Annotated in this window: 444 protein-coding genes, 1 tRNA gene, 3 rRNA genes and 27 pseudogenes (1 of these 475 running past the window's edge); 195 read left to right on the top strand and 280 right to left on the bottom strand. The window is 43.7% G+C overall.

Annotated elements, in window-relative coordinates; genetic code table 11:
• Positions 1–124 precede the first annotated feature (124 nt).
• Complete coding sequence (locus AC0L6V_RS22510) at positions 125–463, top strand: P-II family nitrogen regulator (RefSeq protein ID WP_111607907.1); 339 nt, start codon at positions 125–127, stop codon at positions 461–463.
• Positions 464–554: 91 nt separating this feature from the next.
• Here AC0L6V_RS22510 and AC0L6V_RS22505 read toward each other — a convergent pair whose 3' ends face one another.
• From AC0L6V_RS22505 to AC0L6V_RS22485, 5 genes are all read right to left on the bottom strand, one after another.
• On the bottom strand, positions 555–1,265 hold the full coding sequence (locus AC0L6V_RS22505) for an ABC transporter permease (protein WP_265220574.1): 711 nt from the start codon (positions 1,263–1,265) through the stop codon (positions 555–557).
• Between the two features lie 3 nt (positions 1,266–1,268).
• Positions 1,269–1,958: an ABC transporter permease gene (locus AC0L6V_RS22500; RefSeq protein ID WP_265220573.1), complete on the bottom strand. Its 690-nt coding sequence runs from the start codon at positions 1,956–1,958 to the stop codon at positions 1,269–1,271.
• Between the two features lie 148 nt (positions 1,959–2,106).
• Positions 2,107–2,865 (bottom strand): transporter substrate-binding domain-containing protein, encoded by a 759-nt coding sequence (locus AC0L6V_RS22495; RefSeq protein ID WP_418138628.1) that lies wholly within the window; start codon positions 2,863–2,865, stop codon positions 2,107–2,109.
• Positions 2,866–2,942: 77 nt separating this feature from the next.
• On the bottom strand, positions 2,943–3,650 hold the full coding sequence (locus AC0L6V_RS22490) for an ABC transporter ATP-binding protein (RefSeq protein ID WP_473482386.1): 708 nt from the start codon (positions 3,648–3,650) through the stop codon (positions 2,943–2,945).
• Positions 3,651–3,850: 200 nt separating this feature from the next.
• A complete protein-coding gene (locus AC0L6V_RS22485) occupies positions 3,851–4,882 on the bottom strand; it encodes a GlxA family transcriptional regulator (RefSeq protein ID WP_265220744.1) in 1,032 nt (343 codons plus the stop codon).
• Positions 4,883–5,176: 294 nt separating this feature from the next.
• Between AC0L6V_RS22485 and AC0L6V_RS22480 the strand changes: the two genes are divergently transcribed.
• Positions 5,177–9,994, top strand: a complete 4,818-nt coding sequence (locus AC0L6V_RS22480) for an NAD-glutamate dehydrogenase (protein ID WP_265220568.1) — start codon at positions 5,177–5,179, stop codon at positions 9,992–9,994.
• A 55-nt stretch (positions 9,995–10,049) separates the two neighbouring features.
• Positions 10,050–11,286, top strand: a pseudogene (locus tag AC0L6V_RS22475) (aspartate aminotransferase family protein).
• A 55-nt stretch (positions 11,287–11,341) separates the two neighbouring features.
• On the opposite strand, the gene AC0L6V_RS22470 reads toward AC0L6V_RS22475, so the two are convergent.
• The gene (locus AC0L6V_RS22470; protein ID WP_418138627.1) at positions 11,342–12,136 is read right to left on the bottom strand and encodes a PhzF family phenazine biosynthesis protein; all 795 of its coding nucleotides are present in this window, start codon (positions 12,134–12,136) and stop codon (positions 11,342–11,344) included.
• A 283-nt stretch (positions 12,137–12,419) separates the two neighbouring features.
• Here AC0L6V_RS22470 and sbmA point away from each other — a divergent pair, with 283 nt between their 5' ends.
• Positions 12,420–13,700: a peptide antibiotic transporter SbmA gene (gene sbmA / locus AC0L6V_RS22465; RefSeq protein WP_265220565.1), complete on the top strand. Its 1,281-nt coding sequence runs from the start codon at positions 12,420–12,422 to the stop codon at positions 13,698–13,700.
• 103 nt (positions 13,701–13,803) lie between these two features.
• Here the strand turns inward: sbmA and AC0L6V_RS22460 are convergent, their stop codons facing one another.
• The 4 genes from AC0L6V_RS22460 to AC0L6V_RS22445 all read right to left on the bottom strand — a co-directional run bounded on the left by AC0L6V_RS22460 (position 13,804) and on the right by AC0L6V_RS22445 (position 18,039).
• The gene (locus AC0L6V_RS22460) at positions 13,804–14,013 is read right to left on the bottom strand and encodes a hypothetical protein (RefSeq protein ID WP_265220564.1); all 210 of its coding nucleotides are present in this window, start codon (positions 14,011–14,013) and stop codon (positions 13,804–13,806) included.
• Between the two features lie 95 nt (positions 14,014–14,108).
• Positions 14,109–14,552, bottom strand: coding sequence for a [protein-PII] uridylyltransferase family protein (locus AC0L6V_RS22455; RefSeq protein ID WP_418138626.1), 444 nt, complete (start codon positions 14,550–14,552; stop codon positions 14,109–14,111).
• Positions 14,549–17,041 (bottom strand): bifunctional [glutamate--ammonia ligase]-adenylyl-L-tyrosine phosphorylase/[glutamate--ammonia-ligase] adenylyltransferase, encoded by a 2,493-nt coding sequence (glnE, locus tag AC0L6V_RS22450; RefSeq protein ID WP_418138625.1) that lies wholly within the window; start codon positions 17,039–17,041, stop codon positions 14,549–14,551. Before glnE ends, AC0L6V_RS22455 begins: the two co-directional genes overlap by 4 nt.
• Before the next feature lie 50 nt (positions 17,042–17,091).
• Entirely contained in the window at positions 17,092–18,039 is a 948-nt protein-coding gene (locus AC0L6V_RS22445) for a CYTH domain-containing protein (protein WP_265220561.1), read from the bottom strand.
• Between the two features lie 130 nt (positions 18,040–18,169).
• On the opposite strand from AC0L6V_RS22445, the gene argE reads away from it, so the two are divergent.
• Together argE and argA are read left to right on the top strand one after the other, a co-directional pair.
• On the top strand, positions 18,170–19,354 hold the full coding sequence (gene argE / locus AC0L6V_RS22440) for an acetylornithine deacetylase (protein WP_265220560.1): 1,185 nt from the start codon (positions 18,170–18,172) through the stop codon (positions 19,352–19,354).
• Positions 19,335–20,658, top strand: a pseudogene (argA, locus tag AC0L6V_RS22435) (amino-acid N-acetyltransferase). Before argE ends, argA begins: the two are co-directional and overlap by 20 nt.
• 60 nt (positions 20,659–20,718) lie before the next feature.
• Here argA and AC0L6V_RS22430 read toward each other — a convergent pair.
• From AC0L6V_RS22430 to rpoE, 6 genes are all read right to left on the bottom strand, one after another.
• Positions 20,719–21,144, bottom strand: coding sequence for a chemotaxis protein CheW (locus tag AC0L6V_RS22430; RefSeq protein WP_265220559.1), 426 nt, complete (start codon positions 21,142–21,144; stop codon positions 20,719–20,721).
• Between the two features lie 153 nt (positions 21,145–21,297).
• Positions 21,298–22,707, bottom strand: coding sequence for a DegQ family serine endoprotease (locus AC0L6V_RS22425; protein ID WP_265220558.1), 1,410 nt, complete (start codon positions 22,705–22,707; stop codon positions 21,298–21,300).
• A gap of 61 nt (positions 22,708–22,768) precedes the next feature.
• On the bottom strand, positions 22,769–23,236 hold the full coding sequence (locus AC0L6V_RS22420; RefSeq protein WP_265220557.1) for a SoxR reducing system RseC family protein: 468 nt from the start codon (positions 23,234–23,236) through the stop codon (positions 22,769–22,771).
• Positions 23,233–24,201, bottom strand: a complete 969-nt coding sequence (locus AC0L6V_RS22415) for a MucB/RseB C-terminal domain-containing protein (RefSeq protein WP_265220556.1) — start codon at positions 24,199–24,201, stop codon at positions 23,233–23,235. The genes AC0L6V_RS22420 and AC0L6V_RS22415 overlap by 4 nt, the downstream gene beginning before the upstream one ends.
• 3 nt (positions 24,202–24,204) lie before the next feature.
• The gene (locus AC0L6V_RS22410) at positions 24,205–24,825 is read right to left on the bottom strand and encodes a sigma-E factor negative regulatory protein (protein ID WP_265220555.1); all 621 of its coding nucleotides are present in this window, start codon (positions 24,823–24,825) and stop codon (positions 24,205–24,207) included.
• Positions 24,826–24,827: 2 nt separating this feature from the next.
• Entirely contained in the window at positions 24,828–25,442 is a 615-nt protein-coding gene (gene rpoE, locus AC0L6V_RS22405; RefSeq protein WP_428981194.1) for an RNA polymerase sigma factor RpoE, read from the bottom strand.
• 205 nt (positions 25,443–25,647) lie between these two features.
• Here rpoE and nadB point away from each other — a divergent pair.
• Positions 25,648–27,241, top strand: a pseudogene (gene nadB / locus AC0L6V_RS22400) (L-aspartate oxidase).
• Here the strand turns inward: nadB and AC0L6V_RS22395 are convergent.
• Together AC0L6V_RS22395 and AC0L6V_RS22390 are read right to left on the bottom strand one after the other, a co-directional pair.
• Positions 27,238–27,645 carry a hypothetical protein gene (locus AC0L6V_RS22395; RefSeq protein ID WP_265220553.1) on the bottom strand — a complete coding sequence of 136 codons (408 nt, stop codon included), beginning with the start codon at positions 27,643–27,645 and terminating at the stop codon, positions 27,238–27,240. The pseudogene nadB and the gene AC0L6V_RS22395 overlap by 4 nt on opposite strands.
• A gap of 22 nt (positions 27,646–27,667) precedes the next feature.
• Positions 27,668–27,943, bottom strand: coding sequence for an FAD assembly factor SdhE (locus tag AC0L6V_RS22390; RefSeq protein ID WP_265220552.1), 276 nt, complete (start codon positions 27,941–27,943; stop codon positions 27,668–27,670).
• A 322-nt stretch (positions 27,944–28,265) separates the two neighbouring features.
• Here AC0L6V_RS22390 and AC0L6V_RS22385 point away from each other — a divergent pair, with 322 nt between their 5' ends.
• From AC0L6V_RS22385 to AC0L6V_RS22360, 6 genes are all read left to right on the top strand, one after another.
• Positions 28,266–29,585, top strand: a complete 1,320-nt coding sequence (locus AC0L6V_RS22385) for an ABC transporter substrate-binding protein (RefSeq protein WP_265220551.1) — start codon at positions 28,266–28,268, stop codon at positions 29,583–29,585.
• A gap of 103 nt (positions 29,586–29,688) precedes the next feature.
• Entirely contained in the window at positions 29,689–30,549 is an 861-nt protein-coding gene (locus AC0L6V_RS22380) for a carbohydrate ABC transporter permease (RefSeq protein WP_111607882.1), read from the top strand.
• A gap of 10 nt (positions 30,550–30,559) precedes the next feature.
• Entirely contained in the window at positions 30,560–31,390 is an 831-nt protein-coding gene (locus AC0L6V_RS22375; protein ID WP_409419110.1) for a carbohydrate ABC transporter permease, read from the top strand.
• Positions 31,391–31,409: 19 nt separating this feature from the next.
• Positions 31,410–32,504: an ABC transporter ATP-binding protein gene (locus AC0L6V_RS22370; protein WP_418138624.1), complete on the top strand. Its 1,095-nt coding sequence runs from the start codon at positions 31,410–31,412 to the stop codon at positions 32,502–32,504.
• Position 32,505: 1 nt separating this feature from the next.
• On the top strand, positions 32,506–33,936 hold the full coding sequence (locus tag AC0L6V_RS22365; protein ID WP_265220549.1) for a mannitol dehydrogenase family protein: 1,431 nt from the start codon (positions 32,506–32,508) through the stop codon (positions 33,934–33,936).
• 158 nt (positions 33,937–34,094) lie between these two features.
• Positions 34,095–34,991 carry a helix-turn-helix domain-containing protein gene (locus AC0L6V_RS22360; RefSeq protein ID WP_265220548.1) on the top strand — a complete coding sequence of 299 codons (897 nt, stop codon included), beginning with the start codon at positions 34,095–34,097 and terminating at the stop codon, positions 34,989–34,991.
• 59 nt (positions 34,992–35,050) lie between these two features.
• On the opposite strand, the gene AC0L6V_RS22355 is transcribed toward AC0L6V_RS22360, so the two are convergent.
• Entirely contained in the window at positions 35,051–36,097 is a 1,047-nt protein-coding gene (locus AC0L6V_RS22355; RefSeq protein ID WP_265220547.1) for an FGGY-family carbohydrate kinase, read from the bottom strand.
• Between the two features lie 10 nt (positions 36,098–36,107).
• Positions 36,108–36,542: an FGGY family carbohydrate kinase gene (locus AC0L6V_RS22350; protein ID WP_418138623.1), complete on the bottom strand. Its 435-nt coding sequence runs from the start codon at positions 36,540–36,542 to the stop codon at positions 36,108–36,110.
• A 264-nt stretch (positions 36,543–36,806) separates the two neighbouring features.
• On the opposite strand from AC0L6V_RS22350, the gene AC0L6V_RS22345 reads away from it, so the two are divergent.
• The 3 genes from AC0L6V_RS22345 to ygfZ all read left to right on the top strand — a co-directional run bounded on the left by AC0L6V_RS22345 (position 36,807) and on the right by ygfZ (position 42,183).
• On the top strand, positions 36,807–40,178 hold the full coding sequence (locus tag AC0L6V_RS22345) for an MHYT domain-containing protein (RefSeq protein ID WP_409419108.1): 3,372 nt from the start codon (positions 36,807–36,809) through the stop codon (positions 40,176–40,178).
• A 42-nt stretch (positions 40,179–40,220) separates the two neighbouring features.
• Complete coding sequence (locus AC0L6V_RS22340; protein WP_418138622.1) at positions 40,221–41,174, top strand: HD domain-containing phosphohydrolase; 954 nt, start codon at positions 40,221–40,223, stop codon at positions 41,172–41,174.
• A gap of 106 nt (positions 41,175–41,280) precedes the next feature.
• Positions 41,281–42,183, top strand: a complete 903-nt coding sequence (gene ygfZ, locus AC0L6V_RS22335; RefSeq protein WP_418138621.1) for a CAF17-like 4Fe-4S cluster assembly/insertion protein YgfZ — start codon at positions 41,281–41,283, stop codon at positions 42,181–42,183.
• 64 nt (positions 42,184–42,247) lie between these two features.
• On the opposite strand, the gene ung is transcribed toward ygfZ, so the two are convergent.
• Both ung and AC0L6V_RS22325 read right to left on the bottom strand, forming a co-directional pair.
• Positions 42,248–42,970, bottom strand: a complete 723-nt coding sequence (gene ung / locus AC0L6V_RS22330; protein WP_265220540.1) for a uracil-DNA glycosylase — start codon at positions 42,968–42,970, stop codon at positions 42,248–42,250.
• A gap of 25 nt (positions 42,971–42,995) precedes the next feature.
• Positions 42,996–43,889: a choline/ethanolamine kinase family protein gene (locus AC0L6V_RS22325; protein ID WP_265220539.1), complete on the bottom strand. Its 894-nt coding sequence runs from the start codon at positions 43,887–43,889 to the stop codon at positions 42,996–42,998.
• A gap of 89 nt (positions 43,890–43,978) precedes the next feature.
• Between AC0L6V_RS22325 and hexR the strand changes: the two genes are divergently transcribed.
• Together hexR and putP are read left to right on the top strand one after the other, a co-directional pair.
• Entirely contained in the window at positions 43,979–44,845 is an 867-nt protein-coding gene (hexR, locus tag AC0L6V_RS22320; RefSeq protein ID WP_111607872.1) for a transcriptional regulator HexR, read from the top strand.
• Positions 44,846–45,289: 444 nt separating this feature from the next.
• Positions 45,290–46,786, top strand: coding sequence for a sodium/proline symporter PutP (gene putP, locus AC0L6V_RS22315; protein WP_265220537.1), 1,497 nt, complete (start codon positions 45,290–45,292; stop codon positions 46,784–46,786).
• 245 nt (positions 46,787–47,031) lie between these two features.
• Here the strand turns inward: putP and edd are convergent, their stop codons facing one another.
• Positions 47,032–48,846 carry a phosphogluconate dehydratase gene (edd, locus tag AC0L6V_RS22310; RefSeq protein WP_265220536.1) on the bottom strand — a complete coding sequence of 605 codons (1,815 nt, stop codon included), beginning with the start codon at positions 48,844–48,846 and terminating at the stop codon, positions 47,032–47,034.
• A gap of 382 nt (positions 48,847–49,228) precedes the next feature.
• Here edd and gap point away from each other — a divergent pair, with 382 nt between their 5' ends.
• The 6 genes from gap (at position 49,229) to AC0L6V_RS22280 (ending at position 54,702) form a co-directional block, all read left to right on the top strand.
• Positions 49,229–50,242 carry a type I glyceraldehyde-3-phosphate dehydrogenase gene (gene gap, locus AC0L6V_RS22305; RefSeq protein ID WP_265220535.1) on the top strand — a complete coding sequence of 338 codons (1,014 nt, stop codon included), beginning with the start codon at positions 49,229–49,231 and terminating at the stop codon, positions 50,240–50,242.
• Between the two features lie 81 nt (positions 50,243–50,323).
• Entirely contained in the window at positions 50,324–51,772 is a 1,449-nt protein-coding gene (gene pyk / locus AC0L6V_RS22300; RefSeq protein ID WP_265220534.1) for a pyruvate kinase, read from the top strand.
• 6 nt (positions 51,773–51,778) lie between these two features.
• On the top strand, positions 51,779–52,249 hold the full coding sequence (locus tag AC0L6V_RS22295) for a methylglyoxal synthase (protein ID WP_265220533.1): 471 nt from the start codon (positions 51,779–51,781) through the stop codon (positions 52,247–52,249).
• Positions 52,250–52,423: 174 nt separating this feature from the next.
• A complete protein-coding gene (purE, locus tag AC0L6V_RS22290; RefSeq protein ID WP_265220532.1) occupies positions 52,424–52,915 on the top strand; it encodes a 5-(carboxyamino)imidazole ribonucleotide mutase in 492 nt (163 codons plus the stop codon).
• A 3-nt stretch (positions 52,916–52,918) separates the two neighbouring features.
• Entirely contained in the window at positions 52,919–53,983 is a 1,065-nt protein-coding gene (purK, locus tag AC0L6V_RS22285; RefSeq protein WP_265220531.1) for a 5-(carboxyamino)imidazole ribonucleotide synthase, read from the top strand.
• A gap of 245 nt (positions 53,984–54,228) precedes the next feature.
• A complete protein-coding gene (locus tag AC0L6V_RS22280) occupies positions 54,229–54,702 on the top strand; it encodes an Lrp/AsnC family transcriptional regulator (RefSeq protein ID WP_265220530.1) in 474 nt (157 codons plus the stop codon).
• A gap of 57 nt (positions 54,703–54,759) precedes the next feature.
• Here AC0L6V_RS22280 and AC0L6V_RS22275 read toward each other — a convergent pair whose 3' ends face one another.
• Genes AC0L6V_RS22275 through AC0L6V_RS22265 form a run of 3 tightly spaced genes read right to left on the bottom strand, consistent with a single transcriptional unit; the run spans position 54,760 to position 56,001 of the window.
• Entirely contained in the window at positions 54,760–55,113 is a 354-nt protein-coding gene (locus AC0L6V_RS22275) for a hypothetical protein (protein ID WP_265220529.1), read from the bottom strand.
• Positions 55,107–55,835, bottom strand: coding sequence for an MFS transporter (locus AC0L6V_RS22270; protein WP_418138620.1), 729 nt, complete (start codon positions 55,833–55,835; stop codon positions 55,107–55,109). Before AC0L6V_RS22270 ends, AC0L6V_RS22275 begins: the two co-directional genes overlap by 7 nt.
• On the bottom strand, positions 55,822–56,001 hold the full coding sequence (locus AC0L6V_RS22265) for a hypothetical protein (RefSeq protein WP_418138619.1): 180 nt from the start codon (positions 55,999–56,001) through the stop codon (positions 55,822–55,824). The genes AC0L6V_RS22270 and AC0L6V_RS22265 overlap by 14 nt, the downstream gene beginning before the upstream one ends.
• A 225-nt stretch (positions 56,002–56,226) precedes the next feature.
• Here AC0L6V_RS22265 and AC0L6V_RS22260 point away from each other — a divergent pair, with 225 nt between their 5' ends.
• The gene (locus AC0L6V_RS22260) at positions 56,227–56,385 is read left to right on the top strand and encodes a YqaE/Pmp3 family membrane protein (protein ID WP_072839487.1); all 159 of its coding nucleotides are present in this window, start codon (positions 56,227–56,229) and stop codon (positions 56,383–56,385) included.
• Between the two features lie 824 nt (positions 56,386–57,209).
• Here AC0L6V_RS22260 and rrf read toward each other — a convergent pair.
• The 4 genes from rrf to tyrS all read right to left on the bottom strand — a co-directional run bounded on the left by rrf (position 57,210) and on the right by tyrS (position 64,022).
• A 5S ribosomal RNA gene (gene rrf, locus AC0L6V_RS22255) occupies positions 57,210–57,324 on the bottom strand.
• A gap of 195 nt (positions 57,325–57,519) precedes the next feature.
• Positions 57,520–60,408: ribosomal RNA gene (locus AC0L6V_RS22250) — 23S ribosomal RNA — on the bottom strand.
• Positions 60,409–60,740: 332 nt separating this feature from the next.
• Positions 60,741–62,284 (bottom strand): 16S ribosomal RNA (locus AC0L6V_RS22245).
• Together the 16S, 23S and 5S rRNA genes form the textbook arrangement of a ribosomal RNA operon.
• A 433-nt stretch (positions 62,285–62,717) precedes the next feature.
• Positions 62,718–64,022, bottom strand: coding sequence for a tyrosine--tRNA ligase (tyrS, locus tag AC0L6V_RS22240; RefSeq protein WP_265220525.1), 1,305 nt, complete (start codon positions 64,020–64,022; stop codon positions 62,718–62,720).
• 107 nt (positions 64,023–64,129) lie between these two features.
• Here tyrS and AC0L6V_RS22235 point away from each other — a divergent pair, with 107 nt between their 5' ends.
• Positions 64,130–64,600, top strand: a complete 471-nt coding sequence (locus tag AC0L6V_RS22235; RefSeq protein WP_265220524.1) for a hypothetical protein — start codon at positions 64,130–64,132, stop codon at positions 64,598–64,600.
• Positions 64,507–65,586, top strand: coding sequence for a peptidoglycan DD-metalloendopeptidase family protein (locus AC0L6V_RS22230; RefSeq protein ID WP_321160395.1), 1,080 nt, complete (start codon positions 64,507–64,509; stop codon positions 65,584–65,586). The genes AC0L6V_RS22235 and AC0L6V_RS22230 overlap by 94 nt, the downstream gene beginning before the upstream one ends.
• A 69-nt stretch (positions 65,587–65,655) precedes the next feature.
• Here the strand turns inward: AC0L6V_RS22230 and trxA are convergent, their stop codons facing one another.
• The 6 genes from trxA to lptM all read right to left on the bottom strand — a co-directional run bounded on the left by trxA (position 65,656) and on the right by lptM (position 69,692).
• Positions 65,656–65,982, bottom strand: a complete 327-nt coding sequence (gene trxA / locus AC0L6V_RS22225) for a thioredoxin TrxA (RefSeq protein WP_418138618.1) — start codon at positions 65,980–65,982, stop codon at positions 65,656–65,658.
• Between the two features lie 103 nt (positions 65,983–66,085).
• Positions 66,086–66,796: an HAD family hydrolase gene (locus AC0L6V_RS22220; protein WP_265220523.1), complete on the bottom strand. Its 711-nt coding sequence runs from the start codon at positions 66,794–66,796 to the stop codon at positions 66,086–66,088.
• Complete coding sequence (locus AC0L6V_RS22215) at positions 66,793–67,458, bottom strand: DUF484 family protein (RefSeq protein ID WP_265220522.1); 666 nt, start codon at positions 67,456–67,458, stop codon at positions 66,793–66,795. The genes AC0L6V_RS22220 and AC0L6V_RS22215 overlap by 4 nt, the downstream gene beginning before the upstream one ends.
• Positions 67,459–67,466: 8 nt before the next feature.
• A complete protein-coding gene (gene dapF, locus AC0L6V_RS22210) occupies positions 67,467–68,297 on the bottom strand; it encodes a diaminopimelate epimerase (RefSeq protein WP_409419102.1) in 831 nt (276 codons plus the stop codon).
• Positions 68,298–68,307: 10 nt separating this feature from the next.
• The gene (gene lysA / locus AC0L6V_RS22205) at positions 68,308–69,561 is read right to left on the bottom strand and encodes a diaminopimelate decarboxylase (RefSeq protein ID WP_265220520.1); all 1,254 of its coding nucleotides are present in this window, start codon (positions 69,559–69,561) and stop codon (positions 68,308–68,310) included.
• Between the two features lie 14 nt (positions 69,562–69,575).
• The gene (gene lptM, locus AC0L6V_RS22200) at positions 69,576–69,692 is read right to left on the bottom strand and encodes an LPS translocon maturation chaperone LptM (RefSeq protein ID WP_265220519.1); all 117 of its coding nucleotides are present in this window, start codon (positions 69,690–69,692) and stop codon (positions 69,576–69,578) included.
• Positions 69,693–69,917: 225 nt separating this feature from the next.
• Between lptM and AC0L6V_RS22195 the strand changes: the two genes are divergently transcribed.
• Positions 69,918–70,544, top strand: a complete 627-nt coding sequence (locus AC0L6V_RS22195) for a hypothetical protein (RefSeq protein WP_265220518.1) — start codon at positions 69,918–69,920, stop codon at positions 70,542–70,544.
• Positions 70,545–70,917: 373 nt separating this feature from the next.
• On the opposite strand, the gene fghA is transcribed toward AC0L6V_RS22195, so the two are convergent.
• Both fghA and AC0L6V_RS22185 read right to left on the bottom strand, forming a co-directional pair.
• On the bottom strand, positions 70,918–71,748 hold the full coding sequence (fghA, locus tag AC0L6V_RS22190; protein WP_265220517.1) for an S-formylglutathione hydrolase: 831 nt from the start codon (positions 71,746–71,748) through the stop codon (positions 70,918–70,920).
• A gap of 80 nt (positions 71,749–71,828) precedes the next feature.
• Complete coding sequence (locus AC0L6V_RS22185; RefSeq protein WP_409419100.1) at positions 71,829–72,944, bottom strand: S-(hydroxymethyl)glutathione dehydrogenase/class III alcohol dehydrogenase; 1,116 nt, start codon at positions 72,942–72,944, stop codon at positions 71,829–71,831.
• 184 nt (positions 72,945–73,128) lie between these two features.
• Between AC0L6V_RS22185 and AC0L6V_RS22180 the strand changes: the two genes are divergently transcribed.
• Both AC0L6V_RS22180 and AC0L6V_RS22175 read left to right on the top strand, forming a co-directional pair.
• Positions 73,129–74,019, top strand: a complete 891-nt coding sequence (locus tag AC0L6V_RS22180) for a LysR family transcriptional regulator (RefSeq protein ID WP_265220515.1) — start codon at positions 73,129–73,131, stop codon at positions 74,017–74,019.
• Between the two features lie 47 nt (positions 74,020–74,066).
• Positions 74,067–74,330 carry a DUF3820 family protein gene (locus tag AC0L6V_RS22175; protein WP_265220514.1) on the top strand — a complete coding sequence of 88 codons (264 nt, stop codon included), beginning with the start codon at positions 74,067–74,069 and terminating at the stop codon, positions 74,328–74,330.
• Here AC0L6V_RS22175 and AC0L6V_RS22170 read toward each other — a convergent pair.
• Positions 74,327–74,788, bottom strand: a complete 462-nt coding sequence (locus AC0L6V_RS22170; protein ID WP_265220513.1) for a GNAT family N-acetyltransferase — start codon at positions 74,786–74,788, stop codon at positions 74,327–74,329. The genes AC0L6V_RS22175 and AC0L6V_RS22170 overlap by 4 nt on opposite strands.
• A gap of 130 nt (positions 74,789–74,918) precedes the next feature.
• Between AC0L6V_RS22170 and AC0L6V_RS22165 the strand changes: the two genes are divergently transcribed.
• A complete protein-coding gene (locus AC0L6V_RS22165) occupies positions 74,919–75,374 on the top strand; it encodes a GNAT family N-acetyltransferase (protein ID WP_265220512.1) in 456 nt (151 codons plus the stop codon).
• A 114-nt stretch (positions 75,375–75,488) separates the two neighbouring features.
• Positions 75,489–76,190, top strand: coding sequence for an aspartate/glutamate racemase family protein (locus AC0L6V_RS22160; protein ID WP_265220511.1), 702 nt, complete (start codon positions 75,489–75,491; stop codon positions 76,188–76,190).
• Between the two features lie 83 nt (positions 76,191–76,273).
• Here the strand turns inward: AC0L6V_RS22160 and AC0L6V_RS22155 are convergent, their stop codons facing one another.
• From AC0L6V_RS22155 to AC0L6V_RS22130, 6 genes are all read right to left on the bottom strand, one after another.
• Complete coding sequence (locus AC0L6V_RS22155) at positions 76,274–77,650, bottom strand: class II fumarate hydratase (RefSeq protein ID WP_409419099.1); 1,377 nt, start codon at positions 77,648–77,650, stop codon at positions 76,274–76,276.
• 3 nt (positions 77,651–77,653) lie between these two features.
• A complete protein-coding gene (locus AC0L6V_RS22150) occupies positions 77,654–78,022 on the bottom strand; it encodes a hypothetical protein (RefSeq protein WP_265220510.1) in 369 nt (122 codons plus the stop codon).
• Positions 78,023–78,278: 256 nt separating this feature from the next.
• The gene (locus AC0L6V_RS22145; RefSeq protein ID WP_111608392.1) at positions 78,279–78,758 is read right to left on the bottom strand and encodes an FKBP-type peptidyl-prolyl cis-trans isomerase; all 480 of its coding nucleotides are present in this window, start codon (positions 78,756–78,758) and stop codon (positions 78,279–78,281) included.
• A gap of 95 nt (positions 78,759–78,853) precedes the next feature.
• Positions 78,854–79,441, bottom strand: a complete 588-nt coding sequence (locus tag AC0L6V_RS22140; protein WP_409419098.1) for a DUF1439 domain-containing protein — start codon at positions 79,439–79,441, stop codon at positions 78,854–78,856.
• Positions 79,438–79,842: a hypothetical protein gene (locus tag AC0L6V_RS22135; protein ID WP_265220507.1), complete on the bottom strand. Its 405-nt coding sequence runs from the start codon at positions 79,840–79,842 to the stop codon at positions 79,438–79,440. Before AC0L6V_RS22135 ends, AC0L6V_RS22140 begins: the two co-directional genes overlap by 4 nt.
• Positions 79,815–80,312 carry a mechanosensitive ion channel domain-containing protein gene (locus AC0L6V_RS22130; protein ID WP_418138617.1) on the bottom strand — a complete coding sequence of 166 codons (498 nt, stop codon included), beginning with the start codon at positions 80,310–80,312 and terminating at the stop codon, positions 79,815–79,817. Before AC0L6V_RS22130 ends, AC0L6V_RS22135 begins: the two co-directional genes overlap by 28 nt.
• 126 nt (positions 80,313–80,438) lie before the next feature.
• Here AC0L6V_RS22130 and AC0L6V_RS22125 point away from each other — a divergent pair, with 126 nt between their 5' ends.
• The gene (locus tag AC0L6V_RS22125; RefSeq protein WP_265220505.1) at positions 80,439–80,864 is read left to right on the top strand and encodes a YebG family protein; all 426 of its coding nucleotides are present in this window, start codon (positions 80,439–80,441) and stop codon (positions 80,862–80,864) included.
• A gap of 23 nt (positions 80,865–80,887) precedes the next feature.
• Here AC0L6V_RS22125 and AC0L6V_RS22120 read toward each other — a convergent pair whose 3' ends face one another.
• The 5 genes from AC0L6V_RS22120 to AC0L6V_RS22100 all read right to left on the bottom strand — a co-directional run bounded on the left by AC0L6V_RS22120 (position 80,888) and on the right by AC0L6V_RS22100 (position 85,863).
• Positions 80,888–81,775, bottom strand: coding sequence for a LysR substrate-binding domain-containing protein (locus AC0L6V_RS22120; protein WP_409419096.1), 888 nt, complete (start codon positions 81,773–81,775; stop codon positions 80,888–80,890).
• A gap of 63 nt (positions 81,776–81,838) precedes the next feature.
• Positions 81,839–82,576: an amino acid ABC transporter ATP-binding protein gene (locus AC0L6V_RS22115; protein WP_265220741.1), complete on the bottom strand. Its 738-nt coding sequence runs from the start codon at positions 82,574–82,576 to the stop codon at positions 81,839–81,841.
• Between the two features lies 1 nt (position 82,577).
• Complete coding sequence (locus AC0L6V_RS22110; RefSeq protein WP_265220503.1) at positions 82,578–83,522, bottom strand: amino acid ABC transporter permease; 945 nt, start codon at positions 83,520–83,522, stop codon at positions 82,578–82,580.
• Positions 83,523–83,666: 144 nt separating this feature from the next.
• Complete coding sequence (locus AC0L6V_RS22105) at positions 83,667–84,473, bottom strand: transporter substrate-binding domain-containing protein (protein ID WP_265220502.1); 807 nt, start codon at positions 84,471–84,473, stop codon at positions 83,667–83,669.
• 139 nt (positions 84,474–84,612) lie between these two features.
• Complete coding sequence (locus AC0L6V_RS22100; protein WP_265220501.1) at positions 84,613–85,863, bottom strand: cystathionine gamma-synthase family protein; 1,251 nt, start codon at positions 85,861–85,863, stop codon at positions 84,613–84,615.
• 193 nt (positions 85,864–86,056) lie between these two features.
• Between AC0L6V_RS22100 and AC0L6V_RS22095 the strand changes: the two genes are divergently transcribed.
• Complete coding sequence (locus tag AC0L6V_RS22095; protein ID WP_265220500.1) at positions 86,057–87,892, top strand: ABC transporter ATP-binding protein; 1,836 nt, start codon at positions 86,057–86,059, stop codon at positions 87,890–87,892.
• Between the two features lie 3 nt (positions 87,893–87,895).
• Here the strand turns inward: AC0L6V_RS22095 and AC0L6V_RS22090 are convergent, their stop codons facing one another.
• Both AC0L6V_RS22090 and AC0L6V_RS22085 read right to left on the bottom strand, forming a co-directional pair.
• Positions 87,896–88,285: an EamA family transporter gene (locus AC0L6V_RS22090; RefSeq protein ID WP_473482356.1), complete on the bottom strand. Its 390-nt coding sequence runs from the start codon at positions 88,283–88,285 to the stop codon at positions 87,896–87,898.
• Between the two features lie 71 nt (positions 88,286–88,356).
• Positions 88,357–88,725, bottom strand: a pseudogene (locus AC0L6V_RS22085) (DMT family transporter); the annotation flags it as partial.
• 147 nt (positions 88,726–88,872) lie between these two features.
• Here AC0L6V_RS22085 and AC0L6V_RS22080 point away from each other — a divergent pair.
• Both AC0L6V_RS22080 and AC0L6V_RS22075 read left to right on the top strand, forming a co-directional pair.
• Positions 88,873–89,742, top strand: coding sequence for a LysR family transcriptional regulator (locus AC0L6V_RS22080; RefSeq protein ID WP_409419094.1), 870 nt, complete (start codon positions 88,873–88,875; stop codon positions 89,740–89,742).
• A gap of 27 nt (positions 89,743–89,769) precedes the next feature.
• Complete coding sequence (locus tag AC0L6V_RS22075; protein ID WP_409419093.1) at positions 89,770–91,125, top strand: multicopper oxidase family protein; 1,356 nt, start codon at positions 89,770–89,772, stop codon at positions 91,123–91,125.
• 99 nt (positions 91,126–91,224) lie between these two features.
• Here the strand turns inward: AC0L6V_RS22075 and AC0L6V_RS22070 are convergent, their stop codons facing one another.
• From AC0L6V_RS22070 to AC0L6V_RS22060, 3 genes are all read right to left on the bottom strand, one after another.
• On the bottom strand, positions 91,225–91,956 hold the full coding sequence (locus AC0L6V_RS22070; protein WP_265220494.1) for a DUF2076 domain-containing protein: 732 nt from the start codon (positions 91,954–91,956) through the stop codon (positions 91,225–91,227).
• Between the two features lie 243 nt (positions 91,957–92,199).
• Entirely contained in the window at positions 92,200–92,544 is a 345-nt protein-coding gene (locus tag AC0L6V_RS22065) for a DUF6172 family protein (protein ID WP_265220493.1), read from the bottom strand.
• Between the two features lie 119 nt (positions 92,545–92,663).
• Entirely contained in the window at positions 92,664–93,737 is a 1,074-nt protein-coding gene (locus AC0L6V_RS22060; protein ID WP_265220492.1) for a zinc-binding metallopeptidase family protein, read from the bottom strand.
• A gap of 134 nt (positions 93,738–93,871) precedes the next feature.
• Between AC0L6V_RS22060 and AC0L6V_RS22055 the strand changes: the two genes are divergently transcribed.
• From AC0L6V_RS22055 to AC0L6V_RS22045, 3 genes are all read left to right on the top strand, one after another.
• A complete protein-coding gene (locus tag AC0L6V_RS22055) occupies positions 93,872–94,888 on the top strand; it encodes a LacI family DNA-binding transcriptional regulator (protein WP_265220491.1) in 1,017 nt (338 codons plus the stop codon).
• Between the two features lie 164 nt (positions 94,889–95,052).
• On the top strand, positions 95,053–96,012 hold the full coding sequence (locus AC0L6V_RS22050; protein WP_265220490.1) for a sugar kinase: 960 nt from the start codon (positions 95,053–95,055) through the stop codon (positions 96,010–96,012).
• 1 nt (position 96,013) lies between these two features.
• Positions 96,014–96,991 carry a 2-hydroxyacid dehydrogenase gene (locus AC0L6V_RS22045; protein WP_265220489.1) on the top strand — a complete coding sequence of 326 codons (978 nt, stop codon included), beginning with the start codon at positions 96,014–96,016 and terminating at the stop codon, positions 96,989–96,991.
• A gap of 8 nt (positions 96,992–96,999) precedes the next feature.
• Here AC0L6V_RS22045 and AC0L6V_RS22040 read toward each other — a convergent pair whose 3' ends face one another.
• On the bottom strand, positions 97,000–97,425 hold the full coding sequence (locus tag AC0L6V_RS22040; RefSeq protein ID WP_265220488.1) for a GNAT family acetyltransferase: 426 nt from the start codon (positions 97,423–97,425) through the stop codon (positions 97,000–97,002).
• A gap of 227 nt (positions 97,426–97,652) precedes the next feature.
• Between AC0L6V_RS22040 and AC0L6V_RS22035 the strand changes: the two genes are divergently transcribed.
• Positions 97,653–98,228 carry a DoxX family protein gene (locus tag AC0L6V_RS22035; protein ID WP_409419092.1) on the top strand — a complete coding sequence of 192 codons (576 nt, stop codon included), beginning with the start codon at positions 97,653–97,655 and terminating at the stop codon, positions 98,226–98,228.
• A gap of 87 nt (positions 98,229–98,315) precedes the next feature.
• Here AC0L6V_RS22035 and AC0L6V_RS22030 read toward each other — a convergent pair whose 3' ends face one another.
• Positions 98,316–98,558, bottom strand: a complete 243-nt coding sequence (locus AC0L6V_RS22030; protein WP_265220486.1) for a hypothetical protein — start codon at positions 98,556–98,558, stop codon at positions 98,316–98,318.
• A gap of 92 nt (positions 98,559–98,650) precedes the next feature.
• Complete coding sequence (locus AC0L6V_RS22025; protein WP_265220485.1) at positions 98,651–99,550, bottom strand: LysR family transcriptional regulator; 900 nt, start codon at positions 99,548–99,550, stop codon at positions 98,651–98,653.
• A 118-nt stretch (positions 99,551–99,668) separates the two neighbouring features.
• Between AC0L6V_RS22025 and AC0L6V_RS22020 the strand changes: the two genes are divergently transcribed.
• On the top strand, positions 99,669–100,817 hold the full coding sequence (locus AC0L6V_RS22020; RefSeq protein WP_409419091.1) for an alpha-hydroxy acid oxidase: 1,149 nt from the start codon (positions 99,669–99,671) through the stop codon (positions 100,815–100,817).
• 75 nt (positions 100,818–100,892) lie between these two features.
• Here the strand turns inward: AC0L6V_RS22020 and AC0L6V_RS22015 are convergent, their stop codons facing one another.
• From AC0L6V_RS22015 to AC0L6V_RS21995, 5 genes are all read right to left on the bottom strand, one after another.
• Positions 100,893–101,870: an ABC transporter ATP-binding protein gene (locus tag AC0L6V_RS22015; RefSeq protein WP_265220482.1), complete on the bottom strand. Its 978-nt coding sequence runs from the start codon at positions 101,868–101,870 to the stop codon at positions 100,893–100,895.
• 4 nt (positions 101,871–101,874) lie between these two features.
• Entirely contained in the window at positions 101,875–102,699 is an 825-nt protein-coding gene (locus AC0L6V_RS22010; protein WP_265220481.1) for a carbohydrate ABC transporter permease, read from the bottom strand.
• On the bottom strand, positions 102,696–103,556 hold the full coding sequence (locus AC0L6V_RS22005; protein ID WP_111608417.1) for a carbohydrate ABC transporter permease: 861 nt from the start codon (positions 103,554–103,556) through the stop codon (positions 102,696–102,698). The genes AC0L6V_RS22010 and AC0L6V_RS22005 overlap by 4 nt, the downstream gene beginning before the upstream one ends.
• A 62-nt stretch (positions 103,557–103,618) precedes the next feature.
• A complete protein-coding gene (locus AC0L6V_RS22000; RefSeq protein ID WP_265220480.1) occupies positions 103,619–104,896 on the bottom strand; it encodes an ABC transporter substrate-binding protein in 1,278 nt (425 codons plus the stop codon).
• Between the two features lie 57 nt (positions 104,897–104,953).
• On the bottom strand, positions 104,954–107,266 hold the full coding sequence (locus AC0L6V_RS21995; protein WP_265220479.1) for an alpha-L-rhamnosidase: 2,313 nt from the start codon (positions 107,264–107,266) through the stop codon (positions 104,954–104,956).
• 145 nt (positions 107,267–107,411) lie between these two features.
• On the opposite strand from AC0L6V_RS21995, the gene AC0L6V_RS21990 reads away from it, so the two are divergent.
• A complete protein-coding gene (locus tag AC0L6V_RS21990; protein ID WP_409419090.1) occupies positions 107,412–108,434 on the top strand; it encodes a LacI family DNA-binding transcriptional regulator in 1,023 nt (340 codons plus the stop codon).
• Between the two features lie 134 nt (positions 108,435–108,568).
• Here AC0L6V_RS21990 and AC0L6V_RS21985 read toward each other — a convergent pair whose 3' ends face one another.
• From AC0L6V_RS21985 to AC0L6V_RS21945, 9 genes are all read right to left on the bottom strand, one after another.
• A complete protein-coding gene (locus AC0L6V_RS21985) occupies positions 108,569–109,030 on the bottom strand; it encodes an RES family NAD+ phosphorylase (protein WP_265220476.1) in 462 nt (153 codons plus the stop codon).
• Positions 109,030–109,476, bottom strand: coding sequence for an antitoxin Xre/MbcA/ParS toxin-binding domain-containing protein (locus AC0L6V_RS21980; RefSeq protein ID WP_111608421.1), 447 nt, complete (start codon positions 109,474–109,476; stop codon positions 109,030–109,032). The genes AC0L6V_RS21985 and AC0L6V_RS21980 overlap by 1 nt, the downstream gene beginning before the upstream one ends.
• Before the next feature lie 252 nt (positions 109,477–109,728).
• Positions 109,729–111,423, bottom strand: a complete 1,695-nt coding sequence (locus AC0L6V_RS21975; RefSeq protein ID WP_265220474.1) for an L-rhamnose mutarotase — start codon at positions 111,421–111,423, stop codon at positions 109,729–109,731.
• Positions 111,420–112,433 (bottom strand): ABC transporter permease, encoded by a 1,014-nt coding sequence (locus tag AC0L6V_RS21970; protein WP_265220473.1) that lies wholly within the window; start codon positions 112,431–112,433, stop codon positions 111,420–111,422. The genes AC0L6V_RS21975 and AC0L6V_RS21970 overlap by 4 nt, the downstream gene beginning before the upstream one ends.
• Positions 112,434–112,449: 16 nt before the next feature.
• Positions 112,450–113,457 (bottom strand): ABC transporter permease, encoded by a 1,008-nt coding sequence (locus AC0L6V_RS21965; RefSeq protein WP_265220472.1) that lies wholly within the window; start codon positions 113,455–113,457, stop codon positions 112,450–112,452.
• Entirely contained in the window at positions 113,451–114,965 is a 1,515-nt protein-coding gene (locus AC0L6V_RS21960; RefSeq protein WP_265220471.1) for a sugar ABC transporter ATP-binding protein, read from the bottom strand. Before AC0L6V_RS21960 ends, AC0L6V_RS21965 begins: the two co-directional genes overlap by 7 nt.
• 154 nt (positions 114,966–115,119) lie before the next feature.
• Positions 115,120–115,977 carry a rhamnose ABC transporter substrate-binding protein gene (gene rhaS, locus AC0L6V_RS21955; RefSeq protein WP_265220470.1) on the bottom strand — a complete coding sequence of 286 codons (858 nt, stop codon included), beginning with the start codon at positions 115,975–115,977 and terminating at the stop codon, positions 115,120–115,122.
• Complete coding sequence (locus tag AC0L6V_RS21950; protein ID WP_265220469.1) at positions 115,946–116,116, bottom strand: hypothetical protein; 171 nt, start codon at positions 116,114–116,116, stop codon at positions 115,946–115,948. The genes rhaS and AC0L6V_RS21950 overlap by 32 nt, the downstream gene beginning before the upstream one ends.
• 62 nt (positions 116,117–116,178) lie before the next feature.
• Positions 116,179–116,961, bottom strand: a complete 783-nt coding sequence (locus AC0L6V_RS21945; protein WP_111638730.1) for a DeoR/GlpR family DNA-binding transcription regulator — start codon at positions 116,959–116,961, stop codon at positions 116,179–116,181.
• A gap of 234 nt (positions 116,962–117,195) precedes the next feature.
• Between AC0L6V_RS21945 and AC0L6V_RS21940 the strand changes: the two genes are divergently transcribed.
• From AC0L6V_RS21940 to AC0L6V_RS21910, 7 genes are all read left to right on the top strand, one after another.
• A complete protein-coding gene (locus AC0L6V_RS21940; RefSeq protein ID WP_265220468.1) occupies positions 117,196–119,286 on the top strand; it encodes a bifunctional rhamnulose-1-phosphate aldolase/short-chain dehydrogenase in 2,091 nt (696 codons plus the stop codon).
• Between the two features lie 89 nt (positions 119,287–119,375).
• The gene (locus AC0L6V_RS21935) at positions 119,376–120,599 is read left to right on the top strand and encodes a sugar isomerase (RefSeq protein WP_418138616.1); all 1,224 of its coding nucleotides are present in this window, start codon (positions 119,376–119,378) and stop codon (positions 120,597–120,599) included.
• 272 nt (positions 120,600–120,871) lie between these two features.
• On the top strand, positions 120,872–121,546 hold the full coding sequence (locus AC0L6V_RS21930) for a glycoside hydrolase family 88 protein (RefSeq protein ID WP_418138615.1): 675 nt from the start codon (positions 120,872–120,874) through the stop codon (positions 121,544–121,546).
• Positions 121,518–121,991, top strand: coding sequence for a glycoside hydrolase family 88 protein (locus AC0L6V_RS21925; RefSeq protein ID WP_418138614.1), 474 nt, complete (start codon positions 121,518–121,520; stop codon positions 121,989–121,991). The genes AC0L6V_RS21930 and AC0L6V_RS21925 overlap by 29 nt, the downstream gene beginning before the upstream one ends.
• Positions 121,992–122,059: 68 nt before the next feature.
• Positions 122,060–122,992 (top strand): TRAP transporter substrate-binding protein, encoded by a 933-nt coding sequence (locus tag AC0L6V_RS21920; RefSeq protein ID WP_418138613.1) that lies wholly within the window; start codon positions 122,060–122,062, stop codon positions 122,990–122,992.
• Positions 122,993–123,046: 54 nt separating this feature from the next.
• Positions 123,047–123,565, top strand: a complete 519-nt coding sequence (locus AC0L6V_RS21915) for a TRAP transporter small permease (RefSeq protein ID WP_265220463.1) — start codon at positions 123,047–123,049, stop codon at positions 123,563–123,565.
• A 2-nt stretch (positions 123,566–123,567) separates the two neighbouring features.
• On the top strand, positions 123,568–124,866 hold the full coding sequence (locus tag AC0L6V_RS21910) for a TRAP transporter large permease (RefSeq protein ID WP_265220462.1): 1,299 nt from the start codon (positions 123,568–123,570) through the stop codon (positions 124,864–124,866).
• A gap of 104 nt (positions 124,867–124,970) precedes the next feature.
• Here the strand turns inward: AC0L6V_RS21910 and AC0L6V_RS21905 are convergent, their stop codons facing one another.
• Entirely contained in the window at positions 124,971–125,630 is a 660-nt protein-coding gene (locus AC0L6V_RS21905; RefSeq protein ID WP_265220461.1) for an FMN-dependent NADH-azoreductase, read from the bottom strand.
• A gap of 115 nt (positions 125,631–125,745) precedes the next feature.
• Here AC0L6V_RS21905 and AC0L6V_RS21900 point away from each other — a divergent pair, with 115 nt between their 5' ends.
• Entirely contained in the window at positions 125,746–126,657 is a 912-nt protein-coding gene (locus AC0L6V_RS21900) for a LysR substrate-binding domain-containing protein (RefSeq protein ID WP_265220460.1), read from the top strand.
• A gap of 3 nt (positions 126,658–126,660) precedes the next feature.
• On the opposite strand, the gene AC0L6V_RS21895 is transcribed toward AC0L6V_RS21900, so the two are convergent.
• On the bottom strand, positions 126,661–127,638 hold the full coding sequence (locus AC0L6V_RS21895; protein ID WP_409419086.1) for a hypothetical protein: 978 nt from the start codon (positions 127,636–127,638) through the stop codon (positions 126,661–126,663).
• Between the two features lie 147 nt (positions 127,639–127,785).
• Here AC0L6V_RS21895 and AC0L6V_RS21890 point away from each other — a divergent pair, with 147 nt between their 5' ends.
• The gene (locus AC0L6V_RS21890) at positions 127,786–128,250 is read left to right on the top strand and encodes an Lrp/AsnC family transcriptional regulator (protein WP_265220457.1); all 465 of its coding nucleotides are present in this window, start codon (positions 127,786–127,788) and stop codon (positions 128,248–128,250) included.
• A gap of 8 nt (positions 128,251–128,258) precedes the next feature.
• On the opposite strand, the gene AC0L6V_RS21885 is transcribed toward AC0L6V_RS21890, so the two are convergent.
• The 10 genes and pseudogenes from AC0L6V_RS21885 to cynS form a co-directional block, all read right to left on the bottom strand.
• On the bottom strand, positions 128,259–128,486 hold the full coding sequence (locus tag AC0L6V_RS21885) for a hypothetical protein (RefSeq protein ID WP_265220456.1): 228 nt from the start codon (positions 128,484–128,486) through the stop codon (positions 128,259–128,261).
• A 13-nt stretch (positions 128,487–128,499) separates the two neighbouring features.
• Positions 128,500–129,483 carry a winged helix-turn-helix domain-containing protein gene (locus AC0L6V_RS21880; RefSeq protein ID WP_265220455.1) on the bottom strand — a complete coding sequence of 328 codons (984 nt, stop codon included), beginning with the start codon at positions 129,481–129,483 and terminating at the stop codon, positions 128,500–128,502.
• 29 nt (positions 129,484–129,512) lie between these two features.
• Entirely contained in the window at positions 129,513–130,511 is a 999-nt protein-coding gene (locus AC0L6V_RS21875) for an asparaginase (RefSeq protein WP_265220454.1), read from the bottom strand.
• A 62-nt stretch (positions 130,512–130,573) separates the two neighbouring features.
• On the bottom strand, positions 130,574–131,971 hold the full coding sequence (locus AC0L6V_RS21870) for a putative bifunctional diguanylate cyclase/phosphodiesterase (protein ID WP_265220453.1): 1,398 nt from the start codon (positions 131,969–131,971) through the stop codon (positions 130,574–130,576).
• Between the two features lie 60 nt (positions 131,972–132,031).
• Positions 132,032–132,352, bottom strand: coding sequence for a putative quinol monooxygenase (locus AC0L6V_RS21865; protein WP_265220451.1), 321 nt, complete (start codon positions 132,350–132,352; stop codon positions 132,032–132,034).
• 190 nt (positions 132,353–132,542) lie between these two features.
• Complete coding sequence (locus tag AC0L6V_RS21860; protein ID WP_418138612.1) at positions 132,543–132,644, bottom strand: glycogen/starch/alpha-glucan phosphorylase; 102 nt, start codon at positions 132,642–132,644, stop codon at positions 132,543–132,545.
• A 7-nt stretch (positions 132,645–132,651) separates the two neighbouring features.
• On the bottom strand, positions 132,652–135,024 hold the full coding sequence (locus tag AC0L6V_RS21855) for a glycogen/starch/alpha-glucan phosphorylase (RefSeq protein WP_418138611.1): 2,373 nt from the start codon (positions 135,022–135,024) through the stop codon (positions 132,652–132,654).
• 93 nt (positions 135,025–135,117) lie between these two features.
• Entirely contained in the window at positions 135,118–136,758 is a 1,641-nt protein-coding gene (locus AC0L6V_RS21850; RefSeq protein ID WP_418138610.1) for a bifunctional protein-serine/threonine kinase/phosphatase, read from the bottom strand.
• A 139-nt stretch (positions 136,759–136,897) separates the two neighbouring features.
• Positions 136,898–137,709, bottom strand: a pseudogene (locus tag AC0L6V_RS21845) (formate/nitrite transporter family protein).
• Positions 137,710–137,785: 76 nt separating this feature from the next.
• Positions 137,786–138,226, bottom strand: a complete 441-nt coding sequence (gene cynS, locus AC0L6V_RS21840; protein ID WP_265220448.1) for a cyanase — start codon at positions 138,224–138,226, stop codon at positions 137,786–137,788.
• Positions 138,227–138,942: 716 nt separating this feature from the next.
• Here cynS and AC0L6V_RS21835 point away from each other — a divergent pair.
• Together AC0L6V_RS21835 and AC0L6V_RS21830 are read left to right on the top strand one after the other, a co-directional pair.
• Complete coding sequence (locus AC0L6V_RS21835; RefSeq protein ID WP_265220447.1) at positions 138,943–139,395, top strand: Lrp/AsnC family transcriptional regulator; 453 nt, start codon at positions 138,943–138,945, stop codon at positions 139,393–139,395.
• Positions 139,396–139,560: 165 nt separating this feature from the next.
• Positions 139,561–141,150, top strand: a complete 1,590-nt coding sequence (locus tag AC0L6V_RS21830) for a methyl-accepting chemotaxis protein (protein ID WP_265220446.1) — start codon at positions 139,561–139,563, stop codon at positions 141,148–141,150.
• Positions 141,151–141,274: 124 nt separating this feature from the next.
• Here AC0L6V_RS21830 and AC0L6V_RS21825 read toward each other — a convergent pair whose 3' ends face one another.
• The 11 genes from AC0L6V_RS21825 to AC0L6V_RS21775 form a co-directional block, all read right to left on the bottom strand.
• Positions 141,275–142,288, bottom strand: a complete 1,014-nt coding sequence (locus AC0L6V_RS21825; protein WP_265220445.1) for a 1-aminocyclopropane-1-carboxylate deaminase — start codon at positions 142,286–142,288, stop codon at positions 141,275–141,277.
• 385 nt (positions 142,289–142,673) lie between these two features.
• Positions 142,674–143,081, bottom strand: coding sequence for a Rid family detoxifying hydrolase (locus tag AC0L6V_RS21820; RefSeq protein WP_265220444.1), 408 nt, complete (start codon positions 143,079–143,081; stop codon positions 142,674–142,676).
• Positions 143,082–143,109: 28 nt separating this feature from the next.
• Positions 143,110–144,327 carry a M20 family metallopeptidase gene (locus AC0L6V_RS21815; RefSeq protein ID WP_418138609.1) on the bottom strand — a complete coding sequence of 406 codons (1,218 nt, stop codon included), beginning with the start codon at positions 144,325–144,327 and terminating at the stop codon, positions 143,110–143,112.
• 10 nt (positions 144,328–144,337) lie between these two features.
• Entirely contained in the window at positions 144,338–144,691 is a 354-nt protein-coding gene (locus tag AC0L6V_RS21810) for a hypothetical protein (RefSeq protein ID WP_418138608.1), read from the bottom strand.
• Positions 144,672–145,754, bottom strand: coding sequence for a M20/M25/M40 family metallo-hydrolase (locus AC0L6V_RS21805; protein ID WP_418138607.1), 1,083 nt, complete (start codon positions 145,752–145,754; stop codon positions 144,672–144,674). Before AC0L6V_RS21805 ends, AC0L6V_RS21810 begins: the two co-directional genes overlap by 20 nt.
• Before the next feature lie 50 nt (positions 145,755–145,804).
• Complete coding sequence (locus tag AC0L6V_RS21800; RefSeq protein WP_418138606.1) at positions 145,805–146,638, bottom strand: ATP-binding cassette domain-containing protein; 834 nt, start codon at positions 146,636–146,638, stop codon at positions 145,805–145,807.
• The gene (locus AC0L6V_RS21795) at positions 146,638–147,633 is read right to left on the bottom strand and encodes an ABC transporter ATP-binding protein (protein WP_321160387.1); all 996 of its coding nucleotides are present in this window, start codon (positions 147,631–147,633) and stop codon (positions 146,638–146,640) included. Before AC0L6V_RS21795 ends, AC0L6V_RS21800 begins: the two co-directional genes overlap by 1 nt.
• A gap of 16 nt (positions 147,634–147,649) precedes the next feature.
• On the bottom strand, positions 147,650–148,426 hold the full coding sequence (locus AC0L6V_RS21790) for an ABC transporter permease (RefSeq protein WP_265220439.1): 777 nt from the start codon (positions 148,424–148,426) through the stop codon (positions 147,650–147,652).
• Positions 148,386–148,568: a hypothetical protein gene (locus AC0L6V_RS21785; RefSeq protein WP_418138605.1), complete on the bottom strand. Its 183-nt coding sequence runs from the start codon at positions 148,566–148,568 to the stop codon at positions 148,386–148,388. The genes AC0L6V_RS21790 and AC0L6V_RS21785 overlap by 41 nt, the downstream gene beginning before the upstream one ends.
• Positions 148,569–148,578: 10 nt before the next feature.
• The gene (locus tag AC0L6V_RS21780; protein ID WP_265220437.1) at positions 148,579–149,496 is read right to left on the bottom strand and encodes an ABC transporter permease; all 918 of its coding nucleotides are present in this window, start codon (positions 149,494–149,496) and stop codon (positions 148,579–148,581) included.
• Between the two features lie 85 nt (positions 149,497–149,581).
• Positions 149,582–151,132, bottom strand: coding sequence for an ABC transporter substrate-binding protein (locus AC0L6V_RS21775; RefSeq protein WP_418138604.1), 1,551 nt, complete (start codon positions 151,130–151,132; stop codon positions 149,582–149,584).
• 197 nt (positions 151,133–151,329) lie between these two features.
• On the opposite strand from AC0L6V_RS21775, the gene AC0L6V_RS21770 reads away from it, so the two are divergent.
• Entirely contained in the window at positions 151,330–152,274 is a 945-nt protein-coding gene (locus AC0L6V_RS21770) for a LysR family transcriptional regulator (protein WP_265220434.1), read from the top strand.
• A gap of 98 nt (positions 152,275–152,372) precedes the next feature.
• Here the strand turns inward: AC0L6V_RS21770 and AC0L6V_RS21765 are convergent, their stop codons facing one another.
• Together AC0L6V_RS21765 and AC0L6V_RS21760 are read right to left on the bottom strand one after the other, a co-directional pair.
• Positions 152,373–153,695: a D-serine ammonia-lyase gene (locus AC0L6V_RS21765; protein WP_409419075.1), complete on the bottom strand. Its 1,323-nt coding sequence runs from the start codon at positions 153,693–153,695 to the stop codon at positions 152,373–152,375.
• Positions 153,696–153,724: 29 nt separating this feature from the next.
• Positions 153,725–155,212 (bottom strand): amidase, encoded by a 1,488-nt coding sequence (locus AC0L6V_RS21760; protein ID WP_265220433.1) that lies wholly within the window; start codon positions 155,210–155,212, stop codon positions 153,725–153,727.
• Between the two features lie 434 nt (positions 155,213–155,646).
• Here AC0L6V_RS21760 and AC0L6V_RS21755 point away from each other — a divergent pair, with 434 nt between their 5' ends.
• Genes AC0L6V_RS21755 through AC0L6V_RS21735 form a run of 5 tightly spaced genes read left to right on the top strand, consistent with a single transcriptional unit; the run spans position 155,647 to position 159,955 of the window.
• Entirely contained in the window at positions 155,647–156,330 is a 684-nt protein-coding gene (locus tag AC0L6V_RS21755) for a thermostable hemolysin (protein ID WP_265220432.1), read from the top strand.
• A complete protein-coding gene (locus tag AC0L6V_RS21750) occupies positions 156,330–157,805 on the top strand; it encodes an AMP-binding protein (protein ID WP_265220431.1) in 1,476 nt (491 codons plus the stop codon). Before AC0L6V_RS21755 ends, AC0L6V_RS21750 begins: the two co-directional genes overlap by 1 nt.
• The gene (locus tag AC0L6V_RS21745; RefSeq protein WP_265220430.1) at positions 157,802–158,473 is read left to right on the top strand and encodes a TenA family transcriptional regulator; all 672 of its coding nucleotides are present in this window, start codon (positions 157,802–157,804) and stop codon (positions 158,471–158,473) included. Before AC0L6V_RS21750 ends, AC0L6V_RS21745 begins: the two co-directional genes overlap by 4 nt.
• 10 nt (positions 158,474–158,483) lie before the next feature.
• Positions 158,484–159,320: an SDR family oxidoreductase gene (locus AC0L6V_RS21740; protein ID WP_265220428.1), complete on the top strand. Its 837-nt coding sequence runs from the start codon at positions 158,484–158,486 to the stop codon at positions 159,318–159,320.
• Positions 159,317–159,955 carry a tetratricopeptide repeat protein gene (locus AC0L6V_RS21735; RefSeq protein WP_265220427.1) on the top strand — a complete coding sequence of 213 codons (639 nt, stop codon included), beginning with the start codon at positions 159,317–159,319 and terminating at the stop codon, positions 159,953–159,955. The genes AC0L6V_RS21740 and AC0L6V_RS21735 overlap by 4 nt, the downstream gene beginning before the upstream one ends.
• A 91-nt stretch (positions 159,956–160,046) precedes the next feature.
• On the opposite strand, the gene AC0L6V_RS21730 is transcribed toward AC0L6V_RS21735, so the two are convergent.
• The gene (locus AC0L6V_RS21730) at positions 160,047–161,195 is read right to left on the bottom strand and encodes a N(5)-(carboxyethyl)ornithine synthase (RefSeq protein WP_265220426.1); all 1,149 of its coding nucleotides are present in this window, start codon (positions 161,193–161,195) and stop codon (positions 160,047–160,049) included.
• Between the two features lie 296 nt (positions 161,196–161,491).
• Between AC0L6V_RS21730 and AC0L6V_RS21725 the strand changes: the two genes are divergently transcribed.
• Positions 161,492–162,613 (top strand): DNA alkylation repair protein, encoded by a 1,122-nt coding sequence (locus tag AC0L6V_RS21725; protein ID WP_265220425.1) that lies wholly within the window; start codon positions 161,492–161,494, stop codon positions 162,611–162,613.
• Here AC0L6V_RS21725 and AC0L6V_RS21720 read toward each other — a convergent pair.
• The 4 genes from AC0L6V_RS21720 to AC0L6V_RS21705 form a co-directional block, all read right to left on the bottom strand.
• Complete coding sequence (locus AC0L6V_RS21720; protein ID WP_265220424.1) at positions 162,610–163,944, bottom strand: GGDEF domain-containing protein; 1,335 nt, start codon at positions 163,942–163,944, stop codon at positions 162,610–162,612. The genes AC0L6V_RS21725 and AC0L6V_RS21720 overlap by 4 nt on opposite strands.
• A gap of 65 nt (positions 163,945–164,009) precedes the next feature.
• Entirely contained in the window at positions 164,010–165,113 is a 1,104-nt protein-coding gene (locus AC0L6V_RS21715) for a GGDEF domain-containing protein (protein WP_418138603.1), read from the bottom strand.
• Between the two features lies 1 nt (position 165,114).
• Positions 165,115–165,366, bottom strand: coding sequence for a hypothetical protein (locus AC0L6V_RS21710; RefSeq protein WP_418138602.1), 252 nt, complete (start codon positions 165,364–165,366; stop codon positions 165,115–165,117).
• A 130-nt stretch (positions 165,367–165,496) separates the two neighbouring features.
• Positions 165,497–166,702: a sugar transporter gene (locus AC0L6V_RS21705; RefSeq protein ID WP_265220422.1), complete on the bottom strand. Its 1,206-nt coding sequence runs from the start codon at positions 166,700–166,702 to the stop codon at positions 165,497–165,499.
• A gap of 277 nt (positions 166,703–166,979) precedes the next feature.
• Between AC0L6V_RS21705 and AC0L6V_RS21700 the strand changes: the two genes are divergently transcribed.
• The 3 genes from AC0L6V_RS21700 to AC0L6V_RS21690 all read left to right on the top strand — a co-directional run bounded on the left by AC0L6V_RS21700 (position 166,980) and on the right by AC0L6V_RS21690 (position 169,885).
• On the top strand, positions 166,980–168,593 hold the full coding sequence (locus tag AC0L6V_RS21700; protein WP_409419073.1) for a methyl-accepting chemotaxis protein: 1,614 nt from the start codon (positions 166,980–166,982) through the stop codon (positions 168,591–168,593).
• Between the two features lie 220 nt (positions 168,594–168,813).
• Positions 168,814–169,086: a hypothetical protein gene (locus AC0L6V_RS21695; RefSeq protein ID WP_418138601.1), complete on the top strand. Its 273-nt coding sequence runs from the start codon at positions 168,814–168,816 to the stop codon at positions 169,084–169,086.
• 28 nt (positions 169,087–169,114) lie between these two features.
• A complete protein-coding gene (locus AC0L6V_RS21690) occupies positions 169,115–169,885 on the top strand; it encodes an extracellular solute-binding protein (protein ID WP_418138600.1) in 771 nt (256 codons plus the stop codon).
• A gap of 41 nt (positions 169,886–169,926) precedes the next feature.
• Here the strand turns inward: AC0L6V_RS21690 and ilvY are convergent.
• Positions 169,927–170,816 (bottom strand): annotated as a pseudogene (gene ilvY, locus AC0L6V_RS21685) (HTH-type transcriptional activator IlvY).
• 224 nt (positions 170,817–171,040) lie between these two features.
• On the opposite strand from ilvY, the gene ilvC reads away from it, so the two are divergent.
• Positions 171,041–172,513 carry a ketol-acid reductoisomerase gene (ilvC, locus tag AC0L6V_RS21680; protein ID WP_265220420.1) on the top strand — a complete coding sequence of 491 codons (1,473 nt, stop codon included), beginning with the start codon at positions 171,041–171,043 and terminating at the stop codon, positions 172,511–172,513.
• Between the two features lie 269 nt (positions 172,514–172,782).
• Positions 172,783–174,219 (top strand): molybdate ABC transporter ATP-binding protein ModF, encoded by a 1,437-nt coding sequence (gene modF, locus AC0L6V_RS21675; protein WP_265220419.1) that lies wholly within the window; start codon positions 172,783–172,785, stop codon positions 174,217–174,219.
• Between the two features lie 74 nt (positions 174,220–174,293).
• On the opposite strand, the gene AC0L6V_RS21670 is transcribed toward modF, so the two are convergent.
• From AC0L6V_RS21670 to AC0L6V_RS21660, 3 genes are all read right to left on the bottom strand, one after another.
• Positions 174,294–174,839, bottom strand: coding sequence for a DUF4276 family protein (locus tag AC0L6V_RS21670; RefSeq protein WP_265220418.1), 546 nt, complete (start codon positions 174,837–174,839; stop codon positions 174,294–174,296).
• A 1-nt stretch (position 174,840) separates the two neighbouring features.
• The gene (locus AC0L6V_RS21665; protein ID WP_418138599.1) at positions 174,841–176,010 is read right to left on the bottom strand and encodes an AAA family ATPase; all 1,170 of its coding nucleotides are present in this window, start codon (positions 176,008–176,010) and stop codon (positions 174,841–174,843) included.
• A gap of 85 nt (positions 176,011–176,095) precedes the next feature.
• Positions 176,096–176,344, bottom strand: coding sequence for a type II toxin-antitoxin system Phd/YefM family antitoxin (locus AC0L6V_RS21660; RefSeq protein ID WP_265220415.1), 249 nt, complete (start codon positions 176,342–176,344; stop codon positions 176,096–176,098).
• A gap of 198 nt (positions 176,345–176,542) precedes the next feature.
• On the opposite strand from AC0L6V_RS21660, the gene aphA reads away from it, so the two are divergent.
• Positions 176,543–177,253, top strand: a complete 711-nt coding sequence (aphA, locus tag AC0L6V_RS21655) for an acid phosphatase AphA (RefSeq protein WP_265220414.1) — start codon at positions 176,543–176,545, stop codon at positions 177,251–177,253.
• A 91-nt stretch (positions 177,254–177,344) separates the two neighbouring features.
• Here the strand turns inward: aphA and AC0L6V_RS21650 are convergent, their stop codons facing one another.
• Both AC0L6V_RS21650 and AC0L6V_RS21645 read right to left on the bottom strand, forming a co-directional pair.
• Positions 177,345–177,935: an HD domain-containing protein gene (locus AC0L6V_RS21650; protein ID WP_265220413.1), complete on the bottom strand. Its 591-nt coding sequence runs from the start codon at positions 177,933–177,935 to the stop codon at positions 177,345–177,347.
• A gap of 102 nt (positions 177,936–178,037) precedes the next feature.
• On the bottom strand, positions 178,038–179,084 hold the full coding sequence (locus AC0L6V_RS21645) for a Stealth CR1 domain-containing protein (protein ID WP_265220412.1): 1,047 nt from the start codon (positions 179,082–179,084) through the stop codon (positions 178,038–178,040).
• 365 nt (positions 179,085–179,449) lie between these two features.
• On the opposite strand from AC0L6V_RS21645, the gene AC0L6V_RS21640 reads away from it, so the two are divergent.
• From AC0L6V_RS21640 to AC0L6V_RS21625, 4 genes are all read left to right on the top strand, one after another.
• Positions 179,450–179,851: a hypothetical protein gene (locus AC0L6V_RS21640; protein ID WP_409419068.1), complete on the top strand. Its 402-nt coding sequence runs from the start codon at positions 179,450–179,452 to the stop codon at positions 179,849–179,851.
• Between the two features lie 489 nt (positions 179,852–180,340).
• Positions 180,341–183,514, top strand: coding sequence for an isoleucine--tRNA ligase (ileS, locus tag AC0L6V_RS21635; RefSeq protein ID WP_265220411.1), 3,174 nt, complete (start codon positions 180,341–180,343; stop codon positions 183,512–183,514).
• A 437-nt stretch (positions 183,515–183,951) separates the two neighbouring features.
• A complete protein-coding gene (locus AC0L6V_RS21630; RefSeq protein WP_265220410.1) occupies positions 183,952–184,167 on the top strand; it encodes a YgaP family membrane protein in 216 nt (71 codons plus the stop codon).
• Between the two features lie 25 nt (positions 184,168–184,192).
• Positions 184,193–186,154, top strand: coding sequence for a putative bifunctional diguanylate cyclase/phosphodiesterase (locus tag AC0L6V_RS21625; protein WP_265220409.1), 1,962 nt, complete (start codon positions 184,193–184,195; stop codon positions 186,152–186,154).
• Positions 186,155–186,193: 39 nt separating this feature from the next.
• Here AC0L6V_RS21625 and AC0L6V_RS21620 read toward each other — a convergent pair whose 3' ends face one another.
• Together AC0L6V_RS21620 and AC0L6V_RS21615 are read right to left on the bottom strand one after the other, a co-directional pair.
• Positions 186,194–186,970, bottom strand: a complete 777-nt coding sequence (locus AC0L6V_RS21620; protein WP_265220408.1) for an SHOCT domain-containing protein — start codon at positions 186,968–186,970, stop codon at positions 186,194–186,196.
• Between the two features lie 291 nt (positions 186,971–187,261).
• Positions 187,262–187,400: pseudogene (locus AC0L6V_RS21615) on the bottom strand (glutathione-dependent disulfide-bond oxidoreductase); the annotation flags it as partial.
• A gap of 111 nt (positions 187,401–187,511) precedes the next feature.
• On the opposite strand from AC0L6V_RS21615, the gene AC0L6V_RS21610 reads away from it, so the two are divergent.
• Positions 187,512–188,024 (top strand): hypothetical protein, encoded by a 513-nt coding sequence (locus AC0L6V_RS21610; RefSeq protein WP_265220407.1) that lies wholly within the window; start codon positions 187,512–187,514, stop codon positions 188,022–188,024.
• Positions 188,025–188,158: 134 nt separating this feature from the next.
• On the opposite strand, the gene yghU is transcribed toward AC0L6V_RS21610, so the two are convergent.
• Together yghU and AC0L6V_RS21600 are read right to left on the bottom strand one after the other, a co-directional pair.
• Complete coding sequence (gene yghU / locus AC0L6V_RS21605; protein WP_265220406.1) at positions 188,159–189,007, bottom strand: glutathione-dependent disulfide-bond oxidoreductase; 849 nt, start codon at positions 189,005–189,007, stop codon at positions 188,159–188,161.
• A 45-nt stretch (positions 189,008–189,052) separates the two neighbouring features.
• Positions 189,053–189,829, bottom strand: a complete 777-nt coding sequence (locus tag AC0L6V_RS21600) for a ferredoxin--NADP reductase (RefSeq protein WP_265220405.1) — start codon at positions 189,827–189,829, stop codon at positions 189,053–189,055.
• 336 nt (positions 189,830–190,165) lie between these two features.
• Between AC0L6V_RS21600 and msrA the strand changes: the two genes are divergently transcribed.
• The 3 genes from msrA (at position 190,166) to nfsA (ending at position 192,518) form a co-directional block, all read left to right on the top strand.
• The gene (msrA, locus tag AC0L6V_RS21595) at positions 190,166–190,792 is read left to right on the top strand and encodes a peptide-methionine (S)-S-oxide reductase MsrA (protein ID WP_265220404.1); all 627 of its coding nucleotides are present in this window, start codon (positions 190,166–190,168) and stop codon (positions 190,790–190,792) included.
• A 274-nt stretch (positions 190,793–191,066) separates the two neighbouring features.
• Positions 191,067–191,636 (top strand): porin family protein, encoded by a 570-nt coding sequence (locus AC0L6V_RS21590; RefSeq protein WP_265220403.1) that lies wholly within the window; start codon positions 191,067–191,069, stop codon positions 191,634–191,636.
• A gap of 144 nt (positions 191,637–191,780) precedes the next feature.
• Positions 191,781–192,518: an oxygen-insensitive NADPH nitroreductase gene (gene nfsA, locus AC0L6V_RS21585; protein WP_265220402.1), complete on the top strand. Its 738-nt coding sequence runs from the start codon at positions 191,781–191,783 to the stop codon at positions 192,516–192,518.
• Positions 192,519–192,523: 5 nt separating this feature from the next.
• Here the strand turns inward: nfsA and AC0L6V_RS21580 are convergent, their stop codons facing one another.
• The 3 genes from AC0L6V_RS21580 to AC0L6V_RS21570 form a co-directional block, all read right to left on the bottom strand.
• Complete coding sequence (locus AC0L6V_RS21580) at positions 192,524–193,762, bottom strand: NAD(P)/FAD-dependent oxidoreductase (protein WP_409419067.1); 1,239 nt, start codon at positions 193,760–193,762, stop codon at positions 192,524–192,526.
• 167 nt (positions 193,763–193,929) lie between these two features.
• A complete protein-coding gene (locus AC0L6V_RS21575; protein WP_409419066.1) occupies positions 193,930–194,412 on the bottom strand; it encodes an Hsp20 family protein in 483 nt (160 codons plus the stop codon).
• A 184-nt stretch (positions 194,413–194,596) separates the two neighbouring features.
• Positions 194,597–195,547 carry a LysR family transcriptional regulator gene (locus tag AC0L6V_RS21570; RefSeq protein WP_265220400.1) on the bottom strand — a complete coding sequence of 317 codons (951 nt, stop codon included), beginning with the start codon at positions 195,545–195,547 and terminating at the stop codon, positions 194,597–194,599.
• Between the two features lie 157 nt (positions 195,548–195,704).
• Here AC0L6V_RS21570 and AC0L6V_RS21565 point away from each other — a divergent pair, with 157 nt between their 5' ends.
• Positions 195,705–196,262 (top strand): NAD(P)H-dependent oxidoreductase, encoded by a 558-nt coding sequence (locus AC0L6V_RS21565; RefSeq protein ID WP_418138598.1) that lies wholly within the window; start codon positions 195,705–195,707, stop codon positions 196,260–196,262.
• A gap of 303 nt (positions 196,263–196,565) precedes the next feature.
• Here the strand turns inward: AC0L6V_RS21565 and AC0L6V_RS21560 are convergent, their stop codons facing one another.
• Together AC0L6V_RS21560 and AC0L6V_RS21555 are read right to left on the bottom strand one after the other, a co-directional pair.
• On the bottom strand, positions 196,566–197,378 hold the full coding sequence (locus AC0L6V_RS21560) for an RpnC/YadD family protein (protein WP_418138597.1): 813 nt from the start codon (positions 197,376–197,378) through the stop codon (positions 196,566–196,568).
• A 40-nt stretch (positions 197,379–197,418) separates the two neighbouring features.
• Entirely contained in the window at positions 197,419–197,613 is a 195-nt protein-coding gene (locus AC0L6V_RS21555; RefSeq protein WP_418138596.1) for a hypothetical protein, read from the bottom strand.
• A gap of 210 nt (positions 197,614–197,823) precedes the next feature.
• Here AC0L6V_RS21555 and AC0L6V_RS21550 point away from each other — a divergent pair.
• The 6 genes and pseudogenes from AC0L6V_RS21550 to AC0L6V_RS21525 all read left to right on the top strand — a co-directional run bounded on the left by AC0L6V_RS21550 (position 197,824) and on the right by AC0L6V_RS21525 (position 203,776).
• A pseudogene (locus tag AC0L6V_RS21550) lies at positions 197,824–199,981 on the top strand (TonB-dependent hemoglobin/transferrin/lactoferrin family receptor).
• A gap of 82 nt (positions 199,982–200,063) precedes the next feature.
• Positions 200,064–201,176 carry a hemin-degrading factor gene (locus AC0L6V_RS21545; RefSeq protein WP_418138595.1) on the top strand — a complete coding sequence of 371 codons (1,113 nt, stop codon included), beginning with the start codon at positions 200,064–200,066 and terminating at the stop codon, positions 201,174–201,176.
• Positions 201,134–201,979: a heme/hemin ABC transporter substrate-binding protein gene (locus tag AC0L6V_RS21540; protein ID WP_409419063.1), complete on the top strand. Its 846-nt coding sequence runs from the start codon at positions 201,134–201,136 to the stop codon at positions 201,977–201,979. Before AC0L6V_RS21545 ends, AC0L6V_RS21540 begins: the two co-directional genes overlap by 43 nt.
• Positions 201,976–202,989 (top strand): FecCD family ABC transporter permease, encoded by a 1,014-nt coding sequence (locus AC0L6V_RS21535; RefSeq protein WP_265220394.1) that lies wholly within the window; start codon positions 201,976–201,978, stop codon positions 202,987–202,989. The genes AC0L6V_RS21540 and AC0L6V_RS21535 overlap by 4 nt, the downstream gene beginning before the upstream one ends.
• The gene (locus AC0L6V_RS21530) at positions 202,989–203,336 is read left to right on the top strand and encodes an ATP-binding cassette domain-containing protein (protein ID WP_418138594.1); all 348 of its coding nucleotides are present in this window, start codon (positions 202,989–202,991) and stop codon (positions 203,334–203,336) included. The genes AC0L6V_RS21535 and AC0L6V_RS21530 overlap by 1 nt, the downstream gene beginning before the upstream one ends.
• 200 nt (positions 203,337–203,536) lie before the next feature.
• Positions 203,537–203,776, top strand: a complete 240-nt coding sequence (locus AC0L6V_RS21525) for an ATP-binding cassette domain-containing protein (RefSeq protein ID WP_418139109.1) — start codon at positions 203,537–203,539, stop codon at positions 203,774–203,776.
• 199 nt (positions 203,777–203,975) lie between these two features.
• Here the strand turns inward: AC0L6V_RS21525 and AC0L6V_RS21520 are convergent, their stop codons facing one another.
• On the bottom strand, positions 203,976–204,980 hold the full coding sequence (locus AC0L6V_RS21520; protein WP_265220392.1) for a glycosyltransferase family 32 protein: 1,005 nt from the start codon (positions 204,978–204,980) through the stop codon (positions 203,976–203,978).
• A gap of 58 nt (positions 204,981–205,038) precedes the next feature.
• A complete protein-coding gene (locus tag AC0L6V_RS21515; protein WP_265220391.1) occupies positions 205,039–206,409 on the bottom strand; it encodes an MATE family efflux transporter in 1,371 nt (456 codons plus the stop codon).
• Between the two features lie 212 nt (positions 206,410–206,621).
• Here AC0L6V_RS21515 and AC0L6V_RS21510 point away from each other — a divergent pair, with 212 nt between their 5' ends.
• From AC0L6V_RS21510 to AC0L6V_RS21480, 7 genes and pseudogenes are all read left to right on the top strand, one after another.
• Positions 206,622–206,945: a hypothetical protein gene (locus AC0L6V_RS21510; RefSeq protein WP_418138593.1), complete on the top strand. Its 324-nt coding sequence runs from the start codon at positions 206,622–206,624 to the stop codon at positions 206,943–206,945.
• On the top strand, positions 206,912–207,535 hold the full coding sequence (locus AC0L6V_RS21505) for a LysO family transporter (RefSeq protein ID WP_418139103.1): 624 nt from the start codon (positions 206,912–206,914) through the stop codon (positions 207,533–207,535). The genes AC0L6V_RS21510 and AC0L6V_RS21505 overlap by 34 nt, the downstream gene beginning before the upstream one ends.
• Before the next feature lie 391 nt (positions 207,536–207,926).
• The gene (locus tag AC0L6V_RS21500) at positions 207,927–208,859 is read left to right on the top strand and encodes a glycosyltransferase (protein WP_265220389.1); all 933 of its coding nucleotides are present in this window, start codon (positions 207,927–207,929) and stop codon (positions 208,857–208,859) included.
• 449 nt (positions 208,860–209,308) lie between these two features.
• Positions 209,309–210,040, top strand: coding sequence for an FKBP-type peptidyl-prolyl cis-trans isomerase (locus tag AC0L6V_RS21495; protein WP_265220388.1), 732 nt, complete (start codon positions 209,309–209,311; stop codon positions 210,038–210,040).
• Positions 210,041–210,280: 240 nt separating this feature from the next.
• The gene (locus AC0L6V_RS21490; protein WP_265220387.1) at positions 210,281–211,603 is read left to right on the top strand and encodes an O-antigen ligase family protein; all 1,323 of its coding nucleotides are present in this window, start codon (positions 210,281–210,283) and stop codon (positions 211,601–211,603) included.
• A gap of 298 nt (positions 211,604–211,901) precedes the next feature.
• Positions 211,902–212,846: pseudogene (locus tag AC0L6V_RS21485) on the top strand (exopolysaccharide biosynthesis polyprenyl glycosylphosphotransferase); the annotation flags it as partial.
• 28 nt (positions 212,847–212,874) lie between these two features.
• A complete protein-coding gene (locus AC0L6V_RS21480; protein WP_418138592.1) occupies positions 212,875–213,075 on the top strand; it encodes a sugar transferase in 201 nt (66 codons plus the stop codon).
• Between the two features lie 3 nt (positions 213,076–213,078).
• Here the strand turns inward: AC0L6V_RS21480 and AC0L6V_RS21475 are convergent, their stop codons facing one another.
• The 33 genes from AC0L6V_RS21475 to AC0L6V_RS21315 all read right to left on the bottom strand — a co-directional run bounded on the left by AC0L6V_RS21475 (position 213,079) and on the right by AC0L6V_RS21315 (position 241,240).
• Entirely contained in the window at positions 213,079–214,218 is a 1,140-nt protein-coding gene (locus AC0L6V_RS21475; RefSeq protein WP_409419058.1) for a glycosyltransferase family 4 protein, read from the bottom strand.
• A 10-nt stretch (positions 214,219–214,228) separates the two neighbouring features.
• Entirely contained in the window at positions 214,229–214,828 is a 600-nt protein-coding gene (locus AC0L6V_RS21470; protein WP_265220384.1) for a glycosyltransferase family 4 protein, read from the bottom strand.
• 11 nt (positions 214,829–214,839) lie between these two features.
• A complete protein-coding gene (locus tag AC0L6V_RS21465) occupies positions 214,840–215,217 on the bottom strand; it encodes a glycosyltransferase family protein (protein ID WP_418138591.1) in 378 nt (125 codons plus the stop codon).
• Positions 215,210–215,938: a GDP-mannose 4,6-dehydratase gene (locus tag AC0L6V_RS21460; RefSeq protein WP_265220737.1), complete on the bottom strand. Its 729-nt coding sequence runs from the start codon at positions 215,936–215,938 to the stop codon at positions 215,210–215,212. Before AC0L6V_RS21460 ends, AC0L6V_RS21465 begins: the two co-directional genes overlap by 8 nt.
• Positions 215,935–216,087, bottom strand: a complete 153-nt coding sequence (locus AC0L6V_RS21455; RefSeq protein WP_265220383.1) for an NAD-dependent epimerase/dehydratase family protein — start codon at positions 216,085–216,087, stop codon at positions 215,935–215,937. Before AC0L6V_RS21455 ends, AC0L6V_RS21460 begins: the two co-directional genes overlap by 4 nt.
• 69 nt (positions 216,088–216,156) lie before the next feature.
• A complete protein-coding gene (gene gmd, locus AC0L6V_RS21450; RefSeq protein WP_265220382.1) occupies positions 216,157–217,191 on the bottom strand; it encodes a GDP-mannose 4,6-dehydratase in 1,035 nt (344 codons plus the stop codon).
• 15 nt (positions 217,192–217,206) lie between these two features.
• Positions 217,207–217,959 carry a glycosyltransferase family 2 protein gene (locus tag AC0L6V_RS21445; RefSeq protein ID WP_265220381.1) on the bottom strand — a complete coding sequence of 251 codons (753 nt, stop codon included), beginning with the start codon at positions 217,957–217,959 and terminating at the stop codon, positions 217,207–217,209.
• A 5-nt stretch (positions 217,960–217,964) separates the two neighbouring features.
• Complete coding sequence (locus tag AC0L6V_RS21440; RefSeq protein ID WP_265220380.1) at positions 217,965–218,297, bottom strand: hypothetical protein; 333 nt, start codon at positions 218,295–218,297, stop codon at positions 217,965–217,967.
• Positions 218,275–219,369: a nuclear transport factor 2 family protein gene (locus AC0L6V_RS21435; protein WP_265220379.1), complete on the bottom strand. Its 1,095-nt coding sequence runs from the start codon at positions 219,367–219,369 to the stop codon at positions 218,275–218,277. The genes AC0L6V_RS21440 and AC0L6V_RS21435 overlap by 23 nt, the downstream gene beginning before the upstream one ends.
• The gene (locus AC0L6V_RS21430) at positions 219,366–219,998 is read right to left on the bottom strand and encodes an HAD family hydrolase (RefSeq protein ID WP_265220378.1); all 633 of its coding nucleotides are present in this window, start codon (positions 219,996–219,998) and stop codon (positions 219,366–219,368) included. Before AC0L6V_RS21430 ends, AC0L6V_RS21435 begins: the two co-directional genes overlap by 4 nt.
• Positions 219,991–220,626 carry a PI-PLC domain-containing protein gene (locus AC0L6V_RS21425; RefSeq protein WP_265220377.1) on the bottom strand — a complete coding sequence of 212 codons (636 nt, stop codon included), beginning with the start codon at positions 220,624–220,626 and terminating at the stop codon, positions 219,991–219,993. The genes AC0L6V_RS21430 and AC0L6V_RS21425 overlap by 8 nt, the downstream gene beginning before the upstream one ends.
• A gap of 2 nt (positions 220,627–220,628) precedes the next feature.
• Positions 220,629–221,216 (bottom strand): DegT/DnrJ/EryC1/StrS family aminotransferase, encoded by a 588-nt coding sequence (locus AC0L6V_RS21420; protein ID WP_418138590.1) that lies wholly within the window; start codon positions 221,214–221,216, stop codon positions 220,629–220,631.
• The gene (locus tag AC0L6V_RS21415) at positions 221,194–221,787 is read right to left on the bottom strand and encodes an aminotransferase class I/II-fold pyridoxal phosphate-dependent enzyme (protein WP_418138589.1); all 594 of its coding nucleotides are present in this window, start codon (positions 221,785–221,787) and stop codon (positions 221,194–221,196) included. Before AC0L6V_RS21415 ends, AC0L6V_RS21420 begins: the two co-directional genes overlap by 23 nt.
• 109 nt (positions 221,788–221,896) lie before the next feature.
• Positions 221,897–222,676, bottom strand: a complete 780-nt coding sequence (locus AC0L6V_RS21410; RefSeq protein ID WP_265220374.1) for a GNAT family N-acetyltransferase — start codon at positions 222,674–222,676, stop codon at positions 221,897–221,899.
• Between the two features lie 41 nt (positions 222,677–222,717).
• Positions 222,718–223,962 (bottom strand): MATE family efflux transporter, encoded by a 1,245-nt coding sequence (locus AC0L6V_RS21405; RefSeq protein WP_409419054.1) that lies wholly within the window; start codon positions 223,960–223,962, stop codon positions 222,718–222,720.
• 181 nt (positions 223,963–224,143) lie between these two features.
• Positions 224,144–224,914 (bottom strand): hypothetical protein, encoded by a 771-nt coding sequence (locus AC0L6V_RS21400; RefSeq protein WP_265220372.1) that lies wholly within the window; start codon positions 224,912–224,914, stop codon positions 224,144–224,146.
• The gene (locus tag AC0L6V_RS21395; RefSeq protein WP_409419053.1) at positions 224,907–225,989 is read right to left on the bottom strand and encodes a glycosyltransferase family 2 protein; all 1,083 of its coding nucleotides are present in this window, start codon (positions 225,987–225,989) and stop codon (positions 224,907–224,909) included. Before AC0L6V_RS21395 ends, AC0L6V_RS21400 begins: the two co-directional genes overlap by 8 nt.
• Before the next feature lie 4 nt (positions 225,990–225,993).
• On the bottom strand, positions 225,994–227,082 hold the full coding sequence (locus AC0L6V_RS21390) for a UDP-N-acetyl glucosamine 2-epimerase (RefSeq protein ID WP_265220370.1): 1,089 nt from the start codon (positions 227,080–227,082) through the stop codon (positions 225,994–225,996).
• Positions 227,079–228,017: a glycosyltransferase family 2 protein gene (locus tag AC0L6V_RS21385; RefSeq protein WP_265220369.1), complete on the bottom strand. Its 939-nt coding sequence runs from the start codon at positions 228,015–228,017 to the stop codon at positions 227,079–227,081. The genes AC0L6V_RS21390 and AC0L6V_RS21385 overlap by 4 nt, the downstream gene beginning before the upstream one ends.
• A gap of 8 nt (positions 228,018–228,025) precedes the next feature.
• Positions 228,026–229,729, bottom strand: coding sequence for a glycosyltransferase family protein (locus AC0L6V_RS21380; RefSeq protein WP_265220368.1), 1,704 nt, complete (start codon positions 229,727–229,729; stop codon positions 228,026–228,028).
• Positions 229,730–229,853: 124 nt separating this feature from the next.
• Positions 229,854–230,588 carry a glycosyltransferase family 4 protein gene (locus AC0L6V_RS21375; RefSeq protein WP_418138588.1) on the bottom strand — a complete coding sequence of 245 codons (735 nt, stop codon included), beginning with the start codon at positions 230,586–230,588 and terminating at the stop codon, positions 229,854–229,856.
• Between the two features lie 40 nt (positions 230,589–230,628).
• Entirely contained in the window at positions 230,629–231,501 is an 873-nt protein-coding gene (locus tag AC0L6V_RS21370) for a hypothetical protein (RefSeq protein WP_418138587.1), read from the bottom strand.
• Positions 231,502–231,626: 125 nt separating this feature from the next.
• Entirely contained in the window at positions 231,627–232,253 is a 627-nt protein-coding gene (locus AC0L6V_RS21365; protein WP_265220365.1) for a hypothetical protein, read from the bottom strand.
• Entirely contained in the window at positions 232,253–232,456 is a 204-nt protein-coding gene (locus AC0L6V_RS21360; RefSeq protein WP_265220363.1) for a hypothetical protein, read from the bottom strand. Before AC0L6V_RS21360 ends, AC0L6V_RS21365 begins: the two co-directional genes overlap by 1 nt.
• A 42-nt stretch (positions 232,457–232,498) precedes the next feature.
• Entirely contained in the window at positions 232,499–233,848 is a 1,350-nt protein-coding gene (locus tag AC0L6V_RS21355; RefSeq protein ID WP_265220362.1) for a glycosyltransferase family 4 protein, read from the bottom strand.
• Positions 233,845–234,084: a hypothetical protein gene (locus AC0L6V_RS21350; RefSeq protein WP_265220361.1), complete on the bottom strand. Its 240-nt coding sequence runs from the start codon at positions 234,082–234,084 to the stop codon at positions 233,845–233,847. The genes AC0L6V_RS21355 and AC0L6V_RS21350 overlap by 4 nt, the downstream gene beginning before the upstream one ends.
• A 14-nt stretch (positions 234,085–234,098) precedes the next feature.
• Positions 234,099–235,322 carry an ABC transporter ATP-binding protein gene (locus AC0L6V_RS21345; protein ID WP_265220360.1) on the bottom strand — a complete coding sequence of 408 codons (1,224 nt, stop codon included), beginning with the start codon at positions 235,320–235,322 and terminating at the stop codon, positions 234,099–234,101.
• A complete protein-coding gene (locus tag AC0L6V_RS21340; RefSeq protein ID WP_265220359.1) occupies positions 235,322–236,116 on the bottom strand; it encodes an ABC transporter permease in 795 nt (264 codons plus the stop codon). The genes AC0L6V_RS21345 and AC0L6V_RS21340 overlap by 1 nt, the downstream gene beginning before the upstream one ends.
• Positions 236,117–236,145: 29 nt before the next feature.
• Positions 236,146–237,633 (bottom strand): phosphomannomutase, encoded by a 1,488-nt coding sequence (locus tag AC0L6V_RS21335; protein WP_265220358.1) that lies wholly within the window; start codon positions 237,631–237,633, stop codon positions 236,146–236,148.
• Positions 237,634–237,648: 15 nt separating this feature from the next.
• Positions 237,649–239,046, bottom strand: a complete 1,398-nt coding sequence (locus AC0L6V_RS21330; protein ID WP_265220357.1) for a mannose-1-phosphate guanylyltransferase/mannose-6-phosphate isomerase — start codon at positions 239,044–239,046, stop codon at positions 237,649–237,651.
• A gap of 183 nt (positions 239,047–239,229) precedes the next feature.
• On the bottom strand, positions 239,230–240,249 hold the full coding sequence (gene galE, locus AC0L6V_RS21325; protein ID WP_265220356.1) for a UDP-glucose 4-epimerase GalE: 1,020 nt from the start codon (positions 240,247–240,249) through the stop codon (positions 239,230–239,232).
• A 230-nt stretch (positions 240,250–240,479) separates the two neighbouring features.
• On the bottom strand, positions 240,480–240,941 hold the full coding sequence (locus AC0L6V_RS21320; RefSeq protein ID WP_409419048.1) for a hypothetical protein: 462 nt from the start codon (positions 240,939–240,941) through the stop codon (positions 240,480–240,482).
• Entirely contained in the window at positions 240,938–241,240 is a 303-nt protein-coding gene (locus AC0L6V_RS21315; RefSeq protein ID WP_265220353.1) for a nucleotidyltransferase domain-containing protein, read from the bottom strand. The genes AC0L6V_RS21320 and AC0L6V_RS21315 overlap by 4 nt, the downstream gene beginning before the upstream one ends.
• A gap of 182 nt (positions 241,241–241,422) precedes the next feature.
• On the opposite strand from AC0L6V_RS21315, the gene AC0L6V_RS21310 reads away from it, so the two are divergent.
• Entirely contained in the window at positions 241,423–242,457 is a 1,035-nt protein-coding gene (locus AC0L6V_RS21310; RefSeq protein ID WP_265220352.1) for a T6SS phospholipase effector Tle1-like catalytic domain-containing protein, read from the top strand.
• 1,100 nt (positions 242,458–243,557) lie between these two features.
• Here the strand turns inward: AC0L6V_RS21310 and AC0L6V_RS21305 are convergent.
• The 21 genes and pseudogenes from AC0L6V_RS21305 to AC0L6V_RS21205 all read right to left on the bottom strand — a co-directional run bounded on the left by AC0L6V_RS21305 (position 243,558) and on the right by AC0L6V_RS21205 (position 262,458).
• Positions 243,558–245,534, bottom strand: coding sequence for a polysaccharide biosynthesis protein (locus AC0L6V_RS21305; RefSeq protein ID WP_265220351.1), 1,977 nt, complete (start codon positions 245,532–245,534; stop codon positions 243,558–243,560).
• A 312-nt stretch (positions 245,535–245,846) separates the two neighbouring features.
• Positions 245,847–246,311, bottom strand: coding sequence for a sugar transferase (locus AC0L6V_RS21300; RefSeq protein ID WP_418138586.1), 465 nt, complete (start codon positions 246,309–246,311; stop codon positions 245,847–245,849).
• Positions 246,296–247,267, bottom strand: coding sequence for a UDP-glucose 4-epimerase family protein (locus AC0L6V_RS21295; protein WP_418138585.1), 972 nt, complete (start codon positions 247,265–247,267; stop codon positions 246,296–246,298). Before AC0L6V_RS21295 ends, AC0L6V_RS21300 begins: the two co-directional genes overlap by 16 nt.
• Positions 247,257–248,432, bottom strand: a complete 1,176-nt coding sequence (locus AC0L6V_RS21290) for a glycosyltransferase family 4 protein (RefSeq protein ID WP_265220349.1) — start codon at positions 248,430–248,432, stop codon at positions 247,257–247,259. The genes AC0L6V_RS21295 and AC0L6V_RS21290 overlap by 11 nt, the downstream gene beginning before the upstream one ends.
• Positions 248,429–250,021, bottom strand: a complete 1,593-nt coding sequence (locus AC0L6V_RS21285) for a heparinase II/III family protein (RefSeq protein ID WP_265220348.1) — start codon at positions 250,019–250,021, stop codon at positions 248,429–248,431. Before AC0L6V_RS21285 ends, AC0L6V_RS21290 begins: the two co-directional genes overlap by 4 nt.
• Before the next feature lie 53 nt (positions 250,022–250,074).
• Positions 250,075–251,400: a hypothetical protein gene (locus tag AC0L6V_RS21280; protein ID WP_265220347.1), complete on the bottom strand. Its 1,326-nt coding sequence runs from the start codon at positions 251,398–251,400 to the stop codon at positions 250,075–250,077.
• A gap of 33 nt (positions 251,401–251,433) precedes the next feature.
• Positions 251,434–251,739, bottom strand: coding sequence for a glycosyltransferase (locus tag AC0L6V_RS21275; RefSeq protein WP_418138584.1), 306 nt, complete (start codon positions 251,737–251,739; stop codon positions 251,434–251,436).
• Positions 251,658–252,518: a hypothetical protein gene (locus AC0L6V_RS21270; protein ID WP_418138583.1), complete on the bottom strand. Its 861-nt coding sequence runs from the start codon at positions 252,516–252,518 to the stop codon at positions 251,658–251,660. The genes AC0L6V_RS21275 and AC0L6V_RS21270 overlap by 82 nt, the downstream gene beginning before the upstream one ends.
• On the bottom strand, positions 252,490–253,500 hold the full coding sequence (locus AC0L6V_RS21265) for an O-antigen ligase family protein (protein WP_265220345.1): 1,011 nt from the start codon (positions 253,498–253,500) through the stop codon (positions 252,490–252,492). The genes AC0L6V_RS21270 and AC0L6V_RS21265 overlap by 29 nt, the downstream gene beginning before the upstream one ends.
• A gap of 525 nt (positions 253,501–254,025) precedes the next feature.
• On the bottom strand, positions 254,026–254,919 hold the full coding sequence (locus tag AC0L6V_RS21260) for a hypothetical protein (RefSeq protein ID WP_265220344.1): 894 nt from the start codon (positions 254,917–254,919) through the stop codon (positions 254,026–254,028).
• 5 nt (positions 254,920–254,924) lie between these two features.
• A complete protein-coding gene (wecC, locus tag AC0L6V_RS21255) occupies positions 254,925–256,193 on the bottom strand; it encodes a UDP-N-acetyl-D-mannosamine dehydrogenase (RefSeq protein ID WP_265220343.1) in 1,269 nt (422 codons plus the stop codon).
• Between the two features lie 171 nt (positions 256,194–256,364).
• A complete protein-coding gene (gene wecB, locus AC0L6V_RS21250; protein WP_265220342.1) occupies positions 256,365–257,480 on the bottom strand; it encodes a non-hydrolyzing UDP-N-acetylglucosamine 2-epimerase in 1,116 nt (371 codons plus the stop codon).
• Between the two features lie 231 nt (positions 257,481–257,711).
• Positions 257,712–257,942, bottom strand: coding sequence for a WxcM-like domain-containing protein (locus AC0L6V_RS21245; protein ID WP_265220341.1), 231 nt, complete (start codon positions 257,940–257,942; stop codon positions 257,712–257,714).
• Positions 257,939–258,820 (bottom strand): glucose-1-phosphate thymidylyltransferase RfbA, encoded by an 882-nt coding sequence (gene rfbA / locus AC0L6V_RS21240; protein WP_265220340.1) that lies wholly within the window; start codon positions 258,818–258,820, stop codon positions 257,939–257,941. The genes AC0L6V_RS21245 and rfbA overlap by 4 nt, the downstream gene beginning before the upstream one ends.
• The gene (gene rfbB / locus AC0L6V_RS21235) at positions 258,817–259,902 is read right to left on the bottom strand and encodes a dTDP-glucose 4,6-dehydratase (protein WP_265220339.1); all 1,086 of its coding nucleotides are present in this window, start codon (positions 259,900–259,902) and stop codon (positions 258,817–258,819) included. The genes rfbA and rfbB overlap by 4 nt, the downstream gene beginning before the upstream one ends.
• A 248-nt stretch (positions 259,903–260,150) precedes the next feature.
• Positions 260,151–260,405, bottom strand: a complete 255-nt coding sequence (locus tag AC0L6V_RS21230; protein ID WP_418138582.1) for a MarR family EPS-associated transcriptional regulator — start codon at positions 260,403–260,405, stop codon at positions 260,151–260,153.
• Positions 260,406–260,427: 22 nt separating this feature from the next.
• Positions 260,428–260,472, bottom strand: a pseudogene (locus AC0L6V_RS21225) (MarR family EPS-associated transcriptional regulator); the annotation flags it as partial.
• A gap of 340 nt (positions 260,473–260,812) precedes the next feature.
• The gene (locus AC0L6V_RS21220; protein WP_409419874.1) at positions 260,813–260,947 is read right to left on the bottom strand and encodes a HepT-like ribonuclease domain-containing protein; all 135 of its coding nucleotides are present in this window, start codon (positions 260,945–260,947) and stop codon (positions 260,813–260,815) included.
• Between the two features lie 197 nt (positions 260,948–261,144).
• A complete protein-coding gene (locus AC0L6V_RS21215) occupies positions 261,145–261,435 on the bottom strand; it encodes a nucleotidyltransferase family protein (RefSeq protein WP_265220337.1) in 291 nt (96 codons plus the stop codon).
• 304 nt (positions 261,436–261,739) lie between these two features.
• On the bottom strand, positions 261,740–262,057 hold the full coding sequence (locus tag AC0L6V_RS21210; protein ID WP_111609205.1) for a nucleotidyltransferase family protein: 318 nt from the start codon (positions 262,055–262,057) through the stop codon (positions 261,740–261,742).
• Positions 262,054–262,458: an HI0074 family nucleotidyltransferase substrate-binding subunit gene (locus tag AC0L6V_RS21205; RefSeq protein ID WP_111640231.1), complete on the bottom strand. Its 405-nt coding sequence runs from the start codon at positions 262,456–262,458 to the stop codon at positions 262,054–262,056. Before AC0L6V_RS21205 ends, AC0L6V_RS21210 begins: the two co-directional genes overlap by 4 nt.
• Positions 262,459–262,812: 354 nt before the next feature.
• Here AC0L6V_RS21205 and AC0L6V_RS21200 point away from each other — a divergent pair, with 354 nt between their 5' ends.
• Both AC0L6V_RS21200 and AC0L6V_RS21195 read left to right on the top strand, forming a co-directional pair.
• Positions 262,813–264,261, top strand: coding sequence for an MBL fold metallo-hydrolase RNA specificity domain-containing protein (locus AC0L6V_RS21200; protein ID WP_409419040.1), 1,449 nt, complete (start codon positions 262,813–262,815; stop codon positions 264,259–264,261).
• A gap of 127 nt (positions 264,262–264,388) precedes the next feature.
• On the top strand, positions 264,389–264,838 hold the full coding sequence (locus tag AC0L6V_RS21195; RefSeq protein WP_265220335.1) for a type II toxin-antitoxin system HicB family antitoxin: 450 nt from the start codon (positions 264,389–264,391) through the stop codon (positions 264,836–264,838).
• Between the two features lie 160 nt (positions 264,839–264,998).
• Here AC0L6V_RS21195 and AC0L6V_RS21190 read toward each other — a convergent pair whose 3' ends face one another.
• The 3 genes from AC0L6V_RS21190 to AC0L6V_RS21180 all read right to left on the bottom strand — a co-directional run bounded on the left by AC0L6V_RS21190 (position 264,999) and on the right by AC0L6V_RS21180 (position 270,162).
• Positions 264,999–265,946, bottom strand: coding sequence for a Wzz/FepE/Etk N-terminal domain-containing protein (locus AC0L6V_RS21190; RefSeq protein ID WP_409419038.1), 948 nt, complete (start codon positions 265,944–265,946; stop codon positions 264,999–265,001).
• A 137-nt stretch (positions 265,947–266,083) separates the two neighbouring features.
• Positions 266,084–268,690 (bottom strand): SLBB domain-containing protein, encoded by a 2,607-nt coding sequence (locus AC0L6V_RS21185; protein WP_409419037.1) that lies wholly within the window; start codon positions 268,688–268,690, stop codon positions 266,084–266,086.
• Positions 268,691–268,794: 104 nt separating this feature from the next.
• A complete protein-coding gene (locus AC0L6V_RS21180) occupies positions 268,795–270,162 on the bottom strand; it encodes a capsule assembly Wzi family protein (RefSeq protein WP_265220296.1) in 1,368 nt (455 codons plus the stop codon).
• 376 nt (positions 270,163–270,538) lie between these two features.
• On the opposite strand from AC0L6V_RS21180, the gene AC0L6V_RS21175 reads away from it, so the two are divergent.
• The 5 genes from AC0L6V_RS21175 (at position 270,539) to AC0L6V_RS21155 (ending at position 275,316) form a co-directional block, all read left to right on the top strand.
• Positions 270,539–270,931 carry a hypothetical protein gene (locus AC0L6V_RS21175; protein ID WP_265220282.1) on the top strand — a complete coding sequence of 131 codons (393 nt, stop codon included), beginning with the start codon at positions 270,539–270,541 and terminating at the stop codon, positions 270,929–270,931.
• 115 nt (positions 270,932–271,046) lie between these two features.
• Positions 271,047–271,808: a YjbF family lipoprotein gene (locus AC0L6V_RS21170; protein ID WP_418138581.1), complete on the top strand. Its 762-nt coding sequence runs from the start codon at positions 271,047–271,049 to the stop codon at positions 271,806–271,808.
• Positions 271,805–272,560 (top strand): capsule biosynthesis GfcC D2 domain-containing protein, encoded by a 756-nt coding sequence (locus tag AC0L6V_RS21165; protein ID WP_265220280.1) that lies wholly within the window; start codon positions 271,805–271,807, stop codon positions 272,558–272,560. Before AC0L6V_RS21170 ends, AC0L6V_RS21165 begins: the two co-directional genes overlap by 4 nt.
• Positions 272,560–274,782: a YjbH domain-containing protein gene (locus AC0L6V_RS21160; protein WP_409419035.1), complete on the top strand. Its 2,223-nt coding sequence runs from the start codon at positions 272,560–272,562 to the stop codon at positions 274,780–274,782. The genes AC0L6V_RS21165 and AC0L6V_RS21160 overlap by 1 nt, the downstream gene beginning before the upstream one ends.
• 81 nt (positions 274,783–274,863) lie before the next feature.
• Positions 274,864–275,316: an REP-associated tyrosine transposase gene (locus tag AC0L6V_RS21155; protein WP_265220277.1), complete on the top strand. Its 453-nt coding sequence runs from the start codon at positions 274,864–274,866 to the stop codon at positions 275,314–275,316.
• A 107-nt stretch (positions 275,317–275,423) separates the two neighbouring features.
• Here the strand turns inward: AC0L6V_RS21155 and AC0L6V_RS21150 are convergent, their stop codons facing one another.
• The 12 genes from AC0L6V_RS21150 to AC0L6V_RS21095 all read right to left on the bottom strand — a co-directional run bounded on the left by AC0L6V_RS21150 (position 275,424) and on the right by AC0L6V_RS21095 (position 285,410).
• The gene (locus AC0L6V_RS21150) at positions 275,424–276,410 is read right to left on the bottom strand and encodes an IS110 family RNA-guided transposase (protein WP_100188761.1); all 987 of its coding nucleotides are present in this window, start codon (positions 276,408–276,410) and stop codon (positions 275,424–275,426) included.
• A gap of 277 nt (positions 276,411–276,687) precedes the next feature.
• Positions 276,688–277,062: a transposase gene (locus tag AC0L6V_RS21145; protein WP_188322931.1), complete on the bottom strand. Its 375-nt coding sequence runs from the start codon at positions 277,060–277,062 to the stop codon at positions 276,688–276,690.
• A gap of 8 nt (positions 277,063–277,070) precedes the next feature.
• Positions 277,071–277,856, bottom strand: a complete 786-nt coding sequence (locus AC0L6V_RS21140) for an IS4 family transposase (protein ID WP_409419169.1) — start codon at positions 277,854–277,856, stop codon at positions 277,071–277,073.
• Between the two features lie 147 nt (positions 277,857–278,003).
• Positions 278,004–278,639, bottom strand: a complete 636-nt coding sequence (locus AC0L6V_RS21135) for an RpiB/LacA/LacB family sugar-phosphate isomerase (RefSeq protein WP_265220276.1) — start codon at positions 278,637–278,639, stop codon at positions 278,004–278,006.
• Positions 278,640–278,686: 47 nt separating this feature from the next.
• Positions 278,687–279,007, bottom strand: coding sequence for a cupin domain-containing protein (locus AC0L6V_RS21130; protein WP_265220275.1), 321 nt, complete (start codon positions 279,005–279,007; stop codon positions 278,687–278,689).
• Between the two features lie 207 nt (positions 279,008–279,214).
• On the bottom strand, positions 279,215–279,997 hold the full coding sequence (gene kdgR, locus AC0L6V_RS21125) for a DNA-binding transcriptional regulator KdgR (RefSeq protein WP_265220274.1): 783 nt from the start codon (positions 279,995–279,997) through the stop codon (positions 279,215–279,217).
• A 197-nt stretch (positions 279,998–280,194) separates the two neighbouring features.
• Positions 280,195–280,944 carry a 2-dehydro-3-deoxy-D-gluconate 5-dehydrogenase KduD gene (kduD, locus tag AC0L6V_RS21120; RefSeq protein WP_418138580.1) on the bottom strand — a complete coding sequence of 250 codons (750 nt, stop codon included), beginning with the start codon at positions 280,942–280,944 and terminating at the stop codon, positions 280,195–280,197.
• A 159-nt stretch (positions 280,945–281,103) separates the two neighbouring features.
• On the bottom strand, positions 281,104–281,817 hold the full coding sequence (locus tag AC0L6V_RS21115) for a type 2 periplasmic-binding domain-containing protein (protein ID WP_265220272.1): 714 nt from the start codon (positions 281,815–281,817) through the stop codon (positions 281,104–281,106).
• A 26-nt stretch (positions 281,818–281,843) separates the two neighbouring features.
• Entirely contained in the window at positions 281,844–282,389 is a 546-nt protein-coding gene (locus tag AC0L6V_RS21110; protein ID WP_265220271.1) for an ABC transporter substrate-binding protein, read from the bottom strand.
• A gap of 82 nt (positions 282,390–282,471) precedes the next feature.
• Positions 282,472–283,605, bottom strand: coding sequence for an ABC transporter ATP-binding protein (locus AC0L6V_RS21105; RefSeq protein WP_265220270.1), 1,134 nt, complete (start codon positions 283,603–283,605; stop codon positions 282,472–282,474).
• Positions 283,606–283,614: 9 nt separating this feature from the next.
• Positions 283,615–284,526: a carbohydrate ABC transporter permease gene (locus tag AC0L6V_RS21100; RefSeq protein ID WP_265220269.1), complete on the bottom strand. Its 912-nt coding sequence runs from the start codon at positions 284,524–284,526 to the stop codon at positions 283,615–283,617.
• A gap of 2 nt (positions 284,527–284,528) precedes the next feature.
• Positions 284,529–285,410: a carbohydrate ABC transporter permease gene (locus tag AC0L6V_RS21095; RefSeq protein WP_409419033.1), complete on the bottom strand. Its 882-nt coding sequence runs from the start codon at positions 285,408–285,410 to the stop codon at positions 284,529–284,531.
• 246 nt (positions 285,411–285,656) lie between these two features.
• Between AC0L6V_RS21095 and AC0L6V_RS21090 the strand changes: the two genes are divergently transcribed.
• Complete coding sequence (locus tag AC0L6V_RS21090) at positions 285,657–286,805, top strand: oligogalacturonate lyase family protein (protein ID WP_265220267.1); 1,149 nt, start codon at positions 285,657–285,659, stop codon at positions 286,803–286,805.
• Positions 286,806–287,167: 362 nt separating this feature from the next.
• Complete coding sequence (locus AC0L6V_RS21085; RefSeq protein WP_265220266.1) at positions 287,168–289,033, top strand: putative bifunctional diguanylate cyclase/phosphodiesterase; 1,866 nt, start codon at positions 287,168–287,170, stop codon at positions 289,031–289,033.
• Positions 289,034–289,130: 97 nt separating this feature from the next.
• On the opposite strand, the gene AC0L6V_RS21080 is transcribed toward AC0L6V_RS21085, so the two are convergent.
• The 4 genes from AC0L6V_RS21080 to glmU form a co-directional block, all read right to left on the bottom strand.
• Positions 289,131–290,753 carry a methyl-accepting chemotaxis protein gene (locus AC0L6V_RS21080; RefSeq protein ID WP_265220265.1) on the bottom strand — a complete coding sequence of 541 codons (1,623 nt, stop codon included), beginning with the start codon at positions 290,751–290,753 and terminating at the stop codon, positions 289,131–289,133.
• Between the two features lie 341 nt (positions 290,754–291,094).
• The gene (locus AC0L6V_RS21075; protein WP_265220264.1) at positions 291,095–292,480 is read right to left on the bottom strand and encodes a diguanylate cyclase domain-containing protein; all 1,386 of its coding nucleotides are present in this window, start codon (positions 292,478–292,480) and stop codon (positions 291,095–291,097) included.
• A 291-nt stretch (positions 292,481–292,771) separates the two neighbouring features.
• Entirely contained in the window at positions 292,772–294,598 is a 1,827-nt protein-coding gene (glmS, locus tag AC0L6V_RS21070) for a glutamine--fructose-6-phosphate transaminase (isomerizing) (RefSeq protein WP_265220263.1), read from the bottom strand.
• Positions 294,599–294,712: 114 nt separating this feature from the next.
• Entirely contained in the window at positions 294,713–296,074 is a 1,362-nt protein-coding gene (gene glmU, locus AC0L6V_RS21065; protein WP_265220262.1) for a bifunctional UDP-N-acetylglucosamine diphosphorylase/glucosamine-1-phosphate N-acetyltransferase GlmU, read from the bottom strand.
• A 549-nt stretch (positions 296,075–296,623) separates the two neighbouring features.
• On the opposite strand from glmU, the gene AC0L6V_RS21060 reads away from it, so the two are divergent.
• Both AC0L6V_RS21060 and AC0L6V_RS21055 read left to right on the top strand, forming a co-directional pair.
• Positions 296,624–296,971 (top strand): IS110 family transposase, encoded by a 348-nt coding sequence (locus AC0L6V_RS21060; RefSeq protein WP_265220261.1) that lies wholly within the window; start codon positions 296,624–296,626, stop codon positions 296,969–296,971.
• 99 nt (positions 296,972–297,070) lie between these two features.
• On the top strand, positions 297,071–297,622 hold the full coding sequence (locus AC0L6V_RS21055) for a transposase (protein WP_409419032.1): 552 nt from the start codon (positions 297,071–297,073) through the stop codon (positions 297,620–297,622).
• A gap of 158 nt (positions 297,623–297,780) precedes the next feature.
• On the opposite strand, the gene AC0L6V_RS21050 is transcribed toward AC0L6V_RS21055, so the two are convergent.
• Positions 297,781–298,077 carry a hypothetical protein gene (locus AC0L6V_RS21050; protein ID WP_265220259.1) on the bottom strand — a complete coding sequence of 99 codons (297 nt, stop codon included), beginning with the start codon at positions 298,075–298,077 and terminating at the stop codon, positions 297,781–297,783.
• Positions 298,078–298,280: 203 nt separating this feature from the next.
• Between AC0L6V_RS21050 and AC0L6V_RS21045 the strand changes: the two genes are divergently transcribed.
• The 11 genes and pseudogenes from AC0L6V_RS21045 (at position 298,281) to AC0L6V_RS20995 (ending at position 308,069) form a co-directional block, all read left to right on the top strand.
• Positions 298,281–298,628, top strand: a complete 348-nt coding sequence (locus AC0L6V_RS21045) for a metalloregulator ArsR/SmtB family transcription factor (RefSeq protein WP_265220258.1) — start codon at positions 298,281–298,283, stop codon at positions 298,626–298,628.
• 107 nt (positions 298,629–298,735) lie between these two features.
• Positions 298,736–299,747 (top strand): annotated as a pseudogene (locus tag AC0L6V_RS21040) (ArsJ-associated glyceraldehyde-3-phosphate dehydrogenase).
• Between the two features lie 6 nt (positions 299,748–299,753).
• On the top strand, positions 299,754–300,989 hold the full coding sequence (gene arsJ / locus AC0L6V_RS21035) for an organoarsenical effux MFS transporter ArsJ (RefSeq protein ID WP_265220257.1): 1,236 nt from the start codon (positions 299,754–299,756) through the stop codon (positions 300,987–300,989).
• A 180-nt stretch (positions 300,990–301,169) separates the two neighbouring features.
• A complete protein-coding gene (locus AC0L6V_RS21030; RefSeq protein WP_265220256.1) occupies positions 301,170–302,273 on the top strand; it encodes an ABC transporter ATP-binding protein in 1,104 nt (367 codons plus the stop codon).
• A gap of 309 nt (positions 302,274–302,582) precedes the next feature.
• Positions 302,583–303,287, top strand: a complete 705-nt coding sequence (locus AC0L6V_RS21025; protein ID WP_418138579.1) for a carbohydrate ABC transporter permease — start codon at positions 302,583–302,585, stop codon at positions 303,285–303,287.
• Positions 303,274–303,939: a carbohydrate ABC transporter permease gene (locus AC0L6V_RS21020; RefSeq protein ID WP_265220254.1), complete on the top strand. Its 666-nt coding sequence runs from the start codon at positions 303,274–303,276 to the stop codon at positions 303,937–303,939. Before AC0L6V_RS21025 ends, AC0L6V_RS21020 begins: the two co-directional genes overlap by 14 nt.
• Positions 303,911–304,162, top strand: a complete 252-nt coding sequence (locus tag AC0L6V_RS21015) for an ABC transporter permease family protein (RefSeq protein ID WP_265220253.1) — start codon at positions 303,911–303,913, stop codon at positions 304,160–304,162. Before AC0L6V_RS21020 ends, AC0L6V_RS21015 begins: the two co-directional genes overlap by 29 nt.
• A 21-nt stretch (positions 304,163–304,183) precedes the next feature.
• Entirely contained in the window at positions 304,184–305,488 is a 1,305-nt protein-coding gene (locus AC0L6V_RS21010; protein ID WP_265220252.1) for an ABC transporter substrate-binding protein, read from the top strand.
• A gap of 61 nt (positions 305,489–305,549) precedes the next feature.
• Positions 305,550–306,959, top strand: a complete 1,410-nt coding sequence (gene melA, locus AC0L6V_RS21005) for an alpha-glucosidase/alpha-galactosidase (protein ID WP_265220251.1) — start codon at positions 305,550–305,552, stop codon at positions 306,957–306,959.
• Positions 306,960–307,033: 74 nt separating this feature from the next.
• Positions 307,034–307,450, top strand: coding sequence for a LacI family DNA-binding transcriptional regulator (locus AC0L6V_RS21000; protein WP_418138578.1), 417 nt, complete (start codon positions 307,034–307,036; stop codon positions 307,448–307,450).
• Positions 307,451–307,466: 16 nt separating this feature from the next.
• Positions 307,467–308,069, top strand: coding sequence for a substrate-binding domain-containing protein (locus AC0L6V_RS20995; protein ID WP_418138577.1), 603 nt, complete (start codon positions 307,467–307,469; stop codon positions 308,067–308,069).
• 144 nt (positions 308,070–308,213) lie between these two features.
• Here AC0L6V_RS20995 and AC0L6V_RS20990 read toward each other — a convergent pair whose 3' ends face one another.
• From AC0L6V_RS20990 to AC0L6V_RS20980, 3 genes are all read right to left on the bottom strand, one after another.
• Positions 308,214–308,396 carry a helix-turn-helix domain-containing protein gene (locus AC0L6V_RS20990; RefSeq protein ID WP_409419028.1) on the bottom strand — a complete coding sequence of 61 codons (183 nt, stop codon included), beginning with the start codon at positions 308,394–308,396 and terminating at the stop codon, positions 308,214–308,216.
• A 36-nt stretch (positions 308,397–308,432) separates the two neighbouring features.
• Entirely contained in the window at positions 308,433–309,371 is a 939-nt protein-coding gene (locus tag AC0L6V_RS20985) for a DUF6933 domain-containing protein (RefSeq protein WP_409419027.1), read from the bottom strand.
• A 244-nt stretch (positions 309,372–309,615) separates the two neighbouring features.
• Positions 309,616–310,029, bottom strand: coding sequence for an HPF/RaiA family ribosome-associated protein (locus AC0L6V_RS20980; protein ID WP_111607117.1), 414 nt, complete (start codon positions 310,027–310,029; stop codon positions 309,616–309,618).
• A 125-nt stretch (positions 310,030–310,154) separates the two neighbouring features.
• Between AC0L6V_RS20980 and nhaR the strand changes: the two genes are divergently transcribed.
• Positions 310,155–311,051 (top strand): transcriptional activator NhaR, encoded by an 897-nt coding sequence (gene nhaR / locus AC0L6V_RS20975; RefSeq protein ID WP_409419026.1) that lies wholly within the window; start codon positions 310,155–310,157, stop codon positions 311,049–311,051.
• Positions 311,052–311,072: 21 nt separating this feature from the next.
• Here nhaR and AC0L6V_RS20970 read toward each other — a convergent pair whose 3' ends face one another.
• From AC0L6V_RS20970 to AC0L6V_RS20960, 3 genes are all read right to left on the bottom strand, one after another.
• Positions 311,073–312,245, bottom strand: a complete 1,173-nt coding sequence (locus AC0L6V_RS20970) for a hypothetical protein (RefSeq protein WP_409419025.1) — start codon at positions 312,243–312,245, stop codon at positions 311,073–311,075.
• A 96-nt stretch (positions 312,246–312,341) separates the two neighbouring features.
• A tRNA-Arg gene (locus tag AC0L6V_RS20965) sits at positions 312,342–312,418 on the bottom strand.
• Positions 312,419–312,621: 203 nt separating this feature from the next.
• A complete protein-coding gene (locus AC0L6V_RS20960) occupies positions 312,622–312,915 on the bottom strand; it encodes a putative quinol monooxygenase (protein WP_409419024.1) in 294 nt (97 codons plus the stop codon).
• 142 nt (positions 312,916–313,057) lie between these two features.
• Here AC0L6V_RS20960 and AC0L6V_RS20955 point away from each other — a divergent pair, with 142 nt between their 5' ends.
• Positions 313,058–313,435: a c-type cytochrome gene (locus tag AC0L6V_RS20955; RefSeq protein ID WP_265220242.1), complete on the top strand. Its 378-nt coding sequence runs from the start codon at positions 313,058–313,060 to the stop codon at positions 313,433–313,435.
• On the opposite strand, the gene rep is transcribed toward AC0L6V_RS20955, so the two are convergent.
• The 3 genes from rep to AC0L6V_RS20940 form a co-directional block, all read right to left on the bottom strand.
• Positions 313,432–315,483, bottom strand: coding sequence for a DNA helicase Rep (gene rep / locus AC0L6V_RS20950; protein ID WP_265220241.1), 2,052 nt, complete (start codon positions 315,481–315,483; stop codon positions 313,432–313,434). The genes AC0L6V_RS20955 and rep overlap by 4 nt on opposite strands.
• Positions 315,484–315,622: 139 nt before the next feature.
• Positions 315,623–316,552: a bile acid:sodium symporter family protein gene (locus AC0L6V_RS20945; RefSeq protein WP_265220240.1), complete on the bottom strand. Its 930-nt coding sequence runs from the start codon at positions 316,550–316,552 to the stop codon at positions 315,623–315,625.
• A 228-nt stretch (positions 316,553–316,780) separates the two neighbouring features.
• Positions 316,781–318,292 carry a YifB family Mg chelatase-like AAA ATPase gene (locus tag AC0L6V_RS20940; RefSeq protein ID WP_418138576.1) on the bottom strand — a complete coding sequence of 504 codons (1,512 nt, stop codon included), beginning with the start codon at positions 318,290–318,292 and terminating at the stop codon, positions 316,781–316,783.
• Positions 318,293–318,386: 94 nt separating this feature from the next.
• Between AC0L6V_RS20940 and AC0L6V_RS20935 the strand changes: the two genes are divergently transcribed.
• The gene (locus AC0L6V_RS20935) at positions 318,387–318,608 is read left to right on the top strand and encodes a TIGR02450 family Trp-rich protein (protein WP_265220239.1); all 222 of its coding nucleotides are present in this window, start codon (positions 318,387–318,389) and stop codon (positions 318,606–318,608) included.
• A gap of 55 nt (positions 318,609–318,663) precedes the next feature.
• Here AC0L6V_RS20935 and AC0L6V_RS20930 read toward each other — a convergent pair whose 3' ends face one another.
• The gene (locus AC0L6V_RS20930) at positions 318,664–318,909 is read right to left on the bottom strand and encodes an accessory factor UbiK family protein (RefSeq protein WP_265220238.1); all 246 of its coding nucleotides are present in this window, start codon (positions 318,907–318,909) and stop codon (positions 318,664–318,666) included.
• Positions 318,910–319,399: 490 nt separating this feature from the next.
• Here AC0L6V_RS20930 and glnK point away from each other — a divergent pair, with 490 nt between their 5' ends.
• The 4 genes from glnK to radA all read left to right on the top strand — a co-directional run bounded on the left by glnK (position 319,400) and on the right by radA (position 324,203).
• Complete coding sequence (glnK, locus tag AC0L6V_RS20925) at positions 319,400–319,738, top strand: P-II family nitrogen regulator (RefSeq protein WP_012071322.1); 339 nt, start codon at positions 319,400–319,402, stop codon at positions 319,736–319,738.
• A 38-nt stretch (positions 319,739–319,776) separates the two neighbouring features.
• Complete coding sequence (locus AC0L6V_RS20920; protein ID WP_111606765.1) at positions 319,777–321,042, top strand: ammonium transporter; 1,266 nt, start codon at positions 319,777–319,779, stop codon at positions 321,040–321,042.
• 176 nt (positions 321,043–321,218) lie between these two features.
• Positions 321,219–322,751 carry a carbon-nitrogen hydrolase family protein gene (locus AC0L6V_RS20915; RefSeq protein WP_265220237.1) on the top strand — a complete coding sequence of 511 codons (1,533 nt, stop codon included), beginning with the start codon at positions 321,219–321,221 and terminating at the stop codon, positions 322,749–322,751.
• Between the two features lie 63 nt (positions 322,752–322,814).
• Positions 322,815–324,203: a DNA repair protein RadA gene (radA, locus tag AC0L6V_RS20910; protein WP_265220236.1), complete on the top strand. Its 1,389-nt coding sequence runs from the start codon at positions 322,815–322,817 to the stop codon at positions 324,201–324,203.
• A 17-nt stretch (positions 324,204–324,220) separates the two neighbouring features.
• On the opposite strand, the gene AC0L6V_RS20905 is transcribed toward radA, so the two are convergent.
• From AC0L6V_RS20905 to AC0L6V_RS20895, 3 genes are all read right to left on the bottom strand, one after another.
• Positions 324,221–324,496, bottom strand: a complete 276-nt coding sequence (locus tag AC0L6V_RS20905; RefSeq protein ID WP_265220235.1) for a DUF1289 domain-containing protein — start codon at positions 324,494–324,496, stop codon at positions 324,221–324,223.
• A gap of 19 nt (positions 324,497–324,515) precedes the next feature.
• Positions 324,516–325,130 (bottom strand): COG3904 family protein, encoded by a 615-nt coding sequence (locus AC0L6V_RS20900; RefSeq protein ID WP_265220234.1) that lies wholly within the window; start codon positions 325,128–325,130, stop codon positions 324,516–324,518.
• A gap of 183 nt (positions 325,131–325,313) precedes the next feature.
• Positions 325,314–326,804 (bottom strand): CoA-acylating methylmalonate-semialdehyde dehydrogenase, encoded by a 1,491-nt coding sequence (locus tag AC0L6V_RS20895; protein ID WP_265220233.1) that lies wholly within the window; start codon positions 326,802–326,804, stop codon positions 325,314–325,316.
• Between the two features lie 186 nt (positions 326,805–326,990).
• On the opposite strand from AC0L6V_RS20895, the pseudogene AC0L6V_RS20890 reads away from it, so the two are divergent.
• From AC0L6V_RS20890 to AC0L6V_RS20870, 5 genes and pseudogenes are all read left to right on the top strand, one after another.
• Positions 326,991–327,909: pseudogene (locus AC0L6V_RS20890) on the top strand (LysR family transcriptional regulator).
• 116 nt (positions 327,910–328,025) lie between these two features.
• Positions 328,026–329,141, top strand: a complete 1,116-nt coding sequence (locus tag AC0L6V_RS20885; protein ID WP_265220232.1) for an efflux RND transporter periplasmic adaptor subunit — start codon at positions 328,026–328,028, stop codon at positions 329,139–329,141.
• Positions 329,141–332,229 (top strand): annotated as a pseudogene (locus AC0L6V_RS20880) (efflux RND transporter permease subunit). Before AC0L6V_RS20885 ends, AC0L6V_RS20880 begins: the two are co-directional and overlap by 1 nt.
• Before the next feature lie 26 nt (positions 332,230–332,255).
• Positions 332,256–332,468, top strand: coding sequence for a LysR family transcriptional regulator (locus tag AC0L6V_RS20875; RefSeq protein WP_418138575.1), 213 nt, complete (start codon positions 332,256–332,258; stop codon positions 332,466–332,468).
• Positions 332,455–333,294: a LysR substrate-binding domain-containing protein gene (locus AC0L6V_RS20870; RefSeq protein WP_418138574.1), complete on the top strand. Its 840-nt coding sequence runs from the start codon at positions 332,455–332,457 to the stop codon at positions 333,292–333,294. The genes AC0L6V_RS20875 and AC0L6V_RS20870 overlap by 14 nt, the downstream gene beginning before the upstream one ends.
• 26 nt (positions 333,295–333,320) lie before the next feature.
• On the opposite strand, the gene AC0L6V_RS20865 is transcribed toward AC0L6V_RS20870, so the two are convergent.
• The gene (locus AC0L6V_RS20865; RefSeq protein ID WP_265220227.1) at positions 333,321–333,542 is read right to left on the bottom strand and encodes a DUF1653 domain-containing protein; all 222 of its coding nucleotides are present in this window, start codon (positions 333,540–333,542) and stop codon (positions 333,321–333,323) included.
• A 182-nt stretch (positions 333,543–333,724) separates the two neighbouring features.
• On the opposite strand from AC0L6V_RS20865, the gene AC0L6V_RS20860 reads away from it, so the two are divergent.
• The 6 genes and pseudogenes from AC0L6V_RS20860 to gshA all read left to right on the top strand — a co-directional run bounded on the left by AC0L6V_RS20860 (position 333,725) and on the right by gshA (position 340,502).
• Entirely contained in the window at positions 333,725–334,648 is a 924-nt protein-coding gene (locus tag AC0L6V_RS20860; RefSeq protein ID WP_418138573.1) for an arginine N-succinyltransferase, read from the top strand.
• Between the two features lie 160 nt (positions 334,649–334,808).
• Positions 334,809–334,910: pseudogene (locus AC0L6V_RS20855) on the top strand (arginine N-succinyltransferase); the annotation flags it as partial.
• A 14-nt stretch (positions 334,911–334,924) separates the two neighbouring features.
• Entirely contained in the window at positions 334,925–335,860 is a 936-nt protein-coding gene (gene astA, locus AC0L6V_RS20850; RefSeq protein WP_321160379.1) for an arginine N-succinyltransferase, read from the top strand.
• A 26-nt stretch (positions 335,861–335,886) separates the two neighbouring features.
• A pseudogene (astD, locus tag AC0L6V_RS20845) lies at positions 335,887–337,357 on the top strand (succinylglutamate-semialdehyde dehydrogenase).
• A 43-nt stretch (positions 337,358–337,400) separates the two neighbouring features.
• Positions 337,401–338,747 (top strand): N-succinylarginine dihydrolase, encoded by a 1,347-nt coding sequence (astB, locus tag AC0L6V_RS20840; protein ID WP_409419017.1) that lies wholly within the window; start codon positions 337,401–337,403, stop codon positions 338,745–338,747.
• 162 nt (positions 338,748–338,909) lie between these two features.
• Positions 338,910–340,502, top strand: a complete 1,593-nt coding sequence (gene gshA / locus AC0L6V_RS20835) for a glutamate--cysteine ligase (protein WP_265220225.1) — start codon at positions 338,910–338,912, stop codon at positions 340,500–340,502.
• A gap of 80 nt (positions 340,503–340,582) precedes the next feature.
• On the opposite strand, the pseudogene yihA reads toward gshA, so the two are convergent.
• Positions 340,583–341,228: pseudogene (gene yihA, locus AC0L6V_RS20830) on the bottom strand (ribosome biogenesis GTP-binding protein YihA/YsxC).
• A gap of 236 nt (positions 341,229–341,464) precedes the next feature.
• On the opposite strand from yihA, the gene AC0L6V_RS20825 reads away from it, so the two are divergent.
• From AC0L6V_RS20825 to lhpI, 9 genes and pseudogenes are all read left to right on the top strand, one after another.
• Complete coding sequence (locus tag AC0L6V_RS20825) at positions 341,465–342,085, top strand: thiol:disulfide interchange protein DsbA/DsbL (RefSeq protein ID WP_409419016.1); 621 nt, start codon at positions 341,465–341,467, stop codon at positions 342,083–342,085.
• Between the two features lie 16 nt (positions 342,086–342,101).
• Positions 342,102–343,631, top strand: coding sequence for a GGDEF domain-containing protein (locus tag AC0L6V_RS20820; protein WP_265220222.1), 1,530 nt, complete (start codon positions 342,102–342,104; stop codon positions 343,629–343,631).
• Positions 343,632–343,729: 98 nt separating this feature from the next.
• A complete protein-coding gene (gene ubiE / locus AC0L6V_RS20815; protein WP_111606747.1) occupies positions 343,730–344,485 on the top strand; it encodes a bifunctional demethylmenaquinone methyltransferase/2-methoxy-6-polyprenyl-1,4-benzoquinol methylase UbiE in 756 nt (251 codons plus the stop codon).
• 2 nt (positions 344,486–344,487) lie between these two features.
• Positions 344,488–346,133: pseudogene (gene ubiB / locus AC0L6V_RS20810) on the top strand (ubiquinone biosynthesis regulatory protein kinase UbiB).
• A gap of 16 nt (positions 346,134–346,149) precedes the next feature.
• A complete protein-coding gene (locus AC0L6V_RS20805; RefSeq protein WP_111606745.1) occupies positions 346,150–346,482 on the top strand; it encodes a phosphoribosyl-ATP diphosphatase in 333 nt (110 codons plus the stop codon).
• Positions 346,483–346,497: 15 nt separating this feature from the next.
• Positions 346,498–346,716 (top strand): Sec-independent protein translocase subunit TatA, encoded by a 219-nt coding sequence (tatA, locus tag AC0L6V_RS20800; RefSeq protein ID WP_111606744.1) that lies wholly within the window; start codon positions 346,498–346,500, stop codon positions 346,714–346,716.
• A 3-nt stretch (positions 346,717–346,719) separates the two neighbouring features.
• Positions 346,720–347,130 (top strand): Sec-independent protein translocase protein TatB, encoded by a 411-nt coding sequence (gene tatB, locus AC0L6V_RS20795; RefSeq protein WP_265220221.1) that lies wholly within the window; start codon positions 346,720–346,722, stop codon positions 347,128–347,130.
• 43 nt (positions 347,131–347,173) lie between these two features.
• Positions 347,174–347,944 carry a twin-arginine translocase subunit TatC gene (gene tatC, locus AC0L6V_RS20790; protein WP_265220220.1) on the top strand — a complete coding sequence of 257 codons (771 nt, stop codon included), beginning with the start codon at positions 347,174–347,176 and terminating at the stop codon, positions 347,942–347,944.
• 159 nt (positions 347,945–348,103) lie between these two features.
• Positions 348,104–349,054, top strand: coding sequence for a bifunctional Delta(1)-pyrroline-2-carboxylate/Delta(1)-piperideine-2-carboxylate reductase (gene lhpI, locus AC0L6V_RS20785; protein ID WP_265220219.1), 951 nt, complete (start codon positions 348,104–348,106; stop codon positions 349,052–349,054).
• An 18-nt stretch (positions 349,055–349,072) separates the two neighbouring features.
• Here the strand turns inward: lhpI and dtd are convergent, their stop codons facing one another.
• The 4 genes from dtd to thiI all read right to left on the bottom strand — a co-directional run bounded on the left by dtd (position 349,073) and on the right by thiI (position 354,957).
• A complete protein-coding gene (gene dtd, locus AC0L6V_RS20780) occupies positions 349,073–349,507 on the bottom strand; it encodes a D-aminoacyl-tRNA deacylase (RefSeq protein ID WP_265220218.1) in 435 nt (144 codons plus the stop codon).
• A gap of 178 nt (positions 349,508–349,685) precedes the next feature.
• Positions 349,686–351,506 (bottom strand): translational GTPase TypA, encoded by a 1,821-nt coding sequence (gene typA, locus AC0L6V_RS20775; protein WP_265220217.1) that lies wholly within the window; start codon positions 351,504–351,506, stop codon positions 349,686–349,688.
• Positions 351,507–351,680: 174 nt separating this feature from the next.
• Positions 351,681–353,288: a methyl-accepting chemotaxis protein gene (locus AC0L6V_RS20770; RefSeq protein WP_265220216.1), complete on the bottom strand. Its 1,608-nt coding sequence runs from the start codon at positions 353,286–353,288 to the stop codon at positions 351,681–351,683.
• Between the two features lie 217 nt (positions 353,289–353,505).
• Entirely contained in the window at positions 353,506–354,957 is a 1,452-nt protein-coding gene (gene thiI, locus AC0L6V_RS20765; RefSeq protein ID WP_409419014.1) for a tRNA uracil 4-sulfurtransferase ThiI, read from the bottom strand.
• A 332-nt stretch (positions 354,958–355,289) separates the two neighbouring features.
• Here thiI and glnA point away from each other — a divergent pair, with 332 nt between their 5' ends.
• The 5 genes from glnA to tsaC all read left to right on the top strand — a co-directional run bounded on the left by glnA (position 355,290) and on the right by tsaC (position 360,772).
• Positions 355,290–356,696, top strand: coding sequence for a glutamate--ammonia ligase (glnA, locus tag AC0L6V_RS20760; protein ID WP_265220215.1), 1,407 nt, complete (start codon positions 355,290–355,292; stop codon positions 356,694–356,696).
• Between the two features lie 271 nt (positions 356,697–356,967).
• Positions 356,968–358,053, top strand: a complete 1,086-nt coding sequence (gene glnL, locus AC0L6V_RS20755; RefSeq protein ID WP_409419871.1) for a nitrogen regulation protein NR(II) — start codon at positions 356,968–356,970, stop codon at positions 358,051–358,053.
• Complete coding sequence (ntrC, locus tag AC0L6V_RS20750) at positions 358,050–359,483, top strand: nitrogen regulation protein NR(I) (RefSeq protein WP_111606736.1); 1,434 nt, start codon at positions 358,050–358,052, stop codon at positions 359,481–359,483. The genes glnL and ntrC overlap by 4 nt, the downstream gene beginning before the upstream one ends.
• Positions 359,484–359,634: 151 nt before the next feature.
• The gene (locus AC0L6V_RS20745) at positions 359,635–360,015 is read left to right on the top strand and encodes a DUF3461 family protein (protein WP_111606735.1); all 381 of its coding nucleotides are present in this window, start codon (positions 359,635–359,637) and stop codon (positions 360,013–360,015) included.
• A gap of 199 nt (positions 360,016–360,214) precedes the next feature.
• Positions 360,215–360,772, top strand: coding sequence for an L-threonylcarbamoyladenylate synthase type 1 TsaC (tsaC, locus tag AC0L6V_RS20740; RefSeq protein WP_265220214.1), 558 nt, complete (start codon positions 360,215–360,217; stop codon positions 360,770–360,772).
• Positions 360,773–360,940: 168 nt separating this feature from the next.
• On the opposite strand, the gene AC0L6V_RS20735 is transcribed toward tsaC, so the two are convergent.
• The 14 genes and pseudogenes from AC0L6V_RS20735 to amaB form a co-directional block, all read right to left on the bottom strand.
• Positions 360,941–361,654, bottom strand: a complete 714-nt coding sequence (locus AC0L6V_RS20735; protein WP_111637561.1) for an ABC transporter ATP-binding protein — start codon at positions 361,652–361,654, stop codon at positions 360,941–360,943.
• Positions 361,651–362,214 carry an ATP-binding cassette domain-containing protein gene (locus AC0L6V_RS20730; protein WP_418138572.1) on the bottom strand — a complete coding sequence of 188 codons (564 nt, stop codon included), beginning with the start codon at positions 362,212–362,214 and terminating at the stop codon, positions 361,651–361,653. The genes AC0L6V_RS20735 and AC0L6V_RS20730 overlap by 4 nt, the downstream gene beginning before the upstream one ends.
• Positions 362,208–362,531 (bottom strand): ATP-binding cassette domain-containing protein, encoded by a 324-nt coding sequence (locus tag AC0L6V_RS20725; RefSeq protein WP_418138571.1) that lies wholly within the window; start codon positions 362,529–362,531, stop codon positions 362,208–362,210. The genes AC0L6V_RS20730 and AC0L6V_RS20725 overlap by 7 nt, the downstream gene beginning before the upstream one ends.
• Positions 362,528–363,802 (bottom strand): annotated as a pseudogene (gene livM, locus AC0L6V_RS20720) (high-affinity branched-chain amino acid ABC transporter permease LivM). The gene AC0L6V_RS20725 and the pseudogene livM overlap by 4 nt, the downstream one beginning before the upstream one ends.
• A pseudogene (locus tag AC0L6V_RS20715) lies at positions 363,803–364,727 on the bottom strand (ABC transporter permease subunit).
• Positions 364,728–364,837: 110 nt separating this feature from the next.
• On the bottom strand, positions 364,838–365,950 hold the full coding sequence (locus AC0L6V_RS20710; protein ID WP_265220211.1) for a branched-chain amino acid ABC transporter substrate-binding protein: 1,113 nt from the start codon (positions 365,948–365,950) through the stop codon (positions 364,838–364,840).
• Between the two features lie 476 nt (positions 365,951–366,426).
• On the bottom strand, positions 366,427–367,602 hold the full coding sequence (locus AC0L6V_RS20705; protein WP_265220210.1) for a divergent polysaccharide deacetylase family protein: 1,176 nt from the start codon (positions 367,600–367,602) through the stop codon (positions 366,427–366,429).
• Positions 367,603–367,668: 66 nt separating this feature from the next.
• A complete protein-coding gene (locus AC0L6V_RS20700; protein ID WP_111606728.1) occupies positions 367,669–368,943 on the bottom strand; it encodes a S41 family peptidase in 1,275 nt (424 codons plus the stop codon).
• A 52-nt stretch (positions 368,944–368,995) separates the two neighbouring features.
• Positions 368,996–369,625: a murein hydrolase activator EnvC family protein gene (locus tag AC0L6V_RS20695; protein ID WP_418138570.1), complete on the bottom strand. Its 630-nt coding sequence runs from the start codon at positions 369,623–369,625 to the stop codon at positions 368,996–368,998.
• A complete protein-coding gene (locus AC0L6V_RS20690) occupies positions 369,567–370,136 on the bottom strand; it encodes a murein hydrolase activator EnvC family protein (RefSeq protein ID WP_418138569.1) in 570 nt (189 codons plus the stop codon). The genes AC0L6V_RS20695 and AC0L6V_RS20690 overlap by 59 nt, the downstream gene beginning before the upstream one ends.
• 7 nt (positions 370,137–370,143) lie before the next feature.
• Complete coding sequence (gpmI, locus tag AC0L6V_RS20685) at positions 370,144–371,673, bottom strand: 2,3-bisphosphoglycerate-independent phosphoglycerate mutase (protein ID WP_265220207.1); 1,530 nt, start codon at positions 371,671–371,673, stop codon at positions 370,144–370,146.
• A 111-nt stretch (positions 371,674–371,784) separates the two neighbouring features.
• Complete coding sequence (locus tag AC0L6V_RS20680) at positions 371,785–372,687, bottom strand: LysR substrate-binding domain-containing protein (protein ID WP_265220206.1); 903 nt, start codon at positions 372,685–372,687, stop codon at positions 371,785–371,787.
• Between the two features lie 269 nt (positions 372,688–372,956).
• The gene (locus tag AC0L6V_RS20675; RefSeq protein ID WP_265220205.1) at positions 372,957–374,228 is read right to left on the bottom strand and encodes an NAD(P)/FAD-dependent oxidoreductase; all 1,272 of its coding nucleotides are present in this window, start codon (positions 374,226–374,228) and stop codon (positions 372,957–372,959) included.
• Between the two features lie 80 nt (positions 374,229–374,308).
• Entirely contained in the window at positions 374,309–375,853 is a 1,545-nt protein-coding gene (gene amaB / locus AC0L6V_RS20670; RefSeq protein ID WP_265220204.1) for an L-piperidine-6-carboxylate dehydrogenase, read from the bottom strand.
• Positions 375,854–376,045: 192 nt separating this feature from the next.
• On the opposite strand from amaB, the gene AC0L6V_RS20665 reads away from it, so the two are divergent.
• The 11 genes from AC0L6V_RS20665 (at position 376,046) to AC0L6V_RS20615 (ending at position 383,410) form a co-directional block, all read left to right on the top strand.
• Positions 376,046–376,915 (top strand): LysR family transcriptional regulator, encoded by an 870-nt coding sequence (locus AC0L6V_RS20665; RefSeq protein ID WP_265220203.1) that lies wholly within the window; start codon positions 376,046–376,048, stop codon positions 376,913–376,915.
• Between the two features lie 98 nt (positions 376,916–377,013).
• Complete coding sequence (locus AC0L6V_RS20660) at positions 377,014–377,412, top strand: VOC family protein (RefSeq protein WP_418138568.1); 399 nt, start codon at positions 377,014–377,016, stop codon at positions 377,410–377,412.
• A 1-nt stretch (position 377,413) separates the two neighbouring features.
• Positions 377,414–377,818: a 2-oxoadipate dioxygenase/decarboxylase family protein gene (locus AC0L6V_RS20655; protein WP_265220201.1), complete on the top strand. Its 405-nt coding sequence runs from the start codon at positions 377,414–377,416 to the stop codon at positions 377,816–377,818.
• A gap of 196 nt (positions 377,819–378,014) precedes the next feature.
• The gene (locus AC0L6V_RS20650) at positions 378,015–378,434 is read left to right on the top strand and encodes a rhodanese-like domain-containing protein (protein ID WP_265220200.1); all 420 of its coding nucleotides are present in this window, start codon (positions 378,015–378,017) and stop codon (positions 378,432–378,434) included.
• A gap of 11 nt (positions 378,435–378,445) precedes the next feature.
• A complete protein-coding gene (grxC, locus tag AC0L6V_RS20645; RefSeq protein ID WP_111606720.1) occupies positions 378,446–378,700 on the top strand; it encodes a glutaredoxin 3 in 255 nt (84 codons plus the stop codon).
• Between the two features lie 64 nt (positions 378,701–378,764).
• Positions 378,765–379,238 carry a protein-export chaperone SecB gene (gene secB / locus AC0L6V_RS20640; RefSeq protein ID WP_111606719.1) on the top strand — a complete coding sequence of 158 codons (474 nt, stop codon included), beginning with the start codon at positions 378,765–378,767 and terminating at the stop codon, positions 379,236–379,238.
• Between the two features lie 228 nt (positions 379,239–379,466).
• A complete protein-coding gene (locus tag AC0L6V_RS20635) occupies positions 379,467–379,775 on the top strand; it encodes a hypothetical protein (protein WP_265220199.1) in 309 nt (102 codons plus the stop codon).
• Positions 379,714–381,135: a COG3014 family protein gene (locus AC0L6V_RS20630; RefSeq protein WP_418138567.1), complete on the top strand. Its 1,422-nt coding sequence runs from the start codon at positions 379,714–379,716 to the stop codon at positions 381,133–381,135. The genes AC0L6V_RS20635 and AC0L6V_RS20630 overlap by 62 nt, the downstream gene beginning before the upstream one ends.
• Positions 381,136–381,205: 70 nt before the next feature.
• Positions 381,206–381,832, top strand: coding sequence for a penicillin-binding protein activator LpoB (locus AC0L6V_RS20625; protein WP_265220197.1), 627 nt, complete (start codon positions 381,206–381,208; stop codon positions 381,830–381,832).
• A gap of 2 nt (positions 381,833–381,834) precedes the next feature.
• Positions 381,835–382,863, top strand: a complete 1,029-nt coding sequence (locus AC0L6V_RS20620) for an LPP20 family lipoprotein (RefSeq protein WP_265220196.1) — start codon at positions 381,835–381,837, stop codon at positions 382,861–382,863.
• Positions 382,864–383,077: 214 nt separating this feature from the next.
• On the top strand, positions 383,078–383,410 hold the full coding sequence (locus tag AC0L6V_RS20615; RefSeq protein ID WP_265220195.1) for a PBPRA1643 family SWIM/SEC-C metal-binding motif protein: 333 nt from the start codon (positions 383,078–383,080) through the stop codon (positions 383,408–383,410).
• Between the two features lie 88 nt (positions 383,411–383,498).
• Here AC0L6V_RS20615 and pobA read toward each other — a convergent pair whose 3' ends face one another.
• A complete protein-coding gene (pobA, locus tag AC0L6V_RS20610; RefSeq protein ID WP_409419007.1) occupies positions 383,499–384,701 on the bottom strand; it encodes a 4-hydroxybenzoate 3-monooxygenase in 1,203 nt (400 codons plus the stop codon).
• Between the two features lie 255 nt (positions 384,702–384,956).
• Here pobA and AC0L6V_RS20605 point away from each other — a divergent pair, with 255 nt between their 5' ends.
• The 4 genes from AC0L6V_RS20605 to AC0L6V_RS20590 all read left to right on the top strand — a co-directional run bounded on the left by AC0L6V_RS20605 (position 384,957) and on the right by AC0L6V_RS20590 (position 389,083).
• The gene (locus tag AC0L6V_RS20605; protein ID WP_265220194.1) at positions 384,957–385,850 is read left to right on the top strand and encodes a helix-turn-helix domain-containing protein; all 894 of its coding nucleotides are present in this window, start codon (positions 384,957–384,959) and stop codon (positions 385,848–385,850) included.
• Between the two features lie 107 nt (positions 385,851–385,957).
• Positions 385,958–386,146 carry an RSP_7527 family protein gene (locus AC0L6V_RS20600; protein ID WP_265220193.1) on the top strand — a complete coding sequence of 63 codons (189 nt, stop codon included), beginning with the start codon at positions 385,958–385,960 and terminating at the stop codon, positions 386,144–386,146.
• Positions 386,147–386,431: 285 nt separating this feature from the next.
• Entirely contained in the window at positions 386,432–388,198 is a 1,767-nt protein-coding gene (locus tag AC0L6V_RS20595; RefSeq protein WP_265220192.1) for a GGDEF domain-containing protein, read from the top strand.
• An 81-nt stretch (positions 388,199–388,279) separates the two neighbouring features.
• Entirely contained in the window at positions 388,280–389,083 is an 804-nt protein-coding gene (locus tag AC0L6V_RS20590; RefSeq protein ID WP_265220190.1) for a UDP-2,3-diacylglucosamine diphosphatase, read from the top strand.
• Positions 389,084–389,129: 46 nt separating this feature from the next.
• Here AC0L6V_RS20590 and AC0L6V_RS20585 read toward each other — a convergent pair whose 3' ends face one another.
• The 8 genes from AC0L6V_RS20585 to siaA form a co-directional block, all read right to left on the bottom strand.
• Complete coding sequence (locus AC0L6V_RS20585) at positions 389,130–389,792, bottom strand: 3'-5' exonuclease (RefSeq protein WP_265220189.1); 663 nt, start codon at positions 389,790–389,792, stop codon at positions 389,130–389,132.
• Positions 389,793–390,824 carry a DUF294 nucleotidyltransferase-like domain-containing protein gene (locus AC0L6V_RS20580; protein WP_418138566.1) on the bottom strand — a complete coding sequence of 344 codons (1,032 nt, stop codon included), beginning with the start codon at positions 390,822–390,824 and terminating at the stop codon, positions 389,793–389,795.
• Positions 390,811–391,182: a CBS domain-containing protein gene (locus AC0L6V_RS20575; protein WP_418138565.1), complete on the bottom strand. Its 372-nt coding sequence runs from the start codon at positions 391,180–391,182 to the stop codon at positions 390,811–390,813. Before AC0L6V_RS20575 ends, AC0L6V_RS20580 begins: the two co-directional genes overlap by 14 nt.
• The gene (locus AC0L6V_RS20570; protein WP_265220187.1) at positions 391,179–391,658 is read right to left on the bottom strand and encodes a cyclic nucleotide-binding domain-containing protein; all 480 of its coding nucleotides are present in this window, start codon (positions 391,656–391,658) and stop codon (positions 391,179–391,181) included. The genes AC0L6V_RS20575 and AC0L6V_RS20570 overlap by 4 nt, the downstream gene beginning before the upstream one ends.
• Before the next feature lie 140 nt (positions 391,659–391,798).
• Positions 391,799–392,605, bottom strand: a complete 807-nt coding sequence (locus AC0L6V_RS20565) for a GGDEF domain-containing protein (protein WP_265220186.1) — start codon at positions 392,603–392,605, stop codon at positions 391,799–391,801.
• Positions 392,606–392,980, bottom strand: a complete 375-nt coding sequence (gene siaC, locus AC0L6V_RS20560) for a biofilm regulation phosphoprotein SiaC (protein WP_265220185.1) — start codon at positions 392,978–392,980, stop codon at positions 392,606–392,608.
• A 10-nt stretch (positions 392,981–392,990) separates the two neighbouring features.
• The gene (gene siaB / locus AC0L6V_RS20555) at positions 392,991–393,527 is read right to left on the bottom strand and encodes a biofilm regulation protein kinase SiaB (protein WP_265220184.1); all 537 of its coding nucleotides are present in this window, start codon (positions 393,525–393,527) and stop codon (positions 392,991–392,993) included.
• 11 nt (positions 393,528–393,538) lie between these two features.
• A complete protein-coding gene (gene siaA, locus AC0L6V_RS20550) occupies positions 393,539–395,539 on the bottom strand; it encodes a biofilm regulation protein phosphatase SiaA (RefSeq protein WP_265220183.1) in 2,001 nt (666 codons plus the stop codon).
• Between the two features lie 322 nt (positions 395,540–395,861).
• Between siaA and AC0L6V_RS20545 the strand changes: the two genes are divergently transcribed.
• From AC0L6V_RS20545 to AC0L6V_RS20495, 11 genes are all read left to right on the top strand, one after another.
• Positions 395,862–396,878 carry a TRAP transporter substrate-binding protein gene (locus AC0L6V_RS20545; protein WP_265220182.1) on the top strand — a complete coding sequence of 339 codons (1,017 nt, stop codon included), beginning with the start codon at positions 395,862–395,864 and terminating at the stop codon, positions 396,876–396,878.
• A gap of 84 nt (positions 396,879–396,962) precedes the next feature.
• Positions 396,963–397,520, top strand: a complete 558-nt coding sequence (locus tag AC0L6V_RS20540) for a TRAP transporter small permease subunit (protein WP_265220181.1) — start codon at positions 396,963–396,965, stop codon at positions 397,518–397,520.
• On the top strand, positions 397,513–398,829 hold the full coding sequence (locus AC0L6V_RS20535; protein WP_265220180.1) for a TRAP transporter large permease: 1,317 nt from the start codon (positions 397,513–397,515) through the stop codon (positions 398,827–398,829). Before AC0L6V_RS20540 ends, AC0L6V_RS20535 begins: the two co-directional genes overlap by 8 nt.
• Positions 398,830–398,912: 83 nt before the next feature.
• Positions 398,913–399,404: a gluconokinase gene (locus AC0L6V_RS20530; protein ID WP_265220179.1), complete on the top strand. Its 492-nt coding sequence runs from the start codon at positions 398,913–398,915 to the stop codon at positions 399,402–399,404.
• A 186-nt stretch (positions 399,405–399,590) separates the two neighbouring features.
• Entirely contained in the window at positions 399,591–399,773 is a 183-nt protein-coding gene (locus AC0L6V_RS20525; protein ID WP_418138564.1) for a LacI family DNA-binding transcriptional regulator, read from the top strand.
• Between the two features lie 49 nt (positions 399,774–399,822).
• Positions 399,823–400,602, top strand: a complete 780-nt coding sequence (locus AC0L6V_RS20520) for a substrate-binding domain-containing protein (RefSeq protein WP_346433248.1) — start codon at positions 399,823–399,825, stop codon at positions 400,600–400,602.
• Between the two features lie 149 nt (positions 400,603–400,751).
• The gene (locus tag AC0L6V_RS20515; RefSeq protein ID WP_265220178.1) at positions 400,752–401,672 is read left to right on the top strand and encodes a Fe(3+) dicitrate ABC transporter substrate-binding protein; all 921 of its coding nucleotides are present in this window, start codon (positions 400,752–400,754) and stop codon (positions 401,670–401,672) included.
• Positions 401,669–402,670: an iron chelate uptake ABC transporter family permease subunit gene (locus AC0L6V_RS20510; protein WP_409419004.1), complete on the top strand. Its 1,002-nt coding sequence runs from the start codon at positions 401,669–401,671 to the stop codon at positions 402,668–402,670. The genes AC0L6V_RS20515 and AC0L6V_RS20510 overlap by 4 nt, the downstream gene beginning before the upstream one ends.
• On the top strand, positions 402,667–403,626 hold the full coding sequence (fecD, locus tag AC0L6V_RS20505) for a Fe(3+) dicitrate ABC transporter permease subunit FecD (protein ID WP_265220175.1): 960 nt from the start codon (positions 402,667–402,669) through the stop codon (positions 403,624–403,626). The genes AC0L6V_RS20510 and fecD overlap by 4 nt, the downstream gene beginning before the upstream one ends.
• Before the next feature lie 3 nt (positions 403,627–403,629).
• Complete coding sequence (locus tag AC0L6V_RS20500; RefSeq protein ID WP_418138563.1) at positions 403,630–404,145, top strand: ATP-binding cassette domain-containing protein; 516 nt, start codon at positions 403,630–403,632, stop codon at positions 404,143–404,145.
• Complete coding sequence (locus AC0L6V_RS20495; RefSeq protein WP_418138562.1) at positions 404,136–404,399, top strand: ATP-binding cassette domain-containing protein; 264 nt, start codon at positions 404,136–404,138, stop codon at positions 404,397–404,399. The genes AC0L6V_RS20500 and AC0L6V_RS20495 overlap by 10 nt, the downstream gene beginning before the upstream one ends.
• A gap of 46 nt (positions 404,400–404,445) precedes the next feature.
• Here AC0L6V_RS20495 and AC0L6V_RS20490 read toward each other — a convergent pair whose 3' ends face one another.
• Together AC0L6V_RS20490 and AC0L6V_RS20485 are read right to left on the bottom strand one after the other, a co-directional pair.
• Positions 404,446–405,000 carry a cysteine hydrolase family protein gene (locus AC0L6V_RS20490; protein WP_265220173.1) on the bottom strand — a complete coding sequence of 185 codons (555 nt, stop codon included), beginning with the start codon at positions 404,998–405,000 and terminating at the stop codon, positions 404,446–404,448.
• 24 nt (positions 405,001–405,024) lie between these two features.
• The gene (locus AC0L6V_RS20485; protein WP_265220172.1) at positions 405,025–405,387 is read right to left on the bottom strand and encodes a hypothetical protein; all 363 of its coding nucleotides are present in this window, start codon (positions 405,385–405,387) and stop codon (positions 405,025–405,027) included.
• Between the two features lie 214 nt (positions 405,388–405,601).
• On the opposite strand from AC0L6V_RS20485, the gene AC0L6V_RS20480 reads away from it, so the two are divergent.
• Entirely contained in the window at positions 405,602–407,257 is a 1,656-nt protein-coding gene (locus AC0L6V_RS20480) for a methyl-accepting chemotaxis protein (RefSeq protein ID WP_265220171.1), read from the top strand.
• 106 nt (positions 407,258–407,363) lie between these two features.
• On the opposite strand, the gene AC0L6V_RS20475 is transcribed toward AC0L6V_RS20480, so the two are convergent.
• The 3 genes from AC0L6V_RS20475 to AC0L6V_RS20465 all read right to left on the bottom strand — a co-directional run bounded on the left by AC0L6V_RS20475 (position 407,364) and on the right by AC0L6V_RS20465 (position 410,291).
• Complete coding sequence (locus tag AC0L6V_RS20475; RefSeq protein WP_321160378.1) at positions 407,364–407,879, bottom strand: methyl-accepting chemotaxis protein; 516 nt, start codon at positions 407,877–407,879, stop codon at positions 407,364–407,366.
• Between the two features lie 34 nt (positions 407,880–407,913).
• The gene (locus AC0L6V_RS20470; RefSeq protein WP_418138561.1) at positions 407,914–409,227 is read right to left on the bottom strand and encodes a HAMP domain-containing protein; all 1,314 of its coding nucleotides are present in this window, start codon (positions 409,225–409,227) and stop codon (positions 407,914–407,916) included.
• A gap of 170 nt (positions 409,228–409,397) precedes the next feature.
• Positions 409,398–410,291, bottom strand: coding sequence for a LysR family transcriptional regulator (locus AC0L6V_RS20465; protein WP_409419002.1), 894 nt, complete (start codon positions 410,289–410,291; stop codon positions 409,398–409,400).
• A 154-nt stretch (positions 410,292–410,445) separates the two neighbouring features.
• Between AC0L6V_RS20465 and AC0L6V_RS20460 the strand changes: the two genes are divergently transcribed.
• Positions 410,446–411,135: a type 1 glutamine amidotransferase domain-containing protein gene (locus AC0L6V_RS20460; RefSeq protein WP_265220167.1), complete on the top strand. Its 690-nt coding sequence runs from the start codon at positions 410,446–410,448 to the stop codon at positions 411,133–411,135.
• Positions 411,136–411,203: 68 nt separating this feature from the next.
• Here AC0L6V_RS20460 and AC0L6V_RS20455 read toward each other — a convergent pair whose 3' ends face one another.
• Complete coding sequence (locus tag AC0L6V_RS20455) at positions 411,204–411,500, bottom strand: Dabb family protein (protein ID WP_265220166.1); 297 nt, start codon at positions 411,498–411,500, stop codon at positions 411,204–411,206.
• Positions 411,501–411,667: 167 nt separating this feature from the next.
• Here AC0L6V_RS20455 and AC0L6V_RS20450 point away from each other — a divergent pair, with 167 nt between their 5' ends.
• A complete protein-coding gene (locus tag AC0L6V_RS20450) occupies positions 411,668–412,258 on the top strand; it encodes a LysE family translocator (RefSeq protein ID WP_265220165.1) in 591 nt (196 codons plus the stop codon).
• A gap of 12 nt (positions 412,259–412,270) precedes the next feature.
• Here the strand turns inward: AC0L6V_RS20450 and AC0L6V_RS20445 are convergent, their stop codons facing one another.
• The 9 genes from AC0L6V_RS20445 to AC0L6V_RS20405 form a co-directional block, all read right to left on the bottom strand.
• Positions 412,271–413,104, bottom strand: a complete 834-nt coding sequence (locus AC0L6V_RS20445) for an AraC family transcriptional regulator (RefSeq protein ID WP_265220164.1) — start codon at positions 413,102–413,104, stop codon at positions 412,271–412,273.
• 23 nt (positions 413,105–413,127) lie between these two features.
• On the bottom strand, positions 413,128–413,934 hold the full coding sequence (locus tag AC0L6V_RS20440; protein WP_418138560.1) for an endo alpha-1,4 polygalactosaminidase: 807 nt from the start codon (positions 413,932–413,934) through the stop codon (positions 413,128–413,130).
• Positions 413,935–414,074: 140 nt separating this feature from the next.
• A complete protein-coding gene (locus AC0L6V_RS20435; protein WP_265220162.1) occupies positions 414,075–414,707 on the bottom strand; it encodes a response regulator transcription factor in 633 nt (210 codons plus the stop codon).
• Positions 414,708–414,730: 23 nt separating this feature from the next.
• Positions 414,731–416,086 carry a cache domain-containing protein gene (locus AC0L6V_RS20430; RefSeq protein ID WP_409419000.1) on the bottom strand — a complete coding sequence of 452 codons (1,356 nt, stop codon included), beginning with the start codon at positions 416,084–416,086 and terminating at the stop codon, positions 414,731–414,733.
• 103 nt (positions 416,087–416,189) lie between these two features.
• Positions 416,190–417,479 (bottom strand): TRAP transporter large permease, encoded by a 1,290-nt coding sequence (locus AC0L6V_RS20425; RefSeq protein WP_265220159.1) that lies wholly within the window; start codon positions 417,477–417,479, stop codon positions 416,190–416,192.
• A 33-nt stretch (positions 417,480–417,512) separates the two neighbouring features.
• Entirely contained in the window at positions 417,513–418,052 is a 540-nt protein-coding gene (locus AC0L6V_RS20420; protein WP_409418999.1) for a TRAP transporter small permease subunit, read from the bottom strand.
• 109 nt (positions 418,053–418,161) lie between these two features.
• A complete protein-coding gene (locus AC0L6V_RS20415; protein WP_265220158.1) occupies positions 418,162–419,247 on the bottom strand; it encodes a TRAP transporter substrate-binding protein in 1,086 nt (361 codons plus the stop codon).
• A 112-nt stretch (positions 419,248–419,359) separates the two neighbouring features.
• On the bottom strand, positions 419,360–420,088 hold the full coding sequence (locus tag AC0L6V_RS20410; RefSeq protein ID WP_265220325.1) for a GDSL-type esterase/lipase family protein: 729 nt from the start codon (positions 420,086–420,088) through the stop codon (positions 419,360–419,362).
• The gene (locus AC0L6V_RS20405; protein ID WP_265220157.1) at positions 420,088–420,552 is read right to left on the bottom strand and encodes a GNAT family N-acetyltransferase; all 465 of its coding nucleotides are present in this window, start codon (positions 420,550–420,552) and stop codon (positions 420,088–420,090) included. The genes AC0L6V_RS20410 and AC0L6V_RS20405 overlap by 1 nt, the downstream gene beginning before the upstream one ends.
• A 154-nt stretch (positions 420,553–420,706) precedes the next feature.
• Between AC0L6V_RS20405 and AC0L6V_RS20400 the strand changes: the two genes are divergently transcribed.
• Both AC0L6V_RS20400 and AC0L6V_RS20395 read left to right on the top strand, forming a co-directional pair.
• Entirely contained in the window at positions 420,707–421,441 is a 735-nt protein-coding gene (locus tag AC0L6V_RS20400) for an ElyC/SanA/YdcF family protein (protein ID WP_418138559.1), read from the top strand.
• Between the two features lie 3 nt (positions 421,442–421,444).
• Positions 421,445–421,639, top strand: coding sequence for a hypothetical protein (locus AC0L6V_RS20395; protein ID WP_265220155.1), 195 nt, complete (start codon positions 421,445–421,447; stop codon positions 421,637–421,639).
• A gap of 10 nt (positions 421,640–421,649) precedes the next feature.
• Here AC0L6V_RS20395 and AC0L6V_RS20390 read toward each other — a convergent pair whose 3' ends face one another.
• From AC0L6V_RS20390 to AC0L6V_RS20370, 5 genes and pseudogenes are all read right to left on the bottom strand, one after another.
• Complete coding sequence (locus AC0L6V_RS20390; protein WP_265220154.1) at positions 421,650–421,952, bottom strand: helix-turn-helix domain-containing protein; 303 nt, start codon at positions 421,950–421,952, stop codon at positions 421,650–421,652.
• Positions 421,952–422,308 carry a type II toxin-antitoxin system RelE/ParE family toxin gene (locus tag AC0L6V_RS20385; protein ID WP_265220153.1) on the bottom strand — a complete coding sequence of 119 codons (357 nt, stop codon included), beginning with the start codon at positions 422,306–422,308 and terminating at the stop codon, positions 421,952–421,954. Before AC0L6V_RS20385 ends, AC0L6V_RS20390 begins: the two co-directional genes overlap by 1 nt.
• A gap of 133 nt (positions 422,309–422,441) precedes the next feature.
• Complete coding sequence (locus AC0L6V_RS20380) at positions 422,442–423,104, bottom strand: anthranilate synthase component II (protein ID WP_111608549.1); 663 nt, start codon at positions 423,102–423,104, stop codon at positions 422,442–422,444.
• 11 nt (positions 423,105–423,115) lie between these two features.
• A pseudogene (locus AC0L6V_RS20375) lies at positions 423,116–424,526 on the bottom strand (anthranilate synthase component I family protein).
• Positions 424,523–424,753: a Trp family transcriptional regulator gene (locus AC0L6V_RS20370; RefSeq protein WP_111637504.1), complete on the bottom strand. Its 231-nt coding sequence runs from the start codon at positions 424,751–424,753 to the stop codon at positions 424,523–424,525. The pseudogene AC0L6V_RS20375 and the gene AC0L6V_RS20370 overlap by 4 nt, the downstream one beginning before the upstream one ends.
• 352 nt (positions 424,754–425,105) lie before the next feature.
• Between AC0L6V_RS20370 and AC0L6V_RS20365 the strand changes: the two genes are divergently transcribed.
• The 9 genes from AC0L6V_RS20365 to hxpB all read left to right on the top strand — a co-directional run bounded on the left by AC0L6V_RS20365 (position 425,106) and on the right by hxpB (position 431,807).
• A complete protein-coding gene (locus AC0L6V_RS20365) occupies positions 425,106–425,591 on the top strand; it encodes a hypothetical protein (RefSeq protein ID WP_265220152.1) in 486 nt (161 codons plus the stop codon).
• A gap of 22 nt (positions 425,592–425,613) precedes the next feature.
• On the top strand, positions 425,614–425,898 hold the full coding sequence (gene nadS / locus AC0L6V_RS20360) for a NadS family protein (protein ID WP_265220151.1): 285 nt from the start codon (positions 425,614–425,616) through the stop codon (positions 425,896–425,898).
• Between the two features lies 1 nt (position 425,899).
• Complete coding sequence (locus AC0L6V_RS20355) at positions 425,900–426,187, top strand: antibiotic biosynthesis monooxygenase (RefSeq protein WP_409418996.1); 288 nt, start codon at positions 425,900–425,902, stop codon at positions 426,185–426,187.
• Between the two features lie 510 nt (positions 426,188–426,697).
• Positions 426,698–427,009: a cupin domain-containing protein gene (locus AC0L6V_RS20350; protein WP_265220147.1), complete on the top strand. Its 312-nt coding sequence runs from the start codon at positions 426,698–426,700 to the stop codon at positions 427,007–427,009.
• A gap of 114 nt (positions 427,010–427,123) precedes the next feature.
• Positions 427,124–428,137 (top strand): thiosulfate ABC transporter substrate-binding protein CysP, encoded by a 1,014-nt coding sequence (gene cysP, locus AC0L6V_RS20345; RefSeq protein WP_265220146.1) that lies wholly within the window; start codon positions 427,124–427,126, stop codon positions 428,135–428,137.
• A gap of 106 nt (positions 428,138–428,243) precedes the next feature.
• Positions 428,244–429,104 (top strand): sulfate/thiosulfate ABC transporter permease CysT, encoded by an 861-nt coding sequence (cysT, locus tag AC0L6V_RS20340; RefSeq protein WP_265220145.1) that lies wholly within the window; start codon positions 428,244–428,246, stop codon positions 429,102–429,104.
• A gap of 9 nt (positions 429,105–429,113) precedes the next feature.
• The gene (gene cysW / locus AC0L6V_RS20335) at positions 429,114–429,995 is read left to right on the top strand and encodes a sulfate ABC transporter permease subunit CysW (protein WP_111608541.1); all 882 of its coding nucleotides are present in this window, start codon (positions 429,114–429,116) and stop codon (positions 429,993–429,995) included.
• The gene (locus tag AC0L6V_RS20330) at positions 429,992–431,113 is read left to right on the top strand and encodes a sulfate/molybdate ABC transporter ATP-binding protein (protein WP_265220144.1); all 1,122 of its coding nucleotides are present in this window, start codon (positions 429,992–429,994) and stop codon (positions 431,111–431,113) included. Before cysW ends, AC0L6V_RS20330 begins: the two co-directional genes overlap by 4 nt.
• A 28-nt stretch (positions 431,114–431,141) precedes the next feature.
• Entirely contained in the window at positions 431,142–431,807 is a 666-nt protein-coding gene (gene hxpB / locus AC0L6V_RS20325; RefSeq protein ID WP_265220143.1) for a hexitol phosphatase HxpB, read from the top strand.
• Here the strand turns inward: hxpB and AC0L6V_RS20320 are convergent.
• On the bottom strand, positions 431,804–432,727 hold the full coding sequence (locus AC0L6V_RS20320; RefSeq protein ID WP_265220142.1) for a histone deacetylase family protein: 924 nt from the start codon (positions 432,725–432,727) through the stop codon (positions 431,804–431,806). The two genes, hxpB and AC0L6V_RS20320, sit on opposite strands and share 4 nt — an antisense overlap.
• Before the next feature lie 165 nt (positions 432,728–432,892).
• On the opposite strand from AC0L6V_RS20320, the gene AC0L6V_RS20315 reads away from it, so the two are divergent.
• Complete coding sequence (locus AC0L6V_RS20315) at positions 432,893–434,668, top strand: acetate--CoA ligase family protein (protein WP_418138558.1); 1,776 nt, start codon at positions 432,893–432,895, stop codon at positions 434,666–434,668.
• Positions 434,634–435,287, top strand: a complete 654-nt coding sequence (locus AC0L6V_RS20310; protein WP_265220139.1) for a GNAT family N-acetyltransferase — start codon at positions 434,634–434,636, stop codon at positions 435,285–435,287. Before AC0L6V_RS20315 ends, AC0L6V_RS20310 begins: the two co-directional genes overlap by 35 nt.
• On the opposite strand, the gene AC0L6V_RS20305 is transcribed toward AC0L6V_RS20310, so the two are convergent.
• Positions 435,284–435,667 (bottom strand): septal ring lytic transglycosylase RlpA family protein, encoded by a 384-nt coding sequence (locus AC0L6V_RS20305; protein ID WP_265220138.1) that lies wholly within the window; start codon positions 435,665–435,667, stop codon positions 435,284–435,286. The genes AC0L6V_RS20310 and AC0L6V_RS20305 overlap by 4 nt on opposite strands.
• 253 nt (positions 435,668–435,920) lie before the next feature.
• On the opposite strand from AC0L6V_RS20305, the gene AC0L6V_RS20300 reads away from it, so the two are divergent.
• Positions 435,921–436,460 carry an AbrB family transcriptional regulator gene (locus AC0L6V_RS20300; RefSeq protein WP_418138557.1) on the top strand — a complete coding sequence of 180 codons (540 nt, stop codon included), beginning with the start codon at positions 435,921–435,923 and terminating at the stop codon, positions 436,458–436,460.
• A complete protein-coding gene (locus AC0L6V_RS20295; protein ID WP_418138556.1) occupies positions 436,372–437,001 on the top strand; it encodes an AbrB family transcriptional regulator in 630 nt (209 codons plus the stop codon). Before AC0L6V_RS20300 ends, AC0L6V_RS20295 begins: the two co-directional genes overlap by 89 nt.
• Before the next feature lie 46 nt (positions 437,002–437,047).
• Here AC0L6V_RS20295 and cdd read toward each other — a convergent pair whose 3' ends face one another.
• The 10 genes and pseudogenes from cdd to radC form a co-directional block, all read right to left on the bottom strand.
• Positions 437,048–437,464: a cytidine deaminase gene (cdd, locus tag AC0L6V_RS20290; RefSeq protein WP_265220135.1), complete on the bottom strand. Its 417-nt coding sequence runs from the start codon at positions 437,462–437,464 to the stop codon at positions 437,048–437,050.
• A 1-nt stretch (position 437,465) separates the two neighbouring features.
• Positions 437,466–438,434, bottom strand: a pseudogene (locus AC0L6V_RS20285) (ABC transporter permease).
• 9 nt (positions 438,435–438,443) lie between these two features.
• Positions 438,444–439,541 (bottom strand): ABC transporter permease, encoded by a 1,098-nt coding sequence (locus AC0L6V_RS20280; RefSeq protein ID WP_265220134.1) that lies wholly within the window; start codon positions 439,539–439,541, stop codon positions 438,444–438,446.
• Positions 439,538–441,108, bottom strand: a pseudogene (locus AC0L6V_RS20275) (ABC transporter ATP-binding protein). Before AC0L6V_RS20275 ends, AC0L6V_RS20280 begins: the two are co-directional and overlap by 4 nt.
• A gap of 213 nt (positions 441,109–441,321) precedes the next feature.
• Entirely contained in the window at positions 441,322–442,194 is an 873-nt protein-coding gene (locus AC0L6V_RS20270; protein WP_418138555.1) for a BMP family lipoprotein, read from the bottom strand.
• A gap of 243 nt (positions 442,195–442,437) precedes the next feature.
• A pseudogene (gene mutM, locus AC0L6V_RS20265) lies at positions 442,438–443,257 on the bottom strand (bifunctional DNA-formamidopyrimidine glycosylase/DNA-(apurinic or apyrimidinic site) lyase).
• A 175-nt stretch (positions 443,258–443,432) separates the two neighbouring features.
• Positions 443,433–443,603 (bottom strand): 50S ribosomal protein L33, encoded by a 171-nt coding sequence (rpmG, locus tag AC0L6V_RS20260; protein ID WP_011978459.1) that lies wholly within the window; start codon positions 443,601–443,603, stop codon positions 443,433–443,435.
• Positions 443,604–443,614: 11 nt separating this feature from the next.
• The gene (gene rpmB, locus AC0L6V_RS20255; RefSeq protein WP_063332439.1) at positions 443,615–443,851 is read right to left on the bottom strand and encodes a 50S ribosomal protein L28; all 237 of its coding nucleotides are present in this window, start codon (positions 443,849–443,851) and stop codon (positions 443,615–443,617) included.
• 228 nt (positions 443,852–444,079) lie between these two features.
• Positions 444,080–445,234: an AAA family ATPase gene (locus AC0L6V_RS20250; protein WP_137169062.1), complete on the bottom strand. Its 1,155-nt coding sequence runs from the start codon at positions 445,232–445,234 to the stop codon at positions 444,080–444,082.
• Positions 445,235–445,258: 24 nt separating this feature from the next.
• Positions 445,259–445,934 (bottom strand): annotated as a pseudogene (gene radC, locus AC0L6V_RS20245) (RadC family protein).
• Between the two features lie 104 nt (positions 445,935–446,038).
• Between radC and coaBC the strand changes: the two are divergent.
• Positions 446,039–447,268, top strand: a complete 1,230-nt coding sequence (gene coaBC, locus AC0L6V_RS20240; RefSeq protein ID WP_409418988.1) for a bifunctional phosphopantothenoylcysteine decarboxylase/phosphopantothenate--cysteine ligase CoaBC — start codon at positions 446,039–446,041, stop codon at positions 447,266–447,268.
• On the opposite strand, the gene AC0L6V_RS20235 is transcribed toward coaBC, so the two are convergent.
• From AC0L6V_RS20235 to AC0L6V_RS20225, 3 genes are read right to left on the bottom strand one after another with little or no spacing between them, the layout of a single operon-like run.
• Positions 447,258–447,518, bottom strand: a complete 261-nt coding sequence (locus tag AC0L6V_RS20235) for a dCTP deaminase (RefSeq protein WP_418138554.1) — start codon at positions 447,516–447,518, stop codon at positions 447,258–447,260. The two genes, coaBC and AC0L6V_RS20235, sit on opposite strands and share 11 nt — an antisense overlap.
• Before the next feature lie 2 nt (positions 447,519–447,520).
• Positions 447,521–447,775: a hypothetical protein gene (locus tag AC0L6V_RS20230; protein ID WP_265220130.1), complete on the bottom strand. Its 255-nt coding sequence runs from the start codon at positions 447,773–447,775 to the stop codon at positions 447,521–447,523.
• A complete protein-coding gene (locus AC0L6V_RS20225; RefSeq protein ID WP_265220129.1) occupies positions 447,775–448,335 on the bottom strand; it encodes a dCTP deaminase in 561 nt (186 codons plus the stop codon). Before AC0L6V_RS20225 ends, AC0L6V_RS20230 begins: the two co-directional genes overlap by 1 nt.
• Positions 448,336–448,488: 153 nt before the next feature.
• Between AC0L6V_RS20225 and dut the strand changes: the two genes are divergently transcribed.
• The 3 genes from dut to slmA all read left to right on the top strand — a co-directional run bounded on the left by dut (position 448,489) and on the right by slmA (position 450,843).
• Positions 448,489–448,944 carry a dUTP diphosphatase gene (dut, locus tag AC0L6V_RS20220; protein WP_265220128.1) on the top strand — a complete coding sequence of 152 codons (456 nt, stop codon included), beginning with the start codon at positions 448,489–448,491 and terminating at the stop codon, positions 448,942–448,944.
• Between the two features lie 320 nt (positions 448,945–449,264).
• Positions 449,265–450,173: an acetylglutamate kinase gene (gene argB / locus AC0L6V_RS20215; RefSeq protein ID WP_265220127.1), complete on the top strand. Its 909-nt coding sequence runs from the start codon at positions 449,265–449,267 to the stop codon at positions 450,171–450,173.
• A gap of 76 nt (positions 450,174–450,249) precedes the next feature.
• On the top strand, positions 450,250–450,843 hold the full coding sequence (gene slmA / locus AC0L6V_RS20210) for a nucleoid occlusion factor SlmA (protein WP_265220126.1): 594 nt from the start codon (positions 450,250–450,252) through the stop codon (positions 450,841–450,843).
• A gap of 43 nt (positions 450,844–450,886) precedes the next feature.
• On the opposite strand, the pseudogene pyrE reads toward slmA, so the two are convergent.
• Positions 450,887–451,535, bottom strand: a pseudogene (gene pyrE / locus AC0L6V_RS20205) (orotate phosphoribosyltransferase).
• A 117-nt stretch (positions 451,536–451,652) separates the two neighbouring features.
• Here pyrE and AC0L6V_RS20200 point away from each other — a divergent pair.
• Positions 451,653–452,428 (top strand): annotated as a pseudogene (locus AC0L6V_RS20200) (exodeoxyribonuclease III).
• A 101-nt stretch (positions 452,429–452,529) separates the two neighbouring features.
• On the opposite strand, the gene AC0L6V_RS20195 reads toward AC0L6V_RS20200, so the two are convergent.
• Entirely contained in the window at positions 452,530–453,339 is an 810-nt protein-coding gene (locus AC0L6V_RS20195; RefSeq protein WP_418139102.1) for a D-hexose-6-phosphate mutarotase, read from the bottom strand.
• A 316-nt stretch (positions 453,340–453,655) separates the two neighbouring features.
• On the opposite strand from AC0L6V_RS20195, the gene AC0L6V_RS20190 reads away from it, so the two are divergent.
• Positions 453,656–454,144, top strand: coding sequence for an ATP-dependent zinc protease family protein (locus tag AC0L6V_RS20190; RefSeq protein WP_265220123.1), 489 nt, complete (start codon positions 453,656–453,658; stop codon positions 454,142–454,144).
• 91 nt (positions 454,145–454,235) lie between these two features.
• Here the strand turns inward: AC0L6V_RS20190 and AC0L6V_RS20185 are convergent, their stop codons facing one another.
• The 7 genes and pseudogenes from AC0L6V_RS20185 to AC0L6V_RS20155 form a co-directional block, all read right to left on the bottom strand.
• Positions 454,236–454,565, bottom strand: coding sequence for a cupredoxin domain-containing protein (locus AC0L6V_RS20185; RefSeq protein ID WP_418138553.1), 330 nt, complete (start codon positions 454,563–454,565; stop codon positions 454,236–454,238).
• Positions 454,543–454,899: a hypothetical protein gene (locus tag AC0L6V_RS20180; RefSeq protein WP_418138552.1), complete on the bottom strand. Its 357-nt coding sequence runs from the start codon at positions 454,897–454,899 to the stop codon at positions 454,543–454,545. Before AC0L6V_RS20180 ends, AC0L6V_RS20185 begins: the two co-directional genes overlap by 23 nt.
• On the bottom strand, positions 454,889–455,779 hold the full coding sequence (locus AC0L6V_RS20175; RefSeq protein WP_265220120.1) for a DUF4394 domain-containing protein: 891 nt from the start codon (positions 455,777–455,779) through the stop codon (positions 454,889–454,891). The genes AC0L6V_RS20180 and AC0L6V_RS20175 overlap by 11 nt, the downstream gene beginning before the upstream one ends.
• Positions 455,780–455,809: 30 nt before the next feature.
• Positions 455,810–456,384, bottom strand: a pseudogene (locus AC0L6V_RS20170) (GGDEF domain-containing protein).
• A 391-nt stretch (positions 456,385–456,775) separates the two neighbouring features.
• Positions 456,776–457,795, bottom strand: a complete 1,020-nt coding sequence (locus AC0L6V_RS20165) for a response regulator (protein WP_265220117.1) — start codon at positions 457,793–457,795, stop codon at positions 456,776–456,778.
• Between the two features lie 163 nt (positions 457,796–457,958).
• Positions 457,959–458,297, bottom strand: coding sequence for a CofD/YvcK family protein (locus AC0L6V_RS20160; protein WP_265220116.1), 339 nt, complete (start codon positions 458,295–458,297; stop codon positions 457,959–457,961).
• Positions 458,248–459,141, bottom strand: coding sequence for a GAK system CofD-like protein (locus AC0L6V_RS20155; RefSeq protein WP_265220115.1), 894 nt, complete (start codon positions 459,139–459,141; stop codon positions 458,248–458,250). The genes AC0L6V_RS20160 and AC0L6V_RS20155 overlap by 50 nt, the downstream gene beginning before the upstream one ends.
• 153 nt (positions 459,142–459,294) lie before the next feature.
• Here AC0L6V_RS20155 and AC0L6V_RS20150 point away from each other — a divergent pair, with 153 nt between their 5' ends.
• A complete protein-coding gene (locus AC0L6V_RS20150) occupies positions 459,295–460,062 on the top strand; it encodes an IclR family transcriptional regulator (RefSeq protein WP_265220114.1) in 768 nt (255 codons plus the stop codon).
• A 24-nt stretch (positions 460,063–460,086) separates the two neighbouring features.
• The gene (locus tag AC0L6V_RS20145; protein WP_265220113.1) at positions 460,087–460,992 is read left to right on the top strand and encodes a DUF808 domain-containing protein; all 906 of its coding nucleotides are present in this window, start codon (positions 460,087–460,089) and stop codon (positions 460,990–460,992) included.
• Between the two features lie 6 nt (positions 460,993–460,998).
• Here AC0L6V_RS20145 and AC0L6V_RS20140 read toward each other — a convergent pair whose 3' ends face one another.
• Positions 460,999–461,373, bottom strand: the final stretch of a protein-coding gene (locus AC0L6V_RS20140) for an HAD family hydrolase (protein ID WP_265220112.1). The gene runs 444 nt beyond the window's last position; only the last 375 of its 819 coding nucleotides appear in the window; the start codon falls outside the window, past its right edge; it ends in the stop codon at positions 460,999–461,001.

Genomic DNA, 461,373 nt, shown 5'->3' with positions numbered 1-461,373 from the left:
ACTCCGATAAAATCACACACAGACCACTATTAAATGTAGATCATAACCCTCTAGCCTGTGGCGACTTTTACAATAGAGTGGTATTTTTAGGTTAAATAATGCTTTATTCGTATGGAGAAGAAACATGAAATTGATTACGGCGATTGTTAAGCCTTTTAAACTGGATGAAGTGCGTGAAGCACTGTCTGAAATTGGGATTAACGGCATAACCGTCACGGAAGTGAAGGGATTTGGGCGCCAACGAGGTCACACTGAATTATATCGTGGTGCAGAATATGTGGTCGATTTTTTGCCGAAAGTAAAACTTGAGCTCGCGGTTGAAACAGACCAAGTAGAACGCGCTATTGAAGCGATTCAACACAGTGCTAATACTGGTAAAATTGGCGATGGTAAAATTTTCGTTACCGCCCTTGAACAAATCATTCGTATTCGTACTGGCGAAACAGGCGCGGATGCAATCTAGATCCATTGGTGCGTCTTGCAGCGCACACTTAAAGCACTAAACATAAAAAAGAGGCCTTGGCCTCTTTTTTATGTTTGCAACCTCGTTGACGCTAGCCTTTATCAGGAACTTTAATAGATAAAGTCCCTAAATAACGATTCTGACGTTGCTCTATTTGACGAAAAATGGCAATGATGACAATACTAATGACCAAATAAATGGCACCTGCCGCCAAGAATATTTCCATTGGCGTATAGGTTCTAGCAATAATAGTTCTCGCCATTCCCGTTAGATCCAAAATGGTAATAGTACTCGCCAATGCACTGCCCTTGAGCATCAGAATGATTTCATTACCATAAGCTGGTAATACGATACCAAATGCACGCGGCAATAGAACACGACGATACATTTGCGTTTTTGTCATACCGATCACCTTGCAAGCTTCCACTTCTCCTGGAGGGATGGCCTGAATCGCCCCACGAAAGATCTCCGCTGTATAAGCTGACGTATTCAGAGTAAAAGCGATGATTGCACACCAAAATGGCTCTTTCAGTATCGGCCAGAACACACTTTCTCGAACAACATCAAATTGTGAGGCACCGTAGTAGACCAAAAAGATCTGCACCAATAACGGCGTACCACGAAAGAAAAAAATGTAAGCAAAAGGGATTGCTCTTATCCAAGCCACAGGAGAGATCCGCGCTAAAGCGATAGGCAAAGCAAAAACACCACCAAGCACAATGGATATCATCACTAATTGAATACTGACCCAAGCCCCCTCAAGCAAACGAGGGAAGTATTCAACAACTACCGAAAAGTCCATACACTATCCTCTCGTTAAACCACGGCTTGCGCGTTTTTCCAAATAAGAAACGAATACCATAGAAATAATGGTCAACGCCAAGTACATAAAAGCGGCCACCAAATAAAACAAAAACGCTTCTTTGGTGCTACTCACAGCAATATTTGCCTTACGCATAATATCGTCTAGACCTACAACCGACACTAACGCCGTATCTTTTAACAGAACAAGAAACAAATTCCCAAGCCCAGGTAACGCAATTCGCCATACCTGCGGCAAAATAATTCGATAAAATTTTCGAATCGGCCCCATCCCTAAAGCAGTTGCCGCTTCATGCTGGCCTTTTGGTATAGATTGTAACGCGCCGCGAAACACTTCAGTTGCATAGGCACCAAAAGTCAAACCAAGCGCCGTGACACCCGCCGCGAATGCCCCTACCTCGATGTATTCGTCGTAGCCAAAAAGCCCAGCAACTGCCATCAAAACACTGGTTGCACCAAAGTAAATGATAAGTACGGTAAGGAGTTCGGGAATGCCACGAATAATGGTGGTATAGCCATGAGCAATCCACCTAAGAACTTTGAAAGAGGATAATTTAGCAGAAGCGCCTAATAATCCTAAAACTAAGCCAACAAACAGCGAACACATTGCCAGCTCCAAGGTCACAACAGCACCCTGTAGTAGCTGATCACCGAAGCCATGAAGATCAATCATAGTTTTTTCTCAGACTAAGCTTAACATCAGCCTATCGACATAAAATATCGATAGGCTGCAAGAAATATCAACTCTATAACTAGACCGAAAAATCCACACATGACTTAACGGGTAAATCATGCGCTAGACTATTCGAGCTCCAGTCAACTTAGTAGATAGAGAACGGGAAGTACTTAGCGTTAATCTTCTGATAAGTGCCATCCGCTAAGATCTGATCCAACGCTTTGTTCAGTTTTTCTTTTAACTTGTCATCCCCTTTACGAACCGCGATACCAATGTTATCCGTCTTCATGAAGGCATCACCTTTAAATTCAAACTTAGCACCACTCTCGGATGTTTTTAACCAGTTATATGTCGGTAGCTCATCAGATAAAACGATGTCTAAACGACCCGCCACTAAATCCAAATAGACGTTATCTTGGTTATCGTAAAATTTAAGATCCGCTTTACCTGTGAAATTGTCTTCTAGGTATTGTGCACCAAGGGTTGCGCGCTGCGCACCAATAGTCTTACCAGAAAGATTATTCAAATCAAAATTGTCTCCTACACGCCCCATGAAACGCAGACCGCCAGAATAGTATTTATTTGTAAAATCAACGACTTTTAGACGATCTTCGGTAATTGACATAGACGCAATAATGGCGTCGAATTTGCGTACTTTCAGGCCAGGGATCAAACCATCCCAATCTTGGGTAAGAATCTCACAATCTGCTGCCATTTTTGCGCACAATGCACGGGCAATATCAACGTCAAAACCCTGTGGTTTTCCCGCTTCATCAATAAAGTTAAATGGATCCCAAGCACCTTCTGTTACAAAACGCACTTTGTCAGCCGCCTGTACAGACACCGTTGACAACGCCGCTGTTAGCAACAACGCTGAGCCTAACACTACTTTTTTCAATTTCATTATAATCCCCTTGGAATATTTGTTTATTTGATCATTTTTGCTTTTTATAATGTCTTACTTAAGTAATTAAGCATGGCCTAAAACACACTAGATAAAAACGCCTTACAACGCTCCGATTTTGGTGCACTAAAAACCTGACTTGGTGTACCTTTTTCCTCTACGACGCCTTGATGAAGGAATACGACATCACTGGATACTTCACGAGCAAAATTCATTTCGTGAGTCACAATCAGCATAGTACGCCCTTCTTCCGCTAAATTGCGCATAACGCCCAATACTTCACCCACTAGCTCAGGATCCAAAGCAGAAGTAGGTTCATCAAACAGAATAACTTGAGGGTCCATGGCCAATGTTCTAGCGATAGCAACACGTTGCTGCTGGCCACCAGATAGCTGATTGGGATACATGTTCTTTTTCTCAGCAATGCCGACTTTTCGCAATAAATGCTCAGCGTACTCAGCCACTTCGTGTTTCGGACGCTTTAGAACATGCAATGGCCCTTCCATGACATTTTGTAAAATCGTCATATGAGGCCACAAATTAAAACTTTGAAACACAAATCCTATCTGCTGACGCATCTGAGTGAGTTGTTTCATGTTATTTGCGACCAAATCGGATTCGCCTTGAACCAGATCGAGCTTATTGCCATTGAAGACAATCTCACCCCGTGTTGGATTTTCAAGCATGTTAATGCAACGCAAGAAGGTACTTTTACCTGAACCACTGGATCCAAGAATGGAAATGACATCACCGTCATAGGCTTTTAGGGAAATGCCCTTTAACACCTCAATATCGCCAAACGTTTTGTGAATATCAATGAGGCTCTAACGCCGGGACTTTCGACATGTTTTCTACCTTTTTCATTTTATAAATTTATTATTTTTGACGTAAAATAGCACAACACTGGACTAATAAAAGCAAACAGCTTGCGCAATTAAGTAGAATACAAGAATCACGCCAAAAACAATTTACCCCATATTTTAAGTTACTTTTTCCATAACTGCCTCTTTTTCTTGTCCATTTGGACAGGCGCTGGGCTTTTATTGTGCATTGTTTTATAAATTGTATTGCGTTCTTCCCTAGGTGTAATGCCAAAAAAACCCTTATAGGTGGTACTAAAATGGGGCGCAGAACCAAACCCACACGCTACTCCCACCTCAGTGATACTCTTGTCCGTCTGAGTAATCAGCTGTTTGGCATGCTGTAAACGTAATTCTAAATAATAACGCGAAGGCACTATGTCTAAATTACTTTTAAAAAGGCGCTCTAAGTGTCGTCTAGATACACCAACATGATAGGCAATATCATCCGAAGACAAAGGCTCTTGAATGTTGGCTTCCATTAGCTGCACAGCCTCAACCAATTTTGGCTGTCCAGTACCAATTCTAGCCTGCAATGGAATTCTTTGAGGATCTTCATGAGTGCGAATACGCTCACAAACAAACTGTTCAGAAATACTACTCGCTAAGGACATACCATGCTGCTTACCAATCAAAAACAGCATCATATCCATAGCCGCTGTGCCACCACTGCAAGTATAACGATCTCTATCAACTTCAAACAGGTGGTTGGACACAATCGTTTGTAGAAATTCGTCACGCAGATTCGCCAAACTTCGCCAATGAATCGTTGCGCGGTAACCATCTAGCAGGCCGGCTTTTGCTAATAAGTAACTTCCCGTGCATACTCCGCCCAGAGAAATCTTTCTTTTAGCTTGTTTTTTTATCCAATTTTCTAAAGTCTCACTTTCGTTTTTTATCACTGGCGACGCACCACACACAAAAATCGCATCCAAATCACTCGGCGCGTCACTTGTCAGGTAGTCAGATACGGTTGTAACCCCCGTATTTGAAGGGATTTGTTTTTCTTCATGACTGATCGTGCAAAAAGAATATAGCTCTTTTCCTGTCACCCAGTTCGCCATATGCAGTGTTTCAATGGCGGAAGAAAAACCCAGCATAGAATAATGCGGTAAGAGCAAAAAACCGTATTTTAATGGCTTCTTGCTCGCCTGCATGATTTCTCTTGATGCGAATTCGGTCTTGTACAAAATATTATCCTGCGAACTATAGACAAAAAAGGAGTTTATTTCGTTTAAAATGGATAACAAAGGTTTTTTTCGTCTTGAGCAAGACTTTTTTAGCCCAATTAACCAGACATCACAACAATATGTCGCAATTAGATAAGTTACTAACTATCAAAGGAGTGAATTTTTCATAATAATCTTATCAAGAGTCCAAACCTTGTACTTTCATAACATTGCACTACCTACTAGTTTTATTAAGAACACCACAACGAGGGATGAGTTCTAATGACTGATCATAAAAAAAGCGAATTAATCGAACGCGTCGAAGTAGAAATAAACGAACACTTCAATGCGACCGAAGCCAATAACCTGATTCAACTTGCCCACCTCTACTTTCAGGACTCTTTAACGGAAGATTTGGTCAATGAATCCATTGAGAACCTGTACGGCACCATCGTCTGCTTATGGGATTTCTTACAACAACGTCCAGTTAATCAACCAAAAGTTCGTGTTTACAATCCAAACTACGAAGAACACAGCTGGCAATCTACACACACGGTTATCGAAATTCTAACCGATGACATGCCTTTCCTTGTGTCATCTTTCAATATGGCACTCGTTCGTCTTGGCCACACCATTCATATGACATCTCATCCTGTGGTGCCAGTTGAACGTAATAAGAAAGGCGAATTGCAAGGTATTAACCTTGAATCTAAAACACATGAAGCCCTAATGCGATTTGAGATCGACCGTTTGTCTGATATCAACTTGCTGGATAAGATTAAAGAAGAACTGCTTAGCAGTTTAGTCGATGTGAAAAAAACCGTAGCTGATTGGCCTACGATGAAAGCGCGATTAAACGAAATCATCAAAGAATCTGAACAATTAGCCCATTTAAAAGGCAATGAAGAACACCAAGAAATCCTTGATTTCTTACGTTGGGTAGAAAACGACCACTTCACCTTTATTGGCTTTCGCGCTTATGACCTCGCCGTTGAAGACAATGAAACCCATCTAAAATTGGTTGAAGGTTCTGGCTTAGGCACGTTCCGCGACATCAACGATAAAAAAGTGAAACGCGACATTGTATTAGAAAATAACTTGGCCAAACTCGCTGTTGACAGTAACAACATCCTAATTTTGACCAAGTCGACAGCGGTATCAACGGTTCATCGTCCTGTTCACCTTGATTACCTTGGCATCAAACGCTTCGATAAGAAAGGCAACGTGATTGGAGAATGGCGCTTCTTTGGCTTATATTCTTCTGCGGCTTACATTGCTCGCTTACAAGACATTCCATTACTGCGCAAAAAACTCAACGTCATTGTTGAAAAGGCCAATGTGGATCCAAACAGCCACAAGGGCAAAAATCTAAAACACATTCTAAATAGCTACCCTCGTGATGAGATGCTGCAAGCGCCAGTGGATGAACTTTTCGTCACGATTGAAAGCATTCTTGCGATTCAAGAGCGTCGCCAATTGCGTGTATTCCTGCGCAAAGACATTTATGGCCGCTTCTTGAATGCACTCGTCTATGTGCCAAGAGATCGTTACAACACAGAATTGCGCATAAAAATGCAAGACATTCTGATGAATGCGTGCAACGGTACCAGCTCAGAATTTAACGTGCAGTTTTCTCAGCTAGTCTTGGCGCGAGTCAACTTTACGATTCAGATTGCCGATCCTAGTCAAAGCCCAACCATCGACGTAGAAGACATTCAACGTAAGATGCAAGATGCGATGAGTTCATGGGAAGACAAATTACTCAATGCCTTACATAAGAGCCATGGCGAAGAAAACGGCAACCGCCTTTTCAACAATTATGTCGCCTACTTACCTGCAGCCTACCGTGAAGACTTTTCTCCAAATGCCGCGGTACTAGACATTGAGCGTTTAAGCCAATTAGCGGGCGAAGGAGATACATCGACACACATTTATCGTCAAGTTGGTCAAGCAAAAAACAATTACTTCTTTAAAGTATATGGCGCTGGCACCACGCTGGTCTTGTCAGACGTATTACCGATATTGGAATACATGGGACTACGAGTTCTAGAAGCTCGCCCATATGAACTGGACCAAAATGGTGATGGCACAACTAATACATGGGTAGTTGAATTTGCCATCAGTGTTGACGCTGATGTGAATTTAGAGAAAAACACTCAACGCGAAGCCTTCCAAGACGCCTTCAATCAAATCTTCCGTCGTCGTGTTGAAAACGACCGCTTTAACGCCCTCGTTCTAAGCGCGTCATTAACATGGCGCCAAGTGACTATGCTGCGCGCGTTGACGAAATACTTGATGCAGTTACAAGTACCTTTCTCGTTGCAGTACATGCAACAAACCTTAGAGAAAAATGCCAGTATTGCTCGTCTGTTGGTACAATTGTTTGAACAACGCTTTGATCCAAGCCAAGAAGCCAAACGTGACGAAAAAGTACAAAAGCTACTGGAAAAAATCGATCTAGAGTTGGATCAAGTGGCCAACTTGGATGAAGACCGCATTCTGAAGCACTACCTTTCTGTGATTCAAGCCATGTTGCGTACTAACTTCTATCAAGCTGGTGCGGAAGGTGAAATCAAAGACTATGTGTCTTTCAAATTGGACCCTTCATTAATTCCAGCGGTTCCTTTACCGCGTCCGAAATTCGAAATTTTCGTGTATGCGCCTTGGGTCGAAGGTATCCACATGCGCGGTGGTAAAGTGGCCCGTGGTGGTCTGCGCTGGTCTGATCGTATGGAAGACTTCCGTACCGAGGTACTTGGCCTCGTCAAGGCGCAAATGGTGAAAAACGCGGTTATCGTACCTTCTGGTGCCAAAGGTGGCTTCGTTGCCAAGCAATTGAAAAAGAACGCGTCTCGTGAAGAAGTTCAGGCAGAAGTTATCCACTGCTACACTACGTTCATTAGCGGCTTATTAGACATTACCGATAACCTAATCAAAAACGAAGTGGTGCCACCATTGTCTGTGCTTCGTTACGACGAAGACGACCCATATTTGGTGGTTGCAGCCGATAAAGGTACAGCCACTTTCTCTGACTTAGCGAACAGTATTTCGGCGAAATATAACTTCTGGCTAGGTGACGCCTTTGCTTCTGGCGGTTCAAATGGGTATGACCATAAGAAAATGGGCATTACAGCACGTGGTGCTTGGGAATCCGTTAAACGCCAGTTCAAAGAAATTGGCGTCAATTGCCAAACCACAGACTTCACGGCGGTTGGTATTGGTGACATGGCGGGCGACGTATTTGGCAACGGCATGTTGTTGTCGAAACATATTCAGTTGGTTGCGGCGTTTAACCACATGCATATTTTCATCGACCCAACGCCTGATGCCGCCTCTTCTTTTGTGGAACGTGAACGCATGTTCAAGTTGCCTCGTTCTTCTTGGGAAGACTACAACAAGGAACTTATTTCAAAAGGTGGCGGTGTCTTCAACCGTTCCGCCAAATCCATTCCTATTAATGCCGATATTCGCAAGGCGTTAGGTATTGAAGGCAATGTCAAATCCATGGCACCAACGGAGCTGATCAACGCTATCCTAAAAGCCCCTGTAGACCTGCTTTGGAATGGCGGTATCGGCACGTATGTAAAATCCGAAACAGAGTCCCATGCGGATGCGGGAGACAGTGCAAATAATAGTCTACGTGTTAATGGTAAAGAGTTGCGCTGCAAAATCGTTGGTGAAGGCGGTAACCTAGGGTTAACACAACTTGGCCGTATTGAGTTTGCTCAGAAAGGCGGCTTAATCAGTACCGATGCCATTGATAACTCGGCGGGTGTGGACAGCTCGGATCATGAAGTCAACATCAAGATCCTACTTAACCGCGTGGTGGAAAACGGCGACTTAACCGAGAAGCAACGCAACAGCTTGTTAGCAGAAATGACCGATGAAGTCGGTAACTTAGTGCTACGCCATAACCGTGGTCAAAGTCATCTATTGTCTTTAGCCAATGCGCAGGCGCCAGAACGCTTGGCCGATCACTGGCGTTTGATTCAATCCTTGGTACGTGAAGGTCGCTTAAACCGCGAGATTGAATATTTACCGAGTGATGCACAGATCAAAAAACGCCTAAATAAAGGACAAGGTTTAACGCGTCCGGAAATTTCAGTGTTATTGGCCTATTCGAAAATCAAACTGTCTGAACAGTTGGTAGAAGATGGCATTGGCGAAGATGTCGATTTGACAACACAAATCAACGAATACTTCCCAACCCAATTGACCAAGCATTTTGGCGGTCAAATGGCGTCACACCCATTGATTCAAGAAATCATTGCTGGACATGTAACCAACAATCTTGGCAATCGTATGGGACCCACCTTTAGCACTTATATGCAAGAGGAAACCAGTGCCTCGTCTTTAAATGTTGTTCGAGCTTATATGGCCGCAGAAGACATTTTTGGCATTCCAGCACTTTGGGACGCTGTCAACAGTTTGGACTTCACCGTTGAAAACACCGTTTTAAACGGCTTACTGATTCGGATTCAAGGACTATTAGAACGGGCGACACTTTGGCTATTACGCAATACGCGTGAAAGCCTATCTATTCAGCGCCTAAAAGACGCTTACAAGCCTGGCGTTGAAGTCATTAGAGCCAATATGCAGGCAATTTTGACAGAATCCAGTCAAGCTCACTTGGCTGATATTACGACTCGTCTCGTCGAGCACAATATCCCAGTTGAAATAGCCGAGAGATTATCGTCTCTTCACTATCTCTTCTACGGATTAGACATTATTCGTGTCGCCGCCAATACAGAAACCGAAGTGTTGGATGTTGCTCAAACTTACTTTGCCCTTGAAATGGACCTAGAGCTGCATTGGTTGCGTCATAAGGTCAGCGAACTATCCGCTGACGATGTATGGCAACGACGTGCAAAAGGTGGGCTTGGCGACGAAATCGATAACAGCCTACGCACTCTCACCCAAGAGGTCATACAATCCAGCGCCGATATCAAGAAGCTGGAACAACGTCTGACTCATTGGCGCGAATCAAACAGTGATAGTATCAAGCATTACCGTGCTACTTTCAGTGAAATTAAAACTGAAAGTGAATTCACGCTTGCAATGATAACTGTCGCTATTCGTGAGTTGAGAAATCTGATATAAACCAAAAGGTGGCCGTCATTGCGGCCACCTATTTTTTAAGAGGCCTTTTTGTAAGATGGATAAAAAAGTGACACAACAAGTAACGAGAGCAACTTTTGACGAAGTAATGGTTCCCAACTATGCACCTTCTGCGATTATTCCAGTGCGTGGTGAGGGCTTCTCGCGTATGGGACAAAGAAGGCAAAGAATACGTCGATTTTGCAGGCGGCATTGCCGTGACTGCATTGGGTCACTCCCATCCAACGCTGGTCAACGTCATGCGTGAGCAAGCTGGGCAAATTTGGCATTTATCCAATGTCATGACCAATGAGCCAGCACTGCGACTAGCGAAAAAATTGACTGAAAAAACCTTTGCTGACCGAGTTTTCTTTGCGAACAGTGGCGCTGAAGCCAACGAAGCTGCGTTTAAATTGGCTCGACGTTATGCGTTTGATCATTTTGGTCCAGAAAAACATGAAATTATTGCTTTTTATAAATCCTTCCATGGCCGTACCTTGTTTACCGTTTCTGTCGGTGGTCAAGCCAAGTACAAAGAAGGGTTTGAGCCAACACCTGGTGGTATTAAGCACTGCGATTACAACAATATCGAGCAACTGAAAGCCATTATTAGCGACAAAACCTGTGCGGTTGTAATGGAGCCAATTCAAGGCGAAGGCGGCATTATTCCTGCTGATATTGAATTTGCGAAACAAGTTCGCGAGTTGTGTGATCAGTACAATGCACTGTTGGTCTACGATGAAGTGCAATCCGGTGTGGGTCGTACAGGTACTCTGTATGCCTACGAGCAACTCGGTGTAACACCTGACGTGCTGACCACAGCGAAAGCACTTGGCAACGGTTTCCCTGTTGGCGCCATGCTAGCCACTGAAAAAGCCGCCAAGAGCCTAGCATTTGGCACACACGGCAGTACTTATGGTGGCAACCCAATGGCTTGCGCCATTGCTGAAGCCGTCATTGATATTATTGATACACCAGAAGTTTTAGGTGGTGTAGCAAAACGCCATGACCAATTTTTTGACGGTCTAAAAGCCATCAACGAAAAGTATCACGTTTTTAAAGACATTCGTGGTATGGGTCTTTTAATGGGGGCAGAAGTCATTGACAGCCTTGCTGGAAAAGCCGGTGAGATTGTGAAAGCGGCTGCTGAAGAAGGCTTGTTTGTGCTTGTTGCTGGTCCTAACGTATTACGTTTAGCTCCGTCTTTAATCATTACTGAACAAGACATTGCCGATGGCCTTGCTCGTCTTGATAAAGCCATTGCCACTGTTATTGCGAATAATCAAACGGCATAACGCGACTTGCACTAGATGAAAACCTTAAAAATCGGACTTCGGTCCGATTTTTTATTTAATCTACATTGATAGAAATCTGCTTATTAAATACCCCTTCCCCGCCAACTTTCACCTGCTTTAATACGCCATCCTCTAAGCTGAGCTGCGTCAATAAACAGGATGGCATGCTCATCGCTCGCCCTTGCTCAAACACGGCTTGCTGATAACCAAAGTGTCGGTTCAAATAACAAGCTAATGCGCCACTTGAGCTGCCTGTGGCCGATTCCTCAGGAATCCCCACCGCGGGGGCAAAATTGCGACAACTGGCGGTATAGAATGATTCTGGCGAGTTCAATTCAAAGACATGAAATCCGACACAATGCTGTTGCTGACAAAAGTGCGACATCGACTCCATATCCACAACAAGAGAATCCAAAAAACCAAACGGTATAGGAACGATGATATCCACTAATCCCGTTGAAACCGCCTGAATAGGCAAACCAGCTTGAGCAATCAACGCGGGCTGAACTCCTAGCATAGGGGCTATTTCTTCTGCGCTAAATTCAGCCAACCACATGGGCAAACTCTGATTCATCAAAACATCACCATTTGGGGTGATCTCGACGGCTAATATACCGGCTTTGGTTTCCTGCTTATAATGCCCAGCAGGAATGTGCTGTAAATGACGCAATAACCAAAAGGCACTTAGGGTCGCGTGACCACAAAAATCCACTTCCACTGTTGGCGTAAAAAATGACAACTGAAAATCTGCACTATCGCTTTGACTCACAAAAGCGGTTTCTGATACACCCACTTGCTTCGCGATAGATTGCTTCTGAACATCCGTTAGCATATCGGCCTGCAAGACCACACCCGCTAAATTCCCCCCTGCCCTGATATCGAAAATGCTTGAATCAGATACACATCAACTCGCGTCATAAAACCTTCCTATTGCCATGATTCGATAGCGTAACAAACTATTTCGCAAAAAATGCCTTCACCATGGCCGATTATCGTCTTTTTTACTGATTCCTGATGAGCCGCTTGATTGTGATTATCACTTGACTGGTTTAAGCTCCGGTAGGGAGTCATTAAACAACTTTGCGTAAATCAATGGCTTATGAACTATTCAACTGATATAGAGAAACGACAACGTGTTTCATTCTTTCTTTCCTAAACCCAAACTCTTCTTTCTTAGCTTTGCTCTGTGGGCACTTGTCTGTGTCATTGGCTGGTATGCTATTGTGCAGGACTTAGGACACATTTTAAGTCTAGGTTCTCTGTTTGGTGTCCACTTTCCTGATGCTTTAGCGGAAGGCGCTGACGCCGCTGCCCAAAGCGCTTTTCAGAGTGCACAAAGTACCGCATTAGATGCTTGGCTATACCAATACATGGTCGTATGTTATGGACTATTTATTGGTGGATGGATGCTCTATGGCGGTCAAAAATGGGGAAAATGGTCTGTCATTGGTTCGGGGGTAATCGTTTTTATTACTTGGTTCCAAGTCCAAGTAAGCGTAATGTTAAATGAGTGGTATGGCAGTTTTTATGATCTTATTCAAAAAGCATTAGCCGAACCAAATAGCATTCTACTATCTGATTACTATGCGGAACTTTCCACTGTTGCGGTAATCATCATGGTCGCTATTACAGTATCCGTATTGAGTAATTTTTTTGTTAGTCATTATGTGTTTCGCTGGCGCACGGCAATGACCAGCTACTACACTTCAAAATGGGATAAAGTACGTCATATAGAGGGTGCTTCACAGCGTATTCAAGAAGACACCATGCGTTTCGCCTCGATTGTAGAAGGACTGGGAGTCAGCCTATTACGCTCAGTTATGACACTCATCGCATTTTTGCCAATTTTATGGGGACTTTCCGGATACGTTAAAACATTACCTCTGATTGGCGAAGTTCCTCAAGCTCTAGTATTTACCGCGATCGTATGGTCCATTTTCGGCACCTTACTGTTGGCTTTAGCGGGGATAAAACTTCCAGGATTGGAATTTAAAAATCAGCGAGTTGAAGCCGCCTATCGAAAAGAATTGGTATATGGTGAAGATTACCATGACCGAGCAACCCCAATGAGCCTCAATGAGTTATTTGAAAATGTGCGTAAGAATTACTTCCGCCTTTATGCAAACTACTTATATTTCAACGTTGTACGTTATGGCTATTTAAACGTAGGTCAATTTGTACCATTGATTGTTCTAGCGCCATCTATTATTGCTGGTGCTTTTACGCTAGGTATCATGCAGAGAGTATTAAACGCTTTTAACCAAGTTGAGAACTCTTTTCAATACTTAATTAATTCATGGACAACCATCGTTGAACTGCTGTCAATTTACAAACGCCTTAAAGCGTTTGAGGCCGCTATCGATAACCAACCGTTACCAGCCGAAGACCAGAATTTTATCGAAACACAACCGTAATTTAATGGCCTGAGTCCGTTTAAACAAAAAGCCCGCTAGATGCACTAGCGGGCTTTTTGTTATTTCGTACAATGCTTTTCAAATAAACGCTTTTTACATCGCATCAAACGTTCACGTTAATATTCTGGCCTAAGTTGTCTGTTGTAGTGTGCGAACCACTACTGGCGGCAGGGGTGACGTTTTTTGTCGCTTCCGCCAATAGCGCCAAATCCTGTTCCGCTTTTTGCTGTTGAGCCGCTTTGGCTAGGTTTGCGCTATAGACTTCGCTGGCATAATCCATCGCAGGACTACTCACACCATTAATACTTGGCATTTTTCCTCCTATCAATTTTTAAACTAATCAATGAATTGTAGCGGTAAACTGGTTAATTTACGAACATCTTTTTGTAAAAAAGGTCAAAGCAATAATTAGATGGCGTCATCATGGATAAAGTTTTCCCAGTACTGACTCACTAGGTTTTGGTTATCCACTAGGGTATCTTTTTGCACGACTCGACCTTGTTGCTGCAGGCTTAGCCGATGCGTTAGAGATCGATAAAGTGTATAGGTATCGGTCATTTTTTCAGCCTGTTCGGCCCCAATCAAACCAACCAAAGCAGCGGCTTCTAATTGACGCACATTATCAGAGAAGCGCATCAACTCTGGGTATTTACACGACCAAGCCAACACCAAATACTGCACCATAAACTCAATGTCTATAATGCCGCCCGCGCCTTGCTTGAGGTCAAAACCTTTTTCTTTGCCGCCTGTATCAAGATGCGCACGCATTTTTTCACGCATTTTAATCACTTCCGCTTTGAGCCTCACTACGCTCTCGAATCGATGCGATAATGTCTTTACGGCAATCTTCAAATTTCGCCAATAAATTGGGCTTCTCCCGCTAATCCACGAGAGCGGGTCAGCGCTTGGTGCTCCCACACCCAAGCTTCTTTTTGCTGATAATCTTTGAAGGCTTCTAAACTCGAAACCAATAGACCAGAATTACCAGAAGGACGCAAACGCATGTCTACTTCATACAGGCGCCCAGCCGCGGTAAAGCTGGTTATCATGTGAATAAGACGCTGACCAAGCCGAGTATAAAAAGTCAGATTATCAATACTCCGCTCACCGTTTGTCTGCCCCGTTGCTTGCGCATCATGAATAAACACCAGATCAAGATCGGAATCGTAGCCAAGCTCCCAGCCCCCTGATTTACCATAACCAATAATCGCCAATTGCGGTGTGAAAGCGACTTCGCCTTGGCTGACGGGGAAACCATGCTTCTTAGTCAAATATTGCCAAGACTGTTGCAATACTTGATCTAAAAGCACTTCTGCCAACCAAGTTAAGTGATCACTCACTTTCATCACAGGCAATATTTCTGTGATATCGCAAGCCGCAATACGCAGAATAATAGAACGCCTAAAGCGTCGCATAGCGTCCATTTGAGCTTCTTCATCCTCTTCAGGCAAACGTAATAATATTTGCTGAAGTTCTTCCGCCAGCATGGCTTTATCAGGCGGTGAAAATAATGTGTTGGCGTCCAGAAGTTCGTCCAACAATGCGGGGGTTGTCGAGATGGCATCGGTAAACCACACACTTTCTCGACACAAACGAATAAGGTGTGTCAGTGCGGTTTGGTTTTCACACAATAACACCAAATACGCCGTACGGCGTAGTACGGCTTCTAAGATAGGAAAAACCCGCTCTAGAACCAGATCAGGATTCACTTCGTCTGTTAATTTAGACATCAAGGCGGCTAAAAATACCGCAAGGCGTTCTTGCCCAATTGGTTGCATAAACACGACTGTACGTGAGCTAAGCAATTGAGAAATTCGTGTGATACTGGCTTCTTGATCTTGCCAAGCGATCAACCCAATTGCATCTTCTATGGCTTCTCTATCCTCTGGGTGTTTAATGAGTAAGCGCCACGTTTCCTGATGCTTTACCTCCTCACTCGTTTCATGACCATCGTCGATTAACGCTACAAAAGAGCGATGCACATTTTTGCGCACTTCCCACAAGCGCTTATCCAACGCGTCCCACGATGAGAACCCCACCATTAAGGCAATGCGTGTACGCGCACTATCCTCTTCTGGCAACAGTTGCGTTTGCTCATCGTTGACCGCTTGCAATGCATGTTCTGTTCGACGAAGAAGCAAATAAGCTTCACGTAATTGGTCCATTTCCTCGACGGGCAGATAATCATGCTTAGCAAGATAGGGCAAGACTTTCAATAAGGCTGGCGTTTGCAAACCTTGGTCTCGTCCACCGTGCAATATTTGTAAAGCTTGAGCGATAAACTCAACCTCCCGAATACCACCCTCCCCCAGTTTGATGTTGTGCTCAATACCTTTACGGCGCACTTCTTTAGCGATCATTTGCTTAAGATCACGCAACGCACCAATTGCACCAAAATCTAAATATTTACGATAGACAAAGGGCCGACGTAACGCTTCAAATTCACGTATATCTAAGGCGTTTCCAGACATGACACGAGCTTTAATCATCGCGTAACGTTCCCAATCTCGCCCTTGATCTTGGTAATAGTTTTCCAGTGAGTCCATGTTTAACACCAAAGCACCAGATTGACCAAAGGGGCGCAAACGCATATCCACCCGAAAAACAAAACCATCTGCGGTCACTTGATCCAAATGCTGAATCAGTTTTTGTCCCAACTTAGTAAAATATTCTTGGTGAGACAGACTTTTTTTACCACCTTGGGTGTCACCATGCTCACGAAAGGCAAAAATCAAATCAATGTCGGAAGATAGGTTTAACTCGTTTCCCCCCAATTTCCCCATACCAATAACAATCATCGACTGAGGCTGGCTGTTGCTGTCCAACGCCTTACCGTACAAGGCTAGATAATGCTGCTCAGTCCATTGTAAGCTGGCGTTCACGCAGGCATCGGCCAATCCACTCAAACGCGCCGTAAGCTCGGTTAAGGAGAGACGTTGCTGAATGTCTAAGGCAATCAGCCGCACCATCCACCACTGACGGTACAGACGCAAACGCTTAATAAAGCTAGCCTCATCTAACGGGTCTTGAGGAACGTGAAGACAAGCATTGGCCTCATGAGCGAAATAGGCCTCACCCGCCATTAGAGCCTCTTTAGAAGGTCGCTCTGGTAATGTCTCTAGCACCAACAAATCATCTAACCACCGAGGAAACCGCGTGCATTGCTTGTGTAAGTAATCACTTAACACCCACAATGGCTCTAACATCGTAATTTGTTCAGAACTCAACAGATCAAGACCATGCCGTTGTCTTGACTCTTGGACCTGTTCCAATAACAAGAAACGAGAAGCAGATTGTTCGCAAAAAAGCGTATAATTGGGATTCAAATTTGGAGGGGTCAAAAGGGTTTCCTTACTTTTTTATTTTTTACGTCATCACGACAAACGTTAGGTTAAGCGGTTTGTTGATTTAGCCATTGGCCAATCTTAAGCATCGCTATACCAATTTGCTTTATACTGGCCAATTTTGTCAACATCATCGTCTCTTCAACCATAAGACATGACTCTAATTGACGATCAAGATCGTTTACTACCTCGACCAAGTCATTAGGTAAATACGTCTTTAATTGCGATATGGAATGACGAAAAGGTTGCATCAGCGCCTCGTCCTCCATGAAGTGCATCGCTTCCCAATAAACTAACCACACTTCATACCAATACGCTGCTAAAACAATTGTATTGGCGGTCTGCAGAGGTTTATCAGGAAACTCTATTTGCCCATATTTTAAACGCACCCCTCGCTGGGCCTTCGAGACAATACTCACCTGCACAGGGACACGTTCTGCCAATTGCAAAGCAAACTGATACAAACCCGCTTCATTGCCTTCTTTAAGCTCCAACTCCAACTCACAGATCGCATCTTTACCGTAAGGCGAGATGACCAGGCCATGATCACACACGACTTCCATTGTGGTTGCTTGAAATCTAACGTTCCAAACTTGTCTCTCAAAATCGGTACGATAAACTTCTATCAGCTCCCTACTCCAAGACATATCTTGCAATACATCAGGTAATGGAACCTCTGCTAAAAGGGATAAATCCAAATTATCATTCGGTATAAACCATTCCCATTCGCCACGCGCATGCATACCAATACGATCACTGCCACGGGTTTTGACTGTTTGAATAAACGTATTGTTCACCGCTCGAATGCGCAAAGCCATACCACCTTGCATTAAATCAGCATTTTCTGTATCAAAATAGGCGTTCATCAAAGCCAAAGTAGGCTGACGAGATTGATCATCCGTGTCTGACAATGCGCAAATTTCATCAAGAAAATCACTGGCGGACTTGAGATAGTCAGAGTGAAGCATTAACTTTAGCTCTAGCTCGGTAGCCATAATATACAAACCTCTAAAACCTTTGCTGTTGAACAAACGACAAAGAAAAATAATGTGCGAGCAAGTGTACCAGATGCCTAGCTTACAGTAGTAATATTCGACAATAACTTGGATTCAAGGAATACCCTTTATGCCCGCACTTCCATCGCTCATTAGTATGATGTCACAACTTGTTGCATCACCTTCTATCAGTTGTAGTCAAGCTCACTGGGATCAGTCAAATAAAGGTGTTATTCAATTACTCGAAAGCTGGCTAAGCTCTCAAGGCTTTCAATGTGAGGTGATGCCACTACCAGATCAACCGAACAAGTTCAACCTCATAGCCACGTTAGGCACTGGCGATGGCGGTTTGGTTCTGGCTGGGCATACTGATACTGTCCCTTACGATAAGGGTCGTTGGAAATCCGATCCTTTCAAGCTCGAAGAAAGAGACCAAAAACTCTACGGTCTTGGGAGCTGTGATATGAAAGGTTTTTTCGCCATCGTGCTTGACACCGTTCGTCAAATGCAGCTCTCTGATGTAAAACAGCCACTTATCATTTTGGCGACTGCTGACGAAGAAAGCTCTATGTCTGGCGCTCGAGCGTTGGTTGATCAGAATAAAATTAAAGCCAGATACGCTTTGATTGGTGAGCCGACGTCATTAACCCCCATTTATGCCCATAAAGGCATCATGATGGAGCGTATTCAAGTCACTGGCCAAGCAGGACATTCCTCTAACCCATCTTTAGGAAATAATGCTCTAGATGCCATGCATGCCGTGATGTCCGAGTTGATGATATTTCGCCAGAAACTGAAAGCTAACTATCGTGATGCGAGTTTTGTCATCGACTATCCAACCATGAACTTTGGCTGTATCCACGGCGGTGATAACCCCAATCGAATATGTGGTCGCTGTGAGCTTGAGTTTGATTTACGAGCACTGCCAGGCATGAGCAACCAAGCATTAATGGCGGAAATTGCTCAAATATTGCCACGTATAGAAGAAAAAACTGGCACAATAATACAGTTGAGTAGTTTATTTGCTGATGTGCCGTCTTTTTATACGCCTATTGAATCGGATATCATAAAAGCCTGTGAGGCTTTAACGAATCGTCAAGCAAGTACAGTCGCTTTCGCGACGGAAGGCTCTTTCCTGAACCAGCTTGGAATGGAAACCTTGATACTCGGCCCAGGCTCTATTGATCAGGCGCATCAACCAAACGAATTCATGGCCCTAGATCAGATACAACCTATGCAAGAGGTAATTCGCGGTCTAATTGAGCGATTTTGCCTTCAAACAAACGAGCAGAAAAATGAGGAACAGCGTGCCTGAAGATCTCAAATATGTGGACTGGTTCCGCCATTCATCCCCTTATATCAATGCACACAGAGGGAAAACCTTTGTCATCCTAATTCCTGGGGAAGCCGTCGAATGTACACATTTCTCAAGTATTATTCACGACCTTGCGTTGTTAGACTCTCTAGGCATTCGCTTAGTCTTGGTGCAAGGTGCACGTCCACAAATCAGCAGAACGCTAGAAAATAAGCGTATTATTAGCCGAGTTGAAGACAACTATCGCATTACACCACAAGACCAATTGCTGGATGTCATCCAAGCATCGGCGGCGGTACGAGTACAACTTGAGGCGCAACTTTCTATGGGCCTTTCCAATACCCCAATGGATGGTGCACGCTTAAAAGTGTGTAGCGGCAACTACGTTATTGCCCGTCCTTTAGGCGTGGTTGATGGCATAGACTATGGACATTCTGGTGAAGTTCGTCGAATCGATACAGAGGCGATCTTTCGTCTGCTTGAAGACGATAACATGGTGCTTTTACCACATCTCGGTTTTTCGCCCACTGGCGAAGTTTTTAATTTAAAAAGCGAAGATGTTGCCATTCAGGCCGCCGTTCAACTTAAAGCCGATAAACTGGTTATCTTTTCGGAAGAAGAAGGGATTTTTAAAGAAGATGGCGAACTTTATTCAGAACTATTGACCAAGGATGCTGAAGCCATTCTTAAAGCTCAATCACTGTCCAACATGACACATGCCGCATTAGATGCTTGCGTACAAGCGGTTCGTCAAGGCGTCCCTAGAGCACATTTAATATCTTACAACGAAAATGGCGGCCTGCTAAGAGAGCCTCTTCACTCGTGAGGGCTCTGGCACCATGATAGACGAAGACAGCTATGAGCAATTACGCCCAGCTAACATTGATGATGTGGGCGGCATGATGGCCCTTCTATCGCCGTTAGAAGAAAAAGGCATCTTAGTGAGACGTTCAAGAGAATTATTAGAGAACGAAATAGATAGGTTTATTGTTATCGAACGCGATGGTGCAATCGTCGCCTGCGCAGCACTCTATCCGTTTGAACAAGAATATGCTGGAGAATTAGCCTGCCTTGCTGTATCACCGGACTATCGTGGTTCAAACCGCGGTGAGCGGCTACTAAAAGGTATAGAACAAGCAGCCAAGCAACAAAATCTTTCGACACTTTTTTTGCTAACCACTCGAACCGCTCACTGGTTTATTGAACGTGGCTTTAGTGAAACAACATTGGCCAGCCTGCCCACGCAAAAGCAGGCACTTTATAACTACCAAAGAAACTCTAAAATATTTTCTAAACCACTTTAAGACATTAGGTAAACAAGAACGGGCTAATGGTAAAAATTGCCATGGCCCGTGAGCAAACATCTAATCTAATGTAGAACAATACAGATCGAACTCGACTAAAATATACAATTCATTCGCATGCTGAAGTGTACCTTTTATGCAGCTATGCTCTCTGTATTCAAGCCCTTGGATATCATTTTTTTCTGGTAAATCCATGACCCGCTCAACACTTTCAACTCGGATGCCAAAGTAACCCGAAGGCAAATCCAGTACAATAATATGCCCTTCTTTTTCACATTCCGCAGGGTCTATGTTCAGTAAATACGTGCCGTATAATACAGTCACCATATGACCACGAACATCTATCATGCCTTCAACTCCTTCACTAGCACCAGGCACTGGAGCTGGAGATTGATAGCTAAGTACTTCTTTCACACTCGACAAAGGATGAACGTAACGCTCCGCCCCTAGTCGAAAGCAGATACCTTTTTCTGTGGTTTGCTCCACGAATGAACCTCCAACGTTATGCATTACCCGATAAAAATTTTCTAAGAAGCCTTTAATGAGCAAAAATACTTACATGTCTAATCTTTTTATTCAAGTTTTAGGTAAAAAAAAGCGACTAAAGAGTCGCTTTTTAAAGATGAGTGCTTTCACATATCAGTCCGTTATTTTAAACGGAATAAACATTGGATAGCCTTGTCGGATAACACGCATTGGCACAGAACGACCACTTGGAATATCCTTGGCAATCTCACCAAACTCTGCGACGTTACCAATACGCTTACCATTCAACATGGTAATTACGTCACCAGGTTGCAGACCATTACGAGCGGCTGTACCACCGAGCACTTGCTCAATCACAACGCCACCATCGATATCAAAGTTTTTGGCCATATCTGCAGGGACTTCCCCTACAATCATACCAAGACGATTCTGGTCTTGTTGAGACTGGGCCACCGTTTTTGGATCATTTGGACGAGCCTCTAACATGACAGAAATAGTCTGTTCTTTACCATCACGATAGACTTTCGCATTCACCTTCTCGCCCGCTTTCATCTGTCCAACAATGTAGGGTAGTTCTCCTGAATGGGCGATGCTTTTACCATTAAACTCAAGAATAATATCCCCAGACTTTAAGCCAGCTTTTTCCGCAGGTGAGTCAGGTAAAACGCGACTAATAAGAGCACCATTTGACCGGTCCAAACCAAATGATTCTGCCAACTCATTGTTCACATCCTGAATCAGCACACCTAGCCAAGCGCGTGATACCTTGCCATCACTCTTCAATTGATCTACAACCGACATGGCTACTTTAGACGGTATCGCAAAGGATACGCCCATAAAACCACCAGAACGGGTATAGATTTGTGAGTTGATACCAACTACTTCACCATCCAAGTTAAACAGAGGACCACCCGAGTTACCTGGGTTAATCGCCACATCCGTTTGAATAAATGGGACATAATTATCAGAAGGCAAATTGCGCCCTGTTGCACTCACAATACCGGCAGTCACTGTGTAATCAAAGCCAAACGGTGAGCCTATCGCCAATACCCACTGCCCAGGTTTTAGCTTGTCTGAATCGCCCATTTTAACAATGGGCAGATCATCCGCTTCTATTTTGAGCAGTGCTAAATCGGTTCTCGGATCAGTACCCACTAATTTGGCCACGTATTCACGTCTGTCGTTAAGGCGCACATGAATTACATCCGCACCATCAATAACGTGATTATTGGTCAAGACATAACCATCATGGGACACAATAAAACCAGATCCCAATGAACTACGCTGTCCCTGCTGTGGTGGTGCTTGTTGACCAAAAGGCTGCTGCCCAAAAAAGTGTTTGAAGAACTCATTAAGTTCTTCACTGTTAGGTCCTAATTGCTGACCTCCTTCATTGGCCGTTCGCGTGGTAACAGTTTGTTCCGTACTGATATTCACTACAGCGGGTGAGGCTTCTTCCACTAACTCGGTAAAGTCAGGCAAAGAAGCCGCATGAGAAAGCATTGAAGCCATCATAAAACTACTAACGACAATCATGCTAACGTGTTTAAGCAATCTGTTCATTGATTGGTCTCCTTAAGACGTACCAAATTCATTACAGTGCCAGGTGAAGACTTTTAGACGCTTACGATGTCACGACCAAAGGGATATGACCATCGTGTAACGACTCAATTCTCAAAATTTTGGGATAATAATCAAGGTTGTTCACTTCTTGTTTTGACTTATTCCTTGCCAAGAGCAAACCACCAGCAAAACCAACAATTGCAAACACCACGGCTATCTCTGACTGCCCACCCCACAAAGAGGGAATAACAGCACCACAGACCAACCCCAACAGTGGTATTAAATACATCCAAACAGAGGCTTGCAATAATGTATCTTCTGGAATGCCGACGACCACACTTTGACCAACCTTGACGGTTAAAGGATCAATCGCCTTCATACGCATACGGTTTGACGAAGATACTTGGGCAATGGCATGATGACCGCAGCCATGACGAGCACGACAAGAAGTACAGCTACTGGTGCGAACTGTTTCCACCTCTGCGAAACCTTCTTCTATCGATAGTACTCTTCCCGTTTCTTCAATCATTGCTCTTGCCTTGGCATAAACACAGTCATCAACTTCTCAATGGTAAGTTCTGGTACCTCTCCTACCATGGTTAACAAATACAACTGATCTTTTACCTTAATACTACGTTCGCCCGCGATTGTCGCCCCCATACTTAAAATGGACATATCTTTGACTTTCATCGTCGGCTCAACAAAAATCGAAATCGTTGCCATTCCATCAGATAGAAGCAACATACTTGTGCCATGATTTAACGATCTAGCTTCCGGCCAAACGAGAGAGAATCCATCAGGCAACCAATCAAATTGCCATAGATTTTTTACTCGTCTTGGTTGACTTTCAACAAGCGGTTCAGCGTAACTTCCTTCTTTTGGGGCAAAGTCTTTATCTTTCAAGTCTGGCGCAAAATTAACAGAAGTGAATTGAATTCTTTCCAAAAGCTCACCGTCTGTTTTCATCATGTCATGCTTTAAAAGAAAATGATTTTCTTCGTCTAGCCAAAATTGATGTCCATAACGATATGGATCTTTTGGTACCAACTTAATCGTCACCACTTTACGGCCTGCAATACGACTTGTGTGATCACCCACTATCATGTCATAGCCCTTAATAAGCCGATCACTTTCAACGTCTTTAAAGCGCTTAAAAGGCGGTATCATCGGGGCACGCATGTTCGCAACCAGAGCATTGGGATAAACGGAAATGATTTTGTCATCAATACGCAAAACTTCAATCTTATCGCCGTCTAAATCCACCAAACTTTCATATTCTACGCCCCCCATTAAATCATGACGAACACGCATACTATTCATATTGTTGGCTTCAGAATGCACAAATACCCCGTCGTAACTCAGCGCTGAAAAGGATTGCGACATACTTCTCAGCAAATGCAACGCATCTGGCGTTGTGCTGCTCGCCATACTCACACTGGAAATAGTAAGGCACATCAGTGTGAAAAAAATATGTAAGAACGAAAATAATCTCATAAATTACTCTTTTACGGGATAACTGACGACTCTAGCCATTGGTATCATTCCTTGACCGACTGTCATTGCGGCTTGCTCTGCATGCTGTCGAAGATAATGCTGCAACCTGATATTGTCTGCCTGCAAGGTATCTTTATCTAACTGTGCTAGCGGCGTCACTATCATGTTCGGGGACGGCGTTCGAACCTCTGCAACAACATTAGTGTGTGCCGTATCTGATGTTAATAATCCATTCCCGCCTAAAACCACCACAAAACTCACACTGGCCGCAACGGCAACCCCAGACAACATAACGCGCCAGTTAAATCGAGATGAACTCACCTTTTCAGGTAACACAAAAGGCAGCACCTTTTTCTCTAAAGAAATATTGGGCTGTTTAGCTTGTAAATCGTCTTTATCAATCTCTTCTCGAACTCGCAATAACAGATTGTCTGCCAGTCCCAGTGTTACGGCCGACTCGTTATGAAGTGTTTGCTGTATCAAATGGAAGCTTTCTAACTGACGACTTAATTCCGCGCTGTCCGCTTGCAATAAACGCTCAATATCATGTTCTGATGCTTCACCATCAAACATAGCGGACAAACTGGTAAGCATTTCCGAGGCGTTTTCATTTAATGCTGCCATGTCTATTCTCCTGTATCCATTAACGGATGTATGTGTTTTTCTACCGCCTCTCGAGCACGAAAAATACGTGACCGAACGGTCCCAACAGGGCACTCCATTATCAACGAAATATCTTCATAGCTCAGACCATCAAATTCGCGCAATGTTAGCGCACTACGTAGCTCTTCCGGCAACTGCTGAATGGCATAATGAATCTCCTTTTCAAGGCGGTCTCTGTTCAATTTTGCTTCTGGTGTATCAATATCCGCTAAGGATTCATACACACTAAATACTTCCTCATTATCCAGTTCAACATCAGATTCTGGAGGGCGACGAGAGCGACTCACCAAATAATTTTTTGCAGTATTCACAGCAATACGATATAGCCAAGTGTAAAAAGCACTCTCGCCTCGAAAACTATCTATTGCACGATAGGCTTTAATAAAACTCTCTTGAGCAACATCAAGCGCTTCGCTTCTATCTTGTACATAACGCCCAATCAAACCAATGACTTTATATTGATATTTGATAACGAGCAGATCAAAGGCCCGCTTGTCACCCTGTTGTACTTTTTCAACTAACGCCTGATCAGAAGACGTTTCGTGCGGCATAGGCACCTCATATAAAACCTTATTCATCTGCGCCCTTGCATATTACAAGAGAAGACAACAACCCACTGAGCGAGTTCCCATGTGATATTATCAAATTGCTTATTTAAATAGATAACAATACACCTTAAGTGACAAAGCATGGTGAATATTCAAAATGTGACCTTAGAAAGTATTCACTATTTACTGACAACAATAGTAACATTAATTTTTCAGTCATAATTAGATCAATAACATGAGCCGACACTATAAACACGACATAGTCATCATTGGTGCAGGAGCTGCAGGACTGACTCTTGCGCTTGAGCTTGCAGACCAACATCGCGTGGCCGTTTTAACCAAAGCAGATATACGCGAAGGATCTACTTTATATGCTCAAGGCGGTGTCGCTGCAGTATTGTCAGATAAAGACACAATTGACTCTCACATCAACGATACCATTGACGCTGGCGTGGATCTTGGTGATCTTGATGCAATACGCTTTACCGTCGAACACTCTAAAGAAAGTATCGACTGGCTCATCGCACAAGGTGTGCCGTTCACTCGTTATGGTGAAAGTGAAGAGTATCACTTAACGCAAGAAGGCGGTCACAGCCATAGACGCATTATTCATAGCGCCGATGCAACGGGATTAGCCATCTCTAAGACCTTGATAAAAAACGCCACGAATCATCCAAACATTGATTTTTTCCCTGACCGTGTTGCCATTGATATCGTTACCACAAAAAAATTGGGGCTTTCAGGGCCAAATCGCGCGGTTGGCGTTTATGCTCTTAACCTAGACGATGACGTTGTGGAAGTATTTCATGGGCGCTTTATTTCGCTCGCTTGTGGTGGCAGTAGTAAAGTGTATCTGTACACAAGTAACCCTGATACAGCTTCTGGAGATGGTATCGCTATGGCTTGGCGAGCGGGTTGTCGAGTCGCCAATATGGAATTCAATCAATTTCATCCTACCTGCCTTTACGATGCCAAAGCCAAAACCTTTTTGATCTCTGAGGCCGTTCGCGGTGAAGGCGGCAAGCTCTTATTACCTGATGGCACTCGCTTCATGCCTAAATTTGATAAACGCGAAGAGTTAGCGCCCCGCGATATAGTGGCCAGAGCCATTGATCATGAAATGAAACGGCTTGGTATTCATCATGTTTTGCTGGATATATCCCACAAAGACCCTGACTTTATTAAAGAACACTTTCCGACCATTTATAAACGCTGCCTAGAGTTCGGTCATGATATGACAACAGGGCCTATCCCCGTTGTTCCCGCTGCACACTACACCTGTGGTGGTGTGGTGGTAAACAAGCACAGTGCAACCGACATAGATAATTTGTATGCGATTGGAGAAACCGCTTACACAGGCTTACATGGTGCCAATCGTCTGGCGAGCAACTCATTATTAGAATGTATTGTTTTTGCCCGCTCGGCAGCCAACCATATATCCTCACAGATTGCTTTAACGGTCGAAATAACCATCCCAGATTGGGATGAAAGCAAAGTAACAAACTCAGATGAAGATGTGGTCATTACCCACAACTGGCAAGAGTTAAGACGTTTTATGTGGGATTATGTTGGCATAGTGCGCACGGACAAACGCTTGTTAAGGGCTAAACATCGTGTCGACTTATTGCTGTCAGAGATACAAGAGTTTTATGCGAACTATAAGGTCTCGAACGATCTATTAGAGTTGCGAAATTTAGCCGTAGTCGCTGATTTAATTATACGTTCAGCTATGTCTCGAAAAGAAAGCCGAGGTTTACACTTCACGCTAGATTACCCAAATAAATTAGCGACGAGCCTCACCCACGATCCTTACGCCTCATAAAAATTAACCCTTTGGTTGAAAACCATTTTTATACATTTCACTGCGGTGCAACAAAATCTGTTGTGCCGCATATGAACGCAATAGGCGATACACCTCCTCCGTCACACTATCACGATATATCACTCGGTATTTGGGCCAAACCCGCCTCAAAAAGGCCTGCCCTTGGTCCACTTTCGCGATCAATTGAACGCTATTTGCACGGATAAAGAGCAACCTTTCATAGCGCTCTTGATTCAATAGAAATGCCCCCTGTTCATCGATGCCTATCTGCGGCGAAGATTGACAAAATCTGCGAACGAGTAACACCACTCCACCCAAGCCAATTCCCAGATAAAGCAATGCCCGCCAGAAGGCAGGCATCCAATAAGTCTGCAACAAAGCAGCATACGCTACGGCTATAAACAGCCACAACCCTATGCTGATCAAGGAGCATTTAAGCTCGGTAGTTTTCAGGCTGAACACGAGACAAAATAATATTAACAATACGAGCATGATCCGGATCTTCCGCCACGGAACTCTGCATAAACCATGGGAAAAGATCTTGATCTTCACAGGCAAGAAGATTAACAAAGCGCTGTTTATCCTCCTCTTCTAACGTCAAATATACATCCGCTAAAAAAGGCTCAAGCAGAACATCCAGCTCCAGCATGCCACGACGACACTGCATTTTAAGGCGTTTAAAACTAATAGAATCTGTGGTTTCACTCATGATATTACCCTTGAAATAGAATGCCGCCATTATAGCCATTTATACAAAAAAACGGAAACGACTAACGATCATAACATGACATTTGTCATACAAAACCTTATTAGACAAAGGCATAGCCACGATCTGACAATCCAAAAAGAATATTATATTGACTTAATTTTTTTCAATAAGTGAAAAATGAAACAAAATAGTACATTTATTGGCGATTTATGTATTAACAGGTCAATTCTTACATAGCCTATATTATTGATCACTTGATAAACGATTATCAAGAATTAGGTACGACTATAAAAACAAAGACACTCCAAACTGGGGGAAACCTATGAAACACCTGACCAAGAATACCCTAACCTATGCGGTATCTATCGCAGCGGCTATGACAGCAGCTAGCGCCTTCTCAGCAACTCAGATCACTGTCGCCACAGTTAACAACGGTCACATGATCGAAATGCAAAAACTCACTCCTGAATTCGAAAAAGCAAACCCTGATATCAAAGTAAAATGGGTAACACTAGAAGAAGGTGTATTACGTCAAAACGTCACTCAAGACATTGCTAACAAGAGCGGTCTCTATGACGTGATGACAATCGGCATGTACGAGGCTCCTATCTGGGGCGAGCGCGGCTGGTTACAAGCTGTTGATACGAGTGGAAGTTATGATGAAAAAGACATTCTTCCGTCTATCCGTGATGGCCTATCCTATAAAGGCACCATGTATGCAGCCCCTTTCTATGGCGAAAGCTCTATGGTTATGTACCGCAAAGACCTAGTAAAAGCCGCAGGGATGGAAATCAATGACAGAGACAGTTGGGAACACATTCGTGATGTTGCTGCTGCCGTCAATAATCCAGAAAAAGGCATCTACGGGATTTGCTTACGTGGTAAAGCTGGCTGGGGTGATAACATGGCGTTCATGACAGCCATGGCAAACTCTTTTGGTGCTCGCTGGTTTGATGAAAGCTGGAAGCCTCAACTGGAAACAGCCGAATGGAAAAATGCGGTTAACTTCTATGTCGATCTTTTGACCAAGTATGGTCCTCCAGGCGCCAGCAGCAATAGCTTCAACGAGAACCTCGCCTTATTTAACGAAGGCAAGTGCGGCATGTGGATTGACGCCACTATCGCAGCATCTTTTGTTACTGATCCTAAGCAAAGTAAAGTGGCTGACCAAGTAGGCTTTGCTCAATCCCCTTACTCGGTAACAGAGAAGGGCGCAAACTGGCTTTGGGCATGGGCACTTGGCATACCAGTAGCAACGAAAAACGCAGAAGCAGCGCAAAAATTCGTTCGTTGGGCTACCTCTAAGGAATACATCCAATTGGTTGGTAAAAATAATGGCTGGGCAGCGGTACCAACAGGAACGCGAAACAGTACTTATGCCAATCCTAAATTCCAAGAAGCAGCTGTCTTTGCTGATGCGGAGTTAAAAGCGATCAATTCTGCAAATCCAAACGACAGCACATTGAAACCATCTCCTTATGTTGGTGTTCAATTCGCTGCTATTCCTGAGTTCCAAGCGATTGGTACGACAACGGGACAAATGATCTCAGGTGCTTTATCTGGTTCTATGACCGTCGATCAAGCATTGAAATCCGCAAATATCTCAGCGGATCGTCAAATGCGTCAAGCCGGTTATTACTAACCATTCAGCTTGATAAAGAAATAGGGCTTAAAAGCCCTATTTCTTACTGTTGATTCGCTCTAAAAAGAGCAAACACCCTGCTTATAATAAGAGAAACACAATCATGAAGCGCTCAATCACTCGCTTATTAATGGCGCCATCCGTCATCATGCTATTGGTTTGGATGATTATCCCCTTATCCATGACCATTTATTTTTCCACCATACGGTACAATTTATTGTACCCTGGCCAAAATAACTTTGTCGGTTGGATGAATTTTGAGTTTTTCATCACCGATCCTGGCTTTATTCCTGCCGTTTCAAATACGTTGATACTGCTACTGTCCGTGTTGATCATCACGGTTGTATTGGGCGTGATGCTATCTGCCTTGATTGACAAACCTTTTTTTGGTCAAGGTATTGTCCGTGTATTGCTCATTTCACCTTTTTTTATCATGCCAACGGTCAATGCCCTTATTTGGAAAAACATGATGATGAATCCTGTGTATGGCATTTTTGCATGGATTTCTGAATCACTGGGTTTTGAACCTATCGATTGGCTCTCTAGCTATCCTTTGGCGTCCATTATCATGATGGTCAGTTGGCAATGGCTGCCTTTTGCCATACTGGTGTTTGTTACCGCCCTACAGTCGCAAGATACTGAACAAAAAGAAGCCGCTCAAATGGATGGAGCAACAGGTTGGCATATCTTCCGCTACCTCACCATTCCTCATCTTGCACGCCCTATTGCCGTGGTCGTGATGATAGAAACCATTTTCTTATTGGCCGTTTTTGCTGAAATCTTCGTTTCTACTGGTGGTGGCCCTGGTTATGACAGTACCAACTTAGCCTATCTGATTTATAACCAAGCGCTTCTTCAATATGACGTTGGCGTCGCCTCAGCGGGTGGTTTGTTTGCCGTAATACTTGCCAATATCGTGGCCTTTTTCCTAATTCGTGCCGTCGGCAAAAACCTAACGGTGTGAGGTAAAAACAATGACTCTTAATCAACAACGCAAACTCAAAACCATTCTGACTGGCTTATTCGCATGGACGGTCGCTTTGGTTCTATTTTTCCCGATTTTTTGGATGTTTATCACGTCATTTAAAACGGAATTACAGGCTATTTCAGTACCGCCCTCACTATTTTTTGAACCCACGCTGGAAAACTTCAGAATCGTTCAAGAGCGCAGTGACTACATTCACCACGCTTGGAACTCGGTCGTTACTTCCTTTGGTTCCACTATTATTGCGCTGATCATTGCCATTCCTGCGGCCTACTCAATGGCGTTTTTTCCAGGAAAACGTACGAAAGACATTCTGCTTTGGATGCTCTCTACAAAAATGCTACCAGCGGTTGGCGTACTCGTTCCGATTTATATCCTGTGCAGAGACTATGGATTATTGGATTCTAAAACGGCTCTAGTGGTCATTTTCACTCTGATGAATTTGCCTATTATCGTGTGGATGTTGTTTTCCTACTTCAAAGATTTACCAAAAGAAATCCTCGAAGCCGCGCGAATGGACGGTGCCACGCCTTGGGATGAAGTGGTCAAAGTGGTACTGCCGCTTTCTGTTGGTGCCATTTCGTCGACTGCTCTTTTATCTATCGTACTGTGTTGGAACGAGGCTTTTTGGTCTCTCAACTTGACTGCATCTGATGCCGCACCATTGACCGCGATGATCGCCTCTTACTCAAGCCCTGAAGGTCTGTTTTGGGCGAAGTTATCAGCCGCATCCACTCTAGCTTGCGCGCCAATCGTTATATTCGGTTGGTTCTGTCAAAAACAATTGGTCCAAGGCTTAACGTTCGGCGCCGTAAAATAATTATTAGGAAGTCTTTTTTATGTCTTACTTAACCATCACTGATCTGCAAAAACACTATGACAGCTACCACGCATTGCGTGGCATCAACCTCACTATTACGGAGGGGGAATTCGTCGTCTTCGTTGGCCCATCAGGCTGCGGCAAGTCAACCTTGCTACGAACCATTGCCGGTCTTGAATCCAGCACGGGCGGCAACATTGAACTAGACGGCAGAGACATTACCGAGGTGGCATCATCTAAACGTGACCTTGCTATGGTGTTTCAATCCTACGCGCTTTATCCACACATGACGGTGGCAGACAACCTTTCCTTTGCGCTTCGACTCGCCAAAGTATCTGACGCTGAAATCAAAGAAAAAGTACGTTCAGTGTCGGCTTCATTGCAACTTGATGCCTTATTAGAACGCAAGCCAAAAGAACTATCCGGTGGACAGCGTCAACGGGTAGCGATTGGTCGCGCTATTGTGCGCCAACCAAAAGTCTTCTTATTTGATGAGCCGCTGTCCAACCTCGACGCTGCTCTTCGCGTACAAATGCGCTTGGAGTTAGCTCGTCTGCATAAGAAGCTTGGCACCACCATGATTTATGTCACCCACGACCAGGTTGAAGCCATGACATTGGCAGATCGAGTGGTTATTTTGAATGCAGGCCAAATAGAGCAAGTCGGTACGCCGCTTGAACTTTACCGCCAGCCAAACAGCCGCTTTGTGGCTGAGTTTATTGGCACGCCTAAAATGAACCTGATCCCAGCAAATAAAATAGTCCGTCACGAAGACAACCTAGCGATTGACTTGCTTGGCCAGCAGATTATTTTCCCAGTGAATCGTCTAAAGGTACCGCTGCCTAAAAGTGCCATCGTCGGCATTCGCCCTGAACATATGACACTGGTCCAAGAAGGTGGTGACTTATCCGGTCGCATTGAATTGGTTGAACATCTCGGTTCTGAAGCTTACGCACACCTACAGTTGTCTAGTGATCAAACCATTATCATCAAAGCACCCGCTCGTACTGCGCTGAAGGATGGCCAAGTCGTCAACATCAAAATTGATATGTCAGAAGTCATTTTGTTTAACGAAAACGATCGTGTGATTTCTGTCATTCCGGAGGAAGTATAATATGAGTAATTTCTTGCAGGCTTCATCCAACATGGAGCAGCTTTCTGTTCAGAATTATGCGAAAGACGCTATTCAAGCAGGTATCGTACATTTAGGTGTAGGCGCGTTCCATCGTGCTCACCAAGCCGTCTACATTGATCGATTATTGGCGCATGACGCACAGCAAAAATGGGGCATAATTGGGGTTAATATTCGCCCACAAGACAGCCAAGCCTTTGCTCGTTTTATTGAGCAAAAAGGGGAATATGTTTTAAAAACCATGGCCGCCGATGGCGAAACAAATTACGAGCATATTCGCTCAATTGTCGAGCAGATTGATGGCGCAAGTGCGCCTGAAAAAGTCGATGCAGCAATTGCCGATGCGAACATCCAGCTCGTCACGTCAACAGTGACAGAAGGTGGCTATTACCTTGATGAAAAACGTCGCTTGATGCTTGAACATCCAGCGATTAAGGCCGACGTTGAGGGTGCTCGCAATACGCTTTATGCTTTTTTGTATGCGGGACTAAAACGGCGTAGCGAAACATCCAACGCCAAAATCACTTTATTGTGCTGCGACAACCTTCGCCATAATGGTGAATTGCTAAAAACGGGTCTCATGCAATTTTTGGCAGCCAAAGAAGACACTAAACTCGCTCATTGGGTTGAGGAAAACGTATCTTTCCCATGTTCTATGGTGGATCGAATCACGCCAAAGCCAAGTCAACAACATGTCGATGATGTTCGTGCCCGCTTTGGTGTCGATGACCAGATGACGGTGATGGGTGAAGATTTTATTCAATGGGTGGTAGAAGATAATTTTGCTGGTACAAAACCGGCCCTTGATCTGGTTGGCGTACAATTTGTAAAAGACGTTGTGCCCTTTGAAGAAGCGAAGATTCGCATTCTGAACGCTGGCCATACTTGTGTGACTTATCAAGCGGCGTTAAAAGGTCTCACCTATTTTGATGAGGCCATGCGTGATCCTGAGTTAAATCAGTATTTTAGCGACTTCATTTTGCAGGATTCCATTCCGGCGATTGGGGATTCTGTGGTGAATCTAGAAGCTTACTTTGACATTATTGCCAGACGTTTTAGCAATGCCAATATTGGTGATACTGTTGAACGTATCTGCACGGATGGCTATGCTAAATTCCCGATTTTTGTCTTTCCAACATTAGAAGGAATCTATCGCAAAGGCGGTACACCCAACAAAACACTTGAAGGCATTGCCAGCTGGTTCACCTTCATACACCTTTCCAATCAAGGTAAAGTCAGTACGCCTTACCATGAACCAAACAAAGCCTCTCTTGCGGCTTTTAGCCATGATGCTGCGGGTATACACGCTTTTACAACGGACCGTTATTTATGGGGCAATCTGCCAACAGAATTCCCTGATTTTGTTGCACAGCTCGCCAACGCCATTCAAACAAGTATGGCAAAGTATGTCTAAATCGTTGTAATCTCATTCAGGCACATAAGGGGCGACATTTTGTTCTATCCCTTGTTTGCCTGAACCATTGTTGTGAAAAATAAGAATATAGAGCATAGCGTAGACAAGAGAAAGATCGTCCTATATCTGTCCCATAGCGCTGCTCAAGCGAGAAGATTATGCCGAACACCGCCAAACGCATTACCCCTGAATACGAGATTGTCGAAGACAACGAAACGATTCGATATTTGGAACATGGTTACCCAAGTGACCTTATTCGCTGGCACGCCCATGACGACTACGAATTACATTTTATTGTCGCCACCTCGGGCAAAGTATTTGTGGGAGACTACATTGGCAATTACTCTCCGGGCCAACTCATCTTAACTGGCCCTCGACTTCCCCATAATTGGCTTTGTCAAAATGATCAAGAAGCCATTCAATTAAGAGATATGGTGATTCGTTTTGATCATGAATCTTTTTCTAATGGCATGAAAATCATACCAGAACTTGCTGAAATTCTGCCGATGCTAGCAAGAGCCAAATCGGGTATCGAATTTTTTGATTTAGACCCTGAATATCTCAAAGATGTTTTCCAAAAAGTTCGCGACTCCAGTGGGTTATCACGACTTATTCTTTCGCTTCCTCTACTGCAAAAGCTAGCCCAAAGCCGAAATTATCGCTTACTATCAACGGTACAAATTGATTTAAAATCGAGCGAATTGCTACAACGAAAAATCAATACCGTGGTGGATTATGTATCACAAAATTACAGTCAAGATATCACACTGTCCAGTGTCGCGAGTTTAATTGGTATGTCTGATAGCCATTTTTCACGTTTTTTCAAAAAGGCCACTGGCAATCGTTTTATTGAATTTGTCAATCGTGTGCGAGTCAGTCGTGCGTGCAGCTTGCTTACCGAAACGGATCAGCAAATTGCGACAATTTGCTTCCAAGTGGGCTTTAACAATGTCGCCAACTTTAATCGCCGGTTTCATGAGTTAAAAGGCGTCACCCCCCGAGATTTCCGTACCCAAAGCAACATTCATATTGACGGTATCTTGCCGTTATCCTAATGACCTCAATGAATCAATGTGCCGCTAAAAACCATAATGGTAGCGGCACATTCTTTTGACTAAATAGACAAGGTTGCCAGCCTCTCGTTTAAGCCCTTAGTTGCATGATAGAGAGATTGGTACAAGGCGTATTTATCACCATAATACGACCTCAAACTTGCGTCGGGTTCGTGTACTTCTAATACCTCTGGCATTGTGCAATATTGCGAGATCAAAGACTCTATATTCAGCCCTAGGCTTTGCTGCTCTCCTAAAAGAGCCAAGCGCGCCGCCCCCAAACCGGGTCCAACATCACCACCGTCCCGATAAATAAGACGTTTATTTAATACACTGGCAATAATTTGGCGCCACATGGCAGAGCGCGCACCGCCACCGATTAATGAAAGTTCATCAACCATACTTCCTGCGCTGCTCAAGGCATTTTGACAATCTAAAAGAGAAAACGCGACGCCTTCCAATATGGCTAACGTCATGTCTTCCACACGAGTCGTATTGCTCAAACCAATAAACTGACCATTCGCCTGTGGGTCATTGTGAGGGGTACGCTCACCACTAAGGTAAGGTAAAAACAACACCTTGGTACGTTGCATATCACTGTCTTCAAGCGCATCTAGTAATTCGACTACCGTTTTATCCACCAGCTTCGCAAACCAAGCTAGAGAATTGGCTGCGCTCAACGTAACGCCCATTTGATGCCAGCGATCTGGCAAGGCGTGACAAAAAGCATGCACAGTATTTTGTGGATTGGCTTTATGTGACTCACTGACAGTGAAATACACACCAGAGGTACCAAGAGAAATAAAACCTTGACCGGAATCGGTGACTCCCATTCCGACCGCCCCTGCCGCGTTATCACCAGCACCGGCCACAACAGGTAATCGTGGAAGTCCTAACTCTTGAGCAATCGTGTCAGACAAAGCACCTATAACATCACAGCCTTCGTACACTTTTGGCATATTGTCCTGACTCAAGCCTGTCGCGCCCAATAGAACATCATCCCATTGACGCGTTTGCGGATTTAACCAAAGTGTTCCAGCGGCATCGGAACAATCCGACGACATGACCCCAGTCAATCGATACGCTAAATAATCTTTGGGGAGTAGCACATACGCCAACTTAGCAAATATATCGGGCTTCGTTTTCTTGCACCCAGCGTATTTTAGGTGCAGTAAAGCCCGGCATATAAAGGTTGCCAGAACGTTCAATCAAATCTGGAAATTCCGCCATCAAGGCTTCGCACTGCGCTTGACTCCGGCCATCGTTCCACAAAATACAAGGTCGTAATACATCACCGTCTGCATCAAGCAGCGTAGCACCATGCATTTGCCCAGATAGCCCTATGGCTTTTAATTTGCTTACATCCAAACGCTGTTGCAATCGCTGAATGACATCAATGCAAGCTTGCCACCATGATTCAGGGTCTTGCTCAGACCAGGTTGCATGGGGAGAACTTACGGTGAGCGATACGGACTCCTGCACCAACACATTACCCTTGTCGTCGATAACGACACCCTTTAACCCAGAGGTTCCAAGATCAAGACCTAAATACATTTTGTTACTCTTCTTCATCGAAAGTGGTGTTTTGTTTTTATTCTTGTATGGCATGCTACGCCATTCAATACATACATTTGATACTCGAAAGAATAGGGAAAAGAGTCAATAAAATTATGAAAATTGGCACTTTTAGTACATATAGAGCATAAAAATCGTTAGTTTTTCTTGTACTAAATCTCATCGACATGCAGACATTTACTATAAATAATAGTCCGTTCGTTCGAAACGCCCTAACCATATAAAGCTCATAAAGTGGATGCAATGCCGTTGTTAAATGATTTTTTCATCACTCATACAGATAACACTTACCTAGTGGTAGGCGAATATAATTATCTGCTAGTCATACTTTCTATTTTTCTCGCAACGGTAGCGTCCTTTTTCGCTCTGCATTTTGCGTCCATTGCGCAACATATTGTTATAGAAAAATACAAAAATATCGCGCTTGTCTCTGGTTCTTTCATCATGGCAGGCGGTATTTGGAGTATGCATTTTGTCGGCATGCTGGCATTTAATATGGGACATGGAATCTCTTATGATCCATTGTTAACAGCCTTCTCTCTGTTACCCGCTATTTTAGCGTCTTACTTCACTCTGAAACGGTTAATTAAAAGTGACCTAAGTACTTGGCAACTGCTCGTTAATGGTCTGCTTGTCGGTGGTGGGATTGGCGCAATGCATTATATTGGCATGGCAGCGATGAAAATGGATGTTGAACTAAAATATGATCCAGCGTGGTTCTTAATATCGCTAGTCATTGCTGTTGCTCTCGCTTTTATTGCCTTATCGACTCACTACTATATCAGAAAAGTTTGGGCTAATTTGAGTACTAAATGGGTCAGCTGTATCAGCGCGCTCATTATGGGAGCCGCTATTTCTGGTATGCATTATGCGAGTATGGCAGGAGCGAGGTTCATTTCCCTCGGTGAAACCGGAATGCATCACATACAAGACGATTCTAATGATGAACTTTCGTTCGTTGTGGCAATCATCACTTTATTACTATCAATTCTAGCGGCTAACATCGCTTCGCAATTACGTTATCGCCAACTGTTATTGGAAAAGACAGCAAGTGAAGTTAGATTAAAAACAACCTTAGATACAGCCGTTGACGGCATTATTACTATAGACTGTCACGGCATAATTCGCGAATTCAACAAAGCTGCCTCTGTCATTTTTGGCTGGCAAGAAGAAGAAATTATTAATCAGCATTTTGGCTCTTTATTTCCTCAAAAATACGCTGACGAATTCGATCACTTTCTAGCCACATTTCGCAATACTGGAGAAGTGGCAATAGCGGGAACGGATAGAGAAATTCATGCAGTAAATAGAAATGGACATATTTTCCCTATTAGATTGGGAGTTGGAAGAGTTGATATTCCTAGCGGTGACACATTGTTTGTTGGTTTTATTACTGATATTTCTGCTCGAAAATCACTTGAAGAGTCCATCAAAAAAAGTGAAAAACAATACAGCTCTTTAATCAGGAACATCCCTGGTGCTTCTTTTCGCTGTTTAATGGACGAACACTGGACAACTCTTTTTGTGAGTGAGGCTATTTACGATGTGACTGGATGGGGAACAAGTGAGTTTTATAACAAAGCAGTCTCATTTGCAAAGCTCGTTCATCCTGATGATGTAAAATACGTTTCTTTCACCATAAATGAAGCAACTAAAACGCGTAAAAGTTATAAATTAGAATATCGTTTAAGACACAAAGAGGGCCATTATGTTTGGGTTTTAGAAAACGGTTCAGTCATTCTAGACCAACACGGTAATCCAGAATGGATTGATGGCGTTATTTTGGATATTTCACAACGTGTTAAAATGGAAAATGAGTTGCGTTATGCAAAGGCAAAAGCAGAGGCATCCGCTGAGAGTAAAGCATCATTCTTAGCCAATATGAGTCATGAAATCCGCACCCCAATGAACGCTATTATTGGTTTTTCAGATATTTTATTAGAGGCCGACGTCTCCAATGAAAACAAAAAACATTTGGCAACGATTAACAAATCTGCCCGCTCTTTATTACACCTGTTAAACGACATACTAGACAGTGCAAAGCTTGACAAAAATAAACTCGAGCTGGACATGCAGGTGTTTGTACTTGAAAACATGGTAGATACGGTTATCTCAACCCTATGGTTACAAGCCAAAAGCAAAGGTCTTGAACTCAGTTTTACCGTAGAGCCGCGTGCTGCTTGTGCTTACCTAGGCGCAGAAGATCGCATACGCCAAGTGTTAATGAATATTTTAGGAAACGCCATAAAATTCACCGAAAAAGGCAGTGTGACCTTAACAGTATCTAAACGAGATGAAGAAAACCAAGTACGCTTTTTGGTGAAAGACACAGGCATAGGCATTCCCAAAGAAAGATTAGAAACTATTTTTGAGCCCTTCACACAAGCCGACGCCTCCATGAGCAGGCGCTTTGGTGGAACAGGGCTAGGCACCAGCATTTCCAAACAGCTAGTAACCTTGATGGGTGGTGACATTCATGTCGATAGCGAAGTGGGTGTTGGTAGCTGTTTCTATTTTGATCTACCTCTCACTGAGTCAGAAATTCCTTCTTCGAGAGATGACACAAGCATATTCCCCACCCTTGCTCCTAGAAAAGTACTTCTCGCCGATGATATAGAGCAAAACCTTACGTTGCTTTCCTTACTATTAAAGCGACAAGGCCATACCATTTTTTTAGCAAAAGACGGCATAGAAGCCATTGAGCAATTCAAAAAAATACAACCTGACATTATTTTGATGGACATTCAAATGCCAAATATGGATGGGTTGACTGCTACCGAAGAAATTCGACGCTACGAAGCGGAAAAGCAGCTCAGTCGTACCCCTATTATTGCACTAACTGCCAGTGTACTGGTTGAAGATAGGCTAGAAGCTCGACAAGTCGGAATGGATGGGTTCGCTAACAAACCTATCGACATTAAAGCCCTGATAATTGAAATGGCACACGCACTCGAACCCAGTTTGAAAATAGCTAAACAAGCCAACCTTAACCACCAACAAACTCGCGATGAAAACAAACAAATCCACCTTTATAAAGGTCTCTCACTGTGGGGAGACTTAACAACGTATGCCTCTGAATTATCAACATTTGCCACTCAACATGCGCACTTAACCGATCGATTATCAGCACTTTTGGAAGAGCAAAAGTATAAAGAAATCAATGAATTGGCTCATGCTATAAAAGGCACATCAGGCAACCTTGCGCTCTTGGATATCTCTAACTGGATGATGACAATAGAACGGGCAGCACAAATAGAAAGTCATGACCAGTGCTTGAAAAGCGTGCAGGTATTGGCCTCATTATTGACTCGTTTTTTTGACGAACTCAAACAGTTAACACAAAAGGTCCATGCTAATATTGATAGCCAACACATAGAAATACATTCAGACCTCCCCAACATGCCTCTAAAACCTTTGCTTGATACTTTAATGCTTTCTTCAAATTCAGGAGAAGTAGACGACGAAAACATAGATCTACTCATTCGACATGCGCCACATCACATGAAAAGACAAGCAATTGAAGTTAGCGAGGCAATCGCTAACTTTGATTTTAACTACGCCACGCAGCTTTTAACTGATATAAAAAACTCTCTACCACAAGAGGCTGATCTATGAGAATTGGTCGCAAGCAATCTCCTCGGATACTATTGGTTGACGATGAGCTCCACAAACTTAAGAGTATTACGCCAAGTGCTGCAAGCAGAGGACTATCGTTTATCTTTTGCTCGATCAGGCACTGACGCCTTAACATTGATTGCCAAGGAATCCGTTGATCTCATCTTGCTTGATGTCATGATGCCAGATATGACAGGCTTAGAGGTTTGCGAACGCCTAAAACAAAATTCAGCCACGGCACATATTCCTGTCATTTTTGTAACTGCATTAAAAGACAGCACTGATGAAGCAAAAGGCTTCGAAATTGGCGCGGTTGATTACATTATTAAACCTATCGTACCCGCGATTGTTTTGGCCCGAGTAAAAACACACTTATCCCTAATCAAAGCTGACGAACTACGTGCGACTCACGTAGATTTAATACAAAGATTAGGAAGAGCCGCCGAATACAAAGACAATGAAACAGGCATGCATGTACAGCGCATGAGCCGCTATGCCAAAATAATTGCGCTCGCGTACGGATTTTGTGAAGAATCCGCAGACGATTTAATGATGGCCGCCCCAATGCACGATATTGGCAAAATAGGCATTCCAGACAATATATTGCTAAAGCCAGGCAAGCTCACTACTGAGGAATACGAAGTAATGAAAGGCCATGCTCAAATAGGTGGTGAGATTCTTTCTAACCCTAGCTCATATCTGATTGAGCTAGCACATTCTGTGGCCATGACACACCATGAGAAATGGGATGGAACAGGTTACCCAAATGGCTTATCTGGCGAAGAAATCCCTATAGAAGGCCGTATCATTGCTTTAGTTGATGTATTTGATGCATTGACCAGCGCACGGCCTTATAAAAAAGCTTGGCCTACTGAAGAGGCCATTAATTACATCACGGAGCAAAGTGGAAAACACTTTGATCCAGACCTAGTACCACTGCTCCAACAAGAGCTACCAAAGTTGCTCGAAATACGAGACCTATTTGCAGAGCGTTAGCGAATGATAAAATCATTATCATTTAGCATTGAAAAGAAAAAAACAATCACTACTCATAGGGTATTCATGCAGAGTAACTGCAACCTATTTGTTATGGAAAAATGTTATGGACTCGCTTTACGAGATAATAGATTCAACACTACAGACTAAAAATATCGTCGCAAAACAACACGACATCGGTGTGTTGCGCGTGAGTGGCATGGACGCCAAAAAACTTCTACAAGGACAAACTACCTGCGATATAACAAAGCTGTCTGCAGAAAATGGATTATACGGTGCGATATGCAGCATCAAAGGACGCATTATCAGCAACTTTTATATCGTTCAGAACAACGACGATGTGCTGATGATAATGGCAAAAGATCTGGTCGAAAAAACCTTGCTACATTTAAAGAAATACGCAGTGTTTTTCAAAACTGAGCTGGTCGATGAGCAGGATAACGTTAAAGTTTACAAAAAGTTAGCTGCAAAAAACTGCGAAGCAGACTCGAATGTGGCATCCAATATTTTCGCAACCACTCATGACAATGAAACGATCACATTGACGATTGGCCATGAGCCATTAGAAGTTCAACTTCTGATCACCTCAGCCAAAACAGACATCGAAGAAAAGCACCAAGACTTATCCGCCTTGGCGATACTTACTGCCCGCCCACTGATTAGCCTTGAGCAGAGCGAAACGATTTTACCTCAGTGGCTTAACATGCAAAGTACAGGAGGCATCAGCTTCACAAAAGGCTGCTACACAGGGCAAGAAATCGTTGCTCGTATGCAATATAAGGGCAAATCGAAGAAGCAGCTCGCATTAGTGACGTGGCACGGAAATCTAGACCAAACACAAGCTATTGTCGATGAGCAAGCCAAGAACATAGGTCAGCTATTCTTTGTCACTCAGATTAAAGACACATATTATGCGCAAATTATTTTGAACATCGATCCAAGCGAAGTAGAGCCTCCTTCTTTTGGATGGCAAAGAATTAACACTATTGCCACTTCCCTACTCACTTGATATCAAAAAATAATCAGGATTGTTGAGCGGTGTTATAGCACGAAACAGGCGTTATAACACGAGCTTAAAAAGGCAAACCAATCTGTATGCTTTCATCAGAACCGAGAGCACTCACTATCGGCTTTAATTCCCAATTGACAGGCTTTTTCCCCAAAGAGGCTAGGTAGTTGTTGGCCTTGGAAAAGTGCTGACAACCTAGAAAACCTCGATAAGCCGACAACGGTGATGGGTGCACACTTTCCAACACGCAATGTATATCACGGTCAATGTGACGACCTTTTTTCTGCGCATAAGCCCCCCACAACATAAAAACGACGCCTTGATGCTCACTGTTGATCAGCTCGATGATTTTATCGGTAAATATTTCCCAACCTTTATTTTGATGAGAACCCGCTTTACTTGCCTCGACGGTCAATACACTATTGAGCAATAAGACACCTTGCTCCGCCCATTGCTGCAAAAAGCCATGTTGCGCGGGTGGAATTCTCAAATCCATCTCAAGCTCTTTATAAATATTGACTAACGAAGGTGGCACTTTAACATTGGGCTTTACTGAAAAAGACAAACCATGAGCTTGACCTTCTCCGTGATAGGGATCTTGGCCAAGAATCACCACGCGAACTTGTTCAAATGGGGTTTTGTTTAATGCTGTAAAACGCTCTATTTCAGCAGGATAGACCACTTTGCCATGCTCTTGCTCGGAAGCAAGAAACTGCTGTAAAGCAAGCATGTAGTCTTTATTAAATTCGTCAGCTAATCGTGCTTGCCAACTTGGAATTAACATCATTTTTTTACTCTTACCCTATAAAAGGTTATTCACTTGCTACGGTTTCCAAAAAAGGATTTAGCGACGGCATGGCTTTGAAATCCACGTAAAACGACCAAGCTTCAGGGTCATCAGGTGTGGTTAAATGCTTTAATAATAACCAGGTCATTTCTCGTAATGAATACGCTAAACTGTACCGAGTGATTTTCTCTAGAGTGGCTTCTTTATCAAGCGAACCATTGTAGCTTTCTATCAAATACACCTGTTGCTCAAAAGTTAAGTTATGGGAACGTGCCACCACAGCCAAATCAAATAAGGGGTCACCCATGCCAGTGTATTCCCAATCTATTAGCCATATAGTATCCTCATCTATTAAAACATTCTTCGGATTAAGGTCATTATGACAAACCACCGGAGTATAACTTGACTCCACGCGAGGTAAGTTCGCAAACACCCCTCGTAAATACAACAGCTCCCCTTGAATGTCAGGACGAATAGGCAAGAAAGATTCGATCGACTGCAGATAATGCGCTATCAGCTCATAAATACAAAAAGGATGATTCACTCTAGGCAGCGCATGCGCTTGCACTAAAGCATTAGCAATTCTCTTGATACTACTATTGGAATGTATAACATCCCAACTTAAGGAAGGTTGAACAACAAACTGGCAAGCAAATGCACCTTGCTCGTCATGCCAAAGAACAGGTGGAGAAATGCCTGCCTGCACTGCGCTCTGCAAAACAATCATTTCATTTTGTCTATTAATATTGAAAGCAAATTCATCTAGTCCTGGAATACGAAGAACCAAACGAGGTATCTGATGCCAATAAATCAAATACACCTTGTTTGAAAAGCCTTCCTCCAATAAAGTGACTTCAACCTCAGTGATGGCAGGTAATATGCCCGCCATTTTTACGAAATACTCAGATAGTACAGTCATTTTTCATCATTTTATTGCCAGAATTGTAAGTGGCTGTCAGAATGAACAACTGAACAATCCGAGTCAATAGACAACTTTGAAGCAGATCAATGAATAAACACGAAGACATTATTCGTAAAATACAAGAAAGACTAAGCACATTAAGCAAATCCGAGCGAAAAGTTGCGGAAGCCATTCTTGCCGACCCCAAAACGACCATCCACTCTAGTATTGCGAAACTTGCCGCCAGAGCCGAAGTCAGTGAACCAACCGTAAACCGTTTTTGTCGTAGCTTAATCGGCAGCGGTTTTCCTGATTTTAAAGTATCACTGGCTCAAAGCCTCGCTACTGGAACGCCCTATGTCAATTTAAACGTAGAGCCTGATGATGCACCCGGTGCCGTCACCGCTAAAATTTTTGAAGCCGCGAAAAACAATCTCACTCGCGCCCAAGAAATTTTACCTGAATCACTGATCAGCCGAGCTGTCGATGTATTGGCTCAAGCTCGGCGTATCGAGTTTTATGGTTTAGGCGCATCAGGGCCGGTTGCGAAAGATGCTCATCATAAATTCTTTCGTTTAAATATGCCTGTTGTCGCGTACACAGACATACTTGTACAGCGGATGGCTGCAGCAGGAGCCCATGCTGGCGATGCGATTGTCATCATTTCTTACACGGGGCGCACTTTGCCATTAATCGAGACCGCACGCGTTGCCAGAGCAACAGGAGCTTCTGTTATTGGCATTACCAATCCAGATTCGCCATTGACTGAGCATTGCTCTATTGTGCTGCCAATTGAAGAAACGGAAGATACGGATATTTATACGCCAATGAGTTCACGTATTGTCTATCTGACCCTAATTGACGCTCTGGCGACAGGTGTTCTATTAAAACGTGGACCAGAATTCAATGCGCACCTTAAAAAACTCAAACAAAGTGTGCAAGACACTCGCCTACCAAAAGTAGAAAAGAAGTAATGCCATAAAAACAGGTGTAAATTGCTCACCTGTTTTTTCTTTGCCTTCCGAATACTCAGCCCTTAAATAAATAAATATTTGAACTAATTGCCCATTTTGGCAGGAGCATCAGATTTTTTTGTAACTTTGTCCGAGAAATTTGAAAGATTATCCTGACACAGCCACTTAGAATCGCTCAAGGTCTTTGAATATGTCATAATGCGATCCATTCTCTTTACGAGAATCTGATTATTCTTACATATTAAATCAATGGCTATCACAGTAACGATTTAACAATTATAACTCTTTCGGGTGTGATCTAGACGACGCTTATTTTAAGCACCATCTTTCAATCAGTCATATTGCTGGCCATCGCAATAGTTGGATAAGATTTATTCATGCTGATTAAATAGCCTTATCTATCCAAGGTTATTTCACCCGTAATAATTTCATTAGGGGACAATAATGATAGAAAGCAGCTATGCTATCAGCTTTACATTCCTAGCCTATCTAGTAGTTATGCTAGGAATTGGGCTGTACGCCTACAAACGCACTTCCAGCTCTGAGGATTACTTTCTTGGCGGACGCTCCTTAGGCCCTTGGCCTACTGCGCTATCAGCGGGTGCATCGGATATGAGTGGTTGGTTACTACTTGGCTTGCCAGGTTACGCCTTTGCCGCCGGTATGGAAGCCGTCTGGATTGCCGGCGGTCTTCTTGCCGGAACATGGTTAAACTGGCTAATCTGTGCAAAACGTCTTCGTACTTACAGTATTCAAACCAGTAATGCGTTAACACTTCCGGATTTCCTCTCAAAACGTTTTAATGATAGATCCAAGCTCATTCAAACCATCTCTGCACTGTTCATCTTGCTATTTTTCTTGTTCTACACAAGTTCTGGCTTGGTAGCTGGCGGAAAACTGTTTGAAACCGTGTTTGGTCTAGATTATACGTACGCAGTGATCATAGGTACGGTTTGCGTCGTCTCTTACACTCTCTTTGGCGGCTTCCTCGCCGTTGCTTGGACGGATTTAGTACAAGGCTTGATGATGAGTGCAGCCTTGGTCATCGTACCTCTTGTCGCACTAGATGGCGGCTGGTCAGATCTTTCTAATACGCTCACGGCAAAAAATCCAGATTTATTAAACATCTGGACGAGTGTAAGCGGTGAACCTTTGAGTGCGATCGCCATTATTTCTCTAGTGGCTTGGGGATTAGGTTACTTCGGTCAACCTCACATCCTAGCTCGCTTTAAAGCGTCTCGCTCTAATAAAGACATTAAAACCGCTCGTCGTATTGCCGTCATTTGGACCTTCCTTTCTATGGTTGGTGCTCTTTTGATTGGTTTAGTCGGCATCACGTTTGTGGATAGCAATTTAGCGGGTAATTTGGCTGACCCTGAGAAAATCTTCATGATTCTCGTCAATGCGGTCTTCCATCCAATCGTTGCAGGTATTCTTCTCGCTGCCATCTTAGCGGCTATCATGAGTACTGCAGACTCACAATTGCTTGTATCCTCTTCTGCTTTAGCAGAGGATTTCTACAAACAACTATTCAATAAAGAAGCGACACAAAAACAAATCGTTAGCGTTGGACGTTTTGCGGTAGTGGCCATTTCTCTTATTGCACTCGTGCTTGCTTTAAACCCAGAAAGCTCCGTACTTAGCCTTGTGTCTTATGCATGGGCTGGATTTGGTGCCGCATTTGGCCCTGCCATTCTGCTAAGCCTTTTCTGGCGTAACATGAACCGCAATGGCGCTCTCGCGGGCATCATTGTAGGTGGCGTGACGGTTGTAATTTGGAAACAGCTAACTGGTGGCATTTTCGATCTGTATGAGATTCTTCCAGGCTTCTTGCTATCCACAATTGCTATTGTTGTTGTGAGCTTAGCAACTGGGGCACCAGAAGAGTCTGTGACAGAGTCTTTTGACGAATATGAGAAAGCACTAGATACGATGAACTAAACAAATAGTCTTCTGAAATAGTGATTAAAAAGGCCCGGATTCGACACACAGAATTCGGGCACTTTTTATTTAAGCAAAAGAGATGTGACTGAGTTTGCGTTAACAAAAGCCAATTTAGGAAGGCTAACTACAGACAATAAAAAGCAAGATAAAAGGGAAAGGACAAATAATAGGCAAAAAAATGGGGCTTGAAACAAGCCCCTAAACACCATTTACTAACAAATGTTAGTAGTCAGAGGAAAGGTTTAATCATTAAACAAGCTGCAAGCACCTTGTTCTGCACCACTTACTAAAATACGTTGCGCGCTAAATAATTCACGTCCCATACCTTGATGAGAGTCGGTTAGGTCTTGTTGAGCCGCTTCGCGTTTGCTTAGCTCTTCTTCTGAGATAAGCACAGATAAAGTCCCTTCGACGGCATCTAAGCGAATCATGTCGCCGTCATGAATCTTGGCAATCAAACCACCGGCAAGCGCTTCTGGCGTTAAATGAATCGCAGCAGGCACTTTACCCGATGCCCCAGACATACGGCCATCCGTTACTAACGCCACTCGATAGCCTTGATCCTGTAAATTACCAAGGTATGGCGTCAACTTGTGCAATTCAGGCATACCCAAGGCTTTAGGGCCTTGGAAACGCACTACAGCCACACAGTCACGCTTCAATTCACCACTCGCAATGGCATCCGCCAAAGCATTTTGACTATGAAACACCGCAGCGGGCGCTTCGATAATTCGATTTTCATCTTTAACAGCCGATACTTTTATCACAGAGCGACCTAGGTTGCCTTTCAACAATGCCAGGCCACCTTCTTTACTAAACGGATTCTCGATAGGTCGCACGACATTCATATCCAAACTTTCATCTGTACCGTCGCGCCACACAAGCTTGTCACCTTCAAGGAAAGGCTCTTTGGTGTAATGTGTTAGTCCCTTACCTACGATGGTATTAACATCTTCATGCAATAGACCACCTTTCAGCAATTGCTTAACGAGAAACGCCATACCGCCAGCGGCATGAAAATGGTTAATATCGGCCTGGCCATTCGGATAAATTTTAGTCAAGGATGGCACAACTTTAGAAAGCGCAGAAAAGTCATCCCACGTAATAATAATGCCAGCAGCGCGAGCATAAGCAACAATATGCATGGTGTGATTAGTTGAACCGCCCGTTGCCAATAAACCAACAATCGAGTTAACAATGCTGCGCTCATCAACGATGTCATATAAAGGACGATAATCTCGACCTAACGCAGTGATTTTTGTAGACAGCTGAGACGCGTATTTCGTTAAAGCACCTCGTAACGGATCATCTGGATTCACAAAGGAAGAACCTGGAAGTTGAAGCCCCATGATTTCGACTAATAGCTGATTCGAGTTAGCCGTACCATAAAAGGTACAAGTACCAGCGCTGTGGTAGGAAGCCGCTTCTGCTTCAAGCAATTCTTCACGAGACGCTTGGCCCTGTGCATAACGCTGACGAACCGCCGCTTTAGCCGCGTTGGTAATACCAGAACGCATTGGACCCGCAGGAATAAATAAGGCAGGCAGATGACCAAAACGTAATGCAGCTATTAAGAGACCAGGTACGATTTTGTCACAAATCCCTAAATAAATAGCAGCATCAAACATATTGTGAGACAGAGCAATCGCCGCACCTTGTGCAATATTGTCACGACTAAAAAGACTCAACTCCATGCCATCTTGGCCTTGAGTGACCCCATCACACATAGCAGGCACGCCGCCAGCGAACTGGGCAACAGAGCCCATCTCCTGAACCGCCGCACGAATTTGGTCAGGGTAGCTTTCATAAGGCTGATGAGCTGATAGCATATCGTTGTAAGAAGAGACAATGCCGATATTCGCCTCTTCCATTAAGGTTAACTTTTGTTTGTCTTGAGGCTGGCATGCAGCGAAGCCATGAGCCAAGTTACCACAAGACAGCTTCCCCCTGTGCGGCCCTTGTTCTTGCGCCTTCTTCATATCTTTAAGGTATTGCTTACGTAGCGTTTTGCTTCGCTCAATAATGTCGTTCGTTACCTTAGCAACAATCGGATTCATGCTTCTCTCCATTTTCATTCTGTTATCCTAGCATCCCGCCCGATGCAAAGATTTTATGTAATATTACTACATTTTAAATTAATTTCACGCTCAAAACCCACTAAAATCAAAAAATAAATGTTTATTTTGTAATTTTTTTACATAACTATTCAACTAGTGACATATTTTCAGCTAAAATACGCTTACGTTTGTAACATAAATCTGTACAATATTTGTCTCCGATCATTATTTGATTAAAAAACAGCCAAAATGAAAGGATTTTGTTACTAATCCTTGATTAAAAAATTACTTATGTAGTATTTTTACGTCAAAGAACAATATTGAACGTGATGTGTTCGAATTCGAAAGCATCACAAATTCCGCACTATTTTTAGAGGTGAGTATGACGATTAAGGTAGCTATTAACGGTTATGGACGCATTGGACGCAACACTCTAAGAGCGCTATACGAATCAGGTAAACGAGATCAAATCCAAATAGTAGCCATTAACGATCTTGGTGATTCAAAAACCAACGCTCATTTGACAAAATACGATACAGTTCATGGCCGCTTTAATGCTGAAGTCACCTTTGATAATGAAGCACTGTACGTTAATAACGACAAAATCCGCACTTTCTCTGAACGCGACCCAGCGAATCTACCATGGGCTGAACTAGATATTGATGTAGTGTTCGAATGCACAGGCTTCTTTACTACAAAAGATAAAGCAAATGCTCACATCAAAGCGGGTGCCAAAAAAGTCATTATCTCTGCTCCAGGCAAAGATGTTGATGCTACTGTTGTTTATGGTGTAAATCAGCATGTCCTTACCTCTGACATGACGGTGATTTCTAACGCGTCTTGTACTACTAACTGCCTAGCGCCAGTTGCTAAGCCTTTAAGCGACAAACTAGGAATCGAAAGTGGCCTAATGACAACCATTCATGCTTACACAAACGATCAGCGTCTTTCTGATGTATACCATGAAGACCTATACCGTGCTCGTGCTGCAGCTCAAAACATGATTCCAAGCAAAACAGGCGCTGCAGCAGCTGTTGGTTTAGTGGTTCCTGAACTTGCTGGTAAGTTTGATGGTATGGCAGTTCGTGTGCCTACTATTAACGTATCCTTGGTTGACTTAACTTTCCTTGCGCCACGCGAAACGACCGTAGACGAAGTAAATAAAATCATTGAAGATGCTGTAAAAGCAGACCCAATTCTTGCACAAGTATTGCATGTCAATTATGAGCCATTGGTTTCTTCAGACTTTAACCACAATGCCTACACATCTAACTTTGATGCGACACAAACGCGAGTACAAGGTAAATTAGTAAAAGTTATGGCTTGGTACGATAACGAATGGGGCTTCTCAAACCGAATGCTCGATAATACTATCGCATTAATGGCTGCAAAATAGTCAAAATACACGAAGGCTGCTGACGCAGCCTTCGTCGTCTCTTATACTTCACTTCACGCTTTCTAATCTTTGGTAAATAAAATGACTCGTAGAACTAAAATTGTTGCCACATTAGGCCCTGCTTCCAGCTCTCCAGAAATGATTGAGAAACTGATTTTGGCTGGTGCCAACGTGTTTCGTTTAAACTTCTCTCATGGTCAGCCTGAAGACCATATCAATCGTGCTGAAGTTGTTCGTGAGATGGCAAGAAAGAATGGTCGTCATGTGGCTATTCTTGGTGACTTACAAGGCCCAAAAATTCGTATCGCTCGCTTTAAGAACACAAAAGTGGAATTGAAAGACGGCGCTACTTTTATCCTAGATGTAGGTTTTGACAAAAATAGCGGCGACGAAACGCGTGTTGGTATTGACTATCCGCAACTGGCAAAAGACTCTCAGCCAGGCAACGTTTTATTACTCGATGACGGACGAGTTGTTCTTGAAGTATTAGACGTAAAGGGACAAGAAGTTATCACTAAAGTCATCGTTGGTGGCGCCTTATCCAATAATAAAGGGATAAACCGCCAAGGTGGTGGACTGTCTGCCGCCGCATTGACCGACAAAGATAAAGAAGACATCAAAACAGCAGCAGCCCTTAAGGCTGATTATCTAGCCGTTTCTTTTCCTCGTTGCGCCGACGATCTGCATGAAGCACGTGCATTAGCAGAAGCAGCAGGTTTAAAAGCTGGCATTGTTTCCAAGGTTGAACGTGCAGAAGCGGTTGCTGATAACGAAACATTAGATGCTATTATTCTCGCATCTGATGCTGTCATGGTTGCTCGTGGCGACTTAGGCGTTGAAATTGGCGATGCTGAATTGATTGGCGTACAAAAACACATGATCAAACGCTGCCGTCAGTTGAACCGCCCTGTTATTACGGCAACACAAATGATGGAAACCATGATCACCAGCGCTATGCCAACCCGAGCGGAAGTATTTGACGTTGCTAACGCTGTGCTTGATGGCACAGATGCCGTTATGCTTTCTGCCGAAACAGCAGCAGGTGCGTACCCAGAAGAAGTCATTAAAACCATGAACCGCGTTTGCTTGGGCGCTGAAAAGCAACCAGCAATCAACCGTTCTAAGCACCGCATTGATGTTACTTTTACAAGTATCGATGAAACCATCGCAATGTCCGCTATGTATGCGGCCAACCATTTGGAAGGCGTTAAAGCCATCATTAGCTTGACGGATTCAGGGACAACACCATTGTTAATGTCACGCATTAGCTCTGGTTTACCAATCTATGCCTTGTCGCCAAACCAAGCAACCCTTAATAAAGTAAACCTTTATCGCGGCGTTACACCTGTAGCCTTCTCTTCACAAGAATTTAATGTAGATACCATTGTGGCTGGCTTGGTTGACCATGTTAAGTCACTTGGTCTAATTAAAGACGGTGATCTTGTGATAGTTACAAAAGGCGATCACTTGGTAAGTTATGGCACTACAAACATGATGAAAGTCGTAAAAGTTGGTGCTGGTGAGGAATAATTCGCAGTGAAAAGCAAAACCTTACAGCAAAAAACCATCACGACACCAGAGCGCAAAAATGTCGCTCTGGTTGCTCATGATAATATGAAGCCAGCACTGATCAAATGGGCTGAAATACACAAAGAAAAGCTGATTAAGCATAATCTCATGGCAACAGGCACGACAGGCAACTTAATGCAAAAGCAATTAAATGTTCCTGTACAGTCTCTAATTAGCGGTCCACTTGGTGGCGACCAACAACTTGGTGGCCTAATTGCGGAAGGCAAAATAGATGTGTTGATCTTTTTCTGGGACCCTTTTGAACCAATGCCTCATGACCCTGATATTAAGGCTCTGCTTCGAGTTGCGGCTGTATGGAATATCCCGATTGCTTGTAGTGTTTCTTCCGCCAATTTTTTGGTAACGTCGCCTTTATTCGAAAACGAATTTGAACGACAAGTTCCGGATTATGAAAAATACCTCCAAGAGCGACTCTAGTCGCTCTTTTTTCTCCTACTGATACTGCTCCCCCAAAGCTCGCGGTTTCCTTCAAAATCGGCTAAAATCCTGTCGTTCATAAATGTGTTAGGCCACATATATACACCACTAATTCATTGCTAAATTCGACGTATCCCCCAGCACCACGTTGAACACACCAGTAGGAGAATAATTTTGCAAGCAGATGTAGCCCTAATAATGGGATCAAAAAGCGATTGGGAAACAATGGCAAATGCCGCAGAAATCATGGACATCCTTGGCGTAAGCTACCATGTAGAAGTTGTTTCCGCTCACCGAACACCAGTCAAACTTGCAGAATTTTCAGAAAGTGCTGCAGAAAAAGGGTTTAAAGTCATTATTGGTGGTGCCGGTGGTGCTGCGCACCTGCCAGGTATGGTTGCTGCACACACTCACTTACCAGTGCTTGGCGTACCGGTACAAAGCAAAGCGTTAAATGGCATGGATAGCCTGCTATCTATTGCACAAATGCCAAAAGGCGTTGCTGTTGGTACCCTAGCCATCGGTAATGCGGGTGCTTTTAACGCCGGTTTACTAGCCTGTCAGATTCTTGCTATTTCTAATCCCGAACTTGCCAAGAAAATAGATGCTTTTAGAAAACACCAGACTGAAAGTGTTTTAGCAAACCCAGACCCAAGAGAGGCTTAAATTATGTCCGTTCTATGGGTATTAGGTGCTGGCCAGTTAGGCGCCATGCTAAAACAAGCCGGAACTCCACTCGGTATTGATGTGCGTCCAGTTGATATAGAGTCAACCGAGACTTTAGCACTAGGTCCAACTGATATTGTGACAGCTGAAAGAGAAGAATGGCCAGAAACCGTAGCCACCAAACAACTTGCGACACATAGCAATTTTGTCAACCTAGCCACCTTTCCACAACTGGCCGATCGTCTAACCCAGAAACAATGGCTAGATCGTCTTGAGCTAGCAACAGCACCATGGTTTTCTGTTGAAGCAGACTCCACAGCCGCAAAAGCCCACGAGACATTAGGTGAACGGGTTCTGATGAAACGTCGCCGAGGTGGTTATGATGGCAGAGGTCAGTATTGGTTAAAACAATCTGAAGGCATTGAGATACCTGAAGATTGGAAAGGCCACGCTATTGCGGAACAAGCCATTAATTTTGATGAAGAAGTATCATTAGTTGGTGTTCGAGGCAAAAATGGTGAAATGCACTTTTACCCTCTAACACTTAATCTTCATATTAACGGCATCCTATACGCGTCTATTTCCCCCTTAGAGCGCTTGAAGCCTTTGCAAAGTAAAGCAGAAGCCATGCTTAGCAAGCTTATGGAGGCTTTAAACTACGTCGGCGTAATGGCGATGGAGTGTTTCCGTGTAGATGATGAACTGCTTATTAACGAGCTTGCCCCAAGGGTCCACAACAGCGGGCATTGGACACAAGCTGGCGCAAGCATATGTCAGTTTGAAAATCATGTGAGAGCTGTCACAGGTCTTCCATTAGCGCCTGCTGAGGTGAAAAATCAAAGCATGATGGTCAACTTAATTGGCGTTGATTTAAACTATGACTGGCTAAATCTTCAAGGTTTAGAGCTTTACTGGTATAAAAAAGAAGTGCGTCCAGGAAGAAAAGTAGGACATCTCAATTTTTGTTCCGGCAATTACTCGGTATTACAAACGGCGTTAACAGGATTAGAACTACCATCACCTTACCCTGATGCACTGACATGGTTAGCCAAAAACCTGCCAAAATAATCACCTCTTTATCCATTTAGATAAAAATATAGAAATGCCGCACATCAACAACGATGTGCGGCATTTTTTATGACGCCACTTCAATTAAGAACGCTAGAAAAGTGCAAGAAAATGTTTAAAATACAGCAAATAAAACGTTTTTTTACTTGTTTACTTTATAAAACCCCTTATTCTAAGCACTAAGGCTTAAACCATTGAGCCTATATAAAAATAACAGTGCATAAGATACTGATAAGGAATCTTGAATGAATCACATTGAATTAGACAGCTATGATTGGCGTTTGCTTAAAGCACTCCAAACAAACGCAAGGCTGACTAACGTCGCATTATCAGAGCAAATCAATCTATCACCCTCTCAATGCTCAAGACGCTTACAGAGACTAGAACAAAGCAATCTTATTGAAGCTTATTTTACTCAACTTAATGCAAGCGAGTTAGGTTATCAAGTGACGGCATTTGTCAGTGTGACGCTTGATAAGGGCAGCAAAAACTCAGATATACAATTCCAGCAGGCGATTATTGATATTCCTAAAATACTTGAATGCTATTCTGTCAGTGGAGAAGCGGACTATTGGTTAAGAGTGATCAGTGAAAACTTACCCTCTCTTTCAACATTTTTAAGTGAATCTCTTGCTAAACTTCCCTGTGTAAGAGACTTAACCTCTACCGTTGTCTTAAACAGAATTAAACATGCTCCATCCATTCCATTACCTAACTAATCGCCTGGTACACTTAAAAAGCGACGGCTATCCAACAGCACGACAGTCGCTTTTTAGTTAAATTTCAGGCAAACGAATCACTATAAAACAGCCAATCAAAGCAATCATCGAAAAGATTAAAATCAGCCCTTCCAACGAAATCATATAAGTCAGTAAACTGATACCACTCATGACTAATAAAACAATGCCAATGATGGTATTGCTTACAGATACATAACTGGTTCGCTTATTCCCCTCACCTAGATTAACTAAATATGTCTTACGCCCAATTCTCACGCCTTGATGCGCCACACTTAAAATAAAATATAGAACAGCAACAGGCCAGACCACAGAAAATGTTTCTGGTAATAACTTGATGCTTAAAAATAAAGCAATACCTGATAATGATCCTAATAGAGAAGATATCAACATAACTTTTCGACTGGAGTTATCCGAAAAAAACCCCAAAAAGGAGATGAAAATAGAGAAGCTAAGCCACTCACCAGTATAAATATACCCAACACAAACACAGCACTATCGGATTTCTGTTGGGCAATCAACACATAATAAGGAGCACTCAAAGCTGCACATAAAAATAACGAACGAGCAATAACGAATTCGCGAAACACCGAATCAGTTCTTAATAGCCTAAACTCTTTAAATACATCAATAAGATTTGCCCTCTTGTCGCTAACTTCACTTAAAGGCTCTTGAACCAAAGAATAAATCAAAGCGGCAAATAACCAAATCATTGTAGCAGCCACAATCCCCCAAACATAAAAGCTCACATCACCTTGAAGACTATCGAAGAAAAATAACGTACAAACAGCTATGCCTATTGTTATGAGTCCTGAAGCGCTAGAAGACCATCCAGTCACCCTTCCACGCTTATTTTTCACCACAGTCTTACCAAGCACATCTTTCGACGCTACAGAATTAAGCCCTCTTGCTACACTAAATACCATCAATGCAACAATAATTATCCAGCCTGCGCTTGCTCCTTCAAGTAACAAAGCAGCACACCCTATCATCATGACACATAGAGATTGAATAAGACTGCCCAACACCCAAACCCACTTTCGTATTTTCACTTTGTAAATGAAATGCGCAATAATTAACTGCGGCAACAAAGAGCCAGATTCACGTATTGGCACCAACCAGCCTAACAGGTACAAAGGAGGCTCCCAAGCTTTGTAACAACCATGGCAAGGTAACTTTTGGATTGATCAAGACATCTCCTAGATTGATTAAAAACTGAGAGACAACTAACTTAAAAATATTCTGTCTATCTACCTTCTTTTGTTCTTCTTTATCTATCATAAAAGTGTTCTATTTATAATTTCACTCACAGCATGTTTGCAAAAACAGCTGAATACTGGATAACAAAAATATCTGACTCTAAACTTTATAAAATCTTTAACAAGGTAAGGCTTACTCATATTCCTGTAAATAACGTAAAGGGTTCGTCACTTAATTAGCTAATGACATAACGGTCAGATAAACTAATCGTGAAATCAAAAAACATTATTCATAAGGTTAGATGACATGGATTTAATTAGAATTTTATTTGCCATTCTTCTGCCACCACTTGGTGTCTTCCTACAAGTGGGTATTGGTGGTGCCTTCTGGTTAAACATATTACTAACCATACTGGGCTATATCCCAGGCATAGTACATGCTGTTTGGATTATAGCGAGACGTTAAGTAGGTATCCATAACAAGAACTTTCTTATAGTAGCAATTACTCTAACTAATTGGAGTTTATAGCTTTAAACCGCGAGTAATCATGGCCTTCTTAATATAAAAACTCTCACATGCTTGTCACGTAGTGTCGGGCTAAGGCCACGACCTACAAAAATCGAATAACCTGTCGGCCTTTAGGTCGTCAAAAGCGAAGCGAATACCAAGGTGATGGTGATGCACCTCGGCCCCTTTCCTTGAGACGAAAAAAAGCCCTGACAGCGTTAGCTATCAGGGCCTTCTTAATATAAAGCTTGACGACGCTTATCCCTCACATGCGTGTCTTTGATAAAGAGCCCCACACGCACGTGGGAAGGGTCATGCTACGTCCCTGAAACGAAAAAACCCCACCCTACTGAGTAGGATGGGGTTTCTCTTAATATAAAGCTTGACGACGACCTACTCTCACATGCGTGTCTTTGATAAAGAGCCCCACACGCACGTGGGAAGGGTCATGCTACGTCCCTGAAACGAAAAAACCCCACCCTACTGAGTAGGATGGGGTTTCTCTTAATATAAAGCTTGACGACGACCTACTCTCACATGCGTGTCTTTGATAAAGAGCCCCACACGCACGTGGCAAGGATCATGCTACGTCCCTGAAACGAAAAAACCCCACCCTACTGAGTAGGATGGGGTTTCTCTTAATATAAAGCTTGACGACGACCTACTCTCACATGCGTGTCTTTGATAAAGAGCCCCACACGCACGTGGGAAGGATCATGCTACGTCCCTGAAACGAAAAAGCCCCACCCTACTGAGTAGGATGGGGTTTCTCTTAATATAAAGCTTGACGACGACCTACTCTCACATGGGATCTCCCACACTACCATCGGCGATGGCGCTTTTCACTTCTGAGTTCGGGATGGGATCAGGTGGTTCAACGCCTCTATGATCGTCAAGCAATTCTGTTGCGTTTTGTTCTGGCTGGGGTTTTGTGGCCTCACCAAAACACGCGAATACGTGCTTGGATCTTTAACAATTCATTTTGAAATAGCGATAACCAAGGTCAAACCAGTTTCTATCGTACTATGTGTCTTTGTCATTTTGATGATCTTGAGCCTTCACTCTTCTCATCCAAAACCACTTTGGTGTTATATGGTCAAGCCTCACGAGCAATTAGTATTGGTTAGCTCAATGCCTCACAGCACTTACACACCCAACCTATCAACGTCCTAGTCTCGAACGGCTCTTTAGGGAACTTATGTTCCAGTGAGATCTTATCTTAAGGGAGGCTTCCCGCTTAGATGCTTTCAGCGGTTATCCCGTCCGAACATAGCTACCCGGCAATGCCACTGGCGTGACAACCGGAACACCAGAGGTTCGTCCACTCCGGTCCTCTCGTACTAGGAGCAGCTCCTCTCAAATCTCAAACGTCCACGGCAGATAGGGACCGAACTGTCTCACGACGTTCTAAACCCAGCTCGCGTACCACTTTAAATGGCGAACAGCCATACCCTTGGGACCGGCTTCAGCCCCAGGATGTGATGAGCCGACATCGAGGTGCCAAACACCGCCGTCGATGTGAACTCTTGGGCGGTATCAGCCTGTTATCCCCGGAGTACCTTTTATCCGTTGAGCGATGGCCCTTCCATACAGAACCACCGGATCACTAAGACCTACTTTCGTACCTGCTCGACGTGTCTGTCTCGCAGTTAAGCGTGCTTTTGCCTTTACACTCTATGCATGATTTCCGACCATGCTGAGCACACCTTCGTGCTCCTCCGTTACTCTTTGGGAGGAGACCGCCCCAGTCAAACTACCCACCACACAGTGTCCTCGATCCGGATTACGGACCTGAGTTAGAACCTCAAACATACCAGGGTGGTATTTCAAGAGTGGCTCCACGGTAACTGGCGTCACCGCTTCAAAGCCTCCCACCTATCCTACACAAGTAGGTTCAAAGTTCACTGTGAAGCTATAGTAAAGGTTCACGGGGTCTTTCCGTCTAGCCGCGGATACACAGCATCTTCACTGCGATTTCAATTTCACTGAGTCTCGGGTGGAGACAGTGTGGCCATCGTTACGCCATTCGTGCAGGTCGGAACTTACCCGACAAGGAATTTCGCTACCTTAGGACCGTTATAGTTACGGCCGCCGTTTACTTGGGCTTCGATCAAGAGCTTCGCTTGCGCTAACCCCATCAATTAACCTTCAAGCACCGGGCAGGCGTCACACCCTATACGTCCACTTTCGTGTTTGCAGAGTGCTGTGTTTTTAATAAACAGTCGCAGCCACCTGGTATCTTCGACCGACTAGTGCTTACGGAGCAAGTCCTTCACACCGGCCGGCGTACCTTCTCCCGAAGTTACGGTACCATTTTGCCTAGTTCCTTCACCCGAGTTCTCTCAAGCGCCTTGGTATTCTCTACCTGACCACCTGTGTCGGTTTGGGGTACGGTTCCTGCATATCTGAAGCTTAGAAGTTTTTCCTGGAAGCATGGCATCAACCACTTCGCCCAAAAGAGGCTTCGTCATCAGTTCTCGGTCTTAAAAGGGCCGGATTTGCCTAAGCCCTAAACCTACCGCCTTAAACACAGACAACCATCGCTGTGCTGGCCTAGCCTTCTCCGTCTCTCCATCGCAATATGCACGAGTACAGGAATATTAACCTGTTTCCCATCGACTACGCATTTCTGCCTCGCCTTAGGGGCCGACTCACCCTGCCCTGATTAACATGGGACAGGAAACCTTGGTCTTCCGGCGGGGGAGTTTTTCACTCCCCTTATCGTTACTCATGTCAACATTCGCACTTCTGATACCTCCAGCCTGCCTTACAGCTTGACCTTCAACGGCTTACAGAACGCTCCTCTACCATGCCTAGTAAACTAAGCATCCGTAGCTTCGGTGTACAGTTTTAGCCCCGTTATATCTTCCGCGCAGGCCGACTCGACTAGTGAGCTATTACGCTTTCTTTAAAGGATGGCTGCTTCTAAGCCAACCTCCTAGCTGTCTAAGCCTTCCCACATCGTTTCCCACTTAACTGTAACTTTGGGACCTTAGCTGACGGTCTGGGTTGTTTCCCTTTCCACGACGGACGTTAGCACCCGCCGTGTGTCTCCCGTAATTGCACTCATTGGTATTCGGAGTTTGCATGGGGTTGGTAAGTCGGGATGACCCCCTAGCCCAAACAGTGCTCTACCCCCAATGGTGAGATACGAGGCGCTACCTAAATAGCTTTCGAGGAGAACCAGCTATCTCCGAGCTTGATTAGCCTTTCACTCCTATCCACAAGTCATCCCCAGCCTTTTCAACGGATGTGGGTTCGGTCCTCCAGTTGATGTTACTCAACCTTCAACCTGCTCATGGATAGATCGCCCGGTTTCGGGTCTATTCCCAGCAACTAAACGCCCTATTAAGACTCGGTTTCCCTACGGCTCCACTACATGTTTAACCTTGCTACTGAAAATAAGTCGTTGACCCATTATACAAAAGGTACGCAGTCACGGAACAAGTCCGCTCCCACTGCTTGTACGTACACGGTTTCAGGATCTATTTCACTCCCCTCACAGGGGTTCTTTTCGCCTTTCCCTCACGGTACTGGTTCACTATCGGTCAGTCAGGAGTATTTAGCCTTGGAGGATGGTCCCCCCATATTCAGACAGGATAACACGTGTCCCGTCCTACTCGTTTTCATGATTAAGGTGTTTTCGTATACGGGGCTATCACCCTCTATCGCGGCACTTTCCAGAGCCTTCTACTAACACCAAAACCACTTAAGGGCTAATCCCCTTTCGCTCGCCGCTACTTAGGGAATCTCGGTTGATTTCTTTTCCTAAGGGTACTTAGATGTTTCAGTTCCCCTCGTTCGCCTCCTCACAGCTATGTATTCACTGTGGGATACTCTACAAGTAGAGTGGGTTCCCCCATTCGGACATGTTCGGATCAAAGCCTGTTTATCGACTCCCCGAACCTTTTCGCAGATTACCACGTCCTTCATCGCCTCTGACTGCCAAGGCATCCACCGTGCACGCTTGGTCACTTGACCATATAACCCAAAATAGTTTCGGATCACATACCAAAGGGCTTTTGTACCCCTCTGGATTTACGATTTAGAAAGTCATCTAGGTTAAAGATGCTTTCCACCGGTTTGACGCTTGATTATCGTCTATTTCAAAATTCGAATTGTTAAAGAGCAAGTTTAGTGCAAAGCACTAAGTCAGAGACTAAACCATCACTTGCGTGACGCTTTGTTTAGTGTCTTGCTTAAAGCTTTGTCGCTAAGCTTTCTAAACTAGATACTGTATCTCGCCAATGAATAATCATTAACTCATACCATCAGATAATTTGTGTGAACGCTCACCAGAGGTTTCTATCGTTTAAGGAGGTGATCCAGCCCCAGGTTCCCCTAGGGCTACCTTGTTACGACTTCACCCCAGTCATTGACCACTCCGTGGTAAGCGTCCTCCTTACGGTTAGACTACCTACTTCTGGAGCAATCAACTCCCATGGTGTGACGGGCGGTGTGTACAAGGCCCGGGAACGTATTCACCGTGACATTCTGATTCACGATTACTAGCGATTCCGACTTCATGGAGTCGAGTTGCAGACTCCAATCCGGACTACGACGTACTTTCTGGGATTCGCTTACTCTCGCAAGTTCGCAGCCCTCTGTATACGCCATTGTAGCACGTGTGTAGCCCTACTCGTAAGGGCCATGATGACTTGACGTCGTCCCCACCTTCCTCCGGTTTGTCACCGGCAGTCTCCTTAAAGTTCTCGGCATTACCCGCTAGCAAGTAAGGATAAGGGTTGCGCTCGTTACGGGACTTAACCCAACATTTCACAACACGAGCTGACGACAGCCATGCAGCACCTGTCTCAGAGTTCCCGAAGGCACAAACACATCTCTGCGTTCTTCTCTGGATGTCAAGAGTAGGTAAGGTTCTTCGCGTTGCGTCGAATTAAACCACATGCTCCACCGCTTGTGCGGCCCCCCGTCAATTCATTTGAGTTTTAACCTTGCGGCCGTACTCCCCAGGCGGTCTACTTATTGCGTTAGCTGCGCCACTAAGTCATTACAACCCAACGGCTAGTAGACATCGTTTACGGCGTGGACTACCAGGGTATCTAATCCTGTTTGCTCCCCACGCTTTCGCACCTCAGTGTCAGTATTAGTCCAGGGTGTCGCCTTCGCCACTGATGTTCCTTCCTATATCTACGCATTTCACCGCTACACAGGAAATTCCACACCCCTCTACCATACTCTAGCCTGCCAGTATCGGGTGCCATTCCAAGGTTGAGTACCTGGGATTTCACATCCGACTTAACAAACCACCTACGCGCGCTTTACGCCCAGTAATTCCGATTAACGCTTGCACCCTCTGTATTACCGCGGCTGCTGGCACAGAGTTAGCCGGTGCTTCTTCTGGGGCTAACGTCAAGATAATTGGGTATTAACCAATCACCCTTCCTCACCCCTGAAAGTGCTTTACAACCCTAAGGCCTTCTTCACACACGCGGCATGGCTGGATCAGGCTTGCGCCCATTGTCCAATATTCCCCACTGCTGCCTCCCGTAGGAGTCTGGGCCGTGTCTCAGTCCCAGTGTGACTGGTCATCCTCTCAGACCAGTTAGAGATCGTCGCCTTGGTAGGCCTTTACCCTACCAACTAGCTAATCTCACGCAGGCTCATCTAATAGCGGAAGGCTCCGAAAAGTCCCCTCCTTTCCCCCTCAGGGCGTATGCGGTATTAGCATGCGTTTCCACATGTTGTCCCCCTCTACTAGGTAGATTCCTACGCGTTACTCACCCGTCCGCCGCTCGTCACCCAAGAAACAAGTTTCTCCGTGCTACCGCTCGACTTGCATGTGTTAAGCCTGCCGCCAGCGTTCAATCTGAGCCATGATCAAACTCTTCAGTTAAAAAGTTTGCTTACTCAAAATCTATTACACTAACAATAACTTAATCATTTCATCATCCCGAAGAACAACGAAACAACATAAAGCGAATTGACGTGTTAGACGTTTCGCAAGACTTCAATTTTTTTGACCATCTCGAATCAGTTAAAAACCAATCCAGACAATCTTCTGAAGCCTCCAGCGAGCGCCCACACAAATTATCTGATTATCTATTTTAAAGAGCTGGCTGACTTTAATCTCTTACTAGGTTTTCTAGGAAGTTGAACTTGATCTTCGTTGCTCTGAAGCCTTGTCCGTGTCAGCGAGGGCGTATATTAAGGATCTACAGATTTTGTGCAACCTTTTTTTAAGATATTTTGAAAATTTTTAATTAATACTTGATAAAGATGAAGGCGCCTGAGCACTTTCATCTTTATCAGCGGCTAACATACCATCGTTATAGTACGAACAAGTGGTGTTTTTTCTTGCCCAGCTTCACTAGGAAGTATTTTCCAAAGTAACCATTTGCGGCTGTAAAAATATCTGCTGCAGCCATGTTATCGCTTAATCCTTTTGCAACACCATTAACAAAAATAGAGTCACGCTGAAGTGCATCCTTCACTTGCTTCCCATTCGCAGCTAACCCAGCATCCGCCATCAAACTAGTAAGTGGCGTTTCAGACAGATTAATTCCAGCTAACGAGCTACTTGGTAAACCATCAAGCTGAATTTGCTCTAGATCTTTTTCACTTAACTGATCCGCCTCACCACTAAATAAAGCATTAGTAATACGCTCTGCAGCTTGCAATCCGTCTTCACCGTGTACCAGGCGAGTTGCTTCACGAGCTAAAATCAATTGACCTTGTGGTTTCCCTGCACTCTCTTGATCAGATTTTTCGATTGCAGCAATTTCTTCAAGGCTTAAAAATGTGAAAAACTTTAAAAATTTATACACATCAGCATCGGCTGTGTTTAGCCAAAACTGATAAAAAGCATACTGACTGGTTTTGGAGGCATCCAACCAAACCGCTCCAGATTCTGTTTTACCAAACTTTGTTCCGTCAGCTTTTGTTACCAAAGGAACCGTCAAACCAAAAGTTTGTGATTGATTTTGGCGACGAGACAAATCAATACCACCAACAATATTTCCCCACTGATCACTACCGCCAATCTGAAGGGTACAGCCATAAACTCGATTTAGCTCCGCAAAATCCATTCCTTGCAATAAAGCATAGGAAAACTCTGTAAAAGAAATTCCTGCGCCTTCTCTATTTAAACGTTGCTGTACAGACTCTTTATTGATCATGGCATTAACAGAAAAATGTTTTCCTATGTCACGCAAAAAATCCAACACACTCATCTTGCCAGCCCAGTCAAGATTATTCACAACGCGCGCGGGATTTGACACACTGTCAAATTTTATAAACTGGCTAACTTGACCTCGAATTTTTTCGGCCCAGCCAGCTACAACATCAGCCGTATTTAGTTGACGTTCAGCGGCTTTAAAACTGGGATCACCAATGAGACCTGTGGCACCACCAACTAATGCTATAGGGTTATGACCAGCGTCTTGAAAGCGTTTTAATACCAATAAAGGCACAAGATGCCCTAGATGCAGACTGTCTGCCGTTGGATCAAAACCACAATAAAGAGTACGACTTTCACCATCAAGATGTTTTTTTAATTCATCTTCTGCCGTCATTTGGGCAATAAGCCCACGAGCTTGCAAGTCATTTAAGAGGTCTTTACTGCTTACAGTCATTATTTTGATCCATATCCTAGTGAGTTTATCTTAATTTAAGCATTCAATTATAAAAGTAATATTGGTAGGATTATAAGGGCTTATTGAAGATTTTTTGGGTGCACATTTTGACAAAATTATTACCAGCAAAACATTTACTCTCAATCGCTATGGTAAGTGCCTTTCTAGCCGTGGTGTTAGTCGCACTCCCTGATGATGACATTGAAGATAAAAACACCATATCACTTGAAGCAAACTTTGAGGTGATAGATCAGTCACAGCTTATGCTGCAGGATCTACGACAGCTTGCGCCCACATCAAATACTGCGGTGCCAAACACCTTCATCTCTACCAATAATATAAAAACAGATACAACCAATACAAATACGACAACAACGACAACAACGACAACCATACACGACATACCTGCACCAGAAGCATTAGTTCAAAAAAGCGCCCCCCTGTATTTAAAGAACAAACTGTTGAAGTTAAATCCGGCGACTCGCTGTCTAAGCTATTATCAGCTGAAGGTATCTCAGCACAAGATATCCACAAAGTCTCCATGGCTGATACAAAACAAAAAACATTGCTTCAAATGAGACCTGGCCAAACCCTCCAATTTAAAACCAATAACACGTCTGGCGAGCTGTCAAGCTTAACACTCATACTCAACCGCCTAGATAGTGTTACGTTTGACCGAGTCGGCGATGAATTCACCAGGAAGGAAACATCACGCACACCAGAAGTGACCCAAGCATATAAGGAAGCTGAAATAAACGACTCTTTATTTGTTGATGGACTGAAGTCAGGAATCGACCAATCACTCCTTATAGAGCTAGCCAACATATTTGGTTGGGATATCGATTTTGCCTTAGATATACGCAAAGGCGACAGCCTCAGTGTTTTATACGAAGAACAGTTATTAGATGGTGAAAAAATCGGAAATGGCAACATCATTGCCGCTCAATTCATCAATAATGGCCGCACTTATCAAGCTATCCGATACTCAACAGAAAAAGGATCAAGCTATTACTCTCCTGATGGGCTTGCAATGCGAAAAGCTTTCATCCGAACGCCTGTTGACTTTACGAGGATCTCTTCGAAATTTAACCCCAACAGATTACACCCAGTATTCAAAACAACAATGCCTCATAGAGGTGTAGACTATGCTGCAGCCAGTGGCACCCCAGTAAAAGCGGCCGGAGATGGAAAAATATCTTTCGCAGGCAAGCAAAATGGTTATGGTAACGTTGTAATTATTGATCATGGTAGAGGGTACCAAACTCTGTACGCACACTTAAGAGGCTTCGCCAAAGGCACCAAGCGCGGCGCTAGAGTACAGCAAGGAAAAGTTATTGCCTATGTCGGACAAACAGGCTGGGCAACAGGCCCCCATTTGCATTATGAATTTAGAATTAACGGCACTCACAAAAATCCGATCACGGTTAAACTGCCCAATGATGAGCCAATGCCAAAGAACGACCTGAAAAACTATTTGCCTTATGCAAAGAAAGTAGTTGCAACACTCGCAAATTCCCACTCCCCTGAATTCGCACAAAAACTTGCATCACTCAATAAAAATTAAGCAACCGGAATAGTAAAACAAAAAAGCAGCCAAACGGCTGCTTTTTTGTGTTCTTACAAAACAGTACTATTAGATAGCGCCATTAACAAATTCAATCAATTGAGATTTAGAAACAGCACCCACTTTAGTTGCAACCACTTCACCACCTTTAACAACAAGCAACGTAGGGATACCACGTACATTGTATTTAGGTGCAGTTTCTTGGTTTTCATCAACGTTTAGTTTAACCACTTTAACTTTACCAGCATATTCTGCAGCAACATCTTCTAAAACAGGCGCGATCATTTTACAAGGTCCACACCATGGAGCCCCAAAATCGACAATAACAGGGATATCAGAATTTAGCACTTCTTCTGCAAACTGAGCATCAGTAATTTGGATTGTATTTTCACTCATAATAATTCCTTAAAATTCTATTTTAACCATTGAATACAACTAGTGTATCACTAAATGATAGGGGTAAAAACGAGTTCTCATCAATTATAGCAATAGAAAAATACTATAATAGTGACCGAATAACGGTTGGCAACTCAAGCAGCGAATGTATTTCCGCGTGCGAACGCGCTCCCCACTCATCAGACCAACGCTGCGCACCATGCCGATTGAACCAAACACTTTTCGCACCAGCATTTGATGCCCCAAAAACATCATCTGTTGGATGATCTCCAACATGAATAATCTCAGACAAATCAACCCCAGCTTTCTTAGCCGCAATCTGAAAAACACTGGCGTCAGGCTTTGCAACGCCGACTTCATCAGCCCTCACAGCAAAACTAAAATATTGCCCCAAACCAACGTAAGGATGGAACACATCTGCATTACCATTGGTAATAACAGCCAAATCATAATCTTGCTTCAATGCTTCCAAAACATCGACAACATAGGGATAGAGGTCCACTTTTTGACGCCACTCACAAAAATGCGCCAGCGCTGCACCAGCAACCGACTCAGCTTCCTCTGATGGTAGTCCAAATTGTTTTAACGCAAGCTTATAGACTGCCAATCTTACAGCAGTCAAATTAAAGGCCATCTCAGGTTTTAGAGATAAGACGTTAGTTTTTAACGCTTCTCGCGCAACAACAGAATATTGCTGAGAAAACCCCGGAAAACGCTCTTCAAACCAAGATTCCATGGCATATTCCGCTCGCATTATTACGGGCGAGACGTCCCAAAGAGTATTGTCGAGATCAAAAGTAATCAACACACTCACGGCAACAGCCTTAACAAAATAGCACTCAATAAGTCGGCAACATATTGAAGAAACAAAGCCCCCTTATCTTTATCAAAAGCAGATTTACTTTCTGCTCCCAACACAAGGACACCACATTTTTTTATCGTGCCACTTTCTCGTGATAGCAGAGGCAAGACGGCTACTGAGCGAATTGATGAAGCGCTATCAGAAAAAAGAAAGTTCATCTCGTTATCTGGCAAGGCACCACAGAAACACTCAGTAAAACCGGAAGTGTGAGGCAAAGATGCCTCATTTTCTTCCAATTTATGAGACCGAACCGCATTATCAGGAAATTCACCATACAAAATTAAGGTATGGTGAGACACATCAAAATCTTCTCTCACCATATCATCAATAATGACAACAAGATCATCCAAAGAACTGCATGTCAGTCCAGCTAATACTAAGCGACGACTTTTTTGCATAGTTGACTCGTTTTCACGAGCCACTTCGACTAAACGCTCAAATTGAGCGCGATAATCAGCCGTTGACTTGCGCAGTAAATTGACCTGATATTCTAGTAAAGAAACCACCTTGCCATTAACTGGATGAGGAAGCGTTAGGCTCTCCAACAAATCAGCATTCCGGATAAAGAACTCCGGTGTGTTTGACAGATATTGAATAACCTCTTCTTCGCTCATAACCCCTCTTATAGGTATATTTGACCTTCAAATACTTTTTCAGCAGGACCTGTCATCAGAATAGGTGAACCTTCACCTTGCCATTCAATATGCAAATCCCCACCTCGCAAATGCGCAGTGACTTTAGGTGACAGCCATCCTTGCTTAATACCCGCAACAACCGCTGCACAAGCTCCTGTCCCACAAGCTTGGGTCTCACCGACACCACGCTCATAAACTCGTAACTTGATTTCGTCAGGACTAATAACCTGCATAAAACCCACGTTCACCTTTCTAGGAAAACGCTCATGACACTCAATCAGAGCCCCAACAGTCGCCACTTCATCATCAGTCAACTGGTCGACCTTGATGACAGCATGGGGGTTACCAACAGACACTGGCGTCATAAAATACTCAACGTCTCCAGCCATAATGCTATAAAGCGCATCTGAAGGCTCGGCAGTAAACGGCAAGTCGTTTGGATCAAAACTTGGCTCCCCCATATCGACTGTGACCAAGCCTCCGTCCAAAACACGCAATTGAATCGCGCCACGTTTTGTTTCGACGTTGATAATGCGTTTATTCGTTAGCTCTCTATCCAAAACAAATTTAGCAAAACAGCGAGCACCGTTGCCACAATGCTCAACTTCACTGCCATCCGAATTATAAATGCGGTAACGAAAATCCATATCAGGATTGGTTGGCGGCTCGACGACCAAAAGCTGATCAAAACCAATCCCCCAGTTACGATCACTCAATTTCTCGATTTGCTGTTTATTAAAAAACACCTTACGAGACACTGCATCAACGACCACAAAATCGTTCCCTAGTCCGTGCATTTTAGTAAATTTTAACAACATAACGGACTCCTTAGTCTGGCAAAATTTGCTCACCAGCTAACTGATGTTCAATCGTTTCACGAGCACGAATCAAATAGGTCTTATCACCATCTACCATCACTTCCGCAGCACGATTACGGCTATTGTAGTTTGATGCCATGGTAAAGCCATAAGCCCCAGCTGAACGAACCGCCAAAAGATCACCAGCTTGAATATCAAGTTCACGATCCTTACCCAAAAAATCGCCTGTCTCACAAATAGGGCCAACAAGATCATAATTGCGTTTACCTTCAGGCGTTGGCAACAAAGAAACGGGAACGATATTCATCCAAGCACCGTATAAAGAGGGACGAATCAAATCGTTCATTGCACCATCAATAATGGCAAAGTTCTTGTGCGGCGTGCATTTTAAAAACTCAACTTGCGTTAATAAAACACCCGCATTGGCGGCAATAGAACGGCCAGGTTCAAACGCCAATTCAAAATCTTTACCTTTTACTTTTTCAAGTAGCAGCTTCGCATAATCAGCAGGCTCTGGCGGCACTTCATCACGATAACGAACCCCCAATCCCCCGCCTAGATCGAGATGCTTAATAGTAATACCAGCATCAGCCAATTCATCCACTAAACCAATTAAACGATCAAATGTATCTAGAAAAGGTTTTAACTCTGTCAATTGTGATCCGATATGGCAATCAACACCCATCACATTTAAATTGGGTAATTGATGAGCTATTTTATAGATACGCACCGCGTCTTTAATATCGATACCAAACTTATTTTCTTTCAACCCCGTCGAAATGTAAGGGTGTGTTTTCGCATCCACGTCTGGATTAACGCGTAAAGAGACAGGCGCCACTTTCCCCATTTCACCAGCGACTTGATCCAAACGGTACAGTTCCGCTTCAGACTCGACATTGAAACAATGAATACCGACTTCTAATGCTCGACGCATTTCTACTGCTTGTTTGCCCAAGCCAGAAAACATAATTTTCGAAGGCTCACCGCCCGCTTTTAACACACGCTCAAGTTCACCGATAGAAACAATATCAAAACCAGAGCCTAAACGGGCCAGCACATTTAAAATTGCAATATTTGAGCAGGCTTTTACGGCATAACAAATTAAAGTCGGATGCGATGCAAATGCATCAGCATACGCTTTATAGTGGCGTTCAAAAGTGGCACGAGAATACACATAACAAGGTGTGCCATACTGACTAGCAATATCTGACAACGCAACATTCTCTGCATGCAGAGTCTGATTTGAATAATTAAAAAAATCCAATGGGGAATCCTCAGTTACAAAGACGACTCTTGTTTTGCATCAGTCATGTCGTTCGGCAAATAGAGCGCACCCTTATTTCCACAAGCTGTAAGAAAAACAGCCAAAACACATACTAAAAGCAACTTAAACATCGTCTTATCTCTTCTATTTTCGATTATCACAGTATACCTTGCAGCCAGTTCGTTTCCCAACCCCAGTAAGCCAATTACATGGATATTCTTTTCTCAATATTTTTACAAATGGTAATGACCTTGCGGTTGAATTTGCTATATTTTTAGCACAAGCTACATAGATGTAGACATTCCATGGACTCAATTATCGTCAATCATAGTAAGAAGCACCTTTTAAGAAGTCTAATGAAACAAAAATTTGCGCCATGGGCGGCGGCACTAGTTAGTGCTATCGCAATACATGTACTAGTCATTGAACTATCAGATAGCCAAGATTGGTTCAAAACAACCGCCCAACCATTAACACTAGAGTTACAACTACTACCAACACAAGCGCCTGTCCTTGAGACGCCTTCCGTCACAACACCATCCGACGCAATACGTTCAAACGAACAAGATTTACCTGTGACTGTTGAGCCAAAACCATCAGAAAAAGTATTACAACCAGAAACTACAGCACGGACGGAACCAACAGAAAAAACATCTTCTCCTGCAACCATTGCAACAGAAAAAATAAGCGGAAAAGAGCTAAGCGAAAAGAATCACTCATTTGATCCTAAAGAGATAGACAGCGACATTGATCAAACACAACCTCTTTCAGAAAATACACAACGCAGCAATGATCTAAGTTCTACGCCTCTTGATGCCTCCTCATTAGGAACTGATAGACCAGTGCTTCTTGACTTATCAAATGTGTCTTTACCTTCCAATGTAAAGGACGAAACCTTAACAAAAATCTTTTCTGAAGAGCCTCAGAGACAAAATAGCAGAATCGAAAAAAGCACAGAAAGAGTATCTAAAAGGCCTGACTAAAGAAGTTAACTACCCAATCACAGAGGATGCAGATGGTACGCGTTATGCCAATATAAAAGGCGTATGCTGGCGATTACCAAAAGAAGGTAGCACAGAAGGATGGGCCATTGTTTTTGATGGTTGCGGCATAGATTCAAAATTGTTTCATTTTGAACTTAACATTTCCCCCAAAATACTCACCAACGAATTGCTTGGTCCTGACTCACCCTTCAATATAGATCAACCCATAAAATAAACATGAGCAACCATTTGAAGTTACCCTTACAGGCAAACAAGCCTCTTTTGATAACAAGGTTCTCATCCTAGAAAACAAATCAAAAAAACCTTGGCCTGCTAAACAGTCAATAGCAACCAAGGCTTTTTGATTAAACAACTAACTCAACGCGTTGAAATGATGCTCTAGATGATCATCAATGAAGCTGGCGATAAAAAAGTAGCTATGGTCGTAGCCTGGTTGACGACGTAGCGTGATCGGGTGTCCGGCTTTTTCACAGGCTGTTTCTAGAGCTTCTGGCTTAAGTTGTTCTACCAAGAAGTTATCTGCTTCGCCTTGATCAATAAACAATGGTAATCGTTCACTTGCGTTTTCCACCAGCAAAGTCGCATCCCATTCACTCCAAGTGCTCTTATCCTCGCCCAAGTATCCTGTGAAGGCTTTTTCGCCCCAAGGACATTTGGTTGGGTTGACAATGGGCGCAAAGGCAGAGACAGATTGATACTTACCTGGGTTCTTCAACGCGCAAATCAAGGCGCCATGCCCTCCCATTGAGTGACCAGAGATCGAACGCTTGTCTGTCACAGGGAAGTTGGTTTCTACCAAATGCGGCAGCTCTTGCACCACGTAATCATACATGTGGTAAGTGTTCGAATAAGGTTCCACCGTGGCGTTGATATAAAAGCCCGCACCAGAACCGAAGTCGTAGCTTTCATGTTCATTCGGATAGTCTGTGCCGCGCGGACTGGTGTCTGGACAAACAATCGCTAAACCTAACTCAGCGGCTTTACGAAAAGCCCCCGCTTTTTGGGTAAAGTTTTCGTCGGTACACGTCAGGCCGGATAACCAATACAAAACCGGGACGTTTTGCGTTTCAGCTTGTGGTGGCAGGTAAATAGCAAACGTCATGTCGCCTTTTACAGATAAGCTTTCATGTTTATAGCGCTTTAGCCAACCACCAAAGCTTTTGGTACTGGATAACAATTCCATCGCTGTCTCCTTTGTTATGTTAAAAAAGCCCGCTTAGCGGGCTTATCAAAACGATGTGATCACGGTTATTTATCAAGGGCTTACTTGTCGAAAAGAATGACAGTACGAATACTTTCGCCTTTATGCATCAAATCAAACGCCTCGTTGATACGCTCAAGCGGCATGGTGTGCGTCACGAATGGATCAATTTCGATCTTGCCATTCATGTAGTCTTCTACGTAACCTGGCAATTGACTGCGGCCTTTTACGCCACCAAAAGCAGAACCCTTCCAGACTCGACCGGTAACCAATTGGAATGGACGAGTGGAGATTTCTTGGCCAGCACCGGCCACACCGATGATGATGGATTCGCCCCAACCTTTATGACAGCACTCAAGCGCTTGACGCATCACTTGTACGTTACCAATACATTCGAATGAGTAATCTACGCCGCCGTCGGTCATATCAACGATAACTTGCTGAATGGGCGCATCGAATTTCTTTGGATTGATGCAATCAGTCGCGCCGAACTGTTTCGCCATTTCGAATTTAGATTCATTGATATCAATCGCGATAATGCGAGACGCGCCTGCCATGCGAGCACCTTGGATAACCGACAGACCAATGCCCCCCAAACCAAAGACGGCAACCGTCGCGCCCTCTTCCACTTTCGCCGTATTGAGTACGGCGCCGATACCAGTCGTGATACCACAACCTAGCAAGCAGACTTTTTCTAGTGGCGCGTCAACGTGGATTTTCGCCAAAGAAATTTCAGGAACCACACTGTACTCAGAGAAAGTAGAGGTACCCATATAGTGATAAATTGGCTCACCATTGATGCTGAAACGGCTCGTGCCATCTGGCATTAGGCCTTTCCCTTGAGTCACACGAACAGCTTGGCAAAGGTTAGTCTTACCAGACTTACAGAATTTACACTCGCCACATTCTGCTGTGTAAAGTGGAATAACGTGATCGCCCACTTTAAGCGTGGTAACACCTTCGCCTACGACTTCAACAACACCAGCACCTTCATGACCAAGAATCGCAGGGAAAATGCCTTCTGGATCTTCACCAGACAAGGTGAACGCATCTGTATGACAAACGCCTGTTGCCACCATGCGCACAAGCACTTCACCTTTTTGCGGATCTTGAACGTCCACTTCTTCAATTTTCAGTGGTTGGCCTGGACCCCAAGCAACAGCAGCTTTACATTTCATAGCGCACTCCAAAGTGTGTTTAGATTCATTTTCGATACCACCAGTGTAGACGCAAATGATTACAAGGATAATGCTCGATTTGGAAAATGATTCTTGCCATACAGCAACAATCATTTCAAAACAGCCTTTTTGAGTTATAATATAACAAAATAAACAGTTTTTTTTCCATCTCAAGGGGCAAATTATGAAAAATTGGGAAGCCATGGAGGCTTTTATTGAAGTGGTTCGGCAAGGCAGCTTTTCCGCCGCGGCGACGAAACTGAGTGTATCGGCGTCACACATCAGTCGCTTGATCACGCAACTTGAAGCGGAGCTAGGCACGACATTACTATTTCGTACCACAAGACGCATCCGTTTAAGCGACGCGGGTGAACTGTATTATCAACACTGTCGAGGTTTACCCGAAGCATTAAGCAGTGCCGAAGAAATGATTTCGACCTTAAATCAAGCCCCCATTGGTGCCTTCAAAATGACCTGCGCCACCACCTTTGGTGAACGCTACATTGCACCTTTGATGAATGATTTTTTATTGCATCACCCAAAGATTGAATTGGACTTTCATCTTACCAATCGCCCGGTGGACTTGATCGAAGAAGGTTATGATCTGGCGATTCGTATGGGCGCCATGAAGGATTCCAGCCATTTATCACGGCGATTATGTGACAGAGAAGAATACCTTTGCGCATCAAGAGAATACATCGATCAACACGGTATGCCACATACATTAGCGGAATTAAACAAACACAGCTGCTTAATTGGCTCCAAAAGTCATTGGCTATTTCAACAAGATGGGCAACGTAAAGAAATGAAGGTCGCCAGCCAATGGCGCAGTAACTCTGGCCCCGCCTTATTAGATGCCGTACGTAAAGGCTTGGGCATTGCGCAACTGCCTGACTATTATGTAGTCGATGATCTTGCCAGCGGCAAGCTCATTCCGCTGCTAACGCAATATCAGTATCCGTACAGTGGTGTTTGGCTTGTTTACCCAAAAGTTCGCCAACCCTCACCGAAATTACAAAGTATTTGTGATTATTTAATTCAACGGTTTAGAGACGATCCGCCATTTGCCAAATAAATACTCTATGGTTAAATACTCCCCACATTCACGAATAAGTAAGCCGCATGTTTTCTCAAGAAGATTTGATACAAGTAGCCCGTCAAACCATGCCCTTTGGCAAATATCAAGGTCGAGTTTTAATCGATCTACCAGAAGCCTATTTACTTTGGTTCGCCCATGAAGGCTGGCCCAATGGCAACCTAGGCCAATGGCTGCAACTGGCATTAGAAATCAAAATCAATGGATTGGAAAAACTAGTCGATCCACTGCGTAAACCAACCGTGAAAAAGCCAAACGAACCGAAAATTCGTATTCGCTTTGACGACTAGTCTGCCCTAAAAGAGGCATTAGGATAAACATAGAACAGCACTCCCTGTTCTTGTTTATCTAAGACAAATCCAGCGCGTTCAGCGACTTTTATCGATGCCATATTACCAACTTTCACTTGCGCCACCAGCGGTTCCTTAAAGTACAGCACCAATTTGGACAGCATGCGGTGAGCAACGCCTTTTCCGCGCGCTTCTGGTGCAACCGTCCAAGACAACTCCCAAACACCAGCCATTCGATCTGCTCGACAAGTGCCCACCGCGACACCATCGACTTCGGCTATCCACAAACGCCTTTTTGACAGGTCACTTAACGAAGACTCAAGCCAAACAAGATGCGACGCAAGCGTCACTTCATCGCTATTATGAGAGGCTTGGCGGGTGTCTGGATCATTACGCCACAGCAACAAAAGATCGGCATCGGCCATCTCAACAGGTCGTAAACTTAATGAATCTGTCATTTCAAACCTTTCGCTCATCTAGTGCCTATTTAAATAAGCAGTATACACTTTTGTTTAACGACTAAAAAAAGCTAATTAAGGTACAAAAATTGCTTTATTTTTGAACTCAAAAACAAAGGATATACACCCAATGGACATCAGAATCGATGACTTATCCGGCCCAGAAGTCAAACAAATACTCACCGAACACCTTAAAGACATGTTCGCCGCATCACCGCCTGAATGCGTTTTTGCATTAGATTTAGACGGATTAAAAAAACCAAACATTACCTTTTGGACGGTTTGGGAAGGTAGCCAATTACTCGGCTGTGGCGCGCTCAAGGTACTGGATGAAACACATGGCGAAATTAAGTCTATGCGCACTACCAGCGCAGCCCGCAACAAAGGCATTGCTTCTAACTTACTACGCCATATTCTCGATGCAGCCAAGCAAAAAGGACTCAATAGAATCAGCCTAGAAACAGGATCACAAAACTTCTTCGCGCCAGCTAGAAAACTTTACGCCAAGCATGACTTTACTGAATGTGGCCCTTTCTCCGATTACAAACTTGATCCTTACAGTGTATTTATGACCAGAAGCCTTTAACGGCGTCATTGCGCCATTACAGTCTGCTTCATTAATTTTCCCATCTGTGCATTACGACTGCTGAATAACAGCGTTAGACTTTATGGATTCAAGATAAAAACTAAAGGACGCAGAATGAAAACCATCGGCATTATTGGGGGAATGAGTTGGGAGTCGTCGGCTCTGTATTACAAAAACATCAACGAGCTGACAAAACAGAAACTTGGTGGCTTGCATTCCGCTAAAATACTGTTATCCAGTGTCGATTTTGCTGAAATTGAACGCTTGCAACATCAAGGTGACTGGTCACAGTTAGGAGCAATTCTCGCCGCTGAGGCCAAACGTTTAGAACAAGCTAAGGCTGATTTCATTCTTATTGCGACTAACACCATGCACAAGGTCGCTGATGTTGTTCAAAGTGCCGTAAAAATTCCTTTGCTGCACATTGCCGATGCAACAGCCAAAGAACTCGTTAGACAAAAGCATCAAAAAGTTGGCTTTATCGGCACCCGCTATTCAATGGAAGAAGCCTTTTATATTAAACGATTAGAAGAACAATTTGGTTTAGAGGTCATCACGCCATCAAAGCAAGACAGAGACGAGATACATAGAATTATTTACGAAGAATTATGCTTGGGGAAAATTCTTCCTGAATCGAGAGAGATCTATATCGACATCGTTAATCGACTCCAAGACGCCGGTGCCGATGCCGTCATCGAAGGCTGTACGGAAATCACCCTATTATTAAAACAAGAACACGTCACCGTGCCTTTATTTGATACTACTTACATTCACGCTAAAACCGCTGTGGATGAAGCGTTAAAGACTCTATTTTGAATAAAATCAGCCAGCGCGGACGCTGGCTGATTTTCCTTATTTGGAAAGGGAAAAACCAAATAAGGAAACCTTTTCATTCAGCCCTAGACTCCTCCATGAGTTAACTTAGCTGGATCAAGTAGAGCCAACAATTCACCTCGATTTAAATCCGTTTCCTCTTCGGCGACATCCACCACTGGGCGACCTTCTTTATAAGCTTTTTTGGCGATTTCAGCGGCTTTGGCATAACCAATGATGGGATTAAGAGCCGTGACTAAAATGGGGTTACGATGCAGCGCTTGATTCAATTTATCTTCATTCACACTGAGCGTAGCAATAGCGTTGTCGGCTAAAAGCTGTCCGCTGTTTGCCAGTAGTTTGATGCTGTTTAGCAGGTTCTTAGCAATCATGGGCAACATGACGTTTAATTCAAAATTCCCCGATTGCCCGCCGATAGTAATCGCCGCGTCGTTACCAATCACTTGTGCGGCTACCATAGCCGTGGCTTCTGGTATCACCGGATTCACCTTGCCCGGCATAATTGACGAACCTGGCTGCAAGGCTTGTAATGTAATTTCACCTAACCCTGCCAATGGCCCAGAGTTCATCCAACGTAGATCATTGGCAATTTTCATATAAGTGACTGCCACAGCCTTTAATTGACCAGACAAAGCCACTGCCGTGTCCTGAGAGCCTATCAGGGCAAAAAAGTTTTTTCCTGGTACAAACGTCACCTTGGTTAGATCAGACAGCTCTTTAGCAAAAGTAATGGCAAACTCTGGATGAGCATTTATACCAGTACCAACGGCGGTTCCGCCCTGAGCAAGTTGGGTGGTTTTGTTTTCTAAGTAGGTTAAGTTGTCGATGTTGTCTTGCAACTGCGCCGCCCACGCGTGGAAAGTTTGATCCAATCGCACTGGCATCGCATCCATCAAATGAGTGCGTCCCGTTTTTGTGTAGCCAGCAAGCGAATCGCCTTTTTCAAGAATGGCAGTTTTTAAATGTTCCAACGCGGGCAACAAATGCCCCGTCAATTCCAACGTAGCACTCACATGAATCGCACTAGGGATAACGTCGTTGCTACTCTGACCATAGTTCACATGATCATTAGGATTAACAACCGAACCATGGTATGCACTCGCTAATGTAGCAATCACTTCGTTGGCATTCATGTTCGAGCTGGTACCAGATCCCGTTTGAAAAACGTCAACCGGAAAATGCCGCATTAAATTATCGGCATTTAACAACTCATCGCAGGCCTGTTGAATCGCTTTAGACATCTCAGGCGTCAGACATTCAAGAGATTCATTTGCCCTTGCCGCAGCCGCCTTAATTAAGATAAGAGAACGAATAAACGCCTCAGGTAATGGCTCACCGCTGATAGGAAAGTTATTAATCGCTCGCTGTGTTTGAGCGCCATAGAGAGCCTTCTCTGGGACCTCTAATTCCCCCATGCTGTCTTTTTCAATACGCATACTCATTCTTTAATATTGTCCTTGTTGTTCAAAAGAAGAAAGAAAGTAATGGCTCAAAATTCGTAAATTATGTTCCATCTTGAAGTAATTCTTGGCATCTTGATAGGTGACAATTAAATGCTTGAGATGTGATAAGGGCAAATACACCTTATCTAAACAGGTCTGACGCCAATGAGGAGCAAGGCTGGTATCACAAACCGTGTCTAGCAACACATTGAACACTCTTTGATGTAACAAGGTTGCATCGGTAATGTTCAATCGTTCAGCATACTCTTCTGTTAGGTTTAAATAATGATAAAGCACTTCTGGGGAATCTGCACACTGGCCACCCTGAATGGTTTGCTCGAGTACTGAAAATGGCACTAAATAATGACTCATCACTTCGCCCTCTGAAAATGACACAACAAACAATATAAATGATAACTATTATCAATAATGTGCATGAAGACAAGATCTGTCAAGCTGTTGATAACGATTCTTATTAAATTTTACTATTTGTTGCGATTACTTGATTAAAATCAATCATTCTCAGGCCCACCCAAAAAATACAAAAGCGTAAAAAAACAAAAGCCCCTGCTACGTAATGCGTAACAGAGGCTATTCAGCATCATTCAATACTTAGAGTGCGTCACTCTTAGTGGTGATGACCGCCTACACCGTGGGCATGACCATGAGCAATTTCATCATTGGTCGCTTCACGAGAAGCTACGATTTGAATATTAAAAGTCAGGTCTTTGCCAGACAATGGGTGATTCAAATCAACTGTAGCGTGTTTCAATCCAACTTTCACAACCGTCACTTGACGCATGCCTTTATCCGTTTGAACCATAGCAACCATTCCCGCTTTCCAGCGTTTCGCGCCTTGTAAATGTTTGACTGGCACTTGTTGCTGACGATCTTCATGGCGCTCACCATAAGCATCGGCACAAGCAACCGTTACTTCAAATTCATCACCGACCTCTTTGCCTTCCATCGCTTTTTCAAGTCCTGGAATAACATTACCGTGGCCATGTAAATACGCCGCTGGCTCTTTACCCGCAGAGGTTTCGAGCAACTCTTCGCCATGACGCAAAGTATAGTGAAATTGAACGACTTGATTGTCTGCAATTGACATGCTGTTTCCTCATTCTAAAATTCGAGCATTAATTATTGCGGCATTATAAGGGCAACAAGGCAACTTACCTAGACCCTTCACCAGATGGTTATTGACTAAAAGATAGAAAGCTCTAATGAATCCTCTGTAATAATGATATTTTTAACTAAGGCCGCTGCGGTTTTTTCAGAGGGTGAATGATTTAGCACATACACGGGATGCTGATCGAAATACTCTACAAGGGACTTTTCAAAGTCTGCATGCAAAGACCCCAATGTAGAACGCAACATTTTTTCATTAAAGCTAGATCCCTCAACGTCAATTTGGGTGATTTTTGGTGCCACCAAATACAAACGATCTTCCTCGATACGCACTCCAGATTCAAACGACGGGTTCACTTTTGTGGTAACGGAAAATGTCTGACCAAACGCTTTTAATGTGCCAGTCATGTTACTGGTCATATCCACCAAAACTAAACCACCATCGCGCTCGGTGAAATCAATGTCTGCCCCTGTCACCAGTAAATCTAAATTCAATGTATTGCCATTCAAAAAAAGCGTAATGTGGTTTTCTTGCTGTTCCGCTAACTGTTTTTCCACTTCTTTGTTCATATCGACTTCGCTAATACTAAAACTGTTACAGCCGACTAAAAACAAAGACGTGGAGCACAAAGCAACAATCGCCAATCTACGAATTACTTTCATTCTTCTTTCTCCATGGTCGTCGCATTAACGTGGCGCCTTTCATACCAAAAACTCATAAAATCCTCTGTTACTTTTTGCTCAATCTCCACCGCTTCATCGGTTGGACAAAATAATGAAATGGTAAAAACATTGTAACCTTCTGTGGTTGTCGTGATGCGAACTCTTGGCTCAGGGCCAGATATTTTAATGTCTAAACGTTTCTCAATAAGGCTGTTATAACGAATCGCAACCTCATGAAAATGCTCACTATACTGACGAATTTTATCCAAAATTTGCTCTTTAATCGTAAACAGGTTGACGTCGTCTGAGTGGCGAGAAATGGAAAAGGTATGTGTCACATAACGTCGCATATAGTTCAAATTCTGAACCGTATTCAATAATAAAACGCTATTAGGAACCACGGTCGTACGCCCTGTGTAAGTGTAACTCCCCCCTTCAAGTCAACTTCAAACAATGTGGTCGACAACCAGTCACTGTCCGTCACTTCGCCCTCATAGTTTGCAATACGTATCCAGTCTCCAACTTGATACGGTCGAGTACTCGCTCGATAAAACGCGCCTACAATACAGGCAATAAACTCTTTCGTGGCTATCACCAACGCCACCATGAAGGCAGCAATGGAAATGGCAATATTTTGTAACTCAGATGACCAGATAAGCACCAAACCAACCACTAACAGCAGGTTGAATATGTTATCGACCGTATTAATCCGTTGACGTTTCTTATCATGTTCAAGTTTTTGGTGGAGGCGAATTGCACGTTTCGTATAACGTCGAACGATGTAGGACAATAAAATCCAAGTAAACGTCAAAACAAACTCAACGTGATCCATTAAAATGGAGAAGTCTATCTGAGAAAAATCAACGGCCATAAAAGTGTTTCCTTTAGCAAGAACGCAACTTTATCAATCATTGCCTAAATCAACAAACAAAAGCACTAGACAGAGAAACAAATAATACTGTACATTTATACAGTATTATTTTTCATGAGGTGGATCATGCCTGTCATTATCAAATATGTTGTAGAACGCGATGGAATAGAAAAAATGACTTTTACTTCAAGAGCCGAAGCCGATGCCTATGACAAACTGTTGGATACCGCAGAAGCACTGTATGAGGTTTTAGATCAAAGCCAACTAGCCGGAGATCATGATAAGAAAGAAGCCTTATCCATGTATTTAGCCGAGCAAAAAGACCTGCTATTGGATATTTTAGGTAACAAAAAGAAAAGCACAGCGAAACCGAAAAAAACCAACCGCAAAGAAGCTAGCGCTCAACTTGATCTGAAAGAATCGGCACCTAAAAAAACGCTGGAAGATCTGGTCATCGAACCTGACGAAGACGCGCTGTACGAGGAAGAGGACAGTAACGTTGTGTTTGATCACGATGACATCGTCGATTTTACGGAAAGTGATGCCGCGTAATGCGGCATCTTAATGTTTTTTAACTAAGGCCTATGGGCCTGTTTCACCAGCCAATCAAAAAAAACATTCGCAGCATGATGCAATTGCGCGCCAGACCGTCGTACTAAGTAAAAGGATTCGCTAGCTTCGACCGTTTGTCCAAATGGTGCGACCAATTTACCTTCGCTCAGCATCTCTTGCACCATAGAAGAACGGCCTAAAGCCACACCTTGACCAAGTTCCGCCATGCGCAATGTCGACACTAACGTATCGAACTGCATCCCCATTGACGAGTCAACGTTATCCACGCCCATAATGTTCAGCCAGTAACCCCAACCTTCTTCGTAACCAATCACATGCAGTAGTGAATGATTCACCAAATCCGCGGGTTCTCGCAAAGGTAATCGTGCCATCAGTTCAGGGGAACACACCGGTACAAGATTGTCCCAAGTAAGCCGTTGTGAGATCAACCCAGGCCATTCACCATGCCCCCAGCGAATTTCCATATCCTCTTCATCGTCTAAGGCTTGCACCCAAATATTGCTCACATAACGAATGCCATAGTGGGGATAAGCGACACTAAAACTGGCAAGTTTAGGCGCCAACCAGTGAGAGAAGAACGACAAACTGCCACAGACTTTGATGAGCTGCTTATCCTGTTGGGAAAATATTTCGTTCGTGCCAACCGCCAAACGAGAAATCGCGTCTTTTACTACCGGAAAGTAAGAGCGCCCTTCTTCCGTTAAACTCAAGCCACGCGGTAAACGCTTAAATAACGACACCCCCAAATGACTTTCCAGCAAACGAATTTGCTGACTCACTGCACCTTGGGTTAAGCATAGCTCTTCCGCTGCATGAGTGAAATTAAGACATCGCGCCGATACTTCAAAGGTATGTAGCCAATTTAATGGCGGAAGGGATTTCTTATTCATGATGAATACCCAATAAAGGAGAGAATCTTGGCCAATGATGGCGGCCAAGATGTGTCATCAAAACTAAAGAACCTGACCAAGGAAGCGCTGTAAACGCGGATTGTCAGAACTAAAGAAGCGCTCAGGGCTTTCTTCAAACACTAACTCACCTTCTTCCATGAACACTACGCGATCCGCTACTTCACGGGCAAAGCCCATTTCATGAGTGACCACCACCATGGTCATACCATCACGAGCGAGGCTTTTCATCACGTCCAGCACTTCCCCAACCATTTCAGGATCAAGCGCGCTGGTCGGTTCATCAAACAACATAATCTTCGGATGCATAGCCAAGGCTCTCGCTATGGCCACACGCTGTTGCTGACCACCAGACAAATGTGATGGGTAGTTATTCATGCGCTCCGCTAGGCCTACTTTTTTGAGTAGCTCACGGCCTTCTTGCTCCGCGACTGCGCGAGGCTTTTTCTTCACCTTGATGGGCGACAATGCCACGTTACCCAACGCTGTTTTATGTGGAAAAAGATTAAAGGACTGGAACACCATGCCCACTTCTTCGCGCACCTTATTAATGTTGGTTTTTCTGTCTGTCAGGCTCACTTCATCAATATGAATCGTGCCATCAGAAATGGTTTCCAACTGATTCAAAGTACGTAAAAACGTCGACTTACCTGAGCCACTAGGCCCAATAATCACGACCACTTCACCACGATTAATATCGAGAGAAACATTTTTTAAAGCATGACAGCCATTCGGGTAAATCTTTTCAATATTACGAGCTTGAATGATGCTCTTATCGGTCATATTAGTCACTGGCAGATAACCTCTTTTCAAGACGCTGAATGGCCCAAGACAAGGCACCGGTTAGCACTAAATACATCAGCGCCACGGCAAACCACACTTCAAATGGCGCAAACGTGGAACTCACCACTTCGCGACCAGCCTTGGTTAAATCAGTAATAGAAATAACCGATACCAGAGACGAGTCTTTGATCAGGTTAATAAATTGTCCAGCCATCGGCGGTAAAGTTCGTTTGAACGCCTGCGGTAATATCACATTGACCATAGCTTGAACGTAATTCATCCCTAGACTACGCGCCGCTTCCATTTGACCTGGGCTAATAGATTGAATACCAGAACGCACGATTTCGGCAATATAGGCGCCAGTAAATACAGATAAAGCCGCCACACCAGCGGTAAAACGGTCTAAATCCAATACCGTGCCGATAAAAAAATAGAAGATAAAAATCTGCACTAATAATGGCGTACCACGAATCAGTTCAATGTAAGTCACTGCCAAATAACGCAACGCGGGGTTGGACGAAATTCGAGCCAGTCCTGCAAATAGGCCAATCACCACGGCAAACACTAAAGAGACCACAGACAACTGTAATGTCATCACCAGCCCCCACGTGAGCGGGCCAATATTCCAGTTTTCTACTTCGGCAACTGGATCACCTTCAAACACCAAATCGCCATTACTAACCAGTAAGTTATCAAACTTTTTGATCACTAATGGATCATCACCATAATCAGAAGTAACAATCAACTTTCCCTTTTCAATCGTTGCAGAACCATCAAAAGGCGATCGAACCGTTGTCGCTTCGGTATTAATGATGTACTGTGGAATACGCTCCCAGCGCCAAGTGTAATCAATACTTTTGCTGCCAGCATAAATGCCAAAGCCTAATCCTATGATGATTAGAACAAAGACCGCTTTCCACAAAAGCAAATGAGATTGTTTTTCCATCAATGAGAAGTTCCCCGTCGTATTTTTTTAACTCAAAAAAACCTTTTCACAATGTCATGAGTGCAGTAGTGATGAAAGATTGTCTCAAGCAAGAATGCATAAAAAGTGGCGCAATATTGCGCCACTTTTTGTGTGTTTCTCATATTACTGAATAGTGCTCAACCAAGAATCACCTTCAAACCACTTCTGATAAATCTTGTCGTAAGTGCCATCGCCTTTGATCTGAGCAAGGTAATTATTCAAGAAATTCATAAAGTCTGGATCGCCCTTACGAATCGCAAAACCCAACGGTTCAAAAGTAAAGGATTCATCTAAATGCAATACCTTACCTTTACTTTGCGCCGCATAAATTGCGTTGTATGGCAAGTCATACACAAACGCATCGGCATTACCATTCACCACTTCTAAAGCGGCTTCAGATTCCGTTTCAAACAGATTCAACTTAGCTTTGCTCATGTATCTTTTTACGGCATAGTCCGAAGTAGCACCTAATTTTGTGGCAATAGTATATTTTGCGTCGTTAAGATCTCTGTAGCTGTTAACTTTTCCTTGCAACTTAGGACTCAACAAAATCGTTTGACCGACCACTATGTAAGGATCGGTAAAGTTCACTTTCAAGTTACGCTCTGGCGTAATCGTCATACCTGAAATAATGATATCGCACTTTGCCGTTAATAAAGCTGGAATAATGCCATCCCAAGCCGTGTTACGAATGTCAATTTTGACGCCCATAGCCTTTGCCATAGACTTAGCAATGTCCACATCAAAGCCAACAATATTGCCACTTTTATCTCGCATATCAAACGGCATGTAACCCGCTTCAGCACAAACTTGAAGCTCGCCACGGTTTAAAATTTCATTCAGGGTGGATTTTTCCCACAACGCATTATCCGACGCTGATGCCAATGTTGCGCTGCACAAAGCCATGGCAGCGATCACTAATTTTTTCATATTTTATGTCCCCAGTTTATGTAAAAACGAACCCTAAGTTATTTACGTATCTGATCTTAATGCCATTTCATAGCGGCGCATAATACAGGAGTTGCCACTAACAGTCCCTAGTGAAACACTAATGTACTCCCGTGTTTTTTCATTTTGTACAGCATGAAAGCGAGTCAGAGTTTTCAAGAGAAAGCCCCCTAACTCGTTTAAACGCTTGTTGTAGATCCGCGATCAAATCGTCAGTGTCTTCAATCCCCACAGATATCCGCACTAAACCTTCAGAAATGCCCAGCGCCAAACGCTCTTCTAAGGTATTTTCCACATGGCTGGTGGTTCTAGCAGGTCCATAAATGGTTTCGACCGCACCCAAGTTACCAGCGCAATGGGCATACTGTAATTGCGGCAATAAGATTTTCACCGTATCCATACCACCCACTAAAACAAAACTCACCATCGCACCAAAACCTCGCATCTGTTCGCAGGCAATAGCATGATTCACATGGTTTGGTAGTCCCGGGTAATTCACCGCTTCCACCAAGGGTTCCGTCAATAAATATTCCGCAATCGCTTGTGCGCTGTTTTGTTGCTGACGAATCCGCAACGCCAAGGTTTTCATGCCACGAATAATCAAATACGCCGAAAACGGATCGAGTGATGCGCCATTGATTTCTCGATAATGACGAACCTTTGCCATCAAATCCTCAGAGCCACACACCAAACCACCCATGGCATCGGCGTGCCCGCTCAAAAACTTGGTCGCACTGTGAATAACAATATCCACACCCAATGCCAAAGGACTTTGATTCAAGGGCGTCGCAAAAGTGTTATCCGCAATAACCAAGGCACCGACCTTTTTAGCCGCTACCACAAGGCGTTTTACATCGACAATTTTCAAGGTAGGATTGGTTGGGGTTTCTAAATATAAAACATCACAGCCTTTAGCAATTTCATCTTCGATTTGCTCATGACTGTGCGTTTCGCAAAGCGTCACGCTCACCCCCATACGTGGTAAAAACTCTTCAAAGACTTTATTGGTACCGCCATAACTGTCTTTCGTCGACACTACACGGCAGCCATTTGATAAAAAGGTATACAGTACACTGCTGATTGCCGCCATGCCCGTGCTGAATGCAACAGCGGAATCAGCGTTTTCTAAGCCACAAATTTTCGCTTCTAAGATTTCTACGGTAGGATTGCTCATACGGCTATAAATAAAACCAGGGGCCGCACCCAACGCAACATCGTACCATTCATCGATATCTTGGTAGCCATATGCTGCACTGGCGACAATCGGCGTTTGCGTGGCACGGTAAGGATGCTTTACCTGCTCGCCGCTCCATACAGACCGTGTGCCACTTCCCGCTTGATCAAGGGCAGACTTCGCCAATTTATTACTCATTATACATTTCTCACATTCAACGACTGAACAGCCAATAAAAATTCCATTGGCTTCCACTATAGCCAAACGAGATAAACGCGAGAAATCATCTTATCCAGCACTAAGGGTCGATTTTTTTAATGGATAAAACCATTGCATAATGACTTATACTATCTTTTCTTTCGTATCTATTTCCTGACGCCTAGGATCTTTAATGAAACCCGCTGATTCCCCTCAAAATACCGTCGATAAAAACATGCTCGGCGTCTTTCGTTATAGTCGTCGCGCCATCGATTTGGTGTGGAAAACCTCGCCTGCATTAACGATAGGCTTGGCATTGGCGACTCTGATTGCCGGTGTCACTCCGGCGGCCATGGCGTATGTTGGGCAATTGATCGTAGATGCCGTCGTGGCGGCTATGGAAAGCTACAAACAAGATCAAATACTGCATTATCAAACCGCGCTTAACTATGTGTTATTGGAAGGCATGTTGGTATTAGTCATTGCCGCCGCGCAACGCGCTTTAACCGCCCAACAAGCTATTTTGCAAGGTTTATTGGGACAAAAAGTAAACTTACTGATCTTAGAAAAAGCCCAAAGCTTAACCCTGTCCCATTTTGAAGATTCTGAATTTTACGACAAGCTGGTTCGCGCCCGTCGCGAGGCCTCCAGCCGCCCGCTTGCTCTGGTTAATAAAACGTTTGCCCTACTACAAAATGCCATCTCGTTATCCAGCTTTGCCGTCTTGCTATGGCACTTTTCACCGTGGGCATTGGCACTATTGGTCTGTGGCGCCTTGCCTTCTTTTATCGCTGAAGCCAAATTTTCTGGCGATGCCTTTTTGATGTTTCGTTGGCGCTCACCAGAGGTTCGCCAGCAAAACTATTTAGAAACGCTACTGGCGCGAGAAGACAACATTAAAGAAGTTCGTCTGTATCAATTGGGTGACCGCTTTTTACAGCGCTATACAGAAATATTCATCAAGCTATTCAAAGAAAGTAAGCGCCTCATTTTACGCCGTGAAAGTTGGGGCTTCGCCCTTGGCGTGATTAGCACCCTGGTGTTTTATGGGGCTTACGGTTGGATCGTCAGCGATACTATTATCGGTGCGATCACCTTGGGTCAAATGACCATGTATTTGCTGTTATTTAAGCAAGGACAAAGCTCGGTTTCCGCCTCACTTACCGCCATCAGCGGCATGTACGAAGATAACTTATATTTATCCAACCTCTACGAATACCTAGAGCAAGAAACACCACTTGCAACAACAGGGCAAGTAGTTGGACCCATACCAAACGATGGCATTCGTTTTGAAAACGTCTCTTTCCAATACCCAGGTAACGATAAACCGGCCCTTGCCAACATCAACCTCCACATTCGTCCTGGCCATAGCCTCGCGATTGTCGGTGAAAATGGCTCAGGTAAAACCACGCTCATCAAACTGCTGACTCGTCTTTATAACCCAACCCAAGGGCGAATCTTGCTAGACGGCTTGGACTTGCTGGAATGGGAAGAAAGCGCGCTGCTAAAACGTGTTGGCGTGATATTTCAAGACTTTGTGCGTTATCAATTTATTGTGGGTGAAAATATCGGCGCGGGCGATAACGACCGATTTAACGATCAAACCGGTTGGAAAAAGGCCGCTGAGCTTGGCAAGGCCACTGACTTTATTGATGAGCTAGAACAAGGCTACCAAACCCAACTGGGGCGCTGGTTCCGCGGCGGACAAGAATTGTCTGGAGGACAATGGCAAAAAATCGCCTTGGCGCGTGCTTTCATGCGTGAGGACGCCGATATACTAGTATTAGACGAGCCGACGGCGGCCATGGATGCCCAGGCCGAAGCCAATATATTCCAGCACTTTCAAGAACACACCAAGGACAAAATGGCGATTCTGATTTCTCACCGCTTTTCCACGGTACGTCTGGCTCACGAGATCATTGTCATGGAACATGGACAAATCAAAGAGCGCGGCACCCACGAATCACTGCTCGAACAACAAGGCCAATACGCGCATTTATTTACCTTACAAGCGCAAGGTTATAAATAACGCTTAACGCTTTTCTAAACTCATTGTCAGCACACTCAAAATAACAATGGCGCCACCTAGCAGTACCAAAGCAGAAGGCAACTCACCCAACATAAACGCCGCCATCAGCATGGCGGTCGGCGGAATCAAATACAGGACAATAGATACTTTACTGACTTCTGAGTGCGACAACACATAAGCCCAAGCCACATACGCTAAGGCGCTCGGAAAGACACCCAACATCAACACAGCAAAATTCACTTGAATACTCGAAGCCTGCATCGAGGTCAATAACCAGGAGAAAATACCAGCAAAACCGCCGTACCAGTCCACACTGTATAACACACCAAAGTTAAAGTACTGTAACGCTGCGAATGACGTTTTTGCAGAATAAAATACACACTCCAAGAACACGCTGCCACCAGAATCAACAAACCATTAAGACTGATATTACCAATGCCTTTGTCGCCAATCACTACCATCAGCGCGCCTGTCATGCCGCCGAATACACAGCACCAACGCCATGCATTAATCCGTTCCTTTAAAACACAACGCGAAATAATCACGGTAAAAATCGGCGTCGATTGCGCTAACACACTCGCCGCCCCCGCACTCACGCCTCGTTGTCCAAAATTTAACGCAATGTGATGCAAGGCCACGGCAAAAAAACCAAGCACAAAAAGCAAGGGAATATCCTTCACTTTCGGCACTTGCACACCCTGATACATCGCCACTATTCCCATAAAAATCGAGGCGATGATAAAGCGTAATAGCGCCAACTGACCGGGTGAATATGACGCTAGACCGAGATGAATACCAATCGGTGAATACGCCCAACACAGCACCACAAACATCGCCGCAATGGCCACCTTTCCTTTCACTTTTTTCATACATCACCCTATTTTGCGTTCACTCGCCATCAAAGAAGGGGTTAGTATTAAGAGAAAGGCTCGATACAACAATTAACGAATACTGAGATCAGTATTCACTTGGAATGAATGATGGAACTCGCTCAAATCCGAATGTTTAAAACCGTCGCCAATCTTGGCAGCGTGGCACAAGCGTCTGTAGCATTGCACTGTGTTCCCTCTAATGTGACCGCAAGAATTAAAGCACTCGAAACAGAGCTAAAGGTATCGCTGTTTTACCGACAAGGGCGCGGCCTACGCATTACGCCAGCAGGTGAAGTGTTTCTGTCTTATGCGGAAAAGATTTTGGCGCTAACAGAAGAAGCTAAACGAGCCGTTGATCCAACGTCTGAACCCTCTGGCCCACTGCGCATTGGTGCCATTGAGTCCTCGGCAACCAGTCGTTTACCACCGACGCTGACAAAGTTTCACGCGCAATACCCAAACGTTGAGCTGCAATTTAAAACAGGGACTTGGTCACAACTTGTAGACGACATACAGCATCACAGACTAGATGGTGCCATTGTCGCTGTTGATATTGATCGCCCCTTTTTAGACAGCACCACTTTCTTCAATGAAGCGCTAGTGCTCATTTCCTCCGCCTCTGCCGATTCAATCAAGTCCGCGAAGGATATAGAAGGAAAAACCATCTTCATGTGGCCAGAACCTTGTCCATATCGAGCTGCATTGGTAGCGTGGCTAAGCCAAAACAAGGTAAAAGCGCCCATCACCAGTATCGCCAGCTACGGCACCATTATTGGCTGTGTTAGCGCTGGAAGCGGCATATCACTGGTTCCAAAAGGCATCTACGAGCAATATCAATCGGGCATGGGATTAGTCGGATATGAGTTTGCAGAATTAGAAGCTATTGAAAATCGCTTTATTTGGCGCAATGATGGTGGCCATTTTCCCGCTTTAGACGCTTTCACCCAGATGATTAAACAAAACAATCATTGCGAATAATCATCAAAAACCATAGGAAAGACCGTTTTGAACAGACGTAATTTTATAAAATCCAGCCTTTTAGTCGCTATGACAAGTACACTACCTAGAGTCCTTCTTGCTGCTACACCGTCTGCGGGTTTCGACTATGAATTAATCGTTGCGCCAGCCGATGTGGACATTGTATCTGGCGGCAGCACGCCTGCACTTTGCTTTAATGGCGGTTATCCTGCGCCAGTGATTCGCGCTAAGCAACATCAGCCCGTTCGTATTCGGGTGATCAACAAGTTAAACGAACCCACCACGATTCATTGGCATGGTATGAGAATCCCGATTGCCATGGATGGTGTGCCGTTTTTAAGCCAACCACCAATTATGCCCGGCGAAACCTTCGACTATGAGTTCACACCGCCCGACGCGGGTTCTTTCTGGTATCACCCGCACATGAACAGTGTCGAACAGCTTGGTAAAGGCTTGGTTGGCGCACTAATTGTTGATGAAGCGGAGAAGCCAGACTTTGATGAAGATCTGGTGCTTTGCATGAAAAACTGGCACATCAAAGACGATGGTTCATTTACCGCATTAACGACGCCACAAAATGCCTTTCGTATGGGCACACCTGGTCGAGTGATGACGATCAACGGTGAGATACACCCAACCTATAACGTGCCTGCTGGCGGAGCGATTCGAGTACGTTTCTTAAACGTCGATAACACCGTAATGTATCAAATAAACTCAACCGATCCTGCAGCACAAATCATTGCCATTGACGGTAATCCAATTGCTCAGCCAATTGCCTTAACTGAGCACTCAATAGGGCCAGGAATGCGCCTTGATCTTGGTGTAATCGCGCCTAACAAGGTCGGAGAAATGGTCACCTTTAAGCACAAGGGTAAACCCATGGTAACCATCAAAACCGTGGCGAGCCAGCTTAAAGACCGTAGCTTACCTAAGCTGCCACTCAACCCCATTCCTGCTCCAGATTTAGATAACGCGGAAACCATTAAATTTGCTTTCGAATGGAACGCAAACATAACGCCGATTGAGAAAGATGGCGAAGTCAGCTACAACTTTTGGACAATGAATCGTCGTTCGTGGGAAGGCATGTCAAAAGGCCACATTCCTGACCCTCTTGCCACACTAGAACGCGGGAAAACATATATTTTTGAGCTGTCTAATTTAACCCAGTATCATCATCCGATTCACATACATGGCCATACTTTCACAGTTTTAAAATCGAATAAAAAAGACATCACGCCGTTCCATACAGATACGGTTTTACTGGATCAAAACGAAACAGTGCTTGCTGCATTAGTGGCCGATAACCCAGGACGCTGGATGTATCACTGCCACATCATCGAGCACCTAAAAACAGGCTTTATGAGCTTTGTTGAAGTGACTTAAAGCGACAACATCTTCCTAAAACGCCAAAAAAAGACAATAAAAAACCTGATCAATTATAAACAAAAGTTAATCAGGTTTTTTGTTAGCTAGCACTCATGACTAAATAAAGTCATCACTACCAAAATCATCAAAACCACCCATGTCGTCAAATCCGCCTTGATCAAAAACACCAGAGTCAATGTCACTCTGATCCATATTAGCTTGATCAAAACCCGCCTGACCAAAACCACCTTGATCTGACTCTGTCGCTGCCCCAAGGTCAGGGCTAGCTGACGTTTCATTAATAACATTGGCCATGTCTGCTTCAGAATGATGGCTAAACATATTCATCAACATATTCCCCACCACCATGCCACCAGCCACACCAGCGGCGGTTTGCAACGCGCCACCTAAAAAGCGACTGCCACGACCACTACTTTGTGGCTGGTTATACGCTTGATTATTAGGCTGCTGGTTAGTCGTTCGCTGAAAGCCGTTACCGCTTCCCCAACCAGAACGAGATTGCGATTGCACCGAGCTTTGATAAGCCGATTGTTGAGTATTGCTTTGTGATGTTTTTTGATCTCCACCAAACAACCCGGATAAAAAGCCGCCAGAACTCGGCTTGGCAGAAGCATTGCGTTCTAACTCTTCTACCCGAGCATTTAGCTGCTTTAACGCGGCTTCTTGCATAATGATGGTTTGCGCCATGTAATACGGTGCGGCAGGATTTGCCACTAGGTGTTTATTAATCTGTGCTTCTGCTTCTTTGTCTCGCTCTCCGGTGTTTTTTTCTGCCGTCTCAATACGCTCAAACAAACTATCAATTAAACCACTTGCATCGTTATTCATGCCCTTGCCTCCACTACACAATAGTCAGCAGACATCTTAAAAAGTCAGCCTGCGATCCTCCAATAATAAGGTCACACAGTACGCGAACAAGTGATTAAAGAGTCAGGAAAAAGGAAACAAGATCTTGAAATGAGTTAAGATTTTTACTTAGTTGCGTTCAATAAACAATGCACTAGGCTGAAAACAAAAACGCCAGATCAAGATATGATCTGGCGTTTAATGTTTATGATCTAGTCGCAATGCTTATCGATCTTCGTCATGCTCTTTGTTTTCTAGGTCTTCATCTTCTTGCTCATTAGCATGATCACGTTTTGTACGTTGTGCTGGTACCGCTAGAATTTCAAGGTAAAACTCAGTCCACTCTTGGCTTTCAGCCAAGCTGATTTTTTCATTGATTTGCGCGACATGAATCTCTTCAGCCAAGGCTTCGGTTTGACCAAAGCGACAATCAAATCCCCAAAAGTCAGCGTATTCTGGCAATGTTTTATTGCGCTCTCTTTTTAGATATTTTTTGACTTCGTTTTTCGTTGCTTCAACTAAACGTGGGTACTTGATGGTGGGATGAGATAACTTAAAGGTCTTTTTCATTAGGATCCTAAAGGATTAAAGGTCAGGAGATGAGGCCATCATGCTCCCATTGCCGAGCATGATAGCGGATCCCGCACTTTGCAGCCATTAATAAGTCGTTAAAATGTCCAGACAACCATTTACTCCGCTACATAAGATCTCAACAAACGATGAATAAATGCCAACTTCTCACGCACCGCGGGCACCAACACAAAAGGATACAAATCCGGTTGCCCCATGCCACGATTAAGATTATTCACCGCAAAGGTTAACGGCACATATTGCGCTAAAATATCATCGAAGTTGTCATGTCGAAAAGGATCAATATTGACCATCACGGCAAGCGTTTGTCGATTCGAAGCAACGGGTTGCAGACTCAAACCAAGATCACTGGCCATTTCTAGGGTATCAACAATATGCAGGTAATGCGCCCAAGTTTCGGCCCAATCTTCCCAAGCATGTGAAGACGCATACACACTCACAAAAGATTGCTGCCAATCTGGATTTGGCGCATTGTAATGCGCCTCTAATGCATCGGCGTAACTTTCTCGATCATCACCAAAAAGCACCCTAAAATCGGCCAAACACTGTTCATCTTCTGCAATTAGCTGATCCCAATAATAATGCCCAATTTCATGACGAAAATGGCCAATAACGGTTCGATAGGATTCATTCATGTCTTCGCGCATTTGTTCACGATCAACTGAATTTCCCTCGGCCGCATTAATCGTGACTTGTCCAGAAGCATGCCCTGTCATCGCACTGGCATCTTCTGGGACTTGATTATTTTCGGAAATAAAATCAAATGACAGACCGTCTTCCGGCTCTGCTTTCTTGCTGATTAATGGCAAACCAAGACGCAATATAGAATACACCAACCGGTGCTTAGCAAATTCTAACTGCTGCCACGCCTGACGCTCTTCTATTTTACTTAAATTGGGAATATGGCGATTCAATTCACACGCAACACAAAACGTACTGCCGCCTTCTTCCACCATCCAATTACACACTTGATGTTGATGGTTTTCACAGTAGTACCAACGCTTTGCAGGAATGGATTTATCCGCCATCGCATACCAAGCATTATCAACTGTCTTTAACGCGCTAATCACCAATTGATCTGGCAAAAAACCTAATGATGACGAACATTGCTCGCAATGAGTGTTCTCAAATAACACCGTCTGTCCACATTGCTGGCAGCTGAAAATTTTCATAGTGCTCCTGCTATTAAAAGACTGTCTATAATTGCGCCCCGCTAGGATCATAGTTTACAGTACGGAAAAACGCCTACCTCTTTATTTGCGCGTATGGATGTTCTTTCCGTTAATCTAGCCATTGAGACAACACATTGCTGAAGAAAAATAACAAAAGCTTCACCACCATTTCAGATGTGGCAAAATACGCCAAAGTGGGTAAGACCAGTGTTTCACGTTACCTTAACGGGGAACAAGACAAATTATCAGAAGAGTTGCGAGAAAAAATCGCGCAAGCCATTGCTCATCTTGATTTTCGTCCTAACCATTCGGCTCGCATGCTCAGAGCTGGACACTCAAAACTCATCGGATTATTACTGGCGGATGTGACCAACCCTTATTCTATCGATGTGTTACAAGGAATAGAGCACGTTTGTCGCCGTGAAGGCTACATGCTGATGGTCTGCAATACAGATAACAAAAAAGACTTACAAGACAGTTATTTATCCTTGCTCGAAGCACACAGAGTCGATGGCATCATCGTCAACACGGCTGGCATGGCACAAAAACAAGTCAGCAACTTAAAGCGCATCTCTTGCCCTTTGGTGTTAGTCGATAGAATCAATACTTCTCTCGGCTTCGATACGGTCGGACTCGACAACGAAGCCGCCGCAAAAGAGGCTTGCGAGCACCTACAAGCCCAAGCTTATGACTCTATTTTAGTGGTTACCGAATCCATCGCCATTGATCCTCGCCAAGCAAGGGTCGACGCCATTCAAGCTTTCACCAAAGAAAACGACAACATAACCTGCGATGTCATTGAAATCGAAAAGATGAGCGTCAGCTTATTAGTCAAGGTCATTACAAACTTTATCGCCGCTCATCCAAATCGCAAAAAAGCCATCTTCACCACCAACGGTGTTGCCATGATGAGCACAGCGAAAGCCTTGAAACAGCTAGACATTCGCATCGGCACGCAAATTGGTTTAATCAGCATAGACGACCCAGAATGGGCACAACTATTCGAAGGCGGCATCACCGTCATGCGTCAACCCACACAACTCATAGGCCAAACCGCTTGCGAGCGATTGCTTGCTAGAGTTCAAGGCAACAACGAAGCCCCGCAGCACATAAAGCTCAAAGCCGAACTCGTTATTCGTCATTCCACCTAGTGCCTTTACAAAAAAACATTTAAATAAAAATTATATGATTAAAAAACAACCATATAATTTTTTAAAAGCGATTCACAAACTCTATTCATGGAATCGATTCCATGATATTTTCATCGAAGACTTATTTGACCTCCATAAACACAAACTCTTCAGGGGCAATCTAAATGCAACTCAATCAAACACCCTCTTTTGTCACGCTTGGCGAAGCCATGGCCATGTTTGTGGCGAAAACACCGGGACAACTTGCCGACATCGAAGAGTTTCATCGCTCTTTAGCTGGGGCGGAAGTCAATGTCGCTATTGGTATGGCACGTTTAGGTTTTGAAGCCAGCTACATTAGCAAGGTAGGCAAAGACAGTTTTGGTCAATTTATTCGCCAAGCGATCAGCAAAGAAAACATTCGTACGGATTGGATTTCTGAAAGTACCAGTCACCCTACTGGTTTTATGCTGAAATCCAATGTCACCGATGGCAGCGATCCTAAGGTCGAGTACTTCCGCAAAAATTCGGCTGCTTCCACGTTAAGCACGACAGACATTGACGAAAATTTATTCAAAACGGATACCCATTTGCATCTAACGGGCATCTCGATAGCAGTATCTAGCACAATGCGTGAAGCAACAAAGCACGCCTTAAACCTAGCCAAAGAACAAGGTTGTAGCGTGTCTTTTGATACCAATTTGCGCCCTACTTTGTGGCCAGATCAAGCGACCATGGTGGCAACCATTAATGAGTTTGCCTTTGCCAGTGACATCGTTCTACCAGGTATAGAAGAAGGCAAAATCCTCGCGGGTAGTGACCAACCTGAAGTGATTGCAGACTTTTATCTCCAGCATGGCGTCAAAACCGTTATCGTCAAGCTTGGTAGCAAAGGCGCATACTTTAAAACCAGTAAGGGAGAATCTGGCACCGTCGCTGGCTTTCCTGTAACAAAAGTGGTCGATACGGTGGGGGCTGGTGATAGCTTTGCCGTTGGCGTGATATCGGCGTTGCTTGAAGGGAAAACAATGGAGCAATCTGCTCGTCGCGGCAATCTGCTAGGCTCTTTAACGGTGCAAGTGCGTGGCGACAGCGAAGGCTTGCCAACTAGAGCCATACTTAACCAGTTAGAAAAGGAGTCATAAAATGAAGAAAAAAGTCATTTTATACCGAGACATTCCAGTAGAAGAGCGCCATCGACTCGAGGAACAATTTGATGTCACCTTCTTCAATGGCATCAATGAAGACAACAAAGAGGCCTTTAAAGCGGCCCTTGCCGACGCAGAAGGCTTAATAGGCACAAGCACGAAGATGAGTGCAGAACTATTGAACCTTGCTCCTAAGCTTAAAGCCGCATCAACGATTTCCGTTGGTACAGATCTATACGACTTGAATTACCTCACCGAGCGTGGCATTCCATTAATGCACACACCAGGGGTATTAGATGAAACCACAGCCGACACCATGTTCACACTTATCATGTGTGCAGCTCGCCGTGCTGTTGAGCTATCTAACATGGTACGTGAAGGTCGCTGGACCAGCAACATAGGTGAAGCCTTGTATGGCACAGACGTACACGGTAAAACCCTTGGCATTATTGGTATGGGTCGTATTGGATATGCCATCGCCAAACGAGGGTATTTTGGTTTTGATATGAAGATTCAATACAGCAACCGGAGTCGCAAACTGGACGCCGAACAAGACTTAAATGCTGCCTATATGGAGATGGAAGAACTGCTGAAAACATCCGACTTCGTCTGTGTGATGACGCCATTAACCGCCGAAACGGAACGATTAATCGGCGCAAAAGAATTTGCTATGATGAAGCCAAATTCCATTTTTATTAATGGCTCTCGCGGAAAAGTGATCGACGAAGCGGCTCTTATCAACGCCTTAAGCAATGGCACTATTCGCGCGGCGGGTTTAGACGTCTTTGAAGTCGAACCTTTATCTGGCGATTCACCGCTTTGTAAACTCGACAACGCAGTCTTATTCCCACATATCGGCTCAGCAACGGCAGAAACCCGTCTTGCTATGATTACTTGCGCGGTGAACAACCTGATCAATGCGCTTAATGGCGATATCTCGCAGAACTGCGCCAATCAGCATTTGTTGAACAGATAGCCTATTGGCTATCTGTCTAAATCTATTTCTAGGCGCTTACCCATGCCAATCACAGGCTCTACGCCATAACCTAAAGATTGATAAAACCGAATCACCGCTTCGTTAGAAGAACGAACTTGTAAATTGATTTTTGGGCAGCCCTTGGCTTTTATCAGAGCCTCCACAGCCTGCATTATCGCTTGACCAAAGTCCTTTCTTTGGTGCGACGGTTTTACCGCTAAATAATTAATCCAACCACGATGGCCTTCATAACCGCCCATCACAGTAGCAATGATTTCATCTCCTACATGACCCACCAAAAATAAATCAGGATCGACGTTAAGCTTCCTGTCGATGTCTTTGATCGGATCATTTTGCGGAACCACAAGGCCACAAGCATGCCACAAAGCAACCACTTGCTCCCTGTCATTATTATCGAACATTCGAATCTTCACGCTACATCTCGCCTACTTTGTAATGGGACTACGCCAATGTACTTCTAAATTTCACCATAAAAACGTTTTTTAGACTAAAAGGACGATTTCGCCTAAAAATTAAGTTTCCATTTCATCTCATTTGAACAGCAATAGTTTGATCCAAATCAGCACTATAAAAATACCTAATGCTATTCTCTTGCTTATCAAAACCACCTATGGAAACGACCAACGTCGAGAGGGAAAACATGTCCAATCTACCTGTCTTTAAGAACGAAAAAAACCACCTATACCTACCATTTATGAGCAATTTCTACAATGTGTTTGCTCAACCATTTGGCTGGGCATTGTTCCGTATTATTATTGGCGGCATGCTTGTTATTGAAGGCTGGCCAAAAATAGTCGCTCCCTTTGCTCAAGTCGGTTTTGTAGAAAACCTAGGCTTTTATCCTGGCTGGCTTTGGTCTCCCATGCTAGCTGGCATGCAGTTTTTTGGTGGTATGTTTATTGCGGCAGGTTTGCTAACGCGCCCCATCGCACTAGCCAATGCCGTCATGTTAGCCATCACCTTATGGTTCCATTTCGCTCATCCTTATGGTGATGCATTATTAACTCAAGCAGGCATAGAGGCACTGAACGCTGGCAGTGAATTTTTTACTGCTAATGGCGTCAAACGTTTAGCTGATGGCGGCGGTGCTTTTCTGACTTCGGTACAATTAAAAGCCGAACTGGCGTCTATTTTTTGGTCTGCTGGCGCGTTATTAATCGCCGCATTTGGTGGCGGTTATTTCTCGCTAGATCGCCTACTTAAAAAGCAATTCTAAAGCGGTACGAAAAAGTATAAAAAAGGAGCCTATTTCAACTTGGCTCCTTTTATGCTCAAACGATTTTTTCCCGCCACGAAATCAACATCATAAAACCGAACGAATTCGAGAAAAACGCGCAGCGTCAATGATAGACCACAGATGAAAAACCGCTCCGACCAGCCACATGAAAAACAGGATAACGGTCGCGCCCAAGGCATAATTCGCAGCGGTTGTTACAAAAAAGAACAACGCCATAAAGATTCGTCCTTGGACTAATTGACCTAATCCAGGAATAAAAACGCTACATAACGCAGCCAGTACATTGCCACCAGAACCTTGACCAGACATAAATGTTCCCATCGAAATGAAATAAAAGGGTTAAAAAGTTAAGAATAAGGACAAAACAGCGAAATGGAAAGCCTCTTCACTTAGGTGATTGGCTAAAAGTATTCTTTCTTATCCTGATACGCCTGTTTGATATGCTCAATCAATAAGCGAAGCTTTTCCGGCAGGTATTTGGTAAAGGGGTAAATGGCATAAACACCCAGTCGGCGTGGTTGATAATCCGTCAAGATAGCAACCAGCTTACCTTGCTGCAAATCTTCATACACACTGCAGCGCGGCACATACACAATTCCAAAACCTGCCAAGGCGGCCTTGCGTAATGCTTGGGCATTATTCGTGGCAAAGCTACCGCTAATTCGCACACTCTCTTCGATACCGTTTCGAGTAAAGCGCCAATCGAACGAGCCTTGGGCTTGGTAGGTATAAGCTAGACAGTTATGGTCTTTCAAAGCCTCTAAATCTCTGACTTCGCCATGACGCTCCACGTAACTGGGCGAGCAACAGACAATCCAGTTGGATTGGATTAACGGCTTGGCGATCAAACTAGAGTCTTCCAACTTGCCTGTACGAATCGCCAGATCCAATCCTTCGCCTACCAAATCCACAAAGTCATTTTCTAGGCGCATATCCACGCTGATATTGGGATATTTCTGACAAAACTCGGCAATGGCTTCGGCCAGTAATAACTCCCCCGAAATCGTCGGTACAGACATCTTTATGGTGCCTGTTAAACCTTGGCTAAACGCCGACACAGAGGCAATCGCATCGTTTACTTGGCCTTCTATATTCTTGGCGTGAACGTATAAACTCTCACCCGCTTCGGTCAGACTGAGTCGTCTTGTGGTGCGATGAATCAACTGCGCACCGAGATCTTGTTCCAGCTTACTAATGCGTTTGCTCAGCGCTGGCGTTGACAAGCCTGCTTGCTCTGCAGCTTTATTAAACGAACCCGCATCGGCGACATTCACAAAAAGCGTTAAGTCTGCAGCGTTCACAATCGTTTATCCCTTTTTCATTAAGATGTTTTAAGAAACAGTTTATTAGTTTATGTCGTATTTATCACAAATAAAACTAGGACTATAGTTAAGGAATAAAAGAAAAGGAGCAAAATCCATGCGTCTCAAAGATTGCCACAATTTCCAAGACTTTCGCACCCTAGCCAAAAAACGCCTACCAAGCCCCATTTTTAATTACATTGATGGCGGCGCAGACGATGAAACCACCTACCGCCGCAACACCGCCGCCTTTGAAAGCTGTGACCTAGTGCCAAGCGTACTCACTGGCGTAAAAGACGTGGATCTGTCCGTCACCGTCATGGGGCAAAAACTCGCACTGCCCATCTATTGTTCGCCCACCGCCTTACAACGCTTATTCCATCATGATGGTGAAAGAGCCGTCGCCAATGCCGCCGAAAAATACGGCACCATGTTTGGCGTATCGTCCCTTGGCACAGTGAGCATGGAAGAAATCGCCAAGCAAACCACCACCCCTCAGGTCTACCAGTTTTACTTTCATAAAGACCGCGAACTGAACCGTGCCATGATGCAACGCGCCAAAGATTCAGGCATACAAGTAATGATGCTCACCGTTGACTCCATTACTGGCGGCAACCGCGAACGCGACCTTCGCACAGGCTTCGCCATTCCTTTTAAATTAAATCTAAAAGGCATGCTGCAATTTATTCTGAAACCTATGTGGGGCATTAACTACGTGACTCACGAGAAATTTCGCTTACCGCAACTGGAAGAACACGTCGACATGGGCTCTGGTGCCACCTCAATTGGCGACTACTTTACCAACATGCTCGATCCATCAATGAACTGGGACGACGTGGCAGAGATGGTGAAATTCTGGGACGGACAGTTCTGCTTGAAAGGCATTATGAGTCGAGAAGACGCTCGTAAAGCAGTGGAAATTGGCTGCACGGGTATCATCATTTCCAACCACGGCGGTCGTCAGCTTGATGGTTCCCGCAGCTCCTTCGATCAGCTCGCAGAAATCGTCGATGAAGTGGGCGATGAAATCGACGTCATCTTCGACAGTGGCATACAGCGCGGCACCCACGTACTCAAAGCCCTATCCCTCGGCGCCAAAGCCGTCGGCATTGGCCGCATGTACTTATACCCACTTGCCGCCGCAGGACAACCCGGCGTCGAACGCGCCCTAGGCTTAATGAAAGCCGAACTCGAACGCGACATGAAACTCATGGGCAAAACCTCGATTGATCAACTAACGAGAGATAACTTACGGTTTCGGTCTTAGTCTTCGACTGTATTAGACTGCTAAATAAAAAGAGGGAAGAAATAGAGTCCCTCTTTTTACTGATTGTGTCGCCCCCTAGAAAAGATGTTCTTTTCCCTCTTGTGGTGTGGCGTATATAGTACTTCCAGCCGTAATAGAGAACTCCCCATCCGCACGGGCCACCAGCATTCCCAATGACTCAACGTGAATATGGACAATAGCATCAGCCCCTAGCTGCTCAATGTGTTTAACAACGCCTTTCCATTTCCCTTCTTTCGGCGATAGGGTCAAATGCTCAGGACGTATTCCGTAAAGATCAGCGTTATGTTCCTTGGCAATAGCCCCTTCAAACAAGTTCATTTTTGGACTACCAATGAAACCGGCTACAAAAGGCGTCTGGGGATGATGATATAGCTCCATAGGCGTGCCAACCTGCTCAATATGACCTGCATTGAGTACCACAATCTTGTCAGCCATTGTCATGGCTTCAATTTGATCGTGGGTAACATAGATCATGGTGGCATTCAAAGTGGCATGCAGCTCCGTCAATTCGATGCGCATTTTAGAACGTAACGCCGCATCCAGATTAGAAAGCGGTTCATCAAACAAAAACACTTCTGGCTCTCGTACGATGGCCCGACCAATCGCCACACGCTGACGCTGTCCACCAGACAGATCTTTGGGTTTGCGATCCAGAAGAGATTCAAGCTGCAACATTTTCGCAGCAGCATCCACTCTTTCTCTAATCTCGTTTTTAGGACGCTTAGCTAAACTCAGACCAAAGCCAATATTGTCTCTGACAGTCAAGTGCGGATACAGAGCATAACTTTGAAATACCATAGCAATGCCACGATCAATTGGATCGGACTTAGTAACATCTTTTCCCCCGATCTCAATTGTACCGCTGGTTGCGTCTTCCAAACCTGAGATAATACGTAACAAGGTGGATTTTCCGCAGCCGGAAGGTCCGACAAACACACAAAACTCGCCATCATTCACGTCTAAATCAATGCCTTTCAGAATTTTAACGCCATTAAATTCTTTGTGTATATTTTTTAATCTTACGGTAGCCATCGTTTTATCCTTTTACTGCGCCTGCGGTCATACCTTTTACAATTTGCTTATTAAAGAAAATAAACATAATAAGAGGCGGTATGGTGACGAGAAGAATGTTCATAAAAAGCAAATTCATCTGGGAAGAAAACTGACTTTGAAAGTTATACAGAGTCAATTGTACGGTCACGTTATCTTTGCCCGGCAAGTAATACAGTGGGTTGGTAAAGTCATTAAATATGGTCACAGATTGAACCAAGATAACCGTTACCGTTACTGGCTTTAACAGGGGCAATATAACTTTAAAAAACACCTGCCAAGGTTTAGCACCGTCAATGATGGCGGCTTCATCAAGATCTCTTGGAATACTGGCAATAAAAGAGCGAAACAGCAGTACCGAGAAAGAAAGACCGTAGGCCACCTGTATCAAAATCATACCGTGTAAGGTTTTAAATAAATGCAGTTCTTTAATCAGCCAAATCGTTGGTACAACGGCAGGCGGAATCATCAATCCGGCCAGTATCAAAGCGTAAATAAAACCATTCCATTTAGATGGTCTTCTTTGTATAACATAACCAATCATAGCCGCAGAAATAACTAACAATGAAATAGCACCAACGGTAATCACGGTTGAATTAAAATAGGCAAGCAGCAACATATAGTTTCTGGCTTGAATTACTGCCACTAAGTTATCCCAAAATAACCATTCAGAAGGCCATGATAGCCCTAGTTGAGAAGCCTCTGCCGCCGATTTTACCGCCGTGAGGCCAATAAAAATAAAAGGCGTAACAAAGATTAAAACGCCAATAACCAGAGCTATAACACCATTGATAATTTGCTGACGTTTCATAAGTCCACCTCTCTACGGTTGAACCAATACGTTAGAGGAATCACAATAAAAGCCACCAGCGCAAACAAAATAATGTTACCCGCTGTCGAAAGCCCATAGAAACCAGCCTGATACTGTTTATAGATAACCGATGCTAATACATCAGAAGAAAATCCAGGGCCGCCTTTTGTCATCGCCCAAATGATATCGAATGAACGTAAGCCACCAATCAAAGAAAGCGTTACCACTGTCACTGTAGCCGGACGAACCAGGGGAACCGTTATGCGGAAAAACATTTGCAACTTAGTAGCACCGTCAATGCGTGCAGCTTCATAATAATCAGAACTTATGGTCGCAAGACCTGCAATATAAATCAGTGTGGCCAGCCCAACCCCTTTCCAAATATCCACTAAGGCAACAGAGAAAAGCGCCAAATTAGGATCAATCAGCCAAGCAGGACCTTGAATACCAAAATAACTTAGCCCTATGTTTAACATCCCTCTTGCTGGGTGCATGATTTCCGCGAAGGCAATGCCGACACCTATGGTAGAGACCAAAACAGGGAAGAAAATCAAGGTTCTTAGAAAGCTTTGTCCCAGTAAGCCTGATGTCAATAAAACAGCCAGTAACAATCCCAAAACAGACTTGGCTATAGATGTAAGCACACCAAAAATCACCGTATTCACAACCCCAGTGATTAGAAAAGGCTCCCTCAAAAACTGATAATAATTTTCCAAACCAATAAAACGGGTTTCAAATAAATCCCAATGGGTCAAACTAAACCAAAAAGCGGCAACCGTTGGCACTAGAAATAGCACCAGATACACCAGCCCTCCCGGTAAAATAAACCAATATGGGTAAGATCGACTACTTTTCATAAATCCTCCAATCACCTCCTTATTAGTCGCCTTTTTACAGCGCTAACAAGGAGATAAAGCCCTTACCAATTTGGTAGATTCAGCTGTCTGGCCTGCTTCGCAACATCTTGGTCATAAAGCTCAGCCGCTGATTGTGCATTTCTAATACCCGATCCCACCTCAACGGTAAGTTGTTCAAGCATTGGACCTTTTATTGGCGAAAGGAACTCTAAAGCGGGAGCTGTGCGGCCTTCTTCTTGAAAATAAGGCAACATGTCTTTCACCGCAGGGTAAACATTATCCGGTAGAGTACAGCCTTTTATTAGATAAGGGCCATTGGCACCAATGGCTTTAGTAATGGCATCACAAGCGTCGACTGTTGCGATGTAGTTTAGGAAAGCTTTAGCCTCTTCTTTTTGATCACTTTCTTTTGGAATGTAATAACCGGCCGGCATCCAAACCGTTAAGCCATTTTTATCCGCGTCATCTCCAGGTTGAGCGAAGAACCCAACATCCTCAATATAATCTGGCGTATTCAGCTTAATAGAGGGAATAGCAAACGTCAGCATAGGGTAGTGAGCCGCTTTACCAGTGGCAACCATGTTTAAGCCATCGTTATAAGTCGCTGCCCCATAATAATCATTAAAATAGCCAGCCTCAGACACCTGCTGAAGCTTTTCAAAGCCTCTCAATGCCGCAGGCGTAGTAGCAAAATTAGCCTTGTTATTCGTATAGTCTGTCGCAAAATTTGGTTTTTCTGCTTGCACATTAAAAAAATCAGAAAGGACAAGTAATTGTGAGGTCCATGTATCTCTATAGGTTTGCGCAATGGGCGCAGATTTTGATTTTTCGGCGATAATCGCGCAGTTTTCCATAAACTCTTGCCACGTTTTTGGCACCTTAAGTCCTAACTCTTCATAAACACGCTTGTTATAAAATATACCTCCTCCCATCGCAGTTTGTATCGGCACAGCATAAACATTTCCCTTGTCGTCACTCACCGTACTGGTGAAACTCGACAAAATATTGGAGAAATTAGCCAGATCATTAATAGGCTCAAGTGTTCTTGAGGGCCGCAAAGCTTGCAATAACGACCCTGAGTTATAGAGAAAAACATCCGCCATTTCACCTGTTGCAAGGCGCGTTTTGACAATATTATCCCCTTCACCTCCTCCAGGTCTTAACTCGATCTCAAACGTTATATCAGGGTTAAGTTTGCTGTAAGCAGATGTCAGGGCTTGCGTTAAAGCCACAGTATCTGGGCTGTTATCGACAAGTATGCTTAACTCAGTCGCATTTGATACGGACGCACCCAATACAACGAAAGTTGAGATAATCAGTTTGTTCGCTCTGTTTTTCATATTACACCCCTTTTTTAAATTTATTGTTGGGTAAAAAATACTATTATGGACCAAAGGTTAAAGACTAAAGACAAGCTCATTCTTCCCAGTCAAACGCATTCTGTTACTGGATAAATTACCGACCGATTGACCATTTACTTGCGCCACTTTTTTATGTTCATCAAGAAGCAAAATCCCCGTGCAGCCATCCGGTAAAGACAGTGCATAACTGGCTTTATTTCCCTCCAATTTCCACCTAACCTCTATCCGACCTAAACGGCAATCATGCCACATAGACACCTGGCCTAAGGCGGGTAAAAAAGTGGGATCGATCGATACTTCTTGATAACCTGGCGCATGTGCAACAGGACTTACGCCTGCAACGGACTCGAACAACCACTGACAAACCGCACCATATGCATAATGGTTATAGCTGTTCATATCTGGATCATAAATAGTGCCGTCTTCGCCAATCGCATCCCAGCGCTCCCAAATGGTCGTTGCGCCACGCTCAACTTGATATAACCATCCAGGCACCTTGTTGTTTAAAAACACCTTTTCAGCCAAATCCGTCATACCAAGCTTGCTTAACGCTGGTAACAAGGCAGGCGTACCAATGAAGCCTGTACCTATAAGATAATCAGCGTCTACGATCACATCGTGAAAATATTGTTTGGCTGACCGGTAATATTGTTCTGGTACCAGATCGTACAAAAATGCCAGTGCGTAGGAAGTTTGATCATTGTGTGCAAGACGACCTGTGTTGCTAAAATATTCCTCAACGAAAGCTGTTTTTATTTGTGCAGCACGTTGTTCTAGTGCAGTAGAAGCATCCGTCTGAGCAAGAAGGTTCGCCACTTTTGCCGCTATATCTGTGGAGATATAGTGATAAAGAGTCGCCGCACAATCATCCGCAATAGTGGGTCGAGGTTTACGATTATCGCCAACAGGCTGTAACCAATCACCAAAGGTAAAGCCATGAGCGCCCCATTTTAAGTTCGGCTTTATGATCGGGCCGTCAGAAATAGACCAAAGGTAATCCACCCAACGTTGCATGGCAGGAAAACATTCTTTAAGCACATCCACGTTGCCATAATGCAAATACATCTGCCAAGGCATGACCGTAATCACATCCCCCCAGCCTGTAGACCCCGCCCAATCACCGAAAAACTTATCAGGATAGAGTCGAGTCGGATCGGGAGAGAAATGCGAGATGGCACCATTAGGACGTTGGTCGTGTATCACATCACGTAAATACTTAATAAAAAAGGACTCACAGTCGGCCAACCAACAAGCAGTCCCTGCGAACACTTGCGCATCCCCCGTCCAACCTAAACGCTCATCGCGTTGCGGACAATCGGTTGGTATTTCAATAAAGTTGGAACGTTGTGACCACAGTGTGTTTTGCACAAGTCGATTAACAGCGGGGACATCACACTCAAATCCAGCCATGACTTGCGGAACCGAGGTTAAAGGAATCTGTTGAATGGCATGCAATTTAGCATCGCCTGTTATTTTCACTCTTGCATAGCGAAATCCCATAAATGTAAAACGAGGTTCATACGATTCAATGCCATTTCCACTTAATGTATATTGATTTGCCACACGCGCTGCACGGTAATTTCGACGATCAAAACGTCCCTCAGCGTCTAATACTTCCGCAAAATCAATATACAGATTTGCTCCCTTTTCCCCTTCTACCTTCAAGCGGATAACCCCACTACAATTCTGCCCAAAATCTACAATCAGATTATCGTTTTCTTGCCAGGTTTTCAGGGGGTTTACCGCAGATAATGCTTTCACCCCATTGGTTTCATGCTTAACCAACAAAGCTTTATCAAACTCGATTTCTTTCACGCCATGAGACGCTACAAGCGTATCTTCACGAGCATCATAGTCTTCGCCAAAGTAGATACCAGATTGCAAAACTGGGGTAACACCGGAACGCCAACTTTTATCGGTCTTACACACTATGTCATCGTCTGCTTCAAGCTGTGTAATTACGCCAAGCGTGTCACCCCAGCAATTTAAGATTTTGCAGTCTTCCCACATTATCTGTGATCGATACCAGCCATCCGCGAGCCAGATTTCGATTTTATTAATACCAGGTTGTAGGTATTCCTTTACTTCATAGGTTTGAAAAGAAAGACGGTCGTCATAACACGTCAGGCCTGGCGTGAGATAATCATCTCCCACTTTACGACCATTCAAGAATACTTGGTACAGCCCTAGCGCTGAGATACTTAACTGCACAGCGCTTTTGATTGTAGGCAATACAAACTCGGAACAAACAAAACTCGAACGAGAACCAACACCGCCATCACACAATGGCGAAATCATATCGGCTTCCCAAGTGACCGCTAAACTATGGGATAAAACTTTATTACGCATATTAAGTAGTCCTTTCTGCTTATTTTTATAATGACTTGTAAAAGTGTAGAACGTTATACAAATAATAAGTAGAAACAAAACTTCATTTCAAGTACTTTCTATAAAATTTTAAAAAAATAGTATTTCCCTAAGTAAATGGCCTTACATGCAAATTGAAAAAACAATGAAAAAAGTCACCATTAAGGATGTAGCTAAAGACGCTGAGGTATCTGTAGCTGCCGTCTCAAAGGTAATCCGAAGTGCCTATGGCGTTAGCCCATCACTAAAAGAAAAAGTAGAACAATCAATTAAAAAGCTAGGTTATAGACCAAACACCTCAGCAAGGGGGATGCGAGGCAGAACCTTTACGGTAGGCGTGCTGATTGTCAATTTGGGCAATGCTTATTTGCCAAAGCTACTAGAAAAAATAAACGCAACCCTTTCAATATCAGGTTATAAAATGCTGATTGGCTTAGGGCAAAGCGAGCTGTCTATTGAGTCTTCACTCATAGAATCCATGATGGACAGCAATGTAGACGGCTTGATTTTAATTGCCCCTCGTCTTTCAGATTCCGCATTAGAAAAATACGCAAAACAAATACCTATGGCAGTGGTTGGCCATATTGAAAACACAGCAACAAGCTTTGACACCATCAATGGCGATGATTTCTTAGGAGCAGAATTAGCCACTCAAGCCCTCGTCGAGACGGGCATAAAAAACATAAAAATGATCAGTCAACCGCTAAGAGAGTTTAATAAAGTCGATTTGAACCAAGAACGTGAGCGTGGTTTTTTACATACCCTGACGAAAGCAAACCATAACGATGTAGCCGAAGACCGTATTTTCCGAGTCTCCAACAACGAAGACGAGCTGAAAAAAGAACTCGCTCTTTTTTTAGATGAGCAAACACTGCCATGTGCTATTTTTTGCTGGAGTGACATTCATGCCATTCCGCTACTAGATGAATGTATAAAACGTCAACTCACACCGCAAAAAGACGTGTTTATTATTGGTTACGATAATACGCCATTAGCATCCTATGCCATGGTCAACCTTTCCAGTATCGATCAACAAGCAGAACAACAAGGCGAACTGGCCGCTAATGCACTATTAGAACGCATAAAAGGCCGAAATACGGCCAAGCACCTTCTGGTTGAACCATCATTAATATCCCGAAAATCGCATTAGGACTCATGAAAGCCGAACTCGAATGGGATAAGAAACTCATTAGAAAAATATCAATACACCAACAGACAAGAGATAGCTTTCGATTTCGGTCTTAGTCTTCGAATATATTGATTAATAGATTTGCTCTGCGACTACTACCGTGGAGCTAATCTTGGATCGATAGAGAACGCGACTCGTTGAGCAATGGCTACAAATTCTCGGCATCGAGGGTGTTTAGGATTTAGTAACGCACAAAAGTCACCTGATATAACGCTGGGCACTAATAAAACAAGACTTTCAGTATTCTCAAGCCATTCCGCCCCCATGTCAGCTAACTCTTGCGGTGCGGGATAATCTCTCCAATTTTCAGGGAGATCACGCTCTTGAACCACCATAATCAGCTCTTCTGGAATATCGATGGATAACATCGCGTACTGATCTAAGGCTTTTGCATCAGTCAAATGTGCAATCGTTTCAAGTAGACAAACAGACTTTGATTCACCTAAATAAACACAATCCACACCTTTTGGATTCCAGCGACCACCATACGTTCTTGCACCATAACCATCAAACGCAGTATCAGCAAACTCCATTTTGCACAAACGATAGAGCATCATTAGATGACAACCCCATACTTAATTCGACCTATAAGATCTATCACTGCTTCTTGTCCTAGAGGATATTTGGCGTAATCAGCGGGGCTTATGCCACCGAGGGCAATTGCTGGCGTATTTAACCAGTTTTCAGCCTTTTGTTTATCTTGATCAAACAAATTTAGTGCGGCATCAATGATTCGAGCGGCGTTATACACTTTTATCGCCGAAGCACCCGTCCATTTTGTACGTGCTCTTGTGTGACGGCTTAACGTCCCTCTGTCAATTCCTGCCATTTTAATCACTGTGGCTTGCTTAATCTGAGCTTGTTTAACAATGCGTCCAATAACAGCAAAGTCAAACCCTTCTGCTAATTGACTTGACGCACTCACCGGATCATTAGATAACGCCAATGCAGATAAAAGCCCTACTTTTTCTTTCTTGCTGGGTTTAAAAGCTCGAATTACCATACCTCCTCCAAATTCTGATGCGACTGCAACATTTATTGTAGCACTCGCCTCAAAATGCGCAAAACTATACTTTCCTCTGATTATCCAATCTGATCAAATTACCATTTTCCGCTCTGGGTAAAAAACTCAAAATTTGTTTGGTGTAACCATTTCATCTAAAAAGCAATAGAAAACCATGAACAACGCCTCATGAAGTGTTCGCGCCAATGTCGAAATAAGGCATTGTTCGTGGTTTTTGTCACACAGCTAAAGCTACAATTCCCCCACCAAGTCACGCCATTGCTGACGATAAAGATTCAGCAGTGGTTTTATCTGTGCGTCGCACATGGCGAGGCTGAGACGGCCTTTTAGCTTTAAGCTTTTGTTAGACAGCAAGGCCGCGCCGCCGGAGGTACCGGTGACATCGCGAGAAGCGTAGATTTCGTTTTGGCTGCGCATACAAGCCAATAAGGTGAGGAAGTTAATATTATTGCTGAATGCGCCTTCGACGATTACGGTGTCGCTGGTGTCCATCAGATCCAAACAATAATCTGTCATCAAGGCCACATACACATCCGCCAAAGCTGACTGCTGAGCGGGCGTTAATTCCAAACCACGGTTAATAATACGCCCTTCGCAATGGGCAAATGGCCCGCCGCCTTTGGCAAAGGCAGGCATCGCTAAAATGCCGTGTTCGAGGATGAAGCTCACGTCACTCAAGCTGGCTTTGCTGTCGCTGCGCAGTTGCTCCCATTCACGTCCGCCCATAAAGCGAATTGTCGGTGTGGCACGGCCAAGGGCGTCCACATTGGCGAGCATGTCTTTGTCTTCTTGCAATGAGTCCAGTTTACCATTGATGGTAGCAATGACAGTCCAAGTGCCGCTAGACACCACAGTGAGTTTTTCCATCGGCTGCCCGATATAAGGTACCAGCGAAGCGTTGGAATCGTGTATGCCATTGAAAATAACGCAACTTGCTGGCAAACCAAGTTCATTCGCTAATTCGGGCAAGATGGTACCCAGCTTCGCGCCAGTTTCCATCACCTCAGGAAATAATTCCGACCATTTTTGCTGTTCACACAAAGACGAAAATTGGCAGTTAGTCGGGTTCCAAAGATCGGTATGGCAACCTAACGAGGTCACTTCGGTGGCTTTGTTACCACTCAGTTTATAGCCCCAATATTGCGGATACAAAAGTAACGAGTCGACTCCTGAAAACTCACCTGAAAAGTATTTTTGCTGCCAGAACAATTGCGCACCCAAGTTCAAGCCTTGCGGCAATCGTGGACTAAAAGACTCACTAAAATCTGGTCGTACTGCATCGTATTCGTCTTTAAACTCAGACACACCATCGTATTCGTAATCCAAAATAGGCAAGGCAAGTTGACCGCCCTTCATGCAGGCAATGGTTGCACCATGAGTGGTAATCGCAATGCTGGAAATAAAATAGCGCTGGGCTAAATCGGCCAGAGTGTCTTTAATCCAGTGCCAAATAGAGTCCACATCCACATGAGGATATGGCGGCGCATCGATCACACCATTAACACGTTTGGCGATATGCAATAAGGCGCCTGTTTGCCCGTCCATCAGGCAAATTTTAATGTTGGTTTTACCAATGTCTAACACCGCCACAACGCGTGTTTTATCAGGTTGCAACACATTAAAGCGAAACACCTCTTCCAAAGCATCGGCGACAGGTTCAAACGATGGCGTTTTGGTTGCCATGATGTCCGCCATGTATTCCCACCAACGCTGCATGACAGGATGATCCGCTAAGGCTTTCGCATCCAGATCGTCTGCATCAAAGGTGGCGTAAAGTCGGCTCTCGTTTCGATCAAGATGAATATAATAGTTACGAATACCATGCTGCTTTAAATGTTCGGCAAGCTCTGGCCAGAGTTCATCATGACGCTTTTTGTATTCGTCTTCACGACCTTTATATAGGTACATGACTGAGGCGTATCTCATAGCGTTTTTGCCTTTTTGCTTTTATTTTTATAGAAAGTGATCAGCACTGGTACACTCACGACCGTGATTAACATCACACCAACGATAATCGTCATAACGATGCCAGGAATATTCAGTAAGCCCATACCAAAGGTCACCAAGCCCATTAGAATCACCGCCAACACCACACCACCAATGGTGCCGCTGCCACCAAGAATACTCACGCCACCTAACACCACCATGGTGATGATGCTTAGCTCCCAACCCGTAGCAATACTTGGACGAGTGCTGCCCAAACGTGACGTAAGCAACACTGAGGCAATACCAGACATCACGCCAACTAGGGTAAACAAAATCAAACGATGTTTGTTAACTTTAATACCTGAATAATAAGACGCTGTGGGGTTATTGCCTATCGCGTAGGTATAACGACCAAATTTAGTGCGATGCAATAGCCAATAAAACACCAAGGCAAAAAAGACAAACAACACCAACTCAAACGAAAACACCCAATAAACGTAGCCCTGACCGAAAAACTCAAAACCAGCGGGATAGTCACGCACCACCTGATCGCCCAATAAGACATAGCTGATACCGCGAAATAAACTCATGGTACCGATTGTCACCACAATAGAGGGAATTTTAAACCCTGTTACCAAAGCACCATTAAACAAACCACAGCCTGCACCAACCAAAACACCAACGCACGCCACCACATACACGGGTGCGCCCATTTGCGCCACTAGTCCCATTAGCGTACTGGAAAGCGAAATGATCGCCGCCACAGAAATATCAATTTCTTTGGCGATAATCAGCATCGCCATCGGCAAAGCAATAAGAGCCTTTTCGGTAAAGTTAAAAGTCGCATCCGATAAATTCCAAGGGTCTAAAAAATAAGGTGATAAATAGGAATTCATTACACACACTAAAACAATGATCAATATTAGTAAGCTTTCCCACCGGAAAAACACTTGTAGTTTACTGGTTGACAACGCATCTGGTGTGGCTGATTTTTTTATTATTGTGTCCATAAAAAGCCTCTTTCTCTTAATGTGATTGCGACGGAGCGGAGCCAACAGACGCCTCTGGCTTGCGAAGAATAATGCGTGCTTTGTCTTTGTCAGACGAGGCGTTCGCCACCACAGCGATAATAATCACCAGTCCAGAAATAGCCATCTGCCAAAAAGGCGATACACCTATAATGGGCAAAGCGTTATTCACCACGCCAATAAACAAGGCGCCAATCACACAACCCACCACGGTTCCCAAACCACCAACGATACTAACACCGCCAATCACACACGCCGCGATCACTTGCAGCTCAAAGCCATTGGCGACATCCACGTAAGCCACAGCAAAACGCGACACCCACAAATAACCGCACAACCCTGCCAATGTGCCTGATACCAAAAAAGCATAAAACTGTACCTTGCCAACATTCACACCAGAATAAAAAGCCGCCATCGGATTGCCGCCTGCGGAATAAAAATTGCGCCCCCATACACTGAATTTCATCGTCCAAAAGGCCAAAAGAATGGTGATAATCGCCATCCAAGCTAATACCGGAATAGACAGAATTTCATATCGCGGCAAGCCAATGAAGGCCTCACTCATTTGGTGAGAATTCACCCATGCGCCGTCTGACAATAAAAAGGTCGCACCGCGATAAATACTCATAGTGCCTAGGGTAATCACAATAGAAGGCACTTTTAATAACCAAACAAACAAGCCATTAATCGCCCCTAAAAACGCCCCCACCCCCAACGCAAGTAACATCAAAACAAACATATTCAAGGTCGGAAAATATTGATTCACCATGGCAACGACCATGCCGGTAAAAGCCACATTGGCCGCCACAGACAAATCAATACAACGGGTTAAAATCACCAGCATTTGGCCTAACGCCAACATGATCAAAATCGACGTATCATTAAAAATACTGATGCTGTTAGACACACTAATGAAGTCCGGACTGATCGTGCCCACTGCCAAAAACATCGCCAGCACAATCATGCTCAAAATGCCTTCGCGAGAATAAATAAAGCGTCTCAACATGTCACATGTCCTCCGGTCGCCAGAGAAACCACTTTTTCAGGTGTCGCATCAGCCCGTGACAACTCACTGACAATCAAGCCTTCGTTCATCACTAAAATCCGATCTGACATACCCATAATTTCCGGCAATTCCGATGACACCATGATGACCGCCAAACCAGAATCCACCAATTCAGACATAAACTCATGTACTGCGGCTTTTGATCCAATATCAATCCCCTTTGTTGGCTCGTCCAAGATAATGACTTTGGGATTAGTCGCGAGCCATTTAGCAATCACCACTTTTTGCTGGTTACCACCGGATAGATTCATTACTTTCTCTTCCCAGCAAGAGGCTTTCACCTGCAAGCGCTCACAATACTGGCGCGCTAGGGACATCTCACTTTTTTGATCCAAATTACCGTGTTTCGCTAAACGGTCCATTTGCGGCAAACTGATGTTTTGATAAATGGGCAACTCCAACACAATCCCTTGCTTCTGACGTTCCTCTGGTACATAGACAATGCCGTTCTCTATCGCGTCTTTTGGTGAGTGAATGATCACCTCTTTGCCATTCATTTTTACCGTGCCAGTCACATGGTCCGTGGTGCCAAACAAAGCCTGCATCACCTCCGTTCTGCCTGAACCCACCAGCCCATAAACACCAAGGATCTCGCCTTTTTTCAAACTAAAACTGATATTAGCGAACTCCGTTGTGTGACATAGGTTACAGACTTCTAATAATGTCTCACCAATTTCTACGTCTTTTTTGGGATACGTGGCGGCTATGCTTCGCGCCACCATCATTTCCACCAGCTGACCTTCATTGGTGTCTTTGATAAAGCCTTCCCCCACATAACAACCATCACGAAACACGGTGTAACGATCTGCCAAGGCAAAAATTTCATCGAACTTATGGGTAATAAAGAGAATCGCTTTGCCTTGTTGCTTGAGTGTATTAACGAGTTCGTAGAGTTCATGAATTTCATGGTGAGACAGAGCGGCTGTAGGCTCGTCTAAAATCACCACCTTGGCGTCAACAGACAAGGCACGCGCAATGCCAACCATATGTTTTTGACCGATACTTAATTCACGTAAAATTTGATTAGGGTCCATGTGGGCATTAATGGACGACAAAATGTCTTGTGAGCGCGACACCATAGCCGACCAATCAATAGAAAAATGCTTGGTCATCAGGCCCTTTTTCATCGGGTAATTGCCCAAAAAGATATTTTCCGCCACCGTCAGATCATCAAATAACACGGTTTCCTGATGAATCGCAGTGATACCTAAGGCATGGGAATCATGAGGCGAATGAAACTGCACAGGTTTGCCGTTAAAAATAATGTCTCCACCATCCGGTTGATAAATGCCAGTCATGGTTTTAACTAGAGTAGATTTGCCTGCGCCATTTTCACCAATTAACGCCGTCACTTGGCCCGGATATAGATGCAAATCGACACCGTCCAGCGCTTTGACACCGGGAAATACCTTGCTTACCTTTTTTAAACTGAAAATTGCCTTGTTCATAACGGCTGCTCTTATTGTTATTGATTCATTATGAAATTATTGAACGAGCAAAACCCCACCCTAGCCCTCCCCTTCAAAAGACACAAGGGGAGGGAACATAAGCTCTTAACTCCTCCCCCAGCGAAGGGGGAGGTTGGGAGAGGGTTAATAGCAACTAAAAAATGGAAGAGAATTCGTCGACGTTGGACTCATCATAAACAAACGGCTTCGCCATGGCGCCGTCACCATTTTCATCCAATGTCAGTGTCCCCATGCGGCCCATTGGGACTTCAGTTTTTGTACCTTTGCCTTTAACAAGGTTGTAAGCCAACATAGTTGCTGAGTAACCAAGGTCTATTGGGTTCCAGATAGCAAAACTATGAATCGCACCGCTATGCACATGTCCTGCTAATTCAGAAGGAAGACCCAAACCGGTCACATAAACTTTGCCCGTTAAGCCCAAATCACTTACGGCTTGTGCAGCCGCCAAAATACCAACCGTGGTAGGTGCCACGATGACATCTAGATCGGGATGATTTTTGATCAAAGCGGTCGCTTCGCGGAAGCTCTTATCCGCAAGGTCATCACCATAGACAGTATCGACAAGTGTTAGATTAGGGAATTGGCTAAGGGAGTTTTTCATCTCACCAATCCAAATATTTTGGTTGGTTGAGGTTGGTGTTGCGCTCAGGATGGCAAACGTACCGGAGGTTTTGCCTTTGGCTTTAATCGCATCCGCAGCAAGCTGGACGTTCATTTCGCCAATCAGGCTGTTACTAGAAGGGTTTAAGTGGATTTGGCGGCCTTCTTTGCCAACACCAGAGTCCCAAGAAATCACTTTAATGCCACGCTGTTGTGCTTTTTTCAAAGCAGGGACCAAGGCATCCGCATCATTGGCAGACACAGCGATGGCATCAACACGCTGTGCGATCAGTGAATTGATGATCTCAATCTGGCCTTCTGCTGTGGTTGATGTAGGGCCTGTGTAAATAATCTCTACGTCACCGAGGCTCTTTTTTGGCTTCTTCTGCACCACGATACGCCGCTTCAAAAAAACCAATGCCCAAAGCCTTCACCAACAACGCGACGCGAACCTGCTCCGCGGCATAGGCACCAGAAGCAAACAAAGTGGCAGACGCCAACACACAAGCTGTGATGAGTTTATTTTTCATAATTATCTCCAAGAGCGCGCTCATCATCACACAACGAGATGTTGTCTTATCCGAGACGCGGTTTATTGTTTTTGTTTTTCCACTATGATCAAACGACACCCTGCCGACTTAATCACTTCTTTACTCTTGTTATCTATTCCATCGTCCGTAATGACGATGTCTATCTGCGACAAAGGACAAATGATCATACTTGATCGGTTTTGAAACTTTGTACTATCAACCAAAAGCACCCGCTGATCGGCTCGATTTATCAGTTTCATTACCGCTTGTACGATCTGAGGATCTGTCTCCATCACACCGTGAGAATTTACCCCGTATGCACCAATAAAAAGAATGTCAGCGTAAGTGTGATTAGCAATATCATTCGGGAACGGACTCAATATAATGTTCTGCTCCCGATGAATTTTGCCGCTCGGCACGGTCACACTGCACTTGCTCTTTTTGATCAGTTGATCAGCAATAGAGAAGGAATTAGTCAGCACCTGCAGCTTTAAGCCACGCATGTACTCAGACATAGCCGATGTGGTTGTGCCACCGCTGATCATGATAGACATATTGTCTGACAATAAATCCACTGCGGCTTTGGCTATACCCCGCTTTACATCCGTATTAATCGTCTGATTGACGGAGTAAGGTCGCCCCAACAAACTGGCATCAGACGGTGGATTGATGGCTTCCGCCCCACCCCGTACACGACGCAGTTTTCCCTCTTTATCCAAAAAGCCGATGTCTCTTCGTATTGTGGCTTCAGACGCCCCTAGTACATCCACTAGATGCGCCACCGTCACAATAGGTCGAGTCTCGACTTCTGATAGGATCACTCTGTGCCTTTCAATTTCGTGCATCGATCATCCTCGATAGTTAATATAATTAATTTTCAATCATTATCAAGCACTATTGATCAAAATTTATCAAATAAGATAAAAAATGCTTGAAAATGATTATTTTTGTTTTAGTATGAAAGTTATCGATCATTCTAACCCGCTGGTTGTGCATAACAAAAATAAATTTAAGCCTTTATTAAATAGTCATAAAACAAAGTTTTACGCTATTAAATAGGCAATACTTGAGGTTAAACGATGTCTACTAACTTACTCCCTAATCTTTGGAACGATGCAGAAGCATCCCTTCTAAGCGACCCAGAATTATTGCAATATCGATCAAACCTGCTTGGTTCTGACATGCGCGTAACCAATTACGGTGGCGGCAATACCTCAGCAAAACTGCAAATGAAGGATCCTCTCACGGGTGAAAAAACCACTGTGCTATGGGTAAAAGGTTCTGGTGGTGATATTGGCTCGATGGGACTGGATGGCTTTTCCACTCTTTATATGGATAAATTGAATCAACTTTTATCACTGTATCGCGGACTTGAGTTTGAAGATGAGATGGTCGCTTACCTTCCGCATTGTACTTACAACCTAAACGCCCGCGCCGCCAGCATTGATACGCCACTTCATGCTTATTTACCTTATCTTCACGTCGATCATCTTCACCCTGACGCCGTGATTGCGATCGCAGCAAGCAAAAACAGCAAGCAACTTACAGAAGACATTTTTAACGGTGACATTGGCTGGCTTCCATGGCGTCGACCAGGTTTTCAGTTAGGCATGGATTTGCATAAAATCGCCACCGAAAATCCGCATTTAAAAGGCGTCGTACTGGAAAGCCATGGTCTTTTTACCTGGGCTAATGACAACAAAGACTGCTACCTCAACTCACTGAATATTATTAACAAAGCACAAACTTGGCTAGAAGAACAAAGTGCTGGCAAAGCCGCCTTTGGTGGTGAGCGATTTAACACATTACCAGACGACAAACGCCAACAAGTGGTTTCAAGCTTAATGCCACTGATTCGTGGTAAAACCAGCGAGAAACAACGTCAAATTGGTCACTTCAATGCGTCCGACGAAGTATTGCAGTTCGTTAACTCTAAAGATCTAGATCGTCTTGCAAAGCTGGGGACCTCCTGCCCTGACCATTTCTTGCGCACTAAGATTCGTCCTTTTGTGGTCAATTACAATCCAGAAACTGACAACCTTGATGAAGTAATCGAATCATTGGACCAAAGCCTTGCAGAATACCGTGAAGATTACGCCGGTTACTACAACCGCTGCAAACGCGATAACAGCCCAGCCATGCGCGATCCAAATCCCGTCATTTACTTGATCCCAGGGGTGGGTATGCTGTCTTTTGCCAAAGACAAAGCCACCGCTCGTATTGCAGGGGAATTCTACGTAAACGCCATCAATGTCATGCGCGGTGCAGACAGCGTCAGCGAATACGTCGGCCTACCAGAACAAGAAGCCTTCGACATTGAATATTGGCTATTAGAAGAAGCCAAGCTGCAACGTATGCCAAAACCCAAATCCTTAGCGGGTCATATCGCCTTGGTAACAGGCGCGGCTGGCGGCATCGGTCTTGCTACCGCCAAACGTCTCGCTAAAGAAGGCGCCAACATCGTATTGATGGACATAGACGAAGACGCTCTGCAAACCGCCCAGGCGAATATGAACAGCGAGTTTGGCAAAGATTGCGCCTCTAGCATCAAGATGGATGTGACCAATGAAGACGATGTCATCCGAGCGGTGAAGCATTGCGCAGTAGCCTTTGGCGGTTTGGATATTGTTGTTTCCAACGCTGGCATAGCCTCTTCCGCGCCATTAGAAGAAACCTCTCTTGCTCTATGGAATAAAAACCAAAGTATCTTATCGACAGGTTATTTCCTGGTTGCTCGTGAAGCCTTTAGTCTGCTAAAACAACAGAACATGGGTGGCAACATGGTGTTTATCGCTAGTAAAAACGGTTTGGTTGCCAGTGCCAACGCCAGCGCCTATTGCGTCGCAAAAGCCGCTGAAATCCAGCTTGCTCGCTGCGTTGCTCTCGAAGGCGCACCGCTGGGCATTCGCGCCAATGTGGTTAACCCAGATGCGGTTTTGCGTGGTTCAAAAATCTGGACTGGAAAATGGAAAGAAGAAAGAGCCAGTGCTTACAAACTCTCAACCGATGATTTGGAAGAACATTATCGCCAACGCAGTATGCTTAAGCTGAATGTATTCCCTGAGGACATTGCCGAAGCCATTTACTTCTTTGCGTCGGAGGCGTCCTCTAAATCGACAGGGAATATTCTGAATGTCGATGCCGGTCACGCACCGTCGTTCACTCGTTAACGACGGTAAATATGTATTCAAAGACCTTTGCACGATCTATCGGCGTCGCGCAAAGGTCTCGATTAAAAGAACAATAAAAAGGAATCACCATGAAACAATTAATTGATCAAAACTGGCTGCAAGAACACAACGCAAAGCAAAAAGCCGCGGTTATCAGCGATTACAATGCGCTAGCAGAGAAACTGGATCGTTCAGGTATTAAAATCGATACTATTTTGCAACAAGCTAAGCAGTTTACCGTCGCCGTTCCCTCTTGGGGTGTTGGCACAGGTGGCACCCGTTTCGCCCGTTTTCCAGGCAAAGGCGAACCTCGCAATATTTTTGAAAAGCTGGATGACTGTTCAGTTATTCAATTGTTATCACAAGCTACACCGGCGGTGTCTCTACATATCCCTTGGGATCGTCCAAAAGATCCAAATGAACTTCGCCAGTACGCTGAGCAATATGGTTTGCATTTTGACGCGATGAACTCCAACACCTTTCAAGATCAAATTGGTCAGGAAGAGTCGTACAAATTCGGTAGTTTAACGCACACGAATAAAGCCGTGCGCGAGCAAGCTATTGCTCACAACATCGACGTAGTAGAATTAGGTCAAAAGCTCGGATCAAAAGCCCTCACTGTTTGGGTAGGCGATGGCTCTAACTTCCCCGGCCAACAACACTTTAAAAACAGCTTCAGCAATTATTTAGACAGCATCAAAGCCGTTTACAACAGCCTGCCAGACGATTGGAACATGCTGCTGGAACACAAAATCTTTGAGCCTGCTTTCTACTCAACTGTGATTCAAGACTGGGGTAGCAGCTACCTTGCCGCAAAAGAAACCGGCGAGCGCTGTTTGTCTCTAGTGGATTTGGGCCATCACGCGCCCAACGTCAACATCGAAATGATCGTCAGCCGTCTTGCGCAATTCGGCAAGCTGGGTGGCTTCCATTTCAACGACAGTAAATACGGCGACGATGATTTGGACAGCGGCTCTATCAACCCTTACCAACTGTTTTTGATCTTCAACGAATTGACCGACATTCGTGCGCAGGATCCGTCTTACCGCCCATTCTACATGTTGGATCAATCACACAACGTCACCGACCCAGTGGAAAGCTTGATGTACAGCGCTGCGGAAGTGCAACGTGCCTTCGTAAAAAGCTTACTAGTCGATCGCAACGCCTTAACACAATACCAAGAAGCAAACGACGCCATGATGGCACAGGCCAGCTTAAAACAAGCTTATAACCTAGATGTTGAAGCCCATATTGCAAATGGCACGCCTCCAGGCCGGAGGCGCCATCGACCCAGTAAGCTGTTACCGTGCTAGCGGCTATCGCGCTGCCGTCGCCAAGGCTCGTCCTGCAGATCCGAATAAAACTGGCTCAGGGATTGTGTAAAAACAATAAACAAGACTCTGATCGCCCCCAAAATATAGCGCTCAAATGAGGCTATATTTTTTTGGCAAAATTAATTTTAGAAACAATGTTTTAATAAAAATATAATTTTATAAATAAAAAATAAAATCATAGTTTTAAACGAAATTATTATGACCTATATTTAACCAAGACAAGAAAATCCAGAATAATAAAAGGATTGAAAATGCATACATTATTAAGTCAACCAACCTATGTCATGCCAAAGGCACGTACCATAGAACTGATCGAGCGACTCACCGACAATCTTATCAACATTGAAGATACTACTGGCGATTTTTTGCTGCGCCTTGAAGATGGTCGTGTCATCGATACCAAAGGCTGGGCTGGCTGGGAGTGGACTCATGGAATAGGTTTATATGGCTTGTTCAAATACTGGCAAACCACCAATGATCCCAAAACATTAAACATCATTCACGACTGGTTCGAACAACGTCTTAACGAAGGCACACCAACCAAAAACATCAATACTGTCGCCCCCTTTTTAACGTTAGCGTGTTTGCATGAACGGACACCAAAAGAATCTTGGATTCCGTATCTAGAGGAATGGGCTGAATGGGTATTGTACGACATGCCACGCGTACAAGAAGGCGGTTTGCAGCACATCGTTTACAACAGCGTGAACCACAATCAAATGTGGGATGACACCTTAATGATGAGTGTTTTACCTCTCGCTAAAATCGGTACATTGCTTAATAAGCCCGAGTATGTCGAAGAAGCGAAATACCAGTTTTTAACCCATATTCAATACCTAATGGACACGAAAAGCGGCCTTTGGTTTCACGGCTGGACGTTTGAAGGCAACCACAACTTTGCCAAGGCCCTATGGGGCTCGTGGTAATAGCTGGATCACCATCGTCATTCCAGAATTCATCGAATTATTAAATTTGGCCGAAAGTGACCCAATTCGTCGCTTCTTGCTATCGACGCTGGAACGACAAGTGAAAGCCCTGAGCGAGCTGCAACACAGCGACGGTCTTTGGCACACCTTGTTAGACGATAACAGCACTTACCTAGAAGCTTCCGCATCGGCTGGATTTGCGTATGGCATCTTAAAAGCGATACGTAAACGCTACCTATCTAAGGATTATTTGCCTATGGCTGAAAAAGCCATCAAAGCCGTTTGTAGCAACATAAACGAGCAAGGCGAACTGCAAAATACCTCGTTTGGTACCGCCATGGGGAACGATCTAGAGTATTACAAAAACATCAAAATCACCGCCATGCCTTATGGGCAAGCCATGGCGATTTTGTGTCTTAGCGAATATTTACGTCGCTATATCTAGCAATCCGCTAGGGAAAAAACGAACCCTCTATTTCTTAAAACGACAATAAAGATAAAAAGGATAAGAAAATGAAACTTAAACGACTTAGTACCGCATTAACCCTTATTGGCTTGGGAATAACGTCTGCATCAGCCTACGCGGAAAATTTGCGCTTCGGTTATGCCAGCAACGCCACTCCAACCGTTGAAGCAATGAAAAAATTTGCTGAATTGGTCGATCAAAAAACCCAAGGCGATGTCACCGTCACCTTTTTCCCTGACAGCCAACTGGGTGGCGAGCGGGAAATGGTCGAACTACTACAAGCAGGCTTATTGGATATGACCAAAGTCAGTGGTGGCCTCATGGAAAGTTTTGCCCCAGTTTATGGCGTTTTCTCTATGCCTTATCTGTTTGACAGCCAAGCGCATTTTTACAAAGTCATGGACAATCCAGACATCACTACACCAATTTATGAGTCTTCAAAAGACCAAGGCATTTTAGGGCTAACCTACTACGACAGCGGCGCACGCAGCTTTTATACGTCCGAAAAAATCATCCGCAGCGTGGACGACCTTAAGGGTCTAAAAATACGCGTCATGCAAAGTCCAACCTCTATTAAAATGGTCAAAATGCTCGGCGGATCGCCTATCGCTATGGGGCAAGCTGACGTCTATTCGTCTATTCAACAGGGCGTATTAGATGGCGCAGAAAACAACGAGTTTGCCTTGACCATTGCTCGCCACGCCGAGGTCGCTAAACATTTTTCCTATGACCTGCACTCAAGGGTACCAGATGTACTATTGATATCTAACGCGACCATGCAGCGTTTGAATCCAGACCAACAAACGGCGGTGAGAGAAGCCGCAAAAGAATCCACAGAATTCCATAAGCAAGTATGGGCGCAAGCGGTCAATGACGCCAAAGAGACCAGTGAAAAGCAATTTGGTGTGACCTTTTATTACCCAGATATCAGCGAATTCCAAGCCGCCGTACAGCCTATGTACGACGAGACTCAAATCTGAGCCTGAAAAATATAAGGTCTACGAAGCAATTCGCCAGCAAGCGGAGCCAAAGTAATGCCAACCATAAGACGTTTCCTAGATATATTTTTGGGGACAAGTTGCTCACTCTTACTGCTCAGCATGGTCGGTGTACTATGCTGGCAAGTGATCAGTCGCTACGTATTTAACGATCCTTCAACCTATACCGAAGAATTGTTGCGACTGGGATTGGTCTGGTTGTCTCTGTTAGGAGCCGCTTATTCTGCTGGCCGTGGTTCCCACATGGCCATTGACCTACTGCGCGATATTGCGCGTGGTAGGTTTCGCAAATTTCTTAAGCTGTTGGCTCCAATCAGTTTTATTATTTTCAGCGTCTATGTGCTGATCATGGGTGGCTTACATAGTATGCAGATCTCGTCCAAACAGCTCACAGCGGTATTACAACTGCCAATGTCGAGTTTTTATGCCGCGCTGCCCGTGTGCGGTGTGTTGTTGATTTTGTACGCCATTTTAAATTTGATTGATGTCATCAAAACACCTGCCGATGAAGCACCTGTAGACGACATCAAAAAATCACTCAGTATGGGAGAATAGACATGGCAGGTGAAGCAAGCTTAGTGCTGATTATTACCTTTTCGATCCTGTCTCTTTTAGGATTGCCTTTAGCGATTGCACTGGTGGCATCGTCTTTAGCCGCTGTTACCATGATGGTACCCGTCGATATGGCGCTCTTCACATCAGCGCAAAAAATGGTCGCCAGCTTGGACAGTTTTTCATTATTAGCCGTACCATTTTTTATTCTCTCTGGAGTGATTATGAACTCCGGTGGTATCGCTATTCGTTTGGTGAATTTCGCTAAGCTACTGGCAGGACGCATTCCTGGTTCCTTAGCGCAAACCAACATCGCCGGTAATGTATTGTTTGGTTGTATTTCGGGTTCTGCGATTGCCGCATCGACTTCCATTGGTAGTGTGATGGTGCCGATTCAAGCCAAAGAAGGTTACGACCGAGCTTTTGCTGCAGCGGTTAATATTGCCTCTGCACCAACGGGCATGTTGGTGCCACCGACGACGGCCTTTATCATTTACTCCTTGGTGTCTGGTGGTACATCAGTAGCGGCTTTGTTTTTAGGGGGTGCCGTCGCAGGTATTATTTGGGCATTAGGCTTGGTACTGGTCACCGTTATTATTGCCAAAAAACGCAAATATCCTTTGTCTGATCGAGTACCTTTTAAAGAAGCGGTTAAAATCACGCTGGATGCTATTCCTAGCTTGTTCTTAATTGTCTTTATTATTGGTGGGATTGTTATGGGCGTGGTAACACCGGTGGAAGCCTCTGGCATTGCGGTCATTTATACCATGATTTTGGCATTTTTCATCCACAAGACCACACCACTTAAAGCACTTCCTAAGTTTCTAATCGAGACGTCTCACATTACTGGCACCATCATGTTGCTGTTGGCAGCGTCAGCTACCTTGTCTTTCGCCATGGCGTTTACTGGCATTCCAACCGCGATATCCGCTTTGATTCTAGGAATTTCTAACGACCCCATCATGGTTATGCTGATCATCAATATTTTATTGTTGGTTGTTGGCTGCTTTATGGACATTGGGCCGGCGATTCTAATTTTCACGCCGATCTTGCTACCGATTGCCATGAAAGTTGGCTACGACCCTGTGCACTTTGGCGTCGTTATGATCTTCAACCTCGCCATCGGCACTATTACACCACCTGTCGGGACCGGCTTATTCGTCGGGGCTACCGTTGCCAAGGTGAAAGTGGAAAAAGTCATCGTCGCCCTCGCACCCTTTTACTTAGTGCTTTTCAGCTTGCTTGCTGTTATCTCCTACGTACCGATCATCACCTTGTACTTGCCATCATTATTTGGGCTTTGAATGGATAGTTTTGAATGAATAACTTTGGGGTTTAAAACAATTCATTGATTTAAAATCCGTATGAGAGCTGAATGGCTCCCATGCGGTTTTTTAATCATAGCAAATCAGCTCAACCGGTTTACTAAAGCAGCAATGTCTTGCTTTGCTTTTTTGACCGACGAAGCATGACGGTCATCTGCAAACTCTTGGTATTCCGAACCAATTTCGTAAAATGTATCAACGCCCAAGTACTTGGCCAATTCTTTGATGTGCGGACCAAGATGATTCATCTGTTCGCGTACACCACCAACACCAAATCCAAACTCACCGGATGACGTCAGTAATACTAAGGTCTTTCCGGACAAGATAGGTTCAATCGGAAAATCCCCTCGAGCCAAATCAAAGGTAAAGGTTTTATTTACCCTCAACATTTGATCAAACCATGCTTTCAATACCGCTGGCATTCCGTAGTTATACATGGGGGCGGTAATCACAATGACATCGGCCTTAGCCATTTCATCAAAATAAGTATCTGATTCAACCAAGGCGAATTGCTGTGATTCACTTCTTTTCTGCTCTGGGGTAAATGCTGCGGCAATCCAATCTTGACTGATAAAAGTTGGAGGATTAAGACCAAGATCGCGATAAACCACCTTGTCCTGATGATTTTTACTCAGCCATGCATCTATAAAACAACGCCCAAATGACTTCGAGATCGAATTATAGCTTGCCGTCGAATTATCAGTACGACGCACACTGGAATCGATATGTAAGATGTTTTTCATGTTTAATGCCTCTCTCATTGATAGTTAGTAGGCATAGTGTGTTCGGCAATCGTTTTAGTGACAAATGGTCTTATTTTTCCTATAAAGTAGTTATTCTCACCCATAGAGTGCCTTTATGTTTCAGCAACTCCCCTCGTTAAATGCTATTAAAGCCTTTGAATCCGCTGCTCGATTAAACAGCTTTAAAGACGCCGCCAATGAACTAAATGTGACACCTACGGCGATTTCTCATCAAATAAGAGCACTTGAAGACAGCTTAACAGTAAGGCTGTTTGAACGAAAAACACGAGCGGTGACGTTAACAATAGAAGGCGAATTATTGGCTGAATCAGCCAATCAATCCCTGCAAAATTTACTATCAACAGTAAATCAATTAAAAGGCTCTCCTCGCACATTAACCATCAGCACAACCAGCTCGTTTGCAGCTATGTGGTTAGTCCCCAATCTTGCCGACTTTCAGCAGCAACACCCAGACATAGATATTCAAATAAGAGCAGAAGAAGCGCTCATAGATATAGAACATGATAGACGTGTAGACATGGCAATTCGCTACGGAGAACCGCCTAAACAACCTGAAACTAAGACACTTATTTATCAACCTTTAATTCAAGAATCAATTGGCTTCTTTGCGACACCAGACTATTGGAAAAAATACAGTGAAAATCCGTCTGAAGTTGTACTCTTCTGCACTCAATGGAAGAATCCAAACCTACCTAATTTAGGCATAGAGGAAGCGATAAAAAGTATCGTCGTCGGCTCTCAAACAAATATTCGCTATTTCAACGACGAAAATCTAACCGCTCAGGCGGCACTTTCTGGACAAGGCATTGCCCTCATTAGCCAACTCGCTGCCGCAAACTCAGTGAAAAACACTTGGCTAATCCAAGGGACGGAGGAAATGGCAATCCCCCTCTCAGGATTACATTACTACTTGGTTATACCCAAGCGATTGCAAACTAACCAAGCTGCCATTCGTTTTAAAAAATGGTTGCAATCGAGGTTAGCCAAAAACCAGCCCATGGTTTAGATTCTAATCACTTATCTTTTTATAAAAATATTTACGACAGGTACTTTCATCCATTCGCTTGAGGACAAAGACTAGAATCCCAATCACGGTCACAGCAAAGGCGATCCGTCCCCAGAAAATAGTCATAAAGTCCGCGCCAATTAACAGAATCAGCAGGGTGTCTTCAATCAAGCTATGAAGTAGATTGAGTAGCATCATGGCGACGAAAATATCCCGTGGGGAAATGTGTCCTCGTTTTGCCTCATTAATAAGCAAACCGCCACCAAAAGAAACACCTAGTGTGATGCCAACAATCGTCAAGTTGGTGGCTTCTCGGCTGATACCAAGCACAGACAAAACTGGCCTAAGCAATATTGCCATCAGCTTTTCGATGCCAAGTAATTTCAGCAAACGTAACAGAGTCATTAACGCAGCGATCACCACAAAAATCATCGCAAGACTTTGAAGTTGGTCAAGCGCCCACGCTATATAGCTAGGATCACTGGTTGGTATATGTTTCCAAACAGTCTGCGCAGTTGTGTTTAATAGATCTCCGCTTTGATAAATGTGGTGAAGTATCCACCCCATTAATAATCCACCACCAAGACGAATCACCAGTGTCGCAACAATCCCAACGCCAGCTTTTTTTGCCACCGCCACTTCTACTGGCAATGAGTGTGCGAGCAGTAATAACGTTCCTAAAATAGAGACTTGAGCGACGGTTAAGTCAGCATCTAAACTCATAAATACCACAAGCCCAGCGTACATATTGGTAACGAGCGTTGTTGCCCAAACCAAGCCCATCTCACTGGGCAAACCAACTAAAGACATAACAGGACTCAACCAGTTACTTAGCAGCTCTATCCCACCAAACTCTTCAATAACCTTGATCACGATAATAATCGGGATCATGATCTTATAAAGCGTCCAGGTGACATCAATAATCTCTTTCCAGAGACCATTCCACAAAAGTCCAACCCAACGGGATATGCGTTTATTCACTTATCTTGCTCCAAACAATTTATAAATGAAGTCTATTGAGATAAGAAGAAATATGTCGATCAATTTAATAATTGATAACGCTAAATATTTCTAATATAAAAGCTATTAAGAAATTTACTTTCGTATAATTATTATTTTGAGAAATTTATGGAGTTAGACAAAATAGACCGAAAGATCCTAGCCATCTTGCAACGAAATAATCGTATCGCAAACGTGGAACTGGCCGAAGAAGTAGGCTTATCACCACCAGCTTGCCATAAAAGAGTAAAACGACTGAGAGATGACAACATCATTGTGGGTGATGTCTCTATTGTAAATCCAGAATTGAGCGGGAATAAGCTGACTTTGCTGGTGTCAGTAGAAATGGAGCGAGACCGAAAAGAGGTGTATGACGCTTTTAAGCGCGTCGTGAGTAAAGCCCCAGAAGTTAGACATTGCTACCAAATAACTGGCAGCTACGATTTTATGATGGTTGTCACTGTGCCGGATATCCAAGCTTATGAAAGCTTTGTCGACCGAGTACTTCACACCGAAGCCAACATCCGAAAATTCCAAACTTCTGTGTCACTTCGAACCGTGAAATCCTCAACTGAAATTCCTTTAAACGGATAATGACAACTTCACTCTATTAGGTTTAATGCTTTATTAAGCGCTTGAGCAAGATACTTCGGTTCAACTGATGTGAGCGTGACAAAATCACATTGTTGAAATTCGCTGAATATTTTGATGGCTTCGACGAAAGCGTTAATGACTTGCTCATCATCAAATGCTTTTTCGCCCAGCTGCGACTCTAAATGCAGAGATTTGATTTCTAAGCGGCGCTCTTTTCGGTGGGCTTTGCAATCCATGCGCCCAATGAATTCACCACGAAACAATAACGGCAGGGAAAAATAGCCATACTGGCGTTTGAGACTCTGGCACATAACATTCAATCTGATAGTCATACTGAAACAGGCTTTTAAGTCGGTCTCTCTGAATGACGCTGTTATCAAAGGGCGAAAGAATCAATAAACGTTTGTTGATACTCGGCAAGCGAGCTTCTAACACACCGGTTTCAATAAAGTATGTCTCGCCATTGTTTAGCATGACTTGCTCTAACAAACCTTGTACCAAGCGCTCATTGACCAAGGCTTTCATAGCATTGCGCAGCTCTGTATTACGCCTTAGATACGTCAGACCTTTCAGAGACACTAAACCATGACAACGCAGCTGTTGGTCAAGCATGTGTGTCACAAACTCGTCCAGACTGGGCATAAGGGTATTCACCTGATTCGGCAAAACCCGCTCGGTTAGATCATAATTTTTCTGAAAGCCGACGCGATCTTTCACCATCAAATCACCTTCCATAAACAACTGTTCGAGTGCTTTTTTCGCAGGTTTCCAATCCCACCAACCAGCACGATTACTGGTTTTGGTTTCGACATCACGTGAGCGCAACGGCCCTTCTGCACGAATACGCGCTAATAATTCAGCCATGAGCTTTCGATCAGGGTGTTTATTCCAATGAGTTTGACCGCTTTTAATCGCATGCTTGTAAGGCAAAGAAAAACGAAAATCATCAATCGGTAGAAACGCCGCCGCGTGGGACCAATATTCAAAAATATCCCCATCCAGCAACATTTGATTGGTCATCGAAGGTTCGAACTTAGGTACTCTAGAATGCAGCACATGATGATGCGCCCGCTCCACGACCGAAATGGTATCGATCTGCACGTAACCTAAATGACTCACGGCTTTCCGTGCACCAGCCAAGCCACTACCAAACAGATTCGTTTGTAACAAGCCTTGGGAAGCCAAAGCCAAACGACGCAAGCGAGAGAGGTCTTTATTAGATTTGAGGCTCAATCATACTGATGTAAAACCTTATTCAATTATTAAATTCGGCAAACGATCTGGCCTGTTATACGCTTTTCCCAATTTTTCAAAGTGACGGAACGATATTTCTGCATGATGTCATCCGCAACGAAGGACGTAATGCCAACATGGTCCAATAAGGCCGTCATGACAGACTCGGCCGCTCGAACCGCACCATCTTCGCACTTTAACGCAATGGCGAGTTTTAGCTCAGGAATCGCAGCAATATAAACACCTTCGGCACCCACTTTAAGGAACACACGTTTTTGCAATATCGTCATCATATCGGTGCAATAACGATCGGTTCCCGCCACCATAAAAGGATGTTTCACCACTGCGTCATATAAGGTTTTACAGGCTTTTTGGCGCGCTTCCGATAAGTTTTCAAGGCAGGCAAACTTGGCAAAAGACAATGCAAGATTAGTCAGCGGCATCGCCCATGTTGGCGCGGAACACCCATCTGGAGACCAAGGCGCTGTGCTGTAATCATACTCACACATCTCAGCCATGGTATCAGCAATCTTCTGTTGTACGGGGTGATCGATGCCTATGTAACCCTGCGATGGCGCGCCGAGCAATTTGGCTAGTCCCAGCATACCTGCATGTTTACCAGAGCAATTATTATGCAATTGATTCGGCTTTTTTCCTTCGCTTGCTAGCGCATAACTTGCCTCAGCGCGGGATGGCCAATGACAGCCACATTCAAAGTCGGCTTCAGACAATGCAAGCTTATCTAACATGCTTTGTACTGTTGCCACATGCTCTGGCTCGCCACTATGAGACGCACAGCAGATAGCAATTTCTTCCCCACTAAAAGCAAAGCGTTCAGCTCCTCCCATCTCAATAAAGGCCAAAACTTGCATGGCTTTTATCGCGCTGCGAGGATAAACCAACGCATCTACATCACCCCAAGATTCAACCACTTCGCCAGTACTTGAAACAATAACCGCCTTAATACTGTGTTCGCTTTCAACAATACCGCCGCGTGTCACTTGCACGGAAAGAGGAGCATGCTGCATCTGATTATTCCTTTATCTAAAAATGGAAGTGACTATCTAAATAGTGACTATTAAATGAATACTCACACCGACTCGGGGTGGCGACGAATGTAGCCTGTCGCCACTCGGCCTTCAATTAGGTCATTAAGCTCAGAGATCGGCAATGGATGACTGAATAAAAACCCCTGATAAAACTGACAACCGATCAACTGCAGCGCCGCTAGCTGCTTTTCGTTTTCAACACCTTCTGCAATCACCATCAAGTTTAAATTTTGGCTAAGATGAAGGATAGTATTAACGATGGACAAACTACGCTTATCAGACAGCAAATCGCTGACAAAGGATTTATCAATTTTGAGTTGATCTAAAGGTAAACGTTTGAGTAAATTTAGCGAAGAAAAACCCGTTCCAAAGTCGTCTAATGACCATGTCACGCCAATGTCTTTCAAGGCATTCATTTTTTTAATCACAACATCCATATCATCAGCCAATGCCGTTTCAGTCAGTTCCAGCTTGAGTTTAGATGGCGTAGCGCCGCTTAATAATAGAATCGTCTTAACCTCTTGAACAAAGTCTGGCTGGCGGAATTGTGTGGCACTAACATTGACCGAGACAGTCAAATGACTTGTTAACTCAGATTGTTCCCATTCCGCTAACTGTGCACAAGCCGTGCGTAAGCCCCATGCTCCCATGGGAATGATAAGTCCTGTTTCTTCGGCAAGCGGAATAAATTCCAACGGAGGAATATTGCCTCGAGTAGGATGATTCCAACGCAGAAGAGCTTCTACACCCAAAATGCGTCCAGCAATGTCAACTTGAGGTTGATAGTGAAAATGGTATTCCCCACGCGCAATAGCCAAACGCATATCACTTTCCAAGGTGCTACGTGCTTTCATATCCGACTGCATCATTACGATAACAATACTAATACCCACTACACCGGTAATATTGTTCATCCAAACGCCAACAGAACGCCCATCAACAGGAGCAACTAGATAGGACCAAGAAAGCGGAACTATATTAAGCTCTAGAGCTAGAAAAAGCAGTAAACCCATGACCGGTAATAGTAAGCGTAGATAGATCCCCTCACGATGAAAAATAAGAAAAGTCGCCGCGCAGACAGGCAATAAATTCATATGAATAGACGGCGGAATATTATCGATAGGCACATCACTGAGGCTTGATAATACAATGGTCAACAAAAGCACATGACTCATAATAATGGCAGCACTGCGCAGATGATTCGCAACGCCGAGCACAACAATCACTATTCCTGTTGTCGCTGAAAGTAGACTAATCAGAGCAAGTAAAAAAGTACCTTCGCTCAAATAATATGCGCCCCAACCTGCACTCAAAAAAACAGTGATAAAACCACCAAACAGGATGAGATTCTTCACTCGCTTATTATGACGGCCGGTAGGTGTCCATTTAGAAGTATCATCCTTCGTAAGACGACAGAATTGACGGCACAGGCTTTTCAACTGAAGATCCTTCTAAATTAAATAAAAATTGAAAACTAACCATTTATAAAACCTCGGATATCAATCCAATGCAACAGAGGTTTGCAGATAATCATCACAGACTTCCAGTTCGTAAACCGTTTTTGATTCAACTAGGCAGTTACGCATTTCATTACGTGCACGCTGGTAGGATTCATCGTTAAGATCGCTAATTTTTTCCCATTGCTCTCGACTTGGCCATTGGGCATAACCTACCAAAATATTGGGCTTATCTGACGTGTGCAGCCTTGAACCAAAACTACCGCAGTGTTTATAAATCGCTTTTGTAACGTCAAGCCATGCGTTACGAAAAGACGCTTCCGTACCTTCTTTGATTTCAAATTCATAAACGGCAATAAACATCCTTTTCTCCTTAGGTTCCTAACATGTCATAGTTTTTATTTAGCCAAGTACAGGTCTAAAAAGACGTGTCTAGCGGTGTAGATACTTTAAACTAGTCTTCGCTTGTAGTAATGGCAGATTACGGTCGTTCCTCCCTCATACTGCCCTACAAGGGATGAAGACCGTCGCAGAAAGCACAACTTATTTCTGTTTACACTGGATGCGCGGGCAGTGTCCAAATCTCGTCGGCGTATTCTTGTATGGTGCGATCCGATGAGAATTTCCCCATGCGAGCAGTGTTTAATACGGCCATGCGAGCCTCAACGAGGTTTATCTTGGTAAGCGTCTGACACCCGTTGTTGACAATCCATGTAGGCGCGATAATCGGCCATAACTTTATAAGGGTCTCCACCTTGAAGTAGGCTGTTTCGAATACTGTCAAAAGCATGAGGGTCGTTTGGCGAAAAATGACCCGAGCAGAGCCAGTCTAATGCCCCTTTTAGTTCTTCATCTTGCTGATAATACTGGTAAGGGTTATAGCCTTTATGATCCAACGCCCGCACTTGGTCGACGTTTAAACCAAATATAAAAATATTGTCGGGGCCGACTTCTTCGAGTATCTCCACATTTGCGCCATCCATGGTCCCTATGGTAATCGCACCATTTAATGCCAACTTCATGTTGCCAGTACCAGATGCTTCTTTACCTGCGGTGGATATTTGCTCAGACAAATCCGCCGCCGGAATAATGTGTGACGCCAACGAAACACGGTAATTAGGCAAAAAGGCGACTTTCAATTTCCCCTTAATACGAGGGTCATTATTAATCACTTTTGCCACACTATTAATGGCGTAAATAATATCTTTTGCCAACGCATAACCCGGTGCTGCTTTTGCGCCAAAAATAAACACTCTTGGCACCGTGTTACTTTCTGGATGATTCAATAAACGATGGTATAAGGTCAAAATATTTAATAGGGTTAGATGCTGGCGCTTGTATTCATGCAAGCGTTTGATCTGCACATCAAACAAGGCAAATGGGTCCACATCGATGTCGCATTCTTTTTTAATGATCTTAGCAAGATGCACTTTATTTTGGTGTTTTACCGCCATGAAATCGTCTAAAAAAGCGTTATCATCCAAGAAGCTTTCTAATGTACGCAAGCGTTCTAAATTCTTCGGCCAATCTCTATCAATCCCATATCGTTCGAAAAGTTGTACCAATCCGGGATTACAACCTAACAACCAACGACGAGGGGTGATGCCATTGGTTTTGTTGGTAAATTTTCCCGGATAAAGCTGATCAAAATGCGGGAAAAGTTCACTCTTCAGCAGTTGAGAATGCAGCGCCGCCACACCATTGACTTTATGACTGGCGATCACCGCCAAATGCGCCATACGGATCATTTTATGCTCGCCTTCTTCAATGATAGACAAGGCACGGCATATATCGTCACGACCCGGCCAGTGCTGAGCCACTTCCCCCATAAAGCGGTGGTTAATTTCATAAATAAGCTGCAAATGTCGCGGTAGCACTTTTTCAAATAGCCCAACGCTCCATTTTTCGAGCGCTTCTGGTAATAAGGTGTGGTTGGTATACGCAAAAGTACGAGTGACAATATCCCACGTGGTGTCCCAACTAAGGTGTTTGTCATCCAACAGTACTCGAGTCAATTCCACTATGGCGATGGCGGGATGCGTATCGTTCAATTGAATCACCGCTTTGTCAGGCAACTTAGTCCAATCCGAGTTCATTTTTTCAAAGCGGCGTAAAATATCGGCCAAAGAACACGCCACAAAAAAGTACTGTTGCACCAAACGCAGCTCTTTACCGTTAGCATTTTGATCGTTGGGATACAAAACCTTAGAAATCGTCTCGCCCATGGCTTTAGAACGAACCGCTTCGACATAATCGCCTTTGTTAAATTCTTCTAAATCAAAATCTTCCGTAGAATGAGAAGACCATAAACGTAAGAAGTTCACGGTTCTTGTATCATAACCGGCGACGGGGATATCAAATGGCACGCCCATCACGCTACGGGTGTCTACCCATACAGGACGACTGTTACCCGCGCTGTCATACACTGTTTCTACACGGCCATAATATTGAATCGTCTGGGAATATTCAGGGCGAATAATGTCCCATGGCGTCCCGTATTTAATCCAAGTATCTGGGTGTTCTACTTGCTTGCCCTGTAAAAATTCTTGTTTGAATAAACCAAATTCGTAATAAATCCCATAACCAATTGCGGGTAAATCGAGGGTCGCTAACGAGTCTAAAAAGCAAGCGGCCAATCGGCCAAGTCCGCCGTTGCCCAAGCCCATGTCCATTTCTTCGTCACAGATCTGTTCCCAGTCTAAACCCAGCTCTTCAATGGCTTGTTTCGCGGCGTCATATACACCGATATTATGGGCGTTATTGATCAACATACGCCCCATCAGATATTCCATCGATAGGTAATAAACACGGCGTACATTATTGCGATTATGAGCGATTTGAGTCGCTGACATGTCATCGGTGATACGATCACGAATCGCTAAGGATAAAGCTAACCACCAATCCCTAGGAGTAGCCTGCTGAGGTAAATGCACCAAGGTATAGCGTAAATGGTGCAAAATACTTTCTTTCATACTTTGACGCGAAGCAACACCATGAAAAGCACCATCGGGGATTAAATCCGTCGTTAAAGACATAGTCTGTCACCTCATATTTACGTTAGACCATCAGTGTAACGCCTGAATTGAGACAATAAATGTTTTCTTTTAAAAAAGCGTCATACGGAAAAGCTAAAATATTTTCATTAATAAAAAAACAATCACCAAAAATAAAAAGAAAGACACGCCTTGCCAGAACATGACTGGGTTACGCTGTATTAAGGGTGGTCGAGTGCGGTCGAGGAAAGTTTGATTTGGATGATGCAAGTCGTAAACAAATTCGGCCACTTCTTCATAGCGTTTTAGCGGGTTGATATGAAGGGCTTTATGCAATGCATCATCAATCCATACAGGCAATTCAGAGTCTTCCGTCATTACACTGCGATAGCGAAGGCGTTGTTGAGCAGCGATGCTTTTTGCTTGAGCTATTTTGGGATGATAAGGAAACTGATTGCCAGATAACATTTGATAAGCAATAACGCCGAGAGCGTAAATATCAGAGCGTTCAGTGCCCCCGTAACCAAGAAAATATTCTGGTGCCGAATAGCGCATGGTGCCTCGTAAGGCGTCTTCATCTTTGGTGTTGCTGACACCAGCAATATGAGTGGAACCAAAATCAATGATTTTCACGGTACCATGTTTGTCGATCATGATGTTGGCAGGACGAATGTCTTGATGAATCATACTCTTACGATGAAACGCCTGCAGTCCATTAGCGATTTGTGAAATGATGTCTCGGGTTTGTTCCAGCGATGGTTTGGGATGATCTCTCATCCATTGAGCCAAAGATTGACCGTCAATGTATTCCATTAGCAAATAGAGAAATTTTCGTTGTCGCGACGATTCTATGGCTTTAACCACATGAGGGTTCTGAACCCGCTTAGCAATCCAGTCTTCTAACATGAAGTTTTCCAAATACGCCGTATCATCACTCAATTCTACCGACGGTGTTTTAATCACCACAAACTCACTACTCTCTATATCGCGGGCTAAAAACACATGACTGCGGCTGCTCACATAAATAGAGCGCACTATTTCGTAGCCATCAAACAACATTCTTTCTCTTAATGGCGGCGGCACAGGTAATTGACTAACGCGCTGTTGCATATCTTCCTGCTGATAACTTGGTACGTCATCCACTCGAACGATCTGAATGCTCAAGTTGTCGTCACTGCCATTTTCCAATGCCTGTGAAATAATTTGCTCTGCAGCTTGATCCAAACTTTCTGTTGCAACAATACAAGTAATGATTTGCTCTGCATCAATAAATTCATACACGCCATCGGTTGCCATCACAAACTTATCACCTTTGTTCACAGGCAAAATTTGATAATCCAAGACAAGAATTGGTTCTATGCCTAAGGCACGTGTCAAATAGCTCTCATTGACGGATACAGTGCGACAATGATCTTGAGTCAGTTGCTCGAGTTTTCCATCGAGTAGGCGATAAACACGACTGTCACCTAAATGAAAAATATGCGCGGCATTGGCACACACCACAATCGCGGCAAACGTACAAACATAACCTTTGTCTTTATCGAATCGGCTTGGACCATTTTGGGTTTGAGAATAGAGAGCGGCATTGATGGATTTGATCACTTTTTCGCCAGACACCTTCACCGACCACGCGTCCGGGGTATGGTAAAAATCCTCTAGAAATCGCGTAATGGCGAACTCACTAGCGGCTTGGCTAACAGGGCTTGAACTGATGCCATCAGCGATGGCAAGCGCCACCCCCTGCTCGTTAACAGTGGTTCTGTTGGTATTCGACACCCCAGAAAATCTTGATTGATGTCTTTTTTACCCTTATTCGTGGCACGGCCAATACTGATACTCAGTGTTTTCATTAAAATCCCTAAATACAAAAAACTCTGCAAGCATAAATACTTACAGAGTTTTTAAAAAAGCCGTCTTATGCCAATTTACGCGACGCAGACGTTCTCACATGCGTCAGGTAAAGAGGTAACCCCACCAGTAAAAGACCTCCGGCTAAGTTGCCCAACACCGTTGGAATCTCGTTCCAAATCAAATAATCCATAAAAGTAAAATCCCCCCCATGATCATAGAAAATGGGAACAAAAACATATTAACGATGGAGTGTTCAAAGCCCATGTAAAAGAACAACATCACCGGCATCCACATGGCCGCCATTTTGGCACCAGCAGAGGTCGAGATCATGGCACCTACCACACCCATAGACACCATCCAGTTGCACAACATGCCCCTAATAAAAATGGTAAACCAACCGCCCGCACCATGAGACTGATAACCCAAGGTACGCGACTCACCAATGGAGCTTACTTTCGCAGCCAACGCGCCGCCATCCGTGGCATAACCGTAAGTCAAAATAAATGACATAAAAAACGCCGTGGTTAATGCCCCAGCAAAGTTACCAATAAATACTAAGCCCCAATTACGCAGTACTTGTGCGGGTGTCACGCCTGGGCGTTTATCAAACAACGCCAAAGGGACAAGCGTAAACACGCCAGTGAGCAGATCAAACTTCATCAAATACAGCATGATAAAGCCCACAGGAAACAGCACAGCGCCCAACAATGGACTACCCGTTTGTGTGGCTACGGTAATAGCAAACACAGCCGCTAGGCCAAGAATCGCCCCCGCCATAAACGCACGAATGATGGTATCCTTCGTCGACATGTAGACCTTTTGCTCACCTGCGTCGACCATTTTGGTGACAAATTCACTTGGTTCTATGTACGCCATTTTTACGCCCTCTTGTCTTTAGATTGCCGAAAACCAGCAATTCGTCATTCAAAACTCGTTCATTAAAATGTCTTCATTACCATGATTTATAAGGTAAAAATTTCCCATTTAACGTCAAAATAACCCGATCACCCTTGGGGTTTTCTTCTTTGTCGACGGTCATAGAAAAATCAATCGCGCTCATGATGCCGTCACCAAATTTTTCTTGAATCACCTCTTTAAGCGTGGGTCCATAAACGCCCACCACTTCATACAAGCGGTAAATTAAGGGATCTTGCGGAATCACGTGATCCCAAGTTTTGGTTGGGTATTCCATCAGGGCGGATTTAGCTTCTGCTGATAAACCTAAAAAAGCCACCAGCTTATCCGCCACGTCTTCTGAGCAACTGTTCATGCCTAAACAGGCTGAGGTGATCCAAACATCGGTCATGCCAGTGGCTTTCGCGATAGATTCCCAACTCAGATTTTTCTCTTTTTTAATGGCGAAAATGGCTTCTGTGACATCAATTTTTTTCATCTCTTATCCTCAAATAAAGCCCCTAAAAATAGAGGCTCTTCACAACAGAATCATTCAAAATACAGGTCACTTGATGCACCTAAACTCAACAGAGTAAGTAAGACACGCCAATATTGTTCGAATGTTATTTTGCTTACGACAAGGCCTGTCTCGGATAACCGAATGGCTTTTTTAGAAAGAAAAAGAAAAGAGAGAAGAAAGGCACGCACGCCACCCTCATCAGCTATCTCCTTTCTAAAGGAGCCTGACCGAGTGCTACTGAAACAACAGCAGCTGGCGACGATGCCATTAAGCAAACTGATCGACGTTGACCAACTTGTTTACTACATCAACAAAATCGACATAGATACGAATAGAATTTAGCAAGTACAGTGCCAAATAAAAAAAGAGGCCACAAGCACTTGCTTAAAAACGTATAAAACCATTGATTTACTTATCAAAAATATTTTTTATCGATAACGTAAAAAAAACAAACCGCTCTGATTGATACAAAAAAGCACTGCTTAATCAATCAAACTGCACCAAAAAAAGCGCCTTTGTTAAGCAGGGAACAGAATTTGAGCACTTGGTTAAACACGGTATAAATAGCAAACAGAATAAGAGAAATAAAATCAGTCAAAAAAACAATTATCCATTTCATCTATTGCAGTATTTTGATAGTTTTAGAAAGAATCTTTCGCATATTCATTTACTTTAAAAACATTAAGGCAATCTTGATGGATAAAATTGATAAAAAAATTCTACGTTTATTACAACAAGATGGCCGTCTAACCAATGCCGATTTAGCTGAGCAGGTCAACGTCAGTCCGGCAACCTGTCACCGCCGCACCCACCAGTTATTTAAGGACGGTTATATCAACGAAGTACGTGCGATTATTGCTCCAAACAAGGTAGAACGTAGTGCATTAGTTCTGGTCGGTGTGGTATTAGATAGATCAACACAAGAAAGCTTTGCAACTTTCGAGAGCGCCATCGCTAAGCTACCTTTCATTTTGGATTGTCATTTGGTCGCAGGGGATTTTGATTACTTTCTTAAAGTGCGTGTTAAAGACATGGCCGATTTTAATAAACTCCACAGCGATCAATTACTGGCCTTACCCAGTGTGCGTCAGCTACGTACCTTTTTTGTGATGAAAGAAGTCAAAGATAACGCTCCATTGGATTTTTAGATCTCTACGACAAAATGAAAATTAATATAAAAAACGGCCTAAATCTTTTCAATTCGCAGTATTAAATAAAATCGTAAGCTCACATTTAACCCTCATATAAAAATGAATAATTAGTTATTTTCTACTAATATAAAAATCATCATATTTGTATTTTGGAGCAAGGTAATGACGATAAAGACTAAAATTTATCTTGGTATATGCCTATTCATGGCATTAGTTCTAAGCAACGCTACTCTAAGCATATTATCGATCAATAAACTCAATTCCGAAATTAGCTACATTACTGGCAATGCTTGGGATGCCGCCGATGGTGCAATGGAGGGAACGATTGGTATACAAGCCCAAATCATTACTCTTGATGCCTACATCGGCAATGAAATATCACTCGAGGACGCAAAAAAGAAAATTACAGAAGAAAATGCCTTCACTGTAGAAGCGCTGGACAGAATGAAAAACTCTGGACTCATGAGCACAGGCGCCCTCACAACCTTAAATAATTATTTAGCGACACTCGATACATTAAAGGGAAGAATACTCTCTGATAACCAAGCAACCTCTCTGAGCGCAGTGGATGAATTCGACCAGCACGTTGTGAAATTGTTAGACTTTATTGAAATATTAGAAGAGGAAGGCGACAGTCAGGTAGAAAAAAGAGCTGCCAATTTAGACAATGTTATTCATAGCGTAAAACTGAATAACTACATCATTTTAGTCATTGTACTCGTCGTCTCAGCCTTTATCGCCTTCGCTGCGAACCGACTGATTATTCGTCCTCTTCGTCAAATGATTACCTTACTAGAAGGCCTAAACCGTGCAGATGGTGATTTAACCACTCGACTTGATGGTTCCGGCAAAGATGAAATGTCGGAAGTTGCACGAAACCTCAATGGATTTATCGAACTGGTACACTCGGTCATCAAGCAAGTCGCTAAAACCGTCTCATCAACCCAAGGTTTTGCCACGCAAATAGACAATGCTTTACAACAAGTGGATAACATGTCCAAACACCAACAACAAGGCACAAAAGGCATAGCCCACGCTGTTAACGTTATGACCCATTCTTTAAGCGAAGTATCAGCCGATGCGAGTAAATGTGGCGAAATGGCAATAGAAGCTAACACCAACTCCACAAGAGGCCAAAACAACCTATCGCAAACACTCAAATCCTTGCATAACGTGGTCGACGAAATGGACAAAGCGTCCTCAGTGGTTTCCACTCTAGAAACAGATGGTCAAAACATCGGTAATATACTGGATGTGATACGTGGTATAGCGGAACAAACCAACTTATTAGCACTTAACGCAGCCATTGAAGCCGCTCGTGCAGGAGAAACGGGGAGAGGCTTTGCTGTCGTTGCTGATGAAGTACGTAACCTAGCCAATAGAACGCATGAATCCACACTCGAAATAGAAACCGCTGTAGAGCGTATCCAAAAAGGCTCAGCCGATGCGGCACAAGTCATGCGAACGTCACAGACACTTACAGGGAGCGTCGCAACACAAGCACAAGAAACCATTGAAATGTTTACCACCATTATAGAATCTATCAGCACCTTGAGTCATACCAACCAGCAAATATCGACGTCCATTCAAGAACAAAACCAACAGGCAAACGAGATAGCAAAGCAAGTAAATGATGTGACTAATACGGCTTCATCAAACGTAGAATACACACAAAAAGCCATCGATATTAAAAATCGCCTAAGCAACGACGTTCAGCAGTTAAGCAAATTAGTCGATCGCTTCCAAATCTAAATTTGTATTTGTGTTAAGCAGGTGTTAGTTGCGGTACAAAAAGACTCATGGCGATAAACCAAAAGGCTTCCCAATGGAAGCCTTTTTACCGATAGAGCAGATTATTTCCAATCTTTGTTAATGGTTAACCATTGCGATAAATATAACTATAGCCATTAATGGCAGGCACTCCACCAAGATGCGCATAAAGTACTTTGGAACCTTGTGGGAAGAAGCCTTTTTTCGCTAAATCAATCAAACCCTGCATGGATTTTCCTTCATAAACTGGGTCTGTCATCATGCCTTCTAAACGCGCCACCAATCGAATCGCATCATTGGTTTCATTCGATGGCACGCCATAAGCTGGGTAGGCGTAATCTTCATTAATGACAATGTCGTCTGCGGTCATTTCTCGACCAAGCTCAACCAACTCAGCGGTGTTTTGCGCAATAGAAAGCACTTGTGCGCGGGTTTTCTCTGGTGTACCAGAAGCATCAATACCAATCACATTTTTTGAACGACCATCTGCTGCGAAACCCACTGCCATACCTGCATGAGTCGAACCTGTTACCGTACAAACTACAATGTAATCAAATTTAAAACCTAGCTCTTTTTCCTGTTCACGTACTTCTTCAGCAAAGCCTACATAACCTAAGCCACCAAATTTATGCACAGACGCACCAGCTGGAATAGGATAAGGAATGCCGCCTTTAGCCTTTACGTCTTCGATAGCGTTTTTCCAACTTTCACGGATACCAATGTCAAAACCATCGTTTACAAGATCAATTTCTGCCCCCATCACGCGACTCATTAAGATATTACCAACGCGGTCATAAACGGCATCTTCAAACGGCACCCAGCTTTCTTGTACCAAACGACATTTCATGCCGATTTTAGCCGCTGTCGCAGTAACCAAACGAGTATGATTAGATTGCACACCGCCGATACTCACCAAGGTATCCGCACCGGATGCAATTGCATCTGGCACTATGTATTCCAGTTTACGAAGTTTATTTCCACCTAAAGCCAAACCTGAGTTGCAGTCTTCACGTTTCGCGTAAACTTCAATATTGCCTAAGTGATCAGACAAACGTTGTAACTTTTCAATTGGTGTTGGTCCAAAGGTAAGTGGGTAACGTTCAAATTTTTTTAGGTTCATAGCGGTCGTTCCTTATCAATGTAGGTTTGTCGATTTAAATTCTTTGCTTTAAGGTTTTTGTTTTAAGTTACAACCAGACTACCGAATAAACCGTGAAATGTGCTTTCTAATTTTCATCATTTTAAGAAAACAAAAACAATAAAAACCAACAAATTGATAAATAAGCATCCATAAATATCATTAATATGAAATATAATTTCATCCATTAAACTAGATTTATTTACCTCGATAAATGAGATTTCTAGCGAAACAATATGACGAGAAAACAGAGGAATTTAGGGCAAAAAAATACCACTGTTTTAGTCTATTAATAGAATAAAAAAGCGGTCTAAGGGAGGTATAAAACCATTATTAAGAATTAGAAGTATGGAGAACTAAAAATTGATCAAGTAACAGCAAGCGACCAAACAGGATCTGGAATCATCATAATGGCTTCCACTTGCATCTCGGCATCCATTGGCAAGGCACTTACCGATACAACGGCTCTGGCAGGAAGTGGCAAGCTAAAGTGCTTAAGCATTTCTTCATTGAATTCCACTAGGTTCGCCATGTCTTTAAGGTAAATCGTCAGCTTCACCACATGTTCAAGTGAGCCGCCAGATGCCATTGCCACCGCGCTCAAGTTATGAAAAACCTGAGCGGTTTGTTCAGTAATCGAACCTTGAAGCAAGGTATTAGACTCGACAACTAGAGGAATTTGCCCTGATAAAAACGCCCAGTTGCCAGTCTTTATCGCTTGTGAACAAACCTCAGATTCGGATGGTGCTAGCTCTGTTTCAATTGAGTGAAGCATGATTTATCTCCTTTAAAAGGTTCGACCCTTACGGCAAAAGCAACACACTTTTGGCGACGGCTTGCGTGCGAGGTACAAAGGTATCTAACAAACAAAGCTCGCCTTCAGTATGCATTTTTGCGCCCACTGGGCTCGTTCCACATAAGGTCGGAACACCCATCGACGACGTGAAACCAGCATCCGAGCAGCCACCTGTAAATTCCCCTTCAACGGAAAAGCCTAATGACTCAGCTTGTGTTTGATAATGGGCTAATAGCCCATCGCTCATGCTGGATTCAAACGGATGAAACGCCGATATTAAGCGTACCGAAGCGGTTACACCTTGCAGCCTAGGCATATCAACAATGGCCTGAATCGCGTCCATCGCATCGACCATTTGCTCTTTCGTGATGTAGCGTAAATCCAATTTAGCTTTGGCCTCTGCGGCAACCGTATTAGAAGACATACCACCATTGATTAAACCGACATTGGTTGTCACTCCCGTTTCATAATCGGTCAGTGCATGCAGCTCAGTAATGATTAAAGCCAAGCCGCCAATAGCACTGACACCATCGGCATGATTGACACCAGAGTGAGCGGCTTTGCCTTTGACGATAATTTCAAAGCTCGCACCGCCTTTTCGAGCCGATACCACATTGCCACTGATGCGACCGGGTTCGGCATTGAAAACCGCTTTTGCCCCCTTCACCATGTGTTGAATAACATGACGACCTTCTGGCGAGCCTATTTCTTCATCACCAGTGAACAAGCCAACAACCGGATGAGGTAATTCATCGATATCAGAGTTATTCAATAAATACTGCAAACCTCTTAACACAAAACAATTCAATACTAAACCGGATTTCATATCTGCTACGCCTGGCCCAAACGCCGTCATACCATCACGAGTAAAGCCACGTGTTGCAACGGTGCCTTTTGGGAAAACCGTATCCCTGTGTCCCATCAGAAAGATGGCTGGCTGAGAATCTTTTTTATCAAATCCAGAACCAATACGTGCTTCCAACACATCGCCAGAGCTTGCCGATTTATGCCAGCGACATTCGATACCATCGGCTTCTAACCAAGACGCCATTAGCCGTCCTGCCGCATCGACCCCCTCTTTGTCATAGCTGTTCGAGTCGGTATCGACTAATTCCTGTAGACACTGAATCATCTCGTCTTCTTGAGTGGCGAGCCAGTCACAGAGTAAATCCGCATAAGGTGCGAGTGCGCTGTTGCTTAGCTTTTTTGCTGTCGTGATTGTCATTTCGTTCTCCTTAACGTTTTGCCTGGATCGAGGCACCTTGTTCAGATAAATCCCAAAAAAGCCCCGTCATAATCTGTAAAGCTTCACGACACACTGGCGCTAATACGTGTTCATTTGGCGCATGTTGACTGCACGCAGGGTAAGAATGTGGCACCCAAACGGTGGGCAAATTGAGAATATTGGCAAACACATCGTTGGGCAGCGAGCCCCCCAAGTTAGGCAGTAGCACAGTTTTTTTACCGGTTGTCTGCGCGAGTGAAGCCAAGGCCCAATCCACCCAAGGGTCTTCAGGATCAAGGCGTGTCGCCTCCATAGTATGGCCGCTATCAGTGACTTCAACATCACTAAAGCCATGTAGATCCAAATGATCTCGGATATGTTTTAAAAAATTTTGACTGTCGCTTTCGACCACAAAACGCAGCTGACAATGGGCGCTGGCGTAGCCGGGAATTGCATTCACAGGCATATCCGGATTGCCCGTTTTGCAGGCCAGCATCTCTAAAGTGTTCCACGCAAAAACTCGCTCGGCTGGGGTTAAATCGGGCTTCACCCCAATTAGGATCAATGGCTGGACTGTTTGCTCCTTCTCCCACAGGAATGTCTTTAAGTGCTTGGCGAACCGATTCTGGCAAGCGCGCAGGCAACAAACCTTTGACAAGAATCTTACCTTTAGCATCCACCATAGACGCCCAAGCATGGGCCAAGCGCGTGCCGGCGTTGCTCAATAAACCACCCCAATTACCAGAATGATGGGCGCCATCGCGCAACAACACTTTCATATCGAAATTAAAACCACCGCGTGATCCAAGAAAAATGGTTGGATGCTCAGCACTTAGTCTTGGGCCATCGGAGGCAATAAACAAATCCGCTGCCAGTTCCTCTTTATACAGCTCACAAAGCTCTGCTAACCCTGGGGAACCGGCTTCTTCGCCCATTTCTAAAATCACTTTAACGTTAAAGCCTAGCTTGCCATCTTTCGCCTCAATCACCTGCTTTAATGCAGCAAAGTTGATGGTGTGCTGGCCTTTGTTATCCGCCGTTCCACGGCCATACCAACGGTCGCCATCCACCACCACTTTCCAAGGTGACAATCCTGCTTTCCATTGATCGTCATAACCGCGCACCACGTCTCCGTGACCATAGGTCAGCAACGTCAGCTGAGTTGGATCTTCGATTCGTTCGGCAATCAAAAAGGGCCAAGAACCCGGTTGATTTACTTCCGTCACAGGATTAGCAACAAGGCGTGATTGAAAGCCCAAAGAAGCAAGCTCGGGCATAATAATGTCTTGCAAATAAGCATGTAACTGGTCAAAAGCGTGGTGATTTTGGCTTTCACTGTGAACGCTAACGCGCTGCTCTAATGCCGTAAAAAAAGCGCCAGAATCAAAATAAAACTCCGCACCTTGAATGGTCGATTGACGACTCATGTTCTCTCCTTAAAAATAAAAGCTAGGCTAAAAGGCAAAATCAAAGGTATTTAAGATGCTTTATCCCACGCACTTGAATCCAACACTTCAGGCAACCCCAATGCCGGTTCCGGCGTTAAAACAGAAGATAACAAGGCTTGGGTATAAGGATGTTGCGCATTTTGAAAGATCTCTTCCCGTGTACCCTGCTCGACAATTTTGCCGCGATACATAACAGCAACTCGATCCACCAAGTGCTCCACCACGCCAAGGTTATGACTGATAAATAAATACGTCAGTCCTAGCTCTTTTTTCAAATCCATCAATAGGTTAAGAATCTGCGCTTGAACGGACACATCCAGCGCCGACGTTGGCTCATCACACACCAGAATGTTGGGTTTAAGAATCAAAGCACGCGCAATAGCAACCCGCTGACGCTGACCACCAGACAATTGTCCCGGATAATTTTTTAATAACCGCTCAGGCAAGCCGACTAAGTCACTGATGTCTTTCACGGCTTTTTGCTGACTGTTAACGTCCCCCATTTTGTGTAGTTGCAGTGGCAAGCGGATAATTTGCTCGATGGTTTTACGTGGATTCAAAGACGAATAAGGGTCTTGAAAAATCGGCTGCAGCTGACGAGACATATCAAGACGTGAACTTAATCCTCTGACCTTATCATTAATCAAAATATCCCCATCGGTGGCCTCCAGTAAGCCTAGAATCATTTTCGCCAAGGTGCTTTTGCCACAACCAGATTCGCCAACCAAACCCAAGGTTTCACCAGGACGAATGCGCAACGAAATACCGTCTACGGCTTTTAGCAATGTAGGTTCTTTAAATGCGCCATTTTTAAGATAAAAGTGACGCGACAGATTCGTTAGTTCCAAAGCGTATTCCGCCATTATACCGCCTCCTGAAATGATGCCGTCGCAATAGGACAACGTACTTGATGAGCCTCTGAGACTAGATGGTTCTCTAAACGAGGCGAACGGTAACAACATTCGCCAATCGAGACGCTGCAACGGTTTTCAAACGCACAGCCTTTTAGCTCGCCAATCAAACTCGGTACCACGCCCGGAATTGATTCCAAATGACTACCAGGTAAGGTCTTACCCGGAATCGGAATGCAGTTGAGTAGACCTTTGGTATAAGGGTGTTGAGGATCAGAAAACAGATCTTGCGCAGACGCCGTTTCCACCACTTGTCCGGCATACATCACAGCCACACGATCGGCGATACGCGCCACCACACCAAGGTCATGGGTGATAAAAATAACGGCGGTGCCAAACTCTTGTTGAAGCTCTCGAATCAAACGTAATATTTGTGCTTGAATCGTCACATCTAGTGCCGTGGTTGGTTCATCGGCGATGATCAAATCAGGCTCACACATCAGCGCCATGGCGATCATCACCCGCTGGCGTAAACCGCCCGATAATTGATGTGGATACTGGTCTAAACGCTTTTCGGGGTACGGTACACCAGCACGCTCCAATAAATACACTGCGCGTTTTTTAGCTTCATCTTTGCTCACTTTTTTATGCTTAATAATGCCCTCGCACAACTGATTGCCCAAGGTATAAGAAGGATTCAGCGAGGTCATCGGCTCTTGAAAAATCATCGACATGCGCATACCGCGCACTTGATTGCGTTCTTTTTTCGATAAGGACAATAAATCCATGCCGTCGAACTGCATTGTCTCGGCGGTCACTTCTGCACGCTTCGGCAACAACCCCATCAACGCCATGGAGGTCATGGATTTACCGCACCCAGATTCCCCTACGATGCAGAGCATTTCACCTTTGTTTACGTGCAAATCAATGCCACGTACCGCTCGCAAATCGCCATTTGGCGTTGGCAGACTGACTTGTAAATTTTTTACCTCGAGTATTCGTTTCATGATGTCTCCTTTGGCCTCAATTCCGGCCTTCTGGTGCGTTCATATCACGCAAACCGTCGCCTACTAAGTTAATCGCCAATACCAACACCATCAGCGCAATGCCGGGAATCGCAATGACCCAAGGTTTAAAAAACATATACCCCTTCCCTTCCGAAATCATTAATCCCCAAGACGGCATGGGCGGCTGAACGCCCAAGCCAAGAAAAGACAAGGTTGCTTCCAACAAAATGGCATGAGCCATTTCCAAGGTCATCACGACAATTAATGCACTTAAGATATTAGGCAATAATTCCCGCACTAGAATGTAAGTGGTTGACGCACCTAGCACTTTGGCCGAAGCAATGAACTCAGCATCGCGTAATTGCTGAGTCGTGGAGCGCGCCACCACCGCGAATCGATCCCATAACAGCAAGCCCAATAAGATGATCACCATTTGTAAGGAACCGCCAACTAAAGCTGACATAGCCAACGCCACAAGAACAACCGGCATGGCCAAACGCGTCGTAATGATGTAACTAATCACCGCATCGACTCGGCCACCGAAATAGCCAGCCAAAACACCCAATGTGGTGCCAATCAGCCCAGAAATAAGCGCAGCGGACAAACCAATCGTCAAGGAAATTCGCGCCCCGTAAAGCAAACGACTTAGATAGTCTCGGCCTAATTTGTCGGTGCCAAAAATATGTTCCCAAGAACCTTTTTCGTGCCAAACGGGCGGAATCATACGCTGAGAAATATTTTGTAAATACGGATCATGTGGTGCCAACCAAGGCGCTAATATTGCCAGTACCACAATCAAACCAAGAATAATTGAGCCCCATTAACAAACCACGATGCCCCATAAAACGATTCATCGTGCGCCTCCATTCAGGCACCACTGGCAAAAACGTATTGGCATTAGAAACCGTTGAAACAGTAGAAGTCGCATCAGACATAGTAGGCACCTCAGCGGACACGCAAACGTGGATCAAGCATGGCGTTGATCACATCCGCTAGAAAAGTTAACAGGATATAAAACACCGCAATAATCAACACCACGGCTTGCACCACTGGATAGTCATTACGGGTAATCGCATCCCACGCGAGTTGACCTAAGCCTTTTAACGAAAACACTGATTCAATTACTACCGAACCACCGAGCATAAAACCTAGCTCGACCGCCGCTAAGGCAACAACAGGGATAACCGCATTGCGCAGTGCATGTTTGAAAATCACCGAAGACTCATTTAAGCCTTTAGAGCGAGCCGTGCGAATGTAATCAGAATTCAACACTTCCAGCATGCCTGTGCGTGTTAAACGCATCATGGCAGGCATGGCATAGTATCCCAGTGCAATCGCAGGCAATACAAAATGCTGCCAAGACTCATTGCCCCCAGCAGGCAACCATTGCAAGGTCACCGCAAAGACCACAATAAGAGTAAGACCAAACCAAAAACTCGGCATGGCTTGACCAATAACCGCGATGGTTAACGCCAAACGATCAATCCAAGTATCTTGTTTAATCGCGGCAATAACCCCCAAAGGAATCGCCACAACAGTCGCCAATCCTAATGCCAGAGCACCTAAAGTGAGCGTCACAGGTAAACGTTCACTAATCAGTGACATCACGGTATCTTGAAAATAATAAGAGCGTCCAAAATCCAATTGCACCGCTGACCATAGCCAATCAAAGTATTGATACACCATAGGTTTATCCAAACCAAAATCGATTCTGATTTGCTCCACCTGCTCAGCAGTAGACTCAGGACCCGCTATTGAAATAGCCAAATCGCCTGATAAATGCAGCAACATAAAGCTCACAACCGAAACGGTGATCGCCACACTGAATGCCACCAGCAACCGACGAAATATAAATACCAGCATAAAAAACTCCACAACCGTCTTTGAATCTTTGTTGCTAAAGAAGCCAGCGACGCTTACCGCACTTGTGCAATAAGCGTCTTACGCATTACTTCCAGCTTGACTCTACAAAGCGCGGTAATTCATCAGGATAAGGGGTGAAGTTCAGTTCTTTACTGAAGGCATAATTACTAGAATAAGAAAACATGAAATTCCAATAAGCGGCTTCAGTGATTTTCTTAATCGCTTCACTGTAATTTTTCTTACGAATTTCTGGGTCCACATTGGTGTCCGCTGCATCGACTAAAGCCATTACCTCTGTGTCACGATTCATATCATCTGCGCCACCATTAAAGTACACACTGGTCATAGCAGACGCATCATTTACCGAATAAGAACCCCATGTTTGAAATGCTAAAGGCACATTCCCTGAACGCTGCTCTTTACGCAAAGCTGCGTAGGTCAACATGTGCATCTTAGACGTAATACCGACAGCGCGAAGATTACCTAACACCGCTTCGGCCAAATCCATATCTCGATAGGCATAAAAATCGGTTTCAAAACCATTTGGATAACCCGCTTCGGCAAGCAAAGCTTTAGCTTTAGCAGGGTCATAATTGTATTTTTTAGCGGCAGATACATCGCAACCAAACTGGGAAGGGAAGCACGGAGTGTAAATAGCACGGCTTCCACCACGCACCAGCTCATTCGCAAGAGCATCACGATTAATCGCATAGTTCACAGCTTCTCGAACCAATTTATTCCTAAAGGGTGAATCCTTCTGGGCTTCACTACTGGTGTCCATTGCCAAATAACCCACTCGCATAGTTTCAGAACTCACCACTTGCAAATTAGGCATCATCTTCATTTCATCGGCTTGATCAGACGGCACTCGCCACGTCCAATCCACTGCACCTGTCATCAACTGGGCAAGACGCGCATCTGGATCGGGAATCACTCTAAATTGAATTTTACTGATGGCTGGTTTGCTAATTGGACCGCCTTCAAAATAGCCTTCATAACGCTCTAAATTCGCACCCTCACCACTCAGAACCTCGGTGATTTTATAAGGACCGGTTCCTATTGGTGCTTTGGCATAACCCTCAATACCAACGGATTTAAAATATTTTTCAGGGTAAATCGGCGTCGGGCCAGACAAGTATTCTAATGCCGCAGGGAAAGGTTGTTTCAACACTAAACGCACGGTGTAATCATCGACTTTTTCTGCACGCTCAATCCAGTCGACATTTTGGCGTGTGACAATTTTTGACTCAGGCGATGTCACATAATTAAATGTAAAAGCCACATCATCGGCGCTAAATGCATCACCATTTTGGAAGGTCACACCTTCGCGTAACGTGAACAACAAATGTGTGGCATCTTCCCATTTCCAACTGGTCGCTAATAAAGGTTTGTATTCACCAGTCTTGGTATCACGATAAATTAACGTATCCCAAGCCAAATGAGACAAAATAATCCCTTCCCGCACATTGTTGTGATAAGGACTGACGTTTTCTGGCTCAAGTCCCACGGCATATACCAAAGTATCATTCGCTTTATTGGCTAATACGGGAGCTGAGATACCAACTAAAGAACCAGCAACAAGAGTAGCGACCAACGTTCTACGTAGAGCAAAGTGGTTAAAACTGAATTTTTTCATCGTTTCGTTCCTTTTGACCTTTTTAATTTGATATTCACGCAATGCAACTTTCATTCACACTATGCAAAAACAACCATTGCCACAATTAAAAAAAATGCAAAGAAACGTTGCCAAAAAAGCATGCCTATGGCGAAATGACAGACATCATAAAATCTGATAAAAACCATTAATAGTTGATAAAATTCAGGAAAAATGCCATGAAAGCCGCATTACGCTTACAAGACACTGCGCTACGTTATTTTTTAGAGGTTGCAAGGTATGGCTCTATTAGTGAAGCATCTTTGCACCTAAATGTGGCAGCCAGCGCGATAAGTAGGCAGATAAATAGCCTAGAGGATATTCTCGGTACAACACTCTTCGAACGCCGCCCTCGCGGGATGGAATTGAGTGCAGCAGGGGAAATGTTAGCCGTGTATGCACGTAAGAACGCACTAGAATCGGACAGAGTTGTGTCAGAAATTGCCGCTTTAGAGGGCCTAAACCGAGGTCATGTAAACATCTCTTGCTCGGAAGGTTTTGCGATGGAATTCTTACCACGCAACATCGCAAATTTTCGCAAACAACACGAAGGCATTCATTTTCATATTTATGTCAGTTCACCTGCAGAGGTATCACGACGCGTCAGCCACGGTGATGCAGACATAGGCATAACATTAAATTTATCTCCCGCCAAAGACATTCAAGTTGCATATCGACAACCCTCCCCCGTCGTTGCGGTAGTGCATCCCAACCATCCATTGGCAAACAAAAAAACCGTTACTTTAGCGCAACTACAGCCCTATCCGATTGCCCTACCAGAAGAAAACACTACCGTAAGACAGCTGTTCGATATCTGTTGCAGTCGCTTAAACCTGTTATTCGATCCGGTTCTGGTCTCTAACAACATGGCGACCTTGAATCGCTTTACGACTTATGAAGGCGGCGTGCATCTTGCGGGAGAAATCTCTATGCGCCATCAACTCGCGTCTAACGAACTGGTTGCTATCCCCATTCGGGATCGAGGCATGGACATCCGCAATATTGAGGTGCAAACCCTCTCTGGCCGCACCTTACCTGCTGCCGTAAGAGTATTTCTAAATTACATGATTGAAAAAATGCAGCATGAAGAGAACATTGAAGATATAAACTTGGCTCTTTCATAAAAGCGCCGCAGCAGCCATTAAAAAAATAGGGTAAAAAGAGCCAAAGCATTACTTTTGGCTCTTTCAGCAAGACAAATGTGCTTTAAGACAATAAGACTTTAAGACAGCAAGGCTTGGCCTTTTTGATAGTAGGCTTTTCTTTCTTCTTCCGGCACCATGTCACCGCCCGTCGCCCAGATGATATGCGTCGCTTGCGACATTTTATCTTCAATTTGATGTGCGGTTAGGTAATCGCCACTCTCAGCTAACACTCGCAGTACGCCACTTACGCCAGCTGCGCCAGACGGCTCCACAGGAATGCCTTCTGCATCCACCAGCATGGCCAAATGGCGAGACATATTATCGTCAGAAACCGTATAAACACCACTGAGCAGCGAATCCATCATAGGACCAACAAAGGCTGAAGGTCGGCCAACCGCTAAGCCATCGGCACAGGTTTGATTATCAATACCTAACTCTTGGACTGAGATACCATTATGCAAGCCTGTTTCCATACCTAACACCATGCAAGGCGAATGGGTTGGCTCAGCAAAGAAACAATGCACATGATCACCAAATACTTGTTTTAAGCCAAAAGTAATACCGCCAGGTGCGCCACCAACACCGCAAGGCAAGTAGACAAACAAGGGATGATCTTTATCGACAACAATGCCCTGCTCGACTAGCTGTTTTTGTAGACGTAACGCCGCTACGCTGTAGCCTAAAAACAGCGAAGTGGAATCTTCGTCATCGATAAAATACGCCGTGTCTTTTTGCATGGCTTCCTGTCGCCCTTGCTCTACAGCAACGCCATAATCAGCTGTATGTTCAACGACATTAACGCCCTTACTTCTCAGCAAGGCTTTTTTCCATTCACGAGCATCCGACGACATATGAACCGTGACATCAAAGCCCAGTTTGGCGCTCATAATGCCGATACTCAGGCCTAGATTTCCAGTTGAGCCAACGACGATCTGATGCTTGGAAAACAGCGCTCGAAAAGGCTCAGAATCAAATATTCGATAGTCGTCACTGTTTTTCAATAAGCCATTACCTAACGCCAAACGCTCGGCATGCAACAAGACTTCATAAATACCACCGCGCGCTTTAATGGAACCCGCAATCGGCAATTGATTATCACACTTCATCAACAAGCGACCAGAAATGTCGAGATTCACCGAGTCTGATAAGGCATGCTGCATAGCAGGAATGGCTTTCAATTCAGATTCAATGATTCCATTAGTAGCTGACGTTTCGGGAAACACTTGAGCAAGGTAAGGCGCAAAACGCGTGAGTCGATCCGAGGCATCGAGCATATCTGACATTTGTAGGGACAGATCAGATTGCACCTGATCAAAGCGCACTTTTCTCGGATTGAACCAAGTGATTTCCTGCAACGCAATAAGCGACTGCACAACGGAATTAGAAATATAATCAGTCACTCAAATACTCCATAAAAGACCTCGATAGATTAGAAGCCCATAAAACCTTCGGCATGTTTCAACGCGGGTAAACGAGACAACAAAGCAATATCGACTCTTGGGCGTGCTAAATCTGGCGTTTTATCTAATAAGGCTTCTAACGCTTTGGCAAACGCCAAGGTAGATAAATCATCACCGCGTCGGCCAATAATTTGCAAGCCAAACGGCATGTTGTTTTTGTCTCGTCCCACTGGCAAGGTTACAGACGGGTGACCTGTTAAAGTCGATGCATACGCCATAGAAAGCCAGTGATAATAACTTTGTGTCGGCTTACCATCAATCTGCTCTGGGTAAAGTTCATGCCAATCTCGCGGACTAATGGTAGTGGTGGGCGCTAGAATAAAATCATACTCGTCAAAAAATACCTGCCAGGCACGATACATCACCGTTTGTTTGTTTAGCGCACTTACCACGTCTAATGCGCTGTATGACTCGCCCTCTTTAATATTCATCAGAATATTTGGCCCCATTTGCTCTGGGTATTGGTGGGACAAATCGCGATGATGACCGGAAAAATTAAGCGCTCTTAATACCGCAAAAATATGATCGGCGTTGTCGCAATTAGGATGGGCGTTGTCACATTGGGCGAATACAGAACCAAATTTGTCGATTTTTTCTTGGAAGGATTCTTTGATCAAATTTTCCGTCATGGCAAAACCAAAGTCGTTGGTAAACGCCACTTTCGCACTACTCAAATCAAAGTCTGGCAAATGACGATAAGCATCGGCGTTGTGTTGCCCAACGCCTTCCACCACAGACACCCAAGGATCTCGGCGATCTGGACGAATCATCTGCGATAACATCAAACCAACGTCTTCGACAGAACGCGCCATCGGACCATTGGTTGAAATAGGAATTAAACCAATTGGCCGACTGTGTCCAGGCACCACACCTGGAGAAGGACGAAAGCCCACCACGCCACAAAAAGCCGCTGGATTTCGCAAACTTCCACCCGTATCTGATCCCGTTGCTAATGGTGTCATACCACAAGCCAACGCCACCGCCGAGCCACCAGACGATCCGGCCGCTGAACGCGTCACATCAAACGGATTCGCCGTTGCGCCATACACCGCATTGCGTGTATTGCCGCCTGCACTCCATTCCGGATTATTGGCTTTCCCCAGCGGCAAAGCGCCTGCTTGACGTAGCTGCGCGACCATTGGGTCATCGGATGTGGCCATATTGTCTTTGTAAATAGTACTGCCAAACGTCGTCGGGAATCCCTTCAGGTCGACCATGTCTTTCACGCTCAATGGCAAACCATGCAATACGCCCAACGGTTCCCCCTTATCAATAGCTTGTTGAGCCAGCTTTGCTTGGGCCATAAGATCGTCTGGATCACAGGCAACGATCGCGTTGACAGCATGATTCACGGCATTCATTCGTGTAATACAGCTTTGTGCTAACTCCATAACAGACAACGACTTTTGCGCCATCAAGCGGCGCGCTTCAGCGGCATTTAGATCACAGGCTTCCATCCATACCTTCTTAGTGAGTTCTTCACATCTTCATTAAAATAAAAAGATGTTAAGCCGCAAAAAAGCATCGAAAAAGCGGAATAATTCGAAAGACGCCATGCATTTTAAGCAAGGCAAAATCAAGAGCGAACCTTAGGATCAAAAAAGCAGCCTATCTTGTCAAAAAATATAGCGATATTTTTATAGTGAATAGCCATCCATTGCTTAATTTCAAGCGCTTTCTTAAGAATCCTTAAGAAAACTTTTTTCTGAAGAAATCAACACTTCTTTAAAAAATCAAAAAACGACCATAACCCAATGAAAATAAAAGCTTTTCCTTAATAAAGGATTGGCGAAATTAATTTATTAATATTAATAAATTAATGATTAGACATAAGGTTTCCTTAATTCTATGTCTCTAATCTGAAGCTATATAAATTAAGGGGTATCCCATTATGCAGCCTTCAGATTCAGTACATACCAACATCCAGCGGAACAAAGTCGCAACACCGACCATGCCCTATGAATTTGTTGCCGCGAGCGTTGATGGTGGTGCTCGACGAGATTTAGAAAACTTCGTAAAAGACGGTTTTGCGAAAAAGTATCAAGCCGATATCAATACGTTTATGCCGATTCTACTTGGCATAAAGGCACAAGGGTTAAGAGCAGTAATGGGCGTTCGTCGCGGCACTCAACCATTGTTTGTCGAACAGTATCTGCCTATGTCGATCACCGATAGCCTGCAAAAACACGGCGTTTGGACAGAACGTTCGAATGTGGCGGAGCTGGGGAATCTGTATAGCCAAAACCAACGTTTTACCTTGCCATTGTTAATGACGGTGGTCATGGGATTGTATCTTTCTGAGGTGAACTATTTGGTCTTTGCTGGCACAGATAAGGTACGTCAGCTACTTAATAAGCTGAAATTACCACTGACTTTTTTAGCCGATGCAAACCCTAACTTGCTAAAAAGTGACGGCACTCAATGGGGCAGCTATTACGACAATCACCCTAAGGTCATGTTTCTGGATGTAAAAAAAGCCGTCGCACTAGCGCTGCAACAACCTGAACTTGAAGCCTTAATGGATCTTGTACAAGCCAACTTTCAACATTTATTGCTACAGCTAAGGAACGCATAATGTGGTATTTCTCTTCTCCAGAATGGGCCAATAATGTCGCCCTAATACAACAAGATAAAAAGCTCACTTATCAAGCATTAGCCAATGCCGTAACTGCTCGTAAAAACTGGCTGATAGAGCAACAAGTGTCTCGGGTTGCCATCGCCATGGACAACACCATTGAGTGGGTTTTATTTGATCTGGCTTGCCAAGACGCAGAGCTTTGCTGCGTGCCAGTGCCGAGCTTTTTTAGCCCTCAACAAACGGCTCACTTGCTAAATGAAAGCGGCATCGAATTGATGCTGACACAAGACAACAACAGCCCAGCTAACCATGACGCAACAGACAGCCCGTTTGAAGGGGTTTATGTCTCTCGTTTAACCGTACAAAACAAGCCACAAATTCCAACTGGCACTCATAAAATCACCTTTACATCGGGCACCACAGGCAATCCGAAAGGCGTCTGTTTGAGCAATGAATCGCAGCTCAATGTCGCCCATTCCCTTGCCAAGGCGGTCGCCCTGCAAGACGTTCGTCATTTGTGTCTATTGCCTTTGGCGACCTTGTTAGAAAACATCGCGGGGATTTATTCGCCTCTTTTGGTTGGCGGCACCATTATTTTGGCAAACCAAGAAGAACGCGGCTTTAGCGGCAGCCGTTTGACTCAGCCACAACAATTACTAGCATTGATCAGCCAACAACAGCCTACCAGTTTAATTTTGGTACCAGAGTTACTGTCACTGTTTCTTGGTGCCTGCCTGCAGGGATGGAAGCCGCCGACCTCGTTACAATTTATCGCGGTTGGTGGTGGTAAAGTCGCGGCGGGGTTGGTGCAAAAAGCGCACGCCCTTGGTTTGCCAGTTTATCAAGGTTACGGTTTGTCTGAATGCGCCTCTGTGGTGTCATTAAATACGCCAGCACAACAAGATCAAGCCTCCGCAGGTGCCGTGTTGCCTCACAATCAACTACACATTGAGCAAGGCGAATTGGTGATCACTGGCAACCTATTCCTTGGTTACCTCAATCAACCAGAAAGCTTCTACCCAAAAGAAGTCCGCACTGGTGATTTGGTCAGCCTAACCAATGGCTTTTTGAACATTGATGGGCGCCAAAAGAACATCATCATTAACTCGTTTGGTCGCAACGTGTCACCAGAATGGGTAGAAGCCGAACTTATGGCGACAGGGTATTTCCGCGAAGTATTAGTGTTTGGTGAAGCAAGGCCTTATTGCGGCGCCTTACTCAGCCCTGCAGCAAACATCACCGAAGAACAAATTCAACACGTGATTTCCATGGTGAATCAACACTTGCCAGACTACGCCCGGATTGGCACTTGGCTTCCACTCGAGCAGCCATTAATGACGATTCCTGGCATGGTCACCGCGACAGGAAAACCAATTCGTCACAAAATTTTGGTGCATTTTGCCGACCAGATTGAACCTTTATACCAAAACACTTTTTCACAATTGAACACCGCACTTGGAGAATCCCTATGACACTTTACCAACGCCTACAACAGGAAACCCTAGCCGAAAGACAATACTTGGTGACCTCACCGATTATTCAGCGCTGTTTCCATGGCCAAATCACTTTAGAAAACTACGTCGACTTTTTGACTCAAGCCTATCATCACGTCAAACACACCGTGCCATTATTGATGGCAGTGGGCAGTCGTTTACCCGAAGAAAAAGAATGGCTACGGGAAGCCGTTGGCGAATACATAGAAGAAGAAATGGGCCATCAAGAATGGATCCTAAACGACATCGCAGCCTGCGGCGCCGATAAAGAAGCCGTCCGTAAAAGCCAACCCGCATCTGCAACAGAATTGATGGTGGCGTATGCTTACGACACGATCAATCGTATCAATCCATTGCGTTTTTTCGGCATGGTTTTTGTACTTGAGGGCACCAGCATTGCCTTAGCGGATAACGCCGCAGAGCAAATTAAAAACAAACTCGATTTACCTGCGAATGCCTTTAGCTATTTGCGTTCACATGGCTCATTGGATCAAGAACACATTGTCTTCTTTGAAAATCTGATGAATAAAATCACTGATAAAAACGAGCAAGATCAGATCATTCACAGCGCAAAAATGTTTTTCAAACTGTACGCCAATATTTTCCGTGAGCTAGACAATGCGGCGGCTCAAGCCGACGCGGCATAGGAGAAACATCATGCAATGGCAACAACAAACCTGTTTATTAACTGGCGCGACGGGGGGCATAGGTCAAGCCATCGCGAAAGCCTTAGCCAACAAAGGGGTAAGTTTGATTCTGCAAGGTCGAAGTGAATCGCGCTTACAACAACTTAGCAACTCCTTGACTGGCGAACATCAGATACTCGTGGCGGACATCACCACAACCCAAGGCCGTGAAAAGATCTGCAGTATGGCTGAATTGAACACCATCAGCATGCTGATTAATAACGCAGGTGTTGGGCAATTTTCCTTGTTAGAAGACACTGAAGAAGCCGTCATTGTAGACACCTTAGAAGCCAACTTATTGGCACCGATATTACTCAGCAAGGCATTGCTGCCTGTGTTGCAAAAAACCAATCAGCGACAAGCTACACCATCGTACTTGGTCAACATTGGCTCAGCATTTGGCAGCATTGGTTTCGCCGGACAATCTATCTACTGCGCCAGCAAATTTGGTCTACGCGGTTTTACTGAAGCCTTGCACCGTGAATTAGCAGATACCAATGTTCATGTTCATTACTTTGCGCCACGGGCCACGGCCACCAGCATTAATAGCGATCAGGCCATGGCGATGAACCAAGCCTTGGGCAATAGCATCGATTCACCAGAAAGCGTTGCTAATTCACTCATTCAGCAACTTGAAACAGGTCACGCCAGACAATTTGTCGGTTTTCCTGAAAAACTCTTTGTCAAAATCAACGGTGCTTTCCCACACATTGTGGACAAGGCGCTGTTCAAAAAACTTCCCATTATTAAACGCTTTCTACGTCGTGAAAAAGACGTCGAGCAAACCGCACAAGAGGTATTATCATGAAATCATTTATCACAGCTAGCCTACTCACCCTCGGCTTAGTTTCCTCTACTTGGGCCGCTGGCACCTCTAGTTTGTTAGAGATTCAACAGCGTTGGGCACAAATCAATTACCAAATAGAAGGCGACGACGCCAAAGAAGCGGCCTTTAACGACCTTGCGCTCAAGGCGCAAGAATTAGTTAATGCAGAACCTAACAATCCAGACGATCTGATTTGGCTTGGTATTATTCAATCCAGCACCGCAGGCGCAAAAGGCGGATTAGGGGCGTTATCATTAGCAGAAGCGGCAAAACAATCATTCGAAGCTGCCATAACCATGAATCCCAAGGCATTATCGGGTTCTGCCATGACCAGCTTAGGCGTGCTGTACCATAAAGTACCCGGTTGGCCGATTGGGTTTGGTGATGACAAAAAAGCCAAAGAACTCTTAGTGCAATCCTATAAACTGAACCCAACAGGCATCGACAGCAACTATTTTCTTGCGGAATTTTTATACGACGATGGTGATTATCAGGGCGCCAAACAGCATCTCGACATCGCCAAAAAAGCCGCCCCAAGACCAGACCGCCCAATTGCCGATATGGGCCGCCACAAAGAAATAGAGGCTTTAATGGTAAAAGTAAATAAAGAGCTGTAATACACATATTCCCCCTACAATAAAGCGCAGCATAAGACCACAGCCAATGCGACCTATCTGACTGGAACATTGGCTGTTTTCTTTGGCTGATTTATATCGTTAAAGCAGCATAAGGCGGTGTCATTTCCCGATGTTGGAACGACAAGATCAGCGGATTCTTAATCACACCTTCGTCGATGTTTATCGCGCGGCGAATGGTTTCATTGTGCTGCCAATGTTCGCGGCCTTCTAAAACATTTTCGAGATAAACAATCAAGGCAGCAGAAATAGAACGTGTAGCGCTTTCCCACAAGTAACTTGGGGTATGATCAACCGCGTAATAATCGATCGTGTTGTACTGAAACATTGGTGCTTGGAAGCTAGTTGGCTTGGCAAAGAAAAAGCCCATGCCTTCGTCACAGCTGACATCGATAATCAAGCAATTTGACTTCAATGACGCCGCTTCGGATTCAATAACAAAGTTAGTTGGATGATCGGTTTCTTGGAAAGTCCCGTTGACGATAATGTCTGTTTCACGGATTAACTCCGTTAAAGGACGAATCGTGCCATCGTGTTCAACCACCACCATGCGGGCTTCGCCTTTTTGACCTTCGCGTACTTTTACATAATGACAGTCGAGCACTTCTTCCCGCACTTCATGATCTGGCCGCTGAATACAAATCGTTATATCCCGAAATCCATGGGCTTTAAGCGCATAAATAGCCCCACGACTGACGGCCCCAAAACTAAAGATAATCACCTTGCGTTGATTACCATAATGCCCATCGATGCCTTTTAATTGCAAAGCATGAATGACCGCACAGTAACCCGCCATTTCGTTATTTTTGTAAAAGGTATGGCGACCGACTTGCCCCTTTGGAGACCAAACAAACATATCCTCAAAAGCAATCAAGGTAAGCTTGCGATCCAGCGCAGCTTGAGTAATCTCACGTTGTTGAACACAGTGAACGTATCCCCATAAAATCCCGCCTTCACGCAATTCTTCTAAATCGGCCAAGACAGGTTTAGCAATAATTACCGCACCAATATCAGCTAATATCTCGTGCCGGGTGGCAATACCGCCTGTTTGTGCAGCGATCTCGTCGTCAGAAATATTAAACGCAGCGCCATAACCTTCTTCAAAAATTAAGCGATGACGAAGGTATTCAGGGATGCGCACTAAGTGTTCTGGATGAATGGGATAACGACGCTCATCTGTTTTTCTAGAGGTACCGATCACACCGAAAGTTAATTGACTCATACTGTTTCCTTAAAAAATAAAACCTGTGCGAGTTCATAAACGTACGATCAAAACGCTGACAAACTGATGTTAAACAAGATTGCTATGGTGATATTGTCTGTTGATGGATAAAAGATATGAAGTGAGCTGAAACACGGCTTAGCGGTGAACGCTAGTCGATCATGACGGGCATGAATCGTTGCAAAGACAAACCACTATAGCACTAAAATCGAAGGAAAACGGTTTTATCCTGACAAGAACTGACAAGCGGCACAGATAGCGTTATTCTACGATCCATCATCTAGGAAACTCAGCTCATGTCAGAACCCTTTAAGAACCTCTTCAATAGCAAAGTGATCCACAACATGGCAGACCACTTTTGGCGCCATTGGAAAGACTTTAACAAACAAGGTTTTATTGATGCCGCATCGCATCAGCTTGACGAACTAGAACTGAAAGCCCGCTCACAGCAAATCACCAGCGCCATGGAAGCGTATCTGCCTAAGGATTTTGACCACGCTGGACAAATATTACTCGCTAGCCTCGCGCCAGAGTCACCGCATGAAGGAGAAAATGAGCAAGACGGCATTTCGGGATGGGCCGTCATGCCAATGGGCGATTATGTGGGCATCCATGGCCTAGCACATCATGACCTTTCGATGACCCTACTCAATGCCATGACACGTCGCTTTACCTCTGAATTTAGCATTCGGTTTTTCTTACTGGCCTCCCAAGACAAAACCCTCGATACCCTCAAAAGCTGGCTCAAAGACGACAACAAACATGTGCGTCGTTTGATCTCTGAAGGCACTCGACCACGCTTGCCTTGGGCCATGCAATTGCCGCAATTTATACAAAATCCGGCGCCTGTTATTGCGTTACTTGAAGCCCTCAAGGACGACCCAGAAGACTACGTGCGTCGCTCGGTGGCCAACAATCTTAATGACATTGCCAAAGACCATCCTGACCTTGTGGCAGACATCGCCAAAACATGGATGCAAGGCGCTAACACAAATCGGCAAAAATTAATTCGTCATGCTTGTCGCACCTTATTAAAACAAGGTCACCCTAAGGTGCTCGAAGTGTTTGGTTATGAAAAACCAGAGCTAGGCAAGATTGAATTGGAAATACAACAAGAACACATTGCGCTAAACGAGAATCTTGAGTTTTCACTCAAAATACAATCCGTCAGCGACCAAGATCAAACCTTGATGATCGACTACATGATTCATCACCAAAAGAAAAATGGCACCACATCACCCAAGGTATTTAAATGGAAAAAAATCACGTTACCCGCAAGAAAAACGCTTTCGATGAGCAAAAAGCATCCCTTTAAAATCATCACCACGCGAGTCTATTATAAAGGAGAGCACGCAATAGACGTGCTTGTTAATGGCCAACCGATGGCCAGAAAGCACTTCTTTTTATCGACGGATTAACCCACCATCACACAATTACGTCCCGCACCCTTGGCTTCGTAGAGCAACACATCAGCACGCTTTACTATTTTTTGTTGATCGTCGCAATCTTGGTAATCGGTCACACCAACACTAATGGTAAAATGCGGAATGTGGTCTATTTTCAAAGTGGCGACGCTCTTGCGCAATTGTTCCGCCAGCGTCGCCGCATCGGCCAAACGAGTGTCTTTTAACAAGATAGCAAACTCTTCGCCCCCCACGCGGCACAATACATCGGTTTCTCTAAGCCGTTTTCGTAAGGTAGTCACCAGCAACTTAAGCACGCGATCTCCGACATCATGACCATGGTTGTCGTTGATTTTCTTAAAGTGATCAACATCCAGTAAAATCAAACTAAAATGATGACCTCGGTTCGCCAGTGCCAATTCGACTTTAATCTGCTCATCCCATTTGTGGCGATTAAAAGCACCGGTCAGTTTGTCTCGTGTCGCCAGCTCAATAAGTTGTGTTTCTACTTCATCACGATTATGCATTTCTTTCGAAAACTGTTTAACAAGCGCTTTTAAGTCCGTTTCTAGCTCATCCAGCTCATCTAACCCTGCCTGTCTAGTCGGGAGATGACTGCGATCCACAACAATGGAACGATGCAGAGACTCAATCTGTCCACGTAATGACCAGATACGCTTACGAAAAGTGATAATGATGTAAAAGGTTAAATAAGTACCAATGGCAAACGCGGACAAACCTAAAATGGCATTCATAGTCACAAAATGCCGTTCTTGATTTTCAACCGTTGCTGAGACGCTTATGGTTAACTGGTCTATTTTTTTAAGCAACTCATCGGCTTGTGCATCCAATTCCGCATCTTGTTTTTCTAACTCAGTCCAAACACTCGAAAGGGATGGTTTCTCCTGCGCAAAAAAGATGTCAACAAGGCGGTCAAAGTTCATTCGATGCTCATGTAACACGCTAATTTGCTGCATGAGCGCCTGATGATCCATTAATTTAATTCTGACACTACCAAAGCCAAGCCCTGTGCGAAGTATCTCCGTCGCCTTATCCAATTGTGTGGCTAACTGGGCACTAAATTCATCAAATCCTCTTATGCTATTGGCGTGTATAGAGGCATCGGCAAAAAACGCATCGCCTTGCTGGCGAATACTTTCCATTAATAAATGCTGTTTAAGTTGCAACATTTCAATGTCAGAAATCACTTCAGACAAGGGCACATCAATTTCAGCGACTTCGTGCATTTCTTGATAGATGCGCTGGGATTGATAAGCAGAGTAAACAATCACCACAAATAAAAAGGACAAGAGTACAAATGACAAACCGCTAATTTTTCGTGTCATAGAAACGTTTAACCAATGAAACATATAAAACTGAATACCTATCGTTAAACTAAGAATGCGAAAAGTTAACCAGCCACCACTCGATTACGTCCGGCCCCTTTGGCTTGATAAAGCAGGGTATCCGCGCGTTTTACGATATCGCTCTGGTCATCAAAATCCTGATACTCAGTAACGCCAAGACTAATGGTAAAAATAGGGATATTCTTTTCATCCAGTATCGAAATTTTTTTTCGCAGCTGCTCGGCCAAAAAGTGGGCATCATCAAGATGAGTGTCTCTCAATAATACCGCAAACTCCTCACCGCCAATTCTGAACAACATATCCGTTTCACGCAGACGCTTTCGCAAAATTTTGACCAATAATTTCAGTACATTATCACCGACATCATGCCCATGGCTGTCGTTGATTGTCTTAAAATGATCAACATCTAACAAAATCAAACTGAAATGATGGCCTCGATTAGCCAGTGCCAATTCGGCCTTAATCTGTTCATCCCATTTATGACGATTAAACGCACCAGTCAGCTTATCTCGTGTTGCCAGCTCAATAAGCTGTGTTTCTACTTCATCACGGTTGTTTTTTTCCAAAGAAAAGCGCGCCATAAGTATCTTCAGATCTTTTTCAAGTTCGTCTAATTCATCCGTGCCATGATAACGAAATGATTGGTCGAGAGTGTCGGGAGACATAGAACGATGCAATGATTCAATTTGACCACGCAATGACCCCACTTTACGACGAAAAGACAAAATTGTGTACAGCGTCAAATAACCACCAATGGCGAAGGCAGACATCCCCAGCATAGCATTCACAATCATAAAATCGCGCTCTTGCTTTTCTACCGTCGCGGCAACCTTCATGGTGAGCTGCTCAATATTCACAAGCAGCTTCTCAGCCTCTGCATCCAATAAATCATCCTGCTTTTCCAGTTCATTCCAAGACACAGCATAATGTGCTTCTCCTATGCCTACAAAATCAGCAAACAAAGCTTCAAAGCCTATTCTATGACTATGCAGCGCCTTTATTTGCTGGATTAAGGCTTGATGATCGGCCACATTGATGCGAATGCTACCCAATGTCATACCGGAATGAAGAATACCAATGCTCTTCTCAAGCAAAGAAGACAGGCTTTGGCTAAAGGTATCAACCCCTTTGATACCTTCTTGCCGCAACCTATCGTTCGAAAAAAGCCTCGCCCTGTAAGCGAATCTTCTCCATTAATAAATGCTGCTTCAATTGTAGTATTTCAATATCTGCAATCACCTCAGACAATGGAATATCTATTTCTGCAACTTCTTGCATTTCTCCGTAGATTTTTTGCGTCTGATAGTTTGAATAGATAATAACCACAAATAAAAATGACAGAAGAACGAAAGAAAGACTGCTGATTTTTCGTGTCGTAGAAACCGTTAACCAATGAAACATAAAAAATTCTTATTCGCTAAGATCAAAATAAAACGTCTCTGCGCCACCTTTACTCAAGGTTACCCCTGTTGAACACACAAACACTTGATGCGTTTAACACCAGCACCCTAATCAGGGTACTGGCTATACTTTATTCAACAACAGGAGCGCTCGGTTTTGCTGTACGTTTTAACAGCATGATAAGCACCACAAGAGCACCGACACCTAAAAGTGCCCCAGTAAAACCAACACTTTCTAAGCCAATATAATGAATAGCTTGACCACCAACCAAGGCCCCTGCACCGATGCCCAAATTAATGATACCGGAATACAAAGACATAATAATATCGGCGGCGCTGTTATCGACTTTTAACACTCGTATTTGCATACTTAAGCCAATAATCATGATAGAAGCGCCCCACAACAGGATACAACCAATCAGCAAAGAGTCGCTTGGCGCAACGAAATACAAAACACTCATGCACATAGAGGCCAGCGTCACACTCGTCAACAACATCAAGGTATTCGATTTATCACCAAAATAACTGAACAATACACTGCCCACAATGCCTGCCGTACCGAACAAGAGTAGAACTAAGGTAGTGAAACTGCCACTGACAGCACCGATATCTTTTAAAAAAGGCTCAATGTAACTGTAAGCGGTATAATGAGCGGAAAAAATCATAAAGGTAAAAAAGTACATCGCCAGCAAAATACGATTACTCAATACCTCAGGCACCTTACTAAGAGACCCAGAGAACAAACTTGGCAAACTCGGCAGCAATCGGTACATCGCTAACATGATAAATAGAGCAATCACGGCAATCACCGCAAAGGTAGTGCGCCAATCTAAAAGCTGACCGATAATCCGTCCCGCAGGCACCCCCAACACCATAGCAAGCCCCGTTCCCGTCGCCAAGACACTCAAAGCAAACGTGTGCTTGCCTTGAGGTGCCACTCGAATAGCAATGGACGCGGTAATCGACCAAAACACCGCATGAGCAAACGCAATACCAATGCGGCTGACCAAGAGAACAGTGAAATTCCACGCCACAACAGACAAGATATGGCTAACCACGAACAAGCCAAACAGCCACATTAGCAAAACTTTGCGCTCAACTTTGCGCGTCAGCAGCATCATGGGCAAAGACATTAGTGCCACAATCCAAGCATAAATCGTCAGCATCCAGCCCACCTGAGCCGGCGCAATCAAAAAGCTTTGTGCAATGTCAGACAATAATCCAACGGGCACAAACTCAGTGGTGTTAAAAATAAACGCACTGAAGCCTAGCACAAAAACGCGCAAGTACTGGACACGGCGAGAAACCGTTTCCTCAGAAAGTGGGATAGAAGTCATGATAACCTGCAGGAAGATGAGCGAGAAGTAATCGTATTATTGTCCACTTTTTTGCCCATAACGGAATAGTGAAATATGAATGTTTATTGACAGTTACAATAATTCTTATCCTGCTCAATCTAAAAAAACCAAACAGGCCTTTACACCTTACGAAATAATCGTTCACAAATAAGAATTACTTTGATTTTTCATAAGAAATGCCATACAAAATACGCACTAAAATGACGCACCAAGCCGCTCCAAAAAAAGCACAAAAATCAACGTTGAAGGAACCAGCATGAACAATTTATCTGTTAAGGCAAAATTCATTACGCTTATTTTATCTATCATCATTATATTTTTAGTCGCACTCAGTTTAATAAAAGCAAAAAGTACAGAATTAGCAAACCGCTTTGACCGATTCTATGAAGAAAACCACAATGTCTCACTCAACCTAGAACGAGTTAAAGAAGCACAGATTAATATCATTCTTAATGTACGAGGCCTACAGATTGCTTATCTATTATCACTTGATCAGCAAATTCCTGGTTACCTAGAAGCTATATCAAAGAGCTACAACACAACACCATCCTTGATAAATGAACTTAATAAGGGCTTTTCTGAGCAGTCTGACGAGTCCACTAAACTGCTAACTCTCGTCAATGATTTTCAAAGCAAGACAAAAACCTTTGTCAGCGCTATGGAAAACTCAGCGGATAACAAAGCGCCTTTCCCCGTATTTTCTGCTTTCATCGCCTCATATAATGACTTGATGGCATACTTCACAGCACTCACAGACAAAACAAACACGGACGTCATACAGGCCAAACAACAAACAGAACGCCTGATTACAGAAATCGAAATCAACTTCTGGGCCTCCATCCTAGTGGCACTCATTATTTCTATTGTCCTTAGTTACTTGATATCAAACAACATAGTTCGAGGCATTTTAACGGTTCGTAATGCAGCCCAAGATATGGCAGAAGGCTACCTAAATAAGCCCGTCCACTTATCAGGAAAAGACGAAATCGCCGAACTTGGACACGCCATTAATACTTCTGCGAAGAATTTACGCTCTGTTCTATCGGGCGTTTTAAAGTCTGTTGATACAGTAAATAAAAATAGCCAAGACGTGCTAGACGCAAATCGAGAAGTGGGCGAATACTCCATTAGAATTATGGAAAATACGGCGCAAGTCGCCGTTGCCCTAGACCAGATGTCAGCCAATAACCGCACAATATCTCACAATACCCAACACTCTGCGCAAGCGACCGATGAAATACGCACAGTGGCACAAAACAGCTTATCCACTGCCAATAGCACATTAGAGGCCATCAACCAGCTCGTAACTTCGCTAAAAGACACAGGCACCATGGTCACGGCACTGCGAAGTGAAACGAGCAATATTGAAACCATACTTGACGTTATTCACGCCATTGCAGAACAAACCAATTTACTTGCTCTTAACGCAGCCATTGAAGCTGCGAGAGCGGGTGAACAGGGACGAGGGTTTGCCGTGGTGGCTGATGAAGTCAGAAACTTAGCTCAGCGTTCACAAGAAAGTGTAGGGGAAATAGAAAAACTGCTGACGCAACTCAATGCTGCCAGTACAAAAGCAGTCAGTAGCATGGAAACCTCAATGACCTTAGCGGAATCTTCGCGCAGCCAAGTAGAGCAAACCAATGCCCTCACAGGCAATATTCTCCATAGTATAAAAAACGTCTCCGAACAGACAAGGCTTATTGCCTCCTCTGCGGAAGAGCAAACTCTAGTCTGTGAAGATATCAGCAAAAAGATGCACGCCGTGAAAGACTTAACCCAACACAACGCGGACATAGCACAGAATTCTGGACGAGAAATGGCAGCCAGTAGCGTAGATGTCCAACAACAGCTTAGCTTCTTTAAACTCTAACACCACAATAACAAGGTCTCTAGCCTAAAAGATGAGAGTATAAAATCATAGCAGTGAGAGGCCTTCTCCTATTTCCAGCGACATTCGCTACTACTTGAACAAAAAAATCATGCAAAATTGACAAAAAATAACAAGAACAGGAACTATTCCCATTATTGTTTGTCGACTTGTATGTAGAATAGCTTCCAATGCACACTGTTTACATAAAAAGGAAATAATAATGACCCTGTTAGTAAAAACGACCATAGCGTCCTCAATCCGCAAAGCCTCTACATTGCTTGCCGTTGTAGGCACATCTGCACTGTCTTTTAGCAGCCTATCAGCGCATGCTGCTGGCGAAGTGAACGTTTACTCAGCACGTGCCGAAGCTCTAATCGCACCGCTTTTAGACAATTTTTCTAAGGAAAATGACGTCAAAGTCAACCTGATCACAGGTGATGCCGATGCCCTATTGAGCCGCTTACAATCCGAAGGCAGCGCGAGCCTCAGCTGACGTATTTATTACCGTTGACGCAGGTCGTTTGTACCGTGCAAAAGACGCTGGCGTATTACAAGCATTTGAAACAGATAAGCTTAAAGAGGTTGTGCCAAGTCACCTTCAAGACCGTGATGGCTACTGGTATGGCTTATCGCAGCGCGCCCGCGTATTTTTATACAATCCAGAAACCGTTAATCCAGCCGAGCTTTCTACCTATGAAGATCTAGCCGATCCGAAGTGGAAAGGCAAAATTTGCATCCGCTCTTCAGGCAATATTTACAACCAATCTTTGGTTGCCTCAATGATCGACGCGCATGGCGAAGCCAAAACTCTAGAATGGATCAAAGGCTTAGTCGCGAACTTTGCTCGTCCACCAGCAGGCGGTGACACAGACCAGATTAAAGCCGCGGCAGCTGGCGTGTGTGACATTGCCATTGCCAATACTTACTACTTCGGTCGCCTAGGCCAAAGCGAAAAGCAAGAAGAACGTGATGTCTACAACAAACTGGTTATGTTCTGGCCAAACCAAGGCGCTAATGAGCGTGGTGTTCACGTTAACGTCAGTGGTATTGGCATGACAGCGTCAGCGAAAAACAAAGAAAATGCCACCAAACTGGTGGAGTTTTTAACCAACCAACAAAGCCAAGCATGGTACGCCGAAGTCAACAACGAATACCCTGTTGTTGAAGGCATTGCGCCACCGAAAAACCTCACCGTCTTTGGTGATTTCAAAGCCGATCAAGTGTCTTTGAGCGTATTGGGTGAAAATAATCGTCAGGCCGTCAAATTGATGGACCAAGGCGGCTGGAAATAAGCGAAACCTTCACCTGATATAGCAATCAAGAAGAGGCGTAATCACGCCTCTTCTTTCATCAAATTCCAAAACGCGTCGACCAGTGGATTCTTTAGGCTTTTCTTCAGTGTAAACAAGCCAATATCATAAGGCTCCAACTCAGGCTTCACATCCAGTACTTTAATCCGGTCCACCAACGGGCTGTTATCCAACACAATCTTTGGCACCACGCCAATACCAAAACCCAAACTCACCATGCTCACGATGGCTTCGTTACCGGTGACTTGTGCGTAGATACGTGGCGCAATGTCATGTTGGCGAAACCATTCATCGACACGGGTTCGAGACACACCACTTTCCGAGAGGATCATTGGAATATTCGCCCACTCTTGCTCTGTAATGGGTGTGTGAGTCGGCACATTTGGCACTTGCTGTTCAAGTGGCGCAATAAACAGCAAAGGCGAAATAGCGATCGGTTTGAACGCCAAACCACGGGGCAAATTCGCTGGCCTCGCGGCAATAGTAATGTCTTCTTTGCCATCTAAAATATGCGCAATAGCGTGTTCTGGATCACCGGTACGCAGTTTAATTTCAATCGCCGGATAAGCAATACGAAAGCGACGCAATAACTCGTACAAAAAACTGTAACTGGCTGTGACCGAGCCATAAAGGCTAATTTCGCCACTAAGTTGATCGGAATTATCCGTCAGTTCGTGGCGAATCAAGTTCCATTGCCGACTGGTATCCGGGCGTATTTAAGGAAGGTCTGCCCTTCTTTGGTCAAGACCACCGTCCGATTATCGCGATTAAACAGCGCGACGCCTAACTCGTCTTCTAAATGTCGAATGTTACGCGACAGGGCAGAAATACTAATATGGCATTCGTCGCTGGCACGGCCAAAATTCAACGTTTCCGCCAAAGCAAGAAATTGTTTAAGTGTCTTAATATTCATCCTGAAACCTTCATACAATGACTGTGCAATCATCATAAAACATGTTTGCAAAAAATGGGACACTGTATTGCAAATATATCAATTTACGAAAAGATTGCGCTAGGATACATTAACCCTACTCGCAGGACGTCATGAAAAGCATGGCTTGGCGACTGTGTAATCCATTTTTAATATCGGCGTGTTTTTATCGCAGATACCGTAATTTATCTTATAGGATGTGTAACATGGCTAACTACTTCAATACTTTGCCGCTACGTGAACAACTAGCAGAACTAGCAAAATGTCGCTTCATGAACAGCTCTGAATTTGCAGACGGCGTAGAAGCGTTGAAAGGCAAAAAAATGGTGGTTATCGGTTGTGGTGCACAAGGTCTTAACCAAGGCTTGAACCTACGCGACTCAGGTCTAGATGTGTCTTACGCATTGCGCCCAGAAGCCATTGCTCAAAAACGCCAATCTTGGAAAAACGCCACTGAAAACGGCTTCACTGTTGGCACATACGAAGAATTGATTCCAACCGCTGACGTGGTACTTAACCTAACACCAGATAAGCAACACACTGCGGTTGTAAACGCTGTTATGCCACTAATGAAAGAAGGCGCTTGCCTATCTTACTCTCACGGCTTCAACATCGTTGAAGAAGGCATGAAAATCCGTAAAGACTTGACCGTTATCATGGTGGCGCCTAAGTGCCCTGGCTCTGAAGTACGTGCAGAATACGTTCGTGGCTTCGGTGTTCCTACATTGATCGCGGTTCACGAAGACAACGATCCTAAAGGCGAAGGTCTTGCGCTAGCAAAAGCGTACGCTGTGGGTACGGGCGGTCACAAAGCAGGCGTTCTAATGTCTTCTTTCATCGCTGAAGTAAAATCTGACCTTATGGGCGAGCAAACCATCCTTTGTGGTATGTTGCAAACAGGTTCTATCCTTTGCTTCGACAAAATGGTTGAAGAAGGCATCGACCCAGGTTATGCGTCTCGCTTGATCCAATACGGTTGGGAAACCATCACCGAAGCCTTGAAATACGGCGGCGTAACCAACATGCTAGATCGTCTTTCTAACCCAGCTAAGATCAAAGCGTTCGATCTTTCTGAAGAGCTAAAAGTGATCATGCGTCCTTTGTACAACAAGCATCAAGACGACATCATCAGTGGCCACTTCTCTCAAACTATGATGGAAGACTGGGCCAACGACGACGTTAACTTGCTGAAGTGGCGTGCAGAAACCGCTGAAACTAACTTCGAGAAAACACCAGCTGGCGATGTGAAAATTTCTGAACAAGAATTCTTTGACAACGGTATATTGATGGTGGCTATGGTTAAAGCCGGCGTAGAGCTTGCTTTCGAAACTATGACTGCAGCGGGCATCGTTGCAGAATCGGCTTACTACGAGTCTCTACACGAAACACCATTGATCGCAAACACCATCGCTCGTAAGAAATTGTACGAAATGAACGCGACCATCTCTGATACTGCGGAATACGGTTGCTACCTATACAACCACGCGTGTGTACCACTGTTGGCAGACTTCATGAAAGGCATCAAAACTGACGTGATCGGTAAAGGTCTTTCTGTAGAAGACAATGGCGTAGACAACAAACGCTTGATCGAAGTAAACACAGCGCTACGCTCTCACCCAGTTGAGGCTGTAGGTGCGGTGTTACGCGGTCATATGGCGGACATGAAAAAGATCGTTTAATACGATTATTACGCTCGCCAATACTTTGTTAAAAATAGACTCGAAATGCTCAAAAATCTGTAGGAACAGATTTAAACAGCTTTAGCTGGCCCGAAGGGTGGAGCGCAGGATGCGCGGAGTATTTATACTTATAAACTCTGCTTTCTCGTCTATTTTTGCCTCGTCTTGGCTTCGCTCATGACATCGTAATGTTTATATAAAAAGCCGAGTTATCGTAAGAAACTCGGCTTTTTTGTCTCTTTTTTCTCATTACCACATTAGGAAATACCATGGACAGCCTCCGCTTAGACAGTATTCTCTTCAAACAAGTAACAGTGAACTTTGATGATCGCTTTACCCTAAGCGAGATTGACTGGACCATTGAACCCAACCAACATTGGGTGATTACTGGCACCAATGGTGCTGGAAAATCGGCTTTAGCCGCTGTATTAGCGGGAGTTGGCGACATTGAACGCGGCACCGTCACTGGCCTTCCGAAAAACGTGGGATTGGTCTCTTTTGAAGCCCAAGCGGAGCTGATTGCTAAAGAGTTGAAAAAAGACGACGCCGACATCATGGATGTAATTTCCCTTGGCACGCCAGTACGGGAAATGATTTTCGATCACTGCCAGGATCCAGAACTTGCACAGGAACTAGTGGAAAAGTTTGGTATTTATCCACTGTTGGATCGCGCCTTTCGCAAACTCTCTACCGGCGAAACCCGCAAAGTCATGTTAATTCGCGCGTTGGCGAACAAGCCTGACTTGCTGATATTAGACGAACCCTTTGATGGTTTAGACGTCGACACCCTTGCCATGCTGCAAGCTCACCTTGCTTCCATCATAGACACCACACCCATGGTCATGGTGCTCAATCGCTTCGATGAAATGCCTGACTTTATTACTCATATTGCGTATGTTGATAATGGACGTTTGGCACTGACGGTAGATAAAAGCGACGACAACGCCTTCAACGAGCTGTACCAATTACTGCATTTGAAAACCACGAATCTAGACATCCCAGAGGCAGATCCAGTCAATAAACTGCCCGTACTAGACCCATGCCAGCCTCTGGTGAAACTCAACCAAGCCACCATTAAATACGGCGATACCATCATTGTTGATAAACTGGATTGGACCATTGAACGCGGCCAGCACTGGCAACTCAGTGGCCCCAACGGCAGCGGCAAAACCGGCGTATTGTCATTGATCACCGGCGATCATCCCCAGTGTTACGTAAACGATATTTTCGTCTTCGGCTTCCAACGTGGTAAGGGCGAAAGCATCTGGCAAATCAAACAATTTATCGGCTATGTTTCCACATCCTTGCAATGGGAATACCGCGTCAGCACCAGTTGCAAAAACGTCATAATTTCTGGCTTCTACGACAGCATCGGCATGTACACCAAATCCTCCGATAACCAGAAGAAAATCGCCGACCAATGGCTTGCGCTGCTTGGCATGACAGACCGCGCCGACCAACCCTTTAACAAACTATCTTATGGCGACCAGCGCCTACTGCTAATCGCCCGCGCCATGGTGAAACACCCGCCACTCTTGATCCTAGACGAACCCTGCCTCGGCCTCGACGACATGAACCGACAGCTCGTCCTCGCCCTCATAGAGAAAATTTGCCAAGGCTCCGAGACCACTGTTTTGTATGTTAACCATCACGCAGAAGATAAGATCAAAGGGATAGAGAACTACTTGGAGTTGAAGAAGAGCTGATAGGATTTACTCCGCTCAGAAACGACAAAAGCCAACTCAATGAGTTGGCTTTTGTGTTTTTAATTTCTCAGAATCTATTTAGCAAGACTCTCTATCTTACATAGCCATTCGTGGAAACCAAGACACATTTCTCGTATTTTAGGGATACCCATTTCTTCTGCTATATTTGGCCCATGTGTCGTTTTTCTATATTTCGTATGCTTTAACAAACGCTTAGAAGGGGCGGTTTCTACAGAGTTATTAATAGCTTCAGGATTGCCATTAAATTCGCTCAAGACATCCTGACACCATTGCAGAACATCACTATCATTTAATCCTCTCGCCATAGATTCAGGGCAAGAAAATAAAAGACCTTCGAACTCATACATTTGAACATATGGAATAAGTCTTGGCTTCACACCTGCATGAACAGAATCTATCAACCTTTGTTCTAATTCTTCTTTAGTTTCGTTACCTAATCTTTTTTTGAACCCATAAAAATCATACAGAGTTGTAACAAAGTCAAAATTATTAGCAATCTTTTTCAACTCATTTTTAGCACGCTCAACATTCACATCACCACCCATTGAGATAGGCGTCATATAAATTCCTTTCGCAGCTAAATACGGTTCTAAAACCATTTTAACAAACCGTTCTTCCGTGGGGCCTTCGACTGATATCCCTATTCTTACCATTCAGGGCGCCCCCTATAATATTTTTAGACCAAATGTCTCCCATGGCGTAATCTTCTAACCAATCTTTTAGATCAACCTCATCAACCCGTTTAAACGTTGATGCGCCTTTTTCCTGATCAACAACAATGAAGTCTTCTGGATTAAACTGATTGGCAAAAGTAACAGACTGAGTAGAACAGATAACTTGATTTTCTTTCGCCGTCGCTTTCACAATATCAGCTAGTACCTCTAAAGCTGCTGGGTGCAAACCAAGCTCAGGTTCATCAAGAATAATCGTTTTTGGCCTCAATGACTTAGGCTGTAAGAACAAGGTTGCCATGCAAATAAAACGTGCCGTACCATCCGACAGTTGATTTGCAGAAAAAGGCTCATCATGATCTCGATGAATCCATTTAAGTAACACCTTCTGATCACCATCATTACCGCGAGGTTCAAGATAAAAATCGTGGAAATAAGGCGCTACCGTTTTTATCGCATCCACTATATCTCGATAACTCTTAAAGAACTCATTAGTTTCTTCACTGTCTTTCAAAAAGTATAAAAAAGCAGCCAAATTGCCTGCGTCATGCTGTAGATAGTCAACAGATTCTAGTGAGGATGCTTTTTTAAAAGATGCGGTTGGGCCTGTGTCATGAAAATGATAAACACGACAATCTTCAAGATACTTTCTAGTATAGTTACGAACTGCTGGGCTTTGTGCCTCAGTTCCGGGAAGTAAACCACTTTCGCCTTTAGAACCTACAATCTCAAAGTTCTTTCCTGAGGTCACTATCGTACAAAACTCTTCTTTGAAAACTAAATTGTCATCATTGCTACCATGAACAAATTTCACATGGTATCCATTGAAACCAACTTCAATATCAATTTCTATTTGATTTGTTACTTTAGAGCCAAAATAAAAGAACGTATTTGCGAAACCATTTTGTTCAATATAAGTCCGTAGTTTTCCTTCTGACAAATTTCGCAGAAAAGTAAATAAGGAAATAAAATTAGACTTGCCCGAGCCATTAGCTCCAATGACAATATTGATAGGCTTCATTTTCAAATCCATCTCTTTGATAGACTTAAAGCCTTTGATAGCGACACGCTCTAAGTGTGTGCTCTGATTATCAGTCATTTTACACCTACAAACTACATTAATTATGAGTCACAGTATACCAATAGATCATGTCTAAACACGATCCAATTGGGCTTAGCTAAAATTATAAGTCTGCGATGCTGACTGAGATACTTTCTTCATTGGCGCGTTCCTTCGCGAGAGCTAACAATTCCATATCTTCCAATTTATCCATTAAGGCTTCATAGGCTTCAGCTGGAACACAGTAAAACGCAGGTTCATTGCGGTTTAATACCGCAACCGCTTTACCATGTGCGCTTGCAGCAACTTTCATCGGGTTAGCTTTAAATTCCGTAATGCTTGCAGCCACATCGGAAAGGATTCTAGAAGTCATTTAAAAGCACCTTTAATCGACCTATTAAAAGATCATTTCAATTTCCATTTGATCACTTATCAAGCAGAGGTTTATTAACTAGCTCTAGATAAAGTATTTGCTCTGCCCTTCACTCAAACCAAAACAAGTTGATAGAAAGTCGTATTTTTTAGAGATAAGATAAACAAACCATCAATAATGAAACCTATAGGAAACACTGTGAATCATACTCTACGCTCGATAACGCTTGTACTGGCTTGTGTCGCCAGTCTCTCTGCTCACGCAGATCCAAAAACACCAGGCACTCATAAAGGCTATTCCACCATTGATATGACGACGGCGGGTATGCCGTCGGATGTCACTATGATCTCTGTTGCGGACATTAAGCAAGAGCTTCAAGGCAAAGCGCCGTTTGCGGTGGGCTTTGATATCGATGATACGACCCTGTTTAGCACACCCGTTTTTTATCGTGGTCAGCAAGAGTTTTCGCCAAATGGTTACTCTTACCTAACGAATCAAGACTTTTGGGATAAAGCAAACTGTGGCTGGGACGCATTCAGCATGCCTAAGAACATTGCTAAAGAGTTAATTGCCATGCACCAAGAACGCGGCGATAGCATTTACTTTATTACAGGCCGTACTGGTTCCGATTGTAACTTTACTACGGAGTACTTGAAAAAAGCATTTGATATCAAAGAGATGCACGATGTCATTTTTGCGGGATCAAGCCGTACCGAATACACCAAGACCAAATACATAAAACAGCATGACATCAAAATTTATTACGGTGATGCAGATGGCGACATTATTTCTGCCCGTGACGCAGGCGCCGAGGGTATTCGTGTCATGCGCGCAGCGAACTCTAGCTACACACCGATTCCTAAAAATGGCATCTATGGCGAACGAGTGTTGAAAGACTCCCAGTACTAATCTCACTTTCGATTAGTATCAGATAACAAAAACCAACAATCATGGGATTGTTGGCTTTTTCTAGTATTTCGCTAATTCAAGACAGCGAACTCTATCTATGAAAATACTGGCTAACCAATTTTTGCACTAGATTCCAGATGCTTTTTGAACCTGCGCTAATCACTGAACCATAACGCTGTTTAACTTGTTCATGACTGACATTACCTTCAATCCATGTACCGCCATTGGTTGCTACGTTGTGAATCAATGGTTGTAGTCGGTCTAGAGATTTCGCAAATATGGCGTCATTTGTTTCAGCGGCTTCAAATTCGTACCAAAGGGCTTTGAGTTCTTCACCTTGCGATGTTGGTAATAAACCAAAGAGACGATCCGCAGCTTTTTGCTCTGCCTCATCTTGAGCTGTGTTATCCACCGTTTCATGTATCGGGTGATCACCCGCGTCGATTTCAACAATGTCATGGATCAAGAGCATTTTGATCACGCGCTCAATATTAATCTCTTTGTCAGAACTGTCTTTTAGGATTAAGGCATACATTGCCAAATGCCACGAATGTTCGGCAGAGTTCTCTCTTCGTGATTGATCAATCAATGGCGATTTACGGATAACAGATTTTAGCTGGTCTATCTCACGTAAAAAGGCAAATTGTTTATCGAGAGTTTGGTCGTTTAGCTGCTTTGGCATGAAATACCTTAATCTGTCTTAACTGAAAATTTGATCAAGAGTAACCAAGAATCCATGAGAATTCGACCCTAAGCTTTCAAAACTACTCTTCAGATAGAAGCATTATGCTTCTGCCAAATTTGTCATCGCTTCCTCTGATTGCAGGCGCAATTCTTCAATCACTGTATTTAGCCCCGGAAAGCCGCCAATGGCTTGAGCAATCCAATCCGCTGCGTTTGGAATGATTTCTACTAATTGAGGAAGATCATTGACGCATAAAAACTTGATGCCAGGATCGGTCGCTTTGCTAAGCAACGCTAGCGTGTCGCTGGCTGGTTGTCCTTTCCCCTGCCCGCTTGAAATATGAAGATGATCATCTACCAGGCTGATTTTGGCTTCTTGGTCATGGATACAAGCGTGGTTGTGCAACCCCTGCGGGAGAAATTGCGCCAAGTTGCGAAATCGATACGTTATGTTAATGAAAAAGTCATCAGGATAACGGGCAAACAATTCGGCCATCTTTGAACGTCGAAAGGGATGAACAACATGCGCCGCAGAAAACAGTTTTGTGGCGGGATATCCTGTGATTTGCGCCGCATTGATCTGCATAAAACAATGAAATTTCGCTGGGTCTTCTCGCATTTCGTCACAGCTAAGCACCTGACTGTAATCAACCCATTTGCCTCGCAGAATAGGAGTAAGACCGTCAAAAACATCAACAGGACTGAGCGGTGCCGTTAAAAACACATCGTCATTGAAGTACATAAATCGCTCACTCAGCCCTTCTATCCGCCAGAGCATGCTCTCAATCGCCAAGGAGTTGAAAGTCGGCAAAAATTGTGTGAAGCCATCAAAGATTTCCGCATGATAAACAAGATGTACTTTGGCTTTAATGCTTTCTGAGAGGCTTGATAAATCAGGACCTTCCTCATCCACAACCACCCAAATTTTGTTTATCCATGGCGCGTGGTTTTCAATGGATTGAATACAGAACAAAATTTCATCGCTGCATACCCAGCGATGTGGATTGGCGGCATTTTCGTGTAGCGGTAATGGCTCCATTGCCATATAGGTTTGCCGCTTCTGGCGGTGTTTCGTAGCATTCCCATTAACCCAAGTGATAACCGCATCAATTGGATCAAGCTCGTGCTCGGTTGCATTACTTAGCATATCAGTATCCGTATACATTGATGATATTTTAGCTGATGCCACAACGGGTTCAGACTGATCATCGAGCGAGTCAATTCTAGGTAGGTCAACTCTTCACTGAGTTGATTTGATAGTGAGTCTATCGATTACTTTTAGCCATTAAGAGGAGATAAAGAGCGATATATGGCTAGTTTTCTAATGATACCACACATCAAGAACTGCCTGATCTTATTCGTCTTTCATCAACTAACGAGCAGATTTCATTGCTAATATTGATATCCATTACCTCAAAAATACCACTGTTCGCGAAAGAAAATAGTGTTCTAATTTAATGAAACAATAGAAAATGAGATTTATTATTTTTCAGGACTTGAGGGAATCAATCAATGGAATGGCGTGATGTTTTGACAGCGTTAAAAAACAAAGGCTACAACGCTAAATTCAATGACGCTCGTAATCAAATAATAATCGGATCATGGAGAAATAATTACCGTTTTAACATATGTCGCAATGTAGTCACCAAACGCCTCTGCCTGGAATATACTCCTAGCTCACAATTTTTATTTGGCTTTTGGGTAAGTAGCTTCATCATAATATTTAACTCTTCATCATTCCGAGGCCTATCTGATACGTTAAGCCTAAGCTTTTATGCCTTTATGTTTTTGAGCATTCTTTATATTCGTTATCTTGGTAAAAAAGAACGTAGTACCAAACAGGACTTAGATGCTCTACTTTTTGAACTAAACCTAGACGAGTACAAGGCGAATCAAACACTTACTGACGCATAATGACACAATAAAACGAGATAAAAGCATAATGAAGTAAACAAAACGAATTTCGAGTTTACTGCCTAAGGCGCTAACAAACTCTTTTCAGGCGTTGATAGTTTGACGTCTGCAGAATGATTTTCGATACGAGAAATAGCATTTTTTGTGTATGCAACCGATCAGCAAGATCCATTTGCGTTAGACCAGCACTGATGAGAGCCCTTTTAGGAGAACACAAAACTTAAGAACCTGAAAACCGTCATCGTAATTCTCAAAAAACTCACATCATTAGCCTTGCACATTTGCAATGTATTATTTTTTAGATCTCTCTTGACGCTTCCCCTTTGCAAGCGTAAAAATAAGCCCTATGACTAACCTATCTCTTACTCAACAACGAATTATTATCATCATTCCTAGGAGTGGTGGGTTCGTTGTTGAGTAAAATAAAGCAAACCCGCCCAAGAGGCGGGTTTCTTTTTTCTGCTTCTTGGGTCTTAACAGGAAGCCAATATGAATACACACGATTCCCCTACCCATGTAGCCGATGAGGCTGACAATACAGCTTCGTCCGCACGCTTTTCGTTCGTTGAGGCCGAGCACGCTGTACTCAAGTTTTGGCAGGACAAGCAGATTTTCAAGCGCTCTCTTGAAGCGTCTAAGCCCAAACCAGACTACGTATTTTATGACGGCCCACCCTTTGCAACTGGCTTGCCCCATCACGGACATTTGGTTGCCTCGACGATCAAAGACATCATTCCACGTTACTTCACCATGAAGGGTTTCCATGTAGAGCGTCGTTTTGGTTGGGATTGTCATGGTTTGCCTATCGAACACGAAATCGATAAATCCCTCGGCATGTCAGCCAAAGAAGCGGTAGAAAGCTTGGGCATTGCCCGCTACAACGCGGAATGCCGTGGCATCGTGCAGCGCTATGCCAGTGAATGGGAGAAAACCATCACTCGCCTTGGCCGTTGGGTGGACTTTGAAAACGACTACCGCACCATGGAGCCTTGGTATATGGAATCCGTCTGGTGGGTGTTCAAACAGTTATGGGACAAAGGGCTGGTCTATCAAGGCGACAAGGTAATCGCCTATTCCACTGAGCTGGAAACCGTACTGTCTAACTTTGAAGCCAGCTCTAACTACAAGGAGGTGCAAGACCCTGCCATCACGGTATTGTTCAAATTAACCGACGAAGACGCCTATTTTGCCGCTTGGACCACCACGCCTTGGACCCTGCCGTCCAACCTTGCCCTGTGTGTTGGCCCCAATATCCCCTACGTCAAAGTACACGACGCAACCATGGGCAAAACGCTTTGGCTTGCTCAGGCTCAGCTCGACACTGTCTGCAAAGGTCGAGAGGTGGAGATTCTGGATCGTGCGTTAGGTGCTGAGCTGAGTGGCAAACACTACGAGCCGCTTTTTCCCTATTTCAGCCACTTGAATGAAGCTGGCGCTTTTCACGTATTCGCGGACGATTTTGTCTCCACTGGAAGCGGCACTGGCATCGTCCACATCGCCCCCGCATTCGGAGAAGACGATAACCGCGTCTGCAAAGCCAATGGTTTGCAAGCCACCGTTTGTCCACTGGACAGCCGCGGACGCTTTACCCATGACGTAGCCGATTACCAAGGCCAATATGTAAAAGATGCCGACAAAGCCATCATGCAAGCCCTAAAAGCCCGTGATGTGCTTTATCGTCAAGAAACCATCGTACACAGCTATCCATTCTGTCCGCGCTCCGACACACCGATCATCTACCGTTCTGTGCCATCTTGGTACATTAAAGTAGAACAAATGCGTGGTGAACTGTTGGCAAACAACGAACAAATCAACTGGGTGCCAGATCACATCCAGCAAGGCCGCATGGGCAAATGGTTAGAAGGCGCGATCGACTGGTCTGTGTCACGCAACCGTTACTGGGGGACACCTCTTCCCATCTGGGTCAACGATGTCACAGGCAATCACCTTTGTCTTGGCTCTCGGCAAGAGCTGAAAGCCTACACAGGCGCGGACGTGGACGACTTACACCGCGACCACGTGGACGAACTTAGCTTCTCCCTTACAGGAGAAGCAGGCACCTATCGACGTATTGCCGAAGTATTCGACTGCTGGTTTGAATCCGGTGCCATGCCTTACGCCCAAGTGCATTATCCCTTTGAAAATAAAGAACAATTTGAGCATAACTTTCCTGCGGCCTTTATCGCAGAAGGCGTCGATCAAACACGCGGTTGGTTTTATACCTTACAAGTACTTAGCCAGTGCTTGTTCGGACAACCTGCGTTTAAAAACGTCATCGTCAATGGCATTGTCATGGCGGAAGACGGCAAAAAGATGTCCAAACGCCTAAAAAACTATACACCACCCGATACGCTGATGGAAAACTATGGTGCCGATGCTCTACGGCTTTACCTCATCAACTCAGGATTGGTGAAGGCTGAAGAGCAACGCTTTGCCGACACAGGTGTGCAAGACATGGTGCGGCAAGTCTTATTGCCTTGGCTAAATGGCTTTCGCTTTTTTGCCACCTACGCCGAAATCGACCAGTGGCAAGACAAAGGCAGCAATGAGGCACCCAACAACATCTTGGATCAGTGGATCTTGTCCCGTCTACAAACGCTCACCGCCAAGGTCAATCAGGAGATGCAAGCCTACCACTTGTATAACGTGGTGCCTGCGTTATTCGAGTTTATAGAAGACCTCACCAACGGCTACATCCGTTTGAATCGCGCTCGCTTTTGGCAAAAAGAATTAAACGCCGATAAGCAGCAAGCCTTTCAAACCTTGTATCGCTGCTTAGATACGTTCAACCGATTGATGGCACCTTTCACGCCATTTATGGCAGAACACTTATATCAAGCACTTTTGCCTTTCTCGGCAAGCAGCCAAGCAGAGTCTGTGCATTTGTGTGATTATCCAAGTACCGATGGCAACCTGAAACAAGAGGATTTAGAAGCCAGTGTCGCGCGCGTTCAACACATCTTGGTGATGGGGCGACAACTGCGCAACGACCTTAGAATCAAATTAAAAACGCCACTTAAAACACTCACCGTGTTGCATAAAGACGCCTACGTGCTGGAAGACATCACCCGTCTTAAAGATTACATCCAAACGGAACTGAATATAAAAAACGTGCTGTTTAGCCGCCAAGAAAGTGACTATATCGACTTTTATGCCAAAGCGAACTTTCCCGTCTTAGGTAAACGTCTAGGGAAGCAAATGAAGCACTACGCTGCCCTCATCGCCAAACTGGATGAAACAACCTTAGATCACTTGGAGAAGCAAGGTGAAATAGAACTGGATGGATTGACCTTCAATCAAGAAGAAATCCAACTCTTTAGACAGGCCAAAGCCAGCACAGTGACGGCTTCCAATCGCTTTATTTCGATCAACATTGATCCAGAGCTAACCGAGGAATTAATCGCCGAAGGCGCTATGCGCGAGATAGTGAGCCACATCCAAAAACTTCGTAAGCAGCAAGATTATAAAGTACTGGATCGAATCCATGTGTCTATCGACGCCAGCGATACTGTGAAGCATTGGTGTCAGCAACACCTTAGTTATATCCAATCAGAAACGTTAGCTGACGAGGTGCACTTTACGCCTTTGCCTGACAGGGTTGTGTCTATAACGACCGACCTTGGCGAAGTGAAAGTTGCAGTTGAAAAAGCAACAAATCACTAAGCTTATCCAGCGCGCCATAGTGTTTGTTTATGGCGCGCTGGATCTTTCTTTTTTAGCTTATGTCATCGCTATTATTGCGCGCCTCTGGCATATCAGAAAAATACTCCACTGCCTCTAGGTTATTTGCCACATAAGCAAACTGCGCAACTCACTCACCAGCTGCATTGGCTGTGGTTGTTTGTCCTTAACCCAGTGCCCGCTCTATAACGAAGAAGACAAACTGGCAAGCGAAGGGACAGGGCCGATTCTGTTAGATCGCAAGGTATCCCTTAGTTAACGTCGCTGCTGACCCACTTTGTAACATGGGGTTTCAGCACTTCGTCATTCGGTCGCTTACATTGCGATGCAATTACTTACAGTCTCCCTATTGTCAATTTTTCGGCTAAAGCGGACTATTTATAAACGATCGAACTGTTGATTAGTGAGGACACAATACAGTGAAAAAGAACCTACATCCTCTAGATAGAAGTATCCGCGGTGTTATCGGCATATTGTTTACTGGCATCGCTCTGTTTAATGGTGATCTATTAAACGACCCATTGCTAGAGACACTGATCGGTATATTTGGCTCGCTGAACTTGATTTCTTTAGCATTTGGATGGTGCCCAGTCTACCATCTTGCCAACATCAGTACCTGTAAAGAAAAAGAATAAGTAAGGCGAGTTATCTGGGGTCTTTATGCCACCACTACAGGAACTACAAAGAGACAAATCCTTCCGCATCAAACTCATCTTGGTTTGTCTTGTGGTTGCCTTATCCGTCTCGGCCATTTATGTGACCGTGTCCTATCGCTTGGCCAATGATATTGGCGCTCAAGCAGATCTCGAATCCCTTCATCGTCAAGCTCTATTGATTCATGGACAATTAGCACTTAAAGGCCAAACAGACTCATCCGATTTCGTCGCAAAACTGATTCATCAAGTCTACTTTACAGACGAAAACCCCGAATTGTATATCGAGATTCATGGCCCAGATTTAAACTGGTCGATTAATAACAATATTAACTCCGATGTCATTGATCATTTGCTGTACACAATTAATCAAGCAGACAGCGATACCATTGGCGACTTAAGCTTATCAAATGGACATATTGACATAGACGAACATCATTTCCTTTGGCAAAAAGTGGTCGACAATACATACCAAGTTCTGGTTCTGAAAAATTCAAATTATATTCAACAAACCCTTTCCTTTGTTACCAAGCGCCTTGGCATCACATCACTGATTGTCTTCTGGCTTGCAACCTGGTTTGCCCTCACTTTATCCTCTTGGATGAATAAACGCGTTCAGGACAAAAACGATTCATTAGCACATCTTGCGACTCATGACACTTTAACAGGATTACCCAATCGTCTTTATTTAAGAAACCTACTGCAAGACATCATGCCTGAAGCGATGTCCCCCTCTTTACCAAACGCTACTAAAACGCATACATCTGATGTTACTCAAGCTTGTCTTTTCGTCATTGACCTCGATAAATTCAAAGAAGTGAACGATGCTTTTGGCCATACAACCGGAGACAGTTTACTGGCTAAAATAGCTCAAAAGCTTAAGGATACGTTAGACCGTACTCAGACACTAATTCGTTTTTCTGGCGACAAATTCATTATTTGGGCACCAGAAATAGATATTGAGCACGCCGAACTCTTAGTAAAAAAGCTTATTGATAGATCAAATGAGCCAGTATTGATCAATAAACTGGCCATCAGCACCGGTGCAAGTATCGGTATTGCCCATTACCCAAGCCAAGCAACCGACAGTGAAACTCTCATCATGTACGCCGATGCGGCCATGAGTGAAGCCAAACAAAATCGTTCTGGTTGGGCGACTTTTAGTGAGAAAAATATCGAATGTGGCAAGCAACACCTAAAGCGCCGCGCAGAATTAGAAGTTGCCCTGTCCGAAGCTCAAATCAAACTACATTATCAACCCAAAGTATCAGTGGCCGATGGTCAGATTATCGGTGTTGAAGGACTTGCTCGTTGGTATCACCCTACCGATGGCATTTTATCTCCGATAAACTTTATTGACCTCATTGAGCATAGTGGTCGGGTGCAAGAATTTGGTCGTTATATTATTACTCAAGCCATTTCGCAACTCGGCCAGTGGCATCAACAAGGATGGTTCACGCCAATCGCTATCAATTTGTCGCCCTATAATTTGCTCGATCCAACCTTACTGGAATTCACGCTGAGCTTACTTAAGCAGCATGATATTCCGCCAAATAAGCTAGAAATAGAACTGATTGAATCTGAAACCACTCTTAGCATTGACCTTATTTCAAAGCAACTCAATGCCTTCAAAGAGGCTGGAGTACAAGTTGCCATTGACGACTTTGGTACAGGTATGAGTTCGCTATCTTATATCAGTACACTTAATGTCAATCACATAAAAATTGACCGCTCTTTTATTGATGGCATAGAGCAAGATACTAGAAAACAAGCCATAGTATCTTCTGTCATTATGCTGGCTCATTCTTTCGAATGTGAAGTGATAGCAGAGGGAATAGAAAATAAATTACAAGCCGACATGTTAATCAAAATGGGTTGTCTTTATGGACAAGGCTATTATTACGCTAAACCAATGACGGCAGAAAACATACAAGCTATCTTAAAAACTAATACCATTCTGCCGCTCTAATTTTTACAAACTACCTCACAATACACGCAATTGACTCAATCAAATACGATTCAATAAATCGGTCTTCTTCGAATTGTATTCGTTTTCTGAAATAGCTCCCATGTCACGCAACTTTGCCAACTTCTCGATCAATTGGATTACGTCATCAATAGACGATACATTCGTCAAATTCTGAGGGACTTGCACTGCAGGAGCGGGTGAACATGCCATGGCAGCAGACGGCTCAATAAAGTTATTGTGTGGTGCAGGCATTGGAGCAGAAGAAGCAGAACTCCCGCCGGACACGACAGGTAAGGAGCTGACGAGAATGGTGCCGTATTGGCTGGAAAATGTCAGTGACGAATTTCCGCCCTGCTGCTGGCTTATACCACCAATGTTATTGTCTAACGTATCGTAAACCGTGACTTGACCATTTACTTCCACTGCCAGACGATTGGGGAAAATCGCGTAACGCGTGCTATTTTGCGCACCACTACTAAACGGCTGACCCAAATCACCTGGCCACCACTGATTGCCGGATCTTGAACCTTTTGGCAACGGCATAAATACCTGCATGTTTGCTAAGCCATTGGCCAGCTCGTTACACAAGTTGTCCACAGTCGATTTCAAACCATAATTAAACATGTCGCCGACCATGGTCATACCACCACGCATCCACTGGCCACCACCACCCAATTCTGGGCAATTGAACTGTGCCATCGACCCATTACCATTATTCACAGCGATTAGCATATGCATGACGGCATCAAAGCTTAGGTTGTAACGACGGGAAAGGGAATGAACGAGGTTTTGTCCATCTTGCGTTAAATTTTGCATTATAAAGCTCTCTAAAAGGGACGTAGAGCTGTTCTCTTTTATCTCGCCGCTGCAAAAAAAGAAGGCAAACATCGCCTCGTACATGGACACAAACAAAGAGTAGGTTGCAGCATCATGCTGGCCAACAGATTTCGTAGGCCTTCACTCTAACACATATCAGTCTGACAAAATGGTGACAAGCCACAGAATAAACACAAATAACTGTTTATTTTTTAAACTCTTCTTATTTATTACCAACAATAAAGAGACAAGCCATTTTATGCCTTGTCTCTTTATAAAAATAACCAATGCCAACAACTCTTTCAGCACAATGGTCACTTTTGGACTATTAAAGGGAATAAAGCTGCAGTGAATGCTTACCAACAGGCAATACTTTTTCATGTGTGGCACCCGAAACAGGACGGTTGGTACTGGCAAACTTACCAACGTTTTCTGTATTTCATGTCTACACTTCAGGAGGAACATACAATATTGATTTAATTTAAGAAACATATTATTAATATTTGCACTGAACATTAAATAAAGGAAGGATAATTAAACCATGGTTAATTTAAACATTTTATTATTAATATTTTTTATATTGACATCTATCTCTTTCAATGTTCAAGCAAATGAAAGAGCCATTAATGGAGGAATTTATGCAGGGATATTAGTCGGGGAGTCTGATGAAGATGGTTTAATTGACTCAGGAGCAGCTGAAATAGGCCTAAAAATAAATGAAAGGGGGAGTTATAGAGGTGGAAGCGCCTCATTTATTACAATGGAACTGCAAGATACTCAATATAATGGCTTCCAAATTTCAACAAACCTTAATACCAACTCAACTCCAGTGCTAGCGTCTTTAGGAGTCGGATTGATATTAGCCTCTGTTACTGATAATAATGAGTGTGAAGATAATTGTGATAGTGATGATTTAGCACTTGGTATTTATCCAGAGCTGAGCATTCAATTTAATTTATTCCCTCAAATAATGTTTGGCTTTTATGCTCGTAAATACTTTATTGAATCGTTATCGGAAGAGGTAAAAGGTATTTATATCGGTGTGAATTTTTAATGTAAGCCTTACTCGGTAAGCGTATGATAAACCACACATAAGTATCATTAATTTATCTTAGTAAAGCTTGTACGCAAGACCAAGACAAAAAACAAGCTATTCCGTAGCTTGCCTTTTGCCCTCACTGGTGAAGATCAAATAAGACCATCAAAATCCGACGCATCATGACGCTCTTGAAGCTTTGCTCCATCACCAAAAGCTTTATTAACAATACGGCCTCGTTGCACAGCAGGACGCTGCTCAATCGCTTTTGCCCAACGCAGTACATTGGTATAATTGGCTACATCAAGAAATTCAGCCGCACTGTATAAATTACCTAGCACCAAATTGCCATACCAAGGCCAGATAGCAATATCCGCAATAGAATACTCGTCACCCGCCATGTAAGTGTGATCCGCCAAATGCTTATCCAGTACATCCAACTGACGCTTGGTTTCCATGGTAAAACGGTCAATCGGATACTGCATTTTCGTTGGCGCATAGGCGTAAAAATGGCCAAAACCACCGCCTACATAAGGCGCCGATCCCATTTGCCAAAATAACCAGTTACGGCATTCCGTTTTGGAGGCTAAGTCTTTTGGCACCAAGGCATCGAACTTTTCGGCCAAATATTGCAAAATAGAACCAGACTCAAATACACGAGTCGGTGGCGTCGTACTGTGATCCATCAAAGCAGGTATTTTTGAGTTCGGATTGATCTCAACAAAACCAGAACCAAACTGGTCGCCTTCACCAATATTAATCAAATACGCATCGTATTCAGCAGCGGAAATGCCCAATGCCAACAACTCTTCCAGCATAATGGTCACTTTTTGACCATTGGGCGTAGCAAGGGAATGAAGCTGCAGTGAATGCTTACCAACAGGCAATACTTTTTCATGTGTGGCACCCGAAACAGGACGGTTGGTACTGGCAAACTTACCGCCGTTTTCTGTATTCCATGTCCACACCTTGGGAGGAAGGTAATCTTGGCTAGAACTCATAACATCTCCTAAATATATTCATCAACGAAAGCGTAACCCTCGCGACTAATGCTCGACAAACGCTCGCTCGATAACATAATCCCCAGGCACACCGATTTTGGGTGACTCATTAAAACCTAGCTCATCAAGCAAAGCCGACGTATCTTTTAACATACTTGGACTACCACAAATCATCACTCTGTCATTCATGGGGCTAAGTTGCGGTAATCCAATGTCTTCGGCCAATTTACCACTGCGAATCAAATCGGTCAGACGACCTTGATTACGGAACGCTTCACGAGTCACTGTTGGATAATAAATTAATTTATCTCTTACCTGTTCGCCAAAAAATTCATTCTCAGGCAATACTTTTTCAATAAAATCCGCATACGCCAACTCATTAATGTGACGAACACCATGGACCAAAACAATTTTTTCGTATTGCTCATAGGCGTCAAAATCTTGAATCACACTTAAAAACGGCGCCAAACCGGTTCCCGTGGATAACAAATAAAGATGTTTTCCTGGCAGCAAATCCCGCGTCACAAGGGTGCCAGTCGGTTTACGGCTAACCAAGATATCATCACCGACTTGCAAGTGCTGTAAACGCGACGTTAACGGGCCATTAGGCACCTTAATACTAAAAAATTCCAAATGTTCTTCGTAATTTGGACTGGCAATACTGTAAGCACGCATCAAAGGCCGAGTTTCTGTTTCCAAACCGATCATCACAAACTGACCATTCTCAAAGCGCAAACTTGGATTGCGAGTCGTTTTAAAACTGAATAAATTGTCATTCCAGTGATGAACACTCAAAACACGTTCCGTAACAAATGCGCTCATAGCAACCCCATTAAAAATTAAACAAACACTCTAAACTGGTACTCATACTATAAGACAAATCTATATTTGTTTAATTGATTATCTAGATGTCTTTAATATGCTCAGCATATATAAAAATCGATGGTAAACCATCAATACACATGCATCAGTGTGCCATTAAAATGTACAAAAAATGAGCGACGATGTAGGAATAATCAAGCATGCTGCCAAAATACCGCCGTCCTATACACAGCATACTACGATGATCTGTAAGAAAAAGCCTTGTGAGTACGTCAAAGCAATGAACAATGTAAAGCGTCACCATGACATCATGCCAGCAATCAGAGGACTCTCTCAATGACAATCAACAATACCTTCAACCGTGCCTTAGGCTTAGTGATTCTCGGTGGCACCGCCGCCTTTAGTGGCACGCTACAAGCGGCCCCACAAACCATGATGGTCGCCGGTGGCTGCTTTTGGTGTGTGGAATCCGATTTTGAATTGGTACAAGGTGTCAGTGATGTGGTTTCAGGATATACCGGAGGTCACACTGAAAACCCAACCTACAAACAAGTATCCGCAGGAAACACCGGACACTTTGAAGCCGTGGTGATTCATTTTGACGATGACATAGTGTCATTAAAGTCATTGGCGGACTATTACTGGAAAACCATCGACCCAACCGACGCAGAAGGTCAGTTCTGCGACAAAGGAGCCCCTTACAAAACCGCCATGTTTTATCAGAACGACCAACAAAAAGCGGTTTTTGAAGCCTCTCTCGCCAATGTCAAAAAAACCAAACCATTTAAAGACGAGGTAGTGACACAGATTCTTCCGGCAAAAACCTTTTACCCTGCTGAGGAGTATCATCAAAGCTACTACACCAAAAACCCAATTCGTTATGCCTATTATCGCGCCAGCTGCGGACGAGACAATCGTATTGAACGTTTATGGGGAGAAGTGGCCAGTCATCAGTACCATTAATACGACACACTCGTGTCCTTTTAATGCGTTGTATTCCACTAAAAAGATGCCAAACAACGGGCATCTTTTTCTTATTTAAAACCACTTCCCCTCTTTTATAAAACGAAAAAACGATCTCGCAAGTATCAGTAAAGTGTTTCTTACCTAGGTTTAACGCATAGAAAATGAAGCAAATAGGTAACTGATCGCGAAAGCCTAGCCTTCAGCCCAGTCATACGCCACATTAATAGCGCAACTCACGAAGTTCCAAAAAGTAACTAAAAGGAGTTATAAAATGAAAAAATTCATTCCCGTCATAGCAGGTAGCATCGCTTTAGCTTCTCTCAGTGGCGTAGCAAAAGCTGAAAACATGGCTGACAACAACAGCGGTCTTTATGTTGGTGGTAACTACGGCTACCTCAAAGTGGAAAGCGACGACGACTTTGACGATAACAACGATGTAGTACAGGGCATCGTCGGCTATCGTTTTAATTCTTTCCTTGCTTTAGAAGGCAGCTATATTGACTTTGGTAAATACGGTGGCAGCGCGGCTAACGCGGAAACGACGGGTTACACTGCGGCTTTAAAAGGCACCATTCCGATCACTCAGACAGTTGAACTCTTTGCTAAAGCCGGTCAGCTATGGCACGAAACCGATTACAATATTGCCTCAATCAAAGGCAGTTCAGACGATCGAAGCTTATTCGCAGGTGCCGGTGTTAACTTCAAAGTAACAGAAAATCTACTGGTGAACGCTCAATACACCTGGTACGACGTTGACTTGAATGCAGATAATGTCAACTCTGACTCAGAATTTGACACCGACTTCAAACAAGCCAGTGTAGGTGCTGAATACCGTTTCTAAAACTGACATTTCCCTTGAACGAAAGACTTAACCTAGCGGTTAGGTCTTTCCTTTGTTTATGCTTATTTCTTAACCTGAAGCTCTTTGACCCATCCATACTAAGGCTCTAGTATTTATGCATCTCATTAATAAAAGATGTTAACGATGAATCCAATCCTACAAGCTCAGTCCAACCATAAGTCCATTCGTCAATACACAAACAAAACGATTGATGAATCCCTCATAACACAACTGATCCAAAGTGCCCAAGGCGCCGCGTCTTCAAGCTTTATTCAAGCTTACTCCATTGTCCAAGTGAGCAACCCAGAAAATCGTCAAAAAATTGCCACCTTAGCGGGTGGACAAAAATGGGTCGAATCGGCAGCGGAATTTTTCGTTATTTGCGCGGACCTGACTCGCGTTGAATATTGCAGTCTTAAACAAGGCTTAGGGGCATTAGAAGGCAACACAGAACACTTTATTGCGGCCACAACAGACGCCACTTTTTTTGCGCAAAACCTAATGCTAGGCGCGGAGTCGGTCGGTCTTGGTGCCGTCTTTATTGGTGGCATTCGCAACGATCCTGAGCAAGTCGCCGAGCTGTTAAACCTACCCAATCAAGTGTATCCCATCTTTGGCCTTTGCTTGGGTTATCCTGACGCTCAGCCCGACTTAAAACCTCGTCTGCCCGTCGATGTTATATTGCACAAAGACAGCTACGATAGCCGGCGCTGCGCTGACGATGTCAACGCCTACGACGCACAAATGCAAGCCTACTACCAAAGTCGTGGCGACAATCAGAAAAACAGCAACTGGTCTGAGCAAACCGCCGCCGCGGTGCAAAAGAAAAAGCGTGAACACATGCTTCCCTTCCTGCAATCACGCGGTTTCTTAAAGCGCTAAACATTTTATCGAGCTAACCGTTTTACAGGTGAAAGTGCCTCTAACAAGGGGCTACTTTCCCCTTCTACAGCCTTAATCAATAAATCTGACGTGGTCGGGCCAAGCGTAAAGCCCTGATGCCCATGACCAAAATGAAACCACAAACCTTTATGATTGGGTGCAGCCCCTACTAAAGGCAACATATCTGGCATGCAAGGACGCGTACCCGACCATTGTGGTTCGTCTACTTTTTGCCCTAAATCGATCATCTCATTTAATGCAGCGGCTCCACGCTCAAGCTGCTTAATGTTTTTCGCGGCCTTCATAGGCACCAACGCAGCCCCCGTTGTGACTCTGAGCCCTTGTCGCATTGGCGCGGCTAAAACCCCATTTGCCACATCTAAAAATGGACGTTGGAGCGTATTAGGGGCATTAAAATGCCCATGATAACCTCGCTTGTAAACCATAGGAATGCGATAACCGAAGCGTTTTAATAGCTCTGGAGACCAAGGCCCAAGCGCCACCACCACTTGCCCAGCGGTTAACTCGCCATCACGAGTTAGAATTTTCCAACCCGACACACCATGCTGCAAGGTACTGGCATCGCCTGTCACAAATCGTCCACCACGTTTAACAAACAAATCACAATACGCCTTGGTCAAACCTCCCGGCGAAGCACAGCTCCAACTTTGCGTATAATGCACGGCTCCAGCTGGCGCTTTCTTCAGTGCTGGTTCTTTTTGCTGATAACTCTTACCATCAAAAATATCGGCAGTAACACCATATTCTCGTAACAGAAATTCGGCTTTCTTCGCCGCTTTTTCAAATTCATTTTCATCACGATGCAGCATCACAAGACCACAATGACTGATCAAGTGCTCAGATTCCGAGTCGCGAATTAAAGGCTCATGGTCCGCCGTAGAGCGAAAGGTTAATTGCGCATGAATGTGAGAAATCTTAGCGTGCTTTTCTAACGATGAATGACGAAAATACGACCACAAGGCAGGCGCCATTTGTAAGGCACCAGACAATGTCCAAGTCACATCATTACTGATCTCGAAGGCGTATTTAAACAGCGTCACCATGTCCCTTGGTAAGGCATAAGGCTCCGCCGCCTCGACCTGAATCATACCTGCATTGCCATAACTGGTTTCCAGACCCGCACCAGTGCGATCCACAATGGTAACCTGATGACCACGAGCCTGTAGCGCCAAAGCACTGCTCACACCCACCATTCCAGCACCCAACACAAGAAACTCCGCCATATCCCTACCTCGACAGCATTGCAAAAAAAATGATTTACGCTCTGGACTATAACAATATCCAGTATAGATGAGCCAACCGTCAATAGAAGGAACTACGCGGATAAAAACAAAAAAGGGCCGTGACTAATCACCGCCCTTTACGATCATCATGTATAAACAAGTTTTACTCAGGCTACCTTAGCATCCTGTTGTGCTGAGCTTTCTTTTTGATGCTCAAGAACACTGCGAGAAGCCTTGTTGATGGCAATACTTCTGGGTTTCATTGCCTCAGGAATCTCTTTCACCAAACTGATGGTAAGGAGCCCATTTTTTAACTCAGCATCGGTTACCTCAACATAATCGGCAAGATTGAACTTGCGTTCAAATGAACGGTTTGCAATGCCTTGATGGAGATACCTATGTTCACCAGAGTCCGCTTTATCACCGCGAATGGTCAACACATTCTTTTCCACTTTAATATCCAAATCGCTTTCATCAAAGCCTGCTAAAGCAAGCGAAATGGCATAACGGTTATCATCAACCACCTCGATGTTGTAAGGCGGATAACCAGCAGACACATTGTCTGTTGTTAGCGCGCTATCGAGCAAAGAGGCCAAGCGGTCGAAACCAATACTGCTACGATAAAGTGGGCTAAGATCAATTGAGTTCATAATAAATCCTCCTAATTGAAGCAAAATACTAATCGTCAAAAGTAGTAACAGGCACTCTATTCATAACCAGACGAACCTGCTACATCCCTCAAAATAGGATCTCAGCTACCATTTTCAAGTGTTTTTTATAGAAAATTTCTGTCTATGAAAATACACATTTTTTATAAAACAACACGTAATCAGCTTATTCTTCCAATACACTCTTTGCTATAAAACCTCGCTCGACCAATTGTCCCAAAAGCGCCGTCGTACGTTCGCGAAACATATCACGCAATAGCCTTACGGTTGGGGTAATCGATTGACGACTAGGGCAAACCAACCACAATTCACCGGAGGGAATGGTATAATTCGGCAGAAGTGGTACTAGACGTTCGGCCAGCAGATCGTTAGCAATATCCAGCGACGACTTTATCGCCACCCCTTTTCCAGCCACGCACCAACGCCGTACCAGATCCCCATCATTAGCCGCACAATAGGCTTTGGGCTTAATTTTGTAAGATCGTTCCGTCCCTGACGCTTTACACGAGAAGTGCCAAGTATCATTGAGTATATTCTGCAACTGATAAAACAACCCCTGATGATGCAGCAACTCTTTAGGGTGTTCAGGTAAGCCTTGAGCCTCAAGATAACTGGGACTGGCCACCAGCAAACGTGGCACATTGCAGATTTTAAAACCGTATAAATTAGAATCGGCTGGCGGGCCGTAACGCAATGCGATATCCAGCGCATCACGATAAAAGTCAATGTTGCTGTCACTAACATGCACCCGCAAAGTCACTTTAGGGTGCTGTGTCATGAACGCATCAACCCAAGGGATCGCCACATTTCGACCTAAATCAGACGACACCGCCAAACGGATTTCCCCACTAATAATGTCCAAATCATTGTGTATCGTTTGCTTGGCTTGCTCTAATAAAGCCAGCGCCGCCGTACACTGTGGCAAATAACGCTCGCCCGCACTAGAAAGACGCAAATGACGCGTCGTACGCACGAATAGCTCGACACCAAGTGACGCTTCAACCCGCTTAACCGCCGCACTGGCCGTAGCTATCTGCATATCTAGATGAGTCGCTGCTGCCGTGATATTGCGAAACTCCGCTACTTTTAGCACAACACGAAGATCTTCCAGCTGCATAGCCTAACCCTTAAAGAAAAAATGATGGGCTTATTATCAAATATATTTTGATAATAACTCAATAAAAACCCTATTTTTCATTTAATAAAGTCTCGTTACCATAGCGCCATCAAGACTCACCACGCGTGAGTCATCACCCTAATGATGGAAACAAAAAATGGCACACCCAATTATTACCGACCTAGAAAAACGCTACACAGCAAAACACTACGATGCCGCAAAACGCATTCCCCAAGCAGATCTAGAAGTCATCTACGAAGCACTGCGCTTATCCCCTTCTTCCATTAACTCACAACCATGGAAGTTCATCGTGATTGAGAGCGATACCGCCAAACAACGCTTCCACGATACTTTTGCGAACAAATTCCAGTTCAACCAAAAACACGCAAAAAGCGCGTCACACATCGTACTGTTTGCACACAAAACCCACTACAAGCGCGAGGACTACGCAAAAGTCGTCGACAAAGGCATTATGGATGGCCGTACAAAACCAGAAAACAGAGAACAGGCATTTGGTAGCTTCGCCTTTGCCGAACTAAACACAGATGAAAACGGCAGCACAGCACAATGGACCAAAGCACAAGCTTACATCGCTCTAGGTAACCTAATGCACACATTGGCACGTCTCAACATCGACTCGACCCCAATGGAAGGTGTGGATGCCGAATTAATTGGCGAGCTATTTCACAACGAGCCTCGTGGGTTACCAATGTGACGTAGCACTCGCGATCGGTTATCACCACAAAGACGAAGACTACAACGCGACATTACCAAAATCTCGCCTCGCCTTAGAAGACGTCGTCACCGTATTGTAAAATCCACCTCAAATTAGACACAGAAGACAGTTCAGATCTGCCCCTCCCCCTTGTGTTTTTAAGGGAGAGGTTGGGTGGGACAATGACAGTTCAGGTCTGCTCCTCCCCCTTGTGTTTTTAAGGGGGAGGTTGGGAGGGGGTTACAGTTCATGACCCCATCCTAGCCCCCTTGGAAGTGATAAGGGGAAGGGACAATGTGAACATCAATGAAAAATATCTTCTATTTTCTCAGCGAAGAGGAGTCGTTCGGACCATTCCAGTAGGGTGTCGGTATCAGCTTTCTCAACCTGATCACGGTAAGCCGTAGCCACATCAACACCGTATTTTCTTGTTATCTGACGCAATAGCATATTAGCCTCACCTTGTTGCATTCCTTGTTGCATTCCTTGTTGCATTCCTTGTTGCATTCCTTGTTGCATTCCTTGTTGCATTCCTTGTTGCATTCCTTGTTGCATTCCTTGTTGCATTCCTTGTTGCATTCCTTGTTGCATTCCTTTCTCAATTCCAAAACGCTCTGCACTCGTTACATAAGGCATTTTTTTAGACTCCTCTAGTTGATATACCGACTCTAAGAACTGACGTTCCAACGCGTCTGGTAAACGGATCATCCAATCAATAACCCGGAACAGTTCTAATATAACATCACGTTCATAGCCCCGCTCGTACATTAATTGCACAAGCTGAAATTTCCACGCTTGTCGTTCTTCGGCTCTTTTACTGCTTTTGGCACGAAGTTGCGCCATCACCACCAAGGCAAACACATTGTCACTGCGTTCTAACTGCGCCCAGTGATCTTGCCAATCCAGTAGTTTTACACGGGGAAAACGAAAGTCTAACTCACAGCCCCAGCGCTTCCAATGATAGCTATTGGGCCGAAAGTTTCGGTTAGTATCGGCGAGCACGCCTAAACTGACCACATCCATCTGATACCGATCAAACAGTCTGTAGTGATACACATACATACGCTCGGCAAAATCCCGCTCTGCTTCGCCCTGCACTTCCACATGAATCAACACCCATGTTTCTGTGCCATCCCGTGCAAAAACCTTAACCAGCTTATCGGCATAACGTCGCCCCAGCTCGGCATCCTGAACAACCTGCTGGAGCCTCTTTATCCAAAAACTCTCGCCCTTGGCTCCAGTCCACCTGTTCGTAAACATCAGGAAACAGCAACGCCAAAAACTCTGGAAAACGCTGCTCTAACGCTTCTTTCCACGGGCTATCATGATCATCCACTGATCTTGTATTCATATCAAATCCTTCTTTTATTAACGCCAACCCCATCCTAGGGTCGCGGTGCATAAGCACGTTAATACTATATAAATACCACTAAAACACCAACCCGTTGACCAGACATTCATTAACAATTCTTAATGAAAATCATTTTCATTAAATTCAACATATTTGTGATAATCATTCTCATAAAGGATTGCATACACATAGGGAAGACTTAATTTATTGATGAGAAGAAACATGAAAAAAACGGCTTTTCCTACTCCCTTATCTTTCCTTGCTTTGTCTATCATGGCGGCGTCACCCGCGTTTTCTGCCGACACCACTATTCAAGAAAATCAGTTGAGCACCATCAACATTGAAGCGGATTCGCTCACTGAAACCACCACGGAGCTGGGCAGCTCGGTTTCTAAAATCGAAAGTGACGATATTGAAAAAACATTAACTCGTAATTTAGACGATCTAGTACGCTATGAACCAGGGGTAGAAGCCAGCCAAGATTCTCGTTTTGGTATCAGTAGTGTTAACATCCGCGGCTTAGATGGCGATCGAGTCAAAATCAGTGTCGATGGTGTTTCGCAAGCCGATGCATACGGCCCGACAACCACCTATTTACGCACTGGACGAAACACCGTCGACATGGATTCATTAGAATCTGTCGATATTATTAAAGGTGGCGACGTAGTAGAAGGCAGCGGCGCTCTGGGTGGCGTAGTAAAATACACCACCAAAGAACCTAGTAGCTTTTTAGCGCCAGAAGGTAATGACACCAGTGTTTCCTTAAAAGCAGGCTACAAAAGCGCCTCCGACGAATATAGCCAAACCCTCACCACGGCGAACCGCACAGGCAAAGTAGAGTCCTTACTGCTGTATACCCATCGCGATGGCCATGAAAACGAGAATCATCAAGGCGATGCAGGCTCTGATCAAACGGTTGGCGTAACAAGAGAATCAGTAGACCCCGCAGACACTGGATCAGACAATGTCCTTGCTAAAGTACAAGTACAAGTAAACGACACCAACCGTATCGGCGTGGTCGGTGAATACTTCCACAGTACCACTGAATCCGACTTATATTCAGAAAGCTCTGCCACAGACCAACAAAGCTCAGATGACAAAAGTGTCCGCCGCCGCATTGGTTTCTTCCATGAAAACACCCAAGCTAATACGCTTTATGATCGCTTAAAATGGCAATTGGATTACCAAGACACTAAAACCACCAACATTACGAATAGAACATCGGGCAATCGCGTTGTTGACCGATTTTATGATGAAGAAAGTATCAGCTTCAAAGCGGATTGGGTCAAACAAATCGAGGCACATCAACTTCGTTACGGCATAAATTACGACGATAAGTCTTTAGAAAATCTCAATAAAAACACCGTCTCTGGCGTCACCACCGCGTCGCGTTTTTCACCCGTAGCCGACGCCAATATTGTCGGCTTATATCTAGAAGACAGCTGGGCAGCGACAGACAAGCTCACTCTTGTGCCCGCTATTCGCTACGATAACTACCAATACACCACCAAGGGCGACGAATACATCGAATCATGGGGCGATAATAAAAACGAGGCTGTGACCGCACAACTTTCCGCTGATTTTGCCATCAACGACACCTACAGTATTTTTGGTAAAACCGGCTCTGGCTTTAGAGCCCCAAATTTAGACGAGCTTTATTATTACTTTGAAAACTCTGCGTCTTATGGCGCCTATAGAATCAAGCCTAATCCAGACTTAAAACCGGAAGAAAGTCTGTTCGTAGAAGCTGGCGTTCGAGCCTCAAAATACCTACGGCACCGCTGAATTGGTCGCTTTTTATAACGACTACACCAACTTTATCGAGCAGGTCTCTTTAGGCACCTCTAGCACATACAGATTAGGGGAATATACCAACAAAAACCTTGCTCATGTCGTCATCAAAGGCGCTGAAATTAAAGGCACTTTAGATCTATCCAAAAGTATCGATGCGCTTAATGACGGCTGGACACTCAATGGCGCTGTCGCTTATGCCGAAGGCGATAACCTAGAGGATAATGAACCTCTCGACAGCATATCACCGCTAAGCGCCGTGGTGGGTCTTGGCTACGACGCGCCTTCAGAGCAATGGGGTGGAAAGCTCAATCTAACCTGGGCGTCTGGCAAGAAAAAATCGGATTTGACCAGCAGCAACCAGTGGCTCGCCACATCCGACTATCAACTTGTTGATCTAACGGCTTATTACAAACCCACGGACAACCTCACCTTTAACGCGGGGCTGTTTAACCTGACCAATGAAAAATATCTCAATTGGAATGACATCCGCAACATTACCAACACCAGCACGAATCTGGACCGTTACACCCGTGCAGGTCGTAACCTTGGTATCGACGCAACACTGTCTTTCTAAGCCTTTTTTCACCGCAGCGTAGGTCAAAAAGCATTGTATTTTTGACCTATGCCAACCAGTTAACGCTAGACGGAGCATCAACATGCCTCAAACCACAGCCATAAGACCAAACACAGAACATCCGGCGTATTCTCGCTATCAAGCGGCCATCACATCGGGTTCTACCTTACGAGCCAGAGAACTGGCCAAAGAACTGGGCATCACCGAAGGCGACCTCGTCGCATGCCGACAAAATATCGATACATGGCAGCTACGCGCGCCCTTTCACCTTTTATTAGCTGAACTGAAAAATGTCGGCGAGGTCATGACCATCACCCGTAACGACCAAGCCGTGCATGAAACAACTGGCGTATATCACAGCTTCCAGTTTGCTGAGGCTAGAAAAACCGGCTTAGTGCTATCGGACGCCATCGACTTACGCCTCTTCATTGGCCAATGGCACAGTGGTTTTCATGTGGTGGAAAAAGGCCGCCATAGTCTGCAATTTTTCGACAAACATGGCCTCGCTGTGCATAAGATCTATCGAACAGACAATACTCTTGCTGATAAGTGGGACGCTCTGCTAGCAGAATATTGCGATGCGTCACCTGTTATTCCTGCATACTTGCCATTAAAAGAAACACCCATTAACCAACCACCAGCGGCATTTGATCAAGCCGCCTTCGCAGACGATTGGGCAAACTTAAAAGACGTACACGAATACCACGGCATGCTGCAAAAGCATGGGCTTTCTCGCACCCAAGCGCTGGCTCTGATTGGCTCACAATGGGCAACACCGCTTATCCCAAATAGCCTTGCCTATGTACTCACACTCGCGCAAGAAAGAGCCGCCGACATCATGGTATTTGTTGGCAATCCTGGTTGCATCCAAATCTATTCAGGTCCGGTTCACAAGCTCTTAACCCAAGGACCATGGTTCAATGTATTGGACGCGGCATTCAACCTTCACCTAAGAACCGATCAAATTGCCCAAGCGTGGGTGATCGAACGCCCTAGCAGCGATGGCATCATCACGTCCATTGAAGCCTTTAGCGCCAAAGGGGATTCCATCATTACCCTGTTTGGTAAACGCAAACCAGGACAACCAGAACTCACCTCATGGCGCGACATTGTTCATGCCACCAAACAACAGTACACAGAGGAGTCCCAGCTATGTTCGCTAAGCTGCGTTTTTTCATGGGACTGGCATCCGTGATCTTGATATCCACTGGGGCAAACGCAACACAACGGGTCGTCAGCATCGGTGGCACCGTCACCGAAATCGTCTATCTGTTAGGTGCAGAGTCTCAACTGGTCGCTAGTGACACCAGCAGCATCTATCCAGAGGCGGCCAACCAGATGCCTAAAGTCGGCTATCAGCGCACCTTATCCGCAGAAGGCGTACTTAGCGTACGCCCAGATATCTTGCTCATTACCCCAGCCACTGGGCCTGCAAAAGTATTGCAACAACTAAAAGACACCGGCATCCATTTGATCACCATCGAAGCGCCCGATTCAAAGCAAGGCATACTAGATAAAGTCACTCAAGTGGCCAACGCCTTACAGCAGGAGGAAAAAGGCAAACATCTCGTTCAACAAATAGAACACGCATTTGAGGCATTAAGCACACCCAAAGCATGGAATGAACAACGACCACCACGCTTGCTTTTTGTCTTGCAAATGGGTGGTGCGCCAATGGTGGCAGGCAACAATACCGCGCCGGATGCTTTATTTAAATTAGCAGGTGCCACCAATGCAATGGGCACGTTAGACGGCTACAAAACCCTCACCCCAGAAGCCATTTTATTGGCTCAGCCAGACGCCATTGTCGTCACCCAACAAGGCCTCAGTCGCACAGGCGAACAAGCCATCTGGGCGCTGCCTGGCATGTTAGCCACACCTGCAGGAAAAGATCAACGCCTGCTCTCGTTGGATGCTTTACTTGCCCTCGGCCTTGGTCCTAGAACGCCAGAAGCCATCCAATCGCTACAACAACAGCTACAAGAATGGGCGCCATGAAACACACCCCGTATTCTCATATTCCGTATCCCCTGCTGATCACTGTATTAGGCATGGTGGGATTATTCGCCCTCACTCAAGGGGCGTATTCTATCGGCTGGAAAGAGATGCTTTTGTCGTCCATGAACGACATAGACAAACAAATCCTCATCACAGTGCGGCTACCGAGATTATTCATGGCGATCTTAGTTGGTGCGGCCTTGGCGGTATCTGGCGCGCTCATGCAAGCCCTCTTCCGCAACCCATTGGCAGATCCTGGGTTACTGGGCGTCTCTTCAGGGGCATCGGTCTTTGTTGGTATCTTGATCGTTCTCAACCCATTTTCAGGTAACTTGCCCCTTTGGGCACAGTCTTATATGCAAAGCAGTGCGGCCTTTCTTGGGGCCGTATTAACCTGCTGGCTGATTTTTCAATTATCCAAACACAAAGGACAAGTCTCTGTATTACACCTATTACTCGCAGGGATTGCCATTAACGCCCTATCAGGTTCCGCCACCGGCTTACTGACCTACTTGAGCAACGATGAACAATTGCGCGCGCTGACATTTTGGGCCATGGGCAACCTTGGCGGCGCACGATGGGAACAAGTCGCCGTTGTCGCCAGCCTTTTATTGCCATTGCTGTGTTATGTGTGGCGTCAGTCTAAAAATCTGAATCTGCTATTACTAGGAGAAGAAGAAGCCCGTTATCTTGGCTTGGATGTGGAGAAATTTAAAATCAAACTCATTGCCGTTGTGGCGTTATGTGTTGGCGTGACCGTTGCCTTCACCGGGTTAATTGGCTTTATTGGCCTCATGGTACCGCACTTAATACGCATGATGTTTGGTGCCGACAACCGCATCGTCATTCCCTGCTCAGCCTTACTCGGCGCCAGCTTACTCACCAGTGCCGACACCCTAGCTAGAATCCTAGTGATTCCAGCCGAACTGCCCGTTGGCCTCGTCACCAGCTTACTCGGCGGGCCGTTCTTTTTATGGCTACTGTTAAAAAATATTCGAGCAACCAACTAATGTTAACCGTCAACCAACTGTCTCTTAGCCGATCTGGCAAACCGCTCTTGGATCAGGTGTCTTTTTCCATCAAACCGGGTCAACTGACCATTGTACTGGGACCAAATGGCGCGGGAAAATCCACCTTACTCAAATGCTGCTCTGGGGCGCTTCAAGCCGACACGGGACACATTAACCTAGACGACAAACCGCTAGCGGATTGGTCTCTGGCTGACTTAGCCAAAAAACGCGCAGTATTGACCCAACAAATACACATGCCTTTTACACTCACCGTTAAAGAAGTGGTGTCATTAGGGACTCGCACCGTGGACCTTGTCCAACCAACAAGCCAACCGCTTAATACATGACACCCTCAGCGAAGTCGGCATGGTCGACACTGACACACGCATCTACGCCAGCTTGTCCGGTGGAGAGCAACAACGCATCCAACTTGCCCGAGTCCTAGTGCAAATCTACGCGGACCCAAACCAACACCCACAAGCCGCAAAATACCTGCTGTTAGACGAGTCCCATTTCTGCCCTAGACCTACACCAACAACAACGGATATTGCGACTTTTAAAAACACTCAGCCAAAAAGGCCTAGGCATACTCTGCATACTGCACGACATCAACCTAGCCGCACTCTACGGCGACAAGCTTGTCCTACTCGAACAAGGCAAAATCACCTTCAACAGCGAACCCAGCCAACTCGCCCAAGGAAAGCAAATAGAAACCACCTACCAAGCAGACCTAATCCGCCTGTCACACCCAGACACCCAACTACCGCAATGGCAATTTAAACAATAAAGCGGGGCAGAAGCAGGCTGGTTTTATCCCCTCCCCTTGTGTCTTTGAAGGGGAGGGCTAGGGTGGGGTTTTAGGGCTTATACAGGTCTACAAAACTCGCTCGCGACCTTTAGCGACAGCCTCGAAGGCGGGAACCCATATTCCTTGTAGATCAGATGAACCGAGGAACGAGGCGCTTACCTCAAAAATCAGCCCAATATTACAAACGACTTAAAACCCAAGCTTTTCTGTTCAAATACACATTTGAATCTTGATAATCTTTCTTATATGTTTGCTTAGAAACAAAACTGTTTTTTACTATATCTAAATCACTATTATTAATGGCGTGATGGTTTGGTTTTTTTAACAAACCCTCCATAATTTCTTTCCCATTTTGACGACTAAAAGCCTCATTAAAAAAATAGCCAACACTAAAATATGGCATGAAATTAAATTTCTCAGCATTTAAAACAACATCTTTACCAAACCGCTCACTACCACTATCTGAAAGACCCAATGTCTTAAGTCTGTTCGAAATAAACAAGCTGTTCTTTCTATCTTTAAACAAATGATCCAAAAACAATGCCAATACGTCTTTAATAATAAAATGGCCTTTTTCAGACGCAATAAACCAAGCTTCTATAGGCCTAGTCTGATTTGTCATATGCCTAAAGGTAAATAATCCATTTTCTGAAACACACTCAGGTAACCATTGATCTAAAGCCTGGATACAAAAACTGGTACTGTCTACCCAAATGCCGCCATGCATACTTAATAAATATAAACGTAAGATATCCGCTTTCATGGCATATCCTAAATTCACTGTTGCGATATAAAAAACCGAGTTGAAATCAAAGCCTAAATACTCCTCAATATTGTCATCTGTTAAAATGATAACATCATAAGCAGGATTCATTTCCTTCCACGTTTTAATACTTACTTTCACAACGTCAGGGGCTTTATCAATAGACGAATTCCAATACAGCCAAATTGTCTTAGGTATACCAGCAGAACTTTCATGATGCGATAAAAGCGCTTTTCTTAAGTGATTTTCAAGCACATCCGTTGCAACATTCACGTTGTCTACCACATGAGGATACTTTTTTGAGGGTAAACTTTGATAATTGATCCCATGGTAATAGTGATAAGCGTGTCTTAACCTAGGAAAGAACCGTCTTAGAAAAAATAAATTTCTCTCAAAAAACTTGCTACCTATTAATGCCATAATCAGACTTTCCTAATCTTTCACTTAAATTCAATCACTTGATTTGACATTTTTTCCGTTACGCCACTTCCCTTGGGGAAGCAATGCGTCGGCCTTCGTATCGAGCCAATACCACCCGAAAACGCACAATCAAGATCACCGCCAACAAGGTCAACCCCGCGCCCAAGCCAATATAAAAACCGCGCAGCGATAAGGTCTCCGCCCAAGGGCTATAATGAGACAACCAAAAACCAAACGGCATACTCAAACCAAACAGAGACACCGCAAAAGCAATCATCGTAGAACGCGTATCACGGAAGCCTCGCAACGCCCCAGTAAACACCGTCTGCAACATATCAGGGAATTGATAACACGAAGAGATCAACAAAATACTCGCCGCCAGCGCCACCACTTCCGCATTATTGCTATAGATAAACGGAATCTGCTCATGAAACACCTGAGTAATCACAAAACAGGTACTCACATAGGTAAGACCTAACCACACGATCACACGAATGCGTTTTCTAACCCCATCAACGCCCTCTTTCGACATGGCTTTCGCCACCACAATCGCCGTCACCGCACTCATCGCCATCATAGGTGTAAACAAGAAAGACGTGTAAGACATCACAATCTGTCCGCCGCCCAACGCCAAATCACCAAACGAAGAAATCAGCCAAGTCATGGAAGAAAACAGCCCAACCTCAAACGCAAAAGCAAAACCGGCTGGCGCACCAATGTTTAACAAAATGGAAAATTTACGCGTATAACGCCACACCAAACTCGTAAACAAAGGCGTTTTATTGAGAAACCGGTCATAGACAAAAAACAACGCCACTGCCAAATACAAAGACAAAGCAGACGCCAGGGCCGCACCTTTAGCGCCCATTTCAGGAAAACCAAAACGACCAAAAATCAGCACATAATTAAACAGTATGTTTAACACTAACCCAAAACTGGCGACAAACAACGGAAATCCCGGACGACCCGCGGCTTCAAACAAATTCTTGTACGCGGTCATTAAAGCCAACATCGGTAACGCAGGCGCAAAAATATACAAATACGAAATAGAAACCTGTCGCGTTTCCTCTTCAGTTGCCATCAACCCTGCAAAATAAGGCAACACCGTAATCGCCACCAAGCTTGCCAACACCCCAAGCACAAGCGACAACCCCACCGCCTGCGACATATACAGGTTAACCAGTTTAGGCTGCCGACCATGTAAATGTCGTGTCACCAATGGCGTAATACCAAACGTTACACCAATCAGGAAACACCCAACCGGCAACCACAAACTCGATGCCAAGCCAACCGCCGCCAAATGCAACGCACTGTAATGCCCAAGCATAATGGTATCCACCACACTAATAGACAACTCCAATGTCATCGTCAACACCATAGGGAACAGCAAATGCAACACTTCTCTCAACACCGGAAAACGCACAACCACACATCACCACCGACTATCCATAGAAAACGACAAAAAACAGCCGAGCAATTTACCACCGATCCCCCCACATTGCACCCAATCACCTGTCGGCCGCGCCTTCAGGCCGACAAAAAAGCCATGCAACAACACCAAACTTGTATTTACCGGTAAATACCGAGAAAATGCCGCTCTTATTTTTTATCAAGCACCCTGTCTAGGAAGACCTTGCCTACATGACTATTATCGCGACACTTGGCCCACTACTTATTGCATTACTCTTCGGCTACTGGGTAAACATCAAACTCTTTACCCCAGCTCGTGTGGCAAAAGGACTCGAACAGCTTGTCTATCTTATACTCGGACTCATCGGTTTCAGTTTGGGAGCCTTGGACAACCTTGCCGAAAAATTATTCATTGCTGGCTACCAAGCATTGGTTCTCTTTGTCCTCATTAGCGTCATTGGCCTTACAGGGCTCTATCTAAGCGGCTTACGCTTTGGCGGCACACACGCCGACAGCCTAGCATCGGCCCAAATGACAGCAAAACCCATGCACTGATTGACGCGCTAAAAACCATTGCTTGGGTAATAGGTGGTCTAATAATCGGCATATTTGCCAAAGACTGGCTAACAGGGGTCGATGAACTGGTAACAGGCTTGCTTTACGTACTGCTGTTTTTGATTGGCTGCCAACTGCGCCAAGGCAACCACCGTTTGCGCAAACTTTTCCTCAACGTTCAAGGCGTCATCATCGCCCTCGTCACCATCGCAACCACCCTATTAGCTGGCTGGGTTGGTAGCCTAATTCTTGGACTAAGCTGGAACCAAGGACTCGCCGTGGTATCAGGCTTTGGTTGGTATAGCCTGTCTGGCATCCTCATTACTGGCTTAGGCGACCCAGTACTTGGCACCACCGCGTTCTTGCTCGACCTAAGCCGAGAAATCCTAGCGCTCATGCTAATTCCCTTCTTAGCCCGCCTCAACAGCCACATGTCAGTCGGCTATTCCGGTGCCACCGCCATGGACTTCACCCTCCCCATGCTCGGCAAATTTCATGGTGCACAGATCGTCCCCGTCTGCATCGCCAGCGGCTTCATCATGAGCATACTTGTACCAATACTGATTCCGCTGTTTATGGGAATAAGTTAAAAAAGCATCCTTTTCGCGTTTGTCGGCCATTAGGCCGTCAAAAGCCCAATCACACCAAACCAAAACCCTCTTCACGATGAATGACGCCTTGTCACACTTTAGGTTACTATTACTCCTCAGTATTTAAGTCAAAAGAGATGCAACTCATGCGCACATTGGTCGTTGTAAGAACATTAAAAACTGGCGGGATGGAGCGTGTTGCCGTTAACCTAGCCGATGCCTTCGCAGATCAAGGCCATGAAAGTCATTTACTCTACTTCAAAATACGCAAAGACCCACTCTACCCAAATAACAAAAGCGTTATATTACATGAATTTAATGTCAACAAACTGACACTCGGCCGACCGTTAAGTATCTTCGCCGAAATCGCCGCCAAGCTTTGCAACCTTGTATGGCGAAAATCGCACTTCCTTATCGCTGGGTGGTATGGGGGTCAACAGCTACAAAAAAAGTCGCTCAATTGGAAAAACAATACGGTCAATTTGACCGTATTGTCTTCAGAGGCGAAGGAACCTACGAAAGCGTATGGTCATTCCAACATGACAACGCCGTCTACGTGTTAGAAAACATAGTCAAAGCCAATTCAAACAGCAAACGCTTGTCCAAAAAGCGCTTTCACGTTCTTTTCCAAAATAAGCAACTTGCCGCTGTCTCCAATGGCGTAAAAAATGCCGCCATCGCACTATTTGACAAAGAAAACATTACCCCTCAACACATCCAAGTGATTACCAACCCTTGCCCGATTGCACAAATTCGTCAGCAAGCAGACGCCGAAAAACCACAGGGAATGCCTAACGGCCCCTATATTGTCAACGTAGCAAGACTGGTCCCACAAAAAGACCAACAAATGCTACTAGAAGCCTACGCCAAAAGCCGCACAACACAGCCCTTGGTAATCGTTGGAGAAGGCAAATTAAAGACCGAATTACAAAATACCGCAAAGTCCCTAGGAATAGATAACAAGGTACTCTTTGTTGGCAACCAAGCGAACCCCTATGTATGGATGAAACACGCCAGCTTATTCGTACTAAGCTCTAAATTCGAAGGACTAGGCATTGTACTTTTTGAATCCCTTGCTTGTGGCACCCCCATTATCTCCGTCGACTGCCCCGGCGGAGTTCGAGACATTTTCAAAGACGAACTCGAACCCTACCTATGCGAGCAACATGCCGACGCACTCGCACAAAAAATAGATCAAATCGTCGAACAAAACGGCTACCCAATACAAGAAAAATGGATAGAAGACTTCAAACCAGAAAACGTCGTCAAAGCCTTCCTACAAAAAAACCATCCCCTGTCGGCCTTTAGGCCGACAAAAATCTAATCACACCAACCCCCTGACTTAGGCCGACAGTCAACAAACCGTAAAGAGCAACAAATAAACAAAACAGCTTTAGCAAACACTGTCATGCTTGTGTAAAAGCGATTGTCTCAGCAAAGAGCAGAGGATTAATCTCACTAAACGTCTTGTGCTTTGTGGAATCATTCTTGAAATTAAATGAGATCTTTTGGAACTCAAACAAAGTGTGCAGGTGAAGGGGTCGCTTTGGTAACATGAAAACATATAAATTGGCATAAACAGCCTATCTTATGTTAGAACACTTATGTTACATAGGAACGACGGATCTGATTTGCAAAGCACAAGGCGTATATCATTGTTCCTGCTTTGTTTTCGCCCCATGAAATGTTAATTAACAATAAGCAAATCAAACTCCGTCTGAATGCTTTACATCACTGAGTGATAAACCAACAAATAATGGAACACCTCTCCTTATGAAAAAAATAGTTATGAAAAAAACGCTTATTGCGGCGCTGGTCATGTCTTCCGTTTCTTTTGCATACGCAGCGGATAATACAGTTAAACTCGACTCCAAAGAACAACGCCTTGGCTACAGCATAGGTACTATGTTTGGTTCACGCATGTCACAAGACTTTTCTGACCTAGACATCAAAACCTTCATGGCAGGCTTCCAAGACGCTTTTGCCGGTAAAGAAGGTCAAATGACCATGGATGAAGTCACACAAACCATTCAAAGCTACCAGCAAGAACAAATGGCAAAAGCACAGCTTGAAGAAGAAAAAGCGGCAGAAGAAGCCAAAGCCGCCTCTGCAGCGTGGCTGAAAGAAAAAGAAGCCGAAAAGGGCGTGAAGAAAACGGAATCTGGCTTGCTCTATAAAGTCATCACCGAAGGCAAAGGCGATAAGCCAAGCGCCAATGACACAGTAGAAGTGGACTACGAAGGTAGCCTAATTGACGGCACTGTATTCGACAGTTCATACCAACGTGGTGAATCCATCTCTTTCCCTCTTAATGGCGTAATCGCCGGATGGACAGAAGGCCTACAATTGATGACCGCTGGCTCTAAATACGAGCTTTATATCCCAGCAGACCTAGCTTATGGTCCTGGTGGAACAGGTCCTATTCCACCTAATGCCGCACTGAAATTTGTGGTAGAACTACACAAGGTAGTAAACGAAGAAAGCGAGACAGAAGCCGCCAAGTAAATACCTTGCTATGAAAAATAAATGGGTTCAAAATGGTCATCAGCCGATGACCATTTTTACCATTTTTTTACACCAAGCATCTAAGCGAATCGCTTTACATCAGGCACCGCCATTCCAATTCCACCGCACCAAATCGCAACTTTCAGTCATATCTTATATACCTAAACCCGTAACTATTTGTATACTACGCGCCGATCATATTTTTTCCTTAAAGTACCATCTCACGAACATGAGTTTATAATGACTTTTTCTGCTACGGGATTTACCCGCTTATTTGAACGCCGAGCATCAGAAGACCAACCTACCTGGCTAATCACAATAGGACTATTATCCATCGTCGTATACGCGCTGACACGAACAGGCTTTTCCGACATCGCTGGTGTCGCGTCAACCATTGCCACGCTGACAGGTTTCTGGGGGCTATACAAATACGGCAGCCAAGTGAACAGTCATGTCTTATTCCGTTTTGTCTGGATCGCCATCGCCTTTCAGCTTATTTCATGGGGTCTATCGTTATACGTCACGCCTGAATGGGCAGAAAGTATACCAAAATTAGATAAAGTCACCCGTTGGTTTGTTTTTATCCCACTAGCATGGTGGGTAGCTCAACACAAAAACGCCATTTGGCTTGTGTGGGGCAGTGCCGCATTGGGCATTATTGTTTCTCCTTGGGTGACAGGAGAGGGGATTCCCGAAATAATACGCGGCCTAAATGGAGAGCGAGTGTTTTTTGGGCTACGTCAAGCACAACATACCAGCCTATTTTTTGGCGTCACTTTAATTGGCCTACTATGTTTCGCGCGCGCGATTATCACCAAGAATAAATGGCTATCTATTCCACTTTTATTAGTCATTCTCTACTGCCTGTTAGTCATATACATTAATGCATCACGTCAAGCATGGTTAGCCCTACTCATCACCGCGGCGATAATGGCAACTTACTTCACGGTAAAGCGCTTTAAGCAAGCAACAGCAAAACAAAAAATCATTACAGTGTGCGTGTTTGTCGCTGGGATATTGAGCTTTGGTACAGTGATCGTAAACAACGATACAATCGTAAAAAGAGTCATGTTAGAGAAAGAGGCATTAAATGCAATCTCTACTTTAAACTTTGACGATGTCCCCTACTCAAGTTTTGGAATACGCCTACATAGCTGGGTCGCAGCGACTGAATTCATCAAACAGAAGCCGATATTTGGTTGGGGAAGCAATGGCCATAGTCTCGTTATGGAAAAAACAGAAAGATTTCCTGATTGGATTAAAAATGGCTTTGGACATCTTCATAATACCTATATAGAAATGCTGGTGAATTTTGGTATTGTCGGACTGGTCTTCTACTTCAGTATATGGATAATCATGGCCAAAAGCCTCTTCGAGCAAATCAAAGAGGGAAAAATCGAAAAAAATATAGGCTATTTTTTTACAGGCTTTTTAATTTTTTGGAGCATTATGAACTGCTTCGAAGCCTATCAAAACTTCTGGACAGGGGTGTTTTACTTTACAATATTCATGACGGGAATACAGGCAAAAATCTGGCGCGCTAAACACACATGTAAGAATTAAAACAACGATCTAAAGCAATTTTGTACATTAAACTAACATCAGAGAAACACGTGAAAAAAGGACTATCCCTAAAAGAACATAGCACATCACTGAGCATCGTACTGAGAATCATAGACTGTGCGGGACTATTATTAGCTGGCCTTTTTAGTTATTGGCTAAGGTTTTCAAACCTTGATCTTAGTGTCACCTACAAAAATGTTTTTTTGTTGGGCGTTTTAATAGGTGCAGCAAGTCTTTCTTTTTTGGCGCCTACAGAGCATGGCGTGGCGCAACCTTTACGTCAGAAGTACAGTGTGTTGTTAGCGCCACACTAACAACCTTTTTATTGCTCATCATTAGCGGCTTTGTGACTCAATCATCCGAACTCTTCTCACGTATTTGGATTATAAGCTGGCTGCTTACTTCTACCACGACCATCTTAGTCTATCGCTTAATACTGAGAAAAACTCTTGGAGCATTAAGGGCAAAGGGATTCAATATCAGAGCTGTGATAATCATTGGAGATGGGGCGCTTGCGCAACAAGTTGCTGATCGATTAGAGCAGCACCCAGAAATGGGGTTAATAGTGCAAGGGATCATTGGGACCCATGAACAAGTAAATGGCCTAACAACACACAAAGGCACTGTTGTTCCCTGCTTAGGGAACCTTAATGATCTAGAAAGTGTAGCGAAAAAGAATAAAACAGATCAGGTTTGGATTGCTCTTCCAATGAGCGAAGTAGAGAAAATGGAGCAAGTACAATCAATATTAAGCAATAGCTCCATCGCGATTAGAATGGTGCCAGATATCTTTGGCTTTAGATTATTGAACCAATCCATGACAGAAGTCGCGGGATTGCCCGTTATCAACATTTCAACCTCTCATATGCTAGAAGGTAAAAATCGCTTTTTAAAATCACTTGAAGACAAAATACTGGCCTTCATCATACTGTTACTCATCAGCCCAATTTTGATAGGCTTAGCCATCACGATAAAATTGACGTCCAAAGGCCCCATTTTATTCAAACAGTACCGAACAGGCGCAAATGGACAAGACTTCAAAGTCTACAAATTTCGGTCTATGGTGGTTCATAACGAAGAAGACGGGAAAGTCACACAAGCAACAAAAGGCGACAGCCGAATCACACCAATTGGTGCTTTTATGAGAAGAACATCATTAGATGAACTTCCACAGTTTATAAACGTACTTCAAGGCAGAATGTCAATCGTAGAGTACCAGACCACATGCCCTAGCACACAATGAACACTATAAAACACTAGTGGAATCTTACATGCGACGCCACATGGTCAAACCTGGTATTACAGGGTGGGCGCAGGTAAACGGCTTTCGTGGTGAAACAGATACCATAGACAAAATGGAAAGCCGTGTTGAATACGACTTATATTATATTGAAAACTGGTCTGTCTGGTTCGATCTCCGAATTATCTTCCTAACTGTTTTCAAAGGCTTTATGCATAAAAATGCAATTTGATGTTCAACGAACATCAAATTGCAAACCTTTTTCTTCACACTTTTCGTAGACAAAACGTTTAAAGTTAACTTTAAAAACAGCAGTAGAAAAGTTCATGGCGTGAGCTCTAATCTCACTCGCATCAAGCAATAAATCGCGATTTTTCTCAAACTCACTTACGGCTTCAATAATAGAATCTGTTGTCTGTTGATAAAAATAAATACCGGTTTTTTTGTCAATCACAGTATCTAAAGAACCACCTTTACCAAAAGCGATCACTGGTGTTCCACAAGCCTGAGCCTCTAAAGGAACTATACCGAAATCTTCTTCGGCGGCAAAAATAAAAGCCTTAGCTTTCATCATGTGCTCTTTAAGCACTTTATATTCTTGATAACCCAAATATTCTACGTTATTGGATAATGCCGCTATTTTTTCCACTTTAGAACGCTCTGGCCCATCACCAATTATCACTAGTTTTTTCTCAGGCATCATCGCGAAAGCTTCCGCAATGAGCGCCAAGCGTTTATAAGGCACAAGACGTGAGGCAGTGAAATAAAAGTCCTCCTTAACTTCACACAGGGGAAAAGCGTCGACATCTACATTAGGATAAATAATGGTAGACTCTCGCCGATAACACTTATAAATCCTTTCCTTTATAAAGTGACTAATCGCGATAAAATGATCCACATTATTACTAGAAATAAAATCCCATGCTTTTATTTTATGCAGAAAATACCTTGCAAGAATAGACTTCAAACCCTTAGTAAGATTTGATTCTTTTAAGTATTCAAACTTCATATCCCAAGCGTAACGTATAGGAGAATAACAATAACAAATATGTAATTGATTTGGTGAAGTAATAACCCCTTTAGCAACAGCATGACTACTACTAATCACCAAATCATAACCAGTTAGATCCAGTTGTTCGATAGCAAATGGCATTAAAGGTAAATATGCACGATATTTTTTCTTTGAAAATGGCAAACATTGAATGAAAGTATTTTTGGTACACTTCCCACGCAAAAACCGTTCCCTCAAGTCATCACTAAAAAAGTCAACAACAGAAAAAATATCAGCTGTTGGAAAAACATCAATCATGGCTTGTAGTACGTTCTCAGCCCCACCTGGGTTAACAAACCAATCGTGGACAATCGCAATTTTCATCTATGTAAACCTAAATATTGTTTAATGTTTTTGCTAAATCGTTGGAGCACTTGTCCCAGTTGTAAAGTTTGGCTTTTTCAATACCAGCCATACGGTACTCGTTTATAAGTTTTTCAGAGTTCAATAAAGTACTTATCCCTCTAGAAATATCCTCTACTGACAAGGGGTCTACAAGTAGCGCACACCCTCCTGAAACTTCTTTTGTTGCCCCTATATCAGAAGTAACAACAGGAGTACCAGATGCCATCGACTCTAAAACAGGTAAACCAAACCCTTCGTACAATGAAGGAAAAACCGTCAGCTTTGCTCCTTTATATAAGGTCGCAAGTGTACGTTCATTGACATAACCCATAAAATGAACACGATCAATAATATTTAGATTTTCCAATAGTTTTTTTAGATCATCAGTCATTTCACCAGTAAAAATCAAATTTAAGTTATGAGTTTTATATATTTCATAAAAAGCTAAGATTAATCTCTCTTCATTTTTATGTTTTTTTCTATTAGATGGGCAGAATATATAGTCAAAATCACAACTATAGGAAGAATCATTATCAAAAAATATATCGGATACTCCGCAAGCTACATTAATAACTTTACTCTTATCCACCCCACTCCACTCTACAATTCTTTTTTTGAAAACTCAGAAATAGTAATTATTTTTTCAGCTCTATAACATCCAGGCTTAATAACAAACTTATAGAAAAGTTTTTTTAGAAAACTTGAATTATGAGGTACATCTATATGATTAAGGTCATATATAACAAAAATAAATTTTTGCTTTGAAAATAATGGAGGAATATATCCAAAATAAAGAAAAACATCGGTTGAATTATAAAACAAACTCTGAATAGAATAGTAAATAGTCGAAAATGGAGATGCTGGAAATGAAATTTTATTTAATTTTTCCCCCTCATTGAGACGACAAAAAACCTCACTATAGAATCTACCAATACCGCCCTTACCCTCCCATGATGGGTCAACTCTCAATCTACGCATCAAACATCTTCTTTAATGTATCTTCTAAACAATATACAGGTGGATGATTGATAATTCTCATTAACTTTGAATTATCACCACAAAGTTTTTTTATTTCGTTAGATCTAACAAAAGAAGGATTAATATTCACTTCTATTTTATAATCAGCAATTTCTTCCATCTTTTCGACAATAAAAAACAATGAATATAAAGAACCTGAACATAAGTTCACAAACTCAGATTTAACATCTGATTCTAGCAAATCCACATAATATGAACTAATGTCACGCACGTCGCTAAAGTCACGATATACATCTAGATTGCCAAGCTCTATCGTTTTTTCGTTGCGACGAAAATGATCAACTATTTTAGGGATCAGAAATTTTAGATCTTGACCAACACCAGTGTAATTAAAAGGTCGAGTTATTAAGATAGGAAGTTTATCAAACCACAACTTACACATATGCTCCATAGCAAGCTTACTCATCGCATAGTGGTTTACAGGAGAAGGCGGCTGATCTTCAGAAATAAGCTCAACATCAGGATTACCATAAATATTAGCACTACTAGATATAATTATTTTTGAAATATCTAAGTCCAATTCATTACATGCTTCTAGAATATTCAGTGTGGAAAAGAGATTCACATCATAAAAAGCTCTAGCGTCATGATGACCAACAAAAGATAGAGCGGCCAAATGGATAATATAGTCGGGCTGAATCTTACTAAAAACATATTTTATGTGGGCTTTATCAGATAAATCACATTCAACTTGATCAGTTGAGTTTTTTTCCTCACTATTTCAACAACATCGTAGCCACGGCGTTTAAGCTCAGTAACGACGTAGCGACCAGTAAAACCGTTTGAACCAGTAACAAGTACTCTTCTCATTTGAAAGCTCCTAACATAAAAAATAAAGGCGACCTCATGTCGCCTTTATACACTTTCAACAATACAAAATTAAAATGAAAAGCCTTGTGTATTGCGACGAAGATCAGCTTCCACCATCATCTGGCAAAGTTCTTCTAGAGTTGTGGTTGGTTTCCAACCTAGCTCTTTCTCTGCCTTTTCTGGGTTACCAATCAGTAACTCTACTTCGGCTGGGCGGTAAAATTTAGGGTTAACCTTAACAACAGTTTTACCGGTTGCTTTATCTACTGCGGTCTCAGATTCTTCAGAACCTGACCATTCTAATGCAATATCAGCCGCCTTAAATGCCATAGTGACAAAATCACGCACAGTTTCAGTACGGTTGGTTGCCAAAACATAGGTATCAGGCTTATCAGCTTGAAGCATACGCCACATACCTTCAACATAGTCTTTGGCAAAGCCCCAGTCACGCTTCGCATCCATATTCCCCAACTCAAGAACATCTTGTTTGCCGAGTTTGATTTTCGCGACAGTATCTGTAATTTTACGGGTAACAAATTCTTGACCACGTAAAGGCGACTCATGGTTAAATAAAATACCACTTGTGGCAAAAATATCGTAAGACTCGCGATAGTTAATCACCATCCAGTGAGCATACAACTTAGCCACACCATATGGGCTACGTGGATAAAACGGTGTTGACTCTCGCTGAGGTATTTCTTGAACCTTACCAAACATCTCAGAAGTAGAAGCTTGATAAAAACGAATTTTTGGGTTAACAATACGAATGGCTTCAAGCAAATTCACAGGACCTAAACCAGTAATCTCGGCCGTTGTAAGTGGCTGATCAAACGAAACACCGACAAAGCTTTGAGCTGCAAGATTATAAACCTCGTCAGGTTTTGTTGATTCAAGCAAACGAATACTGGAACTTAGATCAGTCAGATCGTACTCAACCAACTCAAGATTAGCATGACCTTTGATACCAAGCTCTTCAATACGCCAAAAGTTAACAGAACTAGTACGACGATATGTACCGTAAACAGTGTAGCCTTTCTCAAGTAGTAGCTCAGCTAAATAGGCAGCATCCTGACCAGTGATACCTGTAATTACAGCTGTTTTCATTAAACTCTCCAAAAATTAAAAATTAGTTGCCTTCTTTGCCACATCAAGGCTTAAAAACAATTCAAGATCAGATGGGATACCAAGTCCAAACATTCCGTTGGCTTCTTCACCAATATTAAAAACCCCTATATTACCACCTTTTTCAGCCAAATAAGTATATACAGGTGCAACATAAAACTCCCCATTACTGCGTAAGTCTTGTTGGATCATTTTATCAGCTAGTTGGCAGAAGTCTTTGCCTCTTTTGAAGTTATAAATACCCACAGTGGCTTCATCAGAAACAACTATTTTTTCGACAACTTCGGTTACAAGACCGTTACTATCAACCTTTGCATATGACCATTTTGGGTCACTTGCTTTCATAGTCAATATACTTCCATCTAATGCTCGACGCTCCATATCGAGAAGATAGTCATCAATACTCATATCTACCCACTGATCAGAGTTCGCAATCATCAGTGGATCATCATTATCAATAAATTCCCTTGCCTTTAAAACGGTTATGGCCGCCCCTTCTGTGATTCCATCTATACCGATTAATTCATAGTCTGGACAAATCTTTGAAAAAATATTATCAAGCGAAAACTCTGTAATATGCTGCTGCTGACACACAAAAATAAAACGGTGAGGCTGTTTTGGCTTTAAATTATTTATAACCACCTCAATCATATGCTTGCCATTGACATCAATTAATGGCTTAGGCAACTTGTAGCCTTCCTTAGCAAAACGACTGCCTCTTCCAGCCATAGGGACAACAATATTTAACAAGCTTTCTACTCCTCAAGATATTTATCATTTAATGCTCCAGGCAACTTCACCACAACTGTCGTGGTGTCCTCCAGAGCTTCAAAATCAGTATAAGTGCCAGGTTCAATCTTTATAATTTCGCCTTCGTTAATAATAATACCCTTCATTAGAGCCTTACCCTTAACAATAGCTGTAATTTCAGTAGCAATCTTATGGCAGTGAGATGCTTCTTTATCACCTTTTTTAAAATACTGAATAGCAACTTCAACATCAGTCGTTTTATATAAAGTTGGTTCAAAACCACCAACAAACCAACCACGAAGAAAGTCCTCTAATTTATAATGATTCATTTTTTTCATATAGATAGGCATCCATCGTAAGCATTAGACCCGTAGTACTCCACCGGATAACATCTGTACCAATTAAACAAGTTCCATCAATATTCAATTCGAATTCAATAACACTATGATGCTCATTGGAAACAATAACTTTTTTTGCTTTAAATGATAAAGATTTTGCCTTATTAAAAATATTAGCTATGTATTCAATGACATTCTCTTTACCTGATACCTTTGCAGAAGGATCCGTTAAAACGAAGTCATCTGCGAAAAAAGCCTCTAGTTTACCAATATCTTTTGAATCAAAGGCTGAAATATATTCATTAGTGCGAGTATTAATATGAGAAATAGCAGTTCTGCTTTCAGATATAATTGCTTCTTCAAAATTTTCTAATGCGTGTTCATCATTGATATGAAAATAACGCTCTTTATCTATCGGAATAGCCTTTACCACTCCTTCTTTAAGAATAATCTCATTTAAAGTGGGAGCAATAAAAAACAAATTATTTGTTTTTTCATCCTTACGAATCATACTCTTAGCGGCTTCAATAAAAATTGAGGCTGTCTTAAAAAAATAAAAACCTGCAACAGCATGGCGGCTAATTGGATTTTTTTCAGCAGCTTGAAAAACATGATGGTTCTCATTAAAGCTGACATAAGACCATTTTGGATGAATTGCATCAAAAGTGAGGACGCCTGCATCAACTTTTTCATGAATAAAAGTTTCAACATAAGGAGTTAAATCAAAGTCTAACACCTGTTCGAAGCTAGATATAATAAGTGGCTTATCAAGCTCCAACGCTTCAATAGCAAGAAGCGCTGAGCACACAGCCCCTTGAGTTTTACCGTTGATATTGCAGACATTAAAATCAGGGCTAAGTAAGCTTAATACTTTGTCTAGTCGATATTTTTTAGACTCATCTTTTGGTAAAGCAACAATAACTTTTTTAGGAAAATCTAGTTTAACAAATGCGTTGGCGGCTCTTTCTATAAGCAGCTTACCATCAATTTCATTCAATATTTTAGGAAATGAATTTGCGTCATTCGTCTTAAAAGTGCTTTTACCGGCTAAGGGAATTAGGATATTTATCATAAAGCTTCTACCTCAGCGATGAATTTCTTGATGTTTTCAAATGTAACATCGTGAACTGTTTCAACCTTAAAAACATGAGCACCGGATGCTCGAGCCGCTTTTATACCATTTTCATTATCTTCCACAATGACACATTCTGATGGCTTTAATCTAAGTTTATTTATAGCTAAGGAGTAAATTTCAGGATCCGGTTTTCCCTTGCTAACATCTTGGTTTGAAAGATAAAAATCTAAGTATTCCATTAAACTAGACCTTTCCATCATAACTTTAACTGTGTTTCTAATGGAATTGGAAGCAACGGCAAGGTGATAGCCTTCTTGACGAAGCTTCGATAAAGCGTACTGATGATTAAACATAGGTTTGCAAAGTTGATGAGTAATATCCATTGTGTATTGCTGCTTCATTTCATTTATAAATGAATGCAAAGAGCTAGGAAGTACATGCGTTTTTGATAGGATATTTAACTTTTGGTTTGTTGACAGACCATCAAAGGTTGAAAGATGGTCATAACGACTTATTTCAAGACCAAATATAGCGAGCGCTTTATTTAATGCTTCGTAATGCCAATCTTTTGCATCTATCAATACACCATCCATATCAAATATGACAGCTTTTATTTTATTACTCATTAAAATAACTCCTAGCAGCTTCTGGTATATCAGTACACAGTATCAGGCGATCAGAGGAGTATATTTTTGAATCAATTTCAGAAATTTCCTTCCACAATGAAACGTGATCACGACCGTGTAATTCAGAAGAAACTATACAAACTTTTTTGCCACTATTTATAACATCTATCAATATTTCTTTATTTAAAGAAGCGCCATTGAAATTATCATACCACACTCCTTGACAATAAGACCATAAAAGAGATGGTGGTTCATATTCACTATACCTAGCAAAACAAGTTAAACCGTGCCGTAAAGAAACTAAACAATCAGGGACGGACATATCAAAAAGAAAGTAATTTTTAACACCAAATTTATTTAATTCTTTTAAAACAATCTCTTGGAGGCCATCAGCCTTAATATTTAAGGCTAAAGTTCCATTACATTGACTTGCCACATAAATGTTTAATAACTCTGTAAATGATATTTCACTTCCTTTTGGCATGTCATGACTAATTACAACTTCACCACCCGCATCACGCAAGTCAGTTTCCGTACCAAAACCAAGCAAAAAAGACCTTTCAAAAGCCTCTATGCAATTCTTTTCAGATGGCTGTTTCCAGTAACCACGATGAGAAATAATTTCCATATTTATATTCTTCCGTTTTTAATTTCATCATAAAATTTAATGATATTCTCACACACATAAGAAACCTCTTCATTAGTAAGCTCATAAAAAAGAGGTAGCCTGACTAATCGTTGGCTTTCGATACTTGTGTTAATATCCTCCCCTATAAATTCACCTAGTTCAAGACCACATTTTGATGTATGCAAGGGGATATAATGAAATACTGCCATAACACCACGTTCAAAAAGATACGAAATTAATGCTGTACGCTCTTCAATATCCTTACACTTTAGATAGAAAATATGTGCATTATTACTAGAATAGCTAGGTACAATTGGCAAAGTCACTAAAGAACTTTTTTCCAAAATAGATAGTTTTTCAAAATATGTTTTCCATAGCTCTAGACGACGCTGAAGAATTTTATCTTTATTTTCTAATTGGGCAAGCAGGTAAGCAGCTTGAAGTTCAGATGGCAAGAAACTCGAACCAACATCGACCCAGGTATATTTATCGACATTTCCTCTTAAAAAAAGCTTTCTGTTAGTTCCTTTTTCTCTAATAATTTCAGCCCTTTCGATAAATGTCTCATCATTTATTAAAAGAGCCTCCACCCTCACCACCACTGGTAATATTCTTCGTCTCATGAAAACTAAAAACGCCCAAGTGCCCAATCGTACCAAGCGCTTTGCCTTTATAGCTATTACCAATTGCCTGAGCTGCGTCTTCGATGACAAATAAATTGTGAGTAGCCGCGATGCCCATTATTTCATCCATTTTACAACTGACCCCTGCATAATGAACAACGACAATTGCTTTGGTTCTAGGCGTGATGGCCGCTTTAATTGCAGAAGGTGAAATGTTCATCGTATCAGCTTCTACATCCACAAATATAACTTTTGCACCTCGTAGCACAAAAGCATTCGCAGTAGAAACGAAAGTGAAGCTGGGTAGAATAACTTCATCACCTGGTTGTATGTTAACTAGCATTGCACAAATTTCTAGACCAGCGGTACAAGATGGCATCAGTAAGGCTTTTTTAGTCCCCGTCATATTTTCCAAAGTGGCCTCACACTTCCTGGAAAAGACGCCGTCACCAGCCAAATACTTAGAGTCAATAGCTTCGCGTATGTAGTCTATCTCAATTCCAACCACTGGACTTTTATTAAATGGAATTTTGTTCACAATTTTCCCCATATTTTTGCTTATCAATTAGTATCATACACTACACAATTACAGATCTTTCAGAAAGCAAGTTTTAGATAAATGACACACGCAAAGAACAGCGTAGTACCTACTTATACCATTTATGAAATGATAACTCAGGCTCTGGAAATGAAAAACCTAAACCCACATAAAGATTAAAGATTGCAATATTATGAGAGGAAATACTTGTTGAAACCTTACTATAACCCCGATCTTTTATATAACAAAGCATGGTCTTCCACACACTACTAGCTAGCCCCTTACCACGAAACGCTTCCATCATTCCTACCAAAGACAAAAAAGCTTCACTATCAGATACCTTATCTACAACAAAAAATGCTACTGTTGCATCAAGAGAATCCGTACATTTATAGACCAACTGAGTATCAACACTAATAGAATTAACTAACCAATTCTTATATCGAATATCGGCAAGCTTATTGGGAATGCGTTCATCCTGATGATAACGTCCAAATTTAAACATATCACCAATCTGTTCGCTAATCGACATAACCTCACTATCCGTACACAGACTAATCGAAAAAAAATCATTTGGTGAAAAAAACATATCTGAACAGTTCAAAAAAGGACGATAACTTGCTTCTATGTAACGAAAACCGTCATTCTCTAAAGCATTAATAACATGTAAATTAGACTGTGTTATACGAGTAGTCATTAAATCAACTTTCAAAGAGCGAGCCTTATCATCAATAGTAGACAAGAATTCATGAATTGACGCATCTCTAAGAGTCTCATCAAGAGATAGATCATATACATTAAAGCCAAAAAGCTTCATATCCCAAGGAATATCACGCAACGTAGCTTTATTACCTTTATACTCCAAAAAATATTTTTCCTGATCAAACATAATATTTAAACTTTTCTCTATTATTAGATTGCGCACATAAATTAAATGCTCTTTTTACTCTTTCCTTTAAAAACCTTAAAAAGGCAAAAAATATTACTAAAAAGCAAAAAAAGCATCATTAATGCAACTAAAAGCGATAAATTAATTGGACTATCTATCATGCCGGACATAGCAAAAACAAAGTACAATAGAAGTATCACCAATGTATATTTAATGTATGTATATTCATTTACAGCCATTAGATAACCAAAAATAACTACATTTACACTCAAGATAGTCATAGAGAATGAGAGTATTTGAAAAGACTCTGCACTAGATAGAAATTTCTCACCAAAAAGTAGACCTATAATTTCACTAGGGAAAATGACTGAACATAGAATAACAACGCTACCACAAAGAAATGAGGCCAAAGAAGCTAGTATTAGAATTTTCAAAGAACTTCCCCACTGCGAAACCTCACCCTTAATCATAGCAAAAACCACGCCACTAACGCCACCAGAAACAAAAAAAGCAATCTTTCCTAGATTTGAAGAAACAGAATAATCTGCAACTAAAGATGGAGAAAACAGATATTTAGCCAAAATTAAATCCGAAGAAAGCAATGATCCAACTATGAAAAAATTAATAGCAACAGGAGTAGATTTTAAAACAAACCCTCTAATCAATGAGAAACTCTTATCAAAAGCAAAAATTATCGGTTTTAATCTCATGTATAAAAATAAAGTTGAAAGAACGGTAGCAATTAGTTCAGCGTAAAGCACTGAATACACATCATATCCAAATACCTCAAAAAAAATGTAAGTCATAATAACTTTTATTACAACTAAAAAGAGAACCTGAACCTGAACAAGATTAAACTTTTGCAACCCTTGGCAATGTCCAACAAAAATTTGTAAGAGCAACGTATTCAACAGACAGAAAGAATAAACAAACATAGGAAGAGCTGATTCTATATTAAGAAACCTACTTATTGGGATGGAAAAGAAACTTAATAAAAAAAAGAAAAACAAAGACACACTTAAAACCAATGTATTAAGTTGAGATATCACCATAGCCTTTTCTCTTCCGTCACTAAGTTCTTTAGCGTTGAAAGCTATTACATATATAGAAGGAATGACAAAAAGAAAAGAGGACAGGGTATTACCAGTCGCTGTTACCGATGCAAAAATAGACAGATCTTGTTTAGTTAACGATCTAGATATAAAGATCATTTGAATATAATTCAATATATTGGAAATATTTGAAAGCAATATTAAAGATATACCTGTCTTTAAAATCGAACGCACATAGCACTCCTTAAAATACAAGAAAATTTATTATTAAAAGACAAGCATTTGAATGAAAAACATAATAACTAATATAAAATTTAACTAATTTAGAGTTATACAAAAAACAAAATTAAAAAATAGACACAAACATGCTAAACAACAGTAAAATGGGACAATTTTTTAATTATCATATAAAACATCAGCCTCGATCATTAAAAAGTGAATTATAAATTTCGTAATTATTCTCGATCAACATATCTTTAGTTGTATATTCTTTAGCTTTACCTTCTACATCAGAATCACAAAAATGAAATGCAGGTATAAGCATGTCATAATATCCAGTGTAATAAGGTTTAAATAATAGCTTAATATAAGCTTTTTTCTCTACTGCACCAGGAGAATTTATACCACTTGGGATTGCTCTAATTGTCTCATTAAGGAATTTACCGTTGGTAATGGTTGCAGCTAATGAAAACTGTTCATGGAAATTTCTATACCACCATCTTTTGGACACATAACATTTTCCCTCTTTTACCAACAGCTCTCCAGAAATAAGTTTATTATCATCATACCAAGACATTGGCTCCGGATTCTTTTCAGAAAACCATTGCATCCCTCTACAAGAAAGCTTTATTTGCATAACATTTGAATGTCTGGCAGCTTCGATTGCCTTTTCAATTGGATAATCAAAAATCCACACAAAATCATCAGGAAGAAAAATGAAATAATCATTTTTTACAACATCATTTATATGCTTTAATCTGTCGATATATGAGCAATTTGGAAGATGATATAACTCAATATTATGCTTATCATAAAACACTTTTTGCTCTGTTATATCTTTAGATGAATCAAATACTATGTGCCTAACATCTATAGGGTTAAATTTATGAAAACTAGCAAATGATTTCTCTAAATATTGAACACGTTTTTTGTTATCAAAATTAACTAACGAAACAACTTCAATCATCTTTAATATCCTTGGTTCCATCATAGCTTTTTAGTGTTGGCTTCATTCCTAACGACTTTAATATTGTATGAAAAATAATTGAAGAAGCGGTAAATACACAAAGCGGCAAATGAAAAAAGAAAACAACTTTTTTTCTTTTAATTAAAAGATATACTGTATCCAGTAGCGCAGGAAAAATTAAAAGAGAATAAGGTATGAATAAAAACTTTTTATATTTTCCAACCTTTCCATTTCTTTTAGCCATAAGGCTCTCACGCATTAGAAAACCAGATGCACCAACACCTTTAACGTGGTAAATGTTATTTCTAATTCGCCAACTGATTTTATTTAAGTATTTACTTATTGATTCAGAAGAGTAGTGCGCCAAGCTATGTGTTTTACATACTCCAATTCGCGTATCTTTACTGAGTAAAACATAAAATAAATGAGGTAAATTTTCCGGTTTTTTAACTACATCACTAAAGTTATCCAGGAAATATTTTTTATTTATTAGAGTACCCATCGCAAGTAACTCTATGAGTGGAAGAGCTTTGTCATGTCCGAAATCAACAACACAACTTCGAGCATTTTCATTTGAAATGACATAATGCTTACTTAGATCAGCTACAAAAATATCAGGAGATTTAGAAACACGATAAACGAATAGACTAAATGGATCTCCATATTCGTTAATATAATCGTTAATAAGATGCTCACCTTCAGGATTAACATATCCAGCAGAAATCACCGTCTGGACATTGTTAACAAGCATACATTCTACTTGATCGACTAGGCAATAAGGTGAGGTATAGACCTCATCATGATCCAAATAAACAATCAGATCTGTTTTCGACTCTACAAAACCAAGAAACTTCGCATATACAGGCTCTGTTCTAGGATTAGAAATGATCGAACACCCTCTTTCATAGCCATAATCAATAGTTTCATCAGTTGAGCCACCATCAACGAGCATAACAGTAATCTTTTCTTTGGGATAACTTTGATTATCTATAGCATTCAGAACACGCGGCAAGACATGCATAGAATTATAGGTCGCTATAATAACAGTAACTTTTGGCAACTCCATTGTAATCATAAGGCTATCCTTCAATCTCAATAAGGCTGTCTACTATAATTTTAGAAGGATGGCTAAAATTTAACTTTGAGTCATATTTATATTTGTATGGATCCATTAAAAATTCATCAATCAATCTATGCGACTTTTTAGAAAGAACGACATTAGTCCCAAGTCCTTCCGTTCTTTCAGTATGAGTACGCAATATCAAACATGGTTTTCCCATGTAATACGCTTCCTCCTGATTACTTCCACCATCAGTTACCAGATATTCACAAGAGGTAAGTACCCGCATAAAATCAATATATTCTAGGCGTGGAATCAGAGTGAAATTTATATTCCTCCGAAGCTCTTCGAGCAGCCCTAATTCATCAAGTTTGGATCGTGTTAGTTCATGCAATACCAAAACACAATGCGTCTTTTCAGACTCCTGAATACAACGTGAAACCATAAACTTAACAAATTCAGTGTCGAATAAGTTTTCTTGCCGGTGTATAACAAATACAAAATAAGGCTTCCCTTTAGGAGTATAATCATTTCCTACTTCAACAGATTTCGAAAGCCTCAAACTATCTAGCAATGTATTTTCACCAGAACTAATAATAATATTATTATTTCTTTTATTTTTTATATTACTAGAAGCCCATTCATTTGGTGAAAAATGAACTCTAGCTAGTCTCGATGTTAATACCCTATCAAGCTCTTCAGGAAAAGGATTTAAGTAATTAAATGAACGTAGACCAGCTTCCACATGACATACAGTCATCCCCATGAGTTTACCTAACATTGCCCCTAATAGAGTTGATACGGTATCACCATGTACAATAAGAACCTTGCCTTTTAATTTACCATATTTATTTTTTATACTTTTACGACCTTTTAAAAGAGTCTTAATGAACCATGTAATTAACCCAAGGGAGGTCTGCTTATGGGACGTATCAGATAAAACTAAACTAGGCCCTTTCAATTCAAATTTTTGTAAAATACTCGAATTTCTAATGTCATTTTGACCGCTCGATATAATCTCGTAGTCTAGATTACGGTTTTTCATCTCAACCATTATAGGAAACAGTTTTATTAACTCAGCAGTGGTACCGACAAAAAAATAAATCATTTTTCAACCTCATCTGAAATTACATAAAGAGGTCTATCTACAACCTGCACGTGAATCCGACCGATGTATACTGCAATAAAACCGATAGATGACAGCACGGTTCCTGTTAGAAATGTGTTAAACACTACAAAGTAGGCTAAAGGTGTAAATACTTGAGTTCCGATGGCTTCGGTTATCAACATATAAGCTACAAGTAATGAACATCCGATTAGAATTAAAGCACCCAAGGTACCTGCAATTTTGAGAGGTAGCAGTGAAAATGAAGTAAAGCTGTTTAATGCTAGCGTTGATAGCTTACGAAAAGAATAAGCTGCTTCGCCATTCAGCCTCGCAGGAGCAACAAATTCAATATAACATTTTTTAAAACCTAACCACTCTATCAATCCTCTAAACATGACAGTCTTTTCTTTAAACTTTAAAAACTCTTTTGCGATATTTTTATCAATTAATTTAAAATCAGTTAATCCTCTTGGAAGCTCTATGTCACCAAAAAAATTCATAACAGAATAAAATAAGTTTGATGATACTCTCTTAAACCAAGTGTAATCATCTGCGCTGCTCCTAATACCTGATATATTTTTATATCCGGCTTCCCATTTCCTTAGAAATTGTGGAATTAATTTTGGAGGGTGTTGAAGATCTGCATCCATAAATATAATAGCATCTGAATCAACACTTGAGGTCAATCCAGCAACTAAAGCAGGCTCTTTTCCAAAGTTTGAAGAAAACCTTATTGCCTTTATTGAGATGCCATCATACTTTTCAAGTGAGGATATAACCTCCCAAGTATTATCCGTACTACAATCATCAACAAACTGTACAATCCAGTCATACTTATTTTCATTAATTACAACTGCATTAATCTCATCCAGAAGTGGCAAAATATTCTCTGATTCATTATAGGCAGGTACAACAATAGTGATCTTCTTTTTCATAATTGAGCCTATTTCATTATTCTATGTAAAAATTCAGTAACATTAATACCATCAAAAATATGAGGATACTCCACTTTGAAAATCAAAACAAAATCATCTTTTGAAAGCAACTTAACTTTCTCTGAAGCAAGTAAAACTTCCATAGCATCAGTATTTTTTTGCGATACCGCAATGTACGAAATACCGTTATCTATTAAACTATCTAATACTTCTATACTCAAATTATTGATTTCTTTAGAAAGGATATCAAGCCTATCTCTATATATAGTATTATTGGATCCATAATAAATTTGGTTAGCAATAGGTTTATTGTGATAAATTCTATTAGCTAAATACGCATAATTACTCTCAGGAGGTGCTGTTATTGGTGAGTAAAAAGGGATTTCCAATAGTATACCATTTGGCTCAGTTGCTAATGAAGCGTATGCCTCTTTTTTATCTAACTTTAAGCCAGAAAACCTATTAAACATGTCAAATCGAGCGACATCATTGTGAACCAACAATACAATAAGGACTATCATTGAAGAAAATAAAAATTTCCCTTTATATCCTTGATCCTTACTAAATAGTTTAGGAATCTCCAACAGTAATATGGCTAATATAATAAACATGCCAATATTAAAATATAGCAAAGATCTTAGCCCTACTCTGAACATCGGCGCTATTTCATAGGTAACGAAAACTAAAGAGAATGGGTTCTCTGGTGATAATGTGAATAAAAACATTAGCAATGAGGCAAAAAACCAAGGACAAAGTTTTTTTACTGTTTGTAAAAACAAACTAAAATCTTTAACAAATATTGTATATAAAAACACTAATACAAGCATAGGTATTACAATACCCAGCCTATATGACATTTCCCATATGTCTGTATGAAAAACATCTCTATTCAAGAGTTTATCAAAAAACACTATATTAGATTCAAAAACTGGAAAAATTGTTTTTAACGTATAAATCGTAAAACTATTCCAATCATGTACATGTGTATTTAAAATATGACCATTAGACTTGATGAAGAGAAAGTTTATAATTGGTTTTGTCAAGATATTAGGATATAAAACCAACATCGCAACGATAAAAAACAGTGCTGCAATAATAATAGATTTTAGAAAATTTAAAAATTCGATTTTTTTATAATTTGTTAATATAAAAACTATAAAAAAGCCGATGGTAAAAATAACACCAAAATATCCATAGTATTCGTTCACATTAATATTGAACGCATGAGCCAATGATAACAAAACAAAAGATTTGGTATGTAGGTTTCTTGCTACATAGAGAGTAGACCAAACGACTAAAAGTGGAGCAAAGGAAACACCTAGCCCGAATAAATGTGCTTGTGCTCTAATAATTGTATTATCCATTGAGGCAAACGAAATACACAACAGCAGAGCAATAAATTTGTTAAGACCTATATAGCGAAAAAGTCCATACCCGACAAGTAAGGTAGACAAAAAGCCAAGCATAGCAATAACATCATAAGAAGTTTCAGCTGTAAAAAAACTTCCTACTGAATAGCTTATTATTTTCCAAAATTGACTTGATGGACCAGGATTTGCAAGCGCTTGTCCATTATTTTGATACAAAATCATATCTGAAAATAAATAGCTCCAACCACCATTGCTTACTAAATCTTGCAAAGCATAAATACCAGCAATAGTACCAAGACCATCTCCAGAGTTAGCTAAAACTAAATCATGAGAAAACAGCACCTTACTATATTTAAAAACACTAAATAGACATAAGAATGGGAACACTATTAAAAAAAGCTTCTTCTCTTTATTAAATCTAAAAAATTAAAATGCATAGTGTTCTCCTGAAGACTAATCCATTCATTTAGTTTACTCCTATTGCCTTATTAAAAAAAACAGTTGAACTTTGTTTCCAGCTGAGCCAATGCATCGTTGAAGAATTAGGATGTAACTTTTGTTTATTTAGCTCTACCCAATCAGATAGTGTTTCAGCGATATTAATGTCAGAATCTCCACTGAAGTAATAAGCACTATCTCCAGCAACTTCTCTGAAAACTGGAATATCTCTTGCAATTATAGGCAGAGAGTACTGTGCAGCCTCAATTAGTGGAAGACCAAAACCTTCGCCAAAAGAAGCCGCTATCAATGCTGAGCAAGAGTTATATAACAAATCTAATTCTCTATCATCAACATTTTCCTTCCATTGAATATTTAAAGAGTTAACATTTAAATAATTTAACTTTTCAATTAAATTATCATTACCCCATCCAGCTTTTCCTACTATTAATAATTTATATTGAGGGTACTCTTTTAGAAAATATTCAAAAGCTCTTAATATCTGATCATGCCCTTTCCTTGGTTCAATAGTACCAACCATCAAAAAAGTATTTTCGTAGTTACTACTAACAGAGTCACAGATATTCATAAAATCTGCTCCAAGATGAAAAAAATCTATCTTTTGCGTAAAATAACGAGGTTTCTTTATATTTGCACAATTAAGATATGATTGAACTTCATGCTTGACAGCTTCCGATATACAAATAATTTTATCAGCCGAATAGGCAACTACTTCCAACCACTCAGCAAATGCAATACTCAAATTTTCATTAAAAAAATGCGGACATTGCACTGGCAATATATCATATACAACAAATGAAAGCGTAACCCCGCGGTACTCGCCAAACCTCATATAATTTCTGCCGCTGATCAAGATGACCTAAGAACAAATCAAGAGCTAAAAAATGATCGCCATGAGAAGGCACAGCAATACCTTCTCTAGCACTTTTACCAAGTTTTTCTTGATGAAAATCATGGGCATAGTCATACCAACCACCAGAATTGTACTTAACCAAATATATTCGCTCTGAAAACTCCGAAGGAATATTTTCAATAATCGATTTAACAACTCGTTGTATACCTGTTTTTGCATCAGCAGTTGATATTTCAGTAACATCTATATAAATATAACTATTTCTAGTAAAAAAAAGTTGTTCAATACTCTGCGCAGACCTGATGAGATCATTATCAGTAAAGGCCGATGTAGTCTTTTTAAATTCAGATAAAAATATTTTCTGGTCGTATATCTTACGACCACCACTTGTTTTTTTATTAAATTTAAGGTCTTTGATAGCTCTATTAAAAACCTTTACAGATTTATCTAAATTATATTCAATATCTAATCCATTGCTAGACAAACTATTACCTAGATAAAAATCAACTCTTTCGAATATATTGTAAAGACTAAGGTTTAAGGACATCCAACAATCTAAATCAATAACTGTATTATATCTATCGCCGGCATCGTTATTTACATTAAATTCAACAGTAAACTCTTTCAATTCGTTAAAGAGTTTCGTTTTTTCCGGTTTAATCCCCACCTTATTTTCGGAACATTCCTTTAATTTTGCTGGGCATATAGATAAATAAGGAAATTCTTTGGTATTTTCTTTCTTGAAATCCCTCGAATTTACTATTAATAATTCACAGAAAAAATTACCATCATGTGAATTCATTTCGTCATCAGGCAGATCGATTATTGCAAACAATTTAATTTTAAATTTGTTAGCACACTGCACTTTCTCAAAAGCATAAAAGAAATTTTTTAGTTCTTCTTTATTAGAAAACTCTATATATACATTTAGAAAAAAATTTCTTTTCTTCTCTTATCACATAGAGTTTTAAACTTTGGTATATTAAAACTCTCACAGTTCTGCTCAGAGGAATTACCTTTTCTAGATACCTCCTTTACATTATAGTCAGCAAGAAAAAAGTCGGCTTTCGATAGTCGTTTGTTCTTTTTCTTATACCAATAATTATGATATAAGTTAGCCCCATTATTAAATTGTGAGAGGGAACTGTTATAGATAACTCCAACTAAACCTTCTATTTCAGGCACTGTAGTTAAACAGTGACCATTAAGATGATCAAAATAACCAAAAATTATAAACACATCTGGAGAAGTCTTTCTAACAAATTCATCTCTCACTAACTCAGATGCATTATCAAGATATCCCACACCATTTTCTATTGGCAAATGAATATTTGAGTAACAACAATGTATGTTATCTAAAGGTAGAAATGTTTCTAAATATGCCCTCAACTCCAGTGAATCAGATAACATTTGTTCATTTATTAAAACATGCACATCAACACTCTTATTATCTGCATGATGAAGCATCTGGAGAAATAATATATGTGATATGTAATATTCTTTAGGAAATAATTTATCTTGCAGTGCCTGTAGATCGAACAGAACCTTAAACATTACTTATATATCTCTAAAAATATTTTTTCAGCAACTTGACTCAGAGGTATTTTTTCAGGCTCTCTAACCTCTGTTTTATAAATAAATCTTCTAATCCGCTCTTTCAACAAAGGAAACCTTAAAAAAAATGCTTTCGCCAAAAAATCAACCTTGAGGCAAACAAAAAATTCAACATATATAAATTTTAATAATTTCTTTATCATAAAATATTCTCTAAAATTTTATAGTCTATTAGGATATATATTTCAAAGTGCCAGTGAAATTTCATTATCAGCGATGCAATTTGCAATTATTCTTATTTCTTTATCTAAATACTCATATCCAGATTCAACAAAAATAGATCGGATTAATTCATCTTGACTATATACATTACTTCCTTTGGCTTTTATATTTTTTTCGCAAAGATCTTTTGCTTTATTTAATAATAAATCTGTTGTCTTAACCCAAGAAAAAATCTTTGCTCTTTTTCTTGCATTATCCTTTAATCGATTTCTAAAGCTTTCGTCTACTATTGCTTCTTTTAATTTCTCAGTGATACTACTAATGTTATCAGGTGAAAATGTAGCTTCTTCAAGTCCAATAACTTCTGGTAGGCTTGACACATTTGAACATATGGTAACGGCATCACACATCATTGCTTCAAGTACAGGCAGACCAAACCCTTCATGAAAGGAAGGAAAAATAAAAACAAAGCATTGTGTGTACAAATTTTGTAATTCTTTATTAGAAATAAAACCTGTAAATATAATTTTTTCTGGTTTGATTCCTTTACTTGCAACAAATTTCCTTAAATTTTTAATATCATTTTCAGAATATTTCCCTACTAACACAACATCAAGCCTATTTTTTATGTCTTGATCCAGATTAGAATATGCAGATAACAAACCTTTTAAGTTTTTCCTTTCATCACAAGCACCAGAATATAATATGAATTCGTTATGTATTAAAAAACGACTGCTCAAATCAATTCTTTCATGAACCTCTAGTGCTTTATAACCAGAATCGCCAGCAGAAGATATATTAACAATATTTTTTTCCGATATACCACCTAGTTCAAGAAACTCATTTTTAGAGCTTTCAGATATTGAGAATATAACATCAGCTTTTTTAGCCTCTGCTAACTTTTCGTAATACCATTCCTTCATGTTTTCTGTTGGTAGGTGTAGATCAGGATTATAGAGAGGTATTAGATCATAACCGATAACGCCAACTTTATAATTTCGATTATCCTTTATATCACAGACAAAATCCTCCGTTGCACCTTCAAATAATGAGGTGATCAAAACAAAATCAGGATTTAGTGCATTTATATAATAGTCACGAAGGATTGAAGCAGCCTTTCTTAATCTATCAACACCAAGTAAACAAGAAACATTATGCGGTGCTTTGAAAATTTTAATTTTATCAATTGCATAGTAGCCATCTAATTCTTTAAAGACCACTTCAGCCGATTCTTTACAGTAATCATTTAATAAAAATACAACTTCGATATCATCCCTTAAAATCATTTCTTTTATGAGTGATAAGGTATAGTGGCCAATCCCTCTAGTACGACTAGAAGTTTGCATACTTTGAATATCTATAAGTATCTTCATTTTTTTAGCTGGCCTTGATCTATAATTTCTATTATCTTTTTGTACACATTATAACTACTAGGAGATAAGTAAGTTATCTCCTCGCTTACTTCACTTTGGTTATTTAATTTTTTATACCATATGTAGACTTTAGATCCACTATCCTTACCTAAAAACTTTATTGCATTTTTTCTTATCATTGGATTTCTTAAAAAATAGTCAACTAAGACCATAAAATATTTAGCTTTTCTTTTCAAAATAAACCCCAAATTCATTTATTTATAACTTTAAGCTCTGGATATAATTTACTAAATCCAACGAATGATTTATTTTTTTCTGGAATAATTTGAAAAGTATGAGCTACATCTACCCATTCATAATTTTCACTTAAATGATTTTCACCCCCTCCAAGAGAGGTTTGTAGTGAATACTCACCGACACCAATATCAAGTTTAATAGAAAACTCAAAATCATATGTCGATCCAGGCTTTACACAATATAGGATTTGATTTAATAAATAGGTGTTTGTACCATAAACGGTTTGGCCTAGCCTATCTTTGAAAGAGAACCCTAAAACTAATTTTTCAATTTCTTTTTTAACAGCAACACTTATTTTAATTTTTATCAGCTCGCCAACATTAAAATTATTTCTGGAGCTTCCGTTATTATCAATAAGATCAATATTAAATACGCTAGCCTCATCTGTGCCGGATATTGTTTTAGTCTTACCGTTACTTAAAAGATTCTGTTTAACATTTGAACTACCACTACTCGAAAGCTTAGCGTTATATAGATCCATAACAGCTTCTGATAAACCAACTTTAGCAATAGTACCAAGCTCTAATAAAATTGCCGTACCACATATAGATCTCACTGCACCGGTATCATGAGACACAAATAATAACGTTGTGCCTTCTTTACAGTATTGCTTTATTCTTTCTAAGCTTTTATGTTGAAAATACACATCACCTACAGATAAAGCCTCATCAACAATAAGAATATCTGGGCGTATTGCCGTCGCAACTGAAAACGCCAGTCTCACTTGCATACCACTCGAGTACACACGTACTGGCATGTCTATGTAGTCACCTATTTCAGCGAACTCTTCAATGCTGGGAAACAGCTTATCCATTTCTTGCTTACTAATGCCCATTAGTTGACCGGACATATAAGCGTTTTCACGACCCGTAAATTCAGGATGAAACCCCATCCCTAACTCTAATAATGCAGCGACTCGACCTTGCATTTCAATTGAGCCAGTCGTAGGTTGAGTAGTACCTGTAATCATCTTAAGTAGAGTGCTTTTACCGGCACCATTGACGCCTACGATACCGACGGCTTCGCCAGGTTTTATATCGAAATTAATGTCTTTTAACACCCATTTCAACGTGTGTCTTTTTCCTAAAAATGGGAAGATCCACTCAACCACTTTAGACAACTTTCTTGGATATTGCTTGTAAGCTTTACCCACATTTTTAACAATGATTCTACCCATTAGAGTTCATCCACCATATCGCCTGAATGCTTTTTAAACAAATACAGACCAATTAGAAGTGACGCAGAAGCCAATGCACATAACTGAACAATGTCTTTCAGAGTAGGTAGAGTCTGGGTCAACATGATATTTTGATACACTTCGATAAAGTGGACCATGGGATTAAGATAAATATAGAAATGTGCCCATTCAGGTATGATTGCAAGGGTGTATACTATTGGCGTCCCCCAAAAAAGAAATTGCAAAGCCACATCAACGAGTTGCCCCACATCTCTAAAGAAAACGTTTAACACACCAAGAGCAACGCCCAATCCTAAAGTAAACAATAACTGAATTAATAGAACCGGAAATACAGCCAAGAAATTGATACCTGGAAAGTGACCGCTTAAGATTAAAAAAACAACAAAGAGGCTGTAAATAATAAAAAAGTTCATCACTGCAGATATGGCAACGATGAGAGGAAGGCAAAATTTTGGAAAAGTCACCTTTTTCATTAAATTTGCGTTTTCAATAAAGGTATTTTTCGTCCTATTAAGTTGCTCAGCAAACAGCCCCCAAGCAAGAAGCCCTGAACATAAATAAATACTGTATGCGAAACCGCTGTCATTCCCTGGTATCTTAGCTTGCATTACCTTTGAAAAAATAAGCGTGTAAACCAGTATCATAGCTAAAGGCTGGATAACTAACCAAGCAATGCCTAACAGGCTTGATTGATAACGCGTTTGAAAGTCTCGCCGAACACTCGCCCAAATAAATCCTCGGTATTGAAATATGGTGTTTATACTTTCTTTCATTTATTTCTCAATTTATTAAAGTCAATGCATTAAGCAGATAGGGCTGATTGTATATAGTGCAACACGATTTGAACCATAATATCAGCCTTGTGTCCTTGATCACTCTCCACATAACACCTTAACTCTGGTGCATTGCCAGACGGTCTTAAATGAACAATGTCGCCATTATTGAGCGTCATGCGTAGTCCATCCGTTTCATCGATTGAAACGACATCAGGTACATCACCATCTTGCGCTAGCGCGGAGAATAATTCGCTCCGCTTTGACTGGTTTGCCTTAATATCTGCAATCAGCTGTCGACTGGTTTCCGTTGGAATACCTTTAATACGATCACTCGCGGTGAAGCGCGCGGGAAACTCGGCCGTCAATTGACTAATAGGACGCGCTTGTTCAAACGACATGGCTAATACAATTAAAGCCGGTAATACGGAATCGCGCGTTGGCAATGCATGTAATGTTTGCCCATTCACCACAAAATCCGCCCCCACCAAAAAACCGCCATTGGCTTCATAACCAACGACTCTGGCATCAGGTGACGCCTGTAATAATGTATCCATACCGGCAATCACATAAGGGGAGCCAATTTGAGTGCGTAGCGTTTTCCTGATCGGGGTTTGCAACGCCCCTCTCAGTTCAAGCACTGTATTCACATTGACTGGCGCGGCAACATGCGTTGCGGCCAGGTAGTCTGCACACAAAACACCAAGAATATCACCGCGTAACCATTCACCGCTTTCATTAGCAATCAGCGGACGATCGCCATCACCGTCTGTGGAGATAATGGCATCCAACTGATATTCTTTAGACCAGTTCAAGCCTTTTTGAACATCCTCTTGCGATACGGCTTCCGTATCGATCGGCACAAACGTCTCGGTCCGCTCTAACGACACCACCTCAGCACCAAAATGACGTAACAATTCTTTGATTACGTCACGGGCGACGCTCGAATGTTCATAGACACCGACACGTTTGCCTTGCAACATAATCGAAGGAAAAAGCGAGGTGTAACGCTGTTTAAAAAGTGTTATTGCAACGTCATCAACATTCGGCAAAGCCAACTGAGCGACTTGCTCAGAGAGCGTTTCAGGTACCACCACGATACCGTCCATAATCGCGGCTTCGTCGGCTTTACTGATTTCCCCGTCGGGGCGATAGAACTTAATGCCATTACGATCAAACGGAATGTGGCTGCCCGTTATCATCACTGCAGGCATGGCATTTTGCATAGCATAAAGCGCCAAAGCTGGCGTGGGTAAGGCCCCACAAAATACGACGTTAGCGCCAAAATATTCTGCGGCCAGCACCACCGCTTTAGCGATATCAGGACTGCTCGGGCGTAAATCCACACCCACTACCACACGAGATGCAGAAGGGCAGACCTCTTGCAGAAAAGAGCGCACAAACGCAAAGCAAAGCTCAGGAGTTAAGTCTTTTACCAAACCACGCACGCCACTCGTGCCAAAGGCCACACCCAATTCATTGCTAAGTTGTTTGACCTGCACAGCATTAGAACTCATTTTATCAATCCTTGCTTAACGACCATAACGATCACTGAAACGTACAATATCGTCTTCGCCTAAATAACTGCCCGACTGCACTTCCACCAGCTCTAATGGAATCTTGCCAGGGTTTTCCAAAGCATGAACCACACCCACCGGAATATAGGTGGATTCGTTTTCGGTCAACAGGATTTCACGATCACCATTTTGAACCTTCGCCGTACCAGACACCACCACCCAATGCTCGGCACGATGATGATGCATTTGCACGCTTAATTTCTCGCCGGGCTTCACCATAATACGTTTCACTTGATGGCGGTTTCCAAGATCGACAGTTTGATAACTTCCCCAAGGGCGATGAACAGTGGTGTGAAACATATGTTCTTCACGGCCTTCTGCTTGAATACGTTTCACAACCTTCTTCACATCTTGGGCATTGTTTTTGTCCATCACCAACACCGCATCCGCCGTCTCGACAATGACTAAATCTTGCACCCCCACAGCGGCAATCAAACGCGATTCAGAACGAATCAAACAATTCGTTGACCCTTCAACCATCACATCGCCAAGCAGCACGTTATTGTCTGCGTCTTTATCCGCGTAATCATACAAGGCATCCCAAGCCCCAATATCGCTCCAATCCCCCGCATAAGGCACGACTTTTGCTTTTTTGGTCGGCTCCATCACCGCAAAATCAATCGACTCTTCAGGACATTGCGCGAACAAGGTGGCATCGATACGCACAAAATCCAAATCTTCCGTACGCTGCTGATAGGCATGACTAACCGCTTGGTAAATATCCCCACGATGAACCGCCAATTCGTCCAAAAACGCTTTGGCGCGGAACAAAAACATCCCACTGTTCCACAGGTACTCACCCGAATCTAAATACGCCTGCGCTTTTTCAAGGTTGGGCTTTTCAACAAACTCCACCACCGCGAAGTGCTCACCAGAGCGAATATAACCATAACCGGTTTCCGGGCGAGTCGGCTGCACACCAAAGGTCACTAATGCATCGTCTTTCGCCAGTTCAACCGCTTGTTTAATCGTGGCTTCAAACGCCGCAATATCACGAATCACATGATCCGCAGGCAACACCAACATAATAGCGTCATCTGAAGGATCGAGCATCGCCTCAAAAGCCGCCAAAGCAATCGCAGGTGCGGTATTACGGCCTTCGAGAACCAGCACGATACGGGCGTTTTTCACACCAATTGACTGCAACTGCTGTGCGATCAAAAAGCGATGGTCTTCATTGCACACGATAATAGGATCACCCACCTCAAGAGACTGTGTTCTCAGTATCGTTTGCTGTAAAAGACTGTATTCTTTGTCGGTTAAAGGAAGGCATTGCTTAGGAAAGTGCTCACGAGAAAGTGGCCACAAGCGGCTTCCGACACCACCAGATAAGATAACAGGAATAATTTTCAAGACAGGTCCTTCGCATATGACAAAATAATTGCGAAGATTCTAACAAACTTCTAAAGGAAGGAATATAAAAATGCAGAAATAAAGGACAAACGCGACAAACGCCAAACCAGGCAAAATCACCTGTAGGTCGGCCTTTAGGCCGTCAAAAGCCACGAAAAGGATTCTAACCCTTACGTCCTATTCCTACGCATCAAATCCATTCGGATTACTCGACTGCCAGCACCATGAATCCCGACACATATCCTCTAAAGACAAGCTCACTTCCCAGCCCAAGATGTTGCGGGCTTTTTCCGCGTTCGCATAGAATTCAGCAATATCACCAGCACGTCTTGGCATAATCTCATAAGGAATAGCCTGCCCAGAGGCTTTTTCAAAGGCCTTAACAACATCTAAAACACTAAAACCAATGCCTGCACCAAGATTATAGGCATCAATACTTTTTACGGCTTGGCTCGCCAATTTCTCCAAAGCCTTAATATGACCCAAAGCCAAATCCACTACATGGATGTAATCACGCACGCCCGTACCATCATGTGTTGCATAATCACCACCAAACACACTCAATTGCGCACGCTTCCCCACGGCAACTTGAGTGATAAAAGGCATAAGATTATTGGGGACACCGCGAGGATCTTCACCCATCAAGCCACTCGGATGCGCACCAACTGGGTTAAAGTAACGTAACAAAGACACATTCCAGCGCTTATCCGAAGCATAAGCGTCTTGCAAGAACTGCTCTATCATCACCTTTGTTCGACCATAGGGACTAGTCGAACTAAGAGGGAAATGCTCAACATAAGGAATTGGGTTGTTTTCTCCATATACCGTCGCAGAAGAACTAAATACCAAATCAAACACGCCATGTTCTGCCATCACATCGAGCAAATTTAGCGTACCAGTTAAGTTATTGTGATAATAAGCCAAAGGAATCTTCGTCGATTCACCTACTGCCTTCAAACCCGCAAAATGAATCACAGCCTGAATAGCATGAGCTTCAAAAACCCGATTTAAGGCTGGTTTGTCCAATAAATCTAATTGATAAAAAGTTACTTGTTTTCCCGTAATACGCTCTATACGGTGCAAAACTTCAACATTCGAATTACACAAGTTATCAACCACGACAACATCATAACCTTGATTTAACAACTCAACACAGGTATGGCTTCCAATAAAACCTGTTCCACCCGTCACCAAAACAAACATCCAACACTCCCTATAAACAAAAAACCACATCACCTGTCGGCCTTTAGGCCGACAAAAACCGAATCACACCAACCAAAACCCTTGACGCGCTAAAGCACGACCTACAAAAAATACTCCACACAACATCCCGTAGGTCAGATGAGACGAGGCACGAGGCGTTATCTGACGCATGAGGCGCTTACCTACAAAAAACCGTGACGATTAAAACCAGCAAGCATAACAAAACTTACTCATTGATACTTAGCCGCAAAACGAACCACGTGATCTAGACATTGCAACAACAGACCAGCCATACCGAACGCTTTATTCAATAACGCCGATTGTATTTCAGGATCATCAGGGTAATCATGGGCAAATTGGTTACGCATTTCCCGTAACTTCAGCCACTGTTCAACAGAATCCAGGGCTCCTATCTTTTCAAGTCGATTTAACTTATCAATAAAGGTAGTAAGCTCACCTTCTTCATGCGTTAGCTCGATTACTGCAGGCAATAACTTTGCCCCCATCACATCCTGCAATTTTGAAAACCGGACAATAAACTGATCAAATACCGCAAGTTCCATTTCTGTAAGTTCAGACAAACTGGCCGCAGTGTAGGGGTGTTTATCTGCCAAGTGCTGCATAGACCAATTCAAACGTTCTGCATGCGTTTGGCAAATATTAACGATCCCCTGAAATACCTCCTTATTCATAAGCGAATACCGCTCTCTTTTGCGATTTTATAGATAGGCAAAAAGTTTCCAGACTTACGGTTGATTACCAAATCAATTTTCTGCTCACCAAGCAGCAAATGAAGTTCAACCAAAGCATTCAATTTAGCCTCAACAATATCATCGGCCTCATGCAAATCAGGCTCAATATACAAATCAATATCCCCGCCACGGGCATTATCATCGGCCCTAGAACCAAAAACTAGCAAATCAGATCCTTCGCCGAAATGCTTCAATAACACATGCTTAATTGTCTCTTGCTGGTATTTAGTCAAACGCATATCGGACTCCTTAAACTAACAAAAAACCACACCAAATCACCAAATCACCTGTAGGTCGGCCTTTAGGCCGAAAAAGCTAATCACACCAAACCAAACCCTCAAATACCACACCAATAAAAAACCATGTTATGCTACCCCCAACCATCAGGAAGATGGGGTCAAGACAACAAGGAGGACACACAATGTCGACGTTATTTTTTCATTTCGATGGCACAGACAATAGCCCAAATGACGCCTACGCACCAGAACACAGCGTATCCAGCATCACCAACGTATTAAAATCTCATCTATTACTGGGTGGTCGCGTAAAAAACCACATAGACACAACGCCCACACACCTCCCCCATCGCAGCTTTTACTACGCCGGCATCGGCACCTACGGCCACTGGCTGGAACAAAAAATCAACGCCGCGTTTGCCATTGAATCCGGCCACGTAGCCAACATCTTAAACCGCGCCTTAAACGACTTCAAAAACCATTATAGCCGCTCTACACGCCACATTGTCTTAATAGGCTTTAGCCGAGGCGCAGCCTTAGCAAGACGCTTTGCCGCGCTCATCACCCCACTTATTGATCGCCCTATCATCATAGAAGCCGTCATCGACACCGTCGCTTCCATAGGCTGGCCAAACTTAGACACCCGCCAACGCCCGCAAAGCGACGTGGTATTTGAACATGGACACACACTGCCAGAAGGCGTTCACCGCGCCTTACACCTGGCTGCTTTAGACGAACAACGACTCGCTTTTCGTCCCACATTGATCAACCACGATGGAAGAGCACTCGAAATCTGGCTAGCAGGAGCACATTCAGACATTGGCGGTGGCTACCGCAAAGATGGCATAGGAGACATAGCATTACGTCTCCTAATAGACTGGATAGAACAACAAACCAAACAAAATGCTTATCAAACAACACGCCTAGCAAAAAGTCAGCCGCCCCACTGGCAACCACTGCTCACCATAGAACCCAAACACCTAGGCAAAATACACTACCAACAACGCAACCTAAACGTCTGGCGCGACCTCACCCTCGCCCCACGGCACTGCTGCGTCTTAGAAAACGACCGCCCCAACCCCGAACTATCCCCACACTGGCACCACAGCGTCACCCAACGCATCCACAGCAACCTCGGCTACTTCCCCATCGCCCACTGCCCAACACCCGCCATACTCTGGCAACCAACACGCCCTTCCCCTTATCTCCTCCAAGGCTAGGATGGTGTTTGTCTATTGTTCCTTCCCCTTATCACTTCCAAGGGGAAGGCTAGGATGGGGTTGTCTCTTGTTCCCTCCCCTTATCTCTTCCAAGGGGAGGGCTAGGGAGGGGTTCTGAACTTGCAACCCCCTCCCGACCTCCCCCTTAAAAACACAAGGGGGAGGAGCAGACCTGAAAAGTCCCTTCCCCTTATTTCTTCCAAGGGAAGGCTAGGATTGGGGTTGTCACTTGTTCCCTCCCCTTATCTCTTCCAAGGGAAGGCTAGGATTGGGGTTGTCTCTTGTTCCCTCCCCTTATCTCTTCCAAGGGGAGGGCTAGGGAGGGGTTCTGAACTTGCAACCCCCTCCCGACCTCCCCCTTAAAAACACAAGGGGGAGGAGCAGACCTGAAAAGTCCCTTCCCCTTATTTCTTCCAAGGGAAGGCTAGGATTGGGGTTGTCACTTGTTCCCTCCCCTTATCTCTTCCAAGGGGAAGGCTAGGATTGGGGTTGTCTCTTGTTCCCTCCCCTTATCTCTTCCAAGGGGAGGGCTAGGGAGGGGTTCTGAACTTGCAACCCCCTCCCGACCTCCCCCTTAAAAACACAAGGGGGAGGAGCAGACCTGAAAAGTCCCTTCCCCTTATTTCTTCCAAGGGAAGGCTAGGATTGGGGTTGTCACTTGTTCCCTCCCCTTATCTCTTCCAAGGGGAGGGCTAGGGAGGGGTTGTCTATTGTTCCCTCCCCTTATCTCTTCCAAGGGGAAGGCTAGGATTGGGGTTGTCTCTTGTTCCCTCCCCTTATCACTTCCAAGGGGAGGGCTAGGGAGGGGTTCTGAACTTGCAACCCCATCCCGACCTCCCCCTTAAAAACACAAGGGGGAGGAGCAGACCTGAAAAGTCCCTTCCCCTTATTTCTTCCAAGGGGAAGGCTATGATTGGGGTTGTCTCTTGTTCCCTCCCCTTATCTCTTCCAAGGGGAGGGCTAGGGAGGGGTTCTGAACTTGCAACCCCCTCCCGACCTCCCCCTTAAAAACACAAGGGGGAGGAGCAGACCTGAAAAGTCCCTTCCCCTTATTTTTTCCAAGGGGAAGGTTAGGATGGGGTTTGCTCTTGACCATCAATCTACAATACCTGTTTCTTCAAGGGCACGACGTTAGATTCTTCGATCTTCTGATCTTGTGCCTGTTTTGCATTCCACACCAAATCGCCGATACCATCCGTTGGCTGAAAATCGGTTGGCGCACTGATCAAGATCTCACGCACTTTTTCATGATCAAAATCATGACAAGCTTTATCCAGCTTCTCCATGGTTTGCACAAAATCTGGCAAAGACAAAAAGCGTTCATGAGCGGTCATAATGCGTTTGTGCTGGGTTTTTTGGACATTGTCGCCAATCAATAACTCTTCAAACAACTTTTCACCAGGGCGCAAACCCGTGAACTGAATTTCAATATCCCCATTCGGATTTTCAGGCGATTTCACTTCCAATCCAGACAAGCGAATCAGGTTTGTCGCCAAATCCACTATCTTTACGGGTTCACCCATATCCAATACAAATACATCGCCACCTTTGCCCATGGCGCCAGCCTGAATAACCAATTGAGCCGCTTCAGGAATCGTCATGAAATAACGAATAATATCCGGATGAGTCACGGTAATCGGCTGATTTTCCTGTATTTGTTTTTTAAATACTGGAATCACAGAACCAGACGAACCGAGCACGTTACCAAAACGCACCATACAAAAACGAGTATACGTTTCCTGCCTCGCTTCTTTTTTGGCTTCTTCTTCCGCCAGCGCCTGTAAGCCCAATTCAGCCATGCGTTTGGTCGCTCCCATGACATTGGTTGGACGTACAGCTTTATCGGTGGAAATCAACACAAAAGACTCAACACCGCTTTCAATCGCTGCTTTAGCGCAATAGTAGGTACCAAAGGCGTTATTACGCACCCCTTCGACAACATTGTATTCCACCAGTGGCACATGTTTATAAGCCGCCGCATGATAAACCGTATGCACCCCAAACGCCTTCATCGTCGATGCCAAACGATTAATGCGCTGTACAGATCCGATCAAAGGCACAATGGTAACGTTAAAAGGCAAGGTCTCTAACAGCTCATTCAACTCTTGATCTATGTTGTACACCGCAAACTCAGACACATCGAATAACACCAATTTCGATGGCTGCTGAGCCAATATTTGTCGGCACAGTTCAGAACCAATCGAACCACCTGCGCCCGTTACCATCACCACCTTGCCAGCAATATTCGACTGCATTAGCGACGCCACAGGCGCCACCACATCACGACCTAACAAATCATCTACCGCCACATCCTGCAGCTCACTCACCTTGGCTTTACCCGTGACAATATCGTCAAAATCCGGCACGGTTAACACTTCCACCGCATAAGGCAGCAACTGATCAATCACCTTCTTACGGTCAGAACGGCTGGCTTTCGGAATCGCTAACAATACTTTTTCGATTTGATACTTCTCAATCAACTCCTCTAACTTAGCCACATCATAAACAGGAATCCCCTGAATAATAGTATTCGCCAACGACGCATCATGATCAATAAAACCCTTCACCCGATAACAAGACGCCTGGCGCAATGCCAAGGTTAACTGCCGCCCCGTAGAACCCGCACCAAACACCAAAACAGATTCATAACCTTTACGTGGCGATTGCGTGATCAAACCACGAATCAACAAACGCGCCCCACCACACAACATCACCAAAAAAGGGAAATAAATAATAGGAACCGTACGAGGAATAGACGCTTCAAAAAAGTAAGCAAACGTCGTAATGCTTAACGCAGACGCCGCCGCACCGCACAAAATCGCGGTAAACGCATGAAAAGTTAAATAACGCAAAATAGCACGGTACAAACCTAGCTTAATATTCACCAACAAGGTAACGGCCACCGTACCAACCAACACATACCAAACAGCATGATTGGAAAAACTGGTAAACTCACCTAAACGCGCCCAATAAGCAAACGTAAAAGCCAAACACACAAACAGGGCGTCGACAGCCAAACTAATCAAACGCTTATAAAACCGCGGCAAAGACCAAAGAAAATCCAACTTTTTTATCATCTAATACACCCTGTATACACAAACGCAAAATGTAGATCGGCCTTCAGGCCGTCAAAAACCCAACAACACCAAATCAAATATAGGTCGGCCTTTAGGCCGTCAAAAAAATGCTATCTACAAAAACGAAAATGCCGCGCTAAACCACGACATACAAAAACAAACTCAACTAAAACATTTTACGCCAAATTTGCAAACAATGCGCATGTAAGATTTGCGAAAATCATCACTCACCCTTCACCCGATCACCAGACCCACTGCCCGTTACCGTCTTGATGATATAAGAAAAATAATGCGCCAAAGACAAACTCTGAATCATCTTAGCATCAGTGTCCGCCAACAACTCGGGGGTCGACATATCAATATCCGAAATTTGTGCCAATCCCGTAATACCCGGCGCACAGCAAATACCCCTTTGACATCGCGCGCTTGAGTCAATTCAGTTTGATTAAACAACCCAGGTCGCGGCCCAACCAAGCTCATTTCACCTTTCAATACATTCCAAAGCTGCGGCAATTCATCCAACTTGGTTTTACGTAAAAACCCGCCCAAAGGCGTGATGGAACTGGTAGAGGCCAAATGACTCGCCACTGACGCCGTGTCCACCGACATAGTACGAAACTTCACCAGCACAAATGGCTTTTTGTTGCGACCAACGCGCTCTTGACGAAAGATAGGTGAGCCAGTGTCAAATAAGCCAATGATAAAAATAATCAACAACACAGGAAAGCCACACACCAGGCCTAACAGGGCAAACACAAAATCTAATACACGAAACATTTTATCATCCAATCATCACGAGTTTTTTTAGCAGCCAGTTGAAAACCATGTTCAACCGTATAAGGGGGAACCCAATCAAGCGTTTTTTTAGTGTGCTCGATATCGAGCTGCAAAGACCCAACCAAGCGATCCACCACGGCCTCTTTCTTAAAAAGCTTGCCCGCCAGTTTGAAACACCAGACTGGCACAGGAAGAGATAAGTTTGTTTTGCCCTGAACCTTGGCCATCAAAGCAACCATTTGAGCCGTGGATAAATCATTATCATCCGATACCAAAAACACTTGGTTTGCCGCGTTGGGGTGATCAATACACACCTTAATCAAATCCACCAAATTATACACAGAAACTAAACTACGTTTATTCTGATTAATCGCTCGAAACGGCAAGGGAAAACCTTTACCAACCAGTTTCATCAAAGAGGCAAAATTGGCTTTTACCCCTTCACCATAAACCAAAGGCGGACGAATAATCACGATCTCCATGCCTGTTTCTTTGCCTAACGCCAATAACTGTTCTTCTGCTTCAGATTTAGACATGCCGTAAGGGTCTTCTGGATTACGCATATCAGAAGCCGTAAAGGGGTTACAATTCGAAGTAGATTCACCGTTTACCTTAATCGAACTCAAGAAAATAAACCGCTTCACACCCGCCTCGGCGGCTTGGCGAGCTAGGTTTAATGTACCTTCGGTGTTGACCGCGCGAAACTCAGCAAGCGGATCTGAAGAGGAATCGTTCATGATATGGACGCGAGCGGCGAGATGGATAACCACATCTACATTATTAAACGCCCCTAAATACTGAGTGTCTGGTTGTATTTGCCCCCTAACAAAGTAAGCATCAGGGATACCCAAATCTCTCCGCCCAAAAAAACTTATCCTACTAGCCGGTAAAGCGGATAGTAAAACGGCACCAACAAAACCAGAACCACCGGTAATGAAAATTCTTTTATTGCTCATTTTTTTCACCAAATTCAACAATATCATGAGCCATTTGAGTCATGATTTGCTCGCGAGAAAACTTACTAATAAACTCTCTCCTTGGCCGAACCCCAAACTCTAGTGCATCAAAAGAACGATAAGCTTGCTCATCATTACTTGGATAAAATACCGACGAGTTATCAACCTCTTCTTTTAGGAAGTCTGCAGCATAACCAGAAACGCCCGCCCAGACAGGCTTACCTAAGGCTGCATATTCAAATATTTTGGATGGTAACACCTTACGAAATGCAGGATAGTCATTTAAATGAAGAAATAACACATCAGCATTCTGATATTCTTTTATTAACTCACTTCGACTGACAGGCGGCAGTAATTCAACGTTAGTCACGCCCGCAAGTTGTAATTGTAGCAATGCCTTTCGTCCACCATCACCAATAATTCTAAATTGCACTTTACCCTCTAGTCGCTTAGCTAACTTGGGCAAAATAGTATGAAGACCTTGACCTTCACCAATATTACCAGCATAGAGCACTGTTGAAACGTCGTTCCGCTGTGAAGAGTCAGTTGTTTGAGGTGCAACAGCCAAAAACTCGTTATCTATACCATTAGTAAAATATTTGTATTCTGCCTTAGGGTAGCAACTTGAAAAATAGTCAGCAAAGCCTTTCGATACTAAGTTAATTCGTTTAGCTTTCCGGAAAGTGTATGACTCAATCAAAGAAAAAAGAGGTTTTACAATCCAAGTAATTTTAGGAGATAACACATCCTTAATCGTATCAACAAAGATATCTCTAATATCTAAGTATAAGGGCAATTTTTTAGACGATGCTATCCGCGCACCTAAGAATGCAGTAAATAATCGGGAGGATGTTGCAAACACTAAGTCATAATGCTTATCGTTAGTGAGTTTAACGGCTTGTTTGTAAAACGCAGTAAAAGCTTTCACTTGATCCAGCATACCACTGTTATGTGACGGCAATGGAATACGATGAACTTCAACACCATCTTTTATCTCATATTCGGGAGCATCAGCCGAAAAGGAAGCATAACGATTAGGGAGTGTCGTTATAACCTCTAACTCGACATCAGGAATTTTTTTGAGCTTATCGACAAGGGCCGTCGTTCTGAACGAACCAGCACAAAGGTCAGGGGCATAATAAAAAGTCAGTATTAAAATTTTCAACTCTTGTCCTTTAAAATTGTAATTTTTGCACTTAAACGTCCTGCATTAAATGGAACTACGATTTTTTTATTAGAAACAGAAACGCCAAACTCAGGATGCCACGTACTCTCTTCTAATATCAAAGGGCATTCACATTCAAATTGAATTAACGTCAAACAAGGTAATTGAAGTGTTAGCTTCTGTTTCTCAGCGTTAACGATAAGTACATCAGGATGTATATGTAAATGGAAAGAAGCATCTGTAGGGTGAGATAACTCATCTAAAAGAGTAAAGTGCTCTGCATTGGAAGTAATGGTTCTCTTATGGACTATTTTAGGATTTAGTCTCTTATAACCATCATGACTTGCCGATAACGTCACCACACCATCTGTCTCGTCACTTTTTAACAATGTTGCATAGGCCCTGCGTGCGACTCTAAATCCTGACCACACCTCTGATGAACTTTTTCCATTTACAACAACGGTATTGTGTGCCGAGGTCTCTCTTTGTCTCAATCTCTCAGCACTTACACCATAAAGTGATGTACCAGAGTTCACAAAAACACGTTGAACGCCAACAGACATTTCAAAACTTAACGTATCGGCATGAGCATGGCCTGGCAAGTAATCTGGCCCCACATTCGCGTGGTCAAAAAACAGTGTGAAAAAACCAGTATCCACTCTACTATAACCACTGGTCTCATTGGTCATTAATACTTTTTTATTAACCTCATAAGATAGCTTGAGCTTATCTGCATAAGCAAATATTTGATGTGGTTTTGCCGCTATTCCAATAGCTGCATCATTAAAAAAGCTTATCTCACCATCAGGGTGCATCATGGTCTTAAGCCAACGCAAAGCCTTTTCCGCAACCACACGCCATTGAGAATGACGCTCTACTAAACTTGGATTTTGACTCACTTCTGCTAAATCTATGAGCTCCAATAGATCCCATAGTAAAATCTCGTGGTACATAGGCGATAGCTCAAAGTGAGCACCGTCGTCTAAAAACTGCTCGGGTATTTCGCGATCCAGTATTTTCAAACCTAAATCTAGAAATCGTTTAGCATCTTTTCCCTGTAAATAAGCCCCAACAAAAACCAATGCTTTAGCGTTGGCAAATAAATGATTACCTAAAATGTGATATTCAAGCTGTTGTGTTAGCGCATCCGCTTGTATGGCTATGCTATTAAGATATTTTTGTTCAACGGACTCTTTTCTGCTAAACCACTTAACCCAATTCACTAAGCGTAATGAGATGGGATAAGGTTCCCAGCCATTACCGAAGCAAGCAGGATTCTCAGCAATCCAACGATCAATAAATTGATAATGAATTAATTCACGCTCTGCATAGCTTTCAGAATTAAGATCATCAAAATAATGCAAGTTATATAACCAAAGCTTGGAGTATTGAGGTGAATTCCAAGCATTCTTGGAGTTAACAACCCCGCCTTCATTCAAGAACAACACTATATCATTTTTAAAAATCGACTGATTATATAGAGTTTCACCCGACCAGCGCCACGAACTACAACCACTACTAACGATGGAAGTAATTTTCACTTTCTTTAAATAATAAAATAGGCGATAATAGACTTGATTAAACTTCAAATACTTAATGGTCCAGAGCAATAAAAAAATTTAAATGTTATCTTTCTCATTCACTAACCCATAAGAAGGTCATTTACTATAAATCTATGCTTACCTCTGATTGTGAGAGGTATATCATCTACAAGTTGATAGCTTATATCTAACGAGCTACCTACTTTATTTTGAAACGCTAGACATATTAAATAAGGATCAACCTCTTTATTAAAAGATCCTTCCACTTGAAGCCTTAAAGTACAACAACCAACTTCAGATTGAAAAAATTGATACTTCCTTACTCTATTTAAAACATCACTATGTATATTTAAGGATGTCATTGTTATCTTTTGTCCGTCTTTACCTATCAAGTAATCTTTACCCCATCTACCTGATAGCTGGGAAAATTTAATTAAGTTGGAACTTTCATTTATGTCCAGAGTATCACCGGTTTTATACCTAACTAATCTTGTTGCTTTATTCCAAAATCCTGTTCCAACAATTTCATAATTTAACACTTCGGTATACCCATAAAGAGGGTTGGGTTCATAATTACCTGAATTATAAGGAGCAAAAACGACTCTTTCTGACATCCCATAAAATGTAACAACCTTAGCTCTAAACGCCTTATTTATTATTTCCAGCTGAGAAGAGGTTGCACTTTCTGAAACCAACAATATGTGTTTAATTGAATCTAAGCAAACACCTAAATCTAAAACAATTCTAGCAAGTTCTGCAACTGAAGAGGGATAGCCATGTATCCACGACGCATTATAATTAAGAATTTTCTTATAATTATCACTAAAAGCCTTTGCTGTTAACTTAAAAGGCGATATTAATAACTCTTTATAGAGGTAATTATAAGCCAACAAATCGTTTACAGGAATACCTTCAACTCCCCTCAAACACAGGCGCTTAGAATTTACATCAATTCCTTCACGATTCAAATAATAATTAACAAATGCCCATTCAATTCCATATAAACTATTAGACATTAAAAATTCTGTCTGCTTACCGGTAGTACCACCCGTACTAACTTTATAGCTATTTTTTTTATAACGGTTATCAATAAACCAACTCAGATCAGACGAGAGCATATCCTTACAAATGATTGGAAAATCATATAATTGTTCGGCTGACTCAATAATACTGATACTCTTGGTTTTTGCAAAATCTTTATAAAATGGCACATACTTTATTGCTTCATTTAAATTTTCAACAAGCAAATTATCAGCATACACCTTTTTTATTTCAGGTGTGAGTTTTGAAAATTCATTTTGTAAATACATAGTCTTTCGATAGCTTGGCCCACAAAAAATCGAAAATGGTAAATAACATAATGGCTTAAATAACTCAGGTGGAAGCGTCTTATAAATCTTCTTTATTTTTGACAGATCAACTCTCATAAAAATACATAGACCCTTAAAAAACATATAAAATCATTTATACTCGAAAAAAATTTCATTTATTTTTTTTATATTTTTTTCCCATAAAAAGTCACTAGCAATATTGTATGCACTACCAACAATCTCATCATACACCATACTAATCTCATTGATAAAACCACAATCGAATATATTATTAACCCTTTTATCATCTAGCCTTATATAGTTAACCCCATCAATGCCAATATCATTAAGAATTCCAACAGGAGTACTAAAAACTAGAACTTTAGATAACATTGCTTCGATTGTAGTAATACCAAAACTTTCTTCTTTCGAAAAAGAAACAAAAAAATCTGACATATTAAAAACACTTGATTTTTTATTACCCTTAACAGCACCAATAAAGAATATATTTTTTTACTGCAACATTTCTCTTTAATAATTTCTTTCTCAATACCATCACCACAAACCAATAAACATGAATCATCATTAGACTGCTCAATAAAGAAATCAATAACATCTTGAACACGCTTACGATCTTCTAAAACAGATATAGAGAGAAAAACCCATTTATATTTCTCTCTTATATTAAGAAAATATTCATCAATACTTTCGTCGAGAGAAATTGGAGGCTGAACTGGCAATATAAAATACCTACAGTTTGTCTTTAAAATACTGTCAAAAAAACAAAAACTCTCCCTTGAAACAAAACAAACATTTTGGCAAAAATTCAACGAAAGCTTTATTAAAAATTTAACAGAGCTTTTCTCATAAAAAGTTTTAAATTCTCCTCCGTGTACTAAAAAAACAATATGACTTTTTGAAAAAAAACGCACTATAATTAATAGCGCTGTTTTTTCCCAAAACCCCCAGTAACTACTTGAATTTAAAAGCACATAATCAAAATTTTGAGATGCCAGAACTTTAAAAAAAGACCAAAAAACAAGAAAGCTTGCTTTAATTTCCTTTAATGAGAAAGAAGATTTTTTTTGGATTTTACGACTTTTAACTTTATAGGTATCAAAGTAATCAACCTGATAAGATTGATTGCCACTCATACTTTCAAGATAGGACTTCATGAAATTTGATATTCCCCCAACCAAATCTATATCAGGTCCGACAGCCAATACTTTTTTCATATTTTTCTCTTAAAATTAATTGGAAAACATACATAAATAAAATTGAATTTAAAATATTAATTTTAGCATCATGAAACATTGGATCGACTAAAGATAGCAATATAACAATGCCAATCGGGAAGAGCTTAATTGACATATTTCTAAAAGAAAAATCACTCCATATGCTTTTAAAATTTAAACTAAATATATATATTATAGGAGCATAAGCTACTAGCATTCCCAATAGACCATACCTTAGCATCCATACGGTCTGTGTCGAATCTGGTGTCCTCAGAGATAGATCAAATGCATAAGGGTGCGAAAATTGTGACATATACTCTTTACTATCCCCAACACCAAACAACACAGTAATCCAATGATCTGATATCGTATCAAGCGCCCATAGCTTTGATACTAAACGATGGCTTGCTGTAGAGTAATTACCTGATTCAAGATCAAATCCTCTAGACAACATCTTAAAATACTCAGGCTCTAAAAATAAAACATATGAAAAAACAAAAAAAATCATTGCATATAAAAACAACTTCAGTTTAAAACCACTACCAAAGAATATTATTACAGACAAAATCAATATTAAAGCAGTCCTTGACAAGGTTAAACTTGCAGAAATAAGTGAAAAAAATACAATCACATAAACTATAATTTTATTATTTGAATAAATTCTTAAATGCAATAATGCTATCATCGTAGATATAACTGAAAAAATACCTGCCTTACCTGGTTGACCAATAATACCGAAAGCTCTATATCTAGCATAACCCTCATTGTAAACCTTGCCTTCACCATATAAAACAACTAAATTATCAGTGTAAAAAGTTAGCTTAGGCAAAATCGAAAGTAGAAAATTAGCAACAGACAAAATCAGCAAAGCAAACAATAATAACTGAAAAAAATCTCGCTCGCTCAATTTTGAGCTTGTCTTCAGTAACATCAAGATCAAAAAAGGCATAATAAATGAATAACTTCGACTTAACTCACTCAAGTCACTCTCATACAATACTATATCCGTAAAAATTGGAACAAATAAATCTGAAACAAGCTGAAAAAACATCAAAACAGATGATAATAAAATAAAAAAACAATAGTAAGATTTTATTTTTTTCTTTAACAGAAAAAAATGCAATCATAAACACAAACATAAGAAACATCATTATAATAAAATTTGATGCTTTATATGCGCCTTCTCCACCATAAGGAATCAAAATAAGACATGGCAACAAAAAAACGCACAATCTATGAACATGAAGACGATCAAGTAACATAAAAAAGCACCTTTTTTCTAATTTTTATGTAACGTATAGCTGTAATTATTGGAAGCATAATCATAACAATCGACAATGAATATTCATTAAAAAACTTAATAGAGATAAAAAAACAAACAAAAATACCAAAAAAATTAAAAAATTCATCTTTAAGAGATATTTTGTCCTAGACACAAAAATGAGATAATTACAATCAAACAAGGATATTTGTGAAAAATAAATATAGAAAGAAACACAGAGTAATATCAAAAAATTAACATTACTTTCAAAAAATAAAGAATCAAAAAAATCATAACCACAGAAATAAATATACCACAGCATAAAAATTTATAGTTTTTACTATTTAAATCCTCTATAAATTTTTTTACACCTGCTCCTTTCCCAACAACCTCCGAAAAGTCTGGTAGCACTCTAATCAGCAGCATTCTAGGTAAAAGCATACCCAAACCAAGCCAAGAAACATATTTCGCAGTAATTATAACAAAGTCAGGATTAATTTTCTCCATCATAAAAGGCAATAGCAACAAAATCCCACCAGAGCAAAAATTAGACGCACCGTTATAAAAAGCTTCTTTAATTTCTCTAACAACCCATTTCAAGTCTTTTCTAAAAAAACACACACCATTAAATAAAAAACAAAATACATATATAATAAAAAACAAAAAAACAAAAAAATAAAAACCATTAAATTCATTAAAAAAAATAAATATAAAAAATACAATTTGAACGGAGAAAACAATATCCCAAAAAACTACCATTTTAAAGTTTCGTTGACTTAGCATTAAACTTCTTTGCAGTTGATTTATAGAAAACAAAACAGAAGAAAAATAAAACCAGAAAGGCTCACTTATCAAACCTAACCACCAAAGAAAGAGGACCAATGGAAAATACAATATAGAGGTCAACAAAAGCACATAAAATCGATAAACTAATAATTCACTATATTCTTGAATACCATTCAATTTTATAAGATGTGTTCCTTGAGAAACTATAAAAAAAATTGACAATGAAAAAAACAAAGCTAACTCTGAAACGAAGCTAGCTTGATTAGAAAGAACAAGATAACCTGCTATATATATTAGAAAAAGTCTAAGTCCTCCTTGAAATGAAGCTATAAATAGCGAATATACATTCAGCATATTAATCACCAAATACCTTTTGTATCAATAAGGCAGTTACCTCCAAAAGACTCTTTCTTAAATTCTTTATGATCCACCAGCAACAAATGAACATCCGCCATTTTTTCCGCTTCTTCAAAGCTCACAAGCCGAAGCGCTGTATTAACAACAGGAAGCTCTTTTATATTTGGCTCTACCGCAATCACTTTTCCCGCATGCATTTCTGCAATTTTTTTCGTGATATTCAGTGCTGGGCTTTCGCGTAGATCATCAATATCAGGCTTAAAAGCTAAGCCATAACAAGCAATGGTAACGTCTTTCGCTGTTTTCTCTGGATTCGCTTGTAGAAAGTCTGCAATCGCAATCTTAACTTTATTAATTACCCATTCAGGTTTGGCATCGTTTACTTTACGTGCTGTATGAATCAGTTTGGCTTCATTTGGTGTTTTACTAACGATGAACCAAGGGTCAACCGCAATGCAGTGTCCGCCAACACCAGGACCTGGTTGTAGAATATTGATACGTGGATGACGGTTCGCGAGTGATATTAGCTCCCATACGTCGATATCAAGCTTGTCACAAATAATAGACAACTCATTGGCAAAGGCAATTTGCACGTCACGGCATGAGTTTTCCGTTAGTTTTGCCATTTCTGCAGTACGAGCATTGGTAATAACGCACTCACCTTGAACAAAGGTTTTATATAACTCAACAGCGCGAGCAGAGCATTTCGCCGTCATGCCGCCTATTACGCGATCATTCTCAACCAATTCACGTACCACATGACCAGGCAAAACACGTTCAGGGCAATGGGCCACATTGACATCGGCATTGTCTCCCGCCGCTTGCGGGAAAGTTAAATCTGGGCGCGCTGCAGCAAGCCACTCTGCCATTTGTTCCGTTGCGCCCACAGGTGACGTTGATTCCAGAATAACCAAGTCACCTTTTTTTAACATGGGTGCAATCGCGTTTGCTGCCGCTTCTATGTACTTTAAATCAGGCTGAGGAATATCCCCTTCCATTTGAACTGGCAAAAAAGGTGTCGGAACCGCAATTAAAAAAGCATCCGCCGGCTCCGGCGTTAATACGGCTTTTAAATAGCCTTCTGTGACGGCAGCATGAACTATCATGTCTAAATCAGGCTCCACAATGTGAATCTCTCCACGGTTGATGGTGTCTACTGCCCGTTGATTGACATCGACACCAATCACCTTTTTCTTTCTAGAGGCAAACATAGCCGCGGTTGGTAGGCCTATATACCCTAAACCAATCACAGAAATCGTATTAAAAGACATGATATTCCTTCATTTTTAAAATTTGTTGTTGCTGTAGTAATTGTCGGCCTAAAGGCACGACCTACATTACTGTTAACCTGACCATTGTCGGCCTAAAGGCACGACCTACATTACTGTTAATCTGACTATTGTCGGCCTGAAGGCACGACCTACAGATTATAAATATTTACATTAGACTGCTAAAATTTCACAAATTCGTTGGCATGCTTTGCCATCACCATAAGGGTTATGAGCACGGCTCATTTCACTGTATGCAATTTCGTCCGTTAGTAGCTTATTCAGTGCCGTGGTGATTTTTACCACATCGGTTCCAACCAGTTTCACCGTACCAGCGTCTACCGCCTCAGGGCGCTCTGTTGTATCTCGCATCACTAAAACAGGCTTGCCTAAACTTGGCGCTTCTTCTTGTATACCACCTGAGTCCGTTAAAATAATGTGCGAGCGGTTCATTAAATACACAAAGGGTAAGTATTGCTGTGGCTCAATCAAATACACGTTATCTACGTCACTTAAAATGCGATTTACTGGTTCTTGTACATTCGGGTTTAAGTGTACTGGGTAGAGTATTTGGACATCTGGGTGCGCTTTTGCGGTTTGCGCCAATGCTTCACAAATGCGCTCAAAACCACCGCCAAAGCTTTCACGTCTATGACCTGTCACTAGTATCAGCTTTTTGCTGCTGTCTAACATGGGGAATTGAGCTGACAGAGAATCGGTTAACACTGTGTCAGATTCAATTTGAGCTTTTACCAGTAATAAGGCATCTATTACTGTATTGCCCGTTACGTGGATATTTGAACTGCTGATGTTTTCATTCAGCAGATTTTGCTTGGAATTTTCTGTCGGTGCGAAATGGTATTTTGTTAAAGCTCCCGTTAGTTTACGGTTGCCTTCTTCAGGCCAAGGTGAATAAATATTGCCTGTGCGTAACCCTGCTTCAACATGACCAACGGCTATTTGCTCGTAATACGCCGCTAAGCTTGTCGCAAAAGTCGTTGCTGTATCGCCATGAACCAACACTACGTCTGGTTTAAACTCTTTTAAAACGGGTGTGAGTTCCAACAAAATACGGCTGGTTACTTCTGGCAGCGTCTGCCCCGCTTTCATCAGGTTTAAGTCATAATCTGGCGTGATTTTAAATAGTTCTAATACCTGGTCTAGCATTTCACGATGCTGAGCGGTGACACACACTTTGGATTCAAATCGTTCATCATTTGCTAAAGTATGAACCAAAGGGGCCATTTTTATGGCTTCAGGGCGCGTACCAAATACGGTTAGAATTTTCATTGTTGATTATAAATCTCGCTATTTTTGATAGTCTTCAATTTTGGCTGAATAATAATTTATGGCCTTTATTTACCGTCAGATCACGCCTCGTTCCTCGTCTAATCTGACCTACGGTTTTTATAGGCGTCTTTATCGCGATACATCTTTTGTCGGCCTAAAGGCACGACCTACATAAATGCATGGCTTAGATCAGGGTCTTGTTGCAATTCTTTTAGAATTTTGTAGCGGTATTCATCCGTTAGCATATTTTTGCACCTTGGCGATGCGTGTTAAAAAAGAAAATAGGTACAAAAAGAAGTACTGTTTAGTTTTGTAGTAAGAGTGATTTCCTCTTGGCACATCTGGTTGTGTTCCATAAATATAAAACACACCTTTTGCTTCAAAAGGAGCGTTTTTATTGGATTCTATTGCAACCCATTTCCCACGATGATCACCGAGAACGTTGTGCTCACTTAAACTCATGCCACACCTTCTATAAGATCTAATAGATACTGACCATAGCTGTTTTTTTGTAGCGGCTTAGCCAGCATTTTAAGTTCTTCTTTTGTCAACCAACCGTGATTAAATGCAATTTCTTCTAAACAAGCGATTTTATAGCCTTGGCGCTTTTCTATGGTTTCGACAAATTGTGCGGCTTCTAATAAGCTTTCGTGGGTGCCTGTGTCTAACCAAGCAAAGCCACGACCTAGCATTTCGACATTCAGCTTGTTTTGTTTAAGGTACATTTCATTAAGACAAGTAATTTCCAGCTCACCACGCTCAGATGGCTGCACTTGTTTGGCTAACTGAACAACGGAGTTATCGTAAAAGTACAAGCCCGTCACAGCGAAATTGGACTTCGGTTTAACGGGTTTCTCTTCTATCGAAATAGCTTTTTTATTTGCATCAAACTCCACAACACCAAAACGCTCAGGGTCTTTTACCTGATAGCCAAAGACCGTCGCACCTTGACCATTTTTCGCGTTTTCTACGGCTTGCCTTAGTTTAGGCGTAAATCCTTGACCGTAGAAAATATTATCCCCCAAGACCAAACATACATCATCGCTGCCAATAAAGCCTTCGCCTAGAATAAAAGCTTGAGCAAGCCCGTCAGGACTCGGCTGCACCACATAACTTAATTCAATGCCAAATTTTGAGCCATCACCTAAAAGACGCTGAAAGCTAGCTTGGTCTTCTGCTGTAGTGATGATCAGTATTTCTCGAATACCCGCCAGCATAAGCACAGAAAGAGGATAGTAAATCATTGGCTTGTCATAAATAGGAAGCAGCTGTTTAGATACCCCAATAGTAATAGGATAAAGCCGCGTACCTGAGCCTCCCGCTAAAATGATCCCTTTCATTGTTGCAACTCCGGCTCTAGGGTACCTAAACGTTCTCGCTGATAAGAACCATCCTGTACGTTATGACACCAATCTTGATTAGCTAAATACCATTCAACTGTTTTTCGAAGACCTGTTTCAAAGGTTTCTTGTGGATGCCAATTCAACTCTCGACTCATCTTAGACGCGTCTATCGCATAACGGCGATCATGTCCTGGCCGATCAGTCACAAAAGTAATTTGTTCCGCGTATTTAGCCTCTTTAGGGCGAAGTTCGTCCAAGATCTCACAAATGGTTTTCACCACGTCAATGTTTTGCTTTTCGTTATGGCCGCCAATATTGTAGGTTTCGCCTACTTTTCCTTCTGTCACCACTTTATACAAGGCTCTGGCATGGTCTTCTACGTACAGCCAATCACGTATTTGATCGCCTTTTCCGTAAACAGGCAGAGCCTTACCTTCTAGTGCATTTAGAATAACTAATGGGATCAGCTTTTCAGGAAAATGATAGGGACCATAATTATTGGAGCAATTTGTCACCATCGTTGGAAAACCATACGTTCTTAACCAAGCGCGAACTAAATGATCGCTTGATGCTTTGCTTGCAGAATAAGGGCTACTTGGCGCATAAGGCGTGCTTTCAGTAAATAATGATAGCGCACCAGTCATTTCATCAGGATGCGGCAAGTCACCATACACCTCGTCTGTGGAAATGTGATGAAAGCGAAAAGCGGTTTTACGATCTTTCCCTAAAGTACTCCAATATTCGCGAGCCGCTTCCAATAATGTATATGTCCCCACAATATTGGTTTGAATGAAATCTGCAGGGCCAGTAATCGAGCGATCAACGTGACTTTCGGCGGCTAAATGCATTACGGCATCGGGCTGATAGGTAGCAAAAACACGGTCTAACGCTGCCCTATCGCAAATATCAACCTGCTCAAAAGCGTAACGATCTGAATGATCAACATTCGCAAGGCTTTCAAGATTCCCCGCGTAGGTAAGCTTATCGACATTCACCACACTGTCTTGGGTGTTTTGGATAATATGGCGGATCACTGCAGAACCAATAAAACCCGCACCGCCAGTTACTAGAATTTTCATTCAGCCGTTTCCATAATTTTTAAATCTTGTTTATTGTCAATTTATTATCAATTAAAACAGTTCGTTGCTTAGTTTATCTGCAACTGTCAGATCACGCTTCGTTCCTCATCTCATCTGACCTACGGTTCTTATAGATCGTCATTCATCGCGATACGTCTTTTGTCGGCCTAAAGGCGCGACCTACATGATGCAGTGATCTGTCGTGGCACGTCTTTTGTCGGTCTAAAGGCCGGCCTACAAGTAACGCGTTATGTTTTTACTTCTTGGCGCAGTTGTTCTATTTCTTGTTCTAGGGCTTCGTATTCGGCGATTTTTCTCTGTAAAAAACGCTGTGTAAGGGTGACTTTTTCTTCTATGCCTTTTGGGGTAAGTAGGTATAAGTAACCGGTTTTGTTGGCGCTGTTTTTAAAGTTGTCTGCTTTTATTGAGCCTTTTTCAATTAGGGCCTTCAGGCAAAAGTTGGCTTTGCCTAGGCTTATGCCCAGTCGTTTGGCGAGCCTCACGCTGGCTGAGGTCTGGGTCTTGTTGCAGTTCTTTTAGAATTTTGTAGCGGTATTCATCCGTTAGCATGTTTGCACCCTGGCGATGCGTGTTAAAAAGGAAAAATAGGCACGGAAAGAAGTGGTGTATTGTGGTGTAAGTAAGCTTTCCATGCGTTTGCCTCGTTTGATATTGATCGCTGTTTATTTGACCATGTTCAATTGGTGAACGATGATAATTCAAGAAGGGTAATTATGCAAAGAATGTGTTTGAAAAATGTTTGTAAAGTGGGCGTTTTTTAAACGTTTTTGGTTATATAGATAGAAACGAAATCCGTTTTAGGTTTTGGTTGTGCGGTGAGCTGGGCGATGATGGTTTGTATTGTGTTTTGTAGGGCATAATGAGTACGACGTTATGATCCTTTTGCTTTCTAAGCGCTACCGTCAAGCATTTTATGCATAACCAGCTCTAAGGGATATAAATGCTCTTCAATAACAGATTTAATTGTTACGGGATCTATATCTCCCAGATAGTTGTGCACCAATATATTTCTGAAGCCACTGATTTCTGTCTAGGGTATATCCGGGTAAGCAGACTTCAACTCTTCCGGTAGCCTCTGCGTAGCTTCCGACATTGTCTGGAGGTTTCTGACCGCCGCATCATAGAGAATATCATCTTCGGCTATGTCACCACGTACCATGATGCGCCGGATTTTAGTCATACTGTCCAAAATATGATGCGCATAGGGTTGCCATGCTTTGCTCATAGCTCTATTGACTCATGCATTACAGTATTACGAATATATTTATTCAGTTCATGCTCCGGAATGAGGTCGACTTTCCGACCTAACAGGGCTTCCAGTGACTGCTTAAATTTCATTCGCTGTTTGAATAAATCGTACCCTTCAGGGAATTCAACCAGAAAATCCACATCACTGTCTTCGGTGTCTTCACCGCGCGCAACAGATCCAAACACCCGCACATGGCTAGCGCCGTATTGGTGAGCCAGAGCGTTAATCGCATCTTTTTTTGCATTTAATGTCTGTAATAACATGTTTATGCCACCTAATTGATCTGCACGTGTCTCAAAGATTTTGACGAATTTATACGGATTGTTCAATAAGCGAATGATGGCAATTTAAGGTAAGGGATTATGCAAATAATGCGTTTAAAGATTGTTTGTAAAATGAGCGTTTTTGTCGGCCGGATGAGGAAGACATGGCCTTTATCTGGTTCGAAGTGTAATGTGCCGTTTGATGATGTTGGTTATGAATGTCAGATTACGCCTCGTGCCTCGTCTTATCTGACATATGGGTGGGTTGGTGTGGATCATGAGATTGGTTGGTTTATGCATTGACTCATTTGTTGAGTTCAATTTTTCGTCCATGTTGTGCTATGTGTGCCAGCATTTCTTCGGATTTTATGGTGTTTAAATCTAAGATATCAAAGAAATAGGGAAAGGTGGTTTCTTCATTGAGCAGGTTAGATAACCGTGTAACCACTGAATGATCTAGTTTATCTCCAGAGATAACCATGTCTACGTCAGAACCTGGCTTGTAGGTACCTTTGGCTCTTGACCCAAAAATCATTACAGATTCAATCTCATGAAAGCTTTGAATGATGCTATTTAGCTCTTCAAGCTCTGCTGAGGTTAACCCAAAGTCGGCTTCCATCATTTGGTTAGTCTCTGAGTAAAGTTTCGATGAAAATCCTTTAAGATCGGGTAATAAGTCGACTTTATTTTTAGCTCGACGAGTTGAGCTGTTTCCTCTTGATAAGTGTGCACTGTTAAGTTTCTATCGCTCAAGGCTTCTAGCCATTCTTTGCCGTTTCCAATCAGCTGATATTGAAACGCGGTTTTTATTGCGTCACGTGGGCTGCTTATCGAAAAGCCTTCTTCTTCTTGATAGTCTTTCAGCACTTTCCAAGCAAGCTCAAAGGATATTTCGAAAAACTGAATCATTCCTGCTCGTTCAATAACGGATAGTTTTTCCAGTTCAGTAGTGGTTTTTAGCAACATAAAACTTCTGGAAAAGTTTTGAAATCGTTGCTTCCAGCGTGATTCATGATAGTTCATATGTTCATTCCAAATACACTAAAACGACAAACATCATACTAACAAAATGCAGTACAGTTGACCATTCGTGACGTTATGCGTTTCCCTTGTCTCTTCCAAGGCTTAGGGTGAAGTGTTGGTCTTGTAACCCCCTCCCGGCCTCCCCCTTAAAAAAGACACAAGGGGGAGGAGCAGAGCTGGGGTGTTGGTCTTGTAACCCCCTCCCGACCTCCCCCTTAAAGACACAAGGGGGAGGAGCAGAGCTGGGGTGCCGATCTTACCCTCCCCGCCTTCGCCGGAAAGATCGGGGCGGCGGTTGTCGTTGGGTGTTGTTGTGGGGTAAGGTTATTTTTTGTCTGTTGCAGAGGGATTTGTATGTTGGATATTCAGCACCACGGTGCGGTAAACGGTGTAACTGGGTCTTGTCATGAGTTGTGTGTGGATGGTGATAACTCGGTTCTGGTAGATTGCGGTTTGTTTCAGGGGGCGGAGACGTCTGGGGCTGGGGCGGATTCGAATCGCTTGGAGATCGAGTTTGATGTGTCGACGGTGCGGGCTTTGGTGGTGACCCATGTGCACATCGATCATGTGGGTCGGTTGCCCTATTTGCTGGCCGCGGGGTTTGATGGGCCAATTTATTGTTCGAAGCCGAGCGCGGCGTTGTTGCCCTTGGTGATTGAAGATGCGCTTAAAGTCGGTGTTACACGCAATGCCAGTATTATTGAGGCGTGTTTAGATCGTTTGGCTTCGCAGTTGGTACCGTTGGGATACAAGCAATGGACGAGTATTCCGCTGGCAACGGAAGCGTCTAGTGTGCAGGTACGTTTGTGTCGTGCGGGGCATATTTTAGGCTCGGCGTATGTGACGTTTCGGGTTAAGGGTGATGCGATCTGTCGGCCTGAAGGAGCGACCTACAAAAAATATCATGATGTGGTGTTTTCGGGGGATTTGGGCGCGCCCTATTCGCCTTTGTTGCCGGCACCGCAGTCGCCTTATCGGGCGGATCAGTTGATTTTAGAAAGTACCTATGGCGATAAAAATCATGAGAATCGTGCCACGCGACGTCAGCGTTTGCAGCAAAGCTTAGAGCACGCCTTGAGGGATTCGGGCACGGTATTGATTCCCGCGTTTAGTATTGGCCGCACCCAGGAATTGCTTTATGAGTTAGAGCATATTATTCATCAGAACAAGCAAAAAGCCGTGAGCCAAACGCGTTCTGGTGTGCCTCTTCGTTGGGAAGACATGGATATTATTATCGACTCCCCGCTTGCTAGCCGTTTTACCCGTGTTTATCGATCCCTTGAACCCTACTGGGATGCCGAAGCGAAACGCCGTGTGAAGGCGGGGCGGCATCCGTTGAGTTTTGAACAAGTGACGACGATAGACGATCATGACACTCATCTGCAAACCGTGTCTTACCTGCAACGTCAAACCCGTCCTGCCATTGTGATTGCCGCATCGGGCATGTGCGCCGGTGGACGTATCGTGAATTATTTGAAGGCGTTATTAGGCGATGAACGTAACGACGTGCTGTTTGTGGGTTATCAGGCTGCGGGCACACCAGGACGAGATATTTTGCGTTATCACGATCAACCCAATGGCTATGTGATGTTCGATGGCGAGCGATATCCCATCAAAGCCAAGGTACAACAAATCAGCGGTTATTCCGCCCACGCGGGGCAAGGGGATTTATTAAATTTTATAAAAGGCATGCGAGTGCGACCCGGAAAAGTGCATTTGGTGCATGGTGACGATCGCGCCAAGCAGACATTGAAAGGCCTGATTGAACAGGCACACCCGACATGTGACGTCATCGTGCCGTAGAAAAACTCGAATCATACTTACGCGTGTGTATAGTTTATCCTGATCCAAGGAAAACCAGTTCGGTATAAGGATGTAAACATGAACTCAAAGGATCTTTTTAAACAGCTCAAAGACAATGGATGTGTGTTTGTCAGGCACGGTAAACGAGGTGATTATGTTATTTATGGTTGGTATAGAACGCCCACAGGACAACAACACGGCGTGGGGTATTATTGTTCCGGTGTTTGAAGAATTAGGATATGGTTGCGTTTCTGCCGCCGATGAGCAAGGCGAAGTGTTGTATCGTGCCAAAGAAGTGATTCTTTTAATGGCCGAAGAGGTCATCGCTAATGGACATATGCTATCAACATTAAATACTGGGTTTGTTGATTATCGTGCTAAGTACCCTGCGTTTACCGAATGGTTAGCCATTGAAGTGCCTGTCGAAGGTTTAAAAGGTAAACAAAAACGTGTCAACATCACCTTATCTGAACCACTTTTAGCACGAGTTGATGCCTATGTCGGCTTTCATCATGCATTTAAAGACCGGTCTGATTTTTTAGCAAAAGCCGCCGATCGTTATATGCAGATGAAGTAACGTGTGTTTTCGTAGACCGGATGAGGGAGGCTCGACCGTTATCCGGTGTTGGATTGTGACGATGGTGCTATGTTTTTTTGTAGGTCGTGCTTTAGCGCGACAAGAGCGTTGGTTCGATGTGATCCTTTTTTGTCGGCCTAAAGGCCGACCTACATAAAAATTAGTCTTTTTTGGCGAAGGCGTAGCGTATGAGTACGATTGCCATGCCGAGCATGCCGCCGAGTAATACGGCGAGTACGCAGATGAGGGCGCGTTTGGGGCCGGCTTTTTCTTCAGGGACAACGGCTGGGTCTATGGTTTTAAAGGCGAATTCGTCTTGTACTTGTGCCAACATAAGGTTTTTGGTTTGCTCTTCTATCAGTTGATAAAAGACAGATTGCATGTCTGATATGCTGGTTTTTTTAATTTGCTCTTCTAGGTAGCCAATATTGCGACGGGTTTCGTCTAGCGATTCTTTTTTCACCCAGGCGTTTAGATCTGTCACTAGCCAGTCTACCCATTGTTTGGCTATGGTGGGGGACAAGTGCGTGATAGACAGGGTCACTAGGCCGTTGTCTTTGCTTTCGGATACGGCGATCAGTTTTTTGAACTCTTTGTAAGCTTCCCAATCGGTTGGTATTGGCGATTTTCCAGGCTCAACTTCACGCAGCCAAGTTTTCGTTTCAGGGTCGTATATTTCAGGGTCCAGTACCAGAGTATCAGTAGACTCACTCCATTTTTCACCGGCCATGAGCGGTACAAGTAAGTCGTATTTGTTGATAAAAGCGTTAATGAATTGACGCGACTGCAATACCGCGAGCGCCATGGCTTTGCTGTCTGTACCACCACCGCCTAGGTTGATGCCCGCGAGAGAAGCGAGACCGCCAAATTGCGCCGCCATACCAGCCAAACCACCCGATTGGTTATCATTTGCTGAAGCCAATACCGCTTCCGCTTTGTAGGTATTGGGTTGGGATAACGCGTATAACACGCCACCGACGGCAAACACAAAGGTGATGAGTATAATGATCCATTTGCCTCGCCATAGGGCGAGAAACAGTTCTTTCAGGTCTATCTCGTCATCATGGTGCGGATACGGCTGGGAAGGAAAGTTGTAATTATCGTTCATTGTCATTCTTCACTTTATATAGTGTGCACTGCATAGAAAAAGGGCTGGTTTATAGGGAACAAATGATGCCAGTCAGTTAAATAAGCCAACTGGCATTTGGGCGCGCCCTTTTTTACACCTTATGGCGATTTATCAGATCAATCCTTGATCGCACTCCATGCGACACCAATCTGGTACAGTATCTGAGTCGCTGTCGACAAGGTACTCAAGCCATCTAGGTAATCTGTGTTGATCGGCACTATGATGGTATCACCAGGCTCTAATGGTGCAGAATTACGACTAAACCAGAAAGAGTTGTTTGGTAATTCAACCGAACCATTTGCTTTGACGATGTAAATACGGTCTGTGTCTGCTTGACGTTTTGTGCCCCCTGCCGAAGCAATGTAATCCTCTACTGTCAACACCGGGTTGTAGGTATGGTTGGAAGCAAATTGCACTTCGCCAACGATGCTGACCACTGGGTTAAGAGCAGGCACAAACAGCTTGTCACCTTTTTCTAACATCAAGTTCGCTAGATTATTACCTTTCATCGCTTTGTTTAGGTCTATAACCAAACGCCCTACTGGCACCACATTATCCAACTGATCGACCACCGCGATGGCCTGCGCTGGGTCAGCTACCGACGTTGATCCTTGGCGACGCAAAGACATGGCGCTGATTTCTTGTTTGAGTTGCGCGTTTATAAATTTCAGTCTTTCTGCTTCTTGACGCTTCAAGCTGTCACGACTAAATACCGCCCCAGAAGGATACGCAAACTCGGTAAAACCACCGGCCCGCTCTACTACGTCTTTTAGGGTTTCACCGCGTCTAAAGGTGTAGGTACCAGGGAAAACAAATTCCCCTTGTAACTCAACCACCATGCCTTCTTGCCAGCCTGGCTGAGATTTGATGATTAAATGATCCTGTGCGTTCAAGGCGATTGGGTATTTACCACTAATGGCGTCTTTTAACGAAAAGTTAATGCGATCTATCGCCGATCTATCGCCTTCGGTTTTACGACGTGTTAGCTCAGCTGACGCCAAGTAGGCCTCTTGTGTCAAGCCGCCTGCCGCTGCAAGTAAAGACGCCACATTGGCGTTTTTAGCCAAAGGATACAATCCCGGAAATTTGACCGCCCCGGACACTTCGATCAGTTTTGCTGGATTACCGTAACTGGCTTGCTCTTTTAATCGATCCATAATGGGTCTAAGCAAGGCTTCTCGACTGGCTTTACGCAGCTCTGCGGCGTTGGACGCTACTTCCGTCCCGGCAATGTTCAGTGTCGAACTTTCATTTTGCTCAACGACCGCACCGGTTTCTGCGTCCACGGTTTCACGCGCTTTATCTATCCCAGAAGGCTTTGCTTTGCTGTTTGCATAGGAACCAAACCAATAGTCTTGCTCCAAACCGTTATCAAATACAAAAATTTGATCTTTTTCTTGCAGTAATAAGTTGGCCTCAGAGTTCGGTTTGGTCAAGGCATCTAATAAGCTGAATTGGTAGATTTCAATGGCTTGATTGGCATTCACTTCTCGCACCAATAAAGCGTAGTTAAGATCGGCGGTTTGCTTTAGACCATCATCCATAGAGCCTATGGCGTCACTGACTTTCATACCCGGCGTAAAATTGAGTGCACCTTGTCGAACAACTTCACCACGAACAGCAACGGCATTTCGTAGCGACGAGGCCGCTGCGGACAAGTTCACGTCATCGCCATTTTTTAGCTTAAATCTCTGGCCTGCTGTAGTAGCAAGGTCTAAGGTAAATAACTGCAGCCCATTTGAACTGGCTCGGCGTACACTGACTCGCGATAAATACGCCTGGGGCTTTGCTCCACCAGCTAACGACAATAATTGTCCCAGTGTGGTATCCCCCTTGGTTTCATACACGGCAGGACGAGCCACTTGACCCTCTATCGTGATGCTGTTGTCACGCAGTGGAATAAACAGTGTGTCACCCGATGATAAACGCAAATCTTTTGACGTATCACCTTTGAGCAATAGGTCATACAGATCAAAGTCTGATATCACTTGGCCTTTACGCATTAATTTAATATGACGCAAGCTGCCAGATTTTTTCACGCCGCCGCTGGCGATCAAAGCTTGGGTGATGGTGGTTAAACCGTTTACATTGTAAGCACCAGGCTGTATCGCTTCACCGACTATATAAACTTGCATCGTACGCATCGCGCCCATGGTGACGGACACATCCACCCCGATGGTTTTGTTTTTAATCACATCATTGAGCTGTTGACGTAACTGCGCGAATGTTTGACCCGCTACAGCCACGGGGCCAATATCCGGGAGATTAATCGAGCCATCTCTGTCTATCGCTAAAGATAGATTCTGATTACTTTTACCAAAAATCTGTACACTGATCACATCACCAGGGCCCATTTGATAATCTAACGGTACAGGCAGGTTGTCTACCACGGTTAGGCCTAAGCTATTGTTACCAAGCACATCATAGCCAAACAGCGGCACACCATCACTGTCATCTGCGGCCGCTTGAGCAACAGGCGCCGATGTCGCCTCGCTAACGACAGGCTCCAGTACTGGCGCTTGCTGCACGGGTGCTGACCCTATATTGGTCGCGCCTCCGGTCAAAGAACCAAGATCCACACCATATTGACGGGCTAGCGCCTCTTGTTGCGCTTGAGGCAAACTCTGAAACTGGCTAATCTGCTCTGCGGTCGGTGTGAAAGCAAGCAGATTTCCCGCTAGCGTCATCATTAGTATCGGTAAAAGTCGTTTTTTAAGTCGCATGCTATCTGGTCTATTTAGGTTCAATTAAAGTGTGATCTTAGCTCGTGTGAATTTGTTTTTTATGCTTTTTGTTTTTTTATGCTTTTTGTTTAGGAACAATGTATTTAAAAACGAAATTCATAGCCAACCCATAAGTTACGCTGATCCGTATCGCTCTGATTTGTGTTGTTTTTTCTCTGTTGATAGCTCGTTCCCATTCGCACCATTCCGGCGAGTGCAGGCAAATTATAGGTAAACTGTGTGCTTCTTATGCTTTCATTATCTAGGGTGGCGTTCTGGTAACTCATGCCTATTTGATGATCGTTTTTAAGCTGTAAATACAGGGCAACTGAGACACTGTCGTCTAGCTCATAGGTTGTGTTGGCAACCTTGTCAGTGACTGATGGGTAGCTGCCTGACAACCACGGGGTGGTATCATGGGCATCGCTAGTCTGTTGAGATTCTAACACAATACGAGCGACATTTTCCCCAAGTGGGAAGCTGCCTGTCCAACCAAATAACCAAGCCCCCAGCTCAGACTCATTGGATGTTGAAGCCGCTTCGGCGTAGACACTGTGATAAAAACTGGCAATGCTAGGTAAGGTCAGCTTCGCATCAACTGCGAGCTGCTTTTCATCTTGAATAGAGTTGATACCTGAAAACCAAGTTTGATACGTGATACCGTATTCAAACCGCGAAAGCGGCTTTGATACCAAACGGGTTGCACTGTGATAGTCGTAGTCAGAGTGGGCTGGTTGTGCCACTACGCTTTCGATACTCCACACCCCCAACACAGAATTTTTGCCTATGTAGCTGACGCTAACGTCGGGAGCCGCTTTCGCGTATGAAGCGAGAATAAGATTATGCTGCCAGCCTTGTCCCCACCAACGATCCACATTGCCAATAGACCAGAGCCAAGCCCCCGTGCTGTAGGCAAAGTAGCTGTCGTCTAGGTTTAAGCTTGTGTCGTCTTGATACTCACTGTAACCCGCCGTTAGGCGATAAGAAAACACGTTCCCTAGGCTTTCCACACTGGTATATACGCCTTTTTCGTCTTCATTAAACTGACCAAAGCCCAATGGTAACGAGGAGTTAGATCCATTGACGACTTTGAATAAGCGATTACCACGATTCAATTTGGCGGTGTTTAGCGTATAAAGTAGCTGTTGATTGGCGACGACGACAACATCACTACCATGGTTTAAATAGGTTAGATCATCGCCAAACAAGGACCAACGCATGGGATAATGGTTGACTGGCGACGACATCTGACCGGCGTCAGACAACAGTACTAAAGAAGAGCGCAAAAACGGGTCGTTGGCTTCCAACCATGGCGATGCCATGCTAGCCACAGACACACTCATTGCCAAAGGGACCAGTAATATCTTGCTAACCGCGTCATTAACGTGACAACGACGAACATAACCATGTTTTAAAACGTACGATTTGGTGGTGCTCAGGGACAGAATATTGTTGACGTTAAGCGAGGACATTAATAGCTCACATTTCCTTGTATTGATCGAGTTAACGCTTTCATGAGCATGCTTCGTATCAGACTATTATTAAGATGCCGCCTATAATGTCGTAATTCGTGGCAAAAATAAAGGCGGCTTACGCAATGCTTTCACAAAGCAAGGCATTTTATGCACACTTTTTTACGATTGGTTTTTCATGCCAAATATGGATGAATTATTAAATAAGGCGTGTTTTTGTATTACCACCCTCCCCTAGAGGCTAAAAAATGCCGAAAAAGTGATTAAAAAATTAACAAACATCACTCCTATAACTTACATTGTCACAATACATGATCTAAAATCGGTCTGGAAGTCTAATCTTCAAACATCGATGTTTAAATGATAAGGAAATATTATGAAACTTGTAACAATAGCTACAATTGTAGCACTTGGCCTAGCTAGCCAAGCTTATGGTGAAGCGGCTACTGGTGCTGGTAGTTTTTCAGCTGGTGGTGCAGGAGCTGGTGGTGCAGGAGCTAGTGCTGGTGCAGCAGGCGCAGGTGCTGGTGCGAGCGCAGCGGGTGCGGGTGCAGCTGGTGCTGCAGGCGCAGCGGGTGCGGGTGCAGCAGCAGCGGGTGCTGGCGTAGCAGCCGCCGGTGTTGGTGCAGCGACGGCAGCAGCAGTAGGTGGTTTGGCAGCGGCAGCGGCGGCAGCGGCAGCAGTGGCAGTGAGTGCAGCAGTTGCGTCAACGACAACCAGTTCGCCGCAAAGTACTACGGGGAATAATACGACTACTAATACCAACTAATCCCCTCTAAACCACCTAATGCTTTCATTGGGTGGTTTTTTTACATTTTCATTGGTCATGACATGCGCTCTTTTTTTATAACCTTTACCTTCCTTTTTTTATTCTAGTATTGGCTTTGGCAGGTTGTTCAACCAACTTCAAAAGCAGCTTGGACTCGGCAAAAGCAGTAATTGGCTTAAACAACGCGATCACTCCTGAGTACATTGCTTCCCTGCCTTATGCCAGCACTCTCGTCACGATCAATAGTTATCGACCTTTGCTTTTGATTTTAGCCGCGGTAGATTACAACACGACCACTCAGGCTTATAGGCTTACTTGGGTCAGTCAAGATTCTGGCAGCATTGTCACGGAAAACGGTCGTATTATTCACACTGTAGGCTTTACCAGCGATAATTTAGAGACGCTAGCATCTACTAGCGCCCCCATTGCTAATAACATGGCAAGTCATTTTGACAATGAAAGCTTTGATATCAATAGCATGGTGACAGATCATTTTGGCAGCATGATTCCTAAGCCAGGTAGCACAGCACAATGGATCGCTAGGTACGATTGGTCCCCCGGTTACCGATATGGCTTCACCGCTCAAGTCACATCCCGTTCTCTTGGTATGGACACGGTAATAACCGAGCGGTGGCAACAAAACGCTGAACAGATCGCTGAAACCGTCACCTTTAACGACCTAGATGCACACTTTACCAATCTTTTTTGGCTTACGCCCGACGCGCCGACCGTTCGACCCTTTGTGGTTAAAAGTATCCAATATTTAGGACCCAACATGGACAAAGTCGAAATGCTCATGGTGAAACCCTTTATTGAGCCACTTAACAATACCACAGTAATAACACCCCAAACCGACAATGAGGATTCACCGTCATGATGCTACTTTGCACGACACCTCGATTACGTGGGCTATTACTGACTGGTTTGCTGTGTCTCGTGACTTTGTCACAGAATGCCAAAGCAGATAACGCTATCATTACGCTTCAACACAATCAAATCACCCTGTCTTATCCGCAAGAAGTGCGTTTTTCACAACTTTTGCAGGATGCTTATTCTCATACCAACTACCTGATATACCCACTTGGTAGTGCATTGATCAATCCAAATAAACAATCCATAGTTACCAACCAAAAAAGTACTGTTTTGCGTCAACTGGCTGCCATAAACACACCTGCTGCAAAACACATCATAAACCATCTCAATCGGTTAAATTTGGTTTACCACGAGGATATGGTCTTCGACCTTACCAAGGTTCGCATGAATCCCAAGCTTAACCCCACGATAAAAGGTGAGTACTCACTGTCACTGCCAAAGCGCCCAACCCACATTACTGTGTTTGACGCGAGACAAAACCAGATTAAGACTATTCCCTTAAATAAAAATGGTGAGCTTCACGACTACTTGGCACAATTCGCTGGCGTTAGCAAATCTCAACAGCCCTATGATTCGGTTTGGGTTATTCAGGCCGACCGGAGCATTTACCAAGTTAAAGACCTGCAATGGAAAAACACCTTATATTTTCTCAGCCCTGGCGCTATGGTGTTTATTGGGCTAGCAAACTTGCCTGATGACTACCGCGATTTGAATGCCAATGTCGCCCAACTGTTTGCTTTTCGCTTGGAGCTATAATGTCATTTAAACGTTTCCCTGTGACACCCTTTCTTGCCTGCTATGGTTTTTTGTTGAGTGGCGCTCTGTATGCTGAAAGTCAGGCGGAGGACGATGCCTATTTTGCTTTGCCGTTTCAAGGACCACAACTGACACCGTCACAAATGGATCTAGGCGGCGTCGGTTTAATCCAAATGCCGTCTGGCCGCATGGCCGACGAAGGTGCGTTCAGTTTTGGTTACAACGATAACAGTGAATACAAGTTTTATACCTTATCTTTGCAGCTGATGCCTTGGTTAGAAACCACCATTCGTTACACTCAAGTGGAAGATCTGCTGTACAGCGACAGTGAAAGCTTCAGTGGTGACACCAAGTACGCGGATAAAGGCATTGATGCTAAATTGAGGCTGTTTAAAGAAAGCCAATGGCGACCGGAAGTATCCGTTGGTTTGCGCGACCTTGGTGGTACAGGGTTGTTTGATGGCGAATTTCTCGCTGCCACCAAACGCTTTTCAACCGATCATTATGGCGAATTCGACGTTACTCTAGGACTAGGCTGGGGATATTTTGGTACCCAGGGCAATATTAGTAACCCACTGTGTAATGCAGCCGACCGCTTCTGTGATCGTATTTCAGATACTCAAGATAATGGTGGTTCCATTGACTACCAACGCTGGTTTACTGGCAGTGCCTCTTTGTTTGGCGGTATCGAATATCAAACGCCCTACGAGCCCTTGCGCTTAAAATTAGAATACGACGGCAACGACTACAGCCAAGACGTTCCGGTTACTCGTGGCGGTGTAGACATGACCCCGAAAACACCTTGGAACTTTGGTGCGGTTTATGAGGTAAGCGATGGCTTTGATCTGCGTTTAAGTTATGAACGCGGCACCACTGTGGCGCTTGGTTTTACGCTGTCCACCAACTTTAATTCCATGAAAGGCACATGGATAGACAACGAGCTACCCGCTATGGGCACTGATCAACCCGCCACACTGAATGACGTGGATTGGCCTGCTCTGGATCATGAATTAGAAGACGTGGCTGGCTATAAAACCAGCAGAGTGTATCAACAAAACGACGCGGTAACCTTTGTCACGCAACAAACAAAATACCGTGATCGTGATGTCGCCACCGAAAGAGCCGCGGCCGTCATGGCAAACCACTTGCCAACCAACGTGAGCGCTTACAAGATCATTGAAGAGTCAAACAATATTCCCGTGAAGTCGACTAAGGTATCAGCGCGTGCTTATCGTAAAATCGCGGCGGTAGATTATATTAATCCAACCATTAAAGACGCCATTATTGAACTGCCACCAGAAGACATTGATGATGATCCTTTGTACGAAAATGTTGAACGCTTCAGTTACGGTTTTGCTCCGCACTTAAGCCAATCCTTCGGCGGCCCAGAAAGCTTTTATATATACAGCCTCACCATGAAAGGTGGTGCATCTTACTGGCTTAACCGACATTTGGAACTATCAAGCTCTGTGTCTATTAATCTATTAGATAACTACGATAAGCTTAATTTCGCTACCCCTGATGATGGTACATCTAATTACCGTGTTCGTACTCTAGTGCGGGCCTATGTAAGTGATAACGACGTCAGTTTAAATAACCTGCAACTAACCTGGTTTGATCGCTACGCAAGCAATTGGTATCAGCAAGTCTACGCTGGTTATTTAGAAACCATGTTTGCTGGGGTTGGCACGGAAGTATTGTATCGTCAGCCTAACTCAAATTGGGCCATTGGTGCGGACATCAACGCGGTCTCTCAGCGTGACCCTAGCTCGGTTTTTGGTATTTTCTCTGATGAAAACGCCTACGGTAACAATACCAAGGTACTTGCCAGAGGCACCACAGGGCATTTGTCTTTGTATTATCAACCCGAATGGTCATTCTTAGAAGACACCCTATTTCGTTTGGATGTGGGCAAATTCTTAGCCGCAGATGTTGGCGCCCGTTTTGACTTTTCTAAGCAATTTGACAGCGGCATGATTATCGGAGCCTACGCCAGCCGAACCAACATGTCCGCAGAAGACTTCGGCGAAGGTAGCTTTACCAAAGGGTTTTATTTGTCTATACCATTCGACACCGTCTCACTTAAACCCACCAACAGCCGAGGCAGCCTAAACTGGCAGCCTATTACCCGCGACGGCGGCCAAATGCTAAGCAAACGCAATAGCTTATTTGTCATAACCGACATGGTATCCCCTTGGTATCAACGACCTGCGCAAAACTAAGGCAGGTCGTGCTTTAGCGCGACAATCTCTTTGTAGGTCGTGCTTTAGCGCGACAAGAAATTACGTTTAAAAGGAGACGTTATGTCATGGAATGACCTAAGGAAAGGAAGGCTCTCAGAATCCAACCGCGAATATTTCATTACTTTTAATACACTTAATAGAGTTCCGTACTTTGATGACTTCTTTCTTGCTCAGTTGTTTTGCCAGCAGATAGATACAAATCAACAACATCATAAATGCACATGGTTAACATGGGTTCTAATGCCAGATCACTTCCACGGTTTAGTAAAACTTGATGATCACAGCTCCACATTATCAACCATCGTTGGTAACTTAAAAGGCAGCAGCGCGTTTAAAATCAATAAACATCGACAGAAAAGTGGCAACTTATGGCAATCTTCCTTTTATGACCGCGCATTACGAGCCGACGAAAACCGTCTAAATATTGCCAGATACATTGTCGCAAACCCATTGCGAAAAGGATTAGTTAAAAGTGTGAAAGACTACCCTTTTTGGAATTCAATGTATTTATAGCTTTCCTTTAAAAATATTTGATTTGATGCGATCAACTTTTTGTCGGCCTGAAGGCGCGGCAATCTCTTTGTAGATACCATCTCTCCTGACCAGCCTCAAGTTTTTATTTAACTAACTTGAGGCTGATATTCTGTTTGATTCTTAACAACGCCAAAACATATTTGTGACAGCTTTCTCATCGCTGCACCTAGCGCCTGCATTTTTGTTTTGCCTTGCTTTAGTAGTCTCGTCTTCTGCGCTTTTATATCGGTATTGTGTTGACCAGCTACGATTGCGGCCATATACAATTTCGCTCTGATATAGCCTGGCCCTTCCTTACTCAAGGTTGTTTTTCCTGCCCGTTTACCAGATTCGTTGTGCTTGGGGATCAAGCCTAAATAAGAAGCCAGCTGTTTTGCGCTCTTAAACCGCTTACACGCCAGCAAACAAACCATTATTCGGGATGTTACTTCACCAACACCATTTATGCTTTCAAGTAATTGGCGGTTCTTCTTCAATTGAGGATGCCTGTCAATATGCTCATCGATTTCATTTTTGAGTTTATCAATTTCAGCCTTTAACACTGCTATCATATCTTTGAGAGATTGAGCGACCCGAGCGGATGCGCCTGAAAATCCTACCGCTTCATAACGGTTTTCTTCACGCTGTAAATCTTGCTCTAGCGCTTCAAGTCTACGCATCATTGCCTTTAGTTCTCTTGCTTCTACCGGCTCTGGCTGCCAGCTTGAAAGTGAATGTTGTTGGTCATGACCATAGCGAGCTAGCATTGTGGCGTCTGATTTATCAGTCTTATGAACTAGCCCTAATGATTTTGCATATTGTTTTGCTTTTCCAGGGTTTACATGTAAAAGAGTAAATCCTTGGGCATATAAAAAATACATCAACGGTTCGCTATAAATACCAGTAGGCTCTGTCGTAATAACAATATTCTGAGCTTCTAACCCTGTATTCTTTAGTACCCAATCAACTAATTCTTGATAGCCTTGTTTTGTGTTCTTTAAGACCTTGGTTTTCTGCTTATTTTTGACCACGTCGCGTAACCAACTAACATCTAACTTTTCTTTACCAACATCAATGCCAATAAAAGCCTTCATCTCTATTTACTCCCCTTGTACATGCAGCATCACCCTTACTTGGGGTGCTAGGATACCATTCAGTTTAATGGAGGTTAGGAAATCAGAGCCTCAATCTACAAAACAGCATCTTTGTGCTCAGGTCGCGCACGAGGCTCACCGATTTCCCGATGCGATAAGTGCTAGCTAAACACTCATCAAGAAGAGATACAAGGTCGTGCTTTAGCGCGACAAGAGGCTGGTTTGATTCGATCGGCTTTTTGTCGGCCTGAAGGCTTAAGGATCCCCACATTTATTTTTAGCACTTGGTTTCCAATAGAAGGAGGTCTAACGCCTCAAATAACATTTTTTCTGTTATTTCATAACGGGAGGTTTTCAGGATCCTTTTGGCTAAATAGCAATAAGACAATACTCGCCTCGTTGTTATCGTATTTGATTGGAAATGACGATGATAACCTTGCATCTCTGCCGCTTTCCCAATGACGTAAAGGCACCATTGAGCAAGTAAGGCAATTAACAGAAGGGTTTGTAATCGCTCAATAGATTGGCTTCGGCTACGTTTTAGTCCTAGCCCATAATATTCGTTCTTCGTGTCTCGGAATGCTTCTTCGATGGTCATTCTGCGCTTATAAATATTGACTAGAGCAAGAGGAGGAAACTCGCCTTTTGGCAAGTTACTGACTAGAAACCAAGGCTCTCTGTTTGCTTTAGAGCACTTCTTATAATTGTTACAGTTTGGTCTTTTAACGGGTTTGCTTTTTTCTTTGTAGGGCGTGGACTTTTATACAAAACACCACGACAAGGCCATTGTTGTTGTTTTGATAGACGCAAGCCGGACAACTCCATTGGTTTTGTGGTGGCTTGATGATGATAACCGTCAACGAGAGTCCATTGTGGTCGTTTATCCGTTTGGCATTTTACCGTTCCACGTGTACGTGCAAGCCAATACCAATCTAATTGCTCTATTGCTTTGAACCACGGAACCTTAAATCCTGCGTCCGTGCAGATAATAGGGGTACAGTCAGAGGGAAGTATTTGCTTTAAATTATTTAAGAAGTCGACATGTCTTTTATGATTATTCATAGCTCCTTCAGGGTGTACTTCTTCATATAAGGTGAAAGCTCTTCCCTGAAAGGCCACTGAGGCGCGCAGTAAAACAAAGCTAAAATCATAAACACTTGACCAATCAACAATGATGGGCAAGAACTCTTGTGAAGAAAAGTGAGAGGCAAGGGTCTTATAAAATTGATTTCGGCATTGGTGTAATTGGATGTTTCCTAACAGTCGATCAACTCGTTTAATGCAATATTTTTCAATGACGTTAGCGTCTTCTCCTAGTTTTCTACCAATTGCCGTTAGGCTTAATCTGGCGCCTTCTTTAACGGAGGATACTGCATCTGATAAAGCTGTATAGGTTCGCTTATCAATGGAGATTGAATTGTCAGGAAGTAAACTCGATAATAACAATGTGATGCCCCTTGTCTGGCTTATTTTTTGGCGAAAATAGTTTAACCAACAAGTGGGCATCACTCTATATTTGTGGGGATCCTTAAGCCTGAAGGCCAACCTACAGGTGGTTGGTTTTCTGTAGGTCGTGTTTGTGTGTCGAGGTTTTTACAATAACGAACGCACGTACGCTTCGATCTCAGGGTTCTGGCAATTATCAAAGAAGCATTGCTGGAAGCGTTCACCAGATACCGCGGTTTTCACCAGTGCTTGGTCCATGGCTTTTAAACCATCCAAGTAGTTGTCTTTCATGGTTGCCGCTTTCACTAGGTTCAAGATACCAGCGTTTTTAACTTGTGGTTCTCGACGCTCAACTGGGTAACCTTCGCCACGGGGGCCTGTGAAGGCTTTTTCGAAGATGTAACGTGCGTTGAGTTCGGCGGCCCAGCCGAAGCCTTTGGCAAAGGCCATGGCGATGGCGTTGCCGTTGTTGATTTGGTTAAACAGGAAAGCGTCTGAGGGTTCTAAGCAATAGCCGCATATCACGCCTGGGTGAGCGTTTAACGACATCATGGCGCCCTGCCCTGTGCCACAGCCAGAGACAACGAAATCAACGGCTTTTGAGTTCAATAAAAGACTCGCCATGATGCCTAGGTGAATGTAGGTTAGGTGGTGATCGTTTTCATCGCACATGCCCACGTTGAATACATCATGTTTCAATGGGCCTGCCACGGCATTAAGTTGTTCTAGAATAGTGGCGTTCTTACCTGCTTGGCTATTTTCCATCATCAGTGCAATTTTCATTATTTTCTCCTGAGTGATTCTGTTGTGTCGTTTGATAAGACGTTTGTTTATAAGAAGTCTTTTCGGACTGGGGTGAAGTTGTCTAGCAGTACACCTGGCTCTAAGCAGCGGCAACCATGCATGACATTTGGTTTTTTATACAGAGCGTCGCCTGGCCCAACGATTTTGGTTTCGTCGCCGATGGTGAACTCAAATTTACCAGACAATACATAGGTCAATTGTTCATGAGGATGGTTGTGCAGTGGACCAATAGCGCCTTTTTCAAAATGCACTTCCACTGTCATGATGTTATCTGAATAGGCCATGATTTTGCGCGATACACCCGCACCAAGATCTTCCAGAGGGACTTCGTTATTGTAAACAAACATAGGACAACTCTTTGTATTCTTGTTTTAGACACCTCTACTATAGCAGCGATAAAACATTATTCAATATTTTATGAAAAGCCGTTTCATTTATTTTATAAAAAATATGATTATTTGAAAAATCATCTGCCTGCGATAAACAGCCAAGTTAAAGGCAATAAAAAAGCTGGCGTTATGACAAGGCCAGCTTTTGAAGAGGGACGGATAAGTTTATTTAGTATAACCGAGTTTTTCCGATATTTTGGCCGTCGCTTCTTGCAATAGGCTTACGTACTTTTCAAACTTCTCTGGCGTGTAACGTAGGGTGGGGAAAGACAGACTTAACCCAGCAATAACATTGCCTAAACGATCATAAATAGGGCTACCTATACAGCGTAGGCCTTCTTCTTGTTCTTCATTATCGACGCCATAACCTTGCGCCTTGACTTGCTTAAGCTCTTCTAACAAGGCGTCTATGGTGCGATGTGTTTTTGCGGTAGAAGGTACAAACTGCGTGTCTTTAAAGACGTCACGGATGTAACTTTCTGGACGTTCAGCTAGTAATACTTTACCAATCGCAGTGGAGTAAAGTGGGTTACGTCCACCAATACGAGACTGCATGCGCAGATTGTATTGTGCATCTACTTTGTAGATATAGATAATGCCATCACCGTCACGAATACCAAGGTGCAATGCTTCTTTGGTTTGCTCTGCTATGCTCGCCATGTAAGGCTCGGTGAGCGACACAAGATCCACGTGTTCAAGTGCTTTTGAGCTAACTTCAAACAGTTTTAATGTCAGAGAATAACGGTCATCGTCGCCTTCTTGAGAGACGAAACCGAGCATTTTCATGGTTTGTAAAAAGCGATAGACAGTACTTTTTGACGTCATGACGGTTTGCGATAACTCTGTTACGCCAACAGATTTGTGTTCTGCCATTGCGTTTAATATCGCAAATACTTTCATGACCGAGGATACGGGTTCGATTTGCTGGTTGTTCTCTTCGTTTGTCATATTGGTTTCATTTTTTTTGAAATAGGATTTTGCAATTGTAATGCAATTTTTCATTCTTGACAGCCAAGATTACAAAATGAAACTGAAATAGTCACCCTAACCCCTCCCAATAAATCGTCCAACATGACGAGCGCGGACATCGATTACAGGCGAATCTATTGTCCGCAAACTGCCTACATGCTTCGAAAATAAGTAGGTTATCGCGCTAGCCAACCGCCATCTACCGCGACAGTATAGCCATTTACGTAACGCGATGCGTCAGACGCTAAGAAGACAATCGGTCCTGCCATGTCACTTGGTGTCCCCCAGCGGCCTGCTGGAATACGACTTAAAATTTCACTAGAGCGATCTTCATCTGCTCGCAAGGCAGCGGTATTATCAGTGGCCATGTAACCAGGCGCAATGGCATTGACATTGATGCCGTGCTTGGCCCATTCATTGGCAAGTAGCCGAGTGACGCCCATCACGCCACTTTTTGATGCGGTATAAGAGGGTACACGAATGCCACCTTGGTAAGACAACATAGAAGCAATGTTGATGATATTACCTGCGGTTCCCTGTGCAATGACTTGTTTAGCAAAGCTTTGAGACATAAAAAACACGGCTTTGATGTTCAAATCCATGACGTCATCCCAATCCTTTTCGGTGAAATCTAATGCGTCATTGCGACGAATGATGCCAGCGTTGTTAACGAGAATGTCAACGTGTCCAAATGCAGATACGGCTTCTTTGATGACATAACTCACGCTGGCTATTTTGCTCATATCGGCAATGACGCTGTGAAATTGACGGCCTGTTTTTTTCATCAAGGCGATTGTTTCAGCTGGATCATCCTGGTTAACGCCCACCACATCAGCCCCTGCGTTGGCCAATGCTAATGCCATTCCTTGCCCAAGGCCAGTGCTGCATCCTGTAACGATGGCTACTTTTCCTGTCAGGTCGAACATAGTGTTTCCTCATCTTTATTAAATTTTGGACAATGTAGGTCGTGCCTTTAGGCCGACAAAAAACTCACTACGACAAATTACGTCTTGTCGGGCTAAAGCCGAGACCTACAAAAGTCAATTGTGTGTCACGCCTCTTTTTTAGGGTTTACAGCGCTATGCTTATTTAACCGCTCTACGCAAAATGCGATTCCCTTGAGACATGAACTCTTTTGCGGCTTGCTCAACTGTCATGGTGCCTTGGTCCATTTTCTCGATCATTTCTTCAAACAACCCCAGTAATTTCGGATTCTCAAAATGCGGCGATGTTAGGAGTTTCTTCGGCAAATCATCGATTTGTGCCAAACCAGCGACCGATAGGTCATCGTCTTTGATGGTGCCATCCAGAGATAAGGCACGACGGGCAGCCAGACTCAATGGCACACCACGAGCCAAGCCCATTGCGTTGTAGCCTGCCGGCTCGTTTAATAGAAAATTAATTAACTTCGCGGCATCTTCTGGGTGTTGGCTGTTTTTGCCGATAGAGAGCATCAATGCGGGTTTGTAGAATAGACCCGCGTCATCCGCGCCTTTGATCATTGGATAAAAGCCCAATTCCATTGATTGAGGCGGTCTTAAGTTGTCGTTGTATTTGTTAATGGCAGAGTTCCACATGTAAACACCGGCCCATTCACCATTAATCCATGGTTTGTGCTCATAAAAATTCGCTTTGCCAAAACCCGCCACATATTTGCTGCTTGGTGTGACATGATTATTCACCATGTCTTCGTACATTTTGAAAAACTCAAGCATTTGTGCGTCGCTATAAGCAAATTTTTTATTTGCCTCATCGATCATGGGGATACCGTATTTTTGCACCATAAAGGAGCGGTTCATGGCGATGATGTCACGGCCTTCTAATATCAGTGGAAAATATTCGTCGCCCAGCTTTTCTTTGAAAACAGGCCCGCTTTCATGAAGTCATCCCAAGTAACAGGATAGGCCAAGCCTGCTTTCGCCCAGGTGTCTTTGTTGTAATAAAAAACGCGTGCTGCCATGGAAACAGGAATGCCGTTTAACTTGCCATTATTGGTACCCGCATCAAGAGCAGATTGATCAAATTGCGATAAGTCCAACACATCGCTGTATTCACGCAAGTCCTTAAAACCATCCCCTCGCGCGGAGAAAATCGGCATCCAATTCCAGTTGGTTTGCATGATATCCGGTTCGGTATTACCAGCAATTTGTGTAGTGAGACGCTCTAGGTGACCACCCCAACCTGTGTATTCTGATTTTACGGATATCCCTGGGTGCGTTTTTTCAAATTCTTTTAAAGCCTCAATCGTGGCGGCGTGTCGAGAGTTCCCTCCCCACCATGACATACGCAAATCTTCTGCACTTGCATTCATACTCACCATAGAACCAGCAGATGCTAATCCGACTAACAGAGCTATTGTTTTTATTTTCATGTGCTTTTCCTCGTTAGTAATTATTCAATTTTTGCACAACCCTCACCTTTGCCTTATGTGGCTTAGCTGTAGTGCAAAGGGCTTATAAAGAGATGTTCATCTCAGTTTTTTTATCAAAAATATGCGCATTGCTCATTTCAAAATGGAACCACTGTTGTTTTCCGATTGAATCCGATAATTTAGCTTCCACCACATCAGAAGGAACGCGAGTACAAAGTTCTCTATCTTCTACCGTAAAGTGGACGTAAAACTCTGCGCCCATGTTTTCCATTCGTACTATGGTTCCTTTGATAAGTTCATCCCGTGGTGAATTGTCATCGGCTAATTTGATGAATTCTGGGCGGATGCCAAACACCACGTCTTCGGTAAAATTGGTTAAGACTTTTTGTAGCTTTTCATCTGGCAAACCCAACATTTGAGACGACAAGGCTAAATGACACTTCCCCTCCCCCGTGCGATCTAAACGTGTTTCCACCATGTTCATTTCTGGCGCACCGATAAATCCTGCTACGAACAAGTTTTTCGGGTATTTATAAAGGTTGGCGGGAGTATCCACCTGCATGATGTGACCGTCTTTCATCACACAAATACGGTCCCCCATGGTCATGGCTTCAGTCTGATCGTGCGTTACATATACACTGGTGGCCGAGCGGTTGGTTTTCTTTAAGGTTTTATGCAAATCCGAAATGCGCACCCGCATAGACGCACGTAACTTGGCATCCAAGTTAGATAAAGGCTCATCAAACAAGAATACCTGAGGGCGTTTCACAATCGCTCGACCAACGGCAACCCGTTGCGCCTGACCACCTGAGAGCTGACGCGGCAAGCGATCTAGTAGGTCGGTTAACTCCAACAGTTCGGCGGCTTCGTTGACTTGTTTTTCGATGTCTTCTTTGCTGACTTTTGCTAGTTTTAAACCAAAGCCTAGATTTTCACGTACGCTCATATGGGGATAAAGTGCGTAGTTTTGAAATACCATGGCGATGCCACGATCTTTGGGCGGCAAACCATTTACTACCTTTCCGCCAATACTGATCGAGCCACCGGTAATGGACTCTAAACCGGCCAACATACGTAAGGTAGTGGATTTCGCACAGCCAGAAGGCCCGATCACTACTAAGAACTCGCCGTCTTCAATTTCTAGGTTAATACCATGAACCGCTTTGAAGCCGTTCGAATACACCTTGGTCAGATTTTCAAACACAACTTTAGACATACTATTCACCTATCCTTTCACGCCACCAGACGAAATGCCTTCTACGAAGTAATTCTGTGCGATTAGGAAAACAACAATGGACGGAACAATGGCAATGGATGCCATAGCTAAGATTTCATTCCATTGAGTGCCTTCGGTGACATCAATGGATAATTTGAGTGCCAAAGCGATGGGGTATTTTTCCACGCTGGAAATATAAATAAGTGGCCCCAAGAAATCGTTTACTGACCACATAAACTGAAACAGCGCGACCGAGATAATCGCAGGCTTCAACATAGGCACTACGATGTACCAAAGCAGCTGATAAGAGTTGCAACCATCGATTTGTGCTGCTTCCTCCATGTCCGTTGGCAAACCACGTAGGAACTGAATCAACATAAAGACAAAGAAGCCTTGTGTGGCAAAGGCCATCGGCAAATACAAAGGCAAGTAGCTGTCCAACATCCCCATTTCGCGGAACATCAAGTATTGCGGAATCAACAGCACAGAGGTTGGTAGTAAAATGGTCGCTACCAAGGTGACAAACCAAAATTTCTTAAAGGGAATCTCAAAGCGAGCAAAACCATAGGCAACAATCACCGATGAGATCACCGTTAAAATTACTTTTGGCACTACGTAATACAGAGTATTTAAAAAGAATCGGCCAAAGGTGTATTCCGTACCAGTATTCCAACCATTAATAAAACCATCTAATGAAAAATGCTCAGGCCAAAGGCTCAATGAACTAAAGATTTCATGGTTTGGTTTAAAAGCGGCCGAGAACATCCAAAGCAGCGGATACAGCATCACCAATCCGAAGAACAACAAGATAATGTAGCGAATAGACGCGCCTACTCGTTGCTTACGAATCTCAGCCCTTAGCATTGGATTATTTTTTAGGTCTGCGGACAACACGGCCCTATTAGGGAATGCTTTATTCATTGTTATTTACCCCCCTTATCACCTGAGTAAAACACCCAGTACTTCGATGATTTAAATGAGATGGCGGTAAAGATCGCCACAGCCAGAAACAACACCCAAGCCAAGGCACTGCCATAGCCAAGATCAAAGTATTTAAAAGCCGTTTCGTAGATATAAAGCGAGAACAAGTAGGTCGATTTTGCAGGGCCACCACCGGTAATAACGTAAGGCGCGGTAAACTCTTGAAATGCTTGGGTGGTTTGCATGATGAAGTTAAAGAAAATAACCGGAGTAATCAGTGGTACAGTAATCTTGGTGAACATTTGCCATTTAGACGCACCGTCAATCATCGCGGCTTCATATTGAGATTGTGGCACGCTCTGTAGCGCCGCCAAAAATATCACCATGGCTGAACCAAATTGCCATACCCGCAATAGGGTTACGGAAAACATGGCAAACACCGGTTCCCCCAACCAAGAAATCGCCTCGACTCCAAAGAGGCCTAAAAAGCTATTCAGTAGACCATCAAGAGAGAATATCGCTCGCCATAACACAGCAATGGCCACGCTGCTGCCCAAAATAGAAGGAATGTAATAAGCAGTACGGAAGAACTTAATACCACGCAACTTAAAGTTCAGTACGAAAGCAATAAAGAGTGCGAAGGCAAGTTTCAGCGGAATGGTCAGAAATACGTAGGCAAAGGTCACGCCCATAGACTGATAAAAAGTATCGTCGTCCAGCATATAACGATAATTATCTAAACCAATGTATTCCGGCGGATTAATCAGATCATAGTCGGTAAAACTAATGATCAAGGATGACAAAAAGGGAAAAGCAGTAAATATAAGTAACCCTATAATGTAGGGACTGATGTACAGCAACCCTAAGCGGTGATTTTCATACATAGCGTTCAACTCTGAATGTTGTTTTTATTTGACGTTGTAAAAACATACTAGAAGAACAATAAAAAAATAACAACGATTAATTTATTTTTATGAAACATCTTTTCACTTTTATTGATGAGTAGTTTTTTTGATGCTAATCTTGTCGATACCGATGATGTGACAGGCGTGAAGCAACACAGAAAGGATGACAACACTCACAGGCCATTCATAGACCATACCGTACGAACAAAAATAAGAGAGGAAACTATGTCACTTGGACAGATAACATCTTTAACATTTCAGCGCACTGTCGATGCCATCACAGGCACCAGTATTACTCAATTAACCCCTAACGGTAGCATCTGCCACCGCAACTATTTTTACCAAAAGTGCTTCAACAATGCGGGCAATCAGCTGCTTATTTCGGCCAATTTTGACACTCATCGTAATTACCATTTACTGGATCTAGAAAACGAAACCGCTATACAGTTAACGCAAGGCAAAGGCGATAACGTGTTTGGTGGCTTTCTAACCACACACGATGACGCACTGATCTTTGTTAAAAATAATCAACAACTGATTCATGTGGATATAAAAACTCAAAAGCACAGCGTGTTGTATGAAGTAGCAAAAGGCTGGGTAGGTTATGGCACTTGGGTACCCAATTCAGAGTGTACGAAAGTGGTGGGTATTGAAATCAAAGATACTGATTATATGAGCCTAAACAGTTGGGAAAAATTCGCCCAGTTTTATCATCAGAAACCACGCTGTCGTTTAATTTCAATTGACCTTAAAACCGGTCAGCGCACGACGGTTTTCGAGGACAATATTTGGCTTGGGCATCCGCTTTATCGTCCAAATGACGATAACACCATTGCGTTCTGCCATGAGGGTCCCCACGATTTGGTGGCAACACGCATGTGGATGATTGATGAAAATGGCGACAACATGCGTAAAGTCCATGAGCAAGATGAAGACGAATCCTGTACCCATGAGTTTTTCGTGCCAGATGGCTCTAAAATGATGTTTGTGTCTTATCGACCACATACGGATAAACGCCAACTTTGCTCTGTCGATGCACAAACGCTTGCCTTTAAAGTCGAGGCGGAGATGCCCGCCTGCAGTCATTTGATGAGTAATAATGATGGTAGTTTGGTTGTGGGAGACGGCTCAGGCACCCCCGTTGATGTCTCTGATCATGATGGGCACAAGATAAAAAACGATCCCAACCTGTATCTGCTTGATCTAAATAAAGGCAGTATTCGAGCCATTGCCGAACACAACACCAGCTGGACCGTATTAAATGGTGATCGTCAGATCAACCATCCTCATCCTTCTTTTACACCAGATAATAAGTCGGTGCTATACAGCTCAGACGTTAACGGCACACCGGCTGTTTATTTGGCGAGCCTATAAAAGCGGGACTATTGCTTGACCATTGTTTTCTATGATCGCGCCACATGCCGGATCAAGGTAGGCGCGACCGTAATCGACCATTAAATGGTTAGCGCGTGACTTTTATCAACATAACGATATGACCTCTGTGTCGATTTAATGGAGCTAAGTCTCACTACTTAGCTCCATCCCCCTTGCTATCGCCCTCATCTACAGGTAAAAGGTCGTATCACTGTAGTGGTCACCTGTATGATGGCTAAGCGATATTCTATTACGTTCAGAAGCTCCTGCAAGTTATTGTCTATTGGCACTGGTGTTCTGGTTACTTACAATACTTCGTACTCAGTTGTTTAATAAAAAAAACCATTTGCACAGGAGTAACCATGCTTTATAAACCAGCAGAACTTGCTCAAAGACAACGGCAACACTTTCTAAAAGTGATCTCGGTGTTTTTCGTCGCTTCTATTATTGGATCGACTTTTGCTGGCCCCGTAGCACAAACCATCCTACTTTGCTCAGCGGTTGGGATGTGCGCTATTTATTGGCTTATGATTGTGCGTCCTAACAACAAGATCGCTGTGGCTGGCTTTCTGTGGTTAATCACGCTGCAAATAAGCGCTCTAATAATGAATAATAATGCCGTGTACAGCCCTGTTGTCATGTGTTATGCGATTGTTTTAGTGTATGCCGCGCTTTTTTGTTCAACGTCTACTTTCCTAAGTTTGGCCATATTTATTATTCTGTACTGCTCGTTGCTATTGCTTTTTATTCTCTTGGGACACTGGTCTCCTCCCTCTCCAAAGGTTAACAAAGCGTCCATTGTCGCCACGAATTTGTTCCTCCTTATTGCCAGTTTTAGCGCGTGGCTTATTGCCAAAGACTTTCGTTCATTGCTTTATGATTTATGGAGCGAAAACCAAGCCTCAAGAAAGTCCCAAAAAGAAATCCGTCGTATCGCGACCCTCGATCCGTTGACGGGCCTTTCCAATAGAGTCAGTGCGGAACAAGCTTTTAGTAAACTCACGTTGGTCGAAGAGAAGTTATCTGTGGTGTTTATTGATCTGGACAACTTCAAGCCGATCAATGATGCCTATGGTCATCACTATGGTGATATTGCGCTAAAGATTCTGGCGGAACGATTGCGTAAGTGCCTAGAACCTGGTGAGATCATTTGTCGATTTGGCGGTGACGAATTTGTCTTGGTATTCAAATACGCCAATGCTCACCACTCTACATTACGCTATCAAGCCTTGTTAGAGACAATCGCCGAGGATATGGAAGTTGAACTTCGTGATTTTCGAATTTCCGCTTCAATTGGTGTCGCTCATTTTCCTGAGCATGGCACAAACTTTAATGAACTATGTCGGCTTGCTGACCAAGCGATGTATCGCTCTAAACTCTCCGGCAGAAACGCGGCACTGCTTTATCAACCTGAATGGCAAGATGAACATCGTAAGAAACTAGAAATGATTCAAGCCTTACGTCTCGCGATTGCTCACAATGAAATTTTTTTGGTGTATCAACCCAAATATGATCTGGCATCCTTGACCATCAATGGGGTAGAAGCGCTCGCTCGTTGGCAATCAAAAGAGTTTGGCTTTGTCAGCCCAGCGGTTTTTATCCCTCTAGCGGAAGAAACTGGGTTAATTGACAACATTGGTTTGTTTGTTTTAAGACAAGCCTGCCATGACTGCAAAAAATGGTTGGAACTGGGCTACGATATTCCGGTATCCGTTAACTTGTCAGCGGCACAATTGAGCAGTGGTATGTTGCCAGAACATGTGTTTAGTATTTTGGCAGATTCGGGACTGGCTCCTCATTATTTAGAACTCGAGATTACCGAGTCATTATTAATGCAAGATCAACAAGGCATTGATTCACAAATATCTAGGATCAATGATAAGGGCATTAGCTTTGCTATTGATGATTTTGGTACCGGTTACTCTAATTTGCATTATCTGAGTCGATTTAAAGCAGCTACGCTAAAAATTGACCAGTCTTTTGTCCGACAATTAAATGAGTCATCAGACAACTACAGTTTAAAAAACTATAGCTTGGTGAAAGGCGTTATCGTGCTAGCCAAAACATTAGGACTAACTACGATTGCTGAAGGGGTAGAAGATCAATACACCCTCAATATTCTTAGAGCAATGAAATGTGAATCAGTACAGGGATATCTTCTATCGAAACCCATTAATTTTGAAGAGTTGCTAATCAAGTTTAAACAGCATGAAGTAGAAAATCATTAACATTCGGGTAACACGAATAAACCGACAATAACAATAAAAACGGCACGCATAACACCCAGTTTATTCGTGCCGTTGCTTTCGTTTTTTAGTTAAAGTATTAAATTTTAAATTTCAACACTAAGTTATTGAGCTGTTCTGCAAGTCGAGAAAGATCTAAGCTGGAAGCGCTGGTTTGATTGGCGCCTTCTGCTGTTTGAGCCGATAGATCAAGAATATACGTCAAGTTTTTATCCACTTCTCTTGCTACGCTGGTTTGTTCTTCTGCCGCACTGGCGACAGTGACGTTTTGGTCGCTAATTTGACCAATCAAACGGGTGATTTCATTGAATGCTTGTCCTGCATCATTCGCCATTAGTAAAGTAGATTCAGCACGCTGGTTACTGTTGTTCATATTAGTAACCGCTCGATCGGTTTCAGACTGCACGAGCTGGATCATTTTTTCTATTTCTTTCGTAGACTCTTGTGTTCGATGCGCCAGCGCTCTCACTTCATCTGCAACAACTGCAAAGCCCCTACCACTTTCACCTGCACGAGCAGCCTCAATGGCCGCGTTGAGCGCTAATAAGTTCGTTTGATCTGCGATAGCACGAATCACATCCAATACCGAGCCGATGTTTTTCACATTACCGGCCAAGGTGGTCACACCATTTGCCGAATGTTGTATGTCAGTCGTGAGCTGTTCAATGATTTTTATAGTTTCATTAATTTTCGCTTGGCCTAATTGTGCTTTTTCATCAGCCACTTCGGCATTATCACTGGTCGAGCTGGCACTGCGCGCCACTTCTTCGATCGCCGCGGTCAATTGATTCACCGCAGCAGCGGCTTGTTCTAACTGATTACTCTGTTGAGACATAGTTTGTGAAGACTGATTGGTCACCACACTTAATTCTTCGGACGTCGCCGCTAGCTGCTGAGAGGAGTCGCTAATCAATGTCAGGGTTTGTCTTAATTGACCCTGCATTGCGGCCAATGCTCTTAACATATCCGCAGCTTCATCATTATGATGATCCGAGATATCCTCTGTAAGATCTCCATTAGCGACGCGTTTAGCAACCGCCACGGCATAACTCAAAGGCTGCGTTACACTGCGACTATAGAAAAACGCAAGGGCACTCAGCACGATTAGGGTAACAACAATGCCAGAAATAACTGCACTTCTGGAATTGGTATAAGTCAATGTTGCTTGATCATTAATTTGATTTGCACGTAGTAGCTGAAATTCACCCAATTTATCCACTTCTGCCGATAACAATTCAGCGGCAGGCATGACGATGTTACGTCGATAAGCTAATGCCTCAGCGATATTTTGCTCATCTGACAGCTTGTATAACTGAGGTAGTGTTGCCGCAAATGCGTCATGCAAACTGGCAACGCTACTAACAATCTCTTTTGCTTCTGTGCTACGAGCCAACGAGTACATGACTTTTTCTGATTCATCATACTCTGTGGTTATCGCAGCCATCTGTCTTTTTACATCATCACGTTCTTGCTGATTTTGTGCATCGGATAATTCGGTAATGAGTATTTGACTGCGCAATATGTCGCGTCTTAATTCCGTCGCAGTCGATAATGCGGGTATTCGATGCAAACTAAGCACATCAGTTATGTCATTTATTTTTGCTAGCTGCACAATAGAAAACATACCTAGTAAAAAAGTAATCACACCTAACACTCCAAAGGCGAGTGCTGAGCGTACCCCTATTCTCATATTTCTAATCATAATTCACCTGTACTCATTTAGTCGTTAGTATTATTTTTCTAGCTCACCTAAGAACGACTTATCATTAAGCAATCTATTTCGTCTTCTTAATAGACCCTTTTAAGAAGACGAAATAAATACGCAATATCTTTTAAATTAAATACCTGTCATTAAAAACAAACCTCAACAAGGATTTAGTGTTTTACACCATAGTTATATATTTTATCGATATATCTTAGAAATTAAAATCACATCTGCCTTTAAAAAAACCATACAAAAGAACAGCAAATTAATATGAATCACCATCAAAAAAGTATTCTTCGAAGAATATCCGTAAGACATACTGATTGATCCGACTTACTCTATTCATTCAGCTCCGTATGAATAGACGCTCCAGTTTCATTCTTTTTCGCTTGAAACATGGCTTGGTCGGCTAGATGAAACAAGGCTTTTGCCGTGGTGGCATCCTCAGGATAACGTGCGACTCCAATGCTCATACCAAACGACACTTCATCGCCTGTTTCTAATAACACAGGCTCTAAACATAATTTGAGCAAGCGTTCACAAAGTTGTGTCACTTGGTATTGAGTGATATCACTGATCACTATGGCAAATTCGTCACCTCCCAATCTTGCCGTAATATCTTCTTGCTTGGTCACGTTGATTAACCGAGACGCAACCTCTGCCAAGACTTCGTCTCCCGCTGGGTGACCAAACGTGTCGTTGATGCGTTTAAAACCATTGAGATCAATTATAAAAAGCGCTAGCTGGTTATTAAGCGAAACGGGCGTTATGAGTTGATCTAGACGCTCGTCTAAGTATCTTCGATTCGCTAAGCCGGTTAATTCGTCGATATAAGCCAATTTTTTTAACTCAAGGTAGCGATTCATTTTTGCAGTCACATCATGCTGTATAGCGATATAGCCAAAAATTTCTCCATTATCTCCTCGTAGTGGTACACCATATAAATGTACCCAATAGGCTTTACCACTTTTGTTGTAATTAAGAATGTCGGCTTCGAAAGGCCAACCTTTGTCTATCTGTCGTCTTAATTTTTGAATGGTCTTATTGGAGGTTTCAGGTCCCTGAAGTACTTCGCTCGGTTTTTTGCCTCTTAGCTCATCAATATGGTAGCCAGATAAACGACTGAATCCTTCGTTACACCACACCACTCTTTTATTGACGTCTGTGTACAAGACACCATTGGATATTTGTCCACTGATCCAAGATAAACGCTTATTTTCTTGCTGCAAGGCGTTCATGTAATGGAGATGAAGTTCATTTTGAGCACCTTGTGCCAAGTCTAACAACAAGGTCTGCTCGTGCTCGGTTAACACACGTGGCTTAGTGTCAACAATGCACAGAGTACCGATTGCGTATTGATCATAGGACCTAAGCACGGCACCAGCATAAAAACGAATGTAAGGTTCACCTGTGACCAATGGATTGGTTTTAAAGCGCTCATCTAATAAGGCGTCTTCTACAATCATTAACCGATTTTGTTCAATAGCATAGCGACAGAAAGAAAGGTTTTTAGGTATACAGGTAATGTCTGTGCCAATACTGGATTTCAAAAACTGCTGTTCCTTCCCCACAAAACTGATAAATACAATAGGTGTATCAAATAGGGTTTTGGCAAGGCGGGTGATACGGTCAAAACGATCATCATCAGGTAAATCAAGAAGTCCCAATTCTTGTAAGGCTCTGAGTCGTGTGACTTCATTTTCGGTACTTGTTGAGTGTTGCATTTGAAGCCATTCCTATTATGAGGATGGGAGATTCGCGGAGTATAGAGGAAGCATTGCAATAAAACTATGGTGTCTTACATGCTGTTACCTATCAGATAAAATAAATAAGAATGGATACCTTTTCGTCTACTTTTTTCTAAATAATCACCAAAAAAAAGACACCATAATGGTCAGTAATCCGTTATGGTGTCTTCTGTTTTATAAAATTTTAGCGATAAATGTTGTTATAGCACCAACTCACGACCGTCTTTAACTTACGTTTCTACTCTATTACATCCTTGATTTAACGCCTTATTCCACCGTAACGGATTTCGCTAGGTTACGTGGTTGGTCTACGTCTGTACCTTTGACCACAGCGACATGGTAGGACAATAGCTGTAATGGAATGGTGTGAACAATCGGTTCTAAAATACTGTCTACTTTTGGCACTTCAGTGAAGATGATGTTGTCTTCGTTATGTAGGTCTGTGTCCTTGTCTGCAAAGACATACAATTCACCACCGCGGGCTGCTACTTCTTGCAAGTTAGACTTGAGTTTGTCCAGCATGTCGTTGTGAGGAACGAGGGCAATAATTGGCATGTCTTCATCAACTAAAGCCAATGGGCCGTGCTTGAGTTCACCCGCTGGGTAAGCTTCAGCGTGAATGTAGGAAATCTCTTTGAGTTTCAATGAGCCTTCCAACGCGATAGGGTACATGGTGCCGCGACCTAAGAACAAAGCATTGTGCTTGTTAGCAAAACGATCAGCCACTTCCTTAATATGGGCATCTTGTAATAGTGCTGCGTTCACGTGAGCTGGCAATGAGCGTAAGGCTTGCACTAGCTCTTTCTCTTTTTCAGCAGACAACCCATTTTCCACGGCAATGGCAACGCTGGTGATCAACAACGCTGTTAGTTGAGTGGTAAAGGCTTTGGTAGATGCCACCCCGATTTCTGGGCCAGCATTGGTAAGAAGAGTCAAGGCAGATTCGCGCACCAAGGTACTGGATGGCACGTTACAGATCGCCAATGTCGTTAAATAGCCCAGTTCTTTTGCCATGCGCAACGCCGCTAAAGTATCGGCGGTCTCGCCAGATTGTGACAGGGTCAAAAATAAGGTGTTCTTTGGCACGGCCACTTTGCGATAACGGTATTCACTGGCGACTTCGACACTGCACGGTATGCCCGCGAGGTCTTCGATCCAATATTTTGCCACCATACCAGCGTGATAACTGGTACCACATGCAACGATGTGAACATTTTCGACTTCTTTTAAGAAAGCAGAGTCGGCGCCAAAACAGCTCGTTAGCACTTTGCTTTCACTGATGCGGCCTTCCAAACAAGCGCTAATGACTTTCGGCTGTTCGTAGATTTCTTTTATCATGTAGTGGCGAAATTCGCCTTTGTCCGTGGCATCAATGTTGTGGTTAAACACACTGATTGGACGTTTTTGCAAGTCACCGTTTGAGTCATAAATAGACACACTATCGCGGCTGACTTCAACCACATCACCTTCTTCTAGGAAGATAAACTGGTCAGTCACGTGCAATAAGGCCAATTGATCGGAAGCGACGAAGTTTTCTTCTATCCCCACACCAACCACCAACGGACTGCCTTTACGAGCCGCAATGAAACGTTCATTGTCGTCTTTTTGTACCACGCCAATCGCAAAGGCGCCGTGTAATTTGGTTAATGTGGTTTGCACGGCTTTTAATAAATCCGGCTGCGTTTTCATCGCATCGTGAATGAGGTGAACAATAACTTCGGTATCGGTCTCGGATCTGAATTCATAGCCTTTTTCTTTCAATTCGCGGCGCAAGGGTTCGTGATTTTCAATAATACCGTTGTGCACCAAAGCAAGATCATCACCGGAAAAATGCGGGTGAGCATTAGCTTCTGTCGGTTTGCCATGGGTGGCCCAACGAGTATGCGCGATGCCCATTTTGCCATCGAGGGGTTGCGCTTCAAACTTGTCTTTCAGTGCTTGCACTTTGCCTACGGCACGGTGTGAATACACACCTTCTTCGTTGTTAATTGCCACACCAGAAGAATCATAACCACGGTATTCTAAGCGGCTAAGCCCTTCGATAAGAATTTTTGATACATTACGGCGTGCAATGGCGCCAACTATTCCGCACATGTGAGAGTCCTTTTTTAAGTCTGCTAAAGGATCAGATCCCTTAAAAATACAGTGTCATTTAGTTCGAGAAATCGTTTCGTTTAGGGGACCTGCCCCTTTTCACTTAGAGAGCCGTTACTTTTTAACAGGTCTAGGCCAATTGTCTTTGTTAGTTTGCCTCGCTCTGGCAAACGCAAGTTGCTTCTCACCGACTTGTTTAGTGATGGTCGAACCCGCTGCGATCGTCGCCCCTTCGGCAATTTGTACCGGAGCAACAAGCGAAGTATTAGAGCCAATAAATACGTTATCGGCGACCTGTGTGAGATGTTTATTCACGCCGTCGTAATTGCACGTAATCGTTCCGGCACCTACGTTTACATTGGCACCCATGTCGGTATCGCCAATGTAACTCAAATGATTGACCTTACTGCCTTCGCCAATTCGCGCTTTTTTGGTTTCAACAAAATTGCCGATTTTGGCATTGTTCGATAACTGTGTGCCAGGACGCAAACGCGCAAAAGGCCCAATGTCACAAGACTCACCCACTTGGCTATCGTCTATTAAAGTATGGCTTTTAATGACGGTGTTATCGCCAATGATGCAGTCTTTTAGGTGGCAGTTAGGGCCAATTTCAACGCCATTGCCCAATACCACTTTGCCTTCGAACACACAGTTTACGTCTATCACAACGTCATGGCCTGTGGTCAATTCACCGCGCACATCAATGCGAGATGGGTCCAATAAGGTGGCACCGTTTTGCATCAGATGGATGGCCTGCTGATGTTGCAGCTCTCTTTCTAATGCGGCTAATTGTACTCGGTCGTTGACGCCCGCCACTTCCGCTGCGTTTTCAGGATTCACTGTGACGATATCCACACCATCACGAGCGGCCATGGCAATCACATCGGTCAGGTAATACTCACCTTGGGCGTTGTTATTGGTTAGCGCCGCAAGCCAAGTCTGCAGATGGTTATTGGGCGCCAATAAAATCCCCGTGTTCACTTCTGTGATAGCAAGCTGACTTGGTGAGGCGTCTTTTTGCTCAACAATGGCAGTCACTTTACCCTGAGCATCCCGTACGATACGGCCGTAACCTGTTGGATTATCGAGAGATATAGTCAGTAAAACCAAGGTATTTGGTGTTGATAAAGCCGTCATTTTTTCCAATGTTGAAGCTCGAATCAGAGGAACATCACCGTATAAGGTTAATGTGGCACCGTCGGCTTGTAAAAAAGGAGCAACACGGCGCAAAGCATCGCCCGTACCTTGTGGATCATGCTGCCAAACAATATTGGCCGAAAAATCCTGACAATTGGCTTCGACCTGCTCACCTTGATGGCCGACAACAAGATGCAATTTGGCTTCTGGCAGGGTGCTGGCGGTCATTAACACCCGTCTTACCATGGCGATACCGCCAACTTTATGCAGTACCTTAGAAAAAGTGGATTTCATTCGGCTGCCCTTTCCGGCAGCCAGAATTACGATGTCCTGAGTCATGAAGCGTCCTTGTATTGGCGTCTTGAAATAATGAATAAATTATCTATGGACGCTATTAGACCCTGTTGCAAAAAACGTCACAACCCAAATTGTCACAAAAAAAATGACATTTTTTCACCAAACACGGTAAGTCGATGATTTATTGGTATTTCAGAGGCATTTAAAACAAAGATTGTCATGAAAAAATTAACCAAAAACAACATAAACTCAGGCCTATTAAGATTGCCACTCCATGGTGTCTATCGACCTTGTTAGTCGCGCCTTTAGGCCGTCAAAAATTACAAAGGCCCTTGTCGCGCTAAAGCACGACCTTGTATGATGAATTTAATGGTTATTGAGGTGTATTATTTAACCATTATCGGGAGGCCGCGGCGACCTTGAGGCAGTGTACTGACCTCGCGTGTAGAGTGGCTCCCGCCTCATTTACTCATCTCGAAGAGTATCAAGAAGCACACTTAAGTGACTTCGCGTTACAAGGTTGAGCGGTAAAAAAGTGCGAGGTCGGGAACCGATAATTATTATCCAACCAAATTAGCGAGTACGCAAATTATGAGCACATTTGTAGGTATTGATATCGCAGCAAAAACCGTTGACCTTGTCATACGCCATGACAATAAAAATAGTCTAGTAAAAACCTTTGAGCAGACGCCAAATGGGCGAACAGAAATACTTACTCTCCTGCAACAACATGCGCCGCAATCTGTCGTTATGGAAGCCACTGGAATCTATTATTTGGATTTAGCTGTCGCGCTTCATGATGCCGACATACCTATCAGTGTGATTAACCCTAAAAGCTTTAACCACTTCGCTCAAATAAAACTAGAACACAGCAAAACTGATAATATTGATGCTGGCTTACTGGCTGAATATGCACAACGAATGGCACCTGAAAAGTGAACGCCTCCCCAGAAAAATAAATTAAAAATACGAGATATATCAAGGCAGATCAATCGTTTAACAGATGATTGCACCAAAGCGAAGAACCGCTTACATGCTATGAAATCTTATGAAGACACCTCTGATCTAGTCATCCATGATGAGCAAGATGGCATTGCGTACCTAGAAAGTCGTATTCAACGCTTGCGAATGGCAGCCCTAGAAATGATTAAAAGCGATACTGAAATAGCACAGCAATTTAATAATATTCTAGCGGCTAAGGGCATTGGAGAAGTCTCTGCTATTGCGATGCTAGGAGAGCTGATTATTTTACCTGAAACACTTAAGGCCAATCAGGTTAGTCGCTATGCAGGTTTGGATGTCCGACTTAACCAATCTGGTAGCAGTCTCAACCGTCCAGGTAGACTCAGTAAGGCTGGAAATGCTTATTTGCGTAGCGCGCTCTTTATGCCTGCCATGTCGGCTGTACGTCATGACCCAAATGTAAAAGCGTTTTACGAGGCATTAGTCGCACGAGGTAAGAAAAAGATACAAGCCATGTGCGCAGTTATGCGTAAAATGTTAACAGGGATATGGGCGTGTTTAAAATTAAACACACCCTATGACTCCTCAAAATTATTCAGTGATGAGCATAAAAAAGCTTGCGCTTAAACAGAGTATCTACATAAACCCTTGACGCGCCTTTACAAAAACCATCGTCAACGGCGAGACATTCAGAAACAAAAACGCCTCAGCAGAACTCCCTTGTTCTGCTGAGGCGTTTGTATTCAATAGCGGCTATAGGCTTTTCACAAACGGCCGATATTTGCCTATTTTTTGTAGCTAGATAGGTATTTATCTAACGTTTCTTGGCTAGCGGCTTTCACTGTCATGCCGTTTGGGCCTGAACCAATGCTGGTAAATTGTTTTGCTGGCTCGCCATGCTCTTTAAAGAATGCTAGATCTTCAGAGCCTGCTTTAAATACCCAAAGACGGCCGTCTTCAACTTCTGTTTTGAAGCCATCAATATCGTATTTTGAAGCCATAGACGACTCTGTCGCCGTAGTGGCACAAGCGGTCAAAGAAGCGCCTAGCAAGATGGCAATAAGAAGTTTGCTTTTGTTCATAGTAGTACCCTCTCAAATGGATTGTTTAAAATTGAATAAACCCATAATGAAAGATGTACATGACAGAAAGATGACATAAAACAGATATTATATTTTTTTCCATATATATTAATTTTCATATATTTTAAAAAACACATATATTAACATTGCCAATACCATAAGGCTTAGGCCGACTTATGGCTCAGTAGCATCAGGAGCATCCTTTGAACCCTATACAATTTTATAAGTGTCTCGCTGACGAAACGCGCTTACGCTGCATGTTACTTATTCATTTAGAAAAGGAATTATGCGTCTGTGAGTTGATGCAGGCCCTTGACGAAAGTCAGCCTAAAATTTCTCGTCATCTGGCTCAATTACGCCAGTGTGGTTTATTAACAGACCGTCGTCAGGGTCAATGGGTGTTTTATAGTATCAATAAAACATTGCCTGAGTGGGCCTTGTCTGTTCTATCCGAAACCGCCACTCAGAACGAAGATTTTCTTGTTATCAATCAACAACAATTGCAATGCATGGGGGATAGACCAGAACGTGCCGTCGCTTGCTGCGCATAGTATTTAAACAACATAAGGAAGTTAAAAGTGGGCGTGTAAATGGGAGTGCCTGTCATGTTTGATGGCTCACTCTTTTCATTGGTTACTGTATTCTATTTGAGGTAAGTATGACAATTAAGGTCGGTATTAACGGTTTTGGTCGGATGGGGCGTTTGTCTTTTAGAGCGGCATTCGATTGGGATGACGTGGAGTTTGTACAAATCAATGATCCCGCTGGCGATGCCGCCACATTGGCGCATCTGATCACTTTCGACTCAGTTCATGGGCGCTGGCATCATCAGGCTCAAGCGCAAGACAATGTGATGATAGTGAATGGCCAACGCCTCGTCTGCACACAAAACAAAACCATCGCAGAAACCGACTGGTCTGGCTGTGATGTGGTGATCGAAGCCAGTGGCAAAATGAAAAGCAAAGCCCTACTGCAAGCTTACCTTGACCAAGGTGTGAAACGTGTTGTGGTGACCGCACCAGTAAAAGAAGACGGTGTGCTGAATGTGGTCATGGGGGTTAACCAGCATTTGTACGATAAAGCTCAACATACCATTGTGACGGCGGCGTCTTGCACCACAAACTGTTTGGCGCCTGTGGTGAAAGTGATTCATGAAAAATTGGGCATCAAACATGGCTCCATGACCACCATCCACGATATTACCAATACGCAAACCATTCTTGATGCGCCCCATAAAGATTTGCGCCGTGCCAGAGCCTGTGGCATGAGTTTGATTCCAACCACGACGGGGCTCTGCAACGGCTATTACACATATTTTCCCTGAGCTAACAGGCAAATTAAACGGTCATGCAGTGCGCATTCCTTTGGCCAATGCGTCGTTAACCGACTGTGTGTTTGAAGTGGAACGTGAGACCACGGTAGAAGAAGTCAATCAGCTGTTAAAAACCGCATCGGAAACCGAGTTAAAAGACATTTTGGGGTACGAAGAACGTCCGCTGGTGTCCGTGGATTATAAAACCGACCCCCGCTCCAGCATTATCGATGCCTTGTCCACCATGGTAATCAATGGCACTCAGGTAAAGCTGTATGCTTGGTACGACAATGAATGGGGCTACGCCAATCGCACCGCGGAATTGATGCGTATGGTTGGCCTTGCTGATCAGGAATAATCCAACATGTTAAGCCTTGCGCAGCTTTCTCCAGACATTCGTCAATACCTGGTCGTTACAGGTAATTACTGGGCTTTTACCCTAACCGATGGCGCCTTGCGCATGTTGGTGGTGTTGTATTTCTATGGGCTAGGTTACAGCCCATTTGACATTGCTATGTTGTTTGTCTTTTATGAAATCTTTGGGGTTGTTACCAATCTTGTCGGAGGTTGGCTTGGCGCCCGGCTTGGCTTAAATCGCACCATGAATGTGGGGCTGTTTATGCAAATCATCGCCCTCGCCATGTTGCTGGTTCCGTCCAGTTTACTCACCGTGCCTTGGGTTATGGGGGCACAAGCGTTATCGGGCATTGCAAAAGATTTGAATAAAATGAGCGCCAAAAGCTCGATCAAATTGCTGGTGCCCAATGACGCTCAGGGACAGCTGTACAAATGGGTCGCCATTCTCACTGGGTCTAAAAATGCCTTAAAAGGCGTTGGCTTCTTTTTGGGTGGCGCACTGCTTAGTCTATTAGGATTCCAAGGCGCTATTTTGCTCATGGCAGCTATGCTGACGTTGGTGTGGATCGCCAGTTTGATTAGCCTAAAAAAAGACCTTGGCAAGGCGAAAAACAAACCTAAATTCACTGACATTTTCTCGAAAAGCAAAGCGGTTAACTATTTATCCGCTGCGCGGCTGTTTTTGTTTGGTGCGCGAGATGTGTGGTTTGTGGTAGCGCTGCCGGTGTTTCTGGCCAGTACCTTTGGTTGGGATCATTGGTATGTAGGGGGATTTCTAGCCCTGTGGGTCATTGCTTACGGCATTGTGCAAAGTCTTGCACCAAGACTCACCGGCAAAGCAGACGGCAAAACACCCGATGGACGACACGCCTTTGGCTGGGCACTGGCACTGGGGATAACGCCCATTTTTATCGCGCTTGCTTTGGATTATAACTGGCAGGTGGAATTCGCGGTTATTGCCGGATTGCTCGCCTTTGGTGCCATCTTTGCGGTGAACTCATCTTTGCATAGCTATTTGATTGTCAGTTATGCAGGGGAAGATGGCGTTTCTCTCGACGTGGGTTTCTACTACATGGCAAACGCCATGGGCCGACTCATTGGCACCGTGCTCTCAGGATGGCTTTACCAAGACTACGGACTGGCAACCTGTCTTTGGTTTTCCACAGGATTTATCGGCCTAACGGCGCTCATTTCATTAGGATTGCCCAAACATAGCAGAGCAGCTAAGCCTATTTTGCCTTAGTGCTGTGTTATTTATTTATCTTATTGAGATCAATGACTTCTTCGCGAATAAAGCCATATTTAACCTATCTATTCAATATTAATAGTCGACGGAATACAAAACCATACTTGACTTACTCACAATTGGATAAAATAATGGAACCATGTTCCATTATAAAAACAAGATAGGAAATAGCAAAATATGGCAAATATAACCCTAAAAAACGTGACCAAGCGTTTTGATAAGCTAGAGACGATACACAGTGTCAATCTTGAACTGTGTGACGGAGAGTTTGTGGTTTTTGTCGGCCCTTCTGGCTGCGGTAAATCTACCTTACTACGCTTAATTGCTGGCCTTGAGGAGATAACAGAAGGCGTTATTGAAATCGGCGATAAAAACATGAATAACATCGCGCCAGCTAATCGAGGCGTCGCCATGGTTTTTCAATCTTATGCCCTCTATCCACATATGAGCGTCAGAGAGAATATGAGTTTTGGCATGGAAATGCGAGGCGAATCAAAAGAAAACATTCACACACGAATCACCAAAGCCAGTCACATTCTGCAACTTGATGAGCTGCTTGATCGCAAACCAAGACAACTCTCTGGTGGTCAACGACAGCGTGTGGCAATTGGTCGAGCTATTGTACGTGAACCTGATGTCTTTTTATTCGATGAGCCGCTTTCCAACTTAGACGCTGAGCTACGTGTTGACATGCGCATACAGATAGCCCAACTCCATAAAAAACTCAAATCTACTATGATTTATGTCACTCACGATCAGGTGGAAGCCATGACTTTGGCGGATAAAATCGTTGTCCTACGAGCTGGCTACATTGAACAAATCGGTTCCCCTATGGCGCTATATCACAATCCCAACAATACATTCGTTGCAGGCTTTATCGGCTCTCCCAAAATGAACTTTTTACCCGCAGTTATTAGTAATATTGAAGCGGATAACCAAGTTGTGATTGATTTTAATGGGCAAAAAATACCCTTTAAATCCCAATCGGATCAACTCGCTGTAGGAGACAAAGTGACACTGGGATTTCGTCCAGAACATATAAATCTAGAGCTGCAAGAAAGCGGCTTTCATTTTGATATCAGTGTTGACGTAGCAGAACATCTAGGTGGCATCAGTTACCTTTATAGTCACTTTGAAAACCACCATGTAATAGTTGAAGTGTCTGGTGAAAATCTAATCATATCCGGTGAAGTATTAAATGTTGGAATCAAACAGAGCGACTGCTACTTATTCGACCATGCAGGCAAAGCATTGATTGAACGCGTTCTACCAAATCGATAGCTGTATAAAAAATAACCCTTTACTAACGCGCGTTAGTTTAGTATTTATTAGAGAATTAATGGGTCGAAATTTTTTTAACCAAAAAAACTAACGCGCGTTAGTTCAATAAAAATAAGAAGGAATCACCATGCCATTTATGTCGCGCAAAATGAAAAATTCGCTTTTTGGGTACCTGTTTATTTTTCCTGCTTTGATTGGCTTTTTGCTTTTTTATGCATGGCCTGCTGGTCGGGCTGTAGGCATAAGTCTAACCGACTGGAATTTACTGAGTGAGCCATATTATGTTGGGAACTCGACAACTATGTCGACATGCTCGAGGACGATCAGTTTTGGAATGGTTTAAAACTCTCCGCTTACTACGTGCTGCTCAATATTCCTTTGCAAATTATGCTGGGATTGTTTTTAGCGGTCGCCATGGATCGTTTGACCAAATCTCTTTTTGTCAAAGCCGCTATCTTACTGCCGTATTTACTCTCCAATGTTTTAGTGGCATTAGTCTGGCTGTGGATGTTAGATCCGATTCTAGGGATTGTGAACAGTCTAATTTCTTTCTTTGGTTTAGCACCTCAAGCCTATCTTGGTGATCCAGATCAAGCTCTTATATCGGTCGCCGCCATTAACATTTGGCGTCATATGGGATTGTGCGCCATGCTCTTTTTAGCTGGCCTACAGACGATTCCGAAATACCTCTATGAATCGGCATCTTTGGAAGGGGTCACGGAATTTCAAATGTTCCGCAAAATCACCTTGCCGCTGTTAAGGCCTGTGATGGTATTTGTCTTAGTCACCAGTGTCACAGGATCATTCCAGATCTTCGATACCATTGCGGTTACCACGGCAGGAGGCCCTCTCGACTCAACCAGAGTCATTGTCTACTACATAGTTCAAAACGCTTTTAGCTTTTACAAAATGGGCTATGCCTCTGCGATGTCAGTCACCTTATGCATGATTATGCTGGCTTACACTCTTCTTCAAATGCACATTATGAGGGCTTCCGAAAGTGATCTTAATTAAAAAAATTACCCCTGCACGTTGCGTCGCTTGGTTGATCTTAATCACCATGTTGGTGGTGACCATCTTTCCATTACTGTTTGTGGCAAAGACATCCTTTGTGCCAGCGGAAGAGCTGTATACAACATCGACACAGCTCTTGCCTGACAATCCAACGACGTCTAATTATAAAAAGATTTTTGGCCTATTGAGTACTGAGGAATCCATCGCCGCTGGCGGTTCTGGTGCGAATATAAACATCACAACGTCAATGATTAACTCGGTCATTTTTACGGGTATTATTGTCATTGTGCAAACCTTTAATTGCGCGTTGGCCGCTTACGCTTTTGCCCGAATTCCCTTTTATGGCAGCAGGCTACTCTTTGGTGCTTTTGTTGCCTCTATGATGATCCCCAGTGTGGTTACCTTGATCCCAAATTTCGTCTTAATGAGAGATTTAGGGTTACTGAATTCCATGCTTGGTATGGTGGCACCCTTCTTCTTAATGCACGGTTTCGCCGTATTCTTTTTACGACAGTTCTTTATTTCTTTACCCAAAGATATCGAAGAAGCCGCGCAACTTGATGGCGCAAACTCGTTCATGATTTTTTTCAAAATTGCCCTGCCACTCAGTTGGAATTTCATTAATGACGGTGGCCACTTTAACCACCATTAATATGTGGAATGAGTTTCTCTGGCCTTTTCTCATTGCGACCGATGACAGCATGAAGACCTTACCCGTTGCCCTGCAGTCATTCAAATCCCAAACCCCTCAAGGTCAACCTGATTGGGGCGGTTTAATGGCAGCCACCGTCATTGCCACTATTCCGACCATCATCATGTTGTTCTTTTTTGGTCGTCGTATCGTCGAATCTGTCCAGTTTACTGGCGGTAAATAAAAATAACAAAGGAGATATACCATGAAAATACAACGTCTTGCATTCACTTCTCTTGCCATAGCGGTCAGTGCAAGTGCTGCCCAAGCGGTGGAAATAAAATATGTACTTTGGGATTCTAACCAGCTCCCAGCTTACCAACAGTGCGCTACGGATTTTAGCGCGAAGCATCCGAACATCAGTGTCAAAATCACCCAATCGGGTTGGGATGATTATTGGACGGCACTCTCTACTGGCTTTGTTTCTGGTACTGCGCCCGATGTGTTCACAGATCATTTGGCAAAGTACCCTGAGTTTGTGAAAAACAACCAACTTGTGGACCTATCTAGCTATATCGAGCGTGACAAACTGGACCCCAGTATCTACACAGACGGCCTTTACGAGGTGTGGGGCAAAGACGGCAAACAATTTGGCTTACCCAAAGACTGGGACACCATTGCCATGATCGTCAATATGGACATGGCCGAAAAAGCGGGGGTGACCTTAGATGAGCTAAATTTGATGACATGGAACCCGCAAGACGGTGGCAGTTTCGAACAAATTGTTCGCAAACTGACACTGGATAAAAATGGCAACAATGCAACCTCAGATAAATTTGACCCCAATAATGTGGCGGTTTATGGCTACCAAAACCCTGGTGCTGGCGGCATGTTAGGACAAACAGAATGGAGTTATTTTGCTGTTTCAAATGGCTTTAAATTCCAAGACAAACCTTGGGGAAGCCAATTTTATTACGATGACAAATCCCTTGTTGACACCTTGGATTATCTTGCTGGACTGTCTAAAAAAGGCCTTTCTGCCGATTTTAAAAACACTCAGTCTCTTGGTTCAGACTCTATGTTTGTCGCAGGCAAAGCCGCCATTATTCCTCAAGGTTCATGGATGATTACTTACTTCGATAACAATGTGAAAAGTAAGTATCACTGGGTTCCTCTGCCTAAAGGCCCATCAGGTAAACGCGCCACCATGTTTAACGGCCTTGCCGATTCTATTTGGAGCGGCTCTCAGCACAAAGAAGAAGCATGGCAATGGGTGAAATATTTGGGATCCGCTGAATGCCAAAGCGTCGTTGCGTCAAAAGGTGTGGTCTTCCCTGCCATTAAAGGCATGGCGGAAAAAGCTGTTGGTGCCCAAATGCAACGCAATATCGACTCGTCTGCCTTTCTGACCATGTCGCAATCTGAAACCTATCTTCCTCCGATTGCGAAAAATGGTGCACGTATCGATAGCACGATGGAAAGCGCCATTCAATCAATTTTACTCGGCAAAGAAAGTGCACAAAAAGCCCTTTCAGATGCCAACAAAAAAGTTCTCCGTTACAGCAAATAACAACAATTAATCTGGCCAGACTCTTTTTACGTGAATGGCCACTGACTAAAGGATAGACATAATGCTTTCTCCTAAAATTGTACTTATTGGAGCGGGTAGTACCGTTTTTACTCGAAACCTATTGGGCGACATCTGGTCTTTGCCAGCCCTTAAACATGCCAAAATTGTGTTGCATGACATTGACGAGCATCGCTTGGATCTCTCTTTAGCCGTAGCACATAGATTGGCTGATATGCTTGATATTAAACCCGACGTTAGTACCGAAAAAAATCGTCGCATTGCCTTAAAAGACGCCGATTTTGTCCTTAGCACCATTCAAGTGGGTGGCTACAAACCAGCGACAGTGCGCGACTTTGATATCCCCAAAAAATACGGTCTTGAACAGACGATTGGCGATACACTAGGCATCGGAGGCATCATGCGAGGACTGCGCACGATCCCAGTCATGTTAGAGATGATAAAAGATATGGAAGAAGTCAGTAGTGATAAGGTCATCCATCTCAACTATGTAAACCCAATGGCAATGATTACTTGGGCTTTAAACAAAGCAAGCGACAAAGTCAAAACCGTTGGCTTATGTCACAGCGTACAGCACACAGCATATGAACTGTCTCAAGATCTTGGCATTCCAGTGAATGACATAGCGTTTCAGTGTGCTGGCATTAACCATATGGCGTTCTATACAAAATTAGAGCACAAGGGTGAAGATCTATACCCCAAATTAAAAGAGCTGGCCAAGCAAAATACAATGCCAGATTGGAACCGTGTTCGCTATGAGGTAATGCAACAATTCGGCTATTTCCCCACAGAATCCAGTGAACACTTTGCCGAATATGTGCCATGGTTTATTAAACCCGGACGTGAAGATTTGCTTACTGACTTCCATATTCCACTCGACGAATACCCAGGCCGATGCCAAGTCTATGAGGTAGCGTGGCCTTTTATCGAAGAAGAATTACGTCACCCAGGATCACAATCCACAGCGATGCTGAAAGATCAGCTGAAAGCAAAAAATATCAAGGTGATGTCACGAGAAATTGATAATGCAGCGCACATGCTTTCTGGCCTATCAGAAATCAAACGCTCCGTTGAATACGGTAGTACCATTATCAATTCCATGGTGACGGGAGAGCCAAGCGTAATTTACGGCAACGTTATCAATGATAAACTCATTGAGAACCTACCTGAGGGTTGTGCCGTTGAACTCGCTTGCTTAGTCGATCATAATGGCGTGACTCCAACGCGTGTTGGCCATTTACCTGTTCAACTTGCCGCCCTAATGCGAACCAATGTGGGTGTACAAGAAATGGTGGTAAACGCCGTTTTAGAGCAGAATAGAGATCATATTTATCATGCTGCCATGTTAGATCCTCACACCAGTTCCGTGCTCGATATAAAACAAATACGTGCTATGGTGGATGAATTAATGGAAGCACATCGGGACTACCTACCCGACTACTTTTACCATTAACCTAACTGTAACTTTTGCGCTACTCTTTACTCAAAAATAATAAGCATCGAGTGGCGCTTATTTAGGATACCGATATGAAACCAACCAGTATCGAGGTGGCTAGACTTGCCGGCGTCTCTCGAACCACCGTATCCTTTGTATTGAACAATGTTAAAAAGTCTGGCATCAGCGAAGCAACTCGCACCAAAGTACTCAATGCGGCAGCAGAACTGGGTTATGAACCTAATGCGGCAGCCCAATCTCTTGCTTCTGGCTCGTCAGCCACCATAGGACTCGTGCTACCCGATATTCAACATCTTTATGTGGATGCCTTCTTGGCTCGTGTTGTCGCTTCTGTAGCGGAAGAATCTCGCGCGCAAAACATGAAATTATTAATCGAATCTACCGATGGCGAAGCGTCACAAAACTATCGAAGATTGGCAAAAAGTGGTCGAGTGGATGGCTTGATTGTCGTGAACCCTAGAGAAGGCGATTATAGAGAGGCTCTCTGAGATCAATCGTTTATTCATGCCTCTTGTTGCCTTTGGCAGCCCATCACGTAGCATTGCAACGGGATACGAATTCAGTACAACCGGCAGTAATAACTTTGTCAATGCAAAACTAGCCGTTAACCATCTTATCCAACTCGGTCATAAAAAAATTGCTCATATTGGCTTCGCATCCTCTGCTTTTGCCAGTGTGCATTCTCGAGAAAGAGGTTGGTTAAGTGCTCTAGAAGAAGCCGGTCTGGAACAATACGCTGTCAAAGAATTTGCCAACTTAAGTGCCGACAGTGGATACCAAGCCTGCTTGCGTTTACTGCAAAAAAACATCCCCTTCAGCGCGATTTTTGTTGGTAATGACACCGTTGCATTTGGTGTCATGAAGGCTTTATTCGATAATGGCTTAAGAGTCCCAGAAGACATCGCCATTGTTGGCTATGATGACATTCCATTGGCCAACTTCGCCCTGGTTGCTCTCACCACCATAAAAACCTTCCCAGAAGAACATGGTCAGAAATCGGTGGCCATGTTGATAGAGCAGTTAAACGGTAGCACATCGGCAAAGCATCATAGAATTGAATCTCAGTTGATTGTGAGAGACTCTTGTGGTTCGAAGCTAACAACATAAAAAGCAGAATAAAAAGACGTTTCAGCAGACATCAATCATCCTCCGCAAATAGGGTTTCTATCTCATCCCATTGGGGTAATCGATGTTTTTAGGCGCCACATATAGTGTTAAACCTAGAGTTAAACCGACCGCATCTGGGTAACGTTACTGAATATCTAACGACCCGGTGAAGTGGCCATTTTCGATCAATGACAAGGTCGATTTATGAATACCTGCCTGCCCTGCGATCTGCTTTTGCGTTTTCTTCATCGCTTTGCGTGCGGCACAAATTTTCTCGCCGATTTCTTCTCGATCGGCCATTCTGCCATCCAAAACCGCTACTGACATATAAAAAGTTGCTATATAACAAACACATTAGCCGATTTAATGCTTCTTCTGATACACAGAGAAGTCGATGACATTGTCTTTGTGTTTAACGTCTTTGATCTTCTCAGAGCTGGATTTGGCGTTTTTAGAGTTGGTGTTTGTAGGCTTGGCATTCTTTTGATTCCGTTCGCCTTCCCCCAGATGAGCAACACCAACTGGCAAGGACTTGAGTAATTCAGCAAGGGCGGCGTCGGCGGCGTTGTCATCCAAGTCTTCTACCATATTGCCTAATGAGAAGTGTTGAACGTAATTTTTCACTTCCAACAAGTTCGGTGTGATGGTTTTTTCTGGATCAGAAGAATAGGCATTGAGCCATTGCAGTAAAAAAGCTTGAACAGGATAGAAGTGACCTTTTTGGCCTTTCGCATGACGGGGTATTTCACCGGTATAAAGGTTGAAGTCAAGTAAGTCCTCTTCCTCTTCGAGCATGAAGTCTTCGTAACAATGACGCTGCAAATACCAGGACACATCATTCATATGAGCTTGCGCGCTGCGATCGTTGCGTTGATAAAATAGCGCATTGTTACCTCTTTGATGGCACGCTTCTAAGGATTCAGCAATCTCTTCTACGTTCATATTATGGGGGGCGGTAATGCCCATAATATTCAGGTACAAATGCCCTTCAAAATCGTTTAAAAAACTGGCTACGTCCCCTTTTTTGGGCGCTAACATAGTCATGCAATAACGTGTGTTGTAGTCCATCACCAGCAAGTATTTTTGCCGTTTCACCGATATACAGTGTACTAACCAATGCCACTCTGTGTCGTATGCCTTGGTTAGCCCTAACCGATCAGGAAACACCACACCATCTCTGGCCTGTTCGATGGATTCAGCAATGGTCTTGTGCGGTGGCGTTGCGACACAGGTGCGCTTTTCGCCTTTTACCGTGGTAGTAAAACACTCCATCGCGGCTTTCGTACAGTTAAATACCCACATTAGAGGCCTCCGGTCATGCGATTGGTAGGGAATACATTCTTATCAACTACCTGTTATTTTGCCACATAAGGACAAAAGCTCATTGGACTTTCGTTAAAAACAGCGTTTTTTGTCGGTATGTCTCCTTAGTCATGCTGTGAGCCTAATGGAATGCCCTGCTCTGGAGAATAAAAAAAGGCGAACCGATTAATTGGTTCGCCTAAAGCGGTTGTTACTTATCAGTTCAGGGAATCGAGATTGTTACTCAAGCATGTTGGTAGTAACCGTATTCATTTTCGTATTCTTCATAAATGTCTCGCGGCATTTTCTTCTGCGGTCTCATCTTATGAAAAGCGGCTTTTAATCGCGTGGCTTTGTGTTGTAGTCGTTCAATGCGTCGTGTCACCGTTCGGCTTGTACGGCTAGCAGCGCTGTCTATGGCCGAATACAAATCGGCTTGTTGCTCGCTTATTACCACTTCTTTTTGGCCATTGAGTTTGACCAGAACTTGGCAGTGCTTGTCTTCACCACCTTTCGGACCGTTGACATCGGTAAGCGTCACGGTCACTCGTTGAATATTGTCATAACGGGAATTCAAGGCAAAATTAAGACGACGTTTCACATACGCTTTTAAACTTTTGGTCAGCGCTAGACGACGTGCTTGGACTTTGATTCTCATCTTGTTCTCCTTCACTCATGAATGAGTAAGTTATGTTGGAAGTTTCACGTTACTCACAAAAACTCATAAGATATAATCGAATTATTTATGTAAACAATCAGCTTTTCTCGAAGTATTGGTGAAACATGATCAATTTCAAACATTTGCACTATTTCTGGATGGTGGCAAAACAAGGCAGCATTACAAAAGCCAGCGAGCATTTGCACATTACCCCGCAAACCATCAGTGGACAGATCGGCTTACTAGAAGAGCAACTGGGTAAAGAACTGTTTAGCAAGGTAGGCCGCAACCTCGCGTTGACCGATACGGGTCATATGGTGATGAGCTATGCGGATGAGATATTTTCCTTAGGCAGTGAGCTGGAGCAATCAGTACGCATCGCATCCACCGATAGAACGCAATTACTCAGGGTCGGGATCGCTGATTCTATTCCTAAATCCATCGCTTATCGTTTGTTGGCACCCGCTATGGCACTCGAAGATCCAATACGCTTTATCTGCAAGGAAAACAGTCTCGAAAGTTTATTAGGGGAATTGGCGTTGCATAAGCTGGATCTGATTATTGCCGATGGTCCCATTCCACCCCACTTGGGCGTGCGTGGCTATAACCACTTTTTGGGCGAATGTGGTACGTCTTTTATGGCGGCACCAAACCTAATAGAACAAGATAAAGCGGATTTTCCAAAGAACCTAATAGGTGCGCCTTTTTTGATTCCCAGTGATCAATCGTTAATACAAATTCAACTCTTACAATGGCTGGAAAAACACCATATTCATCCGAAAATCATGGGGGAATTTGATGACCGAGCCCTGATGAAAACCTTTGGTCAGGCAGGTGCGGGGGTGTTTATCGTGCCATCGGCTATTGCGAACGAAGTGGCTAAGCAGTTTCATGTGGAAGCCATCGGCAGCACCGAAGAAATACGCGAGCAGTTCTTCGCCATTGCCACCGAACAACGCCTTTCCAACCCAGCGCTGGTTGCCATCACAGACGCGGCAAAAGGCTGGTTAAAACATAAGTAACAACGCAAAGATAGCCGCACTTTATAGGCTATCTTTTACGCTTTTTTTAGTTCGTTCTACTAGGTCAGACGGTTTCATTTGCCAAACCAGCTTGAAGCCTTTTGCCCCCAAATACAGGAACAAAATAGGAATCAAGACCGTATTAAACGCAAACAGTGCCAATAAGGTAAGGAAATCGTTGACGAGACCATTGAGCGTGCCCACGTACTCACTGACCTTGTCTTTAAAATGATTCAGGCCAAAAGCACTTTGCTTCATAGAAGCAAAAAAACTTTGCTCTTCTGAATCCAGATTCTCTAAATCATCAATGGACGCTTGTAGCATACTAATCTTAATTTGGCTGGCTTGTATCGTCTGCTGAAGGCTATGGCGCTCATTCGCTAAAAGACTCTGCTCTGCTCGTAAATCCGCTAATATTTTGTCGTTATTAAAGACAATGTCTAACGTAGATAAGGTCTCTTTGCGAGCCGATATCTGACGATTCAGAGACGCATTTTGGGCCGTTAAATCCGCTAATCGTCCATTGTGCTCGGACAGCATTTTTTCTTGCTCGTTGAGCTTGGTTTGCACACTTTGTTTGTCTTTCTCCAAAGATTGTTTTAGATCGAATGCAACCCCTAGCCCCGTCGTGACATCATTCATATCAGCCGAATACACTTGAATTTTATCCATGGTTTGCGTCTTTTCATCACTTAAAAACGATGCATCAACCAGCGCTGACAGTAACACCACCAGTACCAATAAAAACTTCGCCCCCACGGCAGTAACAAAGACTTTATACGCCACTTCAGCAAAACGACTTTTGCACCAATATAAGTAGCCAAACAGCAAACCAGAAAACGTCACAAAGACTTTAAAATACACGGTGGAGATGATTTTAAGCAAAATACTTTGAAAGATAAGCGACGACACTGCGACCTTCATGACACCGGAAAAATCTTCGATCATGTCGTTAAATGGGTCTAATAACTCACCAATGGTTACAGAGCTGACAAACACACTGATTTGGATGCTTTGTAACACCGATACCGTCGCGTTAAACAACTTAGCCAAACCAAACGCACTTAACGCCTGCACTAAGGAAGAAGAGACATAGTCAGATGCTTTACTGTCAAGCAAGCCCCACCACGAAAAAACAATCGCCAACACAATGGCAAGGTAATAACCGTTTATTTTACCGAGTTGCTTAAGCACTTGTTTGCCCTCTTCCTTTGGATGTGTCTTTATAGCAGTTTAGACATGAAAAGAGCGACAAAAGATAGCAATGAATGTCACAGGACTGGTCAAAAATGGTACGCCCGAGAGGATTTGAACCTCCGACCTTCGCCTCCGGAGGGCGACGCTCTATCCAGCTGAGCTACGGGCGCATTAGGGTTGTCTGACGGGGATATCTTTGCATGGAGCAAAGTAGGCCAGAACAAATTTGAGTGCGTATTCTAAAGGAAATCCCTCAGGATTCCAGTGCTTAATACAATAATGTTAGCCCAAAGTGTTGATATTCTGCTTTTGCACTAAGATTTCGGACGACGAACGGGTCTGTGGTCGCTGCCCGATGGTGTTTTCGTCATGATTAGCCAATGGCGTGCATTTCTTTGACGACAAATTCGTTTACTAAGTCATCCGCTAGGGCAATGTAGGCTTTGATGTGCGCACTTTCCATGTGGTCATGCCAGACGTCGTAACCTGTCCAACGCTCTAAAAACACAAAGACATTTGGATCTTGGTTATCTTGATGTAGATCGTATTGCAAACACCCGGCTTCAGCTCGAGTTGGCGCGACCAAGTTTAATAAAGCACTTTTTAAGGGCTCCGCTTTACCTGTTTTCGCAGTGATGGTGGCCACTAAAGTGAGCACATTTTCCATTGTCATTCTCCATTACAGTACCTGACTGTTTTACAACGTGTGTATTGTCATTGCCTAACCATGACCGAATAGTCATCTGTCAGTACGGTTTTATCGTATAATGATTTGACTGTTAAGTCCTTAATCGAAAGAAGGAAGTACCGTGTTTTTTATCCGTCTGTTGCGTTCTTATCGGCCTCTTGCTCTGTCGTTTGGCGTTTGTTTACTCGCGCTCTTGCCCGCACATGGTCAAGCTTCTGAGGAAACAAACACCACAGCACAACCCTATTCTGGTCGTCCAGTGACGCAGATTTATAACACTTATTGTATTGCTTGCCATGTCAATGGCGTTGCAGGGGCGCCACGTATAGGTCATGCCGAAGAGTGGCAACCACGCATTGAAAAAGGTATAGATACTTTACTAAAAAATGCGACCAATGGCTTTAAAGCCATGCCACCAAAAGGTTTGTGCTTTGATTGCAGTGAAGATGAGCTGCGTGGTGCGATTCAATACATGATCGACAATAGCCCAAGCAATTAGCTATTTAGCATGGCTTTTAAGGCCGATAAAGACGCGAGGCCTCGTTCTTTTTTCGCGCTTTCGCCTTCGTCACCGCGCCCTTCCCAAACAAGATCTTCTTCTGGCAGTTCGTCTAAGAATCGGCTCGGCATGCAGTCGATTTCTTCGCCATATTGACGGCGTTTGGCGGCTAAGGTAATGCATAAGGTTTTCTTCGCTCGAGTGATCCCGACGTAAGCCAAACGGCGCTCTTCTTCAATGTCGTCGTTTTCAATGCTGTTTCTGTGCGGTAACAGTTCTTCTTCGCAGCCAATTAAGAAAACGTGAGGGTACTCAAGACCTTTAGAAGCATGCAGTGTTAACAGCTGAACCTTGTCTTCGTCTTCCTCTTCTTCTTGGCGTTCTAACATGTCGATTAATAACAGTTTACTGATGGCTTGATCCAAGCCTGCGCTTTCGTCCTCTTCCCATGCGGATTCCATCATGCGCTGGATAGAGTCCAGCAGGAAACGCACGTTTTCAATACGGCGTTCCGCCGCTTTTGTCGATGAGGTTTGTTCCTGAATCCAACTGTAGTAATCCATATCATGGATCATTTGCTCGATCACAGGCACAGGCGACGCACCGCCTTCTAAACGCTTACGCAATGTAGAGAGCCAACGTTCAAAATCTTGTAAGCTTTTTAATGAGCGCCCAGTAATGCTGTCTTCTAGCTCTTTATAGCCCGACGCTTCGAACAGGCTGATACCGCGCTCGGTGGCAAGGTTGCCGACTTTTTCTAACGTGGCTGGGCCAATTTCTCGACGCGGTAAATTAACAATGCGTAAAAATGCGTTGTCGTCTAATGGGTTGACCAAAAGACGTAAATAGCCCATTAAGTCTTTGATTTCGGCGCGGGAGAAAAAAGACGTGCCGCCGTTCATCTTATAAGGGATGCGATAAGCTTGCAGTTTGATTTCCAATAGTCGAGCTTGGTGGTTACCACGGTATAGGATGGCAAAATCTCGATAGGGAATATCATGACGTAGGTGCCGAGATTGTATTTCAGCCGCGACACGTTCGGACTCAGCGTCTTCGTTACGCGTTACCATGATACGGATCGGGTCGCCCTCTTCGTGATCACTCCACAAGGCTTTGTCGTAAATGTGTGGATTGTTGGCAATCAAGGTATTGGCGGCTTTGAGGATACGTTTGGTGGAACGATAGTTTTGCTCCAGTTTGACCAATTTTAAATTGGGATAATCCACCGACAAACGTTCCAAGTTTTCTGGGCGTGCCCCGCGCCAGGCGTAAATGGATTGATCGTCATCTCCCACTAGGGTAAAGCAGCGACGAAAACCCGCTAATAAGCGAATCAATTCATACTGACTGGCGTTGGTGTCTTGGCACTCATCCACCAGCAGGTAGCGTACCTTTTTCTGCCAACGCTCTCGCAACTCCTCGTCAGCCATTAACAGACTGACAGGCAACAAGATTAAATCGTCAAAGTCCACCGCATTGTAAGCACGTAAATAACGTTGGTATTGCACATACACTTGTGCGGCAAGCAAAAACTCTTCTGTGTCCGCATTGGTGATGGCTTCTTGCGGTGTTGTTAAATCGTTTTTCCAATTGGAAATGGTGTTCTGACAATACGCCGCTGCGTCCATTTGACCATTGAATTCTTTATCCAGAATCTCTTTGACCAAACTGAGCGAGTCTTGGGAGTCAAATAGGGTAAACCCTTCTTTTAGGCCAGCACGACGATATTCTTTGCGAAGAATCCGTAACCCTAAATTATGGAAAGTCGAAATACTCAAACCTCGGCTTTCTTGCTTTGATAACATGCCAACCACACGCTCTTTCATTTCACGTGCGGCTTTGTTGGTAAAGGTTACCGCAATGATGCTATTGGCTTTAAAGCCACAAGTTTGGATCAAATAGGCGATTTTCGTCGTAATTACACTGGTTTTTCCGGAGCCAGCGCCTGCCAATACCAGCAAAGGGCCATCAATTTGTTTGACGGCATCCAATTGACGTTCGTTGAGATTACGCAGACGTTGGGCTATGGAGAGTAATGGTTCGCTCATGGAAAACTCAGGCTCTGGCTATTAAAAATCAGCCGTAAGTGTACCCGACAATCGCCCGTCTCGCACTGAGAGAAAAAACCAACGGGTGAAAAAAGGGACGCTCAAGTGGCATCCCTTTCATTAACACCAATTAGGTATTTTATTTAGACGTCTCTGTGTGGTGATTGTCCACAACAGGTCGACGGCTCCAATAGCTCGCCAACAAAGACCCTGAAATATTGTGCCAAACGCTGAAAATGGTGCCAGGTAAAGCCGCCATTGGTGTGAAAAATTTCACGGCAAGCGCTGCCGCTAAACCAGAGTTTTGCAAGCCTACTTCGAAAGCGATGGTTCGACAAATACGCGCATCAAATCCCAGCAAGTATGTCACCCAATAGCCTAAGATCAAACCAATGGCATTATGTAAAATCACCGCAGCGGCGACGATCATACCGACTTGAACGATCTTCGAAGCACTCAAAGCCACGACAATGGCAATAATCAACACGATGGCAAACATGGAGATATAAGGAAAAATCGGTTCGGCTTTGCGGACAAACTTCGAGAAGAAGGTATTAATCAGTACGCCACCAGCAACGGGCAAGAGTACGATTTTGAACAAGCTCATTAGCATTGACGCAACCGGCACGTCGACACTTTGCCCTATCATCAGCGAGACTAGGAATGGCGTTAACACCACGCCAAGCAGCGTCGAAATCGCCGTCATAGAAATCGACAAGGCGGTATCGCCTTTTGCCAGATAACACATAACGTTCGATGACGTACCACCCGCCACGCTACCAACCAGCAACATGCCCACGGTCAATTCGGTATCAAAGCCAAAAGCAAAGGCTACACAAAACGCCGCAATGGGCATCACCAAGAATTGCAATAACACACCTACACCGACGGCTTTACCGTTTTTCAATACTTGTTTGAAATCCGCAGGGCTTAAGGTCAAACCCATTGCCAACATAATGATGGTTAACAAAGGAACAATCTGAGAACTCAAGCCAGTAAACAAACTTGGCTGTAAAAAGGCGACGCCGGAAAGCAACAACGCCCAAAGGGGGAAAAGCTGAATTACCATAATACAAAACTCCACGTATGCCATTCGCCCTTGCCGCCAAGAACTCAGCAAACACGAATACGCAACCACTATTTAATTATTATGCGTCCCAAAACGGGAGGAGGATTGTAACCAAATGACCTAGGTTAAAACAGCTTTTATCGCCCACCTAAAAGAATCTAAACCCGTCAGCAGCATGCTGAATTAAGGCATAACGTCATGTCCTGCCTGTTCAAATAGTCATAAGATTTAAGAAGAGATAACCATGGATAAGGTTTTTTCCATTTTGCGGTAACTCAACGACTCCATTAAATGCGCTCTGGTCACGGGCGAGTCATTTAAGTCAGCCAAGGTCAAAGCCACTTTTAATACACGATGATAGGCCCGTGCAGACAGTTTGAGTTTTTCTAGGGCGTGCTGCATAAATTGCTTATCGTCATCGCTTAATGCACAAATGGCTTCGAGTTGACGCCCACTCAGTAAAGCATTTTGTACGCCTTGTCGAACTCTTTGCCTAGCCACCGCTCTTTCCACTCGTTCACGTACACTGGCACTAGACTCGCCTTCTTCTTGGGCATTGACCAAGACATCAGACGGTAAAGGTGGCACTTCCACATGTAAGTCGATACGATCCAAAAACGGTGCAGAGAGCTTTTTGAGGTATTTTTGGCTGGCGCTGGATTGGTAATAGTCCTGCCCACCATTATAAGCTTCGTTACTGGCGTTCATTGCGGCCACCAGTTGAAAGCGCGCAGGAAAAGACATCTGCCCACGCGCACGGGAGATATGCACCTCGCCGTTTTCTAATGGCTCTCGCAACACTTCCAATACTTTGCGGTCAAATTCGGGCAGCTCATCAAGAAAGAGTACGCCACAATGGGCTAGGGAGGCTTCACCCGGCTTAGGAATCGAGCCGCCACCCACCAAGGCGGCGGCCGAACAAGAATGGTGCGGCGAGCGGAATGGCCGTTCAGACCAGTGCCAATCCAGCCCCATTTTTCGTCCCGCTACCGACTGGACAGACGCCACAGCAAGTGCCTCAGCTTCTGTCATGGCTGGCATAATACTGGGCAAGCGTGACGCTAACATGGTTTTGCCAGTGCCTGCGGGCCCAATAAATAATAGGTTATGACCGCCCGCAGCGGCCACTTCTAGGACTCGTCTTGCTTGGTATTGGCCTTTTACATCACGCATATCTTTATGATCTAAAGGCAAAGGCTCAGCGGGTTTCGATACGCAAATTGGCAACTGAGTTTGTTTTAATAGATGCGCTGTTACTTGAGTAAGGTGTTTAGCAAACACAGCATTCCCTTCCACCAACGCCGCTTCTTGCTGATTATCGTCAGGCAGGATCAATTGTCGATTGGCATGGTGACAGGCGATAGCGGATGGCAAGAGACCAGAGACCCCGCGAATCTCTCCTGATAGGGCTAACTCACCAATAAACTCAGTATCTCGTAAGCTTATGTCACCCAGCTGACCCGATGCGGCCAATACACTAATAGCAATGGCCAAATCATAACGACCACCTTCTTTGGGCAAATCCGCGGGCGCTAAGTTTATCGTGACGCGGCGCGTCGGCCATTCAAAATGGCTATTGATAATGGCGCTGCGCACACGGTCTTTTGCTTCTCGCACCGCCGCTTCAGGTAAACCGACAATATTCAGTGCAGGAAGACCGTTGGAAATATGCGTTTCCACGGTGACCAAAGGGGAAGACACGCCCACACGGGCACGGCTGTAGATAGTGGCTAAACTCATAATCTCTCCTTGATATCATTATTTTTTTTGTGAAAAGCAATCCAGCGCATCACAAATGTCGTATAAAGTTTTACATGGTTAATGAGTGGATCTAATGGCAAAAAACCCAATAAACCCCAACAAGCTGCTTTTGTCCAAGTGGACCTCCACGTCGCCACAGCAGAAAGAAAAGCATTTCATCGTCACTCAATTAATAAGAGACGACGAAGAGACTGTGACAGAATGCGTGCTTGAGGCGGTGATAAACAAACAACAGTACGTTCACCCTTGGCGTGACCTAACGTCAGCGGACCATTGGCAACAAGGCTGGAAGTGATCAGCTACTCGCTTTCAGCTTTAACAAAGGCGCTCACCCTTATGAGCGCCTTTTTTTATTTTTTACTCGACTGTTCCAACTCATTTAAACGCGCTTCAAGCACCGCCAGTTTCTCACGGTATTTTGCAAGCATCGCAGCCTGTACTTCAAATTCTTCTCGGGTAACAAGGTCCATTTTGCTTAACGTATTGCGAGCCACTTCATGCAACTGTGCTTGAATCTCTTCTTTTGGCAGTTTGCCTAACGTCTCAGCGGCTTGCCCCAGACCGGTACCAAGCTGCTTTATAAATTGATCAATCATGTCATTCTCATTTTTCATCTTCATAATGCTCAATAGTATAGAAGCCAAAGTAAGGTGCAAACAAGTTATCTACCAAGGCTTCTCCTTAAATCGACTGAGTCAGTTTACTCCCCCATTAATTGCCTCTTTTTTGTGCATAAAATCAAAAAATACCGCCTTACCATGAGCAAGAATCCTCTAAATAAGGCACAAAATTGGGGCTCTTTCAAAATATTCTTTCTTTAACAGAAGCAACAAGATAGAGAGTCACTTATGAAATCCCCCTTGCTATCAGACAAAATTTGCACCAATAAAATGCAGTATTTGATGAACACACCCCATTATGCCGCACAATTTCAAGTCATACTGTGCTCTTTTTAATTTCAAAAAATCGACAAAATCCTTACAAAGCCCTTATTACATGGGAATGTCTATATATGGCACGCATATTGAATAAAGCTAAATACCTGCGATACGACAATAAAACTGACTTTTTAAGGAGACAGTGGGTATGAAGCTTATAACTGCCATCATCAAGCCATTTAAACTCGATGATGTTCGAGAAGCGCTTTCTGAAATCGGTGTTCAAGGTATCACCGTGACAGAAGTGAAAGGTTTCGGACGTCAAAAAGGCCACACAGAACTATACCGCGGCGCTGAATATGTCGTCGATTTTTTACCGAAAGTAAAAATCGAATTGGCCATTGCAGACGAAATGACAGACCAAGTGGTTGAAGCCATTACTGGCGCGGCCAACACAGGCAAAATCGGCGACGGTAAGATCTTTATCGTTAACCTTGAACAAGCGGTTCGTATTCGTACCGGCGAGACTGGTGTAGAAGCAGTTTAAGACTGCTCGAATTATACAAGCCTTTAGGGGGGCGAAACATGCAAGACCAAATTTTTCACTTACAATATGCCATGGATACCTTCTATTTCTTGGTGTGTGGCGCGCTGGTTATGTGGATGGCAGCCGGATTTGCCATGTTGGAAGCGGGTTTAGTACGCGCTAAAAACACCACGGAAATTCTTACTAAGAACGTGGCCCTGTTTGCCATTTCTTGCATCATGTACCTAGTGTGCGGCTACTCCATCATGTACGGTGGCAACTGGTTCCTAACAGGTATTCAAGACGTTGATGTTGCTTCAACGCTAACAGACTTCGCAGGCCGTGAAGGTGGATTTGAAGGTGGCTCCATTTACTCTGGCGCTTCTGACTTCTTCTTCCAAGTGGTGTTCGTTGCAACAGCCATGTCTATCGTATCAGGTGCCGTTGCTGAACGTATGAAGCTTTGGGCCTTCCTAGTTTTTGCGGTTGTGATGACAGGTTTCATCTACCCAATGGAAGGTAACTGGACATGGGGCGGCGGTTCTGTATTCGGTATGTTCAGCCTTGGCGACCTAGGTTTCACTGACTTTGCAGGTTCTGGTATCGTTCACATGGCTGGTGCCTCTGCGGCTCTCGCTGGTGTATTGGTGCTGGGTGCTCGTAAAGGCAAATATGGTCCTAACGGTGAAGTTCGTGCCATTCCTGGTGCTAACCTACCACTAGCAACGCTAGGTACGTTCATCCTTTGGATGGGTTGGTTCGGTTTCAACGGTGGTTCTGTTCTGAAACTTGGTGACATCGCTAACGCAAACGCGGTTGCTATGGTGTTCTTGAACACAAACGCAGCAGCGGCAGGTGGTGCAATTGGCGCGCTTATTCTCGCTCGTATTCTGTTTGGTAAAGCCGATCTAACCATGCTTCTAAACGGCGCGTTGGCAGGTTTGGTTGCTATCACTGCAGGTCCAGATACTCCATCTGCATTGGGTGCGACGCTAATCGGTCTTGTGGGTGGCTTGATTGTGGTTGTGTCTATCCTGACCCTAGACAAGCTTAAAATTGATGATCCAGTGGGCGCGATCTCTGTTCACGGTGTGGTGGGTCTTTGGGGCTTACTAGCGGTACCACTCACTAACGATGGAACCACATTCGGCGGACAAATCGCTGGTGCACTAACCATCTTTGTATGGGTATTCGTAACAAGCTTAGTGGTTTGGTTGGTCATCAAAGCCATCATGGGTGTTCGCGTTACTGAAGAAGAAGAGTACGAAGGTGTTGACCTTTCTGAATGTGGTATGGAAGCGTACCCTGAATTCAGCAAGAAATAATCTCTTCTCTACCCCTGTAATCGTATTATTAAAACCCTCGCCTTGGCGGGGGTTTTCTCTTTTATTGCCAACTAGAATCACGTTTCCCCTTCTCATACAGACTACAAAACTACTTACTCACGCCGATACGCGTTATCATAGCGTCATACAGTTAATGAAAATCCAAAGGAACGACAATGCACGACGATTTACATTTAACCATTCGTAACCTGACTAATGATGATTACGACGAAATTAAAGTACTGATGGATAAGGTCTATCATGACATTGGCGGTGCTTGGCCTAAACACACTATCCACCAACTCATCAGTGTTTTTCCGGAAGGACAAATTTGTTTAGAAGATCATGGCAAAATTGTCGGTCTTGCTTTGTCCGTTCAGGTTAGTTACCAACGATTCAGCAACCCTCATACCTATGACGATCTGGTTGATCAAAAAGAAAATATTTTAAATGACCCTATGGGCGATGCCATGTATGGCTTAGACGCCCTAATCGCACCAGAGTACCGAGGCTACCGTCTTGGCCGTCGTTTGTACGAAGCCAGAAAAGAACTGTGTCGTCAGCATAATTTGCGCGCTATCTTAGCGGGCGGTCGTATTCCCAATTATCACGAACACGCCCACGAGATGAGTGCTGCGGAATACCTAGAAGCGGTTCGTGAGCGTAAAATTTACGATCCTATTTTAACCTTCCAATTGTCTAACGACTTCCAAGTCACACGTTTATTGAAGCGCTACATGCCAGAAGATGAAAAGTCTCAAGGCTACGCCACCTTATTGGAATGGAAAAACATCTTCTTCGAGCCAGATACCAACGTCATTCGCTCACGTAAAACCCAAGTTCGTATCGGCGCGATTCAATGGCAAATGCGTGAAGTGGAAAGCGTTGATGAGCTATTGAAGCAAGTCGAATACTTTATCGATGCGGTATCGGATTACAAAAGTGACTTTGTTTTATTCCCTGAGTTTTTCAATGCGCCCTTAATTGGATTGAGTCCAGACCAAGGTAACCAAACCGAAGCGATTCGCTTTTTAGCCAGTTTCACTGAACGCTTTATCAATGAAATGTCACAATTTGCGGTCAGCTATAACATCAACGTTATTACGGGTTCTATGCCTGTCATCGAAGACGAAATCGTCTATAACGTCAGCTACCTATGCCGTCGTGATGGTACCGTGGAAGAGCAGAAAAAAATCCACATTACCCCCCATGAACGTCGTGATTGGGTCATCGAAGGCGGTAACGATTTACGCGTTTTCAACACTGATGCGGGCCGCGTCGGTATTTTGATTTGCTACGATGTGGAATTTCCTGAACTTGGCCGCTTACTCGCTGCACAAGACATGGACATTTTATTTGTTCCCTTCTGGACCGATACTAAAAACGGTTACTTGCGTGTGCGTCGTTGTGCTCAGGCTCGCGCCATTGAAAACGAGTGTTATGTGGTCATTTGCGGTAGCTGTGGCAACCTCCCACAGGTCGAAAACCTGGATATTCAGTACGCCCAAAGCTCGGTTTTCTCACCGTCTGACTTTTCTTATCCACACGATGCGGTGATGGCGGAAACCACGCCAAATACCGAAATGATCATGTTTTCTGATTTAGATTTGGACAAACTGAAACTGACACGCAGTGAAGGCTCGGTGAACAACCTAAAAGACCGTCGTACCGATCTTTATTCGGTTATATGGAATCAGTCGAAATCATAAAAGTCGTGTTTGCCTGTGATAATATGGACGTTATCACTACACTCCACTGTATTAGAGACTCTCATGGCCAAAGCAAAAACTGCCTTTGTATGTAATGAATGCGGCGCCGACTACGCAAAATGGCAAGGGCAATGCCAAGCCTGCGGCGCGTGGAATTCCCTATCTGAAATCCGTTTAACATCAGGTAAGACCTCTGCCCGCGTCTCCGCCAGTCAAGATCCACGTTATCAGGGTTACGCTGGTGCGGTGACAGGTATTCAGAATTTATCTGACGTGGATTTAGGCGATGTGCCACGCTTTAGTTCAGGCGCCAATGAGTTTGATCGCGTATTGGGTGGTGGCTTGGTTCCTGGTGGTGTGGTACTGATTGGGGGACATCCGGGTGCCGGCAAAAGTACCTTATTACTGCAAACTATGTGTTGGCTAGCACAACAGCAAAGTGCGCTTTATGTAACGGGAGAAGAATCCCTTCAGCAAGTCGCCATGCGGGCGCAACGCCTTGGTTTACCAACACAAAACCTAAAAATGCTGTCGGAAACCAATGTTGAAGCGATTTTAAACATCGCTCAACAAGTCAAACCCAAAGTCATGGTAATCGACTCGATTCAGGTCATGCATTTGGATGGCGTGGAATCCGCTCCGGGGAGTGTCTCTCAAGTACGTGAAAGCGCGGCGGTATTAACACGCTTTGCCAAGCAAACCCAGACAGCGGTATTACTGGTGGGTCATGTTACGAAAGACGGCTCTTTGGCTGGGCCAAAAGTTCTTGAACACATGGTAGATTGTTCTGTATTGCTAGAAGGCTCAGAAGATTCACGCTTTCGAACCCTTCGTGGTATGAAAAACCGCTTTGGTGCAGTGAATGAATTAGGCGTGTTTGCCATGCTCGAAAATGGCTTAAAAGAAGTCAAAAACCCAAGTTCTATTTTCTTGAACCGCAGTAAACATCCCGCTGCCGGCAGCCTAGTGATGGTGGTTTGGGAAGGCACTCGGCCTCTTTTGGTGGAACTGCAAGCCCTGGTCGATGATTCAGCTCTAGGCAACCCAAGACGCGTTACCGTGGGATTCGATCACAATCGTCTTGCTATGCTGCTAGCGGTATTGCACAAGCATGGCGGCCTACTAACATCCGATCAGGATGTGTATTTGAACGTAGTGGGTGGTGTTAAAGTTTTGGAGACCAGCGCGGATCTCGCGGCTATTGCTGCTGTGGTCTCTAGCTTCCGTGACAGAGTATTACCCCATGACTTAGTGGTACTTGGGGAAGTCGGTTTATCGGGGGAGATTCGCCCTGTTCCCTCAGGACAAGAACGTATTAGTGAAGCAGCCAAACACGGTTTCACACGAGCCATCGTTCCCAAAGCCAACTGCCCGAAAAAGCCCATTGAAGGCATGAAAGTCATTGGCGTAGAACGCTTATCGGAAGCGCTTGATGCGATTTTCGAGAATTAATCCTTGAAGCACCCCATTTAAGAGTCAAAAAGATCGACGATGGGGTCGTCTTCCATGCCATAAGGTAATGCCTTAGCAGTGTCAGCTTCCAATCTATCTTGGCGGGCTTTGATTAAACGTGCTCGACGTTGTTTGCATAGATCAAGTACATGATGGCGTGCTTCATTGGTCAACGAAAACCAGTGAAAGCGCTCTTCTCGGCTGCGCAAACAACCTTTACAAAAGCCCGTTTTACTGTTTTCACACACTCCACGACAAGGGCTTTCTATGGTAAATAACTCTATTTGCTCCATAACCCTCTCGCTTCAAACGCTATTTTGTTACTAGCTGGAAATCATACACCTCTTCTGGTGACAAAAAATACACTCTGTCAGCAGGGGCGGCATCTAATGAAAACCAATAAAATCGCTCTGGTACGCCCATTTCTAAATAAAAATTCACATAGGTAGCATGTATAGGATCCGTTACATTGAGTGTCGTCGCGGCGATTTTTGTGCCATCAGACCAAGCATGTACCCCAACACCCGCTCCCGCACCGATACTTCTCTCCACACCGCCTAAAAATAAATCCACGCCACCGGAAAGAACATACCCAGTTGGTGCAATATGGGTGTTTAAACCGAGATGCCGAATCAAGCGCGCACCTTGCATTGTCGCTTGCTGATCAACCGAGCCTGACACATCCACTAATACGATATCCGTCACATTCGGGTTTTCACGCACCAGAGCACTCAACTGTTGCACCAAATCATGGCCCAAAACACCCGATAGATAAGCTGAATTACCTTCCACTTCGATACTTAGTACATTGCCAACTTGTGGCTCTAAACGCTTCTCGACTGGTGCCGCACAACCCACCAATATCACCACGGCCAGCAGCGGTAACCATGATGCTATTCGATTTATTAAAAAAGCCTTATTTGTCATACACCATCCTGTGATTTAAAGGTTTCTACACAATAGTAGACCATAAAAACCCTCTATTCATACCGATATCAAACATTAATGGATAGAACAAATGTAAAGCCCCAAAAAAATAGCCACCCCTTATAAAAAGGGCAGCTATTAAAAAGCATTTCTCATAAAAAATGCCTGAGATAAGCCATTTATTTAAGAAGGAAAAGAAAAGCTCTTGCCTTCACGAACGCCAGCAGATGGCCAACGCTGAGTAATGGTTTTGCGCTTAGTATAAAAACGCACGGCATCAGGACCATAAGCATGAAGATCCCCAAACAAAGAGCGTTTCCAACCCCCGAAACTATGGTATGCCACAGGCACTGGTAACGGTACGTTAATACCGACCATGCCCACTTCAATATGGTCAGAGAAATAACGCGCGGCCTCTCCATCACGGGTAAAGATACAAGTACCATTACCATATTCATGGTCATTAATTAATGTCATGGCCTCTTCCATGGTATCCACTCGAACCACTTGTAATACGGGGCCAAAGATCTCTTGCTGATAGCTGTCCATATCTTTGGTCACGCCGTCAATCAATGTCGCCCCCACAAAAAAGCCTTTTTCGTAACCTGCAACCTGAGGATGACGTCCGTCTACTACCACGGTGGCACCTTGCAATTCCGCGCTGTCAATAAACCCCACCACCTTATCTTTGTGTTCTTTGGTAATAACAGGACCAAAGTCATTGGTTTTGTCTGAACATTCGCCGACTTTGAGCGGTTTCATGGCGGCGGCCATTTTACTCACCAAGGCATCGCCTGCCGCTTTACCCACCGCGACGGCGACAGACAAGGCCATACAGCGCTCACCAGATGAACCAAACGCCGCACCAAGGAGCTGACTAACGACGTTATCCATGTCGGCATCTGGCATCACAATGGCGTGGTTTTTCGCTCCGCCCAATGCTTGGCAGCGTTTGCCATTGGCGCTGGCTTTGCTGTAAATGTATTCGGCAATCGGTGTCGAACCGACAAAGCTCACAGCTTTTACTCGCTTGTCTTCCAATAAGGTATCAACCGCCACTTTATCGCCATTGACCACGTTAAAGACACCAGCTGGTAAGCCAGCTTCGTGTAGTAACTCAGCAATAAATAACGCCGTGCTTGGATCGCGCTCCGAGGGTTTCAAAACAAAGGTATTACCGCACACAATGGCCATTGGAAACATCCATAAAGGTACCATAGCAGGGAAATTAAAAGGCGTAATGCCCGCGACCACACCTAATGGCTGGAATTCGCTCCAAGAATCGATGTTTGGGCCGACATTTTTGCTGTACTCACCTTTCAATAATTCTGGCGCACCGCAGGCGTATTCGACATTTTCAATACCGCGTTGCAACTCACCCGCGGCGTCATGACAAATTTTGCCATGCTCAGCGCCAATCAGTTGACAAATTTTATCCGCATGTTTTTCTAATAACGCTTTGTAGTTAAACATGATACGAGCACGTTTTAAGGGCGGAGTATTGCGCCATTCTGGGTAAGCGGCTTGAGCCGCTGTAATCGCCTCTTCAACGGTTTCTCGGGAAGCAATGGCCACTTTTTTCGCCACCGCTCCAGTAGCTGGGTTAAATACATCTTGAGTACGTTCAGCTTGTTCTGAGTACTTACCGTTTATCAAATGCCCAATGATTTCCATGGTTACTCCCTACTCTAAAAAATTCGTTTTCATGGTTTAACTCCACACGATAAAGAGAAAAACACTGTCTGTTGACACTACTATGCCTATGGTAATAGATTATAAAAAGTTGAATTTATTAACGCTTAGTTAATGAATTACTTAACTATAAAACGAATCAATGATGCCGCATTAGCAGTGGGCACAATGGGGAAGAAGGTGAACCAATTTCATAGCCAAATAAGCGACGCGGACCTGCGCATATTGCGTATATTCCGTACTGTGGTCGAATGCGGCGGTTTTTCCGCTGCGGAGGTTGAGCTAAACATCAGTCGTGCCGCAATCAGTATTGCCATATCCGATTTGGAAACTCGCTTAGGCTTTCGCCTTTGCCAACGTGGACGATCCGGTTTCTCTTTGACAAACGAAGGCAGTCAGGTATACGACTACACTTTACAGCTGTTATCTTCGATAGAAGACTTCAGAACCAACATCAATGCTCTCCACCAACACTTAAAAGGCGAGGCTCAATATTGGCATCACAGACAATCTTGTGACGCTTCCTCATACTCGAATTACCCGTACTCTGGCCAGTCTAAAAGATAAGGGACCGCACGTTACAATCAATATTCGCATGATCCCACCCACAGACATAGAGCGTGGCGTATTAGATGGTCGTTTGCATGTTGGTATCGTACCAGATTTAAAAATCCTCAGTGGTTTGGATTACCACCCACTTTATGAAGAAACCTCTAAGCTTTATTGTAGCGATACTCATCCGTTATTCACTATGGCGGATCAAACCTTTTCAAAAGCCAAACTCAAGGAGTTTGACGCCGTATTGCCCGCCTATGCTCAAACCCCAGAAATAAAAGCCCAACACCAGCCGCTTACGGCAAGCGCGACGGCCACGGACAGAGAAGGCATTGCTTTCCTTATTTTAACTGGCCGTTATATCGGTTTTTTACCTGATCATGTCGCTGAGCGCTGGATACGCGATGGAAGAATGCGAGCCATTTTGCCAGAACAATGTCATTACATTACACAATTCTCCGCGATTACACGAAAAGGCGCACGTGCTAATCTGATATTGGAAACCTTTTTAAAAGAGTTAGAAAAAACATAACCAGATATTCATTTATAGCATATCTTTAATATATATTTAAAAATTCATATCCTTATACAAGAGATATAAAATGGATTCATTATCGTATCCAGATCTTCTAATATATGGAGTCATGCATGAAGTGCGTAAAGCGAAGCAATTTAATAATGGGGATCACCTTTGCGGCCTCACTATTTTTATCGGCCTGCTCATCCGATCAAAACGATGACGTGGTTGTCGAAAAAGACATTGTCCGCCCTGTTAAACTGATCACCATTGAGTCAACCGACGCGATTAACATTCGACGCTTTCCCGCTGAACTAAAGGCAAGCGAAGAAGCCGATCTGGCGTTTCGTGTTGGTGGCCAATTGATGCAGCTGAACGTTGTATCAGGTCAAAGAGTGAAAAAAGGCGAGCTATTGGCTTCTCTTGATCCCACTGATTTCAGGCTAGAGGTTGAGCTTGCTCAAGCGAATCAGTATTTAGCTGACGCACAGTTCAAACGCATTCAAACTATTTTCAAGCAAAATGCCACCACAAGATCAGAATACGATTCGGCTAAAGCCTCATTGGACCAAGCCAATAACGCCTTACAATCGGCAAAAAATCAAATGCAGTACACACAAGTCTTTGCACCATTTGATGGGGTTATCTCTTCTGTTAGCACCGAAAATTTCCAATACGTGAGTGCCACGCAGACCTTAATGCACATTCAAAACATCGACAACCTTGATGTTGAGTTCCAAGTACCTGAAAGCCTAGTGGTGAGCATTAAAAGCACTCATTCAAATTACAAGGCAAAAGTAGTGGTTGATGTGGCACCAGAAGAAGAGCTTTACGGTGCTTATAAAGAACACAATACCACACCCGATGATACCACAATGGCTTATGACGTTACCTTAAGCCTAATCAGACAAAGCAAGGCAACAAACACTCTACTACCAGGTATGACAGCGAACGTCGATCTTGACCTCAGCACTATTCTAGGAACAAAGAAACACATTACAGTACCGGTCGAAGCAGTACTGCGCCATGAAGACACGAGTACGGGGCAATCCAGTAGCACGGTTTGGGTATTCAATAGTGATAATAATACGTTGGAAGCTAGAACGGTCACGCTCGGTTCTTTACAAGGTAACCATGTGGAAATTATCTCTGGATTAAACGCTGGCGAACAAATCGTTGCGGCGGGTGTTTACAGCTTAACAGAGACCATGCAAGTTCGTCCTTGGACACGTGAGCGAGGCCTATAATGGATATTGCAGCCTATTTTATAAATCGTAAAGTCACCAGTTGGATGGTTACGCTGATTCTGCTAGTCGGCGGTATCATTGCGTTTACCAACTTAGGACAGCTTGAAGACCCAGAGTTTACCATTAAGGACTCATTGGTCATCACGTATTATCCTGGCGCGTCTCCAGAACAGGTCGAAGAAGAAGTCACTTATCCAATTGAGCGTGAATTACAAAACTTGCCCTATGTGGATAAAATCACGTCTACGTCAAAAGCAGGTTATTCTAAAGTTCAGTTGACGATTAAAGACACTTATCGCGCCCAAGAACTAAAACAAATTTGGGACGAAGTGCGTAAAAAGATTCGTGATATATCTGGTAACTTCCCGACAGGCGTTGGCACACCTATTGTTGTCGATGATTTTGGCGATGTATATGGTGTCATGCTGGCTGTTCATGGAGAAGGCTATCCCTACAAGGATTTAGAAAACTACGTAGATTACGTCAAACGAGAATTGGTTCTTGTTGATGGCGTTGCCAAAGTCACCGTAGCAGGCGAGCAGGACGAACAGGTTACCATTGAAATTTCACGCTCCAAACTGGCTAACATGGGGATTTCACCCAGCCAATTAGAAGATCTGCTGAAAAATCAAAATAATGTGTCCAACGCTGGCAAAGTGAGAGTCGGCAGCGAATACATTCGTATTAGCCCTACTGGGGAATTTCAAGATATTTCCGAATTAGAAAATCTTATTGTTGGCACCCCCATTGACGGCAACCTTATACGCTTGAGTGATATCGCGACCATTAAGCGCGAATACGCCGATCCCAAAACACACATAGTCAATTTTGATGGCGCAAAATCTTTGCTGTTAGGCGTGTCTTTTTCTGCCAATGTGAACGTGGTAGAGGTCGGTAAAGCCTTAGAAGAACGAATTGCTGAGTTAAAATACCAGCAGCCGATTGGACTCAGCATGGACCCTATTTACTTCCAATCTAAAGAAGTAGATCGCTCTGTCTCTAACTTTTTACTTAACCTAGTCGAAGCCGTTGGTATCGTTATTCTGGTACTATTGGTTTTCATGGGCATTCGCTCAGGCATCTTGATCGGTATTATTCTTTTATTGACCATCCTTGGCACTTTTATTGTCATGGACTATTTCAAAATCAACCTACAACGAATCTCCTTAGGTGGACTTATTATCGCCTTGGGGATGCTGGTCGATAACGCCATCGTGGTCACCGAAGGAGTACTGATTGGTCTACAAAGAGGCATGACCAAGCTGCAAGCCGCCAGCGCTGTTGTTAAGCAAACTAAATGGCCATTGCTTGGTGCCACTGTGATCGCCATCACCGCCTTTGCACCAATTGGCTTGTCTCCTGATGCCGTGGGCGAGTTTGTTGGTTCGTTGTTCTATGTATTATTAATTTCCCTGTTTTTAAGCTGGATTACCGCCATCACACTGACGCCGTTTTTCTGTGATTTATTCTTTAAAGAAAGCATCGCAAACAGAAATAGTGACGCAACAGGAGAAGATACAAAAGTAGACCCATACCAAGGTTTTATATTTACCGGTTATAAATGGTTGTTAGACAAAGCCATGCACTACCGTTGGATGACGGTCATTCTCTTGGTTGGTTGTTTGGTGGCATCGGGATGGGCATTCCAGTTTGTTAAACAAGCGTTCTTTCCACCTTCAACCACGCCGATGTTCTATATGGACATTCAAATGCCTGAAGGCACCCACATAGAAGACACCTATAAAAAAGTACAAGATATTGAACAAGACTTGTTGAAAGATGAGCGTATTGAGAACGTCACTTCTACAACAGGACAAGGCGCGTTACGCTTCATGCTGACCTATGATGCCAAGCAAGAAAACGCCAGCTATGCGCAATTTATTGTTCGAACCAAAACGGAAGAATCGATACCAAACTTGTTTAAAGACCTTCATTACAAAATGCAAGAAGAGTATCCTGAACTGGAAGTCAAATTGCAGCGCTTACAGTTAGGCCCCTCTACTGGTGCCAAGCTTGAAACCCGTATTAGCGGACCAGATCCGAAAGTTCTGCGTCAACTAAGCGCACAGGTTCAGGAGATTTATCGCGCAGATGGCGGACTAGAAAATATTAAAGACGATTGGCGCCAGCCTGTTAAAGTACTTCGCCCTATTTTTAATGATGCTCAAGCACGACGTTTAGGCATCAGTAAAACCGAGCTAGACGATGTACTGTTAACGAACTTTACCGGTTCTCAAATTGGCTTATATCGTGAAGGCACCGATCTTCTCCCCATCGTTCGCAAAGCGCCAGCCAATGAGCGTGTGTCCATTGACCAAATCCGTGACTTGCAAATTTACAGTCCGGCATCTGGCTCCTATGTGACATTGTCGACTCTAGTGTCCGGTTTTGAAACGGTCTGGGAAGATCCAATTATCGAACGTCGAGATCGTAAACGAACAATCACTGTCATGGCTGACCCTAAAATCTTAGGCGATGAAACGGCCATGTCGATCTTCACTCGCACTCGTGGGGCGATTGAAGCGATCAAGTTGCCACCGGGTTATACACTCGAATGGGGGGCGAATACGAGAGCAGTACTGACGCCCAAGCCAACATATTTAAGGCTTTACCATTGGGTTACTTGTTCATGTTTATTATCACGATATTGTTGTTTAACTCAATTCGTGTACCGCTGACGATTTGGTTCTGTGTACCTTTAGCCTTGATCGGTGTTTCTACTGGCTTATTGGTGATGAACTCCGCTTTCAGCTTTATGGCGCTACTCGGATTCTTGAGTTTATCGGGCATGACGGTGAAGAACGGTATCGTACTTGCTGATCAAATCAATTATGAACTTGATCAAGGCACCGAAAAATACGAAGCCATCTTCAACTCGGCAGTAAGCCGTGTTCGACCTGTCTGCATGGCAGCCGTCACGACGATTCTGGGGATGATTCCATTGCTATTTGATGGTTTCTTTGAAGGCATGGCAGTGGTTATTTCGTTTGGCCTAGGCTTTGCGACCATTTTGACGCTTATCGCGGTACCCGTGTTTTACACCTTACTATTCCGTGTCAAATATCGTCACCATAGCGAATTCGACTAATCGCTAGCTACTTTGGTAGAGCCTTAGTGTCCCTAGGCATTAAGGCTCTTGATTTACAACTACGCTATCTTATCGAGAAGATTATGCACCTAGACGACATTTTAAAGCTGGACATAAAACTACTCGTTGCTTTCGTAACCATCATGGAAGAAGGCAGTGTGTCACGGGCAGCAGAAAGACTGAATGTGACTCAGCCTGCTCTCAGTAAGAGCCTACAAAGACTTCGTGAGGCTCTTTAAAGACTCACTCTTCACGCGTCAGGCTTATGGATTAACGCCCACGGCAAGAGCATCCGAGCTGCAAGATTTGATTCAGCCCATTTTAAGTTCTTTGTCAGAACTCATGAACCCTAACTCTCTGGATTTAAAAACCCTAGATAGACGCTTCAAATTGCGTGCTGACGAAGGCGATTTGGAAAACTTTATTGAGCCCCTGCTGGCATCTTTGCAATATCAGGCACCTAATTTACGCTTATCCATCAGCTCTTGGGGAGACTCACAGCTGGATGAGCTGGTTTCAGGCAATGTCGATCTGGGGATTATGCGCGTCAGTGATACACCGGGAAATGTTCGCAGCAAGCTAATCGGCTACATGGAAGCCTGTATCGTGCTCAGTGAAGCTCACCCACTCTTTCACAAAGACGAGGTGACATTAGAGGAATTGCTGCGTCATAAGGTCGTCACCCACCATTTACGCAGCCACCGTCATAGCTCTTTCTCAAAAACCGAACAAAAACTTAAGCAACAAGGCCACGTTATACTGCCCAGCTTAGAGACAGATAGCTTAATGGTCGCCATGCAAGCGGTAAAGCGCGGTATGGCTTTGGTCACCTCACGCTCTATCGGTGATTTGTTCCTGCAAGTGATGTGTGAAAAAGCCCATTTTTATCCAGTCAAGTTGTTGCCTATCCCAAAAGAAGTATTAGATCTAGACGAATACGATGGGCGTCATCCTATTCATATTTTTTGGCATGAACGCTTTAACAATGATCTTGCGCATCGCTGGTTGAGAGAGCAGATTATTTACTTTATGCGTGAATCCCCTTGGATGCATCCGCCAATCTAAATAAACGACTCAGATCAAAATAGCCATTATCCCGCGTCGCGCTGCGAACGAAGAAAATCAAAACGCGGGATATTTTCGCCATTAATGCATACTGTTTCTTGAAACATGCTCAGTGGTCTTGCCCACCAGCCAAACTCACCATACATAGCTTGATAGACTACTAATTCTTCTTCCGTTTCGCTGTGTTTAACCACACGCTCTACCCAATATAGAGCCCCTTTATAATGTTGATAAACACCTTGTCTCATAATCAAAACCGCCATACTTTAAAAAAATCGACCAATTCAAGCCAATAAGCAGAAAAACCTGTCGCAAATACACAAGTCTCCATCTTACAGCTCATCTCGAACTCAGCAATAATACTCAGCATCTAGAAGAAGACACTAAAGAACTCTCATTCAGTGTCCACAATGAATAATAGGATGACCCTATGTACCTTGTACGTCCAGCAGACTTTGCCGATTTACCTGCTTTGGAGCGTCTTGCTCAACAAGCTGGCATTGGTATTACCAACTTCCCTGCTAATAGAGAACGCTTGAACGACAAAATTGCCTCTTCACGCCGCTCTTTGCAAACCGACGTGATACAGCCAGGAAACGAATCCTACTTGTTTGTGCTAGTGAATACCAATAACAGTGAAATCGTCGGTTGTTGTGGCATTGATGCCATGGTGGGCGTTGATACCCCGTTTTACAGCTATCGCATAGACGAAGTCGTACATGCCTCACCACAGCTGCAAATTCATAATCGCATTCCTGCCCTTTTTTTATGCCATGACTATAGCGGAACAAGCAGGCTCATCGCACTGGTGGTCGATAAAGCTCACCAGAATCCGACCGCCATGTCACTGTTGTCCAAAGCACGATTGCTGTTCATTGCTCGCTATCCAGAGCGCTTTACCAAACGTTTATTTGCCGAATTACGTGGTGAAAATGACCAACAGGGTCAATCTGCATTTTGGGATGCGCTTGGCAAACATTTTTTTACCATGGACTTTAAAAAAGCAGACTATCTTTCAGGGGTCAGTAACAAACACTTTATCGCCGAATTAATGCCGCGCTATCCGATTTATGTCCCAACCTTGCCTGAGGCCGCACAAGACGTCATAGGTGTCGTCCATGAAGAGTCCAGTCAAAGTGCTGACATTCTTCTAAACGAAGGCTTCGAGTTCCGCGGTTACGTGGATATTTTTGATGCTGGACCCACCATAGAGGCACGTACAGAAAGCCTTCACACTATTGCTGAGCAAAAAATGGGCAAAGCGTTAACACTGACCGAAAGCAGTAAGGAGCTCGATGCATCTTATTTCAGCAGGACATCTGGAAACCTTTCGAGTCACAGCCGCTTCCGCTGAGCCACAAGTCGCGGGATTAGCACTCGAAAAAGCCACTCAAGACAAATTGGGCATCTCCTCTGGAAGCCGAATCCAATGGGTCGCTCTATAATATTAATAATCATATATAAAAAATTTTTGCGCCGCTCACAGCGCTTAATTATAAAAAAGGATACTCATCATGATGGTCATACGCCCTATCTGTCAAAATGACCTAAAGTCACTTTATCGACTTGCAGAAAAGACTGGCATTGGCTTTACCTCCTTGGTAACCGACGAAGCGGTACTGCAAAAAAAATTGACGGAGCCATACGCTCTTTTGCCAAAGAAAATGTCGTATCACCAAACAACGAAGACTATCTTATGGTGCTCGAAGACAGCACCACCGGAGATATTGTCGGCACCTGTGGCATATTGGCCACGGTTGGTTTAGACGAACCCTTTTACAGCTATCATCTCGGCACCATCACCCATGCCTCAAGAGAATTAGGCGTTCATAATGCTATCCCGACGCTGATACTCAACAACGATTTCACCGGCTGCAGCGAAATTTGCACCTTATTTTTAGAAGAAAACTACCGCCATTCTAAAAACGGCCAGTTACTGTCAAAAGCGCGCTTTATGTTCATGGCGCAATTTCCTGAACGTTTTACGGAAAAAGTCTTCGCGGAAATGCGTGGTGTCAGTGATGAAAACGGTGTATCGCCCTTTTGGGAAAGCCTTGGTCGTCACTTTTTTTCCATCGATTTCAAGGAAGCGGATGAATTAACCGCCCAAGGTAATAAACAATTTATCGCTGAGCTTATGCCCAATAATCCTGTTTATGTGAACCTACTACCGCAGGCGGCTCGAGACGTACTTGGACAGGTTCATCAAAATACCGTACCAGCTCGTCGCTTATTAGAGCAAGAAGGCTTTCGCTACGAAAACTATGTGGATATTTTTGATGGTGGTCCAAGTTTAGAAGCCAGAGTTCAAGATATCCGTGCCGTTCGTGATAGTCGTCTTTGTCTGGCTAACATCGGCCAACCCAAAGGGTTGTGCAATTCGCCAAATGAAGGCTGTTTCTACCTTGTGTCGAATGCCAAAGTAGCTGATTTCCGCTGCATTTTAATTCAGCGATCCATACCTCCGGGAAGTGCGATGACTCTCACTCAAGAAGAAGCAGACAGCCTTTGCATAACAAATAAAGAACCCGTTCGAATCGTGGAATTATCCCCCTATTCAAGATAAATGCGCACGAATTAACAGGAGCTATCATGAAACAAGCACATTATATTAATGGCCAATGGTTAGCAGGCGAAGGCCAGTTACTACGCTCTATCGACCCAGCGGACGCCAGTTTAGTATGGCAAGCTCATACCGCCACAGCTGAACAAGTCGACGCTGCTATCAAAGCCGCTCGTACTGCCTTTCCTAGTTGGGCAAACCGTCCTTTAGAAGAGCGTTTAAGTGTTATTGAAGCCTTCGCAGCTCTAGTTAAAGAACACAGCGAAGACATAGCGACCGTTATCAGCCGTGAAACAGGTAAGCCAATCTGGGAAACGCGCACCGAAGCCGCCGCCATGGTCGGAAAAGTAGCCATATCTATACAGGCTTACCACGAACGAACGGGGGAAAAACCACGCCAATGCCTGGAGCCACTGCGCGTCTGCGTCATCGTCCACATGGTGTCGTTGCCGTATTTGGTCCCTATAACTTCCAGGGCATTTACCTAACGGGCACATAGTGCCAGCGCTGATTGCTGGCAACACCGTCGTTTTTAAACCAAGCGAACAAGCACCCGCGACCTCTGACCTAATCGTTCAATTATGGGAAAAAGCAGGCTTGCCAGCTGGCGTACTTAACTTGATTCAAGGGGAGCGTGAGACAGGCGTCGCCCTAGCAAATCATCAAGAAATCGACGGATTATTCTTCACCGGCAGCCCTCAAGTTGGTCACATTTTACATAAAGACTTTGCTGGCCATCCGGGCAAAATTTTAGCGCTAGAAATGGGTGGCAATAACCCATTATTGGTATCTGAAAAAATCGCGGATCAACGTGCGGCGGTACATGAAATTATTCAGTCGGCGTTTATTTCTGCGGGGCAACGTTGTACTTGCGCCCGTCGTCTATTATTGCCCAAAGGCAAGCTAGGCGATGCCATTTTGCACGCTTTAGTAACGGCAACCAAAGCGCTCAAGATTGATCGCTTTGACGCTGACGAACAGCCTTTTATGGGGCCTGTTGTATCAGCGCAAGCGGCTGACGGTTTACTGCAAGCCTACCAAAAACTGATTAAGCTAGGGGCATCTCCTATCTTAGAAATGACCCGCGGCGATAGCCAAACAGGTTTCGTGACACCGGGCATTATCGATGCCACCGACATGCTAGACGAACTGCCAGACCAAGAATACTTCGGCCCACTGCTTACCGTGATTCGCTATGATTCCTTGGATCAAGCCATGAGCATCGCTAATAACACAAGATTTGGCTTATCGGCCGGTATTTTGTCCGACGACGCTGCAGAGTACGAATGGTTCCTACAACACAGCCGAGCAGGCATCATCAACTGGAACCGCCAAACTACTGGCGCATCAAGTAATGCACCATTTGGCGGTACGGGCGCCAGCGGCAACCACAGAGCCAGTGCTTACTATGCTGCAGATTATTGCGCGTACCCCGTTGCCAGTATTGAAGCTGATAGCCTAACCATGCCCGAAAAGCTTGCACATGGTTTGACGCTATAGCAGCCTCAATACAAAACCAAACTAACGATATTTAGAGGTAATGATGAATACAGCGACAGAAGCCAATTTTGACGGCTTAGTGGGCCCAACCCACAACTACAGCGGCCTATCTTTTGGTAACGTCGCTTCATTAAATAACTCCGCACGTCCATCTAATCCAAAAGCGGCAGCCAAACAAGGCTTGGTCAAAATGAAAGCCTTAGCAGATATGGGGTTTGTACAAGGCGTACTTGCCCCACACGAACGACCACATATCCCAACACTGCGTCGTTTAGGCTTTTCAGGAACAGACGCCAGCATATTGGAACAAGCTGCCAGACAAGCCCCCAAGCTGCTTGCTGCGGTTAGTTCCGCGTCCTGTATGTGGACCGCCAATGCCGCAACCGTCTCGCCAAGTGGCGACACCCATGACAAACGCGTGCATTTCACGCCAGCCAACTTAGTGAATAAATTCCACCGCTCCATAGAGCACGAAACCACTGGCGCAATTTTGCAAGCCACCTTCAACGACGAAAAACACTTCGCCCATCATCCCGCTTTGCCCAGCGTCGACCACTTTGGTGACGAAGGTGCAGCGAACCATACACGTTTTTGCCATAGCTATGGCGAACAAGGCATCGAATTCTTTGTCTACGGCATGGAAGCCTTCAACAGCAACGCCCCTAAACCGGCTAAATTCCCGGCTCGCCATACCTTAGAAGCCTCTCAAGCGGTGGCTCGTCGTCATGGATTATCAGCCAATCAAGTGGTTTATGCTCAGCAAAATCCAGACGTCATCGACGCTGGTGTCTTCCACAATGATGTCATCGCCGTGGGTAATCGCAATGCGCACTTCTATCACCAAGAAGCCTTCTTGGACACGGCTAAAATGAAGCAAGACTTGCTCACAGCTTGGGGCGACAGAGCATCTCAGTTTCACCTGATTGAAGTACCAAGCAACGCTGTATCGGTGCAAGATTGTATTCAGTCTTACCTGTTTAACAGCCAATTATTAAGCCGTGGTGACGATGACATGGTGCTGGTTGTACCGGGAGAATGTGAAAATAATCCAGCGGTTTGGGCATATTTAAATAGCCTAGTGGCTGGTCAATCACCAATCAATGAGATCAAAGTCTTCGACCTCAAACAAAGCATGAGCAACGGCGGTGGTCCAGCTTGTCTAAGACTTCGCGTTGCTTTAACGCAAGCTGAACAAGCGGCGATTAATCCATCCACTATAATGAATAATACTTTGTTTGAACGTTTAAATGTCTGGATAGATAAACACTATCGAGACGAGCTACACGAACAAGATTTGGCGGACCCTCAACTGCTAATAGAAAGCCGTACTGCGTTGGATGAACTCACCAAAATATTGAATTTAGGTAACGTTTATGAATTTCAGACCTAATTTATTCTTCGTTAAATGGATCTAGAACAGGCTTAAGAGAAACACAGGCCATGAATTCTGTAATTAATGCGCACAGAGTATCTCTTGCTTGCTGCGAATAAGCTCTGCCGAGTACAATCCTTGCAAATTAAATTTGGCCTTATTCAATAGAAGGAAGACTTCTTGACCACCTTATCCGATGCTTTGCAAGCGTTGGCAGCCCACTGCCAACAAGCCGCGACAACATCAGCACTCACATTCCACCGCGGTGTGGAACGTGAAGCGTTACGAGTTGATCGCACTGAGGGCCGCATTTCCCATAAGCCCCACCCAAAAACATTAGGCTCAGCACTGACTCATAGTTCTATTACCACGGATTATTCTGAATCTCTCATGGAATTTATCACGGGTGTTCATCCAAGCGTGGAAGGGGTAATCAAGGAGCTAGAAGACATTCATAACTTGGTTAACCATGAGCTATTTAATCAAGACGAATGTTTGTGGCCCGCGAGTATGCCTTGTTACCTTGCTGGTAATGATGATGTACCGATTGCCTATTATGGCGAATCCAATACTGGCAAACTAAAACGCGTTTACCGTGAAGGTTTGTCCAATCGTTATGGTCGCATCATGCAATGTATTGCAGGTATGCACTATAACTTTTCCTTTGATAAAGACTTCTGGACATTTTTGGAGCAATACAAAGGCAAAACGGCGTTATCTGCCAGCGAAAAACAAACCTTCCAGTCTGATAGTTATTTCGCTTTGATTCGCAACTTTCGCCGCAGCTCTTGGATGCTTTCATTACTGTTTGGGGCTTCTCCAGCCATCGACGACAGTTTTTTACCCAAAAAGCCAGACAGCTTAACAACACTTGAAAAGCATACTTGGTTCGGCCCGAAAGCAACGTCACTTCGTATGAGCGATCTTGGCTATCAAAATAAAGCCCAAGCCGATCTGTACGTCTGTTATAACGAAGTCGATACTTATATCAGCACCATCAAAAATGCATTACGCACACCCTATCAACGTTACCAAGACATCGGCGTAAAAGTGGACGGGCAATATCGTCAGCTTAATAGCAATCTGTTGCAGATTGAAAACGAATATTACAGTGATATTCGTCCAAAACGTGTCACGCAGCCAGGCGAACACCCAAGCGCTGCCTTGCATGCGAGAGGGGTTGAATACATTGAAGTACGCATTATGGACTTAGATCCAAGTTCTTCTATCGGTATGCAATCGTCTACCTTGTATTTTATTGATGTGTTTTTGCTTTACTGCATGTTGCGTGGCGACGAGCATCTTGGCAGTGAAGAATGCAAACAACTGCGTAAAATGCAGCAAGAAATTGCTTCCCATGGTCGTGACTTGGAGATGGACTTTGATTTTGGCAAAGGCCCAATTAAATTGCGCCACAAAGCCGAGCAGATGCTTGATGAGTTAACCCAAGTTGCTAATTTTTTGTCGCAAAAAACAGGGAATGCAGCCTATCAGCAAGCAGTAGCAATCCAAAAAGAGAAACTGGCTGACGAAACTCTGCTGCCTTCTGCACAGTTGTTAGCGCGTTGCAAAGCACAACAAGGCTATCAAAGTGCCATGTTAGCGTTGTCAAAAGAACAACAAGCTCAATGGATGGCTTGCCCATTAACTCAGGAACTGACTCGTGAGTTTATGGACAAAGCAGAACGCTCTTTACAAGACCAAGCAGCCATTGAAGCCGCTGATGAAGTGGACTTTGATACTTTCCTAGCGGCATATTTAACACCACAATGAATGTATTGTAGGTCGTGGCTTTAGTCCGACATTTTTGTCGACATCCCTTTTTAAGGATAAAGACACGACCTACAAAATGATTAAGCGTTTGGTGATACTGGAATATCTTCAAGATTATCAAGCACTAACCATTCTGCCAGTTTCGTGCGCAACTCATCGACACCATCACCACTTAAAGAAGAAAAAGTCTGTACTGAACCATCAACACCCAATGTTTTAATCACACGCTGTACAGCCAACATGGTCGATTTAGCTGGCCCACGTTTTAACTTATCAGACTTAGTTAATAACACATGCACTTTCATGCGGTTAGATTTCGCCCAGTCGAGCATCATTTCATCAAACTCTTTCAATGGATGACGAATATCCATCACGAGAACCACGCCCGCTAATGAACGGCGATTCATCAAGTAGTCTTGCATGTGCGCTTGCCACACTTTTTTCATGGCGATCGGCACTTTCGCAAAACCATAACCAGGAAGGTCAATAAGACGACGATCATCGACATTGAGCTCCAAAACAGTTAATCAACTGTGTTCGACCTGGTGTCTTAGACGTACGTGCCAACTTACGTTGATTCGTCAAGGTATTTAAGGCGGTAGACTTACCCGCATTCGAGCGTCCTGCGAATGCCACTTCGACACCTTGGTCTAAAGGACATTGAGAAAGTTTTTCGGCACTTTTGATAAAATGTGCAGATTGGAAAGTAGAGTCAAAAGGGGTCATAAGTTGGTATTCATCAGTAGATTCGAATTGGCATTTAGGTTTATTTCATTTGCTGTATATAATGCCAGCAAACTCGATGATATGCCATGTTGTTCACAGCAAAAGGAGATGCGTGTAAATTTCATGTAAACTTACTGGAAAATCAGCGCGCTAGAGCCCTGATAGAATCGTATTCTACTGAAATTCTGTGCATCATGTATGAATACCTTATAAACAGATATAACTAGGAGCACTCCATGATAAAGTTTTTGTCAGCACTGATCTTTTCTTTACTGATTCCTCTCTCTGCGGTTGCCGCGGAATACAGTGATGGTAATGGTTATACGACAATCAAAACCCCTGTGAGAACCAGTGATCCAAATAAAATCGAAGTCACCGAAATCTTTTGGTATGGTTGCCCACATTGCTACAGCCTAGAACCTCTTGTCCAAGCATGGAAAAAAGACTTGCCGAGTGATGTTGACTTCAAATTCTTGCCAGCTGTATTTGGACGTGGCTGGTTAGCGCATGCAAAAGCCTTTTATGTCGCTGATCTCCTTGGTATGGAAGATAAAATTCGTGCTGATCTGTTTAATGCTATCCATGTTGAGCGCCGTAATCTAAACTCAGAAGATGCGTTGGCACGCTTTTTTGCCGACTACGGTGTTAACGAAGATGACTTCCGTAAACAGTATGATTCTTTTGCCGTCAACAGTCGCCTAAGCCAAGCCGATGCAAAAATACGTGCCTACGGTGCACGTGGCGTTCCTGGCATTATTGTCAATGGTAAGTATTTAGTCAGTGCGGAAAGCGCCAATGGCAATGAAAACATTTTTAAAGTGGTTGACTTCTTAATCGAGAAAGAACGTCAAAAATAGTAGGACTTAGTGAAATATGACGGAATCATCCAGTGACAAACTGATTGAAGTGTTACGTAAAGCGGTTTCTAGAACCAGCATGCTGGCTGAAGGAAACGACCCAAAACTTGATTCCGTCGTACGCCAAATACGGCAAGCCATTACCAAAGGTGCCAATGCTGAAGAAATACAAGAGGTTCTTAACAATGCGGAACCTCTATTAATTCAAAGCGACGAGGCACAAGCAAGCCGAGCTAGGCAAGTTCGAAGCGTTTTAGAAGAGCTTATCAACCTTCTTGAAAAGCAAGAAAGTAAACGTGTCCCTCAAAACGAAAAGAAACAACTTGAAGCACAAATACGCTTACACTGGCAGTCTGCCTCACAATGGCCTCAACTGTTAAAAGGCTTTCTAACGCTGGCAGAAAACACTCTCAGCCAAGCAGAAGTCGATCCCGCACGCAGTTCGTTTTTTAAACGCTTATTCAATCGAAACCGTAGCACAAGCGATTCACAAAGAAATGATCAAGACATCATGATGCAAATTAGCCATACTCTGGCAGGCCTCATGAATAATTTGTCCTTGCCTAGTCATTACGACGAAGACGTTGTTGACTTAAAGAAAGCACTACTCGGCAATAATAATTTACAGCAACTGCCCAGTTTGCTGGATGAAGTTATCAGCTTGATTATGATTGCGATCGGCAAAAATCAAGAAAGCCTGACCAATTATCTCAATCAACTAAATAAGCAACTGGCCAGCATCAACGAATCTATTTCCAGCAGCTACTTTTCACAAAAATCTTTATCTGAAAGCCGCGAAGGATTTAATACAAAACTACAAAAACAAGTGAGTGATACCTCAAAAGCCGTTAACAGCGCCGATGACCTAGACAGCCTTAAAGCCATTATCAACGATAGGTTGTCGACTATTTCCACTACCATGACAGAATACAAGACCAAAATGGTCGAACAAGAAAAGCATGCTACACAGTCCATTACCTTGCTAAAAAACAAGGTCACTCGAATGGAAAAAGATACGGTATCCTTGCGCTCGTTATTACAAGAGAAACTTGCCCAAGCAATGACAGATACGCTAACAGATTTGCCTAACCGTACAGCCTATCAAGACACCATTTTGCCCTTGTGTAAAGTCACACAGAAAAACCAAAAATCACTTTGCTTAGCCGTTTGCGACATAGACCATTTTAAAAAAGTTAATGACACATGGGGGCATCTGGCTGGCGATAAGGTCCTTAGACTGGTGCCAAAACAAATTCGTAGTGTTCTGGATAAAACGGATCTGATTTTCCGATATGGCGGTGAAGAGTTCGTCATTATTTTCCCCAACACCACGCTCGCTCAGGCCATAGAACGTGCAGAGGCCATTCGCCTTGCTGTTATCAAAACCCCTTTTAATATGCAAGGCGAACCCGTTTCTATCTCCGTCTCAATGGGAGTCGCGGAATTGCATACTCAAGAAGAACCGGAATCCTTGTTCTCTCGCGCCGACAAGCAGCTCTATTTAGCGAAAGAAGCAGGACGAAATAAGGTCATGGCACACAAATAGTACTGATAAAGCAGTACCCGTGCCTTGCCGACACGGTTACAATAACCGCTTAAATAAAGAATATGGCGCATGATACCGCCAGTAGGATGAAGTAGTTTATGCAAGACGATCAGAAAAAAACCACTGACTTTGGCTTTAAAGAAATCCCAACCGACGAAAAAGTAAAAGCGGTCGCACAAGTTTTTCACTCCGTAGCCGCAAAATACGACATCATGAATGACCTGATGTCCGGTGGTATCCATCGCCTTTGGAAACGTCATACTATTAGTCAATCTGGTGTCCGCGCTGGGCATTGCGTTCTTGATATCGCTGGTGGCACAGGAGATTTAACCCTTAAATTTTCTCGTCTTGTAGGTACACAAGGTCAGGTTATTCTCGCTGACATTAACGATTCTATGCTAAAAGTCGGTCGTGATAAGCTTGCTAACCAAGGTGTGGTCGGTAATGTTAAATTTGTCCAAGCCAATGCAGAAGCACTGCCATTTCCCGACGATACGTTTGACTGCATTACCATTGCTTTTGGTTTGCGCAATGTGACGGATAAATCCAAAGCACTCGCCTCTATGTACCGTGTATTAAAACCAGGTGGACGTTTATTGGTGCTTGAATTTTCTAAGCCTGAGTCCGAACTCTTATCACAAGTCTACGATCAATATTCTTTCCGTTTACTACCAGCCATGGGCAAGTTGATCGCTAATGACGCCGACAGTTACCGCTATCTTGCTGAGTCCATTCGCATGCATCCAGACCAAGAAACACTAAAAAGCATGATGGATGATGTTGGATTTGAGCGTACCAGTTACCAAAACTTAACCGGCGGCATTGTTGCGCTTCATAAAGGGTTTAAATTCTAGTTATGCTAACCAGTGTTTTTCGCTTATTGCGTATTGTATTTACCGTCGTTCGATTTCGCCTTGATGTCTTTATTCCTTTTGGTCTACTGCCTTGGTACATTCGTTATACGCTTGGCGCTGTGTGCGCTATTGGGCGTAAACGTGCACAACAAAATAGAGGCGAGCGACTGAGGCTAGCACTAGAGTCTTTGGTACTCTATTTTTGTTAAATTTGGACAAATATTATCCACGAGGCGCGATTTACTGGATGATGACATTGCTGATGAGCTAGCAAAGCTTCAGGACAAGGTGCCGGCATTTCCAGGCCATGTCGCTCAAGCTATTATTGAAAGAGATTTAAAAGCCCCAGTTTCCGAGGCTCTTTGCTAAATTTTCAGCTACTCCATTAGCTTCCGCCTCCATTGCCCAAGTTCACACTGCAACACTGCACTCTGGCGAAGAAGTAGTAGTGAAAGTGATCCGCCCTCATATAGAAAAAACCATCAGCAAAGACATCAGCTTGCTTTACACCTTGGCCCATCTTGTTGCGAATATGAGCGCCGATGGTCGTCGTTTAAGACCAGTAGAGGTAGTAACCGACTACGAATACACTATTTTAGATGAACTAGACCTTGCCAAAGAAGCTGGCAATACCGGTTTATTGCAGCGCAACTTTACTCACTCTGATCTGCTTTATGTACCGCAAGTGTACTGGGATTTCAGTCATCGCAATGTCATGGTGATGGAACGTATTTCAGGTATTCCTGTTGCCGATATTGCAGCCCTGAACAAAGCTAACGTGGACATGAAATGCTTGGCAGAACGTGGTGTTGAAATTTTCTTCACTCAAGTTTTCTCACATAGTTTCTTCCATGCGGATATGCACCCAGGCAACATTTTTGTTGATGTAAGTAACCCCAAAAAACCTAAATATATTGCCATTGATTGCGCGATCATGGGCAGCTTAGACGATGCTGATAAGAGCTACTTAGCTCGAAATCTTCTGGCATTTTTTCAACGCGATTACCGTTTAGTCGCCGAACTGCATGTGGAAAGTGGCTGGGTACCAAAAGGCACTCCTGTACACGCTTTTGAATCGGCTATCCGCAGTGTCTGCGAACCCATGTTTGCAAAACCACTGAAAGACATTTCTTTTGGTCAAGTACTCATTGGATTATTCCAAACGGCACGTCGCTTTAACATGGAAGTACAACCCCAGTTGGTTTTATTGGAAAAAACATTATTGAACATTGAGGGGTTAGGACGTCAACTGTATCCAGATTTGGATCTATGGGTAACGGCAAAGCCCTTCTTAGAAAAATGGATGAGTGAACAAATGGGACCAAAACGTGTCATGGAAGAAGTGCGCAAACAAGCACCACAGTGGGCTGGCCAATTACCACAAATTCCTAACTTGATTTATACGGCATTGTCTCAAATGTCCCATCAAGAAGAACGTATGCAAGCACAAACCCAAGCCATTGAGCAACTTAGTAAGGAATTACAAAAAGGACGTAAAAACACCCCCTTTCGTTTGTTGGGCATATTGAGTTTGGCAAGCGCTTGGATGGTGACAGACCCTGAGTCACTAGAACACTTACAAACCGCTGATATAGCTAGCCTAGGCTTATTTCTTGTGGGCCTTTACCTACTTGTCTTAAAACCGTAACATTCGAGAGATTATAATGAGATCCGATGTATTGGCTGAGTTAGCAGCCACTCTAGAACAACGTAAAACCGCCGCCGCTGATTCTTCTTATGTTGCTAGTCTACACGCAAAGGGATTAAATAAGATCCTAGAGAAAGTAGGCGAAGAAAGCATTGAAACCATCATTGCTGCGAAAGATGCTGTCATCTCTGGCGATAAGTCTGATTTGATTTATGAAACAGCAGATCTCTGGTTTCACACACTTGTCATGTTATCTCATTTAGATATTGGCCCAGAGGCGATATTGGATGAATTAGCACGTCGATTCAACTTGTCTGGCTTAGACGAAAAAGCCAATCGTAACAAATAAAAATGGGAGAAAAATATGTTCGGTGGAATCAGTATTTGGCAACTTTTGATCGTATTAGCCATCCTAATTCTTATCTTTGGCACCAAAAAACTTAAAAATCTCGGGTCGGACCTAGGCGGAGCCGTAAAAGGCTTTAAAGAAGCCGTTGATAAAGACGACAAAGCAGAAGATGACAAAGTCGCCCAGCACAAAGTGATTGATGCTGATGTCAAAAAAGACGATAAGAGCGCCTAAGCTGTGTTCGATATTGGCTTTTCTGAACTGCTTGTTGTTTTCGTTGTTGGCCTGTTAGTGCTCGGCCCTGAACGTTTGCCTCATGCTGCTAAAATGGCTGGGTTGTGGGTGCGTAAAATAAAACGCAGTATTAATTCCGTACAAAGAGAAATTAATGCTCAGCTTGATCAAGAGGAACTTCAGCAAAAAATCAGTGAAACGAATCAACGCCTTTTAAAAGAGGAACGTGCTATTCAAAACACGATTTTACCCGTGGCAACTCAAGAACCAGTTGCTGAGCATAAAGACGCTCAAGCGAACATTGAAGCAGAACAAGCACCGTTATCCGATAAACTAAAAGCAGACACAGCGATAGAGATCGACCAACCGGCAAACCATACAGAGAAAACGCCTGAAGCCACATCTCGTCCTTAACGGAACGAACTTTGACAAACTATACGCGGACATGTGACGCATTATGAGTACAGATTCTTCAAATCAAGCACCATTGGTTGCTCATCTTCTCGAGCTTAGAAATCGTTTACTAAAGTCGGTTTTAGCGATACTGATTTTATTTGTTGGCCTATATGCGTTTGCCAACGACTTATACCTTATTGTGTCTGAACCATTACGACTTTTGCTACCTCCTGGCAGCTCATTAATAGCAACAGAAGTCGCTTCGCCTTTTTTAGCCCCCCTAAAGCTGACATTTTTTGTTTCTGTTTTAATCTCTGTTCCTTATACCCTGTATCAAGCATGGTCCTTCATTGCCCCAGCCTTGTACAAAAATGAAAAACAAATTGCGATACCCTTATTGGTGTCCAGTATTTTCCTTTTTTATGCTGGCATCTTGTTTGCCTATTACATTGTTCTGCCATTGATTTTTGGCTTTTTCACGACAGTAGGACCTGGCGAAGTCACGGTCATGACTGATATTAATAATTATTTAAACTTTGTACTCAAACTCTTCTTTGCGTTTGGCGTCACCTTTGAAATTCCTGTCGCTACCTACTTGCTGATCAAAGCCGGTGTGACAACCGTTGCGGCTTTAGCAAAAAAGCGCCCTTATATTTTTCTAGGTTGCTTTGTCGTTGGCATGTTGATCACACCGCCTGATATTTTCTCGCAAACTTTGCTAGCCATACCTATGTGGTTGCTGTTTGAATTGGGCCTTTTGGCGGGACGCACTGTTAAAGTGGTTGTCGATGGTAGCGAAGAGCGGAGTGAAAGCACTCAGTCGGCTCAGTAAAACCTCAAACTTAACCATCATTTTTTAGAGCACTTGAACCTAATTCAAGTGCTTTTTTTTTATATCACCGCCCTCTCTCAACAAAACGACTCTTCATCGATTTATGCCAGAGTGCTATTGTGCTGAACAACCTAACGTATATTGAGAGGCTTTCCCGCTATGCAGATAATAAATGCGAATGCTGTCAACCAAGTATTGAGCTTTGAAACACTGATTCCAGCGATTGAGAAAACGTTCCAACAGAGTTTTGGAATGCCACAAAGACAAATATACCCTTTACCCAGCGGCTCGTTGGATAAGCATGATACGTTTGCGGTTCTTCCCGCATGGACAGAAGAAGTATTAGGCGTGAAATCCTTCACTCATTATCCGGAAAACCCAGAAAAAGGACGCCTCACTGTCGCCGCCCAAGTGTTACTTTTTTCTCGACCAACTGGCGCGCCGCTCGCTCTGGTCGATGGCACCAGTCTAACGTATTGGCGAACCGCAGCTGTATCAGCTCTGGCTGCTAACTATATGGCAAAGGAAGATGCCTGCACACTTCTCTTGTTTGGCACAGGGGAATTAGCGCCTTATATGGCACTCGCCCACGCCAGCGTTAGACCACTTCATACCATTTATGTTCATGGTCGCTCAGAAGAAAAAATGCGCAAGGTACAACAAAAAATCAAACATATTCGCCCCGACCTTAACGTAGAGGTATGTGCACATTATGAAGAAGTGATTACTGGCGTCGATATCATCAGTTGCGCCACTGGCAGCCCAACCCCCTTATTTAAAAGCGCCTCTCTTGCTGCTGGCACTCATATAGATCTGGTGGGTAATCACCACAGACACTGTCGAGAATGCGACTCCGCTACCGTTAAAATGTCGCATGTCATTGTCGATAGCCTCTTGAATGTATTAAACGAAGCGGGCGATATTTTAATCCCACTGGAGGAGGCCTGCATCAAGGAGGATCACCTACAAGGTGAACTTGCGCAGCTGTGTAATGGGACAATAAAAGGTCGACTCAACAACAGCCAAACCACTTTATTTAAATCGGTTGGCACTGCTCTTGCCGATGTAGCCAGTGCCTATCATGTTTACCAATTGCTGAACCGTCCGTAAATCAACCAAATATAAGACTTAATCAAGCATAAAGGTAACAGGGCCATCATTGGTAAAAGAGACTTTCATGTCGGCTCCAAAACGCCCTGTTTCAACCTTACTGTATTGAGCACGCACTTTATTCACAAAGTCATTAAACAGACGCTCTCCCTCTTCTGGAATTGCGGCTGTAGAAAAGCCAGGACGCAAACCTTTCTTAGTTTCAGCAGCCAAGGTAAATTGCGACACCAATAAGACACCACCAGAAACCTGCTGAACATTTAAGTTCATTTTGCCCTCTTCATCACTAAACATACGGTACTTCAACAATTTATCAGCCAGCCTTTGAGTGTCCGTCTCGGTATCACCTTTCTCAATACCGACCAATACTAGCTGACCATGATCAATTGCGCCGATGATGTCACCATCAACAACAACGCTCGCATTTAACGCTCGCTGCACCAAGACTTTCATCCCTATCTCCTTTTACTTACCAATACTCACTCAGCTAAATAAAACACCTGACTTTAACAAAGTTTAGAAAAAACAAAAGCGCCCGAAGGCGCTTCTGTCGCTCACGAATTCATTTGCATGAATTCATTTGCTGCTGCTCTTTGTAAAGGGTACTTTCATACCTTTTCAAAAATCGCTATTACTTACGACCAGCGCGTTTACGCTCGTTTTCAGTCAATAGTTTTTTACGAATACGAATACTGACTGGCGTCACTTCTACCAACTCGTCGTCTTCGATAAACTCAAGTGCTTGTTCAAGCGTGTGACGAATCGGTGGCGTCAAGGTCAAAGCTTCATCCGTACCAGAGGCTCGCATGTTCGTTAACTGCTTACCTTTAACTGGGTTAACCGTTAAGTCATTATCGCGTGAATGAAGACCGATGACCTGACCTTCATATACTTCAACCGCGTGACCCAAGAACAAACGACCACGGCTTTGTAGGTTAAACAAAGCAAACGCCGCTGTTTTACCTGTCACCATGCTGACCAACACACCGTTCTGACGACCACCTACATCACCGTCTTTTACAGGACCGTAATGATCAAATACGCTGGTCATAATACCAGAGCCAGAAGTGAGCGTTAGGAACAAACCACGGAAACCGATTAGACCACGAGAAGGCGCCATGAATTCAAGACGCACACGACCTTTTCCATCGGGTTCCATGTTGGTCAATTCCGCTTTACGCAAACCAAGCTCTTCCATGATAGAACCTTGATGTTGCTCTTCAACGTCGATAACGACACGCTCAAAAGGTTCGTGGATTTTGCCATCGACTTCTTTTTGGACCACTTCAGGACGGGAAACCCCCATCTCAAAGCCTTCGCGGCGCATGTTTTCAATCAATACAGAAAGATGTAGCTCACCACGGCCAGATACAATAAATTTATCCGGTGTTTCACCTTGGCGAACACGCAATGCCACGTTATGGATAAGCTCTCGATCAAGACGGTCTGAAATATTACGAGTGGTAATAAATTTACCTTCTTTACCGGCAAAAGGAGAATCGTTGACCATAAAGGTCATACTTACCGTCGGCTCATCCACTGACAATGCTGGCAATGCTTCAACACAATCAGGATTACATAAGGTATCAGAGATACTCAAGCCATCAATACCCGTAATGCACACGATATCACCAGCACCGGCTTTATCGGTATCAACACGCGCCAGACCATGATAGCCCTTCACGTTTAACACTTTACCTTTACGCTCTTTGCCATCAGCAGACTTAACAACAACCTGCTGGTTTGGAGACAAACTACCGCGTGTGATACGGCCGATACCGATAACACCGACATAAGCATCATAATCCAATGCAGAAATCTGCATTTGGAACATGCCATCTGGGTCAACATCTGGCACTGGCACACTGTCTACAATCATTTGGTACAGCGGCGTCATGTCTTCCGCCATGTTCTCTGGATCATTACCAGAAATACCGTTGATAGCAGACGCGTAAATAACAGGGAAATCTAACTGCTCTTCTGTTGCACCAAGACTGTCGAACAAATCAAACACTTGATCCATAACCCAATCAGGACGAGCACCTGGACGGTCAATTTTGTTGATAACAACGATAGGACGTAGGCCACGCTCAAATGCTTTTGAGGTTACAAAACGCGTTTGCGGCATTGGACCATCCACAGCGTCAACCAACAAAAGTACAGAATCAACCATAGACAATACACGCTCAACCTCACCACCAAAATCGGCGTGTCCAGGTGTATCCACGATATTAATACGGTAGTCGTTCCACATGATTGACGTGTTTTTCGCCAAAATCGTGATGCCACGTTCTTTTTCTTGGTCGTTAGAATCCATGATTCGTTCAGAACCTTGATCTTTACGATCCAATGTGCCAGATTGGCTTAATAGCTGATCAACCAAGGTTGTTTTACCGTGGTCAACGTGGGCAATAATAGCTACGTTACGTAACTTATTGATATCATTAGACATTTATAGTTCTCTGCGTTTAGCGTGAGCAAAAAGATGTAACGCCGCTTGATACGAACAAGTATGCTCTTCAAGCGTCTCGAATCTTGGTGCGGGGTAAAATTCGCGCAATTGTACCCTGATATTTGTGAATATCCCATTAAAGTGGCTAAAAAAGTCAATAAAATATTCAAATATTCATTTTTTGATGCCTTTTTCACGAACAGGCTGGTCTAGTGTTTGTGACCAAAATTGCGCGGCAAGCTCTTCCATCTGTTGAACCTGCACATTTACCTTATCACACTCTTTTGCGTCTTGCTCACCGTGTAAAACCAATCCATTGACTACTTTTACCGCATTAACCATTCGATTACTGATGTCACCTGCGCAGACATTTTGTTTTAGCATCGCATTCGCCGTTTCTTGCATTTGTTGATGCACCGATTCGATTTCTGCCTGAGCTTCAATCAATTTAAGTTCTGCTGCATTCACTCTCACTTGGCTTTCTTGAGCAACAAGATAGGCTTGCTCCATTTTAGATAATGCTAACATAGACCCTTTTTGCAGACGCTCCATAACAGCAACAATATCTTCGGTTGAATGATATGTACGATTTGCCAGCCCTCTGACCTCATCGGCCACAACGGCAAAACCTCGTCCTTGATCACCCGCTCTTGCGGCTTCAATTGCGGCATTAAGCGCCAATAAGTTTGTTTGCTCAGCAACCTCTCGAATAACAGCCACAACAGAAGAAATTGCGTTACTATCGGCGTTTAAATTCAATAACCCGTCACGTGCTTCTTCAACCTGCTGACAGACACGATTCATTGCCGATCGAGAGGACTGCATTCCCTCTCGTCCTTCCGCCATGTAACTTTTTGCCATGTTAGCATTAGCCTCACTTTTCTGAACGGACAAAGACGCCGCTTCCGTTACCAAGACCATATTTTGTGACGACTGCTCAATTAGGCAAAAATCATCCGATAAAGTATTAAAAGCTCTCTGCTTACTATCAATACTGGCACATATTGTTGACTGCCTTGCCCTCACATTTTTAGCAAAATCACTTATGCGCCCCATAATCGCTGCGGTCTCACCACGTAACCGGATCATGGCAAGGCGCAGCTGACCTACTTCATCCGTCCGGCCAGTGTAAAGATACATAGCCAACGATGAATCTGAGATGATTTTTGCTTCTTCAAGAACGCTTTTAAGTGGTCTTAACACTCTCTCTACACTGATTAAACAGGCAAACAAAGCCCCCCATTCAAATACACTTTTTAACCAAATTAATTGAAAAGCAGCACCAACAAAAGACAAGCCAAAACACAACGAAATAATTAGTGGCAATTTCTGGAACAATGACAACTTCGGCCTTCGTAATTTTCTAAAAGCCTTTTTTTCATCTAATAAGCTGTTCTGGTAGAGCTGTTCCGCTCTGTCGCGAACATTTTTTTCAGGGCTGCGTCGAACAGATTGATATTCTGTAATCACCCCATTACAGCAAATGGGGCTAACATAGGCGTCAACCCAATAATAATCGCCATTTTTACACTGATTTTTTACAATCCCCATCCAAGATTGTCCACACTGTAAATGCCCCCAAAGATCTTTAAAGGCTAATGCGGGCATATCTGAGTGACGTATAATATTATGAGGCTGCCCAATTAACTCATCTGACTGATAACCACTCACCTTTTCAAACTCAGGATTCACGTACTTTATGGCACTATTGAGATCGGTGATCGACAAAATATTCGCATCAAGATTCACAACACGCTCTTTTCTAATCGCTGTATGTGGCATTCCTCGCCCTCTTTAAAATGAACAAAAACCAATAGACTTAAAGGGCAACAAGCATAGGCAGCATAAAAAAAGGCTCTTGATATGAATCAAGAGCCTTTCTGTATTAAGTAATAGTTTGTAAACCAAAAAATAACGACTGTTACCTAATGTAAGTGTTTAAAAGTACATTAAAATGCAGCCAAGAAATTAGAATGACAATTTAATATGTTGTGTGTTTTTAGGGCAAATAGACTCCTACATTTTCGTGCCCTTTGCCTAATAAATAAGACGCTTGCATTCGACTCATAACACCTTTGCCACAATACAATAAATGCGTCACCTCTCGCTCTAAATCGCTCCAGCTGGACTCTAAAGCAAAGAAGGGGATGGCTTTAACAGGCCGACCACTGACTTTTAGTGGACGATTACTTACTTCGTCTGGGTGGCGAATATCAATAATAACTTCGTCACCAACCGGCATGCGGACCACAGGCACATCACCTTGATATTGTTTTGCCACATCGTCCATTACATTCTGGATGGATACAATGCTTGCATTCGCTATGGCCTGTTCCAAAACCTCAAAGTTAAAATTGGCTTCTTGCTTTTCAACACGATGCATTTTTGCTCGTGTTGTTGGTTTCACAGAAATAACACCACAAAATTCAGGCATACTGGCCGCAAAAGGGGCCGTACCAATCTCAATCGCTTTATCAATTATTTCCTGCTTATTCGTGGTAATCAAAGGACGTAACACCAGTTCTTCCGTCACTTGATCAATCACTTTTAAGTTCATTAACGTTTGGCTAGATACCTGAGCCACACTTTCCCCCGTGACTAGGGCTTTCGCACCCACCTCTTTCATTAGCTGAGAAGCAGCACGCAACATCATGCGTTTTAAAATAACGCCCATTTCGGAATTGTCGACTTTGGTTAAAATTTCACCAACAACCGCTTCAAAAGGCACGGTAATGAATTTCACATTTAATGCCGAACCGTATTTTTCCCAAATAAAGTTGGATACTTGCTTAACACCTATTTCATGAGCATCACCACCGAGATTAAAAAAACAAAAATGCGTCTTCAAACCACGGCTCATGGTCAAATAAGAACTAACGGTTGAGTCATAACCACCTGACATCAATGACAACACAGGGTCTTGGGACCCAAGTGGGTATCCTCCGAGACCTTTAACTCGTTGCTCAATCATCCAAACTCGATTGTCTCGAATATCAATAGGCACTAACACTTCGGGGTCTTTCAAGCGTACAGCCAAAGCACCACAACGGGCTCTTAAACAGCCGCCAATGTATCGTTCTGCATCAATGGAAGTAAAATCATGTTGACCAACACGCTTTACTCGAACCGCAAACACAGCCCCTTTAATGACATCCCCATAAGAAGCTGCCGCTTGCTCGACAATATCATCCAAGCCTGTCAGCGGGAATTCGCGAACATACTGAAAATGCGCGATGCCAGCTATATTGGAAAGAGCCTGTATGAAATCCTCTCGTCGCTCATCCCTATCTGAAAACACCTCAATGAAATCCCAATTACCCGAAACAATCACATCAGAGTCATATTTTTTAAGCACCAACTTAATGTTGTGCTTAAGCTGCTTAATAAACGCTTTTCGTACTGGACGACTTTTAATAGTGATTTCTGCAAAGAACTTAACAATAAACTTCATAGGAGATGCGATTCATTCCGGAGATTAAAAAGAAGACAAATATTATAAAGAAAAGCGTCTCAATACGAAAACACCAAAACTGCACCAAAAAAGAACAAAAGCACAACATTGCGCACCAAAATGAATCATTAAGACTTTTTTATAGACCTTTTTTGGCAACCAATAAGTGCACTGTAAAATTAAAAAATTCTATCTTATTGTAATATAAGACTTTATTAGACCGCACAAAATTCTGGCACAAGTTATGCTTTATATTCGACAAATGGCGCTTTATATTGAAGCACTCTATAAACGAAAAGTAATTTCGCTTTCACTACGACTGGAGAACAACTATGTCAAACAAGACCCTTGCCTTGATTGCTGAGCATGACGCGAAGTGGGTTGACCTTCGCTTTACCGATTTTAAAGGTAAAGAACAACACGTAACTATTCCAGCTATTACGGTAGATGAAGAGTTTTTTGAAAACGGTCAGATGTTTGATGGTTCTTCCATTACTGGCTGGAAAGGCATTAACGAATCCGACATGATCATGATGCCACAGGATGATACTGCGATTATCGATCCTTTCACCGAAGAGTCTACAGTAATTGTTCGTTGTAACGTCATTGAGCCTTCTACAATGCAAGGCTATGACCGCGACCCACGCTCTGTTGCGCTACGTGCCGAAGAATTCCTTAAATCAACTGGTCTTGGCGATACAGCATTCTTTGGTCCAGAACCAGAATTCTTTATTTTTGATGATGTTAAGTGGAAAACTGACATGTCAGGTTGTTCTGTAGAGATCAACTCTGAAGAAGCAGCTTGGTCTTCTAACAAGAAGTTTGAAGGCGGCAACATGGGTCACCGTCCTTTCGTAAAAGGCGGCTATTTCCCAGTGCCACCAGTTGACTCTCACCACGACCTTCGTGGCGCTATGTGTGGCGCTATGGAAACCATGGGCTTAGTTATTGAAGTTCACCACCACGAAGTAGCAACAGCTGGCCAGAACGAAATCGGTGTTAAATTTAACACTCTCGTTAAGAAAGCAGATGAAGTTCAAATTCTTAAGTACTGTGTGCACAACGTTGCTCATGCGTACGGCAAAACAGCGACTTTCATGCCAAAACCAATCGTTGGCGACAACGGTTCTGGTATGCACGTTCACCAATCTTTCTGGAAAGATGGCCAAAACCAATTTGCTGGCGATCAATACGCTGGTCTATCTGAAATGGCGCTTTATTACATCGGCGGTATCATCAAGCACGCTAAAGCATTGAACGCGTTCACTAACGCTTCAACGAACTCTTACAAGCGTCTTGTGCCTCACTTCGAAGCACCTGTTATGCTAGCTTATTCAGCTCGTAACCGTTCAGCGTCTATTCGTATCCCATACGTTTCAAGCCCTAAAGGCAAACGTATCGAAGCGCGTTTCCCTGATCCAACCGCTAACCCATACCTAGCATTCTCTGCTATGTTGATGGCGGGTATTGATGGTATCAAAAACAAGATTCACCCTGGCGATGCAGCAGACAAAGACTTGTATGACCTACCAGCAGAAGAAGCATTGGCTATCCCTACTGTGGCTAGCAGCTTGGAAGAAGCGCTAAAATGTCTAGATGAAGACCGCGCATTCCTAACACAAGGTGGTGTATTCTCTGATGACATGATTGATGCTTACATTGCTATGAAATCAGCAGAAGCTCGCCGTGTGTCTATGACAACTCACCCACTTGAGTTTGAACTGTACTACAGCGCATAAGCTCAAAAGCAACTAAATACCAAAAAGCCTCGACCTTGTTCGAGGCTTTTTTTGAGCACATCTCAGCTTTTTTTTGCCCCAAAATAAACACAGTCGCTCATTCGCACTATAATAGTGCAATAGATTTTTTTCTTTACACAAAAACCTTACTAAACAAGCCACTTCACCATGCCCAATGTTGGTTCGTTTTTTGCAATTAATCTAGCATATAGAGAAGAGCAGACTTTAAATAGCAACAAAAATGCAGGAGTCAACAGATGAGGCACATACTGTGTATAGCTTATTAATCGACCATTTATCTACCGCCGTTATTCAGCTGAGTGACAAACTAGAGATCGAGTATTTAAACCCTGCTGCCGAAATGTTGCTCGCCGTCAGTCGACGTCGAATTTATGGCCATGATCTGGGTGCCGCTTTTCGGGAAGACGAGGACAGTATTCAAGCACTGTATGCTGCCATCAAGTCAGGTCATCCATTCACAAAACGTGAAGCGGAAATAGAGTGTAATAACAATAAAAAGCTTTTTTGTGACTACACCGTCACACCGATTATGGGGACCTCTAACGATACAGAAAGTATCATCATAGAACTGTATCCGAGGGACAGGATGAAACGTATTTCGCAGGAAGACGAAATCATTGCCAACCATGAAACCAGTAAAGAACTGGTCCGTGGACTCGCTCATGAGATCAAAAACCCACTTGGCGGCATCCGCGGGGCGGCACAGTTAATCAGCCGTGCTTTCACTGACGAAGCATTGAACGATTACACACAGGTCATCATTGAAGAATCAGATCGTTTACGTGACCTTGTTGACCGACTCCTGGGGCCGAGACAACTGCCAAAAAACAAACCTCTCAATATTCACAAAGTTATTGAACGCGTAAGACAACTCATTTCAGTTGAAACCGACAACCAGGTTGAATTGATTCGAGATTATGACCCTAGTATTCCAGACTTAATTGGTGATGAGTCTCAACTTATACAAGCTTTGCTCAACATCACCAGAAACGCCATGCAGGCACTAATGGATGATGCTGATAATCGCCATAAAACCATTCATATGGTGACACGTGCATTACGCCAATTCACCATCGGCTCTAAACGTCATCGTTTGGTATGCAAAATCAGCATTATTGATAATGGCCCAGGTATTCCTGAAGCCATTCTCAAAACCCTCTTTTATCCCATGGTCAGCGGACGAGCCGATGGAACAGGCTTAGGGCTGTCTATCGCGCAATCCGTTATTCATCAGCACCATGGCATTATTGAATGCAACAGTTACCCGAAAAAAACCGAATTTAATATATTAATTCCCATTGAGATGACAGTCCAAGACCAGGAGAAACACTCATGACACCAGAAGAAACCGTATGGATTGTTGACGACGATCGCTCTATTCGCTGGGTACTAGAGAAAACGTTAGAACAAGAAGGGATTCAATGTCGCCTGTTTGATTCAGCTGAGAATCTTGTCAATATGATTGATAAGGAACAGCCAAGCGCCATTATTAGTGACATCCGTATGCCGGGCATGGATGGTTTAAAACTATTAGAAAAACTGCAAAAAGATCATCCCTACTTGCCGGTTATTATCATGACAGCACACTCTGACCTCGAAAGTGCTGTCGCCTCCTATCAAGGTGGCGCATTTGAATACTTGCCAAAGCCTTTTGATGTTGAGGAAGCGGTCAGTTTGGTGAAACGCGCCATGCTGCACCACCGTAATGCCAGACCTAGCACGGACAATATGGAAATCGAAGCTGAGCCGCAGGTAGACAAAGAAATTATCGGTGAAGCTCCCGCTATGCAGGAAGTGTTTCGAGCTATCGGCCGACTCGCAAAATCGAATATTACCGTATTAATTAACGGTGAATCAGGAACAGGTAAGGAGCTCGTCGCACAGGCTTTGCATACTCACAGTCCTCGCTCTGCCAACCCTTTTATCGCCCTTAATATGGCGGCCATTCCGCACGACTTAATTGAATCGGAATTGTTTGGCCATGAAAAGGGCGCCTTTACAGGGGCCAATACACAACGACGCGGTCGTTTCGAACAAGCCAACGGTGGCACTCTCTTTTTGGATGAAATTGGTGACATGCCAGCAGAGACACAAACACGCCTATTACGTGTTCTCGCTGACGGTGAATTTTATCGAGTAGGTGGTCACACTCCCGTTAAAGTAGACGTTCGGATTATCGCCGCCACGCATCAAAACCTAGAGAATCTAGTACAAAAAGGATCGTTCCGTGAAGATTTGTTTCACCGCTTGAATGTTATTCGTATTCATTTGCCTAAACTCGCAGAAAGACGCGAGGATATTCCCAAATTAGCCCGTCATTTTTTAAGTCGAGCCGCAGAAGAGTTAGCCGTTGAACCAAAGCAACTGACCAAAGAAACAGAAAACTATCTGACCCAACTTGATTGGCCTGGTAACGTTCGTCAATTAGAAAACACCTGCCGCTGGTTAATCGTTATGGCGTCTGGCCGTGAAGTTTTGGTAGAAGATTTACCCCCTGAACTACTTGCCGCCGTTCCTCATGAACAACCTTTTGCTTCATGGGAAGAAGCGCTTAAAAACTGGGTAGACAACACCCTAGCCACAGGACAAAAAGGCATTCTAGATCAAGCTGTACCTAAGTTTGAACGAATTATGATCGAAACCGCTCTTGCCCATACTGGTGGACGTAGACGAGACGCCTCGCTTTTATTGGGTTGGGGACGCAACACCTTGACTCGAAAAATTAAGGAGCTAAACATTGATCACGCTGAACACGACGAAGATTAAAACATCGCTGTGAAAAAAGTAATGCAGGTCAATCTATTCATAAATTGCCTGCATTATCTCAGTTTTCCACTATTTTGGACTTGCTTTTACTGACACAATCCCCTACTAATTAAAGACTATTAAATGATCACTAATAAACGGGAAAATGGTTATGTATCCAACACTTCAGTCCATGGGTATCACCAGCATACAGGACATTGAAAAATTTACTTTGCGTTACGAAGGCGGGCACGACGTACTGAAAATTTATTACCGTCGTGAAAAAGGATCTCTATTACCTAAGAGCAAAAAGTTTAAATTTGGTCGCTCAACCAAAACCGTTCTAGCAGATGGCGGTCAACAAACTTATCGACAAGTACAAGAACCGTCGCTCATTGTTTTACGTGCGATGGAAGAGCTAGAAAAAATTGTTGGCAAACAACATGAAAGCAAAGCCACTAAAGAAGATTTGATCAAAGAATTGGAACATTTAGAAAAAGTGGTGAACAGCAAGATAGAAGAAATAAAGACAAAAATACAAGCTATGGAATAATGTCCTGCTAACGTCTGCGGCAAGCACTTTCTCTTAACGCTGGATTACTTACTCAATCCAGCGTTAAGAGAAAGTGCTTGCTGGCTTGACAATAAAAATCCCGCTACAATCCTACGTTCTGCAAAAGATCATTGTGTGATATTTCGCGTATTTTAGTCCCCCTAAAAATCCCTTATATAAGTTATTTGAGTCTGAATTTATGCATCTTGTTACCTCTACCACTGAGCTTGCTGACATCATCCGCAATGGCGGTGTCATTGCTTACCCAACAGAAGCTGTCTGGGGATTGGGTTGCGATCCTTTTAACGAAGCAGCGGTAAGACGTATTCTCACGTTAAAATCGCGCCCTGAAGAAAAAGGGCTAATCTTGATTGCTGGTGCACAGGAAGATTTAAGACCTTGGCTCGAGACCCTAGACACTCATGCCGCACAGCGCCTTATCAGTGTGAACGACACGCCAACATCTTGGGTTGTGCCTGATACACATATCACACCCAGCTGGGTAAGAGGAGAGCATCAGAGCGTTGCTATTCGTCTTTCTCAACACCTACCAGTGCAGCGTCTTTGTCAGGCTTTTCAAGGGGTAATAGTGTCGACTTCAGCGAACCCTGCCGGGCTAGAACCAGCTCTTAGCGCGGAAGAAGTACACGCCTATTTTGGGGACAAAATAGACGCCATTTATCATGCCCCTTTAGGCGGCGCATCAAAGCCCTCTCAAGTGAGAGATATTCTAACAGACAAACTGTTTCGCGTTTAGCCATTTAAAAAGCCCACTTGCGGTGACGTATAATGACAGTTTCTGTGTAAAAGCGTCTTTTTTATCCACAACTCATATCAACCAACAAAAAAGCCACACAACATTTTTTATGAAATGTTGTGTGGCTTTGCATTTACTCAAACTAAGCTCCTAGGCTTTCATGATAGTCTAGTGACCACCCAGATACGCTTCTCGCACTTCAGGGTTCACCAAAAGCTCGGCCCCTGTGCCTGTTAGCTTAATTTCACCATTCACCATAACGTAACCACGATTGGCCAGTTTTAGGGCATGGTTCGCATTTTGTTCAACCAAAAAGATCGTCATACCAGTACTGGCCACGTCTTTCAGAATCTGAAAAATCTGCTTCACGATAATCGGTGCGAGTCCTAAACTAGGCTCATCCAATAGCAGTAATTTAGGTCGGCTCATTAATGCACGAGCGATTGCCAGCATTTGCTGCTCGCCACCCGACATGGTCGAGGCTCTCTGATTACGACGCTCCAACAAACGTGGAAACATCTCAAACATACGCTGCATGTCTTTTTCCGCATGCTCCATACCTATCGGTATGGTTCCCATCAGCAAGTTTTCTTCTACCGACATACTAGGAAAAATACGACGTCCTTCAGGAGACTGAGCCAAACCATTGGACGCAACATAGTGAGCCGATTTTTGCGAAATATCCTCACCACGATAAATAATTTCACCAGAAGAAATACGCGGTTGCCCAAAAATAGACATCAAAAGTGTCGATTTACCAGCACCGTTTGCCCCAATCAAGGTGACTATTTCACCTTCATCGATCGTCAAAGACACCTTCTTTAGTGCTTGAATTGGACCATAATGCACATCGACATCTTTAAACTGCATTAAAGTAGTCATAGTGTCACCTCTTCACCTTCTTCTGCACCAAGATACGCCGCAATCACTTTCGGGTTATTTTTGATATCGTCAGGACCCCCTTTGGCAATCACTTCACCATGATCCAATACAACAATATAATCAGAAATATCCATTACCATGCCCATATCATGCTCTATAAGCAGTACCGTCGTGTTGTGTTGATCACGTAATACACGAATCATTTTTGTCAAAGCTTCGGTTTCAGACGGGTTCAGACCTGCTGCGGGTTCATCTAAACAAACAATCTCGGGGTTCGTACACATAGCACGGGCAATCTCTAAACGACGCTGTTGACCATAGGAAAGCTCTCCCGCCAAACGATTAGCAGCCCCCACTAAATCAACCACACCCAGCCAATAAAAAGCACGCTCAAGCGCTTCTTCTTCAGATTTCCGGTAGCCTTTCGTATTCAGAATACCCGCAATCAAGCTTCGATTGACGCGCATATGCTGAGCAACCAGCAAGTTCTCAACCACCGACATTTCTTTAAACAAACGAATGTTTTGAAAAGTCCGCGACAGTCCAGCACGGTTTACCAAATGCGAGCCGCCAAACATCTTGTATTTAAGACGAGAAAAAAAGGCAACCGGAGAAAAAAATCTGTCAGTTGGAAAGGCTCGCCCAGCACTTTAATAATACTGGTCTCTTTACCACCCGCAGACAAAATGATCTTGCCACCCGTTGCTTTGTAGAAGCCGGTCAGACAGTTAAACACAGTAGTTTTGCCTGCACCATTCGGACCAATAAGAGCTGAAACCGATCCACGCTTAATGTCAAAAGTCACATCATTCAGCGCCTTAATACCACCAAAATGCATCACCAAGTTTTCAACGGCTAAAATATTTTCTTGGCTCATTTCACTACCCCTTTTCTCGCTGCAAAACCAGTTCGCGTGACACGAACAATACCTCGAGGTTTCCAAATCATCATGACTACCATCAAAATACCAAACATTAAGACACGGTATTCTGCGAATTCCCTCAACATCTCAGGCAATACAGTCAAACAAAAGGCGGCAATGACCACACCCAATGTCGAGCCCCATTCCCCCTAACACGACAATCGCCAAAATAAGTGCCGATTCGAAAAAAGTAAAAGAAGAAGGGTTAACGAAACCTTGATAAGTTGCAAAGAACACACCCGCTAAGCCACCTGTGGAAGCGCCTAGCATAAAAGCAGAAAGTTTCACTAATACATGGTTCAACCCTAGTGAACGACATGCTATTTCGTCTTCGCGAAGCGCTTCCCACGCACGGCCTATTGGCATTTTCACCAGGCGGTGTTTGATGAAGAGCACAGCCCATACGACGGCAAACAAGACGATATAAATAAACATATATCGATACGCAGAATCATAGGGGATATTAAAGAACTCATGAAACGTACTGCCATCTCGTGATCGGCGCGTAAACTCTAGCCCAAAAAAGTTGGCATCGGTGCAGATACACCATTTGGACCGTGGGTAAATGAAGCCCAGTTTGTTAACACCAAGCGAATAATTTCACCAAAACCCAAAGTCACAATCGCCAAATAATCGCCGTGCATACGCAACACAGGGAAACCCAATATCGCGCCTGCAACTGCCGCCATCAGGGCGGCTATTGGCAACATAGACCAAAAACCCAGCCCTAGATTTTCATAGCCCAATGCCAGACCATAAGCGCCGATAGCATAAAAGCCCACAAAACCTAGGTCCAATAAGCCAGCAAGCCCAACGACTATGTTTAGACCCAAGCCAAGCAAAACATAAATCAAACCTAGAATAACGACCGTTAAAACATATTTTGAAGCGATGAATGGCACAAGCAAACCAATCGCTATCACCAAAGGAATAATCCACACCATTTTGGATTTATGCCCTGGTGGCAACACAGTCGCGCCATCATTGCTATTGGCATAACGAAAAGCCATGGCGATGCCTTTTTCTGTTTGAAAAAAGCTAGACATGGCAAAGCGCCCAATAATAACAACCAACACCATCCAAGCTACTTTGCCGAACTCAGCATTGAAGCTATAGCCATCCAACACCACACCGACAATCGGACCGAATAAAATCAAGGCCATAAAACCAGCGATTAAGGCATCGATACTGCTTTTTTTAAAATTAATTCCGACAGATTGGCTCATTTATACTTTCTCCACTTCAGGTTTGCCGAGAAGGCCACTTGGGCGAATAATCAAAATGAGAACTAACAAAGAAAACGAGAAAACATCTTTGTAATCAGAACTAATTAATCCAGCAAACAAGGCTTCAGATAGACCTAAAATCAGACCGCCTAACATGGCGCCAGGCAAAGAACCTATGCCACCCAAAACCGCCGCGGTAAAGGCCTTAATGCCGATAATGAAACCAATATAAAAATCGAACGCGCCATAATCTAACGTAATCAAAACACCCGCTAACGCCGCCATTGTCGCGCCAATAACGAACACAGTTGAAATAATTTTATCGGTGTCTATACCTAAGATAGACGCCATTTTTCGATCTTGTTGAGTCGCACGACACATGCGACCTAATTTTGTTTTTTGAATAACGTAAGTCAAAATCCCCATGCCAGCAAAAGCGGCAATAAGAATAAAGACTTTCATGTAGGTAATTTGTACAAAGCCGTCACCGACGTGAAAACGCAATGCGCCAGTCAACATGGTTGGGACACCCTGTTGATTTGCACCTTGGCTTAGCTGTACATAGTTTTGCAAAATCAGCGACATACCGATCGCCGAAATTAATACTGCTAGACGACTGGAATTACGCAATGGACGATAAGCCACTCGTTCAATCACCCATCCATAAGCACCCGTTACCACAATCGTTAGAAAGAGCGTGCCGATTATGACAATAAGAAAAGATTCAAAACCTAAAAAGGTTAACAAGGCACTAATCAGTGCAATAGCGATCGCAGTAATATAAGAAGACACCATGTAGACATCGCCATGGGCGAAGTTAATCATGCCGATAATGCCATACACCATGGTGTAACCGATCGCAATGAGTCCCATAAACAGAGCCAAGGGTAAGACCGTTTACCAACTGCTGGAGAACGATATCCATCGTAAGACCTCGTGGGGATTTTTGAACAGGAAGAACATGTTTACCAACACAATCCTTGTGTCAGTAAACATGTATTAGTTATGCCTAAAAAATAACAACTAACGTAAAAATCAATCTACTACGCTATATTTACCTTGAGCATCCCACTCGTACATAACGTAGTCGGAAACGGTCAAATCGCCTTTTTCATCAAAGTCTTTTTTACCCATTACGGTATCCACAGAGTGAGATTTCAACCACTCAGCACCTTTAATAGGATCTAGATTATTATTGGCCAATGCGGCAACAGCGACTTGCATAGCGGTGTAAGAGTAAAGAGTGTAACCCTCTGGCTCATAACCCGCATCGCGAAACTCTTTGATTACTTTAGCACCAGAAGGGTAAGACGTTGGTGGCGCACCAAATGTCATTAATACACCATCGACATATTCAGGAGAACCGGCAACAGATACAAACTCATCGGATACGATACCATCACCTGAAATGAAAATGGCTTTAGAGCCTTGCTCACGTAACTGACGAACCAATGGGCCAGCTTCAGAGTGAAGCCCACCAAAATACACAACATCTGCATCAACTGAACGAATCTTAGTAATCAAGGCGTTAAAGTCTTTTTCACCACGAGTCAAACCTTCGTACATGACTTCGTTTACGCCATAAGCATTCAGAGTGGACTTCATGGCATCCGCCAAGCCTTTACCGTAAGTATCTTTATCATGGATGACAGCCACGCGTTTAGCGCCTAGCTTATCGACGATATAGCTAGCAGCCACATCCCCTTGCTGATCATCACGACCACACACACGGAAAACGTTTGGTAAACCTTGGTCTGTTAATGTTGGGTTCGTTGACGCAGGTGTTACCATGATAACGCCTGCTTCTTCATAAATTTTAGACGCTGGAATAGAAGAAGAGGAACAGAAATGCCCCACTACAGCTAAAGCACCGTCAGAGTCAACCAGACGGTTAGCCACAGACACCGCTTGTTTTGGCTCACAGGCATCGTCCGCTTTCACCAATGTTATCATTTCACCATTGATGCCACCTGCGGCATTGATATCTTGAGCGGCTTTTTCAGCCCCTTTCCATAACTGCTCACCAAAAGCCGCATAAGCACCAGTATGAGGACCTGCCACACCGATCACGACGTCTGCTTGAGCCAGTGTCGCCGCACCAGCAACAGCAAGAGAAATTAATGTTTTTCTAACAACCGCATTTGACATAAGAAAAGCCTCTATTCGTTTTGTGTTTTATCGTTATTATTCAAAAGCAAGAAGCGTTCCAATAGTTTAAGCCCAAAGAAAAAGCATAAAAAATGGAACTTTCACAGCAACTATCCAAAAAATGTGCACTGGAATGAAGCTACACATTAATATCAGTCTAAAGTTTGGTCAATAGTAGTGCAGATAAATATTGCAAATAACCTAAGAGAAATCCTGTGATACAAAAAAAACACAAAATAAATCACTAGAATTATTTGAGTTTATGGTTTTTTCAACTTACAGACGAAAGGATGTGCACTAAACAAGAGCGAAATAAGGGCTGGCAAAAATAAAGGGGCATATAGAGGTATCACTAGTGCGATTCTGAAAAAAACCGTACTTCTTATAATTTAGTATAAAAAACCAATAAGAAATTGATAAAAGCTCGGTTTTTTTATCAAAAAACTCCGATTTAATTAAATACCGGAGTTTTACGTCTATTTTGTTTCAGACATGGTCGGTTTAGAAGGAGGAGAAGCGATCAGCAATTCAGAGATCCTCACTAAACGAACACCATCTTGCTCTAAATTCTTCAAACGCTTTTTAAGATATGCCGTGGTTTCTGGATAAGGATGTCCTATGGCCAAAGCACTTCCATGACGTTTAGCTAGTTTTACTAAACGAGAAAATTGCTTGTCTATCGCCTCTTCCGTGCGGATATTGTCTAAAAACACGTCTCTTCCTACCGTTTTTAAACCATATTCTTGTGCGGTTTTTTTGGCCACACTTTGAGCACTGGTTAAACTATCAATAAAAAACAAGGATCGGTCTTTTAACGTTTCCATGACCCATTCCATCGAATGAACCTTAGTGGTTAACAAACTGCCCATATGATTATTTACCCCTTGAATACCAGGCAAACTATCCAAATCCTTGCTTAACGTGCTTTTTAATTCCTGTTCCGTCATGCTCGCATACAAACCACCAGGACCAAGTTTTAGCTCTCGCTGATTTTCCATAGGCGCATGCAAAAGCGTAATACGACTCTGCTTTTGGGAGGTTAGAGCGGTTTGCAAAGCAAAAGGCGTACTTGGCAAAATCGCCAATGCCACCTCCGTAGGCAGCAATAAAGACGATTCCATGCCATCTCGACTGTAACCAAGATCATCAATCAAAATCGCTATTTGTGGCATTTTTGGGTGCACGTCAACCGCTAATATTTTTGCCGGCGTGACTATTTTTTTCGGAGAATCAGTGGAAGCAGGCTTAGGGACTGAAAGCAGGCTCTCATTAGGCACGACATCCAGCAGAACGGGGACATCTAACAAAGGCGCAATAGAAGGTTTCCATGGCGCCTCTTGCGGATCTTGTAAAATGGAAGGGTAAGAATCAGATGGCAGACGAGTCTCAGTTGTGTTTTCTGGTTCTAACAACACCGGCCCCAAATGCTCTGGCAAAATGATCGGCTCTTTCTCGGAAGGCGTCTTGTCTGACGCCACCATGACACCTTCCTGTGACGCCATCATGCCCTCTTCTGACGCACTCACGTCATCCGACGATGCCATAGCATGTTGCTCGACAACCAACTCGCCCGCCAAAGAGTCATCCAAATATTCAGAACCTGCATCCGATGCGTTCCCCCCTGGCAAAGCGAGCAAAAACCCTACAAGCAAACACACTTTCTTAAAATAAAACAAAGGAGCAGTTACCCCAACAATACATTTGTGAAAAACAGATCGCTATTTCTGCACTAATTTAGGCAAGGTTTTCAGAATCGTAACCGCTTGAAACAATTGAAAATCTGTTTTTGCCAATTCACCAATATCGGACAAAACATCCGCACTGGTTCGTTCTTTACCGCCCGTACCATTTCCTAAATGCCCTTTTAGTTCAGACTCTTTAACCAAAAACGGGTCTTTATCAAAGGTTAATGTCGCTTGTGGCACAATCAGATCGGGCGTAATACCCTGAGCTTGGATAGAACGACCATTTGGCGTGTAATATAAGGCGGTGGTTAATTTTACCGCATCACCATTGGATAAGGGAACCACTGTTTGAACAGAGCCTTTACCAAACGTTTCCGTGCCTAACACCACCGCACGCTGATGATCCTGTAACGCGCCAGCAACAATTTCTGACGCCGACGCAGAGCCATCGTTTACCATAACAACAACAGGAATTTGCTTAAATTTTGTATTTTTCGCAGTGGCCTTAAACTGACTTTTCGACATCTCATGACGCCCACTGGTATAAACGATCATACCTTTATCAATAAAAGCGTCTACCACCCCAACAGCACTTTGCAAAACACCACCGGGATTATTACGCAAATCTAAGACAACCCCTTGAATTTTACTTTGTGCAGCGAGTTTATCGATGGCTTCATAAAACTCTATGTCGCTATCACCTTGAAATTGACTGATGCGAAAATAAGCGATTCCTGTATCCAGCCATTTCGCGGTAACACTGGCGTCTTCAACCAATCGACGTGTTAACTCGTAATGTTTAATTTCACCGTCTCGCTCGATATCCAGCGAGACGGTAGAACCCACTTCACCACGCATGAGCGTCACAATATCTTGCATACCCAAGTCAGTAATTAACGTATTATCAATTTTGATAATAACATCACCAGGCAAAATCCCTGCCTCGGCAGCAGCGGAGCCATCCACAGGCGTGACTATGGTCAATCGCTTGTCTTTCATCTCGACTTCAACACCAATGCCCGCATAATTACCAGAGGTCAGCTCATTAAAATCAGCTAATTCTGTTTTCGTAAAATACTCAGAATGCGGATCGAGTCCAGAAACCATACCTTTTAGTGCTTTATGAAGAATGTCTTCATCAGACAGTGTTTCAACGTAACCCTCACGAATAGTTTCGAAGGTTTCAACAAACGATTGAATCTCGGCAGTAGGCAATTTAGATGCTTGTTTAGTATCCGCAGAAAAAGCCGGCTGAACCAATAGCACCATAAACAAAACGGGGATTCGTTGACGCAAAATATTGATCATATTTCTTCCTATGACTTTTTTACTAGCAGCGGTACTGGGACTGTCATGAACGTTACCCAGCATCTATCCAAGAAAGTGGTTTTAATGGCGTACCATTATGGCGAATTGCAAAAAATAAAGCAGCATCAGGACGACCACCAGTACTACCAGCCATTGCGACAGTATCATTGGCCCTCACCCATTCTCCCACTTCTTTCAATAAACTTTGGTTATACCCATACAGTGACATGTAGCCGTCACCATGATCTAAGATAAGTAAAAAGCCGAAACCACGCATCCAGTCAGAAAATACGACACGCCCTGAAAATATAGCGTGAACGGACTCGCCTTCTTTGGCTCTAAGCGTCACCCCACCCAAATTTATACTGCCCGTTGCAGGCAGCGTCGCCAATGTCTTTAACGGCCTCACTAACTTGCCTCGTTGGGATGAAAAAGGGACATCTTGATCTGGGATTTTCACATCAGCCAAGGCTTCTTCTAGGCGTTGCAACATATCCTGTAAATTTTGTTGATCCTGCAATAATTGCTTAGAACGTTTATCACCTTGTGCTAGATCCTGATCAAGTTTTACCAATAAATTACGACGTTCAGCTTGTTGACTTAACAGACGACTGCGTTCTTCTTTAAGCTGAATTTCTTCTTTGGCTTGTTGAGGCTCGATGACTGCGAATGCTGTTTTCAACCAAACTCAGATCATTCACTTCATTCACAAAACCGTTGATCAAGGACTGCCTTGCCGTAGAAAAGTAGCGATTATATTGCACTAAACGCTGCGCTTCTTCTGAGGTATTACCATTTAACAATAACTTAATGCTTTCTTCATTACCGGAACGATAAACCGCCCTTAATTGGGCGGCTATTTGTTCATTTTGCTGTTGGATACTAAGCTGAAGAGAACGCTGCTGAACTCTCAATTCGCCCAGCTGCTCGTCACCTTTTTTTAAGCTTTCCTGAATTTCTTGGATCTTCTTAAGCAATGCCTGAATGTCTTTTTCTTTGCCTTCAAGTTGCTTCTCTACATCCGATCGCTCAGACTTCAAGTCCTTTAACCAACTATTAAGCTTTTGCAAATCCTTTTGCAATGCTTGAATTTGTTGCTTAGCTTCTTCAGGCGTTTGCGGTTCACCTGCTGTCCAACCTAAACTAGGCAGCAAGCACAAACACAAAAGCAAACTACGAAATAGTAAGACCATTACCGCCTCATGCCCGTGTGAGCAAGCTCACACCTGTCATTTCTGCTGGCTTGTCCATTCCCATCATATCGAGTAACGTCGGAGCAAGGTCACACAATGCGCCTTCTTTTATACCCAAACCTTGTGTAGGAGAAAACAGAACAAGAGGCACAGGACCAATCGTATGAGACGTCAACGGCTGAGAACCATCATCACTTAACATTTGCTCTACGTTACCGTGATCGGCAGTAATCAAACATTGACCACCATTCACTTTCAACGCCTCAATGATCCGACCCAAGCAAGCATCTACCGCTTCTACGGCTTTAACGGCGGCTTCAAAAATACCACTGTGTCCAACCATGTCACCGTTAGCAAAGTTACAAATAATAGTGTCATATTTGCCCGCTTTGATGACTTCAACCAGTTTGTCTGTCACTTCTGGTGCACTCATTTCAGGCTTCAGGTCGTAAGTCGCCACATTAGGTGAGGGGATCAACTCACGTTCTTCACCATCAAACAGGGCCTCTTCACCACCATTAAAAAAGAACGTCACATGAGCGTATTTTTCGGTTTCGGCAATACGTAATTGTTTTTTGCCATGCTTGGCTAGCACTTCACCCAAGGTATTGGTTAACGCCACTGGAGGAAACGCCACATCCACTTGAATATCAGATGAAAACTCAGTAAAAGTCACAAACGCTGCCAGTTTTGGATAAACGGCACGAGTGAAGCCATCAAAGTCGGCATCGGTAAAAGCACGCGTTAATTGACGCGCACGATCCGGACGGAAGTTAGCAAAAATAATCGCATCACCATCTTGAACAGGTGCCGATTCACCAACGATAGTGGCTTTAACAAATTCATCATTTTCGTCACGATCATAAGCCGCTTGAATTGCACCTTCAGCGGTATCCGCTTGGAACTCACCTTTACCTAACACAATCGCATCGTAAGCAGTTTGAACACGATCCCAACGATTATCACGGTCCATTGCATAATAACGACCAGTCAGAGTAGCGATTTTGCCTACACCGAGTTCCGCAAGTTTGGACTCTAATTCAGCCACAGGCGTTTTAGCAGAGCGAGGTGGCGTATCACGACCATCAGTGAAACCATGCACATACACAGCTTTGGCACCACGCTTTGCTGCTAATTCGCACATTGCCATAATTTGCTCATGATGACTATGAACACCACCATCAGACAACAATCCCAAAATATGCACCGCTTTGTTAGCGCCGACGGCTTTATCAACCGCATTAACAAGGGCTTCGTTTTCAAAGAACGAACCGTCTTCAATGGCTTTGCCAATGCGAGTAAAGTTTTGATAAACCACTCGACCCGCACCTAAGTTCATGTGCCCCACTTCGGAATTACCCATTTGGCCTTCTGGTAAACCGACCGCTAAGCCAGACGTTTTGATGAGTGTATGCGGATGACCATTCCACAACGCGTCCCAGTTCGGCGTATTTGCGGCGGCAATGGCATTAGAAGTAGAGGTTTCACTGTACCCCCATCCATCAAGGATGAAGAGAGCTGTGGTTTTTTTGTTCATGTTAATCTATCCCGTAAATTGATCATGAGTATGGCTTGATACTATCACAGGCCTGTAATTTAGTTACAGACTAGCGTGCCTATTCGGACTATTAATTTCACTAATAACAGGCTATGACTCATTTCGCTTTGACAATAGCCAGTCTCGAAAAATCACCACTTGCTCAAGATCGGCTTTATCGGCCGGATAAGACAAAAGGTACTCATGTGGTGTCGACACCGCTTTACCAAAAGGCGCCACCAACTCACCATTATGCAGACTCCGTTCGGCTAGTATGGTCGGCATAATGGCAATTCCCATACTGTTTTTAGCGGCTTCTAGCAACATATGAAAATGCGCGAAAGACGCCCCTGCAAAAGAGCCACTCTCTAGCCCTTGTGCAACCATCCAATCGGGCCACGCATTAATACGTGATGATAAATGCAGGAAAGGAAATAAAGTAACGTCTTCGGCTCGCCACTCAGTGGCTAATTTATCGGCAACCCGTTTCAATAATTCAGGTGCTACCACCGCGACCACTTTTTCTTTCATCAATTGATGAGAAATCGCGCGAGGCCAATGATCTCCACCATAATGCAAAATAATATCGATGCTTTCTGGGTCTATCTTGGCTGCATCGTCTAACGAACGCACTTTGATTTGAAACTGCGGATGGTCTAGTTGGAACTCAGCCAACAAAGGCATCAACCAATACGATGCCAAGGTAGGTAATGCAGATATCGTCAAGGTAGTTTTTTCATCTTCGCGGTGTAACATCCGCAAACACGCATTTTCCATCCCATCTAATAAAGGCACCACTTCTTTGTAATAAGCCGCTCCCGTTCCAGTTAACACCAAGCGTTTATTAAGACGAATAAACAAATCTCGTGACAAGAATTCTTCAAGGTTACGAATTTGACGGCTGACGGCACTTTGAGTGAGATGTAACTCTTCCGCGGCTTTAGTAAAACTTAAATGTCGTACAGACGCTTCAAAACATTTTAGTGCAGTTGACGATGGGATATAACGGCGCATGTAGGCGTTACTCATTCACATAAATAAAAAGACATAAATAAAAAGACAAAAACGAAAGTAAACACAAGAAGACAATAACTCTACCCTATATCAGATTTATTCCCAACCAGCAAAATAAAAAAACGCACCATAAAGATGCGTTTTATTGTCAGCATTATTCGCTGTAAGCTTATGTGATGGTCAAACTAATCGACACTTTGCATGATGAAGCGAGCGAAACCAAGACGAATCTGTTTTTAACAGAGTATTGGCGAGCCTCTGTAATTATTCTAATCCAAAGCGTGCGCCTGCTGTCCCAAATGGTAAGTATGCGCCCCTACTTCATAAAACAAACGCTTTAACTCTCGAAACGAAATATCTCTGAGTATCGTGGTCGGTATGGATAAGCTTTCTCTTTGACCTGATAACCATTGCGCCAACTCGGCACCAACCACAGTTCCTGGTCCAATACCGCGACCGCTGTAGCCGGCGACACTGAATAGACCTTTTTCTAGCTGCTGGCAATGGGGCAAATGATCCTCACTGTAGGCAATTTTGCCAGTCCAGCAATAATCCCACTCTACTTTACTTAGGATCGGAAACAATTCGGTGACGCGCTGAGTTGCCCAATTTGATAACACACTGCCCTCGCCGCCCATGCCGCCAAAGACTAAGCGACCTTGTTGATCCAAGCGAAAAGAACTCATCACGGTACAAGTATCCCAAACGCCTTCTTTGTTTGGCAAAACGCTGGCAAGCTGCACATCGCTTAACGGTTTGGTCGCCAATTGAGAATAAAAAATTGGTACAAACTTACGCGCCTGCTCTTTTAGCCCAAATCCACTGTAGGCATTGGTCGCAAGAATCACTTTTTCAGCGTGCACCTGCCCCTTTTCGGTGTATAAAACCCAACCGTTATCGGCTGGCTCTATTTTACTCACTGGTGACTGATCAAAAAGTTTAGCACCTTCTTTTAGCGCTGCGTGAGCCAATCCACGAGCATAAGCCAAAGGCTGAATAGTACCCGCTCTTGGATCAAACAAGGCAGAGTTGAACTTATTAGAGCCAATACGCGCTTGCGCTTCTGCAGCATCTAGTAATTGAACAGGTGCACCGCGTTTTTTCATTTGCTCATAACGGCGCAGCAATTGCGCTAAGCCTGTTTTGCCAACCCCAGCATGCAAGGTGCCATTACGCACTGGCTCGCACTGAATGTCGTATTCTTTAATTAAACTATAAACAAAATCAGGCGCTGCCGCCAAAGCCTTGTACATGACACTGCCCGCTTCAGCACCAATGGCTTTATCTAACTGGTCGGGTTCTAGCCAAACACCTGCATTCGCCAAACCAACATTGCGTCCAGAACCACCAAAACCCACTTCTTGCGCTTCTACAACCGCAACAGAGACACCAAATTTAGCTAGATGTAAAGCAGCTGACAGCCCCGTAAAACCCGCGCCGACGATCACTACTTCGACCTCAACACGCCCTTCAAGAGGCGCCAACACAGGCGCCGCTGGAGAACTAGCGCGCCACAAAGAATTGCAGATTTTATCAGACATAAAATGACCTCATCAGGACATTGGCCAGAACGTAAATAGGCGAGAAACATCTCGCCTATTGAGTTACCTAATACTGTGTATTACTCAAAAATGATTCCCTGAGCTAACGGCAAATCACCACCGTAGTTGACGGTATTCGTGGTACGACGCATGTAGTTTCTCCACGCATCAGAACCCGATTCACGACCACCACCGGTTTCTTTTTCGCCACCAAACGCACCGCCAATCTCGGCACCAGACGTACCAATGTTAACGTTGGCAATACCACAGTCAGACCCTGCTGGAGACATGAACATTTCGGCTTCACGCATGCTTTCAGTGAAGACAGCAGACGATAAACCTTGTGGTACTTCGTTTTGAATCTCGATGGCCTCTTCAAAGGTGTTATACGTCAATACATACAGAATAGGCGCAAAAGTTTCTTCGTGAACAATTGGCGCATCATGAGCAATACGAACAATCGCTGGACGCACGTAGAAACCACCAGCCGGAACGCCTTCAGTAACACGTTCGCCACCGCAGACAATGTCGCCGCCTTGTTGTTTCGCAGTTTCTAGGGCCGCTTGCATACGATTAAAGCTGCCTTCGTCAATTAGTGGCCCAACCAAATTGCCTTCAACGATTGGGCTACCAACACGAAGCGAACCATAAGATTTCACCAAACGCTCAACCAAACCATCCACAATAGATTCATGGGTGATCAGACGACGCAATGTTGTGCAACGCTGACCAGCCGTACCAGCCGCCGAGAAAACAATCGCACGCAGCGCAAGATCCAAATCCGCGGTATCAGACACAATCATCGCGTTGTTACCACCAAGCTCTAACAAAGAACGACCTAAGCGACCTGCAACGGTTTTTGCCACCGCACGGCCCATTGCCGTCGAACCTGTCGCGGAAACAAGAGGGAAGATCTCGCTTGCCGCAATCGCTTCACCCAAATCACGACCACCAATCATCACAGACACCGCCGCTTTTGGAATATCAGGCATATCAGCAATGACATTCTGCGCGATTTGGTACATCGCCAAAGCACACAAGGGGGCTTTTTCAGAAGGTTTTAGCAAGATTGGATCACCACAGACAAGACCCAACATCGCATTCCAAGCCCAGACCGCCATTGGGAAGTTAAACGCTGTGATCACCGCAACAGGACCCAGTGGATGCCATTGCTCCATCATACGATGGCCTGGACGTTCAGATACGATAGACAAACCATGCAACATCCGAGATTGACCAACAGCAAAGTCACACACGTCGATCCACTCTTGTACTTCACCCAAGGCTTCAGGAGCAATTTTGCCCGCTTCTAAGGAGATGACTTGCGCCAATTCGGTTTTGTACTTACGCGCTTCTTCGCCAATACGGCGGACTAATTCGCCTCGACGTGGCGCTGGAATCACACGTAGTGCTTTAAAGGCGTCTTTTAGTTCAGCATTTACCTTGTCTAGTTGTGCCGGTGTCGCGTTGTTAAAGGTAGACAATACTTTACCATCGATTGGACTGTGAGCGGAAAAAGTGCTGCCTTCACCCAAAGCAACCGAATTACCCGTTAATACACTGTAAAAAGTATCGCCTTGTTTCAGGCTATTGACGCCCAACGTTTCTAAGCAAGTAAGTGACATAGGAACCTCTAAGATTTATGTATAAAAAGAACTCAACTTCCTCCACCTTAACCAGCCTAGAGCAGAATGAGAAATACCGTTTTCCTGCTAGTGGTCTAGTTTTTACCTATAGCCAGACAATTTCCCTATAGGTATATTAGAAAGGTCTAGAACGCTATTTTTGCAAGAACCACCTTCATAAAGAGTACACAAATGGACATTCGATCATTACGTTACTTTATTGCTGTTTACGAAGAGCGCAGTTTAAGCGCCGCCGCCAAACGTTGCTTCGTTGCGCAACCGTCGATTTCCACCACGGTGGCCCAATTAGAAGATGATCTAGGCACCAAGCTTTTTGTTCGCCATTCCAAAGGCGTATCGCCCACTGACAGCGGTTCACAACTTTATCCCCATGCTTGCAAGATGGTCAGTGACCTTAGCGCCATGCGCAGCCTATTTATCGAAACACCCACACCGTTGGCTCTGTCTATTTCATTAACGCCCTTTTTATCGGGTGTGCTGATCAGCCAAGTCATCAAAACCATGCTGGATGAAGTCCATGGGCTGACCTTAAAGCTTGTCGATGAATCGGAAAGTGCCGACTTGCGTTTTACCTGCCAACGCTATACCAGCGAAGAAGACGTGTTTTATCCGTTATGGGAAGACGACTATGTTATCGCCATGCCGCTGGATCATTGGCTAGCAGACTTCCCTTCGCTATCCATTAAACAAATCGATAAACAGCCTTTTATTTCACGCACACCGTGCGATATTTTGGAATCATGGAACTACTTGATGCAAAAACAAGAACTCACTACAGATGTTCGTGCTCAAGTAAAAACAGAAGAATACGCGCTAGATTTGGTCGCGGCGGGACTGGGTATATCGTTAATCCCAGAACACTCCTCACGAGGCCGCAACGACCTGTGCTTACGACCGCTGAACGATGTGAAATTAAAGCGTGTGGTGGGCCTAGCGCACAAAAAAGAACGCAGCTTTCCGGCACACCTAATCAACACGATTTTGACCGCCAAGCAGCAATTATTAATCAATAAAAATCCGACTGATATTCGGCTCGCATAACTTTTACGCATCACAAGGTGCGTTTTTACCTTTTGCATTACCCCTGACCATTACACTAAAGTAGCTGAATCGATTTAACATTTATGGCAGGAAACCTTATGACTCCAACCGATTTTTTCGCATCCTTGTGGGATCATTACACAGCTGTTACCCCACAGGCTCAACGCATCCAAGCATTATTCAAAAGCCATGGTGAAAACGTACTAAACGATCACGTGGCCTTTCGGACGTTTAATAACTCACCGATCTCGTTAGAAAAATTAGAACCTCAGCTAGAAGCCATTGGTTATAAAGCTTATGGGGCGTTTCGTTTCGAAAACAAACACCTGAAAGCCCGTTGTTACCAACACCAAACGGATGTGGATTCACCCAAGATTTTTTTGTCTGAGGCTCTTAGTAGAAGAGCTGCCAGCGAACTGCCAAGAGATTATTGGTCAGTTCATCGCACAAATCCTGGCCGATGCCGTACAGACACCGGCTATTTTTTGGGCGGGTAAATTGTGGCAAACACCCACAGAGGCCGAATACCTAACACTTGCCGAGCACAGTGAATACGCCGCTTGGTTGTCTACAATGGGATTGCAAGCCAACCATTTCACCGTCAGCATTAACCATTTGAAGACATTCCCAACCATTGAGGATGTGAATACACTCGTTCAAAGCGAAGGCTACGCACTCAACCAAGTCGGCGGTTTGGTAAAAGGGTCGCCTGAACTCTTTCTTGAGCAGTCGTCCACCATGGCTGACAAAATCGATTTCACTTTTGCCGATGGCAAACAAAAAACCATTCCAAGCTGTTTTTATGAATTTGCCCGTCGTCATGTTATGCCTAATGGCAAACTGTTCGACAGCTTCATCGAAGGCAACGCCGATAAAATTTTTGATTCAACCAGCACTAAATAACAAGTCAGAAAATTGGAATTTAAACGAGTCCCAAGTGGCTCGTTTTTGCTTTTCAGCCTAGTCCCATCCTATCTTTGTCACCTTCCTGCGATAAAAATGCTTTGTGATGCGACGTGAAAAAGTAGTCGCCTGAGAGTCTGTACCGATTCGGCTGTCCGTGTATAATGCTCGCAGTTTAAATATGGGCCTTACGATTATGATGAACCAACTTATTGAATTTTCTATCAACCACTGGGAAATGGTCGCTGTCTTTTTAGCGATCCTTGCTACATTACTGTTTGTTGAGAGCAAAGGCGGTGCGCAGGGACTAACCCCTTCGGCAGCAACCAATCTGATGAATAATGAAGACGCCGTTGTTGTTGATATTCGTCCAGAAAAAGAGTTCAACACCGGTCACATTACGGGTGCGCTGAATATTCCTGCCACTAAAATGCAGGACAACTTAAAGCGTCTTGAAAAACACAAAGACACTCCAATCATTATCGTTTGTAAGTCGGGCATCACGTCTGGCGCCAGCGCAAAAGACCTCAAAAAAGCGGGCTTTAGCAAAATATACAAACTTCAAGGTGGTATTGTAGAATGGCAATCATCTAACCTACCACTAGTGAAAGGATAAGAGAGAATATTATGGCCACTGTCACTATCTATTCGAGCGATTACTGTCCGTTTTGCGTCAGAGCTAAGCAATTATTAACGGCCAAAAATGTTGCCTTTAATGAAATCCGTGTAGACGGAGAACGTGAATTACGACAAGAAATGATGGAAAAAAGCGGTCGCCATACTGTTCCACAAATTTGGATCGGTGAACGACATGTCGGCGGCTGTGATGATCTTTATGCCCTTGAGCGTGAGCAAAAACTCGACGCTTTACTAGCACAGTAATGCCTGAAAATATGACTTCATTCACCCAATAATAAAACGAAACCATTAACAAAAAGGAACTAAGATGTCCGATACAGCTGAAACACCAGAAGCACAAGAAGCGCAAACGCCACAACTTTCCATGCAGCGCGTGTTTTTAAAAGACATTTCTTTTGAATCTCCTCGTTCACCCATGATTTTCCAAGAAGAATGGAAACCAGAAGTCGGCTTAGAGTTGAACACAAAAAGCCGTCAAGTAGGTGAAAGCGTCTACGAAATCGTTCTAGAAATTACCGTCACTGTAAAAAATAATGGCAATACAGGTTATTTGGTACAAGTTCAACAAGGCGGTCTGTTCGTTATTTCTGGACTTAACGACCAACAATTACATCACGCTTTGGGGGCATTCTGCCCTGCGACACTGTTCCCTTATGCGCGTGAAAACATTGATGCTGTTGTGGTAAAAGGCAGTTTCCCTGCGATTATGCTTGCGCCTATCAATTTTGATGCGCTCTATATCGAAAGCCTACAAAAGCAACAAGCGGAAACCAAGCAATAATACAATTGAATGGCGAAAGCAAATAGACGTTAAGAAAAAGAGGCTACAGCCTCTTTTTTTGTTGCATAATAAGTATCTTGAGATCATCCAACACAACGGAAGCTGTGATGAAAAAGAAAAAAACCTTGTCCGAATTGTCTAAGAGCCGCTGGCTTATACTCTATTTGGGGTGTTTTGCCTTGCTTACCCTTCTTTTTGCCAATCAATTCTTAGAAAAAGGAATGTGACGTGAAGTGGCTATTCCTTTGGGCAAGCGTTTGCTTTTTAGCTGGCTGCGCCACCTACAAACAAGATATCGATGCGGGTCTAAGCTTAGCCAAAGAAGGCGAATGGAAAGCCGCAGAGAATAAACTTGAAGGCGTATTAAATAACCCACAAGATAAACTGCTGTACTATATGGAAGCTGGCGCTCTTGCCCAAAACCAAGGCGATTTTGAGCGTAGTAATACCTTGTTAGAACAGGCTGAAAAATTAAGTGACACGTTTTTCCCAGAAAATTTTTCCAACCGCTCTTGGGACTCTATTAACCAACCCTAGACAAAGTGATTATCGTGGCAGTGGCATAGAAGGTGTTTACATTAGCTACCTTAAATCCCTCAATTACCTTGCGCTAGCGGAACAAGAAACAGACACACGTCAGAAACGTCAGCTGCAGGATGCGGCTTTGGTTGAAGTACGTCGCATCGACATCAAACTGAATGAAATTCGCGCACAAAATCCAAGCTACCAAGATCTTAACGCGAAAGAAAACCAAGCCTTTTATATGAAAGCACTTAGCTGGTTAGGCAACTTTTACACCGGCGGACGCGATACGGATAAATTTATCTATCGTGATGATGCTTGGGCGCGCTACATGGAAGGTTTACAGTATGAAATAAGCGGTGAATACGACGACGCTCGAATTAGCTATCAAAAAGCCGCCAACCTCTACCAAGATGGCTACGCAAAACAATACGATTTACCCGTTATAACAGCGGAACGCGCTTGGCTGGATACGATTCGTATGATGCAGAAAGGCGGTTACAGCCAAGATGAGATCCAACAGCAAATTAACAGTAAGCTCTCTCCAGCCATGCAGGAAACACTCAAACAGTACCATGATGGAGCGTCTGAGCTGGTGATTTTAGAACATCAGGGATTTGTCCCAGACAAAAGCGAAATGACCTTATTATTGTATGCCGATCCTCGCGCTTACTCTTTGGTTTTAGAACCGCTACATGGCGGTGGAAGCACTCAAGCGAATGATTCGTTCCGTTGGTTTACCATGGTCTATGCAGACATAAACCCGCTTAATCTCATTGCGAATTACAAAGCTGGTGGCGCTTGGGGAACCTTTTCAGGTATCTTTACTAAGCGTGTGATTCTTGGTCAACCTGTTTGGCAGCAACTCAGCGCCACCCATGTCGATAAACTACTTACCGAACAAACCATACGTGTTACTGTGCCTTATTATGGTCGTTTCACATTGGATCAACACCAACCCACATTGCAAGTGAGCACAGAAACGGTCGCCCCCTTTAAAAACAGTATCCGCATGACCTCTCTTGCGGACATCGCCTTTCAAGAGCAGTTGGCACAAGCACAACGAGACATTTATGAGGGCTTAGTGAGAGAACTATTGCGCAGCTGGTTAGCGTATCAGGTATCATCCAATGTGCAGGATCAAAATGCAGCGTTGATTTTAAATCTGATTGGACAAGTCGCTGTCTTTGCGTCTTCCGCTGCGGACACTAGAAATTGGTTGACGTTACCCGCGCAAGTTAGATTAACAAGAGCACCATTACCTCCGGGTGAATACACCCCAGATTATCAGGTAAATCAGAAGACCTTTTCTCTTGGTAAGGTACAACTAGAAGCAAACAAAATTAAAGTGTGGAATCTACGCAACCCTAACTAAATTCGTTAAACTCAGAGGTTATTGGTTACACTCATAACCACAAGCCAAAACGCACGTAAGGAAAATACTCATGTTCATCGCGACACACAGACATTCCAAATGGACAGTCCTGTCATTCAAGGGTCTATTTACTCTCTTTATGGCAATGTTGTTAACCGCCTGCTCTGGTAGTGTTAAACGTCTGGATACGAACGAAGACGTTATGCTATCGGATCGCTGGAATGACACAGATTCCCGTCTTGTAGCAGAAGAAATGATGGGCGACATGCTCACTTTCCCATGGTTCCGTGATTACAATTTTAGTAATAAAGGGAATCCAACAGTCATAGTACAAAGCATTCGTAATAAAACCTCTGAGCATATTCCTGTCGAGACCTTTATTAACGACATCAAACGCAGTTTATTGCGTGCCGGCAAAGTCGACTTTGTTGTGTCTGGCGCAGAGCGAGATGACATTCGCGCGGAACGTGAAGAGCAAGAACTTAATGCCGCACCGGATACTGTCGCGAAGTTTGGCCTTGAGCAAGGCGCAGGGTTCGCATTATCCGGCACCATCAACTCAATTGTTGATTCCAATGGCGATCAGCGTGTTAGTTTCTATCAAGTCGATTTGAAATTGATTGATATGACCACCAACCGTGAAGTCTGGAACGGTCAGAAAAAGATCAAAAAATTGGCAGATAAAGGCTTTTTCTAATTATGCAACGCGTTGCGCTTCCTACTCAACGATACTGCCTGTTATTAGCAGGGCTAGTGCTCTGCTTAACAGGCTGTTCGAGCTTCAATACACAATCGGCTCAAAATGAGGATAGTCTACCCAGCTGGGTCATGTCTCCTCCTCAAAACAGCACACATTTGTATGGCGTCGGCAGCGCAACGCGCATTGAGAATATAGCCTTGGCTTTCACTCAAGCCGAGCAAAATGGTAACTTACAGATTGCACAGCAACTTCGTACTCAAGTCAGCCAAGTAAATACACAAGATACCCAAGTTAGATCCGGACAAGGTGTTGAGCAGGTTTCAAAAACTCAAACGGCCTACACGCAAATCACCACTTCCCCCATAGAGCTAGAGCAAACGGTTAATGAGCAACGTTTTGCTGATAAGAACTATGTATACGCACTACAATCGATTGATCGTAGCCGTATTGTTGCCAAGCTAAAAATCGCCATTAACGACACAGACGACATGATTCGCAAACTGGCGACGTCATTGACGCAAACAGAAGACCAATATCCTGCACCGCAGGACTGGCAAACCTTTATGCAGCTCATTCCCTACTTTGCCCAGCGCAAATTCTATAAAGATGAACTCAGTCTGTATTCAACCGAGCGGCTTCCATCTGGCAAAGCCGATACAGAGATACAAGACATAGAACAACGACTCAACCAAGCACTGACCCATTATGGTTTTGATGTATCCACCACAAAACAAGCCGATCATCTTGCCAGTGCACTTTCCAAATTTGGACTAACGCCAAAAAGCGGCTCTTTGTTCCAACTTAATAGTCGAACAGCGCAGCATCACGAAGAACAAGATGGACGTTTTTATGTGTTTGAAGATGGCACATTGGAGCTAATAGATCCTGCTGGCACACGACTAGCATCTTGGACAGTAAGTGCAAGAGGCATTGCTAAGAATCTAGACAAAGCTCAAGAGCAAGCCACCATAGCTTGGTCAAATCAAGCCATAGAAGCCATGTTTACTTGGTTGACACGCTTGAATTAATTGACTGATTTAAACAGAACAGCCCAGCACAATACCTACTATCTTGTATGTTGTTGATCATCGGCATGCTAGACATTTCTGCCCTAGTGGATAACAGCCGAGTCTCCTTTATGCAAAGCCACATCGAATACGCGCTAAGCACTCTAAACTCTGTTAAACTGCGTGGCCTTTAGTTGCTCACTGTGAGTGGCTTTACACATCATTAGGAACACCAGTGTCAAAATTCTTTTATCGCGGCAAACCCGATATTATGGGAAAACATAATTTAGGCAATTATCAACCTAAGCCGAAAGTAAAATATGGTAGCGAAGAAAATCCGCTGGTTTTACAAGTGCAAAGCGCCGAGCGTGAACAAGAAATAAGCGCCATACTGATCGCTAACCATTTATTTGCAGAGATTCGCATCGACAGTGAAGCCGCAGAGGACATTACAGCTTTAGATGTAGCGCTTAACAAACCCGCCCCTCAAATTGTTGAGAAAACGCCTCAGCGCAACGACCCATGCCCATGTGGGAGTAGCAAAAAATACAAAAAATGCTGTGGTTAAACACACGAAACAATTTTCTTATAAAAATTAGCGACCGCTATAGCTATTATAGGGCCGCTAAATTTTAGCTATCTGTCAATATTAACGCTCAGGACAAGTCTTCATAAGGCAAACCAACATATTGCATCGCAATAATACGGCGGCCCGCTTCTGTGTCCGTGTAAAAGTTCAACTCAGAACTCATAAACTTCTCATAGGTAGCCGCATCCGTGTCATGCACATCACCCTGACCAAAATCATGCAACATGCTCGTCATCCACCAAGAGAAACGTTCTCCGTGCCAAACACGACGCAAACATATGTCTGAGTATTGAGAGATACAATCTTTGTCACCGTCTTTGTACACTCGCTTCATCACTTTATTCAATGTCGCTACGTCGGATGCCGCTAAGTTCAGCCCTTTAGCGCCGGTTGGTGGCACGATGTGGGCCGCGTCACCGACCAAAAACAAATTTCCGTATTGCATTGGTTCGCAAACAAAAGAACGCAATGGGGCAATACTTTTCTCGATACTTGGGCCCGTTACTAGCTTCGCGGCCACGTCATCAGGAAGACGACGTTTTAGCTCTGTCCAGAAATCATCATCGCTCCAATCTTCCACTTTGTCTGTAAGAGGGACTTGAAGGTAATAACGCGAGCGCGTTGCCGAACGCATGCTGGTCATGGCAAAACCACGGTCTGTTTTACAGTAAATCAATTCATGATTAACAGGAGGCGTATCGGAAAGTACGCCCAGCCAACCAAATGGATAAACACGCTCAAACTCTTTACGAGACGACTCAGGGATGGTTTGACGTGAGACACCATGGAAGCCATCACAACCCGCTATATAGTCACAGTCGAGTCTATGTTGTTCACCATTTTGCTCAAACGTCACATAAGGAGTATCGGTTTTTACATCGTGTAACACCACATTGCTGGATTCATAGTAGGTCGTGAGGCCAGCTTTCTGACGCGCATCCATCAAATCACGAGTCACTTCCGTTTGACCATAAACCATGACAGTACTGCCGCCGGTGAGTTTTTCTAACTCAATCTGTACGCGTTTATTATTAAACGCTAACTCAACACCAGTATGAATTTGACCTTCCCGATCCATTCGCTCACCGACACCAGCTTCACGAAGTAAGTCCGTCATACCCTGCTCAAGCACACCAGCACGGATTCGTCCCAAAATGTACTCTCCGGAAACGCGCTCAATAATAACGTTATCAATGCCTTGTTTTGCTAACAATTGACCTAGCAACAACCCCGATGGACCTGCGCCAATAATCGCCACTTGTGTTTTCATCATGCTCTCCAATTTATTGTTATTTTTCGACAAGGGATTAGTCCTTATCTAGTGCTATCCATCATGAAAGATTCAGCGCGATTTCGTTAGGTGATTTATGATCAAAAAATTGTACTTTTTGATCATTTTTCATTTTTAAACGCAGCACTTATGTTTCAATAAAAAATGACTTCATCATGATTTTGGCTTATAAAAGTCGCTATATATCCAATTATTTTGTGTTTTTTTACACCATTAGAAAGAGATTATTCCATCATGTCACGCGCCTCCAACATCCCACACTTTGGACTTTATGGTGAATCCAGCTGGATTAATGATCCGGAGTTTTTTCACATTGAGGACATAGAGTCGCGCAGTAGTCACCTTGGCTGGAAAATAAATCCACATCGACACGCACAGCTTTTCCAGATTCTTATTTTGAAATCCGGTGAAGCCAAAGTTCAGCTAGACGAGCAGCAATACAAACTACAAGGAGCATGGGCTATTATTGTACCTGCTGGGGTAGTGCACGGTTTTCGTTTCGCCCCCGACACCGATGGACGGGTAATTAGCATCGCGGAACCTTTACTTGAAGACGCTTACAAAGAGAAAGCGGCCAAATTTATCCAACCGCTGCTCAGCCAAGCGTGTTACATTGACTTTAATGATCATCGCAATGTCTTTTCTGAGCTTTGGCCACTGATTCAGCAACTCGAAAATGAATCAGCGCTCATTCGCGAAGGGAGAGGTTTGATGAGCGAATACCTCATTAAAGCCATCTTACTGTTACTCTATCGTCAACATGCCAACGGCAAGGTTGGAAGTGCAAATAAAACCGAAAGTAGTCATGCACAATGGTTAAAAGAATTAATCGAAAAACACTATCGCGAACACTGGACCAGTGATCAATATGCCCAAGCTTTAGGCACCTCCACCAGCCGTTTAAATAGACTCTGCAAAACTACTTTTAATCAAAGTGTTCTAGACCTGATTCATGACCGCATTCTGGTAGAGGCCAAGCGCAGTCTGATTTATACCGTACGTTCGGTGGAAGAAATAAGCTACGACTTGGGTTTTAAAGACCCAGGCTACTTTTCACGTTTTTTTAAACGCTCGACCGGCCTTCCCCCTGGGAAATTCAGAACATTAAGTAACCAACCATCGATATGATGAATTTTTCTAACCTATTAGCTGAAAATTGATCGTTTGCTGAATGATTGGTCAAAACCTAAAATAACAAGTGTCAAATATAACTGCATTTTTTTAGGAGAATGACCATGAAAAACGATATGAAATTCGACACATTCGGCAACCTTGATACAGATTACTATGTAGAAAAAGCCTATGAATTACGTCGTGCTTACTATGCAGCAGCCATCAAAAAAGCCAGCGCTAGTATCAAAGCATTGTTTGTTAAAATGACGGCAAATCGCTCAGTAAAAACCTCCGCACAACCACAGCACTAACTCGCTACGTCAACGTTATTTGCTTTTTCATCGCCGTTGTTAATTGCACTAAAATAAACAGTCAACAGCCGCTGCCGAAACAAATAGCCGAGTGACAGACAGTACCCCATGTTTCCGATGATCGAACGGCAAGAATAAAAAATCGATCCGGTAACAGGGCTCTCACTTTACAACCTTTTCCTTAAAGTCCCTCCAGAGCCTATTTTTTCAGTCATCAAAACGTCATAAATATGACATAAAATTCTTTTCTAGATACTTCTTTCACTAAGATAGTTTTGAGACGAAATGAGCCAAATTGACGACCATGCTCTACTTGAGAAAATCCTTTCAAATGGATTAATCACGCCATACTTCCAGCCTATTTACGATTTAACAAATGGTGAGATATATGGTCATGAAGCCCTTTCTCGTGGGCCAATGAATTCTACACTGTTCTCCCCAGACCCCTTATTTACCTTGGCTCAGCAGCAAGGAAAACTGCATAAATTAGAGTTACTTTGTCGTGAAAAAGCGCTCTCAAAATTCGCGAAATTAGCCCTAAAAGGACGTCTGTTTTTGAATGTCAGCGCCTCCCTACTGGCTTCACCTAATCATCAGTCAGGCATGACCTTAGCCATTTTAAAAGACTTAGGTTTGGATCAAAAAGACATCGTTATTGAGTTATCCGAACAACACCCATACGATCATAATGGGTTACCACGCAGCAGCGTTGACCATTATCGTGAAATGGGCTTCCAAGTTGCAATTGATGACCTAGGCGTTGGCTATTCAGGTCTACAACTTTGGTCTGAATTGCAACCAGATATCGTCAAAGTCGATAAACATTTTATTAAAGGCATCGACAAAGACGAGATCAAACGCGAATTTGTGCGGTCCATACTGACGATCGCTCAACGACTAAACTGTATCCTCATCGCTGAAGGCATAGAAAACCAACAGGAACTCGATCAACTGATTGAAATTGGCGTCACACTAGGACAAGGCTATTTTCTCGGCCGACCTACAGAAAACCCCGCTTTTTCAACACATCCGTATTTAGTGAAACAAGCCCAAAGACGCTCTCAATTCCACATTGATCATACTGAGACGGTACAAACCTTATGTCGACCAACACCAACCTTGCACGAAGATTGCCTCTTAGATGACGCGTCACAATGCTTTAAAAAACAACCAGATCTTGTAGCTATCCCTATTTTAAACGATAAACAAGAACCGCTTGGTGTCGTACACCGCAATCAATTGCATGAACTGTTTTCCACGCCCTACGGACGCGCTCTATATGAACATAAATCCGTCACCAATTTACTCAGTAACGATGCGCTTATCGTAGAAAGCAACGTCAGTTTGTCGAGTGTGTCAGCCTTAATAACGGACCAAGAAGCCGACCGACTCAACAACGAGATCATCGTCGTTAAAGAAGGTAAGTTTATTGGCACAGGACACCTGAGAGACTTGCTTAAACGCATTACCGAATTAAAAATCCAAAACGCCACGTACTCGAATCCGCTCACGTTATTACCTGGCAACGTTCCCATACACAGAGAAGTGAGTCGACGCTTGGCTGCGAATGAAAACTTTTATGTGGCGTATTTTGACCTGAACGATTTCAAACCTTTTAATGACTTCTTTGGTTACTCAAAAGGCGACGCGGTCATCCAATTGGTCGGTTCGTTGATTAAAGAGTGGGTTACCCCAGACAACAATTTTATCGGCCATATTGGTGGTGACGATTTTGTGGTGATTTTTGGTGATCACGATTGGCGCCCTCAGTGTGAAGCGATTCTCCTTGCTTTTGATCAAAAAGTACGTGAATTTTATTCTGCTGATACGCTCCAAGAAGGGGGAGTTTGGACAAAAAACCGTCATGGCGAAGTGCTTTTCCACCCTATTTTAAGCTTAGCCATAGGCGTTGTGCACCCAGACCCACAACAATGCAGTAACCATCATCAGGTAGCAGAACTGGCAGCACAAGCCAAAAAATCGGCCAAACAACAAGGTGGCAATCACATTTACCTACAGCCTTATCTCACACAAATAACCGCAACAGGATAATGTGACCTAACTGTCACAAAGACCTCATAACTCTGTCACAAAAGCACTTTAGTCTTGGGGTAGACCATAGAGGAGGCGTTTATGCAGACCACATTTCGATCCGTGTTTATTTCTGATGTGCATTTAGGTACCAAAGCCTGCCAAGCCGCACATTTATTGGATTTTTTGCAAAGCATCAAGACTGACACCTTGTATTTGGTCGGTGACATTATCGATCTACAGGAAATGCGTCATAAAGCCTACTTTATCGACACACATCATCAAGTAGTCGAACGTATTCTTGCTATGGCAAAATCAGGCACCAAGGTCATTTATATTCCAGGTAATCATGATGCGTTTTTTCGTCAATTTGCCGGTCAGACGCTTTCTGGAGTTGAGATAAAACTCAACGCTCGCCACAAAACTGTCAATGGCCGCACCTTTTATGTCAGTCATGGTGACGAATTCGATCAAATGGTTAAAATTAGCCCACTGATGCTCGCCATTGGCGACAAAGCCCACGGACTAATGTTGTCACTAAATCAATGGATAAACGGCGTCAGACGCTTCCTTGGCCTGCCTTATTGGTCTTTGGCTGGCTATGTAAAAAGCCACATTAGCAAAGCAAAAGAGTTTATCGAACGCTTTGAAACCGCCGCGTTAAAATCGGCCAAGAACCACAAAGTCGACGGCTACATATGTGGTCATATTCACTTTGCTTCCTTTCGTATCAAAGACGACATTCTTTATTGCAACGATGGAGACTGGGTCGAACATTGCACAGCGCTAACAGAATCTGCCGCAGGGGAAATGAGCCTAATACACTGGTCAGAAAACCCAAAAATCTTAGCCACGGAACCCAAAGAAGAGAATTGGGGATTGTCGCCAATGCCTACTCGGAGTTAGTGACGCAGGACATCGAAAATATCAGTCACTTTTATTCTGCAAACAACTAACGCGTCGTAAACTTCACACGCCCGCCGCCCATTTGGTTTAGGTCGTGCAATCGACAGTCTTTGCCTTGGTAGGCGATTTGTGCGAGTAGTAATTCAGCGGTGGCTAAGGCATCGGTAAGCGCATCATGACCTTGATATTCAGGCAAGCCGTAACGTTCACGGCAGGCGCCGAGGCGAAAGCCACCATCTTGTATCGGTTGCTGGGATCTGTGTGCCTTTGCCCTTTCTATGGCTAAAGTGTCTAGCCAGCTCACTGAAAATGCTGGTAAGGCTTCGGTTTGCCATGCGTGCTTTAAAAAGCCCAGTTCCATAGGGGCGTGGTGCATAACCAAAACGCGCTCGCGCAGTAGATGCCTTAGATAACGCAGCACACTTTCTTGGCGTTTCCCCTGTTGCTGCACGTCCGAATCGGTGATCATATGAATGCCAACGCTGTCACCAATTGGCGCGCTATCCAACACAATATGTCGCGCCGTATCTAATTCGATTACCCCCTTATAGATGCACACCCAGCCAAAGCTAACAATATGATCGTTTTTTGGATCCAAGCCAGAGGTTTCAATATCCAACACTAAATAATTCCACTCAGTCCAAGCACGCTGCATCGCTTGACGCGATATGTGCCACGCTTTTACTTTTTGTAGGCAGCGTAATAGCATCTAACTGTAGCCTCTTAGAAAGCGTTGTTGAGCCACATCTTGCACATCACTGATGATACCGAATGTGGTTTTCAGGTGCTTACGCTCCAAGGAGCTGAGATTTTTCGGATCCAAATAAGCGCTGGCTTTACCGGTCGATTGCCAGTGTTGGCTTTGTACCTCCAAGCGCAAACCGTTTAGTTTATCCCACGCGTCGATCAAATTACGGGCCGTATCGGTGCTGATCAATTTTTCTCGAATCGCCTGTTCGATACGATCTAATGTCGCCGCTCGGTATGTTTGACAAGATAAACCATACAAACGAGCTAAATCATTAATCAGTGCTAAACCTTGGTGTTTCAGATCCAATTGATGCTTGTGTTCACCAGACGATTCCAGCAAAAAATGTCGGAAAAAACCTAATGGAGGCTTAGTCGCCAACGCGGTGCGTGTTAGGGTCGCCAGGAAAACACTATTTTTCTGAATGTCCCGTTGCATCGATGCGATAAGCGCGTCAACAGGCGCTTCACTTCCATAGACACAACGAATATCAAAAAAGATGCTGGCATGAAGCAAAGCACTTGGGGCACCACTTTTAATCCAAGCCGAAAACACCTGCCGCCAACCAGCTTCTGTCTTGCGCCACTCAGGGTTACTGGCCATGATATTGCCGGGACACAAGCGAATGCCACACAAGGCAAGCCCTTGGCAGATAAACTCCGCTAAATCAGCAAAGTACTGACTTTCTGCTGCCGTTGGTTCACGCTCTAACATTAAGCCATTATCTTGATCGCTCCCCAATGACTGGTCACGGCGTGCTTGTGAACCAAAGACTAAAAACTGGAACGCCATGGGCGCCGGACCAAATTTTTCCAGCGCCAGTTCAATCACTCGACGCGTCAAGTTATCACTGACCGTCGCTATGACCTTCCCTACGTCGGCCGGTTTCATATCGGTCACAATCAGGTTAATGATCAAGGTCGGCCATTGTTTGCAAACATTGGCAAGGCTGTCTAAAGCATGTTGACGATGAATTTGGTTAATCAATAGCAATGGACTGAGGCTCTTGATGCCGCAGTAAGTCTGCCGCGGTGAGCATTCCCACCGCTCTTTGTTGTTCATCGACAATGGGCAGGTGATGTATATTACTCTCACTCATCAGAGTCTGCGCCTGCATCACTAAAGCATCTGGCGTCAAACTAACGGGATTTAGGGTCATAATATCTCTGACCAAGGTATCTGAAGAGCCGCCTAATGCCAAAATACGTGAACGCAAATCTCGATCTGTCACTATGCCCAGCAAGCGTTCCTCTTCAACCACTAAAATCGAACTAACCCGAGCGTCGGTCATACGCATGGCAATGGTTTGCACCGTCTCTTCTGGCGTAGCTAAAATCAGCTGGCGGGTCATAATGTGGGTAACTGGGGTAGATAACTGTAATGCGGGCGACGCCAGTTCGTTACGTTGACTGCGGGAAAGTTTGCGTAGCCGGTTATGCCGCGTGTGCTCAAAAAAAGCCCAAAGGCGTCACTCTTCTCCAGCGTCTCCATAAAGTGCGCTTTGTCGAAACGATAAACGAGGCTATCTTCCATGGCGACCACTTGTAAACCATCAGGGTTTTGTGCCATCACACTGGACACACCAAAGCATTCACCATCGGCTATTTGATCCACCAACCCGCCTTTTGGGGTACGGATTTCACACGCGCCACGACGAATCAAATGCACGGTTGCCGCATCACCTTTTAAGGTAAGCGTCTGCCCCTGACGCACATATAACATTGTCACCCCCGTCAGTAAGTGCTTACGTTCGAGCAAGGTTAGACTTGAGAAAGGTGGTATGGATTCGATAAATTTATGTACTTCAGGGATGTCTATAGCAGCCATTTTATTATTCTCGTTTTATCGACATATAAAAGAGTGTGCGCTTTTATCATAGACAACAAAACCCTTCTTAGACCAATGTCTAGAAAGACGAATAAGAACTTGCCCTAGGCAAGCAATGAATGAAGGTGGACGATTATGAGCTAACCAAGTATCACACTGTTGCGGCCATGTGATTTGGCCAAATATAACGCGTTGTCTGCTCTCGATAATAATGCATCCATGGTGTCTTTGTCTTGATAACTCGCGATGCCAATACTGACACTGGTTAAGACAGTTTTATCGTCCGCCTTAAAAGAATAGGCATTCACTTTGGCACGCAGAGACTCCATTAGAATAGAGGCGTCCTTGATGTTATGGCAGGGTAAAATCACTAAAAATTCTTCGCCTCCCCAACGCCCAATAATACCATGACCATCCACCGATTTTTCCATTAGCTTACCTAGAGCGATCAGCACATCATCCCCTACTTGATGGCCAAATTCGTCGTTAACCTTTTTAAAATAATCAATATCAATCATCGCCACCGTCAGATTCTCAATGCACACACCTTGTTGCGATTCGTCTTCCAGCTGGTCATCAAAGGCTTGAGATAAACGCTTCATCATCATTCGTCGATTCGGCAATTCAGTTAGCGGGTCAATCAGTGAGGTTTTTTCTAATTCAATATTAAGCTGTCTTAAACTGCGTTGATAACGATCCGATATTCGGGTCATTTTTTCCAATTGACGTAAGTGTTTATCAAAACGCTCACTGAGACTTCTTTCCCGTTGAATCATCATATCTTGATACGAATCAGACAACCGAGTTAAACGCTCCATACGATCCCATTGGTCTTGATTGATTTCCCATAACTGTTTTAACGCTTTACTAGCAGGGTGATCCTGATATTCAGGCACAGATAAGATGCCATGAATGGTTTTTTCAAGCTCAGTGAAATCGGTTTTCATTTATTTGCCTATGATATTAAAAGGAAAAGTACAGTCTTCTTTGAACTCTTCAGCCAACTCAGCAACACGTTCGTTTTCTGCATCAAAATACCAATTAACCGCCACTTGACGACCTTCCTGAAAGGCCTCTTCCATTTCATCAAATATATCCATCATCACTTTAATACTGCTTGTGTTGAGATAGAGTAAGGTCAACTCTAGAGTCAACGGTGCAGAGGTTTCTTTTAAATAGCTCATCACCCAAGCCATCATAGAGCTGTATAGCTCATAAGAATTCTCTGGGTAAGAGTCTCCTTCCATGTAAAGTATGCCGTTTTGCCAATCGCCTTTTATGCTTGGAGAAGACACGGTTCCTTCTATAACTAAATCATTCATTGTGATTGTCTCAAATTTGTATACTTAGACTAAAATACGCTGTTTCATCGTCTATATTTTTCAGTGATGCTTCCATAGGCTTTGATGATTTTCGCGCCATATCAATCAACCCCAATCCAGCGCCAGTCACAGCCGCTTCATCGCGAGGCTGACGAAGCTGGGTCTTATAAGCCGCTTTCAACTCTGACTTATCCATTTTAGCAAGAGATTCAATTCGTTCCACTAATGCGTAACCATCCTGTGCACGAACAATGTTTCCAGCAGCAACTCGGTAACATCCCTCATAATGACTGACAATCACCGTCGCGGTATCCGCGCCAGGTAATTGCGATGACACTGCATAATGACGAATATTCTGCGTCAGCTCGATATACGCTGCAAACACATCTAATGCAGACGCTGGCGACAATTGCTCAGACTTCAAGTAATTCTTTAGCGCATTGCCTATTTCTTCTATCAAACTTCGAGAAATGGGCCCATTGAAACACAATAAAATATTGTCTTTTTCGAAACGCTCTCTTAACCCGTATAAATCCGGCGAACTCATTTCACCTCCCCTTATAAGTGCGTATTGTTAACGTCAAATCGAAATAACAACAACGTGATATCGTCTCGTTGTGGCTGCCCTCCCATGTATTGGTCTAGAGCAGACTCAAAAGACTCAGCTTGTTCTTTTAACGACAAAGCCGCATTATCTTTAATCAAGGTTTCAAAGCGTTGATTACCAAAACCAAAATTTTTCTCTCCGCCTGATTGATCCAAAAAACCATCTGTTGCCATATAGTAAGTCCAACCAGACATTGGCAAATCAGTGTTATCGTATTCACCTAGACGACGATCTCCAAGAGCACGGCGGCCAGCATGATACTTCACAAAGTCCTCACCGTTACTGCCATACAAAGCAATTTTAGCGCCTGAAAAACGCATTAGGTTACCGCTTTTAGGAACAAAGACCAAACCAACATCGGCATTAGTCGCCACTTTGTTGGCACTGACCTCTTCATTCAACATGGAGCGCAAGGTTTCATCAATAAGCTTCAGTAAAGCGGCGGGGTCTGAAATTCCTATTCGGACAATAGAGTAATCTATCGCGGCTCTGACTAACATGGTCATCAAAGCGCCAGGGACACCATGACCCGCACAGTCCACTATGCCTAATAAAAACCCATCATCGGTAGAGTGAAAAACATAAAAATCACCGCCTACTACATCTCTAGGCCGCCAAATAACACTGTGATCATCCCCTAAGAAATGACGCATCTGACGGTCTGGCAAAATGGATTTCTGAATCAAGCTTGCATAGTCAATCGATGCACCGATTTTACGCTGGGCTTCCAGTATTTTTTCGTGGCTTTCTTCTAGCTTAGCGGTTCTTTCTTGGACGCGTTCTTCTAATTCCTTTGTGTGATTTCTAACTTGTTGAGCCATTTTATTAAAGGTTTGACTCAAATCACCTATTTCATCATTACCACCCACATGAAAAGACACGTCATAAGAGCCATTAGCAATGGTTTTTGCTGATTGTTGTAATTGACGAATAGGCATAATTAACAAACGCTCTACCGCAAAACCAAACACGATCAACAACAAGATTAACAGCAATACAAACACGCTCACCGCAGGTAACACGAGACTGGAATCAAAAATGCTCACATTCTCCAAATCCACATTGGTTACCACAAACCAATCCAGTAATGGAAAATACACAAAAGACATGAGTTGCTTATGCCCATCTTGCTGCACTCTCACTGTCACCACATTGCCATCGATATTACGTGCGCTTGCTAAGGCCGCTTTCACCCTATGTTGGGATGGCACATCATCTAACAGGCCATAAACAGAGCCTTCCATAGATCGATCTCTGCGCACGTTATAAGAAGTGAGCTTTTCATTAGGATGAATTTCGATATCACCATTAGCGTTGATGATAAAAGGCGTTACACCTTGTGCTTGGTTTTCCAAAAATTGTGCGACAAAAAGGTCCAGTGAGAATCCTGTTCCTGCCAAGCCAATAAATTGCTCTTGCTCACGAACAGGAACGTTGATCCACACTTTCATAACCTTTAATACTTCATCGTAGTTCACATTAATATCAAAAGGTGCCTTGGCTTGGCGCGCAGAAAAATACCAAGTGTCTGCCGTCTTTTGAGCATTTAGTCTATACGTTGGCGTAAGAGATAAGCGGTTATCTTGATCGGCAAAGTAGTATTGCTCTGTCGCATCATTCACGATAAACATGGCATGATTTTGAAACGCATCTAGATAGCCTTGAGTCTCTTCCAACCAAGCATTTGCCAATACTGGATCATCAGGGCGCTTCAACCACGCCTTTACCACCATTGAATTGGCAAAGCGTTCTGCTAATGCCACTTCTCTTGATACAGGCGTCAATATTCGCTGGTAGTTTAATTGCGTAAAACTGTTGGCATAATTTGCTGCCGACAACTCTTGCCCTTTTTGCACAAAAGACCAACCAATAACCGTAATTATTAATAATGCAAAAAGACACGTACTCGCCAAAGCAAACAACGACTTACCACGCAATCCCCAACGGGCCATTCCAAAACATCCTTCATTTACTAAATAAAAATACTCCCAACATTAACCTGATCTCGACAAAAAAGGCGTAATATTTTGTAAATCGACACTAGGTTTTATCGTGCATTCAAAACACATGCTCTATTCATCACTTTCAACATGATGAAAAATATCTTTCAAAATCAATAATCTAAAAATTAAGAACAAAATTACCTGCACAAACACTTGACGACATAGAAATGTTATCGGTAACATCGTATCTTAGTTACCGGTAACATATACCGCAAAATCAGGCACTTTCCTACAAACGGTTCATAGAAAAAAAACAATAGGAAGCAACACCATGAATAAATTCAGCACCACCTTACTAACAGCGACTATGGCTGGCATCCTTTCTACCTCAGCGATTGCAGCGGATTACAAGTTTAAATTTCAGTCCTCTGACCCAGCGGGTGATAAAAATTTCCAAGTTCAAAAAGAATGGACACAACGTGTCGAGGAGATGACAGGGGGACGTGTACAAATTGATTTACTTCCAGTAGGCAGTATTTTTAAGCACACAGAAACCTTAGACGGTATTAAAATGGGCATTTTAGATGGCCATATTACGGCTACTGAATTCTTCTCTGGTAAAGATCCAGCCTTTGGCCTAATTGGTAACACAGTGGGCGCATGGTCAAACACCCAGCAACTACTTCAGTACGTTAACTACGGTGGTGGTTACGAGCTAATGAATGAACTTTATGCGCCTTATGGTGTGAAATTCATCGGTGGCTCTACAACTGGAGTTGAATCTTTAGTGTCTCGTGTTCCGCTAGACAGTGTCGCGGACTTAAAAGGCCTAAAACTGCGTGCGCCTGAAGGACTTGTTCAACGTGTATTCGCTGCTGCGGGTGCCGCTCCAGTAAACCTGCCAGGTTCTGAAGTATTCACAGGCCTAAGCAAAGGCGTTATCGACGCCGCTGACTACACGGTTTTCTCAACCAATCAAAAAGCGGGCATGAACGACATTGCAACACACCCTGTTCAGCCTGGTTTCCACTCTTTACCATTGATCGATATATCAATGAATAAGAAAAAGTGGGACGCATTACCAGCCGATATTCAAGCAATCTTAACGGTTTCAGTACGTGACTTCTCCGAAGACATGACAACGCAATTACGTATTGCTGACCAAGCCGCGGTAAAAGCAGCCAAAGCGGACCCAAACATCACTATCCATGATTGGTCTGCTGAAGAACGTAAGAAGTTCCGTGAAATTGCTCGCACTCAATGGGCTGAATTCGCCAAAGGTTCGGCTAACGCACAAAAAGTGTATGACTCAATTACCAAATACCTAGAAGAAAACGATCTCCTCTAATCTGAGACAAACCTTTTAAACCTGCAAACAGGCGTCCTGCAATGACACATTGCATCGGCGCCTGATTTTCATTGGATTATGATCATGAAAAACGAAATTCATCCAGAGACGCCTGATAGTTCAGAGCGCCCTAGAAATGCGTTAGATAAGGTGATTTATACTTTTGGCAACACCATCAGTCTATTGTTTCTTTTTACCGTAGCCATTTCTTTTTATGAAGTATTGATGCGCTATGTGTTTAATGCTCCCACCATGTGGGTACATGAAACAGCTTCTTTTCTTGGCGGTATGTTATTTATTTATGGCGGTATTTACGCCCTATCTATTAATAAACATGTTCGCGTCGTACTCATATACGACCTCGTTTCTGATACAACACGCCGTTGGCTGAATGTTTTTCATCACATTATGGGGCTATTATTTTCTGGTCTGCTTAGTTGGGCGGCCTATCAAATGGTACAAGACTCTTGGTTTACACCATTAGGAGATTTGCGTTTAGAAACGTCTGGGTCAGCTTGGGATCCGATGTTCCCTGCCTTGGTAAAAGGTATGGTGTTTGCCACTTTGTGCATCATGTTTGTGCAGTTTTCCTTGCACTTAATACAAGAATTAAATGGCTTAAGGAAACGTAAAGATGTTTGATTTGTCCGCGATTGGAATAGGCTACGGCAGCCTACTCATGCTTGGTTCGATGATTTTATTGTTGCTAACTGGCATGCAATTGGCCTTTGTTACCGCTTTGGTTGCCCTTATTTTTGCGATTGGTTGGTTTGGTGTTGGCGCCTTACCTTTGATCACCAGCCGTCTATACAGTTTTGTTGGTGACTATGTTTTCCTTGCCGTGCCCATGTTTGTATTAATGGCCGCGTTATTAGACCGATCAGGCATTGCTCGCGACTTATTCGACGCCATGAAAGTGTTTGGTCGTAAACTCCGCGGTGGCGTAGCAATACAAACTTTATTGGTTGCCGTTGTTTTGGCGTCAATGTCTGGCGTGATTGGTGGTGAAACCGTCCTGCTAGGTATTTTGGCGTTACCGCAGATGCTACGCCTTGGTTATAACCGTAAATTGGCAATTGGTACGACCTGCGCCGGTGGCGCACTGGGCACCATGTTACCGCCTAGTATCGTTTTGATTATTTACGGTTTGACAGCCAGCGTTTCCATTGGCGATTTGTTTAAAGCCGCCTTTTTGCCTGCTTTTATTCTAGCATTTGCCTACATGGCTTATGTACTGATCTTGTGTCGTATTCATCCAGAATACGCACCACTTCCTAGTGCAGAAGAACTCGCAGCAGACGAAGATATTAATTATTTCAAAGCGCTACTGTTTCCATTGCTTACCGTGATGATGGTATTGGGCAGTATTTATACAGGTATCGCATCGGTCACTGAAGCCTCTGCCCTGGGCGTTGTTGGTATCCTCATTAGCGCGGCGATTCGCGGCGAATTGAATTTTGCCATGCTAAAAGACAGCGCCAAAGCGACCATGAGTACTTGCGGCATGATCATCTGGATCGGTATTGGTGCCACGGCGCTGGTTGGTGTTTATAACCTCATGGGCGGTATCGATTTCGTTGAAGAAATCATCCTGTCATTAAGTGGTGGCAGCGTCATGGGCACTGTCATGATCATGATGCTGATCTTGTTTGTTCTAGGTATGTTCCTAGATTGGGTCGGTGTTGCACTATTAACCATGCCGATCTTTGTCCCAATCATCACCGGACTTGGCTTAGACCCTATTTGGTTTGGTGTGGTGTTCTGTTTGAACATGCAGGTATCTTTCCTATCACCACCTTTTGGTCCTGCAGCGTTTTATCTTAAGTCTGTGGCACCAAAAGATATTAGTCTTGGCGAAATTTTCAGCTCCCTGCTGCCGTTTATTGGCCTGCAAGTTTTTGTACTCGCCTTGGTCATATTCTTCCCTGAGCTGGCCCTTTGGTGGAAATAACCCATTGCGACCATGCCGTTCAATACGGCTTTTTGAACGACACAACCTTGCTGGTAACAGCAAGGTGATGAGGAAACCAGAAAATGACAAAAAGAATTGTAGTGCTAGGCGTATCAGGCTCAGGAAAATCTTTGATAGGCAAAAGCATCGCTGACAAACTTGGCTATCCATTTTTTGATGGCGACGACTTTCACAGCCAAGCCAATGTAGACAAAATGCGCCAAGGCACGCCGCTCACTGATGAAGATCGCAAGGATTGGTTGGCAACACTCAACACCATCTTGATCGACAACCCTACAGCGGTAATCGCCTGCTCTGGATTAAAACCAGAATATCGCGCCATGCTGCGAAATGGCTTAGACGACGTCACCATGATCTACCTAAAAGGTGATATAGATACCATTTGGCAACGCCATCAAAAACGTGATGGTCACTATTTTAATGGCCGCAACATGCTTGAAAGCCAGTTCGCCACCCTGATCGAGCCAACTGAAGACGAAGCCTTCGTAATCGACATTTCTCAAGAAGCAGACGTGGTGTTAAATGAAGCGCTAACACTTTTGGCGAAAAAATAAGAGATCCCTTAAAACAAGAGGCACAATCATATGTTGTGCTTCTTTTCATAAAATAAGTAAACACTTACTCTCGATATGAATCTTATTTTTATTAAAAAAACAACTCAATAACGGCTATTTTTTGTTTCTAGCCATGAATGGCTTATGATAATGTTACGTGTAACAAAACATGGATACGTCACTGGTATGAAAATCTCAAATACAAAAAATAAGCGCCCTACTTTACAAGACGTGGCTGATTTGGTTGGTGTCACTAAGATGACCGTGAGTCGTTTTCTTAGAAACCCAGAGCAAGTCTCTGTACCATTACAAACCAAAATAGCGGAAGCATTAGAAGACTTAGGCTACATACCAAACCGAGCCTCCTGATATTTTATCCAAATCAAAAAGTCACGCGATTGGTGTGTTACTGCCCTCTTTGACAAACCAGGTTTTCGCTGAAGTTATCCGTGGAATTGAATCGATACTTGAACCTGCTGGCTATCAGACGATGTTGGCTCACTATGGTTATAGCAAAGAAGCAGAGGAATCCCGTATCGCTACCCTGCTCTCCTATGGTGTCGATGGCCTGATTATTTCTGAAAGTTACCATACTGAACGTGTTAGAAAAATGCTTTCTGTCGCTGGTATTCCAGTGATTGAAATCATGGATTCGGTTTCCCCTCCTATAGAACAAGCCATCGGCATAGATAATCAAGCCGCCGCTTACGCTATGACGGAGTTCATGATTCAAAAAGGACGACAAAAAATTGTTTATTTTGCGGCCCGCATGGACCAACGCACCTTATTTAAAATTAAAGGCTATGAAACCGCCATGCACGACAACGGCTTAGTGCCTTTGTGCTTAAAAACCAACAGCGCTTCCTCCTTCACATTAGGGGCGAAGTTTTTAAAAGATGCCCTACAGCAACAACCTGATACTGATGGTATTTTTTGTACCAATGACGATTTGGCTATCGGCGCACTCTATGCTTGTCAAAAAGCGGGAATTAACGTGCCACAAGACATTGGCATCGCAGGCTTTCATGGTCATGATATTTCCCGTGCTATGGTACCTTTACTCGCGACCGTTATCACACCCCGCGAAGAAATGGGACGCCTTGCCGCCGAGCACTTACTGTCGCGCTTACAAGGAAACCCCGTTTCACAACGCATTATTGATTTGCCCTTCCAAATAGAAGCCGGCGAGAGCATATGATGCCATGTTCATTGCTAGGCTACAGCATATGTTTAAACACAGATCTAACAGTGAAAACGAGCCTCCCAGACTGGCGCGAAAAACACTTCAAATATAATTGATAAGTGTTATCATTATTGTGTTTTTTCTTCATACTCAAAGGCTATCTCATGAAGCGTTTTTTCGCTATTACCCTCTCTACCCTTATACTGTGTCTCTCTTTCTCTGTCCCCGCCTTTGCTTCTACACAAAACGGTATTCACAATAGTGTAGAAGACAGTAAGGGCACATTTAGCCTAGATTACATTCCAAAACGCATTGTCGTATTAGAGCTTTCCTTTGTAGACGCATTGGCGGCTGTTGGTGTCAGTCCTGTGGGCATTGCCGACGACAAAGATCCTGAGCGTATTTTAAAAGAAATTCGTGATGTAATTGGCGATTGGACATCCGTCGGTACACGCTCTCAGCCCAGCCTTGAAACCATCGCATCGCTTAAACCGGACCTCATCATTGCAGACATTTCTCGCCATGAAGGGGTGTATGCGGATCTGCAGAAAATAGCACCGACCTTAATTTTGCCGTCACGTCGAGCTAACTATGAAGAGAACCTTCACGCCACCGCTATCATCGGCAAAGCCATTGGCAAAGACAACGAAATGCAAGCGCGCTTAAAGCTGCATGCTCAAAGAATGGCCGATTTTGCAAAACAATTACCAGAAGGAAAAGAAGTGCAATTTGGAGTAGCGCGTGATGACGCACTGTTTTTGCATACCGCCGATTCTTACGCTGGCGGTGTGATTCGAGCCTTAGGCTTAAAAAATGCCAACACAGGCAGAAGCGACGACGCTTATCGCCAAACCAGCCTAGAGCAATTCCTTGCAGTAAATCCTGACTACTTTATCGTCGGCAATTATGTCACTCCAAGCATCATCGATAAATGGAAAAATGAACCACTGTGGTCTGTGTTAAAAGCGACCAAAAACAAGCATATTTATTCTGTTAACCCTAATACTTGGTCTCGTTGTCGCGGCATTATTTCAGCCGAAACCATGGGGCAAGATCTTATTAAGGTCTTTAACACGAATAAATGATCTCAATACGCCTGCCTTTTGTCGGCCAATGCCTAGCATTGTTGCTGCTTTTATTAATTTGTTCATGGATCAGCTTATTTAGCTGGTCGGTAATAACTATTACGCCGATGGATGCTCTGCACGCTTTATACGATATGAACGCAGAAAGCATCGCTCAGCATATCGTCCACGATTTAAGACTGCCCAGAGTCCTTATCGGTATTATGGTGGGAGCCAATCTCGCAGCAGCGGGCGTGATTATGCAAGGTTTAACACAAAACCCTCTCGCCTCTCCTTCTGTTTTGGGCATCAATGCTGGCGCAGCACTGGGCATGGCAACGGTTTCTACCATTGCTCCTTGGTTTGGTTTACTCGGCACGTCAGCCGCTGCCATCATTGGCGGAGGTATTGCATGGGCTTTTGTTATGCTACTGGGTAGCGCGTGGCGTGGTGGCAATGAACATGGCCGATTGGTGCTAGCAGGTGTCGCTATCTCCGCATTGTGTGCGGCTTTAACCAAAGCGGTGATAATTATCGCAGAGGACCAAGCCGCTGGGGTGCTGACTTGGCTTGCAGGTAGCTTGACCGATGCCCGATGGCACACCTTTGACGCCTTATGGCCTGTCTGTATTATCGGATTATTAGGCGCTCTTTTTATTGCCCCCTCGCTCAATCTATTACAGCTTGGCGACGATAATGCTCGCAACCTTGGCGTATCGCTTATGTGGGTGAAATTGGGCAGTAGCTTTCTGGTCTTGCTGCTAGTGGGCAGCGCCATCAGCAGCGTAGGCGCCATTGGCTTTGTTGGGCTACTTATTCCTCATATGGCTAGAATGCTGGCGGGGCAAGACCATCGCAAATTTTTGCCCATTGCCATGATACTCGGTGCTTGCCTAGTGGTTTTATCGGATACCGTCAGTCGTGCCATTATTTATCCCGCAGAAACGCCCGCTGGGGCAATTTTGGCGCTCATCGGCGCACCGTTTTTCATCTATCTCGTCCGCAAGAGGACCTTATGATAGGCTCGCGCTCACTGCCACTATTGTTGCTTATCTTGTTAGGCTTGCTGCTCGCAAACCTAATGTTTGGTGCGGTATCACTTCCCTTTAAACATATTATAGAAGGATTTCAAGTCGGTAACGCGAACTACTTTACCGTTCATGAATACCGTTTTCCTCGTACTATTTTGGCTATGTTAGTGGGCGCCATGATGGCCCTTGCTGGCGCCTTGGTTCAAGGGGTGATTCGTAATCCCTTGGCATCACCGGATGTGCTTGGTGTCAGTCATGGGGCGGGGCTAGCCGCTGTCTTTTATATGACGTTTTTTCCCAGTGCAGATATCGGTTGGTTGCCTGCTGTCGCGTTAATCGGCAGCTTGATTGCCGCGCTGATGCTCTGGTGGCTATGCGGTCGACACAGTAGCACGATTAAACTGGCCATCACCGGTGTCGCATTAGCCGCGCTCTACGCCAGCTGTGTCGATTTTTTGATGCTGGTTAAACCCTTAGAAATAAACAACGCATTATTATGGCTGACTGGGAGTTTATGGGGACGCGGTTGGAATCAACTTGCTATGTTATTGCCTTGGCTACTGCTTATTCCTTGTGCGCTTTGGCTCGCTAAGCCACTCAATCTTATTCATCTTGGCGACGACAGCGCTATTAGTCTTGGCGTTAAAGCAAGCACGTTGCGCTTAGTCTCGCTAGCTATTGCCGTTGGACTCACTGCCTCATGTGTCGCGATTTGTGGTCCAATCGGCTTCCTAGGCTTAGTAGCCCCTCATTTAACTCGTAAACTGGTTGGTGGACGCCATCAATTGCTCTTACCTTCCACCATGTTGGTTGGCGCCATTTTGCTGCTGCTGGCCGATCTCGCGGCTCGTACCATTGATCCACCGATTGAATTACCCGCTGGTATTATGACCGCCATTATCGGCGCACCGTATTTTCTTTGGTTACTCTTTAGGACAAAATAATTGATGTCTATTAGCACTCACAATTTATCCATTGGCTACCATGATAAAGCCATCGTAAAGCAGGTTAATTTGAGTATTCCTGAAGGGAAAATCATCGCTCTGCTTGGTCCAAATGGCTGCGGGAAATCCACCTTGCTAAAAGCCATGGCGCGCATTCTTTCCCCGATGGAAGGGTACGTTCAGTGGCAGGGGAAAAATCTTCATAGCATAGCGTCCAAAAAATTGGCTCAGCAATTGGCATTATTGCCGCAAACTCAACCTATTCCGGAAGGGATAAAAGTAAAAGATTTGGTCGCCTATGGGCGTAGTCCATATACCGGTTTTTGGGGACGACTTAACAAGCAAGATCAGCTAATAATAGATAGCGTCATGCATGAAACAGGCATTACCGAGCTTGCAGATCAATTGGTCAGCGAACTCTCTGGTGGTCAGCGCCAACGCGTTTGGTTAGCGATGACGTTGGCTCAGGATACGCCCTACTTACTGCTCGATGAAGCTCCACCACATACATGGATTTAAGTCATCAAGTCGAATTGATGCACTTATTGCGTAAGCTCAATAGGCAGGGCAAAACCATCATTACTGTACTGCATGATATTAACCAAGCCGCTCGATACTGTGACCACCTCATCGTGATGAAACAAGGCAGCATCATCACCCAAGGCTCACCTGAATCGGTTCTCACACAAACACTGCTGAAAGACGTTTTTTCATTGAATGCCCAAATCCATCAAGACCCAATTGCCAAAACGCCTATGTGTGTCGTGGAGTAATTCACCAGCCTAATTGACAAGCGATGTCGATTCTTTGGGCCGCTATTTAATGCAGTAATGCAAAGGCTTCATCTTGGCCAATGACGGTAGCGTATTCGCCATGCAAATTTGCCAATGACATAGCATGAACCTCATCGGCACTACGGAATTGACCAAAAAAGTCATCTTTTTCAAAAGCAAAACAGGCACTACCAACCACATACGTCTTAAAACCTAAATTGCCAGCACTTCGCACGGTCGATTCCACTGAATTATTCGTACTAACACCGACTACCACCAAAGCTTGCGCTTCTTGCTCGCGTAGCCACATATTCAAATCAGAATAGGTAAAAGCATCGGGGACCGATTTATCAATGACTTTTTCATAGGCTAACGGCTGAAAAGCATCCTGAAACAAGACTCCTTCTTGCTCAGGCCAAAACAACGACTCAGGTTCTGTAGATAAATGTCGAACATGGACAATCGGTGCATGACTGGCGCGCCAGTGAGCAAGCAGTTCCGCTATTTGATGCTCAGCATCAGGGTTATTTCGCTCACCCGCTTGTGGCCAAGACATGCCTTGCTGCATATCTATAATAATCAACACAATGGGGTTAGACATGGTTCAATCCTTGTAAAAACACGCTTATTTCACGTCTTTGCTTTCTTGTTGGTTGCTCTTTTCAATCTCTCGTTGTTCAAGTGCTAATAGTCGTTTTTGCTGATGACGCAATTTAAAAAAGAAAACCACTAAACTCATGAACAATAAGAACGTCAGGTTACCAAGAAAATTCACTCGGTATTCCAATGCGTTAACGTGAGCAATCTTAGTAGCAAGAGACTGGTAATCTCCCAAAGAGGCAGTGGATAACTGCAAAACGGCCACGCTGCGCTCTAATTCAACAACGGTTTTTGCGAGTTTTTTCTCATCCTCTGCTGACATTTGCTCAGCCATCGAAAACGAGGCCAAAAAGCTAAGAAACACACACAGCACTAATCGATACAACATAACACCTCCTCAGTATCACCCATACAAATTTCAATCATCAACAAACCATTTGATATACGCACTTTATCTGCTTTTTTAGTCTAATGCTGCCCACTGTCATAAATAAAATATCTATTTCCAACCAAGCAAATGACAAAACAAAATAAATCCTTGAACTACACTTTTACCTTATCTAAATAAAAAATCCCACCCACGAGATATAAGGATGTTTGTCATGATAGTAAACTTTACAACTGCGACCAGACTTTGGTTATTTGCCGTTATCGCTATCCTAGGTTCAGCCTTAATTGGAATAAGCGGTGTATTCACTATTTCTTCCAGCGGTCAAACGACTCACAATAATCTCGAAACCATCCAACGACAAAGCAACACCCTTCTCGCCATTGAAAACGCAAAAATGAATTTACTCCTGCAAGTAAAAGCCTTTAAGGACACTTTAATCCGAGGCAATGACCCTCAAAGCTATGAAAAATACAAAGCGGAATTCAAACAGCATCGAGCTGACGTTATTCATGACTTTGTCGTCGCCAAAACGCTTATGCAAACACTAAATGTCAATACCAGAAATCTAGATGAATTAGCGGTATTGCACACACAACTCAGTGACCAGTATCAAATAGCATTAGACACCTTTGATCCCAAAGACAGTGCCGCAGGACAAAAAATAGATAAAATGGTTAAAGGCATAGATCGTCCAGCCTTAGCCGCCATGGATACGCTCGTCGAAACCTCAGAAAAACAATACAGCACCTTGATTACAGAACAATTAAGCTTTCTGGATGAGACCAGCCATACGGCTTTAAACCGATCTATCCTCATCTGCTCTGTCATTGTATTGCTGATTGTTATTTTAGCACTTTGGATCAATCGTCATGTCATGAGCCAGCTTGGCGGCGATCCTGCCTATGCGGCAAACATTGTCAAAAGTATTTCAGAGGGAAACTTAACCACAGCTATACAGCTAAAATCCGACGATCAGACCAGCTTGCTCGCCCAGATGTATAAAATGCAGGTCGCACTTCGACAAGTCATAGAGCAAATTCGCGATGCCAGCCACTCCCTAGTGACGTCTTCTCAACAATTGGCTGCCTCATCGCATCAAGTCGCAGTCAGTAGTACTCAACAAAGCGATACCTCAACCACTATTTCAGCCTCTGTAGAAGAACTAACCTATGGCATTAGCCAAGTATCAGGTAGTGCAGATGAGGCTCATCAGCTCTCCAGTAATGCTCGTGATGCCTCCTCTAATGGCGCAAAACAGCTGCAACAAAACATTATCGATATCAAAAAAATTGCCAAATCAATTCAAGAAGCAACTCAATCTATTCATAAATTAGGGTCTCAATCTGAAAAAATATACAGCGTGATTGGCGTCATCCAAGAAATTGCAGACCAAACCAATTTATTGGCACTCAATGCCGCAATAGAAGCCGCCAGAGCGGGAGAGACTGGAAGAGGGTTCGCTGTGGTGGCCGATGAAGTTCGCACTCTTGCTGAAAAAACAGGCCAATCAACCGCAGAAATATCCAATACCATCAACACGATTCAAAGAGACACTAAGCTAGCGATAGCCGTAATGGAAAGCAGTGCCAGTCAAATGCAGCCCGTTATAGACGGTGTTGACGCAACAGGCGTTGCTATGCGTGAAATAGAAGACAGCACCAGACAAGTCCTAACCTCACTGGATCAGATTACACTGATTCTAGCCGAGCAAAGTAAGGCGAGTAATGATGTCGCACAAAGCGTCGAAGAGAGCGCTCAACTCAACAGGTCGAACAGCGAGGCCGTTCATGAAGTGTCTAACGCCGCCCATCATCTCAAAGACATCGCTCAAAGCTTAATAATAAGCGTGCAACGGTTTTCGATTTAATTCACAGCTTATCAGACAGCGAGTCATCTATCATCCGTAGGCTAGCTGACTCCAGAAGCTCCAAGTTTTACACTAGGAGCCTCGTACACTAATACACTGGAAGTTTTCACACTTTAAAAATTGAAATACTGCGATTCAAAGAGTCCGCCTGAGCGGCAATCGCTTGGCTTGCTTTCGAATTTAGGGCCACAGACTCAGTGGTATCTTCCGTAATTTCACGAATAGTATCGACGTTTTTACTAATTTCGTTGGCGGCAATGGTCTGCTGTTCAATGGCTGTTGATACCGCCCCTGCCATGGTCGAGATTTCCTCTACATCCAACACGATCTGATCAAGCACCACGCCTGTAATGGCGGCTTCATCACGGCTTAAGACACCATCTTGGCGGCAATCTTCCATTAACACGACAATGCTTTTTGTGCGCTCTTGCAAAGTAAGAATGATATCAGAAATTTCTTCTGTTGCAGAATGTGTGCGGCTGGCTAACGCACGTACCTCATCAGCGACCACCGCAAAGCCACGCCCCTGTTCACCGGCTCTCGCCGCTTCGATTGCCGCATTTAATGCCAACAAATTAGTCTGCTCAGCAATGCCCTGAATCACATTTAATACCGTGCCAATGCTCTCACTTTCTTTAGCTAATTCGCTGACCGTTTCAACAGAACCTTCTAATCGTTCCGAAAGCTGGCGTATACGACCAATGGCTGAGGCTCACTTTCAACTGACCTTCACGAGCGTTTTCTTGAGTGGATAAGGCTTTCGACGCGGCCATTTCCATATTTCGAGATATATCCTCCACAGTGCCGACCATTTCCGTGACCGACACAGCAACCATATCAGTTTCCGCTCTTTGTTTCTGGGCATCGTCCGACGTACGCGCGGCATTTTTTGACAACTCAATAGTAGTCGTATTCATATTTTTAACCGTTTGATCGGCGTTTGCTATAACACGACTAAAGTCCACCAGCATTTCATTAATACTAGCCGCAACAAAACCAATCTCATCTTTTGCAGGCAGATCAACACGCAGACGCAGATTATGCGTAGTTTGAATGTCTCGCATCGTCGTTTGAATTGTATTCAAGGCTGAACTGATCGTACGATTTATTATCCAAGCCACAAACACCCCAAGCACAATAATAACACCGCACAGAATGGTCGTGATCATCATAGCAAAAGAGGCTTTTGCCTGAATAACTGCGTTTAATTGTGACTCTAAACTATCGAGCGCAGTCTCCGTTCTATGAATAGACTCGCGCATCGCTAATAGCTTACCTTCTTGGCTATTCAAACCTAATGCTTTTTTCCCATCTGCGTATTGATTAAAACTCTGACTATATTGTTCAGCAAGGGAAACCAGTAACGACACTTTGTCCTCAGGCAATGAAGCTGTTTGCACGTTACTTTCTAATCGGTCTAAGGTTTGATTAAAAGAAGCTATGTACTTAGGATCTTGGCGCAACATAAAATCCTTTTCATGGCGACGCAGCTGTAACATGGTTACTAATAACGCATCCTGGTTTAGCGCAGACAATTCACTTTCTATATTGTGTACCGCTCTGCGTAATTGTCCTTGCAAGCCTGTCTCTGGTGTTAAGCCTAGCGTTTCAGAAGCCGTCACGACCGACGTAAAACTCGTTTGATATTCTTTAAAATACACCATGAGTTCCTTTAAACTATTTGTCTCGATGGAAAACTCATTCATCATACTTTCAAGTAAGGACTGATCTTCAAGAAGAGACGTCATAGTCTCGTTGAATTTTGTCTCGTAGGAAAGATCAAGACGGGCAAGGAAATCTTTTTCATTACGACGCAACGTCAACATATCCACTTTCTGCTGCAAGACTAAGCTCTTGGCATATGTTAGTTTTTCAAGATTGCTCTGGGTGTTGTAAAAAAGTCCTAACATGGCAACCAGTGCAACAATCAGCAAGGCCGTATTCAAAATTAATTTGTGTTTAATCAGCACAAGAGGTTCCTATCATTTAAATAATCATTCCTTCTCATATAAAATTTCATCCGTAGTCGTACCATGATAATCAAAATAAAACAGAAGATCCTGTTCACACACAATTCCCTAAAAAACATCACAGCTTGTAACAATGCTTTGCGAAACTTATTACAAAACACATTCTTCGATCAAAACCGAGCAAACGACGTTTTCATAAAATCTAACAGCAAGCGAAGTTTTTTAGACTCTGCGGTTCCTGGTGGAAAAACCGCATAGACATCAATTCCCGTACATTTATAATCGGGCAAAATTCGCTCTAAACTGCCATTAGCGATACGCGGTAGCGCGTCGTACATGGGAATGCGCCCTATGCCATTACCGCCTTCCAAAAAGATGGTTCTCGCTGCCGCATTGTTCGTGCTGACGGCACCATGGACAGACAAGCTGAACGATTTATTCCCTTGGCTAAGGTGTACTGTATTCGCCGCTGGTGTATAAACCACCCAATCATGGTCATAAAGCTCTTCAGGCTGTATTGGACGACCACGACGTCGAAAATACTCTGGCGAACCACACAGACAAGTTTCAAAAGTTTTTAATTTGCTGGCTTGCAGCCCCGAGTCTAGTAACGGTGCACCGCGAATTGCCAGATCGACACCATCTTTAATGATATTGACCACTTCATCACTTAAGGAAACATTCAATTCGATTAAAGGGTAAAGCCTTCGAAATTTATTCAGCGCTGGCACAATCACCTGCAATCCTAAATTAACCGGACAAGTAATTTTCAATTTGCCTTCGGGCTCTTGTTTGGCTTTCTCTATCTGTAAATTCGCTTCATGGGCCTGAAACGCAATCGCACGGCAACGCTGATAATAAGCCTCGCCCGTTTCAGTCAATGATAAAGAGCGAGTGGTACGATTCAGCAGTTTGACACCCAGTTGTTCTTCTAATTTTTTCAGGTGATAGCTCACCACACCTCGGGAAATCCCCATAAACTTGGCCGCCGCGGTTAAACTGCCTTGCTCCACCACTTGGGCAAACACCACCATGCTTTTTAACTGTTCAAAGGACACATCCATAGTAATGCCTCTTATTTGTCACTAAGGAATACGTTTAATTGTATCAATTATTAAACCAATTAAGTCAAAAATCCTCCCATTATATCCATTAGATAAATTAGATAGACTAATCGCAAGTTAATTAATCAACCACTGACGCATTCAGGAGGTAAATATGAGTACGAAGAAAATTCTAGTCGTTCTAACATCACATTCAGATTTGGGTGATACAGGTCACAAGACAGGCTTTTGGGTAGAAGAGTTTGCCGCTCCTTATTATGCGTTTCTTGATGCTGGCGCAGAAGTCACGGTTGCTACGCCAAAAGGCGGCCAAGCACCTATTGACCCAAACAGCACAGCGCCAGATGCGCAAACCAAAGCAACGGAACGCTTTTACAAAGACCAGGCCGCGCAAGACGTGATCGCTAACACGGTAAAACTTAGCGATATGAAACAAGAAGACTTCGATGCCATCTTCTATCCAGGCGGCCATGGCCCACTTTGGGATTTGACTGAAAACGAAGAATCCATTGCCTTGATCGAAAGCTTCATCGCAGCGAACAAGCCAATCTCTTCTGTGTGTCACGCACCAAGCGCTTTCTTAAACATCAAAGACGCTGACGGCGAGTACTTCATCAAGGGTAAAACCGTGACAGGTTTTACTAACAGCGAAGAAGCGGCTGTGCAATTAACAGAGGTTGTGCCTTTCTTGTTAGAAGATGAAATGAAGAAACGTGGCGCGGATTACAAAAACACAGCAGATTGGACACCTTTCGCGGTCCAAGATGGCTTGATGATCACAGGTCAAAATCCTGCAAGTTCTGAACTAGTCGCTGAGAAACTATTGGCTCAACTGGCTAAATAAACCTCCTTAGTCAATTAAGATAAGCGATAAAAAGCCCGCCTCAAGGAAACTTAAGGCGGGCTTTATTCTTATAAGGCGTAATCGAAGACGATAATGTCTTCTAAAATCGGCACAAGCTGTGCTTTTAAAGCGTCGTGATCTGGATGCGGGATATAATGATCCAGAGCCGCATCATCAACAAAGGTCATAAATACGCAGTGGGAGTAGTCTTTATTAAGCCCCTCTTTACTCATGTTTACGCCCCATTCAACCGCTTCAATACCGGCAATCTTGCTTTTAATCGAATCAAAATGATTGAAACACCTTGAGATGGCTTCTGCGGTCGCATCTGCCTTGAACTTTATAAACAGTACATGACGAATCATGAGAACTCCTGATGAAATAAGATGATTTCGCAAAATCATACTCCGCCTTTGTCGCTAAAAATATGCCATATGCGAAACAATCCTTAAAAGGTCAATTTTGTTCAATACGCAAGACTTCTAAAAAAACGATAGTAAACACCTGTTTATTATCTTTTTAGGAACACCTAATGACTCTTTCACTTCTTGCTTCCATGTCTTTATTTGCTTTAGCAGCGTCTTTATCACCTGGACCGGTTAACCTGCTTTCACTGAGCAGCAGTGCTCGTTACGGCATCAAAACTGGGCTTGTTTTTGTCACAGGGGCGACACTCGGTTTTATTGTGCTGTTTTTGCTGATTGGCTTTGGTCTGCATTATCTAATTGACCAATTAAGTTGGATTACCAAAGTACTGCAATGGCTAGGTATTGCCTTTCTGGTGTATCTCAGTTTTCAACTCTTCACCGATCACGGTGAACTCAATTCAGACAAACACAACAAAATCCCCAACTTTATGACAGGTGCCATTATGCAATGGCTCAATCCAAAAGCTTGGCTGGCATCACTGTCTGGCATTGCCGCGTATATTCCCAACGCCGAAACAACGCAAGTGATGATTTTTGCGAGCTTATATCTACCTATCTGTTGGCTGTCTTTAGGCGTTTGGGTGTGGGTAGGAAAAATACTCGGGCAGTATTTCCAAAGCCCAGCCAAGATGCGCTTGCTAAATAAAACCTTAGCAATATTACTGGCAGGAAGTTGTGCGCTAATACTGATCTAAGAGGTAATAGCTCTAAGAAGAAAGCGAACGACGATATTGATCAGGGGTAGCGGCTACTCGCTGTTTAAACACACGCTGAAAATGGGCTTGATCGCTAAAGCCAATAGCCTGAGCCACGTCTGCGATGGCTTGCCCTTGCTTCAACGCTTGCTGACCAAGTTGAATACGACGATTCAAACGATAAGCATGAGGCGTCATATTAAAATGACGCTTAAATGCACGCACCAAGTAGCCAGTGCTGAAACCAAATTCGGCACTTATCTGCTCAATAGAGGTATCTTGTAGACAGTGTTGATGCAAATAATGTGCGACTTGATACAAGTTATTGGCCGGCAAAGTGGTAGCCGATTCGCTATTGTCAGATGCTAACTGAGTAAATACATCCACCAGCACGGCTTCCAACCTTTGCCTCTTTTCAGCAGAGGCAAGATCCGTTGCCATTAAACATTCACACACTGCCACAAAACTTTGATATATCTGAGCGGATAACAAGGTATCGGCGACGCTATTCTGCCAACATTGCGTTTTCCTGATACCATGAAAAAATAACAAAGAAGCCAACCAGTTTTTATCAAGATGCATCATGTAATAGGCCCAAGGGGAATCTTGGCGAGGATTACACGCATGCACCACATCTGGATTCATCATCACCAAAGCACCACGCTCAACGCTGTACAATCGATCTGCACACAGAAATTCACTTTGACCTTTCAGAATAGCACCAATAGACCATTCTTGGTGGGAATGCGGTGCGTAGCTCACTTTTCGGCCATCTAATACTTGGCGAAGCTCCACAAAAGGCAAAGCTGGATCTCGCCAGAAAAGCGGATGTGTAGAAGGCGTCATTTCGTCATCCTATCAATATAAAATTACGGCACACAGCTTAGGCGAAATTGATCATCTAACATTTTGGGCAAAACCAAAGTGCTGAACGCTAAGCGCTGAGATTGCTGACACATACTGTTACGCTCTGACTCATCGTCCACATAAATTCTACGATATTCAGCGTTTAAAACTGGCTTCCCAGCTTGAATAAAGCCCAAGTAAGAACGACACTCAGAATATTCAAAACATTGCTCTGTCACGGCAAAATCAAAGTCACTACTCAAGGTTCGGGCCTGGTCTGGATTGTTCTTCAAACCAATCCCTAAGCCTAATTGATGGGCTTGCGTCGCCAAAAATCGATTATAATCCAGCTGATCATTAGCTCGAAAAGAAAAACCTGTATTAGTGCGGTAACTGTCCACGTTGTCGAGCTCCACACCATCACACCCTTTTTCAGTAGCCAAACGAAGCCGGCGAACCATCACATCACGCACTTGACTGGAGCGAATATCTAACCAGCGCTCATCGTCCCAACCTTTCAAAGTTTTGCCTAAGTCTTGCGCGGAAAAATCTGCGGCATCCGGTCGCCAATCTTCGTATGAAGCCGCGGAAAAATAACAAATGACTTTTTTACCGGATGCTTGTAGACGTTGAATCAGTTCAACAGACGAATCAAATAAATCGATGTCATATAAATCCACATCGTAATCTTCATTAACGACACCATCTAATTGCCATTGCCAAGTTACACCAACAGGCGGACGATACCAATCATCAGCGGCGTACACAGTCGAAAAAAAAGACGAAAAAAGCAAACACATTACAATGAATGGAAAAAGTAAAACACGCATAGTGGACTCCATTTGTCAGAAAAAGCTTACTAAAAAGCCCACGACACGGTTGCCGTAGTCCTACTCTACCTTGTTATGCAAAGAAAGGCTTACAATCTAAGAAAACATTCCATTTGCTCTTGCTTACAAGGCAAGCACCGTTAATCAATTAACTGGTGAGCGAGTGCATATTTCACCAAACCAGCGGACGTGTGAATATTCAGTTTGTTTTTAAGATTTTGCCGATGGGTTTCAACGGTCCTCACACTGATGTTTAACGATAAGGCAATTTCTTTATTAGACAAACCCATCGCAAGTGCTTTTAAAACTGCCATTTCCCGTTTACTCAATTCTTCACAAGATAAGTTAGGAACTACCTGAGAAAAAAGAGAATCAGACGCACCAGAACTAAAATACGTTCCTCCCTGATACACAGTATTAATCGCTTGTACTAGCTCTTCCGAAGACACATCTTTTAACACATACCCATTCGCACCAGACTGAATTAAAGACAAAATATATTCTTTATCATTGTGCATACTGAGCATCAGTATTTTGACATGGGGTTGTTCTGCTTTAAAACGCTTAGTGGCCTCTAAACCATTTAAAACAGGCATAGAAACATCCATTAAAACCAAATCTGGCTCTGTGTCTTTGGCTTTTTCAAGCGCTTCCAAACCATTTGACGCCGTCGCAATGATGTCAATATTGCCTTCTAACTCCAAACGCGCTTGAAGACCATCCAACACCAACATATGATCATCTACCAACAGCACTCGAATCTTTTTTATCATTATTATCACTCTTCTCTAGGCGGTTAAAATCCTTGCTCCAAGGGTAATAATGCCTGCACCTTTGTGCCTTTGCCACGCTGGGACTCTAATGTAAAATCGCCGCCAATTAGTTCGAGCCGTTCTCGCATATTGATCAAGCCAATACCGGAAGACAACACACTCTTCTGAGAAAAACCGCAGCCATCATCCAAGCACTCGAACCCAATGTGTCGATAAGACTGCCAGACATGTAAGGTAATATTTTTGGCTTGGGCATGTTTTTCAATATTAGTTAACGCTTCTTGGGTCAAACGATAGATAGTAATTTCAATTTCATCCGGTATGTTTGATACCACCTCAAAACGATAAGCTACTTTTATTCTGGTACGCTCCATAAATTGATCAACTAGGGCTCTCAGGGCTGTATCTAAGCCTAGATCATCTAATAGAGTCGGTCGTAAATTATGCGAAATTTGACGCACTTCGCTGATGGTTTGATTAATCAAATCCCCCGCTTTGGCCAGTTCCTGATGAATCACTTCTTTTTCATGATCACGTTTTAATTTATTTTCTGCTAATTCAATACGAAACTTACAACTTACCAATAGCTGATTAATACCGTCATGCAACTCTCGAGAAAAACCTCGCCTTTCATTGACTTGCAAACGCATAAAGCGCTGCGCTAACTCTTTTAATCTAGAATCGGCTAATTTATGTTCATGAAGATTAATCGCAAGACCCAGCAATATGACCAGCACAACCGTAACAACAACCACTTCAATCACGGCAAAAAAGCTGCGCTGAATATTGTCATTCATAATGCTTTTTGTTTTAGCAAGCTCGGCGTAAATATCATCTAAATACAAGCCTGTGCCCATCATCCAATCCCAACGATCAATGGCGACCACATAACCTAATTTGTCTTCTTGTTTCATTAGTGGCGGCTTCTCCCAGATATATCGGTGATATCCACCACCCGCTTGAGCCGCACGAATTAAGCCCTGAATCAAATAATTCCCGGTGCGATCCTGAAAGTTCCATAGGTTTTTGCCCACAAAATCTGGCTGTGTTGGGTGGACTAGATTCACGCCGGACATTTCATAAGCAAAAAAATAACCATCGTCCTCATAACTTAATCCGGCCAGAATTTTTTTTACCTGATATTGCGCTTCCGCATCCTCTAATTGATCGTCTTCTAAGATGGGACGAATGGCCGACATAGCAATATTGACATGATTTTTTAAGGCTTGTTTTTTAGCATCGACTAAATTGAACTCGTAAATAGCCAGCTCTTGCTCAGCCAAATCACGGGCGGACTGAAAGCCCAAATAGGTAATAATTGTCGTGGCGACAATTAATGGCGCGACAGCAAGCAAGATAATCTTACTTTTTAATCTCATGGAGAAAGACCTTTTTTATTATTATAAGGTCACCGAATAAAACGGCGCATACGAGAAAAGCGGACTCTTGTCCGCTTTTCTCTATTACATAATAAAAACAGAATTAGTGCATCCCATACCATTCAGGAAAGATCATAATACTGACTAAAACTAAGATCTGGATCAAAATAAACGGCGTTACGCCTTTATAAATATGCATTGTACGCACCGACTTAGGAGCGACGCCTTTTAAATAAAATAAGCTGAACCCGAAAGGAGGCGTTAAAAAAGAGGTCTGCAAATTCATCGCAATCAAGATCGCGAACCACACCATGTTAATCCCTAATGCTTCCGCCACAGGCACCAAGATTGGCACAATAATGAAGGCAATCTCAACAAAGTCGATAAAAAAACCCAACACTAAAATGGCAACCATCGCTAAGATAATAAAGCCCCATTTTTCGCCGGGTAGATTAAGCAACACTTCTTCAACTATTGCATCACCACCGGTATAACTGAAGGCCATCGAGAAGGCCGTTGCCCCCATCAGGATAGCGAACACCATGGCCGTTACTTTGACCGTTTCTAAACCACTGTCATAAAGCATTTTCCAGCTAAATTGACGGTAAAAAAGCGCCAAAATAATAGCACCCACTCCCCCCAACGCAGATGACTCTGTTGGCGTCGCAATACCCGTAAAAATAGATCCCAAAACGATTAATACCAAAGCCAATGGCGGAATAATCGCTTTTAAAGCACTGCGAATTTGTTGGGCGCGAGTCTCACCATCTAGCTCTTGTGGCATAGCAGGCGCTAATTCAGGCTTCAAAAAAGTCAAAATCAAAATGTACACAATATAGCAGCCGATCAGCACCATACCTGGCAGCAACGCCGCTTGAAACAAATCCCCTACTGGAATACGAATAACATCGCCTAGGATGATCAAAATAATCGAAGGAGGAATAATTTGCCCCAGCGTCCCTGATGCGCAAATCGTCCCACATGCTAAAGATTTACTGTAGTTATACTTCAGCATCACAGGTAGAGAGATCAATCCCATGGCCACCACACTGGCCCCCACCACACCGGTAGACGCCGCTAACAAAGCCCCCACTAACACGGTAGATATCGCCAAACCACCACGAACGCCACCAAACAGTTTGCCCATGGCTTCTAGCAGCTGTTCTGCCAATTTGGTTTTTTGCAGCACGATGCCCATGAAAACAAACAAAGGCACCGCCATCATTACGGTATTTTCCATGTAGCTCTGAATGCGAAACGGCATAAAGGCAAACATATCAAAACCTTCCGCAAAAACACCGAAGATTAAAGCGATACCACCAAAGGTAAAGGCGACAGGAAAGCCTAGTAACAGCATGACTAGGGCAACAAAAAACATGATTATTCCAATCATAAATAACCTACAAGCTTAAAATGGTGACAAGAATCAATGTTGAATCGGCGGATGTGAAAAGCCTTCTTCACTGACGCCACGCAGCACATTAATGCAGCGAATAATCATCCCCAAACCACTGATCGCCATAGAAAAAAAGGCAAACGGAATCACCGCTTTAATAATCCAGCGATAAGGTAACCCACCCGGATCACCACTGGTTTCACCAAGCGCATAAGCTTCATGAGCAAAGCCTACGCCGTAATAACCAACCAGCAACGCAAAAGGGATAAGAAAAAACACACAACCAAATAAATCAATCCATGCTTTGCCACGGATTGACAAGTTTTCATAAATCAAATCCACACGAACATGGCCGCCATGCTGAATTCCATAGGGAATACCCAACAAAAAAATCGCTGCATACAAATGCCACTCCAACTCTTGCATCCCGATCGATACATTATTGAAGGCATAGCGCATCAAAACGTCATAAAAAACATTAAAAAGTAAGGCGATAAACAACAGGGTTGATAGCACGCCAAGGAAGTTAGAGAAACGAGTAATGCCTCGTTCTAGACCGATCAAAAACATAACAAACTCCTAGCAAGTTCTGCAGAATGTGTATGCTTGTGGCATGTTGCAAAAGTTGCTTCTAGAAAAAAGCATGGCGAAGGGTTCTTATTCGCCATGCTGGGAGGTTTTAGTCCGCTAAACTGTCAATACTGTCTAGGTAGGCACGGTCAGAGATATTGGTCCAAACGCGAACCTTTTTAAGATAAGCCGCTTGAGAATCCAAAATTTCCTTAGCCAACGGGTCTTTAGCTGCCGCTTCTTCAAGCAACTCTTGGTTGGCATTTTTCATTGCCTGTAATACTTCTTTTGGAAAAGTTTTGATTTGCACATCTGGGTATTCTGTTGACATCTTAGACCAGTTCTCAGCACTTTCATGATAAGACTGAATGTACATGTCGTAAGACGCGAGCTTCATAGAAGTACGCAAGATTTCACGAAGATCGTCGGGTAATTTTTTCCAAGAACGTTCGTTAACCAAAAATTGCAGTTCTGTTGCTGGCTCATGCCAACCAGTGTAGTAATAAGGCGCGATTTTATGGAAGCCAAGATCCATGTCCAATGACGGTCCTACCCACTCTAGGGCATCGATGGTGCGACGCTCCAAAGCGGTATAAAGCTCTCCAACCGCAATATTGGTCGGACTAGCACCCAACTTCGCCATGACTTCACCCGCGAAGCCTGGGATACGCATTTTTAAACCTTTAAGGTCGTCAACGCTGTTGATCTCTTTTTGGAACCAGCCGCCCATTTGGTTGCCTGTATTACCACCAGGGAAAGACAGCAAGCCAAACGGTTGATACACCTTCTGCATCAGATCCATACCGCCGCCATAATAGAACCAACCGTACTGCTCAGGCGTGATCATGCCAAATGGCATGGTAGTAAAATACAGGGTATTTGGCACCTTGCCTTTCCAATAGTAAGACGCAGAATGGCCCATGTCGTACTGACCAGAACGCACCATGTCAAACACACCCAAAGGAGCTTTGTGTTTGTTGGCAGAATCAATGGTGATTTTTAAACGGCCGCCAGACATTTCATCCGCAATACGCGCCATGTTTCTTGGTGCATCACCAAAGATAGGGAAATTAGAGGCCCAAGTTTCAGCCATGGTCAGTTTGTATACTTTTTCCGCTGCCAATGCAGGCAAAGAAAAAGCACTAAGTGTTACGGCCGTCGCCGCAACCAGCGTGGTGAGTTTTAAAGATTTCATCAGTTTTATCGTCCTGTGGTCTTATTGTTTTTTTTAAGATCGAGCAGGACAAATAATCACGCGAATGAAAAGTGTAAACAATTCGTAAGAATACCGAATAAGAAAGCGGAAACTACGTAGAAGACTCCGTATTACTACTTAGATGGTTTAAAGCATTCGACAAATCTGACGTCATCAATTGAGCAACATAAGGTTCTATCGCCTCTGCAAAAACCTGATATTGACTCGAGTTGGGATGCAAAAAGTCATTCATTACATCACTGATTAGATGACCGTCTTCATCTAAAAAAACAGAATTTATATCACGAAAAAACACTCTTTTATCATCCGCATAAGTGCAAATAATCTGATTCACTTCGTCATTCAACTTACGAAGCTTTTGCGTTGGTTTCGCGCTACGAGGGAAAATGCCCAAAAGCAATACTTTAGTCTGTGGTAGCTTTTCTGCCAATACAGACAGGATCTGCTTAATACCTAACGCCGTGTCTTCGGCCTTGTCCATGCGATGACCAGAGTTGTTTGTACCGATCAACAATACCAACAGCTTAGGCGCAATATTATCAAGCTCCCCATGGGCAAGTCGCCATAATACATTCTCTGTTTTATCCCCGTTAAAACCCAGATTTAGCGCATTCCTTGGGCGATAATAGACATCCCACGCATCCGCCCCTTCTTTCTCCCAAGCTTGCGTGATGGAATCCCCAAGGAACACTAAATCCACTCGCTCCATGGCATCTTTTTCTGCGAGCTTTTCCTCATGGCGAGGTAACCACCAAAGGGTTTCTTGTGGCATGGCCTTGATAGATAAAGGCTCCGTCGGTAATTGCTTTGCTGCTTTCATCACAAATCACACCCTAAAAAATGCGTTCCTGGAATGGGGTTGTAACTCACCGGATCACAAGGTTCAAAACCCAAGCGGACATACAAACGTCGTGCAGTGTCAAAATCCGCCAAAACATCAAGACACATACGCTGATAACCATGTTGCTTGGCGCATTCCATTAACCTAGTCACCAGCCTCTCACCTAATTGATGGCCGCGCTCGCTAGGACGAACATAAACACGTTTCATTTCACATACCTTCTCGTCTACTCGACGAAAAGCCCCGCAGCCGACGACCTCATTATCTTTCCAGATCAGTAAAACCATCCCCTTAGGATGTGAGTATTTTTCATCTAAAACAGCAAACTCTTGTTCATTTTGCTGATAGTCCAAGCTAACTGGCGCCGACGTAATATACTCACGAAAGATAGCCAATACATTGTCATTGTCTTGTGGAAAATCGGCAGGGCGAATGGTAAACATCTTGTGTCCTTACGTTGAAACTGGATAGGCAAAATAATACCGACAAAACACAATAGAAAACAAAGCTTAATACAATCCTTTAAGCGAGCAGCATACTCCTTTATGATCCCTGCATGCTAAAATGACCTGATTTAAGGGATATCAAACCGTGGGCATGGCACTTTTTTACCTCAAGAAAATCATCGGCATGATGCTGATGCCTATTCCCCTCACTTTACTGGCGATGTTACTAGCGTTTTTCTTGATGAAGAAATGCCCGAAGTTCGCCAAGCTACTTCTATTCTGCGCCATACTTTTATTAGGCTTGACCAGCTGGTTCTCGGTGGCGGATAAACTCATCGCTACGGTAGAACATGACTTCCCTGTGTTTGATATTCAACAACCCGTGGATGTTGTTATCGTCCTAGGCAGCGGCCATAAAGACCTCAGCAACACGCCTGAAATTATGCAGCTAGGCAACAGCGCCCTATTTCGCCTCGAAGAAGGTCTGCGCATTTTAAAAGCCAACCCCAACGCGCAATTATTCGTGTCTGGTTACTCCGGAGAAATGACCGAACCTCACGCAGAAATCATGCGCCGAGCAGCCATAGAATTAGGCGTACAACCCAACCGAATTAAAGCCTTCCCTCTCGCCAAAGACACCGAAGAGGAAGCCAAGAGCATGAAACCCTATCTAGATGGAAAACAAGCCGCGCTGGTTACCGAAGCGTCACACCTGAAACGTGCGTCTATCTTCTTCGAAAAAGCCGGCATCAACATCATTCCTGCGCCCGCCCTGTACTTAGGCTCAGAAAAAAGTGACTGGCAAATCGACGCCAATGCCGCCTACAAAAGCCAACGCGCCTTTTACGAATGGCTTGGACGTGGCTGGCAATGGATTAAGGAGTAAGCAATGACATCTAAAGTGACATTTGAAGCGGATAAAATAGATGACCCAATATCTCACGATACTTGGTTAACACAACAAGTTAACACCGCTTTCGATCGTATGGAAAACGGCCTTGCTGTATTTGTGTCGAACGAAGAAGCCAATGCTCAGATGGAAGATTTTAAGGCAAAAGTTCGTGCTAGGAATAAGAACTTATAGTTACACTGCCTTATAAATTAAACCCATAATGGCTGCCATCTGGCAATTCGACATCCACGGTTAGTTTGCCACCAGCGCCTTCTACATAACGCTTTAAAGTAGATAGCTTTACATCTCGGCCTTTGCGTTCCATTCCCGCAATCGTCGGTTGCTTCACGCCCAGCGTTTTTGCCATATCTTCTTGAGTGATTTGCATGCGTTCACGTAACTGGGACAGATGAATGCCAAGTACCATATCCTCTGCTTTTTTACGGGCATTTTTTACTATTTCAGGCTTCTGATCTGAAATTAATTTATCAAGTGTTCTAGCCATTACTCACCTCGACTTTTTAGGTCTAGTAGATGTTTTTCAAATTCTTTATCTGCAACTGGAATCATCTGCTCATAAAATCGCTTATCTTTCCCTGTTTTCTCACCAGCACACAATAAAATACCCGTTCTGCTTGGATTGAAGGCATAGAACGAGCGAATAGGATTCCCCTTACTTTGCGTTCTTAGCTCTTTCATATTACTGAACTTCGAGCCATGCACGGCATCAGCATAAGGCCTAGATAATTGCGGCCCTTTTTGCTGTAGCAAAAGTAGTGTTGCTAACACGTTTTCTTTATCAATATCATCTAAGGCTTCAAACCATTCATCAAACACATCCGTTGTTTCTATACTCCACATAAATTCCCTTTCATACAAAATAATAGCTTATAAACTATATAGCCTTAAAGCTGTATTTTCAATTCAAAAAAACAGCACCCATCAATGAGCACTGCTTTTCGATTACTTCAAGAGTCGAGTCTTTTCGAACTCATCAAACCTGAAATAAGAAGTTTTTGATCAGGTCTTTTCCGCCTTCTGTTGCGAAGGATTCTGGGTGAAATTGAATGCCTTGGATCGGGTATTCTTTGTGACGCACGCCCATCAGCTCAAACTTGCCGCCTTTGTGGATCGTCGCGAGGTCCTTGAAGTCAGCTTGTTTTAACTCACCAACGGACGCGGTGACCTCTAGCACATCAGGGAAGCTTTCTGCTTCGGCAATAAGCGAGTGATAGCGCATCACTTCCAGCTGGTCAGGAATGTCATGAAAAATACCTTCGCTATTGTGAGTGATCGGGCTGGTTTTACCATGCATTGGCAAGGGTGCTTTAACCACTCTACCACCAAATACGTGACAAATACCCTGCATTCCCAAGCAAACACCCAACAATGGAATGGTTTTGCCAAATTCCAAGATTACGTCTGCACACACGCCAAAGTACGCCTTGTCGTCTGGGGAACCTGGCCCTGGGGAGATAATAATGCGATCCGGTGCGGCGGCACGAATGTCATCTAATGTCACTTCATCGTTACGTTTTACGATCACTTCAAACGCGTCGATTTCGCCACGGCTTTTTTCGGTTTCTAATACTTCACCAATAAACTGATACAGGTTGTACGTGAAGGAATCGTAGTTGTCGATAATATACACTTTCATGTCGGCTTCCCTTACGCTTTGTCTTGTGTGTTGGCTGGCGCAAAACTGTCTAACACCCGCTTGGTGCCAGCAAATTTACGTTGGATCTCTTCGTATTCGTCTTCGGCGTTTGAGTCATATACGTTACCGCCACAGGTTTGCACATAGGCTTTGTTGCCCTTGGCAAACACAGTACGAATCGGAATCGCAAACATACAATCGCCATTAAAAGAGAACTGACCCACCGCGCCACCGTAAGGGCCACGGCCATCGTTTTCCAAATCATCGATGATCTTCATCGCTTCGATCTTCGGTGCGCCAGTCAAGGTTCCCGCTGGAAAGTTACTCGCCAATGCCGAAAACATGTCGTGATCTTCCGCCATAATGCCGACGATTTCGCTAGAAATGTGCTGAACATGACTAAAACGCTTAATGTCCATCAAGCTACGTACTTTTACTGTACCGAAGCGCGCCACACGGCCAATATCGTTACGATGCAGATCGACAATCATATTGTGCTCAGCAATTTCTTTCGGATCGTTCAACAAAGCACGGGCCAGTGCCGTGTCTTCCACCGCGTCTTTACCACGCTTCGCCGTCCCTGCTAATGGGAAGGTTTCCATTTCCCCTTGGCGCACTCGGAACAACAATTCTGAGGCTCGCGCCGATCACCTTTTGCTCACCAAACTTGATGTAATACATTTGCGGCGATGGGTTCACTTCACGCAACTGCTCATACAAATTAATGGTGTCACCTTCCATATCGAACCATTTTTTAAAGCCCACTTCGCACTGGAAGATCTTACCTTCAATGATATCTTGCTTCACCTTAGCCACGGCATTCGCGTGATCCGCCTTGCTCATAGACTCACCTGTCGGCGTGACCACAAATGGGCCGTTTTCTGGCGTTGGCGCAGACATCATTTCTTGTACCAGATCAACGCGATTGTCGTCGTAGTAGAAGTAGAAAACTTCACCTGTCATCTTGTCCAGAATCAGACCGTCTTTGTACAAACCAAAACGGAAGGCATCGAACATCTCGCTCGATTGCAAATCCAAGGTTGGCTCAAAATAGTTCATGCTGTCGTAACCGATATAACCCGTTAAACCACCCGCAAAACCACGCGACAAAATATTCTGCGGCACGATGTCACGCAGCAAATAATACGGATTGTCGGATTCATAAGACTCAGTGCTGCCGTCACGCTCTTGGATAAACAACTGCTTGCCTTCGGCCCAGATCAATTTTTCGGGGTCAAAACCAATGATCGAATGGCGGGAAATAAAGCTCTCTTCACCAAGGGATTCCAACATAAAACAGTGATCGAAACGCTTCTCGACCTTTTTAAACAAGTCAAAAAAATCGCAATCGGAACTGATAGTGACGTACTTAGGCTTACGCGGCAGCGTGATGCGCTGCGGTTTTTTATTGTATGAACTCATATCTCTTTTAATTCCTTCAATGCTCGGGAACCACGGGTCACAGTGGCAATACCCACACCTAATTGTTTCGCAATGTCTCGCTGCGGCACGCCTTCGTCTAACAAGGCAATGATTTTCAAACGACTGACCATTTCACTGATTTCATTCGGTGTCAGCAGCACTTTTAAACGCTTCTCCAACACCAATTCATCGTCTACTTCGGTTAAAAACTGGATTAAGTCCTTCATAGGATTCAACTCTCATAAGAAGGTTTGTATTCATGTACTAGTACGATATAGATTTCAAAGAAGAGAAGCAAGAAAATAAACATGCGATTTTCATCAAATAATTGTATATTCTTTAGTTAGACAGATAGCGTCATTGGGGGATTCTTATGAGTAAACGCTTTTCAAGCATAACAACTCTCGCAGTAAAGAGGGCAGCCTCAGGAGAGATTACTAGCAGTAAGAGAGGCACATACAACCGAGCTATTTCGTTTTATGGGCTTAGTAACCACGCATTAAACAAAACAGGCGCAGAGCCTCAAAGAAGCATGGAAATCTGCATCATCAAGCACAAGAGACATAAAGGCATAGGGATTTGGCTTACAACTATATTTACGACCAGCTTGTAGAAACTGAAGATGATATACATGGAATAATTGCATATTCGGTATACAAACGACAGAAAATTCAGTTTATTAGGGACTTTAAAAGCTCTCATAACAACAATGATCCAACTGAAGAAGATCTCAGACCATTTAACAATATATCTACTTCCACTGCTCAGCTAGAATTTTATCGTAGTGAAGCGACAGTCCTAACACAAAACTTTCTTGAGAATGTCTTAATAGCAGACCTTGAGGAGCGTGAAGCCCTTTTTTCGGCAAAAGTTCATACTGAACTTGCAAACGTTCAGCCTAGAAAGTGGTATCTTGATATTTTAATTGGGGCTTCTGGATCACTATTGTTTGTGATGCTAACGGGAGTTCTTTACTTTGCGGTATGGTCTTTATCAACATCACCCAAAATGGTGATAGAACAAATGTTCGATGTAACAATAATACCAACCGATACATCTAAGTAAAAATCATTACTGCATAGTGGTTATGACCCTTTTCAAAGAATTCAAATCTTCTCTAGAAGAAGCGGTAGAAATCCACCAAGGCCGTAAAGCAGCCTCTCGTATTACTCGCTTTGAGATCGCTGATGTAAAGTCTATTCGTGATAGTCTGCAAGTATCTCAGGCTGAATTTGCCAAAGCCCTTGGCACCAGCGTGGATACAATAAAAAGCTGGGAAAGCAGACGCCGTAACCCAACAGGTTTGGTGACTAAAGTGCTAGCAACCATTCAAGACAATCCAAATTTTTATAAAGAGCTATCGGTTCATTAAAATGATCACAAAATTTTTCCGCGTTGAAATTTATCCTGAATATCGAGAAGAATCTGAAGCTAAATTCCGCAGCTTATCTGTCGGTGCCCTTGAGACTCAAGAAGGTTGTGAGTCTATCGAAATTGGTTTTCCTGTTGAGTCAAATCCCAATGAGTGCTCAATGATTTCCAGGTGGCAGAGTAAAGGCAAGCTGATCGAGTTCTTAGGAGAAGGCTGGCATAAAGCATTTATCCCAGATTGCATGGAACATTACGCCAAGCAATATTCTGTGCATCATTATGAGATCTAAAAAGGTCTCACGGTATTATTTTTCCGCAGTTTAGGCTTCTAAACATGACAAAAAATGTGCGCCCTTTTTAACCAAGATTAATAATAGAAGCCTCTAATAAACTAGGTTATTTGGGATCTGCATACTGGCTAAGAGAATCAACATGAGACACAAACCAACGCTATCATTGACTTCTAAACAGCAAGCTTAAACAAGCAAAAAAGGCGATAACTTTGTCGAAAGCATGCGTTTAGAGGGTTGTTCAGTCGATAAGTCCTTACTGTCTTTCAGTGCATCAGAAAGAAAAGCAAAGAAAGAAAAGCAAAGAAATAAGAAATCTTAGAAAAGTATTCCGCATCAAAAAAATAGCAAGTAGATCGTTTTAAAACGTGCTCCAATCAACACTTTGCCGTATCCAGCCTGCATTTTGACTTTTATCGCCGCCGTTTTAACCTAAGCGAAAATACTATCTTGCCTTCATTGCCATGACATTCTAACGTCGTGTTGTATCTCTCATTCAGGAATAAAACAATGACATTCATCAGAGCCAAAGACTTCACTGCCGATCGTGCTTGGGGCGCGTTGGACATTGCCAATATGAACGGGGTCACAACGCGTTTGCATTGGACGGATAAGCCTTATAAATGGCACATCAATGATGGTGAAGAAGTGTTTGTGGTATTAGATGGCGAGGTGCATATGCATTATCGAGTCGATGGCAAAGAACATATTCAGTTGATGACGGTAGGTGATATTTTCTACGCGGCCATTGGCACAGAACACGTTGCGCATCCTATTAGTGAGGCGCGCATATTGGTGATTGAGAAAGAAGGCAGTGTGTAATGAAAAACGCTTTATCTATATTCCAAAAAAGTTTATTTAAAGACATTGTAATAACTAAATCTTTTAAGTAACCTCACTCTTAATGAAATATTAAGCTTCCCAGATGAGGTCACTATGAAATCTAAGCCACGCTTTTTAAAATCTATCATTGGTACATTATTGCTGAGTGGCGCCGTACAAGCGTCAGCGGCAGATCAGACCATTCTGAACACGTCTTACGACATCGCTCGTGAATTGTTCGCTGCTTACAACCCAACCTTTGAGCAACATTGGTTAGAGAAAACCGGTAAAACGATTGAGATAAAACAGTCTCATGCAGGCTCTTCAAAACAAGCCAACGCCATCATGAACGGTTTGTCTGCCGATGTGGCGACTTTTAACCAAGTCACTGATGTACAAATTTTACATGACAAAGGAAACTTGATTCCTGCAGATTGGAAAGAGCAATTCCCTAACGCAAGTTCGCCTTACTACTCAACGATTGCTTTTCTTGTGCGCAAAGGTAACCCTAAAAACATTCAAAACTGGGGGGATTTAGCGGCAAAAGATGTGGCGTTAGTGTTCCCAAACCCTAAAACTTCTGGCAATGGTCGTTATACCTTTCTAGCGGCTCAGGGTTATGCTCAAAAAACCTTCGGCAAAGAAAACGAAGCGAAAATAGACGATTTCCTCAGCACTTTCCTGAAAAACGTCTCCGTGTTTGACACTGGCGGCCGCGGCGCAACCACCACTTTCGTTGAGCGAGGCATTGGTGATGTGTTGATTACATTCGAATCTGAAGTAAACAATATTCGCAACCAGTACGGCGCAGACAACTACGAAGTGGTTGTACCAAAAACGTCTATCTTGGCGGAATTCCCAGTAGCGGTCGTTGAGAAAAACGTGAAAAAGAATGGTACTGAAGAGGTTTCTCGTGAGTACCTAAGCTACTTATACAGCGAAGCATCTCAGCGTTTGTTAGCGGGTTTTAACTACCGTGTACACAATGATGTCGTGAAAAAAGAGTTCGCCGACACCTTTCCTGAAGTGGATTTGCTAACCGTCGAAAATATTGCCGGTGGCTGGCCTAAAGCAACTAAAGACATCTTTGCAAATGGTGGTAAACTAGACCAACTTCAGCGTCGCTAATATCAGAAGAGATAACAAACTAGCCGGATACGCTCGCGTGTCCGGCTTTTCTGTCTCTGGATCTACTAGCGCCTTCATTACCACATTGTTAATGAGACCATAAGACATGGCAACACATTTAAGCGCGGCCGACACGCGACCTCGTCACAAACGCGTCTTACCCGGACTGAGTTTAAGTTTAGGCACTTCTCTGCTGTTCATTAGTTTGATTCTTCTCTTGCCAATGGCAGGGCTTGTAATGCAGTCTGTCGATATGGGCTGGGATCGATATTGGCAAGTCATCACTGACGAACGCGTGGTAGCCAGTTATAAAGTGACCCTGTGGGCCGCCGCCTTAGCGTCTATTTTTAATGGTTTTTTTGGCCTCTTACTCGCTTGGGTGTTAGTCCGTTATGACTTCCCAGGACGCCGTATTTTGGATGCTCTAGTTGACCTACCTTTTGCGTTACCAACCGCGGTGGCGGGTATCACATTAGCCACCTTGTACTCTCAAAATGGCTGGTACGGCGACATACTTGAAGGTATCGGCATCAAGATCGCCTACACACCTTGGGGTATTGTGCTTGCCATGGCCTTTACCAGTATTCCTTTTGTGGTTCGAACCGTTCAGCCAGTTCTAGAAGAATTATCCCCAGAAGAGGAAGAAGCAGGAATGACGTTAGGCGCGTCCGATTGGTCGGTGTTTCGTCGTGTGATTTTCCCTGCTTTATGGCCGGCTTTAATGACGGGGATCGCCCTGTCTTTTACGCGCAGCTTAGGCGAATTCGGTGCGGTCATTTTTATTGCTGGTAACATGCCGTATGTCAGTGAAATTACGTCTTTAATGATTTTCGTCAGTTTACAAGAGTTCGACTTCCCAGCAGCCAGCGCCATTGCATCTGTTGTACTGATGGCGTCGTTGATTCTCTTGTTCGCCATTAATATCTGGCAGGCGCGTTATTTACGTCGCCTTCATGGACGCAGTTAGGAAAAAATTATGTCATCTACAAAAAACACCTCTAGCCAACTGAGAGTCGGCGATAATCCTTGGGTAAAATGGTTGTTGATTGGTTTAACGCTGTTGCTAACCGCCATATTATTGGTGGTGCCGTTAATCAGTATTTTTCAACAAGCCTTTATGGAAGGTGCTGCGCATTATTTTAGCAGCTTGCTTGAAGCCGATACCTTACACGCCATCGGTTTAACACTACTGGTTGCCGCTCTTACGGTTCCCATTAACTTAGTCTTTGGTGTCATGCTGGCATGGGCTGTGACCCGTTTTGAATTCCCCGGTCGTAAACTGCTCATGACCTTGATGGATATTCCCTTTGCGGTGTCCCCTGTGGTCGCGGGTCTGCTTTATCTTTTGTTGTATGGCAACAACGGCTGGATTGGTTCTTGGCTTTACGACCATGATATTCAGCTGATGTTTGCGTGGCCAGGTATTGTTATGGTGACTATTTTTGTCACCTGTCCTTTTGTGGCCCGCGAATTGATCCCTTTAATGCAACAACAAGGTCGAGAAGACGAAGAAGCGGCAGTGATTCTGGGCGCTTCTGGCTGGCAGTTATTCCGCCGCGTCACGTTACCGAATATTAAATGGGCGCTGATTTATGGCGTTATCCTGACCAATGCTCGTGCCGTGGGTGAATTTGGCGCGGTATCCGTCGTATCAGGTAATATTCGTGGCGAAACCAATACCTTACCTTTATTAGTGCAAGCACAGTACGAGGACTATCAAGCCGCCGCGGCCTTTGCCAGCGCGTCCCTACTGGCCTTACTTGCTTTACTCACCTTGCTGCTTAAAGCCTTCATCGAATGGCGTCTGGAACGCAGTATGAAACTTGAATCCGATAAAGAGAAAAAGACAACAGCATGAGCATCCTTATTGAAAACATCTCCAAAAAATTTGGCCACTTTCAAGCCTTGTCCCCTTTGTCATTGGATATCAACGAAGGTGAAATGATCGGTTTGCTAGGGCCATCTGGTTCTGGAAAAACCACGCTTTTACGCATTATCGCTGGACTCGAAGGTGCCGACACGGGTCGCATTCAATTTGGTGATCGAGATGTGACCGACTTGCACGTGCGTGACCGCCGTGTGGGATTTGTGTTTCAAAACTACGCCTTGTTCCGCCACATGACAGTGGCTGACAACGTAGCATTTGGCTTAGAAGTCTTACCCCGTAAAGAGCGACCAAGTGCAACTGAAATCCAAAAACGCGTCCAACATTTGTTGGAAATGGTTCAGCTTGAGCACCTTGCAAGCCGTTTTCCGTCACAGCTTTCTGGTGGTCAAAAACAACGTATTGCCTTGGCACGTGCTTTAGCGACGCAACCAGAAGTCTTGCTGCTAGACGAACCTTTTGGTGCCTTAGATGCCAAAGTACGCAAAGAACTGCGTCGTTGGTTGCGCGGCTTACATGATGAGCTTGGATTCACCAGCGTATTTGTGACCCATGACCAAGAGGAAGCGTTAGAATTATCAGACCGCGTTGTGGTGATGAGCAACGGACACATTGAACAAATCGACCAACCGGGCGCCCTCTACGCCTCACCAAACAGCCGATTCGTCTTCGACTTCCTTGGTAACGCCAATGTCTTTGAAGGCAAAGTCGCAAACGGCAAATGGCATAACCAACAAGCCAGTATTGTCTTGCCACACTCTGTTATTGAACAAGAAAGCGCAGAACAGAAAGACGGTCAACTGTATATTCGCTCCCATGAGTTCTTTGTCTCAAAAGAACCCACAGCGCAAGCCAACTTGCCATTACGCTTGATTGCCATCAACCCAATTGGTGCCGAAGTTCGCCTCGAACTCACTCCGATTGATTGGCAAAGCAACGACGTTTGGGAAATCGACCTACCTCACAAAGCGTTTGACAAAAACTGCTTCGAAAAAGGCCAAACCTTATACGTCTCCCCAAAAGCCGCTTACTTTTTCGCCCATGACGCGCAACAACCAGTGCTATTGAATTGGGAAGCAAGCAAAGCTTAATTCGCCGTAACCACAAGAGCAGCAGACGATGATACAAGCCGTGATTTTTGACATGGATGGATTACTGATTGATTCCGAGCCTTTTTGGAAGCAAGCGGAATACGATGTATTTTCGTCGGTTGGGGTTGAAGTGACGACGGATTTGACCAAGGTGACAGCGGCCATGACAACGAGGGAAGTAACCGAATTTTGGTACGCGAAACAGCCTTGGCTTGGTGCGTCTCTTGAGGACGTCGAAAATCGTGTCGTCGAGCGAGTCAAATACTTGATCGAAACGCAAGGGAAAGCTATGCAGGGCGTTCATGATGTACTCAACTCACTACAACAAGCCAAGGTAAAAATTGGCCTTGCCACCAATTCTCCAAAAGACATCATTCCTAGCGTATTACACCGTCTTAATATTGCTGACTATTTTATGGCTTACAGCTCAGCTGACAAAGTAAATCGAGGCAAACCTGCTCCTGATGTTTACCAACTAACACTGAAAAAGCTTGGCACTGAAGCTCATCAGTGCATTGCGTTTGAGGATTCACTTGGCGGTATAAAAGCCGCCTTGGCCGCTGGTATTAAAGCCATTGCCGTACCGCATGCAAACGAATTTGATCATGACAAGTTTGATCTCGCACCGCACAAACTCAGAAGCTTATCCGAGTTCAATCATCACATAGGCAATGCGCTTTTGAGTCAGCCCTAAAGCCTCATTAAGCTTTTTATATGACAAAACGCAGCGCGGCCTAGGGCGTCTATGTTGTAACCGCCTTCTAATACCGACACCACTTTCCCACCACAGTGACGATCTGCTACTTCCATCAAACGATCGGTAATCCAAGTAAAGTCTGACTCGCTTAATCTTAGTTGTCCCATCGGGTCTTCTTTATGAGCGTCAAACCCCGCTGAAATCATAATGAGCTGAGGTTTAAATGCTTCAAGTGCGGGCAGTAATTGCTCACTAATGATGGTTTGAAAAGCCTCACTACCAGACCCAGCCGCCAAAGGCATATGGAGAATATTATCGTAAGAAGCCCCTGGATCGCTGTAGGGATAAAACGGGTGTTGATAGCTGGACGCATAAAGTACTGTCGGATCGGCTTTAAAAATATCCTCTGTACCATTGCCGTGATGTACATCAAAATCAATAATCGCCACACGCGCCAAACCATAGCGATTAATGGCATGGCGAGCACCAACAGCAATATTGTTAAACAAACAAAAACCCATGGCTTTATCGTATTCTGCGTGGTGCCCTGGTGGACGAATGGCACAAAACGCATTGTCCATTTCTCCAGTCATGACCAAATCAACCGCTTTCACAACAGACCCTGCCGCAAACAGGGCCGCATCCAAAGTATGAGGCATCATGATGGTTTCAGGCTCTAATTCGACATGGCCTTCTGCTGGCGCGCGCGCAAAAATAGAATCCACGTACGCAGTATCATGCGTGGCAATCAGTTGATCGCGGGTCGCCGGATCCGCTTCTATACGACGGATAAAGTCCATCAACTGCCCCATGATCAAGCGATTTTGAATCGCACCAAGCCGCAGAGGCGACTCTGGGTGATCTTCTCCCATATCGTGCCGATCGCAATAAGTGTGTGTGATGTAAGCCGTTGTCATTGGAAGTCTCTGGATTATTATTTTTTGCGATTATTTGCTCTCACTGTGCCTTATATCAAGCCACAAAAACATCAAAACAGTCTATCCTACCATGGTCTACCATTCATACAGATGAAGACTGTGCTACTGTCATAATACGTTTATTGAGTTTCTGGAGAAGACCAAGTGAGCCAACATGCTTTGCAATCCCTACTCGCCCCAAGATCCATGGTCGTGCTCACGGGCGAGAATGGACACGATCCGCTCATGCTGGCGCTATTACAATCTCTTGAGAACACACACAAAACTTGTCCTGTTAGCCTAGTCGGTGTCAAGCCAGACTTCCCATTCAGCTTTGATCATTTTACGGCGCTTAGCGCATTAAATACCTGTCCAGATCTCGCCGTATTAGCAGGCACTTATCCGAACACAGCGATGGAAAATATCATTGCGGATTGCGGTGCAGCAGGCATTCACTCACTCTTAATGCTGTCTTGGACAGAAGAAAATGCAGACAAGCTGATACCCGCGTTGCGTCAACACAATGTACGCTTGCTTGGCCCGAATAGCTTTGGCATTTGTCGCCCCAAACAAGGCGTGTTCGCTTGGCTTGGCTTAACACAACCCCTCACCGGCAAGTTAGCACTGATGTCACAATCAGGTACGGTTGCCAGTGCCTTAGTGGATTGGGCCACGTGGCAAGGTATTGGCTTTTCCCAAGTGGTGTCCATGGGTACCCCAGTTGATGTGATGCCATCACAAGTGTTGGATTATTTATCCAACGATTTCGACAGTCAGGCAATCTTGATGTATCTGCAAAAAATTGGTCGCCCAACACGCTTTCTCAGTAGTTTACACGCCACTGGGCGAAGCAAACCCGTTGCCGTTGTCACTGAACATTCCGTCGGTGCCGATGAGCGAGTACTCGACGCCGCGCTCAGTCGGACAGGGGCAGTACGGGGTCGACGTTTGAATGATTTAATCGCCGCCGCGTCGGTGATGACCAATGCCCGCCGAATCAAAGAAGGTTCGCTATTAATTATCGGTAACGGCGCAGGACCGGGTGAACTTGCCGCCCAACGAGCAATGGAATTGGGCATTGATCTACTGACGCCAGCAGACGAACTACACGACACATTAGAAGCCACTATGGCGGGTCGTGGTGGCATTGGCCCGGTGACTACGGTTTGGGCAAGTTGTGCAACGGATCTGTTTATCGATCTTGCTGCGAATGCCTTACAAAGTGATGAGTGTGGTGCGGTATTACTGACACTCAGCCCAACCGCACTGATCGACATTGATTCCCTCTACGACCTCATCATTAAATTGCATCGAACACAGAAAAAACTCGTCATGGTCTGTTTGCTTGGCGGTGGCGGGATGACCAACATGCGCACACGCATTAATGAAGCAGGCATTCCAACGTTTAGAACCCCCGAAACCGCCATTGAAGGCTTTCAGTTCTTAGTACAGTTCCAGCGCAACCAATTGCTCGCAAAACAGTCCCCCGATAGCCATGCGTTTCGCTTTAAAATCGACGTCTCCGAGGCAACAAAAACTCTCAACCACTTGTTTAAAAAAGGGGAAAAAACACCTCATGCGGACGCATTACGAGACATTTTTGAACTGTTTCATATTCGCCTAATTACTCGTCGTCAAGCGTCGAATCAGTTGTCTGCCCCTATTCATTTACGCGTTTTTCAAGATAACGTATTTGGCCCCGCCATTGGTTTGTCGTTAGAAGGCGCCCAACAACACAAACAAGCCGAAGCTGTCGCCTTGCCGCCGCTTAATACCATTTTGGCAAAAGACTTAATACAGCGCGCCTTTCCTGGCGAAGAATCCTTTGAGCTAGAAAGCCTACTGCGCAACTTATCCACCATGGTGTGTGAATTGCCCGAAATCGAAAGCTTAGAGGCTCGCCGATGTGCGACTTCACGACAGTGGCAGTGTTTACGCTGACGTGACGGCCAACCTTCGTCTTTGTAAAAATTGGCGTCGATATGAACATCTTGCGATTCACCCTTACCCAAGACAATGGGTATCGGAGCGAGTATTGAAAAACGATGAGATCGCTACTGTTAGGCCAGTTTTACCCAGAGATTCTGGTATCTTGGCCGATTTTGTCCGCAGCATGTCCCATGAAACACGCTATTTTCGTTTTATCTCCAACATCGAGGAATTGACTCCTCGCATGCTCGCCAGCCTTTCCCACATCGACTATGACCGAGAAATGGCTTTGCTCGCAGTGATTCAACGGGACGGACAAGATTTACTCATTGGCACAGCACGATATATAGATAACTTTGATGATCAAAGTTGCGAGTTTGCAGTGGTATTAGGGGACGCATTCCAAGGCTTAGGCTTGGCGTCGTATCTCATGCGACGACTCATGCAAGTCGCCGCGGATAAGGGGATTCGAGTGATGAAGGGCATCGTCCTTGCCGAAAACAAACGCATGATCGACTTTTGCAAGCACTTAGGCTTTACAATCCAACGCGACCCAGACGATTTCGGTCAAATCATTGCCAGCATTAAACTGACGCCCGCCCTACTAGAAAAATGTCAGGCGTCGTCTTAAGGTAATACTTCAATCTCCACCTCAATCACACCTAGGTTCGTATTAGCAATACGCTGAAAAGCCGATTTGCTCAGATCAATAATCCGGCCACGGACAAAGGGCCCACGGTCATTGACTCGCACCACAACACTTTTACCATTATCAACATTCGTCACTTTGACTTTAGAACCAAACGGCAAACGCTTATGGGCGGCCGTCATGGCTTTTTGATCAAATGGCTCTCCGCTTGCGGTTTTACGCCCTTGGTACTTCATAGCGTAATAACTGGCTTTACCGCTTTCTTCGAATCCTACTGAATCGGAACGACTGATTGGGCCACTTGCACACGCGGTCAACACAAGAGACAAGATTACCCAACACAAGGTACTGATTATTCGCATCGTTTTATCGTTTCCTTTAAGCCACTTTGATGTTTACACACCATGATAACAGATAGCTCTCCCCAACAAACTCAAACTGGATAAAACCTTGGTCAGCGTCTTGTCAGATTTTTGCGCTATGTTTCTTTTCATCCTTTTGATGCACCAACATAAATTCAGAGTATGGTTAACATCACCAGAGATACCAATAATGCCAGCATATTTAAGGTATGCTTTGCGCCATTAAAAACCACGATTTTTTTGATTTATACACATGGCTTCATCTTTTTTATCACTTATCACCACCCCTTCTCGCTGGACGACACCGTGGCGACTCACGGTATTGCTCGTTGCCTCGTTTGTGTTGGTGGTGATATTCGAACTCTTTCGGCTACCGGCTGCATTACTGCTTGGCCCCATGATTACCGCCATTATTTTAGCCACCAGCGGTGCAGGGATGAAACTACCGAAACCCATGTTTTTAATGGCGCAAGGCGTTTTAGGGATGATGATTGCAAACAGTTTACCATTAACTGTCTTCGCAAAAATTGCTCAAGAATGGCCACTGTTTCTCATCGGTACGGTTTCGACGATTGTCGCGTCTAGCTTTTTAGGCTGGCTGTTGAGTAGAACTGGTTTGTTGCCTGGTACCACAGCCATTTGGGGCATCGTCTCCTGGTGCCGCATCGGCAATGACCATCATGTCGGAATCCTATGGCGCAGATATGCGACTGGTCGCCTTTATGCAGTATTTGCGCGTGGCCTGTTGCGCCATTGCTGCCACGGTCGTCGCCAGCGTGTTTCATGTGGATAATTTGGCTATCGAACCCGTAGATTGGCTAGGCGTGTCATCATGGCCGGCCTTTGGCACCACCTTAGCTATTATTCTAGCAGCCTGCATGGCTGGTGTGATATTACGCTTACCCAGTGGTCCCATGTTGATTGCGTTAACGGTTGGCTTAGTCATTAAGTTTACTGGCATTATGCCCATTGTGTTGCCTAATTGGTGCTTGGCCATCAGTTTTGCGGTGTTAGGCTGGTCAATCGGCTTTCGCTTTACTCGACAAGCCTTGCAACACGCATGGCATGTGTTTCCACATGTATTAGGCGCCATCATTGCGCTCATTGCGATCAATGCTTGCTTGGCCATGCTGTTGATTACTTTTGCAGATATCGATCCTCTCACCGCGTTTTTAGCCACCAGTCCAGGCGGGGCCGACTCTGTTGCCATTATTGCCGCCTCCACCAATGCGGATGTTTCTTTCGTTATGGCCATGCAAGTAGCGCGTTTTTTATTGGTACTCATTGCTGGTCCTATGCTCGCCCGCTGGCTTTCAAGCCATAAAACCGCCTAAAACGAAAAAACCACCCGCAGGTGGTTTTTAAAATAACGATTGAACACTAACTGGCCTGTTCCAGATTTTCTGGGCCAAATGAAAAAGGCAATAATTCATTCATAGTGAGTGATTTCCTCACGCCTTCTGCACCACAAATATGGATTTTAGTATCCACAGAAGAGAACTCACGAATCTTTTGGCGACAGCCACCACAGGGAGTCACCAAACCATCGCCTTTGCCAATGACGTAAATATCTTGAATGTGTGTTTCGCCATCAAGCACCATGGCCGCAATCGCGCCCGCTTCTGCGCAAGTGCCTTCTGGGTAAGCCGCATTCTCAACATTACAACCAGAATAAAACTTACCTGTCTTGGTTAAAATCGCCGCACCAACTGGAAAGCATGAATAAGGCACATACGCCTTACTCATGGCATTTTTCGCCAACTCCAACAAGGTTTCGTTGTATTTTACAGTCGACATATCAAGCCCGCTCTTTCACATAAGGTCGACCAATTGCCTTGGTACTCTATGGCTTTGCCAATGAAACCAGCAAGCAACAAGACAGTTAACACATAAGGCAAGACTTCAATGGCTTGGACTGGCACTTGACCAATACCTGGAATCTCAACACCTTGCATACGCACAGCAACCGCGTCTAAGAAACCAAACAATAAACACGCAAGCAATACTGGGACGGGACGCCATTTACCGAAAATCAGCGCAGCTAAGGCCATATAACCTTTACCCGCACTCATGTCTTTCAAGAAACCTGCGTTATGGGCCGTCGACAAATAAGCCCCAGCAAGGCCACATAAAATGCCGCATACAATCAACGCACGATAGCGAATGAAGGCCACGGAAATGCCCGCTGTATCCACCGCATGTGGGTTTTCTCCCACGGCTCGCAATCTCAAACCGAAACGGGTCTTATAAATCACCCAATAAGTCACAGGCACCATAACAAAGGCCAAGTAAACTAAGATGTTATGACCACTGAGCAGATTCGAATAAATCGCCCCAATCACAGGCACATCTTGCAAAACCTCGGCGAATGGGAAAGTAATATCCAAGAAACGCGCATCCCCAGCCAAGGCGGGAGTTTGCCCCCCATACCAAACCAATACATAGACAAGGTCACCGTTAGACCTGCCACAATGGTATTAATTGCCACACCCGACACAATGTGATCACCACGATGTGTAATACAAGCAAAGCCATGAATCATTGCCAAGGAAACCGATGCCAATATACCAAAGCACAAACCAATCCATGCAGAGCCAAACACCGCAGCGCCTGCAGCGGCAGCAAACGCACTGCCAAGAATTTTACCTTCCAAGCCAATGTCTACAATGCCCGCACGCTCTGAATACAATCCCGCTAACGCTGCCAAAATCAGCGGTGTAGAGACACGCATCGTCGCGTCTAACATGAGTATCAATGTTTCAAACATAATCTTCCCCTACGCGACCGCTCTGCGAATAAAAAAGCCTTCAATACGATCTTTAAACATATGTTCAAGCGCACCAGAGAACAAAATCACCAAACCTTGAATCACCACAACGATTTCAGGTGTGATCGTTGGGATTTCAAAAGCAAGCTCAGCACCACCTTGATACAAGGCACCAAATAGAATCGCTGCCAAGATAATACCAATTGGATGATTTCGCCCCATCAAGGCCACTGCGATACCAGCAAAACCATAACCTGCCGTAAAATTAAGCAATAGGTTATGGTTGACCCCCATAATTTCGTTGAGACCCACGAAACCAGCCAAACCGCCCGAAATCAACATCGCCCAAATGGTGACTTTTGCCGTATCAATACCCGCATAACGAGCTGCGGTTGGATTCGTTCCTAGTGTACGCAGTTGATAACCCCAACGCGTATGCCAAATCAATCCCCATACAAACACACAGCACAAAAGCGCCCAAATGAAAGCAAGGTTCAATGGCGAGTCACCAATATCAATACCTAACGGCGAAAAAACCTCATGCAAGTAAGGCAACCAAGCACTTTCTTCAAACGTTCTACTATTGGGAGCCATACGACCATCTTCTTTCAGCCAATTGACAATCAAGTAAACCATCAAAGAAGACGCAATAAAGTTAAACATAATGGTCGTGATGACAATATGACTACCGCGACGTGCTTGTAAGTAAGCTGGAATATAACCCCACGCAGCGCCAAACGCGGCTGCACCAATAACAGCCAAAGGGGCAATCACATAAAAGGGCATGGTGTGATCCAGCGACAAACAAATTAAGCCAACACCCAAACCACCAATATAAGCTTGACCTTCCCCACCGATATTGAACAATCCACCTTTAAAAGCCACCGATACAGCCAAGCCGGTAAAGATAAGATTCGTTGCGTAGTACAAGGTATAGCCAATCCCTTCGTTATAACCCAACGCACCATAAATGAGGTAGCCTGCGGCTTCGATAGGGTTCTCACCAATGGCGAGAATCACCAAACCTGAAACCAGAAACGCCAACAAAATATTTAAGATAGGAATAAGGGCTATATTTACCCAAGCCGGAACTTTTGCCTGACTCATGCGGACACCCCTTCTTGCGCTTCACCGTCTTGTTCTTTGTAGTGGGCATTGGCCATCATTAAGCCGAGGGTTCGCTCATCGGCGTCTTTTGCATCAAGCTCGCCAACAACCGCACCATCAAACATCACAATGATGCGATCACTTAGTGCCATAATTTCATCCAATTCAACAGATACCAGCAAAATGGCTTTGCCAGCATCACGTAGTTTAACAATTTGTTCGTGAATATTTTCTATCGCCCCGATGTCAACACCACGTGTCGGCTGACCAATCAACAACACATCAGGGTTTTGCTCAACTTCTCGAGCGATAACAATTTTTTGCTGATTCCCCCCGAAAAATTCGCCGTTTTCAAATGCGGGTTAGGCGGACGCACGTCCCAAGCGGCCATGCGCTCATTGCATTCATCTAACATGGCTTTGCGATTCATCAATACCTTGCCGTTATACACAGGCGAATTGTGGTATCCTAAAACAGCCGCTTCATACGCTTCAAAACCCGTCACCAAGCCCATTTTATGGCGATCTTCAGGAACATGAGCCATTTTCAAATCACGCATCTGTGCTGCATTTTTAGGTGCTTTTGCACTGATAACCTGACCGGCGAAATGAATTTCCCCTTCGTCCATAGGCGTAATACCAGAAAGGACATTTAACAATTCACTCTGTCCATTTCCCGACACACCAGCAATTCCGAGAATCTCACCGGCACGCAGCTCTAAACTGACATTTTTTAAACGCTTCACGCCCTGACTGTCCAACTGAGACAAATGGTGAGCGGACAACAAAACATCACTGGGGTTTGCTTCGTCTTTATTAACCGTTAAACGTACTTTTTTACCGACCATAAGCTCAGCAAGCTCTTCCTTGCTAGTATGAAGCGTTTCACGGTGAGCCACCATTTCACCTTGGCGCATCACCGACACATTGTCGGTGGAAGCCATTATTTCACGTAATTTGTGGGTGATTAACAATACGGTAACGCCCTGATCTTTTAGGGCTTTTAGAATACGGAACAAATGGTCCGCTTCTTGAGGCGTTAACACCCCTGTGGGCTCATCTAAAATAAGAATGCGCGCACCACGATAAAGAGCCTTTAAAATTTCAACTCGCTGCTGAAGACCAACAGGCAGTTCTTCAACAATGGCATCAACATCAATGTCCAAACTGTATTCTTTTGCTAGCCGTTGCAACTCGACTCTTGCTGCCGCTACGCCGCCTTTTAATAGCGCACCACCTTCGGCTCCTAACATCACATTCTCAAGAACACTAAAGTTCTCTACCAACATAAAATGTTGATGCACCATACCTATGCCAGCATTGATGGCATCTTGAGAACTGCGAATATCAACACGCTTGCCATCTACTTCAATATGACCCGTATCAGCTTCATAAAAGCCATAAATGATACTCATCAAAGTGGATTTACCAGCACCGTTTTCACCAATAATGCCGTGAATCGTGCCTGCTGGAACTTGTAAGCAAATGTCTTTATTGGCCTGAACGGCGCCAAAACGTTTACTAATGTCTCGCAATTCAATTGCGTATGGCATGGTTTTATTCGTCATATCTAAAAGGAATTCATCTGCTTATGAGTAAAAATGCTAAGGTAAAAAAAACAGTTGCCCACTCAAAGCAGGCAACTGTTTTTTCATGCAACTTAGTAGTTACAAGTATTATCAGACATGTAATCGTGAACCTTAATGTCACCGCTGATAATCTTAGCGCGAATATCATTCATCTTGGTTTTCATGTCAGCAGTGATCAAGCTGGCATTATTTTCATCTTGAGCCCCAGTCAACACCGCCGTCAGCCAAGCCTAATACCACCATACCTGGCTTCCAAGTACCTGCGGCCGCGTCTTGATAAGTCTTGTACGCGGCTTCATCTACGCGTTTTACCATGGAAGTCAACATGGTACCAGGTTGTATGTGGTTTTGGTTTGAGTCAACACCAATCGCTAACTTGCCCTCGTCTTTCGCGGCTTGGTAAACACCGATACCAGTACCACCAGCTGCTGCAAACACAACATCAGCGCCTTGAGAGAACTGGCTCTTAGCAAGTTCAGAACCTTTCGTTGGGTCATTGAACGCGGCGCCAGTTGAGCCTGTCATATTCTGTAAAACCGTTGCGCTAGGAGAGGCATACTTAACACCTTGCTCATAACCACAACCAAATTTACGAATTAGAGGAATGTCCATACCACCAACAAAGCCTACCGTATTGGTTTTAGACGCCATAGAAGCAAGCGCTCCTACCAAGAACGACCCTTCATGCTCTTTAAAAACAACAGACTGAACGTTTGGCAGATCAATCACACCATCGATAATCGTAAAATTAATTTCAGGGAAATCTTTCGCTACTTTCTCAACCGCAGACGTCATGTTAAAACCAACCGTTACGATTGGAGAGTAACCACGCTTGGCAAGACGACGCAAACCTTGCTCTACTTGAGCTTCGTTTTTCGGTTCAAATTCTCGCACTTGAATACCGGTATCGGCTGTATATTTTTTAACGCCGTTATAAACGCCTTCGTTAAAAGATTTATCGTATTTACCTGCTTGATCATAAACCACCGCAGGTTCTGTTGCCGCATGAGCCATGCTTGATGAGATGGCTAGCGCCGTCACTGATGCAAGAAAGACAGCTTTCATTCCAATTCCTCTTATGTATGTAATTTAATCTAGGCACAATTTAACCTAGGTGCAATTTACCCTAGATAATATAAACCTTGCCTAACTGGTCAAAAATAAACCGATTAACAGAATACCGCAATGTAATCTGCACAATTTAAGCAACATTTTTACGTATATAGCCCATCATCATGTCAGTTTTTGAAAGGCATATATTTAACACTAGCCTGTAGCAATTCTCGTGCCGCTACTATAAACAAATGGTCAAGATTGGCAATTGGTACAAAATACCGTACTGCGTTGCGCTTGGCGAATTTCTTTCAAAGCCATACCACAAACTAAACAAGGCTTTTCTGCTCGGCCATAAACGGCCAATTCCTGCTTAAAATAGCCAGGTTTGCCATCACCACCAACAAAGTCTTTTAACGTGGTACCGCCCTGTTTAATGGCAGCCGCCAGCACCACTTTGATGCATTCAACCAAACGCGCTAAACGTGCTTTACTGATACCACCCGCCAGACGATCAGGGCGAATACCCGCTTTAAAAAGCGCCTCATTGGCATAAATATTACCTACCCCTACCACGACCTTGCTGTCCATAATAAAGGTTTTAATCGGCACCTTTCGGCCCTTTGCCCGAGCAAATAACATATCAACATTAAACGCGTCTGATAGCGGCTCTGGACCTAAATGTTTGATTAGTTCGTGTTGTTGCCAGTCTTCTGTTGTCCACAAGATCGCCCCAAATCGACGCGGATCCGTGTATCGTAGCCACAGCCCCCCATCAGCAAACTGAAAGTCCACATGATCGTGAAATAATGGCGGCGTTTCAGCTGGCACAAAATACAAACTACCAGACATACCAAGATGAACGATCAAAGTACCTTTTGAGGTATGAATACCAATGTATTTACCACGTCGAGAAAGATGAGTGATTTCTTCTCCTACCATCTCAGAGCTTAGTTCAGATGTGATCAACCAGCGTAGTTTCGGCTGACGAATATCGACTTTTGCAAGCGTGCGCCCTATTAACTTGGAGCTCTATACCACGCAACGTGGTTTCAACTTCTGGTAGTTCAGGCATAAATACTCTCCAGCAAACCTCAAAAAAAAGATCACCTCACCATTTCATGGGGTTCTGTATCATGTAAACACACAAGTCATATTGACCAAACGAACAAAATGTTTCTATTACTATCTTTTACTAGATATAAAAAAACCGACTCAATGAGTCGGTTCCTTTTGACAAAGATCGAAAATTATTTAATTTTCGCTTCTTTGTACATAACGTGCTTACGTACAACTGGATCAAACTTTTTCATTTCAAGTTTGTCAGGAGTATTTCGCTTGTTCTTGTCAGTTGTGTAAAAGTGACCAGTACCAGCAGAAGATACCATGCGAATTAGATCGCGAGCGCCTTTAGAAGCCATGATTCAGATCCTTATACTTTTTCGCCGTTGGCACGAATTTCAGCAAGAACTGATTCAATACCTTTTTTATCGATAATACGCATACCTTTAGAAGACACACGTAAACGGATGTAGCGGTTTTCACCTTCGACCCAAAAACGGTGCCAGTGAAGGTTAGGAAGAAAACGACGCTTAGTACGGCGTTTTGAGTGAGAAACGTTGTTACCTGTAACAGGGCGCTTCCCAGTAACTTGACATACGCGAGACATAATTAAATACCTTTTGCTATCCAGAAAGATTATTGGAAGTGTTTCACTTCCTCAGGCGGAGCATGATTCCTTATGAATCAAAAAAATCCCATACCGAGGATATAGCGGCGCGCATTTTCCCATAAGCTAACCCATTGAGCAATTCTTTTGTTAAAAAAATGACCAACTAACTGCCACTAGAGATGAATAGCAGCCATTCAGCCGATCATAATAGTCAATACAACATCGTTAACTTGGCCAATGCCACACAGGAATATCGAAGCGCTCTAACGAAGGTATCTGAGTCTGGCCTAGGTACTTTTCCAAACGAATTGAATTGCATTGCCCATGATCTTCTAGCCATTGGGTTAATATATCAGAGTGGGAAACAACCCACACTTGGCTACGCTCTGCAGCATACAGAATTAACCTAGCTAATGAAGGTATAAGATCTGGATGCAAGCTAGTTTCAGGCTCGTTTAAAACCATCAGTTCTGGCGGGCGCGGTGTAAGTAATGCAGCGACCCAAAGAATATAGCGCAAGGTACCATCCGATAATTCAGCGACAGATAAGGGCCTTAATAATCCTTTCTGATGGAACTCTAACGAGAATATCCCCTCATCCGAACGCCGAATAGTAAGATAAGCGCCAGGGAAAGCATGATCAATCGCTTGAACTAATGCATCAGGATCACCTGTTTCGAGAATGGTTTGAATGGCGGCCGCGAGGTTTCGACCATCATGATAAAGTACAGGGCTACGAGAACCTAGCTGTGACTGTCTTGCGGGTGCATTTCTATCAGTACGGAAATGATCATAAAACCGCCACTGGCGCATACGCTCTTTCATTAAATATATTTCTGGAACGGACTCAATATTAGACACTTGCTCAAACAAAGAGTCGAATGTAGATATATGATTCGAAATAACTTTCCAATGTCTGCCCTCTCGAAGAGTAATCACATTATTTTTACGTTCAACTAAGGCATTTTGAGGACGGTAGCTGCCTGCTGGCCAAATAGATTCTCTAACAATACCTGGATCCAAAAGGAACATGGAAGTAGAGCGGGGTTCGTATTCTGGCCGCCCAAATGCCACTGAATAACTATAAGAGTCCGAGGAAAAACCTAGTCTTAGCTGATTATTAGACGGTTTCTGTTCACCGACAATAGGCATTTTATCATTTGGCTTAGATTGTCCCGCCCAAAACGCCGAATCCAAACCGCCATCTATAGCCAAGGACTCTACAACACTCCCTCGCCCAGCTCTTGCCAACAAACTCAGTGCTTTATATAAATTAGATTTACCGCTGCCATTGGGACCAGTAACGACATTGAGCCGATCAAGTGGAATGATCAACTTCAAAATAGAACGGTAGTTTTCAATGGCAATGGTTTCAATCATAAACAATCCATCTAAAATTTGTATTTATACCAAGCCTCTCTCCGCCAAGGAAACAGGCGAACCATCGCCGACCACAAAGTGATCAAGCAATCGCACATCGACGAGATCAAGAAGCCCGCTTAATTCTTTCGGTAATGCTGATATCGGCCTGACTAGGCTCCGCCACGCCGCTTGGATGGTTGTGGGCGAGAATCACCGCGGCGGCATTATAATGCAAGGCCGCTTTAACGACTTCACGTGGATACACAGCTGCGGCATCGATGGTGCCCATAAAAAGTTCTTGATAGCGGATTAATCTGTGCTGGGTGTCTAAGAAAAGCACTGCGAATATTTCTCGTTGGGAATGACGCAATTGGGAAGAAAGGTAAGTTCGGACGTGTTCTGCGCTGGTAAACACGGTTTCGCGCATCAGTTGTTCTTGTAAATGTCGTTTGGACATTTCTAACACGGCTTGTAATTGCGTGTATTTTGCATCACCAAGACCAAAGCCTTGACAAAACTCCTCGCGGCTGGCTGACATTAACGCACGCAAACCGCCGAATTGGGACAATACCTGTCGAGCCAGCTCAACGGCACTGATACCTTGTGTACCAGTACGAAGAAAAATCGCCAATAATTCCGAGTCACTCAGTGCACTCGCCCCCTGATGAATGAGTTTTTCTCGAGGTCTTTCTTGCTCTGGCCAATGTTTAATACTCATGATCTACTCCTTGATCCATGTTAATCTTGCATTCAATTTCAATGAGAAGGGCGTCCTGCCTATTGCTCACTTTATCGACCACAGCACGAATTGAGAAGTTTTTTATGTCAAATCTCGCTCAAAAACGCATTCTATTAGGCATTACTGGTGGCATTGCTGCTTATAAAAGCATCGAGCTGATTCGTTTGTTAACCAAGGCGGGCGCTGACGTTCAGGTCGTGTTAACCGAGGGTGCAAAAGCCTTTGTCACTGAGATGACCCTACAAGCGATTTCTGGTCACCCAGTTCGCAGCACCTTATTAGACCCGAATGCCGAAGCAGGAATGGGACACATAGAATTAGCGAAATGGGCAGATTTGATTGTCATCGCGCCCGCCTCAGCGGATTTCATGGCACGTTATGCTCAAGGCATGGCAAACGACTTATTAAGCACCTTGTGTTTGGCTACAGAGTCCCCGGTTTTACTTGCTCCTGCAATGAACCAAGCCATGTGGAAACACCCCGCTACACAAGCCAATGCCAAGCTACTCACCGAACGTGGTGTACTCAACATTGGCCCAGCCGATGGCGCTCAGGCCTGTGGCGACATTGGTCCTGGGCGCATGAGCGAACCGAGCGACATTTTCAACACCATAATGACGCACTTCGATAAGGCTCAGGTTACACAAGATTTGACTGGCCAACATTGGGTCATCACCGCCGGTCCAACCATGGAAGCCATCGACCCTGTTCGTTTTATTAGCAATCACAGCTCTGGAAAAATGGGTTACGCTCTCGCTACCGCAGCCATAGCCCGTGGTGCGACAGTCACTTTAATTAGTGGCCCGGTGCAAATCACCGCACCGGCTGGCGCGAAAATCATTGCCGTAAAAAGCGCTGATGAAATGCTAGCAGCCTGCCAACAGAGCATGATCACACAAGCGGATGTATTCATTGGCGCTGCTGCCGTGGCCGACTTCAAAATGAAGGCCGCCTGTGATCAAAAAATGAAAAAGCAATCCGACACCGATGAGATCACCCTGACCCTCGTTAAAAACCCAGATATCATCGCCACCCTGGCCCAACAAAAACGCGCCAAAACCCTGGTTGGCTTTGCGGCAGAAACGCAAAACGTGATCGAATACGCAAAAAGCAAACTTGAACGAAAAGGCTTGGACATCATCATCGCGAACGACGTGTCACGCGCGGATATTGGTTTTAACCAAGACGACAACCAAGTCACCGTGATCACCAAAGACAAGACGTGGTCACCTGACAAAACCACAAAAAATGCGCTTGCAGGACAACTCGTTGAATTTATCAACGAGTATGCCCTACAAACTTCTATTTCATAGCAGTAGGGCCACTGGAAGACTGATAACGACCATCATAAGGCTCTACACTTTCGTCAGTATTAATGATAAATAAAGACGCAATTGGCATTCCCGGTACAAGTTTGTAATAAAACGAACTCATGTTTACGAGCTCTAACGTTACTTTTCCTTTGTAACCGGGATCCACTTGCCCATCACTCATATGGACCGAGATAAACCCTCTAGCAATAGAACCTTTCGTTTGAACTAAACCAAACTTATTATTTGGCATCGTTATGTACTCCTCAGTACAAGCCAGCACACTGCCCCCGGAGGTAAGACAAAAAAATCATTTTGAGCAATGGTTTTCATTGTGCTGGGCATTGCCTTTGGAGGGGTAAAAGGTTCTCCTTCGTAAGGATCATACACGGTAAATTGATTGTCTAACCGCAGACAAATAGAAGACACGTCAACTTGCACAGCATTATTTTTATTAACGACTAAACCCGCTGTCACCAAAGTCTGCAACGCATTTTTTGTTAAAAGCATTATTCCCCCAAAATGAAAAAGGTAGTTAACGATGCTGCTACAGACACAACAAAGGTCAAGACAGAAGCTACTATTTGAACAGAATACCTATTCCAAAAGCTACTGGCTCGCCCCTCTGTTACAGGCTGTATGTTAATAGCATGCCGAGCCTCACCAACAATCGGCGCCTCAGTACGCCAAAATGACATAGAGCAAAATGCTTGACCTTTTTTTAACTCAACTTTTCGACCACTCACATTGAAGACAGGGATATTTAGTTCTCCGTTAAATAGAGGATCTAACTTAGTATTAGCGGTAATGATGCCTTTAGCTCCAATACTGCCTTTAGTTGAAAGAAAACCAAATACATCATTTGGCATATTAATGGTTTCTTTAGTCTGGATAATCACACAGCTATTCGGCTGCAGAACAATAGAGCCATTTATTGTAAGCCAGTCTGTGTCTTCACTTCTTCGGTATAAAGAACCAACAGAAAGGTCAACAGACACCTTTTCTTTACCTTGTTCAACTAGGGGGGTTATACGGACTTTACTAGCCCCTAAATTACTATTCAAAATCAAAACATCACTCCTTAAAATAAAAATCCCTTCAAAGCAAATGAAAAGTAGGGCCTTCTTTCATGTCAGGTACTCACAACAGACTTGGCGCCATTAAGTTCAAACATGATATATTACAAGCGTTGATATGCTACAACCGCTAGTGAGGCTATTTTAATGCATAGACAGATCGAAACCAAAATTGTTAATCCGCTACTAGGTAGCTCAATTGAACTTCCAAAATACGCAACATCGGGGTCAGCAGCTCTAGACTTAAGAGCGTGTATTACTGATTCAGTGACAATTCCAAGCGGTGGACGTCATCTTTTTCCCTCTGGCTTAGCGTTTAATATGAAAGACCCTAACATTGTGGCAATCATCGCCTCTCGATCAGGGTTAGCACTAAAGCATGGCGTAAGAGCGCATCCAGGAGTCATTGACTCAGATTATCATGGAGAACTTGGCATTCTTATACACAATGATGGGCAAGAACCTTTCACCGTAAATCCGGGAGACAGAATCGCACAATTACTGTTTCAGCCAATTGTAAAAGTTGATTTGGATTATGTAGATTCGTTTTCTAACAACACCGAACGCGGCGAAGGCGGCTTTGGTCATACAGGCACCAAATAAGCAGAAAATCGGCTAAAAAGGTGAGAATATTTCATCTTTTTAGCCTTCGTTACCACATTCACTCACCCATCTTTTCCCGTGAAACAGAAATTTACTTTCATAAGTACAAACTTCGTAATTTTCATACAAATTTCTATAGTTAATCCGCAAAGATCACGTTATTATTTTAACCATAAGTGGTTGCTTACACTCGTTGTTAGCCTTGACTGTCATCGTTTTGCCACAGCAACCAGATAATCTAGTAAAGAATAGAAGTGTTTTCTATTTATACAGTCTGTTTTTTTATGCGACCCATTTTTGTTTACAGGAGTACGTAAAACGTGGCTTTTTCTCGTGAGTCTGCTTTAGATGTTGCTAAGGTTTTAAGCGAATCGCTTCCTTACATTCAACGCTTTGCTGGTAAAACGCTGGTTATTAAATACGGCGGCAATGCCATGACAGATGAAACTCTACAAGCGGGTTTTGCAAGAGACATCGTTTTAATGAAAGCCATTGGTATTAACCCAATTGTTGTTCACGGTGGTGGCCCACAAATTGGTGAAATGCTAGCTAAACTGAACATTGAATCAAAATTCATCAATGGTATGCGTGTCACTGACACTGCAACCATGGATGTGGTTGAGATGGTACTCGGTGGCCAAGTAAACAAAGAAATCGTTAATTTAATTTGTGAAGCGGGCGGCAAAGCCATCGGCATCACAGGCAAGGATAGCCGTTTTATTAAAGCGAAGAAGCTATTTGTAAAACACCAAGCGGAAGGCATGACAGCACCAGAACAAGTGGATATTGGCCACGTTGGCGAAGTCGCCAGCGTCGACACCGGCTTCCTAAAGTTCTTTGAAAACAGTGATCTGATTCCTGTTATTGCACCAATTGGTGTAGACGATGAAGGCAACTCCTACAACATCAATGCCGACCTTGTGGCAGGCAAAGTGGCAGAAGCGGTTGGCGCAGAAAAATTGATGCTGCTGACCAATATTTCTGGCGTACAAGATAAGCAAGGCAATGTGTTAACTGGATTGAGCACGGCCCAAGTCGATGCCTTAATTGCGGACGGTACTATTTATGGCGGTATGTTGCCTAAGATTAGCTGCGCTCTGTCTGCCGTTAATGCTGGCGTAACAAGCGCGCATATTATCGATGGCCGTGTACCGCATGCGACTTTATTAGAAATCTTTACCGATACGGGTGTAGGCACACTCATATCCAACACGAAAGTGGGCGAATAAACACTGCGCTGTTATTGATATTATCACTTAACGATACTGGCAATTAACAATACTGGTTAGTAACTGGGTACGACAAATGAGCAACAAGAAACACGACCGTCGCACAGAAATATTGCAGGCACTGGCTCAAATGCTAGAAAGTAGCCCTGGAGCGCGCATCACAACTTCCGCTCTAGCGAAGCAAGTCGGTGTATCGGAAGCGGCTTTGTACCGCCATTTTCCCAGTAAAGCGAAGATGTTCGAAGGCTTGATTGAGTTTATAGAAGAAACGCTTTTCACACGTATCAACCGTATTGTACAAGACGAAAGCAATGTAGTGACTCGGATCGAAATGATCATGACATTGGTTTTGGGGTTTGCCGAGCAAAATCCAGGTATGTGTCGTTTATTAACGGCAGATGCTCTGGCTGGTGAGACCGAACGATTGCGCGTCCGTATTGCGCAGGTATTTGATCGTATTGAAACCCAACTGAAACAAGTAATGCGTGAAGCCGATTTGAAACAAGGATTAAGACCAGCAATGGGCGTTGCACCTTGTGCAAATTTCCTGATCGCTGTGATCGAAGGCAAAATACGCCATTATGTGCGCAGTGAATTTAAAGTGAAGCCAATCGACATTTGGCAAGAACAATGGACTATCTTGGCACAAAACTTGATGTTAAATCGCTAAGGCTTGAGACTAACCCTCAAACCTTAGCTTTTTTAACACTGAGTTAAATACCATACTGAAGACGATACGCTTTAACCGCATCAAGATGTTTTGCAAATTCAGGAGAATCCTGTTCTGCCAAATACGTCATGATGTCATTTAACGATACGATACTTATGACGGGCATACCAAAGTCACGTTCGACTTCTTGGATAGCCGATAATGCGCCTTGTCCCCGTTCCTGACGATCCAAGGCAATCAGAACACCAGCAGGAAGGGCATTGGCTTGCTGAATAATAGCCATCACCTCTCGAATGGCTGTTCCCGCAGTAATAACGTCGTCAATGATCATGACGTTACCCGCTAAAGGAGCACCAACAAGAGAGCCGCCCTCACCGTGAGTTTTTGCTTCTTTACGGTTGAAAACGTATGGTGTGTCTACATTATGATGATCATAAAGGGCAACGGCGGTAGTGGTTGCCAATGGAATGCCTTTATAGGCAGGGCCGAACAGAACATCAAATGGAACATTTGCTTCCATTAATGAGGTTGCGTAAAAGCGCCCTAACTTCGCTAATGCTTGGCCTGAACTAAACAAGCCGGCATTAAAAAAGTATGAAGCTCACACGGCCTGATTTAAGCGTAAATTCGCCAAAGCGCAACACGTTTTGTTCAATAGCGAATTCAATAAAGTCTCTTTGGTAAGGTTTCATGCCAACTCCAGAAAGATAAAATAGTACACAACAAAGCGCCGCCAAGAACGAGCGAAGCCATGCCAACATTGGATAGGCGCTAATATAACACACGGCTAGGAATTGTAGGGACCAGAAATGAAGGTCATCAGCCTTAATGTAAACGGTATAAGACAAGCAGCGGATCGCGGCTTTTTTGAATGGATGGTTCGTCAGAACCCAGATGTTGTATGTCTGCAAGATATACAGGCAGATGAGCGCAGTCTAAATGACAGTGTTTTTTTCCTCCAGAGTTCAATACGTATTTCTTTGACTCGATGGAAAATCCTGAACAAGCAGGCGTAGCTATCTATTGTAAAACCATGCCTAAAGCGATTATGACAGGTATGGGGTTCCCTGAATGTGACTTCGAAGGACGCTTCATCCAAGCTGACTTCGATAAAGTCAGTATTGGTGCTTTTTTAACACCTCATGGCTCAAATCACGAAGAGTCACTACAAGAGCACAAATATCGCTTTATGGAAGGCTTTAAAAACCATTTGATAAAAACCCGCCGTAAGCGTCGTGAATTTATTTTTTGCGGCACAGCAAATGTGGCACGCTCTCCTATTGATGTGAGCAGCTGGTTTGTAAATCAACGCAACTCTGGCTTTTTGCCAGAAGAGCGCAAATGGATAAACGAAATTTTCAATGAAATGGAATACGTTGATGCATTCCGTCAGGTAAACAAACAAGACAAGCAATATACTTGGTGGCCTGACTATGAGCGCGCTTGGAAATTAGACGAAGGTGGTCGTTTGGATTACCAAATTACCACACCTGGTATTAAAAACCTGATCCAAGGTGGCACTATTTATAAAGGACAGCGCTTCTCTGATCACGCACCTTTGATCATGGAATACAATATCGACTAAGCGTTATCCAGACTCTCATAAAGTCATTACCTAAAAGGCCCGCTCGTTTTATCACTGGCGGGCCTTTTTACTATTTACGTCTATCAACTCAACGGATACGCTTATGCGTTCACTAGAGGCTTATGCTTCACTTTTAGCTTCAATTGATGAATGCCACCAGGTGGAATCTCGTACGCATCACTGAGCGCATTAGCCGCTTCCACACAAACAAAACGACGGTAATCCTCATCTTCCATATCTGTTCGCTGCTTGGCAATGTCAGCACCTGGGTTCCAGAGCACAGTACTATTACTGCCTTCGGTATGAATAATCAGCTTTCTTCGTAAACCCGCATCTAGTATTTCGCAGGTATCTGGTGCCGATAAATAGACTCGATCCATATGATCGCAGGGGGATACTATACCTTGTTGTAATTGACGGCTGCCATTATCAAACTTATCAACATAACTAATCTGGTCCAAACCCTGTACAGCGGCAGTTTGGTTGTCCGATACATTGAAATAAGTATGAAGTGCCTCACTCACTGGCATGGGTTTATCCGATAGATTCGCCGCCGAAAAATTTATCCGAAAGCCTTTACTCGAAAAACGAAAGACCTGACGTAACTCAAAAGCCAAAGGCCACATCTCTTCAATTAAAGGGTGGTCCTCTGAAGCCAAACGAATCACAATTTTTACATCGCCATTTTTGAAACGACCCGCCTCAATGAACTCCCAGCGAAAATAGCGCGCTAAGCCATGAGCAGGATAATCATTTTGCGTCTCGTGAGCACCAAACCAAGGCCAACATACCGGCACGCCAAAATGTCGGCGACCAAAACGCCCTTCCCCACCAGGGTTGCTAGACTGAAACAATAGATCTTCTTGACCCACTGGAACAAAACTTTCTAAATGCCCACCCCATAATGCAATCGTCGCACTAAAGCCTGGTTGATCAATGATAATTTCATCACATTTTTTTAAGCTCGCGGGACGGATTTCTCCCCCAACTCTTCAAGCTCTCTCATCAATCGGCCATTCATCTACAACTCCGTCAAAGTAATTTCGTCCCCCCATATTAGCTACAGATAGCATGATTACAATAGCTTGAGTTTATATCGACAATTCAACAAAGCAGATAACCGAATAAACACTTAACCTGACCTTGGTTTTACGTTATAAAACACAGCAATAACGAACACTTTGTTAACCGACTTCTGTTTTCATTTTAAAAGGTACTCTCTTCTTTATGAATCAACAAAACGAACCAAAAATGATCATTGGTTGTGACGAGTGGTGCGCATTTCCCTCCCTTGACATTCCAGCCATCAAAGCACGAGTAGACTCCGGTGCGAAAACCTCTTCTATGCACGCAATCAATATTGTTCGCTTCACTCGTGATGATGAGCATTGGGTGAAATTTGACGTACATCCATTACAAAAAAATCGTAAGGTGACAGTGCATTGTGAGGCGCCCCTTATTGACCAGCGAGTCATCAAAAGCTCGAGCGGTGATAAGGAAAAACGCCCTGTTATCCGCGTCCCTCTTTCTCTTGGCGGTACCACATGGGAAGCAGAAGTTACACTAACCAATCGTGACAGCATGGGTTACAGAATGCTGTTGGGACGAGAAGCAATGAACGGTCGAATCTTAATTGATCCAGAGAAAATGTGCTTATTAGGAGATAAAACAAAAAGCTCGTTGCAATCGCTCTATAGCACAACAAAAGCATCATGATAGGTAGAGATTAAATGGCTCCCTAATACCTCAGAGTCATTGAAAGGCCGATGTCTTTTTGGCAGAGCATCGGCGAATCTAAGTGCGATCACTACGGGGTTTGTATATGATCGACAGACTCACCTGTAACGTCAGTATATGGATCAAAATCCAGCACGTCTGTGGACACAGTAAATGACTGATTTTGTGTCACAGCGATGCGTTGCCCATCATTAGGAATATCTATTTGCCTTCTATCCCATACCTTGAGCTGGTAGTCTCCAGCAGGAAGATCAACCGTGGCATTCCCTAATTTGTCGGTTAAAGCAAAATAAGGGGTATCAACCACCACAACCCAAGCGATCATAGTGTCATGAATGTTACACCCTAGTGCCACCACACCAGATTGATCAAACAATTCACTGGAAGGAGGCCCGTCCAAGATACAACTTGATATCGAATGTCTTTGCTTCTGAAAACGAATAGACATGATGACGAACCGTATCAAGATTAGGGAATTCAACACGCGTCCCGGTTTGCAACATGGTAATAGCCGGTAAAAACATTTGTTTTTTTTGAGAGATCACTACAGCAGGCAAATCTTTGCTCACCGCTTTTGGCTTAAATGAAAGCGGCTCAAAAAAAACAGCGCTATAATCCAGCGGCGTTCCATCTGGCGATGTTAGCGTGACCGATACCGTATGCGCGCCAGCATAGGGCAACCACGATCCACCAAGAGTCACCCAGAAACATAAAAAAACACGCTTAAGGCTCAATTGCAATCCCCACAATAGGCTGGCCTGAAGCGATCTCACCAATTTTTATCAGCTGCGCGTCTTCCAAGCTGATCTTATACAGAATATAAGACTGATTCTTTTCTGCACTGAGCGCCACATAAGCCGCATTGGTCACATCAGCAATATCAAAATGCGCATCAGCTACTGGCCCAGTTGCCAATTTACCAACCGTATAAAGCCGACCAGTATTAGGTGACACTTGCTCCTTATCTGTTTCACGTGTCCCTTGAGTAACCAAAGCCCCTTGCACTGCATCAATGGCAAAATTGGTCGTCAATTTGCTGTTTTTTGCGTTATAAGTATAAGCGGCAGCGACCAAGTGCGGCGCTAAACCATGGGACACATCATCAAGGTTGTACTGCAATGAACCATCAAGCTGCACACCCGCCAAATCTGAGTTATTATCCACATAAAGACCCATTTCAGGGTGCATTCGACTGTTTACACCCGCATCAGTTACGACACGAATACGATCGGCAGCTGGATTAAAGTCTACCCCATAAAGAGCGCCCTCTAAGACAACTTGCTGTGTTGGCTCACCAATCGGAGTCATCTGACCTGAGTCTGTATTAACAGTGTACACCTGTCCTGTATTGGAAACGGCATACAAGACACCGTATGCGACGCGATAGTCAATGCCGACAATGCGCTCATCTTGTTGCTTAACCCCCTGTAACGTTACGCGACTGATGATCGAATCTGGATGCGCCACGTTAAATTTGATCAATCGATTATTAGACAACAGAGCCAGCATATTTTCTGGTAGTTCAGCATCAGGTGCTATCTCTTGTATCGATTGTGCCTGCAGAGAACCGGACAACATTAGCATGGCAAAACATAGGGAACGAATTTGACGCATTATGTATTCTCTTTTAATTTATTGAAGCAATCAGACACCGCTCACAACTACGGATCGATTTCGACCGCCCTCTTTTGCCTTATATAGAGCCTCATCAGAGCGACTTAACCAATCATGTACATCTTCATCTGAACTACAGGCTTCTGATACACCAAAACTTATCGTCACGGAAACGACAGTGTCAGCAGCTTTTATTTTGATCTCTGCGATTTTCTTACGTACTGTTTCACAGAAAAAAACGCACCAGCCGAGTCTGTATTGGGCAAAACAATAACGAACTCTTCGCCACCATAACGCCCCACAAAATCCGTTTTTCTGGCACCAGAAGACAACACTTTAGCGACCGCTTGCAATACCTGATCACCTACAGGATGACCATATCGATCGTTCACTTGTTTAAAGTGATCAATGTCAGCCATCACCAAAGAATACGAAGCATTACTCTGTTTAAACACCTCGAAAGCATTATTTAACACCTTATCCAAACTGCCTCGATTATGCAGAGAGGTTAGAGGGTCAGTTTTACTTAAATAATCCAATTTACGATTTGCATTAGACAATGATTCTTTATTGGTAGCGACATCAGTCACATCGTAAACCACCATACAAACATACTTAACCGTTCCATCAGCATTAGTAATGGGTCGTAAAGCAACATTCTGGTACATCTTTTCAGCCATCCCCGTTATAGGGCGATAGCTTTTAAAAGGAAATAAATGTGGGCGTTGTTCCCAGGAAATAAAAATGGGCGTTCTTAATGCAATAACATTATCTAATTTTTGCTGTAGCCAATTACTATTAATCGTCGGGAAAATGTTAAATAAAGACTGCCCTTTAGCAATAGACGAGCTCACGCCACTGTGATTTTCTATGAAACTATTCCAGAGCTTGACTTCATATTTATCATTTAAAACCACTAAACCTACATCAATATGCTGAAGCATATCGAATAGCCAATGCAGTTCCATGATATCTTCTGGGTTGCTGCTCATTTATTTAATCTTCCTCAACCAAATAGGACAGTAAATTTTCTAGCTCCGATACAGAATCCTCAGTGAACAGCATCATCAAGTCACAGCTAATTTGATAATTTTCTACTTCATAAACAATCTCAACCACCAGTGTACGTTTCCACTTCGCTTTTTTGATATTTACTAAGTCCGCCACCTTAGCGTGTTGTGCAAATAATGCAGGGTGGCTATGGCTAAAATCGATATTCAATTGCTTACCAAACGCATCAATAAATGGACCAACCAATACAGATGACACATCCATCAACAGCTCAACTTCAACGACAGAATCAATAGTTTCTGTCATACCGAGCAGTTTTGCCATATCCGGAAAGCTCGAATCACTAAAAATAAGCAAGGTCTCAAATGCAATCCCGGAGCCAACAAAGCCCTGCGAGACAGCAGAACAGCTGTCATCCTTGACACTGTAATCAAGCGCCATTTGTAGCTCACTGACTTCCAAAATATTGACTCGAGGAACAGGCAATTTTATAAACACATTGAGCATATCCGCTAAAACGCTAGCAGCACGCCCCATGGCAATATTAGAAATTTCTTGCAAACACTCATTGAGAGTAAATTGCTCAGCCGCTGTTGTTTGTTCAATAATAAAAGGCTGCTGATCTTCGGTGCCCTGAACAGAGAAAAGCCCTAAGGATATCAATAACCTTCTTAACTCTTCCGCAGAGGCTGGCTTTTTATGGAAAGCCACGGCACCCATTTCTTTTACGCGTTGTATCGCCTTAGGCTGAACATCGCCAGAAACGACAATAACAGCCGGAGATAAATCAAAAGATTGAAGCGCTTCAAGTGTCTCATAGCCGTCTTTAACTGGCATATTGAGATCTAGAAATAAAATATCAAAAGCAGAAGCCGATAATTTCTCTAGTGCTTCCTCTCCATGCTCGGCGTATTCAACATCAATATCCCAATCCGCCGGTAACACTCGTGTTAATTGCTTACGTGCAATTTTTGAATCATCACAAATCAGTACTCGTGTACTCATTACCCTTCTCTTTTTGATAAGTGCCACAGGTGTATACTATGACACTTAAGGCAGCGTTTCTAAAACCAAAAAAATGTTATTTCACGTAACTAAATCAACATAAATACAGATACCCCCCTTGCGTTACTCGTCTTCAAGCCTTTGTATTAAATAATGTCGTAAACTAAACGAACGATAACAATGCTTTAGCCACTAAACGTTCATCATACTTGTGCTGTTTGTCGGTTATTAACGGGGTTTTAATCACGGTCACCTTAAGCGCCGTCAACGCAGAAACATCAATATCACCATAATCATATTTATCATCAAGCAATAAATAATCCAAAGCAGAGAAACATTCAACGGATTTATCATCAGCACATACTGTCTCTATTAAGCGCTTAACCCTTTCCATTAAAGACAAGCCTTGCTGCTCTGGATCCTCCCCCAAATTGGGTAAATATACTTTTGGATTAGCATTCTGACGAATGGAACGGCCAACCCCCTGGCAAAAGATTCGCAAGCAAGCTGCTGTAAAAACTACCAGGCGGATAGCAAATCAAATCAGCGCCTTCAATGGCATCTTTGCGGTCGTCGGCAATATAACAATTCGTCGGCACAATATGACGCAAGCCCTTATTTAACCAAATTCGCTTTATCGGACTCGGCAACACCTGAGTTTCTTTACCGGTAATGTTGTGCTGTCCTAAGACAGTCTCTCCGTTCTCAAGTTCAACCCCCAAATGCAAACTGGCATCCAGTGTGGTTTTTACCTCTCCTAACGCTTTTACTAAACGGGAAAATAAAAAAACAATCGGGTCTAACTGTTGTTGATTATTCAAATACCCACCGGCCATAATCAGATTGCCAATACTGGCACCACGCAAATCAAAATTGTCATGAATGCGTGCTTGAGTCACGGCCAAATGCATTTGAATTAATGCTTTCATAGGATTAGGAATACACGCAATAAGTGGATGCTCTCCCGCAACTAATTGTTGTAACTGCGCCCTTAACACTGACAACTCTGCTTGCTGTGGAAGGCGATGAGTAAAAAGATTATACACCTCCGGCTGCCCCATAACTGTTTCATCCGCCAACGCCATCAAGCGGCTACGTAAATCGCCCACGGCCGGAATATCAAACTCGGCCCGTAACCGTGCGGAGCTACCACCAGAATCAAACGGTGTCACCAGATGAATAGAGTGATGGGTGTATTCTTTAAACACTCGACTGACTTTATTTAACGCCGAACCACCGCTAAAAAACAGCACTTTTGGCCCTTGTTCAGGTAAGCTCTGGTAACGATGAACGCGAACAGGATCTGGCATGACCATACGACGCCAAACACGCAAAGAGCTTGTCATAAAAACCTCATACAAATAAAAAAATCGCCACCAGAAGCGTTAGGAAACACGTAAAATTGGCTTAATATTACCTTCCCATGATACACAATGCTAAAATGCTCGCCATGCAAAAAATCATTAAAACAATAGCACGTATTACTTTCAGGAAGCGCCATGGAAACCAAAAATTCTGGGTCATCTCTTAGCAAAGCACTCAATATGCTGAACCACGTTTGCACTTCCCCCGTACCACTAAGGTTTGCGGAACTGGTCGAGCTTTCCGAGTTGCCCAAAGCCACCGCTCATCGTCAATTAAACACATTACTTGAGCATGGCCTAGTACGCTTTGATGAGCACAAGCAAGCCTATTATCCGGGTTATGGGTTACTGGCTCTCGCTCACCGTACCTGGGCTAATTTGGACATTCGTGACGTGGCAGCCGCCCCGATGCGAGAGTTATGGTCAAGCACACAAGAAACCATCCACCTCGCGGTCTTAGATGGCGCAGACGTGATTTATATCGACAAACTGGAAAGCCCTAAAAGCTTACGGCTTTATTCAGCAGTGGGAAAAAAAGGCCCTGTCTATTGCACCGGCGTTGGTAAAGCCATGTTGGCGTTTTTACCCGATGATAAACAAAAAGACATCATCGATCATCAAGCCTTTTTCCGCCACACAGAACATACTCTAACCACGCCAGAAGCCCTAAAAGCCAACTTGGCACAAATTAGAGAAAAGGGAATCTCCCTCGATTTAGAAGAGCACGAGATGGGCATAAAGTGCGCAGCGGCACCCATTTTCAACTCACGCCATGAAGCCGTGGCAGCCATCAGTGTTACCGCTCCGGCTTTCCGAACTAGCGATGATGTCTATGAGGACATGAAAATCCAAGTAAAAGACGCTGCCAATACCATATCAAAACGCCTTGGGGCGTGTGATTAACCTATCATTGCAAGAGAGAAAACCATGGCCACCGGTCTATTAGCACTACTTGATGACATCACCACACTGCTGGACGATGTAGCGGTTTTTTCTAAAGTCGCGGCGAAAAAAACCGCTGGCGTCTTGGGAGACGACCTTGCGTTAAACGCAGAACAGGTATCTGGTGTAAAAGCAGACCGTGAATTGCCCGTGGTCTGGGCCGTCGCTAAAGGTTCTTTTTTAAACAAATTGATTCTCGTGCCGCTGGCATTAGCCATCAGCGCCTTTATCCCTTGGCTAATCCAGCCCTTATTAATGGCTGGTGGTCTGTATCTGTGTTTTGAGGGGGTGGAAAAAGTCCTTCACACATTTAAAGACAACCATGAAGAAAAAGAAAACCTAAGAAAAAACGTCAAACAGGCGAACTCAGCTGCAGAGATAGTTGCATTGGAAAAAAGCAAAGTGAAAGGCGCGATTCGTACCGACTTTGTGTTGTCAGCCGAGATTATCGTTATTTCCCTTGGCACCGTAGCGGGACAAAGCTTATTAACCCAAGCCATTGTCGTTAGCCTGATAGCCTTTATTGTCACGGTTGGTGTGTATTTATTGGTTGGCTTAATCGTGCGTCTTGACGATATTGGCTTACACCTACATCAATCAAAAAACTCATGCATCAAACAACTTGGTTTAGTCATATTAAAAGGCGCTCCCACGTTGATCCGACTGCTGTCCATTGTCGGTACCATTGCCATGTTTTTAGTGGGCGGCGGTATTTTTGTTCACGGCTTACCCACCTTGCATCACCTTGCTGATATGGCCGTGTCTGGTGAAATTGCCCAAATTCCACTTGTTACAAGCTTAATAAACACAGGCATTAGCTTCTCAGTTGGCTTAATTCTGGGTGGTGTTGCTGTTGCTATTGCGTCTCTTTTCAATAAAAAGAAAGCCTAAGAACACTTAGGCTTGTCGTGCAGACAAAATAAACTCGGCGAGTTCGGCAAAACCCAAGCCGCCGGGTTGCGTCGTCTGATAACGAGGATGGTGACGCATAATCGACAAGTGCTCGGCAATATTCGCCACCCCGACACTCAGCGGAAAACGCGCAAACATGCTTTCATCGTTAGGTGCATCACCAACGTAAAGCACTTGCTCTTGCTGCTGCGCGTCACTTAATCCATACACATCGACTAACACACGCTGCGCCATAGAAAATTTATCGTAACCTTGAGAGCACACGTTAATATGGATCGAACTTGCCTTCGCATTTAAACCCAGAGCAATGAGCGCCGCCAAACACGCGTCTTTGTCTGCTATCGCAGCTGGCTTCACATC

This window comes from Marinomonas sp. G8-14 (assembly GCF_055808935.1).
The sequence above is the reverse complement of the archived record's forward strand: the minus strand, read 5'-3'. Positions and strand labels throughout refer to the sequence as shown.

Bases quoted from the DNA above. Each gene is read 5' to 3' on its own strand.
- AC0L6V_RS21665 (WP_418138599.1), bottom strand. From the start codon at position 176,010: ATGACTGATAATCAGAGCACACACTTAGAGCGTGTCGCTATCAAAGGC.
- slmA (WP_265220126.1), top strand. From the start codon at position 450,250: ATGAGCAACAAGAAACACGACCGTCGCACAGAAATATTGCAGGCACTG.
- AC0L6V_RS21110 (WP_265220271.1), bottom strand. From the start codon at position 282,389: ATGAAAATAAAAACAATAGCTCTGTTAGTCGGATTAGCATCTGCTGGT.
- tyrS (WP_265220525.1), bottom strand. From the start codon at position 64,022: ATGACTGTAAGCAGTAAAGACCTCTTAAATGACTTGCAAGCTCGTGGG.
- AC0L6V_RS22370 (WP_418138624.1), top strand. From the start codon at position 31,410: ATGTCTTACTTAACCATCACTGATCTGCAAAAACACTATGACAGCTAC.
- dut (WP_265220128.1), top strand. From the start codon at position 448,489: ATGCATAGACAGATCGAAACCAAAATTGTTAATCCGCTACTAGGTAGC.
- arsJ (WP_265220257.1), top strand. From the start codon at position 299,754: ATGTTAAGCCTTGCGCAGCTTTCTCCAGACATTCGTCAATACCTGGTC.
- AC0L6V_RS21435 (WP_265220379.1), bottom strand. From the start codon at position 219,369: ATGATAAATATCCTAATTCCCTTAGCCGGTAAAAGCACTTTTAAGACG.
- AC0L6V_RS20450 (WP_265220165.1), top strand. From the start codon at position 411,668: ATGACTCTTTCACTTCTTGCTTCCATGTCTTTATTTGCTTTAGCAGCG.
- AC0L6V_RS21575 (WP_409419066.1), bottom strand. From the start codon at position 194,412: ATGAACTCAATTGATCTTAGCCCACTTTATCGTAGCAGTATTGGTTTC.
- AC0L6V_RS21300 (WP_418138586.1), bottom strand. From the start codon at position 246,311: ATGTTTCGTGTATTAGATTTTGTGTTTGCCCTGTTAGGCCTGGTGTGT.
- AC0L6V_RS20805 (WP_111606745.1), top strand. From the start codon at position 346,150: ATGAGATCCGATGTATTGGCTGAGTTAGCAGCCACTCTAGAACAACGT.
- AC0L6V_RS21510 (WP_418138593.1), top strand. From the start codon at position 206,622: ATGACTATTATCGCGACACTTGGCCCACTACTTATTGCATTACTCTTC.
- fecD (WP_265220175.1), top strand. From the start codon at position 402,667: ATGATAGGCTCGCGCTCACTGCCACTATTGTTGCTTATCTTGTTAGGC.
- AC0L6V_RS21055 (WP_409419032.1), top strand. From the start codon at position 297,071: ATGAAATCTTATGAAGACACCTCTGATCTAGTCATCCATGATGAGCAA.
- AC0L6V_RS21175 (WP_265220282.1), top strand. From the start codon at position 270,539: ATGAAACTTGTAACAATAGCTACAATTGTAGCACTTGGCCTAGCTAGC.
- AC0L6V_RS21900 (WP_265220460.1), top strand. From the start codon at position 125,746: ATGTTTCAGCAACTCCCCTCGTTAAATGCTATTAAAGCCTTTGAATCC.
- AC0L6V_RS20710 (WP_265220211.1), bottom strand. From the start codon at position 365,950: ATGTCAAATGCGGTTGTTAGAAAAACATTAATTTCTCTTGCTGTTGCT.
- AC0L6V_RS21620 (WP_265220408.1), bottom strand. From the start codon at position 186,970: ATGCAAAATTTAACGCAAGATGGACAAAACCTCGTTCATTCCCTTTCC.
- cynS (WP_265220448.1), bottom strand. From the start codon at position 138,226: ATGAAAAAAATTGATGTCACAGAAGCCATTTTCGCCATTAAAAAAGAG.
- AC0L6V_RS22050 (WP_265220490.1), top strand. From the start codon at position 95,053: ATGCAACTCAATCAAACACCCTCTTTTGTCACGCTTGGCGAAGCCATG.
- AC0L6V_RS21090 (WP_265220267.1), top strand. From the start codon at position 285,657: ATGTCACTTGGACAGATAACATCTTTAACATTTCAGCGCACTGTCGAT.
- AC0L6V_RS20995 (WP_418138577.1), top strand. From the start codon at position 307,467: ATGCCTCTTGTTGCCTTTGGCAGCCCATCACGTAGCATTGCAACGGGA.
- AC0L6V_RS22060 (WP_265220492.1), bottom strand. From the start codon at position 93,737: ATGAAAATTTTCAGCTGCCAGCAATGTGGACAGACGGTGTTATTTGAG.
- glmU (WP_265220262.1), bottom strand. From the start codon at position 296,074: ATGACTCAGGACATCGTAATTCTGGCTGCCGGAAAGGGCAGCCGAATG.
- AC0L6V_RS20350 (WP_265220147.1), top strand. From the start codon at position 426,698: ATGACATTCATCAGAGCCAAAGACTTCACTGCCGATCGTGCTTGGGGC.
- argE (WP_265220560.1), top strand. From the start codon at position 18,170: ATGCCCGCACTTCCATCGCTCATTAGTATGATGTCACAACTTGTTGCA.
- modF (WP_265220419.1), top strand. From the start codon at position 172,783: ATGGACAGCCTCCGCTTAGACAGTATTCTCTTCAAACAAGTAACAGTG.
- grxC (WP_111606720.1), top strand. From the start codon at position 378,446: ATGGCCACTGTCACTATCTATTCGAGCGATTACTGTCCGTTTTGCGTC.
- AC0L6V_RS21030 (WP_265220256.1), top strand. From the start codon at position 301,170: ATGGCAAATATAACCCTAAAAAACGTGACCAAGCGTTTTGATAAGCTA.
- AC0L6V_RS20895 (WP_265220233.1), bottom strand. From the start codon at position 326,804: ATGGAAATCATTGGGCATTTGATAAACGGTAAGTACTCAGAACAAGCT.
- AC0L6V_RS20820 (WP_265220222.1), top strand. From the start codon at position 342,102: ATGACGGAATCATCCAGTGACAAACTGATTGAAGTGTTACGTAAAGCG.
- AC0L6V_RS21555 (WP_418138596.1), bottom strand. From the start codon at position 197,613: ATGAATACAAGATCAGTGGATGATCATGATAGCCCGTGGAAAGAAGCG.
- AC0L6V_RS20465 (WP_409419002.1), bottom strand. From the start codon at position 410,291: ATGGATGTGTCCTTTGAACAGTTAAAAAGCATGGTGGTGTTTGCCCAA.
- AC0L6V_RS22000 (WP_265220480.1), bottom strand. From the start codon at position 104,896: ATGAAAAACAGAGCGAACAAACTGATTATCTCAACTTTCGTTGTATTG.
- AC0L6V_RS20535 (WP_265220180.1), top strand. From the start codon at position 397,513: ATGTTTGATTTGTCCGCGATTGGAATAGGCTACGGCAGCCTACTCATG.
- AC0L6V_RS21100 (WP_265220269.1), bottom strand. From the start codon at position 284,526: ATGAATAAAGCATTCCCTAATAGGGCCGTGTTGTCCGCAGACCTAAAA.
- AC0L6V_RS21720 (WP_265220424.1), bottom strand. From the start codon at position 163,944: ATGACACGAAAAATTAGCGGTTTGTCATTTGTACTCTTGTCCTTTTTA.
- AC0L6V_RS20440 (WP_418138560.1), bottom strand. From the start codon at position 413,934: ATGCGTGTTTTACTTTTTCCATTCATTGTAATGTGTTTGCTTTTTTCG.
- AC0L6V_RS21385 (WP_265220369.1), bottom strand. From the start codon at position 228,017: ATGAAAAAGAAGATCACTATTGTTGTACCTGCCTATAATGAATCAGAG.
- AC0L6V_RS20530 (WP_265220179.1), top strand. From the start codon at position 398,913: ATGACAAAAAGAATTGTAGTGCTAGGCGTATCAGGCTCAGGAAAATCT.
- AC0L6V_RS20595 (WP_265220192.1), top strand. From the start codon at position 386,432: ATGAGCCAAATTGACGACCATGCTCTACTTGAGAAAATCCTTTCAAAT.
- AC0L6V_RS20770 (WP_265220216.1), bottom strand. From the start codon at position 353,288: ATGCCACATACAGCGATTAGAAAAGAGCGTGTTGTGAATCTTGATGCG.
- AC0L6V_RS20675 (WP_265220205.1), bottom strand. From the start codon at position 374,228: ATGTCTGATAAAATCTGCAATTCTTTGTGGCGCGCTAGTTCTCCAGCG.
- AC0L6V_RS21245 (WP_265220341.1), bottom strand. From the start codon at position 257,942: ATGAGTTTAAGTGAGCACAACGTTCTCGGTGATCATCGTGGGAAATGG.
- AC0L6V_RS22275 (WP_265220529.1), bottom strand. From the start codon at position 55,113: ATGTTGATATCTTCTCTATTAGGATCATTATCAGGTATTGCTTTATTT.
- AC0L6V_RS21015 (WP_265220253.1), top strand. From the start codon at position 303,911: ATGACGGTGGCCACTTTAACCACCATTAATATGTGGAATGAGTTTCTC.
- AC0L6V_RS21650 (WP_265220413.1), bottom strand. From the start codon at position 177,935: ATGCCAAAGCAGCTAAACGACCAAACTCTCGATAAACAATTTGCCTTT.
- AC0L6V_RS22350 (WP_418138623.1), bottom strand. From the start codon at position 36,542: ATGTATTTAGGTCTTGATCTTGGAACCTCTGGGTTAAAGGGTGTCGTT.
- AC0L6V_RS20825 (WP_409419016.1), top strand. From the start codon at position 341,465: ATGATAAAGTTTTTGTCAGCACTGATCTTTTCTTTACTGATTCCTCTC.
- AC0L6V_RS20395 (WP_265220155.1), top strand. From the start codon at position 421,445: ATGACATCTAAAGTGACATTTGAAGCGGATAAAATAGATGACCCAATA.
- AC0L6V_RS21340 (WP_265220359.1), bottom strand. From the start codon at position 236,116: ATGAAAGAAAGTATAAACACCATATTTCAATACCGAGGATTTATTTGG.
- AC0L6V_RS21025 (WP_418138579.1), top strand. From the start codon at position 302,583: ATGCTCGAGGACGATCAGTTTTGGAATGGTTTAAAACTCTCCGCTTAC.
- AC0L6V_RS21365 (WP_265220365.1), bottom strand. From the start codon at position 232,253: ATGTTTAAGGTTCTGTTCGATCTACAGGCACTGCAAGATAAATTATTT.
- AC0L6V_RS20425 (WP_265220159.1), bottom strand. From the start codon at position 417,479: ATGATTGGAATAATCATGTTTTTTGTTGCCCTAGTCATGCTGTTACTA.
- AC0L6V_RS20490 (WP_265220173.1), bottom strand. From the start codon at position 405,000: ATGTCTAACCCCATTGTGTTGATTATTATAGATATGCAGCAAGGCATG.
- AC0L6V_RS20330 (WP_265220144.1), top strand. From the start codon at position 429,992: ATGAGCATCCTTATTGAAAACATCTCCAAAAAATTTGGCCACTTTCAA.
- AC0L6V_RS21695 (WP_418138601.1), top strand. From the start codon at position 168,814: ATGACCCTGTTAGTAAAAACGACCATAGCGTCCTCAATCCGCAAAGCC.
- AC0L6V_RS21275 (WP_418138584.1), bottom strand. From the start codon at position 251,739: ATGTCAGATTTTTTTGTTTCTTTTTCGAAAGAAGAAAGTTTTGGTATT.
- AC0L6V_RS21335 (WP_265220358.1), bottom strand. From the start codon at position 237,633: ATGAGTTCTAATGCTGTGCAGGTCAAACAACTTAGCAATGAATTGGGT.
- AC0L6V_RS21610 (WP_265220407.1), top strand. From the start codon at position 187,512: ATGGTTAATTTAAACATTTTATTATTAATATTTTTTATATTGACATCT.
- wecB (WP_265220342.1), bottom strand. From the start codon at position 257,480: ATGAAAATTCTAACCGTATTTGGTACGCGCCCTGAAGCCATAAAAATG.
- AC0L6V_RS20700 (WP_111606728.1), bottom strand. From the start codon at position 368,943: ATGATCAATATTTTGCGTCAACGAATCCCCGTTTTGTTTATGGTGCTA.
- AC0L6V_RS20930 (WP_265220238.1), bottom strand. From the start codon at position 318,909: ATGATTGATCAATTTATAAAGCAGCTTGGTACCGGTCTGGGGCAAGCC.
- AC0L6V_RS21410 (WP_265220374.1), bottom strand. From the start codon at position 222,676: ATGTTTGATCAGGAAAAATATTTTTTGGAGTATAAAGGTAATAAAGCT.
- AC0L6V_RS21370 (WP_418138587.1), bottom strand. From the start codon at position 231,501: ATGAATTCACATGATGGTAATTTTTTCTGTGAATTATTAATAGTAAAT.
- AC0L6V_RS20390 (WP_265220154.1), bottom strand. From the start codon at position 421,952: ATGGCTAGAACACTTGATAAATTAATTTCAGATCAGAAGCCTGAAATA.
- AC0L6V_RS22485 (WP_265220744.1), bottom strand. From the start codon at position 4,882: ATGCAGGCGAGCAAGAAGCCATTAAAATACGGTTTTTTGCTCTTACCG.
- AC0L6V_RS21060 (WP_265220261.1), top strand. From the start codon at position 296,624: ATGAGCACATTTGTAGGTATTGATATCGCAGCAAAAACCGTTGACCTT.
- AC0L6V_RS20305 (WP_265220138.1), bottom strand. From the start codon at position 435,667: ATGCGAATAATCAGTACCTTGTGTTGGGTAATCTTGTCTCTTGTGTTG.
- AC0L6V_RS22385 (WP_265220551.1), top strand. From the start codon at position 28,266: ATGAAACACCTGACCAAGAATACCCTAACCTATGCGGTATCTATCGCA.
- ung (WP_265220540.1), bottom strand. From the start codon at position 42,970: ATGATGTTAATTCCAAGTTGGCAAGCACGATTAGCTGACGAATTTAAT.
- AC0L6V_RS20230 (WP_265220130.1), bottom strand. From the start codon at position 447,775: ATGCTTTTAACAAAAAATGCGTTGCAGACTTTGGTGACAGCGGGTTTA.
- AC0L6V_RS21155 (WP_265220277.1), top strand. From the start codon at position 274,864: ATGTCATGGAATGACCTAAGGAAAGGAAGGCTCTCAGAATCCAACCGC.
- rpmB (WP_063332439.1), bottom strand. From the start codon at position 443,851: ATGTCTCGCGTATGTCAAGTTACTGGGAAGCGCCCTGTTACAGGTAAC.
- AC0L6V_RS22340 (WP_418138622.1), top strand. From the start codon at position 40,221: ATGAGCTCCACAAACTTAAGAGTATTACGCCAAGTGCTGCAAGCAGAG.
- AC0L6V_RS22420 (WP_265220557.1), bottom strand. From the start codon at position 23,236: ATGATTGAAGAAACGGGAAGAGTACTATCGATAGAAGAAGGTTTCGCA.
- AC0L6V_RS21455 (WP_265220383.1), bottom strand. From the start codon at position 216,087: ATGAGAAGAGTACTTGTTACTGGTTCAAACGGTTTTACTGGTCGCTAC.
- AC0L6V_RS22065 (WP_265220493.1), bottom strand. From the start codon at position 92,544: ATGAAAAAGACCTTTAAGTTATCTCATCCCACCATCAAGTACCCACGT.
- AC0L6V_RS21355 (WP_265220362.1), bottom strand. From the start codon at position 233,848: ATGAAGATACTTATAGATATTCAAAGTATGCAAACTTCTAGTCGTACT.
- AC0L6V_RS21820 (WP_265220444.1), bottom strand. From the start codon at position 143,081: ATGCTTCACTCAATTGAAACAGAGCTAGCACCATCCGAATCTGAGGTT.
- AC0L6V_RS22360 (WP_265220548.1), top strand. From the start codon at position 34,095: ATGCCGAACACCGCCAAACGCATTACCCCTGAATACGAGATTGTCGAA.
- AC0L6V_RS21805 (WP_418138607.1), bottom strand. From the start codon at position 145,754: ATGAGTCGTCAATCGACCATTCAAGGTGCGGAGTTTTATTTTGATTCT.
- AC0L6V_RS20590 (WP_265220190.1), top strand. From the start codon at position 388,280: ATGCAGACCACATTTCGATCCGTGTTTATTTCTGATGTGCATTTAGGT.
- AC0L6V_RS21970 (WP_265220473.1), bottom strand. From the start codon at position 112,433: ATGGACACAATAATAAAAAAATCAGCCACACCAGATGCGTTGTCAACC.
- AC0L6V_RS21210 (WP_111609205.1), bottom strand. From the start codon at position 262,057: ATGATGGAAGCCGACTTTGGGTTAACCTCAGCAGAGCTTGAAGAGCTA.
- AC0L6V_RS20235 (WP_418138554.1), bottom strand. From the start codon at position 447,518: ATGCCAAATAATAAGTTTGGTTTAGTTCAAACGAAAGGTTCTATTGCT.
- AC0L6V_RS21345 (WP_265220360.1), bottom strand. From the start codon at position 235,322: ATGGGTAGAATCATTGTTAAAAATGTGGGTAAAGCTTACAAGCAATAT.
- radA (WP_265220236.1), top strand. From the start codon at position 322,815: ATGGCCAAAGCAAAAACTGCCTTTGTATGTAATGAATGCGGCGCCGAC.
- AC0L6V_RS21940 (WP_265220468.1), top strand. From the start codon at position 117,196: ATGTCTACTAACTTACTCCCTAATCTTTGGAACGATGCAGAAGCATCC.
- AC0L6V_RS20745 (WP_111606735.1), top strand. From the start codon at position 359,635: ATGTATCCAACACTTCAGTCCATGGGTATCACCAGCATACAGGACATT.
- AC0L6V_RS21980 (WP_111608421.1), bottom strand. From the start codon at position 109,476: ATGGTAATTCGAGCTTTTAAACCCAGCAAGAAAGAAAAAGTAGGGCTT.
- AC0L6V_RS22015 (WP_265220482.1), bottom strand. From the start codon at position 101,870: ATGGCTACCGTAAGATTAAAAAATATACACAAAGAATTTAATGGCGTT.
- AC0L6V_RS20460 (WP_265220167.1), top strand. From the start codon at position 410,446: ATGAGTACGAAGAAAATTCTAGTCGTTCTAACATCACATTCAGATTTG.
- AC0L6V_RS20380 (WP_111608549.1), bottom strand. From the start codon at position 423,104: ATGAAAGTGTATATTATCGACAACTACGATTCCTTCACGTACAACCTG.
- AC0L6V_RS21320 (WP_409419048.1), bottom strand. From the start codon at position 240,941: ATGAATAAGGAGGTATTTCAGGGGATCGTTAATATTTGCCAAACGCAT.
- AC0L6V_RS21890 (WP_265220457.1), top strand. From the start codon at position 127,786: ATGGAGTTAGACAAAATAGACCGAAAGATCCTAGCCATCTTGCAACGA.
- AC0L6V_RS20960 (WP_409419024.1), bottom strand. From the start codon at position 312,915: ATGGAAAATGTGCTCACTTTAGTGGCCACCATCACTGCGAAAACAGGT.
- cysT (WP_265220145.1), top strand. From the start codon at position 428,244: ATGGCAACACATTTAAGCGCGGCCGACACGCGACCTCGTCACAAACGC.
- AC0L6V_RS21440 (WP_265220380.1), bottom strand. From the start codon at position 218,297: ATGAAAAAAATGAATCATTATAAATTAGAGGACTTTCTTCGTGGTTGG.
- AC0L6V_RS21705 (WP_265220422.1), bottom strand. From the start codon at position 166,702: ATGACTTCTATCCCACTTTCTGAGGAAACGGTTTCTCGCCGTGTCCAG.
- AC0L6V_RS20605 (WP_265220194.1), top strand. From the start codon at position 384,957: ATGTCACGCGCCTCCAACATCCCACACTTTGGACTTTATGGTGAATCC.
- rpoE (WP_428981194.1), bottom strand. From the start codon at position 25,442: ATGAATAAGGTTTTATATGAGGTGCCTATGCCGCACGAAACGTCTTCT.
- AC0L6V_RS22390 (WP_265220552.1), bottom strand. From the start codon at position 27,943: ATGAGTGAAACCACAGATTCTATTAGTTTTAAACGCCTTAAAATGCAG.
- edd (WP_265220536.1), bottom strand. From the start codon at position 48,846: ATGAATCCGATTGTTGCTAAGGTAACGAACGACATTATTGAGCGAAGC.
- nadS (WP_265220151.1), top strand. From the start codon at position 425,614: ATGACCCTTTTCAAAGAATTCAAATCTTCTCTAGAAGAAGCGGTAGAA.
- AC0L6V_RS21780 (WP_265220437.1), bottom strand. From the start codon at position 149,496: ATGCTGGTATTTATATTTCGTCGGTTGCTGGTGGCATTCAGTGTGGCG.
- ntrC (WP_111606736.1), top strand. From the start codon at position 358,050: ATGACACCAGAAGAAACCGTATGGATTGTTGACGACGATCGCTCTATT.
- AC0L6V_RS21105 (WP_265220270.1), bottom strand. From the start codon at position 283,605: ATGTCTAAAGTTGTGTTTGAAAATCTGACCAAGGTGTATTCGAACGGC.
- AC0L6V_RS20400 (WP_418138559.1), top strand. From the start codon at position 420,707: ATGGCACTTTTTTACCTCAAGAAAATCATCGGCATGATGCTGATGCCT.
- AC0L6V_RS21860 (WP_418138612.1), bottom strand. From the start codon at position 132,644: ATGGCCGTATTAAACACTGCTCGCATGGGGAAATTCTCATCGGATCGC.
- yghU (WP_265220406.1), bottom strand. From the start codon at position 189,007: ATGAGTTCTAGCCAAGATTACCTTCCTCCCAAGGTGTGGACATGGAAT.
- AC0L6V_RS21825 (WP_265220445.1), bottom strand. From the start codon at position 142,288: ATGAACCTAAAAAAATTTGAACGTTACCCACTTACCTTTGGACCAACA.
- AC0L6V_RS20725 (WP_418138571.1), bottom strand. From the start codon at position 362,531: ATGAGCCAAGAAAATATTTTAGCCGTTGAAAACTTGGTGATGCATTTT.
- AC0L6V_RS20495 (WP_418138562.1), top strand. From the start codon at position 404,136: ATGGATTTAAGTCATCAAGTCGAATTGATGCACTTATTGCGTAAGCTC.
- AC0L6V_RS21010 (WP_265220252.1), top strand. From the start codon at position 304,184: ATGAAAATACAACGTCTTGCATTCACTTCTCTTGCCATAGCGGTCAGT.
- AC0L6V_RS22380 (WP_111607882.1), top strand. From the start codon at position 29,689: ATGAAGCGCTCAATCACTCGCTTATTAATGGCGCCATCCGTCATCATG.
- AC0L6V_RS22165 (WP_265220512.1), top strand. From the start codon at position 74,919: ATGGACATCAGAATCGATGACTTATCCGGCCCAGAAGTCAAACAAATA.
- AC0L6V_RS21570 (WP_265220400.1), bottom strand. From the start codon at position 195,547: ATGCAGCTGGAAGATCTTCGTGTTGTGCTAAAAGTAGCGGAGTTTCGC.
- AC0L6V_RS20515 (WP_265220178.1), top strand. From the start codon at position 400,752: ATGAAGCGTTTTTTCGCTATTACCCTCTCTACCCTTATACTGTGTCTC.
- AC0L6V_RS21995 (WP_265220479.1), bottom strand. From the start codon at position 107,266: ATGCGTAATAAAGTTTTATCCCATAGTTTAGCGGTCACTTGGGAAGCC.
- AC0L6V_RS20865 (WP_265220227.1), bottom strand. From the start codon at position 333,542: ATGAGACAAGGTGTTTATCAACATTATAAAGGGGCTCTATATTGGGTA.
- AC0L6V_RS20680 (WP_265220206.1), bottom strand. From the start codon at position 372,687: ATGCGCCGTTATATCCCATCGTCAACTGCACTAAAATGTTTTGAAGCG.
- AC0L6V_RS22095 (WP_265220500.1), top strand. From the start codon at position 86,057: ATGAAACCCGCTGATTCCCCTCAAAATACCGTCGATAAAAACATGCTC.
- rep (WP_265220241.1), bottom strand. From the start codon at position 315,483: ATGAGCGAACCATTACTCTCCATAGCCCAACGTCTGCGTAATCTCAAC.
- AC0L6V_RS22445 (WP_265220561.1), bottom strand. From the start codon at position 18,039: ATGGCTACCGAGCTAGAGCTAAAGTTAATGCTTCACTCTGACTATCTC.
- purK (WP_265220531.1), top strand. From the start codon at position 52,919: ATGTCCGTTCTATGGGTATTAGGTGCTGGCCAGTTAGGCGCCATGCTA.
- AC0L6V_RS21745 (WP_265220430.1), top strand. From the start codon at position 157,802: ATGACACTTTACCAACGCCTACAACAGGAAACCCTAGCCGAAAGACAA.
- AC0L6V_RS22160 (WP_265220511.1), top strand. From the start codon at position 75,489: ATGAAAACCATCGGCATTATTGGGGGAATGAGTTGGGAGTCGTCGGCT.
- ileS (WP_265220411.1), top strand. From the start codon at position 180,341: ATGAATACACACGATTCCCCTACCCATGTAGCCGATGAGGCTGACAAT.
- AC0L6V_RS21050 (WP_265220259.1), bottom strand. From the start codon at position 298,077: ATGAACAAAAGCAAACTTCTTATTGCCATCTTGCTAGGCGCTTCTTTG.
- AC0L6V_RS21075 (WP_265220264.1), bottom strand. From the start codon at position 292,480: ATGCAACACTCAACAAGTACCGAAAATGAAGTCACACGACTCAGAGCC.
- AC0L6V_RS20510 (WP_409419004.1), top strand. From the start codon at position 401,669: ATGATCTCAATACGCCTGCCTTTTGTCGGCCAATGCCTAGCATTGTTG.
- fghA (WP_265220517.1), bottom strand. From the start codon at position 71,748: ATGGAATTGTTATCCAGTACCAAAAGCTTTGGTGGTTGGCTAAAGCGC.
- AC0L6V_RS21315 (WP_265220353.1), bottom strand. From the start codon at position 241,240: ATGCGTTTGACTAAATACCAGCAAGAGACAATTAAGCATGTGTTATTG.
- AC0L6V_RS21475 (WP_409419058.1), bottom strand. From the start codon at position 214,218: ATGAAAATTGCGATTGTCCACGATTGGTTTGTTAACCCAGGTGGGGCT.
- AC0L6V_RS21960 (WP_265220471.1), bottom strand. From the start codon at position 114,965: ATGAACAAGGCAATTTTCAGTTTAAAAAAGGTAAGCAAGGTATTTCCC.
- ubiE (WP_111606747.1), top strand. From the start codon at position 343,730: ATGCAAGACGATCAGAAAAAAACCACTGACTTTGGCTTTAAAGAAATC.
- lptM (WP_265220519.1), bottom strand. From the start codon at position 69,692: ATGTTTAAGTTGCTTTTAGTATGTGTTTTGGCTGTTTTTCTTACAGCT.
- AC0L6V_RS21910 (WP_265220462.1), top strand. From the start codon at position 123,568: ATGGCAGGTGAAGCAAGCTTAGTGCTGATTATTACCTTTTCGATCCTG.
- AC0L6V_RS20940 (WP_418138576.1), bottom strand. From the start codon at position 318,292: ATGAGTTTAGCCACTATCTACAGCCGTGCCCGTGTGGGCGTGTCTTCC.
- AC0L6V_RS21590 (WP_265220403.1), top strand. From the start codon at position 191,067: ATGAAAAAATTCATTCCCGTCATAGCAGGTAGCATCGCTTTAGCTTCT.
- AC0L6V_RS20665 (WP_265220203.1), top strand. From the start codon at position 376,046: ATGGACATTCGATCATTACGTTACTTTATTGCTGTTTACGAAGAGCGC.
- AC0L6V_RS21795 (WP_321160387.1), bottom strand. From the start codon at position 147,633: ATGAAACGAATACTCGAGGTAAAAAATTTACAAGTCAGTCTGCCAACG.
- AC0L6V_RS20155 (WP_265220115.1), bottom strand. From the start codon at position 459,141: ATGACAAGCTCTTTGCGTGTTTGGCGTCGTATGGTCATGCCAGATCCT.
- AC0L6V_RS21660 (WP_265220415.1), bottom strand. From the start codon at position 176,344: ATGACTTCTAGAATCCTTTCCGATGTGGCTGCAAGCATTACGGAATTT.
- AC0L6V_RS22035 (WP_409419092.1), top strand. From the start codon at position 97,653: ATGTCCAATCTACCTGTCTTTAAGAACGAAAAAAACCACCTATACCTA.
- siaC (WP_265220185.1), bottom strand. From the start codon at position 392,980: ATGAATGATTTAGTTATAGAAGGAACCGTGTCTTCTCCAAGCATAAAA.
- ygfZ (WP_418138621.1), top strand. From the start codon at position 41,281: ATGGACTCGCTTTACGAGATAATAGATTCAACACTACAGACTAAAAAT.
- nhaR (WP_409419026.1), top strand. From the start codon at position 310,155: ATGATCAATTTCAAACATTTGCACTATTTCTGGATGGTGGCAAAACAA.
- AC0L6V_RS21180 (WP_265220296.1), bottom strand. From the start codon at position 270,162: ATGTCCTCGCTTAACGTCAACAATATTCTGTCCCTGAGCACCACCAAA.
- AC0L6V_RS20435 (WP_265220162.1), bottom strand. From the start codon at position 414,707: ATGATAAAAAAGATTCGAGTGCTGTTGGTAGATGATCATATGTTGGTG.
- AC0L6V_RS21395 (WP_409419053.1), bottom strand. From the start codon at position 225,989: ATGATTACAATGGAGTTGCCAAAAGTTACTGTTATTATAGCGACCTAT.
- AC0L6V_RS22110 (WP_265220503.1), bottom strand. From the start codon at position 83,522: ATGGAAAAACAATCTCATTTGCTTTTGTGGAAAGCGGTCTTTGTTCTA.
- AC0L6V_RS21430 (WP_265220378.1), bottom strand. From the start codon at position 219,998: ATGAGTAATAAAATAAAAGCTGTCATATTTGATATGGATGGTGTATTG.
- AC0L6V_RS22020 (WP_409419091.1), top strand. From the start codon at position 99,669: ATGCGTCTCAAAGATTGCCACAATTTCCAAGACTTTCGCACCCTAGCC.
- dapF (WP_409419102.1), bottom strand. From the start codon at position 68,297: ATGTTGTTAAAATTTACTAAAATGCACGGACTAGGGAACGATTTTGTG.
- AC0L6V_RS21080 (WP_265220265.1), bottom strand. From the start codon at position 290,753: ATGATTAGAAATATGAGAATAGGGGTACGCTCAGCACTCGCCTTTGGA.
- thiI (WP_409419014.1), bottom strand. From the start codon at position 354,957: ATGAAGTTTATTGTTAAGTTCTTTGCAGAAATCACTATTAAAAGTCGT.
- AC0L6V_RS20980 (WP_111607117.1), bottom strand. From the start codon at position 310,029: ATGAGAATCAAAGTCCAAGCACGTCGTCTAGCGCTGACCAAAAGTTTA.
- siaA (WP_265220183.1), bottom strand. From the start codon at position 395,539: ATGGCCCGTTGGGGATTGCGTGGTAAGTCGTTGTTTGCTTTGGCGAGT.
- AC0L6V_RS20525 (WP_418138564.1), top strand. From the start codon at position 399,591: ATGAAAATCTCAAATACAAAAAATAAGCGCCCTACTTTACAAGACGTG.
- kduD (WP_418138580.1), bottom strand. From the start codon at position 280,944: ATGTTCGACCTGACAGGAAAAGTAGCCATCGTTACAGGATGCAGCACT.
- AC0L6V_RS20570 (WP_265220187.1), bottom strand. From the start codon at position 391,658: ATGGCTGCTATAGACATCCCTGAAGTACATAAATTTATCGAATCCATA.
- hxpB (WP_265220143.1), top strand. From the start codon at position 431,142: ATGATACAAGCCGTGATTTTTGACATGGATGGATTACTGATTGATTCC.
- AC0L6V_RS21480 (WP_418138592.1), top strand. From the start codon at position 212,875: ATGCGACGCCACATGGTCAAACCTGGTATTACAGGGTGGGCGCAGGTA.
- nfsA (WP_265220402.1), top strand. From the start codon at position 191,781: ATGAATCCAATCCTACAAGCTCAGTCCAACCATAAGTCCATTCGTCAA.
- AC0L6V_RS22265 (WP_418138619.1), bottom strand. From the start codon at position 56,001: ATGATAGATAAAGAAGAACAAAAGAAGGTAGATAGACAGAATATTTTT.
- ilvC (WP_265220420.1), top strand. From the start codon at position 171,041: ATGGCTAACTACTTCAATACTTTGCCGCTACGTGAACAACTAGCAGAA.
- AC0L6V_RS21670 (WP_265220418.1), bottom strand. From the start codon at position 174,839: ATGGTTTTAGAACCGTATTTAGCTGCGAAAGGAATTTATATGACGCCT.
- AC0L6V_RS21645 (WP_265220412.1), bottom strand. From the start codon at position 179,084: ATGCTAAGTAATGCAACCGAGCACGAGCTTGATCCAATTGATGCGGTT.
- AC0L6V_RS21750 (WP_265220431.1), top strand. From the start codon at position 156,330: ATGTGGTATTTCTCTTCTCCAGAATGGGCCAATAATGTCGCCCTAATA.
- AC0L6V_RS21360 (WP_265220363.1), bottom strand. From the start codon at position 232,456: ATGATAAAGAAATTATTAAAATTTATATATGTTGAATTTTTTGTTTGC.
- AC0L6V_RS21945 (WP_111638730.1), bottom strand. From the start codon at position 116,961: ATGCACGAAATTGAAAGGCACAGAGTGATCCTATCAGAAGTCGAGACT.
- AC0L6V_RS22280 (WP_265220530.1), top strand. From the start codon at position 54,229: ATGAATCACATTGAATTAGACAGCTATGATTGGCGTTTGCTTAAAGCA.
- AC0L6V_RS22195 (WP_265220518.1), top strand. From the start codon at position 69,918: ATGAAACAAAAATTTGCGCCATGGGCGGCGGCACTAGTTAGTGCTATC.
- AC0L6V_RS21185 (WP_409419037.1), bottom strand. From the start codon at position 268,690: ATGCGACTTAAAAAACGACTTTTACCGATACTAATGATGACGCTAGCG.
- AC0L6V_RS21950 (WP_265220469.1), bottom strand. From the start codon at position 116,116: ATGAAAAATAAACTCATCACAGCTTGTGTGTTGGCGTCTGCCACTTTG.
- AC0L6V_RS21205 (WP_111640231.1), bottom strand. From the start codon at position 262,458: ATGAACTATCATGAATCACGCTGGAAGCAACGATTTCAAAACTTTTCC.
- AC0L6V_RS21130 (WP_265220275.1), bottom strand. From the start codon at position 279,007: ATGTTTGTTTACAATAACGAAGTCCCTCTGGAAGATCTTGGTGCGGGT.
- AC0L6V_RS21500 (WP_265220389.1), top strand. From the start codon at position 207,927: ATGGCGAAAATCGCACTTCCTTATCGCTGGGTGGTATGGGGGTCAACA.
- astB (WP_409419017.1), top strand. From the start codon at position 337,401: ATGAATACAGCGACAGAAGCCAATTTTGACGGCTTAGTGGGCCCAACC.
- AC0L6V_RS20920 (WP_111606765.1), top strand. From the start codon at position 319,777: ATGCAAGACCAAATTTTTCACTTACAATATGCCATGGATACCTTCTAT.
- AC0L6V_RS22185 (WP_409419100.1), bottom strand. From the start codon at position 72,944: ATGAAATGTAAAGCTGCTGTTGCTTGGGGTCCAGGCCAACCACTGAAA.
- AC0L6V_RS20370 (WP_111637504.1), bottom strand. From the start codon at position 424,753: ATGAAGGACTTAATCCAGTTTTTAACCGAAGTAGACGATGAATTGGTG.
- AC0L6V_RS20385 (WP_265220153.1), bottom strand. From the start codon at position 422,308: ATGTGGAGTATAGAAACAACGGATGTGTTTGATGAATGGTTTGAAGCC.
- AC0L6V_RS20190 (WP_265220123.1), top strand. From the start codon at position 453,656: ATGAATCAACAAAACGAACCAAAAATGATCATTGGTTGTGACGAGTGG.
- AC0L6V_RS20320 (WP_265220142.1), bottom strand. From the start codon at position 432,727: ATGACAACGGCTTACATCACACACACTTATTGCGATCGGCACGATATG.
- AC0L6V_RS22170 (WP_265220513.1), bottom strand. From the start codon at position 74,788: ATGACAGATTCATTAAGTTTACGACCTGTTGAGATGGCCGATGCCGAT.
- tatC (WP_265220220.1), top strand. From the start codon at position 347,174: ATGAGTACAGATTCTTCAAATCAAGCACCATTGGTTGCTCATCTTCTC.
- amaB (WP_265220204.1), bottom strand. From the start codon at position 375,853: ATGTCACTTACTTGCTTAGAAACGTTGGGCGTCAATAGCCTGAAACAA.
- AC0L6V_RS20565 (WP_265220186.1), bottom strand. From the start codon at position 392,605: ATGAAAACCGATTTCACTGAGCTTGAAAAAACCATTCATGGCATCTTA.
- AC0L6V_RS21135 (WP_265220276.1), bottom strand. From the start codon at position 278,639: ATGAAAATTGCACTGATGATGGAAAATAGCCAAGCAGGTAAGAACGCC.
- AC0L6V_RS21905 (WP_265220461.1), bottom strand. From the start codon at position 125,630: ATGAAAAACATCTTACATATCGATTCCAGTGTGCGTCGTACTGATAAT.
- pobA (WP_409419007.1), bottom strand. From the start codon at position 384,701: ATGAAAACACAAGTGGCGATTATTGGCGCAGGTCCATCGGGGTTGTTG.
- AC0L6V_RS22150 (WP_265220510.1), bottom strand. From the start codon at position 78,022: ATGAGTCATTATTTAGTGCCATTTTCAGTACTCGAGCAAACCATTCAG.
- AC0L6V_RS21580 (WP_409419067.1), bottom strand. From the start codon at position 193,762: ATGGCGGAGTTTCTTGTGTTGGGTGCTGGAATGGTGGGTGTGAGCAGT.
- AC0L6V_RS21775 (WP_418138604.1), bottom strand. From the start codon at position 151,132: ATGAAAAAATTCAGTTTTAACCACTTTGCTCTACGTAGAACGTTGGTC.
- AC0L6V_RS21095 (WP_409419033.1), bottom strand. From the start codon at position 285,410: ATGTATGAAAATCACCGCTTAGGGTTGCTGTACATCAGTCCCTACATT.
- AC0L6V_RS22425 (WP_265220558.1), bottom strand. From the start codon at position 22,707: ATGAACAGATTGCTTAAACACGTTAGCATGATTGTCGTTAGTAGTTTT.
- msrA (WP_265220404.1), top strand. From the start codon at position 190,166: ATGACAATCAACAATACCTTCAACCGTGCCTTAGGCTTAGTGATTCTC.
- secB (WP_111606719.1), top strand. From the start codon at position 378,765: ATGTCCGATACAGCTGAAACACCAGAAGCACAAGAAGCGCAAACGCCA.
- melA (WP_265220251.1), top strand. From the start codon at position 305,550: ATGCTTTCTCCTAAAATTGTACTTATTGGAGCGGGTAGTACCGTTTTT.
- AC0L6V_RS20410 (WP_265220325.1), bottom strand. From the start codon at position 420,088: ATGAAAGCAGCAAAGCAATTACCGACGGAGCCTTTATCTATCAAGGCC.
- AC0L6V_RS20545 (WP_265220182.1), top strand. From the start codon at position 395,862: ATGAATAAATTCAGCACCACCTTACTAACAGCGACTATGGCTGGCATC.
- AC0L6V_RS20735 (WP_111637561.1), bottom strand. From the start codon at position 361,654: ATGACTACTTTAATGCAGTTTAAAGATGTCGATGTGCATTATGGTCCA.
- AC0L6V_RS21295 (WP_418138585.1), bottom strand. From the start codon at position 247,267: ATGAGCAATAAAAGAATTTTCATTACCGGTGGTTCTGGTTTTGTTGGT.
- AC0L6V_RS20585 (WP_265220189.1), bottom strand. From the start codon at position 389,792: ATGCTATTACGCTGCCTACAAAAAGTAAAAGCGTGGCACATATCGCGT.
- AC0L6V_RS21600 (WP_265220405.1), bottom strand. From the start codon at position 189,829: ATGAGCGCATTTGTTACGGAACGTGTTTTGAGTGTTCATCACTGGAAT.
- AC0L6V_RS22105 (WP_265220502.1), bottom strand. From the start codon at position 84,473: ATGAAAAAATTAGTGATCGCTGCCATGGCTTTGTGCAGCGCAACATTG.
- AC0L6V_RS21165 (WP_265220280.1), top strand. From the start codon at position 271,805: ATGATGCTACTTTGCACGACACCTCGATTACGTGGGCTATTACTGACT.
- AC0L6V_RS20405 (WP_265220157.1), bottom strand. From the start codon at position 420,552: ATGTTTACCATTCGCCCTGCCGATTTTCCACAAGACAATGACAATGTA.
- AC0L6V_RS21085 (WP_265220266.1), top strand. From the start codon at position 287,168: ATGCTTTATAAACCAGCAGAACTTGCTCAAAGACAACGGCAACACTTT.
- AC0L6V_RS20175 (WP_265220120.1), bottom strand. From the start codon at position 455,779: ATGCGTCAAATTCGTTCCCTATGTTTTGCCATGCTAATGTTGTCCGGT.
- AC0L6V_RS21700 (WP_409419073.1), top strand. From the start codon at position 166,980: ATGAACAATTTATCTGTTAAGGCAAAATTCATTACGCTTATTTTATCT.
- AC0L6V_RS21990 (WP_409419090.1), top strand. From the start codon at position 107,412: ATGCAAATTGAAAAAACAATGAAAAAAGTCACCATTAAGGATGTAGCT.
- cysP (WP_265220146.1), top strand. From the start codon at position 427,124: ATGAAATCTAAGCCACGCTTTTTAAAATCTATCATTGGTACATTATTG.
- AC0L6V_RS21760 (WP_265220433.1), bottom strand. From the start codon at position 155,212: ATGGAAGCCTGTGATCTAAATGCCGCTGAAGCGCGCCGCTTGATGGCG.
- AC0L6V_RS21495 (WP_265220388.1), top strand. From the start codon at position 209,309: ATGAAAAAAATAGTTATGAAAAAAACGCTTATTGCGGCGCTGGTCATG.
- AC0L6V_RS22120 (WP_409419096.1), bottom strand. From the start codon at position 81,775: ATGAATAAGAAATCCCTTCCGCCATTAAATTGGCTACATACCTTTGAA.
- typA (WP_265220217.1), bottom strand. From the start codon at position 351,506: ATGTCTAATGATATCAATAAGTTACGTAACGTAGCTATTATTGCCCAC.
- AC0L6V_RS20165 (WP_265220117.1), bottom strand. From the start codon at position 457,795: ATGAGTACACGAGTACTGATTTGTGATGATTCAAAAATTGCACGTAAG.
- AC0L6V_RS22460 (WP_265220564.1), bottom strand. From the start codon at position 14,013: ATGCCAAGTATTAATGGTGTGAGTAGTCCTGCGATGGATTATGCCAGC.
- AC0L6V_RS20915 (WP_265220237.1), top strand. From the start codon at position 321,219: ATGCACGACGATTTACATTTAACCATTCGTAACCTGACTAATGATGAT.
- AC0L6V_RS21215 (WP_265220337.1), bottom strand. From the start codon at position 261,435: ATGTTATTACAGACATTAAATGCAAAAAAAGATGCGATTAACGCTCTG.
- AC0L6V_RS21735 (WP_265220427.1), top strand. From the start codon at position 159,317: ATGAAATCATTTATCACAGCTAGCCTACTCACCCTCGGCTTAGTTTCC.
- lhpI (WP_265220219.1), top strand. From the start codon at position 348,104: ATGCAGATAATAAATGCGAATGCTGTCAACCAAGTATTGAGCTTTGAA.
- AC0L6V_RS20650 (WP_265220200.1), top strand. From the start codon at position 378,015: ATGATGAACCAACTTATTGAATTTTCTATCAACCACTGGGAAATGGTC.
- kdgR (WP_265220274.1), bottom strand. From the start codon at position 279,997: ATGACAAACGAAGAGAACAACCAGCAAATCGAACCCGTATCCTCGGTC.
- AC0L6V_RS21200 (WP_409419040.1), top strand. From the start codon at position 262,813: ATGTTGGATATTCAGCACCACGGTGCGGTAAACGGTGTAACTGGGTCT.
- trxA (WP_418138618.1), bottom strand. From the start codon at position 65,982: ATGAGTGAAAATACAATCCAAATTACTGATGCTCAGTTTGCAGAAGAA.
- AC0L6V_RS22140 (WP_409419098.1), bottom strand. From the start codon at position 79,441: ATGAAAGTAATTCGTAGATTGGCGATTGTTGCTTTGTGCTCCACGTCT.
- AC0L6V_RS21490 (WP_265220387.1), top strand. From the start codon at position 210,281: ATGACTTTTTCTGCTACGGGATTTACCCGCTTATTTGAACGCCGAGCA.
- AC0L6V_RS22175 (WP_265220514.1), top strand. From the start codon at position 74,067: ATGTTTTCTCAAGAAGATTTGATACAAGTAGCCCGTCAAACCATGCCC.
- AC0L6V_RS21985 (WP_265220476.1), bottom strand. From the start codon at position 109,030: ATGATGCTCTATCGTTTGTGCAAAATGGAGTTTGCTGATACTGCGTTT.
- AC0L6V_RS22070 (WP_265220494.1), bottom strand. From the start codon at position 91,956: ATGAATAACGATGCAAGTGGTTTAATTGATAGTTTGTTTGAGCGTATT.
- AC0L6V_RS20985 (WP_409419027.1), bottom strand. From the start codon at position 309,371: ATGTGGGTATTTAACTGTACGAAAGCCGCGATGGAGTGTTTTACTACC.
- AC0L6V_RS22500 (WP_265220573.1), bottom strand. From the start codon at position 1,958: ATGATTGATCTTCATGGCTTCGGTGATCAGCTACTACAGGGTGCTGTT.
- AC0L6V_RS20415 (WP_265220158.1), bottom strand. From the start codon at position 419,247: ATGAAATCTTTAAAACTCACCACGCTGGTTGCGGCGACGGCCGTAACA.
- AC0L6V_RS21160 (WP_409419035.1), top strand. From the start codon at position 272,560: ATGTCATTTAAACGTTTCCCTGTGACACCCTTTCTTGCCTGCTATGGT.
- AC0L6V_RS21565 (WP_418138598.1), top strand. From the start codon at position 195,705: ATGGCACACCCAATTATTACCGACCTAGAAAAACGCTACACAGCAAAA.
- AC0L6V_RS21390 (WP_265220370.1), bottom strand. From the start codon at position 227,082: ATGATTTATTTTTTTGTCGGTACCACTGCTGAGTTAATAAAACTGTTT.
- AC0L6V_RS21920 (WP_418138613.1), top strand. From the start codon at position 122,060: ATGAAACTTAAACGACTTAGTACCGCATTAACCCTTATTGGCTTGGGA.
- AC0L6V_RS22010 (WP_265220481.1), bottom strand. From the start codon at position 102,699: ATGAAACGTCAGCAAATTATCAATGGTGTTATAGCTCTGGTTATTGGC.
- AC0L6V_RS21710 (WP_418138602.1), bottom strand. From the start codon at position 165,366: ATGTTTCATTGGTTAACGGTTTCTACGACACGAAAAATCAGCAGTCTT.
- AC0L6V_RS22125 (WP_265220505.1), top strand. From the start codon at position 80,439: ATGCCTGTCATTATCAAATATGTTGTAGAACGCGATGGAATAGAAAAA.
- AC0L6V_RS21545 (WP_418138595.1), top strand. From the start codon at position 200,064: ATGCCTCAAACCACAGCCATAAGACCAAACACAGAACATCCGGCGTAT.
- coaBC (WP_409418988.1), top strand. From the start codon at position 446,039: ATGTCAAATCTCGCTCAAAAACGCATTCTATTAGGCATTACTGGTGGC.
- AC0L6V_RS22375 (WP_409419110.1), top strand. From the start codon at position 30,560: ATGACTCTTAATCAACAACGCAAACTCAAAACCATTCTGACTGGCTTA.
- AC0L6V_RS22495 (WP_418138628.1), bottom strand. From the start codon at position 2,865: ATGAAATTGAAAAAAGTAGTGTTAGGCTCAGCGTTGTTGCTAACAGCG.
- AC0L6V_RS22030 (WP_265220486.1), bottom strand. From the start codon at position 98,558: ATGTCTGGTCAAGGTTCTGGTGGCAATGTACTGGCTGCGTTATGTAGC.
- siaB (WP_265220184.1), bottom strand. From the start codon at position 393,527: ATGAGTTCGCCGGATTTATACGGGTTAAGAGAGCGTTTCGAAAAAGAC.
- AC0L6V_RS20690 (WP_418138569.1), bottom strand. From the start codon at position 370,136: ATGGTCTTACTATTTCGTAGTTTGCTTTTGTGTTTGTGCTTGCTGCCT.
- AC0L6V_RS20430 (WP_409419000.1), bottom strand. From the start codon at position 416,086: ATGAGATTAAAAAGTAAGATTATCTTGCTTGCTGTCGCGCCATTAATT.
- AC0L6V_RS22100 (WP_265220501.1), bottom strand. From the start codon at position 85,863: ATGAGTAATAAATTGGCGAAGTCTGCCCTTGATCAAGCGGGAAGTGGC.
- tatA (WP_111606744.1), top strand. From the start codon at position 346,498: ATGTTCGGTGGAATCAGTATTTGGCAACTTTTGATCGTATTAGCCATC.
- hexR (WP_111607872.1), top strand. From the start codon at position 43,979: ATGAATAAACACGAAGACATTATTCGTAAAATACAAGAAAGACTAAGC.
- AC0L6V_RS22155 (WP_409419099.1), bottom strand. From the start codon at position 77,650: ATGAGTATGCGTATTGAAAAAGACAGCATGGGGGAATTAGAGGTCCCA.
- AC0L6V_RS22505 (WP_265220574.1), bottom strand. From the start codon at position 1,265: ATGGACTTTTCGGTAGTTGTTGAATACTTCCCTCGTTTGCTTGAGGGG.
- gmd (WP_265220382.1), bottom strand. From the start codon at position 217,191: ATGAAAACAGCTGTAATTACAGGTATCACTGGTCAGGATGCTGCCTAT.
- AC0L6V_RS20990 (WP_409419028.1), bottom strand. From the start codon at position 308,396: ATGTCAGTAGCGGTTTTGGATGGCAGAATGGCCGATCGAGAAGAAATC.
- AC0L6V_RS20575 (WP_418138565.1), bottom strand. From the start codon at position 391,182: ATGACCCGCCAGCTGATTTTAGCTACGCCAGAAGAGACGGTGCAAACC.
- pyk (WP_265220534.1), top strand. From the start codon at position 50,324: ATGACTCGTAGAACTAAAATTGTTGCCACATTAGGCCCTGCTTCCAGC.
- AC0L6V_RS22130 (WP_418138617.1), bottom strand. From the start codon at position 80,312: ATGGCCGTTGATTTTTCTCAGATAGACTTCTCCATTTTAATGGATCAC.
- AC0L6V_RS21280 (WP_265220347.1), bottom strand. From the start codon at position 251,400: ATGAGAGTTGATCTGTCAAAAATAAAGAAGATTTATAAGACGCTTCCA.
- gap (WP_265220535.1), top strand. From the start codon at position 49,229: ATGACGATTAAGGTAGCTATTAACGGTTATGGACGCATTGGACGCAAC.
- AC0L6V_RS20280 (WP_265220134.1), bottom strand. From the start codon at position 439,541: ATGAGTCAGGCAAAAGTTCCGGCTTGGGTAAATATAGCCCTTATTCCT.
- AC0L6V_RS21625 (WP_265220409.1), top strand. From the start codon at position 184,193: ATGCCACCACTACAGGAACTACAAAGAGACAAATCCTTCCGCATCAAA.
- AC0L6V_RS20600 (WP_265220193.1), top strand. From the start codon at position 385,958: ATGAAAAACGATATGAAATTCGACACATTCGGCAACCTTGATACAGAT.
- AC0L6V_RS20480 (WP_265220171.1), top strand. From the start codon at position 405,602: ATGATAGTAAACTTTACAACTGCGACCAGACTTTGGTTATTTGCCGTT.
- AC0L6V_RS21425 (WP_265220377.1), bottom strand. From the start codon at position 220,626: ATGGAAATTATTTCTCATCGTGGTTACTGGAAACAGCCATCTGAAAAG.
- AC0L6V_RS20485 (WP_265220172.1), bottom strand. From the start codon at position 405,387: ATGTTGTATCGATTAGTGCTGTGTGTGTTTCTTAGCTTTTTGGCCTCG.
- AC0L6V_RS20355 (WP_409418996.1), top strand. From the start codon at position 425,900: ATGATCACAAAATTTTTCCGCGTTGAAATTTATCCTGAATATCGAGAA.
- wecC (WP_265220343.1), bottom strand. From the start codon at position 256,193: ATGTCTTTTAATACGATTTCTGTGATTGGTTTAGGGTATATAGGCCTA.
- AC0L6V_RS21855 (WP_418138611.1), bottom strand. From the start codon at position 135,024: ATGTCTTTAACGACGGATTTAATCCCCGATGGTGCTTTTCATGGTGTT.
- rfbB (WP_265220339.1), bottom strand. From the start codon at position 259,902: ATGAAAATTCTAGTAACTGGCGGTGCGGGTTTTATTGGTTCTGCAGTG.
- galE (WP_265220356.1), bottom strand. From the start codon at position 240,249: ATGTTTGTTTTGGTGACGGGTGGAACAGGTTTTATTGGAAGCCATACC.
- AC0L6V_RS20860 (WP_418138573.1), top strand. From the start codon at position 333,725: ATGTACCTTGTACGTCCAGCAGACTTTGCCGATTTACCTGCTTTGGAG.
- AC0L6V_RS20885 (WP_265220232.1), top strand. From the start codon at position 328,026: ATGAAGTGCGTAAAGCGAAGCAATTTAATAATGGGGATCACCTTTGCG.
- AC0L6V_RS21270 (WP_418138583.1), bottom strand. From the start codon at position 252,518: ATGAAAAAAGTATTGGCTGTCGGACCTGATATAGATTTGGTTGGGGGA.
- AC0L6V_RS20500 (WP_418138563.1), top strand. From the start codon at position 403,630: ATGTCTATTAGCACTCACAATTTATCCATTGGCTACCATGATAAAGCC.
- putP (WP_265220537.1), top strand. From the start codon at position 45,290: ATGATAGAAAGCAGCTATGCTATCAGCTTTACATTCCTAGCCTATCTA.
- AC0L6V_RS22005 (WP_111608417.1), bottom strand. From the start codon at position 103,556: ATGAAAAGTAGTCGATCTTACCCATATTGGTTTATTTTACCGGGAGGG.
- dtd (WP_265220218.1), bottom strand. From the start codon at position 349,507: ATGAAAGTCTTGGTGCAGCGAGCGTTAAATGCGAGCGTTGTTGTTGAT.
- AC0L6V_RS21865 (WP_265220451.1), bottom strand. From the start codon at position 132,352: ATGTTTATTGCCGTTTATGAATTTGAAATCAAAGAAGGTACGGAAGCG.
- glnA (WP_265220215.1), top strand. From the start codon at position 355,290: ATGTCAAACAAGACCCTTGCCTTGATTGCTGAGCATGACGCGAAGTGG.
- cysW (WP_111608541.1), top strand. From the start codon at position 429,114: ATGTCATCTACAAAAAACACCTCTAGCCAACTGAGAGTCGGCGATAAT.
- AC0L6V_RS21640 (WP_409419068.1), top strand. From the start codon at position 179,450: ATGGAATGGCGTGATGTTTTGACAGCGTTAAAAAACAAAGGCTACAAC.
- AC0L6V_RS22345 (WP_409419108.1), top strand. From the start codon at position 36,807: ATGCCGTTGTTAAATGATTTTTTCATCACTCATACAGATAACACTTAC.
- AC0L6V_RS21835 (WP_265220447.1), top strand. From the start codon at position 138,943: ATGGATAAAATTGATAAAAAAATTCTACGTTTATTACAACAAGATGGC.
- AC0L6V_RS20150 (WP_265220114.1), top strand. From the start codon at position 459,295: ATGGAAACCAAAAATTCTGGGTCATCTCTTAGCAAAGCACTCAATATG.
- AC0L6V_RS21540 (WP_409419063.1), top strand. From the start codon at position 201,134: ATGTTCGCTAAGCTGCGTTTTTTCATGGGACTGGCATCCGTGATCTTG.
- AC0L6V_RS20540 (WP_265220181.1), top strand. From the start codon at position 396,963: ATGAAAAACGAAATTCATCCAGAGACGCCTGATAGTTCAGAGCGCCCT.
- AC0L6V_RS20620 (WP_265220196.1), top strand. From the start codon at position 381,835: ATGCAACGCGTTGCGCTTCCTACTCAACGATACTGCCTGTTATTAGCA.
- AC0L6V_RS22115 (WP_265220741.1), bottom strand. From the start codon at position 82,576: ATGACCGATAAGAGCATCATTCAAGCTCGTAATATTGAAAAGATTTAC.
- AC0L6V_RS20420 (WP_409418999.1), bottom strand. From the start codon at position 418,052: ATGTTTTTGATCGGTCTAGAACGAGGCATTACTCGTTTCTCTAACTTC.
- AC0L6V_RS21740 (WP_265220428.1), top strand. From the start codon at position 158,484: ATGCAATGGCAACAACAAACCTGTTTATTAACTGGCGCGACGGGGGGC.
- AC0L6V_RS21190 (WP_409419038.1), bottom strand. From the start codon at position 265,946: ATGAACGATAATTACAACTTTCCTTCCCAGCCGTATCCGCACCATGAT.
- AC0L6V_RS21115 (WP_265220272.1), bottom strand. From the start codon at position 281,817: ATGAACCGCTCCTTTATGGTGCAAAAATACGGTATCCCCATGATCGAT.
- AC0L6V_RS21530 (WP_418138594.1), top strand. From the start codon at position 202,989: ATGTTAACCGTCAACCAACTGTCTCTTAGCCGATCTGGCAAACCGCTC.
- glnK (WP_012071322.1), top strand. From the start codon at position 319,400: ATGAAGCTTATAACTGCCATCATCAAGCCATTTAAACTCGATGATGTT.
- AC0L6V_RS21725 (WP_265220425.1), top strand. From the start codon at position 161,492: ATGTCAGAACCCTTTAAGAACCTCTTCAATAGCAAAGTGATCCACAAC.
- AC0L6V_RS21150 (WP_100188761.1), bottom strand. From the start codon at position 276,410: ATGAAGGCTTTTATTGGCATTGATGTTGGTAAAGAAAAGTTAGATGTT.
- AC0L6V_RS20145 (WP_265220113.1), top strand. From the start codon at position 460,087: ATGGCCACCGGTCTATTAGCACTACTTGATGACATCACCACACTGCTG.
- AC0L6V_RS20905 (WP_265220235.1), bottom strand. From the start codon at position 324,496: ATGGAGCAAATAGAGTTATTTACCATAGAAAGCCCTTGTCGTGGAGTG.
- AC0L6V_RS21875 (WP_265220454.1), bottom strand. From the start codon at position 130,511: ATGCAGCATGCTCCTCTTTCCGTGCAAGTGACACGCGGCGGTATTGTT.
- rfbA (WP_265220340.1), bottom strand. From the start codon at position 258,820: ATGAAAGGGATCATTTTAGCGGGAGGCTCAGGTACGCGGCTTTATCCT.
- AC0L6V_RS22365 (WP_265220549.1), top strand. From the start codon at position 32,506: ATGAGTAATTTCTTGCAGGCTTCATCCAACATGGAGCAGCTTTCTGTT.
- glmS (WP_265220263.1), bottom strand. From the start codon at position 294,598: ATGTGCGGAATAGTTGGCGCCATTGCACGCCGTAATGTATCAAAAATT.
- AC0L6V_RS21000 (WP_418138578.1), top strand. From the start codon at position 307,034: ATGAAACCAACCAGTATCGAGGTGGCTAGACTTGCCGGCGTCTCTCGA.
- AC0L6V_RS21785 (WP_418138605.1), bottom strand. From the start codon at position 148,568: ATGTCTGATGCGACTTCTACTGTTTCAACGGTTTCTAATGCCAATACG.
- AC0L6V_RS20270 (WP_418138555.1), bottom strand. From the start codon at position 442,194: ATGAAAGCTGTCTTTCTTGCATCAGTGACGGCGCTAGCCATCTCATCA.
- AC0L6V_RS22260 (WP_072839487.1), top strand. From the start codon at position 56,227: ATGGATTTAATTAGAATTTTATTTGCCATTCTTCTGCCACCACTTGGT.
- AC0L6V_RS22480 (WP_265220568.1), top strand. From the start codon at position 5,177: ATGACTGATCATAAAAAAAGCGAATTAATCGAACGCGTCGAAGTAGAA.
- tsaC (WP_265220214.1), top strand. From the start codon at position 360,215: ATGCATCTTGTTACCTCTACCACTGAGCTTGCTGACATCATCCGCAAT.
- rpmG (WP_011978459.1), bottom strand. From the start codon at position 443,603: ATGGCTTCTAAAGGCGCTCGCGATCTAATTCGCATGGTATCTTCTGCT.
- AC0L6V_RS21965 (WP_265220472.1), bottom strand. From the start codon at position 113,457: ATGTTGAGACGCTTTATTTATTCTCGCGAAGGCATTTTGAGCATGATT.
- AC0L6V_RS22045 (WP_265220489.1), top strand. From the start codon at position 96,014: ATGAAGAAAAAAGTCATTTTATACCGAGACATTCCAGTAGAAGAGCGC.
- cdd (WP_265220135.1), bottom strand. From the start codon at position 437,464: ATGTCGACTGTAAAATACAACGAAACCTTGTTGGAGTTGGCGAAAAAT.
- AC0L6V_RS21310 (WP_265220352.1), top strand. From the start codon at position 241,423: ATGTCGACGTTATTTTTTCATTTCGATGGCACAGACAATAGCCCAAAT.
- AC0L6V_RS20455 (WP_265220166.1), bottom strand. From the start codon at position 411,500: ATGATTCGTCATGTACTGTTTATAAAGTTCAAGGCAGATGCGACCGCA.
- AC0L6V_RS21915 (WP_265220463.1), top strand. From the start codon at position 123,047: ATGCCAACCATAAGACGTTTCCTAGATATATTTTTGGGGACAAGTTGC.
- AC0L6V_RS20900 (WP_265220234.1), bottom strand. From the start codon at position 325,130: ATGACAAATAAGGCTTTTTTAATAAATCGAATAGCATCATGGTTACCG.
- AC0L6V_RS21935 (WP_418138616.1), top strand. From the start codon at position 119,376: ATGAAACAATTAATTGATCAAAACTGGCTGCAAGAACACAACGCAAAG.
- AC0L6V_RS20935 (WP_265220239.1), top strand. From the start codon at position 318,387: ATGGCAAAAAACCCAATAAACCCCAACAAGCTGCTTTTGTCCAAGTGG.
- AC0L6V_RS22145 (WP_111608392.1), bottom strand. From the start codon at position 78,758: ATGTCAATTGCAGACAATCAAGTCGTTCAATTTCACTATACTTTGCGT.
- AC0L6V_RS21800 (WP_418138606.1), bottom strand. From the start codon at position 146,638: ATGGCGGAATACGCTTTGGAACTAACGAATCTGTCGCGTCACTTTTAT.
- AC0L6V_RS22510 (WP_111607907.1), top strand. From the start codon at position 125: ATGAAATTGATTACGGCGATTGTTAAGCCTTTTAAACTGGATGAAGTG.
- AC0L6V_RS21400 (WP_265220372.1), bottom strand. From the start codon at position 224,914: ATGATTGAAGTTGTTTCGTTAGTTAATTTTGATAACAAAAAACGTGTT.
- AC0L6V_RS21465 (WP_418138591.1), bottom strand. From the start codon at position 215,217: ATGCGTAGATTGAGAGTTGACCCATCATGGGAGGGTAAGGGCGGTATT.
- AC0L6V_RS22215 (WP_265220522.1), bottom strand. From the start codon at position 67,458: ATGAGCGAAGAAGAGGTTATTCAATATCTGTCAAACACACCGGAGTTC.
- AC0L6V_RS20660 (WP_418138568.1), top strand. From the start codon at position 377,014: ATGACTCCAACCGATTTTTTCGCATCCTTGTGGGATCATTACACAGCT.
- AC0L6V_RS22415 (WP_265220556.1), bottom strand. From the start codon at position 24,201: ATGAGATTATTTTCGTTCTTACATATTTTTTTCACACTGATGTGCCTT.
- AC0L6V_RS21535 (WP_265220394.1), top strand. From the start codon at position 201,976: ATGAAACACACCCCGTATTCTCATATTCCGTATCCCCTGCTGATCACT.
- AC0L6V_RS20625 (WP_265220197.1), top strand. From the start codon at position 381,206: ATGTTCATCGCGACACACAGACATTCCAAATGGACAGTCCTGTCATTC.
- AC0L6V_RS21520 (WP_265220392.1), bottom strand. From the start codon at position 204,980: ATGGCATTAATAGGTAGCAAGTTTTTTGAGAGAAATTTATTTTTTCTA.
- AC0L6V_RS21305 (WP_265220351.1), bottom strand. From the start codon at position 245,534: ATGATAAAAAAGTTGGATTTTCTTTGGTCTTTGCCGCGGTTTTATAAG.
- AC0L6V_RS21930 (WP_418138615.1), top strand. From the start codon at position 120,872: ATGCATACATTATTAAGTCAACCAACCTATGTCATGCCAAAGGCACGT.
- AC0L6V_RS21975 (WP_265220474.1), bottom strand. From the start codon at position 111,423: ATGAGATACGCCTCAGTCATGTACCTATATAAAGGTCGTGAAGACGAA.
- AC0L6V_RS22410 (WP_265220555.1), bottom strand. From the start codon at position 24,825: ATGGCAGCATTAAATGAAAACGCCTCGGAAATGCTTACCAGTTTGTCC.
- AC0L6V_RS20295 (WP_418138556.1), top strand. From the start codon at position 436,372: ATGCGACTGGTCGCCTTTATGCAGTATTTGCGCGTGGCCTGTTGCGCC.
- AC0L6V_RS20250 (WP_137169062.1), bottom strand. From the start codon at position 445,234: ATGATTGAAACCATTGCCATTGAAAACTACCGTTCTATTTTGAAGTTG.
- AC0L6V_RS21815 (WP_418138609.1), bottom strand. From the start codon at position 144,327: ATGACAATCACGACAGCAAAAAAGCTAAGCAACAGCGCACTCGCACCT.
- AC0L6V_RS20300 (WP_418138557.1), top strand. From the start codon at position 435,921: ATGGCTTCATCTTTTTTATCACTTATCACCACCCCTTCTCGCTGGACG.
- AC0L6V_RS21260 (WP_265220344.1), bottom strand. From the start codon at position 254,919: ATGCTGAATGTATATTCGCTATTTATAGCTTCATTTCAAGGAGGACTT.
- AC0L6V_RS21730 (WP_265220426.1), bottom strand. From the start codon at position 161,195: ATGAGTCAATTAACTTTCGGTGTGATCGGTACCTCTAGAAAAACAGAT.
- AC0L6V_RS21755 (WP_265220432.1), top strand. From the start codon at position 155,647: ATGCAGCCTTCAGATTCAGTACATACCAACATCCAGCGGAACAAAGTC.
- AC0L6V_RS20945 (WP_265220240.1), bottom strand. From the start codon at position 316,552: ATGGTAATTCAGCTTTTCCCCCTTTGGGCGTTGTTGCTTTCCGGCGTC.
- AC0L6V_RS22325 (WP_265220539.1), bottom strand. From the start codon at position 43,889: ATGACTGTACTATCTGAGTATTTCGTAAAAATGGCGGGCATATTACCT.
- AC0L6V_RS21770 (WP_265220434.1), top strand. From the start codon at position 151,330: ATGAAAGCCGCATTACGCTTACAAGACACTGCGCTACGTTATTTTTTA.
- AC0L6V_RS22080 (WP_409419094.1), top strand. From the start codon at position 88,873: ATGGAACTCGCTCAAATCCGAATGTTTAAAACCGTCGCCAATCTTGGC.
- AC0L6V_RS22180 (WP_265220515.1), top strand. From the start codon at position 73,129: ATGAAAAATTGGGAAGCCATGGAGGCTTTTATTGAAGTGGTTCGGCAA.
- AC0L6V_RS20445 (WP_265220164.1), bottom strand. From the start codon at position 413,104: ATGACGCCTTCTACACATCCGCTTTTCTGGCGAGATCCAGCTTTGCCT.
- AC0L6V_RS21885 (WP_265220456.1), bottom strand. From the start codon at position 128,486: ATGGATTGCAAAGCCCACCGAAAAGAGCGCCGCTTAGAAATCAAATCT.
- gpmI (WP_265220207.1), bottom strand. From the start codon at position 371,673: ATGAACAAAAAAACCACAGCTCTCTTCATCCTTGATGGATGGGGGTAC.
- AC0L6V_RS21830 (WP_265220446.1), top strand. From the start codon at position 139,561: ATGACGATAAAGACTAAAATTTATCTTGGTATATGCCTATTCATGGCA.